This window comes from Streptomyces sp. PsTaAH-137, from assembly GCF_003259365.1.
Lineage (GTDB): Bacteria > Actinomycetota > Actinomycetes > Streptomycetales > Streptomycetaceae > Streptomyces.
Genome location: NZ_QLLY01000006.1, coordinates 116050 through 522746, shown reverse-complemented (window position 1 = coordinate 522746; position 406697 = coordinate 116050). Strand labels below are relative to the sequence as shown.

Genomic DNA, 406697 nt, shown 5'->3' with positions numbered 1-406697 from the left:
CGGCCGGTGGCCGCTTCCCGCGCCGTTCCCCGCGCCCCCAGGTCGTTCCCCGACCGCCGGCCGGTGGCCGCTTCCCGCGCCGTTCCCCGCGCCCCTGAGGCGGGCGCTTCGCGCCGCCTCCCCCTAAGGCTGCGGCTTCGCCGCGCCTCTTTGCGGGGCCGCCGCCCAAGGGTGCGTCTCTCTTGATGAGATGCCGCACGAAGTGCGCATCTCAGGGGCGCGGGGAACTGCGCGAGAAGCCCCACCCACCCGCAGACGAACAACAACCCAGGGGCGCGGGGAACTGCGCGACCAGCCCCCACCGGAGCCGCAGACGAAGGCTAGCCCCGCCTCACTTCAGCGCCCTCCCGAAGAACTCCCCCTTGGCAGCCGCCAGTTCGACCCGCGCCGCAGGCTCCCCCTCCCAGTCGAAGTGGCCGGCCTCCAGCACCAGCAACTCCCCGCCCCCACCCAGCGCGTTGAACACCGCGAACTGCCCCGGCGGCGGCACCGACGGGTCGAAGAGGGCGGCGGCGACCAGGGTCGGCTTCGTCAGGCGCGTCGCCGCCGTGGCCGCGTCGAAGTAGCCCAGCACATCGACGACTTCGGGGTGCAAGGAGTGGTGGCGCCGGACCGCGGCCCCGCTTCCCGCACAGTCCAGCGTCAGCCGCAGCGGATGATTGCCGAACGTCGGCACCGTCAGCTCACCGGCGGCGAACCGGTCGTCCCAGGGCAGGGCCAGCGCCCCGAGCCCCCCGCCGAAGCTCTCCCCGAGGTAGCCTAGGCCGTCGCCGGAAGCCACCGACTCCCCCAGTTCCGGGACCAGTTCGAGCAGCGCCGACGCCGCGCACCACAGATCGGCGACGCACTCCCCGATGACGTACGTCTCCCGCGAAGCGATCCCGTGCAGCACATGCTCGGCGGAGACCGACGGCACCCCGTCGACGAGCCCGCGCTCCACCATCCCCCGCACGCACGGCAGGATCGCCGCCGACCGGGGCAGCGGCAGCGGCACGTCGGGGCCCGCCGCGTCACGGCCGCCGTAGCCGTGCCCGATGACGAAGCCGTGCTCCGCGGGACCGTCCACGGGCAGCGCCAGCCAGCCGCCGAGCCGCACGTCCCCGACCGAGGTGTAGGTCACCTCGAAGATGCGGACGCCGTCGCGCTCCTCCACGAGCGGCCCGATCTCCGGCCTGGTCGGCACCGCCCGCGCGGCCTCGTACCGACCGCGCCAGAAGGCGTCGAAGTCGGCCGGGACACCGTCGGGCGCACCGACGCCGCGCAGGTCGGCGAGGGTGTAGCCGTATGTCGGGTCGAACGGGAAATCGTGCGAGAAGACTGTCATGGCCGCGACCTTAGGACAGAGATCACATCCGGTACAGGCCAATTCTTCCGAGGTGGTCCGTCTCAAAGTGGAATGTCTGTTTTACGCTCGCCCCATGCGGGCGGGCGCCCAGGTCACGCCCGGCCGCGCCCGGCGGTCCCACAGCTCTCCGTCCCGTTACGGGAGTGTGACCAAGACCCCTCTTGCCACATCGGAGGCGGCTGCCACAGAGTGATGTATGCGCTTACAGACAGCGCATACATTCCACGGTCCGCTCAAGGAGGAGCCGTCCATGAACCGCCGCGCAACCACCGCCGCGATCGCCGTCAGCCTGGCGTCCGCGCTGACCCTCACCGCCTGCGGCGGCTCCGGCGGCGACTCGGTCGCGGCCGACGCGAAGCAGACGCTCACCGTCTGGGCCATGGGCACCGAGGGTGAGAAGCTCGCCGACGTCGCCAAGGTCTACGAGAAGGCCAACCCGAACATCACGGTGAAGGTCACCCCGATCGGCTGGGACGTCGCCCACCAGAAGCTCGTCGCCGCCGCGGCCGCCAACAAGCTGCCCGACGTGATGCAGATGGGCGGCAGCTACATGACCGAGTTCGCGGACATGGGCGCCCTGGAGCCGGTCGACACCAAGACCTTCAAGGAGAAGGACTACTTCCCGGCGGGCTGGGAGCAGGGCGAGTACGACGGCAAGACCTACGGCGTGCCGTGGTACGTCGACACCCGCGTCCTCTACTACCGCACCGACCTCGCCAAGAAGGCGGGCATCGACAAGGCCCCGGCCACCATGGCGGAGCTGAAGACGGCCGCGGAGAAGTACCAGAAGGCCGGTTCGAAGTACGGCCTGTCGATCCAGCCCAACGGCCTGGACTCGGTGCAGAGCTTCTACCAGTTCCTGTACTCGGCCGGCGGCCAGATCGTCACCAAGGACGGCGAGACCGTCGCCAACAGCCCGGCGGCCGTCAAGGCCCTGGAGAACTACACCAGTTACTTCAAGAAGGGCCTCGCCGCGAAGTCGGTGCGCCCCGGCTACGACGTGACCAAGGACTTCAACACCGGCGCCGTCGCGATGTTCTTCGGCGGCCCCTGGCACATGGGCCTGCTCGACGACAACTACCCCGACCTCAAGGGCAAGTGGGCCATCGCCAACGTACCCACCGACAAGACCTCCGCCTCCATGGCGGGCGGCTCGGCCCTGACGATCTCCGCGGACAGCGAGCACAAGGCCGCCGCCAAGAAGCTCGTCCAGTACCTCACGGGCACCGAGGGCCAGGCCGACTGGTTCCAGCGCACCAAGGACCTCCCGGCCAACATGACGGCCTGGAAGTCCGGTGACCTGGCCACCGACCCGAAGATGAAGGTCTGGAAGAAGCAGATGGAGTCGGCGCAGGTCTCGCCGGCCCAGCCCAAGTGGTCCGAGATCACCTCGAAGATCGACACCGCGATCGAGGACGCCGCCCAGGGCAAGTCCTCCCCGAAGGCCGCGCTCGACAAGGCGCAGAGCGAGATCGAGGGCCTCGTCCAGAAGTAACCCGCCTCACGAAAGAAACCCCCACCCTCCGGCCGTCCAGGCACACACCGGAGGACGTCCGAAGGGCGGACCATGTCCACCACGACACCCACACCCGCGCGCTCCGGGGCCGACAAGGTCCCGGACGGCGGGTCCCCGCAGGACGCGGGGCGGCGCAGGAAGCGCTCGATGGGGAAGCAGAACCTGGCCGGCTGGCTGTTCTCCACCCCGTTCCTCGCGCTGTTCGGCGTCTTCATGCTCTTCCCGATCGTGGCGACGCTCGTGATGAGCTTCACCGACTTCGGGCAGCGCAACGTCCGCAAGCCGATGGACGCGAACTTCGTCGGCCTGGAGAACTACACCAAGCTCTTCAGCGACGACCAGTTCCTGCGCGCGATGTTCAACACCGCGTACTTCGTGGTCATCGGGGTGCCGCTGACCATCGGGCTCGGGCTGCTGATCGCGGTGCTGCTCAACAACGGGATCGACCGCGCCCGCACCTTCTTCCGGGTGGGCTTCTACGCGCCGGTCGTCACGACGATCGTCGCCGTGGCCATCGTGTGGCGGTTCGTGCTCGACCCCTCGGACGGACTGATCGCCGGGCTCGGTGACGAACTCGGCTTCACCGCACCGGACTTCCTCGGCTCGGAGACCTGGGCCATGCCGTCGCTGATCGTGATGGCGGTGTGGCGCAACCTCGGTACGGTCATGGTCCTCATGATCGCCGGACTCCAGGCCATCCCGGCCGAGGTCCGCGAGGCCGCCCGGCTCGACGGGGCGAGCGCCTGGCAGGAGCTGCGCCGGATCACGGTGCCGCTGCTGCGCCCGACGCTCCTGTACGCCACGGTCATCACGACGATCGGCTACCTCAACGTCTTCGAGGAGCCCTTCGTGATGACCCAGGGCGGTCCCTCCGACTCCACGCTGACCGTGTCGCTCGACATGTACTTCCAGGGCTTCCGGTTCTTCAACATGGGCTACGCGAGCGCCATGGCGTACGTCCTGTTCGTGGTGATCATGGGCATCACGGTGCTGCAGCTGCGACTGATGAAGGACAACACGAAATGAGCGCCGTCACCCCCGCCCGCCGGCCCGCCGGCCGAGGCCGCAAGCCGCTGCTCTACGTCGTCGCCTCGCTCGGTCTGCTGGTCATGGCCGCGCCCTTCCTGTGGATGGCGCTGAGCGCCTTCAAGACCAAGAAGGACCTGACCGCGAGCCCGCCGGTCTGGATCCCTTCCGAGTGGACGCTGAAGAACTTCACCGATCTGCTCGACCAGCTCGACATGCCGCGGTACTTCCTGAACTCGGTGATCGTCGCCGTGCTCGTGACCGTGTGCAACCTGCTGTTCTGCTCGATGCTCGGCTACGCGCTGGCCAAGCTGAACTTCAGCGGCCGCTCGAAGGTCTTCGGCGTCGTGCTCGCCGCCCTGATGGTCCCGGCGAACCTGATGGTCCTGCCGCTGTTCGTGCTGATCAACCAGCTGAACCTGCTGGACACCTACGCGGGCCTGGTGCTGCCCTTCGCGGCGGGCGCGTTCGGCGTCTTCCTGATGCGGCAGTTCATGCAGTCGATCCCGGACGAGCTGCTCGAAGCGGCCCGGATGGACGGCGCCGGCGAGTGGTACATCTTCTGGCGGATCGTCCTTCCGCTGGTCAAGCCCGCCCTCGCGACGCTGACGATCTTCACGTTCCTCGGGTCGTGGAACAACTTCATCTGGCCGCTGATCGCGACCAACGACCCCGACAAGTACACCCTCCCGGTGGCCCTCGCGACCTTCGCCAACGACCCGAACCGCACGGTCGGCGGCGGCAACGGAATGCTGATGGCGGGCTCGCTGCTCGTCGTGCTCCCCGTGCTTGTCGTCTTCGCGGTCCTGCAGCGCCACTTCACCCAGGGCATCGCCACCGCCGGCATGAAGTAGGCCGTATCCGGTCCGTCCCGGCCCCCCACACACGCACGTAGAAAGACAGGCATCATCACCATGACGCTCACCCCTGCCCCGACGCGCACGACGCCCTTCCCCGACGGCTTCCTGTGGGGCGCCTCGACCGCCGCCCATCAGATCGAGGGCAACAACGTCAACAGCGACTGGTGGCGCAAGGAGCACGACCCTGCGGCCGGGATCCAGGAGCCCAGCCTCGACGCCTGCGACAGCTACCACCGCTGGGAGCAGGACATGGACCTGCTCGCCGAACTCGGCTTCACCGACTACCGGTTCAGCGTCGAGTGGGCCCGCATCGAGCCCGTCCGCGGCTACTTCTCGCGCGCCGAGATAGCCCACTACCGCCGGATGGTGGACGGCGCGATCGCCCGCGGTCTGCGGCCCAACGTCACGCTGCACCACTTCACGATCCCGCAGTGGTTCGAGGACCTGGGCGGCTTCACCGCCGAGGGCGCCGTCGAGCTGTTCGCGCGGTACGTCGAGGAGTGCGCGCCGATCATCGCCGACGGCGTCGAGCACGTCTGCACCATCAACGAGCCGAACATGATCGCCGTGATGGCCGGTCTCGCCAAGCGCGGTGACCAGGGCTTCCCGCCCGCCGGGCTGCCGTTCCCCGACGAGGAGACGACGCACGCGGTCATCGCCGCGCACCACGCCGCCGTGAAGGCCGTGCGCTCGATCAAGCCGGAGATCAAGGTCGGCTGGACCATCGCCAACCAGGTCTACCAGGCCGAGCCGGGCGCCGAGGAGGTCACCGCCGCCTACCGCCACCCGCGCGAGGACATCTTCATCGAGGCCGCGCGCGGCGACGACTGGATCGGCGTGCAGTCCTACACCCGCACGAAGATCGGCACGGACGGCCCGATCCCGGCCCCGGCCGACGCCGAGCGCACGCTGACCTCGTGGGAGTACTACCCGGAGGCCGTCGGCCACGCGATCCGGCACACCGCCGGGCTGATCGGCCCGGACACCCCGATCGTCGTCACCGAGAACGGCATCGCCACCGGCGACGAGCAGCGCCGGATCGACTACTACGCGGGCGCGCTCGACGCGGTCGCGGCCTGCATGGAGGACGGCATCGACGTCCGCGGCTACCTCGCCTGGAGCGCGCTCGACAACTACGAGTGGGGCACCTACAAGGCGACGTTCGGCCTGATCGGCTGGGACGGCGAGACGTTCGCGCGCACGCCCAAGCCGGCCGCGCACTGGCTCGGCGGGCTCGGCCGCGAGCAGGCGCTGCCGCGTATCTGACCCCTCATGCCGGTGGGCGGCGGCTCGACCTCCACGTCGCCGCCGCCCACCCCTGATCCGCCGCGGGCGGCCCATCCCCCGGGCTCGCCCGCGGCTCACGGGACCGCGGACCCTGACCCCCGCCGTCCCGGTCCCGGGGCCCGCGACACCTGACCTCGCGGGTCCACCACGGGCGGGTCCGGCGCACACCTGATCAGCGCAGGACCCGCCCGCCCCGACAGCACGAGCACCACGAACTTCCCTTCCACAGCTGCCCGTTCGGACCTCCCGGGAGAAGGACCTTCATGGATCGCCGTACGTTCCTCATGGCCGCCGGTGCCGGTGGCGCCGCGCTCACGCTGGGCGCCGCCCCGGCCGCGAGCGCCTCCGCCGCCGTCGACCCGGCCCTGCTGCGCACCTGGTTCCGTGCCACGTACCGCTCGATCGAGGCGATGACGACCGGCCTCGGGCTCGCCGCCGACAAGATCGACGTCAGCGGCAGCGGCACGCCCGTGCCGTCCGTGCAGACCTCGCCGACCAACATCGGCTGCGGCCTGTGGGCGACGGCCGCCGCGGGCGGGCTCGGGGTGATCACCCGGGGCGAGATGGAGCGCAGGCTGACGCGGACGGTCGCGGCCGTGGAACGTCTTGAGCGGGCGCACGGGTTCTGGTTCAACTGGTACGACGCGCACGACGGCAGCGTCCTGACGACCTGGCCGGCGACCGGTGACACGGTCCGCCCGTTCCTGTCCTCGGTGGACAACGCCTGGCTGGTGACCGGGCTGCGGATCGCGGCCGACGCCGCCCCGGCGCTGCGCCCGCGCGTCGCGAAGCTGCTGGCCGGCGCCGACTGGTCGTACTACTACACGCCGTACGACCCGGCCGACCCGGTGGCGGGCCCCGGCCAGCTGCGCGGCGGCTTCTGGCCCGACAAGCCCGGCAAGGGCGAACCGACGGGCCACCACTACGGCGCCCTCAACACCGAGCCACGGATGGCCAGTTACCTCGGGATCGCCGACGGCAGCCTGCCCGCCGACCACTACTGGCACCTCTTCCGGACCCTGCTGCCGGGCAGCGGTCAGGAGCAGGAGCAGGAGGGTTCCTACGTCGCCATGGACGGCGTCCGCGTCTGGCAGGGCCATTACACCTACCGCGGCCGCGCCTTCGTGCCCACCTGGGGCGGTTCGATGTTCGAGGCGCTGATGGTGCCGCTGTTCGTGCCCGAGCCGGAGTGGTCGCCGGGTTCCTGGGGCGTCACGCACGCCCGCTATGTGCGCGGCCAGATCGAGCACGGCCTGGAGGAGGCGGGATACGGCTACTGGGGGTTCTCCCCGGCGAACATCCCCGAGGGCGGCTACCGCGAGTACGGCGTCGACGCGCTCGGCATGCAGGAGGACGGCTACCACTCGCTCGGCGTCGTCACCCCGCACGCCTCCTTCCTCGCACTGCCGTACGCCCGCCGGGAGGCGGTGGCGAACCTGAAGGCGCTGGCCGCGGACTTCGGCGCGTACGACGACAGGTACGGCTTCCGCGACTCGGTGGACGTCACGACCGGCCGGGTCAGCGACTTCGTGCTCGCGCTCGACCAGGGCATGATCGCCGCCGCGCTGGCCCAGCAGCTGCGGCCCGGGCTCCTGCAGCGGCCGTTCCGCACGGGCGGCTTCGCGGCGCGCGTGCGGCCACTGCTGGCCGAGGAGCGGTTCTCGGTCTGACGCTCCGGCCCCACAGACGGGTGCCGCGACCGTGAGGGTGCTGTGGGGGCGCCCCGGTCGCGGCACCTTCTTTACGGACATACGCTCCCAAACGTGACGCCCGCCGCTTCTGTGCGCCCGATAGCCGCGCGGACGGCCGCAGCCGTGCTGCTCACCCTGGCCTGGCTGCTGCTGCCCGCGTCCCCCGGCCACGCCGACGATCCGGTCACCCTGTCCCGCACCGGCCAGCTCACCGACAAGGTGAACGCCCTCGGCGACCGGAAGGACGCGGCCGCCGACGCGCTGGCCGACCTCGACGACGCGCGCGGCATCCAGCTCTTCGTCGTCTACGTACGCGGCTTCTCCGGCCGCTCGGCGCAGGACTGGGCCGATGCCACGGCCGACAAGAACGGGCTCGGCCTCAACGACGTCCTGCTCGCCGTCGCCACCCACGACCGGCAGTACGCGTTCTCCGTCGACCAGGACTCCCGGCTCACCGACGCCCAGATCCAGGACATCGCGCAGACCGCAGTGGAACCGGCGCTGCGCAAGAACGACTGGGCGGGCGCCGCCGTCGGCGCGGCGAACGGCATCGGCGCCGCCGTCGCGGGGCGGCCCGTGCCCACCCCGACCGTCACGCCCGGCAACCCCGACCCGGGCGCGGGCGACTCCGGCGGCAGCGGCGCGGGTGACCTGGTGCTGCCCGTGATCGCCGTCGGCGGCGCCGGTGCCGTGGCCGCGTTCGCCTACACCCGCCGCAAGCGGCGCGGGAGCACGGGCCGCCCGTCAGGCGGCGGCGCGCAGGGCTGGGGCAAGCCGCAGGAGACCCCGCTGCCCGAGCTGGACAAGAAGGCCAGGCTGCTGCTGGTCGAGACCGACGACGCGGTGCGCACCAGCACCGAGGAGCTGGGCTTCGCCACCGCGCAGTTCGGCGAGGACGCGGTGAAGGAGTTCCAGACGGCGCTGGCGGCCGCGCAGACCGAGCTGACGGCCGCGTTCAAGCTCCGCCAGCAGCTCGACGACGCCTTCCCCGAGGACGACGCGACGAAGCGGCGGATGCTGGAGGAGATCGTCAGCCGGTGCACCAGGGCAGGCGAAGGGCTCGACGCGCAGTCCGCCGACTTCGACCGGCTGCGCGCCCTGGAGCAGAACGCGCCCGAGGCGCTGGCCCACGCCGAGCGGGCCTTCCGCGAGCTGGCGGCGCGCACGACGGGTGCGCAGGAGACCATGACCGCGCTCGGCACCCGGTACGCGGCGTCCGCGCTCCAGAGCGTCGTGGGCCATGTCGAGCAGGCCAAGGACCGGCTCGTGTTCGCCACCACCCAGCTCAACCAGGCGCGCGGCAGTGTCGACGCGGGCGAGGCCGGCAAGGGCGCCGTCCATCTGCGGGCCGCCGAGGGCGCCGTCGACCAGGCCGCCACGTTCGTCACCGCGATCGACCGGCTCGCCGGTGAGCTGGCCGAGGCCGACGAGAAGCTGCCCGCCGCGCTCACCGAGTCCGACACCGACCTCGCGGACGCGCACGGCCTCCTGGAGGGCACCGGTCAGGACGTGTCCACCGCCGATCTGCGCGGCCGTATCGCGCGGGTCGAGTCCGTCGTGGGCCAGGTGCGCGCGGAGCTGGCGGCGGGCCCGTACGACCCGATCGACGCGCTGCGCCGGGTCGAGGAGGCGGACACAGTGCTGGACGAGGCGCTGGTGGCGGCGCGCGAGCGGGAGGCGGGCACCGCGCGCGCCCGCTCCCTGCTCGGCCAGGCCCTGCTCGCCGCGCGCAGCAGTACGGGCGCGGCCTCGGACTTCATCACCACGCACCGCGGCGCCGTCGGCAGCGAGGCCCGCACCCGGCTCGCGGAGGCCGAGCGGCGGCTCGCGAACGCGCAGGCCGGGCAGGAGAGCGACCCGGCCGCCGCGCTCGCCGAGGCGCAGCAGGCCGACGCGCTGGCCCGGCAGGCGCAGGCGCTCGCCGAGCGGGACGTGCGCGGGTACGGCAATCCGTACGGGGGCGGCGGCGGGCGCGGCGGCAGCGGCATGGGCGGCGCGGTGCTCGGCGGGATCATCCTCGGCGGACTGCTGAACGGCGGGCGCGGCAGGGGCGGCATGGGCGGCGGAGGCGGCGGGTTCGGCGGGGGCGGGTTCGGCGGCGGGGGCGGGCCCGGCAGCTTCGGCGGCGGGGGGACGCGCGGCCGCCGGGGCGGCGGCGGGCGCTTCTGACCCTCTTCACCCACCCACCTGTTCACCCCGTACGTGAGGACTTGACCATGACGAAGCAGACCATCCTCGGCCGGGTCGCGCAGCTCGCGAAGGCCAACATCAACGCGCTGCTCGACGGCGCGGAGGATCCGCAGAAGATGATCGACCAGCTGATCCGCGACTACACGAACAACATCGCGGAGGCCGAGGAGGCTGTGGCCACCACCATCGGCAATCTGCGGATGCTGGAGCAGGACCACAAGGAGGACGTGGACGCGGCCGCCGAGTGGGGCGGCAAGGCACTCGCGGCCAGCAAGAAGGCGGACGAGCTGCGGGCGGCCGGGACCGCGGCGGAGGCCGACCGGTTCGACAACCTCGCGAAGGTCGCCCTCGGCCGGCAGTTGCAGTCGGAGAAGGAGGCGAAGGACGCCGAGCCGACGATCGCCGCGCAGACCGAGGTGGTCGGCAAGCTCAAGTCCGGGCTCGACCAGATGAAGACGAAGCTGACGGAACTCCAGTCGAAGCGGGATCAGCTGGTGGCCCGCGCCAAGACGGCGCAGGCGCAGAACCAGATGCTGGACGCGGCGAAGAACATCGACGTCCTCGACCCCACCAGCGAGCTGGGCCGCTTCGAGGACAAGGTGCGGCGCGAGGAGGCGAAGGCGCTCGGCAAGCAGGAGCTGGCCGAGTCCTCCCTCGACGCGCAGTTCGAGCAGCTGGACTCGCTCGGCGACGCGGCCGAGATCGAGGCCAGGCTGGCCGCGCTGAAGAGCGGTTCCTGAGTTCTCCGGCCCTCAGAAGAGGCTGAGCAGGGCCTCCGTCGGGTCGACCATCCCCGCGTTGCCGTCCGGCAGCGGGAGTTCGAACCAGACGGTCTTGCCGCGCGGGGTGCGCCGCGAGCCCCAGGACGCGCTCAGCAGACCGACGAGCTGGAGTCCGCGGCCGCCCTCGTCGGTGTCCCGGGCGCGCCGCCTTCGCGGCTGCACGAGACCGGCGTCCCACACCTCGCACACCAGCGAGCGGTCGAGGAGCAGCCGGAGCCTGATCTCGCCCTCGCCGTACCGCAGGGCGTTGGTGACCAGCTCGCTGACCAGCAACTCCGTGGTGTCGACGAGGGGTTCCAGATCCCAGGCGAGCAGTTGGGTGCGCGTCAGCTCGCGGGCCCGGCCGACGGACTTGGGTTCGCGCGGCAGCGTCCAGTCGCCGACGTTCCCGGCCGGCAGGCCCTGGATGCGGGCCATCAGCAGGGCGATGTCGTCCTCGCCGTGGTGGGTGTCGAGGGTGTTGAGGACGTGGTCGCAGACGTCCTCCAGAGCCGGTGACGGGTCGTCGAGGGCGGCCCGGAACGCGGACAGGCCCTCGTCGAGCGGGTGGTCGCGCGATTCGACCAGGCCGTCCGTGTAGAGCGCGAGCAGGGAGCCCTCCGGGAGTTCGACCTCCACCTCCTCGAAGGGTTCACCGCCGACGCCGAGCGGCATGCCCGGCGGTACGTCGAGCATCAGCGCGCCCTCGCCGGGTTCGACCAGGACCGGCGGGAGGTGGCCCGCGTTGGCGAAGGTGCAGCGGCGGGTGACGGCGTCGTAGACCGCGTAGACACAGGTGGCGAGGTACACCTCGGAGAGGTCCTCGCCGCCCTGGTTCGCGGTGCGGGCGGCGCGGGTGGCCTGCTGGACGCCGCCGGGGGTGCCGAGACCGCGGGCGATCTCGTCGAGCGCGCTGAGCACCTCGGCCGGTTCGAGGTCGAGCAGGGCCAGGGTGCGTACGGCGGTACGCAGTTCACCCATGGCGACGGCGGCGCGCAGGCCGCGGCCCATCACGTCACCGACGACCAGCGCGGTGCGGTGGCCGGGGAGTTCGATGACGTCGAACCAGTCGCCGCCGACCTCGGTCGCCGCGTTGCCCGGCAGGTAGCGGCAGGCGATGTCGAGGCCGGACGCCTCGGGGTTGTCCGGCGGGAGCAGGGAGCGTTGCAGTATCAGCGCGCGCTCGTGCTCGCGGCGGTAGAGGCGGGCGTTGTCGATACAGACCGCGGCGCGGGCGGCCAGCTCCATGGCGAGGGCCCGGTCCCGCTCGTTGAACGGCTCGCTGCCCTTGGTGCGGGAGAACTGCACGAGGCCGACGACCGTGTCGTGCGCGACCATCGGCACGGCGAGCGTCGACTGCACGAGGCCGCCGGGCTGCGCGGGCAGGGTCTGCGGGCGGGCGGTGCGCAGGGCGTCCGCGCAGGCGGAGTTGAACGCGAAGCGGTGCACCGCGCCGACGCCGACCGGCTCCTCGCCGCCCAGGTCGAGGAAGGGCACGTCGGCCACGGCGCTCGCGGCGGCGACCCGGCGCAGCTCGGCGCTGCCGTCGGCGAGCCGGTGGTTGGCCAGCGCCGTCTCGTCGCCCGAGAGCAGGCCCTGGTACAGGTCGACGGAGGCCAGGTCGCAGAAGCCCGGCACGACCACGTCGAGGAGTTCGCGGGACGTCGTCTCCAGGTCGAGCGAGTTGCCGATGCGGGCGCCCGCCTCGTTCAGGAGGGCCAGATTGCGCCGGGCATGGGCGGCCTCGCGGGCGGCGGCGTGCCGCCGGGTGACATCGCTGGCGAGCCCGGCGATGCCGATGGGCCGGCCCGAACCGGTGTGGACGCGATAGAGGTTGATGGACCAGTGGCGGCGCTCGGACGAGTCCGGGGCGGGGCCGACGAGCTGCATGTCGGTGACGGCGTCGCCGGTCTCCAGGACCCGGCGCAGCGCGCCCTGCACCCGGTCGGCCTCGTGGCGCGGCAGGTAGTCGTGGACGGTGCGGCCGCGGTGGTCGTCGACGTGGCCGCCGAAGACCGAGGTGAACGTGCGGTTGGCCCGCTGGACCTTGAGGTCGGTGTCGAACAGCAGGAAGCCGAAGGGAGATTGACCGAAAATCGACTGCGACGCGGCGAGGTCCGTCTCGATGCTCCGCAGGGTCTGGACGTCGACGACGACGCAGACCGCGGCACGCTCACCGGACTCGGTGGTCGTCGGCATCACATAGACCTCGGCCGTACCGTACGGCTCCCCGGCATCACCCGGCCCTTCGCCGCGCGTCCGGAACGGTACGACGCCGGTCCACTCGCGTCCGTCCAGGATCTCGGCCATCTTGCGGCGGCCGCGGTCGCGCAGCTCGGGCGGGACGAACGCCTCGACGGGGTCCTTGCCCACGGCGTCCCCGGCCGTGATGCCGAAGATCTGCGCGGCCCGCAGACTCCACTGGTCGATCAGCCCGTCGGGGCCGATCGAGAACGAGGCGACCTTGATGTAGTCGTAGATCGACCCGGGCGGACTCGTCTGCCAGATGTCGGCGATCGGCCCGATCTCCGCTTGCGCCTGCTCCGGCGACGTCCGGCCCGCATCCGGCGTCGACGCCGCGTCCGGGGCGTTCTTGGACGCCCCGGCCTTCGCTGGTATCTCGCTCACGCGAACCGTCCCCTCCAGCTCACCGCGTCCGGCACCGGTCACCGGGGCGGCTGCCCGCAGTATCCAGCACTACGGAGCCGCACGACACGGTGTTCACGATCACACCACGGTCCCGACCCTTTTTGGCCCGTCGGGACCGACTGTTTCCGTACCCAGAGTGCAGGTGCGTCCACACACCGCGTTCTCCAGTCGAGTTCCACATTCCCGTCTCTTAACCAGGTGCGACCTACTTAACCGGGGCGGGTGCGGCCGGGCGGTCTCAGCCGGGCAGGGCCAGCTCGAACCACACGGTCTTGCCGCCGGTCGCCGCGCCGCCCGGCCGGGTGCCCCAGCGCCGGGAGGCCTCGGCCACCAGTTGCAGGCCGCGGCCGCCCTCGTCGTCGGGGGTGGCCGTACGGGCCCTGGGCGGGTCGGGCAGCGGGTCCGAGACCTCGACCAGCAGCGCCCCCGCCCTGCCCTCCGGGCGGACCAGGCGCACTCCGATCGGGCCCGACGCATGGCGCAGGGAGTTGGTGACCAGCTCGCTGACCAGCAGAATCGTGATGTCGCTCAGCTCGTCCAGGTCCCAGGCCGCCAGCTGTCCCCGGACCGCCGTGCGGGCCCTCCGTACGGCCATGGGGTCGGCGGGGAAGGCCCACTCGGCGACATCGCCCTGGGTGTGGAGCACACCGATCACTTCCCTGACCCGCGAGAGGTTCTGCCCGATTTCATAGGGTTAATCGGGATATACCCGTACGGGTGGGGTGTTATCGCGGAAGCCCTACCGGGCTGGTACGTACGGCGTACGACTCCGCCCCGGGCACACTGCCCCGCGCCCCTGGATCGTTCTTCGTCCGCGGGCCGGTGGCCGCTTCTCGCGCAGTTCCCCGCGCCCCTGGGTGGTCCCTCACGCGCGCCACCGTCGTGGCCGGTCGCGCAGTTCCCCGCGCCCCTGAGGCAGGCGCTGCGCGCCGCCTCCCCTGAGGCTGCGCTCCGCGCGCCTCCCGATGGGGCGACGGCGGTGCGCCTCTCTGATGAGATGGCGCACGAAGTGCGCATCTCAGGGGCGCGGGGAACTGCGCGACCAGCCACGACGAGAGGCGCGGGTCTAGGGCTCCGTCAGGGACTTCACCGCCGGGACGTCCTGGTCCAGCCAGTTCACGGACCAGATGTCGGACGGGGCCAGCCAGCGGAGGTCGTCGTGGTCCTGGAGGGGCTCGGGCGCCCCCGAGTCGAGAGCGCAGCGCCAGACACGGAGGACGTAACCGGGCTTCAGCGGCCATTCACCGGGAACCCTGGACACGGGCCGCGCCTCGACGCCCAGTTCCTCGCGGAGTTCACGGACGAGGGCACTCTCAGGAAGCTCCCCGGGCTCGACCTTCCCCCCGGGCAACTCCCACCGCCCGGCAAGCTCCGGAGGCGCACTGCGCCGCGCGGCGAGCACCCGGCCGTCGGTGTCGTACAGGGCGGCGGCGACCACCACGACGACCGGTTCGGTCTGATCAGTCATGCGGCGGAGCCTACGGCCCCGTCAGCGCACCGTGCCGTTCCGCACCGTGGTGGTGTTCTCCGCCAGGCGCTCGACCCAGTACAGCTGTTTGTGGCCGTGGGCATCGAGGCTGTCGGCGATGCGCTGGGCCTCCGCCCTGGTCGCGTAGCGGCCCACGCGATAGCGGTTGCCATTGTCGTCCTGGCGTATGACGAGCCACGGAAGTGTCGTCGTGCCGTCGTTCATCGTGCGCCGCCCCTCCCTGATCGGCCCGACCCCGGCTCGCATCGTGCTCCACCCCCCACGCGTCCTGAGGAAACCACAATCCGCATATGCCCGAGCCTACGCCTGACCTTCACAGAGCGGATACGTGTTGGCACAAAGAGATACGCAACAAGCCATCGCCGACAGGCGCCAAGGGGGCGCATTTGCATAAATGCGCCCCCTGAGTCCCACCCGTACCGTTCAGTCCCTGCGCACCGTGGGCATCGGCATCAGAACGGGCTCCCCCGTCGGCTTCTTCGTGCACACGTCACCGCACTCCGCGTCCAGCGAGCAGCACAGCGAGCAGATCGGCCCGGCCTGCACCGGGCAGTCGGCGATGTCGGGAAGTTCGTACGCCGTCTCGCAGACGCCACAGGTGTGGGTGGCGGTGAGGTCGGTGCCCTCGGCGAGGGTGACGTCCGGACCGTTCACCGGGTTCGGCCGGGCCAGGTAGTACTTGCCCTTCGTGGCCCAGGCGATCGTCGGGCACAGGATCAGCGCGAGGCCGGCGGCGATGAAGGTGGAGAAGGCCTCCGCGTACTCCCCGAAGAGCCCGAAGAACGCCAGGATCGAGACGACGGACGCGATCACCATCGAGCCGAATCCCGCCGGGTTCACCGCGTACAGATACGCCCGCTTGAACTCGATGTACTTGGGGCTCCAGCCCACCCGCTTGTTGATGACGAGGTCGGCGGCGACGGCCGCGATCCAGGCGATGCCCACGTTCGAGTAGAAGCCGAGCAGCTTGTTCAGCGCGGCGAACATGTTCATCTCCATCAGCGTCAGCGCGATGGCGAGGTTGAGGAAGATGTACCAGACGCGGCCGGGGTGCCGGTGGGTGACGCGGGAGAAGAAGTTCGACCAGGACAGGGAGCCGCTGTAGGCGTTGGTGACGTTGATCTTGATCTGGGAGACGATCACGAACAGCGCGGCGGCGGGCAGCGCGACCGAGCCGAGCCACGGCTTCAGCGCCTCGACCTGCGGGGCGATCGGTTCGAGCGCGTGGGTCTTGCCGACGGCTTCGAGGGCCACGAAGGCGAGCAGCGCGCCGCCGATCTGCTTCGCGGCGCCGATGATCACCCAGCCGGGGCCCGCGGCGAGCACGGCGAGGTTCCAGCGCCTGCGGTTCTGCTCGGTCTTGGCCGGCATGAAGCGCAGGTAGTCGGCCTGTTCGCCGATCTGGGCGATGAGGGAGAGCGCGACGCCCGTACCCAGGCCGAAGCCGAGCCAGGAGAAGCCGCTGCCCGCGCCCTCGGTGCCGCCGAAGTGGGTGAAGTCGCCGAACGAGCCCGGGGAGTGGAAGGCCAGGATCACGAACGGCAGCACCAGACCGATCAGCCAGACCGGCTGGGTCCAGGCCTGCACCTTGGCGAGCGCGCCCATCCCGCGGAACACGATCGGGATGACGATGAGCGTCGTCAGCAGATAGCCGACGGGCAGCGGAAGCCCGACCACCTCGTGCATGGCCTGCGCCATGATCGAGCCTTCGAGCGCGAAGAAGATGAAGGTGAACGAGGCGTAGATCAGGGACGTGAGCGTCGAGCCGAAGTAGCCGAACCCGGCACCGCGCGTGATCAGGTCCATGTCCAGGCCGTACTTGGCGCAGGCGCGGGCGATCGGGATGCCGGTCAGGAAGATGATCGTCGCCGCGCACAGGATCGAGGCGAAGCCGCTGGTGAACCCGTAGGTGAAGACGATGGACGCGCCGATCGCGAAGTCGGCGAGATAGGCGATGCCGCCGAGCGCGGTCGAGGCGACCATGGTCGGCGACCAGCGCCGGTAGGAGTGCGGGGCATAGCGCAGCGAGAAGTCCTCGCGGGATTCGTCGGCCGCCAGCTTGGCGTAACTGCGCTGGGGTGCCTGCCGGTTCGGCGGCTGGGGCGGTGCCGGTTCGGCGGTGGGCAGAGCGGTCTCGGTCATCGTCGGCTTCCCGTTCGTCCGTCAGTCAGCGGGGCCTGGCCGTAGCGGCTGGTAGCGGTATACCGGTACGGCGGGTACGCAGAAGGACGGTAGGAGCCGTGCATGACAAGTCTGGGCAGCGCCGGATTGCCTGCCGGTTACGGGAGTTGGGGCCCGGTTAACTCCGGATATCGCGAGCCGGACGAGGCGTCCGGCCAGCGGACGGCGGTGACGGGTGCGGGCGCGCCGGTGGGCGCGGGGTCATTTGACCGGCAGGTGGTAGGCGATCCGGTAGCGATCGGCGGGGACCACGATGTCGGCCGTCTCGACCGGCCGTCCCGAGGCGAAGAAGGTGCGGTGGATGACGATGACGACGTGGCCCGGCACGCCGCCGAGCGCGCTCAGCTCCTCGGCGAGGCCGGGGCGGGCGGCCACTTCTTCCGTCACGTTGTCCACGATCACGTCGATCGCCGCCATGCGCTCGACCACGCCGCAGCCGCCGAGCGGGCCCTCCTCGGGCAGCATCACCGGGGTGCGGCCGGTGACCGCCAGCGGCTCCCACGAGGTGGCGAGCATCATCGCCTCGCCCGCGTCCCGGTACACGTACGCCGTGCGCATCACCCGGTCGCCGGGGCGGATCGCGAGCCGCTCGGCGAGGGGGGCGTCCGCCTCGGTCTGCTCGCTGCGCGACTCCCACGTGCCGCGCGCCGAAGGGTCGGACTGCTCCTGGCGGAAGGGGGTGGAGCCGCCGCCCGTGCGGTATCCGGAGCGGGCGACGCGGCGCTGCACCGGCCGCTCGCGCACATAGGTGCCCGAACCCGAGCGGCCCTCGACCAGCCCCTCCGCCATCAGCACCTTGCGGGCTTCGAGCGCGACCGTGTCCGAAACCCCGTACTCCTCGCGGATCTTGGCCTGGGAAGGGAGGCGGGTGTGCGGCGGAAGCGAGCCGTTGACGATCTTCTCGCGGAGATCTCCCGCGACGCGCAGGTACGCCGGCTGCTCACCGAATGACACTGATTGTTCCCCTCGTTCCCCGCGGGTCCCCGGGCGGTCTCCCCCGACCGCCGACCGCGGAACCCCCATCACATTGATTGACAGACAGCGACAGCCTGGCAACCGTCGGTTGAGGCGTGCAAGCAAAGGCCAAGGAATCACTCGATGTGATGACTTACGGGCGCTCAGGGCTTTACGCAGGGACTTTCTCCAGGTAGTGAGCCATTCACACATCGGCGCCCGTGTCGGCCGTGCGTACGGTTCAGGACGCGCCGGGCTGCCTACGCTCTTCTCATGACCGCGCTGCCCGACTGTTACTGCCCGCTGGACGGCACCCGCGTCCCGTCCGGGTCCCTCACCTGGTGCTGCCCCAACTGCGGCGGACCACTCGACCTCGACCACGCACCGACGCCCGCCTCGCTCAAGTCCCTGACCGGCCGGGTCAACTCCCTGTGGCGCTACGCCGAGTGCCTGCCGCTGCCCACGCCGGACTGCACCCTCGGCGAGGGGCGCACACCGCTCGTGCCGCTCACCGACGGGGTCTCGGCGAAGCTGGACTTCCTGATGCCGACGCTGTCGTTCAAGGACCGCGGCGCCGTCATGCTGGCCGCGCTGGCCGCCCGGCTCGGGCCCGAGCGGGTGATCGCGGACAGCAGCGGCAACGCGGGGACGGCGATCGCCGCGTACTGCGCCCGCGCGCGGCTGCCCTGCACCGTCTACGTCCCCCGGGGCACGTCCCCGAAGAAGCTGGAGCAGATCGGGGCGCACGGGGCCCGGCTGCTCGTCGTCGAGGGCGACCGGGAGGCGACGGCGCGGGCGGCTCGGGCCGCCGCGGACGAGGACGGAGTCTTCTACGCCAGCCACGTGTACAACCCGTACTTCCTGCACGGCACGAAGACGTACGTCCACGAGCTGTGGGAGGACCTGGGCGGGCGGCTGCCCGAGGTGCTGGTCGTCCCGGTCGGCAACGGCACGCTGCTGCTCGGGGCCGCGCTCGCCGTCGCCGAGCTGCACACCGCCGGGCTCATCGACCGGCGGCCCGCGCTGCACGCGGTGCAGGCCGCCGCGGTGGCGCCGCTGGCGGAGGCGTGGCGGGCCGGGGCCGAGGACCTGGTCGGGACCACGCCCATGGCGGCCACCCTCGCCGAGGGCATCGCGATCACCCGGCCGCCGCGGGCCCGGCAGATTCTTCGTGCGGTACGGGAATCAGGGGGCGCCTTCCACACGGTGACGGAGGATCAGCTCCGGCACGCCCAGCTCGATCTGGCCTCGCGGGGCCTGTACGTCGAGTCGACCGGCGTGGCCTGCTGGGCCGCAACCCGCGACGACGGCCCCCTGGGCCCCACCCTCAACACCCGCACCGCAGTGATCCCCCTCTGCGGCGCGGGCCTGAAAACGGGCCTGGCCGGCTGACGGAGAGTCTCGGGGCGGGGCACGAGAAGCCCCGCCAAGGGCCCCGCAAGGGGCGCGGGGAACTGCGCGAGAAGCGGCCACCGCCCGCAGGTCGCGACGAGAGACCCGTGGGGCAGACGCGGATCTTTCAGGGGCGCGGGGAACCGCGCGACCGGCCACGACGCGCCCCGCACCCGAAACGCCACCCGAACCCACCCGGACCGCCTAAACCCCGGCGCGCATGACACACCCGGCACCAACCACCCCGCACGCTCGACCCGTGACCACCACCCCCCGAAGAGCCCTCACCGCCGCCCTCCCCCTCACCCTCGCCCTGACCACCGCCGCCTTCCTGCCGCCCCGCGCCCCGGAAACCCCCACCTGCGCCTCCCCCACCTGGACCCTGACCACCCGCACCGCCGACCCCGCCAACCCCTACTCGGCGTACACCGGAAACGGCTACCTCGGCGCCCGTGTCCCCTCCACCGGCACCGGCTACGCCCACGGCACCCCCGCCGAGAAGACCGGCTGGCCGCTCTACACCCCGCGCTACGACGGCGCCTTCGTCTCCGGCCTCTACGCGCGCGGCCCGAAGAACACCGCCCACCGCCAGGCCCTCGCCGCGCTCCCCAACTGGACCGCCCTGGAGGTGACCGCGCGCGGCGAGACGTACGGCCCGGACAGCCGCACCACGGGCTACCGGCAGCGCGTGGACCTGCGCTGCGGCACGGTCACCACCTCGCTCATCTGGGTCCACAAGGACGGCCGCCGCACCGACCTCTCCTACGAGGTGCTGGCCGACCGGGCCCGCGCCCATGTCGGCGCGGTCCGCCTCCGTGTCACCCCGCACTGGTCGGGCAGGATCACCGTGACCGACCGCATCGACGGCCGCGGCGCCCGCAGGCTGAAGGCGACCGGCACCGGCCCGGCGGGCAAGCGCACGGTCGCCGTCGGCTTCCGCGCCGACGGGACCGGGACGACCGGCACGGTGGCCTCGACCCTGCGCTCCCCCGGCCGCACCCACGAACCGCGCCGCTCGGACGGCCTGAGCGGCAGCACGTCGGCGGAGTTCGACGCCGCCTCGGGAACGCGCTACGACGTCGCCAAGTACGTCGGCGTGGACACCGCGCTGACCTCGCGCGCCCCGCACACCGGCGCGGTGCGCGCCTCCCAGCGTGCGGCGGCAGCGGGCTGGGAGGCGCTGAAGGACGAACACACCCGCGCCTGGCGGGCGTTGTGGTCGTCCGACATCGAGGTGAAGGGCGCCCCGGAGCTCCAGGCGCAGGTGCGCGCGGCCCAGTACGGCCTGCTCGCCTCCGTCCGCGCGGGCGCCCGCGACAGCATCCCGCCGGCCGGTCTGAGCAGCGACAACTACGCGGGCATGGTGTTCTGGGACGCCGAGACATGGATGTTCCCCTCGCTGCTCGCCACCCGCCCCGAGCTGGCCGAGCCGGTCCTCGCGTACCGCTACCGCACCCGTAGGGCGGCGGCCGACAACGCCCTGAAGACGTCGGTGAAGGGCCTCATGTACCCCTGGACGAGCGCGAGTTCGGGCGACCTCTGGAAGGAGTGCCAGAGCTGGTACCCGCCGCACTGCGTCACCCAGAACCACCTCCAGGGCGACATCGCGCTCGCCGCCTGGCAGTACTACCAGGCCACCGGCGACCGCGACTGGCTGCGCGAGCGAGGCTGGCCGCTGCTCAAGGGGCTGGCCCAGTACTGGAGTTCGCGGGTGACGCCGAACAAGGCGGACGGCTCGTACTCGATCAAGAACGTGGCGGGGCCCGACGAGTACAGCAACGGTGTCGACGACGGCGTCTACACCAACGCGGTCGCCGCGACCTCCCTGCGCGCCGCCGCCAAGGCCGCCCGGCTCGTCGGCGAGAGTCCCGGCGCCGACTGGACTCGGATCGCCGAGCGGCTGCGGATCCCGTACGACGCGCGCCGCAAGATCTTCCTCCAGTACGCCGGTTACGATCCCGCGCGCGCCGCCGACATCAAGCAGGCCGACGCCGTGCTGCTGCTGTATCCGCTGGACTGGCGGCCGATGCCGAAGGGCGCGGCGGCCGCGACGCTCGACCACTACGCGGCGCACACCGACCGGAGCGGTCCGGCGATGACCGACTCGGTGCACGCGGCGGCGGCTGCGGCGATCGGCGAGCCGGGCTGCTCGACGTACACGTTCCTGGAGCGGGCCTCGCGGCCGTTCTTCCGGGAGCCGTTCGGCACGTTCTCGGAGGCGCGCGGCGACAAGGCGGGCGGCGACGACGCGCTCGCCGGCGCGCCCGCGCAGGACTTCCTGACCGGCAAGGGCGGCTTCCTCCAGGTCTTCACGCACGGTCTGACCGGGCTGCGCCTGGAGGACGGCGCGGCCGTGCGGCTCGACCCGATGCTGCCGCCCCAGTTGGCGAAGGGCGTCACGGTCAGGGGCCTGCACTGGCGGGGCCGGACGTACGACATCGCGCTCGGCGCCCGCCGCACCACCGTGCGCCTCACGTCCGGCGCCCCCTTCGCCGTGGACACCCCGAACGGCCGCCGCACGGTGACGACGGACGGCCTCACCCTCCCCACCCGCCGCCCCGACCTCACCCCGACCACCGACCTGGCCCGCTGCCGCCCGGCACGGGCGACGTCCGAGGACCCGGGCCAGTACGCGGGCGCCGCCGTCGACGGCAACCCGTCGACGACCTGGCTCCCCACCCGCCCGGGCGCTTCCCTCACCGTCGACCTGGGCGGCCGGAAGACCCTCCGGCAGATCACCGTGACCCGTACGCGCGCGTACCGGGCGGAGGTGTCGGCGGACGGGCGGCGCTGGGTGCCGTTCGAGGCGGGCACGCGGGGACGGTTCGTACGGATCACGGAGACGGGCCGATCGCCGGTCGCGGTGGGCGAGTTGACCGTACGCTGAGCCCCCCCCCCGGCGCCGGGCAGGCGCTTCGGCGGGCCCCCGCCCACGGCTCCGGGCCTCAGCCCACGCCGGCCCCCACGGCTTCAACGGCCCGCTCCCGCTCAGCCCGCCGATCCCCCACCAGCACCTGCGCGACCACGGTCACCACCACATTGACCCCGAGCGCGATCAACCCCGTATCCACCGTGCCGACATCGACACCCCCGCCGAACGTCAGCCAGGTCAGCACCGCCACCCCGGCCACGATCCCGAGCAGCGCGGGCACCGCGCCCAGGCGGACCCGTTTCGCCAGGCCCATCACGATCGCCGGGGCGAGCTGGGTGAGGCCGCCGTAGGTGAGGAGGAGCATGTCGGCGAGGAGGCCGGGGCGGAGCAGGCCGAGTACGAGGGCCAGGGCCGCCGCGGCCACCACGCACACATGGTTCGTACGGAGTTGGGCGCGGGCGGTGCGGGCGGGGAACAGGTTGCGGGAGAGCAGGCTGGAGATGCCGACGACGATCGCGGCGGACGGCACCATCGCCGCCGAGGCCGCCGCGACCGCGACGAGCCCGACCAGCCAGCCCGGCAGGGTCTGCCCGGCGAGGGTGAGGGCGACGGAGTTGGGGGCCGCGTCCTTGGACAGCAGCAGGACGCCCGCGAAGCCGACGATCACCGGGATGCCGAGGGCGATCTGGTAGAGCGGCAGCCAGACGGCGTTGGAGCGCAGGGAGCGCCCGCTGCCCGCGGCGAGCACCGGCGGCCACAGGTGCGCCATGGTGCCGAGCCCGCCGCCGATCGAGGAGATGATGACGGCGGTCACGAAGAACGTGCTGTCGTAGCCCTCTTGATCGAGCGTCAGGAGCGAGGGGTGGGCGTCGCGGATCGTGGTGAAGGTGCCCGAGATGCCGCCGTGCACCGACACCGCGACCCCCACCACCAGCACCACGAGCCCGACGATCATCAGCGCGTCCTTGAGGTACGCGACGCGCGCGATGCCGCGGATGCCGGACCACAGGACGAAGCCGACGGTCAGGACCGTGGCGAGGACCATGCTCCAGTTGCCGCCCGTGCGGCTGCCGGTGGCGAGCTGCACGATCATGCCGAGGCCGGTGATCTGGAGTTGCAGGTACGGCAGCAGGAACACCGCGCCGACGACGGCGACGACCTTGCCGAGCAGCGGGCTGCGGTACCGGTCGACGAAGAAGTCCGCCTGGGTCAAGTAACCGCCGCGCAGACCGAGTTCACGCATGCGCGGGGCGGTGAAGTACTGGAGGACGAAGTTGATGGCGAGGTAGCACAGGGCGTACGACGCGGCGACACCGGCGCCGAACGCGAGGCCCGCGAGGCCCAGGAAGCTGAACGTCGTGAACGACTCACCGGCTTGCAGGAACCACGTGGTGAAGGTGGAGAAGCGGCGCTTGCCGACGGTCCACTCCCCCAGTTCCCTGCTGGGGGCGCGGCGTCCGCTGACGCCGACCAGCGCGATGACGACGATGCCGAGGACCGTGATGACCATGGTGGCGTTCATGCGCGTACGTCCTCCTTCGCGGTCTCTTCGTCGTCCGCGGCCGGGGCGAGCCGGTCGACGAGGGCGAGGGCCGCCGTCGTGCCTGCCGTCCAGATCAGGCACCAGCACAGGACGGACGGGATGCCGAGCCATAGGTGCGGTCCGTTGACGAACGGCAGGTACGGCGTACTGAGGAAGGCCAGGACGGGCACGGCGGCCCAGAGCGCGTGCGGTGATCTCATCGGGGCTCCAGCTGAGGGGAGTTGAGCACCTACGGGAGGGTGGGTGCGTGCCGTCCGTGTCCGGTGGCGGCCTCGTGGGCGGCGCCGACCTCCAGGACGAGGCGTTCGGCGCGCGGCGGGCCCACGATCTGCAGGCCCACGGGAAGCCCGGCCGGGGTGAACCCGGCGGGGACGGAGAGGGCGGGTGCGCCCAGGGCGGAGAGGAAGTACGCGGAGCGCATCCAGTCGAGATAGGTGTGCTGCGGCTGCCCGTCGATGACGCCGGGGTACTCCGACTCGACGGCGAACGGCGCGACTTGGCTGACCGGCGCGATCAGCACGTCGTACCGCTCGAAGAAGGCGACGGCGGCGAGATGGAGCCGGGTGAGTTCGCCGCGGGCCAGGGCGAGTTCGGCGCCGGTGAGCTTCAGGCCCTCCTCGATGTTCCACACGAGGCTGGGCTTGAGGGCGCCCGGGTGGGCGTCGAGGAGCGGGCCGAACGCCTGGTGGAAGGCGTGCGCGCGCAGCGTGCGGAAGGCGTGCTCGGCGGCGTCGAGGTCCGGGCAGTCCTCGACCACGCGGCAGCCCAGGTCCTCGAAGAGAGCGGCCTGCCGGTCGACGACGGCGCGCACCTCGGGGTCGACGGGGACGCGGCCGCCGAGATCGGGCGCGTACGCGACCCGCAGGCCCGTGAGGTCGCGGGTCAGGGAGGTGCGGTACGAGGCCGGGTCCGGGACCTCCAGGGAGAGCGGGCTGCGCGGGTCGGGCCCGGCCATGACCGAGAGCAGCAGCGCGGTGTCGGCGACGGTGCGGCCCATCGGCCCGGCGACGGCCAGGGTCTCCCAGACGTCGCCGGAGGGCAGGGCCGGTACCCGGCCGGGGGTGGGGCGCAGCCCGACGACGTTGCAGAAGGAGGCCGGGTTGCGCAGGGAGCCGCCCATGTCGCTGCCGTCGGCGATCGGGGTCAGCCGGGCGGCGAGCGCGGCCGCGGCGCCGCCGCTGCTGCCGCCGGCCGAGCGCGTGGTGTCGTACGGGTTGCGGGTCGCGCCGAAGACGGTGTTGAAGGTGTGCGAACCGGCCGCGAACTCGGGCACGTTGGTCTTGCCGATGCGGATGGCGCCGGCCGACTCGATGCGCTGGATGAGGAGTTCGTCCTCGTCGGGGACGTGGTCGGCGAAGAGGGGTGAGCCGTGCGTGGTGCGCATCCCGCGCGTGAGGTGGGTGTCCTTGAAGGCGATGGGCAGCCCGTGCAGCGGCCCCAACTCGGCTCCGGAGGCCGCCTGTTCGTCGGCCCACGCGGCGGCCCGTGTCGCGCCCTCGGGGTCGAGGGTGACGATGGCGTTGATCGCCGGGTTGGCGCGCTCGATCCGGTCGAGGTGGGCGGCGACGACCTCGCGCGCGGACAGCTCGCGGCGGCGGATCCGGGCGGCGAGGTCGACGGCGTCGAGAGCGCAGAGCGCGTCGGCTTCGGCGGGGCTCAGGGGCATGGCGGTCCTCGTGCGGGAGGCGACGGTGTGCGCCCCCACACTGCGGTCAACTGATTGTTTCAGTCAACAGTTCTGCACCTGTGAACTTTTCAGACGCCCAATTCACATAAGTGAAACTTATGGTCACCCACCGGCAACAGGGAAGAGCGAGACTCCACGAGCCGGCACCCCGCTGCGCTTCCATGCCTCCACCACCAGATGGGACTGCACGGCCTCGGCGCGCCGCACCCACGCCGACTCGGTGAGGAACGCGTGCAGGGCCTGCTTCGACGGCTGGGTCACGTCGACCAGGATCTGGTGCTCGCCCATCACCACGGCCGCGTACCGCACCAGCGGCGACTCGACGAGCAGCCGCCCCACCTCCTCGACCTCGTCGGGCCGGGTCCTGATCCACAGCAGCGCCTCGACCGGCAGGCCGAGCAGCGCGGGTTCCACGGCCGCCCGGATGCTGACGACGCCCTGCCGGGTCAGCGACTCCACGCGGCGCCGCGCCGTCGCCACCGACACCCCGGCCACGGCGGCGAGTTCGTCGTGCGTGCTGCGGCCGTCCTCGGCGAGCGCGCGCAGGATGGCGTGCTCGTCCGGCGCGAGCCCGTCCAGGACGGCCGGCACCCCGATGTCGTCCACCGGCCGCGCCGTCTCCCCGACGAGCGCGGCGGTCTCGTCGTCGCCGAGGATGCCCGGCGACCACTCGTGCACGGTGCGGAAGTAGCGCAGCACCGGGGAGACCTGCTGCGCAACGAGCCCCGGCAGCGCGGGCACCTCGTCCAGCGCAAGACGCGCCAACTCCCCCGGCTGGCACTGGAGTTCGGCCACGCAGTCGGCGGCGCCCGCGAGCACGTACGAGAAGATGGCGTCGTCCCTGCGGGCGGTGGCGACGGCGGTGTCGCGGACGGCGCCGGGCCGGCAGTTCATGCGCAGGATCACCGTCTCACCCCGCACCACGAGCCCGCGCACCGCCACGGCCCCGCTCTCCAGGAGCCGAAGACCGCGCCGGGCGACCTTCCGCTCGGGCTCCCCGAGCGCGGTGGCGATCCGCCGCCAGGAGGCACGGCCGTCGATCTGGAGGGCGGCGACGATCCGGCGGTCGAGGGCGTCCAGCGGGCCGGTCGGGGCGGTCGGGCCGACCGGGTTCGGTTCAGAGGTCACCGGACGACCCTAATCACCCCGGCCACACGGCCAGGGTCTGGTTGGCGCGATTCCAAGCCGGGGTCGGATGGCAGCGCTACGTGGTGAGCAGCGAAGAGCTCGATGTGCCGTCCCCCGCTTCCGGCATGACCGACGACGTGGTGCCGCTCGATGCCGACTCCGTCCAGCGGAGTGGGCGGGGTGCCGTGGCAGCCAATTCCATGGCGCACCGGGCGGACCGGCAGCCAGACTGCTCTGATGTGCGACCGCCACCCCTGCCCCTCCTGCGCGTACTCGACGCCGTGCCCGGCGCGTACGGGATCTGTCCCGTACGCCTCTGGGGGGACGACGGGATTCCGGGCCGGCGCGGGCCCGGGTCGGCCCTCGGCCCGCATCTGCCGGATCGATCGCGCCGACCTGCAACCGGAGAGGTGACCGATGCCGTCCCAGCGCCCCGAGGAGATCGGCCACGGCCACGTGGTCGAGAGATACGTGTCAAGGACTTACGGCGGCCTCCCGCGCTACCTCGTCCTGAACAGCAGCCGCTTTCTGAGCCCCCGGTGGCGGCACACCACGCGCTTCACCCGGCACCTGCTCGACGACGCCGCCACGATCACGGACGAAGAACTGAGAGCCCTCCTCGGCTACGAGTGGCGCTCACGTCTCACCGCCGCCTGGCTGATCGGCGTCGACCGGCGCGAACGGTTCCGGACGCGCATCGGCGACCTGCTCCTGGCCAGCGAGGTCTGCTACTCCGGAGGGGCCTACTGCTTCGCCCTGGCCCGCTTCGGCACCGTCGCGGACGCCGAGATCCTCACCGCCTACCTCGATCACTACTTGGCCCGCACCGACCTCTACTACGACCAGACCGCTGCCCTCGGGGCCCTGCTTCGCCTCGACGATCGCCTCGGCACCGCCCACGCCCGCCGCTTCACCCGGCCCGACGGCCTCTGGGACCAGTGGGTCGAAGGCGTGGGACGCCTCGGCCGGCCCAGCCCCACCCCCGCCGAGGCTCGCCGCTGGACGGACCTCCAGTGCGACTTCGCCGACGCCTGGACCCCGTCTTGACCGCCTGCTGCGACCACGCGGAGCTGCTGCCGACCTGACGCTGGCCTCGGCGCATGCACACCAAAGGTCCGCCCAACCCGCTCTGCCGCGGATCGGACGGACCTTCGCCGGATGCGTCAGACGTTGAAGCGGAACTCCACCACGTCCCCGTCCTGCATCACATAGTCCTTGCCCTCCATGCGCGCCTTGCCCGCCGAGCGGGCGTCGGCGACCGAGCCCGTTTCGACCAGGTCGTCGAAGGAGATGACCTCGGCCTTGATGAAGCCCTTCTGGAAGTCCGTGTGGATGACGCCGGCCGCCTCGGGGGCCGTGGCGCCCTTCTTGATCGTCCAGGCGCGGGATTCCTTGGGGCCGGCCGTCAGGTAGGTCTGGAGGCCGAGGGTGTCGAAGCCGACGCGGGCGAGGGTGGCGAGGCCGGGCTCCTCGGCGCCGACCGACTGGAGGAGTTCCATGGCGTCCTCCTCGTCGAGCTCGGCGAGGTCCTGCTCCAGCTTGGCGTTGAGGAAGATCGCCTCGGCCGGGGCCACCAGGGCGCGCTGCTCGGCCTTGAAGGTCTCGTCGGTCAGCTCGTCCTCGTCGACGTTGAAGACGTAGAGGAAGGGCTTGGTCGTGAGCAGGTGGAGGTCGTGGAGGAGCTCCTCCTTGCCGGAGCCCTGGACGATGCCCGCCGAGAAGAGGGTGTCGCCCTTCTCCAGGATCTCCTTGGCCTCCTCGACCGCCTTCACCTTCGGGACCACGTCCTTCTTGATGCGCGACTCCTTCTGGAGGCGCGGCAGGACCTTCTCGATGGTCTGGAGGTCGGCGAGGATCAGCTCGGTGTTGATCGTCTCGATGTCGTCCTTGGGCGAGACCTTGCCGTCGACGTGCACGACGTTCTCGTCCTTGAAGGCGCGGATGACCTGGCAGATCGCGTCGGACTCGCGGATGTTCGCCAGGAACTTGTTGCCCAGGCCCTCACCCTCGGAGGCGCCGCGCACGATGCCCGCGATGTCGACGAAGTCGACCGTGGCCGGGAGGACCTTCTGGGAGCTGAAGATCTCCGCCAGCTTCGTGAGGCGGGTGTCGGGGACGCCCACCACGCCGACGTTCGGCTCGATCGTGGCGAACGGGTAGTTGGCCGCGAGCACGTCGTTCTTGGTCAGGGCGTTGAACAGGGTCGACTTGCCGACATTGGGCAGACCGACGATTCCGATCGTGAGCGACACGTTGCGACTTCCCGTACAAGAGGTGGGTGGGGGCGGTCCACCAGTCTACGGCCCCGCCGCCCCCGGCCCGGCGACGCGTCGAACACCCGAACCAACAACGGTCAAGCTTGAACTAAGCGCGTGTCCCGCGGCGTATTGCGCCTATAAGCCCACCTATGTTGGGCCTGTGGAGCAACACAGGACGCGTCCCCCGCAATCCCGGCCCCGCCGCGGCCGGACCCCGCTGCCCCCGCAGGCGCAGGGCGAGCCCGGTGACGGGCGTGCCGTGGCGCCGTCCGCCGAGTCCGCCACCGTCTACCGCGCGGGCGGCGGCGAGGGCCGGCCGATGCCGCCGCTGGTGCGCGCGCTCCGTAGGTTCCCCGACCCGAGACTGACGGGCCTGGGCAGCGGGCTGTTCGCCGCCGCGTCGATGCTGGTGCTCGGGTTCCTCGACGGGCTGCTGTTCGGCGGCGCCGTGGCCGTGTACGGCGTGTTCTTCGTGCTGGTCAGCGGGCTCACCGCGGGCTGGGTGCGCAAGGCGGACCTGGTGACGGCGCCGGTCGCGGTGCCCATCGCGTTCGCCCTCGGCGCCTTCTTCGTCGGCGACGGCGGTGACGGGATCAGCGGGCACCTCGCGGGCCTGGTGACGACCCTGGCGACGAGCGCGGGCTGGCTGTACGGCGGCACCCTCGTCGCCGCTCTCGTCGCCGCCGTACGGAAGGTACGGCTGATGGCGCGGCGCAGGGCCGCGGCCGCCCAGCGCCCGGCCGGGCAGCAGGAGCAGGCCAGGCCCCAGAAGACGCCCAAGCCGCGGCGCGCCTAGGGCCGGTCCCGGGCTCAGGCTTCGCGCGCCGCCATCGCCGCTCCCACGATCCCCGCGTTGTTCTGCAGCTCCGCCGGGACGATCTCCGCCTTGATGCCCTTGATCAGCGGCAGGAACTTGTCGGCCTTGCGGCTGATGCCGCCGCCGATGATGAACAGCTCGGGCGAGAACAGCATCTCGACGTGCGCGAGGTACTTGGTGACGCGTCTGGACCAGTGCTCCCAGCTCAGATCCTCGTCCTCGCGGGCCTTGGTGGAGGCCCGCTTCTCGGCGTCGTGACCGTGCAGCTCCAGGTGACCCAGCTCGGTGTTGGGCACCAGGGTGCCGTCGGTGAAGAGGGCGCTGCCGATGCCCGTACCGAGGGTGAGCAGCAGGACCGTGCCCTTGCGGCCGCGGCCGGCGCCGAAGTGCATCTCGGCGACGCCGGCGGCGTCCGCGTCGTTCAGGATCGTGACGGGCACCCCGCCGAGCTTCTCGCTCAGCAGGGCCTGCGCGTCGACGTCGATCCAGCTCTTGTCCACGTTGGCCGCGGTCCGGATCGTCGAGCCGCCGGTGACGACGCCCGGGAAGGTGATGCCGACCCGGTCGCAGCCGCCCGCGAAGTTCTCCACGACCTGCTTGACCCCGTCGGCCACCGCGTCGGGGGTGGCCGGCTGCGGGGTCAGCACCTTGAACCGCTCCTCGGCGAGATCGCCGCGCTCCAGATCGACCGGAGCGCCCTTGATCCCTGATCCGCCGATGTCCACACCGAAGATCTCCATGCGCTCCACGTTACGACGGGAGACGCACGGTCACTTCCCGGAGGTGGAATCCGCGCGCTCCACGAGGGCGGCGGCCTCGGCGCGCAGGTCGCGGCGGAGCTCCTTGGGCAGCGAGAAGGTGATGGACTCCTCGGCCGCCTTCACGATCTCCACGTCGGCGAAGCCGCGCTGCGACAGGTACTCCAGGACCTGCTCAACGAGGACGTCCGGCACGGAGGCCCCGGAGGTGACGCCGACCGTGGTCACGCCGTCCAGCCAGGACTCGTCGATCTCGCTCGCGTAGTCCACGAGGTGCGCGTCCTTCGCGCCGGCCAGCTTGGCGACCTCGACGAGACGGACCGAGTTGGAGGAGTTGCGCGAGCCGACGACGATGACGAGGTCGGACTCGGCGCCCATCTGCTTCACGGCGAGCTGGCGGTTCTGCGTGGCGTAGCAGATGTCGTCGCTCGGCGGGGAGACGAGACCGGGGAACTTGGTCTTCAGGGCGTCGACGGTCTCCATCGTCTCGTCGACGGAGAGCGTGGTCTGGGAGAGCCAGACGACCTTCTCCGGGTCGCGGACCTCGACCTTGGCGACGTCCTCGGGGCCGTCGACCAGCGTGATGTGGTCCGGGGCCTCGCCAGAGGTGCCGATGACCTCCTCGTGGCCCTCGTGGCCGATCAGGAGGATGTCGAAGTCGTCGTTGGCGTAGCGGATCGCTTCCTTGTGGACCTTGGTGACGAGCGGGCAGGTGGCGTCGATCGTCGCCAGCCTGCCGCGCTCGGCCTCCGCGTGGACGGTCGGTGCGACACCGTGCGCCGAGAACATCACGATCGAGCCCTCGGGGACCTCCTCCGTCTGTTCGACGAAGATGGCGCCCTTCCGCTCCAGGGTCTGCACGACGTACTTGTTGTGCACGATCTCGTGGCGGACATAGATCGGGGCCCCGTACTGCTCCAGGGCTTTCTCGACGGCGATCACGGCACGGTCCACACCGGCGCAGTAGCCACGGGGAGCGGCGAGCAGGACACGGCGGGAGCCAGTCGTAGCAGTCATGTCCCCCATCGTAAGGCCGACCCCAGCAGGCCAAAGATCGCCCGGCTGGGGAGACTGGTGAAGCCCGGGAGCCTGCCCGATCAACGGAGGCACGATGTCCGTACCAGCCGCGTCCGAAGTCCCCGGGACCCCCGAGGTCCCGGACGGCAAACTTCGCCGGAACCTCGGCTTCCGGGATCTGGTGGTCTACGGGCTCCTGTTCATCGCCCCCATGGCGCCGGTCGGCGTCTTCGGCACCCTGGACGCGAAGTCGCACGGCGCGGTCGCGCTCGTCTACGTCGTCGCCACGATCGCCATGGCGTTCACCGCTTTCAGCTACGCCCAGATGGTGCGGGTCGCCCCGCGCGCGGGTTCCGTGTACGCCTACGCGCGCGTGGGGCTCGGAAAGGGGCCCGGGTTCATCGCGGGCTGGATGGCGATGCTCGACTATCTGCTGATCCCGGCGGTGGCGTACCTGTTCTCCGGGATCGCGATGAACTCGCTGGTGCCGGACGTGTCGCGGTGGGTGTGGACGGCGCTCGCCGTGGTGATCACGACGCTGCTCAACCTGTGGGGCGTACGGGCCGCGGCCCGGGTCGGCTTCGCGGTCCTGGCGCTGGAGATCGTGGTGCTGGTGATCTTCATCGTCTCGGCGATCGTGGTGCTGGCGACGGACGGGGCGCAGCGCGGCTGGCTGTCGCCGCTGACCGGGGACGGCACCCAGGGCGCGTTCGCGCTGTCGGCGGTGCTCGGCGCGGTGTCGGTGGCCGTCCTTTCGTACCTGGGCTTCGACGCCATCGCCACGTTCGCCGAGGAGGTCACCGGCGGTTCGGCGAAGGTCGCGCGGGCGGTGCTGTTCTGCCTGGTGCTCACCGGTGTGCTGTTCGTCGCGCAGACGTACCTGGCGGCGCTGCTTGAGCCGGTGTCGTCGGCGCAGATGGCGGCCGATCCGGCGAAGCAGGGCTCCGCGTTCTACGACACCGTGGACGCGTCGGTCGGCGGCTGGCTGCACGATCTGGTGGCGGTGAGCAAGGCGATCGGCGCGGCGTTCGCGGCGCTGGCCGGGCAGGCCGCGGCGGGCCGGCTGGTGTTCGCGATGGCCCGTGACCGGCGGCTGCCGAAGGTGCTGTCCCGGACGGACTCGGGCGTGCCGCGCGCCGCGCTGCTGGTGGCGGCGGTGATCACGCTGGTCGCGGCGGTGTGGGCGGCCCGCCGTGACGACGGTCTCGACCAGTTGACGTCGGTGGTCGACATCGGCGCGCTGACCGCGTTCACGCTGCTGCACGCCAGTGTCGTGGGCTGGTTCGTGGTGCGCCGGCAGGGCGGGCCGGTGAGCTGGTGGCGGCATCTGCTGGTGCCGGTGGTCGGTGCGGCGATCGCCGTCGCGGTGATCGTGGAGGCCTCGGGGACGGCGCAGGTGGTGGGTGCGATCTGGCTGGTGGTCGGGCTCGTGGTGCTGGTGGCGCAGCGCGGGCGGGCGGCGGATCCCGTGTAGCCGGGTGCCGCCCGCCCCGCTCGGGGTGCCCGGGTCAGCGGTGGCGGCCGTTCCTGCGCAGCCGTCCCAGGGCCAGGGCTCCGGCACCGGCGGCCACCAGGGCCACCGCGATGCCGCCGATGACGGCGGTGCCGCGGCGGTCGGACCCGGTGTGGGCGAGGGCGGGGCCGGTGGGCGAGGGCGTGGGGGTCGGGGTGGGCGTGCCGGGGGCCGTGGTGGGCGCCGTGGCGGTGGGCGTCGGGCTGCTCGGCGACGGGGAGGAGGTGGGCGTGGGCGTGGGCGTCGGGGTGCTCTCGGAGGGGGTGGGCGTGGGCGAGGGGCTGCCGGTCGGGGTAGGCGTGGGAGTCGGCGTCGGACTCGGGCTCGGCGTGGCCGTGCCGTTGTCCGGCGACGGCGTCACCGTCGGCGTCGGAGTAGGAGTCGGCGTCGGAGTAGGAGTCGGCGTCGGAGTCGGAGTCGGAGTCGGAGTCGGAGTGGGCGTAGGTGTCGGCGACGTCTCGTCGTCGCACCGCACGACCCCGTCGAACGGGTGGTAGTGCATCTCCCCCGCGTTGACCGCGTTCCCGCCGACCGCCGCCGTCGACCCCTGGACGAGCGACTTGACGATGACGTCACCCTCGATGTTCGAGGAGTCCAGGTCGATGAACTCGGCGCTCGGGGCGTAGACCGTGCCCTCGATCTCGTCGCCGTCGGGGTTGGTGATCCTGGTCGCGTCCGGGAAGTCCCACAGGATGTGGTTCTGGGAGTCGCCGACGCCCGCCATGGTCGGGGCGTGCCAGGTGTAGTCGCCGCCCTCGGCGGTGGTGTCCACGACGACGACCAGGGGCGCGGCGGCCGTCGGCTGATTGAGCAGGGTCAGCGTGGAGATGTTGTCGAGCATCGCGCCGGTGAGGTGCAGCACGTTGGTGCGGGTGGTGTCGAGGCGGAGCTTGATCTGGGAGTTCGCGGGCACCGTCGACTGGTCGGGGAGCGGGTCGCCGTTGCCGTCGAGCAGGGTGACGTTGTTGGCGCAGCTCGCCATCTCGGTCGCCCGTTCCCGGTACGTGGTGAACAGGCCGGGGAAGTCCATGAGGCCGGAGGCGCCGACCTTCGCGGCGGCCTCGCGGGTGCTGAGTTCGATGCGCGGGGTGGCGTCGTACGCGGCGCCCTGGGCGTCGACGTGGGTGTTGGCCGCGGCGCCGTTGCCGTCGGTGTCCAGGGCCTGCCCGCCGGTCATGTCGCCGATCTTGACGTAGCCGTTCTGGAGGACCTTGAGGACGCCGGACGGGTCGCTCTGGTCGTAGCGGACCCGGCCGCCGACGAGCAGCGCGGTGGGCTGCGTGTCGCCGGGGGCGACGAAGGACCCCGCGGTGTTCAGCGAGACGTTGTAGCCGGCGCCGAAGCGGAGGTCACCGCCGACGGCGACCGGGCCCTCCGACTCGGTGCTGCCGAGGTAGGCGTCGTCCTCGGTGACGACCCCGAAGCCGTTACTGCCCGCGACGGGGTTGCCGACCGAGACGGTGTCACGGGCCGGGGCGGCGGGCGCGGAGCTGACCGGTGAGGCGGCCACCAGAGCGCAGGCGCACACGGCGCCGGTCGCCGCCACGGCCACCGGGACAGCGGTCCTGATCAGGTTTGTCATACCGGCCGACGCTAGGGACGGCGGGCGGCGCCGTGCGGCAGGTCGCGCCGGGGCACGCTCAGGACAACCCGTGTGACCCACAGGCTGTCGGTGCAGGCGGCTACGCTCGCGGCATGGCTGTCAACACGTCCCCGGACACCCCGGTCCCCGTCGGTGAGGTGTCCCGGCTGATCGGCGGATGGATCGACCGGCTCGGTGCCGTGTGGGTCGAGGGGCAGATCACGCAGCTGTCCCGGCGGCCCGGCGCGGGGGTCGTGTTCCTGACGCTGCGCGATCCGTCGCACGACATCTCCGTCTCGGTCACCTGCTACCGACAGGTGTTCGACGCGGTGGCGGACGTGGTCCGCGAGGGGTCCCGGGTCGTCGTGCACGCGAAGCCGGAGTGGTACGCGCCGCGCGGCCAGCTCTCGCTGCGGGCCGCCGAGATCCGGCCCGTCGGCGTCGGTGAGCTGCTCGCGCGTCTGGAGATGCTGAAGAAGTCGCTGGCGGCCGAGGGGCTGTTCGCGGCCGACCGCAAGAAGCCGCTGCCGTTCCTGCCGCAGCTGATCGGCCTGGTCTGCGGGCGGGCGTCGGCGGCCGAGCGCGACGTCCTGGAGAACGCGCGGCACCGCTGGCCCGCCGTCCGCTTCGAGGTGCGCAATGTGCCGGTGCAGGGCGTGCACGCGGTGCCGCAGGTCGTCCAGGCGGTCAAGGAGCTGGACGCGCTGGACGAGGTCGACGTGATCGTCGTGGCGCGCGGCGGCGGCAGCGTGGAGGACCTGTTGCCGTTCTCGGACGAGCAGCTGGTGCGGACCGTGGCGTCGTGCCGGACGCCGGTCGTCTCCGCGATCGGGCACGAGCCGGACAACCCCCTGCTCGACTACGTCGCCGACCTGCGGGCCTCCACCCCGACCGACGCCGCCAAGAAGGTGGTGCCGGACGTCGGTGAGGAGTACGAGCGGGTGCGGTTCCTGCGGGACCGGGCCCGGCGCAGCGTGGAGGCGTTCCTCGACCGGGAGGAGCGGGGGCTCGCCGCGGCGCTGGCCCGGCCCTCGATAGAGGACCCGCACCGGATGGTCGACGACCGCGAGGCGCAGATCACGGCGCTGACCGAGCGCAGCCGCCGCACCCTCGGCCATCTCCTGGACCGCGCCGAGTCGGAGCTGACGCACACGCACGCGCGCGTGGTCGCCCTCTCCCCGGCCGCCACCCTCAAGCGGGGCTACGCGGTCCTTCAGAAGGCCGACGGCCACGTGGTGCGCGGCCCGGACGAGACGGCGGGCGGCGAGGAGCTGCGGGCCCGGGTCGCCGAGGGCGAGTTCACCGTACGAGTCACAGAAACCGAAGCGTGAGGACGGACAACAGCATGACCACGAAGGCGGCCGACGAGGCGCTCGGCTATGAGCAGGCCCGGGACGAACTGATCGATGTCGTACGGCGGTTGGAGGCCGGTGGCACGTCCCTGGAGGAGTCGCTCGCGCTGTGGGAGCGGGGCGAGGAGCTGGCGAAGGTGTGCCGGCGCTGGCTGGACGGGGCGCGGGCCCGGCTCGACGCGGCGCTGGCCGAGGAGGCCGACGGGGACGGGGCGGAGGGCGACCCGGAGGAGTGACCGCTGCGGCCTCGCGGGCCCTTGTGAAGAGGGTCACGAGGGTGTTTGTTGAAAGTTGAACCTCATCGGCGTAGGGTCGGGGACATCAGTTGATCCGTACGAGAAGGTTGATCAATGTCCCTCGTTCTTGACTCCGCCGCCCAGGACCTGCTCTTCCGCGAGGCCCGCACCGCGAACACCTTCACCGACGAGCCGGTGACCGACGAGCAGGTCCAGGCGATCTACGACCTGGTCAAGTACGGCCCGACCGCCTTCAACCAGTCGCCGCTGCGCATCACCCTGGTCCGCTCCCCCGAGGCCCGCGAGCGCCTCGTGAAGCACATGGCCGAGGGCAACCAGCCGAAGACCGCCTCGGCCCCGCTGGTCGCGATCCTCTCCGCGGACAACGAGTTCCACGAGGAGCTTCCGCAGCTGCTCCCGCACTTCCCGCAGGCCAAGGACGCGTTCTTCTCCGAGCGCCCGGTCCGCGAGCAGGCCGCGCTGGTCAACGCCACGCTGCAGGCCGGCTACTTCATCATGGGCGTGCGTGCCGCCGGTCTGGCCGCGGGCCCGATGACCGGCTTCGACTTCGCCGGCGTCCAGAAGGAGTTCCTGGACGACGACCACACCCCCCTGATGGTCATCAACATCGGCAAGCCCGGCGACAACGCCTGGTTCCCCCGTTCCCCGCGCCTCGAGCTCGACCAGGTCATCACCACGGTCTGAGCCCCCACGCACCCGAAAGGGCCCCGGCTTCCCCCAGAAGCCGGGGCCCTTTCGCATGATGAGATGCCGCACGAAGTGCGCGTCTCAGGGGCGCGAGGAACTGCGCGAGAAGCGGCCACCGGGCCGCACACGAACGACAACCCGGGTGCGGGCGACCGCGCGACACGTCACACCGACGTGTCGCGCTCCATCTTCAGCGCCTCGGCCATCTTCGTCAGGCCGTCGAAGCCCGCCGTGCCGGTCACCACCGTCGTGGCGTTCTTCTGCTTCAGGACCAGGGCGTCGTACTTCTCGCCCGTGTAGCGCTGCCACCGCGCGCCGTTGATGGTCTGCTCGTGGCGGGTCTCCTCGGCGCCCTGGCTCGCCTCGTCGATGAAACGGGTCGGCTTGTCGGTCGACTGCTCGACGGCGATGTACTGGCCGTCGGGGTCGAGGAAGCCGAGGTGCCAGGCCTCGTTGCCCTCGCCGTCGTAGCGCACGGACGTGGGCTTCCACGACTTCGCCAGGCCCTCGGGGGCGGCCACCGGATAGGAGGCCGCGCGGCGGGCCGAGAGCAGCTCCACCCGGTAGTCCACGCGCTTGACAGGCGTCTCCTTGGAATCGTCGTGCGGGACGAACACGTAGATCACGCCCGCCGCCACGACGCAGACACCCAGGGACAGCACCAGGCTGCCCACCGTCTTCTTGCCATTTCTTCCTGCCACCCGCCCATCGTCGCAGGTGGCCGAACGATCTCCGCCGGGAGGTCCCCGTTCGCGGCCCGGTATGCACACCGATGTGCATACCTGTCATGAACGTATCCGCTCATTCGTGGGGCGGTCTGCTCAGATTGTCGTACGAGCGATAGAGTCGGGGCACATCAACCCTCATCCGGCCGTCGTCGTATCCCGGCAGGAAACGCCGGAACAGAAAGGTGCGTCTCGATGACCGAGCATCAGCATCACCAGCTGCCGTCCGAACTCGAGGTTCCTTCCGAGGCCCCCGACCGCAACCTCGCCCTGGAACTGGTCCGCGTCACCGAGGCGGCCGCCATGGCCGCCGGCCGCTGGGTCGGGCGCGGCGACAAGAACGGGGCGGACGGCGCCGCCGTGCGCGCCATGCGGACCCTCGTCTCCACCGTGTCGATGAACGGTGTCGTCGTCATCGGCGAGGGCGAGAAGGACGAGGCCCCGATGCTGTTCAACGGGGAGCACGTCGGGGACGGGACCGGCGCCGAGGTCGACATCGCCGTCGACCCGATCGACGGCACGACGCTCTGCGCGAAGGGCATGCCGAACGCGATCGCGGTGCTGGCCGCCGCCGACCGCGGCACGATGTTCGACCCGTCCGCCGTCTTCTACATGGACAAGCTGGTCACCGGCCCGGAAGCCGCGGACTACGTGGACATCAACGCCCCGGTGTCGGTGAACATCCGCCGGGTCGCCAAGGCGAAGCGGCGCGCCCCCGAGGACGTCACCGTCGTCATCCTCGACCGGCCGCGCCACGAGGGCATGATCAAGGAGATCCGGGAGACCGGCGCCCGGATCAAGCTGATCTCGGACGGCGATGTCGCCGGTTCGATCCTCGCCGTGCGCGAGGGCACCGGCATCGACCTGATGCTCGGCATCGGCGGTACGCCGGAGGGCATCATCTCCGCCTGCGCCATGAAGTGCCTGGGCGGTGTGATCCAGGGCAAGCTGTGGCCCAAGGACGACGAGGAGCGGCAGCGGGCGCTCGACGCCGGGCACGACCTGGACCGGGTGCTGTCCACCGACGACCTGGTCTCCGGGGAGAACGTGTTCTTCGTGGCCACCGGCATCACGGACGGCGAGCTGCTGCGCGGGGTCCGGTACCAGTCCGAGGGGGCGACCACGTCGTCCCTCGTGATGCGGTCCAAGTCCGGGACCATCCGGCAGATCGACTCGGAGCACCGGCTGAGCAAGCTGCGCGCCTACTCCGCGATCGACTTCGACCGGGCCAAGTAGCGGGCCCGGATCTCGGCTGAGGGCGCCCCGTCGCACGGGGCGCCTTTTTGCGCCTCGGCGCTTGCTAGCCTGCCGCCGCCACCGGGCGCCCCGTGTTCTTGAGCTCCACGTCGCGGCGGCGCCTGCGGGCGAGGACGACGCGGCGTTCGGCCGCCGTCAGGCCGCCCCAGACCCCGTACGGCTCCGGCTGGAGCAGGGCGTGCTCGCGGCACTCGACCAGGACCGGGCAGCGGGCGCAGACCCGCTTGGCCGCCTCCTCGCGCGCGAGGCGCGCGGCGGTGGGCTCCTTGGATGGGGCGAAGAACAGTCCCGCCTCGTCGCGCCTGCACACGGCCTCCGTGTGCCACGGTGCGTCCTGATCGCGGTCCCGCACGGGCACCCGCTGCTGCGGAACGGCGGCTACCTGCGAGGACTGATGCGGCGGATGCAGCACGGTCTACTCCTGACGACGGCTTACGGCGGCTTTCGCGAGCTTCAGAGGCAACAGGGTCGATCGCTGAACGACCGGTAGACGATGCCCCAAGCTCTACCCGCTGTGTCGACGCCTATGCACTGAGTTCCGAAGCACGGAAGTTCCCGAGGGCGTACGGGAGTTCAGCCGCAGGCTTCCGGCGGGCTCAGCCGAAGTGCTTGCGCAGGTGCTTCTCGATCTTCGCGACGATCTTTCCGCGCTTGGGTCTCGCCTCGACGCTGCCGAGCACCGCGGCGCCGTCGACATAGACGACCGGGGCGTCCGGCTCCGGCGCGTCCAGCGCGTCCACGTCGAAGCTGCCGAGGATGCCGCCGCCGCTGCCGCGCAGCGAGATGTTCTCCGGGACGCGGATGTCGACGCTGCCGAAGACGGAGACCGCCTTGATGTAGACCTGCGGGTACTCGAAGATCGCCTCGCTGAGGTCGATCTCCACGCTGCCGAACACGGCGTACGCGTGCGTGCGCCGGCCCACGCGCCAGCGGCCCCTGCGGGTGGTGGAGCTGAACACCGCCACCAGGTTCTCCCCCGGCAGCGGCGGGATGGTGCCGGGCGCCGGCCGGTCCGGCGCCGCGGAGGCGACGGACGGTCCGCCCGCGTGCGCGCCGGGCAGATCCCTGACCAGCGGCTCCAGCTCACCGACCGTCTTGGCGCGGTACACCCCGTCGATCCGCTCGGCGTGCTCCTCCGCGTCGAGCCGGCCCTCCGCCAGCGCCTCGCGCAGGATGTCCGCGACGCGGTCGCGGTCCGCGTCGGACGCGCGCAGGTCGGTCGGCTCCGCCACGGGGGCGCTGGGCTCGGGGCTCTTTTGAAGGTCCACGACAGCAGCGTACCCAAACGCGATAGATCGCGACTAGGGTGCGCGGGCACCGAACCGGGACCGACTGAGCCTTACCTCACAGGCCCGGCCGCGCGAGCAGGTTCTAACCTGGTTGGCGCTGCCAACGGATGCCAGCTGCCACCGGTCGAAAGAGGAATGGGCGAGATGCCTGAGTTCGCGTACACCGATCTGCTCCCCCAGGGCGAGGACACCACCCCGTATCGCCTGGTGACCTCGGAGGGTGTCTCCACCGCCGAGGGGCCGGACGGCCGTACGTTCCTGAAGGTCGAGCCGGAGGCGCTGCGCAAGCTCGCCGAAGAGGCGATCCACGACATCCAGCACTACCTGCGCCCGGCCCACCTCGCGCAGCTGCGCCGCATCGTCGACGACCCCGAGGCGTCGAACAACGACAAGTTCGTGGCGCTCGACCTGCTGAAGAACGCGAACATCGCGGCGGCGGGCGTGCTCCCGATGTGCCAGGACACCGGCACCGCGATCGTCATGGGCAAGCGCGGGCAGAACGTGCTGACCGAGGGCGCGGACGAGAAGGCGCTCTCCAAGGGCATCTACGACGCCTACAAGAACCTGAACCTGCGCTACTCGCAGATGGCCCCGCTGAACATGTGGGACGAGAAGAACACCGGCTCGAACCTGCCCGCGCAGATCGAGCTGTACGCGACCGACGGCGGCGCCTACAAGTTCCTGTTCATGGCCAAGGGCGGCGGCTCGGCCAACAAGTCGTTCCTCTACCAGGAGACGAAGGCCGTCCTGAACGAGGCCTCCATGATGAAGTTCCTGGAGGAGAAGATCCGCTCGCTCGGCACGGCCGCGTGCCCGCCGTACCACCTCGCCATCGTCGTCGGCGGTACGAGCGCCGAGTACGCGCTGAAGACCGCCAAGTACGCCTCCGCGCACTACCTGGACAACGTGCCCTCCGAGGGCTCCGCGCTCGGCCACGGCTTCCGGGACAAGGAGCTGGAGGAGAAGGTCTTCGAGCTGACGCAGAAGATCGGCATCGGCGCGCAGTTCGGCGGCAAGTACTTCTGCCACGACGTGCGCGTGGTGCGCCTGCCGCGGCACGGCGCCTCCTGCCCGGTCGCCATCGCCGTCTCCTGCTCGGCCGACCGCCAGGCCGTCGCGAAGATCACCGCCGAGGGCGTCTTCCTGGAGCAGCTGGAGACCGACCCGGCGCGCTTCCTGCCCGAGACCACCGACGAGCACCTGGAAGAAGAGGGCGATGTCGTGAACATCGACCTCAACCAGCCGATGGACGCGATCCTCGCCGAGCTGACCAAGTACCCGGTCAAGACCCGGCTCTCCCTGACCGGCCCGCTCGTCGTCGCCCGTGACATCGCGCACGCCAAGATCAAGGAGCGGCTGGACGCGGGCGAGGAGATGCCCCAGTACCTGAAGGACCACCCGGTGTACTACGCGGGCCCCGCGAAGACGCCCGAGGGCTACGCGTCGGGCTCCTTCGGCCCGACCACGGCCGGCCGGATGGACTCCTACGTGGAGCAGTTCCAGGCCGCGGGCGGCTCCAAGGTGATGCTGGCCAAGGGCAACCGCTCCCAGCAGGTCACCGACGCGTGCGACGCGCACGGCGGCTTCTACCTCGGCTCGATCGGCGGCCCGGCCGCCCGTCTCGCCCAGGACTGCATCAAGAAGGTCGAGGTCGTCGAGTACGAGGAGCTCGGCATGGAGGCGGTCTGGAAGATCGAGGTCGAGGACTTCCCGGCGTTCGTCGTCGTCGACGACAAGGGCAACGACTTCTTCCAGAACCCGGCCCCCGAGCCGACCTTCACGACCATCCCGGTGCGCGGCCCCGGCCTGGCCTGACCGCACGCGCGCCTCACGCGCGTATCCGCCGGACGGGCCCGAGCCCCCTTCATCGGTCCGTCCGGCTCAGCGCCGGGAACACCGGCGCGGGTGCACGTGCTGTACCGGGTATGACCGACTACCGCATCGAGCACGATTCCATGGGCGAGGTCCGTGTCCCCGCCGCCGCCAAGTGGCGGGCCCAGACCCAGCGCGCCGTGGAGAACTTCCCCGTCTCCGGACAGCGCCTGGAGCGCGCCCACATCGAGGCCCTGGCCCGTATCAAGGGCGCGGCCGCGAAGGTCAACGCCGAGCTGGGGGTGCTCGACAAGGACATCGCCGGCGCCATCGCGGACGCGGCGGCCGAGGTCGCCGAGGGCCGCTGGGACGACGAGTTCCCGGTCGACGTCTTCCAGACCGGCTCCGGCACCTCGTCGAACATGAACACGAACGAGGTGCTGGCCACCCTGGCCACCGAGCGCCTGGGCCGTGACGTGCACCCGAACGACCACGTCAACGCCTCTCAGTCGTCGAACGACGTCTTCCCCTCCTCGATCCACATCGCCGCGACGGCCGCCGTCACGCACGACCTGATCCCGGCCCTGGAGCACCTCGCCGCGTCCCTGGAGCGCAAGGCGGAGGAGTTCGCCGACGTCGTGAAGTCGGGCCGTACGCACCTGATGGACGCGACGCCGGTGACGCTGGGCCAGGAGTTCGGCGGGTACGCGGCGCAGATCCGCTACGGCGTCGAGCGCCTCACCGCCTCGCTCCCCCGCCTCGCCGAACTGCCGTTGGGCGGCACGGCGGTCGGTACGGGGATCAACACGCCGCCCGGGTTCTCCCCGGCCGTGATCGCCGAGGTGGCCCGCGCCACCGGGCTTCCGCTGACCGAGGCCCGCGACCACTTCGAGGCGCAGGGCGCGCGCGACGGCATCGTGGAGACCAGTGGACAGCTGCGCACCATCGCGGTCGGCCTGACGAAGATCGCCAATGATCTGCGGTGGGCGGCGTCCGGTCCGCGCACGGGCCTCGCCGAGATCAACCTCCCCGACCTCCAGCCCGGTTCCTCGATCATGCCGGGCAAGGTGAATCCGGTCATTCCCGAGGCGACGCTGATGGTCGCCGCTCAGGTGATCGGCAACGACGCGACCGTGGCCACGGCGGGTGCGGCGGGCAATTTCGAGCTGAACGTGATGCTTCCGGTGATCGCCAAGAATGTCCTGGAATCGATCAGGCTGCTCGCCAACGTCTCGCGGCTCCTCGCCGACCGCACGGTCGACGGCATCACCGCCAACCGCGAGCGCGCCCGCGAGTACGCCGAGTCGTCCCCGTCGGTCGTGACCCCGCTGAACAAGTACATCGGCTACGAGGAGGCGGCCAAGGTCGCCAAGAAGTCCCTAGCGGAGCGGAGGACCATCCGCGAGGTCGTCCTGGAGGGCGGCTACGTCGAGCGCGGCGACCTGACGGAGGCCCAGTTGGACGAGGCGCTCGATGTCCTGCGGATGACCCGTCCGTAACGACTGATGGCCGGATGACGTAATCGTGACGCCGGTCGCTGCCGTCGTATGCCAGCGGCACCTAATATCTGTCCATGACAGACAACGACCGGACGGGCGAGGGGCGCTGGGCGCCCGGTGAGCGGATCCTGTGGCGTTATCGCGCCAATACGGGACACCCTGATTCCGGCCCGGTCCACATCTGCCGTCCGGTCACCGTCGTCCAGGACACCGACGAACTCCTCGCCGCCTGGATGGCCCCCGGCACCGAGTGCGTCCGGCCGGTGCTCGCGGACGGCACCCCGCTGCACCGCGAGCCGCTGGCGACGCGCTACACCAAGCCGCGCGTGGTGCGCCGCGACCGCTGGTTCGGCGCGGGCGTGCTGAAGCTGGCGCGCCCCGGCGAGCCGTGGTCGGTGTGGCTGTTCTGGGAGCAGGGCTGGCGCTTCCGCAACTGGTACGTGAACCTCGAACAGCCGCGGACCCGCTGGTCGGGCGGGGTCGACTCCGAGGACCACTTCCTCGACCTGTCGGTGTACGAGGACCGGAGCTGGCGCTGGCACGACGAGGACGAGTTCGCGCAGGCCCAGGCGGTCGGCCTGATGAGCGCGGAGCAGGCCCGGCGGGTGCGGGAGGCGGGCGCGCGGGCGGTCGAGGTGATCGAGGGCTGGGGCCATCCGTTCGCCGACGGCTGGGAGCGCTGGCGCCCCGATCCGGCGTGGCCGGTGCCGGAGCTGCCCGCCGACTGGGACCGTACGCCCGCGCATGTGTCCTCATGAGACCCTTGATGCGCCCCCGGGGAGGAAACGTAGGATCGTCCTCCGCAAGAGCGGACACCCTGCAGATGTGTGGAGTTCAGGCAGCAACTCTTCGCACGCGTAGTGGGTCTGACACGATGTCAACGAGGTCATCGAGGGGTGGCGGGACCGTGAGCGTGGGTGGACCGGACGGCGTGCACCGTCAACTCAGCCTGCCTCCACCCGAGATGGCCGACAGACACCTGCCCGCAGACGTCTCCGTACCGTGCGGCGCCGGGATTCCGTTCCCTGGGCACGCGTTCCGGGTATCGGCCTTTCTGCAGGCACCAGTGGCACGGCGCGCAGCCCCGGACGGACGGATTCGACACGCGTGACGGAGCACTCAGCCTCTTATCAAGGCTCCCACGAAGGCCGCCATCACGGCATGGCGGCCCGCCCCGCGGACCCTCGCGCGGCGCTGCGGCACACCCCGCAGTCCGCCGAGGGCTCCAGCGGGTTACCGGAACAGCCGCGCCGCTCCGCCACGCCCTCATCCACGGCGGACGCCTCCGACGCCGCGGGCGCCGAGCACTCGCAGCCGCGGACGCCGTCGCCCGAGCCGGTGCGCCCCGATCCGTCCGGTCCGCCGGACGGCGCCGAGCGGCGCTCCGGGCAGCCGCGTCCGACGGGCCAGCCGGTGGCGATGCGCCGGGACGGGGACCGGCTGCGGTTCGTGGGCGCCGCGACCCGGCGGATCGCGCGCGGTATCGACCTCGACGAGATCGTGATGGGCCTGTGCCGGGCCACGGTGCCGACGTTCTCCGACGCGATCCTGGTCTATCTCCGCGAGCCGCTGCCCGTCGGTGACGAGCGGCCGACGGGCCCGATGGTGCTCCGTCTGCGCCGCACCGACCGGATCCCCGACGCCGACGACGTCGACACCGAGAACGGCTCGATCCTGACCGTGCCGCTCGCGCCGCAGACGGAACTGGCAGCGGGCAGTTCCGAGTTGTGCGAGGTGCGGGTCGGCGGCGCGCTCGCCGAGGTGCTGCGCGGCGTGCGCCCGGTGTTCGCGAACACGACGGCCGCGCAGGCCGCGCTGCCCGAACTCCTGGGCGGCGAGCCGTCGCTGCCGACCGGGCAGCGGGTCATCCTGGCTCCGCTGCGCGGGCGCCGCAGGGTGATCGGGGCCGCGGTCTTCCTGCGCCGCCAGGACCGGATCGCCTTCGACCCCGACGACCTGCTGGTGGCCGGGCAGCTGGCGACGCACAGCGCGCTCGGCATCGACAAGGCGGTCCTGTACGGGCGCGAGGCGTACATCGCCGACGAGTTGCAGCGCACCATGCTCCCGGAGACCCTGCCGCGTCCGACGGGCGTCCGGCTGGCCTCGCGCTATCTGCCGGCGGCGGAGACGGCGCGGGTCGGCGGCGACTGGTACGACGCGATCCCGCTGCCGGGCAGCCGGGTCGCCCTGGTCGTCGGTGACGTCATGGGGCACTCGATGACGTCGGCGGCCATCATGGGCCAGCTGCGCACGACGGCGCAGACCCTCGCGGGGCTCGACCTGCCGCCGCAGGAGGTCCTGCACCATCTCGACGAGCAGGCGCAGCGGCTCGGCACCGACCGCATGGCGACCTGCATGTACGCGGTCTACGACCCGGTCTCGCACCGCATCACGATCGCCAACGCCGGGCATCCGCCGCCGGTCCTGCTGCACCTGGGCGGGCGCGCGGAGGTGCTGCGGGTGCCGCCGGGCGCCCCGATCGGCGTCGGCGGCGTCGACTTCGAGGCCGTGGAGCTGGACGCGCCCGCCGGGGCGACCCTGCTCCTCTACACGGACGGGCTCGTCGAGTCCCGGCTGCGTGACGTGTGGACGGGCATAGAGCAGCTGCGCGAACGGCTGGCGAACACGGCCCAGTTGACGGGCCCGGACCATCCGCCGCCCCTGGAGGCCCTCTGCGACGAGGTGCTGGACATGCTCGGCCCGGGCGACCGGGACGACGACATCGCGCTGCTCGCCGCCCGCTTCGACGGGATCGCGCCGAGCGATGTCGCGTACTGGTTCCTGGAACCGGAGGACGCCGCGCCCTCCCGGGCCCGGCGCCTCGCGCGCAGCGCGCTGGCCCGCTGGGGCCTGGAGGAGCTGACCGACTCCGTCGAGCTGCTGGTCAGCGAGGTCGTCACGAACGCGGTGCGGTACGCGTCCCGGCCGGTGACGCTGCGGCTGCTGCGCACCGACGTACTGCGCTGCGAAGTCGGCGACGACGTACCGCAGTTGCCCCGGCAGCGGCAGGCGCGCGCCACCGACGAGGGCGGCCGCGGCCTGTTCCTGGTGAACCGTCTCGCCAGACGCTGGGGCGCCACCCGGCTGTCCACCGGCAAGGTGGTCTGGTTCGAGCTGGCGCGGCCGGGCGGCGGCGCCTCGTAGGGCGCGCGAGGGCTGTGCAGGAACGCCGAAGGGGCGCCGGAGAACATCCGGCGCCCCTTCGGCGTACCGCCCTGGCTACTGCTCTTCTCTGCCGTTCACCGGGTTCTCCGGGATCTCGATCGTCGGGGAGTCCGACGGCGGCGGCTCCTCCGTCGTCGGCGTCTGGGTCGGCGTCTGGGTCGTCGGCTCCTGGCTCGGCGTCGTCGGCGTCTGGCTCGGCGCCTTCGTCGTCGGCGTCTGGCTCGGCGTCTGGCTCGGCGTGTCGCTCGGCGTGACCGGGGCGGACGTCGTGGGCTTGACGCCCGCGCCCATGTCCGTGTCCAGGCTGAACTTGCCGCTGGAGCCGGTCGCGTTGAAGGTGTACTGCGCCCAGATCTGGGCCGGGAACGCGCCACCGTTGACCCGGCCGCCGCCGGCCGCGCCGCTCAGCGAGACCTGACCGCCCTTGCCGACCGGTGTCTTCTTGTCGTCGCAGGACAGGGTGCGCTTCCCGGCGGCCTCACCGAACAGGCCGACGGAGGTCACGAGGTCCGGGGTGTAGCCGGTGAACCAGGCCGAGCGGTTGCAGTCCGACGTACCCGTCTTGCCCGCCACCTGCTGGCCGTCGCGCGCCGGGTTGTCGCGGACCGACGCCTTCGCCGTACCGTCGTCGACCACGCCGGTCAGCACCGAGGTGACCGAGTCGGCGACCCCGTGCTCCAGGACCTGGCTGCCGATGGCGTCCGGCAGCGATTCCTTCGAGCCCCCGTAGGACACCGACTTGAGGAGCTTCGGGGTGACCTTCTTGCCGTGGTTGTCGAGCGTCGCGTAGACCCCGGCCATCTCCAGCGGGCTCGCGCCCATGGTGCCGAGGGTCTGGGCGTAGTACGGCTTGAGGTCGTCGGAGTTCATGCCGAGCGCCTTGGCCGTCTCCATGACCTTGTCCATGCCGACGTCGGCGCCCATCTGGGCGAAGACGGAGTTGATGGACTTGTTCATGGCGGTCTGCACGGTGACCGGCCCGTAGTCCTGGTCGTCCTCGTTCGGCGGGGCGAAGCCGACCTTCGTGCCGCCTTCCTCCACCGGGCGCTTGCTCGTGCCGTCGTAGCTGGTGCTCGCCTTGATCTGCTGGCCGGACTCGTTCTCGGCGCCGTCGGCGAGGGCCGCCGCCAGGATGATCGGCTTGAACGTGGAGGCGGGCTGGTAGTCGGCGCGCGTGGCGTTGTTGGTGTAGTGCCCGGGGTAGCCCTCGCCGCCGTACATCGCGAGGACCTTGCCGGTCTTCGGGTCGACCGACACCGCTCCGGCCTGCACGTCCGCGTCGGTCTTGCTGTGCTTGGTGTCCAGCTTGTCGGTCAGCTGGTCCTTGACCGACTTCTCCAGCTGCTGCTGCTTCTTGCGGTCGATGTTGAGGGTGATCGTGTAGCCGCCGGCGTCGAACTTCTCCTTGGGGATGTCGAGGTCCTTGATGGCCTCGGCCTTCGCGGCCTCGTAGAGATAGCCCTCCTGGCCGGTGAGGCCGGAGGCGGCCTTCGGCTTGTGCGGCGTGGGGAAGGTGTAGTCCTTGCGCTTGCCCGCGTCGAGCCAGTGCATCTCGACCATGTTGTCGAGGACGTAGTTCCAGCGGGCCTTGACGAGCTTCTTGCCGGTGGGGGTGGCGCTCGAATAGTCGTACTGGCTGGGGGCCTGGAGCAGCGCGGCCAGGTACGCGCCCTGGTTCGGGCTCAGCTTCGAGGCGTCGATCCCGTAGTACGCCTGCGCGGCGGCCTGGATGCCCCAGGCGCCGCGGCCGTAGTAGCTGGTGTTGATGTACCCGGCGAGGATCTCTTCCTTGGAGTACTGCCGCTCCACCTTCAGCGAGATGACCAGTTCCTTCAGCTTGCGCGTGACGGTCTGGTCCTGCGTGAGGTAGTAGTTCTTCACGTACTGCTGGGTGATCGTCGAACCACCCTGCTTGCCCTTGCCGGACAGGGTGTTGAACAGACCGCGGGCGGTGCCCTTCAGGTCGACGCCCTTGTCGGTGTAGAACGACTTGTTCTCGGCGGCGACGAAGGAGCGCTGCACCTCGGGGGTGAGCTCCGACAGGTCGACGATCTCGCGGTTGACGTCGCCGGTGCGGGCCATGACGCTGCCGTCGCTGTACTTGAAGACGTTGCTCTGTAGCTTCGCCTGGTTGTTCCCGTCGGGGACGTCGATGATCATGTAGAGCACGACGAACGCGCCCATGCAGAGCAGCACGACGCCGAAGAAGGCGCCCAGGATCTTCTTCCAGGTGAACATCCTGCGTATGAACCCCCGGTCGTCCTTGCTCTTCCTACGGTCCGCGCGCCCGCCCTCGGCACGGTGTCCCGTCGCAGGGGCGGGCGCGGCACGGCGTGCGCCCCCGCGCTGCCGTGCCCGCCGCTCTTCCGCTCGGCCCATGACGTCTACCGCTCCGCATCTCGTCGTTCTCGGCGTGCTCCGGTGCGCGGATCATGCCGCACCGGCCTGTGAACCCGGCCCTTCCACCCCCAGCAGGCCTAATCAGTGCATGAAGCTAACACCGCGCCTACCGACCAAAACCGGACCGTCCGGGCTTTTCGGGACGTGACAATCAGCACGCGCCCCAAGAGATCCGACGAGCAACAGGTGCGTAAGGTTGCCGTTCGGGTTAAAGTGATATCACTTTGCTAGACAGGGTCCGCGTCACCTCCGGCGTGAACCAGCAGCTCAGCAAGGCTTCAGGGAAACGGGGACAGTCATGCCCGAGACGGACGCCACACCCGACGTGCCGCAGATGCCCAGGACCGGCGTGCGCGAATTCACGGCCACCAGCATCGGCGGCGGTCTCGCCCTGCTGCTCGGCCTCGTCGGACTCGTCGTCGGGGCGGGGCTCGTCGCCGTCGGCGCGGGGCTCGACTCGAACGGCGCCAAGGCCGTCCTGATCGCGGTGGGCATCGTGCTCGCGATCGCCGCCGTCTTCGCCATGTGCGGGCTGAACATGGTGGCGCCGGGCGAGGCCCGCGTCGTCCAGCTCTTCGGCCGCTACCGGGGCACGATCCGCACCGACGGCCTGCGCTGGGTGAACCCGCTCACCTCGCGCACCAAGATCTCGACGCGCGTACGCAACCACGAGACGGCCGTCCTCAAGGTCAACGACGCCTACGGCAACCCGATCGAGCTCGCCGCGGTCGTGGTGTGGAAGGTCGAGGACACCGCGCAGGCCACCTTCGAGGTCGACGACTTCCTGGAGTTCGTCTCCACGCAGACCGAGGCGGCGGTCCGGCACATCGCGATCGAGTACCCGTACGACGCCCATGACGAGGGCGGCCTGTCGCTGCGCGGGAACGCCGAGGAGATCACCGAGAAGCTGGCCGTCGAGCTGCACGCGCGCGTGGAGGCGGCCGGGGTCCAGATCATCGAGTCCCGGTTCACGCACCTCGCGTACGCGCCGGAGATCGCCTCGGCGATGCTCCAGCGTCAGCAGGCCGGCGCCGTGGTCGCCGCGCGGCGGCAGATCGTGGACGGCGCGGTCGGCATGGTCGAGGCCGCGCTCGCCCGGATCTCCGAGCAGGACATCGTCGAGCTGGACGAGGAGCGCAAGGCCGCCATGGTCTCGAACCTGCTCGTGGTGCTCTGCGGGGACCGTGCGGCGCAGCCCGTGCTGAACACCGGGACGCTCTACCAGTGACTCCCCGCCCGCGTAAGCAGGTGCTGCTGCGCCTCGATCCCGCCGTGTACGACGCGCTCGCGCGGTGGGCCGGCGATGAGCTCCGCTCGGCGAACGCGCAGATCGAGTTTCTGCTGCGACGCGCTCTGGCCGATTCGGGCCGGCTCCCTGGCGGGGCCGGCCCGATCCCCCGACGGGGGCGTCCGCCTTCGAACCCGGACGGCGACGGCGGCCCCGCGACCGGCGGCTGACTTTCGACCGACGGCCGGTGGGGGCTGGTCGCGCAGTTCCCCGCGCCCCTGAGTTGAGCGAGCGCAGCTCGCTTCAGGGGCGCGGGGAACTGCGCGAGAGGCGGCCACCGGGCCGCAGACGAATGAGCGGCTATACACCCCGGGTATACACACGGTGTACAGTCGTCGTCATGTCCATCGGTCACACCCTTCTCGGGCTCCTCGAAGCCGGCCCCCGGCACGGCTACGACCTCAAGCGCACCTTCGACTCGACGTTCGGCCACGACAAGCCGCTGCACTACGGGCAGGTCTACTCGACCATGTCCCGCCTCCTGAAGAACGGCCTCGTGGAGGTCGACGGGATAGAGGCCGGCGACGGCCCGGAGCGCAAGCGGTACGCGATCACCGACGCCGGCATCACCGACGTACGGCAGTGGCTGGCGACCCCGGAGAAGCCGGAACCGTACCTCCAGTCGACGCTCTACACGAAGGTCGTCCTGGCGCTGCTGACCGAGCGCGACGCGGCGACGATCCTCGACACCCAGCGCGCCGAGCACCTGCGCCTGATGCGCATCCTCACGGACCGCAAGCGCAAGGGCGACCTCGCCGACCAGCTGATCTGCGACCACGCCCTGTTCCACCTGGAAGCCGACCTGCGCTGGCTCGAACTGACCGCCGCGCGCCTCGACCGTCTCGCCGCGGAGGTCCGTCCCGCATGACCCCCACGCCCGCCGGTGCCCTGCTCACCGCCACCGATCTGCACAAGGCGTACGGCCCGACGCCCGCGCTCGACGGCGCCTCGTTCTCCGTCCACCCCGGCGAGGTCGTCGCCGTCATGGGCCCCTCCGGCTCCGGCAAGTCGACGCTGCTGCACTGTCTGGCCGGCATCGTCACCCCGGACTCCGGCTCCATCACCTACGACGGCCGCGAGCTGACCACGCTGTCCGACGCCGAGCGCAGCGCCCTGCGCCGCACCGACTTCGGCTTCGTCTTCCAGTTCGGGCAGTTGGTCCCGGAGCTGACCTGCGTGGAGAACGTCGCGCTGCCGCTGCGGCTGAACGGCACCAAGCGCAAGGAGGCCGAGCGGCAGGCGGCCTCCTGGCTGGCGCGGCTTGAGGTCGACGACCTCGCCGCCAAGCGCCCCGGTGAGATATCGGGCGGCCAGGGCCAGCGCGTCGCCGTGGCCCGCTCGCTGGTCACCAACCCGCGCCTGCTCTTCGCCGACGAGCCGACCGGCGCCCTGGACTCCCTCAACGGCGAGCGGGTCATGGAGCTGCTGACCGAGGCCGCGCGCGGCGCGAACGCCGCCGTCGTCCTGGTCACGCACGAGGCCCGGGTCGCCGCCTACTCCGACCGCGAGATCGTCGTACGGGACGGCAAGTCGCGGGACATGGAGTTCGCCCGATGAGCTTCGCCCGCGACCTCGCCCTCGGCATGCGGTTCGCCGTGTCCGGCGGCCGCGAGGGCTGGATCCGCACCCTGCTCACCGCCGTGGGCGTGGCCCTCGGCGTGGCCGTGCTGCTCGGCGCGGCCTCGGTGCCGACGTTCATGCACGAGCGCGACGAGCGCGGCGACGCCCGCCTGTTGGGCGTCGGCGTCGACCACGTCCTCAAGCCCGCCGACGACACGATGATCGTCGCCAGCGCCTCGTCCGACTTCCGCGACGAGTTCGTCAGCGGCTCGTTGCTGCGCCCCGAGGGCGCGCACCCGCCGGTGCCTCCGGGTGTCGACAAACTGCCGGGCCCCGGCGAGATGGTGGTCTCGCCTGCCCTGAGGAAGCTCCTCGACTCCCCCGAGGGCAAGCTCCTCAAGGAGCGCTACGCCTACCGGATCGTCGGCACCATCGGCGACGCGGGCCTGGACACCCCCTTCGAGCTGTACTTCTACGCGGGCAGCGACACACTCAAGTACGGGACGAGCACCGCCCGCATCGACCACTTCGGGATGAGCTACAAGCGGCCCGCCCTCGACCCGAGCCTCATCGTGCTCATCGTGCTGGCCTGCGTCGTGCTGCTGGTCCCGGTCGCCATCTTCATCGCGACGGCCGTCCGGTTCGGCGGCGAGCGGCGCGACCGGCGCCTGGCCGCGCTGCGGCTGGTCGGCGCGGACGCCCGCACGACCCGGCGCACGGCGGCGGGCGAGGCCCTGTTCGGCACGCTCCTCGGTCTCGTCGTCGGCGTCGTCCTCTTCCTTGCGGGGCGGCAGTTGCTCGGGGTGGTGGAGATCTGGCGGCTGTCGGGGTTCCCCTCCGACTTCTCGCCCGTACCGGCCCTCGCCGTCCTCGTCCTGGTGGCCGTGCCGGTCTCCGCGGTCGCGGTCACGGTGTTCGCGCTGCGCTCGGTGACGATCGAACCGCTCGGTGTCGTACGCGGCGGACGCACCCGCTCCCGCCGCCTGTGGTGGCGGCTCGTGGTGCCGGTGGTCGGTGCCGCGCTGCTGCTGACGACGGGTTCGGTGTCGAGCCTCGGCTCGTTCGGCGTCTTCCAGACCTCCGCCGGCATCGCGCTCACCCTGATCGGCCTGGTCCTCGTCCTGCCGTGGCTGGTGGAGGCGGTCGTGCACCGGCTGCGCGGCGGCCCGGTGCCGTGGCAACTGGCCGTGCGCAGGCTCCAGTTGCACAGCACCGGCGCGAGCCGCGCAGTCGCCGGGATCACCATCGCGGTGGCGGGCGGCATCGCCCTGCAGATGTATCTGGGCGGGATCGACGGGAACTTCAGCGAGTCCACGGGCCAGGACACGACGCGAGCCCAGATCGGGACCAACGCCGACGTCACCTCCGGCCGCACGGCCGAGCGCATCGTGCGGGAGCTGGAGACGACCAAGGGCGTGCGCAAGGTGATCGGCACCATCGACAGCTCGATGACCCCGGTCGGCTCGAAGCCGAGCCCCGACGTCGCCCAGCCCACCGTGCCGCTCACCGTCGGCTCCTGCGGCACCCTGCGCGAGCTGGCGAAGCTGCCCTCCTGCAAGGACGGCGACGTCTTCCGGGTCACCGGGTCCGACTTCAACGACGACGACGAGACGCTGACCAGGGACGGCAAGCCGGGCGCCCGGCTCGTCATCGACGACCTCGGTACGAAGGCCCACTGGACGGTGCCGAAGGACGCCCGCACGGTCCCGTCCCGGCGCGCCCCGAACGGCCGGCACCTCGGCGGCATCCTCGCCACCCCGTCCACCGTCGACGTGCGCGACCTGACCAACGGGATGGTGAGCACGCAGATCCAGCTCGACCCGGACGTGCCGGACGCCGCCGAGTACGTCCGCAACACCGCCTACCGGCTCGACCCGACGATGAACGTCTCCGCGTTCCGGTCGGTCGCGTTCAACGACGAGTACGAGGCGATCCGGCGCGGCCTGTTCTCCGCCGCCGCCCTGACGATGACGCTGATCGCGGCGTCGCTGCTGGTCTCGCAGATCGAGCAACTCCGCGACCGCAGGCGCCTGTTGTCGATCCTCGTCGCCTACGGCACCCGCCGCTCGACCCTGGCCTGGTCGGTCCTGTGGCAGACGGCGATCCCGGTCGCCCTCGGCATGGTGGTGGCCGTCGGCGGCGGCCTGGCCCTCGGCACCCTGATGCTCCGCATGGTCGGCGCCCCGGTGACGGACTGGCTGGCGTTCCTGCCGCTGGCGGGCGTGGGCCTGGCCGCGATCGCGGCGGTCACCCTGCTGAGCCTGCCGCCGCTGTACCGCCTGATGCGCCCGGAGGGCCTGCGCACGGAGTAGGGCCCCGAAAGGGGCGCGGGGAACTGCGCGACCGGCCACACTCGACCGGCACCCGGCGGACGCGCGGAACCTCAGTCCCCCAGGATCCGAACGGGCAGCCCCCGCAGGGCATCCCGCAGGGCCGACCCCAACTCCCGGTACTCGGCGGAGCGAGCCGCGCCCGCGCGCATGGCGAGAGCCACCCTGCGCGTGGGCGCCGGCTCGGCGAAGTACCCGGTCAGCAGCTGACTGCTCCGGCTCGTCTCGACGGCCACGGCGGTACGGGGAAGAAGCGTCACCCCGAGCCCGCCGGCGACGAGTTGGACCAGGGTGGCGAGCCCGGCGGCGGTCGTGGTGACGGGAGCGTCACCACGGCCCGCCTCCCGGCAGATGTCCAGCGCCTGATCGCGCAGGCAGTGCCCCTCGTCGAGCAGCAGCAGATTCAGTTCGCGCAGCGCCTCGCGCGGAATCCCCTCACGGCCGCCCAGCCAGTGGTCGAGCGGCGTGACGAGCACGAAGTCCTCGTCGAACAGCGGGAGTTCGGCGATTCCGGGCACGCCGAGCGGCACGGCGAGCAGCAGCAGGTCGAGCCGTCCGGCCCCGAGCCCCTCGACCAGCGACGAGGTCTGCTCCTCGTGCACCTGGAGGTCCAGCTCCGGGTACGTCTCGTGCACGAGCCGCAGCACGGTCGGCAGCAGGTACGGGGCCACGGTCGGGATCACCCCGAGCCGCAGCGCGCCCGTGAACGGCGCCCGGACCGACTCGGCCTCCTCCATCAGCGCCCCGACCTCGTCGAGCACGGCGCGCGCCCGCACCGCGATCCGTTCCCCGGCGGGCGAGAGCAGCACCTTTCTCGTCGTACGCTCGACAAGGGTCACCCCCAGCACCTCCTCCAGGGCCGACACGGCTCCCGACAGCGCGGGCTGGCTCATCCCGATCCCCGCTGCGGCGTCCCGGAAGTGCAGATGCTCCGCGACCGCCGCGAACGCCCGCATTTGCGCGAGGCTCGGCTGCCTGCGCCGCCCACCCGCGGGCTTCCCCTTGCTGACGGCCACTGATAGCCACCTCCGATCAACACGACCGAGTCTAGCTATTTCCGTAATCAATGCACTCTGTGCCACGATCGCTCACAGTCCAACCCACAGAAAAGTCCCTCAAAAAGGGACCTTTCTAGCTGCAAGGAGAGCGCGTGCTCACTGTCGGTGACAAGTTCCCCGAGTTCGACCTGACCGCCTGCGTCTCGCTGGAGAAAGGCCAGGAGTTCGAGCAGATCAACCACAAGACCTACGAGGGCAAGTGGAAGATCGTGTTCGCGTGGCCCAAGGACTTCACCTTCGTGTGCCCCACCGAGATCGCCGCCTTCGGCAAGCTGAACGACGAGTTCGCCGACCGTGACGCGCAGGTCCTCGGCTTCTCCGGCGACTCCGAGTTCGTGCACCACGCCTGGCGCAAGGACCACCCGGACCTGACGGACCTGCCCTTCCCGATGCTGGCCGACTCCAAGCACGAGCTCATGCGTGACCTCGGCATCGAGGGCGAGGACGGCTTCGCGCAGCGTGCCGTCTTCATCGTCGACCAGAACAACGAGATCCAGTTCACGATGGTGACCGCCGGCTCCGTCGGCCGTAACCCCAAGGAGGTCCTGCGGGTCCTCGACGCGCTCCAGACGGACGAGCTCTGCCCGTGCAACTGGAGCAAGGGCGACGAGACCCTGGACCCGGTCGCGCTGCTCTCGGGCGAGTGACGGAAGGGTAGGGGTACTGACATGGCTCTCGACGAACTGAAGTCCGCCATACCGGACTACGCGAAGGACCTGAAGCTCAACCTGGGCTCGGTCATCGGCAACTCGGACCTGCCGCAGCAGCAGCTGTGGGGCACGGTCCTGGCGACCGCCATCGCGTCCCGCTCGCCGCACGTGCTGCGCGAGCTGGCGCCGGAGGCCGAGGCGAATCTGTCGCCGGAGGCGTTCAAGGCCGCGAAGTCGGCTGCCGCCGTCATGTCGATGAACAACGTCTTCTACCGCACGCGTCACCTGCTCTCGGACGACGAGTACGGGACGATGCGCGCCGGTCTGCGGATGAACGTCATCGGCAACCCCGGGGTCGACAAGGTCGACTTCGAGCTGTGGTCGTTCGCGGTCTCCGCGATCAACGGCTGCGGGATGTGCCTCGACTCGCACGAGCAGGTGCTGCGCAAGGCCGGGGTCGACCGGGAGGTCGTGCAGGAGGCGTTCAAGATCGCTTCTGTGATTCAGGCGGTGGCGGTCACGCTCGACGCGGAAGCCATCCTGGCGTAAGCGGGTCCATGGGTCGGCCCCGGCACGTATCTGTGCCGGGGCCGACCTTTTGCGTCTCGTCGCCGCGTGCGCACCGGTGGCCGCTTCTCGCGCAGTTCCCCGCGCCCCTGAGGCAGGCGCTTCGCGCCGCCTCCCCTAGAGGCCGCGGGGGCGCCTCTCTTGATGAGATGGCGCACGAAGTGCGCATCTCAGGGGCGCGGGGAACTGCGCGGCCGGCCACCACGGTGGCGCGCTCGGAGGACTGCCCAGGGGCCGGGGCGGTGTGCTCAGTTGGTGGGGGTGTCCGATGGTGGGGAGACCGGGGCCACCGGGGTGGCTGTGGCGCCGTGGGGGGACGGGGAGTGGCGGAGGGAGGCTTCCTGGGACCAGCTGCGGAGATAGCCGACGACGGTGTTGGTGACGGCGACCAGCGGGACGGCCACCACGGCGCCCCCGATGCCGGACACCATGCTGCCGGTGGCGACGGCGAGCACGACGGCCAGCGGATGGACCCGGACGGCACGGCCGAGGATGAACGGCTGGAGGATGTGCCCCTCGATCTGCTGCACGGCGAGCACGACGACCAGCACCATCACGGCGGTGAACACGCCCTGCGTGACCAGCGCGACGACGACGGCGAGCGCACCGGAGACCACGGCGCCGACGAGCGGGATGAACGCGAACAGGAAGATGAAGACGGCGAGCGGCACCGCCATCGGAACCCCGAGGAAGAAGATGCCGAGGCCGATGAAGATGGCGTCGATGAGGGCGACTATGACGGTCCCGCGGACATACGCGGTGAGCGTGCGCCAGGCCCGCGGCCCCGCCCCCGCGATCCCCGGCCGGGCCTGCGCGGGAACGAGCTTGAGGGTCCACTCCCAGATGCGCTTGCCGTCGTAGAGCAGGAACAGCGTCGAGAACATCGCCAGGAGGATGCCGGTCATCGCCTCGACGATGACGGTGACGCCCTCCAGACCGGCGGTGGTGATCGCGTTCGTGTTCGCGCCGATCGCGTCGCGCAGTTGCTTGGCGATGTCGTTGATCTGGTCCTCGGTGACGTGGAAGGGGCTGTTGAGCAGCCACTTGCGCAACTCGTCGATGCCGTCCTGGACCTGATCGGAGAGCGTGTCGATGTTCTCCTGGACCTGCCAGACCACGAACCAGCCGACGAGCCCCATGATGACGAAGCCGAGGATCGCGGTGAGCGCCGTCGCGAGCCCGCGCGGCACCCCGTGCCGGCGCAGCCGGGCCACGGTCGGCTGGAGCAGCGCCGTGATGAGCAGCGCCGCGACGAACGCGAACACCACCAACTGCACGGAGCTGATGACCTTCATCAGGATCCAGACCGCGCCCGCGAGGACCAGCAGCCGCCACCCCGCCTCGGCGGCGACCCGCAGCCCCCAGGGCACGGCGGCCACGGGCTCGGGACGCGCCGTCACGGCGGGCGCGTACGCCGGCGGTGCGGGAACCTGGTCGCCCGACGTCCCGTCGACCTCCTCGGGAGGCGTGGGGCTGCGGCGCGGCGCCGGGTCGTCCCCGTCCCGCTCGGCCTCGGCCCTGCGCTCGTCCAGGCGCTCACCGACCTTGCTGATTCCGGCCCCTACCCGGCCGAGCCAGCCTGGAACTCGCGACATGATCCGTCCTCTGATTTCCCCCGCGGGGGTCCCCGTGGCAGCACCCCCAGTTCCCCCTGGGGCGCATTTCACACCGACCGTACATCCTGATACGGCCGGAGCCCCTCACCGTAAGGACGGTGAGGGGCTCCGGAAGGTTGAACGCGCACGCGATCGCGTTCTAGTACCAGCTGTTGGCCTGCCAGAAGGACCAGGCGTCACAGGGGCTGCCGTAACGGTCGTTCATGTAGTTCAGGCCCCACTTGATCTGCGTGGCCGGGTTGGTCTGCCAGTCGGCGCCCGCCGAGGAGTACTTGGAGGCGGGCAGTGCCTGGAAGAGACCGTAGGCGCCCGACGAGGCGTTGGTCGCGCGGTAGTTCCAGCTCGACTCGTGGTTCACGATGTTGCTGAAGCACTGGAACTGGCCGGACGGCACCATCTGACGCGCCATCGCCTGGATCTGTGCGACCGAGTACGAGGACTGCGTGCTGAAGCTGGAGGCGTCGCGGGTCTCGGAGCGGCTGGCGGCCTTCTTGGCCTCCTCGCGCTCCTTGGCCTCCTTCTCGGCCTTCTCCTTCGCGTCCTGCGCGGCCTGCTGCTTCGCGACGGCGTCGTCGGCGGCCTTCTTGCGGGCCGCCTCCTCCGCGGTCTTCTGCGCAGCGTTGTCCGCGGCGATGGCCTGCGTCTGAGCCTGCTGCTCGAGGGACGAGGTCTGAACCTGGGCCTGCTGGCCCGCGGGTATGTCGGCGAGGAGGGTCGCGTCGCTCGCCGTGGCCTCAGCCTCAGCAGGCTGAGCGGTGCTGCCCGAGGCAACACCCACGACGGCGCCGACAGTGGTGACCGCGGTGGCCGAAGCCACTGCGAATCCCCGGACCGAAATCCGGCTCACACGGTTTCCTTCCAGCATCGCCCGCTTGAGTGTGACCGTCGCGGACGCAATCGTGCCCCTGAACGCTGGCCTCCCAACTGCGGGGTCACGGGAGGCACGGGCCCGGTGGGCAACTCCTTTGCGGGGAGCGCCGCGTGGTGCGCGGGCGGCATACGACGGCCGTTATGGAGTTCAAGGTGCAGCTGGTACTGCGGTGGTTCTGTACCGCTGGGGGTACGCAAGTGTCGTATGCGGGGCCTGACAGGACCGTGACTCTGCCGTATTCGGACGCCGCAAGGCAATTCTGCGTTGCGTGGGAAAGCTCACACCCCGTTTGGCGCAGGGGAATTCAGGAAACGCCCGCGCACACAGACGCCGCCCGGCTAAGCTCTCTGGCTTCTCCGGGCGGCGCCTGCCGAGCACCCTTTCGGGTCCAACTGCTTTAAATCTGGACGTCCTCCAGCATTTCGGTCACCAGCGCCGCGATCTGCGACCGCTCCGAGCGCGTCAGCGTGACGTGGGCGAACAGCGGATGCCCCTTCAGCTTCTCGACGACGGCGACCACACCGTCGTACCGGCCGACCCTCAGGTTGTCGCGCTGGGCGACGTCGTGGGTGAGGACGACACGCGAGTTGGCCCCGATGCGGGAGAGCACCGTCAGCAGGACATTGCGCTCCAGGGACTGGGCCTCGTCCACGATCACGAACGCGTCGTGCAGCGAGCGGCCGCGGATGTGGGTGAGCGGAAGGACCTCCAGCATCCCGCGGGCCGTGATCTCCTCGATCACGTCCCGGCTCGTCACGGCCGAGAGGGTGTCGAAGACGGCCTGCGCCCACGGCCCCATCTTGTCGGCCTCGCTGCCGGGCAGATAGCCGAGTTCCTGGCCGCCGACCGCGTACAGCGGACGGAAGACCATCACCTTCTTGTGCTGGCGCCGCTCCAGGACGGCCTCCAGGCCCGCGCAGAGGGCGAGCGCCGACTTGCCGGTGCCGGCCCGGCCGCCCATGGAGACGATGCCGACGTCCGGGTCGAGGAGCAGATCGAGCGCGATCCGCTGCTCGGCGCTGCGCCCCTTGAGCCCGAAGGCCTCCCGGTCGCCGCGCACCACCCGGACGTTGCCCTCCGGCGTGACCCGGCCGAGGGCCTTGCCGCGCTCGGAGTGGATCGTCAGGCCCGTGTGCACGGGGAGGTCGGCGGCCTCGGGAACGTAGAGCGTCTCCTCCTCGAAGAGCAGGTCGACCTGCTCGCCGGAGAGGGTCAGTTCGGACATTCCGGTGAAACCGGAGTCGGTGATGGCGAGTTCGGCGCGGTACTCCTCGGCGAGGAGGCCGACCGACGACGCCTTGATCCGGAGCGGGAGATCCTTCGACACGACCGTGACGTCGAATCCCTCGGCCTGCAGATTGCGGGCCACTGCCAGGATCCGGGAATCGTTGTCACCCAGGCGGTAGCCCGCAGGGAGGACGGCGGGGTCGGAGTGGTTGAGCTCGACGCGCAGCGTGCCGCCCAGGTCTCCGGTGGGGATCGGGGCGTCCAGGCGTCCGTAGCGAACCCGGTAGTCGTCCAGCAGGCGCAGGGCCTGCCGGGCGAAGTAACCGAGCTCGGGATGGTGCCTCTTGGCCTCCAACTCCGTGACCACGACGATCGGCAGCACGACTTCGTGCTCGTCGAACCGGGTCATGGCATTGGGATCGGCCAGCAGGACGCTGGTGTCGAGAACATAAGTGCGCCGTTCGGCTTTACGCAGGCGCTTGTTGCTGGTCACCACGGAAGGACGTACCCCCTCGGATGAGGTCGGGGAGCGACGGAGGAGTTTCTGGGCCGGGGGTACCGGCGAAGGCTGCCGGTCGTCGGCCCCGCGCAGCGGGCCGAGAGCCGGCCCTCCAAGTCGTCATCCGCACGGGTTCGTGTGCGGTCGTCCTGGTGCAAAGGGCCTCCCGGGCGGGCGGCCCCGTGCCGCCCGCTGAGATGCGGTGTCCTTGGTGCGGACACCGACCTGGGAGGGTTATTCCCTCGAACACGCGCAGCCATGCCAGGGCATAGGGCGGCGCGTGCGTTAACTCCTGATGTCGTGCGTCCCCCGGGTGCGGTCCGGGTGCGGGCGGATCAGCCGCCGAAACGCCGGTGCCGGAGGGCGTAGTCGCGCATCGCGCGCAGGAAGTCGACCTTGCGGAAGGCAGGCCAGAAGACTTCACAGAAGTAGTACTCGGAGTGGGCCGTTTGCCAGAGCATGAAGCCCGACAGGCGCTGCTCGCCGCTGGTGCGGATGACGAGGTCCGGGTCGGGCTGGGCCTTGGTGTAGAGGTGCTCGCCGATCAGGTCGACGGAGACGGCGTCGGCCAGCTCCTCGATCGACTGCCCCTTCTCCCCGGCGTCCAGGACCATCGAGCGGACGGCGTCGGCGATCTCCTGGCGGCCGCCGTAGCCGATCGCCACGTTGACCAGTATTCCGTCGCGCTGGGCGGTGGCCTCCTCGGCCTCCTTGAGGATGCCCTGCATGCCCTCGGGGAGGATGTCGGGGGTGCCCACGTGGTGGACGCGCCAGCGGCCGTCGGCCGCGAGGGCGCGGACGGTGTCCTCGATGATGCCGAGCAGCGGGACCAGTTCCTCCGCGGGCCGGTCGAAGTTGTCCGTCGACAGCAGCCACAGGGTGACGACCTCGACGTCCGTCTCGCTGCACCAGCCGAGGAACTCCTCGATCTTGGCGGCGCCCGCCTGGTGCCCCTGGGCCGGGGTGGAGCCGGCGGCCTTCGCCCAGCGCCGGTTGCCGTCCATGATGACGCCGATGTGCTTGGGCACCTGGTCGTGGTCCAGGTGGCCTTCGACCCGGCGTGCGTACAGCCTGACCAGCAGGCCGCGCAGCCTGTCCCGCAGGTTCACGGTCTTTTGCCCCTCCGTGCAGACGACGGTCCCCGAAGGCGAAAGCCTACAGCCGCAAAACCGGGTGGGAGCTGTGGGGTGTCAGTGCACCGACAGCACCCTGACGTAGTTTCGTACCCATGAACGACACCTCTCCCTATGTGGCCTCGGCGGACCGCTACGACGCGATGGAGTACCGGCGCACCGGCCGCAGCGGCCTGAAGCTGCCCGCGATCTCGCTGGGTCTGTGGCACAACTTCGGGGACGACCGCACGCTCGGCTCCCAGCGCGCGATCCTGCGCCGCGCCTTCGACCTCGGCGTCACCCACTTCGACCTGGCGAACAACTACGGTCCCCCGCCCGGCTCGGCCGAGCTGAACTTCGGCAAGATCTTCGCGCAGGACTTCGCCCCGTACCGCGACGAGCTGGTCCTCTCCACGAAGGCCGGCTATCTGATGCACCCCGGCCCGTACGGCGAGTGGGGCAGCCGCAAGTACCTGATGTCGTCGCTCGACGCCTCGCTGAAGCGGATGGGCGTGGACTACGTCGACATCTTCTACTCGCACCGCTTCGACCCGAACACCCCGCTCGAGGAGACGATGGGCGCCCTCGCCTCGGCGGTGCAGCAGGGCAAGGCGCTGTACGTGGGCGTCTCGTCGTACACCAGCGAGCAGACGGCCGAGGCCGCGCGGATCCTCAAGGAGATGGGCGTCCCGGCCCTGATCCACCAGCCGTCCTACTCGATGATCAACCGCTGGACCGAGGACGACGCGCTGCTCGACACGCTGGAGACGGCGGGCATGGGCTGCATCTCCTTCGCGCCGCTCGCGCAGGGCCTGCTGACGGACAAGTACCTGAAGGGCATCCCGGAGGGCTCGCGCGCCACGCAGGGCAAGTCGCTCGACCCGAACCTGCTGAGCGAGGACGTGGTGCGCCGGCTGAACGGGCTGAACGACATCGCGCAGCGCCGCGGCCAGTCCCTGGCCCAGCTCGCGCTGAACTGGGTGCTGCGCGACGAGCGGATGACGTCGGCCCTGATCGGCGCCTCCAGCGTGCGGCAGCTGGAGAACAACGTGGCGGCGCTGGCCGCTCCGAAGCTGACGGACGGCGAACTGACCGAAATCGACTCGTTCGCGGTCTCCACGCCCGGTACGAACATCTGGGCCGGACGCAGCTGATCCGGTTCGCCCCCGGCGGGTCCCTGAGCGGGGCTTGACGTGTCCGTATGTGCGGACAAAAAACGGGCCGGTCCGTGGGGGGGAGACGGACCGGCCCGAGGGGGGGTTTCCACCATAACCCTTCGTAAGTGCGGATGCCTCCATCGGCGTGCCACAACTACTCTCCGCAATCGCCCGGCGACTGCTGGAGGTAGCTTTCCGGCCGCTGCACAGCGGGCCCACAGGCGTCTTTGACACCGTCTTCACAGGCGCTTCGCCGGAGGTTCGGGGTCCCTCTCCCGTGTCAGGCGCGAGGTTGACGCCGCCGGGGCGGGCCGCGAAGGGCGTCGCAGATATGGCGCATTCGGGTCGCGCGGCGACGGTGCCGGGCCCGGGAGGTGGCAAGCGGTACCGCGCAGCCCCCTCCACCGCGCGGTACCGCCGCGCAGCTTTGCTGGCGCGAATTGCCGTTGGTCTGAACTTACGTGAGGTTTACGTGAGGATCGAGTGCGTCTCGGTAACGATGCGGAATCGGTTGCTCCAGGCGCCCGGTTTGCACCCTTTGCTCAATGCGAGGAGCGCGCCTCGGGCTTGCGGGCCTCGATCAGGTGGCGGGAGCTGTGGGCCACGAACGGCCCTTCCTTCCCGATCCGCTCGTGCAGGGCGCGCAGTTGGGGCTCGTACGCCTCCGCGGTGAAGCCCGGGACCATCCAGACGACCTTGCGCAGGAAGTGGACGACCGCGCCGACGTCGTGGAACTCGATGCGCAGCCGCTCGGCGCGCAGGTCGACGATCTCCAGGCCCGCCGCCCGCGCCTGCCCGGCCTCCTTCTGCGGGTCGCGGCCCCGGCGCACCTCCTCCGGCTGCGGGCCGAGGAAGTACTCGACGACCTCGAACACGCTGCTGGGGCCGACGTGCTGGGCGAAGTAGGAGCCGCCGGGGCGCAGCACGCGGGCGATCTCGGGGAAGTCCGCCCGGACCGGATGGCGGGCGGTGACCAGGTCGAAGGTGGCGTCGGCGAAGGGCAGCGGGGCGTCGTCGGGGGACGCGACCACGACCACGCCGCGCGGGGCGAGCCGGCGGGAGGCCTTCGCCACGTTCGGCGGCCAGCCCTCGGTGGCGGCCGTCAGGCGCGGCAGGCTCGGGGCCAGGTCGAGCACCTCGCCGCCGCCGGTGTGCAGATCGAGCGCCGCGTCGACGCCGGCGAGCTTCTCCCCCATCAGCCGGGCATAGCCCCACGAGGGCCGCTCCTCGGTGGCGCGGCCCTCGAACCAGGAGAAGTCCCAGCCCTCGGTGGGCGCGGCGACCGCCTCGGCGACCAGGTCCTCGTAGGACCTGTCTGCCGTGTGCGCCGTGTGCTCCGCCTGTCCCGTGGTGCCGCCCGTGTCCCTGGTGTCCTCGCCGTTCATGACACCCATGGTCCCAGGGAAGACCGGAGCGCTCCTCCCCTTTTTCCACGCCCTTCCGTTGTCCGGGGGTCCTGCTACTTTCTGCCCACCGAACCGGGGAGGACCACCGATGACCAGCACGCCGACGACGCGGCACGTCCCGTACGAGGGCACGGAGAAGGAGAGCCTGCACGTGGCGCTCGACCGGCACCGGGACGGTGTCGTGTGGAAGCTCCAGGGGCTCGACGAGGCGCGGGCCCGGCGGCCGCTGACGCCGTCGGGGACGAACCTGCTGGGGCTCGTGAAGCATCTGGCGACGGTCGAGTACAGCTGGTTCTGCGACACGTTCGGCCGGGAGAGCGAGCCGCTGTGGTTCGACCCGTACCAGGGCGAGGACATCGTGGCCGCCGACGACGAGACCGTCGAGAGCCTCCTCGCCTTCTACGCGCGTGCGCGCACCGCCGCCGACCGGGCCATCGCCGGGACCGGCCTGGAGGAGACGGGCACGGCCTGGGACGGCAGAACGGTGTCGATGCGCTGGGTGCTGGTGCACATGCTGGAGGAGACGGCCCGGCACCTGGGCCACATGGACATCCTGCGGGAGTTGACGGACGGCGCGACGGGCTACCTGCCGCCGCTGCCCCGGTAGAGGTCCGAGGGCGGGGGGTGTCCTCAGGGATGTACGGGGGATGTCCACAGGGTCTTCTCAGGGGCTGGCCCTCTTTCCCGGCCCCCCGGGGGCGCACATACCCTTGACGCACCCCCGCCGCTTGACCACCTTGGCCCACGTCCCCCACATCGGGCCCGTCCGTCCCACTTCACCGCAGAGACGCGAGCACATGTACGTACGATCTGCACGTTCCGCCATAGCGAGCTGGCTGACCCGCCTCTACTTCTCCCGGCTGCGGAGAAAGGGGACGGGCCTGGATCTGTCGATCCTGTCGAAGCTGCCCGACGGTGCGCTGCTGCCGCTGCGCCGCGAGGGGGTCGACCCGGTCCCCGAGATCGGCGCGCTGCGCGACCGGGAGCCGGTCAGCAGGCTGCCGATCCCCGGCATGACGGTCTGGCTGGTGTCGGGCTACGAAGAGGCGAAGGAGGTCCTCGGCAACGCCAAGGCGTTCAGCAACGACTTCCGGCACCTGGTGGGCGTGGGCGGCGCCGGCGAGGACCAGAACCCGGGCGGGCTCGGCTTCTGCGACCCGCCGGACCACACCCGGCTGCGCCGGCTGCTGACACCCGAGTTCACGATGCGCCGGCTGTCGCGGCTGACGCCGCGCATCCACGCGATCGTCGAGGAGCAGCTGGCCCAGCTGGAGAAGGCGGTGCGCGAGTCGCCCGACGGCACGGCCGACCTCGTCGAGCACTTCGCGATGCCGGTGCCGGCGCTGGTGATCTGTGAACTCCTGGGCGTGCCCTATGAGGAGCGGGAGGCGTTCCAGCAGTTCTCCGTGGCGCGGTTCGACGTGCTGGGCGGCGCGGGCGCGTCGTTCGGGGCCGTGTCGCAGTCGCTCGACTACTTGCGCGGTGTCGTCGCCCAGCAGCGGCGCGATCCGGGCGAGGGCCTGCTCGGCATGCTGGTGCGCGAGCACGGCGACAACATCACCGACGAGGAGCTGACCGGCCTCGCGGACGGGGTGCTGACCGGTGGTCTGGAGACGACGGCGAGCATGCTCGCGCTCGGCACCATGATCATGCTCAGCGACCGGGAGCACTTCGCGGCGCTGCGCGACGCGGAGGACCCGGCGGCGGTCGCGGCGCCGTTCGTGGACGAGTTGCTGCGTCATCTGACGGTCGTGCAGACGGCCTTCCCGCGGTTCGCCCGCGAGGACGTCGAGATAGGCGGCCTACCGATATCCAGCGGCGACATCGTGATCGTGTCGCTCAGCGCGGCCGACCGGGACCCGCGGCTCGGCGCGGAGGGCGACGACATGGACGCCTTTCTCCCCTCGCGCCCGCCCACCGCGTCCCACCTGGCCTTCGGCTACGGCATCCACCGCTGCATCGGCGCCGAGCTGGGCAAGATGGAACTGCGCGCCGCCTTCCCCCAACTGGTCCGCCGCTTCCCCGAGTTGCAGCTCGCGGTGGCCCCCGGGGAACTGGAGTTCCGCAAGCTGTCGATCGTGTACGGGGTGGACTCGCTGCCGGTGCGGCTCTAGCGACTCCTGGGGCATCGGGGCATCCGGGGCGGCATAAGCTGCTGCTTCACGTGCAGGGGTCAACCATCTGTTGACCGGGGTGCAGGGGTGCAGGGGAAGGGGCCCGGGGAGCATGGAGCTCAGGGGGGACGCGGGGCAGGCCGGGGCGGGTTTCGGGCCGTTGCAGGCCGACGATCCCGTGGAGGTCGCGGGTTACCGGGTTGCGGCGCGGATCGGCGCGGGCGGCATGGGCCGGGTCTATCTGTCGCACACGCAGGGCGGCCGCCCGGTGGCGCTCAAGGTCGTCCGCTCCGAGCTGGCCGACGACCCGTCGTTCCGGCGGCGCTTCCGCCGGGAGATGGAGGCGGCGCGGCGGGTGCGGGGCGCGTACACGGCCGAGCTGATCGACGGGGACGCGGACGCCGATCCGCCGTGGCTCGCCACGCTGTACGTGCCCGGCCCCTCGCTGTCGGAGGCGGTCGCGCGGCGCGGGCCGCTGCCGGTGCCGGCGGTGCTGTGGCTGATGGCGGGCGTGGCCGAGGCGTTGCAGGCCATCCACGCGGCCGGGGTCGTGCACCGCGACCTGAAGCCCTCGAACGTCCTGCTCGCCGGTGACGGTCCGCGCGTCATCGACTTCGGCATCTCGCTGGCGTCGGGGCTGAGTTCGTACACGGCGACGAGCGGCGGCCTGGCCATCGGCACGCCCCAGTACATGGCGCCCGAACAGGCGTCCGGCACCGAGGTCACGGAGGCGACGGACGTCTTCGCGCTCGGTCAGACGGCGGCGTTCGCGGCGCTGGGCGCTCCGCTGTACGGCGACGGGCCCGGGGTCACCGTCCTGTACCGCATCGTCCACGAGCGGCCGGACCTGTCGCCGCTCCCCGAGGAGCTGCGGCCGCTGATGGCCCGCTGCCTCGCCGCCGATCCGGCCGACCGGGCCACTCCCGCCGAGATCGTGGAGTGGTGCCGGGAACGGCTCGGGGGTGCCGCGGGTGCGGGTGGGGCTTCTGCGGTGTGGCGGGAGGTGGTGGGGACGGAGGTTCCGGTGCCGGGGCCGGTTCCGGGCTCGGCTTCGGCTTCGGCTTCGGCTTCGGCGGACACGGCTCGTTTCACGGTGGCTTCGCCGCAGGCGCCCCTGAACCCGTGGGCTCCACCGACCGAGCCGAGCGGGCTTCCCGTACGAAGACGTGGTGTCCGGCTGGCTGTCGGCGCGGCCGTGACGGCTTCGGTGCTGGTGCTTTCGGTGCTGGCGTGGACGGTCGGCGACGCGGGCGGGCTGTTCGGCCGCGACAAGGGGAACGGTTCCGGGGTGTCCGCGGGCGCCTCGGCCGGGGCGTCCCCGTCCGTGTCGGCGTCCGCGTCGGGGGTGCAGGCGGATGCCGCCGACGACAGCTCCGGCGCCGATCCCGGCGCTGCTACGAGCCCGGCCGCGGAGCCGACGGTTCACGGGGAGTCGCAGATGTGGCTGGACGCGAAGAACTCGCTGAGCTTCGACGCCCCGTACCAGCGCAAGGACCGCAAGGGCGAGATCCGGTTCTCCTGCCGGCAGGCCGGCTGCGAACTGACCAGCGACACGGCCGTGTTCATGCAGATCTTCGGGACGCCGGACGCCGATCGCGACATGTGCGACCTCATGACCAAGACGAAGACCGGCAAGAAGAGCCACACGTGGCCACTGGCCGCCTCGGCGGCCGGCACCCAGTTCTGTGTCCGCAGCGGCGACGGGCGGCTCGCCTCCATGGTCATCGACGTGAAGTCGACCGCCATGCCCGACATCGCCTTCCTGTCCGTGGACATGGCCTACTGGAGCAAGGTCTAGGCCGGGTCGCGCGGGCTCAGCCGCTCTTCGGGAACGAGACCTCCACGCGGCGGTTCTTCTTGCGGCCTTCCTCGCTGCCGTTGTCCGCGATCGGGTAGTCCTCGCTGTAGCCCCGCACCTGGAAGGTGACGTCTCCGCCGGCCGCGCCGAGCGCTGCCGTCAGCTGGTCGTGGACGGCTTCCGCGCGCTTCTTGGAGAGCGTCAGGCCGTGCGCGTACGAGCCGAGGTTGTCGGTGAACCCGAACACCCGGACCGTGGAAGCCTTCTGGGACTTGATCTCGTCGGCGATCGCCTGGATGCGGGACTGCGCGTCGGGGTTGAGCTTGGCGCTGTCCTTCGGGAAGAGCACCTCGGCCTGGAGGGCGAACGTCACGGTCTCGTTGGTGTCGGAGCGGCGCTCGTCGCCGGAGAGGTCCTCGACGACCGACTTGATGTCCAGCACCTTGGCGGGCGCCAGCGTGGCGCCGTCGGCCAGTTTGAGGCCCGGGCTGTTGGCGTCGACGTCCGGGGGCGCCGAGGTGGTGGTGCTGCCGGGCGGGGCGGAGGGCTTGTCATCGGCGTGCGCCACCGCGGTGCCGGTGGCGAGCAGGAGGACCGTGAGCGTGGCGGCGGTCAGGTGATGGCGGGGCATGTCAATCGCCCTCGGTGATGTCGAGTTGGGCCGGGGGCATGGTGGGGATCTGGAGCTGGACGGAGGTGGTGCCCTCGGGGGGCGCGGGGAACTGGACGAACCAGTCGGAGGTCTTACCCGGGTCGATACCGCCCTGGAACTTGGTGCAGAGGCAGCGTCCTTGAGTGTCCCGGAGCACCAGGTACCTCTTCTTGCCCGCCTGGTCGACGATGCTGGCACCGGCCATGGAGGCAGCGTTTCCCTGCAACTCGCTCTCGTCGCTCTTCCACTCGGTGGCGAGCCAGATGCCAGACGTCCCGTTCGTCACCGAGCCGCTGACAGTGACGTAACCACCTTGGTCACGCTTGGCCGAGGTCACCGTGAGAGTGATGCCGTTGCTCTTCACCTCGGCCAGCGTCTGCTCGGCGTCCGCCGATGATGACGCCGTCGGCTTGTCTCCGGCGTCACTCTGTTTCGAGGAGGACTTCGGAGCGTCGTCGCCCTTGTCGTCACCGCCTCCGCAGCCTGTCGCGGAGAGGACAAGGCCCGTTGTGATCGCCACCGCGGCCAGTGCCCGGCGGGTCGTCGTAGTGCGCCGAAGGTTCATCGCTACGGCTTCCCTTTCTCGTCAGTCGGCCAAGTGGACGGAGAACAGAGCCGACGCGTCGGGCAGGTCCTCCAGGTGGAAATCTTCTGGGTCGATTTCAAATGGAGTCCCGTCACATTCGAGTTGGACGGCCTTCTTGAAATCCGCGTCCGCGGGGAACTCACAGCGTGGCTGGACCACCGCGGTGGCGTGGGCCGTGGCGTGCTTGCTCTCCGTACCGGGAATGACCGTGTCGCCCACCGTGTACCGGGTCCGTACCTCGACTCGGTAGCCAGGGAATCCGTTGACCTGCGTGGCGTCGGGGCCCGCGATCACGTCCGAGTCGTTGTCGGCGGCCAGCTGCGCCGCCGCTGCCTGGGCGTCCGTCCCGACGAGGTTCTGCCCATCGAGCCAGTCCAACCAGTCGCCGCCATCGTCGATGGCCTCTCCCAAGCCGACCATCAACTCGTCGCGCGAGGACTGTGCGGCTGCCAGCGCCGCGGCGTCCGCGGCTGATTGGGCACCGTTCCGTACTGAAGCGGCTTGCGCAAAGGCGAAGAAGGCGAGTGCGGCGAAGAGCAGTATCCCTGTGAGCCAGATATAGATCGGGAGTGTGGACCCCCGGTCACCGCTGAGACGAAGCGCCCTCAGCCGCCGCCGGTGACGCGGGCGACCGCGTTGCCGATCGCCTGAGAGATCTTGCCGTCGAGCCCGAGCGCATCGATGGCCAAGAAGATCCCCGCGATCAGAATCATCAGCCCCGCGTACTCCACGAACCCGGCACCGGAATCTCGCCGCGCCCCGCGAACCCGCTCCGACACCGAAATCGTCCACTTGACCCACACCCCGATGAGCCGATCCCTGGTCACGATCTCTCCTTCCCCGTGCGACGGCCACGCTCGCGCGCGTACCGTACGCAACGTACGCGACCAGCAACCGCTTGTACTCAGATTCGACAATTAACTGCTGTCGTTTGACCGTAAGTTCATGCGGGGATGTCCGTCGCATTCTCGCCCCCCTCCCCATCGCGTTCGCAACTGCCAACAATGGTCGGGAACACTGTAGCCAGTCAACGCCCCAATATTGAGCCGAAGTTGGAGCCAGAGCCCAGGAACATGCCCGTGCCGATAAGGATCATGGTGGCCGGGAGCATGAAGACCAGGGTGACCATCGTTGCCTTCGGGATTGTTTTCGCTGCGCGGCGGCGGGAGTTCTGGGCGTCGGTGCGGCGCATGTCCGTGGCCAGTTGGATGAGGGTGTCCGCGATGGGTGAGCCCAGTTCCTCGCCCTGCTGAAGGGCGGAGACGAACTGGGCGACCTGCTCGGACGAGTTGCGGCGACGGAGTTCGTCGAACGCCTGGCGGCGCGGGACGCCCATGTCCATCTGGCGCAACGTGATGCGGAGTTCGTCGGCCCACGGGCCCTCGTACTTCTCGGCGACCCGGTCCAGGGCCTGACGGAAGCCCAGGCCCGCCGAGACGACGACCGCGAGGACGTCGAGGAAGTCGGGGAGGGTGCGGTCGATGACGTCCTTGCGTTCGCGCACGGCCTGGAGGATCAGCGCGTCGGCGGCGAACGCGCCGAAGGCGAGCGTGAGTACGGCCAGGAGGGGCGAGCCGCTGGAGAGGAAGACCAGGGCCATGACGACGCCGAAGGCCCCGTACACCGCCCGTCGCGCCGCGTACCGGTCGATGGTCAGGCCGCCCGGGTTGCCCGCCATGTCGATGCGGCGGCGCTTGGCGTCGACGCGGCGGGGGCCCATTAGGCGCAGGATCAAGGGGGCGAAGCGCATGCCCAGGCGGTCGACCGCCGAGGACGGGGCCGAGACGCGGGTGGCGCCGACCTCCAGGGCGAGGGCCAGGTCGCTGGGGATCTTGGCGTCGGCCCGGTACATGCGGACGCCCAGGAAGACGCCGAGGACGGCCAGGCCCATGAGGAGGGCGAGGAGGAGGCCGAGGAGGGGGGTGGACATGGTGCCTCAGACCTCGATCTTTCCCAGGCGGCGGATGACGAAGAAGCCGATCGCGTAGAGGCCGAGGGAGACCAGGATCAGGGTCTGGCCGATCGGGGAGCCGGTCACCCGGGCCAGGGCGCCGTCGTTCGACGCGTTGATGAGGATCAGCGAGCCCAGGCCGAGGAGCGGGACCGTGAAGGCGGTGGCGTTGACCTCGGAGAGCATCGTGCGGATCTCGCGCCGGGTCTCCTTGCGGTCCTCCAGGGTCTGGGTGAGGTTGCGCAGGGAGGAGACGACCGTGCCGCCCGCCTTGTTCGCCAGGACCAGTGTGGTGACGAGGACGATGAGTTCGCGGGAGGGGAGGCGGGTCGCCAGTTCGTCCAGGGCGTCGTCGACCGAGTGGCCGAGTGACAATTGGTCGGCCACGCGCGAGAGTTCTTCGCCCGCGGGGGCTTCCAGCTCCTCCGCCGCCATCGCGAGTGAAGTGCGCAGGGCGAGGCCGGCGGCCGTCGCGTTGGCCAGGAGGCGGGCCACGTCCGGGAGTTGGTTGATGAACGCCTCGATGCGTTTCTGCCGCTGCCAGTTGAGGAAGATGACGGCGCCCCAGACGCCCACCGCGCCCGCGATCGGCCCGAAGAACGGGGCCAGGGCCGTCGCCGCGATCAGCCACAGGACGACGACGACCACGGCCACGTAGACGAAGAACTCGCCCGGGGTGACGTCCAGGCCCGTGGCGGAGAGGCGCAGGTGCAGCGCCTTGCCGAGGCGGGTGCGGCGCAGACGGTGGTCGACGGAGCGGAAGCGCCGGGTGCGGCCGCCCGCGCCGGAGCCGTAGCCGCCGGCCGGGTAGTCGTCGAGGCGGTCGACGAGCGCCTGGCGCTGGGCGCGTCCGGACGCGTAGACGTGGACGCCCGCGACGGCGACGACGCAGGCCAGGACCGTGGCGCCGAGGGCGATGAGCACCGGGTTCGTCATCCCGTGGCCTCCCTGGTGTTCAGTACGTCGACGGACTCGACCACCCCGAAGGCCGGTGGCACCGACTCCCCCGCCACGTACAGCCGGTCGGCGACGCGGCGGGGCAGCGGCAGATGCTCGTAGTAGCCGTGGACGCGGCGCGGGCCGGCCTCGCCGTAGGTGTGCGGCTGGGCGGCGAAGCGGGAGACCGTCGCGATCGTGAACTGTTCGCGGCCGTGGCTGACGAGGAGGGCGATCTCGGTGACCCGGCGGGAGCCGTCGGCGTGCCGGGTGAGCTGTACGAGGACGTCGACGGCCGAATTGATCTGGTCACGCAGGGCCTCGAACGGGACGTCGACCTCGGACATCGAACCGAGGGTCTGGAGGCGGGTGAGGGCGTCCTCGGCGGTGTTGGCGTGGACCGTCGCGAGGGAGCCGTCGTGGCCCGTGGACATGGCTTGAAGCATGTCCAGGGTCTCGCCGCCGCGGACCTCGCCGACGATGATGCGGTCGGGGCGCATGCGCAGGCTGTTGCGGACGAGGTCGCGGATGGTGACCTGGCCCTTGCCCTCGACGTTCGGCGGCCGTGATTCGAGGCGGATGACGTGGTCCTGCTGGAGCTGGAGCTCCGCCGAGTCCTCGATGGTGATGATGCGCTCGTGGGGCGGGATCAGCGCGGAGAGGGCGTTCAGGAGGGTCGTCTTGCCGGAGCCGGTGCCGCCGCTGACGATGATGTTGAAGCGGGCCCGGACGCAGGCCGCGAGCAGCATCAGCATGTGCTGGTCGAGGGAGCCGAGGTCCAGGAGTTCGTTGAGGCTGTACGCGCGCGGGAAGCGGCGGATGGTGAGGGTGGCGCCGGTCAGGGCGAGCGGCGGGATGATCACGTTGACGCGTTCGCCGGTGGGCAGGCGGGCGTCGACCATGGGGTTGGACTCGTCGACGCGGCGGTTCACGGTGGACACGATGCGTTCGATGGTCTGCATGAGTTGTTCGGGGGACGCGAAGCGGAGCGGGAGCTGTTCCACGCGGCCCGCTCGTTCCACGAAGATGGCGTCCGGGCCGTTCACCATGATCTCGGTGATGGAGGCGTCCGCGAGGAGCGGTTCGAGGATGCCGAGGCCGAGCGCTTCGTCGACGACCCGGCGGATCAGCTGGGTGCGTTCGGTGGAGGAGAGGACCGGGCCCTCGCGGCTGATGATGTGGCCCAGCACGCGTTCGAGGCGGGCCCGGCGGTCCACCGCGGCGAGGGTCGACATCTCGGCGAGGTCGATCTCTTCGAGGAGTTTGGCGCGGTAGACGGCGACGAGGCCGTCGTCGCGGGACGGTTCGCCTCCGGCGGGGTCGCGGGTGGCGACCACTCTGGAGCGCAGGCTCATGTCAGCTCCCCTGGTCGGTCTGGTCGCTGGGCATGGTCACGGTGCGGGTGATGTCCCATCCGTCGAAGAGGGGGATGATCGCCCGGACGTGGACGGTGACGGTGCAGGTGACCGTGGGGCCGCCTCCGCCGCAGCCACTCGGTCTGGGGTGCAGCCAGCCACTTGCCGACTCCGCGATGGCGGTCGCGCCGGTTCCCGGGTTCAGGGATTCGGCGCGGGCTCCGGCGCGGGCGGCGCTGCCCGCCTGGTTGGCGCCGTAGCCGACGAGGCCGAGCTGGATCGCGGCCATACCGATCACCAGGAGGAAGGGGAGGAAGCCGGCGAACTCCAGCATGGAGACGCCCCGGTCGTCCTTCAGGCGCGGGTGCGTCGTGGCTGGTCGCGCAGTTCCCCGCGCCCCTATGGGGCGCTTCACTGTCCCAGATCCTCTTCGGTCGCCGCCCCGGCCTCACCCGTGACGGACCACCCGGGGTTCACCCCGGGGAAGAACAGCGGGACGTCGACCTGCACTGTGGCCTTCATGACCGTGCCCTCGGGGGCGCAGCTGATGGTGGCGCCACTCCACGCCGACGGCAGGTTCTTACGGCCCGCCGTCTGGCAGGCGCCGCCGTAGTCGCCGGTGCCCGCCTGGGCCGAGGTCGCGGCCCGTGCCGCCTCGTCCGCCGCGTTCCCGGCCAGTGAGTACGTGTATCCGTACAGCACGCACTGCCAGAGCAGGCCCATGACGACGAGCACCAGCGGGAACATCGCGGCGAATTCGAGGGTGACGGCGCCTTTGTCGCCGCGGCGGCGGGTGCGGCGGCCGGCCGTGGCGTCGGGGGCCGGGGTGGCGACCAGGCCGAGTTCGCCGGCCAGCGTCCACATCGCCTGCTTCACCGAGGAACGGTTGTCGAGGTCCTGCATACGGCCCGCGTCGACGGCGGCCTGGAGCTCCCGGAAGGCGGCGGGGATCGTGGTGCGGGCCGTCCTGGTGCCGGTGACGCGCTCGACCAGGGTCGGCTGGATCTCGGCGGAGCGCGCGTACCGGTTGACGACCGTCAGGGTCTCCTCGGCCTTGCGGATCTGGAGCCGGTCCCAGAGGCGGATCATGCGCTTGGCGGCGCGGACGGCGACGACGTCCGGGGTGATCAGGAGGGCGGTCTGGTCGGCGAGTTCGATCGCGGCGGCGTTGGCGGCGCCCATCTGCGTACCGCAGTCGACGACCACGACCTCGTAACGGGCGCGCAGGGCGTGGACGACCTGGCGGGCCACGCGGTCGGTGATCTCCTCGCCGCGTTCGCCGTCGGCCGGGGCGAGGAGGAGGTCGATTCCGGTCTCGTGGGTGAAGACGGCGTCCTGGAGGACGCGCGGGGTGATGTCGGTGATGGCGGCCAGGTCGGCGACGGAGCGGCGGAACTGGACGTCGAGGTAGGAGGCGACGTCGCCGGACTGGAGGTCGAGGTCGAGCAGGGCGACCGAGCGGCCCGACGCGCTTGCGGCGAGCGCGAGTTGGACGGCGGTGAGGGTGGTGCCGACGCCGCCCTTCGCGCCGGTGACGGCGACGACGCGGCCGCCGCCGCCCGCGGGGACGAGTTCGTTGCCGGTGCTGCCCGCGAGGTGGCGGCGCATACCGGCGGACCAGGAGGCGGCGGCGTGCACGCGTTCGGCGAGGGCGTCGTAGCTGAGCGGGAAGGCGACGATGCCGCGGGCGCCGCTGTCCATGGCGGCCGTGAGCAGGGCCGGGCTGGTGTCGGCGGTGACGAGGACGACGCCGACCGCCGGGAAGCGCAGGACCAGGTCCCGGATGAGGTCCAGGGCGGGTACGGGGCCGATGCGTTCGTGTACGAGGACGACCTCGGGGAGTTCGTCCAGGGACTCGGCGGCGAGGCGGGCCAGGAGGTCGAGCAGCGCCGTGGAGTCGGGGACCGGCGGGGCCGGCTCCGTGTCGGGGAGCTGGGAGAGCAGGGTGATGAGCGCGCGGGCGCTGTCGGGATCGCCGACGGCGGGCAGAATACGAGTGGTCACCGGGCCTCCTCGGTGTACGGGTACCCCGGTCCGCGCTGCGCGCACCGCCCCACGAACACGCCCCCGGCACCCGCCGCCTCGCCCACCCGTGCCGCCCCAGGCGGCAGACTGCCCAAGGCGGCGCCAGGGACGCGGGGAACTGCGCGCATCACCATCACCCGACCCCCTACTTGTCCTCGTCCAGCGTGTACGTCCGGTCGCCCGGCGGGACCGCCCCGTCGCTGCCCGGTGCGACCAGTGCCAGCCTCACGTGGGTCGCGAACGACTCGGCGTACGCGACCCGTTGGGCATCGGCGGCGCCGAGCGCGAAGGTGATCGGTACCGCCTCGCCCTGCCGCCGTATCCCGTTGTTGTCGGAGGCGTTGGCGCCCTGCTGGTCGATCGGGGTGAGCTTGCCGACGTCCATGACCTCGGCGCTCTCCACGATGACCTTCGACTGGTCGCGCTGCTTGTCGTTGGCGGCCTTGAAGGTGGCGTAGATGTTCACCTTAGAACCGGGGTTGATCTTTCCGGCGACGCCCGTCTCGGCGTCGATCATGATGGCGATCTCCTGCTGCCCCGCCTTGAGCTGCGGCCGGGAGACGATCATGTCGGCCTGGAGCAGGGAGCCCTTCTTCAGCTGGGTGACGGCGATCTTGCCGCGGATGTCGCCGATCCGGGTGACGGCCGTGGACGACAGCCAGCGCTCGGGCATGTCGACCTCCTCGAACTGGTCCGCCGTCAGCTCCTTGTACGGGGCGATGTCCGTCTTCAGCCGGTACGCGGTCCGCTCCGGGCCCACCTTGGAGTTCACGTCCTTGATCACCGACAGCACACCGGCGAACGCGCCGAGGGCGCACAGGGCCGAGACGACCAGGAGTATGACGCCGCGGCGCTGACGTGAGTTCATGGACGGGACAACCTCGTGGGTAGACGACGGGACGGCTGGCGGGACGGGGTCAATGGGGGCCGCGCGGCAATGCGGCCCGTGCCGAGGCCGCCGCCGGCCGGAGCGCCGCCGTCTGCCGCCCGCCGCCCACCCGCTCGGGCGGCGCGCCGTCGGACAGCGGCGCCGCGCAGAACCCGCAGCGGTCACCGATGAGTTCGAGCCCGCACCAGCGGCAGTCCTCGCGCCGCACGGACGACACGAGCTGGTAGAGCACGGAGATGTCGGGGATGGCGGCGGCGAACTCCACGATCCGGCCGGGGCTGCCGGGCTTCCCGGTCGCCCACCAGCGCGCCGACTCGGCGGGCAGCCGCGCCTCGGTCACCCCGTGCACCCGCCAGGCCCGGGCGAGCTCGCCGGTGACCCAGTCGGCGGCGCTCTGCCCGGTGGCGTAGAAGAGGTGCGTGCCGAAGGAGGGCCCGCCCGGCGCCTCGCCGGCCGCCCCGGTGAGCCGGACCAGTTCGGGCTGGGGCGAGGCGACGACGGCGAACTGGGCGTTCGGTGACCAGGACTTGGCGTGCGCGCGCAGGGTGACGGGGACCCGGTCCAGCTTGGCGACGGAGCCGACGACGGCGCCCGCGTACACGTAGTGCGCGAGCAGGCGCGCGGCCGAGGCGAGCACACCGGGGCTGAAGTCGCAGATCGACAACTGGCGCAGTTGCAGAGCGAGTACGGCGAGCCCGAGCGGTGGCAGCTCGGGGCGCAGGATCGCGATCCGGTCGCTTTCGAGCACGGAACGGATCGCGTGCAGTCGGTGCAGGACCGTGTCCGGTGCCGACTGCGGGCAGAGCACGATCACATAGCCGTGCTGTTCGATCAGGGTGTGGACGTCGATGATCGCGCGGTCGAGCGGATACCGCTCCTGCGCCTCGCCCACGGGCAGCACCGAGGCCGTCGGAGTGTGCCGGTCCGGCGAGGTGAGCACGAGGTCGGGGTCGGTCACGGCTATGGCGGTCGGCACGCGCGCACCCCCGGTCGCTCTGCGCTGCTCCTCCTGACGGCGTTCTGCCTGAGCACCATATCCACGTGAGCGCTCCTGAACACCCAACTTCTCACTGTTCATGGCCGGATGGGCAGGAGTTGGCCCGGAACCATCACCTCCGCACTGTCGGAACCCTTGACAGGGGCATTGGTCTGGACCAGTTTGTATCTCCAGCAGCTGCTTCCCCAACTCCCCCACGGTTCGCCCCACTCGGAGGCAGAGAATGACGCACTCCCTTCGCCGGCACGGCCGACTCGGCACGTTCATCGGCGGATTCACGGCCGCGGCCCTCGCCGCGACCGGTCTGTTCATGGCCACGGCCGGCAGCGCGGACGCGGCCCCCACCGCGCAGAGCGCCGCGGCCGCCGTCCCCGCTCACGCGGTGACCGGCTACTGGCAGAACTTCGACAACGGCGCGGCGGTCCAGAAGCTCAGCGACGTGCCGTCCGACTACGACATCGTCGCGGTGGCCTTCGCGGACGCCACGACGACACCGGGCGCGGTCGACTTCACGCTCGACTCGGCGGGCCTGGGCGGCTACACCGAGGACGCGTTCAAGGCCGACATCAAGGCCAAGCAGGCGGCCGGGAAGTCGGTGGTCATCTCGGTCGGCGGCCAGAACGGCACCGTCTCGATCAACGACTCCGCCTCGGCCACGAACTTCGCCGACTCGCTCTACGCGCTCATGCAGGAGTACGGCTTCGACGGCGTCGACATCGACCTGGAGAACGGCCTCAACTCCACCTACATGTCACAGGCGCTGGAGTCGCTGGCGGCGAAGGCGGGCAGCGGATTCGTGCTGACGATGGCGCCGCAGACCATCGACATGCAGTCCACGGCCAACGAGTACTTCAAGACCGCGCTCGCCGTGAAGGACATCCTCACGGTGGTCAACATGCAGTACTACAACAGCGGTTCGATGCTCGGCTGCGACGGCAAGGTCTACAGCCAGGGGACGGTCGACTTCCTGACCGCGCTCGCCTGCATCCAGCTGGAGGGCGGTCTCGACCCGTCGCAGGTCGGCCTCGGTGTCCCGGCCTCGTCCAGCGCGGCGGGCAGCGGCTATGTCGCCCCGTCGGTCGTCAACGACGCGCTCGACTGCCTCGCCAAGGGCACCAACTGCGGCTCCTTCAAGCCGTCGAAGACGTACCCCGGCATCCGCGGCGCGATGACCTGGTCCACGAACTGGGACGCGACGGCCGGCAACGCCTGGTCCTCGGCCGTCGGCGCGCACGTGCACGGCCTGTAGTCCGGCCGGCCGACAAGAACGGGCAGCGCCGCCGCTCCCCCGGCGGCGCTGCCGGAACCTTCGCGGACCTCAGTCCTCGAAGTAGGCGTCCAGCGCCTTGTCGAGGCTCTCGGTCCACTCCTTGAGGCGGGACTTGTCGGGAGCCTCGACATCGTTCGGGTACCAGCGGCTGTTGGGCGTGTGGACCGTCACCGTGAGGCGCTTGCGCGAGGTGCCGTACTCGACCGCGCTGATCTCGTCCCAGGTGAAGTCGGCCTGCTGGTCGTCGAGGGTGTACCGGACGCCGGTCTCGTCGACGGTGATGGAGCCGCGACGGTCCTTGGCCTCCAGCGTGGCGCCGTCGACCTTCTCCGCCTTGGCGGGCTTGTCAGCCTTGTCGGCCTCGTCGGTCTTCGCGGGTTCCTCCGCGTCGGCGTCCTCGGCCGCTTCGGGTGCACTGTCCTCGGCGTCCTCCCGCTCGGGCGTCTCCTTCTCCAGGGACGGCGTGCTCACCTCCCCCGCGGGCTCGTCCGCTTCCGCCTCGGTGGCCTGGGCGTCCTCGACAACCGTCTCCTTCGCGGGAGACGTCAGACCGGGGACGGACGCCGGGTCGAAACCGGCGCCGGCGACGGGCGTGACCTTCTGACTGTCCATACGCTGCTCCACGCGCCGAAGTATGGCGGACGACTCTGTGTCCCGGGGCCCCCGGCCCCTTACGTCCTGGTCACGAACGGGCGGAACGGCGCCGCTCACTACGGTGAGCCATGGCGCCGTCCCTCCGCGTGACGAATGAGCCAGACGAAATGAGCTAGACGAACAGGCTGACCACGGCCGCCACCGCGAACCCGGCGACGGAGAGAACCGACTCCAGGACCGTCCAGGTGCGCAGCGTGTCCCGCTCGCTGATCCCGAAGTACTTGGAGACCATCCAGAAGCCGCCGTCGTTCACGTGCGAGGCGAAGATGGAGCCCGCCGAGATCGCCATGATGACCAGCGCGGTGAACGCCTGCGAGTAGTGACCCTCGGAGAGCAGCGGGGCGACGATGCCCGCGGTCGTGACGATCGCCACCGTGGCCGAGCCCTGGGCGACGCGCAGGACCAGCGAGATCAGGTAGGCGAGGACGATGACGGGCAGGCCCATGCCGTTGAACGTGTCGGCCAGCGCGTCCGCGATGCCGCTCGCCTTGAGGACGGCGCCGAAGACACCGCCCGCGCCGACCACCAGGAGGATGTTGCCGACCGGCTTCAGCGACGCCGTCGACACCGTCTCCAGGGACTTGCGGGACCAGCCGCGCCGGATGCCGAGCAGGTAGTAGGCCATCAGCAGGGCGATCGTCAGCGCGACGAAGGGGTGGCCGAAGAACTCGATGACCGAGCGGCCCGTGGACGGGTCGAAGGCGATCGAGGAGAACGTCGCGAGGAGGATCAGCACCAGCGGCGTACCGATGATGGTGAACACGGTGCCCAGCGGGACCGGCTTCTCGGTCGGGACGACGCCCGAGGCACGCTGCTCGGCCTCCAGGGCGGCCTTCGCCTCCTCGGCGGCCTCCACCATGTCCTGCGGTACGGGGACGAAGATCCGCTTGCCGATCCAGGCGGCCCAGCCCCAGGCGGCCAGCACGGCCGGGATGCCGCAGACGATGCCCATGAGGATGACCCAGCCGAGGTCGACCTTCAGCAGACCCGCGGCGGCGACCGGGCCCGGGTGCGGCGGCAGGAACGCGTGCGTCATCGACAGGCCCGCGAGCAGCGGCATGCAGTACAGGATGATCGACTTGCCGCCGCGCTTGGCGGCCGCGTAGACGATCGGCGCGAGGACGAAGATGCCGACGTCGAAGAAGACGGGGATGCCGAAGATGAGGCCGGTGAGGCCCATCGCGAGGGGGGCGCGCTTCTCGCCGAAGAGGTTCAGGAGGCGGGAGGCCAGGACCTCGGCCCCGCCGGAGACTTCCAGGACGGCGCCGAGCATGGTGCCCAGGCCGATGATGATCGCTACGTGTCCGAGGGTGCCGCCCATGCCGGACTCGATGGTGGAGACGGCGTCGGACTTCTGGACGGTGCCGAAGAGTTCGGTGACCGACAGGCCGGCGCCGAGGCCGACGGCTATGGAGACCGCGAGCAGGGCCACGAACGGCTGGATGCGGGCCTTGATGATCAGGAAGAGCAGCAGCACGATCCCGAGGAACGCGACGGTCAGCAGACCGGCCGTGCCGTCGATGATCGTGAGCAGGCCGCCGGTGTGGGGCGGTGCCTCGGTGGGGGCCGCGAGCGGGGCGGCGAGAGCGAACGGGGACATCGTTGACCTCGTAAGTGCATGAAGCTTTCAGGGCAGGGGGGATCGCGGCACGGCGCACCGCGCTGCGGGAGCGGGTGGGCCGTGCCGTGACGACGTACGGCTTGCGGGTGGTTCAGAACGCGCGGAACGGTCAGCCGAGGACGGCGAGCGCGTCGATCTCGATGAGCAGGCCCTTGGGCAGACCGACGTAGACGGTCGTGCGCGCGGCGGCGGGGGCCTTGAGGCCCTGCTCCTCGAAGTACTCGTTGTAGATCTTGTTCATCTCGGCGAAGTGGTCGACGTCCGTCAGGTAGACGCGCATCATCATGACGTCGTCCCAGGTGGCGCCGCCCTCTTCGAGGATCGCCTTGACGTTGGCGAAGGTCTGGAGGGTCTGCTCGCGCAGGGTCGGACCGGCCGGGGTGGGGGCCTGGCCCTCGACGGCCGGGAGGAAGCCGACCTGGCCCGCGACCTGAAGGAGGTTGCCCTTCTTGACGCCGTGCGAGAACTTCGCGGGCGGGGTGGTGTGGGTGGCAGGGGTGAGGGCGATCTTCTCGGTCATCGTGAACTGGCTTCCTTGCTTGGGGGGTTACCGGAGTAGTCCCGGCTGATGGCCTCCGCCGTGCGGCGCACGAGCGGGAGGAGGGTGAGGAGTTCCTCGGCGGTGACGACCACGTTCGGCGCGGAGACCGACATGGCGGCGACGACGCGGCCGTCGGCGCCGCGGATGGGCGCCCCGACGCAGTTGATGGACTCCTCGTGGCCACCCAGGTCGGTGGCCCAGCCCTGTTCGCGCACCTTCTCCAGCTCCCGCAGGAAAGCGGGGGCGTTGGGGGTCGAACGGGCCGTGTACATGGGGTAGTCGAGCTTCTCCGCGAGGGCGCGGCGCTCGGCCTCGGACCGGTCGGCGAGCAGCAGCTTCGCCACGGCCGCGACGGTGATGGCGACGGGCTTGCCGATGCGCGAGTACATGCGCACCGGGTAGCGGCTCTCGACCTTGTCGATGTAGAGGACCTCGTGCTCCTCGTACACGGCGAGGTGGACCGTGTGGCCGCACTTCTCGTTGAGCGCGGTGAGGTGGGGGTGGGCGATCTCGCGCACGTCGAGGTTCTCGACGGCCTCCTGGGCGAGGGCGAAGAGGCGGGCGCCGAGCCGGTAGCGCTGGTCGGACTGGCGGTGGACGAGCCCGTGCTCGTGCAGGGTGCGCAGCAGCCGCAGGGCCGTGGACTTGTGGACGCCGAGCCGGTCGGCGACCTGGCCCAGGTCGGCGGGGCCCTCGGCGAGCAGCGGCAGGATGCTGAGCGCGCGGTCGACGGTCTGGCTCATGGCGTACGTACCTCCTCGGCGGCCCCGCTGTCGGCTGCTTCGGTCGCTTCGGTCCAGCCGGGGCCGAGGTGCAGTGTCCCCCACGCGTCCGCTCCGAGGGCGACCAGCCGGTCGGCGTGGGCGCGGCTCGGGGGCGCGGCGAGGTCGCCGGGGACGGTGAGGGCGGCGGCGGCCCACAGGTGGCCGTGGCGCAGCCGGGCGGCGGTGGGCAGCCCGCGCAGGGTCGCGGAGAGGAACCCGGCGGCGAAGGCGTCACCGGCGCCCACGGCGGCGACGACGTCGACGCGCGGGGCGGGCTCGAAGTGGCGGCCGTCCTGATCGAAGGCGACGGCGCCCGCGGAGCCCTGCTTCACGACGAGGAGCGACGGCTCGGGCAGCGCGGCGCGGATCGCGTCGGGTCCGCCGGTGACGCCCCAGGCGTCCTCGGCCTCGTCCTCGCCGACGAAGACGAGGCCGGCGCGGCGGGCGAGGTCGAGCAGGACCCGCGCGTCGTCGGGGTCGCGCCACAGGCCGGGGCGGTGGTTGACGTCGAAGGAGACGGTGCCCGGGGTCGAGCCGTCGGTCAGGGCGTACAGCAGGCCGAGGCAGTCGGCGGAGAGCGCGGCGGTGATGCCGGACAGGTGCAGGACGCGGCCGGAGCGCAGCGCGTCGAGGTCCAGGGTGTCGACGGACATCGCGGAGGCGGCGGATCCGGCGCGGTAGTAGGCGACCTCGTGGGAGTCGCCGCCGCGGTCCCCGGCGGTGCGGAAGTAGATGCCGGTGGGGCGGGCGGGGTCGCGGCGCACGGCACCGACGTCGACGCCGTAGCCGCCGACGGCCTCGACCAGGTGGTCGCCGAAGCCGTCGGCGCCGACCCGGCTGACCCAGCGGGTGCGGTGTCCGCCGGCGGCCAGCACGCACGCCACGTTGGACTCGGCGCCGCCGATCCCGCGGTCGAAGGAGGGCACGTCGGCGAGGCGTCCCGGCACGGTGGGCCGGAACGTGACCATGGACTCGCCGAGCGCGACGACGTCCACCGGCGTGCCATTCATGGGGCGTCCTCCTCGCGGCGGGGTGGGCCGACGACTTCGTTGACCCGGCATCGGCTCGGATGTTAGACAGCAGTGAGCGACATACGCAATGACCGTTGCAAATAATGCAACAGTCCGCCTGGAGGAGGGCTCCATGACCGCCGACCGCTTGGACGCGCCGGACCCGCTGGACGCACTCGCCCAGGACCGGGTGGACTTCCGCTTCAAGGGCCTGCCGCCCGAGGCCGAGGGCGCCACGGTCGCCGAGCTCGCTGCCCGCCGCCTCAACCTCTTCACGGACGGCTTCACCACGCCGGTCCTCACGCTCTCCGCCGAGCGCCTGGAGCACAACCTCGCGCTGATGGAGACGTACGCCACGCGCCACGGCCTCACCTTCGCCCCGCACGGCAAGACGTCGATGGCGCCGCAGCTCTTCCGGCGGCAGATCGAGCACGGCGCGTGGGGCATCACCCTCGCCGTCCCCCACCAGGTACGCGTGGCACGGCGGTTCGGCATCGAGCGGATCTTCCTGGCGAACGAGCTGGTCGACGCGGCCGCGCTGCGCTGGCTGTCCGGCGAACTCGACGCCGACCCGTCCTTCCGGTTCGTCTGCTACGTGGATTCCGTACGCGGCGTGGAGCTGATGCAGGCCGCTCTGGCGGCGGCGGGCGCCACCCGGCCGGTCGACGTGGTCGTGGAGCTCGGCGCCGGGATCGGCGCGCGCACCGGGGCCCGCACGGAGGCCGAGTGCGCGGCGGTCGCCGACGCGGTGGCCGGCGCCGACCGGCTGCGGCTCGTGGGCGTCGCCGGGTACGAGGGCGAGGTGCCGGAGGCCGACGGCGACCGGGTCCGGGCCTGGCTGCGGCGGCTCGTGGCGCTCGCGGTGGACTTCGACAAGGCCGGGCGGTTCGCGGGCACCGACGAGATCGTGGTCAGCGCCGGTGGCTCCGCCTGGTTCGACGCCGTCGCGGACGTCTTCGCGGACATCCCCGAACTGTCCCTGCCCGTCCTGAAGCTGCTGCGCTCCGGCGCATACGTCTCGCACGACGACGGCCACTACCGCCACCTCACGCCGTTCAACCGGGTCCCCGAGGAGGGCGCGCTGCACCCGGCGTTCCGGCTGTGGGCGCAGGTCGTCTCGCGCCCCGCGCCGGACCAGGCCTTCATCAACGCCGGCAAGCGCGACGCCGCCCACGACCTCGACCTCCCCGAGGCCCAGGCCGTCCGCAGGGACACCGTCCGCGACGCGTCCGGGGTCACGGTGACGGGCCTGTCCGACCAGCACGGGTGGCTCCGCCTGGACCCGGACGCCGAGCTGGAGGTCGGCGACTGGCTCGGCATGGGCCTGTCGCACCCCTGCACGGCGTTCGACAAGTGGCAGCTGATCCCGGTGGTCGAGGCCGACGGCACGGTCGTGGACTACGTACGGACGTTCTTCTAGCAGCCGTCCGCGCCCCTGGACGAGCGGAGCTCGTTTCAGGGGCGCGGGGAACTGCGCGAGAAGCCCCACCGGCCCGCAGACGCCACCACTCCGACAACCCGGCAGACGAGAGGCTCCCCCAGTGGACCTGGTCATCAAGAACACCCGAGTGATCGACGGCACCGGCGGCGCCTCCTACCGCGCCGACGTGGCCATCGACGACGGCCGCATCGCGGAGATCCACCGCCCCGGCGACGGCCCCCGCCCCACGGCGACCCGAACCCTCGACGGCGAGGGCCTCGCCCTCAGCCCCGGCTTCATCGACATGCACGCCCACAGCGACCTCGCCCTGCTCCGCGACCCGGACCACAGCGCGAAGGCCGCCCAGGGCGTCACCCTCGAAGTCCTCGGCCAGGACGGCCTGTCCTACGCCCCGGTGGACAACCGCACCCTCGACCAGGTCCGCCGCACCATCACCGGCTGGAACGGCGGCGGCCCCGACGACACCTCCGTCGACTTCGACTGGCGCACCGTCGGCGAGTACCTGGACCGCCTCGACCGGGGCATCGCCGTGAACGCCGCCTACCTCATCCCCCAGGGCACGGTCCGGATGTACGCGGTCGGCTGGGACGACCGCGACGCGACCGACGCCGAGCTGGACCACATGAAGCGGCTCGTCGCCGAGGGCCTCGAACAGGGCGCCGTCGGCATGTCCTCGGGCCTCACCTACACGCCCGGCATGTACGCCAAGGACGCCGAACTCACCGAACTGTGCCGCACGGTGGCCGCGTACGACGGCTACTACTGCCCCCACCACCGCAGTTACGGGGCCGGCGCGCTCGACGCGTACCGCGAGATGGTCGAGCTGACGAACACCGCGGGCTGCGCCCTCCATCTCGCCCACGCCACCATGAACTTCGGCGTGAACAAGGGCAAGGGAGTCGATCTCCTCGCGCTCCTCGACGAGGCGATCGCGGGCGGCGCCGACATCAGCCTGGACACGTACCCGTACACGCCGGGCGCCACCACGCTCGTGGCGATGCTGCCGAGCTGGGCCAACGAGGGCGGCCCCGACGCCACCCTCGCCCGGCTCCGTGACGACGCGACCTGCGAGCGGATCCGCGAGCACGTCGAGGTGATCGGCTCCGACGGCTGCCACGGCGTGCCGATCGAGTGGGACCGCATCGAGATCTCGGGGACGACGAACCCCGCGCTGGCCTCGTACGTCGGCAAGACGGTCGCCGAGTCGGCCGCCGAGCACGCCGAGTCGCCCTGGACCACCGCGCGCCGCCTGCTGCTTGAGGACAGCCTGGGCTCGACGATCCTCCAGCACGTCGGGCACGAGGAGAACGTCCGCGCGATCATGCGGCATCCGGTGCACACCGGGGGCAGCGACGGCATCCTCCAGGGGACGAAGCCGCACCCGCGCGCGTACGGCACGTTTCCGCACTACCTCGGCCACTACGCGCGTGATCTGGGCGTGCTGTCCCTGGAGGAGACGGTCGCGCATCTGACGTCCCGGCCCGCGGCCCGCCTGCGGCTCCCCGACCGGGGCCTGATCCGTGAGGGCTACCGCGCCGATCTGGTCCTGTTCGACCCGGAGACGGTTGCGGCGGGCTCGACGTTCGCCGCGCCGCGCACCCTCCCGGTGGGCATCCCCCACGTCCTGATCGACGGCAAGCCGGTCATCGAAAACGGCACCCGCACCGACATCCTGGCCGGCCACTCGGTACGCCGCACCCCTGGGTCGTCATCCGTCTGACGGCCGGTGGGGGCTGGTCGCGCAGTTCCCCGCGCCCCTGAGATGCGCACTTCGTGCGCCATCTCATCAGAGAGGCGCGCCAGCACCGCCCCCTCAGGAGAGGCGCGCCACCGCCGCCTCCTGAGGAGAGGCGCGCCACCCCTGCCCCCACCGGGAGGCACACCACCGTGCCCCCCATCGAGAGGCGCGCGGAGCGCAGCCTCAGGGGAAGGCTGCGCGCAGCGCATGCCTTCAGGGGCGCGGGGAACGGCGCGAGAAGCGGCCACCGGGCCGCACCCGAACGACAACCAAGGGGCGCGGGGAACTGCGCGACCGGCCCCCACCGGAGGCGCACCCGGCGACGCCACCGTCACCGAACCCCGCTCGGCCGGAACTGCACACTGATCCGGGGCCCGGCCGCCCGGGTCGATTTCGGGATCGCGTGCTCCCAGGTCCGCTGGCAGGATCCCCCCATCACGATGAGATCCCCGTGCCCCAGTGCCCGGCGCACAGCCGAACCACCGCCCACAGGCCGCAGCACAAGATCCCGGGGCGCCCCCACGGACACGATGGCGACCATGGTGTCCTCACGGGCCCCGCGCCCGATCCGGTCCCCGTGCCAGGCGACACTGTCCCGCCCGTCACGGTAGAAGCAGAGCCCGGCGGTGGTGAACGGTTCGCCCAACTCCTCCGCGTAGTGCGCGGACAACGCGTCCCGGGCCGCACCGAGCACCGGATGCGGAAGCTCCCGCCCGGCGCCGTAGAACCTCAGCAGCCGCGGCACGTCGACCATCCGCTCGTACATCTGCCGCCGCTCGGCCTGCCAGGGCACATCCCGGGCCAGCCGCTCGTACAGCACGTCGGCACCGCGCAGCCAGCCGGGCAGGACGTCGATCCAGGCGCCGGCCCCGAGCACGGTCCGCCGCACCCCGGCGAGCGGGCCGAGCGCGATCTCCTCGGCCTGATCGAAGAGCGACCCCTGAAGCGCCTGACTCGCCTGACCCACCTGACTCATGACCCCACCGTAACGCGATATTCGAACATTCGCTCGAACGACAGGTGTTTCAGAGTACGAATCGTTCATGTTTTCCCGTAGCGCAAAACCCTTGCGCGCCCCCTTCGTACCTTTTCGCGCTGCTAATTTCACTACCCGTGATCAACACCGCCCCCTCCGTCACTCTCCGCGCAGGTATGCGAGGAGCGCCGGACACCCCGGCCGCACCGGCCCCCTGGCGCCCCGTCCTGCTGCGTCCCGTCAACCCCGCCGACCGGGCCCGCCTCGACTCCCTGCGCGCCTCCGGCGACATCCGCGAGACGCACGACCGCCTCGCGGACCAGCTCACCGAACTCGTGCGCTGCCTGCGTCCGGGCGAGGCCCCGGCCGGGCCCGCGCACGAGGCCGCCGTCGCCGAACTGCTCGACGGCGCCGACCCGCGCCGGTACGGCACCTGGGTCTGGTACCCGTGGTCGGGCCGCCTCGTCCGGGTGCTGCCCGAGCGGGAGTTCCGCCGGGTGCGCACGGACCGCAACCGGGACAAGATCACCAGCGCCCAGCAGGAGCACCTGCGGGGCCGCAGGATCGGGGTCGTCGGCCTCTCCGTGGGCAACAGCGCCGCGCTGACCTGTGCCATGGAGGGCGTAGGAGGATCGTTCCGGCTGGCCGACTTCGACGACATCGGCCTGAGCAACCTCAACCGGCTGCGGGCCGGCGTGCACGACCTCGGCCTCGCCAAGACCGTGCTGTGCGCCCGCCAGATGTACGAGACCGACCCCTATCTCCACATCGAGCTGTGGCCCGAGGGGCTGACCGAGGACAGCGTCGGGGCGTTCGTCGGCGCCGGTGAGCAGAGCCTCGACCTGGTCGTGGAGGAGTGCGACACCCCCTGGGTGAAGACGGCCGTGCGCGAGCACGCCCGGGCCCGTCGCGTCCCCGTCCTGATGGACGCCAACGACCGCGGGCTGCTCGACGTCGAACGCTTCGACCTGGAGCCGGACCGCCCGCTCTTCCACGGCCGCGGCGGCGGCCTGACGGCGGCCCAGGTGCGCGGCCTCGCCCCGGCCGACGCCCTCGCCCACCTCCTCGACGTCTGCGACGAGGAGAACCTGAGCCCCGCCATGACCGACGCCCTGCGCCGGATCGGCACCACCCTGTCCAGCTGGCCCCAGCTCGCCAGCGGGGTGGCGCTCGGCGGCGCCCTCGTCACCGACACCGCCCGCCGGATCCTGCTCGGCGAACCGGTCGCGTCGGGCCGCTACTACGTGGACCTGGAGCGGCTCGTCGGCCGCGCGACGGCGGGAGCCGCCGCGTGAACCAGCTGCCCGACCTCCACGGCCACCACCTCTGGCTGCGCGAACTGCGTCCCACCGACCACGCCCCGTTCGAACGGATCCACACCCACCGGGTGCTGACCCGGTATCTCGGCATCGACCGGATGGACGCCCGGCAGGCGCAGGACGCCTTCGTCCAGTGCCTGACGCAGCCGTTCTCGTACCCGCGCCGCAAGCACACGATGGCGGTGTGCGCCCCCGGGGACGACACGATGGTCGGGATGATGGGCCTGCTCGTCGAGGAGTACGGCCGCAACGCCATGCTGACCAGCCTGGTCCTGCTGCCCGGCGCCCCGATGCGCGGCCACGGCCACGAGGCGGGGCGGCTGCTCATGGCCCACGGCTTCGGCCGGCTCGGGCTGTACCGGATCTGGGCGGGCCACCGCGCCGACCACACCCGGATGCGGGACATCATGCTCGCGGCGGGCCTGCACCCCGAGGCCACCCTGCGCGGGCTGTTCCGCACCCAGGGCGCCTGGCACGACGTCACCACGTACGCGGCCCTGGCCCCGGAGTGGATCGAACAGGCGACCCCGGCCGAACGGGCCATCCTCGACGGGACGCCCGCCGAGGCCCCGGAGCACCCGCCAGTGGCCCATCTCACCCCCGCGCGCGACCAGCTCGTTCCAAGCTCCGCCGCACCCTCCACCCCGTAATCCGAAGACACCCGGCACCCCGTGCCACCGCATCCGCAGTGCCCCCGCCGCGTCCCGCCGCCTGTGGCGCAAACCGCGCGCGCCCGGGCGAAACACCGCCGTAAAGTCTGAGCATGCAGCTCATCCAGTCGACCAAGCTCGCCAACGTCTGCTACGAGATCCGGGGCCCGGTGCTCGAGGAGGCGATGCGGCTGGAAGCGGCGGGGCACCGGATCCTGAAACTGAACACGGGGAACCCGGCGGCGTTCGGCTTCGCGTGCCCGCCGGAGATCCTGGAGGACATGCTCCGCAACCTCGGTGACGCCCACGGCTACGGCGACGCCAAGGGCCTGCTCGCCGCCCGCCGCGCGGTGATGATGCACTACCAGACCCTCGGCGTGGAAACAGACGTCGAGCACGTCTTCATCGGCAACGGCGTCTCCGAGCTGATCGTGATGGCGATGCAGGCCCTCCTCGACGACGGCGACGAGGTCCTGGTCCCGGCCCCCGACTACCCGCTGTGGACGGCGGCCGTCTCGCTCTCCGGCGGTACGGCCGTCCACTACCGCTGCGACGAGCAGGCCGACTGGATGCCGGACCTCGCCGACATCGAGCGCAAGGTGACCGACCGCACCAAGGCGATCGTCATCATCAACCCGAACAACCCCACCGGCGCCGTGTACAGCGACGAGATGCTGCGCGGCCTCACCGACATCGCGCGCCGCCACAATCTGCTCGTCTGCTCCGACGAGATCTACGACAAGATCCTCTACGACGAGGTGACGCACACCCCGACGGCCGCCATCGCCCCGGACGTCATGACGCTCACCTTCAACGGCATGTCGAAGGCGTACCGCGTCGCCGGTTACCGCGTCGGCTGGATGGCCGTCTCCGGTCCGCGCGCGCACGCCGAGTCCTACATCGAGGGCCTGACGATCCTCGCGAACATGCGCCTGTGCGCGAACATGCCGGGCCAGCACGGGGTCGTCGCCGCGCTCACCGGCCGCCAGACGATCAGCGATCTGGTGCTGCCGGGCGGCCGGCTGAAGGAACAGCGGGACGTCGCCTACGACCTGCTGACCCAGATCCCGGGCGTGACGTGCGTGAAGCCCAAGGGCGCCCTGTACCTCTTCCCGCGCCTCGACCCGAAGGTCTTCAAGGTCAAGGACGACCGGCAGATGGTGCTCGATCTGCTGCGCGCCGAGAAGATCATGGTCGTCCACGGGACGGGCTTCAACTGGCCCGAGCCCGACCACTTCCGCGTCGTCACCCTGCCCTCGGTGCAGCAGCTGACGGAGGCCGTGACCCGGATCGGGACCTTCCTGGACGGCTACAGCCAGCCGTGACGCGCCGGAGGCGGTCTTCTTTGGACAAGTTCTAAATTAGACAGCTTCTAAGGTACGATGGAGACCAAGTCAGTCGCCCGTCGCTGCCCGGAGGTCGCCATGTACGAGCCGATCCGCACCAAGTCGGTCCACACGATGGCGGCCGGCCACGACTCCTTCCCGCACCGCTCCCGCGAGGAGGAGCTGGACATCCAGCTCGCCGGGCACCTGTCCGCGCTGCTCGCGGTCACCGACGAGCTGCGGCAGCTCTCGCCGGGCACGGAGCTGGACGAGGCCGCGGAGGCGCTGGCCGAGCAGGTGACCCGCCTGCGCGGCGGCCACCCGCCGGTCCGCTCCGCGGTGGCCGCCGCCATCCACGAGCCCCACCTCGCCGGTCTCCACCAGCGCGCGCACGCCCTCGCGGGCCGCGCCCTGGTCGTCGCCGCGTCCCGCGCGGACACCGCCGCCGCGATCCTGGCCGCACAGCGCATGGAGCACCACGCGGGCGCCGGACACCTGGTCTCCGCGTGACGCTTCGCGCGTGACGTACCTCCCGTTGCATACCGGGACCGCGCCGTAACCCTCCGTTCACCCGCCCCGCCGGGGAATGTTGGCCTCCGCGAGCAGGCTGCTCGGCGTGAGACGAATCGCGGGAATGATCCTCGCCGTCCTCCTCCTGGGAGGTGTCGCCGCCGCCGTGCTCGCCGGGCGGAGCGACAGCGCAGGGGACGACGACAAGAGCACGGCAACGAAGACCGTGCGCATGGTGATCGGCTCGGAGAAGGCCGACTTCTTCGCCGACAAGGACGTGGAGCGGGCGCTGGCCGCCAAGGGCTTCACCGTGCGGGCCGAGACCTCCGGGTCCTGGGCCATGGAGGGCCTGGACCTCAAGGGGTACGACCTCGCCTTCCCCTCCAGCCAGGCCCCGGCCGTCGAGCTGGCGAGCCGCCACAAGGTGCGCGGCGCGCTCCCGCGGCCCTTCTACTCGCCGCTGGTGGTGGTCGCCCACCGGGGCGCGGCCAAGGTGCTCGCGGACAACGGCCTCGCCACCCTGGACACCGCCCACCGGGGCACGCTGAAAATGAGCGCCTACCTGGACGCGGCCCGGCACGACCGCACCTGGCAGCAGCTCAAGGGCGCCGGGAAGTACGGGGAGTTGAGCGGCACGCTCTTCATCTCCTCCACCGACCCGGAGTCCTCCAACTCCGGCGCGCTCTACCTCGCCGCCACCTCGTACGTGGCCAACGGCGGCCGGGTCGTGTCCGACGAGGCGGGCCTGGACCGCACGGCGCCGCTGCTGAAGAAGCTGATCTCCGTGCAGGGCGCCCAGCAGTCGAGTTCGGACGCCGTGTTCCGGGACTTCGTCAGCGGCGCGGGCAATCCGCTCGTGCTCGTCTACGAGTCGCAGGTCGCGGCGCTGCTCGCGAACGGGCAGCAGCCGGACGACCTGGTGGTGCTCTACCCGGACACCACGGTCAACAGCGACCACACGGCCGTACCGCTCACCGAGAACGGCCGGGCCCTCGCCCAACTCCTCTCCACCGAACCGAAGTTGCGGGCGCTCGCCGTACGGCACGGGTTCCGGCCGCAGGGCACCGACACCGAGTTCGCCTCGGCGGACACCTATCTGAAGCAGCAGCTGACCGGCGTCCGGCAGGCGCCCGTGCCCACCTCGAAGGTGCTGCACGACATGGCCCGCCGGGCACGCGGCTGAACGGGGGGACACACATCATGGCCACGGAGAACACCTCGCAGGGCCCGGCGGAGAGCACCTTCACGCTCACCCCGCCGACACCCGTCACCGCCGTGCCCCGCGAGAGCGCGGGCGGCCTGGTGCCGGTGGAGGACAAGGTCCGGGCGGACATGACGGCGAAGGCGGCGGCGTACGTCGAGAACCTCGCCGCGCTGGACGCCCGCTCCCCCGAGTTCGCCGGCAAGGTCGGCGAGATCACCGGGCTCGGCGCGGGCGACATGCGGGCCGCCGCCGCCCAGTCGAACCGGATGCTGGAGCGCACCCTGCGCAGCCTCCCGGACAACGGCGGTGACGCCCAGTCGCACGTGGCGACCTCGCTCGTCGAGCTGCGCCGCGTCGTCGAGGACCTGGACCCGCGCGACCTGCCCGCGAGCAAGGGGCGCAGGTTCCTCTCGAAGCTGCCCGGCGGCAACCGGCTGCGCGACCACGTCGCCAAGTACGCCTCCGCGCAGGGCACGCTGAACAGGATCGTGGGCTCGCTGCGCGGCGGGCAGGACGAACTGCGCCGGGACAACGCGGCGTTGCAGACCGAGCGGGTCCGCCTGTGGGAGACCATGGGCAAGCTCCAGGAGTACGTGGTCCTGACCGACGCCCTGGACCAGGCCGTCGAGGGCCACATCGGCGCCGTCGCCGACGCGCAGGAGGCCGACGCGCTCCGCGCCGACGTCCTGTTCCCCGTACGGCAGAAGCACCAGGACCTGCTGACCCAGCTCGCGGTGTGCGCGCAGGGCTATCTGGCGATGGACGTCGTACGGCGCAACAACGACGAGCTGATCAAGGGCGTCGACCGGGCCGCCACCACCACGGTGTCGGCGCTGCGCATCTCCGTGATGCTGGCGTCCGCGCTCGACCACCAGAAGAAGGTCATCGAGCAGGTCAACGCCCTGCGCGGGACGACCGAGGACCTGATCCGCGGCAACGCCGAGATGCTCGCGACGCAGAGCGGCGAGATCCAGCGGATCGCGGCGGACCCGGCGGTCGGCGCGGAGACGCTGCGCTCGGCGTTCCAGCAGATCTACCGGACGCTGGACACCATCGACACGTACAAGGTGCAGGCGGCCGAGGCGATGGCGACGACCGTGGAGTCCCTGACCTCCGAACTCCAGCAGGCGGGCGCCTACTTGGAGCGCAGCCGGTCGCGCGGCGCGCTGGACGGAGGGCTCGCATGAGAAGAGTCCGCACCGTCACCGCCGTCGCCGTCGCCGTCGCGGCGCTCCTCACCGGCTGCACCCAGCAGAAGGAGAGCGCGACGCCCGACGACCGCCCCACCCCCGGCACCCTGCGCGTCCTCGCCTCCAGCGAGCTGTCCGACATGACCGGGGCCCTGAAGGCGGCCCGCGAGAAGACCGGGATCACCGTCCGGCCCACCTACATGGGCACCCTGGACGCCGTACGGCTGCTCGCCTCCGGGAAGGCCGACGGAAAGTACGACGCGGTGTGGCTGTCGTCCGACGACTACCTGCGCCTCGACCGGGAGGCGGCGAAGCGGATCGTCTCCGAGACGTCCGTCATGGCGAGCCCGGTCGCCCTCGGCGTCCGCCGGGAGGCGCTGGGACGGCTCGGCTGGAAGCCGTCCGACGTCACCTGGAAGCAGGTCGAACAGGCCGTCGCGGACGGCAGGCTGACGTACGGGATGACGGACCCGGCGCGCTCCAACTCCGGTTTCGCCACGCTGATCTCCGTCGCCTCCGCGCTCTCCGGCGCCCAGTCGGCGCTCACCGCGAAGGACGTGGACACGGCCCGGCCCCGGCTGAAGGAGTTCTTCAAGGGGCAGCAGCTGACCTCGGGCTCCTCCGGGTGGCTGGCGGCCGCGTACCGGCGTCGCGGCGACGTCGACGCGCTGCTCAACTACGAGTCGGTGCTCAGCGGCATCCCCGGCCTGACCGTGATCCGCCCCAAGGACGGCGTCGTCACCGCCGATTACCCGCTCTCCTCGCTCGCCGGGACCCCGGCGGCGACCCGCGAGGACGTGCGCCGGCTCGCCGAGACGCTGCGCACCCCGGCCCTCCAGCGGACGATCACCACGACGACGCACCGCCGCCCGGTCGTCGCCGGGGTGGCGCTCGCGCCGGGGCTCGACCCGGCCAGGCGCCGCGAACTGCCGTTCCCGGGCAGCCGCACCGTCGCCGACGGGCTGCTGTCCTCGTACGAGAACGATCTGCGCCGCCCCTCGCGGACGGTGTACGTCCTCGACACCTCGGGGTCGATGCAGGGCGGGCGGCTCGACGCGCTCAAAGCGGCGCTGCACGGGCTGACCGGGGACTTCCGGGAGCGCGAGGAGGTGACGCTGATGCCGTTCGGGTCGGGCGTGAAGTCGGTGCGCACCCATGTGGTCGACCCGGCGTCGCCGCGCACCGGACTCGACGCCATCGAGAAGGACACGGCCGGGCTCAGCGCGTCCGGCGAGACCGCCGTCTACACCTCGCTCGAAGCCGCGTACCGGCAGCTGGGCAAGGGCGACGGCGACACGTTCACGTCGATCGTGCTGATGACGGACGGCGAGAACACCACCGGCGCCAAGGCCGGGGACTTCGGCCGGTTCTACCGCTCGCTCGGGCAGGAGCAGCAGCACATCCCCGTCTTCCCGATCCTGTTCGGCGACGCCTCCCGCGGCGAACTGACGGACATCGCCGAGCTGACCGGCGGCCGGCTCTTCGACGCGGTGGGCGGCTCGCTGTCCGGCGCCCTGGAGGAGATCCGTGGCTACCAGTAGAGGCGTCCTGAGGTTCCTGGAGTCCCGGAAGAACCTCACCGGGAGCGCGTGCGGGATCGCCGGGCTCGCGCTGACCTTCGCCGGGGTCGCGGGCCCGTACTGGCCGGTGGTCGTGGCCGGTCTGTACGGCGCGGGCGCGCTGGTCGCCCCGCCGGAGCGGCCCGCGCCGCCCGGGTTCCCCGACCCGTCGGAGCAACTGGGCGAGGTGCGCGAGGACTTCGGGCGGCTGCGGGACTATCTCGCGGAGGTCGACGTGCCGCCGGTCGCCGCCGCCCGGCTCACCCAGCTCGACGAACTCCTCACCGCGCTGCTCGATCCGGGCTGGGCCGCCGAGCTGCTCGCGCAGGACCCGGAGGCGCTGCACGCGCTCGGTCGGGCGGTGCGGCAGGACGTGCCGGAGGCCGTGGACACGTACGCCCGTACCCGCTGGTGGACCCGGATCGCGCCGGGCCAGGAGCAGCCCGAGCGCCACCTGGAGCGTCAGCTCACCGTCGTGCACGACGAGCTGACCGGCATCGTGGGCACGCTGCGGGAGACGGAGGCGCGGCGCCAGGAGTCGCACACGCGGTACCTGGAGGAGCGCAACCCCTGACGGGCGCGGCGCGGCGGTGAACGGGCGAGGGCCCGCCGCCTCCCGCCGTCCCCAGGGGCTTGCGCGGGGACGGCACGGGGAGAGCGGCGGGCCCGTGATCCCGTACGCCGTTGTACGGGACCTCGCCGGTCATGCGGGCGGGACGGTCAGCCGAGGCGCTTCACCAGCGCGTGGTACTCGTCCCACAGCTCCTTCGGCGTGTGGGCGCCGAAGGTGTTGAGGTGCTCGGGGACCAGGGCGGCCTCCTCGCGCCAGACCTCCTTGTCGACGGAGAGCAGGAAGTCCAGGTCGGCCTCGGGCAGGTCGAGCCCGTCGGTGTCCAGGGAGCCCTTGGCCGGGAGGACGCCGATCGGCGTCTCGACGCCCTCGGCGCGGCCGTCGAGGCGGTCCACGATCCACTTCAGGACGCGGGAGTTCTCGCCGAAGCCGGGCCACACGAAGCGGCCGTTCGCGTCCTTGCGGAACCAGTTGACGTAGTAGATCTTCGGGAGCTTGGCCTGGTCCTTGTCGGCGCCGACCTTCACCCAGTGGGCCATGTAGTCGCCCATGTTGTAGCCGCAGAACGGCAGCATCGCGAACGGGTCGCGGCGCAGCTCGCCGACCTTGCCCTCGGCGGCCGCCGTCTTCTCGGAGGCCACGTTCGCACCGAGGAAGACGCCGTGGTTCCAGTCGAAGGACTCGGTGACCAGCGGCACGGCCGAGGCGCGACGGCCGCCGAACAGGATCGCCGAGATCGGCACGCCCTTCGGGTCCTCCCACTCCGGCGCGATGATCGGGCACTGCGCGGCGGGGGTGGTGAAGCGGGCGTTGGGGTGCGCGGCCGGGACGCCCGACTCGGGCGTCCAGGAGTTGCCCTTCCAGTCGGTGAGGTGCGCCGGGGTCTCCTCGGTCATCCCCTCCCACCACACGTCGTTGTCGTCGGTGAGGGCGACGTTCGTGAAGACGGAGTTGCCCCAGAGGGTCTTCATGGCGTTGGCGTTGGTGTGCTCGCCGGTGCCGGGCGCGACGCCGAAGAAACCGGCCTCGGGGTTGATCGCGTAGAGCCGGCCGTCCTCGCCGAACCGCATCCAGGCGATGTCGTCGCCGATCGTCTCGACGGTCCAGCCGGAGATCGTCGGCTCCAGCATCGCGAGGTTGGTCTTGCCGCACGCGGACGGGAAGGCCGCGGCGACGTACTTCGACTCCCCCTGCGGCGGGGTCAGCTTGAGGATGAGCATGTGCTCGGCGAGCCAGCCCTCGTCCCGCGCCATCACCGAGGCGATGCGCAGGGCGTAGCACTTCTTGCCCAGCAGGGCGTTGCCGCCGTAGCCGGAGCCGTAGGACCAGATCTCGCGGTCCTCGGGGAAGTGCGAGATGTACTTGGTGCTGTTGCACGGCCAGGCCACGTCGGCCTCGCCCTCGGCGAGCGGGGCGCCCAGCGTGTGGACGGCCTTGACGAAGAAGCCGTCCTCGCCGAGCTCGTCCAGAACGGGCTGCCCCATCCGGGTCATCGTGCGCATGGAGACGGCCACGTAGGCCGAATCGGTGATCTCGACACCGATGGCGGACAGCGGCGAGCCGAGCGGGCCCATGCAGAACGGGACGACGTACATCGTCCGGCCCTTCATCGAGCCGCGGAAGATCCCGCCGTTGCCCTCGTTGCCCCGGAAGATCTCCCGCATCTCGGCGGGGGCCTTCCAGTGGTTGGTGGGGCCGGCGTCCTCCTCCTTCGCGGAGCAGATGAACGTCCGGTCCTCGACCCGCGCGACATCGGTCGGGTCGGAGGCGGCGTAGTAGGAGTTCGGGCGCAGCGTCGGGTCCAGCTTCCTGAACGTCCCCTTGGCGACGAGTTCCTCCGCGAGCCGCTCGTACTCGGCCTCGGAGCCGTCGCACCAGACCACACGGTCCGGTTGCGTCAGTTCAGCGATCTCGTTGACCCACGAGATCAGTTCCTTGTGGTTGGTCGGGAGAGGGGCGGGGTCCTGGGAAACAGGGGCTGTGTCGGTCCGGGAGAGGGGAGCCGCGATGTCGCGCGCCACGATCGCTCCTAAAGAGGGTGTTGAGTTGGTTGCCCCGTGGGGGCTGCGACCCGGACGCTGCGCCTCCCGTCGCACTGTTTCCCAGTGGAGCGCTCATCCGGTGCCGACCGCACTCATTTGATCATCCGACCGTTTCGCCCATCTGTCCAGGGGGGCTCACAGGTGAGCGACGTGAGCATTGCCACTCGGACCGGAGGGCCTCCGGAGGCTTAACGATCGATGAATTCGGGTTCCCCCCAGCCCGGATACGGGGGCTGGCCCTATCTGTTACTTACGGTCGCGTAGGTACGATGCCGGGCATGAGCGTCGCCGCAGAGCAGCCCGGTCCCCCCGTCGGACTCACCGAATCGCCCGCCCTGAAGCCGAGACTCCGGGGCTGGCTGCACGCGGGCATGTTCCCTGCGGTCCTCATCTCCGGCCTCGTCCTGACCGCGCTGGCCGACTCCACCCGGGGCCGCGTGGCCTGCGGCATCTTCGCCCTGACGGCCTGTCTGCTGTTCGGAGTGAGCGCGCTCTACCACCGGGGCAACTGGAGCCCGCGGGCCGACGGTGTGCTGCGCCGCCTCGACCACGCCAACATCTTCCTGATCATCGCCGGCACGTACACGCCGCTGACGATGCTGCTGCTGCCGGGCACCAAGGGCGACGCCCTCATGTGGGGCATCTGGGCGGCGGCCGTCGCGGGCATCGCCTTCCGCGTCTTCTGGGTCGGCGCCCCGCGCTGGCTCTACACCCCCTGCTACATCGCGATGGGCTGGGCCGCCGTCTTCTTCCTGCCCGACTTCATGCGGACCGGCGGCATCGCGGTGCTCGTGCTGGTCGTCGTGGGCGGACTGCTCTACAGCGCGGGCGGGGTCATCTACGGCATCAAGCGCCCGAACCCGTCCCCGCGCTGGTTCGGCTTCCACGAGGTATTCCACTCCTTCACCCTCGCGGCGTTCGTCGTGCACTACGTCGGCATCTCCCTGGTGGCGTACCAGCACGGCTGACGCCCACCACCCAGCACTCCCGGCCGCGGCTTCCCAGCCGCGGCCCTTTTTTGTGCCCGGTTCCAGTATCCCAGGAGCCACTCCCCATTGACAGACACTACGAACTGACAGCTACTCTCAATTCATGGCTACTGTCACTGTTCCATCGGAGTCGCGCCTGGATCCCAGGCGCTGGTGGGCCCTCGGGGCCCTGGTCGCGAGCATGCTCGTCCTCGGATTCGACATGACGATCCTCAATGTGGCGCTGCCGACGATCTCGGCGGACCTCGGCGCCGGCACGGGCCAGCAGCAGTGGATGGCGGACGCGTACATCGTCGTGTTCGCCGCCCTGATGCTCCCGGCCGGACTGCTCGGCGACCGGTTCGGGCGGCGCCGGATGCTCATCGGCGGGCTCGGCGTCTTTCTCGCCGCCTCCGTCGTCGGCGCCCTCGCGCAGGACGTCACCTGGGTCATCGTGGCCCGCGCCCTGATGGGCGTCGGCGGGGCGTTCGTGATGCCGCTGGCGATGTCGGTGCTGCCCTCGCTCTTCCCGCGCGACGAGCAGACCAAGGCCATCGGCATGATCTCGGCGGCCTCCGCGCTCGGCATGCCGCTCGGCCCGATCGTCGGCGGCTGGCTGCTGAACCACTTCTGGTGGGGCTCGGTCTTCGTGCTGAACGTGCCGATGGTCGCCCTCGGCATCACCGCCTGCCTGTTCCTGCTCCCCGAGAGCCGCGACCCGGCCGCGCCGAAGGTCGACACCGTCTCCACCGTGCTCACCACGCTCGGCCTCGGCAGCCTGATCTACGCGATCATCGAGGGCCCGGGCCGCGGCTGGAGCGACGCCCTCGTCGTCGGCGGGTTCGCGGCGGCCGTCGTGCTGCTGACCGCGCTGGTGCTGCGCGAGCGGCGCGGCACCCGGCCGATGCTCGACCTCTCGCTCCTGGCCCACCGCGGCTTCCTCAGCAACACCCTGGCCGCCACGCTCGGCATGTTCGTCCTGTCCGGCGTGCTGTTCCTGCTGCCGCAGTACCTCCAGGCCGTCCTCGGCACCGACGCGCTCGGCACCGGGGTGCGGATCGTGCCGCTGATGGGCGGCATGCTGCTCGCGGCCCGGCTCGCGCAGCCGCTGGTCGTCCGGTTCGGGGCGCGGTCGGTGATCTGCGCGGCGCTCGCGGTGCTCGCCTTCGCCGCGTTCCTCGGCGCCCGCACCACCGTCGACTCGGGCTACGGGTTCACCGCTCTGTGGCTGTCGATCGCCGGGATCGGCGTCGCCTTCGCCATGATCCCGGCGATGGGCGGCGCGATGGCCGCGCTCGACAGGAACCAGGCCGGGCGCGGCACGGGCCTGCTGAGCACCGTGCGGCAGACCGGCAGCGCGCTCGGGGTGGCCCTGCTCGGCGCGCTCGTCGCCGGCGCCTACACGGACCGGCTCACCACCACGGGGCTGCCCGGCCAGGCCGCGGACCTCGCCCGCGACTCGGTGACCGGCGCCCATGTGGTGGCCGCCCGGCTCGGCGACCACGCGCTCGCCGCGTCGGCGAACTCCGCCTACGTCCACGGCATGGACCTCGCCCTGGTCGTCATCGGCATCGTGGCGCTGGCCGCGGCGCTGCTCTCGGCGGCCCTGATGCCCGGCCGCGTCCGTCCCGCCGACGCCACCTCACCCGGTACGGAGGTGGCCCCGGTCAGCGCCGATGCCTGACAATGAGCGCCATGGCCGCGTCAGCACAGACGTCCGCGGAGTCCGGGCCCAAGGTCGGGCTCCGCGAACGCAAGAAGATCAAGACCCGCACGGCGATCCGCGAGGCGACGTACCGCCTGATCGAGGAGCAGGGGTACGACGCGACGACGGTCGAGCAGATCGCCGAGGCCGCCGAGGTCTCGCCGTCCACCGTCTTCCGCTACTTCCCGACCAAGGAAGACATCGTCCTCACCGACGAGTTCGACCCGGTCCTGGAGCGGGAGCTGCGGGCCCGGCCCGCCGACGAGCCGATCATCGACTCCGTACGGCACGTCGTCGAGCACGCCCTTGAGCTGGCGTTCGCGAGCGAGCCCCCCGAGGTCGTCCGGCTGCGCACCCGCCTCCAGGTCGAGACGCCCGCGGTGCGCTCCCGGATGATGGAGTCGATGTCGGTGACCGGCCAACTGATGTGCCAGGTGATCGCCGACCGCACCGGCCGCGACGCCGACGGCCTGGAGGTCCGCGTCTACGCGATGGCCCTGGTCGGCGCCCTCATGCAGGCGACGATGTACTGGGCCGAGCACGACCACGAGGACGACCTGCGCGCCCTGGTGCTGCGCGCCCTGGACACCGTCCAGCAGGGGCTCTAGGCCGTACGGCTAGGCCCGCCCCAGGTCCGCGAAGCCCAGCGGCTTCAGGGAGACGAAGCTCCACGTCGAGCCCTTCTCCCCGGCCCCGACCTTGATGTCCTCGTTGCCGGACGCGGCCGAGGACCAGCGGACGCGCAGGGTGTGCGCGGTGTCGCAGCGGTTGCGGTAGTACACGGTCGTCGTCAGGGCGCCGCCGTCCTTCCAGGACCAGGAGAAGCAGCCGGTGACGCCCCGGTGGACCGTGTCGGAGGTGAGCGCGAGCGCCGGGGAGGCGCCGCCGAGAAGCGACGCGGCGGCGAGCGCGGCGGTCGCGAGAGAGCGGATCATGTCCTACGTATCTCAGCGACCGCCGTGCGGGAAACGGCCTGTGCACCGGTCCAGTGACACCCGGCGCCGCACCGGACGCGTCAGGTCGTCGCTTCGCCCACGATCTGTCCCAGCCGGTCGGGATCGGTCACGGGTGCGTCACACACGAAGTGCCGGCACACATAGGCGGTGTCCCGGTCCTCGATCCGCGGCCGGTCCGCGAGCAGCGGCAGCTCGTCGCTGCCCTCGGGTCCTGCCGCGACGACGGCGCCGGGGGCCGTGCCGGTGAGCGCGGTGTGGTGCAGCCGCCCGCCGACCTCCCCGACCACGGCGATCTCGCGGGGCCCGTCGAGCAGCGCCTCGGCGACCGCCAGACCGTTCCCGATGAAGCGCGGCACGCGCGGCCCGAGCGCCTTCACGACACCCAACGCCCGCTCGGCGGCGGTGCGGTGCGGCTCGGAGCCGGTCTGGGCGGCGTACGACAGCAGGGCGCCCGCGGCGGCGGTCCAGCCGGACGGGGCGGCGTTGTCGGTCGGGTCCTGCGGGCGGCGGATCAGCTGCTCGGCGTCGACGGCGGTGTCGTGGAGCGCCCCGCTCTCCGCGTCCACGAACCGGTCCAGTACGTGGTCGAGCAGGAACCCGGCGAACTCCAGCCAGACGCCCTCGCCCGTCACCGAGGCCAGCGCGAGGAAGCCCTCGGCGACATCGGCGTAGTCCTCCAGGACGCCCGCGTTCGCGCCGGCGCGGCCGTCCCTGCTGGTGCGGGAGAGGCGGGCCTGCGGGTCCATGTGCAGGCGCACCAGCAGATCGCCCGCGCACACGGCGGCGTCCACGAGGTCCTGCCGCCCGAAGTAGGCGCCGGTCTCGGCGAGCGCGGCGATCGCCAGACCGTTCCAGGCGGCGACGACCTTGTCGTCCCGGCCGGGCGCGGGCCGCTCCGCGCGGGCGGCGGTGAGCCGCTGCCGGATGTCCGCGACCTTCGCCGCGTCGAACACCTCGTCCGTCCGCGGGAGTTGGAGGACGGAGGCGCCCTCCTCGAAGGTGCCCTCCTCGGTGACCCCGAAGTACCGGGCGGCGAGCCGCCCGTCCTCCTCGCCCAGCACCTCGGTGAGCTGCGCCGGGGTCCACACGTAGTAGGCGCCCTCGACGTGCTTGCCGGTCGCCGGGTCCTCGCTGTCGGCGTCCAGCGCCGAGGCGAAACCGCCCTCGTTCGTGCGCAGTTCACGGACCATGAAGTCGGCGGTCTCCAGGGCGATCCGCCGGGCGGACTCCGAGCCGGTGGAGCGCCACAGGTGCGCGTACGCGCGGCACAGCAGCGCGTTGTCGTAGAGCATCTTCTCGAAGTGCGGGACGGTGAACTCGCGGTCCACGGAGTAGCGGGCGAAGCCGCCGCCGAGCTGGTCGTAGATCCCGCCGCGCGCCATCCGGTCGCAGGTGTCGACGGCCATCTGCAGCGCGCCCTCGGCGCCGGTCCGCGCGTGATGGCGCAGCAGGAACTCGATGACCATGGACGGCGGGAACTTGGGCGCGCCGCCGAACCCGCCGTACGTGGCGTCGTACTCGCGGACCAGGCCGAGCAGCGCCTGCCCCAGCTCCTCCGCGCCGGGCACCTCCGTGCCGCCGTACGTCATCTCCCGCCCCGCGAGATCGGCGCTGATCTTCCCGGCGACCTCGGTGACCTCCCCGCGCCGCTCGCTCCACGCGTCGCGCACCCCCTGGAGCACCTGCGTGAAGGAGGGCGACCCGTGCCGCGGCTCGGGCGGGAAGTACGTCCCGAAGTAGAACGGCTCGGCGTCCGGCGTCAGGAACACCGTCATGGGCCAGCCGCCGTGCCCGGTGGCGGCCTGCACGGCCTCCATGTAGACGGCGTCGACGTCGGGCCGCTCCTCGCGGTCGACCTTCACGGCGACGAAGTTCTCGTTGACGAGCGCGGCGGTGGCCTCGTCCTCGAAGGACTCGTGCGCCATGACGTGGCACCAGTGGCACGCCGAGTACCCGACCGACAGCAGCACGGGTACGTCACGCCGTCGCGCTTCCTCGAAAGCGCCCGGCTCCCAGGGCCACCAGTCGACCGGGTTGTCAGCGTGCTGAAGCAGATAGGGCGAGGTCACACCAGCCAGCCTGTTCATGCGGTCCAGCCTCTCACAGGGCCCGATTCCGGCCGGGAAGCTCGCGAGGGCGCCGCCCCGCCCGGCCGAATTCACCCCCGCGGGCGCGGCACCGCCCCGGCCTCTGATCGCCGGGCCCCTCGCGCCGACACCCCATACGCAGGACAATTGACGGGGAACTGTCGCGACCGGAGGGGGACCGAAGATGCGAGACAGCCATCGGGCGGAGGCCGAGCGGCTGTTGGCCCGCGCCGTGGAGGAGGAGGTACGGCGCTCGGGCGGGCGGACGGATGCCGGGGTACTGCTGTCCCGGGCCAGGGGCGCGCTGGACGCCATGGAGCAGACGGCGGCCGAGGAGTACGCCGCGTACACCCGGTCGCTGGACGAGGCGGCGGCCGGGCAGATGACGTTCGGGGAGCGGTTCGCCAAGCAGGGCGGGTCAACTCCTCTGCAAGTGGCCGGAGTCGGGGCCGTCACCGCGTGCCTGGCCGACCTGATCGTCGGCACGAGCACCGGGACGGCGCTGGGGGTGGGCGCCGCCGTGGCGGTGCTCGGGGCCGCCGCGACCGTCGTCAAGGTGACCGCGTCGCACGTGCCGGCGGCCAGCCGCAGCGCCGGCGCCCGGAACCAGCCGGGCGGGCCCGAGCAGTTGCGCCTTCAGTGGCTGACCGCGCTCGAAGTGCGGGGCATCCGGCCCTTCCTGGACCAGCAGCGGGTGCTCGCCGCGTCCACCGGGTCGGTCGGCACGAAGACGGTCGTGCCGGGCGGGCGCAGGCCCGACCGGAGCGCGGCCGCCCGTCGCCGCAGCGTGCTGGAGCAGTCGTTCGGCCAACTCCCGCAGCCGCAGGGCCCGTTCGCCGGGCGCCGGGCCGCGATGGCGCGGATCGCGCAGTGGGTGCACGCGGCGCGGGCCAGCACGGAGACCAAACCGACGGTGGTCGTGCTGCACGGCACGCCCGGCTCGGGCCGCACGACGCTGGCGGTGCGGGCCGCGCACGACCTGCGCGACCAGTTCCGGGGGGCCTGCGTCGTGGACTTGCGCGGCGACCGGGCGGACGGGCCCGCGCTGTCGACCCGGGACGCGCTGCTGCATCTGCTGAACCGTCTCGGCGCCCCGCGCGAGCAGTTGCTGTTCCGGGAGCGTTCCACGCCGGAGCAGCAGGTCAAGCGGCTGAGCGAGCTGTACCACCAGCATCTGACCGGGCTTCCGGTGACGATCGTGCTCGACGACGCGGCCGACGCGCGGCAGGTGCGCACCCTCGTCCCCGAGCGCTCCGACAGCCTGGTGATCGTCACCTGCCGGGAGCCGCTGGAGCTCGGCGACGACATGCCCGCCTGGGTGCACCAGCTGCCCGTGGAGGCGCTGGACGCGGCGGGCTCGGACGAGCTGCTGCGGGAGTCCGCGGAGGACACCGGCGGGCCGTACGACGCCGAGTCCGCCGACGCCGTACGGGAGTTGTGCGGCGGTCTGCCGCTGGCGCTGCGCATCGCGGGGTCCGCGATCGGGCCGCGTTCGACCCGTCAGCTCGCCGCCGACCTGAGCGCGTACGGCCCCGTCGACCCGGTCGAGCGCGTGCTGTGGCTGCGCTACACCGATCAGTCCGACGCGGCCCGGCGGCTGCTGCGGCGGCTCGCGCTCGCGGGCCGGGCCTCGCTGGGCGCGGCAGCGGCGGCGGCCCTGCTGGCCACGGACGACACGGAGGCGACCCGGCATCTGACCGCGCTGGCCCGCGCCGGTCTCGTCGACCACGTCCGCGGCAGCCGCTACCGGCTGCACGACCTGGTCCGCGCCTTCGCGCAGGCCCGCCTCGCCGACGAGGAGGAGCCGCAGGAGCGCACGGCCGCCCAGGAGCGGCTGATCAAGAACTATGCGGAGCTGGCCGACTCGGTGATCCGCCTGGTCGACGGCAACATGTCGACGCGGGCCGGCCAGATGGGCCCGCACGGCTTCACGTCGCTGGACGCCGCGCTGCGCTGGCTGGACGACGAGTCCAGCTTCATCACGGCGGCGCTGCGGCACGCGGAGGGCGTCAACCAGGACGCGGTGCTCGGCCTGCTCGGCGCGCTGTGCGACTACTGCCTGCTGCGCGGCGACCTCTACCGCCTGGGCGAGATCAGCGAGTTGACGCAGGCCATCGACCAGGGGCTGCTGGTGCGGTCGGTCCAGTGGCGCACCGGTATCGCGGCCCGTCATCTCGGTGAGCTCGACAAGGCGCGCACCACGCTGTCGTCGGTGGTCGACCTGTACCGCGAGGCGCACCACCGGGCGGGCGAGGCGCGCGCCCTGTGTTCGCTGGGCATCACCCTGCACCACCAGGGCCAGCTCACCGAGGCCGCCGAGCGGCTGCGCGAGGCCCTGGACATGCAGACGACGCCCGAGACGAAGGGCGACCGCGGCTGGACCCTGCACGCGCTCGCGGCCGTCGAGCGCGACCGCGCCCACGTCAGCGAGTCGCTGGCCCTGCTCACCGACGCCCTCGCCCTGCACCGGGAGAACGAGTCGCTGCACGGCGAGGCGTGGGCCCACTTCCAGCTCGGCCAGCTGTGTCTGCGGATGGGCGACGTGCCGCGCGCGGACGACGAGCTGCGCGCCGCGCTGGACCTGTACGGGCGCACCCGCGACGCCCGCGGCGAGGCCTGGGCCATGACCCAGCTGGCCCGCGCCCGGCTCGTCGAGGGCGACGCGTCGGTCGCGGTCGACGGGCTGCGCCAGGCGGCGTCCCGGCACCGGGACAACGAGGACGCGCGCGGTGAGGCCTGGACGTACTACTACCTGGGCCAGGCCCTGGAGGAGACCGGGAACCTCGACCAGGCGGTCCGCGAGCTGGAGCGCTCCCGCACGATGTTCTCCCGGATGCGGGACGTGTACGGGCTCGCGTGCGCCCGGCACCACTCGGCGCGGGTCACCCGCGACCAGCGGGCCGTGCAGACCGGCTCGCTGCGCAACTCCGGCTTCGCCCGCCAGCTCCTGGTGGACGCCCGCGCCGACTTCCAGCGGATCGGCGTGGCGCACGGCGAGGGATGGACGTGCCTGGAGCTGGCGGTCGTCGACGCGGGCAACGCGCGGCTCCAGCAGGCGATGACGCTGTGCGAGGAGGCGCAGGCGCTCTTCGCCTCGTACGGCGACCGGCGCGGCGAGGACTGGGCGGTCTTCCTGCGCTGCACCCTGCTGCCGTACGCCTCGCCGGGCGGTTCGGAGGTCGGCACGGCGGTCGCGCAGGAGGAGCTGGGCCGGCTCGGCCGGGCCACGCATCCCACGCGCGACGGGAAGCTGGACGACTACGTGGAGGCGTACCAGCTGCTGCTGGAGCGGGGCGTGGACCTGGACACGGGCTGGCAGGCGTGGCGGCTCGGCATGGTCCCGAACCGGCACGCCCGGGACACGATGGGCGTGGTCATGACGACTCCGCAGCCCTGACGCGCGTCCGGTACTGGAGGTGGAGCACCCGGTCCCCCTGGACGACCACGTGCGGGTCGTCCAGGAGCCGCTCCCCCGCGGCGGAGCCGAAGTAGCGCTTGCCCGCGCCGAGGACGACCGGGGCGACGTCCATGGCCACGACGTCGACGAGGCCGAGGGCGAAGGCCTGGCCGCCGATGTCGCCCGCGGTGATCGCGACGGACCGCTCGCCGGCCAGCTCCCGGGCCGTGGCGACGGCCTCGGGCACGTCGCGGACGAAGTGGTAGTGGGACGCCTCGGGGTGCCAGTCGGCGGGCCGGGGCCGGTGCGAGACCACGACGACGTGCTCACCGGCGGGCGGCTTCGCGTCCCAGCCGTTCGTCAGGTCGAAGAGGCGGCGGCCCATGACGGTCACGCCGAGGCTGTCCCACAGCGGGCGGGTGTAGCCGGCGGAGACCTCGGACACCCGGAACCCGGCGTCCTCGACGATCGGCACGTCCCCGTTGCCGTACCAGTCGAAGAGGCGGCCGACCTGGTCGTCGGCATCGGCGATGTAGCCGTCCACGGAGACGACCGCGTGCATCAGTACAAGGCTCATACCGGTACGACTCCCCGCGACCGCGGAACTCATCGCATGCCGACGACCCGCTTCACGGCCCTGCTCAGCGGGGTCGTGAAGGGGTCGCCGGCCGGTGCGTCAGGCGGAGGTGCGGCGGTCGTCCGCGGCCGCCGGGGCGGCCGGCTCGGACGTCTTCTCCTTGAAGTCGACCTTGCGCATGTGCTTGTTCATCGACTTCATCAGGCCCCACACGGCCAGGGCCATCACGGCGAAGACGATGAAGCCGAGCACGCCCGGGGTCACCTTGTCCTCGTCGACCTCGGTCGCGGCCAGAGGGACGAGATGGGTCAATGCCAGATTCGCAATCACATCAGGCATTCTCGCGCACGCCGGCGAAGAGGTCGTCCTCGGGGAGGGAGGTGTCGACGAGGGCCTTCGCGAGCTCGTACTCCTCGGTCGGCCAGACCTCCTTCTGGACGTCCATCGGGACGCGGAACCAGCCGCCGTCGGGGTCGATCTGCGTGGCGTGCGCGATCAGCGCCTTGTCGCGGATCTCATAGAAGTCGGCGCACGGCACGTGCGTGGTGAGGGTCCGCTCGACCCGCCCGAACTCGTCCCAGCGCTTCAGCCAGTCCTCGTACGGCGACTCCATGCCGCGTGCCAGGAGCGCGTCGTGCAGCGCCTGGGTGCGCGGGCGGTTGAAGCCCTGGTTGTAGTAGAGCTTCGACGGCTGGAAGACCGGGCCGAACTCCGCCTCCGGGTACGCGACCGGGTCGTTCGCCCCGTCGAAGGCCACCATCGTGATCTTGTGGGTCATGATGTGGTCGGGGTGCGGGTAGCCGCCGTTCTCGTCGTAGGTCGTGATGACCTGCGGCCGGAAGGCGCGGATCTGCCGGACCAGGCGGCCGGCCGCCGCGTCGACGTCCTCCAGCGCGAAGCAGCCCTCCGGCAGCGGCGGCAGCGGGTCACCCTCGGGCAGGCCCGAGTCGACGAAGCCGAGCCACTCCTGCTTGACGCCGAGGATCTCGCGGGCCTCGTCCATCTCCTTCTTGCGCACTTCGTGGATGTGCTCCTCGATGTACGTGTCCCCCTGGAGCTTGGGGTTGAGGATGGAGCCGCGCTCGCCGCCCGTGCACGTGACGACCAGCACGTCCACCCCCTCGGACACATACTTGGCCATGGTGGCCGCGCCCTTCGACGACTCGTCGTCGGGGTGGGCGTGAACGGCCATCAGTCGCAGCTGCTCAGTCAAGACAAGATCCTCGGTGAGATGGGGCGCCCTGGTGTGTTTCGGTGCAATGGGCGGCTTCTATAGTGACCGAACCGGGGGGCCGAAAATTCCGGCGTCCGCATCTTGACGGGCGAGGCGAGAGGAACTGGCTGATGAGCGCCGTGCAGCAGCACCTGCCCGAGGGCCGCTACAGCTCCCCTCGTGACTCCGACGCCCGCGCCGACCGCAAGCTGCGGGTGGCCGCGATCGTGCTGGGCACCCTGTTCGCCGCGATGATGGTCTGGTTCGGCTGGTACTACATCGCCGGCGGAGCCAAGTTCAGCGGTGAGGTCATCGCGTTCAAGACCTACGACGACAACGTCAAGGTCCATCTGGAGATCCGCAAGGACTCCGGCACCTCCGGCTACTGCACGATCCGCTCCCAGGACGCGGTCGGCTCCGAGGTGGGCCGCGCCGACTTCCGCTTCGACCAGAAGCAGGACCGGATCGACAAGGTCGTCACGCTCCGCACATCCGGGGGCAGGGGAACGACGGCCGAGCTGCTCGGCTGCCACGCCGATTGAGCCGAGTGATCGCGGCTGACCTGCGTTGACGTAAAACTGATGCCTTATGTCCTCCCCCTTTGGGCGGCGAATTGTTAGGCTCGTGGTTTCGCCCACCCGAGAGGGAACATCCTTCTGGGTAGGGCGATGCTTTGTATCCCAGTACCTACGAGGAGCGACCTGTGACCCAGACCAGCGAAGACGTCACCTGGCTGACGCAGGAGGCGCACACCAAGCTCAAGGACGAGCTGGCGTACCTGTCTGGTCCCGCGCGCGAGGAAGTCACGCAGAAGATCGCTGCGGCGCGCGAGGAAGGCGACCTGCGCGAGAACGGCGGGTATCACGCGGCGAAGGAGGAGCAGGGCAAGCAGGAGCTCCGCATCCGCCAGCTGACCCAGCTCCTTGAGAAGGCCAAGGTCGGTGAGGCCCCGGCCGCCTCCGGCGTCGTCGCGCCGGGCATGGTCGTCACCATCGCCTTCGACGGCGACGAGGACGACACCCTGGAGTTCCTGCTCGCCTCCCGCGAGTACGCGAGCTCCGACATCGAGACGTATTCGCCGCAGTCGCCGCTGGGCACGGGCGTGAACGGCAAGAAGGTCGGCGAGGACGCCGAGTACGAGCTGCCGAACGGCAAGCTGGCCTCGGTCAAGATCCTCAAGGCGGAGCCGTACAGCGGCTGACGCCTTCACTGTCGTACGAGTGGGCCCCCGGAGCGATCACGCTGCGGGGGCCTCTTCGCGTGCGGAGCAGGTCAGCCGGCCGCCTTGCGGTACTTGCGGACGGCGAGGGTGCGGAACACCAGGATGATCAGCACCGACCAGATCAGGGAGGCCCACACGGGGTGCTCCATGGGCCAGGCGCCGGTCACCGACTTCGGCACGCCGTCGATCGTGTTGCCGAACAGCTCGCGGGCCGCCGACACCGTGGCGCTGAACGGGTTCCACTCCGCGACGTACTGCAGGAACTTCGGCATGCCGTTGACCGGCACGAACGCGTTCGAGATGAAGGTCAGCGGGAAGAGCCAGATCAGACCGCCCGACGTGGCCGCCTCGGGGGTCCGCACGGACAGGCCGATCAGGGCGCCGATCCAGGTGAACGCGTACCCGAGCAGCAGGAGCAGGCCGAAGCCGGCGAGGACCTTGCCGATGTTCTCGTGGGTGCGCCAGCCGACGAGCAGGGCGACGGCGGCGAGCACGGCGAGCGTCACGGCCGTCTGCACGAGGTCGGCGAGGGTGCGCCCGGTGAGCACCGCGCCGCGCGCCATCGGCAGTGAGCGGAACCGGTCGATGAGGCCCTTGTGCATGTCGTCGGCGATGCCCGCGCCCGCACCGGCCGTGGCGAAGGTGACGGTCTGGGCGAAGATGCCCGCCATCAGGAATTCCTTGTAGGCGGCGGGGCTGGTGCCCGCGCCCGGGATGGAGATCGAGCCGCCGAAGACGTACGTGAACAGCACCACGAACATCACCGGCTGGATGATCCCGAAGAGGATCATCTCGGGGATCCGTGTCATCCGGATCAGATTGCGCTTGGCGACGACCAGGGAGTCCCGGACGGACTGGCCGATGCCGCCCGCCGCGCGCGGGGCGCGGACGCTTTCGGTGACGGCACTCATCAGCGGGTCTCCTGTTCGTCCTGCTCCGAGGCTTCCGCGAGGTGGCCGGTCAAGGAGATGAAGACGTCGTCGAGGGTGGGGCGGCGCAGGGCGATGTCGTCGATCTCGATGCCCTGGGCGTCCAGGTCGCGGATCACCTCGGCGAGCAGCTTGGCGCCGCCGGTGACGGGGACGGTGAGCTTGCGGGTGTGCTCGGCGACGGTGGTCTCGCCCTTGCCGAAGCCGGCCAGGATCTCCCGGGCGGCGCCGATGTGCTCGGGCTCGTGCACGACGACCTCGACGCGCTCGCCGCCGGTCTGCGCCTTGAGCTGGTCGGAGGTGCCGCGGGCGATGACGCGGCCGTGGTCGACGACGCAGATGTCGTGCGCGAGGTGGTCGGCCTCTTCGAGGTACTGGGTGGTGAGGAGCAGCGTGGTGCCGCCCGCGACCAGCTCCTGGATGACCTCCCACAGCTGCTGCCGGTTGACCGGGTCGAGGCCGGTGGTCGGCTCGTCCATGAACATCACCGGCGGGGAGACGACGAGCGCGGCCGCGAGGTCGAGGCGGCGGCGCATGCCGCCGGAGTACGTCTTGGAGGGGCGGTCGGCGGCGTCCGCGAGATTGAACCGCTCCAGCAGCTCGGCCGCGCGGGCCTTCGCCTCCTTGGCGCGCATCTGGTAGAGCTGGCCGACCATCTGGAGGTTCTCGCGGCCGGTCAGGTACTCGTCGACCGCGGCGAACTGGCCGGACAGGCCGATCGAGCGGCGGACCTCGTTCGGATTCTTGACGACGTCGATGCCCGCGACGACCGCCCGGCCGCTGTCCGGCGTCAGCAGCGTGGTCAGACAGCGCACGGCCGTCGTCTTACCTGCTCCGTTCGGCCCGAGGAGGCCGAGGACGGTGCCTTCCGGCACGTCCAGATCGACCCCGTCCAGAGCTCGGACGTCGCCGAAGGTCTTGACCAGACCTTCGGCGTAGATGGCGCCTTGCATGTGGTTCCCCCAAATGATCGGCACGCGTCCCATTTATGAAGAAATTGTAGATTTGCCGGGCAGCGCCTGCCTGGCGAAGCGTGACGCGGACCACACGCTAACGCGATGTATCGCGTATCGGCAACGGATTTACGCGGACTCCCCCAGAGCCCCGCCGAGGGACTGGGCGGTGACCGTGTAGCCCGCCTCGCGCAGCGCCTGTCCGACCGCCGCGCAGTGCGCGGGGCCCTTCATCTCGAGATGCAGCTCCACCTCGGCCTCCGTGAGTCCGAGCCGCGGATCGGTGCGCACATGGCCCACGTCGAGGACGTTAGCGTCCGCCACTGACAACACCCCCAGAAGCGTGGCGAGCGCGCCCGGACGGTCGGTCAGGCGCAGCCGCAGCGACAGGTAACGGCCCGCCGCCGCCATGCCGTGGGTGAGGACGCGCTGCATCAGCAGCGGGTCGACGTTGCCGCCGGACAACAGCGCGACGACCGGGCCCTCGAAACCGGCGGGGTCGGCGAGCAGCGCCGCGACCGGGCTCGCGCCGGCCGGTTCGACGACCATCTTGGCGCGTTCCAGGCAGAGCAGCAGGGCGCTGGAGAGCTGGTCCTCGGTCACCGTACGGACCTCGTCGACCAGGTCCGCGACCAGCCGGAACGGGATGTCGCCGGGGCGTCCCACCTTGATGCCGTCGGCCATCGTCGCCGGGGCGTCGATCGCCACCGGGCGCCCGGCCGCCAGCGAGGGCGGGTACGCGGCCGCGCCCGCCGCCTGCACGCCGATCACCCGCACGTCGGGGCGGACCGCCTTGACGGCGACCGCGAGGCCGGCCGCCAGGCCGCCGCCGCCGATCCCGACGACGATCGTGCGGACCTCCGGGCACTGCTCCAGGATCTCCAGGCCGAGCGTGCCCTGCCCGGCCACGATGTCCGGGTGGTCGAAGGGGTGGATGAAGACGGCGCCGGTCCGCTCGGCGTACTCCTGGGCGGCGGCCAGGGTCTCGTCGACCACCTGGCCGTACAGCCGGACCTCCGCGCCGTAGTCGCGGGTCGCGGCGACCTTGGGCAGGGGTGCGCCGACCGGCATGAACACCGTGGAGCGCACGCCGAGGAGCGAGGAGGCGAGGGCCACCCCCTGTGCGTGGTTGCCCGCGCTCGCCGCCACCACTCCGGCGGCCCGCTCCTCGGGCAGCAGCCCGGCGATGCGCACGTAGGCGCCGCGCAGTTTGAAGGAACCGGTCCGCTGGAGGTTCTCGCACTTCAGATGGACCGGAGATCCGAGCAGCTGGGAGAGGTGGTGACTGTGCGCCATCGTTGTCACCCGGGACACCCCGGAGAGCATCTTCTGCGCACCGCGTACGTCGTCCAGAGTGACCGCGGCCGGGAAAGGCAAGGAGTCAGACGCGCTGTAGCTCATGACGGAAGTCTCGCAGCTCACGCCGTGGGTCACCCGGGATGTTCAGCCTCCGAGACCGGATTGCGCACGGCCGGTACGGCCAGCGCTTTCGCCGCGTACTCTGTGGGCCAATCTCGTAATTGAGTGCAATCCACCACCCACGCATGAAGTGAGCCCCCGGCCATGCCCACACCACAGGAAACGATGGACATGTCGACCGCCGGCGACACCGGCCTCCTCGAAACGCTGCAGCACGAGGTGGCGGTCTTCGCCCGTCGCGCCGAACAGACCCGGCTCGGCGGGGTCGGGCAGGTGCGCAATTCCATGGACCGAGCCGCGTATCTGCTGCTCAACCGCCTCGACAAAGAAGGTCCGATGGGCGTCAAGGCGCTCGCGGCGAGCATGGGGATCGATTCCTCGACGGTGACCCGCCAGGTCGCCCCGCTCGTCGACACCGGTCTCGTGAAGCGCACGTCGCATCCCGAGGACGGCCGGGCCGTCGTGCTCCAGCTCTCCCCGCGCGGTCTCGCCCGCCTCGACGAAGTCCGTTCGTCGCGGCAGGAGTTGATGGCGCAGTTGACGCAGGACTGGGAGCCGCAGGAGCGCGAGCAGTTCTGCGCGCTCCTCACGCGCTTCAACACGGCCCTCTCGGCGCGCCAGTCGGGCCAGGCCGCTCCGTCCGCCGACTCCTGAGAGGCGGCGGCTCCCGGACATCCCCACTGCCGCGGTTCCCCGCCTCTTGACCGGGGGGCCGCGGCAGGCCTCATATGAAGAGTGCGCGATCGGCAGGCGTCCCGGGATGCCCGTCGGGCCCGTGAGTTCGAGGCGTTCGTCGCGGGCGCGGCCGGGCGGCTGCTCCATGCCGCGACGCTGCTGACCGCGGAGCCCGCCGACGACAATCCGCGCGCACGGAGACTTCTCACGCTTTCCCTCGCCCGGACGTATGCCTCCTGGGACCGTCTTCGGGGGGAGGATCCCTACGACTGCGCCCGCAAGGACCTGGCCGTCCGCTTCGCGCGCGGCACCTGGCTGCGCCGGCACCGGCACGGCCGGCCGGGCGGTGTCCTGGGGCAGCTGACGCCGCAGGAGCGGCTGGTTCTCGTACTCCGGCTGTTCGAGGGGGTCGGCGAGGAGCAGGTGGCGGCGCTGCTCGGGCTGCCCATGGAGCGGGTCCGTGCCGTGCAGGCGCGCGCGATGGGCCTGGTGCTGCATCCGCCGCGCGGCCCGGGGTCCGTACCGCCGCTGCCGAATACGGCCTCGACATGAGCCCGGAGGACCGGTCATGAGCCTGGAGGACCGCAGGTCGGCGACGGTGCGCGCGGTGCTCGACACCGCGCCGCCGCCGGTGGTCCCCGCCGAGCTGTGCGCGGAGGCGATGCGCAGGGGCGGGCGGGCACTGGGCCGGCGCCGGGTCGTCCGGCGGACGATGTGGTGCGTGCTGGTCGTGGCGGCGCTGGCGTTCGTCGTGTGGGCGAGCATGGCGCGGCCGTGGGTGGAGCCGCCGTCGGAGACGACTCCACCGCTGACGGGCTGGTGAGCCCGGCTGCCTCAGCCTTCCAGCGCCTGCTTCAGGTCGGCGAGGAGGTCGTCCACCGACTCGATGCCGACGGAGAGCCGGACCAGATCGGCCGGAACCTCCAGGGCCGAGCCCGCGACCGATGCGTGGGTCATCCGGCCCGGGTGCTCGATGAGCGACTCGACGCCGCCCAGCGACTCGCCGAGGGTGAAGAGCTTCGCGCGGTTGCAGACCTCGACGGCCGCCGCCTCGCCGCCCTCGACCTGGAACGACACCATGCCGCCGAACGCCTTCATCTGCTTCGCGGCGGTCTCGTGGCCCGGGTGCTCGGGCAGGCCCGGGTAGAGGACCTTGGTGACGCGGGGGTGGCGGCCGAGCATCTCGGCGACCCGGGTGGCGTTCTCGCTGTGCCGGTCCATGCGGACGGGGAGCGTCTTGATGCCGCGCAGCACCAGCCAGGAGTCGAAGGGCCCGGCGACCGCGCCCATCGCGTTCTGGTGGTAGGCCAGCTCCTCGCCCAGCGCCTCGTCGTTGACGATCAGGGCGCCGCCCACCACGTCCGAGTGGCCGCCCATGTACTTGGTCATGGAGTGCACGACGACGTCCGCGCCGAGCGCCAGCGGCTGCTGGAGGTAGGGGCTGGCGAAGGTGTTGTCGACGACGAGGCGGGCGCCCGCGTCCCGGGCGACCTGGGCGACGGCGGCGATGTCGGTGATGCCGAGCAGCGGGTTCGACGGGGTCTCGACCCAGATGGCCTTGGTCTTCGGGGTGAGCGCGGCCCGGACCGCCGCCGCGTCGCTGGTGTCGGCGACGGACCACTCGACGCCCCAGCGCGAGACGACCTTCGCGAACAGGCGGAACGTGCCGCCGTACGCGTCGTTCGGGATGACCACGTGGTCGCCCGGGCTGAGCAGCGTACGCAGCAGGCAGTCCTCGGCGGCCAGGCCCGACGCGAAGGCGAGGCCGCGGCGGCCGTCCTCCAGCGCGGCGAGGTTCTCCTCCAGCGCGGTACGGGTGGGGTTGGCGCTGCGGCTGTACTCGTAACCGCCGCGCAGACCGCCGACGCCGTCCTGCTTGTACGTGGAGACCTGGTAGATCGGGGGGACCACGGCGCCGGTGACGGGGTCGGCCGTGTTCCCGGCGTGGATGGCGGTGGTCTCGAAGCCTCGCCGGGCTTCGCTCTGGCTGTGCGTGTCGCTCATGAGCCCCGAGGGTAGTGGGCCGTGGAGCCGTCGCCGCCTCGGTTAGCTTTGAAGCATGGGAATTCTCTGGGGGCTGATGGCCGTGCTGATGATCGCCTGGGTGGTGATGCTGCGCAGGCGCGGCGGCATCCGTCAGGTGGCACCGGGGTCGCCGGACGCCGCCGATCCGGCGGACTACGGGTTCATGCGACAGGAGGACCTGGATGTCCGGCTGCCCGGCCCCGACCAGGATCTGCTCGACGTGATGGCCGTCGTCCAGCGCAATCAGGATTTCACGGCCGCTTCGCAATTGCTGGCCGGGACCGGCAAGGAGACCGAGACCCGGTGGGAGCGGGTGCAGGCGATCGCCGGGGCCGCCGCCATCGAGCTGGCGCAGACGCCGCGGCTCGGCGCCGGGTGGCTGCACGCCTGGCGCTCGCAGCAGCCCAAGGACGCGGGCGGGGCACAGGTGTTCGCCGAGTTCCTGGTGCAGCAGGCGTGGCGCGGGGGCGGCACCGAGGACGAGCAGCGGATCATCCTGGAGGAGGCGCGCGGCGCCCTTGAGCAGGCCGCGCTGCTGGCGCCGGGTGACCCGGTCCCGCACATCACGCATCTCGCGGTGGCCCGCGGGCTCGGCTACTCGCAGTCGGAGTTCGAGCAGGTCTGGCTGAAGATCCTGGACACCGCGCCCGGGCACATGGGCGCGCACCTGGCGGGGCTGCGCTACTGGTGCGAGAAGTGGCACGGCTCGCGCGAGCAGGCGTTCGCCTTCGCCGAGGCCGCCGCGGCGCGCGCCCCGCGCGGCTCGCTGCTGGCGGCGCTGCCGCTCTTCGCGCTGTACGAGCACATGCCCGATCTGAACCTGGTGCGCGGCTTCTACGAGAGCGAGGTCGTCTCCAAGGCCGTGCACGGCGCCCTGTTCGCGGTGCACGCGGCCCGTCCCGACGACCCGATGCTCGCCCACGTACGGCATCTCCTGGTGTTCTTCCTGGTGCGCGGCGAGCGCTGGTCGGAGGCGATGCAGCAGCTCGTGCGGGTGGACGGGCACGTGGGCGCCGTGCCGTGGACGGCGGAGGCCGATCCTGCGGCGTCGTACGCCGTGTACCGGGCGCTGGCCGTGGCCGGTTACGAGGCGAACGGGGGCAGTCCGGCGACCTTGTCGGCCTGACCCCGGAATCGCGGGCCGCGCCCCGCTTGTTGTCGGGGGTGACGTCGACCTCCGGGAGGCTGCACCCCATGACATTCTCCGGCCGGACCCCGGTCCTGCCCACCCCCGAGCAGGCCCTGCGCGGCCGCCCCGACCCCGGCTACTCCGTCCCGGACCGCCACACGGTCCTCGGCACCCCGCTGGTGGGCCCGTACCCCGAGGGCCTGGCCGTCGCCGACTTCGCGCTCGGCTGCTTCTGGGGCGCCGAGCGCGTCTTCTGGCGGGCACCGGGCGTGTGGACGACGCTCGTCGGCTACCAGGGCGGCCACACGGAGAACCCCGCCTACGAGGAGGTCTGCTCGGGCCTGACGGGCCACGCGGAGGCGGTCCGCGTCGTCCACGACCCGTCGGTGATCCCGTACGAGTCCCTGCTCAAGCTCTTCTGGGAGAACCACGACCCGACCCAGGGCTTCCGCCAGGGCAACGACGTGGGCACCCAGTACCGCTCCTCGGTCTACACCCACTCCCCCGAACAGGCCGCCACGGCGGAGGCCTCGCGTGCGGCGTACCAGCAGGTGCTGACCGGTTCGGGACACGGCACGATCACGACGGCGATCCTCCCGGCCGCCGACCGCCCCTTCTATCCGGCGGAGCCGGAGCACCAGCAGTACCTGGACAGGAATCCGGGCGGGTACTGCGGGATCGGGGGGACCGGGGTGTCGTGCCCGGTGGGGCACCGGTAGACAATCCGCGTGCGCAGGCCGATCGTCCTGCGGAACACTGCGCGCATGACCTCCGCAGCCTCTCTGACAGCACGGGAACGCGCCCTCGGCCATGTCGCGGGGCTGTCGTCCGGGTCCCCGGTCGACCCCGCGTCACGGGTGACTCTCAACTTCCATCCGGACCGGCTCCTGAACGGCACGCCGATCCTGGACGCCATGGTCCAGGACGGCGTCTACCGCTCGCAGTTCGTCACCGGGACCAGCAACGGTGGGCTGACCGCGCATCCGGGCGGCGACCGATGGCGCTGGGAGAGCCGGATCTTCGACGGTGCCTACGACGAGGCCCCGGCTCATGAGCGGCCCGTCTACGGCGCGTTGAACTTCCGCCGCAAGCCGGTCGGCGGGGCGCCACGGTTCGGCTCGGCCCATTTCCGGCTGGCCGCCGCCACGCTGGCGCGGACCACGTTCTGCTACCCGGACAGTTTCCTGGAGCCCTCTGATTTCGGTGTCGCGGCGCGGATGGGGCTCGTCGAGCTCGCCCTCGCCGATCGCCAGGACGACCTCGACGACTACATCGAGGCGCAGGTCCACGGCGAGGTCCGGCCGGACCGCCACATGGAGGCGCTGGTCCTGGATCCCTGCTACCGAGGCACCGATGTGGAGGCCGCGGCTCTGCGCCTGGGCTGTCCCGTGGAGTGGCACCCCGGTTTCCGGCTCACGGTCCAGGAACTGCGCCGGCACCCCGGCTACCGGGGTCAGGAGTACGTCGACCTGGGCGCGCGCATCGCCGTCGACGGCGTACTCGATCCCCGCATCGTCGGGGATGCCGCGCGCACCGGCCGTCATGACCCGCAGGCGGTCAAGAAGGTGTGGCACCTTCTGGCGCGTTTCGGGGCGCCCGGCCGTTAAGTCGTTGCAGCTGCTTGCCATTTCGGCTGCTCACTCGACGTCGATGCCGAAATCGCGCACGAGCTCTTCCAGGCCGCCCGTGTAGCCCTTGCCCCCGAGGACGAAATCCCAGTCTCCGTTGGGGCGGTGGCGGAACGAGCCGAGGACGAGGGCCGTCTCGCCCGACCGGCCGTCGGAGACTTCCAGCCGACCCAGTTCCGTGAGCGCGGGGTCCAGCAGTCGGATACCGGCGTTCGTGAACCCGGAGAGGTCCGCGTCGGGGTCGGCCTCCGGGTCGACGGCAGCCACCAGCACGAACCGGTTGGCGGCGGCGGGCAGTCCGTCGAAGGAGACGCAGATGGCGGCCTTGTCCGGTGCGGTGGCAGAAAGGGCGCGCACGGAACCGTCAGGAGTCTGCCGGTTGTTGAAGAACACGAAGTGGTCGTCGCTGAGCACCCGGTTGTCCCGGCAGACGAGGGCGCAGACATCGAGGCTGACGTCTCCAGTCCACGACATGCCCAGGACGTTGTAGTCGTCGGGAAGCCGGGGGTCCGGAATCGTCGCCGTGGGAGCCGCCGCGGCGGGCGAGGCGCTGTCGCCCAGGCGTCCACGGAGGCCGTGACGATGGAGCAGGTCGACGAGTTCCGCTCCCGAGATCAGTTCCAGCGGCTTACCGTTGGCGAACGTGTGCGAGCCCGGGCCGAACCTCGATGTCGTGACCAGCACACCTTTGTTGGCGCCGGCGTCCTGGACCGTGCCGTACAGGTCGCGGACCGCTGTCGGAGGCACAGTGTTGCGGTAGCGCTTCACCTGAACGACGATTCGGCCGCCCGTGATCGGTGCCGGATCAAGAGCGTCGACATCCACACCACCATCGTTGGAACGCTGGGTCGTGACTGCCTGCATCCCCATGGCGCGAAACAGCTCGGCGACCAGGTTCTCGAACGCGATCGGATCCATGGCGTACAGATCCGGGTCGTCGTCCGTTCCGTGGGTGACGATTCGCTGTCCGATGTCGTCCGGTACACGCCCCGGCCGCACCGACGCCAATTGGTCCGGACGGGTGGACAGTTGTCCGCGCAGCGCATCAGCCAGACAGCTACCAGGGTCCACCTGCTCGATGTGCAGCCCGCGGAAGGTCGCGCGCGGAGCCATCACGGTCGCGAGGTAGATGCGTCCCGGCCTGCCCGTCGCCGGATCGTGTCCGTCCACAAAACCGTTCAGTGTCACGGACTCGATCACGCCGGACTCGTCCGCAGCGAAGACGTCGTGCAGTACGAGCAGCATGCACTGCGCCAGGACTTCGCGGTACACCGAACGGCGCTGGCCGACCGGTCGCGGTGTCTCCTTGTCCTGGTCCGTGCTGGACAGATAGCGGACGGCCTTGGCCTCGGGGACGACGTCGTAGCCCGGGAGCTCCCAGTCCAGCACCAGTTGTCCGGCCGCTGGGTCAAAGGCGGCGACAACTTGGCGGGGAAATCCCTCCGGCCACGCGGTGGATGCGTAGAGCGCCGCCGAGAAGTATTCGACCACGCCATCAGGGTCGCGTCGGCGTACCCGCTCTGTCAGCTCGGCGATACCGGCGTTGTGCCGCCGGGTGTCGGCCAGTTGGTCGTCCGCCCACCGCTCGTACTCCCTCTGGTACTCGGCAAGTTGCTGGAGGCGTCGCGCCTCAGCGGCCTGTGCTGCGTGCCAGTCGCGTTCGAAGCGCGCCCTCGCCTCGACCTGGGCCTGGGCGCGGCGACTGGCTGTCCAGCCGCCCTGTGCCTGGTAATGGTCGCTGACCGGCATGGGCACCGGCTGCCCCAACTGCCCCGGCGCGAACGGTGCGACCCGCTCAGGCCGCATCAGCGACGACACGCTGAAGGCGGGCGTCCGGCACCCGGTGACGAGGAGGCTCTGGAGAGCGGCGATCTGCGCGTCCAGCTCCTCTGTACGGCGGGCCGCCTCGGCCTGCCGGTACTCGCGGTGGCTCTGGGCGGCTCGGCGCTGGTGGGCGCGGGCCTGCTGCTGTTCGAGCCGCTGCCGCCGGGCCTCGGTCTCCGCCTGACGCTGCTGCTGCCTCTGCATCTCGGCCCATACGCCGACTACGCCACCAGAACGACGACTCATGTTCCGCATGCCCTCCCCAAGGCGCTCCGGCTGTCCCCACAACCCGGTACACCAATCAACATTATCCGGAGGTGCAGGGCCGCCGGGGCGTTCAGAGCGAGTCGACGAACGCCCACACGGCTGTACCGGTGACGGTGACGATCGGGCCGCACGGGTAGCCCCCAGACGCCGGCAATGACTTGGTGGCATCCTGTACCTATTGGTATGTACAGTCATGGTGCGACCACTGGTGATCGCCTGCTCGAATACACAAGGGCCCTGCCTGGGAGGGTGATCTCGATGCCTCTGGTCCGTATCGATGTCCTGCGGATGGAGCCGTCTCGTCTCGACGCTGTCGGAGATGCCGTCCAACAGGCCCTCACCGAGTCCATGGGGTTCCCGCCCGAGGACCGGTTCCAGATCCTGACCAACCATGACGGCACGGCCGGAGCACTTCGGCACGGGACCTATCTCGACGTCCCTCGCGACGACGGCATCGTCTACATCGACATCACGATGCGGGGTGGCCGGACCGACGAGCAGAAGCGTCAGATGTACGCGCAGATCTGCCGGCGGCTCACCGAGCGGACTCAGGTCGCACCGCACAACGTCTTCATCGTGATCCATGAGAACCGCGAGGCCGACTGGTCTCTCGGCTACGGCCGGGCGCAGTACCTGCAGGGGTCCCAACAGTAGGGACGGATCTCGGTGATCCGCCCGCCCCTGACCGTGATCGCTTGCGCTGAGTTCACAGCGAGTCGACGAACGCCCGCCAGGCGTTGCCGGTGACGGTGACGACCGGGCCGCCCGGGTTCTTGCTGTCGCGGACCGGGACGACACCGGGGACTCCGTCGGCGACCTCGACGCAGTGACCGCCATCGCCGTTGCTGTAGCTGCTCTTACGCCACAGTCGGGGGTTCGAATCGTTCGGGGTGCTTGCCATTTCGGTAGTCCTCCGCCGCTGCTTCGATCAGCCTGATGGACGCCTCTGGAGCGAGAGCGGTGGCTCTGAGGCGGTCGTACGCCTTCGCATACTGCCGCACGAGAGCGGGGTCATCGATCAACTGCCCGCTGTACATGCTCTCCGTGTACATGAGCGGTGGTTCGTCAGGAAAGGTCAAGAACCTCGCCGTGCCCATCATGAAGGGGTGCGGCCCCGCATTCCGCAGAAGGATCTGCGGAATGAATCGGCGTTTACGGGCGAGCGCCGCCACGTGGGCAAGCTGTTCCGCCATCTCCCCCTGTGGGAGGACCGGTTCGTGAAGGATCGACTCGTGCAACACGGCCCAGGTCTCCGGGCCGTCCGACTCTTCGACGAGATCGGCGCGGCTGCGCCTGTCCGCGACCTTCGCCGCCAGCAGGTCGTCGGAGGTCGACGGGTGGGCGGCCAGTACCACTGCCCGGATGTACGGCTCCAGCTGGAGCGGGCCGGGGAGCAGGCACGGCCCCCATTCCTCGATCTCCATCGCACGCCGCTCCGAGGCGAGCACGTCCGCGAAGTACTCGGCGTGTGTACCCCTCCGCGCCCTGCGCACATCCTCACAGTTGCGCTCGAAGTAACCGTCCGTACCCAGCACTTGATCAGCATGCCGCGCCAGATCAAGCGGCATCCGGCGCTCCCCCCGCTCGATGTCGCTGAGGTACGTCTTGCCGTAGTAACTCCCCCGTACCAGGTCCTCCAGGGAGAGCCCCGCGGCCTCGCGCTTCCAGCGCAGCTCCTTGCCGTAGAAGGTCGGGACGCTCATGGAGCCGTCGATGTCCCTGCGTCGCGCCCTCGTTCACCGTCCGGGTGAGAGGCGTCCGCAGGCCGGTCTGCGGACACGGAATCCCTTTTACGGTACGTGGACCGACGTCAAGGTGTGAGTAGTTCGTCACACAGAGCACACGGCACCCGGCACAGAAAGGCGTCCGCCCATGACCGGCCCCCACCCGCCTCAGCCCACGAGGATCGACCTGCTGGCCACCCCGAAGGCCGTACCCGAGTTGCGGCACAAGCTGCGCGGCCACGGCTTCGAAGTGCAGCTCTGCGTCAGCGAGTTGGTGACGAACGTGATCGACCATCTCGGGGAGGGGACACCGGTGACCGTGCTCGTGCGGCAGGAGGGCGACGGCCGTACGCGGATCGAGGTCACCGACCCCGACCCGCGCGCACTGCCCGTGCTCCTGCACGCGGTGCCCGACGACGAGTCGGGGCGCGGGCTGGCGCTGGTCGGCGCGGTCGCGCTGCGATGGGGCGTACGGCAGGGGACGTACGACAAGACGGTGTGGTGCGAGGTCGCGGAGGACCACGGTCGGCCCGCACAGAAAACCGCTGGCCTCCCCACCCGCGCCGCCACATCCTGAATACCATGACAGCAGCACCACGCCATGAGATCCGCGCCGCGTACACGGAGTCGACGATCACCGTCTACCAGGCGTACGCGCCCGGGATCGGCCTTCCCGCAGCCCGCGACGGGCGCTTTCCCGCGCTGTGGAAGCGGGACCGGATGACGTGGATCAAGCCGTCGTTCCTGTGGATGATGTACCGCTGCGGCTGGGCGGAGAAGCCGGGGCAGGAGGTCGTGCTCGCCGTGGAGATCTCGCGGGAGGGGTTCGAGTGGGCGCTGCGGCACGCGTGCCTGTCGAGCTACACGCGCGAGGTGCACGACGATCAGGCTTCCTGGAAAAGGGAGTTGAAGCGGTCGCCTGCGCGGGTGCAGTGGGACCCCGAGCGGGATCTGTCGCTGCGGCCGCTGGCGCACCGGTCGTTGCAGCTCGGGCTGTCCGGTGCGGCCGTGCCGCTGTACGCGGACGAGTGGACGGTCGGCATCACGGACGTGACGGCGCTCGCGCGGGAGGTGCGGGCCGCCGTCGGTGACGGGGACGAGGAACGGGCCGCCCGGCTGCTTCCCGCCGAACGGCCTTATCCCGTGTCCGGGTTGGACCTCGGGCACCTTGTGCCCTGATCCCCTCCTCAGTCCGCCACGGCGGCGAACATGCCCGGCTCGTAGGAGCCGCCGGCGAGGTGCACGATCACGTTCATCCTGGTCGCCGCGTTGATCAGGGAGACCAGGCAGACCAGGGTGCCGACCTCGTCGTCGTCGTAGTGCTTGCGCACCGCGTCCCAGGTCTCGTCGGAGACGCCGTGGTCGCCGAGGAGGGTGCCCTCCTCGGCGAGGGCCAGCGCCGCGCGCTCGGCGTCGGTGAACACCGTGGTGTGGCGCCAGGCCGCGACGAGGTTGATGCGCACCGCGCTCTCGCCCGCGAGCGCGGCCTCCTTGGTGTGGGCGTCGACGCAGAAGCCGCAGCCGTTGAGCTGGCTGACCCGCAGCTGCACCAGTTCCCGCAGGGTCTTGGGGAGCGTGGAGCCCTCCAGGGCGAGCGAGACGTTGTAGAAACGCTTGGCGACCTTCGCCGCGGTCGGGCTGTCGAAGAGGTTGAAGCGCGCGTTCATGGTGGCCTCCTGTGGTGGCGGCCTCCGTGGCCGCCTTCGCACACAAGACCCCGGCCGCCCCGCCTCCCGTGACAGCTCCGCGCTGTGGCACATCACACCGGCCGGGGGTGTCACACGACGGCTTCCGCCGGTGTCCCCCGCAGCAGCGCCGCCGTGCGCCCCGCGTCGTACCCCGCCGGCACCCCGTCCAGGATGACCAGCTCGCCGGGGATGTGGTCCGCGCGCAGCGGCAGGATCTCCCGGTAGGCGTCGGAGCCGTACCAGGCGTGGGCGCGGTCCAGGTCCGGGAACTCGACGATGACCAGGTCGCCGAGGCGCTCCCCCTCCATCCACTCCCCCTGCTTGCCGTGCGACAGGAAGCGGCCGCCGTAGGGCTCGAAGGTCCCCTGGACGCGCTCGATGTACTCCAGGACGTCGGGGTGCGGCGGCTGGGTGGGGCGCAGTACGGCGATGGCGTAGGCGGTCATGAGCGAGCCCTCCTCGGGTCCGGCAGGTAGGGGGATCCTGCCGGGAGCCCGGGGAGGGCGTCGATTACCTCTCAGGTCATGAGAGGTGGTTCAGCACGGGCTCAGATGGTGGCCGTGTCGATCACGAAGCGGTAGCGCACGTCGGAGTTGATGACACGCTCGTACGCTTCGTTGACCTGGCTGGCCTCGATCAGCTCGATCTCGGCGCCGAGGTTGTGCTCGGCGCAGAAGTCGAGCATCTCCTGGGTCTCGGCGATGCCGCCGATCGCGGAGCCGGCGAGCACCTTGTTGCCGCCGATCAGCGAGAACAGGTTGAGCGAGATCGGCTCCTCGGGGGCGCCGACGTTCACCAGGGCGCCGTTCGTCTTCAGCAGGCTCAGGTAGGCGCCGAAGTTCAGCGGTGCGGACACCGTGGAGAGGATGACGTCGAAGGAACCGGCCAGGTCCTTGAAGGTCTGCTCGTCGCTGGTCGCGTAGTAGTGGTCGGCGCCCAGCTTCAGGCCGTCGTCCTTCTTGCGCAGCGACTGCGACAGGACGGTCACCTCGGCGCCCATGGCGTGCGCCAGCTTGACGGCCATGTGACCGAGGCCGCCCAGGCCGACCACGGCGACCTTGCGGCCCGGGCCCGCGCCCCAGCGCTTGAGCGGGGAGTACGTGGTGATGCCGGCGCAGAGCAGCGGCGCGGCCACGTCCAGCGACAGGCCGTCCGGGATGCGCAGGGTGTACGCCTCGTCGACGACGACCTTCTGCGAGTAGCCGCCGTAGGTGGGCTCCCCGTCGTGGCCGACGGCGTTGTACGTGCCGACGTTGCCCCGCAGGCAGTGCTGCTCGTTGCCGGCCAGGCAGTTCTCGCACTCGCGGCAGGAGTCGACCATGCAGCCGACGCCGACCCGGTCGCCGACCTTGAACTTGGTGACACCGGAACCCACGGCCTCGACGACACCGGCGATCTCGTGCCCGGGGACCATCGGGAAGATGGCCTCGCCCCAGCCCTCACGGGCCTGGTGGATGTCGGAGTGGCAGATTCCGGCGAACTTGATGTCGATCAGAACGTCGTGCTCGCGGACGTCACGGCGCTCGATGGTGGTGCGCTCCAGCGGGGCCTTGGAGCTGGGCGCGGCGTATGCGGCAACAGTGGTGGTCATGGATTCCAGCCTGCCCGAGCCGGACCCCTGCTGCGACATCCGCGCAGGTCACCCCTTTGCGTACGACCAGTGGTCCTACTACTGGCGGGGTCAGGCTCACTGTCGTACGACCGGGAATACTGGACAGCATGGACGACAACCCGACCCTGGACCGCCGCGCCGAGCTCAGCGAGTTCCTGCGCACCCGGCGGGCCCGGCTCAAGCCCGAGGACGTGGGGCTCCCGTCGGCCGGGCGGCACCGCCGGGTCCCGGGACTGCGCCGCGAGGAGCTGGCCCAGCTGGCCGGGGTCTCGGTCGCGTACTACACCCGCCTGGAGCAGGGCAACGGGCGCAATGTGTCGGCGGAGGTGCTCGACGCGATCGCGCGCGCCCTGCGGCTGAGCGACACCGAGCACGCCCATCTGGTCCATCTGGCGAAGCCGACGCAGACCCGGCGCAAGCAGCGGGCGCCCCGGCGGCAGCAGCAGGTGCGGCCGGCGCTGCGGCATCTGCTGGAGAACCTGGAGGGTGTGCCCGCGTACATCGGCGGGGCGCGCTCGGACATCCTGGCCTGGAACCGGATGGCGGCGGCCCTCTTCGGCGACTGGGGCGCGCTGGCGGCGGCCGAGCGGAACTGGGCGCGGCTGACGTTCCTCGACCCGGCCTCCCGCGAGCTGTTCCGCGACTGGGAGCAGAAGGCATCGGACATGGTCAGCTATCTGCGGCTCTACGCGGGACGCAACCCGGACGACCCGGAGCTGTCGGCGCTGGTGGGTGAACTCTCCGTCAAGAGCGAGGAGTTCAGGAAGCTGTGGGCCACGCACGACGTGAAGGAGAAGGGGCACGGGGTGAAGCGGATGCGGCATCCGCTGGTCGGTGAACTGACCTTGTCCTACGAGACGTTGCACCTGCCGGACGACGACGGGCAGTTCCTGTCCGTGTACCACGCGGAACCGGGGACGGCCTCGGCGGAGGCGCTGCGACTGCTGGCCAGCTGGGGTGCCGACGCCACGCAGGTGCCCCACTAGGGCCTGTCTCCCGCGGCTCCCGTCGTGGCCGTTCGCGCAGTTCCCCGCACCCCTGGAGGGGCGCGGGGAACGCTCGTCACATCACTTGCCGAGATACGCCTTGTAGATCGTGATCGTCGACGTGTTGCCCTTCTTGTCGGTGATCTTGGCGCGGAGCGTGATGCCCTTGCCCTTGGCCGGGTTCTTCACGCTGACCTTGCCGCTCTTGACGGTGACCTTCTTGAAGTTCTTGCCGTCGTCGTAACTGACGTAGACCGACAGCGACTTGAGCTTCGAGCCGGCCGCCGCACCGGTCACGGTGACCGGGACGGACTGGGTCTTGCCCGCCGTGGCGCGGCTGTCGGAGCCGACCGCGGGGGTGAAGCGGACGCCGGCCGCCGGGAGCGTGACGAAGTCGGCGGTCTTCTTCGAGCGGAACGTCCAGGTCGCGTCGACCCGGGTGGACACCGCCGACACCTTGGTGCTGCGCTTCACCGACGTGGTCAGCTTGTACGCGGCGTCGCCGGAGGGCACGGTGAACGGCTCGCCGTAGAGCGGGTCCTTGTTCGAGCCGATCTTGGTGCCGTTGCGGTACAGCGTCGTCGCCACCGAGGTGACGTCCGAGGAGCCCGCGTGCGTCTTGCCGTCGGCGAACAGCGGCACGTAGCCGGCGATGTCGTTGCCGTCGCGGAAGAGCCCGTAGTCACCGCCCACGCGCGGCGCGAAGACGGCCGTGTTGAACGTCTTCGCGTACTTGCTGCCCGCCTTGAAGGTCTGCGGGGTGCCCAGCGAGTACGAGGCGTCCGGGACCGGGTTGCCGTCGGCGTCCTTGCCCGCGAACTGCAGGAAGTCGTACGTCCACTGGACGCGCTCACCGGCCGACAGGTACAGGGTGCGGGTGCCCGGCAGCTTCTGCTCGACGGGGGCGCCGAAGACGAGGTCGTCGGCGAGCACGCCGACCGGCGTCAGCGCGCCGGTCTTCCCGGCCACCGACGAGCCCAGCGTGTTGGCCACCGTGGCGAGTTCGGACTTCTTGAAGTGCTTCGACTTGTCGCCGACGATGTGCTTGACCTTGGCCGCGGTCGCCACGTCGTACTCGGCGGAGCTTCCCTTGCGCCACTGGCCGAACCAGGTCTGCGACAGCCCGCTCGACACGTCCGGGCCGAGGCCCGCCATGCGGACGTCCGCGAACGAGCCGAGCTGCAGGACGAGACCGATCTCCGCCGGGTCATAGGCGTAGGCGATGCTCGCGCTGACCGGCTTCGCCGCCGTGTCCGGCACGGTGATGTCGGCCTTCTTGGTCTTACGGGCGTCCAGCGTCAGCGTGATGTTCTTGGTGACGGCCAGCTTGGGCTGGACGAACCAGTCGACGCCGCCCTTGAAGTCGACGACGTCCTTGGCGAGCCACGCGTCCAGGAGGTAGTCGCCCTTGGGCACGCGCAGCGTCACCGTGCCGGAGTCGCTGGGCTCCGCGGAGAAGACCTGGTCCTTGCCGAGCCCGGTGTAGCCGATCAGGTCGCTCAGGTACGTCGACAGCGGCTTGCCGTCGCGGCCGAGGTGCGTGAGCTTGACGTCGTACGACTCGATCTCGCGCTGCACCGCGGCGGCGGTGCGCACGGTCTGGCCGTCGCCGGTCGCCGTGATGTACGCCGAGTAGGCGCCGTCGGCGGTGCCGCCGAGGCGGGTGTCGGCGGTCACGTCGACGGAGGCGGTGCCGCCCGCGGGGACCGTCACCTTCGTCGAGCCGAGCGTGAAGAAGCCCGCCGGAGCCGGCTGCCCCTTCGGGCCCGTGCCCTGGACCGTCAGGTCGAGGGTGACGTCCTTCGTGCCGGTGTTGCGGTACGTGACCGGCTTGGTGGCGGGCTTGTCGTCGGTGTGCGGCCACTGCGCGACGCCGAACCCGACGGAGACCGACTCGGCGAACACGGTCTGCTCGATGGCCCTGTCGACCTGGATCCGCCCGCTGCCCTGCTGGAACGGGGTGAGCCCCGCGGTGCCCTTGGCCGAGCCGACCAGGGCGCCCTTGAGCTGCGTGTACGTCCAGTCCGGGTGCTGCTGCTTGAGGATCGCGGCGGCACCGGCGACATGCGGCGTCGCCATCGACGTACCCGAGATGGTCAGGTACCCGGCCGGCTTCTCGCCGACCTCCTGGGCGATGACGCTGCCCGGCGCGGCGGCCGCGGTGATGTCGACGCCCGGCGCGGTCACGTCCGGCTTGATGCCGGCGTCGCCGACGCGCGGCCCGGTGGAGGAGAAGTCGGCGAGCTTGTCCTTGTCGTCGACGGCGCCGACGGTCAGCGCGGCGTCGGCGCTGCCGGGCGAACCGATCGAGTTCGGGCCCTCGTTGCCCGCCGCGATGGCGAAGAGGATGCCCTTCTCCTGCGACAGCTTGTTGACCTCGGCCTCAAGGGGGTCGATCTCGGCGGTGTCGCCGCCGCCCAGGCTGAGGTTGACGATGTCGGCGCCCTGCGCGGCCGCCCACTCCATGCCCGCGAGGATGCCGGAGTCGTCGCCGAAGCCGTCGTTGTCGAGCACCTTGCCGTTGAGCAGCTTGGCACCAGGGGCGACGCCCTTGTACTTCCCGCCCGACTTCGCGCCCGTACCGGCCGCGATGGACGCGACATGGGTGCCGTGGCCGAAGTGGTCGGTGGCGTCCGGGGCGGCGGAGAAGTTCTTCGACTCGACGACCTGGCTCTTCAGGTCGGGGTGCGTGGCGTCGACGCCGGTGTCGAGCACGGCGATCTTGACGCCCTTGCCGTCGTATCCGGCGGCCCAGGCGGTGGGCGCGCCGATCTGCGGCACGGACTTGTCCAGGCTCGCCCGGCGGATGCCGTCGAGCCAGACGCGGCTCACGCCGGAGGCGGTGGACCCGTCCTGGTCGGTGACGGCGTCCCACAGCTTCACCGCGTCGGACTTCGGCGTGGTGACCGCGTCCGCGTTCAGCGCCTTGAGCGAGCGGCGCACGGTCGTGTCACCGGCGTCGCGCACCTCGGCCCGGGCACCGGCCGCCGCGCCCTTGTAGCCGACGATGACCTTGAGGCCGCTCTTCTGCGCCTTCTTGTACGAGGCCTTGGACAGCTCCGTGATGTCGAAGAGCCGCTGGTCGAGCTTTCCGGCGGCGATCAGGCGCTGCGCGTCGAGCGGCACCACGTAGGTGTGTCCCGCGACGGTGCGGGTCTGCACGGGTATGTGCGCGCGCCCCGCGGCCGGCTCCACCCCGGCCGGCCGGCCCTTGGCGTCCACCGCGACCCGGTCGCCGGTGATCAGCGTGATGTGCGTCTTGGGCTTGAACTGCTGCCCCGCGCCTGTGCGGTGCGCGGCGGCCGCGGGCGCGGAGTGCGCCGGCAGGGCGACGCCCGCGGTCACGGCGACGGCGGCGGCGCCCGCGACGAGCGCCGCCCGACGCGTCCGAGAATGTGGCTGTCTGTGCAACTTTCCCCCCTGGGAACGGTGTTCACCGCAGGGGGCCTGATGAGAAACCCCCCGGGCGTACAGATGGCTCAGGGGGTTCCCGGGTTGCACCGATCACCAGGTTTTCTTTACTTGGCCTTTTCGTTCTCGGTGATCTTGATCTGGCCCTTGCGGATCGTCGCGAGGCGCGGTGCCTTGCGGGCGATCGCCGAGTCGTGGGTGACCATGATGAAGGTGAGCCCGTGCTCCTTCCACTGGGTCTCCAGGACGTCCATGATCTCGTCGCGCATGGACTCGTCGAGGTTGCCGGTGGGCTCGTCCGCGAGGAGCACCTTGGGGTTCTTCACCAGTGCACGGGCGATGGCGACGCGCTGCTGCTGACCGCCGGACATCTCGGACGGCAGATGCGTCAGCCGCTCCCCCAGTCCTACGGACTTCAGCGCCTCGGCCGCCCGCTCGCGCCGCTCCGCCACCTTCAGGCCCAGCGGGACCAGCGCGGTCTCCACGTTCTCCTGCGCGGTGAGCGTCGGGATCAGGTTGAAGGACTGGAAGACGAACCCGATGGACTCGGCGCGGACCTTGGTGAGCCGGGCCTCGGGCAGCTTGGCCAGGTCGGTGCCGTCGAGTTCGACGCTGCCCGCGGTGGGCCGGTCGAGGCCACCCAGCATCTGGAGCAGCGTCGACTTGCCGCCGCCGGTCGGACCCTGGATGACGAGCCGGTCGCCGTCGCCAATGGTCAGGTCGATCCCGGCGAGCGCGTCGATGCGCTCCCTGCCGCGCTGGTACTGCTTGATGACGCCTCTGAGCTGATACATGGGGCAACTCCTGTGGTACGTAAGGAAGTCGGGTCGGCCGGTGGACTACTCGACGCGGCGCAGCGCGTCCGCCGGGCGAAGGCGCGAGGCCCGCCAGCCGCCGAACGCACCGGCGATCAGTCCGCCCGCGACGGCGAGGCCGACCGCGAGGGCGATGGTGGTGCCGGAGACCGGCGCGGTCAGCGCGATGTCGAGGGTCTTGCTCGCGGACTGCCGCATCCCGCCGGGGCCACCGCCGCCGGGACCGCCCATGCCGCCCCCGCCGCCGAAGCCGCCACCGCCGCCACCGGTCGAGCCGAGGGACGCGCTGAGGGTCGGGCTGATCGCGGTGACCACGTAGGCGCCGGCCAGGCCGACCGCGATGCCGAGGACGCCGCCGATGAGCCCGTTGACGACGGCCTCACCGATGACCTGGCGGGTGACCCTGCCGGACTTCCAGCCGAGCGCCTTGAGCGTGCCGAACTCCCGGACGCGGCGGGAGACCGCCGAGGAGGTGAGCAGGCCCGCGACGAGGAACGCGGCCACGAGCACCGCGATGGACAGCCACTTGCCGACGTTCGAGGCGAGCGAGGAGGCCGTGGAGAGCGAGCCGGAGACGGTCTTGGCGAGGTCGGCGGAGGTGGTGACCGTGGTGCCCGAGACGTTCTTGCTGATGGCCGACTTCACCGAGTCGATCTGCTGGGAGTCGGTCGCCTTGACGTAGACCGTCGTGACCTTGTTCTTCATGTCGGCGACGGTCTGCGCCTGCTTCAGCGGGATGTAGAGGTTGGCCGCCGAGTCGCCGCTGTCCGCGGTGGAGACGCCGATGACCTTGAACTTCGTACCGTGGATGGTGACGTTGTCGCCGACGGCGAGCTTCTTCTCCTTGGCGTACGAGGCGTCGGCCACGGCCACCTTGGCGTCGGTCTCGGACGTCTTGAAGGTCCGGCCCTTGCTGATCTTCGAGGTGGTCAGCGGGCCGAGGTTCTGCTTGGTGACGTCGGTGCCGTACACCGAGAAGGAGTTGACGTCGAAGTTGGCGCCGCCGCCCTCGACGCGGCCCTGCGGCTGGCCGTTGCCGCCACCGTTCTGGCCGCCGGGACCGCCCTGCCCCTGACCCTGCTGGCCCTGGCTCTGGTCCTGCTTGAACTGGCCGCGCGTGAACTGCCCGCTGACCTTCATGACCTGGAGGTTGAGGCCGCCCACGGTGTCGGCGACGCCCTTCTGCCCGGCGACCTTGGTGACCGTGGAGGAGGCGAGGGTCTGGAAGCCCTGGACCATGACGCGGTCGGTGGACTGCTCCTTGTCGGAGTCGCTGTCCTGGGCTCCGAACTTGAAGTTCGGCCGCCCGTTGTCCCCGGTCTGCGCCGCGGCCGCCTTGGTGACGGTCATGTCGGTGCCGAGCCCGTACAGGGACTGCAGGACCTTGTCCTGCGCCTTGTTCATGCCGGAGGACACCGAACTGACGACGATGACGAGCGCGATGCCGAGGGCGAGCCCTGAGGCGACGACCAGGGCCGCCTTTCTGCGGCGGCGCAACTCGCGCCTGAGGTAGGTGAAGAACATGTGGCAGCCTCGCCGGATGACGGCCCGCGGGATCGGGGGCGCTGACAGGAATCAGCGGAACCGTATTGAGCGGCTGTAAGGGTTCTGTGAGGCCCGGATGAGAACGGCATGAGACCCCGAATCAAGCGCCGGTGATCGAGCCCCTCCGGCGATTGAGGAGCGGGGTCCGGGGCAGAGCCCCGGGACCCGCGCCCAAGCTAGGCCGCGCGAACGTTCTCCGAGACGGAGATCCGCCCCTTGCGGATGGTCGCCAACCGAGGCGCGGCCTTCGCCAGCGTCGAGTCGTGGGTGACCATGATGAACGTCAGGTTGTGCTCGCGCCACAGCCCTTCGAGTACGTCCATGATCTCGTCGCGCATGGACTCGTCGAGGTTGCCGGTGGGCTCGTCCGCGAGGAGCACCTTGGGGTTCTTCACCAGCGCGCGGGCGATGGCCACACGCTGCTGCTGGCCACCGGACATCTCGGACGGCAGATGCGTCAGCCGCTCCCCCAGCCCTACGGACTTCAGCGCCTCGGCCGCCCGCTCGCGCCGCTCCGCCACCTTCAGCCCCAGCGGGACCAGCGCGGTCTCCACGTTCTCCTGCGCGGTGAGCGTCGGGATCAGGTTGAAGGACTGGAAGATGATGCCGATCTTCTCGCTGCGCACCTTGGTCAGCTTCGCCTCGGAGAGGGTCGCGAGGTCGGTGCCGTCGAGGTGGACGCTGCCCGCGGTGGGCCGGTCGAGGCCGCCCAGCATCTGGAGCAGCGTCGACTTGCCGCCGCCCGTCGGGCCCTGGATGACGAGCCGGCCGCCGTCCTCCACGGTCAGGTCGACACCGCGCAGGGCGTCGACGGTCTCTTTGCCGCGCTTGTACTGCTTGGTCACGCCGCGCAGTTCGTACATGGTGGAACTCCTGTCGGGGGAAAGGGCGGTGGGGCTACTCGACGCGGCGCAGCGCGTCCGCGGGGCGCAGCCGCGAGGCCCGCCAGCCGCCGTACGCGCCGGCGACCAGGCCGCCGCCGATCGCCAGGGCCGCGGCGAGCGCGATCGTGGAGAGGCTGACCGGCGCGGAGAGCGCGACGTCGATGGTGCCGGCCGCGGACGAGGCGCCGCCGGGGCCGCCGCCCATGCCACCGCCGCCACCGGGACCGCCCATGCCGCCTCCGCCGCCACCGCCGGTGGAGCCGAGGGACGCGGTCAGGGTCGGGCTGAAGGCCGTGACGGCGTACGCGGCGACGACGCCGAGCGCGATGCCGAGGACACCGCCGATGAGCCCGTTGACGATCGCCTCACCGGCGACCTGCCGGGTGACCCGGCCGGACTTCCAGCCGAGCGCCTTGAGCGTGCCGAACTCGCGGACGCGGCGGGAGACCGCGGACGAGGTGAGCAGCGCGGCGACGATGACGGCCGCGGCGAGCACCACGACGGACAGCCACTTGCCCACGCTGGAGGCGAGGTTGGAGGCGGTCGACAGCGAGCCGGAGACGGTGTCGGCGAGGTCGGACGAGGTGGTGACCGTGGTCCCCGAGATGTTCTTCTTGATCGTCGCCTTGACGGTGTCGATCTGCTTGGAGTCGGCGGCCTTCACGTAGATGGTGGAGACCTTGTTCTTGGCGTCGGCGAGCGTCTGCGCCTGCTTCAGCGGCAGGTAGACGTCGCCGGTCGAGTCGCTGCTGCTCGCCTGCGCGATGCCGATGACCTTGTACTTCACCTTGTTGATGGTGAGCGTGTCGCCGACGGCCTTGGAGTTCTCCTTGGCGTACGACTTCGACAGGACCGCCACCTTGGCGTTCGTCTCGGCCGACTTGAAGGTGCGCCCCTTGGTGATCTCCATCGTGGAGAGCGGGCCGAGGCCCTGGTGCGCGACGTCGATGCCGTACACGGAGTACGAGTTGACGTCGAAGTTGGCGCCGCCGCCCTGCACGCCGCCCTCGCCGCCGCCACCCTCACCGGAGGGACCGCCCTGGCCCTGCCCCTGGGACTGGCTCTGTGCCTGGCCCTGGGTGAACTGGCCGGAGACCTTCATGACGCTGAGGGTCAGGGCGCCGGTCGCGGCGGAGACGCCCTTCTGGTCCGCGACCTCGTCGACCAGCGACGACTTCAGTGTCTGACCACCCGACGTCATGACACGGTCGGTCGACTGCGTCTTGCTGGAGTCGTCGTCGCCGTTGGCGTCGAACTTGAAGTTGGGGCGGTCGCCGCTCTTGGGAGCGGATGCGGCCTTGGTCACCGTCATGTCGGTGCCGAGCCCGTAGAGCGATTCGAGGACCTTGCTCTGGGCCTGCTTCATCCCGGCCGAGACCGACGTGACCGTGATGACCAGCGCGATGCCGAGCGCGAGCCCGGAGGCGACGACGAGCGCCGCCTTCCGGCGCCGCCTCAATTCGCGCCTGAGGTAGGTGAGGAACATGGACCGGACAGTAAGGACGGCGCTTGGCAGTGAGCTGTGAGCAGCATGCGGTCTGCATGTGTGCCGGATAAAAACACGGTGAGACCTTGAACGCGCGGAACCCCGGTGCACGGGGTGCACCGGGGTTCCGCGAGAGAGATGGCGGGTCAGGCGGCGGAGCCGGCCTTCCAGTCCGCCCAGCTCAGGTTCCAGCCGTTGAGGCCGTTGTCCGGCTGGACCGTCTTGTCGCCGGTGTTCTTCACGATGACGACGTCGCCGACCATCGAGTTGTCGTAGAACCAGGCGCCCGGGGTGCTGGAGTCATTGGCGCCCTTGGCGTCGGAGAGGCCGACGCAGCCGTGGCTGGTGTTCACCGAGCCGAAGATGGACTTGGCGCCCCAGTAGTTGCCGTGGATGAAGGTGCCGGAGTTCGACAGGCGCATCGCGTGCGGCACGTCCTTGATGTCGTACTCGCCCTTGCCGTCGTCGTCCGTGAAGCCGACCGTCGCGCCGTTCATCCGGGTCTCCTTGAACTTCTCGGAGATCACCATCTGGCCCTCGTACGTCTTGTTCTCGGGCGAACCGGCGGAGATCGGGATGGTCTTGACGACCTTGCCGTCACGGGTGACGGTCATCTGCTTGGTCTTGGCGTCGACCGTGGAGACCTGGTTGCGCCCGACCTTGAAGGTGACCGTCTTCTGCTGCACGCCGGTCACGCCGCTCGCGCCCTCGACGCCGTCGAGGTCGAGCTTGAGGGTGACGGTGGAGCCGCCCTTCCAGTAGTCCTCGGGGCGGAAGTCCAGGCGGTTGGCGCTGAACCAGTGGCCGACGACCTCCTGGCCGCTGCTGGACGACACGGTGATGTGGGACTGCACGTCCGACTTGTTGGTGATCGCCTTGTCGAAGTTGATCGACACGGGCATGCCGACACCGACGGTGGAGCCGTCCTCCGGCGTGAAGTTGCCGATGAAGCTGTTGGCCGGGGAGACCGTCGTGAACTGCGAGTTCTCGTGCGCGGCGCGGCCGTCGGAGTCCTTCGCGACGGCGGCGATCTTGTACGAGGTGGCGCGCTCCAGCTGGTTCGTCGGCTTCCAGCTCTTCTTGTCCGCGGCTATCTGGCCCGCGACGGCGGTCCCGTCGGCCGTGGTCATCGTGACCTCGGTGAGCGTGCCCTTGCTCACGGTGACCTTGGCGGCGTTGTTGATGCTCGCGTTGTCGGAGCCGTCCTTGGGCGCGATCTTGATGTCGGCCTCGGAGGTCTTCTTCGCCGCGGCCTCGTCGGCCTGCTGCTGCGTCTTCTCACCGCTGCCCGACGCGGCACTGTCGCCGTCGCCACCGCTGCACGCAGAGAGCACCAGAACACCGCCGAGCAGGGCGGACGCGGCCATCAGACCCTTGCGCCGCTTACCGTCCGTCATCACACGCTTCTCCATCGTCGCCGATTTCCGGGATCACCCCGAAGGAACACAGGGGTTCCCCCTACCCATACATAACGCAATGACCGCTCCGGCCCGTTCCCGAGAAGCCCCGATGTGGGGGACACCACGTGAAAACTGGGGTGACCAGCGATGCACCCGTGGTAACAGCGGAACCCCGGGGCGGCTGTATCCGCCCCGGGGTTCCCCGTCGCACCAGCCGCTACACGTCGTTCTCGATGTCCTCCCCGTCATCATCCTCGTCGAGGTCCCAGTCCGGCGAATCGGGGTCGTAGTCGACCTGTTCGCTGGACCACGAGGCCTGGACGAGTTCGGCACCGGGCACGTCGGCGACCAGGTCGAACGGGTCCACCAGGTACGCGACGGCCTCCGCCTCGTCCTCCTGCACGGCGCTCTCCGCGTGCGCCCGCTCGCCCTCCGGCAGCTCCCCCTCGGCGGCGGACTCGGCGACGCGCTGGAGGGCGCCGCCGGTCAGTGCCTCCCCGTCGACGACCTCCAGGACCAATTCCACCTTCAGGCGAACAAAGCGTGACGTCTCATCAGTACTCATGACGCGGAGCGTACGGCCCGCGACCCGCGCGACTTTCACGTGACCCGCCCCTGTCACTAGGATCGGCCCACACGGCCAATTCGCCAGCGCCACAAGGGGGATCGCTTCCGTGTCCGTCGCACGTCGATCACTGCTCACCGCCACCGCCGCCGGAACGCTCCTCGGCGCCCTGTGGTTCGTCCCCAGCGCCACCGCGACCCCGGGGAACACGACCACCGCCGACCAGCAGCGCACCGCCGCCACGGTCGACACCCAGTCCGACCACCAACTCCGCCTGGCCGACACGGGAACGGTGGACACGACCCCGTACGTCGTCGGCGGCTCGGCCTTCCTGGGCCTGGGCGTGGCGTTCGTGGCGTACTCGGTCCGCAGGGAGCGCACGGTGGAGTAGGAGCGCCCCATAGATGGGGCGCCCCGTAAGGGGCGCGGGGCTGTGTCGATATGCGGCTCCGCCGCGTGAGCGCGACCAGCCGCAGCGCACCCGCGCCCGCAAACGGTCCGCACACGGCAGACGAGAAGGCGCGAACCCCCTAGGCCAGCGCCCCGGTCACCGCCTCGACAGCCTCGACGAGCGCCCCACTCCGCACGAACACATCAGCGGCGGCGAGATCGGGCGCCAGGAACCGGTCGGGCCCGGCCCCCTGAACCCCGGCCTCCCGAGCGGCAGCGATCACGGCCCGGGACGCGGGCGCGGCGACCAGTCCCTCCCGCAGCTCGACCCCCCGGGAGGCCGCGTACAGCTCGACGGCGACGATCCGCGCGAGATTGTCGACAGCCGTACGCAGCTTGCGCGCCGCCGACCACCCCATGGACACGTGGTCCTCCTGCATCGCGGAGGACGGGATCGAGTCGACCGACGCCGGCACGGCGAGCCGCTTCAGCTCGCTGACCAGCGCGGCCTGCGTGTACTGCGCGATCATGAGCCCCGAGTCGACCCCGGCGTCGTCCGCGAGGAACGGCGGAAGGCCGTGCGAGCGGTTCTTGTCGAGGAGCCGGTCGGTGCGCCGCTCGGCGATGGAGCCGAGGTCGGCGGCGGCGATGGCGAGGAAGTCGAGGACGTAGGCCACCGGCGCACCGTGGAAGTTGCCGTTGGACTCCACGCGCCCGTCGGGCAGCACCACGGGATTGTCGACGGCGGCGGCCAGCTCCCGCTCGGCGACGAGCCGCGCGTGCGCCATGGTGTCCCGCCCGGCCCCGGCGACCTGCGGAGCGCACCGCACGGAGTACGCGTCCTGCACGCGCGGCGCGTCGTCCTGGTGGTGCCCGGTGAGCTCCGAGCCCTTCAGCACGGCCAGCATGTTCGCGGCGGAGGCGGCCTGCCCCGGGTGCGGGCGGATGGCGTGCAGCTCGGGGGCGAGGACCTTGTCGGTGCCGAGCAGCGCTTCGAGCGACATCGCGGCGGTGACGTCGGCGGCCTTGTAGAGGTTGTCGAGGTCGTCGAGGGCCATGACGAGCATGCCGAGCATGCCGTCGGTGCCGTTCAGGAGGGCGAGCCCCTCCTTCTCGCGCAGCTCGACCGGCGCGATGCCGTGCGCGGCGAGCAGTTCACCGGCGGGCCGGACGACCCCGTCGGGGCCCTCGGCGTCCCCTTCGCCCATGAGCGTGAGCGCGCAGTGGCTGAGCGGGGCGAGGTCGCCGGAGCAGCCGAGCGAGCCGTACTCGTGGACGACCGGGGTGATGCCGGCGTTGAGCACGTCCGCCATCGTCTGCGCGACCTCGGGCCGTACGCCCGTGTGTCCGGAGCAGACGGTCTTCAGGCGCAGGAACATCAGCGCGCGCACCACTTCGCGCTCCACGCGCGGGCCCATGCCGGCGGCGTGCGAGCGCACGATGTTGCGCTGGAGCTGGGCGCGCAGCTCGGGGCTGATGTGCCGGGTGGCGAGGGCGCCGAACCCGGTGGAGACGCCGTAGACCGGCTCGGGCTTCGCGGCGAGCGCGTCGACGATCTCGCGGGCCGCGGTCAGCGCCGCGACGGCCTCGGCGGAGAGTTCGATCCGGGCGTCGCGGCGGGCGACGGCGACGACATCGGCGGCCGTGACCCCGGCCGTCCCCACCACCACAGTGTGCATATCCATATTCAGGAGCGTACGCAGTGAATCTCAGGATGTCACGACCGAGTTCCGGGAAAGACCCTTACTGGTCGAGACCCCGGATCCGGCGCCGCTCCCGCTCCCCGGTGACCGGCGGCGGGGCGTCGGCGAGCCGGACCACGGGATCGTCGAGGCCGCCGTCCCGCCCGGCGACCACCGGCCGCGCGGCGCGCAGCGCCTTGGCCTTGTACTGGGCGGCGTCCGCGAGCCGGAACAGCCGGCGCGCGCTTTTGACCTCCCCGATCGGGTCGCCGGTCGAGGCGATGCCGACCGCGACGCCCTCGCCGAGGTCCATCTCCGCCGCCCGCGAGCAGATCTCGTCGCCGACCCGCACCACGTCGTCGGCGGGCGGGCCGACGGCCAGCAGGCAGAACTCGTCGCCGCCGAGCCGGGCCACGAGCGCCCCGGGCAGCATCGCGCCGCACAGCGAGAGCACGGACCCGAACCGTTCGAGGAGCCGGTCGCCGATCGCGTGCCCGAGGGTGTCGTTGACCCGCTTGAGCCCGTTCAGGTCGCACACCACGAGGCTGACCACGGCGCCCTCGGCCCGGTGCCGCTCCACCGCCCGGTCGAGGCGTATGTCGACGGCCCGCCGGTTCGCGAGGCCGGTCAGCGCGTCCGTGAAGGCCAGCCGCCGGGCCTCCTCCAGGCGCTCGGTCTGCGCGAGCCCGGCGGCCACCACGGAGGCCAGTACGGTCGCGAGGTCGGCGTCCGCGGGGACGAACGCGGGGACGCCGCGGGGCCGCGCGACATACAGCTCGCCCCACGCCCGCCCGTGCAGCACGACCGGCGCGACGACACAGCTCCCGCGGCCCCGGCGGCGCAGCGCCGCCACCCGCTGATGGCAGTACCCGGCGTCCTCGACGGGCCCCGCGGCGGTCTCCACCCACGCGTCGGGCTCGCCGCCCCCGGCCCACCGCTCGTGCAGAAACTCGGTGATCTCCGGGAACTGGTGCACGGGATAGGTCTCGTCCTCCGGGAACTCCTCCTCGCCGGCCGTGCGCTCCCCGACATTGGCGAGGACCCGCAGCTGCCCGCGCTCGCGCTCCCAGACCGAAAGCGCGGCGAAGTTTCCCGACAGCGCATGACAGGCCCCGAGCGCGGCCGCCCGCCAGGACTCCCGCGGGGACTGCGCGGCCGCCATGCCCTGCGCGAGCATCACGACGGCCCGCAGCCGGACATCCTCTCCCATTAGTCCAGGTTAGGGACATTCCCGGCATTACGGTGAATTGTGTACACCCGATCAAGGGCTCCTGGGCGAGCGCAGCTCGCATCCAGGGGCGCGGGGAACTGCGCGAGAAGCGGCCACCGGCCCGCGGACGAAGGACCGCCCAGGGCTCAAACCCCGGGCCACCGAGGCGCCCGCTTCTCGTTGAACGCGGCGACCCCCTCGGCCCGGTCCCCCGAGAACGCCACGGACCGCCACGCCGCGTCCTCCACCTCAAGGCCGGCCCGCAGATCGAGCCCGTGCCCGAGCCGCAGCGCCCGCTTGGCGGCGCGCAGCCCGACGGGCGAGTTGGTGGCGATCCGGGCGGCCAGCGCGAGCGCTTCGGTACGGTCCTGCCCCGCGTCCACGAGCTGGTCGACGAGCCCCAGCTCCCGCGCCTCCGGCGCTTCGAGGCGCCGCGCGGTGAAGATCAGCTCGGCGGCGCGCGCGGCCCCGACCCGGCGCGGCAGCAACTGCGTACCGCCACCGCCGGGAATCACCCCGACCGACACCTCGGGCAGCCCGACCACGGCGCTCGCGTCGGCCACGATCAGGTCGCAGGCGAGCGCCAGCTCGAACCCGCCCCCGAGCGCGAAGCCGTGCACCGCGGCGATCGTCGGCATCGGCAGGTCCAGTACGCCCGTGTAGGCGGCCCGCGCGACCGGCCGCTGCCGGACCAGCTCGGCGTCCGAGAAGGAGTTGCGCTCCTTCAGGTCGGCGCCGACACAGAAGGCCCGCTCGCTGCTGGAGGTGACGACCACGACCCGTACGCCGCTGTCGGCACCCAGCGCCTCGCACGCGGCGCCGATGGACCGGGCCATGTCGCTGGACACGGCGTTCATGGCCTTGGGCCGGTCGAGCGTCAGCTCGGCGACGGTGCCGTCCTCGTGCCGTGTGACGCCGACGAACTCCCCGAACCGCTGGTCCTCACCCACGACTGCGCACCTCCACTGGCGGTTAACTGGCGTTAACCGGAGGGTGTCAGGTGCGGCGGGTCAGCGTCCAGGGCTCGACGACACCGAGACCACGTACGGGCCGCTGCCACATGGGCTGCAACGCGAACCGGTACGACGGCGGCTCCTCGCCGTGCTCCTCGGCCTTCTGCGCCTCGACGGCGGCCTCGGCCTCCGACGTCGGCGCGTCGCCGGTGCGGATCAGTTCCTCGGCGAAGGCGCCGTCGACGAGCACGTTGTCCCGGGGCGCTATCGAGGTCAGCCTGCTCGCGAGGTTCACGGTGGTGCCGAAGACATCGCCCATCCGGGTCGTCACGGTCCCGAACGCCATGCCGACGCGCAGCTCCGGCATGGTCTCGTCGTTGCTCATCGTCTCGATGAGCCGCAGCGCGATCTCGCCCGCGATCCCGGCGTCGTCGGCGGCGAACAGAACCTCGTCGCCGAGCGTCTTGATGAGCCGCCCGCCGTGCGCGGCGACCAGGTCGGCGGCCGTGGTCTCGAAGGCCTCGACCAGTTCGCCGAGCTCCTCCTCCTCCATCCGCCGGGTCAGCCGCGTGAACCCGACCAGGTCGGCGAAGCCGACGGCGAGCCGTCGGTCCACCATCTCCTCGTCGTCCCCGGCCTGGACGACCCGCCCGGTGGCCGCGGCCAGCTGCCGCCGCCACACGTAGACGAGGAACTCCTCCAGCTCGGGCAGGAGCAGCTCTATCAGCGGATACGTGACCTCGGTACGGGTCATTCCCGGCTCCGGCGGCTCGGTGAGCCCCTCCAGGAACGAGTCGATCTGCCACTCGGCGAGTCGCGCCGTGGTCTGCCCGGTGGACCGGGCCACCTGCACCGCCATGGCCTCACTGAGCAGCCCCGCCTCGACGAGACCGGCGAGGCGGCGCAGCGCCAGGACATCGGCCTCGGTCAGCGCCTTGGCCTGCCCGATGTCGGCGAAGCCCATGGCCCGCCAGAACCGGGAGGCCAGCTCCATGGAGACGCCCGCGCTGCGGGCCGCCTGGAACGGGGTGTAGCGGCGCTCCGCGCCGAGGATGAGCCCTTCGAGCCGCAGGGCGAGGGGATCCTGATCCTCGGTGTGCTCTTCGGCCTCTTCGGGGTCGCCTTGGCCACCCGTGCCGGAGCCCGAGTCGTCGACGCTCACGCCTGCTGCCCTTCCGATCTGCCGCGGTCAGGTATCGACCGGGCTCAACTGTACGGCAGCCCCTGTGCGCCAGGTCACTCCGCTCGCACCGGGTCCCTCCGTGTCCCCTCGTCTGCGGCCCGGTGGCCGCTTCTCGCGCAGTTCCCCGCGCCCCTGAGCGAGCTGCGCTCGCTCAGGGGCGCGGGGAACTGCGCGACCAGCCACGACGGTGGTGCGGGTCTAGGCAGGGCGGAGGTGGATGATGTCGCCGGCCGAGACCGGTTCGGGGGAGCCGTCGGGCGGGGTGATCACCAGGCGGCCGTCGGCGTCCACGGCGACGGCCTCCCCCACAAGATCCCGCCCCCCGGGCAACTGGGCCCGCACAGTGCGCCCCAGCGTCGCGCACCCCGCCGCATACGTCGCCTGCAACCCCGACACCCCGGGGTCCCCCTGCGCGGCGCACCACTCCAGATACCAGCGCTCGAACGACCGTAGAACGGCCCGCAGCAACGGCTCCCGGTCAAGAACCTTGGCCCCGGCCAGCGCCAGCGACCCGGCGGTGGGAACCGGCAGCTCGTCGGCGCGCAGCGACACGTTCAGCCCGATCCCGACGACGACCCCGTCCGCGCCGGCCCGCTCGGCGAGGATGCCGGCGGCCTTGCGCTCCTCGTCGCCGACGGTGAGCAACAGGTCGTTGGGCCACTTCAGCGCCGTGTCGACCCCGGCCGCCGAGGAGAGCCCCGTGGCGAGCGCGACCCCGGCGAGCAGCGGCAGCCACCCCCACCGCTCCACCGGCACCTCGTGCTCCCCGGGCTTGAGCAGCACCGAGAAGAACAGCCCGGAGCGCGGCGGAGCCGACCAGCGCCGGTCGAGCCGCCCGCGCGCGGCGCTCTGCTCCTCGGCGATCAGCACGGCCCCCTCGGCGAGGGCCCCGGAGGAGGCCCGGTCCACCAGGTCGGTGTTGGTGGAGCCGGTACGGGGCAGCACTTCGAGGGACGACCACAGCCCGTCCCCGCGCAGGAGGGAGCGGCGCAGCCCCGCCTGGCCCAGCGGTGGCCGGTCCAGGTCGGACCAGCGGTTGTTCCCGTGCACGTCTGAACCATCTCGCGGCGTCATGCAACCCAGCGTAGGTGTGGCAAACGCCGCACTGCCGAGCCGTATTCGCGCCACTACGCTACGAGTCAGTAGCCACCGCACCGTCCCCCACCCCACGAACTGACCAGGCAGGGAGCCGCATCCCGATGTCCGAGTTGGAAGAGAAGCCCGACATCCACACCACCGCAGGCAAGATCGAGGATCTGCGGCGCCGGATCGACGAGGCGACCCACGCGGGTTCGGCCCGCGCGGTCGAGAAGCAGCACGCCAAGGGCAAGCTGACGGCCCGTGAGCGGATCGACCTGCTGATGGACGAGGACTCGTTCGTGGAGCTGGACGAGTTCGCGCGGCACCGCTCGACCGATTTCGGCCTGGACGCCAACAAGCCGTACGGCGACGGCGTCGTCACCGGGTACGGGACCGTGGACGGCCGTCCCGTCGCCGTCTTCTCGCAGGACTTCACCGTCTTCGGCGGCGCGCTCGGCGAGGTCTTCGGCCAGAAGATCATGAAGGTGATGGACTTCGCGCTGAAGACCGGCTGCCCGGTCATCGGCATCAACGACTCAGGCGGCGCCCGCATCCAGGAGGGTGTGATGGCGCTGGGCATGTACGGCGAGATCTTCCGCCGCAACACCCACGCCTCGGGCGTCATCCCGCAGATCAGCCTGGTCGTCGGCCCGTGCGCGGGCGGGGCCGTCTACTCCCCCGCGATCACCGACTTCACGGTCATGGTCGACCAGACCAGCCACATGTTCATCACCGGGCCCGACGTCATCAAGACGGTCACCGGCGAGGACGTCGGCTTCGAGGAGCTGGGCGGCGCGCGGGCGCACAACTCGCGCTCCGGCGTCGCGCACCACATGGCGGGTGACGAGAAGGACGCCATCGAGTACGTGAAGTCGCTGCTGTCCTACCTGCCGTCGAACAACCTGAGCGAGCCGCCGGCCTTCCCCGAGGAGGCCGACCTGGCCGTCACGGACGAGGACCGCGAGCTGGACGTCATCGTCCCGGACAGCGCCAACCAGCCGTACGACATGCACACGGTGATCGAACACGTCCTGGACGACGCCGAGTTCTTCGAGACGCAGTCGCTGTTCGCGCCGAACATCCTGACCGGCTTCGGCCGGGTCGAGGGCCGACCGGTCGGCATCGTCGCCAACCAGCCGATGCAGTTCGCCGGCTGCCTCGACATCCACGCGAGCGAGAAGGCCGCGCGGTTCGTCCGCACGTGTGACGCCTTCAACGTGCCCGTGCTGACGTTCGTCGACGTCCCCGGCTTCCTGCCGGGCGTCGAGCAGGAGCACGAGGGCATCATCCGGCGCGGCGCCAAGCTGATCTACGCGTACGCCGAGGCGACCGTCCCGCTGATCACGATCATCACGCGCAAGGCGTTCGGCGGCGCGTACGACGTCATGGGCTCCAAGCACCTGGGCGCCGACCTGAACCTGGCCTGGCCCACCGCCCAGATCGCGGTCATGGGCGCGCAGGGCGCGGTCAACATCCTGCACCGCAAGACGATCGCGGCGGCCGAGGCGGCCGGGAACGTCGAGGAGACGCGGGCGCAGCTCATCCAGCAGTACGAGGACACGCTCCTCAACCCCTACACGGCGGCCGAGCGCGGCTACGTCGACGCGGTGATCCTGCCGTCGGACACCCGCGCCCACGTCGTGAAGGGGCTGCGTCAGCTGCGCACGAAGCGGGAGAGCCTGCCCCCGAAGAAGCACGGCAACATCCCCCTCTAGGAGCCCCGGTCATGATGATCAAGGTCGTACGAGGAAACCCGACCCCCGAGGAGCTGGCCGCCGCACTGGCGGTGGTCCAGGCCCGGGCCGCGGCGGCGCCCGAAGCCCCGGCGGCCGCGGCCGAGCGGGACGCGTGGGCCGACCCCTCCCGCATCGCCGGCCGCCGGCTGCCCGCCCCGGGCCCGGCGAGCTGGTCGCGTACCTACTGGCCCGCGTGAGCCGGCCGGAACAAAATAGTCCGCTCGCGCGGGGCGCCTGAGTACGCGTACTCAGGCGCCCCGCGCGAGCGCGTCGCAGTATCGGTGGCGTGCTGTGGTCGGATCCCGAGGACAAGCCTCCCGAGGAACTTCGCGCGACGCAGGGGATGCTGCGGCGGGCGAGCTTCGTGCTGGCACTCGCGATGGTGCTGATCATGTTTCTGCTCGGCGTGTTCTGAGCGGCGGGCGGTTCTATACGCTGGCTGCCATGACGCCGTCTCGCCGCCTGATCCTGGCCTCCCAGTCCCCCGCCCGCCTCGGTCTGCTGCGGCAGGCCGGTTTCGCGCCGGAGGTCATCGTCAGCGGCTTCGACGAGGACGCCGTGACGGCCCCGACCCCGGCGGAGCTCGCGCTCGCCCTCGCCGAGGCCAAGGCCTCCGTCGTGGCCGCCCGGCCCGAGGCCCGGGACGCGCTGGTCGTCGGCTGCGACTCCGTCCTCGATCTGGACGGCGAGCCGCTCGGCAAGCCCGCCGACGCCGAGGAGGCCACGGCCCGCTGGAAGGCGATGCGGGGCCGCGCTGGCACCCTCCAGACGGGCCACTGCGTCTACGACACCGCGACCGGCCGGTACGCCTCGGGCATCGGGTCCACCGTGGTCCGGTTCGGCGAGCCGACCGACGCCGAGATCGCCGCGTACGTGGCGACGGGCGAGCCCCTCCACGTGGCGGGCGCCTTCACCCTCGACGGGCGCTCGGCGCCCTTCATCGACGGCATCGACGGCGACCACGGCAACGTCATCGGGCTGTCGCTGCCGCTGCTGCGCCGCCTGCTGACGGAACTGGGCGTCAGCGTCACGGAGTTGTGGGCGCCGGAGGGCTAGCGGGCCCGGCCGGCGGCGCGGGCCGCGCGTCCTGCGTGGTCTTGTCCCGGCGGTCGTAGGCCACCAGCGTCAGCACGACGAGGCCGAGCACGACCATCATGGCGACGAACGCGAGCCAGCCCACCAGGCCGATCGCGAACGCACCGAGCAGCCCGTGCACCACGGCCACGCTGATCAGCAGGATCCGTCCGAAGCCGCCCGGCGCCCGGTCGGTGATCGCGGCGCGCAGCAGCACCACGGCGCACAGCAGCAGGTAGAGGCCGAAGACGCCGCCCGCGACCCAGGCGCCGACGGACATCGCACGCGGGTCGAGACCGGCCAGGGACATCTCCTGGTGGTCGACCACCAGGCCGAGGAACCAGTTCAGGAAGGCGATTCCGAGCGCCTCCGCGATGAGCACGATCGCGGCCACCCACGCCACCGGCCTGCGGGCCACCGGCCCCACCCACTTTCCCCTGAGCCATCGCCTGTTACTGCGAGTACGTCGAGACATCGCGAACGCTACTAACGGGTAAACCTCCCGACAAGGGTTCTGGCGAAGGCAAAGAATCGTTGGGCCATTCGTAGGGACTCCACAAAGAAAGCCGACCGGCCGCAGCGCGGTCTCACAGAGACCTAGACCACACAGCGGGGATAGGGTTCGACCGAGGGATCCCCTGCAGCCAGGCGCGACAAGGGATTTCCGGGACCGAGCAGCCCTCGAGTCACACTCCGTGTGGGCAAGCTCACCATTGGGGATGGGTCGTAAGCCCGTGTCGGCTGTCCCTAAACTCGGCTTGTTTCAAGGAGGGAGCCATCGTGCGCAAGGTGCTCATCGCCAACCGTGGCGAAATCGCTGTCCGCGTGGCCCGGGCGTGCCGGGACGCCGGGATCGCAAGCGTTGCCGTCTACGCCGATCCGGACCGGGACGCTCTGCACGTCCGCGCGGCCGACGAGGCCTTCGCGCTGGGTGGTGACACCCCGGCGACGAGCTATCTGGACATCGCCAAGGTGTTGCAGGCCGCCAAGGACTCCGGCGCGGACGCCATCCACCCGGGCTACGGATTCCTGTCGGAGAACGCGGAGTTCGCCCAGGCCGTGCTGGACGCGGAGCTGATCTGGATCGGTCCGCCGCCGCACGCCATCCGGGACCTCGGTGACAAGGTCGCCGCCCGGCACATCGCGCAGCGCGCCGGTGCCCCGCTGGTGGCGGGCACCCCGGACCCGGTCTCGGGCGCGGAGGAGGTCGTGGCCTTCGCCGAGGAGCACGGCCTGCCGATCGCGATCAAGGCCGCCTTCGGTGGCGGCGGCCGCGGCCTGAAGGTCGCCCGCACGCTCGAAGAGGTGCCGGAGCTGTACGACTCCGCGGTGCGCGAGGCCGTGGCCGCGTTCGGCCGCGGTGAGTGCTTCGTGGAGCGCTACCTGGACAAGCCCCGGCACGTGGAGACCCAGTGCCTGGCCGACTCCCACGGCAACGTGGTGGTCGTCTCGACCCGTGACTGCTCGCTCCAGCGCCGCCACCAGAAGCTGGTGGAGGAGGCCCCGGCGCCGTTCCTGTCGGACGCCCAGGTCGAGGAGCTGTACTCCGCGTCCAAGGCGATCCTGAAGGAGGCCGGCTACGTCGGCGCCGGCACGGTCGAGTTCCTGGTCGGCGCGGACGGCACGATCTCCTTCCTGGAGGTCAACACCCGCCTCCAGGTCGAGCACCCGGTCACCGAAGAGGTCGCCGGCATCGACCTGGTCCGCGAGATGTTCCGGATCGCCGACGGCGAGGAGCTCGGCTACGGCGACCCCGTGCTGCGCGGTCACTCTTTCGAGTTCCGGATCAACGGTGAGGACCCGGGCCGCAACTTCCTGCCCGCGCCCGGCACCGTCACCAGGTTCGAGGGCCCGGCAGGCCCCGGTGTCCGTCTGGACGCCGGTGTCGAGTCCGGCTCCGTGATCGGTCCGGCCTGGGACTCGCTGCTCGCGAAGCTGATCGTGACCGGCCGCACCCGCAAGGAGGCCCTGGAGCGGGCCTCCCGCGCGCTGGCCGAGTTCGAGGTCGAGGGCATGGCCACCGCCATCCCGTTCCACCGCAAGGTCGTCGTCGACCCGGCGTTCGCCCCCGAACTGACCGGCTCCGACGAGCCGTTCACCATCTTCACCCGGTGGATCGAGACCGAGTTCGTCAACGACATCCCGCCGTTCGCCGCGCCCGCGGCCGACGGTGAGGAGGACGAGGCCGGCCGCGAGACCGTCGTCGTCGAGGTCGGTGGCAAACGTCTCGAGGTGTCGCTGCCCGCCGGGATGGGCATGTCGCTGGCCCGCACCGGGCTCAACGCGGGCGCCAAGCCCAAGCGGCGCGCGGCCAAGAAGTCCGGCCCCGCCGCCTCCGGTGACACCCTCGCCTCCCCGATGCAGGGCACGATCGTGAAGATCGCCGTCGAGGAGGGCCAGGAGGTCAAGGAGGGCGACCTGATCGTCGTCCTGGAGGCCATGAAGATGGAGCAGCCGCTCAACGCGCACAAGTCCGGCACCATCAAGGGCCTGTCCGCCGAGGTCGGCGCCTCGCTCACCTCCGGTGCCGCCATCTGCGAGATCAAGGACTGACCGTCCGATCCGGTTGTACCGAGCGCCCGTTGGCCCCGCGAGGGGCCGGCGGGCGCTTCGCCGTCGTACCGGAACGATCAGGCATCCTTGAAGGCCCGCACCCTGGGAGAGCTCATGACGCCCGAGACCGCGCACGCCGGTGCCCGACCCATGCGGGCGGACGCGCGCCGCAACTACGAGCGGCTGCTCGTCGTCGCCCGTGCGGCGTTCGCCGAGCACGGGACGTCGGCGTCCCTGGAGGACGTGGCGCGCGGCGCCGGGGTCGGCATCGGCACCCTGTACCGGCACTTCCCCAACCGGTACGCGCTGTTGAGCGCCGTCTTCGAGGAGGCCGTGACCGAACTCCTCGACCGCTCCCGGGCGCTGCTCGACGCCCCGCAGCCGTGCTCCGCACTCGTGGCGTGGCTGCGGGACATCATCACCCACGCGAGCGAGTACCGCGGCCTGTCGGGCGCCCTCATGTCGGCGTCCCAGGACGCCAGTTCCGCTCTCGCCCGGTGCAGTGCGCCGATGCGCGAGGCGGGGCAGGCGCTCCTGACGCGGGCCCAGGAGTCGGGGGCTGTGCGCCGGGACGTCTCCATCTCGGATCTGCTGCAACTGACCAACGCGATCGCGCTGGCCGCTGAGGAGACCCCGTCCGACCCGGGCCTGGCTGATCGCCTGCTGACGTTGACGCTGCGGGGCATCACCCGGTCAAGCCCCTCCGGCGATTGACCACGGCTCGTCGCCGGGTGCGCGTCCGTCGTGGCTGAGCGCGCAGTTCCCCGCGCCCCCGGCGGCGATCACATCAGCCACATCAAGCCCCTCCGGCGATTGAGGAGCGGGGTCCGGGGCGGAGCCCCAGGCCCTAGCGGCGTCGTAGATCGGCCACCCTCGCCGAGCGCTCCGGGGCTGGTTCCATCGCGGCAGCGTTCCGCAATGGGTGTCCCCCGCCGGGGAGTTGGCCGCGGCGCTGGACCGGGAGCGGGACATCCCTGCGGGACTGCCGTGCCGGAGCGGAGTCACCGCCCCCGGCGGAGCCAGGCCCCGAGCCCGCGACGGCGATCTGCACACCCTGGTCGGCCAGCGCCTGCAACTCGGTGGCGGCGCGGTCGTCGTGGGCGGGCGGCTCGTCGGTGACGAGACGCGTGATCACATCCGTGGGCACCGTCTGGAACATGGTGTCCGTGCCGAGCTTCGAGTGATCGGCGAGGACCACCACCTCGGCGGCGGCCTGGACGAGCGCCCGGTCCACCGACGCCGACAGCATGTTGGACGTGGACAGACCGCGCTCGGCCGTCAGGCCGCTCCCGGACAGGAACGCCCGCGACACTCTCAGCCCCTGGAGGGACTGCTCGGCACCGCTGCCCACCAGGGCGTAGTTGGAACCCCGCAGCGTGCCACCGGTCATGACGACCTCGACCCGGTTGGCATGGGCCAACGCCTGGGCGACGAGGAGCGAGTTGGTGACGACGGTCAGGCCCGGCACACGCGCGAGCCGGCGGGCCAGCTCCTGCGTGGTCGTCCCCGCGCCCACCACGATGGCCTCGCCCTCTTCGACGAGACCCGCGGCGAGATCGGCGATGGCCGTTTTCTCTGCGGTCGCGAGATGTGACTTCTGCGGAAAACCGGACTCCCGCGTGAATCCGCCCGGCAATACCGCACCGCCGTGCCGGCGGTCGAGGAGTCCTTCTGCCTCCAGTGCGCGCACGTCCCGCCGCACGGTCACTTCGGAGGTCTGGACGACGCGGGCGAGTTCACGGAGCGATACAGCCCCGTTGGCTCGCACCATTTCGAGGATCAATTGACGACGTTCTGCAGCGAACACGAAACTGACAGTAACCCCAACGACCGTCTGGTTTCAGCAGTTTGCGCCGAATTACAGATTCTGTTCATGCCAGACCCCCGGAAGTGGTATACGCACGGCGGGGTGCCTACCCGCCGTGCCTATGCCTCCCGCATGGGCCGCGACTCAGTGTGACAACGGGCCGGTCAGCCCTCTTCGGCGAGCTTGCGCGTGTGCAGCTGCCGGGCGACCTCGGCGATCGATCCGGACAGCGAGGGGTACACCGTGAACGCGTTCGCGATCTGCTCGACCGTCAGATTGTTGTCGACCGCGATCGAGATGGGGTGGATCAGTTCCGAAGCGCGGGGAGCCACGACCACACCGCCGACCACGATGCCGGTGCCGGGGCGGCAGAAGATCTTGACGAAGCCGTCCCTAATGCCCTGCATCTTGGCGCGCGGGTTGCGCAGCAGCGGCAGCTTGACGACACGGGCGTCGAACTTCCCGCCGTCCACGTCCGCCTGGGAGACGCCCACCGTGGCGATCTCGGGGTCGGTGAAGACGTTCGACGAGACCGTCTTGAGGTTCAGCGGGGCCACCGCGTCGCCCAGGAAGTGGTACATCGCGATGCGCCCCTGCATCGCGGCCACGGACGCCAGCGCGAACACTCCGGTGACGTCTCCGGCCGCGTACACGCCAGGAGCGGTCGTGCGCGAGACCTTGTCGGTCCAGATGTGACCGGAGTCCTTCACCTTGACCCCGGCGCCCTCCAGGCCGAGCCCCTCGCTGTTGGGGATCGCGCCGACCGCCATCAGGCAGTGCGTGCCGGAGATGACCCGGCCGTCGGAGAGCGTGACCTCGACGCGGTCGCCGACGCGCTTGGCGGAGGCGGCGCGCGAGCGGGCCATGACGTTCATGCCACGGCGCCGGAAGACGTCCTCCAGGACGGCGGCGGCGTCCGGGTCCTCGCCCGGGAGCACCCGGTCGCGGGAGGAGACGAGGGTGACCTTGGAGCCGAGGGCCTGGTAGGCGCCGGCGAACTCGGCGCCCGTCACACCGGAACCGACCACGATGAGCTCCTCGGGGAGCTCATCGAGGTCGTAGACCTGCGTCCAGTTCAGGATCCGCTCGCCGTCGGGCTGGGCGTCCGGGACCTCGCGCGGGTGGCCGCCGGTCGCGAGCAGCACGGCGTCGGCCGTGAGGGTCTCCTCGGTGCCGTCGGCGGCGGTGACGATCACCTTGCGGGAGCCGTCGAGGTCCTGCTGGCCGTCGAGCCGGCCGCGGCCGCGCAGCACGCGCGCGCCCGCACGCGTGACGGACGCGGTGATGTCGTGGGACTGGGCGAGCGCGAGGCGCTTCACCCGGCGGTTGACCTTGCCGAGGTCGACGCCGACGACGCGGGCCGGGGAGTCCGGGTCCGGGGTGTCGTCCTCGACGATGATCCCCAACTCCTCGTACGAAGAGTCGAAGGTGGTCATCACCTCGGCCGTGGCGATCAGGGTCTTCGACGGCACGCAGTCGGTGAGCACCGACGCACCGCCCAGACCGTCGCAGTCGACGACGGTCACCTCCGCGCCGAGCTGGGCGGCCACCAGTGCCGCCTCGTATCCGCCAGGTCCGCCACCGATGATCACGATCCGAGTCACATGCCCCATTGTCCCGCACGCAACAATGGGGCGTCCTGTCGGGGTGCGTGCCGTGGATCCTGCCTGGTACGGACTTCACCCGGGGTCCCGGCCGTCCCTGTCGTACCCTCGGACCCATGTCGCTCTACGCCGCGTACGCCGGCAACCTCGACGCGCGGCTGATGAGCCGCCGCGCCCCGCACTCGCCGCTGCGTTCGACGGGCTGGCTCACCGGATGGCGGCTGACGTTCGGGGGCGAGCAGATGGGCTGGGAGGGCTCGCTGGCCACGATCGTGGAGGCGCCGCGCTCGCAGGTCTTCGTCGCGCTGTACGACATCGCTCCGATGGACGAGGACTCCATGGACCGCTGGGAGGGTGTCGGGCTCGACATCTACCGGCGGATGCGCGTACGGATCGACACCCTGGAGGGCGAGGAGCCCGCCTGGGTCTATGTACTGAACGGGTACGAAGGGGGCCTCCCCTCCGCCCGCTACCTCGGCGAGATCGCCGACGCCGCCGACTCGGCGGGCGCCCCCCACGACTACGTCATGGAACTCCGCAAGCGCCCGTGCTGATCACGTCCGGCCGCGCCCCCGTCGCGGCCGGTCGCGCAGTTCCCCGCGCCCCTGGGTTGCACGCCGACTGACGCCCGGTGGCCGCTTCTCGCGCAGTTCCCCGCGCCCCTGAGATGCGCACTTCGTGCGGCATCTCATCGACGGAGCCGCAGCCTCTGAAGGGGAGGCTGCGCGAAGCGCATGCCTCAGGGGCGCGGGGAACTGCGCGAGAAGCCCCACCGGGCCGCGGGCGAAGAACGGCCCGACCAGCCTCGACGGCGCCGGGGACGAATGATCCCGCACCCCAGCGGAGCGCTCTCGTCGGAAACGACAAGACAACGATCGCATTCCCGTGACCATCAGCATCTACGCGCGTAGGACATGACCGGCTACTCTCAAACGCGTGAACGCATCTGTTACTCCGGACCTCATCCAGGGCGACCCGTACGCCGCCGCCGACGCCGCCGCCGCGCGCCTGCGCGAGCTCACCGGTGCCGAGACCCACGACGTCGCCCTCGTGATGGGCTCCGGCTGGGCGCCCGCCGCCGAGGCGCTGGGCGCGCCGGACGCCGAGTTCCCCTTCACCGAGCTGCCCGGCTTCACCGGCGCGGCGGTGGCGGGCCACGGCGGCACGGTCCGCTCGTACCAGGTGGGCCAGAAGCGCGCCCTGGTCTTCCTGGGCCGCACCCACTACTACGAGGGCCGGGGCGTCGCCTCCGTCGCGCACGGCGTGCGCACGGCGGCCGCCGCGGGCTGCAAAACCATCGTGCTGACCAACGGCTGCGGCGGCCTGCGCGAGGGCATGCGTCCGGGCCAGCCGGTCCTCATCTCCGACCACATCAACCTGACGGCGACGTCGCCGATCGTCGGCGCCAACTTCGTCGACCTCACCGACCTGTACTCGCCGCGCCTGCGCCAGCTGTGCCAGGAGATCGACCCGTCGCTGGAGGAGGGCGTCTACGCCCAGTTCCCCGGCCCGCACTACGAGACCCCGGCCGAGGTCCGGATGGCCGGCATCCTCGGCGCCGACCTCGTCGGCATGTCCACCACCCTGGAGGCCATCGCGGCCCGGGAGGCGGGCGCGGAGGTGCTCGGCATCTCCCTGGTGACGAACCTGGCCGCGGGCCTGTCCGGCGAGCCGCTCAACCACGAGGAAGTGCTCCAGGCCGGCCGTGACTCCGCCGTCCGCATGGGCGAGCTGCTGACCCAGGTCCTCGCCAAGATCTGAGCCCGCCCCCACGTCCGTACGAACCAGTCGTCCGAAGGAAGTCACCGTGACCGTTGAAGGCAGCGCACTGCTCGACCGGGCGAAGGCCTGGCTCGCGGAGGACCCGGACCCCGAGACCCGCGACGAGCTCGCGGCGCTGATCGAGGCCGGGGACCTGACGGAGCTGGCCGACCGCTTCTCGGGCACGCTCCAGTTCGGCACCGCGGGCCTGCGGGGCGAGCTGGGCGCGGGGCCGATGCGGATGAACCGCGCGGTGGTCGTCCGCGCCGCCGCGGGCCTCGCCGCGTACCTGAAGGGCAAGGGACAGGGCGACGGCCTGGTCGTCATCGGCTACGACGCGCGCCACAAGTCGGCGGACTTCGCGCGCGACACGGCAGCCGTGATGGTGGGCGCCGGGCTGCGCGCCGCGGTGCTGCCCCGGCCGCTCCCCACGCCCGTACTGGCGTTCGCGATCCGGCACCTGGGCGCGGTGGCGGGCGTCGAGGTCACCGCCTCGCACAACCCGCCCCGGGACAACGGCTACAAGGTGTACCTCGGCGACGGCTCGCAGATCGTGCCGCCCGCCGACGCCGAGATCGCCGCCGAGATCGCCGCGGTGAAGTCCCTCGACGACGTGGCGCGGCCCGAGTCGGGCTGGGAGACCCTGGACGACAGCGTCCTGGACGCCTATCTGGCGCGCACGGACGCGGTCCTGGCGCCCGGTTCGCCGCGCACCGCCCGCGCCGTCTACACGGCGATGCACGGCGTCGGCAAGGACACCCTGCTGGCCGCGTTCGCCCGCGCCGGTTTCCCCGCGCCGGTGCTCGTGCCCGAGCAGGCCGAGCCGGACCCGGACTTCCCGACGGTGGCGTTCCCGAACCCGGAGGAGCCGGGCGCGATGGACCTGTCCTTCGCGACGGCCGGCTCGCTCGCCGAGGCGCCGGACCTGATCATCGCCAACGACCCGGACGCGGACCGCTGCGCCGTCGCCGTCCGCGACGGTGCCGCGTGGCGGATGCTGCGCGGCGACGAGGTCGGCGCGCTGCTCGCCGCCCACCTCGTGCGCCGGGGCGCCACCGGCGTCCTCGCCGAGTCCATCGTGTCGTCGTCGCTGCTGGGCCGGATCGCCGAGGCCGCGTCCCTGCCGTACGCGGAGACGCTGACCGGCTTCAAGTGGATCGCGCGCGTGGAGGGCCTGCGCTACGGCTACGAGGAGGCGCTCGGCTACTGCGTCGACCCCGAAGGCGTGCGCGACAAGGACGGCATCACGGCCGCGCTGCTCGTCACCGAGCTGGCCAGTGCGCTCAAGGAACAGGGCCGTACGCTGCTCGACGCGCTGGACGATCTGGCGCTCGCCCACGGGCTGCACGCCACCGACCAGCTGAGCGTGCGGGTCGAGGACCTGTCGCTCATCGCCGACGCCATGCGGCGCCTGCGCGAGACGCCTCCGGCGGTGCTGGCCGGGCTCGCGGTGACGTCGGCCGAGGACCTGTCCCAGGGGGCCGGTGGTCTTCCGCCGACCGACGGGCTGCGGTACGCGCTCGACGGCGCGCGGGTCATCGTGCGGCCGTCCGGCACGGAGCCGAAGCTGAAGTGCTACCTGGAGGTCGTGGTTCCGGTGGCGGACCGGGACTCCTTGGGTGCCGCCCGCACCAGGGCGGCCGGACTCCTGACGGAGATCAAGCGGGACCTTTCCCGCGCGGCGGGGATCTAGCGCAGGCCGCGGGGCTCCGCCCCGGACCCCGCTCCTCGATCGCCGGAGGGGCTTGATTGGGGCGCGCCGGTCCCTCGGACGGGTGGTTCCTGCCGGGGAGGCAGGCATGGGCAGGGGGCGACGGGAACGTTGCCCCCGGCCCATGTCCCCGTTCCCCAGGAGCCCCCTCCGTGCCGCCGAGCGCCGCCCCCGAGGCCCTTCTCCTCCCGCACGCCAGAAGGAGCCGCCCCGCCCCACCGGCGATCGTCCGCCTGCGCGCCCGCGCCGCCCGCTCGCTGCGCCGCGCGCTCCCCGCCCTGTCCGCGTTCGCGGCCGTACGTCTCTTCTCGCTGCTCGTCCTCGCGGTCTGGGCGCACAAGGAGGGCCACGGCGTCTGGCCGACGCTCGCCCGCGACTGGGACTCGAAGTGGTACCTGGGCATCGCCGACCACGGGTACGCCCACGCGCTCGGCACCGCGTACAACGCGAACAACCTGGCGTTCTTCCCGCTCTACCCGGGCCTGGTGAAGGCGCTCGCCGCGGTGACCCCGGGCTCGCGCGCCAGTGTCGGTCTCGTGCTGGCTGTGGCCTGCTCGTTCGTCGCCGCGTGGGGGATCTTCGCGGTCGGCGACCGGCTGTACGGCAGCCGGGTGGGGGTGACCCTGACCTTCCTGTGGGCGTGCCTGCCGGTCGGGCTCGTCCAGTGGATGGGGTACACCGAATCGCTGTTCACGGCGTGCGTCGCCTGGTCGCTGTACGCGGTGCTCACCGGCCGCTGGGTGTGGGCGGGCACGCTGTCCGCGCTGGCCGGGCTGACCCGGCCGACCGGCATCGCGATCGCCGCGGCGGTCTCCCTGTCGGCGCTGCTGACCCTGCGCCGCCATCGGTCGTGGCGGGTGCTGGCCGGTGGGCTGCTCGCGCCGCTGGGCTGGTGCGCGTACGTCGGCTGGGTGGGGCTGCGGCTCGGCCGCTGGGACGGTTACTTCGCCGTCCAGCGGTTGTGGCACAACCAGTTGGACGGCGGCGTGGAGACGCTGCGCCGGATGCGCGAGTACCTGGCGTACGACTCGACGCCCGAGCTGTTCCTGGTGCTGGTCTCGCTGACCCTGATCGCGGCGGCGGTGCTGTGGCTGCTGTCGCTCGCGGACCGTCAGCCGTTGCCGCTGCTGGTCTTCACCGGGGTGCTGCTGGTGATCGTGCTGGGCAGCGGCGGCGTCTACTTCCCCCGGGCCCGCTTCCTGCTGCCCGGCTTCCCGCTGCTGCTGCCGCTCGCGCTGGCGCTGGCCAGGACGACGTCGCGGCGGGTGCGGCTGCTGGGGGTGACGGGGGCCGTGCTCGGGGCCGCGTACTGCGGGGCGTACATGGCGCTGGTGTGGCCCAGCGCGCCGTGACTCAGCCGGTCGCGAGCAGGACGGCGAGGAGTACGGCGCCGATCGCGGCCGGGACGATGATCTCGTAGGCCCAGCGGACCGCCGGCTCGCCCTGCGCCGTGGGCTCCGCCGCGCGGGCCTCGCTCAGCTCGCGCAGCTCGTCCATCACCTGGTCGGTCGCGGCGCGGGTGGAACGGGTCTGGATGCTGCCCGTGCCGATCATCGAGCGCCGTCCCGGGTCGTCCGCGGCGGCGGCCCTCGCCAGGTTGCGCTGGGCCTTCTTGCGGCCGCGCAGGGAGACCGGGATCGACCACAGCTGGTACTTAATGCCGGACTGGTCGAAGACCTCGTTGGAGTACCCGGAGCGGAAGCCCGAGACGGCCGACCAGGGCAGGGTGATGGCCCGGAACGGGTTTCTGATCCGCAGCCGGTCCTCGCCCGCGAAGACCGCCGGGCGGAGGGTGAACGCGACGACGAGCGGGACCACGAGCAGCAGGCCCGCGAGGGCCACCCACGGGGTGCGGCCGGATCCGCCGATCACCGCGTCGATGCCGAGCCAGACGCCGAGCGCCAGCAGCAGGCAGCCGCCCGCGATGCCGGCGGGTGACCTGTATGCGCGGTCGTGGGTGGGCCCGGGTTCCTTCGTCATGGCGTCGATTGTGCCTGACGCAGGCCCGGCCAGTCCTTCGGGTGCGCCCCGGTGCGGGCCGGTCGCACAGTTCCCCGCGCCCCTGGGTAGTTCGTCGACTGACGGCCGGTGGCCGCTTCTCGCGCAGTTCCCCGCGCCCCTGGGCCGCACTTCGCCCGCGGGCCGGTGGCCGCTTCTCGCGCCGTTCCCCGCGCCCCTGGGTCGTTCATCGAGTGCGGGCCGGTGGCCGCTTCTCGCGCCGTTCCCCGCGCCCCTGGGTCGTTCATCGAGTGCGGGCCGGTGGCCGCTTCTCGCGCCGTTCCCCGCGCCCCTGGGTCGTTCATCGAGTGCGGGCCGGTGGCCGCTTCTCGCGCCGTTCCCCGCGCCCCTGAGGCAGGCGCTTCGCGCCGCCTCCCCTTCAGAGGCTGCGCCTCTGGTGATGAGATGGCGCACGCAGTGCGCATCTCAGGGGCGCGGGGAACTGCGCGACCAGCCACGACGGTGGCGCACCCGGGCGACAACCCATCGCGTCGTCGGGGAGCGACCCCTGTACAGCCGCTACGCGCGTAGATATGCTCCCCTCGTGACCATGTCCACTGCACCCGCATCAGCACCCGCCCAAGACCACGCCCTGGCCGACGCCACCGCCTCCGAGGCCACCCTGCGCCGCTTCCTCCAGGGGCTGCCCGGGGTCGACGCGGTGGGGCTCGAGGCGAGGGCCGCCGGGCTCGGCACCCGTTCCATCAAGACCACGGCGAAGGCGCACGCCATCGACCTGGCCATCTCGATGATCGACCTGACGACCCTGGAGGGCGCCGACACCCCGGGCAAGGTCCGGGCCCTCGGCGCGAAGGCCGTCAACCCCGACCCGACCGACCGCACGACCCCCCGCACGGCGGCGGTCTGCGTCTACCCGGACATGGTCGCCACGGCGAAGACCGCGGTGGCCGGCACCGAGGTGAAGGTGGCCTCGGTCGCCACCGCCTTCCCGGCCGGCCGCGCCGCCCTCGAAGTGAAGCTCGGGGACGTCCGGGAGGCCGTCGAGGCCGGGGCCGACGAGATCGACATGGTCATCGACCGCGGCGCCTTCCTCGCCGGGAAGTACCTGAAGGTCTACGAGGAGATCCGCGCCGTGAAGGAGGCCTCCGGCCCCGCCCGGCTGAAGGTCATCTTCGAGACCGGCGAGCTGTCGACGTACGACAACATCCGTCGCGCGAGCTGGATCGGCATGCTGGCCGGCGCGGACTTCATCAAGACCTCGACCGGCAAGGTGGGGGTCAACGCCACCCCGGCGAACACGCTGCTGATGCTGGAGGCGGTCCGCGACTTCCGCGCCGCGACCGGCATCCAGGTCGGCGTGAAGCCCGCCGGCGGCATCCGCACGTCGAAGGACGCCGTCAAGTTCCTCGTGATCGTCAACGAGACGGTGGGCGCGGACTGGCTCGACAACCACTGGTTCCGGTTCGGCGCCTCGTCCCTTCTCAACGACCTGCTGATGCAGCGTCAAAAGCTCACCACCGGGCGCTACTCCGGTCCCGACTACGTGACGGTGGACTGATCACCATGGCAAACCTGTTTGAGTACGCCCCGGCGCCCGAGTCGCGCTCGGTCGTCGACATCGCCCCGTCCTACGGGCTGTTCATCGACGGCGAGTTCACCGACGCCGCGGACGGCAAGGTCTTCAAGTCCGTCTCCCCGTCCACCGAGGAGGTGCTCTCCGAGGTCGCGCAGGCCGGTGAGGCCGACGTGGATCGGGCGGTGAAGGCGGCCCGCAAGGCGTTCGAGAAGTGGTCGGCGCTGCCCGGCGCCGAGCGCGGCAAGTACCTCTTCCGCATCGCCCGCATCATCCAGGAGCGCAGCCGTGAGCTGGCGGTCCTGGAAACGCTGGACAACGGCAAGCCCATCAAGGAGACGAGGGACGCCGACCTCCCCCTCGTAGCGGCGCACTTCTTCTACTACGCGGGCTGGGCCGACAAGCTCGACCACGCGGGCTTCGGCCCGGACCCGAAGGCGCTCGGCGTCGCGGGCCAGGTCATCCCGTGGAACTTCCCGCTGCTGATGCTGGCCTGGAAGATCGCCCCGGCGCTCGCCACGGGCAACACGGTGGTCCTCAAGCCCGCCGAGACGACCCCGCTCTCCGCGCTGTTCTTCGCGGACATCTGCCGCCAGGCGGGCCTGCCCAAGGGTGTCGTCAACATCCTTCCCGGGTACGGCGACGCGGGCGCGGCGCTGGTCGCGCACCCGGACGTGAACAAGGTGGCGTTCACCGGATCCACGGCCGTCGGCAAGGAGATCGCCCGCACCCTCGCGGGGACGGACAAGAAGCTGACGCTCGAACTCGGCGGCAAGGGCGCGAACATCGTCTTCGACGACGCCCCCCTCGACCAGGCGGTCGAGGGCATCGTCACCGGGATCTTCTTCAACCAGGGCCAGGTCTGCTGCGCGGGCTCGCGCCTCCTCGTCCAGGAGTCGATCCAGGACGAGCTGCTCGACAGCCTGAAGCGGCGCCTGACCACGCTGCGCCTCGGCGACCCGCTGGACAAGAACACCGACATCGGCGCGATCAACTCCGCGGAGCAGCTGGCCCGGATCACCGCGCTCACCGAGACGGGCGAGGCGGAGGGCGCCGAGCGCTGGTCGGCGCCGTGCGAACTGCCGTCGTCCGGCTACTGGTTCGCGCCGACGCTGTTCACGAACGTCACGCAGGCGCACACCATCGCCCGCGACGAGATCTTCGGCCCGGTCCTGTCGGTCCTCACCTTCCGTACGCCGGAGGAGGCCGTCGCCAAGGCGAACAACACGCAGTACGGGCTCTCGGCCGGTATCTGGACCGAGAAGGGCTCGCGCATCCTCGCGGTCGCGAACAAGCTCCGTGCGGGCGTCGTCTGGGCCAACACGTTCAACAAGTTCGACCCGACCTCGCCGTTCGGCGGCTACAAGGAGTCCGGCTTCGGCCGCGAGGGCGGCCGTCACGGCCTGGAGGCGTACCTCAGTGTCTGACCGTTTGAGTGTCCTCAAGACCTACAAGCTGTACGTGGGCGGGAAGTTCCCGCGTTCCGAGAGCGGCCGGGTATACGAAGTGCAGGACGGTAAGGGCAACTGGCTCGCGAACGCGCCGCTGTCGTCCCGCAAGGACGGCCGGGACGCGGTCGTCGCCGCGCGCAAGGCGTTCGGCGGCTGGTCGGGCGCGACCGCGTACAACCGCGGGCAGGTCCTCTACCGCGTCGCCGAGATGCTGGAGGGCCGCCGCGAGCAGTTCACGCGCGAGGTCGCCGAGGCCGAGGGGCTGTCCAAGTCGAAGGCGGCCGCGGTCGTCGACGCGGCGATCGACCGCTGGGTCTGGTACGCGGGCTGGACCGACAAGGTCGGCCAGGTCGTGGGCGGGGCGAACCCGGTCGCGGGCCCGTTCTTCAACCTCTCGACGCCCGAGCCGACCGGTGTCGTCACGGTCGTCGCGCCCCAGGAGTCGTCCTTCCTCGGCCTGGTCTCGGTGATCGCCCCGGTCGTCGCCACCGGCAACACGGTGGTCGTGATCGCGAGCGAGAAGTCCCCGCTGCCCGCCCTCTCCCTCGGCGAGGTGCTGGCCACCTCGGACGTGCCCGGCGGCGTCGTCAACATCCTGTCCGGCCGCGCGTCGGAGATCGCCCCGGCGCTCGCCGCCCACCAGGATGTCAACGGCATCGACCTGACCGGCGCGGACGCGGCTCTCGCCAAGGAGCTGGAGATCGCGGCGGCGGACAACCTGAAGCGCGTACGCCGTCCACAGCCTGTGGAGGACTTCACGGCCGACCCGGGCACGGGCCGCCTGACGACCTTCCTGGAGACGAAGACGGTCTGGCACCCGACGGGTTCGCTGGGCGCGTCCGGCTCCTCGTACTAGCCCCCCGCAGGGTCCGCGGCCCCGTCCCCTTCTCCGTCCGGGAGGGGGCGGGGCCGTCCTGGTCAGTTCGGCAGCAGGTGCGTCGCCGGACCCACCAGCGGCAGATCGTCCAGGGAACCGCCGCTGGTCAGCGGCGCGGTGACCGCCGCCGTGCTGAGCGGCGCGAAGTCGGCGAGCTGGGTGCCCACCGCGTTGTCCAGCGGGTCGACGCCGGTGTTGGCCAGCGGGTCCAGCTGGAGCGTCTTCAGCGTGCCGAGACCGGTCGCCGTCGAGCCGTGCAGGGCGCCCGTGGCGGCCTGGGTCGCGCTCGTGAGGTCGGAGCCGTCACCGGTCGGCACCGCGGCACCGGCGGCGCCACCGCCCGCGACGAGGGCCGCGCCTGCGGCACCCACGACGAGGCCGGCGTTCAGCAGCGAGCGACGGGTACGGGTGGAGGACGTGGACTGTGCGTGTCGGGCCATGGGATTGCGCCTGGACCTTTCGGAGTTCGGCATGCGGAACGGGTAACCGCGTAACCACGTAGCGTAGTTGACGTGGCGCCCGCCACAGGGACACGACGCGGGGTCGGCGGCCGGGCCCCGATGGCGCACACTGTTCTCTCGTGAGCACGCATCCTCCGATACCCACCCGGGTCGTCCTGCTGTCCGGCCCCTCCGGCTCCGGCAAGTCGTCGTTCGCGGCACGCTCGGGGCTTCCCGTGCTCTGCCTCGACGACTTCTACAAGGAGGCGGGCGATCCCACGTTGCCGCTGGTGCCGGGCACCTCGGACATCGACTGGGACTCCACCGACTCCTGGGACGCCGATGTGGCGGTCGCCGCGATCGTGTCGCTGTGCGAGAAGGGGCGTACCGGCGTGCCCGTGTACGACATCGCGACCAGCTCGCGCGTGGGTGAGACGGCGCTCGACATCGGGCGCACTCCCCTGTTCATCGCTGAGGGGATCTTCGCGGCCGACATCGTCGCGCGGTGCCGGGAGCTCGGGGTGCTGGCCGATGCGCTGTGCCTGCGCGGGCGCCCATCGACGACGTTCCGTCGCCGGTTGCTCCGTGACCTGCGCGAGGGGCGCAAGTCGGTTCCGTTCCTGCTGCGCCGCGGGTGGCGTCTGATGCGCGCCGAACGCGCCATCGTGGAGCGCCAGGTGGCGCTGGGCGCGCACGCCTGTGGCAAGGAGGCGGCCCTGGGTCGTCTGGCCGCCGCAGCGGCCGGCCGCTGCACCGTCCCCGGCTGACAACCGGCGACCACGCCTCGCGCAGTTCCCCGCGCCCCTGGGCAGTCCTTCGGGCGCGGCTCTCGTCGTGGCTGGTCGCGCAGTTCCCCGCGCCCCTGAAGGCATGCGCTGCGCGCAGCCTTCCCCTGAGCGAGCGCAGCTCGCTTCAGGGGCGCGGGGAACTGCGCGAGAAGCGGCCACCGGGCCGCACACGAACGACTACCCAGGGGCGCGGGGAACTGCGCGACCAGCCCCCACCGGAGGCGCACCCGACAACGCGCCTAAAAAAAGAGCGGGACCGGGAAGACCCCCCGGCCCTCCGGTCCCGCTGCCATCCCCGTAACGCCCCGCTCCCCCGAACAGGGCCCCCGTTGCCCCCCAGCCTCAGGCGACAAGCTCGCCGAAGGACTCTTCCTGGTCACGGCCGAAGCTGAGCACCTCGTCCTCACGAAGCCGCCGCAGCGACCGCCAGATGCTGGACTTCACCGTGCCGACGCTGATGTCGAGGATCTCCGCGATCTCGGGGTCCGTACGACCCTCGTAATAGCGGAGCACGAGCATCGTGCGCTGCAGTTCGGGAAGCCGGGCCAGCGCCTGCCAGAGCACCGCGCGCAGCTCGGTGCCGCGCATCGCGTCCGTGTCGCCGGCCGTCTCCGGCAGCTCCTCGGTCGGGTACTCGTTCAGCTTGCGGCGGCGCCACGCGCTGATGTGCAGGTTCGTCATGGTGCGGCGGAGGTACCCCCCGACCGCCGCCTTGTCACTGATCCTGTCCCAGGCCCGGTACGTCGAGAACAGAGCACTCTGGAGAAGGTCCTCGGCCTCGAACCGGTCACCGGTCAGGTGGTAGGCGGTTGCGTACAGGGAGGCGCGCCGCTCCTGGACGTAGGCCGTGAACTCGGCCTCCGACAGCGACGGACGACGCTGATCCCCCGATTCCTCCCTGTACGCGGCTCCCCCGTGGCCACCCCCGTGACCCCCGTCGGCCACCGCCTCGTACCCGTCGAGCACCGTCATGTACGACGTGTGCTGACGCCCGGTGCCGCGAGCGCACCCCCGCCCGCTCACGGCACCGGACTTCTCGTGTCGGTCGGCCCGGACCGTCACGTCGTGCAGGCGCGTGACAACTGCGCTCGAGCTGGTGCTGTGCAGCGTGTTCATCTCGCGCCCCCCGTCGTGGAGTCCGGTTCTTCCTGCGGTGTTTCGCTTGCTCATCGCGGTGGTTCCTTGCGATGTCCAAAAGCTTGCCCGGGTGACTTCATGACGGTGTCCGCCGACTGTCACAGACCTGTCACAGGGATTCCGGCTGTGCGGGTCGGGTGTGGGAGGGCTCCAGCGGTCGAACTAAGAGCCAGTCATGGGCCAGAATGGCGCTTGTGCCTTCCCTGTTGCTGATCGAGGACGACGACGCCATCCGTACGGCCCTGGAGCTTTCCCTTACCCGCCAGGGTCATCGGGTGGCCACCGCTGCCACCGGCGAGGACGGTCTGAAGCTGCTGCGCGAGCAGCGGCCGGATCTGATCGTGCTCGATGTGATGCTGCCGGGCATCGACGGATTCGAGGTGTGCCGTCGCATCCGGCGCACCGACCAGCTGCCGATCATCCTGCTCACCGCGCGCAGCGATGACATCGACGTGGTGGTGGGTCTGGAGTCCGGCGCGGACGACTACGTGGTGAAACCCGTGCAGGGCCGGGTCCTCGACGCCCGGATCCGCGCGGTGCTGCGCCGCGGCGAGCGCGAGGCCAATGACGCGGCGTCGTTCGGCTCGCTGGTCATCGACCGCTCCGCGATGACGGTCACCAAGAACGGCGAGGACCTGCAACTGACGCCCACCGAGCTGCGGTTGCTGCTGGAGCTGAGCCGGCGGCCCGGACAGGCGCTGTCCCGGCAGCAGTTGCTGCGTCTGGTGTGGGAGCACGACTATCTCGGTGACTCGCGGCTCGTCGACGCCTGTGTGCAGCGGCTGCGCGCCAAGGTGGAGGACGTGCCGTCCTCGCCGACCCTGATCCGGACGGTGCGCGGCGTGGGCTACCGGCTGGACTCGCCTCAGTGACCGAGCCGCACGACGAGAACGGGCACGGCCGGCTCCGTGCGTTCGCCGCGGCCAAGAAGGCGATACTCGCGGGGCTGCGCTTCACCAGTCTGCGGCTGCGGCTCGTGGTCGTGTTCGCCCTGGTGGCACTGACCGCCGCGGTCTCCGCGTCCGGTATCGCGTACTGGCTCAACCGCGAGGCCGTGCTCACCCGCACCCAGGACGCGGCGCTGAGCGACTTCCAGCAGGAGATGCAGAACCGGGCGGCCGTACTGCCCGAACATCCCACGCAGGGCGAGCTGCAGCACGCGGCGAATCTGATGGCCGACAGCAGCCAGCACTTCAGCGTGCTGCTCATCGGCACGGACGAGAACGGCCGTCAGGTGGTCGGCAACTCGGATCTCGACGCCTTCACGCTGGCCGACGTACCGGATTCCCTTCAGGACGCGGTGAACCGCAAGCAGGCCGTCACGTCCGGCAACAAGCACGCGTACCACCTGTACTGGCAGCGCACCACGCAGGACAGCGACCCGTTCCTGGTGGGCGGCGCGAAGGTGGCGGGCGGGCCGACCGGTTACATGCTGAAGTCGCTCGAACCCGAGGCGAAGGACCTCAGCTCGCTCGCCTGGTCGCTCGGGATCGCCACCGGGCTCGCGCTGATCGGCTCGGCGCTGCTCGCGCAGGCCGCGGCGACGACCGTGCTCAAGCCCGTGCACCGGCTGGGGATCGCGGCGCGCCGGCTCGGCGAGGGCAAGCTGGACACCCGGCTGCGGGTGTCCGGCACCGATGAACTGGCCGAGCTGTCACGGACGTTCAACAAGACGGCGGAGAACCTGGAGAAGCAGGTCGCCGACATGCGCGCCCGGGAGGAGTCCTCGCGCCGGTTCGTCGCCGACATGTCGCACGAGCTGCGGACCCCGCTGACCGCGATCACCGCGGTGACCGAGGTGCTGGAGGAGGAGCTGGACGCCGAGACGGGCTCGGTGGATCCCATGATCGAGCCCGCGGTGCGGCTCGTGGTGAGCGAGACCCGGCGCCTCGGCGATCTCGTGGAGAACCTGATGGAGGTCACCCGCTTCGACGCGGGCACCGCCCGGCTCGTCCTCGACGACGTCGACATCGCCGACCAGATCACCGCCTGCATCGACGCCCGCGCCTGGCTGGACGCCGTCGACCTCGACGCGGAGCGCGGCATCATGGCCCGCGTCGACCCGCGCCGCCTCGACGTGATCCTCGCCAACCTGATCGGCAACGCGCTCAAGCACGGCGGTTCGCCGGTACGGGTGTCGGTGCGCACGGAGGAGGCGCCGGAGAGCGGCGCGGGCGGCGATCTCGTGATCGACGTGATGGACCACGGGCCCGGCATCCCCGAGGACGTGCTGCCGCACGTCTTCGACCGGTTCTACAAGGCCAGCGCGTCGCGGCCGCGTTCGGAGGGCAGCGGTCTCGGGCTCTCCATCGCCCTGGAGAACGCGCACATCCACGGCGGGGAGATCACCGCCGCCAACTCGCCGGACGCGGGCGCGGTGTTCACGCTGCGGCTGCCGCGCGACACCCACGACGACATCGACGACGACATCGACGACGGCGCATCAGACGTACCCGACGGTCCCGAGAAGGCCGGGGGCTCCCAGGAAGGCGGTGCCGCCACGTGAGGCCGCGCACCAGGCTGTCGGTCCTGCTGGGGCTCTCGGCGTTGCTGCTCGCCGGGTGCGGGATCCGGCCGACCGAGGTCCCCACCGAGTTCGGCGCCGCGCCCACGCGCGTGGGCTGCGCCCTGTCGAGCACGAGCCTGACATCGACGGAGCCGCCCGCGGGCGGCCAGTTCGGGGTCCAGGTCTATCTCGTCTGCACGTCGCAGCTCGTCACGGTCGACCGTACGGTCACGCTGGAGCGCGGCCAGTCCTCCGAGCGCGCCGTGGTCGCCCAGCAGTTGCTGGGGCAGCTGGCGCGGCGGCCGTCGGCCGACGAGCGGCAGGCCGGGTTCTCCACGGACGTGGGCACGCGCCTCAAGGTCTCGGGCCCCGCGACCGGTGATCCGTCCGACGCGCTGCGGCTGAGCACGCCGCCGGACGATCTCTCCCCGTACGCCCTCGCCCAGATCGTCTGTACGTTCGCGAACAGCAAGATGACGACGGAGGACGGGGATCACGTGGTGCTCGGCGGGCCCGTGGACGATCCGCTGCGCGACTACGAGTGCACGGACGCCGTGAAGGCCCGCCCCGGCACCATCCCGGCCCCGGCCCGCACGGTCGGCTGACGCGCGCCACCATCGTGGCTGGTCGCGCAGTTCCCCGCGCCCCTGAAGGCCCACGTCTCGTCGCCATCCGCGGGCCGGTGGCCGCTTCTCGCGCAGTTCCCCGCGCCCCTGAAGGCATGCGCTGCGCGCAGCCTTCCCCTGGACGAGCGGAGCTCGTCTCAGGGGCGCGGGGAACTGCGCGACCAGCCACGACGAGAGCCGCGCGTGACGGACTGCCCAAGGCGCGAGAAGCCCCACCGGCCCGCACCCGAACACACCACGTGACCCACGTCATCGCCGCCCAGCCCAACCCACCCGGAACCGTTCGTCCCGCACTCGGCGTCTTGGGGAGCGTGCAGCGCCATCGCTCAGGCGGCCCCACGGCCGCCGTCCGCTTCCGTACGGCAGGCTTCGCTCTCCTCGCCGTGCATCTCTTCCTCGTCGCATGGATCACGCTGCGCCCTCTGGACGTGCCGTGGGTCAGCGCGGCGAACCTGCATCCGCTGGCCGGCATCCGGGCCGATCTGGCACTGGGCTGGCGCGAGGGCGCGCAGCGCATCGGCGAGGGTCTCGTCCTGCTCGCGCCGCTCGGCGTACTGCTGCCTCTCGCGGGCGGACGCCTGTACGTGTCGGTGTGGGGTTCGCTGGTGCGTACGGTCGCGGCGGGCGCGCTGATCTCGCTCGGCATCGAGCTGTTGCAGACCGGGGTGCCCGGCCAGGTCGTGGACATCGACTCGGTGCTGCTGAACAGCGTGGGCGTCGCCGTCGCCCATCTCGCCGTGGTGCCGACCGTCCGGGCCCGGATCCGCCACAGGTCCGAGGGGGCGCCCCTCCTTCTGGAGGAGCCGGCTCAGGGTCGGACCCCGACGATTACCAGGGTCGGTATCGCCCCGTGAGCTGACGTTATGACCGCTTCGTCACCGTAGTGTCGATGGCGTAAGCACAGCCGACGACGGTTCGCGAAGGAGCCCCTCATGACCGCCCTTGCCCGCCCCACCGACGGACGGATGATCGGCGGAGTGTGCGCAGCGCTGGCACGGCGCTTCGGCACCTCCGCGACCACGATGCGCGTGATCTTCCTGGTCTCGTGCCTGCTGCCCGGGCCGCAGTTCCTGCTCTACATCGCGCTGTGGATCCTGTTCCCCTCCGAGAACAAGGCCCGCCAGGCCTGGTGACCGTACTCAGGTGACCGTACGCACGCCACAGGGGCGCGCCCGCGAAGACCGCGGGTGCGCCCCTGAGCTGTGTGCGGGAGGGTCAGCCGCCCAGGCCCGGCAGGCCGCCGGCGAGGCCGCTGACCGGGAGGCCGCCGAGCAGACCCGCGACCGGGCCGGCACCGTCGAGGGGGAGGGCGGCCGGGGCGGCCTTCTCGATGGTGGGGGCGGCGGTGGCGATGGTGCCCAGGGCGTTGTGGCCGGCGGCCAGGGACTCGGGGGCGCCGGGGAGCGTCTTGGTGAGCGACTCAGTGGGGAGGTTCTGGGTCACGGAGTCGAGCGTCGCGGTGGCGTCGGGAACGCCCGGGGCGGCGTTCGCGGCACCCGCACCGGCGGCGGCGAAGGCGGCACCGAGAGCGGCGACACCGAGGGTCTTCACAGCAGACTGCTTCATGTGGAATGCGTCCTCGTGACATATGTCGTAGACGGGGCTTGAGCGGTCCACGACCGTAAACACGCCATCGACACGTCCGCAAACACCGGAAAGCGGCCGCGCGTCGGAATCCGCGGCCGCCTTCTGGGTGCTCGAAATTGCCTATTCGGCGACAGAACCGCTGGTCGAAGCGGTCTGGCGGAAGAGCCACTCGGACTTCAACTCGGCATATCCGGGCTTGATGACGTCATTGATCATCGCCAGTCGTTCGTCGAAAGGAATGAATGCTGACTTCATCGCATTGACGGAAAACCACTGCATGTCGTCGAGCGTGTAGCCGAAAGCGTCGATCAGGTGCTCGAACTCGCGGCTCATCGAGGTGCCGGACATCAGGCGGTTGTCCGTGTTCACCGTGGCCCTGAAGTGCAGCTTGCGCAGCAGGCCGATGGGGTGGCCCTCGTACGAAGCGGCCGCGCCCGTCTGGAGGTTGGACGTCGGGCACATCTCCAGGGGGATCCGCTTGTCGCGCACGTAGCTCGCGAGGCGGCCGAGCTGGACCGTGCCGTCGTCGGCGACCTTGATGTCGTCGATGATGCGCACGCCGTGGCCGAGGCGGTCGGCGCCGCACCACTGGAGCGCCTGCCAGATCGAGGGCAGCCCGAAGGCCTCACCGGCGTGGATCGTGAAGTGGTTGTTCTCGCGCTTGAGGTACTCGAACGCGTCGAGGTGGCGGGTGGGAGGGAAGCCGGCCTCGGCGCCCGCGATGTCGAAGCCGACGACGCCCAGGTCGCGGTAGCGGTTGGCGAGTTCGGCGATCTCCAGGGCGCGGGCCGCGTGCCGCATCGCGGTGAGCAGGGCGCCCACGCGGATGCGGTGGCCGTTCTCCTTCGCGCGGCGCTCGCCCTCGCGGAAGCCCTCGTTGACCGCCTCGACGACCTCTTCGAGGGTGAGGCCGCTCTCCAGGTGCTGCTCGGGCGCGTACCGGATCTCGGCGTAGACGACACCGTCCTCGGCGAGGTCCTCGGCGCACTCGGCGGCGACCCGGAACAGCGCCTCCTTGGTCTGCATGACGGCGCAGGTGTGGGCGAACGTCTCCAGGTACCGCTCCAGGGAGCCGGAGTCGGCCGCCTCGCGGAACCAGGTACCGAGCTTGTCGGGGTCGGTCTCCGGCAGGCTCTCGTACCCCTGCTCGCGCGCCAGGTCGACGACGGTGCCGGGGCGCAGGCCGCCGTCGAGGTGGTCGTGGAGAAGCACCTTGGGGGCGCGGCGGATCTGCTCCGCGGTGGGCACGTTCTGTGTCTGGCTCGTCATTTCCGCACTCTAACTCCTACGCGCGTAGATCGCGCCGGGTCGGGTCAAGTACGCGCCAGAAAGTGCGGAGAACGTGATCTGCCGATACGCAACAGTGACCCTGCGGACGGGTGGCGTACATCCATGCTTCTGACACTGTTCTGTCATGCAGGAGCGAGCGATGCCGGCCCGCGAGGCCAGGCTCGGCAAGGCGGTGGGGCCGGTGCCCGGGGCGGTCGGCGGCGTGGTGCTGCTGCTGCCGTCGGGCGAGGAGACGTCCACCCGCAGACCCTCGCCGTTCGCGGCGCCGCTGCTGCGGCCGCTGGCGCGCAGGCTCACGCGCGCGGGACGCGAACAGGGCCTGGTCACCCATGCCGTGCACTACCGGTACCGGGGGTGGAACGGGCCGCAGGCCGAGCTGGCCCGGGACGCCGAGTGGGCCGCCGACGAGGTCGTACGCCGCTACGGTGACGTGCCGATCTGTCTCGTGGGCCAGGACATGGGCGGGCGCGCGGCGCTGCACGCGGGCGGCCACGAGGCCGTCAACTCCGTGCTCGCACTCGCCCCTTGGCTGCCCGAGGACGATGTCGCGGCACCGCCCGAACCGGTGAAACAGCTCGCGGGCCGCAGCGTCCTGATCGTGCACGGCACGGACGACCGGCGCACCGACCCGGAGTTGTCGTTCCGGCTCGCCGGGCGGGCGAAGAAGGCCAACCGGGACGTGTGCCGCTTCGAGGTGCACTCGGACGGCCACACCATGTCCCAGCACCGCTCCGAAGTCTCCGCGCTGACCGTGGACTTCGCCCTCGGCACCCTTTTCGGCCGCCCGTTCTCCCGCCCGTTGCAGGACGCCCTCGCGGCGCCCCCGCCGATCGGGCTGCGGATGCCGCTGGCGGCGGGGTTCGGCCGGACGCTGGCCCCGTAGCTCACGTCCCGGCGGAGCCGGCCGGGGTCCCCGGCCCCTGCGACAGCAGCCGCCCCCGCCGTGACAGCAGGAACTCCTTGAACGCGGCCACCGGAGGGGTGTCCGGGTGGCCGTCCAGCCAGGCCACGCCGATCTCGCGGACCGCGCGGCCGCCGGTGACCGTCAGCTCGACCACGCCCGGCCGGGGCACGGTCGGCGGCGGCAGCAGCGCGACGCCGAGGCCCGCCGCGACCAGGCCGCGCAGCGTCTCGGCCTCCTCGCCCTCGAAGGCGACGCGGGGCTTGAAGCCCGCCTTCTTACAGAGGTCGTCGAAAATGCGGCGCAGCCCGTAGCCGGGTTCGAGGGTGACGAACGTTTCGTCGGCGCACTCGGCGAGCCGGATGCGCTTGCGGGCAGCGAGCCGGTGGTCCTCGGGGACGACGAGCCGGAGCCGCTGCTCGTCGAGGCGGCGGGCGACCAGGTCGGGGGCGTCGGGCAGCGGCGATGTCAGACACAGGTCCAGCTCCCCCGCGCGCAGCCGCTCCAGCATCGCCTCGCCGTAGTTCTGTACGAGGCTGAAGCGGATCCGGGGATGCTCCGCGCGGAAGGCGCTGATCAGGCCGGGCACCGTTTCGACGCCCATGGTGTGCAGGAAGCCGAAGGCGACCTTTCCGGAGGCCGGGTCAGCGTCGGCGCGGACGGACTCGGCGGCCTTCTCCACCTCGGCGAGGGCCCGCTCGACGGAGGTGAGGAACGTGCGGCCCGCGGGGGTCAGCGACACCGTGCGGCCGTGGCGGGCGAACAGGTCGACGCCCAGGTCCCGTTCGAGCCGCGCCATCGCGCGCGAGAGGGTCGACTGCGGCACCTGCGTCTCCTGCGCGGCGCGCGTGACGTGCTCGGTGCGGGCCACCGCGGCGAAGTAGGAGAGCCGTGGCGCCAGCAGGGTGACGATGTCTTCCGTGTCACTGACCATGGTCTCGCGCCGCGCTGACGTGTGCTCATGCTCCATGGGAACGATTATGGAGTGTCCATGCATTGGACGCATGAGTCGGACCGTCCTACGTTCGTGACATGTCTCCTGCCAGTAGCCGGGCGGCCGTCACCCACGCGGTCGCCGCCCATCCGTCCCCCAGCGACTCGCGCATGGCCCCGGGCGGGCCCGGCTACCGCCGGATGAGCTTCGCCCTCTTCCTCGCAGGCGTCGCCACCTTCGCGCTGCTGTACTCCACCCAGGCCCTGCTCCCCCTGGTCTCCGCCGACTACGGCGCGAGCGCGAGCGCGGCGAGCTGGACGGTGTCCGGGGCGACCTTCGCGCTCGCCGTGTGCGTACTGCCGCTGAGCGCGTTGTCGGAGCGGTTCGGGCGGCGCACGCTGATGACGGCGTCGCTGACGGTGGCGGTCGTGGTGGGACTCCTGGTGCCCTTCGCGCCCTCCCTCGACGTACTGGTCGCGCTGCGGGTGCTGCAAGGCGCGGCGCTCGCGGGCCTGCCGGCCTCGGCGATGGCGTACCTGGCGGAGGAGGTCCGGCCGAAGGCGCTGGTCACGGCGATCGGCCTGTTCGTGGCGGGCAACTCCATCGGCGGGATGAGCGGCCGCATCATCGGCGGCTGGCTCGCCGAGGCGTGGGGCTGGCGGGTGGCCGTGGGGACCATCGGCGTCATCGCGGTCGCGTGCGCCGTCGCGTTCCGCGCGCTGCTGCCGGCGCCGCGCCACTTCACGGCGGGCTCGCTGCACCCGCGCGCCCTCGCGCGCACGGTAGGCGGCCACCTCGCCAACCCGCTGCTGCGCCGCCTGTACGTGATCGGCGCGCTGTTCATGATGGTGTTCGGCGCGACCTACACGGTCATCGGCTACCGGCTCACCGAGGCGCCGTTCTCGCTCTCCCAGGGCCTCGTCGGCTCGATCTTCCTCGTGTACCTGGTGGGCACGGTCTCCTCGTCGACGGCCGGGAAGCTGGTCGGACGGCTCGGGCGGCGCGGCACGCTCTATCTGGCGGCGGGCACCACGGCGGCGGGCCTGGTCCTGGAACTGGTGCCGCACCTCCTCGTCATGCTGATCGGCCTGGTGCTGATCACGGCGGGCTTCTTCGCCGGGCACGCCACGGCCTCGTCCTCGGTGAGCCACACCGCGACGCACGGCCGGGCGCAGGCGTCCGCGCTCTACCAGTCCGCGTACTACATCGGATCGAGTGTCGGCTCGGCGGTGGGCGCCCTGGCGTTCCACGCGGCGGGCTGGGACGGCACGGTGGGGCTCGGCTTCGTCGCCGTGCTCGGTGTCGTCGCGCTGACGGTGTGGGGGACGTACGCGGCACGGACCCGGCAGCGGCACGCCGGGGTGCCGGTCTCCGCACACTGACCCACCCCTCTCGGCTTCTCTTCACGGCCTCCGGACCTGCGCTTTTCGCCGGTCCGGGGGCCGTTGTCAGTGGGCTGCGGTAGCTTGCGAAGTACTGGGGATGTGCTGACGATCACAGCCGCGATGGGGGCGTTGGACGATGAGTGACACCGCGACGAGGCCCGGCCTCGACGACCTGGAGAAATACCGGGTCGAGCTGACCGGGTACTGCTATCGGATGCTGGGGTCGGCGTTCGAGGCGGAGGACGCCGTGCAGGACACGATGGTCCGCGCCTGGCGCAGCTTCGCCACGTTCGAGGGCCGCTCCAGCCTGCGCTCCTGGCTCTACCGCATCGCGACGAACGTCTGCCTGGACTCGCTGAACGCGGGCAACAAGCGGGCCAGGCCGATGGACCTGACGGCGGCCGCCCCGCTCGCCCAGGCCGCCCTCACCCCCCGTCCGGACAATGTGTGGCTGGAGCCGATGCCCGACGCGCGAGTGCTGCCGACCGTCCACGACCCGGCGGAGGCAGCGGTCGCGCGGGAGTCGGTGCGGCTCGCGTTCGTCGCGGCCCTGCAGCAACTGCCGTCGAAGCAGCGGGCGGTGCTGATCCTGCGCGAGGTCCTGGCGTGGCGGGCGAGCGAGGTCGCCGAGCTGCTCGACACGACGGTGGCCTCGGTGAACAGCGCGCTCCAGCGGGCGCGGGCCACGCTCGCGGAGGCCCCTCCGGCGGACTCGGCGACGGCGAACCCGCTGGACGAGGAGCAGCAGAAGCTCCTGGAGCGCTATGTCTCGGCCTTCGAGGGCTACGACATGAAGGCGCTCACCGAGCTGCTGGCCGAGGACGCCGTCATGACGATGCCGCCGTTCGACCTGTGGCTGCGCGGCACGGACGACATCACGGGCTTCATGGTCACGCTGGGCCACGAGTGCGCGGGCTCCCGCCTGCTGCCGGTCTCGGCGAACGGGACACCGGCGTTCGCCCACTACAAGCCGGACCCGGACAGCGGCGGGTTCGTGCCCTGGGCCATCCAGGTCCTGGAGATCTCAGAGGGTCGGATCGCCGGTTTCCACTGCTTCCTGGACCTCTCCAAGCGGTGGTTCCCGCTCTTCGGGGTCCCCGAGCGGCTCGATGCCCAGGGCGTCCCCGAGGCCGGTCAGGCTTAGCAGCAGGGCGAGCCGGGGGGACGGATCGCGCAGTCTGATCCGTCCGCCGGCCCGCCGGGCGGCGAGCTGCATCCGGGCCAGCGCGTCGACGGTGGCGAGATCGGTCGCGGTGACGCCCGAGACGTCACAGACGATGTCCCCGCCGTCGCCCCGGCGGGCGGCGCGGACACGGTCGCACAGCTCGGGCACGTCGGCGGGGCGGATCGGCCCGGCGACGACCACGACGGAGGGAGCGGGGAAGGAAGGCACGCAAGACGAGACCCGCCGGGCGGCCGGAACTCATCGGTGGCGGTCCCGGGCTTCGGCGTGGGCTGGGTCACGTTGATGCTGATCAACGTTGACCTGCGGTTCTTCCGCGTCCGAGGGTGGAGTACGTGCAGGGGGTACTCAACGGATTCGCGGTCATCGCGCTCGTCATCGCGGTCGGTTACGTCATCGGGCGGCGCGGTTATCTGGGCGACGGCGGCCGGGAGGTGCTCACCCGGCTGGCCTTCCATGTGGCGACCCCGGCGCTGCTCTTCACGATGCTGGCCAAGGCCGATCTGTCGCTGATCCTGTCGCCGAGCCTGCTGGTGACGGCGCTGTCCACGGCGATCACCGCCGGGGTCTTCATCGCGGTGGGTGTCGTACGCGGCTGGGGCGTGGGCCGCACCGCGGTCGGGGCGCTCTGCTCCAGTTACGTGAACGCGGGGAATCTCGGCATCCCGATCGCCGTGTACGTCCTCGGTGACGCCTCGCTGGTGGCTCCGGTGCTGCTCTTCCAGCAGCTGTTCGTGACGCCGGTGGCGCTGACGGTCCTCGATCTGTCCGAGGCACGGTCGGGGGCCCGACTGTCGTGGGCGCAGCGGCTGTTGACGCCGTTCCGCAATCCCATCGCGATCGGCTCGCTGTCCGGGGTGCTGGTGTCGGCGACCGGCTGGACGGTTCCCTCGCCGGTCTTCGATCCGCTGGAACTGATCGGGAACATGTCGGTGCCCGCGATCCTGATCGCGTTCGGCATCTCGCTGTGCGGGAGTTCGTGGCCGGGCGGCCGGGGCGCGGACCGGGTGCCGGTGCTGCTGTCGACGGCGCTGAAGTCGGTGGGCCAGCCGGTGGCGGCCTGGGCGCTTGCGGCGTCGCTCTTCGGGCTGTACGGGGCGCGGCTGCTGGACGTGGTGGTGACGTCGGCGCTTCCGGCGGCGCAGAACCTGTTCACGTACGCGAGCCGGTACCGGGTGGGCGAGCGCCTGGCCCGGGAGTCGATCCTGCTGTCGACGATGGTGGCGGTGCCGGTTCTTGTGGTGGTTGCGGCGTTGTTGGGGTGACTCAGTCCCTGAGGGGCAGCACGCCGGTGTCGAGGGTGATGTCGAACGGCGCGGGCAGTCGCAGTCCTTCGCCGTACTCGACCGAGTCCAGCACCCGGTAGGTCCCGTTCGCGGGTTCGCCGTACAGGGTCGCGGTCGGCCGTCCGGACTGCCAGGGGTCCAGGAGCAGGTAGAGGGGCACGCCCGCCTTTGCGTATCCGTGCGCCTTCTTGATCCGGTCGTGGTTCGCGTTGCCCTGAGAGGTGATCTCGACGACGAGTTCGGCCTCCGCCGCCTGGACGCGACGGCCCTCGCGCAGAGCGGCCCTCGGGACGACGCAGAGGTCGGGGATGTAGAGGCCGGCGGCATCGGCGGCTACCAGGCCCAGAGTCTGGTAGATCCCGCAGCCCTCCGGCCGGGCGGGCCAGAGGATCTCGGTGACCAGCTCAGCTGCGTCGTTGTGCTCTTCGGAAGGCGGCGGTGCCAAGGTGACGATCCCCTCGATGATCTCCACCTTGCAGCCCTCGGGAGCGTCCGTCTCCTCCCAGAGGCGGACGGTCGCGTCCCAGTCCGAGCCGCGGGCGGGCCCGGGCTCGACGGCGAGTGCGCTCATGGCGGTGCTCCTATCGGTCGTCACCGATACCAGCATGCCGAACGGGACCGGGGATGGTCCACCGGTCCCGTTCACCCGAATGAGGAAACCCCAGGTCAGCCGATACGTTCCAGCACGATCGGCCCCGCCGAGAACACGGTGCCGGCCGGTGCGATGTCGTACCCGCCCTCCAGTGCTTCGAGCGCGTAGGCGAACCGCTCCGGGGTGTCGGTGTGCAGGGTCATCAGGACCTGGCCGGCGAAGACGGAGTCGCCGGGCTTGGCGTGGAGTTCGACGCCGGCGGCGGCCTGCACCGGGTCCTCCTTGCGGGCGCGGCCCGCGCCGAGGCGCCAGGCGGCGAGGCCCACCGAGAGGGCGTCGAGGCGGGTCAGGACGCCCGAGGAGGCGGCCGTGACGACGTGGGTCTCGCGGGCCGTGGGCAGCGCCGCGTCCGGGTCGCCGCCCTGCGCCGCGATCATGCGCCGCCAGGCGTCCATCGCCGAGCCGTCGGCGAGGGCCTTGGCCGGGTCGGCGTCCTTCAGGCCCGCCGCGTCGAGCATCTCGCGGGCCAGCGCGAGGGTCAGCTCGACGACGTCGGCGGGGCCGCCGCCCGCGAGCACCTCGACGGACTCGCGCACTTCGAGGGCGTTGCCCGCCGTCAGGCCGAGCGGGGTGTTCATGTCGGTGACGAGGGCGACGGTCGGCAGCCCGTGGTCGGTGCCCAATCCGACCATGGTGCGGGCCAGTTCACGGGCTTGGTCGAGCTCCCGCATGAACGCGCCGGTGCCGACCTTCACGTCCAGGACGAGCGAGCCGGTCCCCTCCGCGATCTTCTTCGACATGATCGACGAGGCGATGAGGGGTATGCAGTCCACGGTCGCGGTGACGTCGCGCAGCGCGTAGAGCTTCTTGTCGGCCGGGGCGAGGCCGCTGCCCGGCGCGCAGATGACCGCGCCGACGTCCTCCAGGGTGCGCATCATCTCGTCGTTGGTGATGTCCGCGCGCCAGCCGGGGATCGACTCCAGCTTGTCGAGGGTGCCGCCGGTGTGGCCGAGGCCGCGCCCCGAGAGCTGCGGCACGGCCGCCCCGCACGCGGCGACCAGCGGCGCGAGCGGCAGCGTGATCTTGTCGCCGACACCGCCCGTGGAGTGCTTGTCGGCGGCCGGGCGGGCCAGCACCGAGAAGTCCATCCGCTCGCCGGAGTCGATCATCGCGGCGGTCCACCGGGCGATCTCGGCGCGGTCCATGCCGTTCAGGAAGATCGCCATGGCGAGCGCCGACATCTGCTCGTCCGCGACCGCTCCGCGCGTGTACGCGTCGACCACCCAGTCGATCTGCTCGTCACTCAGCCGGCCCCGGTCCCGCTTCGTACGGATGACGGAGATGACGTCCATGGCACTTCCTTCCAGGGGCCGTTACAGGTGACGCGACTGACTCTACGCGCATAGATGCGGGGCGGGAAGACCCGCCGGGATCACCGGTTGCCCGTGAACACCAGGCTCACGTTGTGGCCGCCGAAACCGAAGGAGTTGGCGAGGGCCGCGTGCCAGCTTCCGGTGCGGTTCTCGCCGCGTACGACGTCGAGGTCGACCGCCGGGTCGAGGTCGTCCAGGTTGCGCACGGCCGGGGCGACGCCGTCCCGGAGGGTGAGCAGCGCCGACAGGGCGCCGAGCGCGCCCGAGGCGCCGAGCATGTGGCCGGTCATCGACTTGGTGGCGCTGACCGGGGCGTGGTCGCCGATCGCCTGCCGCACGGCCGCCGCCTCGGCGAGGTCGCCGGACGGGGTGGAGGTCGCGTGGGCGTGCACATGGCCGATGTCGCGCGGGCCCAATCCGGCGTCCCGCAGCGCGAGTTCGATGGCCGCGACCTGGCCCGCGGCGTCCGAGGCGGTGATGTGGTCCGCGCTGGAGCCGACCGCGGCGCCGGCCAGCGTGCCGAGGACGCGGGCGCCGCGGGCCCGGGCGAAGCCCGCCCGTTCCAGGACCAGGACGCAGCCCCCCTCGCCCATCACGAAGCCGCTGCGGGCGGTGTCGAAGGGACGGGAGACCGACTCGGGGTCGTCGGCCCGCGGCGACAGCGCCTTCATCTGCGCGAACGCGGCGAGCGTGAAGGGGTGCAGGCACGCCTCCACTCCCCCGGCGACGGCGACGTCCGCGCGGCCCGCCCGGATCAGGTCCAGGCCCAGCGCGAGGGCCTCGGCGCCCGAGGCGCAGGCGCTGACCGGGGTGCGGGCGCCGCCCTTGGCGCCGAGGTCCATGCTGACCCGGGCGGCCGGACCGTTGGGCATCAGCATCGGCACGGTGTGCGGGGAGAGCTTGCGGGCCCCGGACCGCTCGAAGACGTCGTCCTGCCCGAGGGTGGTGAGGACGCCGCCGGTGCCGGTGCCGATCACGACGGCGATCCGTACGGGGTCGGCCTCGGGCGCACCCGCGTCCCGCCACGCCTGCCGGGCGGCGACCAGCGCGATCTGCTCGACGCGGTCCAGCGTGCGCGCCTCGACCCGGGACAGCTCCTCCGTCGGCTCGTGGGCGAGCGGGGCGGCGACGTGCACCGGCAGCTCCTCGGCCCACTCCTGCGTCAGGGCGCGCACGCCGGACGTGCCCGCCAGCAGGGCCGCCCAGGTGGCCGCGGCGTCCCCGCCCACCGGGGTCGTCGCTCCGGCACCGGTCACCACTACCGCTTCGTTCTCGGGCATCTCGGCCTTCTCCCTTAGAGACAGTTCACAAGACGGATCGCGTTCTCATCCGAGACCATCACGGCAGACACCCTGCGCTGAAGCCCGGTAGGCGAGCGATTCGGCCCGCACACTTTGTGGGGTTACGACAACGGCCGCTCCTCCCGAAGGAGAAGCGGCCGCAAGCCGTGGTGAAGAAGGTCAGACGAGGTGCTCCGGGCCGAAGGCGTCGGGCAGCATCTCGCCCAGCGAGCGCACCCCGGCGGACGTCTCCAGCAGGAGCCGGTCGCCCCCGAACTCGTACAGCAGCTGGCGGCAGCGGCCGCACGGCATCAGGATCTCGCCCTTGCCGTCCACGCACGTGAAGTGGGTGAGGCGGCCGCCGCCCGTCGCGGCGAGCTGGGAGACCAGTCCGCACTCGGCGCACAGGCCGAGCCCGTACGACGCGTTCTCGACGTTGCAGCCGGTGACGGTGCGGCCGTCGTCGACGCGGGCCGCCGCGCCGACCGGGAAGCCCGAGTACGGGGCGTACGCGCGGGACATGGCCTCGCGGGCCGCCTGCCGCAGTGCTTCCCAGTCGACGTCCGGGGCGGAGGTCACGTGCCCTGGCCCTTCCGGTACGGCTGGCCGTCCGCCTTCGGCATGCGCAGGCGCTGCGCCGAGAAGGACAGGACGAGCAGCGTGACGATGTACGGAGTCGCCGTGACGAGCTGGGTCGGCACGTCGTCCGTGGTGGCGTACCAGGCTGCCGTACCGACGGCCACGACGGCGCAGACCGCGCCGGCGACGTACTTCTTCCGCACCAGCATCCACACCGCGCCGATCACCAGGAGCAGGGCGACGAGGAGCAGCAGCGCGTGCACGTTCTCCGTGCCGCCGCGCAGCTTGAGGCTGTCGGTGTAGCCGAACAGGCCCGCGCCGAGGGCGAGTCCGCCCGGCATCCAGTTGCCGAAGATCATCGCGGCGAGGCCGATGTAGCCCTTGCCGGCGGTCTGGCCCTCCAGGTAGAAGGGGTTGGCGACGATCGACAGGAACGCGCCGCCGAGACCGGCGAGCCCGCCGGAGATGATCACGGCGATGTACTTGTACTTGATGACGTTGACGCCGAGCGACTCGGCGGCGACCGGGTTCTCGCCGCAGGAGCGCAGGCGCAGCCCGAACGAGGTGCGCCACAGGATCCACCAGGTGGCCGGGATGAGCGCGACGGCCACGATCGTCAGCGGGGACAGGTCCGTGAAGAGACCGCCGAGCAGACCGGCGATGTCCGAGATCAGGAACCAGTGCTTCTCGTTCAGGGTCGTCAGCCAGTCGGACAGCCCCGGGACGGTGATCGTGCCGAGCGAGTCGACCGGCGGGGACTGCTTGGTGGTGCCGCCCTCGACGCCCTCGAACGTGAAGTTGGAGAGGTAGCGGGTGACGCCGAGCGCGAGGATGTTGATGGCCACACCGGAGACGATGTGGTTCACGTTGAAGGTGACCGTGACGACGGCGTGCAGCAGGCCGCCGATGGCGCCGCCGATGATGCCGGCGAGGACGCCGACCCACGGGCCCCACTGGTAACCGGCCCAGGCGCCGAACCAGGTGCCGAGGATGAGCATGCCTTCGAGGCCGATGTTGACCACGCCGGCGCGCTCGGCCCACAGGCCGCCGAGCCCGGCGAGGCCGATCGGCACGGCGAGCTGGAGGGCGGTCGCCATCTGGCTCACGTTCGTGATGCCGTCCGCGTCGGTGATCAGGCGGACCAGGGAGGTCAGCACCAGGACCGCGGCGATGACGATCATCGTGACGGGCAGGGACATTCTGCGGCGGCCGCCGGGTGCGGGCTGCGACGCGGGCTTCTTGTCGAGGACCGTAGCCGTGCTCATCGGGCAGCCACCTCCTTCTTGAGGTCGTTGGTGTCGGTGGGCCGCGCGAGCGCGGTGCCGAGTTCGATGCCGACCCGGCGCTGCTGGCGGCGCTGCCCCCAGACGCGTACGGACTCGTAGGAGACGACGACGGCGATCACGATGATGCCCTGCATGATCGTCGCGATCTCCTTGTCGTAGCCCTCGAAGTCGAGCTGCTGCGAGGCCTTGTCGAGCCAGGCGATCAGGAGGGACGCGAAGGCGATGCCGACCGGGCTGTTCCGGCCGAGGAGGGCGATCGTGATGCCGGTGAAGCCGATGGTGGTCGGGAAGGTGAGGCTGTAGGTGTGCGCCTCGCCGAGCAGCAGCGGCATGCCGGCCAGGCCCGCGAGGCCGCCGGAGACGAGCATCGCGGTCAGCACCATGCGCTTGGCGTCGACGCCGGAGGCGGCCGCGGCCGACTCGGAGGAGCCGGTGGCGCGCAGGTCGAAGCCGAAGCGGGTGCGGTTGAGGACGAACCAGTAGACGACGCCGAGCAGCGCGGCGATGACCACGAAGCCGTAGATCTCGCCGGAGGCGCCCATGTTGATGCCGGGGAACCAGCCGGACTCGTGCATCGTGCCGGTCGTCTTGTTGTTGCCGACCTGCACGCCGAAGATCTCGGGCAGGTAGAGGTAGCCGATCAGGCCGGACGCGATGGAGTTCAGCATGATCGTCGCGACGACCTCGCTGACCCCGCGCGTCACCTTCAGGATGCCCGCGATGCCGGCCCACATGGCGCCGGTGAGCATCGCGACGATGATCAGCATCGGCAGCTGGAGGGCGGCGGGCAGCGCCACCTTCGCGCCGACGATGGCGGCGACCATCGCGGCGAGCCGGTACTGGCCGTCGACGCCGATGTTGAAGAGGTTCATCCGGAAGCCGATGGCCACCGCGAGGGCGGCCAGGTAGTACATGGCCGCCTGGTTGATGATCAGGACCTGTACGTCGGAGTACGTGGCCTGGGTGAACATGATCGTGTAGGGCTGGAACGGGCTCTTGCCCGACAGCACCAGCACGATCGAGGTCAGGACGACCGACGTCACCAGGGCGATGACCGGACCGGCCGCCCCGAGGAGCAGCCGCTCCTTGTCGAACGTGTTCTTCATGGCCATCAGGACTCGTCCTCCGGCTGACGGGTCGCCGGAACGTCGGCGTCTTGTGGTGCGTGCTCTACGTGTTCCAGGTGGCCGGAGGCCGCGCCGGTCATCGCCGAGCCCAGCTCCTCCGGCGTGATCGTGGCCGGGTCGGCGTCGGCGACGAGCCGCCCGCGGTAGATCACGCGGAGGGTGTCGGAGAGGCCGATCAGCTCGTCGAGGTCGGCGGAGATCAGCAGCACCGCGAGTCCTTCGCGGCGGGCCTCGCGGATCTGGTCCCAGATCTGGGCCTGTGCGCCGACGTCCACACCCCGCGTGGGGTGCGCGGCGATGAGGAAGCGCGGGTTGTGGCTCATCTCGCGGCCGACGATCAGCTTCTGCTGGTTGCCGCCGGACAGGGAGGCGGCGGTGACGTCGATGCCGGGGGTGCGCACGTCGTACTCCTCGACGATGCGCCGGGTGTCGGCCTGCGCGGCCTTGATGTCGAGCAGGACGCCCTTGGCGTTGGGCTTCTCGGTGACGTGGCCGAGGATGCGGTTCTCCCACAGCGGGGACTCCAGGAGGAGCCCGTGGCGGTGGCGGTCCTCGGGGATGTACCCGACGCCCCGCTCGCGGCGCTTGCGGGTGGACCACGCGGTGATCTCGTCGGCCTCCAGCGCGATGGTGCCGGAGTCGGCGTGCTTGAGGCCGATGATCGCGTCGATCAGCTCGGTCTGGCCGTTGCCCTCGACGCCCGCGAGGCCCAGGACCTCACCGGCGTGGATGGTGAAGGAGATGTCGTCGAGCAGCGGACGGCCGCCCTCGGCGTCCAGCCGCAGGCCCTCGACGGTGAGCACCGGGCGGTCGGTGACCGTGGACTCGGAGGTCTCCGGAGTCGGCAGTTCGGAGCCGACCATCAGCTCGGCGAGCTGGCGCGGGGTGGTCTCGGCGGGGACGGCGGTGCCGACCGTGGTGCCGCGCCGGATGACGGTGATCTCGTCGGCGACGGAGAGGACTTCGCCGAGCTTGTGCGAGATGAAGATGACGGACAGGCCCTCGGCCTTGAGCTCGCGCAGGTTGTCGAAGAGCGCGTCGACCTCCTGCGGCACGAGCACCGCGGTCGGCTCGTCGAGGATCAGGGTGGTGGCGCCGCGGTAGAGGACCTTGAGGATCTCCACGCGCTGGCGGTCGGCGACGCCGAGGTCCTCGACGAGGACGTCCGGGCGTACGCCGAGGCCGTAGCGCTCGGATATCTCCAGGATCTTCCGTCGGGCCCTGGCGCCGATCCCGTACAGCTTCTCGCTGCCGAGCGCCACGTTCTCCAGGACCGTGAGGTTGTCGGCGAGCATGAAGTGCTGGTGGACCATGCCGATGCCGCGGGCGATGGCGTCGGCGGGCGAGGCGTACGAGACGGTCTCGCCGTCGATGGCGATGGTGCCCTCGTCCGGCTTCTGCATGCCGTAGAGGATCTTCATCAGCGTCGACTTGCCCGCACCGTTCTCCCCGACGAGGGCGTGGACGGTGCCCTTGTGGACGGTGAGGTGGATGTCGTGGTTGGCGACGACGCCGGGGAAGCGTTTGGTGATGCCGGTCAGTTCGACGGCCGGCGGGCTGCTGGACGCGTTGATGGCGCACACTCCTGTGGAATGGACAGGGGGCCGACGCCTATGACTACGCGCGTAGAGCCCCTACGGCACTGCGAGTTGGGCACAATCCGGACAAACGGGGTGAGGGAAGGCGTCGTACTCAGCCTCCCCGCACCCCGTTCCCAGAACGTGTCCCGCTGGTTACGGCTACTTGGTGTTGACCTTGATCTCGCCGCTGACGATCTTCTCCTGGGCAGTCTTCAGAGCCTTCTGGAGGTCCGCGTTCTTCGCGAACTCCGGGTTCGAGCCGGCCAGGGCGACCTCTCCGGACTTGAGGTCACCGGTGATGACACCGGTCTCGGGCTTGCCATCCTGGACCGACTTCGCCAGGTTGTACACGGCCTTGGCGACGTCCTTCGTCGCGGAGGTCAGGATGTACTTCTTGTACTTGGCGAGGGCTTCCTGCTTGTACTGGTCGGAGTCGACGCCGATCGCCCACACCTTGTTCTCAGCGGCGGCCTGGATGACGCCCTGACCGGACAGGCCGGCCGCGTGGTAGACCACGTCGGCGCCCTTGTCGATCTGGCCCTCGGCGGCCGTCTTGCCCTTGTCGGGGCTGGAGAAGCCACCCTCGGCCGCGGTCTCGGTCAGGAACTGCGAGACGACCTTGGCCTTCTTGTTGGTGTCCTTGACGCCCTGCTCGAAGCCGGCCTCGAACTTGTGGATGAGCGGCACGTCCACGCCGCCCACGAAGCCCACGACGTTCGACTTCGTCGCCTTGGCGGCGGTGACGCCGGCCAGGTACGAGGCCTCCTGCTCGCTGAAGACGAGGTCCGCGACGTTCTTCGACTGGACCGTCGAGTCGTCGACGATGCCGAAGGTGACGTTCGGGTACTTGGCCGCGGCTTCCTTGACGGCCGGCGCGTAGGCGTAGCCGATGCCGACGATGGGGTTGTAGCCCTGCTTGGCGAGAGCGACCAGGCGCGCGGTCTTGTCGGCGTCCGACTCGCCGTCGCTCGGCTCCACGTCGGTACCCTTGTAGCCGAAGGCCTTCTCGGACTGCTTCAGGCCCTCGTACGCGGCGTCGTTGAAGGACTGGTCACCCTTGCCGCCGACGTCGTAGGAGATGGCGAGACCCTTGGACTTGCCGCCGTCGCTCTGCTTCGAGGCGTCGGAGGACGTGCCGCCGCAGGCGGCGAGGGACGCGGCGAGGGCGACGGTCGCAGTGCCTGCGAGCGCTATTCGGGAAACCCGGCGCATGGGATGAGCTCCTTCGTACATGCACCGACGGCGTTCCGGACGGCGCTGCTTTCGCCGCAGATTAACGCGCGTAGACAGAACATAAAACCCCCTTCGCCCCACTGTTATCGGGCTGTACTGAAAGCCCTAAGTCGGGCGCGGTGAACGGTGCGTGACGGGTGCGTCCGCGACGCAGCAAAGCGGGGCGCGGACCGGTCGTGCCGGTCCGCGCCCCGCCCGTCGAGCGTGCGTGTCGCTTCGTCTCGCTCCGTCGTGCTCCGTGCTGCTCTGCCTGTCTCGCTCCGTCTTACTTCGTCGCGACGGTGATCTTGCCGTCGATGATGTCCTGCTTGGCCTTGGCGACCGCGTCCGCGAGGCCGGCGATGGACGTGAACTTGGGGTTGGTGTCCGTGATGCCGACGCCGCCCGCCTTCAGGTCGAACCGGGTCACGCCGGACAGCGGCTTGCCGTCCTTCACGGACTTGGCCAGCTTGTAGACCGCGCCGCCGACGTCCTTGGTGGCCGAGGTGAGGATGTAGTCCTTGTACTTGGCGAGGGCTTCCTGCTGGTACTGGTCGGAGTCCACGCCGATCGCCCACACCTTGTGCGCGGCGGCGGCCTGGATGACGCCCTGACCCGACAGGCCGGCCGCGTGGTAGACCACGTCGGCGCCCTTCTCGATCTGGCCCTCGGCGGCGGTCTTGCCCTTGTCGGGGCTGGAGAAGCCGCCCTCGGCCGCGGTCTCGGTCAGGTACTGCGGGATCACCTTGATCTTGCTGTTGGTGTCCTTGACGCCCTGCTCGAAGCCCGCGCCGAACTTGTGGATCAGCGGCACGTCCACACCGCCGACGAAGCCGACGGTGTTCGACTTGGTGGCCTTCGCGGCGGCGACGCCCGCCAGGTAGGAGGCCTGCTCCTCGCTGAAGACCAGGTCCGCGACGTTCTTCGCGGTGATCGTGGAGTCGTCGACGATGCCGAAGGAGGTCTTGGGGTACTTCGCGGCGGCGGCCTTCACGGCGGGCGCGTAGGCGAAGCCGACCCCGATGACCGGGTTGTAGCCCTGCTTGGCCATCGACTCCAGGCGGGCCGTCTTGTCGGCGTCGGACTCGCCGTCGCTCGGCTCCAGGTCCTTGCTCTTGTAGCCGAACTCGTCGGTGGCCTTCTTCATGCCCGCGTACGCGGCGTCGTTGAAGGACTGGTCACCGCGCCCGCCGACGTCGTAGGCGAGGCCGATGCCGAGGTTCTTGCTCTTCCCCTCGGAGGCGGCCTTGTCCCCGCTGGTGCCACCGCAGGCGGTGGCCGCGAGGGCGAGACCGGTGACGACCACGGCGGTCCGCGTGAGCCGGGACGTGACAGAACGACGCATGATGGGCTGCTCCTTCGTCAACACGCCGCGAAGGGCGTTGAGTTCGGCGGAGCGTAACGCGCGTAGAAGGGGGGCGGAAGCGGGTTGGGCACCGCCGTTACCGGATCGTGGCGGGGGTTGGTTACATCTGGGTGTCGTGGGGGGACGCCGGGTGCAAAGGGGGTCATTTCGCGGGGTGTTCGGGTGCCGGTCGAGTGCGGCTGGTCGCGCAGTTCCCCGCGCCCCTGAGATGCGCACTGCGTGCGCCATCTCATCGGGGGAGGCTGCGCGGAGCGCATGCCTCAGGGGCGCGGGAAACTGCGCGAGAAGCGGCCACCGGGCCGCGCACGAAAGACCACGCCGTGGCGCGGGTCAGGCGAGGTCGGCGTCCAAGAGGGCGGCGGCTGTGAAGAGTTCGACGCCCACCGTGATCGCGTACTCGTCGGCGTCGAAGTCGCCCTGGTGGAGGTCGCGGCTGACCCGGTCGCCCGGGGCCTTCACGCCGAGGCGGGCCATGGCGCCGGGAACGTGCTCCAGGTACCAGGAGAAGTCCTCCCCGCCCAGGCTCTGCGGAGTGTCCTCGACGGAGTCGGCACCGAGGCGGGCGGTCATCGCGTCGCGGAGAAGGTCGGTCACGGCCGGGTCGTTGACGACCGGAGGGACCCCGCGTACGTAGTTCACGACCGGCTTGGCCCGGTACAGGTCGGCGATCTCCTGGATGGCGGCGTGCACCAGATCGGGCGCCGCCCGCCACGCGTCCAGGTCCAGGCAGCGCACGGTGCCGGACAGCTCGGCGTGCTGCGGGATCACATTGCAGGCGTGCCCGGTCTCCAGGCGCCCCCAGGTGACGGAGAGCCCGGAGCGCGCGTCGACCCGGCGCCCGACCAGCGCGGGCACCTCGGTGGCGACCTTGGCGGCGGCGACGACGAGGTCGGTGGTCAGGTGCGGGCGCGCGGTGTGCCCGCCGGGCCCGTCGAGGGTGACCTCCAGGCGGTCGCACGCCGAGGTGATGGCCCCGGCCCGCAGCCCGATCCGTCCGGCGTCGACCTTCGGGTCGCAGTGCACCCCGACGATCTTCCGTACGCCGTCCAGGACTCCGCACTCGATCGCGTCGGGAGCGCCGCCGGGCAGCACCTCCTCGGCGGGCTGGAAGATCAGCCGCACCGGGTGCGGCAGCAGGCCCTGGCGGTGCAGGTCGGCGAGGACGAGTCCGGCGCCGAGCACGACGGTGGTGTGCACGTCGTGCCCGCAGGCGTGCGCGCGGTCGGGCACGGTGGACCGGTAGGCGCAGGTGACCTTGGTGTCCGGGATGGGCAGCGCGTCGATGTCGGCGCGCAGCGCGAACATCCCGCGCCCGCCGCGCCACTCGCCGTCCTCGGTGCCGATGTCGCAGATGAGCCCGGTCCCCATGCCGAGCACGCGGGGTACGAGCCCCGCCTGCTCCAGGCGGGCCTTGAGCGCGGCGGTGGTGCGGAACTCCTGATTGCCCAGCTCGGGGTGCATGTGCAAGTCGCGCCGGAAGGCGATGAGTTCGGCACGCAGGGCTTCGGGCAGCGTGCCGGGGAGCACGGCGCCCGGGGCGGGTTCCCCGGCGGCTTCACCCGGCTGGTCGGCCTCGGACTCTCGGGACTTCATCTGGTTCACCCTGTGAAGGGTAGGGCGACGCAGGGGCCAACTAACGGTCGATCAACAAAAGTTCAGCCAGATTGACGTAAGAAATCTGGCGGAGCTGCGCATGTCGATCGCACAGAGAGGGTATGCAGACTCTTTCGACCTGCGGTCCAGCCGGATTCGAGCGGTGTGCGACCGTCACTCCCCGGGAGTCGACTCACCGGCGCCTTGCGCACCCGGCTTCGTATGGAGGATCGCGCGGGCCTGCTCGGCGGCGCGGGCGGTGTTCTCGGAGACGAAGTCGAGGAAGCGGGCGATGTTCTCCAGGCGCACGCCGACCGGGGTGGCCGGGCCCAGCAGGCCCGATCCCTCGCGCGCGATGGCCACGATCCGGGCCGTGGCCTGGGCGCTGGCGACCATCGACTGGTACCAGATGTCGTCGTCGACGACATAGCGCTCGCGGCGGCGCTCGTCCCGCTCCCGGCGCACCATGCCGAGGCCCTCGATGAAGGCGATCGCCTTGGAGACGGAGGCCGGGCTGACCTGGAGCCGCTGGACGAGCTCGGCCGCGGTGAGGCTGCCCTCGTCGCTGAGGCAGATGCTGGACAGTACGCGGGCCATCATCTTGGGCATGCCCGAGGCCATCATGACGGTGGTGAACGTCTCCTCGAACTCGCGCACCGCCGCGTCGTCGCGCCCGTCGGCCCGCGCGGGCTGCTGGGCGCCCCGGGGCGCGGCCTGCTTGCGCCGGTGGGCGCGCTGCTCGGTGGCGCGGTGGGCGAGGTCGGCGCGGTACGAGGTCGGGCCGCCGTTGCGCATCACCTCGCGGGTGACGGTCGAGGTGGGGCGGTCCAGGCGCCGGGCGATCTCGGCGTAGGCGAGGCCGTCGGCCAGTCCCAGCGCGATCTGCTGCCGTTCCTGCTGGCTGAGCCTGCCTCCCGGCATCGCCGTCTCCTTCGTCCGTACTGGCCCCCGCTGCGTCCTGCCGTCGTGACTATAGCGTTCACTATCGATCTATTGCAACGGTCGGGAGTGGAGGCGTTGCGTTATCTGGGAATCAATTGCAACGAATTTGCCGCCTTGAACTGGACCAACTGAAATTATGCGCAACGTTGCTGTTGCCTAATCTATGAACGCAACGTAGCGTTTTCCTCATCAGAAACGATGAGCCAAGGAGCCAGTGATGCAGAAGTTCGCCACCCCCGCCACCATCTCCGCCGTCATCGACATCCCCGCGGGCCGCATCCAGTTCATCGCCGCCGACCGGGCGGACACGGTCGTCGAGGTGCGGCCGGCCGACGCCACGAAGAGCCGCGACGTGAAGGCGGCCGGGCAGGTCGAGGTCGGTTACGCCGACGGCCGGCTGCGGATCGCGGCGGCCGCCGCGAAGAAACAGCTCTTCGGTCCGTCCGGCGCCGTGGAGGTGACCGTGCAGCTGCCGGCCGGCTCGCATGTCGAGGCGACCGCGGCCGCCGCCGAGCTGCGGGGGGTCGGGCGGCTCGGTGACGTCACCTACGAGAGTGCGCAGGGGCCGGTCAAGCTGGACGAGGCCGCGCGTGTCCGCCTCAGCCTCAAGGGCGGCGACATCGTCGTCGGGCGGCTGACGGGGGATGCCGAGATCAGCACCATGAAGGGCGATCTGACCGTCTCCGAGGCGGGCGGCGGCACGGTGACGCTGCGCACCGAGTCCGGGGATGTGAGCGTCGGCGCCGCGCGCGGTGTCTCCGCGACGCTCGATGCCGGTACCTCTTACGGGCGGATCACCAACACGCTGCGGAACGCCGACGGGGGCGCTGCCGCTCTCACCATCCACGCCACCACGAGCTACGGCAACATCGCCGCGCGCAGCCTCTGACACCGGCCTCGTACCCGGCTGCGAGCCGGTGGCCGCTTCTCGCGCAGTTCCCCGCGCCCCTCAAACCAGTTCCTCAAGCGCGCCTCTCGTCGTGGCTGGTCGCGCAGTTCCCCGCGCCCCTGAAGGCTGCGCTTCGCGCGCCTTCCCCTGATGAGATGACGCACGAAGTGCGCGTCTCAGGGGCGCGGGGAACTGCGCGAGAAGCGGCCACCGGGGCGCGCTCGGAGAACGGCCCGGAAAGAACGGCGCCGCGTCATACGGTTCGGACGCCGCGGGCGGACCCCGCGATGCCGGCCAGGAAACCCTGGGCGTGCGCGGAGACGCCCTCCGTCAGCCAGGCCGGATCGATCTCGCAGACGGCGACCTTCACCCCCGTGCCCTCCAGCGCGATCGGCAGCGTGTGCACCACGGTCGACGGAAAGCTGAGGATCGTACGGCCGATGGGACCGCGGCGGGCGATGAGTTCGAGGGGGAGGTCCGGGCGGACGACCTCCAGGCCGGTCTCGGTGGCGAGCCGGTGAAGCTTGTCGGCGCTCTCGCGCCGGTGCGCGAAATAGCGGGTGGCGCCGTGCGCGGCGGCCAACTCGCTGACCGCGACGAGATAGCGGTCGAGGTCGACGACTCCCGTTTCCACCAGGGAGGTTCCGACCAGGTCTGCACCGCGTGTCAGCCGCGGCGGACCGAACCGGGAGCGGGTCCAGGCGTACGTGTTCTCGGTGACCGTCACTCCCTCCGGCACCCCCTCCACCGGCATGGAGGTGAACAGGGAGACGGAGCGGCGGCCACCGGCGCGCGGGGTGAGCCGTCTTCGGGCCGCCGAGGCGACGGGCCCGAAGACGAGGTCGCGGGGCCCGGGCCGGCCCCCGCGCCGGTGCCACCGCACGAGACGTTCGCCGCCCGCGAGCTGGGTGACGAACTCCATGGTGGCGGTGCCGTCGTCGACCACGACGAGGTCGCGGGCGCGGGTGATGGTCAGGAGGAGCTGTACGTAGCGGGAGAAGGGGTCGCCGAGCACGATCCGGTCCGCCGAGCGCAGCGGCCCGGCGAGGCCGCCGATGGTCTGGAAGGGAGCGGCGGCGCCGCCGCGCGCCTCCTCCCAGCGCACCGTGTGGCCTTCCTCGCGGGCGAGTTCGGCGACGCGGCGGAGCTGGCCGCGGGTCATGGGGTCGGTGGGCGAGAGCACGACGACGGTGGCGTGGCCACCATCGAGGTGGGCCCATTCGAGAACGTTGAGGAGCTGTACCGGGCTCTCGACGAAGCACAACGTACCGCTGGTGGACATGCGACCCCTCCCGAGGGACGCCCGGGCGGCCCGGCACGTCACCCGTGCCGGACCGCCCGTGACGTACTGGATCAGACGCCGACCGGCTCACCGGCGGCGACGGCGATCTCGGACTCGGCGACGACGCCCGCGACACGGCGGAGCTTCTTCATCGGGCCGAGCTCGGACTCGTAGACCTTCTTGACGCCGTCACCGAGGGAGGCCTCGATGGTGCGGATGTCGCGGACGAGGCGCGTCAGGCCCTGCGGCTCCACCGAGGCGGCCTGGTCGGAGCCCCACATGGCGCGGTCGAGGGTGATGTGGCGCTCGACGAAGGTGGCGCCGAGGGCGACGGCCGCGAGGGTCGTCTGGAGGCCGGTCTCGTGGCCCGAGTAGCCGATCGGGACGTTCGGGTACTCGGCCTGGAGGGTGTTGATGACGCGGAGGTTGAGCTCCTCGGCCACCGACGGGTACGTCGACGTGGCGTGGCACATCAGGATGTTGTCCGAGCCGAGGACCTCGACCGCGTGGCGGATCTGCTTCGGGGTGGACATGCCGGTGGAGAGGATGACCGTGCGGCCGGTGGCGCGCAGGGCGCGCAGCAGCTCGTCGTCGGTGAGCGACGCGGAGGCGACCTTGTGGGCCGGGACGTCGAACTTCTCCAGGAAGGCGACGGCCTCGGTGTCCCACGGGGAGGCGAACCAGTCGATGCCGCGCTTCTTGCAGTGCTCGTCGATCTGGCGGTACTCGTCCTCGCCGAACTCGACGCGGTGGCGGTAGTCGATGTAGGTCATGCGACCCCAGGGGGTGTCGCGCTCGATGTCCCACTGGTCGCGCGGGGTGCAGATCTCGGGGGTGCGCTTCTGGAACTTGACGGCGTCGCAGCCGGCCTCGGCGGCGACGTCGATCAGCTTGAACGCGTTCTCCAGGTCACCGTTGTGGTTGATGCCGATCTCGCCGGTGATGTAGACGGGCTGACCGGGGCCCGCGGTGCGCGAACCGAAGGTGCGGAGGCGAGAGTTCAGAGCAGACATGTGGGATGCGTTCCTTACTTGGTTTCGAGGGTGTCGAGAGAGGGGCCGAGGATCCAGCTGGCGATCTCTCGGATCGCGCCTTCGCCACCGGGGACGGTGGTGACCGCGCGTGCGGCGCCGCGTACGACGTCGTGGGCGCTCGCGACCGCCACGGGCCAGCCGACTGCGGCGAAGCACGGGAGGTCGTTCACGTCGTTGCCGACGTAGAGCACGCGCTCCGGCGCGATGCCCTGCTCCTCGCACCACTGCTTCAGTGCGAGGTCCTTGCGGTCGATGCCGTGCAGGACCGGGATCTTGAGCTTCCGGGCCCGGGCGGCGACGACCGGGTTCACCTCCGTGGACAGGATCAGCATCGTGAGGCCGCTCTTGCGGAGGGCCGCGATGCCGAGGCCGTCACCGCGGTGCACGGTGACGAACTCCCGTCCGTCGGAGTCGATCAGCACCTTGTCGTCGGTCTGGGTGCCGTCGAAGTCGAGGACGACCGCGTCGATGTCTTCCTTGGTGGGAAGCGAGCGCTGGTCGAAGAGGGGGGCCAGCGCGCGGGCGCGGGCCAGGTCGTGCGGGTCGTCGATCTCCAGGACGCGCGCGGGGTCGGTGCGCACCAGTTCCGTACGGCCGAAGAAGCGGTGCTCGTGGCGGCGGAAGCCGGTGGCCTCCATCGCGTACACGGCGCCGGTCTCCAGGAGGTCCTGGGGGCGGTCCTGGCGGCGCGGCCGGAAGGACTTGTCGTGGTTGACGCCGTAGCCGCCGCTGGTGGCGGGCGCCTCGGTGAGGAGGGTGCCGGAGCCGCCGACGGAGGCCGCCCGCTCCCCCGCGATGGCCTGCGCCTCGTCCGCGGCGTCGCGCCACACGAAGCCGTGGAAGGGGGCGACGGTCAGGGCGCTGTCGGCGCCGCCCTCGATGATTGCGGCGACCACTCCGTCGATGTCCTCGCGGACGATGAACGGGCTGGTGCACTGCACGAGCAGCACCACGTCCACGGCCGCGCCCTGGAGCGCCTCGTGGGCGTCCATGGCGTGCAGCACGGCCGCCTCGGAGGTGGCCTTGTCGCCGGCGATGGCGGTGGGCCGGGTGACGACCTCGGCGCCCGCCTCCCGGGCGGCGGCCGCGATGGCCGCGTCGTCGGTGGAGACCACGACGTCGGTGACGTGCCGGGTGGCGAGGCATTCGCGCACGGCGCGGGCCACCAGGGGCACGCCGCCGACCGGGGCGAGGTTCTTGGCCGGTACGCCCTTGGAGCCGCCGCGCGCCGGGATCACGGCGAGGACGCGGCGAACGGGGGCGGCCTGGACCGCTTCCGGGTCGGTCATGTGCGGTGCTCCTTCGGGGAGTTCAGGACGTTCGGGGAGTTCAGGGGTGCGGGGGGTCACAGCTCCCCCATCCGGCGGATGACGGGCGCCACGCGCTGCACGCCGTGCCGGTAGGCGCCGCGGGCGGCCCTGCGGACGATCTGGCGGACGGCGCCCGGGTCCTTGTCGCCCGCCGGTGCGCCGGGCAGCGGGCTGCCGTCGGGCGCGAGGTGGTGGCGGGCGAGGATGCGCGGCAGATAGCCGGGGGCCGTGGTGCGGGAGTAGTACGGCGCGAGGGCCTGCCGGTCGCGGCCGAGGAGGGCGGCGACCTTGGCGCGCGCCCCGTCGAAGGCCCGCTCGTAGCTGCCGTCGGCGGCGACGCCCTGCCGGGCGACCCAGGCGGGGTCGGGCTCGGGGCGCAGGCCCGCGTCGAGCTGGTCCCAGGAGACCAGGCAGCCGGAGCCGGTGAAGTGGTGGTTGCCCAGAGCCTCGCGGACCCCGAGGTCGGTGAGGAGTGCGGTGGGGATGCGCCGGTGCAGGGCTTCGAGGGCGGCGGTGGAGCTGACCGTGACGAGCAGGTCGGTGCGGTCGAGGACCTCGCCCATGTTCCCGTACACGAGACGGAAGTTGGCGGGCGTCTCGATGCGCTGCGCGAGCTTCTGGTAGGGGATCTCCTCGATGTGCGTGGTGTGTTCGCCGGGCTTGCTGCGCAGCTTGAGCAGGACCTCGCGGTCGGGGTGCTGCCGGGCGTGCCGCACCAGGCGTTCGAGGAGGTACATCCGGTCGGCCGGGGTGTCCGGCACGGACGGCTGCGCCGCGAAGACGACCGTGTACGGGTCGTGCTCGTCGGTGTAGGGGGCGCCGCCGAGGAACGGCAGCGCGCACTCGGTGACCGCGGAGGCGTCGGCGCCCACGCCCTCGTACACGGTGCGGAAACGCTCCGCGTCGTAGGCCGAGTTGGCGAGGACGACGTCCGCGCCGTGGCGCAGGAGCAGCCCGTCGGCCAGCTTCTCGTAGACGACTCCGACGTAGCCGGTGACGATCACCGGCCGGTCGGCGACCTCGCGCCAGAGGTGCCCGAGTCCGTGCAGTACGGCCTGGACGGCTCCGCCGACGAGGGCGAGGACGACCACGTCGTACTCCTGGTGCGCGCGCTCCATCTCGCGCAGGAACTCGACCGCGGTGACCTCGCTCATGCGGTCGGCGCGCACGCCGACCTCGCCGAGCTGGCGGGGGGTCGGGGTGGCGCGGCCCCGGAGCAGGTATCCGTCGAGCCGGGCGTCGTCGCCGAGCAGGCGGGCGGCGGTGAGAGAGCCCCACTTCCAGCGGGTGTCGGAGTCGGCGAGCACGGCGGCCCTGAGCTGTCCCCCGGGCGCCTTTTCGGTCGTCGTATTGCTTACTGGCACGTGGAAGAACGTAGAAAGGGATTCCGAGCCGCGGCCCAACCAGAACGCAACAAACGGTTAACAACAGATCGCCGAATGGCGAATCAGCCCGGGAATTCGGCTGCGGCGGCCGTGGTTCACCATTCCGACACATGTCGTTCATCGGACATCAAGCCGTCGTCCAATCCGCATGTCAGGCGGTCCCCTAGCGTCCGACGGGTGGTCAAGCTCTCCGTCATCGTGCCGTTCTACAACGTGCAGCAATACGCGCCCGACACCCTCCGCAGCCTTCGCACAAACACACGCGAGGATTTCGAATTCATTCTCGTCGACGACTGCTCCAAGGACGAGACCCCCGCGATACTCGCGCGCGCGGAACGCGAGCTGCCCGGGGCCGTCCTGGTCAGACACGAGAAGAACGGAGGTCTCGCGACGGCCCGCAACACGGGCCTGGACGCGGCGAGAGGCGAGTACCTGACGTTCCTCGACGGCGACGACTGGCTCGCCGAGGGGTATCTGGCGGAACTGGTCGGCTCCATCGAGGAGTTGGGCTGCGACTTCGTGCGCACCGACCATGTGCAGACCAAGGGCCGGGCCCGCTCGGTGTCCCGGGTGCCGGTGGGCGTGCGCAACGAAGTCCTGGTCCCGCGCGAGGCGATCCTGCCCGCCGACCGCACCACCTCGGTCGACTACGCGTACGCCTGGGCCGGTGTCTACCACCGGCGGCTGCTCGACCGCGGGCTGCTGCACTTCACCGACGGACTCCGCACCGCCGAGGACCGTCCGTGGATCTGGCGGCTGCACCGGGAGGCCGAGTCGTTCGCCGCCGTCAGCCTGCTCGGCGTCTTCTACCGGCGCGGGGTGACGACGTCCCTGACGCAGATCGGCGACGTGCGCCAGCTCGACTTCATCCGCGCCTTCGACGAGGTGCTCGCGGAGACGGCGGCGGACCGGGACGCGGACAAGCTGCTCCCGAAGGCCGTTCGCACGTACTGCGCGATCATCGCCCACCACCTGTCGGAGATCGAGAAGTTCGAGCCCGCGGTCGCCAAGCGGCTGCGCACGATGAGCGCGGCGGCGCTGGACCGGATGCCGCAGCCGCTGCTCGCCGACGTCCTCGACACCATGGACCTGGACCGGGCCGCGCGGCTGCGCAGGCTGCGGCGGCGGGTCACCTCAGCGAAGGCGGCCGCCTGATGCCCCGTACCACCCAGATCTTCTGCGCCTCCACGCTGTACGGCGCGGCCACCATCGCCGCGGCGATCGAGGCGGACCGCTTCCGCGAACCGGACCGCCGCATCCTGCTGGTGTTCAACAACGCGTCGGTACCCGAGACCTCGACGCCCGTGCACGAGATGCCCGGGTTCGGCGCGCTGCGCAAGCACTTCGACGAGGTGCTGCTCTTCAACGACGCGATCAGCCCGCTGCACCCGGCGTCCTGGAGTCCGCGCCAGGACGACATCCCGCTCCTGGAGCGGTACTTCAGGACGCTGTGGCGGCTGGACGACGACCGGCTCGAACTGGTCCTGGAGTCCCTCCAGGTCAATCCGGCGCTGGCGTTCGCCCAGATCTTCACGGGTGCGCCGATCCACGCGTACGCGGACGGGCTGATGAGCTACGGCCCCACCCGCAACAAGATCGACCCGCTGGTCGGGACGCGTGTACGCCGGCTGCTCCACCTGGATCTGGTGCCGGGGCTGAAGCCGGTGCTGCTCAGCGAGTTCGGCGTGGAGCCGGAGATCGTGCCCGCCGAGAACTTCCTGAAGGTGATGGGCTCCCTGACCGGCGCGAGCGGCGAGGTGCCCGCGGTGCCCGACGGGGCCGCGCTGCTGCTCGGCCAGTACCTGTCCGCGCTGGACATCCTCACGCCCGCCGAGGAGACCCAGCTCCATGTGCGGATGATGCGCGGGGCCGTCGCGCGCGGCCACCGTTCGCTCGTCTTCAAGCCGCACCCGATGGCCCCGGCCGACTACGAACTGGCCCTGGAGGCCGAGGCGGAGCGGCTCGGCGTCGACCTCACCGTGATCGACCAGCCGGTCCTCGCCGAGGTGCTGTTCGCGCGGGCGCGGCCCGCGCTGGTCGTCGGCTGCTTCTCCACGGCGCTGTTCACCGCGTCGGCGTTCTACGGGCTTCCGGTCGCCCGGATCGGGACCGGGACGCTGCTCGACCGGCTCGCGCCGTTCCAGAACAGCAACCGGGTGCCGGTCGTCCTCGCCGACGCGCTGCTGCCCGACCTGGAGGCGGAGACGCCGGCCGACCCGCTGCCGCCCAAGCAGCTCGAAGGTCTGGTGACCGCGGTGAGCTTCGCGATGCAGCCGCAGGTGCTGCCCGCGCTGCGGCCCGCGGCCGAGCGGTTCCTCTCCCAGCACTTCGACGGCCGTGTTCAGCGGTACTTCAAGAAGCGCCGGCTGACCGTGCTCGGGCTGCCCGGCGGCATCCCGCAGCGCCTGGCGTTCCTGCCGCGCAACTCCACGGCCCGCCGGGTGGCGCGGCGCGCACGGCGGACGTGGCGGTCGGTCAAGGGGTGACCCGGGGCCGGTCGCGCTGCGCGTCATCCGTCCCACCGTCGTGGTTGCTCGCGCAGTTCCCCGCGCCCCTGAGGCAGGCGCTTCGCGCCGCCTCATCCGATGAGATGGCGCACGAAGTGCGCATCTCAGGGGCGCGGGGAACTGCGCGAGAAGCGGCCACCGGGCCGCGGACGAACGAACCACCCAGGGGCGCGGGGAACCGCGCGGCGGGGAGAGTTCATCCGCCGTCCACCGGAAAGCCGCCCGGGGCGCCGTGCGGTGGGGCACATTCGGGCCTCCGGCCGCACGCGGCGCGGACCGGTCCTGTCCGGGAACGACTGGGAGCACACAAGAACGGTGAGCGCATGACGAACCCCCTGGCGGGACTCTTCAAGGCGCGGCAGCGGGACGCCGCCAGGTCCGCCCTGTACGCGGGCAGCGTCCACCGGTGCGGCGCCTATCTCGCGGAGCAGGGCGCCCCGGCCCCGCTGATCCCCCGGCAGACCCGGCTCACCCAGGCCATCGGCACCCTGACGGCCGCCGTGGACGGCCCCGCCGCCGACCCGTTCGACGCGCTGCTCGGCGTCGGGGAGCGGGCCCTGGAGACGGGCGGCGACGCCTCGGCGGAGCTGGCCCTGAGCGTCGCCGGGACCGCGACCCGGCTGCGGCAGCGCTCCCGGGCGGCCTGGCGGCTGCACGGCGCGGCCCTGGACGGGCTCGGCCGCGACGCCGAGGCGCTGGAGTCCTACGAGCGGTATCTCACCCTGGTCCCGGACGGCGAGGGCGCCCCGGGCACCGTCCGCCGGATCGACACCCTGCGCCAACGGCGGGCTGTCCTCGCCGAGTTGGCCGACCTCGTAGGCGACGAAACCGAGGAGACCGCGGCACTGCGGGCCGCCCTGAGCAGCCCCGCCGCAGCGCCCTCCGCACTCACCCCGCAGGTGGCCGACCTGGTCCGGCGGCGGACGGTCCGGGACGGCGCGGGCGATCCCGCGGTGCGCCGTCTCGCGGAGCTGTACGGCACCTACCGACGGCTGGTGGAGCGGGACGCCGTGCCCGACGCACTGCCCGACGCCGTGACGCCGGTCGGGGTGGCGGGCCTGCGCGCGCTGCTCGACGGCAAGAGCGTGGGCGTGGTCGCGAGCACCGACGCCGGGGCGGGCGCCGTGCTCGACGGCTACGACGTGGTGGTGCGCTGCGACGGGTTCCGCGGCGGCGCCCGTACCGATCTGCACGCCGTGACCCCGCGCGGCGCCACCCCCTGGGACGGCCCCCCGTGGACCGCGCCGACCGGCATCCGGCTGGTGTTCGACGAGGCGGCGCCGCGCTGGCGCCGGATCGTCCGGCAGCGGCTCGTGCCCGGCGCGCAGGAGCACATCGGCGACGTCTCGCTGCGCCGCCCGCTGACCGACCCCGCGCTGCTCGGCGAGCCGGCGTGGGGCGAGGAGGCGAGCACCGCCTTCACGGTGCTGCGCCTGCTGGACTTCCTGGACGTCACCCCCCGCCTCGACCTCATCGGTTTCCCGGCGTCCGGCGCGGGTGCGCTGCGCCCGGCGGAGGCCGCGTGGGTCGCGGACCACTCGACGCAACGAGACGACAGCACGATGAGGACCGCCCTGCGATGACGATTTCCCGCGCCGACGACCGCTCCGCCGTCACCGGCAAGCGGCGGATCGCGTTCGCCGTCCACACCGACGCCGACGCGCTGCCCGCCGTGGCCACGCTGCTGCGCAGCCTGGTGCTCAGCAATCCGGCCGTGTGCGAGGACGTGGTGGTCCTCCATCCCGGGCTCCCCGACGCCGAGTTCGACGGCCTGCGCCGACTGCACCCCCGGTTGATCACCCGCCGCGCCGGCTCGCGGGACGAGATGCTCCGGCTGCCGGACCACGACACCGTGATCGCGCTCGACCCGGCGATGGTCGTCCTCGGCGACCTCGGTGAACTGCTGCGGCTGCGGCGCGGGGTGGCCGCCGTGCCGCAGGTGTGGTGCGACGAGACGGGCGCGGAGCGGCGCTCGGTGCTGCCCGACGGGCTGAAGGTCGTACAGCGCGCGGACGCGGAGAAGGGCGACGCCGAGGTCGCCGTCGACGCGCGCTTCGACTTCCTCACGCGCCGCCTGCACGACGGGCTTCCGGTGCCGCCGCAGGTCGCGGTGCTGCACTTCAGCCACCCGTCGGACGCGCCCGGGTACGGCCCGGCCGCCGAGGCGCGGGCCCGTTTCGAGCTGGACGACGAGGAGTTCCGGGCCGCGTACCGCGCGCTGCCCGGCGGCAAGCACCCCGAGCTGGTCGCGCATCTCGCGCCGCCGCTCCTGGAGACCCGGCCCTCGCTCGATCTGGCCCGCACGGTCGCGGACGTGTACCGGCAGCAGGGCCGCTACGACGAGGCCGTCGCGGTGCTCGCCCCGGTGCTCGACGACCGGGCGGACGCGCCGCGCTGCCACGAGACGCTGGGCCTGTGCCTGATGGCGCTGTCCCGCTACGCCGAGGCGGAGACCCATCTGCTGCTGGCCGCCGCCTCCCCCGACACCGCGCCGCGTGCCTTCGCGCAGCTCGCCCGTCTCGCCTGGCTGTGCGGCCGGGAGGCGGACGCGCACGCCTACGCCCGGCAGGGCCTGACCGCCGACCCGACGGACGCGGGGTGCCACGCCTGGTACGTCCGTACGCGCGAGGAGCCCGGCGCGGCACCGGACCCGGCGCCCGCGTCCGAACAGCTCGCGCACGTCGCGCTGTTCGCGGAGGGCAACGAGAACGCGGGCGACAAGGTGCTGCCGGAGGCGGTCCGCCAGTGCTTCGGTACGGACACGGGTCCGCGCCGCTGGTACCAGCAGCACGCGCACCTGCTGGTGGACGAGGCGGCGCTGGAGCGGCTGAACGCACGGCGCGGTGTCGTCGTCGGAGGCGGCGGCCTCTTCCTGCCGGACACCTCGCCCAACAGCAACAGCCACTGGCAGTGGAACATGCCGGACGAGCTGCTCGGCCGGCTCACGGCGCCGCTCGCGGTGTTCGCGGTCGGCTACAACGTGTTCGACGGGCAGCAGTACCGCAGGACCCGGTTCGCCGAGAGCCTGCGGAAGCTCGTGGAGCGGTCGGCGTTCTTCGGGCTGCGCAACCACGGTTCGATCGACCGGGTGCGGGAGCTGCTCCCCGCCGGGCTGCGCGACCGGGTCCGCCACCAGCCGTGCCCGACCACGGTGGCCGATCTGCTCGTGCCGCCCGCCGAGCGGACCCCGCGCTCCGACACCGTCCTGGTCAACTGCGCGTACGACCGGGCGGGGCTGCGCTTCGGCCACGACTACGGGCACTTCCTCGCCGAAATGGCCTTCGCGCTGCGGCAGTTGGGCGAGCGGGCCGACGTGCGGTACGCGGCCCACATGCCGGCCGACGAGAAGTTCGTGCACGACCTGCGCCGCGAGCACGGCCTGAGCCTGCCCGTCGAGCGGCTCTACGCGCTGTCGAACGACGCGATCCGCGATCTGTACCGCGGGGTGCGCCTGGTGATCGGGATGCGCGGGCACGCGGGCATGATCCCGTTCGGCTGCGGCACCCCGATCCTCAGCCTCGTCTCCCATCCGAAGCTGGCGTACTTCCTGTCGGACATCGACCGCCCGGAGTGGGGTCTTTCGGTGCACGACCGGGATCTCGGGCCGCGGCTCGCCGAGCGGGCGGCGGCGCTCCTCGACGACCACGACGCCGCCGTGGCGGACGTGCGCGCCGCACAGGAGACCCTGTGGAAGACCACACAGGCGAACATCGCGGAACTGCGCGGGATCTTCGGGATTTCCGACAGTTCATCTGGCACGTAATCAGAGTTCACCCAACAGCGCTTCTCCAGTCACCGTTCACACCGGGAACATCCATAACCTGTGGCACAACCCGTTCCAGGCTCGAACATTTTTTTGGAGTGGCACGCGTGCCGATACTTTCCGTCATCGTCCCCATGCACAATGTGGGGGCCTTCGCCGAGAGCACCCTGCGAAGTCTCGTCGGCAACGTGCACCCCGACTTCGAGTTCCTGATCGTCGACGACTGCTCCACGGACGCCACCCCGCAGATCATCGACCGCTGGACGCGGAAGCTCCCCAACGCGCGGTTGCTGCGGCACGAGGAGAACCGGGGCATCGCGCAGGCCCGCAACACCGGTATCGACGCGGCGCACGGCGACTATCTGACGTTCCTCGACGGCGACGACTGGTACGCCCCCGGCTATCTGCCCGAACTCGTCGACCGAATACAGGCGTTGGGCTGCGACTTCGCCCGCACCGACCACGTCCAGGCCACCGGCCGGGACCGGGTCGTGCGCAGACCGCCGGCCGGCGCCCGCGACACGGTGTTCTCGACCCGGGACGGCATCGCGCCGGCCCACCGGGAGACGATGGTCGACTACCCCTTCGTCTGGGCCGGCATCTACAGCGGACATCTCTTCGCCGACGGCGGGATGCGCTTCGCGACCCAACTGCGCACCGCCGAGGACCGGTTGTGGATCTGGCGGCTGCACCTCACGGCGCGGACGTACGCGGCCGTGGGCCTGCACGGCATCTTCTACCGGCGGGGCGTGGCGACCTCCCTGACCCAGATCAAGGACGACCGCCAGCTGGACTTCATCCCGGCCTACGACCTCCTCCTGGAGGACGTGAAGAACGACCCGGAGGCCGACCGCTTCCTCCCCAAGGCCGTACGGACGTACTGCGCGATGATCGCCTTCCACCTGGCGAAGGCGGACGAGTACGACACCGCGGCGGCCCGGCGACTGCGCCGCGAGGCCCGCGCCGCCCTCCACCGGATGCCCGAGCAGGTGCTGGAGGAGACCCTCAGATCGATGGACAGCAAGCGGAGCCGCATCCTCAGCCGCCTGCGCGACGGCCGGAAGGCTGCCTGACCATGCAGAACCGCACGCACCGCACCACCCAGATCTTCCAGGTCTCGACGCTGTACGGCGCGGCCACACTGGCCGCCGCCCTCGACGCGGAACAGTTCGGCCCGCGCGAGGACACCCGGCGCATCCTGCTGGTCTCCCAGAACGCCACCGTGCCGGAGACCGCGCTGCGCCTCGACGAGATGCACGGCTACGAGCAGATCGTCCGCCGCTTCGACCACGTGGTCAGCTGGAACGAGGCGATCCGCCCGCACCACCCCAGCGTCTGGGGCCCGCGCGGCGACGACGCGACGCTGTGGCAGCGGGCCTTCCGGCTCGCCTGGGACATCGACCCGCGCGAGAAGGTCGAGCTCGCCGTCGAGTCGATCCAGGTCAACCCGGGACGCGCGCTCGCGGCGATCTTCTCGGAGAGCGCCGTGCACGTGTACGCGGACGGCCTGATGAGCTACGGCCCGACCCGCGAGCGGCTGCCGCTCTCCATCGGCTCGCGCATCCAGCGGCTGCTCCACCTCGACCTGGTGCCGGGGCTTCGCCCGCTGCTGCTCTCCGAGTTCGACGTGGAGCCGGAGATCGTGCCGGACGAGGCGTTCCGGGCGGTGCTCGACGAGATCGCCGGGGCGGCCGCCGACGACCCGCGCCTGACGCCCGTACGCGAACAGGCGCCCACCGCCGTGCTGTTGGGGCAGTACCTCGCGGCCATCAACATCCTGAGCGCGGCCGAGGAGGAGGACCTGCACGTGGCGATGCTCGCCGCCGCCGCGCGGGCCGGACACCGGTCGGTCGTCTTCAAGCCGCACCCGACCGCGCCGCCCAGCTACTCGGCGGCGCTGAGCAAGGCGGCCGCCGACGCGGGCGTCCGGCTCACCGTCCTCGACGCGCCGCTGCTGGCCGAGACGCTGTACGCGCACACCCGGCCCGAGCTGGTCGTCGGCTGCTTCTCCACGGCGATGGTGACCGCGTCGGCGTACTACGGCATCCCGGTCGGCCGGGTCGGCACGGCGCTGGTGATGGAGCGGCTGAAGCCCTACCAGAACAGCAACCGCGTCCCGCTGGCGATCATCGACCACGTGGTGCCGGACCTCGCGGCCGGTGCGGACGCGGCCCTCGTCGGCGAGGCCCCCGCGACACTGGCGCCGCTGGTGCGCACGATCGGCTTCTGCATGCAGCCCGGCCTCCAGGAGCAGTCGCGCGAGCACGCCGAGAGCTATCTGCGCGAGCACCTCGCCGCGCTGCCCGGCTTCTACTTCCCCGAGCCGCGTCTCGCCGAACTCGACCTGCCCGGCGCCGGACCGCAGGCCCGCGCGAAGCTCCGGGCGCGCAAGGCCCGGCGCGTGGTCGGCAGGACCGTCCGGCGCACCGCCCGGCGATGACCGCGCCGAGCGGCTCCGCCCCCGTCCCTCACCCTCCCGCCCCCGAAAGGCGCGCCGTGCAACCCGAGACGACCCTCAGCCCGCCCGAGTCCGCCCCGGACGCCTCGGCCGCCCCGGCGGTCGTGACGCTGCCGGCCCCGAAGCGCGAACACCGCTTCGACGTCGACCTGATGCGGCTGCTCTGCTCCGCGATCGTCATGCTGGGGCACGTCGGCTCCCAGTTCATCCGGTCCACCGGCAACGACCCGGCGAACGGCTCCGGTTCGTACTGGGCGGGGCATGTCGCCGAGGCGATCAACCCGTTCGCCGTCCCGATGTACTTCGCGATAGCCGGGTGGGCGGTGCTCGTGGGCGCGCCGCCGAAGGACAGCGCGCGCATGTGGAAGCGGCTCGTGCGCAACACGGTCCCGCTGTTCGCGTGGACCGCCGTGTACCTGCTGTGGGCGTGGCTGCGCGACCGCAACGAGCGGCCGATGACCGAGCTGGCGGTGGACTCCCTCGTCGGTTCCGTGGAGCCCGCGTACCACCTGTGGTTCATGTACACGTACATCCCGATCATCGTGCTCCTCGCGTTCGCCATGCTGATCAAGGCGGGCCAGCGCCCGTGGGGCCTGGGCGCCGTGCTGCTCGGGATCGCCGTCCTGCCCAGCGTCCTGGACACGATCACCCGGACCACCGGCCACGACATGCCCACCGTGGCCTGGGGGTTCAGCACCTACTCGCTGGTGTACGCGGTCGGCGGCGCGATGCTCTTCGCCGTCCCGGCCGGGGTCGTGCGCTGGCGCAAGGCGCTGATGGTGCTGCTGCCGATCGCGATGGCCGCGTGCCTCTGGTACAACACGCAGGTCCACTACGTGATCCCCAACGCGCACCTGTTCGTGGCCGTCAGCTTCATCTGCGTGCTGCTGCTGGTGAGCCGGGTCAACGTGCCGGAGAAGTGGCGGCCGTTGCTCCAGAAGCTGGCCGGTGCCGCGCTCGGCGCGTACATGGTGCACGTGCTGTTCGTCGAGGAGATCGTGCGGCCGCTGGTGTCGCCGGACTGGAGCGGTCCGGTGGCCGGGCTGATCCTGGTCGGCCTGCTCGCCACGGTCATGGCGCTGTCGTTCGCGACGAGCCTGCTGTGGGGCAAGCTGAATCTGCGCCGCTATCTCGGCTGACGGCGGGTGACCGGCGGATGACGTTCTCGCGAGCACTCGGCGAACCGGCCCCGCGACGCTCCAACTCCTGCTGTGCCGCTGCCTAGTGTGGGCTGTGACCCGCCGCCGCCCCCGCGGCACCACGACGCACAGCAGGGAGCAGTTCCCGTGACCGAGACGGTCGTCAGCACGCCGGACGCCCCGCCGGTTCCGCGCTCGGCTCCGTCCCCCTCGCGGGGCAGGGCCGGTGGTGGCGGCGAGGGCCGGCTGCGTGCCCTGGACGGGCTGCGGCTGGTCGCCGCGCTGATGGTCGCCGCCTATCACTACGGCGGCCGGGGCGGTGACGTCGCCAGCGCCTGGGGCACGTCACCGCGCGAGCAGTTCCCCACGCTGCACGGCCTGTTCGCGTACGGCTGCCTGGGCGTGCAGGTCTTCTTCGTCATCAGCGGGTTCGTCATCTGCCGCAGCGGCTGGGGCCGCCCGCTGCGCTCCTTCTTCGCGTCCCGCGCGGCCCGGCTCCTCCCCGCGTACTGGGTGGCGATCGTCCTGGTGACGGCCGTCTTCGCGCTGCCGATGGTGGCCTACGCGACGGTCTCGCCCAGCGACGCGCTGCTGAACCTCACCATGCTCCAGCAACCACTGGGCGCCGACCGGGTGCTCGGCGTGTGCTGGACGCTCTGGGCGGAGCTGCGCTTCTACGCCCTGTTCGCCCTGTGCGTGGTGCTGCCCGGCGCGACCCGGCAGCGCGTCGTGCTGTTCTGCGCGGTGTGGACGCTGGCGGCGGCGCTGGCCCAGGCGTCGGGCGAGCCGTTCCTCGGGGTGCTGCTGATGCCCGAGTACGCGCCGTTCTTCATCGGCGGCATCGGCCTCTATCTGGTCCACCGCGACCGGCGGGACGTCCTGGCCTGGGGCATCGTCGCCGTCGGCTGGGCGATCGGGCAGCACTACGCGGTGGCGGGCCTGTGGCACGCGCCGGATCCACACGCCTTCTCGCAGCGCTCCTCGCTCGGCATCGTCGCGGTGGTCACGCTGGGCTTCGCGGCGGTCGCGGCGATCGCCGTGGGCCGCACGGGCTGGGCGAACTGGCGCTGGCTCACCACGGCGGGCGCGCTGACGTACCCCTTCTACCTGGTCCACGAACATCTGGGCTGGGTGGTGATCGGCTTCCTGCACCGGCGCGCCGGACTGCCGTCGTCCGTCACGTTCGCGGGGACGGTCGCGTCGATGCTGGTCCTCGCGTGGCTGATCAACCGGTACGTGGAGCGGTGGGCGACGCCCCGGCTGCGCGGGGCGCTGACGGCCGTTCGGTGACCCGGGCGCCGCGTCAGCGCACCCCGTACCGCGCCTCGATCCCCGCGACGATCAGCCGCAGCCCTTCCTCGAACCGCTCGTCGTAGCCCGCGAACAGGCGCTCCCCCGCGGCCGCCGCGAGCGGATAGTCGGCGAGCAGCTCGGCCCGCTCCGCCACGTCCACGGGCCGTGGGGCGTCCGGGGCCTGCTGCTGCATGCCCTGCTCCTCGGTGACGAACCCGAGCGTGTACATGTACGTGGTGGAGCTGGCCCAGGCGGCCTGGTCGGCGGTGAACCCGGCCTCCGTGAGGAAGCGCAGGTTCGCCTCCATCTCGGGGCCGTGGTCGGTCCCGGTGAACCGTGAGCCGCTGAACACCTTGGCGCCGTCGCGGTAGCGCAGGAGCGTGGCGCGGAGCTGCCGGTTGCCGAGCATCAGCCACTCCTGCCAGGGGCCGTGGGGCCGGTGCGGCTCATAGCCGACGGTCGTGTGCGCCTCCTCGGCTCCGACCATGCGCCGGAACATCACGGTCGCCATCTCGTCGAGCAGCGCCTGCTTGTTCTTGAAGTGCCAGTACAGGGCGGGCGCCTGCACGTTCAGCTCCTTGGCGATGGCGCGGAGCGTCAGGCCCTCCAGACCTACGTCGTTCAGCAGGTCCAGCGCGGTGTCGGCGACCTGCGCCTTGTCGAGCCGGGGCTTCTTCGCATCTTTCGGGTTCTTCACGTCTTTCGGGTTCTTGTCGTCGGCCACGCTTGACAGTTTAACGCCGTTAAGGCGATGCTCGACACATCAAACTTAACGTCGTTAAGGAGCGAGGGTGATGGCGGTGGCGACGACGGACGTACTGGTGGTGGGCGCGGGTCCGACGGGCCTGGTGCTGGCGGCGGATCTGGCGCGGCGCGGGGTCGATGCCCTGCTGGTGGAGCGGGCGGCCGGGCTGTTCCCCGGGTCGCGCGGCAAGGGGCTCCAGCCGCGCACGCAGGAGGTGCTGTACGACCTGGGGGTGCTGGACGCGATCCGCGCGGCGGGCACGGAGTATCCGACGATGCGGATGTGGGAGGGCGCCGAGCCGGGCCAGGAGTGGGACATGATGGAGCGCTCCGAGCCGAGCGATCAGGTCCCGTTCCCCGACGGCTGGCTGATCCCGCAGGCCCGCACGCAGGAGGTGCTGCACGCACGGCTGCGGGAGCTGGGCGGAGAGGTCCGCTTCGGCGCGGGGCTGACGGGCCTGGCTCAGGACGCGAGCGGGGTGACGGCCGAGCTGGACGACGGCTCGACGGTCCGCGCGCGGTACGCGGTGGCGGCGGACGGCGGCCGCTCGACGGTCCGCGGGCTGCTCGGCATCGGCATGACCGGTGAGACGGTGGACGCGAAGCCGATGCTGGTCGCGGACGTGCGGGTGACGGACGACGCCCCGGTCCCGGACACGCACTGGCACGTGTGGCCCAAGGCCCCGGAGGGCACAGTGGCGTTCTGCCCGCTGCCGTCGCCGGACGGCGGCCGGGTCTTCCAGCTCGTCGCCCAGTACACGGACGAGTCGGCGCTCCCCGACACCTCACCGGCGGGCGTGGCCAAGCTCCTCGCGAGCCGTACGGTGCTCAGCGAGGAGCACGTCGCGGAGGTGCTCTGGGCCTCGGACTTCCGGGCGCGGGCGGCACTCGCGGACCGCTTCAGGTCCGGCCGGGTCTTCCTGGCGGGCGACGCGGCGCACATCCACTCCCCGGCGGGCGGCCAGGGGCTGAACACGAGCGTGCAGGACGCGTACAACCTGTCGTGGAAGCTGGCGGCCGTGCTCGCCGGGGCCCCCGAGTCACTCCTGGACACCTATGAGGAGGAGCGGATACCGGTCGCGGCGGACATCCTCGGCGTCAGCACCCGCATCCACCGGTCCGAGACCCCGGTCAGGCGCGGCGGCGAGCTGCGCCAACTGGGCATCGGCTACCGGGAGTCGGCGCTGACCGTGGAGACCCGCACGGAGCTGTCGGAGGACGCGCTGCGGGCGGGCGACCGGGCGCCGGACGGCCGGCCCGGCGGGATCCGCCTCTTCGACGCCTTCCGGGGACCGCACTGGACGCTGCTCGGAGTGGGGACGGCCGGGCTGCCGACGCTGGACGGCGAGTCGGTCCGCACCGTCTCCGTCCCCGCGTACGAGGCGTACGGCACCGGTGTCTTCCTGGTGCGTCCTGACGGCTATGTGGGGTGGGCCGGGGACGGCGCGGAGGGGGTGGCGGAGTATCTGGCGCGGGCCGGGGTCGTGGCCGGGAGGTGAGGTCAGTCGCCGTCACCGTCGAGGAGCACTTCGACGGGAAGCTCAAGGGCCACGCCGACGCTCTTGGGCACGGGAACCGTCTCACCTCGTTTGTAGACCGTGCGCTCGCCGTAGGACTCGCCCAGTGGCTCGCTGAACAGCACCACCTGGTCGTGCTTGCGATCGGCGACGACGTAGACCGGGATGCGTGCAGCGGCGTAGGACTCGACCTTCGTGATGAGGTCGTTCTCCCAGTTGGAGGAGGTTACTTCGAGCACGAGGCGGAAGACGTTCGCGGCGTAGTAGTTCTGCTTGACGTGAGCGTCCTTGTAATCGGTCTCGACGATCGCCCAGTCCGGCTCGGCACGGTCGTCCGGTCCGGTGCCGAGCCAGAGGCCGATGCCGGCCAACGCCTTGATCCCGGCGTCTCGCCCTCCGACCTGCCGGAAGAGGTATCCAAGCTCGTCCAGCGTCTCCTGGTGCGGCCCGTCCGGCGGCGGTGTCACGACGATGTTCCCCTTCAGGACCTCCACACGGTGCCTGGGCAGTGCCTGGGACAGACGGTCGACAGCTTCACCGATCGTCATCTCGTGCAGTACGGCAGCCACGGCATCCTCCTTCGGGAGTCACACTCCATGAGCGTAACCGGCGGCGCCGGAGATCCGCCTCGGATCACTCGATCGAGCCACGCTCACCGTGGGCTTACACGCTGGCCAGCGACAGCTTCACCGCGAAGCCGAGGAACAGCACCCCGGCGGCCGAGGTGGCCCCGGCGGACAGCCGCTTGCGGCGACGGAAGGCGGCGGCGAGCCGGGTGCCGCTGAAGATCAGGGCCGAGAGGTACAGCACGCTCGCGACCTGCGCGAAGGCGCCGAGGACGACGAAGGAGACGGCCGGATAGGCATAAGACGGGTCCACAAACTGGACAAAAAAGGCAATGAAAAACAGGATCGCCTTGGGGTTGAGGAGGCTGATCACGAAGGCACGGCGGAACGGACGCTCCTGGGCCTCCGCGGGCGTCTCCCCGGACACCTCGGCGGCGAGCCGCTCGCGGCGGGTGCGCCACATCGACAGGGCGGCCCGCAGCATGCCGATCGCGAGCCAGGTGAGATAGCCGGCGCCCGCGTACTTCACGATGCTGAAGATCACGTCGTTGGCCTGGAGCAGGGAGGCGACACCGGCGGCGGACAGGGTCATCAGCACGGTGTCGCCGCACCAGACTCCGGCGGCCGCCTTGTAGCCGGTGCGTATGCCGCGGCGGGCGGCGACGGAGAGCACGTACAGCGAGTTCGGCCCCGGGAGGAGGACGATGAGGACGAGGCCCGCGAGATAGGTCGGAAGATCGATGACACCCAGCATGCCCGGAGTGTCGCACATGGGTACGACACTCCGCGCCGGGGTTCCACATCACGGAGACGATCAAGGAACCGCAGGTCAGAACGTGTCGGAGGGGACGTACGTGCCCCACACCCCACGCAGCGCGTCGCAGACCTCGCCGACCGTGGCGCGGGCGCGCAGGGCGTCCTTCATCGGGTACAGGACATTGCTCGTCTCGTCGGCGGCGGCCTCCTTCAGGGCGGCCAGCGCGGTGTCCACAGCCTTCTGGTCCCGCTCGGCGCGCAGCCGCGCCAGGCGCTCGGCCTGCTGGGCCTCGATGGCGGGGTCGACGCGGAGCGGTTCGTAGGGCTCCTCCGCGTCGAGCTGGTAGCGGTTGACGCCGACCACGACGCGCTCGCCGGAGTCGGTCTCCTGGGCGATGCGGTAGGCGGAGCGTTCGATCTCGGACTTCTGGAAGCCCTGCTCGATCGCGTCGACCGCGCCGCCCATGTCCTCGACCCGCTCCATGAGGGCGAGGGCGGCGGCCTCCACGTCGTCGGTCATCCTCTCGACGACGTAGGACCCGGCGAAGGGGTCGACGGTGGCGGTGACGTCGGTCTCGTAGGCGAGGACCTGCTGGGTGCGCAGGGCGAGGCGGGCGGACTTGTCGGTCGGCAGGGCGATGGCCTCGTCGAAGGAGTTGGTGTGCAGCGACTGGGTGCCGCCGAGGACGGCGCCGAGGCCCTGGACGGCGACCCGGACGAGGTTCACCTCCGGCTGCTGGGCGGTCAGCTGCACCCCGGCCGTCTGGGTGTGGAAGCGGAGCATCAGCGACTTGGGGTTCTCGGCGCCGAACTCCTCCTTCATCACCCGGGCCCAGATGCGGCGCGCGGCGCGGAACTTGGCGACCTCTTCGAGGATCGTCGTGCGGGCCACGAAGAAAAAGGACAGGCGCGGGGCGAAGTCGTCGACGTCCATGCCGGCGGCGACGGCGGTGCGCACGTACTCGATGCCGTCGGCGAGGGTGAAGGCGATCTCCTGCGCGGGCGAGGCCCCCGCCTCGGCCATGTGGTAGCCGGAGATCGAGATGGTGTTCCACTTCGGGATCTCGGCCCGGCAGTACTTGAAGATGTCCGCGATCAGCCGGAGGGAGGGCTTGGGCGGGAAGATGTAGGTGCCGCGGGCGATGTACTCCTTGAGCACGTCGTTCTGGATGGTGCCGGTCAGGGCTCCGGCGGCCACTCCCTGCTCCTCGCCGACCAGTTGGTACATGAGCAGCAGCAGGGCGGCGGGGGCGTTGATCGTCATCGACGTGGACACCTTGTCCAGCGGGATGCCGTCGAGGAGCACCCGCATGTCGTCGACCGAGTCGATGGCGACGCCGACCTTGCCGACCTCGCCCGAGGCGATGGCCGCGTCGCTGTCGTGGCCCATCTGGGTGGGCAGGTCGAAGGCGACCGAGAGGCCCGTCGTGCCGTTGGCGATGAGCTGCTTGTAGCGGGCGTTGGACTCGGTGGCCGTGCCGAAGCCCGCGTACTGGCGCATCGTCCACGGGCGGCCGGTGTACATGGTCGGGTAGACGCCGCGGGTGAAGGGATAGCCGCCCGGTTCGCCGAGCTTCTGTTCCGGGTCCCAGCCGTCGAGATCCGACGGGCCGTAGACCGGCTCGATGGGCAGTCCGGACTCGGATGCGCGCGCCATGGTGGTGCCTCCAGCGGTTACTTACCAGTAGTCATCGACCCTCGGGACGGACTGTAGTGGCAGTTCGCAACGTTTCGGCGCCGGGAAGCATCAGTAGAGACACAAGGGAACGACGCGACTGACGGGGGACATCATGCGGACAGCTGTCATACGGAGCGCTCTCGCCGTCACCGGGGTGCTGGCCCTGGTCGGCGGCTGCAAGGCGGTGGCGGTCGAGGGCGGTTCGGCCGCGCCGTCGTCGGCGCCCCGGTCCGCGGCCCCGTCGGCGTCGAAGTCCACGGCTCCCCCGGCCTCGGCCTCGGGCGACGACGCCAAGCCGTCCGCCCCCGGCTCGGCGTCCTCTTCCGCCACCGCGCCTCCGGAGCCGGGCAAGGCGCTGTGGGCCGCCGGGGACAAGGGGCAGGAAGTGCGGGAGTTGCAGGCGCGGCTGCGGCAGGTGGCCTGGCTGTTCGACGGGCCGACGGGGACGTACGGACCCGCGACGGTCAAGGCGGTCGAGGGGTTCCAGGGCAAGCGCGGGCTGAAGCGCACCGGGACGACCGACACCGTGACCTGGCAGCGGCTGCTGAGGATGACCCACGAGCCGACCCGGGACGAGCTGTACGCGTCCGGCGGTCAGCCCGCGGCGAAGCCCGACCCGCGCTGCATGACGGGCCGGGTGCTGTGCATCAGCAAGACCAGCAGGACCCTGTCGTGGATGATCGACGGCAAGCGGCTGATGACGACGGACGTGCGGTTCGGGTCCCAGTACACGCCGACGCGCGAGGGCGTCTTCCACGTGGACTTCAAGTCCCGGGACCACGTCTCGACGATCTACCACACGCCCATGCCGTACGCGATGTTCTTCAGCGGCGGCCAGGCGGTGCACTACTCGTCGGACTTCGCGGCCCGCGGTTACGCCGGAGCCTCGCACGGCTGTGTGAACGTCAGGGACAAGGCGAAGATCGCGAGCCTGTTCGACCAGGTCCGAGCCGGCGACAAGGTCGTCGTCTACTGGTGACGGCGGGAGTTCGAGCGGCGTGGGTGGGACCGGGGGAACGTGTCCCACCCACGCCAGTGGCACTGAGCCGAAGGTACGGGGGGAACCCCGGCTCGTGCGCGGCCGATGACCAGTCGGCTCACTCAGTACTGCGTCACTGGCCCCGAAAACGTCACACCCGTTGCGTAGATTTTTCTACGAGAAGTTTTCGGGAGAGATGAGCGACCGCGTTTTCGCAGGTCAGCGCGTTTCGACGCCGTCTGAGGCGGACGGTGAGGGCGAGGCGGAGGGGAGCTGCGGCGCGGCGCTGTAGGACTGGCTCGCGCTCGGGCCCGTGCCGGGCTTGACGGTGTAGTAGCCGACCTTGTCGTCGCCGCGGCCGTGTCCGGTGCTGTCGGTGTGGATGCTGTTGTTGCCGAATCCGTAGCCGTCGCCGTCGCCGTAGCCGTTGCCGGACCCGTTGCCCTCGCTGTCGTCGTCGCCGTCCTGGACGCCGTTGTGCCCCTCGGACCCGGAGCCGTGGTCCTCGTCGTCACCGTCGCCGTGGTCGCCGCTGTCGCCGAGGACCCGGTCGCAGATTCTGGCGATGTCGGAGGGGCCCCGGCCGTACCCCTCCGCCGAGTCCCGCAGGCGCTGTCTCTCCTGGGAGGTCAGCCGCCCGGTGCGGTACTTGACGCAGCCCTGGGTGAGTTCGCGGCGCAGCGTCTCGGAGAGCGTGCCCTTGTCGGTCGGCCGGGGCACCGGGGCCTGCGAGGTGCCCGTGCTCTTCGGGGACGGTTCCGTGCGGTCCGGTGCGGTGGAGCCGCTGCCGGGGCGCACCGAGCCCTCGGGCGTCTCGGCGCCGCCGACGGTGGGGCTCGGGGATGCCGTGGAGAGCGGCTGCTCGGAGCCGGCGGCGGAGATCGAGGAGGCCGGCACCGGCTCGTTCCGGTCGCCGAACGGCGAGGGCAGCACCCCGGTCCCGGCGGCGACGGCGACTCCGCCGACCATGCACGCGGCGACGGCCGCGACGAGCCCGAAGCGCACCGGGCGGCCCCACAGCCTGGTCCCCGGCGGGGTGACGGCGGCGCCCGCGCGGTGCCGTCCGGAGCCGGCGACGGCCCCCACAGAGGTCACGGAGGTCACGGCCGCGTCCACCGCGGACTCGGCGCGGGCCTCGCGGAACGCCTTCAACGCGGCTTCCTCGCCCGGGAGTTCACCACCGGGGCGGGACGGGAGCGCGCTCAGCGCGTCCAGCGTCCCGGTCAGCCGGCCGGCCCGTCGCGCGTCGTGGTCGTCGACGGCCTCCAGCGGCTCCCCGCGCAGCACACGCTCCGCCGCGTCGCGGTCCAGCCACTTGTCGTGCTCGTCGGCCATCACATGTCCTTCTGCGTCCGCGTACGCGATTGCGTCACACCGGCGGACGTCACCGTGCGTGTTCCCGGTTTCCTCGGCTGCGGCAGCGCGACGAGGGCTCCGGGTTCTTTCGGGGTCTCCGGGGGGTCCGGAGCATCGGCGCCGAGGAGCTCCGCGAGCCGCTTCAGGCCGCGGTGGGCGGCGGTGCGGACGGCTCCGGGCCGCTTGCCGAGGGTCTGCGCGGCGCTCTTCGCGTCCAGGCCGACGACGACGCGCAGCACGACGGCCTCGGCCTGGTCCTGGGGCAGCTGGGCGATCAGCGCCAGGGCGTCGCCGGTGGCAAGGGACTCCATCGCCTCGTCGGCGGTGTCGGATGCTGCGGGTCTGCCGGTGAGCTCGGTCTCGTCACCGCCTATGGCGGGCCGGCGTCCCCGCATGCGTATGTGGTCCAGGGCGCGGTTGCGCGCGATCCGCGCGGCCCAGCCGCGGAACCGGTCGGCATCGCCCTCGAACCGCTCCAGGTCCCGGGCGATCTGCAGCCAGGACTCCGACGCGACGTCCTCGGCGTCGGGCTCGCCGACGAGCGTGCGTAGATATCCGAGCAGCCTCGGATGCACGGCGCGGTACACAGTCCGGAACGCGGCCTCGTCCCCGTCCTGTGCCGCAAGTACCGCGGCGGTCAGCTCCGCGTCGTCCCCCAGCACTCCCAGTCCCTGCCCACTTGGTCTCGTGCGCCCCCAGCGCGAATCAGAACGCTACGGCCTGAAACGCCGCCGCGTCCATGTTTGTACAACGGGCAACCAATGGCGCACACAGCGGGGTGTGACAGAAAACGCACCCTCGGCGCTGAAGGGAGTACGGGCCGCTCGCGACCCGTACCGCGCGGCGGCCGGGGTCTCTCCTGTGGGGGGTGGCGACCTCGGCCGTCCCGTACACAGGGCGGCTTCTCAGCCTGTTCTCGCCCGCTCCACAGCGCTCTGGGGCCGCCAGTCGTCACGGCGGCGGGGCGCCGCCGCGAGGGCACCCGCGTCCCGCGCGGCGCGGAACGCGGCCAGCGCAAGGCGCTCCCCGGCCGTTTCGGCCGGCTGCTGGGCCCGGACCGCGGCGGCCAGCGCGTCGCCCAGGGTCTGCGCGTGTTCGTCAGTCATCTCGACCCACTCAGCGTGCGGCGGACGGCATCCGTCACACCTCATCACCCTTTGTCCTTCGGTTCACCCGGTTCCCCCAGCTCATCCGGGCCGTCATGGGTGCCCTCGCGCGTTCCGCTTGTGGTCGAGAGCTGCCGGGCGAGCCGCTTCAGTCCGCGGTGCGCGGCCGTGCGCACGGCGCCGGGCCGTTTGCCGAGGACGCGGGCGGCGGCGGGCCCGTCGAGGCCGACGACGACCCGAAGGAGCACCGCCTCGGCCTGGTCCCGGGGCAGTTGGGCGATGAGGGCGAGGGCGCGTTCGGTGGAGAGGAGCTCGATGGCCTGCTCGGCGGTGTTGTGGGCGCCCGGCAGGTCGAGGACGTCCTGCTCGGTGCCGGACGGGCGGGGCCGCACCTTCTGCCGGCGCAGCAGGTCGAGGGCGCGGTACCGGGCGATGGTCGCGGTCCAGCCGCGGAACCCGGCGCCGTCGCCGCGGAACCGTCCGAGGTCCCGGGCTATCTCCAGCCAGGCCTCGGCGGCGACGTCCTCCGCCTCGTCGCCGACGAGCCCGCGCAGATAGCCGAGCAGTCCGGGCTGGACGAGCCGGTAGGCAGCGGCGAACGCGCTCTCGTCGCCCTCCTGGGCCCGCGCGACGGCGGCACCCAGCTCCTCGTCGTACTCACGCGTACCACGAGGCTCCCCTCCCTGCCCCAACCGCTTTCCTTCGTACGTCACTCAGGACAGCGGCGCCTCAGCCGTCCACGTTCCCCGAGTCGATCAGCGCCGCTTCGCACAGAAGTGTCACAGGGCGCATTCCGCGGTCCGGCCCGCCGTGCGGCCGGGCAGGGTCAGATAGAAGGTCCGCAGCGACTCCTCGGGGCCGACCTCGTAGCGGTTAACGACCTTGCCCAGCGGGTTCCACACCCGGCCGTCCGGCATCCGCACGCCCACGCGCTGCCCGAAGTAGGCGCGCTGGTGCGCGTCGAGGTCCACCCACACCGCACCGGCCCGCCGGACCAGCACCTCGCCCACGTACGCGCCGAGTGCGAACAGGACGGCGTCCGGGCGTTCGCGCTCCGGGGTTCCCTTGCGCAGTCCGTCGATGAGGAAGTCGACGACGCGCAGGCTGGCGACGGAGTGGTCCAGCGGCAGGCGTGACGAGGCGACGCGCGCGACGAACGCCGTGGCGTGCCGTCTCATGTCGGCGGCCGTCGGATTCTCGCCCTGTGGCATGGTGAGTCCCCCTCAGTTTCGCTCGGTAACTGCCCCAGCGAACAGCGTGACCCGGGCGTCACGGGTTTCTCACATGTCGCTTCTCACACCACAAGTTGCGCGGATTCGTACAACCTTTTGCGCCGTCAGGTCGTCCGGAGCCGCACGTCGACGGTGGCCCGCATCACCGTGCGGGCCGCGTTGCGCAGATCGTCCAGGAAGAGCGCGGCGAGCCGGGGCGTGAACCCGGTGCGGACGACCACCCGGAGCACCCAGGTGTCGGTCATCCCGGTCGGCAGCGGATAGGCCGGGACCTGCCAGCCGCGGGCCCGCATCGCCAGCGCGATCCCGCGCTCGTGCAGCCCGAGCGCGTGGGCGCGGTCGGTGAGGCGGAACGCGAAGGCGGGCAACTCGTCGCCGTCACTGAGGAGTTCGAAGAGGTCGAGGTCGGCGATACCGGCGGCGAGGCCGCGCGCGGTGCGCCGGGACTCCAGGTGCAGGCGGCGCAGCCCGGCGTGCCCGTAGCGGTGGAAGGTGTAGTACTGCGCGGCCACGTGGGAGGCGGGGCGGGTGAAGGTGAGCGAGAAGGTGTTCATCTCGCCGCCCAGGTAGTCGACGTGGTGCACGAGTTCGGCGGGCAGCGCGGCCGCGTCCCGCCACAGCGCCCAGCCGAGCCCGGGGAAGACCTGCCCGTACTTGTGCCCCGAGGTGTTGATGGAGGCGACGCGCGGGAGCTGGAAGTCCCAGAGCAGGTCGGGGTCGAGGAAGGGGGCGACCAGGGCGCCGGACGCGCCGTCGACGTGGACGGGGATGTCGTGCCCGGTGGCCGCCTCGATGCCGTCGAGCGCGAGGCACAGATCGGCGATCGGCTCGTACGACCCGTCGAAGGTGGAGCCGAGGATGCCGACCACGCCGATGGTGCGCTCGTCGCAGTACTCGCCGAGCATCTCCGGGGTGAGGTGCAGGCGGCCGGGCGCGAGCGGGACGAGCCGCGCCTCGACGTCGAAGTAGGAGCAGAACTTCTTCCAGCAGACCTGGACGTTGGCGCCCGCGACGATGTTGGGCCGCTCGGTGTCGCGCCCGGCGTCCCGGCGGCGCCGCTCCCAGCGCCGCTTGAGGGCGAGTCCGGCGAGCATGGCGGCCTCGCTGGACCCGGTGGTCGAGCAGCCGGTGGCGCGGGCCGGGTCGGGGGCGTGCCACAGGTCGGCGAGCATCCGGACGCAGCGCGCCTCCATGTCCGCGACCTGCGGGTACTCCTCGGTGTCGACGAGGTTCTTGTCGGCCGTCTCGGTCATCAGGAGGCGGGCCTCGTCCTCCATCCAGGTGGTGCCGAAGGTGGCGAGGTTCAGACGGCTGCGGCCGTCGAGGAGGAGTTCGTCGCGGATCGCGTCGTAGACGGCGCGGGGCTGGGACTCCTCACGGGGGAACAGGGTCTCGACGGGGGCGGTCTCGGGTGCGGGGAGCGGAGCGGGGACGGGCGCGGAGGTGTAGGACATGACCCGAACCTAGATCGCCGGATGCCCGCTTGACCTGCGTGAATTCACCCACGCGAGGGAGGGGAAACCGAGGCTGTACACATTCTTTGGCTGCCTGATTGGCGAGCTTTAACCCGGCTTGGGCATATGCCTACACCGCTCTTATGCCCGGTCCCGCCGAGTGACGTACGGCACATCCGCACAACGGGTGACGTTCCTCGGCGGTCTTTCGCTGAATAGGACAACTACCCGCGGGACGCGCGGGGCAGGTGTGAACTTCTTCGGTGAACTTCTTCAAGGGGTGGGGCAAGTGAGCCCGCGACATTCGCGCGGTAAGGCGCCGGACACACGCGCCGCGCACGCGTACAAGCCGCTGAGTCTCAGGGGCAGGGTCTGGATCACGGCCGGTGCGGTCGTGCTCGGCGGCGCCGGCGTGGTGACGTACGCGATGGCCGACCCGGGGACCACCGCCGACGGCGTGCCCGCGCACCGGGCCGCGGCCGTGCACACCGTGAGCATGCAGACGAAGGACGACCGCAAGGTCGTGCCGCAGAAGTCGACGCAGCTGTTCAGCGCGGTGACGGTGACCTGGAGCGACCCCGAGGACAAGCTCGACGGCGCGGCCCAGTTCCGCTCGCGCGACGCGGAGTCGGGCGACTGGAGCGCGTGGACGACGCTGCCGAAGGAGACCATCGACGCGGACGGCGCCGAGCGCGAGCGGGCCGCCCTGCGCGGCGGCACCGCGTCCGTGCCGACGAAGGCCGACGCGGACGGCGTCGAGGTGCGGGTGGTCGACGCCGACGGCGAGGCGTCCGGCCTGCCCTCCGGCATGAACGTCAAGCTGATCGACGCGGGCACCGGCTCCGCCAAGGGCACCGGCATCGAGCCGGCCGCGTACTCCGAGGAGACGACGCCCCCGGCCGTCGCCGAGTCCCCGGACCCCTCGGTCTCGACGGCTCCCGAGTCCTCCGCTCCGGAGAGCTCGGCCCCGGCCTCGGACGACCCGAAGGCCGCCACGACCTCCGCCGCGCCCACCACCTCCGCGCCGCAGACGCCGCCCGCGCCCCTCCCGTCGACGGTCGTCAAGCCGCACATCATCACGCAGAAGCAGTGGGGCGCCGGCACCAACTACGACGGCACGCCCACGTACGACACGGAGATCAAGGCCGCCGTCGTCCACCACACCGGCGTCGACTCCGACAACGCGGTGCCCTGCTCCCAGTCCGCCAAGCGGCTGCGCGAGATCCAGCAGGAGCACATCGCCAAGGGCTACTACGACATCGGCTACAACTTCGTCGTCGACCGCTGCGGCCAGATCTTCGAGGGCCGCAGCGGCGGCATGGACCTGCCGGTCCACGGCGCCCACGACTACGGCTTCAACACCGACACCGTCGGCATCTCCTACATCGGCAACTTCGAGACTGCGAAGCCCACCAAGGCCGCGCTCGACGCGATCTCCCGGGTCGTCGCCTGGAAGTTCGGCCAGTACGGCATCGTGCCGACCGACAAGGTGACCCTGACGTCCAACGGCGATCTCGGCACGGACGGCAACAAGGTCCCGCTGGGCCAGACCATCACGCTGCCCCGCGTCTTCGGCCACAAGGACACCAACTCGACGCTCTGCCCCGGCGCGAACCTGTACCCGAAGCTGAGCCGCATCGCCACGCAGGCGGCGGCCCCCGGCATCTCCCACGCGCTGCCCTCGCAGAACCTGACCGGCGACGCCACCACCGACCTCGTCGCGGGCGTCCCGAAGGGCGCGAGCGGCGGCCAGGTCGCCATCGTCCCGGGCGCCACCGCCGGCCCGACGACCACCGGCAAGCTGCTGATCTCGCAGTCCACCGGGGACATCCCGGGCGCGGGCGAGAGCGGCGACGAGTTCGGCGCGTCCACCGCGACCGGTGACGTCAACGGCGACGGCTACACCGACCTCGTCGTCGGCCAGCCCGGCGAGGACGACACCACGGGTCACAAGGACCGCGGCGCCTACACCATCGTGTACGGCCCCGGCTTCACCACCGGCACCGGCGTGAACCTCGACGCGAGCTACGACCTGTCGGGCGCCCGGTTCGGCTCGGCCGTCGCGGTCGGCGACTTCAACGCGGACGGCACGGCCGACGTCTTCGCCGCCTCCAGCGGCTTCGGCGGCACCTGGTCGGCCCGGTACGGCGACGGCTGGGACAGCGACTCCATGGTCACCACCTCCGAGGACAACCTGTCCTACCTGGACGCCACGTCCGGCGACTTCAACCGGGACGGCTACGCGGACGTCGCCCTCAACTACCGCGACGGCGCGAGCCTCGGCAAGGTCGTCTGGTACAAGGGCGGCGCAGGCGGTCTGCGCAAGGCCGCGACGCTCACGGTCAAGGGCGGCCGCTCCATAGCCTCCGGCGACCTCAACGGCGACGGCGTCGACGACATCGTCATCGGCCAGCCGTACACCTCCGAGTCGGCCGCGCACTCCGGCGGCCAGGTCACCGCGGTCTACGGCGCGGCGAGCACCGGCCTCGGCACGAAGGTCACGACGGTCCACCAGTCCACCAGCGGCGTCCCCGGCGCCTCCGAGTCCGGTGACGCCATGGGCGCCTCGGTCGCGGTCGGCGACTACAACGCCGACGGCTACGCGGACGTCCTCACCGGCGCCCCGAACGAGGACATCACCCGCAGCGGCAAGAACCAGTCCAACGCCGGTACGTCGCTGCTCCTGAAGGGCTCCTCGTCCGGCCTGACCGGCACGGGCGCGATCGCCGTCTCGCAGGACGAGCCCGGCGTCCCCGGCTCGACCGAGACGAACGACAACCTCGGCTCGGCGGCGGCGCTCGCCGACCTGTCCGGCTACGGCCGCGCCGACCTGGTGCTCGGCGTCGCGGGCGAGGACACGGGCAACGGCACGCTGCTCTACGTCCCGAGCAACAGCAGCGGCCTCGGCCTGTCGACCGCCAAGTACTACGGCGTGACGCAGATCGGCTCCCCGGCCGGCGCCCGCCTGGGCACCAACCTGGCGCCGTAACCGCACCGCACGAAGCGGCCCCCCTCTGCGCGGAATCTCCGCGGAGAGGGGGGCCGTTCCGTGCCCGCCCGATTTGCGCCCTTGCTTGCGCCGCGCGCGGCGCATGGGTTACTCACTACCTCCCACGGGCGCGGCCCCGGCCGTTGAGGGGGCGGCCGGGTCCGGGCCACGTGCCGCGGCGAAACGTCACATCGCGACGACGCCGAGCCGGTCGAGGAACCGAAAGAACAGCTCCTCCGCCGACGGCTCGGCCTGGGCCCGCAGCACATCGAGCAGCGGCCCGCGCTCGACGGTCCGCCCGCCCTCGCCGGCCCAGGCGACGGCACGCTCGGCGGCGTCGCCCGGCGGCAGGAAGTAGTCCTCCAGGGCGCGCTCGTCACCGCCGATGTACCGCGCCATCGCGGTCCGGCCCAGACAGGTCGTCCAGGCCCCGCCGCTCGGCGCGGCGGCCTCCACCACGGCGCACCGGCTGTCCATGACGTAGGCGAACAGCGCGGGCGCGCCCGTCTCGGCGGCGAGGGTGTTCATGCCGCCGGGATCCGGCGCCTGCTCCCCGTCGGCCCCGCCGCCCGGGCACTCCCACACCTGCCAGCCCCCGGCCCGCTCCTCCAGGAGCGTCAGCGCGTCGCGGACCCCGCCCAGCGCGTCCAGTTCCTTGAGCGGTCGTTCGCTTCTGGCCACCACGTAGTAGCCCCAGTAGCCCATGCCCGTGCCCCCGTCCCGGTGTTCATCGCGGCCCGGGCCGAATACACCACAGGCGTACGGGACTTCGCCACCGGAAACGCAAACTGGGACAGCCTGCCCCTCAGCCGTCGAGCCGGTCGGCCAACTCCTTGAACTGCGTCCAGGTCAGCTCGGGCCTGTCCGCGTCCCACAGCTTCTGCACCGTGGCCCGCAGCGGCATCCTGATGCCCCGCGCGACCTGCTCCTGCGTCTGCGACTGCGCGAGGTCGCACCAGACGGCGAAGGAGCCGCCGAGGATCTGGTCGTCGTACTTCTCGGGGACCGGGCGGGTGCCGCGCACCACCAGCGGGGTCCAGCTCTCGTAGATCCGCTCCCCCGTCGGATAGACGAAGGTGTTGGGCTGGCCGAGGACGTAGTAGAGGTACTCGTCGTTGTAGTTGGTCAGCTTCCGTCCGGCGCTCAGATAGGAGACGGGGTCGCGCGCCCCGATCTCCTTGCCCGTCCAGTACGCGACCTCCAGCTTCTTGTCCGCCTCGACGACCCCGCCGGTGAAGAACCCGTCGTTCCACGCCTTCAGGCGGCGGTCGAAGGGCTTCATGGTCGCGGCGCGGTCGTTCAGCCAGCCCTGGGCGAGGTCCTGGACGCGCGCGTTCGCCCCGTACTTCTGGCGTGCGGCGCGTGCCAGCTGCGGGAAGGACGCCTCCGGGTTCGTCCGCGTCAGCGCCTGGTACTCGTCGCCGCCCAGATGCCAGTAGGCGCCCTTGAACAGGCCCGCGTACTCCTTCAGGAGGTCGTCGACGATGTCGGCCGCGGCCGGCTCGGAGATGTCGATGGCGCCGCGCGTGGCCACCCCGCCCACGTCGCGCAGCTGGAGGTCGGGGTGGGCCTTGATGACGGCGCCCAGGTGCCCCGGCGAGTCGATCTCCGGCACGACGGTGACGTGCCGCTGCTCGGCGAGCGCCAGGATCTCCCGCACCTGCGCCTTGGTCAGGTGCTCGGAGGAGACGATCTCGGGGTGCGAGTCGGACTCGATGCTGAAGGACTGGTCGTCGGAGAAGTGCAGCCCGAGCTGGTTGAACTTCAGGTCGCCGAGCTCCCGGACCCGGTCCTTGATCCAGGCGGCCGAGAAGTGCTTGCGCGCCATGTCGAGGCTGAACCCGCGCTGCGGCTTGGCCGGCTCGTCCGCGACGACGCCCTCGGGCGCGGTGCCCCCGTCGTGCACCTCCTGCTTGAGGGTGCGCGTGCCGTAGAAGACGCCGGTGTCCCGCGGCGCGACGATCCGCACCGTGCCGTCCGCGACGGTCATCCGGTACGACTCCGCGCCCGCGCCGGACGCCCCGCCGAGGGCCAGCTCCACATCGCCCGGGCCCGCCTGCGCGTCCTCGCCCGCGTACGTCAGGTCCAGCTCGCCGGCGATCAGCCGCCCCTCGTCGGCCAGCGCGCCGTCGCGCACGACGACCCGCCCGCCGTCCGGCTTCCAGCCGGGCCCGTGCGCCGGAGTGAAGTCCCGCACCGCGGGGATCGTGCGCGGGGGCGTGGAGAGCGGATAGGACCGGCTGGGCGACGGGGACGACGGGGCCGCGGAGGACTCCCGCGCGGCCGTCCCGCCCGCGTCGTCCCCGTCCGGCCACAGCAGCACAGCCCCGACGACTCCGGCGGCCACCACCACGGCCGCCCCCACGAGGACCTTTCGCTCACTGCCCATACAACCCGGCTCCGATCTGCGCCCCGAAGGGGCGCGGGGAACTGCGCGACCGGCCGTTCTCGGCCCGCGGTCGCAGACTCATCGTGGGCGCCACGGCGCGCGGGCGCAGACCGACGGGGACCTCGCCCGTCCACTTCAAGCCATCAAACTCCCCGTCCGGGTGAAATTCGCGCATCCGTCGGACACTCGCAATCAAGCCTCGTTAGCGTTACGCCACAAACAAACTCCGCTTCATCGCACAACCCGATGAGGCGCCGCGCCGTCAGAATGACCGAAGCAGTCATCAGAATGGCCGGAGCACCCCGCACCGCCGATCCCAGCCGCCGGAGGCACCCGCTGTCCGCGCACCGCCCCCCTCTCGGCCCCGACCGCCTGCCCATACCGGCGCAGGTCACACCGCACGAGGGACTCACCAGGCTCAACGCGCTGCCGCGGCACGCCGCCGAACAGGCCCTGCACACCTGCTGCGCCAGCCGCGCCTGGGCGCAGCGGCTCGCCGCGCACCGCCCGTACCCGGACCTCGACGCGCTGCTCGCGGCGGCCGACGAGGCGTCGTACGACCTCAGGCCCGCCGACATCACCGAGGCGCTGGTCCGCGAGAGCCTGCCGCTGCCGCCGGTCGCCGCCGTCTACTCGGCCGCGCACACCGCGCTCGCCGCGGCGCACGCCGCCTACCAGGACCGCTTCGGGCACGCCTTCGTCGTCTGCCTGGACGACACGGCGCCCGACGAGGCCCTCGACCACCTGCTCAGCGCCCTGCGCGACCGCCTGGGCAACGACCGGGAGGAGGAGCGGGTGCTCGCCGCCGACGAGCTGCGGCGACTCGCCCGGGGGCGCATCGTCCGCCTGGTCCGGAACTTCCCGGATCTGCTGAGCGTCCAGGAGCGCCCGCATCCCGCGGCGGCCCCGGCGGCGGCGGACCGTACAGCTGAGCGGCAAAGCGTCGGCAATAGCCCGTACGTGCCTGTTTGATTGCCTGTTTGATCACACCGGAGGCCCCCGGGCGAGCGAGCCGACAACTCGTCGATACGATGACGAGCGGCCGGTGGACCGTACCCGGCCGGGCCCGACCGACACCGAAGCCGGCGCGGCCCTCAGTCCCCGCTCCCGGAGGGTTCTTCCGTGCCGGCTGGAACGCTGTACCGCGGCCGGGAAGGCATGTGGTCGTGGGTGGCTCATCGAGTCACCGGTGTCCTCATTTTCTTCTTCCTGTTCGTACACGTCCTGGACACCGCTCTCGTCCGCGTCTCCCCCGAGGCGTACGACGATGTTGTCTCCACCTACAAGACGCCGATCGTCGCGCTGCTGGAGTACGGCCTCGTCGCCGCCATCCTCTTCCACGCGCTCAACGGCCTGCGTGTCATCGCCGTCGACTTCTGGTCGAAGGGCCCGCGCTACCAGAAGCAGATGCTCTGGACCGTCGTGGGCATCTGGGTCGTCCTGATGGTCGGGGCCCTGTACCCCGTCCTCGGCCACGCCGTCCGTGAACTCTTCGGGAGCTGAGGCCAGACCATGTCTGCAAACAACTCAGTCGCTGACACCACCTCCGCCACCTCCGGCGTCGGCCCCGTCGAGGGCGTCTCGCTCTACGACGTCGACAACCCCGCGCCGTACATCGAGGCCCCGCGCAAGCGCACCTCGAAGACCCCGCGCTCCACGCGCGGCAACTTCGAGATGGCCGCCTGGCTGTTCATGCGCCTGTCGGGTGTCGTCCTGGTCGTCCTGGTCCTCGGCCACCTGCTGATCCAGCTCGTGCTCGACGGCGGCGTCTCCAAGATCGGCTTCGCCTTCGTGGCCGGCCGCTGGGCGTCCCCGTTCTGGCAGGGCTGGGACCTGCTGATGCTGTGGCTCGCGATGCTGCACGGCGCCAACGGCCTGCGTACCGTCATCAACGACTACGCCGAGCGCCCCAACGCCCGTATGTGGCTGAAGGGCCTGCTGTACGCCGCGACGGTCTTCACCGTCCTGCTGGGCACGCTGGTGATCTTCACCTTCGACCCCAACATCCGTTAAAGCCGAGGCGAGCGAAACCGTGAAGATTCACAAGTACGACACCGTCATCGTCGGCGCCGGCGGCGCGGGCATGCGCGCGGCCATCGAGTCGACGAAGCGCAGCCGCACCGCCGTGCTGACCAAGCTGTACCCCACCCGCTCCCACACGGGCGCCGCGCAGGGCGGCATGGCCGCCGCGCTGGCGAACGTGGAGGAGGACAACTGGGAGTGGCACACCTTCGACACGATCAAGGGCGGCGACTACCTGGTCGACCAGGACGCCGCCGAGATCCTGGCGAAGGAGGCCATCGACTCGGTCCTCGACCTGGAGAAGATGGGCCTGCCGTTCAACCGCACCCCGGACGGCACCATCGACCAGCGCCGCTTCGGCGGTCACTCCCGTAACCACGGCGAGGCGCCGGTCCGCCGGTCCTGCTACGCCGCGGACCGCACGGGCCACATGATCCTCCAGACGCTGTACCAGAACTGCGTGAAGGAGGGCGTGGAGTTCTTCAACGAGTTCTACGTCCTGGACCAGCTCCTCGTCGAGGAGGACGGCGTCAAGAAGTCCGCCGGTGTGGTCGCCTACGAGCTGGCCACCGGCGAGATCCACGTCTTCCAGGCGAAGTCGGTCATCTACGCCTCGGGCGGCACCGGCAAGTTCTTCAAGGTGACGTCGAACGCGCACACGCTGACCGGTGACGGCCAGGCCGCGTGCTACCGGCGCGGGCTGCCGCTGGAGGACATGGAGTTCTTCCAGTTCCACCCGACCGGCATCTGGCGCATGGGCATCCTTCTCACGGAAGGCGCCCGTGGTGAGGGCGGCATCCTCCGCAACAAGGACGGCGAGCGCTTCATGGAGAAGTACGCGCCGGTCATGAAGGACCTCGCGTCCCGTGACGTCGTCTCCCGCTCCATCTACACCGAGATCCGCGAGGGTCGCGGGTGTGGCCCCGAGGGCGACCACGTCTACCTGGACCTGACGCACCTCCCGCCGGAGCAGCTCGATGCCAAGCTGCCCGACATCACCGAGTTCGCGCGCACGTACCTCGGCATCGAGCCCTACACGGACCCGATCCCGATCCAGCCGACCGCGCACTACGCCATGGGCGGCATCCCGACGAACGTCGAGGGTGAGGTCCTCGCGGACAACACCACCGTCGTCCCCGGTCTGTACGCCGCCGGTGAGGTGGCCTGCGTGTCGGTGCACGGCGCCAACCGCCTCGGCACCAACTCGCTGCTCGACATCAACGTCTTCGGGCGTCGTGCGGGCATCGCGGCCGCCGAGTACTCCCACACGGCTCAGTTCGTCGAGCTGCCGGAGAACCCGGCGTCGCTGGTGGAGGCTCAGGTCGAGCGGCTGCGCGACTCCACGGGCACCGAGCGCGTCGCGGTCCTGCGCAACGAGCTGCAGGAGTGCATGGACGCCAACGTGATGGTGTTCCGCACCGAGCAGACGATCAAGACGGCCGTCGAGAAGATCGCCGAGCTGCGCGAGCGTTACCTGAACGTCTCGATCCAGGACAAGGGCCGGCGCTTCAACACCGACCTCCTGGAGGCCATCGAGCTGGGCAACCTGCTCGACCTGGCCGAGGTCATGGCGACCAGCGCGCTCGCCCGCAAGGAGTCCCGCGGCGGTCACTACCGCGAGGACTTCCCGAACCGCGACGACGTCAACTTCATGCGCCACACCATGGCGTACCGCGAGGTCGGCGACGACGGCACGGAGACGATCCGTCTCGACTACAAGCCGGTCGTCCAGACCCGCTACCAGCCGATGGAGCGTAAGTACTGATGGCTACTCCGACCATGGACAAGCTCGAGGCGCTCGAGGCGGACAACGGCTCGCACCTCATCACGGTCACCTTCCGGATCCGCCGGTTCAACCCGGAGGTCTCGGCCGAGTCGACCTGGGAAGATTTCCAGCTGGACATCGACCCCAAGGAGCGTGTCCTCGACGCCCTCCACAAGATCAAGTGGGACCTGGACGGGTCGCTGACCTTCCGCCGGTCCTGCGCGCACGGCATCTGCGGGTCCGACGCGATGCGCATCAACGGCAAGAACCGCCTTGCCTGCAAGACGCTCATCAAGGACATCAACCCCGAGAAGCCGATCACGGTCGAGGCCATCAAGGGCCTCACCGTGCTGAAGGACCTCGTGGTCGACATGGACCCGTTCTTCCAGGCGTACCGGGACGTCATGCCGTTCCTGGTCACCAAGGGGAACGAGCCGACGCGTGAGCGCCTTCAGTCCGCCGAGGACCGTGAGCGCTTCGACGACACCACCAAGTGCATCCTGTGCGCCGCGTGCACGTCGTCCTGCCCGGTGTTCTGGAACGACGGCCAGTACTTCGGTCCTGCCGCGATCGTGAACGCCCACCGCTTCATCTTCGACTCGCGTGACGAGGCCGGGGAGCAGCGCCTGGAGATCCTCAACGACCGTGACGGTGTGTGGCGTTGCCGCACCACCTTCAACTGCACGGACGCCTGCCCGCGTGGCATCGAGGTCACCAAGGCGATCCAGGAAGTGAAGCGCGCGCTGATCACGCGCCGCTACTGACCTTCCGGTCGTCGTGACGTGGCCGTGGGCCCCGCTCCCCCCGTGGGAGCGGGGCCCACGCCCGTTCAGGACCGCGTCAGCGGCGTATCTGGCTCAGGATCGTCGGGTCGGTGATCTTCGTGTCCTCGGCGAGCAGCAGCGCCTTGCTGAGGACGACGGCCAGCACCCGGTCGCCCTCGAAGGGCAGATAGCCGGTGTCGGCGCCCGCGCCGCCGGACTTCGGCACGATGCACAGGTACTGGTCGTTGGGCGTCATCAGGATGTTGCCCGAGCCCAGGTGGATCTTGTACGTGTGCAGCTCGCCCTTGACGTGCAGGAAGCGGCCTTCGAGGTGGCAGCGGTCGGCGATCGCGAGCCGCGGCACGAGGCGCTCCAGGAGGGCGCGGCGGGTCTCGGCGCTCTGGTTCAGCTCACCGAAGCCGTACGAGGTCCAGTACTCCCGGAAGCGGCCGCCGGGGCCGCCGTCCTGCCACGTCGGATCGTTGCCCACGCTGGCCACGCCCACGAACAGGTCGACGTCGCGCAGCACTTCGGAGAGGACCAGCTCCGGTATCGCGGTGAGCGGCAGCGGCTCGACCGGCTCCGCGCCGTCGCGCAGCCACATGCGGTATTCGCCGCCGCAGCAGTGCGCCGAGTTCTCCGGGGCGTCGATCGGGTAGAAGCGGACCTGGTCGGTGCGCAGCCGGAGATAGCTGCCCGACTCGGTGGTGTCGACGCCGTACTCCTGGCCCTCGCCCTCGATCCAGTACTCGGCGCGCAGCCCCCACTGCGGCAGCTCGCGGGTCGCGGGCGGCGCCTCGTCGTCCACGCACAGCCGCAGCTTGTTCCGCCAGCCGCGGACCGCGGCGAGGGAGTGGAACTGGTGCTGGCGGACGATGTGCGCCGCGAACCGGTTCGAGTACGTGCCCGTGGCGCGCTCGGCGTCGGTGAGCAGGTACACCTCGCGGTGGGCCTGCTTGAAGGGCTGGGTGACCTTGTGCCGCTCCAGCCAGTCCCGCCAGGCGACGACCTCGGCGGGGTCGCGGCCGACGGGGTGCCAGAGGGTGACCTCCGTACCGGTGGTGACGGGGTCGTCGGTGAGGGTGCGCAGCTCCCCGTCGGCGAAGCCGGCCGGAGTGCCGTCCACGGTCCACAGCAGTCGGCGGGCGAGGGCGCCGACCAGCGGGTGGTCGAGGTACCGCTCGCGCCAGGCGGCGTGGGACCAGACGCGGCGGGCGAGGAACTGCCGGTCCAGGCGCTCCACTTGGGCGCTGAGCATCTTGTCGATGTCCTTGACGGCCGCCTTGAGCTCCTTCAGCTCGTCGGCGTGGTCGCGGCGGACGGCGGCGGGGACGGACTTCACGCTCTTGCCGGTGGCGCTCACCCAGCCGAGGACGGCCTTGGTGCCGCGCACCTCCAGCCGGGCGGTGACATCGCCGAGTCGTGTCTCGCTGCGGCCGACCTCGGTGAGCCCGTAGGCCGGTACGGCCAGCTCCTCGATCTCCTCGCGGGTCAGGCCCATGGCGGTCGCGCGGGCGTCGAGGGCGGCCTCCAGGAGCTTGACGGTGGCCTTGTAGGTGAGACGGGTGGCCAGCCGGGCCAGCTCGGCGAGGGCGGGCTCGCTGTCGATCCTCGCCAGCGCGTTGACCCCCGCGTTCGCCACCTTCGGGTTGACCGGGCCGAGGCCCGGCACCTTCTTGAGCGCGGTCTCGACGAGCGCGCCGAGCGCGCGGGCGGTGTCCGGGTGGGCGGGCAGGAGGGCGAGGATCCAGGTGAGGCCGCGCAGCGCGTTGGCGTTGAACGGGTCCCAGGTCAGGTTCGTGTCCGGCCCGTACCGGTAGGCGTTGAGCTCGAAGGTGCGGGGGCGGCCGGCGAGCGGCAGCCAGTCGAGCACCGCCGTCCGCACGGCCTCGGCGCCGAGCGGCTCGACGAGGGCGAGCGCGGCCGCGTCCCACTTGGCGGTGGGCTTCGCCGAGGTCGCCGTCGCCGCGTGGGCGAGCAGCGCCTGCCAGGCGTCGTCGTCGGTGGCGTGGGCCAGGGCGCGCTCGGCCCACTGCTCCCCCACGCTCAGCACCGGGTCCGTCAGCTTCCTGGCCAAGGCGGTCGTCTCCCGGTCGCTGTAGGTCTCCAGGGCGCATCGGCGTACGTACGCCACCACGGGCGCGGACAGCGGGCGGCCGGCGGCGAGCTCGGCCCCGGCGACCGCCGCCACGCCGTTCCCGTACGACACCGGGGGCTCCAGGCCGAAGCGCTCCAGCTCGGCGGTCCGCTCGGCCGCGAGCGGGTCGCCGGGCAGGTCCGCGCCGACGGCGGTCAGCAGGCGCAGCACCTGCGGCCGGGCGTGCTCGTCGGCGCGGTGCTTCGGGTGCAGCCGGCGCAGTTCCTGTGCCGTGCGGGCCCGCAGGGCGGTGTCGAGCGACTCCACGAACGCGACGATCCGGTTCCACACGTCCGCGCTGTGCCCCTCTCTGGTCGTCGCCGCGTCCAGCGCTTCCCGCGCGAGCGCGGCGGCGTCCAGCGCGGCCGCGTGGTCCCGCACCCTCCCCAGCCGGATCTGCATCTTCACGCTCAGCCACCCACCAGCGCGACGAGCTTCAGGAACGTGACCTCGGCGCCGAGCCCCAGCTCGATCTCCTCGTCCGGGTCGGTGAACTGGCGGTCGCCGACCAGCACCAGGAAGCCGTTCCCCCCGAACGCCGTCAGGGCGCGGGCCGCCTGGGCCTCCGGGTCGATGCGGCGCGGGGTGCGCAGCGCGTACCCGTTCAGCACGCGCTCCGTGTGCTCCGGCTGGACCAGGCCCTGGAACACCTGGTCGGACCCGCGTGCGTTGAACTCCGACACCTCCTGGAAGACCCGCCGCCGGATCAGCTCCCGCACGGTGAGCCGCTCCTCGGCGATCTCCAGGCCGAAGGCCGTGTCCCTGTCCCCTGCTGTCGTCTCGTCGACGAACGTCACTCTCCCCATGACCAGGACCGTACGGGCCACCACTGACAATCGGCCCGCCCCCGCTGCACGTCTTTTGACCGACTCGACCGCTAATCTGACGGAATGTCACCTGACAATCGACTCGATGCCCTGGGCGTCCTCGGCTTCGACAACGCCCTGCTCCCCGTCGGCGACCTCGGCGAGGCCGTCGCCTTCTACGAGCGCGCCGGTTTCTCCGTGAAGGTGCGCTTCGACGAGGCGGGGATCGCCCTGCTCGGCGCCGGCAAGGAGACCCCGGGGCTGCTGCTGCGCGCCGAGGAGGAGTTCGGGCACCGCTCCCCCGCGTGGCCCGCGGCGCGGCTGTGGCTGGAGGTGCGCGACGCGCGGGCCGCGGGGAAGCAGTTGACCGCGGCCGGGATCGACCTCCTCGACCCGCCCTTCTCCACCTCCACCGGATACGTCGTCGAGTTCGCCGACCCGTGGGGCAACGTCATCGGCTTCACCGACTACCTCAAGCGCCCGGAACTGGCCCGCACTTGAGACCCGCGTCACGTCCGGCCCCGTAGGGCGACACTCGCTTGAACGTGTTCAAAAACAGGGCTACATTCATCCCTGTCAGCGTTTTTGAACGCGTTCAAGGAGGGTGGGGCATGGACCTCACAGTCGTCGCGTACGTCGTCTATCTCGTCGTCAGCATCGGACTGACCGTCTGGGTGGCACGCACCCTGAGCCGTAACGGCCGGATCTTTCTCTCCGACGTGCTGCACGGCGACGAGAAGCTGGCGGACGCCGTCAACCACCTTCTGGTGGTCGGCTTCTACCTGGTGAACCTCGGCTTCGTGGCCCTCTACCTGAGCGGCGACGAGAACATCACCACCACGCGCCAGGTCTTCGAGTCCCTGTCGACGAAGCTCGGCGTCGTCCTGCTCGTGCTCGGCGCGATGCACCTGGGGAACGTCTACGTCCTCAACAAGATCCGGCGCCGCGGGCTCATGGAGCGTGAGCAGCGGCCGCCGGTCCCGCCGCAGGGGTGGGCCGCTCCGGCGGCCGGGATGTGAGTGCGGTGGGAGTCACGGGGGAATCGGGGGAGACGGACCGGGACGCCCGGGGGGACGTCCCGGTCCGCCGGCTCACGGTGCTGTACGACGCCGAGTGCCGGCTCTGCACCTTCGTGCGGAACTGGCTGGTGAAACAGCGGCAGTTGGTGCCGCTCGATCTGGTCCCGGCCGGGCACGGGCGGGCCCGGCGGCTCTTCCCGGACCTGGATCACGCGGCGACGCTCGGCGAGATCACCGTGATCGCCGACGGCGGGCAGGTCTACCGGGGCCAGGCCGCCTGGGTCGTGTGCATGTGGGCGCTGCGCGAGTACCGGCCCACCGCGCACCGGATGGCGACGCCCACCGGGATGAAGGTCGCCAAGCAGATGGTGCTCAGGGCCGCCAGGTACCGGGAGGCCCAGTGGGGCGCGCAGGCCGGGGGCGGGGCCCACCGGCGTGCGGACGGCTGGCGGTACGACCCGGACGGCGGCTGGTTCCACGACGCCTACGGGTACGGGGAGCAGCGGGCCGCACCGGCCGCCGGGTGCGACAGCGGCTGCCGCACGGCCGATTAGGCTCAGCGGCGTGGCAGCAGAGAAGACCGTGAAGAGCGAGCAGACGCGGGCGCTGATCCTGGAGACCGCGATGCGGCTGTTCCGGGAGCGGGGCTACGACAAGACCACGATGCGGGCGATCGCCCAGGAGGCCGGGGTCTCGGTCGGCAACGCGTACTACTACTTCGCGGGCAAGGAACACCTCATCCAGGGGTTCTACGACCGGATCGCCGCCGAGCACCAGGCGGCGGTCCGGTCCGTGCTCGACACGGAGACCGATCTGGAGAAGCGGCTCGCGGGGGTGCTCGGCGTCTGGCTGGAGATCGCGGAGCCGTACCACGAGTTCGCGGCGCAGTTCTTCAAGAACGCGGCCGATCCGGAGTCGCCGCTCAGCCCGTTCTCGCCCGAGTCGGAGCACGCGCGGCAGGCGGCGATCTCCGTGCACCAGGAAGTGCTCGCCGGTTCCAGGGCGAAGGTGCCGGCCGAACTCCGCGAGATCCTGCCGGAGTTGATGTGGCTGTCGCAGATGGGCCTCGTGCTGTACTGGGTCTTCGACTCCTCCGAGGGCCGGGAGCGCAGCCGGCGCCTGGCCGGGCGGGGTGCGCGGCTGACGACGCGGGGGGTGGCGCTGGCCCGGTTCCGGGTGCTGCGGCCGCTCGTGCTGGAGGTGCACGAGCTGTTCACGGACTTCCTGCCGGGGATGACGCGGCCGAGGACGCCGGAGTACCCGTGATCCCCGTACATCCCGTAGACCGACCCCTCTTACCTTTACCTCAGCTTTGAGCTGTACCTTCGCGGGATGCCCGGCACAGCCTCGTCCCCGCAGCAACCGTCGTCCTCCCGGTTCAGCCGTCGCGCCGCGCTCGGCCTCGGCGCCGGGGCGGCCGCCGCGCTCGCCCTGCCCGCGCAGCGGGCGTCCGCCGCTCAGGTCGTGGGCGGTGCGCGGCTCGGCGCGTCCGGGGTGCAGGTGCGGCGCGGTGCCGGTGCGCCGAAGGTGCCCGGGCTCAAGGCCCGCGCGTGGCTCGTCGCCGACAACGACAGCGGTGAGGTGCTGGCCTCCTACAACGCGCACAAGGCGCTGGCCCCCGCCTCCACCCTGAAGATGCTCTTCGCCGACACCGTCCTGCCCAAGTTCCACAGCACCGACAAGCACAAGGTGACCGCCGCGGACCTGGCCGGAATCCCGTACGGGTCCAGCCTCGTCGGCATCCAGGCCGGGACCACGTACACCGTCCACCAGTTGTGGCAGGGCGTCTTCCTGCGCTCCGGGAACGACGCCGTGCACGTCCTCGCCCACATGAACGGCGGCGTCGACGAGACCGTCGCGCAGATGCAGGCCCGCGCCGCCGATCTCCAGGCCGGTGACACCCATGTCGTCAGCCCCGACGGGTTCGACCACAAGGGGCAGCTCTCCTCCGCGTACGACCTCACGCTCTTCGCTCGCGCGGGGCTGAAGAACGACGACTTCCGCGGGTACTGCTCCACGCGCGTCGCCGATTTCCCCGCGGGTGGCTCCAAGACGTTCCAGATCCAGAACACCGACCGGCTGCTGACCGGGCAGGGGGTGACCCCGTACCGGGGGCTGATCGGCGTCAAGAACGGCTACACCACCAACGCGGGGAACACCTTCACGGGTGCCGCCACCCGTGACGGGCGGACGCTGCTGGTGACCGTGATGCATCCCGGGGCCGGGGCCGAGGTGTACGAGGAGACGGCCGCGCTGCTCGACTGGGGGTTCTCGGCCTGGGCTCGGGTGAGTGCGGTCGGGGAGCTGGTCGTGCCGTTGAGCGAGCAGCCCAGGTCTTCGGCGTCGCCGGCTGCCGGGGCGCTGGCCTCCGGCGGTGGGTCCGGTTCCGCCGAGCATCGGGAGGAGTGGGCGCTCGGGGGGTCTGCCGCGGTGGCTGCACTGGCGGGCGGGAGTCTGCTGGCTCTGCGCCGCCGACGCCCTACCGGGCGCCGGCGCGCGTAGGGATCGGTTCCGCCCCATCACCGGGCACGCGCCGCGCCCCGGCCGGTCGCGCAGTTCCCCGCGCCCCTGGGTAGCACTTCGTCCGCGGCTCTCGTCGTGGCTGATCGCGCAGTTCCCCGCGCCCCTGAGTCGTTCGTCGTGCGCGCGCCGGTGGCCGCTTCCCGCGCAGTTCCCCGCGCCCCTGAGGCATGCGCTGCGCGCAGCCTCCCCTACAGAGGCTGCGGCTCCGCCGCGCCTCTGTCGATGAGATGCCGCACGAAGTGCGCATCTCAGGGGCGCGGGGAACTGCGCGACCAGCCACGACGGTGGCGCGCGTGACGAACAACCCAGGGGCGCGGGGAACTGCGCGAGCAGCCACGGCGGTGGCGCGCGTGAAGGACTGCCCAGGGGCGCGGGGAACTGCGCGAGCAGCCACGGCGGTGGCGCGCGTGGCGGGATGTCGGGGGTGGTCAGGAGCGGATCAGGGCCCAGGTTGTTCTGCCGTGGGGGCCCCGGTGCCAGACGCCCCAGGTCTCGGCCAGGGCGTCGAGCAGGCGAAGACCCCGGCCGATGCCGTCGTGGACCCCCGCGTCCGACACCTCGATGAAGCACGAGCCGTCCGCGAGCACCGTCACCGCGACCTCGAACTCACGCTCCCGCACAGGACCGTGCCGCACGGCGTTGGTCGCCAGCTCGGACACGAGCAGAACCGCGGTGTCCAGCGCTTCAGCCGGCGCTGTGTGCCCCCAGACCGCGAGATGATCGCGCACCCGCAACCGCGCGAGCCCCACCGAGGCCGGGTGCCGGGGCAGTCTGAACGCACTGCGCCGCAACACACGTAGCCACCTCCCCCTCGTCCGTCGCCGCAACCGCACAGCCGCGACACAAGATGCTGGGGCATGGACACGCTGAGTGCCAGTGCGGTCACCGACAGCGCGTCGGTATTCGGTCAGGCCTGACGGGACGCCAGCTCGACGACCGTGATGTCGGACGGCGCCCCCACCCGCACCGGCGGCCCCCAGGCCCCGGCGCCCCGGCTGACGTAGAGCTGCGTGTCGCCGTAGGTGTCCAGGCCCGCGAGGGTCGGATTGGCCGCGTCGGCGACGAAGTTGCCGGGCCAGAGCTGTCCGCCGTGGGTGTGGCCGGAGAGCTGGAGGTCGACGCCGTGCTTCACGGCCTCGTGGATCATCACGGGCTGGTGGGCGAGGAGCACGGCGGCGCGGGAGGTGTCGCGGTCGCCGAGCGCCTTGGCGTAGTCGGGGCCCTCGCCGTAGTTCTCGCCGCTGATGTCGTTGACGCCCGCGAGGTCGAAGGCGCCCATCTCCACCCGGGCGTTGGCCAGCGGCCGCATCCCGATCTCGCGGACGTGCGCCACCCACGGGTCGGCGCCGGAGAAGTACTCGTGGTTGCCGGTGACGAAGTACGTGCCGTGGCGGGAGCGGAGGCGGGCGAGCGGGGCCACGGCGGGCGCGAGGTCCTCGACGCTGCCGTCGACCAGGTCGCCGACGACCGCGATCAGATCGGGCTGGGTGCCGTTGACGATGTCGACGACCCGCTCGGCGAAGCCCCGGCCGAGCACCGGGCCGAGGTGCACGTCGCTGACCACGGCGATCCTGAACCCGTGGGCGGCGCGCGGCAGTTTGGCCAGCGGGACGGTCACCCGCTTCACCTTCGGCCCGCGCAGCACCCCGTACGCGCCGTTGCCGACGATCCCCGCGGCGGCCACTGCGGAGGCGGCGCCCACGGTCCGGGCGAGGACGAGCCGCCGGGTGGGAGCGGCGACGGGGGCAGGTTCGGACGCGGCCTCCGGTTCCGGCTCAGGCGCCTCGGGCGCGGGCTCGGAACCACCCGCGCGCCGGTCGAGCACCCGCCGCAGCAGTGGCCGTACCGCCTCCCCCACCAGCAGCGCGAGCAGCAGGTAGAGGGCGAACGCCATCCACAGGAATCCCGGCCAGGCGAGCGCCCGTTGCAGCGGGAACGGCGCTCCGGCCCGCTCGGCGGCCAGCGCCGCGAACATCAGGACCGGACCCGCCACGAACACGGCGGCGCCCAGGCGTCTGGGCCACCCCGGTCCGGCCGTCGAGGCCCGTACGAGGCGCCGGTACGCGTAGTAGTGCAGCCCGGCGAACGCCGCGAGCACGACGACGGCGACGAGGACGAGGACGACGACCATGCCCGGCCGCCGCTACGGAGTGCCGCGCAGGGCACGCACGCCACGGAACCCGATCACTCCGACCACCGTCCCCAAGACAAAGGAGACGATCGCGAGGGTCAGGTGCACCCAGAAGTACGCGGTCGGGTCCCCGGCGTCGTCGAAGGCGAGGCCGCTGCCGTCCTTCCACAGATTCTTGGCGAAAGTGATCCAGATGATCCATGACCACACCCCGAAGGCGAGCAGGAACCAGGAGACGGGGCGACTGAGCTTCATGCGTTCAGTATCGCCAGCGCGCGCCGCGCACCGCCGCCGGGGTGGGGCGGCGCGGACACAGGACACCTCGGCGGAGACTTACGGGCCAGGTACCTGTACGTTCTCGTCCGTGTCTGCCCATGAGTCGTACGTCACCTCGTACCTGAAGAAGTCCGCGCTCGTCCTCTCGGCCTGTGGCCTGACGCTGGCCGGGATCGCTCCCGCCGCGGCGGCCGCGGACAAGAAGGACGACAAGCCCCCGGCGTCCATGTCGGACGTCGGCGGTGCCCGTCTCGCCAAGGCGGGCACCCAGGTGGAGCTCGGCGCCGGCGCCCCGGTGCTGCCCAAGGACCTGACGGCGAAGTCGTGGATCGTCAGCGACGCCGAGTCCGGCGAGGTGCTGGCCTCGCACAACGCGCACTGGAAGCTGCCGCCCGCGAGCACCCTGAAGATGCTGTTCGCGGACACGGTCCTGCCCCGGTTCCCGAAGACGACGACGCACAAGGTCGTCCCCTCCGACCTGGCGGGCATGGGCGCGGGCTCCAGCCTCGTCGGCGTCAAGGAGGGCTTCACGTACACCGTCCACGATCTGTGGCTGGGCGTCTTCCTGAAGTCCGGCAACGACGCGGTGCACGTGCTGTCGGCCATGAACGGCGGCGTCCCGCAGACCGTGCAGGACATGCAGGCCAAGGCCGACGAGTTGCAGGCGCACGACACGCACGTGGTCAGCCCCGACGGCTACGACATGCCGGGCCAGACCTCGTCCGCGTACGACCTGACGCTGTTCGCCCGCTCCGGGCTGCACGACGAGGACTTCCGCGAGTACGCGGCGACGGCGCGGGCCAAGTTCCCCATGAAGCAGAAGAAGGGGAAGACGACCGAGCGCTTCGAGATCCAGAACACCAACCGGCTGCTCACCGGGGACTACGGCATCTCGCCGTACAAGGGCATCGCGGGCGTCAAGAACGGCAACACGACCAACGCGGGCGCGACCTTCACCGGTGTCGCCCAGCGCGGCGACAAGAAGCTGCTCGTCACCGTGATGAACCCCAGCTCCAGGGAGTCCTTCGCGGTCTACAAGGAGGCCGCGCGCCTGCTCGACTGGGGATTCGAGGCCGACGGCAAGGTCTCCCCGGTCGGCCATCTGGTGCTGGCGAAGACGGCCGCCGCGCCGTCGGGCTCGGCCGCGCCGAAGGGCGACGCGGGTCCCGCGAAGCCGAACGCGCACGCGGCGGTCACCTCGACGAGCGGTTCCAGCGGAGTCGGGATCGCGCTGGCGATCACGGGCGGGTCGCTGGTGGTGCTGGCCGCCGCGGTGTTCGTGGTGCGGAAGAAGTGGCCTGCTCAGAAGCGGAGCTGACGCCGGTCGCCGACCACGCGGCGCAGAACAGCAGCAGTTTCGCCGTGAAGTTGATCCACAGCAGCAGGGCGACCGGCGTGCCGAACGCGCCGTACATGCTCTTCGCGGCGACGCCCTTGATGTAGCCGCCGAGCAGCAGCTTCAGCAGTTCGAACCCGGCGGCGCCGATCAGCGCCGCGGTCACCAGATCGCGGCGCTCGGGCGCCACCCCGGGCAGCAGCGTCAGGACGTAGAGCAGCAGCAGGAAGTCGGCGAGCACGGCGATGGCGAACGCGGCGGCCTGGAGCAGGAAGCCGCCCCAGCCGTTCTTGTCGAGGCCGAGCCCGTCCGCGGTGGCGTCCACCGCGGTGGAGGCGACCGTGGACGCCACCATCGAGGCGAGCCCGGCGCCGCCGAGGCCGACCAGGATCCCGGCGTCCTTCAGCTTGCGCATGACCGGGTTCTCCTCGGGGTCGGGCAGCTCCCACACCGCGCGCAGGCACTCCCGCATCGAGCCGACCCAGCCGATACCGGTGAACAGCAGCAGCGCACCGGCGACGATCCCGACGGTGCCCGCGTTGTCGACCAGCGCCTGGATGTCCAGCTGGTCGGAGATGCCCGGCACCTGATCGCCGATCTTGTCCTGGAGTTCCTGCTGCTGCGCGGTGGACAGCGTGCCGGCGGCGATCGCCGCGGCCACGGTGAGCAGCGGGAACAGCGCGAGGAAACTGATGAACGTCATCGCCGCCGCGAGCCGCGACCAGTGCACCGCGTCGAGCCGCTCGTAGGCGCGCCAGGCGTGCGTCAGCATCAGCCTGCTCACCAGGGGCCCGATGACGGGGAGCTTCTTCAGCCAGTCCATGATCCAACCCTGCCCTGATCGGCCGATTCCACCGGTCCCGCGCGGTGGGCGTCCGCGCCGAAGACCAGAGTCCGAGTACCCCAGAAACGCAGGACCGTGGCCAGCGCCATGCCGATCCCGGCCCCGGATACGGTGTCCGCCCGCTGCGAGGTCAGCCCGAATCCGTAGTGCGACACGGCGAGGCACAGCAACTGCACCAGCGCGCCCGCCACGTTCACCGCGAAGAAGACCCCGTACTGCCGCAGCCGCGTGACCTGCGGCGCCGCGCCCCGGTAGGTGCCGAGGGCGTTGCCCGCGTACGCCACCGAGCAGCCCGCCACGAAGGAGAGCGCCTTGGCGGTCAGCGGGTCGAACCCGGCCGGGCCGCGCAGCCACACGAAGAGGCCGAGGTCGGCGGCGTACGCGCAGAGCCCGACCCCCGCGAAGGCGGCCAGCTCCGGTCCGAGCGCGCGCAGCCGGCTCACCAGTCGACGACCGCGAGCCCGTACATGGCGAGCCACACCAGGCCGATGACGGCGAGGGCCCGGTCGCGCAGCACGACGTCCTCCGGTTCGCCGGCCGTGCCCCGGTCGGCGAAGACGGCGTAGCGCAGCACGGCGAGGATGAACGCCACCATCGACAGCTGCCGCCAGGGCAGCAGGCTGGTGCGTGCGACGCCGCCCTCCTCCATCGCCCACAGGCAGTAGGCGAGCACGGCGACCCCGGCCGCGAGCTGCCAGACGAAGCGCAGGTAGCCGGTCGTGTACTGGTTCAGCAGGGCCCGCGTGGCGCCTTCCTTGCCCGCCATCTGCACGGCCTCGGAGTACCGCTTCGCGGAGACCATGAACAGCGCGCCGAAGCCGGTGGTGATCAGGAACCAGCGCGACAGCGGGATGCCGAGCGCGAGCCCGCCGATCATCGCCCGCATCAGGAACCCGGTGGTCACCACGGTCAGGTCGACGACGAGTACGTGCTTGAGGCTGACGCAGTAGGCGAGCTGCATGACGACGTACGCGGTGAGCAGCGCGGCGGTCAGCGGGTTGCACAGCGCCGCCGCGACGGTGGGCGCGAGGGCGGCGAGGACCGCGCCCGTGGCGTAGGCGACGGGTACGGGCACCTGGCCGGCGGCGACCGGGCGGTTCCGCTTGACCGGGTGGGCGCGGTCGGCCTCGGCGTCGCGCGCGTCGTTGATCAGGTACACCGCCGCCGAGGCGAGGGTGAACAGGCAGAAGACCAGAGCCACTTGAGTGAGCGCGTGCCGGGAGAAGAGTTCGCCCGCGGCGGCGGGGGCCGCGACGACGAGGACGTTCTTCACCCACTGCCGGGGCCGTGCGGTGCGCAGCAGCCCGGCGGGGAGTCCGAGCGGGGTGACCCGCTGCCGTACCTCGTGCGGCCGTTCCAGGACCGCCGCGCCCTTGGCGCCTTCCGTCATCGGGGCGCACCCCCGGCGGCCGCCCAGCGCGCCCCGAGCCGAGCGGTCAGCGCCCCGAGTGCCGCGCCCGCCGCCACGTCGGACGGGTAGTGCACGCCGACGACGAGCCGCGAGACGCACATGGCGGCGGCGATCGGCGGCGCGAGGTGCGCGCCGACGGGCCGCACCGCGCCGTAGGCGACCGCGGCGGCGGCCGCCGCGGTCGCGTGGGAGCTGGGGAAGGAGTGCCGGCCCGCCGTGCGCACGAGGGGTTCGATCCCGGCGCCCGCCTCGGGGCGCGGGCGGCGCACCACGCGCTTCACGCCCATGCTGGCCAGGTGCGCGCCCGCGGTCAGGGCCGTGGCGCGCAGCCAGCCCTGGCGGCGCTCCCGGTCGGCGGCGGCGCCCACGAGCCCGGCGGCGAGCCAGAGCGCTCCGTGCTCCCCGGCCCAGGACAGCGCTCGCGCGGCCGCCGCCACGCGCCGGTCCGAGCCGCAGTCGCGCAACGCTGACAGCAATCGGCGGTCGATGTCGTCCATGTGGCTCACTGTGGAGGCCGACCGTCCCGCAGCCCGCACCATTTCGGATGACACCCCCTCAATCACCCATTTCGGTGAGGGAATATGAGATTTGGGGCAAAGCGGCCTTCTCCGGACGATACGGTCGCCGTCATGGCTGCAGCCCCTTCACCCTCGGTCCCCACGAGCCCCGGCTACGACACCGTGCCGGTCACCGGCTGGGGCCGGACCGCCCCGACCTCCGCACATCTGGTGCGCCCCCGCAGCTACGAGGAGACGGTGGCCGCCGTCCGGGAGTGCGCCGTCAGCGGCAGGCGCGGCGGCATCGCCCGGGGGCTCGGCCGGGCCTACGGCGACGCGGCGCAGAACGCGGGCGGCGCCGTACTCGACATGACCGGCCTCGACCGCATCCACGCCATCGACGCCGCGGGCGGCACCGTCCTGTGCGACGCGGGCGTCTCGCTGCACCGGCTCATGGAGGTCCTGCTGCCGCTCGGCTGGTTCGTGCCGGTCACCCCCGGGACCCGGTATGTGACGGTCGGCGGCGCGATCGGCGCCGACATCCACGGCAAGAACCACCACGTCCACGGCTCCTTCTCCCGGCACGTCGAGGCCCTCGAACTGCTCACCGCCGACGGCGAGGTGCGGATGGTGGAGCGCGGCACCGAGCTGTTCGACGCCACCGCCGGCGGCATGGGCCTGACCGGGATCATCCTCACGGCGACCGTCCGGCTCCAGCGCGTCGAGACCTCGCTGATGACGGTCGACACCGAGCGCGCCACGGACCTCGACGACCTGATGGCCCGGCTGACCGCCACCGACCACCGCTACCGCTACTCCGTCGCCTGGATCGACCTGCTCGCGCGCGGCTCCGCCCTCGGCCGCGCCGTCCTCACCCGCGGCGACCACGCCCCGCTCGACGCGCTGCCCGCCCGCGCCCGCCGCGCCCCGCTGGACTTCCGCCCCGGACGGCTGCCCGCGCCGCCCGCCCTCGTCCCCGAGGGGCTGCTGGGCCGCACCTCGGTCGGCCTCTTCAACGAGCTCTGGTACCGCAAGGCGCCCCGGCTGCGCACCGGCGAACTCCAGAAGCTGGCCACCTTCTTCCACCCGCTCGACGGAGTGCCGCACTGGAACCGGGTCTACGGGCGCGGCGGGTTCGTGCAGTACCAGTTCGTCGTCGGGTACGGGAAGGAGGAGGCCCTGCGCCGGATCGTGCAGCGCATCTCCGCGCGCCGCTGCCCGTCCTTCCTCGCCGTCCTCAAGCGGTTCGGCGACGGCGACCCGGGCTGGCTGTCCTTCCCGATGCCGGGCTGGACCCTCGCCCTCGACATCCCCGCGAACCTGCCGGGCCTCGGCGCCTTCCTCGACGAGCTCGACGACGAGGTCGCCGCCGCCGACGGCCGCGTCTACCTCGCCAAGGACTCGCGGCTGCGGCCCGAACTCCTCGACGCCATGTACCCGCGCCTCGCCGACTTCCGTGCCCTGCGGGCCCGGCTCGATCCGGCCGGGGTGTTCCGCTCGGACCTGTCCCGCCGCCTCTCCCTCTGACCTGCACTGGAGTTCGTTTCTCATGAAGGACGCCTTCGGCCTCCCCCAGTCCCTGCTCGTCCTCGGCGGCACGTCCGAGATCGGGCTCGCCACGGCCCGCCGCCTGATCACCCGGCGCACCCGCACGGTGTGGCTGGCGGGGCGGCCGTCCCCGGCGCTCGACGAGGCCGCGGTCCGGCTCCGCGGGACCGGTGCCGATGTCCGCACCGTCGCCTTCGACGCGCTGGACTCCGAGTCGCACGAGGAGGTGCTCGGCAAGGTGTTCACCGAGGGCGACATCGACATGGTGCTGCTGGCCTTCGGGATCCTCGGTGACCAGGCCCGCGACGAGGGCGATCCGCTCGCCGCCGTGCGCGTCGCGCAGACCAACTACACCGGCGCCGTGTCGGCCGGGCTCGTGTGCGCGCGGGCGCTCCAGGCCCAGGGCCACGGCTCGATGGTGGTGCTCTCCTCGGTCGCCGGTGAGCGGGCGCGGCGCTCCAACTTCATCTACGGGTCGAGCAAGGCGGGGCTCGACGCGTTCGCGCAGGGGCTGGGTGATGCGCTGCACGGGACCGGGGTGCACGTCATGGTCGTGCGGCCCGGGTTCGTGCGCTCGAAGATGACGGCGGGGCTCGCCGAGGCGCCGCTCGCCACGACGCCGGACGCGGTGGCCTCCGCCATCGAGCTGGGCCTTCGTCGCCGCTCGGAAACGGTCTGGGTCCCGGGCGCCCTCCGCATGGTGATGGCGGGCCTCCGCCACGTCCCGCGTCCCTTGTTCCGCCGGTTGCCGGTGTAGCGCCATAGGGGCGGCCAGTACAGCGCCGTTCGCGGGTGCGCGCCCGGTGGGGTTTCTCGCGCAGTTCCCCGCGCCCCTGACGGGGCCCTTCGGCCCGCCGCCCGCCTTGGGCAATCTGCCGCCTGGGGCGGCAGGGTGGGCAAGGCGGCACCCCGGTGCGGGGTGAGCGCTCTAAGGGGCGGCCAGTACAGCGCCGTTCGCGGGTGCAGCCCCGGTGGGGCTTCTCGCGCAGTTCCCCGCGCCCCTATCGGGGCTGATCGCGCCCCGCGCCGGAGGCGCTGATGTGCACAGCCCCGCGCCCCTGTCGGGGCTGAAAGCAGCCCCGATGCCCCGTGCCCCCTAGCGGGGCGGGCGCTGGGCTGTGTTGGCGGCGCCCTGGCGTGGGGACTGCGGGGGCACCGTGGGGCCCGGGAAAGCGAAGTCGCGGAGGCGGCGCCAGATGGCGTCCGCTCCCTGTTCGTAGAGGGCGAACCCGGTGCACGGCCACGCGGCCTCGTAATCGGCCAGCTCGGCGAAGGCCCGGTCCATCGCCGCCTCGTCGATCCCGTGCGCGACGGTCACATGCGGGTGATACGGAAACTGCAGCTCACGAGCGACGGGCCCGGAGGCGTCCCGCACCTGCTTCTGGAGCCAGGTGCACGCCTCCGCCCCCTCCACGACCTGCACGAACACCACCGGCGACAGCGGCCGGAAGGTACCGGTGCCGGACAGCCGCATCGCGAACGGCCGCCCACTGGCGGCGACTTCGGCGAGATGCGCCTCGATCGCGGGCAGCTGCCCACCGTCCACCTCGGTCGGCGGAAGCAGGGTGATGTGCGTGGGGATACCGTGCGCCGCGGCGTCGCCGAAGCCCGCGCGCCGCTCCTGGAGCAGGCTGCCGTGAGGCTCCGGGACCGCGATCGAGACACCGATCGTTACGGTCCCCACGTCGTACTCCTGTCGTCGAGTGGCGGGCGGGCGGTGGTGAAACTGCTGCTGCGCGAGGCGTACGGGCTCAGTGCTTGGCGGGCAGGAAGCCGACCTTCTCGTACGCCTGGGCCAGGGTCTCGGCGGCGACGGCCCGCGCCTTCTCCGCACCCTTGGCCAGGATCGCGTCGAGGGTCTCCGGGTCGTCCAGATACTCCTGGGTGCGGGTCCGGAACGGAGTCACGAAATCGACCATGACCTCGGCCAGGTCCGTCTTGAGCGCACCGTACATCTTGCCCTCGTACTTCTGCTCCAGTTCCGGGATACCGGTTCCGGTGAGGGTGGAGTAGATGGTCAGCAGGTTGCTGACGCCGGGCTTCTTCTCGGCGTCGTAGCGGATGACGGTGTCGGTGTCGGTGACCGCGCTCTTGACCTTCTTGGCGGTGACCTTCGGCTCGTCGAGCAGGTTGATGAGGCCCTTCGGCGTCGACGCCGACTTGCTCATCTTGATCGCCGGGTCCTGGAGGTCGAAGATCTTCGCCGTCTCCTTGAGGATGTAGGGCTTCGGGATCGTGAACGTCTCGCCGAACCGCCCGTTGAACCGCTCCGCGAGGTCGCGGGTCAGCTCGATGTGCTGGCGCTGGTCCTCGCCGACCGGGACCTCGTTGGCCTGGTACAGGAGGATGTCCGCGACCTGGAGGATCGGGTACGTGAACAGGCCGACGCTCGCGCGGTCGGCGCCCTGCTTCGCGGACTTGTCCTTGAACTGCGTCATCCGGCTGGCCTCGCCGAAGCCGGTGAGGCAGTTCATGACCCAGGCGAGCTGGGCGTGCTCGGGGACGTGGCTCTGCACGAACAGCGTGCACCGGTCCGGGTCGAGCCCCGCGGCCAGCAGCTGCGCGGCGGCGAGCCGGGTGTTCTGGCGCAGCACCTCGGGGTCCTGCGGAATGGTGATCGCATGCAGGTCCACGACCATGTAGAAGGCGTCGTGGGACTCCTGGAGGGCGACCCACTGGCGGACCGCGCCGAGGTAGTTGCCGAGGTGGAACGAGCCGGCGGTGGGCTGGATTCCGGAAAGCACGCGAGGACGATCAGAGGCCATGCCCCCATTGTCTCAGGTGTCTCTCATGGAATGGGGGCAGGTGCACGACAGGTCTGTGCCACTACGGTGTTCCCGTGACCCGGATCACGCCGGGCGCTGCGTCGGGGGTGCGGAATGCGCGGGGTACGGACGGCCGGCTCGGCCGTGTCGGCGGCGGTGCTGCTGGTGCTGGTGACCGGCGGGTCCGCCCAGGCCAGACCGGTGGGTCCGGGCTCGGCGGACGTGCCCGACCTGGCCGTGGTGATCGCCCCGGGCGCCGAGGCGGGCCCCTCGGTGTCCCTGCACTACGAGGACCCGGACTTCGCCCGTCTCGAACGGCTGACCGCCGAGTTCGACGCGGTGACCGAGCCGGTGCCCAGCGAGTGGGACGACGGCGACTTCCCGCCCGTGGAGGCCACGATCGTGTGGGGGATGACCGGGGTGGGCGGCTGGCCGGAGACCCGGCGGGCGCCCGGCACCGACACGGCCATCGAACGCCAGGACCAGCTGGTCGTCGCCGCCGACGGCACCCCGTGGATCCGCACCGACCCCATGGTCGACGTGAACGACGACGACCTGCGCTGGCACCGCGTCTCCCCCGCACTCGTCACCGAACTGCGCCGCGCCGGGGTGTTCCCGCCGGAGCGCGCCGACGCGCACGGCGGCGTACCGCTGTGGGACCGGGTGCTGTGGGCGCTCGGCGGACTTCTCGTGGGGCTGGCCGCGGCGGCGTGGTGGTTCCGCGGGCGGCTGCCGCGGTTCCCGGGGCGGGTGCCCCGGGAACCGCGGCAGCAGCTCGTCGGCTGAAGCGGGGCTCGCCCCGGGCCACTCGGCCGAGGCCGCTCAGCCCAGGTCGATCTGCCCGTACAGCGGGAAGCCGGCCAGCAGGTCGGCGGCGCGCTGCGCGACCTCGTCGGCGGTCTTCTGCTCCAGGACGTGGCTCGCCTTGGAGGGGGCGCCGGACTTGGTGGTGCCGGGCTCGGCGGAGGTCAGGACCCGGTCGATGAGCGCGGCGATCTCGTCCATCTCGGCGGTGCCCAGGCCACGCGTGGTGAGCGCCGGGGTGCCGATGCGGATGCCGGAGGTGTACCAGGCGCCGTTCGGGTCGGCGGGGATGGCGTTGCGGTTGGTGACGACGCCCGAGTCGAGCAGCGCGGACTCGGCCTGGCGGCCCGTGAGGCCGTAGGAGGAGGCCACGTCGATCAGGTTGAGGTGGTTGTCGGTGCCGCCCGTGACGAGGGTGGCGCCGCGCCGGGTCAGCCCCTCCGCGAGCGCCTTCGCGTTGTCGACGATGCGCTGCGCGTAGTCCTGGAAGGCGGGCTGCCGCGCCTCGGCGAGGGCGACGGCCTTGGCGGCCATGACGTGCGGCAGCGGGCCGCCGAGCACCATCGGGCAGCCGCGGTCGACCTGGTCCTTGAGCGAGTCGTCGCACAGCACCATGCCGCCGCGCGGGCCGCGCAGCGACTTGTGGGTGGTGGTCGTCACGATCTGCGCGTGCGGGACCGGGTCGAAGTCGCCGGTGAGCACCTTGCCCGCGACGAGACCGGCGAAGTGCGCCATGTCGACCATGAGCGTCGCGCCGACCTCGTCGGCGATCTCGCGCATGATCCGGAAGTTCACCAGCCGCGGGTACGCGGAGTACCCGGCGACGAGGATCAGCGGCTTGAACTCCCGCGCCTGGGCGCGCAGCGCCTCGTAGTCGATGAGGCCGGTGGCGGGGTCGGTGCCGTACGAACGCTGGTCGAACATCTTTCCTGAGATGTTCGGGCGGAAGCCGTGGGTGAGGTGGCCGCCGGCGTCGAGGGACATGCCGAGCATCCGCTGGTTGCCGAAGGCCTGGCGCAGCTCGGCCCAGTCCGCGTCGCTGAGGTCGTTCATCTGCCGGACGCCGGTCTTCGCCAGGAACGGCACCTCGACGCGGTCGGCGAGGACGGCCCAGAACGCGACCAGGTTGGCGTCGATGCCGGAGTGCGGCTGGACGTAGGCGTGCCGGGCGCCGAACAGCTCGCGGGCGTGCTCGGCGGCGATCGACTCGACGGTGTCGACGTTGCGGCAGCCTGCGTAGAAGCGGCGGCCGACGGTGCCCTCGGCGTACTTGTCGCTGAACCAGTTGCCCATGGCCAGGAGCGTGGCCGGGGACGCGTAGTTCTCGGACGCGATCAGCTTGAGCATCTCGCGCTGGTCGGTGAGTTCCTGGCCGATGGCGTCGGCGATGCGCGGCTCGACGCTCCGTACGACGTCGAGAGCGGCGCGGTACGCGGTGGACTCGGGGGTGAGGTCGGGGTGGGTCATGGGGCTGCCTCCGGACACAATCGGTTCGCGGTCGGCCCAGGCGCACGGCACACAGTTCACGAGCCGCTCCCCGATGGTCGGTCCCATCCCAGCGCGCCAGTCACGGCTCCGTTCTCACATTACCGGGCGCGCCCCGGGCGAGGTTTCCGCGTCCGGCATGCGAGCCACGATAGGAACGGGCCACAAGCCCGTCCCGCACCGCTCGCCGAGTGCCGTACGAACGGAGATCCCGTGACTTCTGTGACTCCCGACCACGCCACGCAGGACTACATCGGCGCGTCCGACGCGCACAGCGCGCACAACTACCACCCGCTGCCGGTGGTCGTCGCCACGGGCGACGGCGCCTGGCTGACGGATGTCGAGGGGCGCCGCTATCTGGACATGCTCGCCGGCTACTCCGCGCTGAACTTCGGGCACGGCAACCGGCGGCTCGTCGACGCGGCCAAGGCCCAGCTGGAGCGCGTCACGCTGACCTCGCGCGCCTTCCACCACGACCGGTTCGCCGACTTCTGCACACAGCTCGCCGAGCTGTGCGGCAAGGACATGGTGCTGCCGATGAACACGGGCGCGGAGGCCGTCGAGACCGCCGTGAAGACCGCCCGCAAGTGGGGCTACCGGGTCAAGGGTGTGCCGGACGGGCGGGCCCGGATCGTGGTGGCGTCCGACAACTTCCACGGCCGTACGACGACGATCGTCAGCTTCTCCACGGACCCGGAGGCGCGCGCCGACTTCGGCCCGTACACGCCGGGCTTCGACATCGTCCCGTACGGGGATCTGGACGCGCTCCGGGCCGCGGTCACGGACGAGACGGTGGCCGTCCTCCTCGAACCCATCCAGGGCGAGGCGGGGGTCCTGGTGCCGCCCGCCGGCTATCTGCCGGGCGTACGGGAGCTGACGCGCGAGCGCGGGGTGCTGTTCATCGCGGACGAGATCCAGTCGGGGCTCGGCCGGACCGGCCGGACGTTCGCGTGCGAGCACGAGGGCGTGGTGCCGGACGTGTACGTGCTGGGCAAGGCGCTCGGCGGCGGGGTCGTGCCGGTGTCGGCGGTGGTCGCCGACCGGGACGTCCTCGGCGTGTTCCGGCCGGGCGAGCACGGGTCGACGTTCGGCGGGAATCCGCTCGCCTGCGCGGTGGGTCTCGAAGTGATCGCGATGCTGCGCGGCGGGGAGTTCCAGCGGCGGGCCACCGAGCTGGGCGAGCATCTGCACGCCGAGCTGGGCGTGCTGGCGGGGACGGGGAAGGTGACGGAGGTGCGGGGCCGCGGGCTCTGGGCGGGCGTCGACATCGATCCCGCGTACGGGACGGGCCGGGAGATCTCGGAGAAGCTGATGGCCCGGGGTGTCCTGGTGAAGGACACCCACGGGTCGACCATCCGGATCGCGCCGCCGCTGGTGATCGGCAAGGAGGATCTGGACTGGGGGCTCGATCAGCTGCGGGCGGTGCTGGGCGCGTAGTACCCCAGGGGGTCAGAGGATGACGTGCGGGAGGAAGCGGGCGTATCCGTCGGTGACGAGGTCCGCCGACTCCCGGATGCCGAGCCCGGCGGCCTCGCCGTCGACGACCCAGGCGCCGAGCACGGTGCGGTTGCCGTCGAAGTCGGGCAGGGGCGCCAACTCCTGGTAGCAGCAGGGCTCTTCGGGAATCTCGCCGGATGGAGACCCTGGGCCGTGGAGGGTGACGCCCTCGCCCTCGCGGCCCAGCAGCGGCTTGGCGACGTAGCCGGTGGTGGTGGCGAGGTCGCGCGGGCCGTCGACGTAGGCGGGCAGCAGGTTCGGGTGGTCCGGGTACAGCTCCCACAGGACGGCGAGCAGCGCCTTGTTGCTGAGCAGCATCTTCCAGGCGGGCTCGATCCACAGGGTGCTGCCGGTGCCGCCGCCGTTGTCGAGGGTGTCCAGGACGTGCTCGGCGAACGCGTCCGTGGTCAGCCACTCCCACGGGTACAGCTTGAAGCAGCTGCGGATGAAGCGGAGTTGGTTGTCGACGAAGCGCCCCGACAGGCTGTCCCAGCCGATCTCCTCCATCGAGATCCAGTCGGTGGCGAGGCCCGCCTGCTCCGCGGTCTCCTTCAGGTAGCCGACCGTCATCAGGTCCTCGCCGAGTTCGTCGGCGGCGGAGTGCGCGAAGTGCAGGGGGCTGCCGGGCGGCAGCAGGGCGGCCTGCTTCTTCCAGGCGTCGACGAGGCGTTCGTGGAGGGAGTTCCACTGGTCGGCGCCGGGGAAGCGCTCCTCCATCCAGAACCACTGGGGGCTCGCCGCCTCGACGAGGGAGGTGGGCGTGTCGGCGTTGTACTCCAGGAGCTTCGCCGGGCCCGTGCCGTCGTAGCGGAGGTCGAACCGCCCGTAGAGCGAGGGGAGTTCGGCCCGTCGGTGCCAGGACTCGGTCACGGCGGCGACGACGCGCGGGTCGGTGATGCCGAGATCGGCGAAGCGGTCCCGGTCGACGATGTGCCCGGCCGCGGCCAGGCACATGGCGTGCAGCTCCTCGACGACCTCCTCCAGCGCCTCGACCTCGGGCAGGGAGAACTCGTAGTAGGCGCTCTCGTCCCAGTACGGGCGCAGCGAGTCGTCCGGGTAGCGGGTCAGCGGGTAGATGAGCCCCTGCTCCTCCACGATCCCCTGCCAGCCGGGACGCGGGGTGATGGCGTGTCTGCGCATGTCCGGCTCAGCCGCCCGATCCGCCCTTGCCGCCGAATCCGCCGCGCGAGACCCCGGAGCCGCCTCCCGAACCCCCTGACGACTTGGTGAACGACCCGCTCTTGATCCGGCTGCCGCTCTTGGACCCGCCGTAGTACCAGCCGGTGTTGCCGGCCGACGACTTGGTGCTCTTGCAGTACTTGTCGTCGACGACCTTGTAGCCCTTCCCGGTGGTGTAGCTGTCGCGGTCGACGCAGCGCTTGTCCGGGTCGGAGTCGCAGGCGGTGAGAGCCGCGGCGAGCAGTCCCACGCCGCCGAGCACGACGGTGCCGGAGCGCAGGCGCCGCCGGGTGATGCTGTCTGCCATGTGTGTTCCCCCGTGTGTGGTGATGTCTCCGCGCCTACATTAGAGAGCGCCTGCAATGACCACGCACCCGCGTACCCCAAGATGCCCTGTGTGACTCTGGGAATGCTCTGCGCGCTGGCTTCGGCCGTCTGTTTCGGAACGGCCTCCGTGCTCCAGGCGATGGCCGCGCGGGCGGCTCCGCCGGGGACCGGTTCCGGGGTCGATCCGGCTTTGCTGGTACGGGCGTTGCGGCAGTGGCGCTATGTCGCGGGGCTCGGGCTCGACGGGGTCGGATTCGTCTTCCAGGTCGTGGCGCTGCGCAGCATCCCGATCTACGCGGTGGGGGCGGCGCTCGCCGCGAGCCTGGCCGTCACCGCGGTGGTCGCGGCGCGGCTGTTGCGGGTGCGGTTGAGCGGGGCCGAGTGGGGTGCCGTGGCCGCGGTGTGCGGCGGGCTCGCGATGCTGGCGCTGGCCTCCGGCGCGGAGGGGGCGCGGGCCGGGTCGGACGCGTTGCGGTGGGCGATGCTCGGGGTGGCCGTCGGGGTGCTCGGGGTGGGGGCCGTCGCGGGCCGGCTGCCCGGGCGCGGGCGGGCGCTCGCGCTGGGGCTGGGTTCGGGGTTCGGTTTCGGGGTGGTCGAGGTGAGCGTCCGCCTGATCGACGACGTGTCGCCCGGGGCGCTGCTGACGAACCCGGCGACGTTCGCACTGCTGGTCGGGGGTGGGGCGGCGTTCTTGTTGCTGACGTCGGCGTTGCAGCGGGGTTCCGTGACGGTGGCGACGGCCGGGATGGTCATCGGGGAGACGGTGGGTCCGGCGCTGGTGGGTGTGATCTGGCTCGGCGACCGCACGCGGGGTGGGCTCGGGTGGGTGGCGGTGGTCGGTTTCGGGGTGGCGGTGGCCGGGGCCCTCGCCTTGGCCCGCTTCGGCGAGACCCCACCACCACCGGACGCCACGCCGTAGCTCGGCCGGGTCTCCTTCCACGGTTCCCCGCGCCGTAGCTCGGGCCGGTCTCCGAGTGCGCCACCGTCGTGGCTGATCGCGCAGTTCCCCGCGCCCCTAGGCAGTCCCTCGTGCGCGCCACCATCGTGGCTGATCGCGCAGTTCCCCGCGCCCCTGGGTCGTTCTTCGTGCGCGGCTCTCGTCGTGGCTGGTCGCGCAGTTCCCCGCGCCCCTGAGATGCGCACTGCGTGCGTCATCTCATCAAGAGAGGCGCGGCGGAGCGCTGCCTCAGGGGAAGGCTGCGCGCAGCGCATGCCTTCAGGGGCGCGGGGAACTGCGCGAGAAGCGGCCACCGGGGCGCACACGACGAACTACCCAGGGGCGCGGGGAACTGCGCGAAATCAGCTCGGGCCCGCTACGGCAGCACCCTGCACAACGCGTCCAGCGCCCCCGCCCACCCATGATCCGGAGGCGTCCCGTACCCCACGACCAGGGCATCGAGCGGATCGGCGCCGGAGACATCGGCGTGCCGGTAGCTGGAGAGACCCACCACACCGAGCCCCTGCCAGGCGGCAGCCCGCACCACGGAGTCCTCGGTGCCGGGTGCCAGGGGAAGGACGGCGTGCAGCCCGGCGGCGATCCCGGTGACCCGGACCGAGGGCGCCCGTTCGGCGAGGGCGGCGACCAACTGGTCCCGCCGCCTCCGGTACCGCAGCCGCGCCCCGCGCAGATGACGGTCGTAGGCCCCGGAGTTCAGGAACTCGGTGAGCGTCAACTGATCCAGCACCCCGCACGACCAGTCGCTGACCCCCTTGACGGCGACGACCTCCTCGGTGAGCCCGGGCGGCAGCACCATCCACCCCAGCCGGAGCCCCGGCGCGAGCGACTTGCTGGTGGTGCCGAGATACACGACCCGGTGCGGGTCGAGCCCCTGGAGCGCGCCGACGGGCTGCCGGTCGTAACGGAACTCCCCGTCGTAGTCGTCCTCGATGACGAGCCCGCCGGTGCGCCGCGCCCAGTCGACGACGGCGGCCCGCCGGTCCGGATGCAGCGGATCACCCATCGGGAACTGGTGCGCGGGGGTGAGCAGCACGGCCCCGGCAGACCCCAGGTCATCGGCCCCGGTGCCGAGTTCGTCGAGCGGAAGCGGCCGCGTGCGCAGCCCGGCGCGGTCCAGGATCTGCCAGTGCGGAGGCAGCCCGTACGACTCGACGGCGATGTCACCGGCCCCCCGCCCGCGCAGCACGTCACCGAGCAGCATCAGCCCGTGCGCGAACCCGGAGCAGATCACGATGCGCTCGGGGTCGGCGTGCACCCCGCGGGCCCGGGCGAGATACCCGGCGAGCGCGGCCCGCAGTTCGGGCCGCCCGCGCGGGTCGCCGTAGCCGAGGGCCTCGTTCGGGGCGGTGGTCAGGGCGCGGCGGGCGGCCTTGAGCCAGGCGGCGCGGGGGAAGGAGGCGAGGTCGGGGCTGCCGGGCTGGAGATTGTGGACCAGCGGCCCGGTGGCCCGGCGGGCCGGGGTCGGGGCCGGGCGGGGCGCTTCGACGGGCCGCTCGGCGACCCGGGTGCCGGACCCCTGCCGCGCCGTGAGCCACCCCTCGGCGACGAGATCGGCGTAGGCGTCGGCGACGGTGTTGCGGGCGATGCCCAGGTCGGCGGCGAGGGTGCGCGAGGAGGGCAGCCGGGTCCCGGGGGCGAGGCGTCCGCCGCGTACGGCCTCGCGCAGCGCGTCGGTGAGCCCGCGCCGCAGCCCGTACGCGCCCGTGGGCTCGATGTGCAGATCGATGCCGAGCGCCTGCCCGGACGGCGAAGTGGCCCACTCGTTTGCCATGGAAATGGACCATACACGTGGGCTAATGCCTTCGTAGGCTCGCAGCATGACCACGAACACGAACAGCACGACTCCCGAGTACGTCCACGAGCACACCCCGCGCCTGGCCTGGGCCAAGCACGCCCCCGAGGTCTACAAGGCGATGATCCAGCTGGACACCGCCGCCCGTAAGGGACTGGACCCGGTGACGTTCGAGCTGGTGAAGATCCGCGCGTCGCAGCTCAACCACTGCGCGTTCTGCCTCGACATGCACACCAAGGACGCCTTGGCGGCGGGCGAGAGCGTCGAGCGGATCGTGCAGCTCGGCGCGTGGGAGGAGAGCCGGCACTTCTACACGGAGAAGGAGGTCGCGGCGCTGGCGCTGACGGAGGCGATCACGGTCCTGACGGACGGTTTCGTGCCGGACGACGTCTACGAGGAGGCGGCCCGCCTCTACGACGAGAAGGAGCTGGCGCAGCTCATCGCGGCGATCACGGCGATCAACGCCTGGAACCGCTTCGGCGTGACCACCCGCATGGTCGCCGGCCACTACAAGCCGCAGCCCGCCAAGTGAGCACTCGCACGCACCACTTGGAGCCGGACGTCCTCCGCGCCCTCCAGACCGCGGGCGCGGCGGCGAAGCGCGGCCTCGGCGATCCGGTCCTCGCCGAACTGGTGATGATCCGCGCCTCGCAGATCAACGCGTGCGCGTTCTGCCTGGACATGCACGTCGACGTGGCGGTGGAGAAGAACGGCGAGAGCGCGAAGCGCATCGCGCTCCTCAACGCCTGGCGCGAGGCCGGCGACCTGTACAGCGAGCGCGAACGGGCGGCGCTGGCGTTGACGGAGTCGATCACGCTCCTGACGGCCGCCTTCGTCCCGGACGACGTCTACGCAACGGCGGCCGAGCACTTCACCGAGCCCCAACTCGCCCACCTCATCGGGGTGATCACGGTCATCAACAGCTGGAACCGCCTGATGGTCGCCCGCCGCATCGAACCAGGAGGCCCAGGGTGGTGAACCCGGCCGCGACGTTCCGCGCCCTGCACCACGACCGCTCCCCCGGCGACCCGCTGGTCCTCCCCGGCCCGTGGGACGCGGCGAGCGCCCGCGCCTTCGAGGAGGCCGGTTTCCCGGCACTCGCGACCCCGAGCGCCGGGGTCGCGGCCTCGCTCGGCTACGAGGACGGCTCCACGCCCGCCGACGAGATGTTCGCGGCGGTGCACCGCATCGCGCGTTCGGTGTCGGTACCGGTCAGCGCGGACATCGAGGACGGCTACGGCCTTCCCCCGAAGGAACTGGTGGCCAGACTCCTGGACACAGGCGCGGTCGGCTGCAACCTGGAGGACTCGACCCGCGACGACGGCCTGAAATCACCTCGCGCACAAGCCGATTGGCTGGCGGAGTTCCGCGCGGCGGCCGGTTCCGCGATCTTCCTGAACGCCCGTATCGATACGTTCATCAGAGGCGCCGCCGACCCTGTGGCGGAGGCCATCGAGCGCGCCCGCCTCTACATCGCGGCGGGCGCCGACTGCGTCTACCCGATCGCCGCCCCACTGACGGCCCTGCCGCACCTGCGCGCGGCCATCGAGGGCCCGATCAACGCGGGCGCCCCGGCGGACGGCTCCGTACTGCGGGAGTGGGGCACGGCGGGGGCGACCCGGATCACGTTCGGTCCGGGGTTGCAGCGGCGGGCGGCGGAGGGGGTGCGGGGGATCGCGGAGGAACTGGCACGACCTGCGTGAACTGTTCTGCGTAGGGGTTGTTCCCCCCTTGCGCGTCACACCATGGAGAACATGGGCTCACGCCATTTCCCGTCGTCCAGCCCGGCCCGCCTGGCCAACTCTCGGCGCTCCGGCCCCAACTCCCGCCGCCGGGGCTCCAACTTGCCCCAGTCATCCGGCTTGATGAACAGCATGGCCTCGCCCGAAGGAGAGACGAGCACCCCTCCGTACGCGAGGTCACCGGCGACCCACCCACCTTCATCGAACCCTGCGCCGGTACCCGAAAGCTGGTTTCCTTCGTTGGCGGGCTGCCGGAGTTGGATCCGTACCTGGAACCCTTGCTTGAAGCATTCAAAGCGCGGCTTACGGGAATCGGTCCAGGGCAGGGGTAGTTGGCGTCCCTTACGGCGGACCCCGAGCCGAGGAGGCCGGCATTCAGCAGGACTGGCGCGACACACTCACACGCTGCGGGCTGCAGCTCATGGGGAGACCGCATGAATCCCAGAGTGTCACCACGGTCCGGGCGGCCGTCCTTGCCGTGAACGGAATCGACGTCACGCCGACCGCTGCCATCTCCGCCGCCTCGCCCCAGGCCGCCGATGAACTCGACGCCGCCTGGCATCGCCTCGCCCTACGGTGCTCCCTGTACTCCGCCGACGGCTCCTTCCTCGTCCTCCCGCCCGGTAGCGGAGGAAGCTCCATCGGCTGGATGGCGGTCAGGGATCCCATCGGGAGTGGGCTTCCGTCGCGGGTTTCCGCAGCGACCGATTCTCCCGAGCTTGTGGCTCTGTCAGTTGACGGGAAGCGACTCTGCGCTGTCACCGTGGAAGACAACGACTACTGGATAGTGATGCGCACCTTCGACTGAATGCCGGTCACCGCTTCCTCCGCCACGTGGCGACAGGGCGGAGATGTGTGCAGGTCTGGTCGTGGTCAGAACCCGAGCGCGAACTCGGCAAGCCTCTGGAAATCGTCCTCTGCCAGGCCGACTCGCGGGTTGACGTGGTGGAGGAGGCCGGGCCCTGGGTGGTGTGCGGCCACGTGTAGCTCGTCGAGGCTGCTCTGTTCGTCGTCCACCCAGGCGAAGGGGCGGCCGTCGGCGTAGTCGACGAGGGGGCCGGTTTTCCAGTGGACGCCGTCGGGGCGTTCTTGGAGCAGGGCTTCGCCGAAGTCGACGAAGGGGAGTTCGGGCAGGCCGAGTACCGGAGCGATCCAGCGATTGGCCTCGTTCATCCAGGTGGTGGCCCAGCACAGGTCGTAGTCGAGCCGGAGAAGAGCCGGCCCGTGTGTGGGGTTGAGCCAGACGCGCAGGGGCCGTCGTCGGAACGAGGGGGTCTCGTCGTCCTCCGCGGTATTTCGGGGAACACGGATTGTCGTGTAGCCGGCAGGGCGTCTTTGCGGCTTGGCCGCATAGGGGTTGAGCGGCCCGTCCACATCGAGGAACAGCAGCGGCCGGTTCACCATCTCCCCCTTGACCAGGACCGGTTGTGCTGTTGGAGCGTAGTTGTACGGCGCGTGCGGGGGACGCTCCGGGCGAGCGGAGTTCAGGTGGTCCTACGCCGTATGTGCAGATGCCCCTCGTGGGGAAAGGTCGGTGGCGCCGGAGGCAGGGTCGTGTCGAGGGTGTAGCCGCTCTTGTGCGCCACGCGGCACGACGCCGGGTTGTCCACCTGGTGCAGGAGTTCCAGGTGTTCAAGGGGTGTCTCGGAGTTGGCTCGCAGGGCGTCGAAGGCCCATCCGGTGAGGGCCTCCAGTGCGCGCGGCGCCACGCCTCGGCCGCGGGCGTGTGCCGCGGTCCAGTAGCCCACCTCGGCCGACGGTTTGCCGGGGGCCAGCTCTTTGAGGACTACGTGGCCCGCCAACTGGCCGTGAGGCGAACCGGGTTGCGCTTCAAGTACCGCGAACCCGAGCCGGTCCCCCGCTGCCCAGCCGCATTCCTGGCTTCGCACCCACCGCGTCGCATCCTCGTCGTTCTCCACAGCCGAGCTGGTCCAGCGGCGCAATACGGGATCACGGAACACTTCGATCAGGGCTGTGGTGTCCTCACCGCACCAGGGCCGAAGGACGAGGGTGGGGGCGGACGGTGTCGCGTCCACGTGCAGGATGACGATGTCGTTCACCTGCCGACTGTATGCGGTGGTGTTCCGCCCATCCTCACTGTTCAGGCCGGTCTGCCGGGCCAGTTCACCGATCGAGTAGAGCGCGTCGCCGTCCATGCCCCCACCTTGCCGTCTCCCCCTACGGGAGACTCAAGCCCACCGACCCGCGAATGGCGTGCGCACAGCAAATTCAGAAAATCTCCACCGGTCTTGTTTGCCTGGGCCGTGAGTGGCCACTCGGTTGGTGCGCGGGCTGAACGTCCGCCACTTTCAACACCGTTTCCCGCACGGAGGTTTGCTCATGACTGAGAACATCTGGAATTACTCGGCCACTTCGGGGTACACCACCGGCTCGGACCTCACCGGTTTCAAGGTCGAGGCCACCGACGGGCACATCGGCAAGGTCGACAAGCACTCCGCCGACGTGGACTCGCAGTACATCGTCGTCGACACCGGTGTCTGGATCTTCGGCAAGGAGGTCCTCCTGCCGGCGGGCACCATCGTCTCGGTCGACGCCGAGGCGAAGACGATCCAGGTCTCGCGCTCCAAGGACGAGATCAAGAGCGCGCCCGAGTTCGACAAGGAGAAGCACCTGGGCAACGCCGACTACCACCAGCAGATCGGCACCCACTACGGCTCCCACCGCACGCCCGGCACCCCCGGCACGCCCGGCCCCGGTCGTATCTGACCGAGACAGCGGCTCCGGTTCGATGTGCCATTCCATTTCACGGGATGCCATTGCCATTGCCATTGCCGGAGAATGCGAGCAAATCTAGGAGCTGGACGCTTTGTTCGTCGCCGAGAATATTCGTGACTGGCGCGACCAGGATGTCGTCGACGCAGAGGGTCACAAAATCGGCACCCTGGAGTCGGTATACGTCGACACATCCGACGACCGCCCCTCTTTCGCCGCCGTGACCATTGGTCTGCCGACGCGAAAGCGCATTACTTTCGTCCCCCTCGGCTCGGCAAAGGTGGCCCCCTCGTACGTCAAGGTGGCCTGGCCGAAGCAGAAGGTGAAGGACGCCCCGTCCATCGATACGGACGGCGAGCTCACCGCGGAAATGGAGCCCGAACTCTTCGGGTATTACGGGCTCCAGGGCGTTCCCGGTGGGCCCCGGCGGCTCGCCCGCCGCTGAGACCCGCCGCTGAGACCCGTCACCCAGACCCGCCGTCCAGGCGCTGACCATGCGCGTCTGGGCGGCGGAGCGAGAACTCCGATCGACCGCCGAGCGGAACAGTGTTTCTCTGAGAGGACTGACATGGCTGCAGACGAGAAGACCCAGGCGAAGACCGAGCAGGCCAAGGGCAAGGTCAAGGAGGCCGCTGGACGCGCGGTCGGCAATGAGCGGCTGACGGCCGAGGGCCGCGCCGACCAGGTGCAGGGTGACGCGCGCCAGGCCAAGGAGAAGGTCAAGGACGTCTTCAAGGACTGACGGCGGCACACCGCCGGCGGTCTGCCGACCGCAGCCGGAGGGGGACGACAACGATGACGATGTCGTCCCCCTCCTCGGTATTCGTGCCTCACCACGCCAGTGAACGGATCGGGATCGACCCGAGAGGGGAAACGCACATGGCAGGCCAGAAGAACACGAAGCCCAAGGCCGCGTCGGCCGCTGCGAAGGCGACGAAGAAGAGCAGGAGCGGATCGGCGAAGGCCGCGGCCGCCAGCGCCCTGTCGCAGACCTCCGGCAGCAAGACCTCCGGCGGCAAGAAGGCATCGGCCAAGACCGGGAAGAAGGCCGCCACCGGCGCGGGCAGCACCGTGGCCTCGCGCAGCGCGACGAAGACGGAGAAGAAGGCGGCCGCCAGCGCGCTGTCGCAGTCGCCGTCGAAGAAGCCGGGCAAGAAGACGCTGACCCAGGCCGCGAAGACGCTGAGCGACTCCAAGGCCAAGAAGTCCGACCGGTCGGCCGCCGCACGCACCCTCGCGCGCGCCGCCGCCGCGGAGCTCTAGCCCTCACGCAAGTCCCGTACGAGGCCGCGCCGTCAGGCGCGGCCTCGGCGTTTGCAACTACCCAGGAACGCTGCCGCCCGGCTCCAGAATGTGGTGCACATGTGGTGCGATGCTGATGACAACGTGGTTCACTCAAGGTCCGCACGGAGCCCATCGACAGGAGCGAGCACCATGGCGGCACCGCACCCCGAGCACCCGGCCAGCGAGCGTTTCTCGGTGACCCTGGCACCCCCGGCCGTCGTCGCGGTCAACGAACTGGCGGAGTCGGGGCGCGTCAGCAAGGCCGACGTCATCAACCGGGCGTTGCTGCTGCTCGGATTCGTCGAGCGTGAGCGGGCCAAGGGACACGAGCTGATGATCCGTAGCGCGGACGGCGAACTGGAGCGCATCCACATCCTGTGACGGGCCCGCCGCGCCCGCTCGGGCCCGTCAGAGGGTGTAGTTCTTGTGCGGGACGCCTCGTTCCCACACCGTTTCGAAGGCGCTCGCCGCGAGTTGGATGACCGTCGGTTCGGTGCGGATCTCCCACTTGGGCTCGCTCCAGTTCCCCTCGCCCGTGAAGTGGTTAAACAGCACCGCGGAACGGTCGAAGAGCCAGAAGTCGTTGCCCGGCAGGGCGATGTCCGAGGTCTGGCGCCGTGGGAGCCAGCGGACGTCCTCGCCGGTCCGGACGTTGACGAGGGTTCCGGCGTGCTCGTACTCGATGTACGGGGTGACGGGCTCGGAGACGATGCGGGCCCGGCGCATTCTGATGCCCCGGACGGCGGTGCGGTCGATCAGGTCCGCCCACGGCGCCCAGTACGCCGGGCGCGTGTCGTCCCCGAGTCCGTACACGTCACGCATCCCCAGATGGCAGGCTGAGTACCGGGCGGCGGCGAGCAGTTCCTCGAAGCCGGGCACGTCGCTCCGCCCGATGAACCCAGGTTCCATGCCTGGACCATCGCCCCGCGGACAAGGGCAGTACAAGGCTCCGTGGCGTTTGTGGCCGAAAAGCGCCGACATATACCCAATTGCGCCCACAGGGGTGATGGTGGTGGTGGTCAGGGGCGGCAGTCGGCGGAGGCCGCGAGTTCCAGTTCGAACCACACCACCTTGCCGACCCCCTCCTTCCTGGCCTCCGCGCCCCACTCCCCCGCCAGCATCTCCACCAGCGCCAGGCCCCGCCCCGACTCCTCGTCCGGAGACGCCGCGCGCGGGACCGGCAGTTCGGCGCTCGCGTCCGTCACCGCCACCCGGAGAACCGTTCCCGTCAGGGTCGCCCGCGCCCGGATCTCCCGGTCCGCCGGGGCCTTCGCGTGGCGGTACGCGTTCGTCATCAGTTCGCTGAGCAGCAGTTCCGCCGTGTCCGTGACGGCCGCCGGCAGGGCCCAGCGGACCGCCGTCTCGCGGAACAGCAGCCGCGCCCTCCCCACGCTCCGCGCCTGACGCGGCAGGCGCCACTCGATGTCCTGGGGTAGCCGCGTCGGCGGTGTCCTCTGCATACGTCCACCGTTCCGGCTCGCCGCGTACTCTCGGGAGTAACGACGCGTGTACTTCGGGTAGTTGTACCTGGCGTGGTCCCTGAGGAAAGTGGTGCGTGCGGATGTCGGCGACGGAGACGAATCTCGCGTGGCGTTACTGCGGCAGCCAGATCAAGCTCTGGCGCACCGAAGCCGGGGTCGACCGCGAGATACTGGCGAAAGAGGCCGGGTACGGCTGCGAGTACGTGAAGTCCATGGAGAACGGGCGCCGTAAGCCCACCCTCCGGCTCCTCCAGATCGCCGACCAGCTCTGCGGCGCGGGCGGGAAGATCGTCGCCGCGCAGGAGTACCTGAAGCCCGAGCCGCATCCGCAGCGGTCGCAGGAGTTCATGGCGCTGGAGAAGGACGCCATCGCCGTCAGTTCGTACGAGCCTCTGCTCATCCCGGGACTGCTCCAGGCGCCCGCGTACGCGAAGGCGCTCATCGGCGCCAGTTCGCCGCCGCTCGACGACGAGACCGTCGAGGAGCGCGTCGCCGGGCGGCTCAAGCGGCAGGAGGCGTTGGGGGCGCGTCCCGGCGTCCTGTTCAGCTTCGTCATGTTCGAGGCCGCGCTGCGGTCCGAGGTGGGCGGCCCGGACGTCATGGCGTCGCAGCTTCAACACCTGCTGGCGGTCGGCGAGTTGCGGAACGTGTTGATTCAGGTGTTGCCCTTCGGGCGGGCCTACGGGGTTGCGCTCAACGGCGCCATCGCCCTTCTGGAGACCGGTGACCACGAGCACTATGCGTACGTGGAGGGGCCGGAGACCAGCACCCTGTATGCCGACCCGGACAAGGTCAGTGCGCTCACCCGCACCCATGACATGATCCGCATGCACGCCCTCAGCCCCGAGGATTCGGCCGAGTTCATCAGAAAGGTGGCGCAGGAAACGTGAACGCCAGCCTGACGTGGTTCAAGTCCAGCTACAGCGACAGCCAGGGTGGCAACTGCCTCGAAGCCGCCGTACGCCCCGACCGCGTCCACATCCGCGACTCGAAGCTCGGCCCCCAAAGCCCCACCTTCAGTGCCGCCGCGCCCGCCTGGAACGCCTTCCTGGCCCACGCCCGCACCGCCTGAAATCCGCCTGAGCTTCGAGCCGCGACACCCGAGCGACGCTTGTGAGGAATGGGTGGCCGGGTCTCAACCCACCCTCCCTCCCTGCCCGTTGACCAGCCACGGTCACTTTCCGCGTTCGGCTTGCCACGCATGGTCGCCACCCTTTACGGTCGCGGCAACAAACAACCCCGGTCAGGTGCTACCAACACCTGCCGGGGTCTGACCGCAAGATCGAACCCTATGAAAGCGATCCCGTGGCTGTCGAAAACACTATCTCCGTGCTGCCCTCGCCCGCACACCCCCTGGCCAACCCCGGCTACGGAAAACGCGGCACCCCGGATCAAGGCCCCCTGCGCCGCGACTCCTTCGCGCACCTGCCCCTCCGGGCCCGTTACCTCGCCGGGTTCATCGACGCGCTCCCCGAGCAAGGCGCCATAGACGCCAAAACGCTCGCGAAGGCCCAGCCCCTCTACGGTCAGGCGGCCGTGCGCAGCGCGCTGAACGAGCTGTCCGCCGCCGGGCACCTGCGCCGCGTACGACGACTGTCCGAACCCGGCGCCGAGAACGGCACGACGCGCTGGGTGTTCCACACGTACTGGTCCCGGGTCGCACGGGATGACGAGTGGTGGGCCCGGTTCCTCGACGGTGACGTACCGGAGGCCGAAGCCGAAGAACCGCAGCCGCGGAAGCCCCGCTCCGACGCGTACCGCCGCCTGGCCCAACTCGGGCTGCGCGATCCCCGGTTGACCCTCTCGGCGGCCGACTGCGCCACGCTGGAGGCGGCAGCCGCCGAGTGGATCGCCCGCGAGCCCGACCCGCAGCTCTTCACCCAGGCCATGACCGGCGGCCTGCCCGCCACCGTTCACTCGCCCCGCGCCTTCCTCGCCGTCCGCCTCCGCGACAAGCTGCCGCCGCAACGGACCCGGGCCACCCGCGACACACCGCCGCCCGCACCCCGCACCCTCATGGAGTGCACGGACTGCGGGCGGCCGGGGAGGCCCGAGGCGCTGCCGGGCGGGCTGTGCCGGGGCTGCCGGGACCGAGGCTGAGGCGAAGACGCTACTTGCCCAGCCACGCCTTCCACGTGGACCGGTGACCGTCCACCCACTTCTTCGCCGCCGCCTCCGGCGTCAGCTTCTTGTCGGCGATCAGGAGGGAGACCTCGTTCTGGTCGTCCGTCGTCCAGCGGAACTTCTTCAGGAAGTCCGCCGCCTCGCCGCCCGACTCGGCGAAGTCCGCGTTGAGATACTTCTGGAGCGGGGTCGTCGGGTAGGCGCAGGTGATCTTCTTCGGGTCGGCGTCGCAGCCCTCCTTGTACGGGGGCAGCTTCACCTCCGTCATCGGGACCTGCTGGGACAGCCACTGCGGGGTGTACCAGTACGACAGGAACGGCTTCTTCTGCTTCGCGAACTGCTTCATCTGCGTGATCTGCGCGGCCTCGGAGCCGGAGAAGACGACCTGGTAGTCCAGCTTCAGGTTCTGGACGAGGGCCTTGTCGTTCGTGACGTACGAGGGTGAGCCGTCGAGGAGCTGGCCCTTGCCGCCGCTCTCGGCGGTCTTGAGCTGATCCGCGTACTTGTTCAGATTCTTCCAGCTCTTGATGTCCGGGTGCTGCTTCGCGAAGTACGTCGGGACGAACCAGCCGATGTGGCCGGTGACGCCGAGGCCGCCGCCGTTCACGATCGTCTTCTTGTCCTTGACGTAGCGGGCCTCCTGGTCGGGGTGGCCCCAGTCCTCCAGGATCGCGTCGACGCGGCCCTGGCTGAGGGCGTCCCAGGCCGGGACCTCGTCGACCTGGACGGTGTCGACGCGGTAGCCGAGTTCGTGTTCGAGGAGGTACTGGGCGACGGCCACGTTGGCCTGCGCGCCGACCCAGGACTGGACGGAGAGGGTGACCGTCTTGGCGCCCTTGGCGTTGGCGAACGGCGACGACTGCTTCGTCATGTCCGCCGCGCCGCAGCCGGTGACGGCGAGAAGGGCTCCGGACGCGGCGATCACGGCCGCGTAGCGATGAGTGCGCTTCAGCTTCATACTGCTCAGGCCCCCTTTCCTTCGTGCGTACGGCGGCCCGTCGGCTGCGTCACCCGGTCCAGCATCAGGCCGAGGCAGACGATCGCGGCACCCGCGACCAGGCCGGTCGCCAGGTCGCCCTGGGCGAGGCCGAACACGACGTCGTAGCCGAGCGCGCCACCGCCGACCAGGCCGCCGATGATGACGACGGCGAGGGTCAGGACGACACCCTGGTTCACGGCGAGGAGCAACGCGGGCCGGGCGAGCGGCAGTTGGACCTGGCGGAGCTGCTGGGCCGTGGTCGCGCCCATCGAGCGGGACGCCTCCAGCGCGGCCGGGTCGACCTGGCGCAGGCCCTGCGTGGTGATGCGGACGACGGCCGGAAGCGCGTAGACCACGGCCGCGGCGACCGCCGGGGCGCGGCCGACGCCGAAGAGGGCGACGACCGGGATCAGGTACACGAACTGCGGCATCGTCTGGAAGACGTCCAGGACCGGGCGGAGCAGGCGCTCGAAGCGGTTGCTGCGGGCCGCCGCGATGCCGGTCGCGAAGCCGAGGACGAGGGTCACCGCGACGGCGGCGAGGACCTGGGAGAGGGTGTCGAGGGACGCCTTCCACACGCCGAGGTAGCCGATCGCCGCCATGGCGAGGACGGCGGTCAGCGCGGTGCGCCAGGTGCCGATCAGCCAGGCCAGCGCGGCCACGATCAGGAGCACGGACCACCACGGAAGCCAGGTCAGGCCCGAGCGGACCGGGTCGAGGACCCAGGTGGTGAAGTGCGCGGCCCAGTCGGCGGTGCCGCCGACGTACGGGACGCCGGTGTAGAGGTGGTCGGTCATCCAGTCGACGGCGTCGTTGACGGTGGGTGCGATCTTGACGACCCAGGCGTCCGGCCAGTCGAGGCCGGCGACGAAACGGACCACGAGCGCGACGACGACCGTGCCGGCCGCGACGACGCCCCACTTCCAGCGGGCCGGCGCCTCGTGCGAGCCGAGCTTCTCGCCCGCCGCGCCGGTGACCCGGTCGAGGATGACGGCGAGCAGCACGATCGGGATGCCCGCGGCGAGCGCGGCGCCGACGTCGACCGAGGCGAGGGCCTGGTAGACGCGGTCACCGAGACCGGCGGCGCCGATGACGGAGGCGATGACGGCCATGGACAGCGCCATCATGATCGTCTGGTTGAGGCCGAGGAGGAGTTCCTTGCGGGCCAGCGGGAGGCGGGCCGACAGCAGGCGCTGGCGGGCGGTGGCGCCGAGCGAGGTGACGGCCTCCATGACGCCGCCGTCGGCGGAGCGTAGGCCGAGCGCGGTCAGGCGGGCCATGGGCGGCGCCGCGTAGACGACGGTGGCGAGGACCGCCGCCGGGACGCCCATGCCGAAGATCAGGACGACCGGCAGGAGGTACGCGTACGCGGGCAGCACCTGCATGGTGTCGAGGACCGGGCGCAGCATGCGGTACATGCGCTCGCTCAGGCCCGCGGCGAGGCCGAGCAGGGCGCCGAGGATCACCGAGGCGAGCACGGCGACGACCATCAGCGCGAGCGTCTGCATGGTCGGGATCCACATGCCGAGGGCGCCGCAGGCCAGGAAGGCGACGACGGCCGATGCCGCGAGGCGCCACCCGGCGACGCGCCAGGCGATCAGGCCCGCGGCGGTGGTGACGCCCGCCCAGCCGGCGGCGAGCAGCACCACGTACACGGCGCGGATGGCGACGATGAGCGCGTTGCTGATGTGGCCGAGGAAGTAGATGAACAGCGGGGAGCTGTCACGGTTGTCGATGATCCAGTCGCTGGCCCTGCCGAGCGGTTCGGAGATGTCGACGGTGAGGGCGTGCGGCCAGGCCGCGCCGGACCAGTGAGCGGTGGCGATCGGCACGAGCACCGCCGCGGCGACGGCGAGCAGCAGGAGCTTGCCGAGGGCGCGATGGCGCGGGGTGAGGTTCCTGAGGCCGCCCGTGCCGGTCTTCGACGGCGGGGCGGCGGTGACGGCGGCGGTCATCTATACCGCCTCCTCGCCCGTGACGGCAGCGGCCGGGGCGGCGGGGGCCGGGGCGCCGCCGACGGCCGCGATGAGCCGCTCGTGGTCGACGATGCCCAGGCAGCGGCCCTGGTCCATGACCCGTACCGCGAAACCGGTGCGCGCGACGGCCTCGATGGCCTCCGAGACCGTGGCGTCCGGCGCGATGGCGGCGCCGCGCCGGGCCTCGTCGTTGTCGGCCGGGCGCATGGCGCGGCGGACGGTCATGACCTGCTCGCGCGGGACGTCACGGACGAATTCCCGTACGTAGTCGTCGGCGGGCGCGCCCACGATCTCCTCGGGCGTGCCGAGCTGCACGATCCGGCCGTCGCGCATCAGGGCGATGCGGTCGCCCAGGCGCAGCGCCTCGGTCAGGTCGTGGGTGATGAAGACCATCGTGCGGCCCTCCTCGCGGTGCAGCCGCACGACCTCTTCCTGCATGTCGCGCCGGATCAGCGGGTCGAGCGCGCTGAACGGTTCGTCGAAGAGCAGGACCTCGGGGTCGACGGCCAACGCCCGTGCGAGGCCGACGCGTTGCTGCTGGCCGCCGGAGAGCTGGCCGGGGCGGCGGGACTCCAGGCCCTCCAGGCCGACCTTCGCGACGACCTCGGCGGCTCTGGCGCGGCGCTCGGCGCGGCCGACGCCCTGGATCTCCAGGCCGTACGCGACGTTGTCGAGGACGGTGCGGTGCGGCAGCAGGCCGAAGTGCTGGAAGACCATGGCGGCGCGGCGCCTGCGCAGGGCGCGCAGCCGGGACTTGTCCATGGCGAGGACGTCCTCGCCGTCGATGGCCAGCTCGCCCGAGGTCGGCTCGATGAGCCGGGTCAGGCAGCGGACGAGCGTGGACTTGCCGGAGCCGGACAGGCCCATGACGACGAAGACCTCGCCGCGCTCGACATCGAAGGAGACATCGCGGACGGCGGCCGTGCAGCCGGTACGGGCGCGCAGCTCGGCGGCGTCCAGGTCCGCCAACTCGGCTTGCTGCGGCACGCGTTCGGCCTTGGGGCCGAAGACCTTCCACAGGTTGCGGACGGAGAAGACGGTCTCGGTCCCCGTCTCCGTACGCGTCTCAGTAGCCGTACTCATCACGCATCACCACCCATCAGCTCGGCGCACTTCTCCCCGACCATGAGCACCCCGATCATCGGGTTCACCGCGGGCATCGTCGGGAAGACGGACGCGTCGGCGATACGGATGGACTGAAGCCCGCGGACCCTCAACTCGGGGTCGACCACGGCGAGTTCATCGTCAGCGGCCCCTATTCGGCAAGTACCCGCGGGGTGATAGACGGTGTGCGCGACCTTGCGGGCGTACTCGCTCAGCTCCTCGTCGCCCGTGACGTCGGGCCCCGGGCACACCTCGCGCTTGAGCCAGCCGGCGAGCGGCTGCGTCTTCGCGATCTCGCGGGCGATGCGGATGCCGTCGACGAGGGTCTGCCCGTCGTAGTCGTCCTCGTCGGTGAAGTACCGGAAGTCGAGGGCGGGCTTGACCTCGGGGTCCGCGCTGGTCAGGTACAGGCGGCCGCGGCTCTTCGGCTTCGGGATGTTCGGCGTCATGGAGACCCCGTGCTCGGGCTTCTCGTAGCCGAGCCGCTCGGGGTTGTCCGTGAACGGTATTTGGTAGAAGTGGAACATCAGGTCCGGCCCGGCCGCGTCCGGGTCGCGCTGGACGAACAGGCCCGCGTCGCTGTCCATGGCGCTGTTGTCGGGGATCGGCCCGTCGGTCTCCCAGACGATGACCGACTCGGGGTGGTCGAGCAGGTTCTCGCCGACGCCCGGCAGGTCGTGCAGGACGGGGATGCCGAGCTTCTCCAGGTCGGCCTTCGGGCCGATGCCGGAGTGCAGGAGCAGGCGGGGCGTGTCGACGGCCCCGGCGCAGACGACGACCTCGCGCCGCGCGGTGATCAGCTGCTCCTCGCCGTCCTTGGTGCGCACGTGCACGCCGCTGGCGCGCGTGCCGTCGACGAACTCCAGCTTGTGCGCCCACGTCTCCAGCAGGAGCGTCAGGTTGGGGCGGTCGCCCGCTTCCATGTGCGGGTGCAGGTACGCGACGGAGGCGGAGGACCGCTTGTTGTTCTCGGGGTGGTAGGCGAGGTCGAAGAAGCCGACGCCGTCCTTGAACGGGCCCTTGTTGAAGCCCTCGACGCGCGGCACTCCGGTCGCCGTCTGCGCGGCCTCGACGAAGTCGCGGGCGATGGCGTTCCGGTCCTGCTCGTCGACGGGGACGATGTTGTTGCGCAGCTTGCCGAAGTACGGGTCCATCGCCTGGTGGTCCCAGCCCTCGGCGCCGGCCGCGGCCCACTCGTCCCAGTCGCCGGGCAGCGGCTTGAACGAGATCAGCGTGTTGTGCGACGAGCAGCCGCCGAGCACCTTGGCGCGGCTGTGCAGGATGTGCGAGTTGCCGCGCGGCTGCTCGGTGGTGGTGTAGCCGTAGTCGAGGTCGCCGCCGAGGAGGCCGAGCCAGCGGCGCAGGGTCAGTACGTCGTCGCGGCCGATGTCGCTGGGGCCGCCCTCGATGACGGCGACGGTGACGTTCGGGTCCTGGGTGAGCCGGGAGGCGATCACCGACCCTGCGGTGCCGCCGCCGACGATGACGTAGTCGTACGTGTGCTGGGGCTGTTCGGGGTTTTCCGGCATGCGTCAACTCCGTTGGTTGGCAAGGTACTTCGCTTGATGGTGGGGGGTTCGGTCGGGGGGGGGCGGCTGCGGGCCGGTGGGGGCTGGTCGCGCAGTTCCCCGCGCCCCTGAGGCTGCGCTGACGCGCGCCTCTGTCGATGAGATGGCGCACGAAGTGCGCATCTCAGGGGCGCGGGGAACTGCGCGACCAGCCACGACGGTGGCGCGCCCGACCGGCAACCGAAAGAGATCAGCCCGCGAACCAGCGCACCGGCGCGGGCGCCAGGTTCTGGTAGACGTGCTTGGTCTCGCGGTATTCGGCGAGCCCGGCGGGGCCGAGCTCACGGCCGACGCCGCTCTTCCCGAAGCCGCCCCATTCGGCCTGCGGCAGGTAGGGGTGGAAGTCGTTGATCCAGACGGTCCCGTGCCGCAGCCGCCCGGCGACGCGCCGCGCGCGCCCGGCGTCGGCGGTCCACACGGCGCCCGCGAGCCCGTACTCGGTGTCGTTGGCGAGGGCGACGGCCTCGTCCTCGGTGCGGAACGTCTCGACGGTGAGGATCGGCCCGAAGGTCTCCTCGCGCACGACCCGCATCTCGCGGTGGCACTGGTCGAGGACGGTCGGCTCGTAGAAGTAGCCGGTGGCCGGGCGTACGTCGCTGGGCTCGGGGCGCTTGCCGCCGCACCGGGGCACGGCGCCCTCGGCGAGGGCGGAGGCCACGAAGGACTCGGTCTTGTCGCGCTGCTGCTCGCTGACGAGCGGCCCGCACTCGACGTCCTTCTCGGTGCCCCGGCCGAGCCGGATCTTCTCGGCGCGGCGGGCGAGTTCGGCGACGAAGCGCTCGCGCACCGACTCCTCGATGATGAGCCGGGAACCGGCGGAGCAGACCTGGCCGCTGTGGATGAACGCGGCGTTCAGCGCCTGGTCGACGGCGGTGTCGAAGCCGTCCTCGGTGTCGCAGGCGTCGGCGAAGACGACGTTGGGGTTCTTGCCGCCGAGTTCGAGGGCGACCTTCTTCACGGACGCGGCGGCGGCCTGCGCCACCTTCGTGCCGCTGACCAGGCCGCCGGTGAAGGAGACGAGGTCGACGTCGGGGTGGTCGGCGAGGCGTGCGCCGACCGAACTCCCCGGTCCCGTCACGAGGTTGGCGACTCCGGCCGGAAGTCCGGCCTCGACCAGCAGCTCGACGAGGACCACCGTGGTCAGCGGGGTGATCTCGCTCGGCTTGATGACGAAGGTGTTGCCCGCGGCGAGCGCCGGGGCGATCTTCCAGCTCGCCTGGAGGAGCGGGTAGTTCCAGGGCGTGATCATCGAGCAGACGCCGACGGGTTCGTGCACGACGACGCTGTGGATCTCGTCGGAGCCCGCGTCGACGACCCGTCCTGCGCCCTCTCCGACGACGAGGTCGGCGAAGTAGCGGAAGGCGTCGGCGACGCAGTCGACGTCGACGCGGCCCTCCTCGACGGTCTTCCCGGCGTCGCGGCTCTCCAGGAGGCCGATCTTCTCCCGGTCCCGTACGAGGAGGTCGGCGACCCGGCGCAGCAGCGCGGCGCGTTCGGCGACGGGCGTGTGCGGCCACGGGCCCTCGTCGAAGGCGAGCCGGGCAGCGGCGATCGCGGCGTCCGCGTCCTCGGCGCCGCCCTCGGCGATCACGGCGAACGGTGCGGCATCCGCCGGGTCGATGATCTCGCGGCTCGCCCCTGAGGCGGCACCGCGCCACTCTCCGCCGACATGGATGGTCTGTTGTGCTGACACGTCCTGCTTCGCCTTCCGTTCATGAGCTGCCCCCGTGCACCGCCGTGAACGGCCGGCCGGCTCGTTCAGGGGTGACGTCGATGGCCCCTGCCCGGGGGTGCGGAGAACATGCGTGAACGGTCGGCAGAAGTGCGCTGCATCACGCGCGGCGGGTGGCGTCCCAGCCGCGCTCCAGGATGTCGAAGGCGATGTCGACGCCCTCGGGGCTGTCGCCCACACGGATCGCCTGGAGCGCGAAGGCGGCCAGCGCCTCGCTCGCCGGATCGCCCTCGGGCGCGCCGGTGTCCTCGGCGATGGCGCGGGCCAGCGCGGTGCGGTGCCGCAGCCACATCCGCTCGGCGTACTCGCGCAGCGCCCGGGTGCCGTCGACCAGTTCGCGGAAGCGGGCCGCGTCGGCGTCGGACGGGTCCAACTCCTGGTAACGGTGCGCGAGTTCGCGCAGTGAGCCGAGGATCGTACGGCCTTCCGGGCGGTCCCGGACCGCCGCCACCAGGTCCTCCTCCTGGCCCTCGTCGAGGTCGAAGACCAGGGCTTCCTTGCCGGAGAAGTGCTTGAACAGGGTGGTCGTGGAGACGTCGGCGGCCTCGGCGATGTCGCGGATGCCGACGCCGTCGTACCCGTGCTCCAGGAAGAGCCGCAGCGCGGCGTCGGCGAGGGCCTGGCGGGTGGCGGCCTTCTTGCGTTCGCGACGGCCCAGGGGTTCGACGGTCATGATCACAGCCTACACCCCTTGGGTTGTCTTGTTCAAAAAGTTGATTCGTTGCACTTATTTAACGAGTGTGCTTTTCTCGATGGCATGCCTGATTCCGTCTCTGTGCGCTGGGCCATGCTCGGCGTGATGCTCGCGATGCTCCTGTCGATGCTGGACAACAACATCGTCGGTACCTCGATGCCGACGATCGTCCGGGACCTCGGCGGCGCCTCCCACCTGTCGTGGGTCGTCATCGCCTACACCCTGACCACCGCCGTCTCCACCCCGGTCTGGGGCAAGCTCGGCGACCTCTACAGCCGCAAGCGCGTCTTCCTGATCTCGATCGGCGTCTTCCTCGCCGGGTCCGTGCTGTCGGGCGCCGCCCGGAACATGGGGGAGCTGATCGGCTTCCGCGTGGTGCAGGGGCTCGGCGCCGGCGGGCTCGGCGGGCTCGCGTTCGCGCTCATCGGGTCCCTGGTGCCGCCCCGCGAGCGCGGGCGCTACCAGGGGATGACCGCCGCCGTCATGGCGCTGGGCACCATCGGCGGGCCGCTCGTCGGCGGCCTCGTCACCGGGCACCTCGGCTGGCGCTGGGCCTTCTACCTCAATCTGCCGCTGGGGCTCGTCGCCCTCGTCTGGTGCCTGCTGATGCTGCCCGCCGACCGCCCGGCCGACCGCGCCCGGGTCCGCATCGACTGGCCCGGCATCGCCCTGCTGACCCTGACCATCAGCTCCGTCGTGCTCGCCACCACCTGGGGCGGCGTGCAGTACGCGTGGGGGTCCTGGCAGGTCGTGGGGCTGCTCGTCGTCTCCGTGGTGGCCGGCGCCGCGTTCGTCCTCGTCCAGCGCCGGGTGCCCGAGCCGGTGCTTCCGCTACGGATTTTCGCGCACCGCAATTTCGGGCTGGCCTCGGTGATGATGTTCGCCCTGGGTGCCGTGATGTTCGGGGCCTCGCTGTATCTCCCGCTCTTCCAGCAGACCGTGCAGCACACGTCCGTGACCAGCTCGGGGCTGCTGCTGCTTCCGCTCATGGCGCCCGTGGTGGTCGTGTCCCAGATCGGCGGGCGGGTGATGTCCCGTACCGGGCGCTACAAGGTCTTCCCGGTGCTCGGCGGGGCTTTCCTGACCGTCGGCACCCTGCTGCTCTCCACCATGGACACGCACACCTCCCGCGCCGCCGCCTCCCTCTTCATGGTGCTCACCGGGGTCGGCATGGGGTTCTTCACGCAGATGGTGCTGACCATCGCGCAGAACAGCGTGGAGATGAAGGATCTGGGGGTCGCTTCTGCCAGCGGCAACCTGTTCCGCACCATCGGGGCCTCGGTGGGGCTGGCTGTGTTCGGCTCGCTGTTCAACAGTGCCGCCGGGCACGGCGGTTCGGCTGCTTCCGTCGTCTCGGCGACGCATCACATCTTCCTCGTCGCGGCGGGGGTCAGCGCGGTGGCCTTGCTGGCCGCCCTCTCCATCACCGAAACCCCCCTCCGATCCAAGCCCCGCACGCCCCAGGTTGGGGCTGCCCGCGCAGTTCCCCGCGCCCCTAGGTAGTCCGTCGGGTGCACCACCGTCGTGGCCGGTCGCGCAGTTCCCCGCGCCCCTAGGTAGACCGTCGAGTGCACCACCGTCGTGGCTGGTCGCGCAGTTCCCCGCGCCCCTGGGTAGTTCGTCGGGTGCGCCACCGTCGTGGCTGGTCGCGCAGTTCCCCGCGCCCCTGAGATGCGCACTTCGTGCGCCATCTCATCAAGAGAGGCGCGCGGAGCGCAGCCTCAGGGGAAGGCTGCGCGCAGCGCATGCCTTCAGGGGCGCGGGGAACTGCGCGAGAAGCGGCCACCGGGCCGCACACGAACGACAAGCCAGGGGCGCGGGGAACTGCGCATCCGGAAGGCCCCTTACGGGCCGGGGCTGAAGCGGGAGAGGGCTGTGGTGAGGCGGGTGCGTTGGGTGGGCCAGTCGGTGTCGGGGCCCGCTACAAGCACCGCGTACTGCGCCCCGTCCTGCGCGGTGAACGAGAAGTCGACGACCTTCCTCCGGGCATCCAGCTTCTTGCTGTCATACGCGTAGACCAACTCGGCGGCATCGTCGGTGACGGCGTCCGAGGCCCCCTCGGGAGCCGCCGTCTGCGCGAGGGACACCTCCTCGTACCCGGGGTTGGTCGACGACAGCGTCTCGGAGGCGGTGCGGAGCGAGGCGAGCGGCGTGGTGTCGGGTTCCTCGATGGTGAAGACCTGGATGAGGGAGGTCTCGTCGGCGGACGTGTAGAAGACGCCCTGCGCGCTCTCGGTGCGCTCCCAGCCCTCGGGCACCGCGAGCGTGAACCCGGCCGCGTCGGAGACCTCCCGGTAATCGGCGGGGAGTTCGCCGGTCGCCGACGGAGTGGCCGTCGGAGTCGGGGTCGGGGTCGGAGTGGGCTCGGCGCTCGGGGATGCGGAGGCGGCGGCCCGGGTCTGCTTCGGGTCCGGCCCGGCATCGTCCCCCCGGCCCACCAGAACCACCGTCGACGCGACGGCGGCCCCGAGCACGGCGGCGCCCACCATCACCAGGACGAAGCGCCGGTTGCGCCCGGCCGGCGGCGACGCGGCCGGCCCCGCGAGTTCCGGCTCGGGCCAGGACGTGGGCGGCGGCGCGAACTCCGGCCGTGGCGGAGGCGGTGACGACATCGTCGCAGGACCCGAACCCGCCTCCTCCCAGCGCTGGGTCTCCTCGTTCCAATGACGCCCGCTCATCTGAGGTTCCCCAGCATGGCGGCCACCGTGCCCGCCGAGGTGAACAGCGAGAGGACCGCCTGCGAATCGCCGAGCAGGGCGCGCAGCCGGTCGAGCCGGGTCGCGGGGGCGCTGCCCGTGCGGACGAGTTCGCCCTCCGTCTCGGCGAGTTCGGCATCAAGGGCGCGGAGCTGCCCGTCGTCGCGCAGCCGGGTCAGATCGGCGCGCAATTCCCGTACGGCTTCGAGGAGTTCGGCCATCGTCTCGTCGCGCTGCGGGGCGCCGTGCGTGTGGCTCTCCGCGTGGGCGTGGCTGCCGATGGCGAAGGTGCTGCCGTGGACGTCGCCGATGCTGACCGAGGGCTCGTCATTCGCTGTCATGATCGTCTGATCCCTTCTTGGCCGGGGCGTCCTCGGCCTTGCCCGACGTCGCGCTGGCGTGGCTGCCGACGGCGAAGGTGGAGTCCTCGACGCGGTCGATGTTCACGCCGCCGCTGCTGATGTTCACGATCTTCTGGACGAACTCGCCGGTCTGGTAACCGGATTCGGCGAGCGCCTGGCGCACCCCGCCCGCGATCCGGTCCTGGACGGACTTGAGATACCGCTCGACGTCCATCTGCTGGAACAGCGAGCCGGGCCCCTCCGAGCCCAGCTCGCGCACCGACAGCGCGGGGCCGTCCGGCAGCGCGCCGCTGTGCCCGCCGGTGAGCACCTGCCAGCCGTAGCCGATCCACCGGCCGACGGTGACGAGGGAGCGGGCGGGCGATCCCGGCACGCGCGTGATGCCCCAGACCGCCTTGCCGAACGGGTTGTTGTGGCGGAACTGGTGGGCGGTGCGGTCCGCGTCGCGGAACGGTTCGCGGATCGGGGCGAGGACGTGCGGCGCGATCTCCAGCATCAGCATCCGGCCCTGGGTGTGGACCCGGACGAAGACGCTGACGACCAGCTCCTCCTCCCAGCCGCCGACCCGGATCCGCAGGAAGTGCCTCCGCTTCTCGGCGCCCTCCTCGACGGACCGCTCCCGGTGCTCCTCGAACGCCTCCGGCCGGTAGGGGGCGTCCTCGCGCGCGGCGAGGCCCTCGACGGGCAGGAAGACGCACTCGTCGATCTCCAGCCAGCGCAGCCGGTCGCGCACGGTGGTGCTCGCGAACTCGGCGGGCAACCGCAGCTGTTCGAGCAGCGGCCGGATCTTCTCCAGGATGCCCCGGTTGTTGAGCGGCTGCTGCTTCTTCGTCCGGTCCGGGCGCAGCTCGACGGCGAGGGTCCAGGTGTCGACGGGTTCGCCGGCGCCGCAGAACGGGCGGACGGCGTGGTACATGATCAGCGGCGCGTGCTGCTCGGATCTGATCCGCCGCATGACCCGGGCGAAGCGGGCTCCCTGGGCGCTCTCCGCCGGGTCGGCGGAGGCGTTCGCGAAGCGGCCCTCGGACAGGTCGGTGCCGAGCACCCGCGCGAGCTGTTCCCGCTGGGCGACCGCGCACGCGGCGACCAGGGCGAACAGGAGCAGCGTGAGCCAGCCGTGCAGCGCGTCGCCGGAACCGGCGCTCTCGGGGACCAGCCAGCTCAGGGCGTCGGGCAGGCCGTCCCGCAGGCCCGAGCGGAGCCCGTAGGAGAAGCTCTCGTAGTCGTCGCCGTCGCCGGTGGCCATGGTCACGGTGGCGACCAGCAGGAGGGTCAGCAGGATCCGGCCCCACCAGCGCAGGTACCAGGCGGCCGCCCTGCGGTAGACCGGCGGCCGCTGCTCCGGGCCGCGCACCCAGACGCCGAGCGCGAGCAGCGCGGACGGCAGCAGGAACGCGAGGATCCAGTAGCCGGTCAGCGGCAGGCCCACCACCCACAGGCCGAGCACCGCCCCGGCCCACGCCACTTCGAGGCGCCGGGCGCGCAGCGCGTGCGCGAGGACCCGGGCGGCGTCGAAGCCGAGCGACGGGGCCGCGATGCGCTGCTCGTGCAGATGCAGCTGTTCGACGACCCGGTCCCGGTAGTCCTGGTCGAGATAGGTCCCGGCGCACAGCAGCCGGGTGGCCTCACTGGCGTACGGCGGCTTCGCCGACGGCAGGGGTCCCACCCCACCGTCGCCGGTGCCCGGTGATGCCGACTGCTGCGGTACATAGGCGGTACTCACGCCACTCCCCCGAATGTTTCCACGGATGCCGCTTGTTCGAACTGCCGTCACTGGTACGGAAGTTACGAAGGAAGCAGCATAGTCCCCCGAGGCGCGCGGAGCCCGCCCTTCGGGGGCGCGGGGAACTGCGCGACCAGCCACGACGGAAGCCGCACGCGCCCGCACAAACGCAAACCGCCCGCGGCGAGTCGCGAACGACCCGACCGCGGGCGGTCAGAGCGGGAAGATCCAGGAGACCTAGATGAGGCCGAGACCGCGCACGGCCTCGCGCTCCTCGGCCAGCTCCTTGACGGACGCGTCGATGCGCGTACGCGAGAACTCGTTGATCTCCAGGCCCTGGACGATCTCGTACTTGCCGTCCTTGGTGGTGACGGGGAAGGAGGAGATCAGGCCCTCCGGGACGCCGTAGGAGCCGTCCGACGGGATGCCCATGGAGGTCCAGTCGCCCTCGGCCGTGCCGTTGACCCAGGTGTACACGTGGTCGATGGCGGCGTTGGCGGCGGAGGCGGCCGAGGACGCGCCCCGGGCCTCGATGATCGCGGCACCGCGCTTGGCGACGGTCGGGATGAAGTCCTCGGCGAGCCACTTCTCGTCGTTGCCGATGGCCTCGATGGCCGGCTTGCCCGCGACGGACGCCTGGAAGATGTCCGGGTACTGGGTGGCCGAGTGGTTGCCCCAGATCGTCAGGCGCTGGATGTCGGCGACGGTGGAGCCGGTCTTCTTCGCGAGCTGGGTCAGCGCGCGGTTGTGGTCGAGGCGCGTCATGGCGGTGAAGCGCTCGGCCGGTACGTCCGGGGCCGCGGCCTGGGCGATGAGGGCGTTGGTGTTCGCCGGGTTGCCGACGACGAGGATCTTGACGTCGTCCGCGGCGTTGTCGTTGATGGCCTTGCCCTGGGGCTTGAAGATGCCGCCGTTGGCCTCCAGGAGGTCACCGCGCTCCATGCCCTTGGTGCGGGGACGGGCGCCGACGAGCAGGCCGACGTTGGTGCCGTCGAAGGCGACGTTCGGGTCGTCGGTGATGTCGATGCCCTGAAGGAGCGGGAACGCGCAGTCGTCGAGCTCCATCGCGGTGCCCTCGGCGGCCTTGAGCGCCGGGGTGATCTCCAGGAGGCGCAGCTTGACCGGCACGTCCGCGCCGAGCAGCTGGCCGGAGGCGATGCGGAAGAGCAGTGCGTAGCCGATCTGGCCGGCGGCGCCGGTGACGGTGACGTTCACGGGAGTGCGGGTCATGGCGTTCTCCGTATGACAGCGAGGCTTTTGATCGATCTCTTGATACCAAGAGATCCGCTCGTCAGGCTATCGCCTCTCGGCCGGACGCGACCCCCGGGTCCGTGTGGCTCACCCCACAGCCGGTCCGCCGACCGGAACACGGGGCGGCCGCCGCCCCGGGGGGAGAGGGGGCGGGCGGCCGCCAAGGGTGCCACCGTGTGGCCATCCCGTGGGGGTACTGACCGCCTTCCCCCGACGCGCTCCCCCATGCACACCTTTCCCGACCGCTTCCCGCCGCGCCCTGTCCGCTTCCGGCCCGCTTGCGGTCCGGGGGCCTGTCAGGGTTACGGAGTGCAGCCCTTCTGGCCCGCCGCGAGCGCACCGCAGGCCTTCGCCTCGGCGGCCGAGCCGACCGCGATCATCGGGGTGTAGGCGTCCGTGTCCGCGTCGCCGACCAGGCCCTTCTTCGACGTCTTGGCACCCACGGAGAGCGTCACGCTGTCGCCGGGCGCCGCGAACTGGATCCGCGCCCAGGCCGCCTTGCACGTCTTGCTGTAGCGGACCTCGACATTGGTGGTGCCGAGCGCGGTCTTCGTAGGACTGTCGGCCAGATCGCCGCCGCAGCCCATGGCCTCGGGGTCCTTGCCGGTGCAGCCGTCGCCCACGCACTGGACGCCCGCGGGCAGCTGGGGGGCGCTGGTGGTCGGCGACTTCGAGGGCCCCGCATCGGCGCCCTTGTCACCGCCGCCGCTGGTCATGACGTAGGCGATGAGGACGACGAGGGCCGCGCCGACGCCACCCGCGACGACCATGAACAGACGCCGTCTGCCGCCCTGCTTGCCCGAGTTCGACGGGTCCGGCGACACCACGGGCGGCGGGCCGAACTGGCCGGACCCCTCGGCGGCCTGGCCCCGGCCCTGCGGCGGCACACCCGACGAGGCCGGGGCCGCGACCGGCTCCGCCACCCCGGTGGACCGGGACGCCGTCACCTGGCCGTTCCTGCCCGAGCCGCCCGTCGACTGGGCGGCGGGCGATCCGAACTCTCCCAGCGCGGCGCGCGCCTGGGATATCCGTATCGCCTCCATGGTCATGTCGTGGCGCATCTCGGAACGGCTCCAGGCGCGCTCCGCGAGCTCCCACATCGTGGTCAGGTGGACGGGATTGGTGCCGGTGACCTCGGCGAGCGCGACGATCGCGCCCTTGGGCGCGAGCAGCCGTCCGTTCAGATACCGCTCCCACGAGGTCTTGCTGTACCCGGTGCGGTCCGCCAACGCGGCGATCCCGAGCCCGCTGCGGTCCACCAGCCGGCGCAACTGGCTGGCGAACTCCTTGACCTGCGGGTCGAGTTCGTCCGGTAGCGCCCTCCAACGAGGCATTGCCTTCCCCCTATTCCCCCCATTGCGTGCGTGCATGGCCCGCGCCGCGCCGCGCGTCGGCCCCCCACTGGCTACCCAATGGGATGTGAGTAGCCAGGATGTCAGTTCCCCGGACGGGGGCGCACGGAGGCGTTCGACACCATTCGACACCAGGGTGTGCCCCCTCGCACACCACCGGACCCGCGACGCCCGCACTTGTCCGGGAGGGCCCCGGAACGGCCAGAGTAGGCGCGTTGTCCGGTCGCGTACGACAGATCCCGGAAGTTAACCGGACATCCCCACACAAGGAGGGCGGGACTCCGCCACGGGAGTCCCGCCCGTCACCGCACGGTGAAGTGCAGGGTGTCCTGGAGGAAGGGGATCCGCAGCCAGGGATGGGGCTGCGCCATCATCGCGAGCAGCACGATGGCGAGGCCGAGCAGCCCGTACGTGACCATGTCCGTGAAGCGGGAGCGCACGGCGAGCATGCCGACACCGGGCAGCGCCCAGCGCAGCACGGCACCGCCGATGAGGGCCAGCCCCACCAGCATCGTGCCGACCCGGAACACGTCGAACGCGGTGAGCAGCAGGCCGAGTCCGGTCACCGCGAGGACGGAGATCAGCGGCCACTGGCGGGCGGGCGCCGGGGCGTCACCGGGAGCGGCGCGGCCGCCGCCCTCGGGGCGCGCGGTGTCGCGGGTCCACAGGGGGAACCGGCGCGTGCCGCGCTTCTTGCCGCCCTCCGGCTCGGCGGCCGTCTCGGTGGCCGTCTCGGTGGCGGTCTCGGTGGCGGTCTCCTCGGACGCCTTCCCCGAGCCGTTCACCGGCGTGCCCCCCGAGGCCTCAGCGGACACCGTCGGCGTTCCGTTCGGCGGCCTCCACCACGTTCACGAGGAGCTGGGCGCGGGTCATCGGACCGACACCGCCCGGGTTCGGGGAGATCCAGCCCGCGACCTCGGCGACACCGGGGTGGACATCGCCGACGATCTTGCCGCTCGCGTCGCGCGAGACACCGACGTCGAGCACGGCGGCGCCCGGCTTGACGTCCTCGGGGCGGATCAGGTGCGGGACACCCGCGGCGGCGACGATGATGTCGGCGCGGCGGAGGTGGGAGGCGAGGTCACGGGTGCCGGTGTGGCACTGGGTGACGGTCGCGTTCTCCGACTTGCGGGTGAGCAGCAGCGGCATCGGGCGGCCGATGGTGACACCGCGGCCGACGACCACGACCTCCGCGCCCTTGATCTCGACGCCGTGCCGGCGCAGCAGCGTGATGATGCCGAACGGGGTGCAGGGCAGCGGCGCCGGCTCGTTCAGCACCAGGCGCCCCAGGTTCATGGGGTGCAGGCCGTCGGCGTCCTTGTCGGGGTCCATCAGTTCGAGGATGCGGTTCTCGTCGATGCCCTTGGGGAGCGGCAGCTGGACGATGTAGCCGGTGCAGGCCGGGTCCTCGTTCAGCTCGCGGACGACGGCCTCGATCTCCTCCTGCGTGGCCGTGGCGGGCAGTTCACGCTGGATGGAGGCGATGCCGACCTGCGCACAGTCGCGGTGCTTGCCCGCGACGTACTTCTGGCTGCCGGGATCCTCCCCGACGAGGACGGTGCCGAGACCGGGTGTGACCCCCCTCTCCTTCAGGGCCGCCACGCGGACGGTCAGATCGGACTTGATCGCGGCTGCGGTGGCCTTGCCATCGAGAATCTGGGCGGTCATGCCGTGCATTCTTTCAGGGCGGGCCTGGATCACCCAAGTTGCACTTGCACAACAGCACCGGCCGCCCGCTGGACAACACGGTGGCCGGTTCACGACCATGATCTCTGCAGTGCCGCGGATCAGCGGCAAGGGGGACTGCCGCTCACGCGACCGCCACGGCGTGGTGATCCTCCGCAGGTCCGCGACGTTCCCGCTCACGTCCCCGGAGGATCCCGCCATGAGTTTCGGCGAACCCAACAACCCCTATGGCCAGCACCCCCCTCAGGGCGGCAACCCGTACGGCCAGCAGCCCCCGCAGGGCCAGCCCGGCTACGGCTACCCGCAGCAGGCGCCGCAGGGCGTCCCGCCGCAGGGCTACGGCTATCCGCAGCAGCCCGGCGCCTACCCCCAGCAGGGCGGGATGCCGCAGTACCCGCAGGGCGGCATGCAGCCCGGAATGCCGCCGGTCGCCGGCATGGGCCGCCGGTTCGGCGCCCGCCTGATCGACGGTGTCCTGTACTCGATCATCTACTTCGTGCTGATCGGCCCGATGTTCGTGGACAGCATCAAGTCCGCCTCGGACTGCGACCCGGCGTCGACCACGTACGACACCTGCGTCAACAACGCGAGCTCGGACATGATCGGCAAGATCCTCCCGATCGCGCTCGGCATGCTCGCCGTGACGCTGCTGTACGAGGTCCTGATGATCTCCTTCGTGGGCGCCACGCTCGGCAAGCTCGCCGTCGGCATCCGCGTGCTGCGCCTGGAGAACGGCCAGAAGCCCGGCCTCGGCAAGGGTCTGGTGCGCTGGGTCATCCCGTACGCCGGCTACCTCGCCTGCGGTATCGGCATGCTCCTGGTCTACCTGTCGCCGTTCTTCGACAACTCCGGCCGCCAGCAGGGCTGGCACGACAAGGCGGCGGGCACCATCGCCGTCAAGGTCAAGCCCTGACACACACACGACGAGGGCCCGCCGGTCGGTGACCGGCGGGCCCTCGTCGTACGGCACCGAGGCCCGCGGGGATCAGTGGAAGAAGTGCCGCGTCCCCGTGAAGTACATCGTCACGCCCGCCTTCTTGGCGGCCTCGACGACCTGCTCGTCACGGATCGAGCCGCCCGGCTGCACGATCGCCTTCACACCGGCGTCGATCAGGATCTGCGGCCCGTCCGGGAACGGGAAGAAGGCGTCCGACGCGGCGAACGAGCCGCGCGCCCGCTCCTCACCGGCCCGCTCGACGGCGAGCTTGCAGGAGTCGACGCGGTTGACCTGGCCCATGCCGACGCCGACCGAGGCGCCGTCCTTGGCGAGCAGGATGGCGTTGGACTTCACGGCCCGGCACGCCTTCCAGGCGAACGCCAGCTCGTCCAGCTCGCCCGCGGACAGCGCGTCGCCGGTGGCCAGAGTCCAGGACGCCGGGTTGTCGCCGTCGGCCTGGAGCCGGTCGGTGACCTGGAGCAGCGCGCCGCCGTCGATCTGCTTCGTCTCGACCTGCGCGGCCGGGCCGTTCGGGGCGCGCAGCACGCGGATGTTCTTCTTCTTGGTGAGGGCTTCGAGGGCGCCGTCCTCGTAGTCGGGCGCGACGATGACCTCGGTGAAGATGTCGGCGACCTGCTCCGCCATCTCCTTGGTGACCGGCCGGTTCACGGCGATGACGCCGCCGTACGCGGAGACCGGGTCACACGCGTGAGCCTTGCGGTGCGCCTCCGCGACGTTCGAGGCGACGGCGATGCCGCACGGGTTGGCGTGCTTGATGATCGCGACGCAGGGGTCCTCGTGGTCGTACGCGGCACGGCGTGCGGCGTCCGTGTCCGTGAAGTTGTTGTACGACATCTCCTTGCCGTGCAGCTGCTCCGCCTCGGCCAGGCCGCCCGTGCCGTCGACGTAGAGGGCCGCGCCCTGGTGCGGGTTCTCGCCGTAGCGCAGGACGTTCTTGCGCTCGTAGGTGGCACCGAGGAAGTCGGGGTGACCGCTGTCGTCGGCGGCCGCGTAGTCGGCGGCGAACCAGGAGGCCACGGCCACGTCGTACGCGGCGGTGTGCTGGAACGCCTCGGCGGCCAGGCGCTTGCGGGCGGTCAGGTCGAACCCGCCGTCCGCGACGGCCTTCAGCACGTCCCCGTACGCGGCCGGGTTCACGACGACCGCGACCGACGGGTGGTTCTTGGCGGCGGCGCGCACCATGGACGGGCCGCCGATGTCGATCTGCTCCACGCACTCGTCGGGCGTCGCGCCGGAGGCGACGGTCTCCTTGAACGGGTACAGGTTCACGATCACGAGGTCGAACGGCTTCACGCCGAGGTCGGCGAGCTGCTTCTGGTGGTCCTCCAGGCGCAGGTCGGCGAGGATGCCCGCGTGCACCTTGGGGTGCAGGGTCTTCACGCGCCCGTCCAGGCACTCCGGGAACCCGGTGAGCTCCTCGACCTTGGTGACCGGCACCCCGGCGGAGGCGATCCTCCCGGCGGTGGAGCCCGTCGACACGAGCTCGACGCCCGCCTCGTGGAGCCCGCGCGCCAGCTCCTCCAGACCGGTCTTGTCGTAGACGCTGACCAGCGCCCGGCGGATGGGCCGCTTGTTGCTCTCGGCGGTCACGGGATAACTACCTTTCGTCCCTCAATGCTGAAGCCGTTACGGGCCAGACGCCCCACGACATCGACGAGCAGCGTGCGCTCGACTTCCTTGATGCGCTCGTGCAGAGCGCCTTCGTCGTCCTCATCACGGATCCCGACCACGCCCTGAGCGATGATCGGCCCGGTGTCGACGCCGTCGTCGACGAAGTGGACGGTGCATCCGGTGACCTTGGCGCCGTACGCGAGTGCGTCGCGCACGCCGTGCGCACCGGGAAAACTGGGCAGCAGAGCCGGGTGCGTGTTCACGAACCGGCCGCCGAAGTGAGCGAGGAACTCCTTGCCCACGATCTTCATGAAGCCCGCGGAGACCACCAGGTCCGGCTCGTACGCGGCGGTCGCCTCGGCGAGCGCCCGGTCCCAGTCCTCGCGCGAGGCGTGGTCCTTGACCCGGCAGACGAAGGTGGGCAGCCCGGCTCGCTCGGCGCGCTCCAGACCCGCGATGTCCGCGCGGTCGGCCCCTACGGCGACGATCTCGGCGCCGTAGGCCGCCGTTCCCTGCTCCGCGATGGCATCGAGCAGGGCCTGCAGATTCGTACCTGATCCGGAGACCAGCACGACGAGGCGCTTGGCCTTGGCCACGGCGGGGCCCTTTCTGGAGAGCGTCTTGCGTGTTCTTGTCACGTGTCTTTGTACGGTCGTACGAAGGCTTCGACCTCCCCGATACGGGGAACCCTACGAAGCGGCCGACCGGCAGCAACGATACCGGCACGCCCGGCGGCCCCCACGGGACGGGGGCAGGAGCTACAGGTAGCGTCAGCGGCACGGAACGCTGAGCGGCCATGGGACGTTGACGTAAAGAACGAACCAAGCGATCGAGAACAGACCTGGCCATCGACCTAGGGGAAGACGCACACCTGATGCCGGACCGAAGCCTTCGCCACACGCTGCCCGCCGGCGCCGTCCTGCTGCGCGAAGGCCGACCCACGTCGCCCTCCAAGCCGTCCGAGCCGTCCGGGCCCTCAGGAGGCCCCTCCTCCGAGGAGTCCCCGTCGAAGGAGACGGCCGCGCCCAAGGCCGACAATCCGTTCGCCCCGCCGCCCGAGGACGCCCCCGACCGCCCGTGGCAGCCGCGCCGCCCGGAGGGCTCCGACGCCCCCGAGGGCGGCGGCGGTGGCCACTCGCCGTGGGGCAGCCAGTGGAGCGACCGCCAGCCCGGCCGCTCCCAGGGCGGCCGCTTCGGTGACCGTCCCCGTCCGGGAGGCGGCCAGGGCGGACCCGAGGGACAGGGGCCGGGCCCCGGCGGCGGAATGCGCTGGGACCCGACGGACCCGGCCCAGCGCCGCGCCCGCTATGCCCTGCTGTCCGGCATGTGGGGCTTCTTCTTCGCCCTGTTCAACTGGCCGTACGTGGCACTGCTGCTCGGCGCGCTCGCGCTGTACTGGGGCATCAGCTCGCTGCGGGCCAAGCCGCGCAACCCGGACCCGGACAAGCCCGCCCCGGCGGTCCCCGACAGCACCCGCCCGCAGACGACGGCCGCGGTCAGCGGTCTGGTCACCGGCGGGCTCGCGCTGGCGCTCGTGGCGTCCCTGTTCACGGTCCGGATGGTCTACAGCGACTTCTACGAGTGCCGCTCGGACGCGCTGACGAACCAGGCGCAGAAGTCCTGCGACGACATCCTGCCGAAGCAGCTCCGGCCGCTCCTCGGCTCGGACTAGGGCCTGTCCGGAGGGTCGGCCGGGGTCTCCGCGGTCGGCGCCGGGGCCGAGGCGTCCTTCAGGAAGGCCCAGCGCTCGCCCCGGGACGACTCGTCGAAGTAGTAGTCGAAGGGTTCGAACGGGTCGTCGGCAGCGGCATCGGGCGCCGGGGCCTGCGCCTGTGCCTGCTGCGCACCGACCGCCCGGGCCCGCGCCCGGTCCTCCGCGCGGCGGCGCCGCCGGTCCCGCAGGGCGCCCGACCAGGCCGAGACCCGGGGGCCGACCACCGCGTCCCGGCCCCGCCACCAGCGCACCGTCAGCGCCACGGGCAGCCCCACCGCGAGGACCCAGCCCGCGGCGGCCGCCCCGGTCAGCCAGCCCACGGGGCCGAACGCAGAGAGCGCCGCCACCCCGAGCGCCCCGCCGGACGCCACCGCCAGGCACGCCATCGCCGCCCCGCACAGCCCGGCGGCCACCGTCACCGCGTACGCGATCCGGCCGCGCGTCCACTCGGCCGCCTCACCGGCCCCGGTGACGAACCACGCCACGGTCGCCGCCGCCGTCACCGGCACCAGCGCGACCGCCCAGGTGAACGGCGTCCCGGGCCCGGACGGCACCGCCGCCAGCAGCGGGAAGGCCGGCAGCAGCGCGCTTCCGGAGCCGCCCAGCGGCCCCGCCGTCTGCCCGGCGCCGAGCACCACCCCCGGGCCCAGCGCGTACGCGGCGCCCCAGAGCACGGCGTTCGGCACGAGCGCGACGCAGAGCAGCAGCACGGCGAACCGCCCCGACCACGCCCCCGTCACCCGGACGAACGACTCCCGCACATCTCCCCCGTGCCACACGAGCCCCACGGCCATCACCAGCGCACCGCCCGCCACGAGCACCAGGAGCCCCGCGGCGGCCGCCCGCGCGGCGACCGGCAGCACCTCCGTCACGAAGACCCGGGGCAGCACGTCCGTGCAGCGCCGCAGCGCCCCGGGCAGCGGGCCGCGCGGACGCCCGTGCGCGGTCCACACCCCGGTCCCGGCCGCCACGGCCACGACCAGCGCCAGATGCGCCCCGCAGCTCACCCAGGAGGGCCGCATCTCGCCGCCCCCGGCGTAGGCGGCGGCAGCGGCTCCGACCAGCAGATAGCCGAGGACGACGCCGCCCCAGACACCGATTCCCTCGGCGCCCGCGGCGTTCTCGGCGTCCTCGGCCGCGTCCCGGGCGGCCCGGTGCACCAGCCACGCCGGGAGCGCGAGCAGCAGCAGCGGCGTGAGGCCCATCGGGGCGGGTGCCCCGGACAGCGTGTCCGTGCGGACGATCTCCGCTCCGTGCGCGATCAGCCAGAGCGCGGCGGCGGTGTGCAGGGCGGCGCCGGGTCCGCTGTCCGGGTACGGCGAGCTGATCCACAGCACCATCACCAGAACGGCGCACACCCCGAGCCCGAGCCCGGCCGCCACGGCCCCGCCGAGGGCCCCGGCGGCCGGGCCCGGCGCCCGTTCCCGCGCCCGGTTCAGGAGCAGGGGCAAGGACAGTCCACGGCCGGTCATCTGGGTCACCGGCCCATGCTCCCAACGACACGCGCTTTCACCGCGTAACAGGCGAACTGCGGATGTGTCGCTGAAGATACGTTTATGTACTTTTTCGCGCGAAAGGGTGTGTGGAGTTCCCCATGACGCAGAGCCCTGCGACACCACTGCCGACGCCCACCGAGCGCCGCAGGCTTCGTGTGGCGAGGTCGTTGACACAGACTCAGATCGCCGAGCGCGTCGGTGTGACCCGCGAGACCGTCCGTTCCTGGGAGACGGGCCGCACGGCCCCGAGAGGCCGCAAGCGGGAGGCGTACGCCCGGCTGCTCGCGGAACTGGGGCGGGCGGAGACCGGGGCAGCGGGCACCGACGCCCGTCCGGCGGCGAAAACACGTACGAAGGCTGACGCGCGGGCCGAGAAGTCCGCACCGGCCGCCCCGGTCGCCGTACGGGAAGCGCCCGCGGAACCGTCGGAGCCCGGTGACGGCCCGGACCGGCCGCGCAGCGCCACCGAGGCGTTCGACGCCCTCTACGCGCACAGCGCCCCGCACCTCGTACGCCAGACGTACCTGCTCACCGGGCGGCGCACGCTCGCCCGCGAGTCCGTCGAGCGGGCCTTCCAGCTGGCCTGGCAGCGCTGGCCGGAGGTGGCGGTCGACCCGGACCCGGTGAGCTGGGTGCGGGCCGCCGCGTACGAGTACGCGATGTCGCCGTGGCACCGGCTGCGCCCGGCGCACCGCCAGCCGGACGCGCCGCCCGCCGACGCGGACGACCGCAAGCTGATGGACGTACTCCAGAGCCTGCCGCCCGCCTACCGGCGCACGCTGCTGCTCTACGACGGTGTGGGCCTCGATCTGCCGGAGACCGCGGCCGAGACGGAGGCCAGCACCCCGGCCGCCGCCAACCGCATCCTGCACGCCCGCGAGGCCGTCGCCGAACAGCTGCCCGACCTCGCCGTGCCCGAGCAGTTGCACCGGCGGCTGACGGAGCTGGCGGGCGCGGAGAAGCTGGACGCGCCGGGGTCGACGCTGGTGCGGGGCGCGGGCGAGAAGCGGGTCCGCTTCTGGACCAGGACCGCGATCGCCGTCACCGCCCTGATCGTCGGCATGACGGTGCTGACGCTGCGGGTGGCGCCGACGCACTACGATCCGACGCCCGCGCCCGGGGCGCCCATCAGCGGGGTGCCGCCGCTGACCGGCCCCGGCCATCTCACCGAGCAGGACCTGGCGCTGCGCGAGGCGCTGAAGAAGCGGCTGAGCGGCGGTCCCGAGCGGCTGGCGCCGGTCGCCGAGTAGCGGCGGAACGCGAGGAGGGCCCGCACCGTGCCGGTGCGGGCCCTCTTCTGCGACGTACGGGAAACGCTTAGCTGAGCAGCTCGCGCGCCAGCTTGGCGGTCTCGGTCGGGGTCTTGCCGACCTTGACGCCGGCGGCCTCCAGGGCCTCCTTCTTCGCCTGGGCGGTGCCCGACGAACCGGAGACGATGGCGCCCGCGTGGCCCATGGTCTTGCCCTCGGGGGCGGTGAAGCCCGCGACGTAGCCGACGACCGGCTTGGTGACGTGCTTGGCGATGTAGTCCGCCGCACGCTCCTCGGCGTCGCCGCCGATCTCACCGATCATGACGATCAGGTCGGTGTCGGGGTCCGCCTCGAACGCCTCCAGGGCGTCGATGTGCGTGGTGCCGATGACCGGGTCGCCACCGATGCCGACGGCCGACGAGAAACCGATGTCACGGAGCTCGTACATCATCTGGTACGTCAGCGTGCCGGACTTCGAGACCAGGCCGATGCGGCCCGGCTTCGTGATGTCGCCCGGGATGATGCCGGCGTTCGACTGGCCCGGGGTGATGAGACCGGGGCAGTTCGGGCCGATGATGCGGGTCTTGTTGCCCTTCGACTGCGCGTACGCCCAGAAGGCGGCGGAGTCGTGGACGGCGATGCCCTCGGTGATGACGACGGCGAGGGGGATCTCGGCGTCGATCGCCTCGACCACGGCGGCCTTGGAGAAGGCCGGCGGGACGAAGAGGACGGACACGTTGGCGCCCGTCTTCTCCATCGCCTCGGCGACCGAGCCGAAGACCGGGACCTCGGTGCCGTCGAAGTCGACGGTCGTGCCGGCCTTGCGCGGGTTCACGCCGCCGACGATGTTGGTGCCGTCGGCCAGCATGAGCTTGGTGTGCTTCATGCCCGTGGCACCGGTCATGCCCTGGACGATGACCTTGGAGTCCTTGTTGAGGAAAATAGCCATGGCTGTTTAGTCCCTCGTCCCTTACTTCGCAGCCGCGAGCTCGGCGGCCTTGTCGGCCGCGCCGTCCATGGTGTCCACGCGCTGCACCAGCGGGTGGTTGGCGTCGGAGAGGATCTTGCGACCCAGCTCGGCGTTGTTGCCGTCGAGGCGGACGACGAGCGGCTTCTCGACCTTCTCGCCCTTCTCCTCCAGGAGGGCAAGCGCCTGGACGATGCCGTTGGCGACCTCGTCACAGGCGGTGATGCCGCCGAAGACGTTGACGAACACGGACTTGACGTCCGGGTCGCCGAGGATGATCTCCAGGCCGTTCGCCATGACGGCGGCGGAGGCGCCACCGCCGATGTCGAGGAAGTTGGCCGGCTTCACGCCGCCGTGGTTCTCACCGGCGTACGCGACGACGTCCAGGGTCGACATGACCAGACCGGCACCGTTGCCGATGATGCCGACCTCGCCGTCGAGCTTGACGTAGTTGAGGCCCTTGGCCTTGGCAGCAGCCTCGAGCGGGTTGGCTGCGTCCTTGTCCTCGAGCGCCTCGTGGTCGGCCTGACGGAAGTCGGCGTTCTCGTCGAGAGACACCTTTCCGTCGAGCGCCAGGATGCGGCCGTCCTTGGTCTTGACCAGCGGGTTCACCTCGACGAGGAGCGCGTCCTCGGCGACGAAGGTGTCCCACAGGGTGACCATGGCCTCGGCGACACCCTCGGCCACGTCGGCCGGGAACTTCGCCTGGGCCACGATCTCGCGGGCCTTGGCGATGTCCACGCCGTCCACGGCGTTGACCGGGACCTTCGCGAGGGCCTCGGGGGTCTTCTCCGCGACCTCCTCGATGTCCATGCCGCCCTGCACCGAGGCCATGGCCAGGAAGGTGCGGTTGGTGCGGTCGAGGAGGTACGAGACGTAGTACTCGGCCTCGATCTCGGGGGAGAGCTCGGCGATCATCACCTTGTGGACCGTGTGGCCCTTGATGTCCATACCGAGGATGTCCGTGGCGCGGGCGACGGCCTCGTCGGCGTCCGCCGCCAGCTTCACGCCGCCGGCCTTGCCGCGGCCGCCGACCTTCACCTGCGCCTTGACGACGGACTTGCCGCCCAGCCGCTCGGTCGCCTCGCGGGCTGCCTCAGGCGTGTCGATGACTTCACCGGCCAGCACCGGTACACCGTGCTTGGCGAAGAGGTCCCTCGCCTGGTACTCGAACAGGTCCACGCGCGTCCGTCCCTATCAGTGATTCGCGGTTTTGCGTTGCTGTCTGCGTGGGCGTGCCGCGATGGGCAACTGTGACTCCGCTGTCACTAGGGAGGCGTACACGGTGGCCGGTACGCGGCATGTCCGTCTCGCAGGTTATCGCCGCTCACCGATGCCTTCTAAATCGCAGATCACACCTGAGCGGTGATACCGGTCACAGAGCGGGCTGTTCGACCGGTCCCGGGGCGGCCGTCCGCAGCCTCACCGTGCGGGGGGTACACACGGTGAGGCCACCCGAAGGGCCCGGTGGTGCGCGGTGGGCCCGCGGCGGGCGTCCCGTCCCCACGGAACACCCGCCTTCACGCCTGTTGCGGATCCGGCCGGGCCGATGGCTTTCGGCCGTCCGGGTCCTGGTGTGGCGTCGGTCTCACGAGATCGTCGCGCGATCTCTCCGGATCTCCTGCCCGGAATTTCACGGAACCGCTCAGATGCCGGTGACGTAGCTCGGGGCGACGGAGCGGGCGACACCGTGCGCACCGGTGACCGCGTTGCCCGCGAGCGGCCGCGCGTCGGCGGCCACCGTGCCGGTGACGTCCTGCGCGAACGGGGCGACCTGCCCGGTGACCCCGGCGGCCAGCGGCGCGACGTCGTCCCCGACGACACCGTGCACGAAGGGCGTCACGTCGCCGGTGACACCGCGCGTCAGACCGTGCGCGCTGGTGGTGACGCCGCCGACGACGGGCTCCACGTGCTCGGCGACCGTCCGCACGAGCGGCTGCACGGCGCCGACCACGCCGCCCGCGAAGGGCCGCACGTCGTCCCCGACGACCGCCTGAGCGAAGGGGGTGACGTCACCGGCGACCCCATGGGCGAACGGCGCCACGTCGTCCCCGACGAGCGTGGTCGCGAACGGCGCCACGTCTCCCACCACCGCGTTGTCCGCGAGCACCGTCACATCGCCGACGGCCCGGCCCACGACGGGCAGCACGCCGTGGACGGCGGTGGCCGCGACGGGCGGCAGGACGGCCGCGGCGGTCTCGTCGACGACGGGGGACGCGACATCGAGGGCGTTCTCGGGGTGCTGCGCGTACACCTCGGCGAACTGCCCGGTGGCGGTCACCTGGTCGCGGAGCTGCTCGCCGGTCTGCTGCTGGAGCTCGGAGGCGAAGGCGGAGAGGGGGCCGAAGAGGTAGTCGACCTCGTCGGTGACCTGAGGGGCTGCCTCGGCGGGGTCCACGGCCTTCGCCTTCGCGGCCGTTGCCTTGGTGGCCGTTGCCTTGGCGGCGGTGTGGGTGGCGGTATGAGTGGCCGTGTGGGTGGCGGCATTCGTCGCGGTCGTGGTGGTCGCGGTCGGGGCGGCGGCCTCGGTGGCGGCCCTACTCGTCGACTGGGCAGTGGACTTGGCCGTGGACTTGGCCGTGGATTTGGCGTGCGTGACGGTGTCGTCGGCCTTCTGCGTGACGTGCGATGCCGTGTCCTGCACGTCGGCGACGGTGTCACCGGCCACGTCCGGCAACGAGATCGAGTGGGCGGGCAGTTCGTCGGCGCTGGCCACGGCGGAGCCGAGCGCCCAGGCGCCCGAGACGCCGGCGGCTATGACGATGGAGCGGCGGATGTTCTTGTTCATGCGTACGTGATTCCTTCGAATTCCGGTGGTTTCCGGGTGTCGGGCAGACCTGTTCCGCCCCCGCGCGGCAGGTCACGAGCGGGGAGAGGGCTGCCCTAGCCGGGGAATTGAGGAATCTCGCGAAGCCGGTCGAACACCGGCGAAGCATCACCGGACGCCGTGGCGCCGGGCGTCAGCAGAACGGGGAGGCGGCTGCCGAACGCCGCCGCGTGCAGATCACCGTGGCGCGTCGAACTGCCGTCCCCCAGGGACGTGTTCGCCACCGGCGCGTGGTCGGGTCCGGGCGGCACGGAGGGTGCGGCGGGCCGCGCCTCGGTGTGCCGCGCACCGGCTGCCGACCGCCCGGCACCCGTCGCGGAGCCGTCGCCGAACCGCGCCGTGTCCCATCCCGTGACGTCGGCGGACTGCCGCGTCTTCGCCGTCGGGTGCTGCGCCGCCTCGCGGTCGGCGGGGGCGGGTGTGGTCGTGGGCCGCGGAACGGTGTCGCCGGTGGAGGGGACCGGCGGTTCGGCCCCGGCGCCGGGCAGACCGGGCAGGCCGGGCACCTCCGGCAACGGCCTCGACACCGCACCGGCCAACTCCTCGACCGGCTCGGCCACATGACGCACCACGGTGCGGACCGTGCCGGTGAGGGGCGTGCGCGGTGTACGGGCGTCAGCGCGCTCGGCGACCGCGTCCACCGCCTCCCGAACGTGGTGCACCACGGCTCCGGTGTCCCGCCCGGCCTTCGTCACGGCTTTCTGCGCGGATTTCTGCGCGGACTTCCGTACGTGGTTCTCCACGGGCTTGCCTGCGGGCTTCTGCCCAGCCGCCGGCAGATGCGGCTCGACGGAGAGACCCGCGGCCGGAACGATGCCTGCCGACCCGTCGGACGCGTCGGACGCGTGGGCCCGGCCGCCGCACAGCAGGACGAGAACGAGCAACCCGCCGAACAGCAGCGCCAGTCGCAGCGCGCGCCGACCGCCCACCGCGTGCGCCAGGCGCACGGTGGGGGCGAGGGAAACGGCGGGAGAAGTCACGGTCCGCCGATCCTCGCACGGGACGCGGGAGGCTGCGCAAGCCCTGTGGGCACCCTTGCTACCGATGGGTACTCATATCCGGTTCGCCGCCGCTCCCCCGGTATCCGCCGTCGCGTCCGGTATCGGCAGGGGCCTCTTCTCGATGGCGGTGGCCATGATGTCGGGGAAGAGATCGGGGGTGCAGGCGAACGCCGGGGCGCCGAGGGCGGCGAGGGCCGCCGCGTGCTCCCGGTCGTAGGCGGGCGCGCCTTCGTCGGAGAGCGCGAGCAGCGTCACGAACTGGACGCCGGACGCCTTCATCGCCGCGACCCGCTTCAGCATCTCGTCGCGGATGCCGCCTTCGTAGAGGTCGGAGATGAGCACGACGACCGTCTCGGCGGGGCGGGTGATCTGCGACTGGCAGTACGCGAGGGCCCGGTTGATGTCCGTGCCGCCGCCGAGCTGGGTGCCGAACAGCACGTCGACCGGGTCGTCGAGCTGGTCGGTGAGGTCGACCACCGCCGTGTCGAAGACGACGAGCCGGGTCGAGATCGAGTGCATGGAGGCGAGTACGGCGCCGAACACCGAGGCGTAGACGACGGACGCCGCCATCGATCCCGACTGGTCGATGCAGAGGATGACGTCCTTCTTCACCGACTGCGCGGCCCTGCCGTAGCCGATGAGCCGCTCGGGCACGATCGTGCGGTACTCGGGCAGGTAGTGCTTGAGGTTGGCCGCGATGGTGCGGTTCCAGTCGATGTCGTGGTGGCGCGGCCGGCTGATGCGGGCGCTGCGGTCCAGGGCACCGGTGAGGGTGGCTCGGGTGCGGGTGGCGAGCTTCTTCTCCAGGTCGTCGACGACCTTGCGGACGACGGCCCGCGCCGTCTCCTTGGTGGTCTCCGGCATCGCCTTGTTCAGGGAGAGGAGCGTGCCGACGAGGTGCACGTCCGCGTCGACGGCCTCCAGCATCTCCGGTTCGAGGAGAAGCGCGGAGAGGCCAAGGCGGTCGATGGCGTCGCGCTGCATCACCTGGACCACGGAGGAGGGGAAGTAAGTGCGGATGTCTCCGAGCCAGCGAGCCACCGAGGGGGCCGAGGCGCCGAGCCCCGCGGTGCGGCTGCCGCCGGTGGGGCGGTCCTTTCCTTTCCCCGAGCCGTACAGCGCGGACAGGGCGCCGTCCATCGCGGCGTCCTTCCCTTCGAGCTGACATCCGGTGCCGTCGGCGCTGTCCCCACCGAGCACCAGCCGCCAACGCCGCAACCGCTCTTCCGTCATGTCCCCGCCTCCGCTTGCTCGTCGATACGCCATCTCACTTGCCGGGCCGTGCTCGTCTCGCGTGTGCACGCGGTGCCGGGTTGCTCGCGCAGTTCCCCGCGCCCCTGAAACGAGCTCCGCTCGTCCAGGGGAGGCTGCGCGCAGCGCATGCCTCAGGGGCGCGGGGAACTGCGCGAGAAGCCCCACCGGGCCGCAGACGGGGCGTCATCCGTCACCACCCCCGGCCCCGGCCCCGGCCCCGGCCCCGAGGAGCAGCCGGACCACGGGGAGCACGGCGTCGGCGCGGGGCTCGTCGAGGTCGGCGGCGAAGCCGAAGGGGAGGCCGCCCGCGGTGGACGCCGAACCTGAGACGCCCGGGCCGCGTCGGACCAGCTCGCCCAGAGAACGGCGCACTCCGGGCTCGTACGCCGAGAACGTGCGCCGCAGCAACGGCAGTACGTCGGTGAACGCGTCGCCCGACACCCCGGTGAGCCACCCGTCCACCAGCGCCAGCAACCGCTCGTCGTGGACGAGCAGCAGCCCACCCCCCGAACCGCCCCCGACGAACCCCTCGATCCAGGCGGCGGCCTCCCCGGGCGGCGTGCCCGGGGACAGCGCGAGGCTCATGAGGCGGGCGGTGTCGTCGTCGGTCAGCTCACCCTCGTCGAGCAGAATCCGCGCGCACCGCCCACGAATCACCCCGGCCACACTGTCCCGCCCGGCAAGGGTGCGCAGCACGGCCCGCCAACGGTCCCGCAGCCCGGCGTCCTCCAGCAGGGCGACGGCTCCGTGCACCCCGTCGACATGACCGCGCATGTCGACGGCGGCGTCGGCGTCGAGCCCCGCGCACGCCGGGGGCAGCCCGACGAAGACCCGCTCGGCGAGGCCGGCCGCGACCCCGGCGAGCGCGGCGGTGTCGGTGCCGCGCACGTCGCCGTAGCGCAGCGCGCGGACCAGGGCGGGCAGCGCCTGGGCGAGATGGCCGACGTCGGCGTCCAGCGCGGCCCGGTCGGCGAGCACCCGCATGACGGTGGGCAGCGCGTCCGCGAGACCGGCGAGCAGGCAGTGCTCGGCGAGCGCGGTGACGTCGGCGAGCGCGGACGCGCCGATGGCGTCGGACTCCACCTTGGCGGTGGCGGCGGCGAGCACGGTCGTGCCCCACACCCCGGCCTCGGCGACTCGCACCGACAGCTCCGGCTCCCAGCGCAGCCGCCAGCTCTCGCGGAAGGTGCCGGTGGAGCCGCGCGCGGACCGTGCCGGTTCGCCCCAGGCGATGCCGAGCAGCCGCAACCGGTGCAGCAGTCGGCTGCGCGCGGCGTCGGTGTCACCGCGCAGATCGAGGTCCAGCTCCTTCTCCAGCGCGGCCGGCTTCAGCCGCAGGGAGCGCTGCTGCTTGGCGAGGTCGCGCTGCAACGGCACCGCGGGCGCGCTCCGCGGCACCTCGCCCAGGTCGTCGCCGACCACCAGCCGGTCGTGGATCAGCGCCAGCGGAACGTCGGAGCCCTCGCAGAGCACGGCCCGCACGGCGTCGACGGTCTCGGTCAGTCCCGCCAGCGGTCTGCCGCGCATCACCGCGAGGGTCTCGGCGAGCCGGACGGCCTCGATGACATGGGCGGACGACACGATGCGGTCCTCGGCGCGGAGCAGCCCGGCGACCTTGGTCAGCCACCGCTCCACGGGCCGGTCGGGGGCGCTGAACAGATGCCCGTACCACCCCGGTGACTCGATCCCCGCGCCGTAGCCACTGGCGCGGGCGAGGCGGCGGTGGGTCCACGGCACCCAGGTCATGTCGACCTTCGCCTTCGGCAGCCCCTTGAGCAGCGCCCGGTCGGCGCCGACGGTCGTTTTCCGACGCAGCGCGGGAACGTGCCACGCCCCGCACACCACCGCGACCTCGTCCCCGGACCCGAACTCGCGCTGCGCGGCCCGTATCTGGAGCCTCATGTACGCCTCGCGCACCAGGTCGCGGCCGTGCCCGCCGTCGCCGTACGAATCCCGCAGCGCGCCCATCGCCTCGCCGAGCGCGGCGAACGCGTCCCCCTCGCGGTGCTCGACGACGTCCTCCCACCAGCGCTCCGCGTCGTCGTACCCGGCGGTCTCGGCGAGGACGCCCAAGGGGTCGATGCGGACGGGGTCCTCCTCCCGCGCCTCCTCGTCCGGCCCTTCCCCGCCCGGCGATTCGGCGTCGCGCAGCGCCAGGCTGTGCGCGGCCGGGAGGTCGATGAAGCGGACCTGCGCCTTGTGCTCCAGGGCCCAGCGGATCGCGACCCACTCGGGCGAGAACTCGGCGAACGGCCAGAACGCCGACTTCCCCGGCTCGTCCACGACATGGGCGAGGAGTGCGACCGGTGGCCGCATGTCGGGCTCGGCGGCGAGCGGCACCAGGCCGTCCGCCTCGGGCGGTCCCTCGATGAGGACGGCCGCCGGGCCCGTCTCGTCCAGCGCGCGCCGCACGGCGCGTGCCGAGCCCGGCCCGTGGTGGCGCACGCCGAGCAGCAGCGGGCCCGTCATGCGCTGACCTCGCGGCAGGCCCGGTAGAAGTCCTTCCACCCGTCCCGCTCGCGGACGACGGCCTCCAGGTACTCCTGCCAGACCACCCGGTCCGCGGCCGGGTCGCGGACCACGGCGCCGAGGATTCCCGCGGCGACGTCGGAGGGGCGCAGCACGCCGTCCCCGAAGTGGGCGGACAGGGCGAGTCCGCTGGTGACCACGGAGATCGCCTCCGCCGTGGACAGGGTGCCGCTCGGCGACTTGATCTTCGTACGGCCGTCGGAGGTCACGCCGTCGCGCAGCTCACGGAAGACGGTGACGACGCGGCGGATCTCGTCCATGCCGTCGGGCGCGGCGGGCAGTTCGAGGGCGCGGCCCACCTGCTCGACCCGGCGGGAGACGATGTCGACCTCCGCCTCGACGCTCGCGGGCAGCGGCAGCACCACCGTGTTGAACCGGCGGCGCAGCGCGCTCGACAGGTCATTGACGCCGCGGTCCCGGTCGTTGGCCGTCGCGATCAGGTTGAAGCCGCGGACGGCCTGCACCTCCTGGCCCAACTCCGGTATCGGCAGGGTCTTCTCGGACAGGATCGTGATCAGGGTGTCCTGCACGTCGGCGGGGATACGGGTCAGCTCCTCGACCCGCGCCGTCATCCCTTCCGACATCGCCCGCATGACCGGGCTGGGCACCAGGGCGTCCCGGCTCGGGCCGTGCGCCAGCAGCTGCGCGTAGTTCCACCCGTAGCGGATGGCCTCCTCCGGGGTGCCGGCCGTGCCCTGCACCAGCAGGGTCGAGTCGCCGCTCACGGCCGCGGCGAGATGCTCGGAGACCCAGGTCTTCGCGGTCCCCGGGACCCCGAGCAGCAGCAGTGCCCGGTCGGTCGCCAGGGTCGTCACGGCCACCTCGACGATGCGCCGCGGGCCCACGTACTTCGGTGAGATCACGGTGCCGTCCGGCAGCGTGCCGCCCAGCAGATAGGTGGCGACGGCCCACGGCGACATCCGCCAGCGGGCCGGCCGCGGCCGGTCGTCCTGCGCCGCCAGCGCGGCGAGCTCGTGCGCGAACGCATGCTCGGCGTGCGGCCGCAGCGCCTGGTCCCCGGTGTCGGACCCGGCCTGCTCCTCGACAGAAACGGTCATGGCTGTCCCCCTCCAACTCGCGTCCAGCGCGCGTCGCATCACTTCGAATCGCCCAGCTCGAACCAGCACGGCAGGACGGTTCGACCGCCTTCGCCGCGCGTTGGATTCCACGGTGCACCACGCCACTGACAATCGACCTCGCGCTCACGATCGATGCAGGTCAGAACGGTTTCCGGGGAGATTGTCAGTGGCGGGACCTACCGTCGGAGACATGACTCAGCAGGGGGTGCGCTGGACGGCGGACCAGGTGCTTGCACTGGCGCCTGACGCCGCGTCACGCAAAGCGGGAAGCAAGCTCGGGACGGCGGGACCCTGGTCGCAGACCGGGAGTTCGGACGAGGGGGCAGTGTGGGGACTGTGCAAGGGCAGCGGCAGCAAGCCGTACCAGACGATCGTCGACACCGGCGCGGACGGCGGCGGTAACGGCCCGGCGTACAAATGCAGTTGTCCGAGCCGGAAGTTCCCGTGCAAGCACGCGCTGGGACTGCTGCTGCTCTGGTCGGGCGGCGCCCAGCAGGTACCGGACGGGCAGGCGCCGCCGGAGTGGACGGAGCAGTGGCTCGCGGGGCGCAGACAGCGGGCGGCGGCGAAGCGGACCGCTCCGGACGGCGCCGCCGCGACCGCGCAGGCCGATCCGGAGGCGGCCCGGCGCAGGGCCGAGCGGCGCGCGCAGCGCATCACCGCGGGCGCCACCGAGCTGGAGCAGCGCCTGACCGACCTGCTGCGCGGCGGTCTGGCCCAGGCCGAGCGCGCGGGGTACGGGCTGTGGGAGGAGACGGCGGCCCGCATGGTCGACGCGCAGGCCCCCGGACTCGCCGCACGGGTGCGGGAGTTGGGGGCGATACCGGGGTCCGGTGCCGGGTGGCCGGTGCGGCTGCTGGAGGAGTGCGCGCTGCTCCATCTCCTCGATCAGGGCTGGCTGCACCGCGCCGAGCTGCCCGAAGAGCTGGCGGCCACGGTCCGCTCCCGGGTCGGCCTGCCGACCTCGGCCGAGCAGCCCGCGCAGCGGGACGACTGGCTGATCCTCGCCCAGTACGACGCGGCGGACGGGCACCTCACCACGCGCCGGATCTGGCTGTACGGCACGGCGACGCACCGCACCGCGCTGCTCCTCTCCTACGGCGCCGCGGGCCGCGCCCCGGCGCTGGCGCTGCCCGCCGGCCTGACCCTGGACGCCTCGGTCTCGGGACATCCCGGAGGAACGCTGCGGGCGGAGCTGGACGAGCAGTTCGGGACGGCTCAGCCGAAGGACGTCCGCCCGGCGGGAGTCGGGGTCGGCGCGGCGCTCGCGGCGTACGGCGAAGCCCTCACCGCCGACCCGTGGCTGGAGTCGTGGCCGGTGACGCTCGCGGACGTCATACCGGCCCGGGACCCGGACAGCGGGAGCTGGCAACTGGCCGACGCGGAAGGGAAGACGGCCCTGCCGTTGGTCCCGCAGGCGGCGGCGACCTCCGGGCTGTGGCGACTGGCCTCGGTGTCCGGCGGGGCGCCGGTGACGGTGTTCGGCGAGTGCGGGCACCGGGGGTTCCGCCCGCTGGCCACCTGGACCGGGGCCGCCGGTGAGGTCATATCGCTGTGCTGAGACGGGCGTTGCCACCGAATCGACTTCGACAGAACAGAAGGGATCCAGCATGACGCGGACCGCCACGACCACCGCGGACTCCTGGGACAGCCTCGTCACGACCGCCCTGCTCGGCACGGAGCGGCGCTCGGGCACCGGCCCGCGCGCACTGCTCGACGAGGCCGCCGCCCAGACCGTGCGGCGCCGCGCGGGCCTGCGTCCGGCACCGGCCGTGGCGCCGCCCGAGCCCGCCGGTGACGACCCGCGCCCGCCGCTGCCCGCGGCCGCGCGCCGACGCCTCGCGATGCTGCTCACCGACCGCCCCGGCACCGGCTCCACCCGCCGCGGCTCCACGCCCGACCTGCTCGAACTGCTCCCACAATGGCTGGCCACGGCCAACGAGCAGGGGTACGGACCACCGCCCGAGCTGCTGCCCGCGCTGCTCGACGCCGCTCGCGGCCGCACCGATCTGCGTCCCCAGGCGCTCGCCTTCGCCGGGCCGCGCGCGCTGTGGCTGGGCCGGCTCAACCCGGACTGGAAGTTCGCGCTGCGCGCCACTCCCGGGGCGAGCGCGGCGCTGCCCGACCCCGAGGACACCGAGCGGGTCCGGCTGCTCTGGGAGGAGGGGCTGTTCGCGGAGCGGGTGGCGCTGCTCTCCGCCGTCCGCGCGCACGACCCCGAAGCGGCCCGCACGCTCCTCGCGGGCACCTGGGGCACGGAGCGGGCCGAGGACCGGCTGATGTTCCTCGACTCCCTGCGCACCGGGCTCGGCGACGCGGACGAGCCGTTCCTGGAGGGGGCGCTCGGCGACCGCAGCAGGAACGTGCGGGCGACGGCGGCCGAGCTGCTGTCCGCACTGCCGGGTTCCGCGCTCGCCGGGCGCATGGCGGACCGGGCCCTGTCGTGCGTGGCGCTCGACCGGACGACGGCGACGATCACCATCGAGGCACCGCACGAGTGCGATGCGGCGATGGAGCGCGACGGGGTCGTCGCCAAGCCGCCGGCCGGCCGGGGTGAGCGGTCGTGGTGGCTGGGCCACCTGGTGGAGGCCGCACCGCTCGACCGGTGGCCGGGCCGGTTCGGCGGGCGCGGCCCGCAGGAGATCGTGGCGCTGCCGGTCGCCGACGACTGGCAGGGCGAGCTGCACGCCGCGTGGTGCCGGGCGGCGGTGCGGCAGCGGGACATCGGGTGGTCGCGGGCGCTGCTCGGGTCCGCCACGGCGGCCGGGGCCGCGGGGCCCGGCGCGGTGTCCCTCGCCGAGCGGGCGAAGCTGCTGACCGCGCTGCCGCGGGGGGAACGGGCCGAGTGGGTGGGCGGGTTCATCGCGGCGCACGGGCTTTCCGAGGCGTTCCAGCTGCTCGGGGTGTGTGCCACGCCGTGGGCCGTGCCGCTCGGGCAGGCCGTCGTCGACGCGCTGAACATCGCGCGCGACGCCGGGAGTTATCCGTGGAGCTTCAGCGGGGTGATGGGGCTTGCCGAGCGCTGCCTCGACCCCTCGGAGGTCGACCGTCTGGAGGCGCTGACCGCCGCCGTGGAGGAGCCGGAGGGGTCGGCGCCGGGGGCGGGGGGTTACTGGGCGGAGGCCTTCCAGCGCCTCGCCGGCACGTTGCGGCTGCGCCGGGCCATGCGGGACGAATTGGTGCCGGGTGCCTGACGGTTGGCCCGGGCCTTGAGGGTTCGTCGCCGGGCGCGGCCCGGTGGCCGCTTCTCGCGCAGTTCCCCGCGCCCCTGAGGCATGCGCTGCGCGCAGCCTCCCCGATGAGATGGCGCACGAAGTGCGCATCTCAGGGGCGCGGGGAACTGCGCGACCAGCCACGACGGTGGCGCACCCGGCGACGAACCCTCACCGCTCGCCCCCGGAGAGCTACGCCCCTGCGGGCTGGCGGACGTTGGTCCTGACCCAGTCGACGATGGAGGCCGTGGTCGCCCCGGGGGTGAAGATCTCCGCCACGCCCTTGTCCTTCAGCGGAGCGATGTCGGCCTCGGGGATGATGCCGCCGCCGAAGACCTTGATGTCGGCGGCGTCCCGCTCGGCCAGCAGCTCGATGACGCGGGCGAAGAGCGTGTTGTGCGCGCCGGAGAGGATGGAGAGACCGATCGCGTCGGCGTCCTCCTGGATGGCGGTGTCCACGATCTGCTCGGGCGTCTGGTGCAGCCCCGTGTAGATGACCTCCATACCGGCGTCGCGCAGGGCACGCGCGATCACCTTGGCCCCGCGATCGTGGCCGTCGAGCCCAGGCTTCGCGACGACCACGCGGATCGGACCGGCTGCCACACCCATCACTGCCTCCCTGAAGCGACTGCCCCCGGCTGTCCCGTCGTGGACAACCGAAGTGAACGAACGTTATCGACAGCATCCCGCAACCGCCCGTTTCACGGTGCGGAGCGAGGGGGAAATCACACGTGGGACACGTTCGCTGCGCGCCGCATCCCCGTTGGGTGGCACACCCGCCACATCCGGGACGGGCGCGAGGGGAGCCGCTACGAGATCGCCGCGCCACCGCGCCGTCAGCCGCACGGCACGGTGGCACGGTGCTCCCGTCGTCGTGCGGACCGACTCGCCCGGGCTGATGCGTCGGTACATCGGCCCCCGGCGCATCCGCCTGCTCGGCCGGCTCCTCAGGAGTGCTCACGGGGGACAGTTGGGCTCCCGTGCGCCGACGGGAGGTCGACCGATGAAGGTCACGAGGGCGCTGCCCTTTCGCCCGCACTGCCATCTGCTGCCCACGAGACTGGCCGGTCTCTCGATCGCGCTGCTGAAGGCGACCGCGCTGGAGCTGGCGATCCTGGCCGGGCATCTGCTCCTCTACCCCTCGGGCGTCCTCCCCGAACGACCAAGGCCACCGGCCCTCCCGCCCGTTCCGCCGCACGACACGGACCCGGCGCCGGAAAACCCCCTGGACACGACGGCAGCGGTGGAAGCGGCGACGACGGTCGCCGCGCCCCGCCTGCCGGCCCCGGCGAAGCCCCCGGTGCTGCTGCTGCACGGCTTCATCGACAACCGTTCCGTCTTCGTGCTGCTGCGCCGCGCGCTGGCCCAGCACGGCGGCCAGCCGGTCGAGTCGCTCAACTACTCGCCGCTGACCTGCGACATCCGCGCCGCGGCGACCCTGCTCGCCCGGCATGTGGCGCAGTTGCGCGAGCGCACCGGGCAGGAGCGCATCGACATCGTCGGGCACAGCCTGGGCGGCCTCATCGCGCGCTACTACGTACAGCGGCTGGGCGGCGACGCCCACGTCCGCACCCTCGTCACACTCGGCACCCCGCACGCGGGCACCCGGGTCGTGCCGCTCGCGGACGCGCATCCGATCGTGCGGCAGATGCGGCCCGGCTCGTCGGTGATCGAGGAGCTGAAGGAGCCGGCGCCCGGGTGCCGGACGCGTTTCGTGAGCTTCTGGAGCGACCTCGACCATCTGATGGTTCCGCTGGAGACGGCCTGCGTGGACCACCCCGACCTGCTCGTTCAGAACGTGCGGGTGACCGGCATCGGACATCTGGCGCTGCCGGTGCACCCGGCGGTCGCGGCCGGTGTCCGGCAGGTCCTCGACGCCGCGCCGACGACGGAAGGAGTGCGCGCCGCCGACTCGGTCGGCGGTCTGACGGTGGCCTGACACGGGCCTGAAGGCCGCCACACACGGCGCTGAGGTCGAACGTTTCTCGAACTCAGCGCCAAAGCTCTGCCCACAGTCCACCGAAAGACGGGCGATTGCCCGTTTCTGCGGGGCGGGAAACCTGCGGAAGATTGTCGAGCCCTCGTACTGCCGGGTACAGTCGCCGCACTGCTCTGGCAGCCCCTGTTGTCGAGGCGAAAGAGAAGTTGGTGAACGACCGTCATCCGTCGGGGACCGCGCACTACGCGGCACACGACGGTTACTCCACGACCAGCTTCGCCACCGATCCGCTCTTCGGTGACCTGCCGGGCGACACCCCGTACGACACGGGGTCCCACGACACCGGCCACTGGTACGCCGACCCCGGCCACCAGCAGCAGTACACCGCCCCGTACGCGTCCTCGTACGACACCGGCAGCTACGACACGACCGGCGCCTGGCCCACTCCCGGGTACGACGGGTACGGCGGCCACGAGCAGACCGGCACCATCCCGGCCCAGTCCGGCGCGGCGGGCCACCACACCGGACAGCACACCGGGCAGTGGGACACGACGACGTACGGCGGCACGCAGACTTTCGAGGCCCCGGCCTACGAGACGCAGACTTTCGCGGCCCAGAGCTTCGAGACGCAGACCTTCCAGGCGCCGGCCCACGACACGCAGACCTTCGAGTCGCCGGTCTTCGGGGCGACGGCCTACGACACGGGCGCGTACGACGCCACGCAGTGGAACTCCACGGGAACCCCCTCCCCCACGGACACCGGCCACCTGGACACCGGTCTCCTGGACACCGGCCATCTGGACGTCGTACACGAGCAGGCCCCCGAAGAGGACCCGCACGACAGCGTCGAGCCGGTCGCCGAGCACCCCGAACCGGTCGCCGAGGAGCGGGAGTTCACCCCGCGTGCCGCGGCCCGCGGCCGGTCCCGGCGCCGGACCCCCGCCAAGCGCTCCGCGCTGCTGACCGTCGCCGTGCCGTCGGTGTGCGTGGTCGGCATCGCCGGGATCGCGGCGGCCTCGGTCGGGGTCGGCGGAGGCGGCGACGACACGGAGACGCAGGCGATGACCGCGTCCGACGCGACCGCGGTGAAGCCGTCCGCGGCCAACAACAAGCTGGACACCCAGCTCGCCGATCTCTCCCAGGACGCCGGTGACTTCGCCGACCGGGCGAGCCGCACCCAGGAACGTATCGACCTGAAGGCCAAGCAGGAGGCCGACCGCAAGAAGGCCGCCGAGGAGGCCGCGCGCAAGGAGGCGGCGCGCCCCAAGTTCGTGATCCCGGTGAAGCAGCACGGGCTGAGCGCGTACTTCGGTCAGGCCGGGGTCAACTGGATGTCCTCGCACAGCGGCATCGACTTCCCCGTGAGCTACGGGACCCCGGTGATGGCCGCGACGGACGGCACCGTGCGGACGCAGTGGAACAGCGCGTACGGGAACATGGCGATAGTGACCGCCAAGGACGGCACGGAGACCTGGTACTGCCATCTCTCCGCGCACACCGTGATGAGCGGCCCGGTCAAGGCCGGTGACGTCATCGCGCGGTCGGGCAACTCGGGGAACTCGACCGGACCGCACCTGCACTTCGAGGTACGGCCCGGCGGCGGCTCGGCCATCGACCCGCTGCCGTGGCTGCGCAGCCACGGCCTGGATCCCACCTAGAGCCTGTCTCCCGGATCGCTACAGCTTCTCGACCGGCGCGTACCGCAGCAGCAGCCGCTTCGGCTTCGGGTCGCCGAAGTCGATCGTCGCCTCCGCGTTCGACCCCGAGCCGTTCACCCCGACCACCGTGCCCAGGCCGAACTGGTCGTGCGTGACACGGTCGCCGACGGCCAGGGACACCACCGGCTTCTCGGTCGCCCGGCGCGTGGCGAAGGCCGGGGTCGACGAGCGCGAGCGCGACGAGGACAGCGAGGCCGCGATGCCGCCGCCCATGCTCTTCGTCGAGGCCGCCGGGGTCGAGGGCCCCGTGCGCTTCCAGTCCAGATGCGCGGCCGGGATCTCCTCCAGGAACCGCGACGGCGGGTTGTACGAGGGCTGGCCCCAGGCGCTGCGCATGGTGGACCGGGTCAGGTACAGCCGCTCCCGCGCACGCGTGATGCCGACGTAGGCGAGCCGGCGCTCCTCCTCCAGCTCCTTGGTCTGGCCGAGCGAGCGCATGTGCGGGAAGACGCCGTCCTCCAGGCCCGTCAGGAAGACCACCGGGAATTCCAGGCCCTTGGCGGTGTGCAGGGTCATCAGGGTGATGACGCCGCTGCCGTCCTCGTCCTCGTCGGGGATCTGGTCGGAGTCCGCGACGAGGGCGACGCGCTCCAGGAAGTCGGAGAGCGTGCCGCCGGAGACCGGGGCCTCCGCGCCGTCCTCCTGCGTGCTCTCACCCTCCGAAGCCGCCTGCGCCTGGTCCTGCTCGAACTCCAGCGCCACGGCCGCGAGTTCCTGAAGGTTCTCGATGCGGGTCTCGTCCTGCGGGTCGGTGGAGGCCTGGAGCTCGGCGAGGTAGCCGGTGCGCTCCAGGACCGCTTCCAGGACCGTCGCCGGGCCCGCGCCGGACTCGACGATCGTGCGCAGGTCCTCCATGAGCGTGTTGAACCGCTTCACCGCGTTCGTCGACCGGGCCGCCATGCCGTACGCCTCGTCGACGCGGCGCAGGGCCTGCGGGAACGAGATCTTCTCGCGCTGCGACAGGGCGTCGATCATCGCCTCGGCGCGGTCGCCGATGCCGCGCTTCGGCACGTTCAGAATCCGGCGGAGCGGGACGGAGTCCTCCGGGTTGGAGAGCACCCGCAGATAGGCCAGGACGTCCCTGACCTCCTTGCGCTCGTAGAAGCGGACGCCGCCGACGACCTTGTACGGCAGGCCGACGCGGATGAAGACCTCTTCGAAGACACGGGACTGCGCGTTCGTCCGGTAGAAGACCGCGACGTCGCCGGCCTGGGCGTCGCCCGCGTCCGTGAGGCGGTCGATCTCGTCGGCGATGAACTGGGCCTCGTCGTGCTCGGTGTCCGCGACGTAGCCGGTGATCTGGGCGCCCGCCCCCGCGTTCGTCCACAGGTTCTTGGGGCGACGCGACTCGTTGCGCTCGATGACCGCGTTGGCCGCCGAGAGGATCGTCTGCGTGGAGCGGTAGTTCTGCTCCAGCATGATCGTCGTCGCGTTCGGATAGTCCTCCTCGAAGTCGAGGATGTTGCGGATCGTGGCGCCGCGGAAGGCGTAGATCGACTGGTCGGCGTCACCGACCACGCACAGCTCGGCCGGGTCGGCGCCCTCGCCGTCCGCCGGGCCCACCAGCTCCTTGACCAGCGCGTACTGCGCGTGGTTGGTGTCCTGGTACTCGTCGACCATGACGTGGCGGAAGCGGCGGTGGTAGTGGTCCGCGACGTCCGGGAACGCGCGCAGCAGATTGACCGTCGTCATGATCAGGTCGTCGAAGTCCAGCGCGTTCGCCTCGCGGAGGCGGGACTGGTACATCGCGTAGGCCTGGGCGAGGGTCTTCTCGAAGCCGTCGGCGGCCTGGGCGGCGAAGTCCTCCTCGTCGATCAGCTCGTTCTTCAGGTTGCTGATCTTCGCGCTGAAGGACTTCGGGGGGAACTTCTTCGGGTCCAGGTCCAGGTCCCGGCAGACCAGGGCCATGAGGCGCTTGCTGTCGGCGGCGTCGTAGATCGAGAAGGAGGACGTGAAGCCCAGCTTCTTGCTCTCGCGGCGCAGGATGCGCACGCAGGCGCTGTGGAAGGTCGACACCCACATCGCGTTCGCCCGCGGGCCCACCAGGGCCTCGACGCGCTCCTTCATCTCGCCCGCGGCCTTGTTCGTGAACGTGATCGCGAGGATCTGGCCCGGGTGGGCGCCGCGCTCGGCGAGCAGGTACGCGATGCGGTGCGTCAGGACGCGGGTCTTGCCGGATCCGGCGCCCGCGACGATGAGCAGGGGCGAGCCGCCGTGGACGACGGCCGCGCGCTGATTCTCGTTCAACCCCTCCAGGAGGGATTCCGGGTCGACCGCCGGCCGCGGGGCGCCGTCCCGGTAGTACGCGTCCCTGGCCGGGGGCACGTCGAACTTCCCGCCGAACAGATCGTCCGGAATCGGCTCCGGCGCGCCGTGGTCCGCGGGGTCCTCGGGCGGCGGCGGGGGCTGCTCCGCGCCGCTCTGGAGGCTGGCCAGGAAACTGTCGTCAAAGAGGCTGCTCATCGCCGTACGAGTCTAGGCCGCCCCACTGACACACCGCCGCCGCCTTTGCGATACCGGGCTTCCACCGCCCTGCGGGGACCGGGCGCGGCGCGCTCCCCGCGACGCGGACCATGACGCAGATCACTCGGTCGCGCCCGTGCCGTCACATCGGTACACAGCCGGATAAAAGGATCAAGAAAAGGGTCCCCGGCGGCCCTCCGGTCCCTCGTCCGCACCAAGGTCACGAAAATGTATCGGGCATATCGCACATCAACCTTCACAGCAGCAACACGAGTTGGCTACGGTGCTGCGCGGGCAGTCCGTCCCCCCGCCCGCGGTCGTCGCGGCGAGCGGGCAGCCCCCGCCGAGTTCCGTACGCCGTGAGGCAGGGAACCGGGGACCCACCGACCTTGGGGTGAATCGGCTCGACGGCCCGGCAGCACGGGGCGTGGACCGTAGGGCAACCTTCCGTAGGCCCGAACCCGACAGCTAACCCGGTAGGCGGATGACGGAAGGAGTCGCCAGTCTTGGCGTCGCACCGCAAGCCGCGCAACCGCTCCCGACTCGCCGGCGGTCTTCGCACGACCCCCGCGATCGGCATCACGACCGCCGCCCTGACCTCTGTCGCCCTGCTCTCGCAGACCGCGCAGGCCGCCCCCGCGCAGCCGGACCGGCCGAGCCTGGAAGAGGTCCAGAAGAAGGTCGACACCCTGTACCGCCAGGCCGAGGTCGCCACACAGAAGTACAACGCGGCCAAGGAGCAGACCGCCGGCAAGAAGCGGCAGGTCGACCGGCTCCTCGACGACATCGCGCAGCGCACCGAGAAGATGAACAAGGCCCGCCAGGAGCTGGGCCGGTTCGCCGCCGAGCAGTACCGCTCGGGCGGGATGAGCAACACCGCGACGATGTTCCTCGCCGACAACCCCGAGGACTACTTCGCGCAGGACCAGCTGCTCAGCCGGATGACGAACGAGCAGAAGAAGGCCGTCGACGACTTCCAGGACGAGCAGCGCAGGACCGCGAAGAAGCGCACCGAGGCCCAGGAGAACCTGCGCCAGCTCGCCGGCTCCCAGGACGACCTGCAGAGCTCCAAGCAGGACGTGCAGACGAAGCTGGCGGACGCGCGCCGGCTGCTGTCGAAGCTGACCGCCGAGGAGAAGGCGCGGCTCGCGCGGATCGCGAAGGCCAAGGAGGAGGAGGCCCGCAAGAAGGCCGCCGAGCTGGCGCAGAAGCAGAAGGAGGCGGAGGAGGCCAAGCGCAAGGAGGCCGCGGAGAAGGCGGCCCAGGAGGACGCTGCGGGCTCCGGCTCGACCGGCACCGGGTCAGGCTCCTCGGGTTCGACCGGCTCCTCGTCCGGCTACGCCGCCAAGGCCGCCCAGGCGCTCGCCTTCGCCAAGGCCCAGGAGGGCAAGCCGTACGTGTGGGGTGCCACCGGCCCCGACTCCTACGACTGCTCGGGCCTGACCCAGGCCGCGTGGAAGGCCGCCGGCATCACGCTGCCGCGCACCACCTGGGACCAGGTGGAGGTCGGGACGACGGTCTCGCTCTCCGACATCCAACCCGGTGACCTGGTCTTCTTCTACGACGACATCAGCCACGTCGGCCTCTACCTCGGCGACGGGATGATGATCCACGCCCCGAAGCCGGGCGCGTACGTGCGCGAGGAGTCGATCTACTACGACGGGACCTCGTCGATCCACAGCGTGGTGCGCCCCGCCTGACTCCCCGGACCCGAGGGACCGAAGGCGTCAGGTCCAGAGGACCGCGATGAAGATGTTCGCGACGGTGAGCGCGCCGACCGTCGCGAACAGGCCCTTCTCGGCCTTCTCCTCGTCGCGCTTCACGTAGACGATGCCGAGGATCACGATCAGGATCGCGAGCTTCACGCCGATCTTGATGTTGTTGACGGTGTTGTCGTCGGCCTGATTGAGGCCGACCAGGGCGACACCGGTCACCAGCATGGTCAGGGCGCCGTGCAGCATCGCCTTGTTGAAGCGGGCGGTGCCCTTGCCCATCGCCGACATCTGCGTGAGGAAGCCGCCGAGCAGCGAGGCGATGCCGATGATGTGCAGGCCGACGAAGAGATGGATGAGTACGTCCATGGTTGCGGAGCCTAACGGGACGGATGGGACGCCCCGTCACCGATCCCCCGTGAGCACTCGCGGTCACCGGACTGTCACCCTCTGACGTGATCAACAACAAAGGGAGCAGTTCCGAACAATCCATCACCAACCCGTTACGCCGAGGTTTAGCGTCCATGCCCAGGTGACCGGCTCCCCACCGCCGCCCGGACCAGGGGCGGCAGTCGGACACCACCGCCGAGGAGAGTCCGGCGGCGGCCCGTTCCCCCTGTGCGGGCCGTCGCCGGGCGTATGACGACGGCGGGCGTACGACCCGGAAGGACGTGGCGCTTCGTGCCGGCGCATCGCAAGCCCAGGCAGCGCTCGCTCAGCGGCCAGACGGCCCGCACCGCGGCCACCCTCGCCCTCGCCTCCGCGGCGAGCGCCACCGCCTTCGACGGCGGCACGGCGCACGCGGAGCCCGAGCTCAGCCCCGCTCAGGTCAGGGCGAAGGTCGACCAGCTCTACCAGGAGGCGGAGGTCGCCACCGACAAGTACAACGGCGCGCGGGAGGACGCCGACCGGGCCCGCAAGAAGGTCAGGTCGCTCCAGGACGAGGCGGCCCGGCGCGAGGACGCCCTCAACTCCGAGCGGCAGCGCCTCGGCTCGACGGCGGCCGCCCAGTACCGCACCGGCGGCATCGACCCGTCCCTGCAACTGCTGCTCTCCTCCTCCCCCGGCCGCTATCTCGACGAGGCGTCCCTCGCCGACCGGGTCGGCACCCGGCAGGCGGCCACGATCACGCGGGTGCGCGCCCAGTTGCGCGACGTGGAGCAGTTGCGCAGCCGGGCCGACAGCCAGGTCTCCGAACTGCGCACCAAGCAGCAGGAGTTGGCCCGGCAGAAGAAGACCGTCACGCACAAGCTGGGTGAGGCCCGCGGCCTCCTGGACCGGCTCTCCCCGGCCGAGCGCGCCGCCGCCACCCAGGACACCGGGTCCGGCACCGGGTCCGACAACGGGTCCGGCACCGGCCGCGCCTCACGGTCCGACGCCCCCGGCCGGACGGACCCGGCCGTCGCCGACGCGCCCAACTCCCGTACGGCGGCGGCCATCGCGTACGCGCGGCAGGCCCTCGGCAGCCCCTACGTCTGGGGCGCGACCGGTCCGAACGCCTTCGACTGCTCCGGCCTGACGCAGGCCGCGTACCGCGCGGCGGGCGTCTCCATCCCGCGGACCACCTACGCGCAGATCAACGCGGGGCAGCGCGTGTCGCGGTCCCAGTTGCAGCCGGGCGACCTCGTCTTCTTCTACTCGGGCATCAGCCATGTCGGCCTCTACATCGGCAACGGCGAGATGATCCACGCCCCGAACCCGAGCGCCCCGGTGCGGATCGCGCCGATCGACCAGATGCCCTTCGCGGGAGCCGCCCGGGTGGCGTGAGGCCGGTCCCGGCTCAGTCGGCGGGCTTCTCCCACACGGACACGTGCGTGCGGCTCTCGCTCGTGAACGGCTCCCGGGCCCATCCCTCCCAGCGCTCGCGCAGCCGCAGCCCGGCGATCCGCGCCATGAGGTCGAGCTCGGACGGCCATACGTATCGGAAGGGGATGGACCAGAACGTGCCCTCACCGGTCCCGGGGTCCACGCTGAAGTAGTTCGAGCTCATGGCCTGGGTCGCCGTGTCGTACCGGTCGAACGCCCACCGGGTGTCGCCGACCTGGAACGGCACGGCCTCCTGCCCGTACGGCAGCAGCCGCAGCTCCGGCACCCCCACCTCGACGACGAAGGTGCCGCCGGGAGCGAGATGGGCGGCGGCGTTGACGAAGCAGTCGACCTGGGCGTCCTGGCTGGTCAGATTGCCGATGGTGTTGAAGACGAGGTAGGCGAGCGAGAAGCCGCCCGCCCCGTCGGCCCGCGCCGTCGCGAAGTCCCCGATCGTCACGGGGATCCGCTCGCCGCCCGGCTTGGCGCGCAGGCGGTCGACCATGGCCCGCGACAGATCGATGCCGTGGACCGCGACCCCGCGCGCGGCGAGCGGCAGGGCCACGCGCCCGGTGCCGATGCCGAACTCCACCGCGGGCCCCTCGCCCGCGAGTCCGGCCAGCAGGCCGACCGTGGGACCGAGCGCTTCGGGAGTGAACATGGAGGCGGAGGAACGGTCGTAGTCCGCCGCGATGGATTCCGGGAAGTAGCCGTCGTCGTCTCCAGTGACCATCCGAGGACCGTAGGGGCGGCGGGCGGCCGGGCGCATCCGGTTTTCCGGGGCCCCACGGTCCTCGGGACGGTGTGCGCTAAGGAATCGGCACGGAGAGGCCGTTGTCCCCGCTCAGGTTCGCGCCGAACCAGGCCTTCGCCGACGGGGCCCCGATGTCCGTCGGGTTGACCGCCACCGCGTTGGCGGCCGTCAACCCGGCGGTGGCGCCGCGCAGTTGCCACACCGCGCCGGCGTTGACGACGCTGCCCAGGTCCTCGCCGGGCGCGCCCGCGACCAGGTCCGCCTTGCCGTCGCCCGTCACGTCGAGCAGCCGCACCGCGCCGCCGAACGCGTCACCGGCCTCCGCGACGCCCGGCACCCCGGCCGTGTCCTGGTGGAACGCCTGCGCCTTGGTGCCGGTCAGTCCGCCGCTGCCGCCCTTGAGCAGCACCACGGCACCGGCCAGCTTCTTGGTGCCGATCGCCTCGCCGGGGACGCCGACGGCCAGGTCGGCGTAGCCGTCGCCGTTCACGTCGGCCGCGTTCAGGCGCGAGCCGAACTGGTCGCCCTTCTCGCTCGCCCCGGGCACGCCCGACGTGCTCTGCGTGATCGTCGTCGTACGGGTCCTGCTGGGGCCGGTCGCCGAGCCGTAGAAGATCTTGACGGTGCCGGGGTCGGTCTCCGTGCCCTCGGTGAGCTCGCCCGGCCAGACGCGAGTGGCGAGGTCGGCCTTGCCGTCCTTGTCGAAGTCGCCGACCGCGGCGGCGGCCGCGGAGGGCAGGGCCGTGTAGGTGGCCGACAGGCCGTTCTTGGTGCCGAGCCAGAGCTTGCCGCCCTCGGCGTGGTTCTCGTAGACGTAGAAGGTCGCGAGGTCGTCGATGCCGTCGCCGTTGAAGTCGCCCGACGCGGTCGTGTCGATGAAGTTGTCGGTGCTGTAGACCTTCACCTGCTGCTCGCGCGCGGGGGCGCCGTCACGGCCGATGGGGCCGTAGAGGACGGCGTGGTAGTCGTAGTCGTCGCCGTGGTCCATGAACAGGTCGGTGTGGCCGTCACCGTCGAAGTCGCCGGCCGTCAGGTCCTCGCCGACCGAGGTGTTCGCGGGCGCGGCGATCCGGGCGGCGTCCGCACCGGTCATACCGCCCTTGCGGCCCCACAGGACGGTCACCGCGCCGTTGGTGCCGGCGGTCGCGTCGTACTCGCCGGAGACCGCGGCCAGGTCGGTCAGGCCGTCGCCGTCCAGGTCGCGGGAGACCATCGCGTAGCCGAACCTGTGGTCGTCACCGGAGGCCCCGGGCACCCCCGCGGTGTCCTGGCTGATGACCGTGGTCCGCGCCTTGTCGATGCCGTGCGCCGAGCCGTAGCTCACCGTGATGTACCCGGCCCAGGTGTGGCCGCCGACCTTCCCCTGCGGGGCGGCGACGGCGACGTCCTGGTAGCCGTCCCCGTCGAAGTCCTCGCGCACGGTGGTGGCGAGGGTCTGCGCGGAGGCGGTCCCGGCGAAGAGCGGAACGCCGAGCGAGCCGATCATCGCGGCGGCGACGGCGGTCGACAGGACGGGTCTGCGGATGGACACGGTGCCTCCTGGACGTGAAGGTGGGTCGTCTGCGAGACGCGTATGAACGGCGGATGGTTGTGCGGCGACGGCCGCGTGAACCCGATCGGCCGCCCTTCGTCACCGCTCCACGACTCCCCTGTCAGAAGAAGATCTCCGCCCTCGCCCTCGTCATCGCCGCCGCCGGCCTCTCGCTGACCGCCTGCGGCGGGACGGACGGCGCGCACGCCGCGTCGGCGCGGAGCACGTCCGCCGCGGCGACCACCACGTCGGCTCCGGCAAGTAGGCGCCACCAGACGCCCGTACGTCAGTCCTTGCGGCCCTGCACCGCGACCGTGACCCCGAGTCCGACCATCGCGAGCCCGCCGATCCCGCCGACCGCGGCGAGCCGGCGCGGTGAACGGGCGAACCAGTCGCGGGCCGTGGCCGCCACCAGACCCCAGATGCTGTCGGACGTCACCGCGATGATGTTGAAGACCAGACCGAGCAGCAGCATCTGGAGCGCGGTGTGGCCCGCCTCGCGGTCCACGAACTGGGGCAGGACCGCCGCGAAGAAGACGATCGTCTTGGGGTTCGCGACGCCGACCGCGAACCCCTCCCAGAAGGTGCGCGAGCTCTTCGCGGGCTGCCCGTCAGCCGCGGCGAACACCGTCTGGAGCGACCGGCGTTGGCGGATCGCCTGCACTCCCAGGTAGACCAGGTAGGCGGCGCCCGCCAGCTTCAGCACGGTGAAGACGGCGATCGAGCGTTCCACGACCGCGCCGACGCCCAGGGCGACGGCGGCGACGAGGACGTACGACCCGGCCGTGTTCCCGGCGACCGTGGTCAGCGCGGCGCGGCGGCCCTGGGAGAGGGCCCGGCCGACGACGAACAGGACGCTCGGGCCGGGGATGACGATGAGGAGGAGGGACATCGCGGCGAACGCGAGGAGCCGGTCGGTGGACATCATGCAGCCATAAGGGCACAGAGGCGCGCGCTCCGTCCAGCGAGTAAGGAGAGCGGGCCGGCGCTCAGACCAGGCGCCGCGCCGTCGCCCAGCGGGTCAGCTCGTGCCGGTTGGAGAGCTGGAGCTTGCGCAGCACCGCGGAGACGTGCGACTCGACCGTCTTCACCGAGATGAACAGCTGCTTGGCGATCTCCTTGTACGCGTACCCGCGGGCGATCAGGCGCAGCACCTCGCGCTCGCGCTGGGTGAGGCGGTCCAGGTCCTCGTCGACCGGCGGCGCGTCCGTGGAGGCGAAGGCGTCGAGCACGAAACCGGCGAGCCGCGGCGAGAACACCGCGTCGCCGTCCTGGACGCGGAAGATGGAATCCACCAGGTCGGTGCCGGTGATGGTCTTGGTGACGTAACCGCGGGCGCCGCCGCGGATCACGCCGATCACGTCCTCCGCCGCGTCCGACACGGACAGGGCGAGGAAGCGCACCGGGTTCTCGGCGTCGGCCATCAACTGGGCGCTGCGGCGCAGCACTTCGACACCGCCGCCGCCCGGGAGGTGCACGTCGAGGAGGACGACCTCGGGCCGGGTCGCCGTGATGACGGTGACCGCCTGGTCGACGTCGGCCGCCTCGCCGACGACCTCGACGCCCGTCGTCTCGGTGCGGCCGATCTCGGCCTGGACGCCCGTACGGAACATCCTGTGGTCGTCGACCAGGACCACCCGCACGTGCCGTCCGGGGCCCTGCTCCGCCGCTGCGTCGGTCATGACGTCCTCTCCGCCCTCTTCATGGTCAGTTCGACCTCCGTGCCGCCGTCGGGCACCGCCCGCAGACGGGCCGTGCCGCCGTTGCGTTCCATCCGGCCGATGATCGATTCTCTTACGCCCATGCGGTCGGCGGGCACCGCGTCCATGTCGAAGCCCGGTCCACGGTCGCGTACGGACACGAACACCTCGACCCCCTCGGACGTCGTCTCGATCTCCGCGTAGACCTGCACCGCGCCGCCCTCGCCACCGTACTTGGCGGCGTTCACCATCGCCTCCCTCGCGGCCTGCATCTGTGCCGTGAGGGCCTCGTCGAGCGGGCAGTCGCCGACGACCACGACCTCCAGAGGGACGCCGTGCTTGTCCTCGACCTCCGCCGCGCCCCGCTTCACGGCCTCCGCGACCGTCTCGGGCTCCTGCGGGTTCTCGGCGGCGGCCGGCTTGTAGAGCCAGGCCCGCAGGTCGCGCTCCTGGGCGCGGGCGAGGCGGCGCACCTCGCCCGCATCGTCCGCGTTGCGCTGGATCAGGGTCAGGGTGTGCAGCACCGAGTCGTGGACGTGGGCGGCGACCTCGGCCCGCTCCTGCGCCCGGATGCGCATCAGGCGCTCCTCGGAGAGGTCCTGCGTCATGCGGATCAGATAGGGGCCCGCGAGCAGCGCGATGCCGACCAGGACGGCGAGCGCCGCCTGGAGGATCGAGCCGAGGTGCTCGGTGGAGCCCTGGGTGACGAAGATGCCGGTCACGCCCGCGCCGACCAGGAGGACCCCGGCAGCGGCACGCAGCAGGTTCAGGGTGCGCCGGCGGCGGCCGACCTCGGCCCAGCGGGCCCGGCGCGCGTTGTCCGCCTGGCGCCAGACCAGGGCGACGCCCGCGCCGACCAGCACGGTGGGGACGAGGTAGGCCTTGGTGTTGCCGGACAGGTGCACGTTCTGCACGAAGATCATCGCGACGATGACCATCAGGACGAGCGCGAGGATCTGCCCCTTGTCGGGGCGGCGCGCCACCAGCCTGCGGCGGCCGTCGGCGGAGATCTCCGTGGTGAGGACCGACGAGGTCAGGGGCCGGTCGGCGCCGACACCGCCGACGCCCAGCGGGACGAAGAACCAGAACGCCGCGTACAGCAGGGCGCCCAGCCCGTCGGCCATGAACAGGCCGACGAAGACCAGCCGCACCCAGACGACGGGCAGGCCGAGATGCCCGGCCAGGCCCCGCGCGACTCCGCCCAGCCAGCGTCCGTCGCTGCTTCGGTAGAGCTTGCGCGGCGGCCGCGGGTCTTCCACGAGAGGGGCGGTCGCTGCTTCCGGCATGGCACCGATCGTCACACGGCGGGGCGGGGCGGGGCATCAGGGTCGGGCCCGGATACGTCCCTGATCTTCCCGCCGGCCGCGGCGGGTGCCTCAGGGACGATCTCAGGGTCCGGCCAGGGTTGTCCCGACTCCCGCCGGCGGCCCCGGCCCGCCACCATGGACGTATGACGCACGAGGATGCCCCGGCCGCCGCCGCTGCCCCGGGTTCGGAGCCGGAGCCCGCTCCGCTGCGCCGGTTCCGCCGGGACCGGCGCCACAAGACGCTGGGCGGGGTGTGCGCGGGGCTCGGCCGGCACTGCGACATGGACCCGGTGATCTTCCGGATCGGCCTGGCCGTGCTCGCCGTGACCGGCGGGGTCGGCCTGATCTTCTACGGCTTCGCGTGGCTGTTCGTGGCCTACGACGACGAGGACGAGAACGAGTTCAGGAAGCTGCTCACCGGCCGGGTCGACGGTCCTGGCCTCGCCGCGATCGTCACGGCGCTGGTCGGCTGCGGTGTCTTCCTCTCCATGCTGAACAACGGCGGGGCGCTGTCCTTCGCCGCCGTCCTCGCCCTGCTCCTGGCCGGTTCCGGGTACTGGTCGCAGCGGCGCACCACCACCGCCGAGGCCGATCCGGTCGCGGCCCAGGCCGTCGCCGACGCGCCGCCCGAGGCGCAGGCGCCGCCGGTGGCCGGGGCGCCGTCGTGGTGGCGCGACCCGATCGTCAAGGACGGTACGCACGTCGGGGGCACCGGGTACTTCTGGGGGCCGCCGGACCTGGCGCGGGCCGCCTCCGGGGCATCTTCCGGGAGCGGTGCCGGCGGGTGGGGGCGGCCCGTGGCACCCAAGCGGCCGCCCGGGCCGCGCGGGATCGGGGCGCTCACGTTCCTCGGCGCGGTCGTCGCCGGGCTCGTCGGGGCCGGGGTCACCTGGGAGGACCGTTCGCTCGGCCACAGCCTCCAGACCGGGCTCGCCTGCGCGCTGGCCGTGTTCGGGCTCGGCATCGCGGTCAGCGCCTTCCGCGGGCGCACCGGCGTCGGCTCGATCGTGCTCGCCGTCATCACGGCCGGGCTGCTCACGGCGTCCGCCGCGCTGCCCTCCAACATCAGTACGCGGTGGATGCACCGGGACTGGGTACCGGCGAGCGCCTCCGACGTCTCCGCCAAGTACGAGCTGGGGTCCGGGGTCGGCACGCTCGACCTCACCGAGGTGCGGCCCGGTGCGGGGAAGAAGGTGTCCGTGCATGTCGAGGTGGGGGCCGGGCAGGCGCGGGTGATCGTGCCCGCGGGTGCCACGGTGGAACTGCATGCCGAGGTGGGGGTCGGGGACGTGCAGTTGCCCGGGGACGCCTCGAAGGACGTGGATGTACAGCCGGGCGTGGATCAGCGCGCGACGCTCGCCCCTCCGGCCGGCACCAAGGCCTCCGGCACGGTCGAGCTGCATGTCGAGGTCGGGGTCGGACAGGTGGAGGTTTCCCGTGCGTCGTGAATTCGGGCCGGGGCGGTTGCTGGCCGGGGTCGTGCTGATGGTGACCGCCGTGGTGTATTTCGGGGATGCCGGCGGAGCGTGGTCCACTCCGTGGTTCGTGGCGATTCCGTTGGTGCTCGGGGGCCTCTGCCTGGCCGGCGCCGTGGGCACCGTCACCCATTCCGTCCGGCGCCGCCGCGCCCAGAACTCGGCCCGCCCATAGCCCGGGCGCGCCTCTCGTCGTGGCTGGTCGCGCAGTTCCCCGCGCCCCTAGGTCGTTCTCCGTCCGCGCGCCGGTGGGGCTTCTCGCGCAGTTCCCCGCGCCCCTAGGTCGCACTCCGTCCACGCGCCGGTGGGGCTTCTCGCGCAGTTCCCCGCGCCCCTAGGTCGTTCGTCGTGCGCGCGCCGGTGGGGCTTCTCGCGCAGTTCCCCGCGCCCCTGAGGCAGGCGCTTCGCGCCGCCTCCCCTGAGGCTGCGCTTCGCGCGCCTCCCGATGGGGGCGCGGTGGTGTGCCTCCCGATGGGGGGCGCGGTGGTGTGCCTCCCGGTGGGGGCAGGGGTGGCGCGCCTCTCCTGATGGGGCGGCGGTGGTGCGCCTCTCTGATGAGATGGCGCACGAAGTGCGCATCTCAGGGGCGCGGGGAACTGCGCGAGAAGCGGCCACCGGGCCGCACTCGAACGACAACCCAGGGGCGCGGGGAACTGCGCGACCAGCCACGACGAGAGGCGCGCGTGACGGACTGGTTTTAGGGGCGCGGGGAACTGCGCGAGAAGCGGTCGCCGGGCCGCGCTCGAGCGACAACCGGCCCTAGTTACAAGCCCCGGCGTCGGCCCCGCCACCACGCGTCCAGCGACCACACCGCCGCCCCGGCCAGGATCAGCGGCAGCCACGCCATCAGGTAAGCCAGGTCGTTGCCGAGGTAGTACGGCTCCGTCTGCCAGCTCACCGTCAGCCACAGGCTCAGCGAGATCAGCGCCCCGCCGACCGCCGCGATCCGGGCCAGCAGCCCCAGCAACGTACCGATCCCGACCGCCAGCTCGCCGAAGGCAATCGCGTAGCCGAACCCCGAAGGAGACTTCAGCGCCAGATCGACGAGCGCCGGAATCGCGGAACCGTCCCGGACCCCGCGCATCTGCTCCCCGATGGACCCGGCCCCGGACGCCTTGAAGAACGCGCTGTCGCTGAGCTTGTCGTACGCCGCGTAGATGAACGTGATGCCGAGGAAGAGACGGAGCGGCACCAGCGCGTACCGCTGCGCGGTCGCACGCCAGTCCCCACGCCCCCTGTCGACATATCCGGTGTACGCGTCGGTCCGCATGCCGTGAGCCATCGCCGCTCCGCCGCCTCTCGCGCCCTGGGCGCTCCACACGCCTTTACCCGACCATACGTACGAAAGGCGGCTACGGCTCAGTACTGATCGGTACGGGCCCAGTACGGCTCAATCCGTGACGTCGATCGTGCAGCGATTGGTCTCGACGCCCGTGGCCGTGATGACCTGGACCTCCACCCTGCCCGGCTCGACGTCCACCGGAACCGGCACGGTGAGCAGCGCGTCCGCCGGGTTGGTGAACCCGCCCGCGACCGGCACCAGCGGCACGTGCACATGGACAGGACCGATGCGCACCGCCACCCGCGCCAGCTGATCGGCGCCGCCCGCGCCCGGCGGGACGAACCCGGCGCCGCGGATCTCGATGTCGTCGCCGGTCCGGATGGGCGCGTCGAGGTCACCGGCCTCGCGGGCCCGCACCACGGAGAGGATGACCGGACGGCCGCCCTCGGCGTACTTTCCGGCCAGATACGTCGCCGCCGAGACGACGACGAGGACGGCGAGCCCCCACGGCAGGTCAGGAAGCTGGTCGGGGCGGCGGGCGAGCCGCGCCCCGGCCCAGATCACGGCGGCGGCGCACACGGCCACGTACTGCGTGTCGGTGAAGCTGCCGCGCCCCGAGTCGTCGGTGAGCAGGTCGGCGGCGCGCGGCCGGGCGGCCCGCACCTTCTGCAGGCGCTGCCCGGCGACCCGCAGCCCGACGACCCGCCGCACCAGCACCGCGACCGCGCAGACCACGGCGAGCACCGTCAACAGGCCCGCTCCGGCGGCGAGTTCGAGGCCGTCGATGAGCGCGTCGCGGTGCGCGGGACCGGAGGCGGCGGCGAGTTCACCGGCGAGGACGAGGACCGCGTACACCGAGAGCAGCACCACGGCACCGGCCACGGCCCGCGAGGACGACAGCCGGTTGTCCTCGCCGATCAGCGGCGCGAGCACCCCGCCGCGCGCCCGGTGCCAGTACGCGGCGCCGGTCAGCAGCGCCCCCACCAGCACGGCGGCGACGAGCCCGGCGGTGCGCGCGGCCGTCCAGCCCGCGCCGAGCGCCGTGAGCAGCTGTACCAGGAGGAGCAGCCCGGCCGCGCCCCAGACGACGTACAGGGTGCGCGGCCACAGTCCGGCCAGCCAGGCCGCGCCCTCCTCCCGGCTCCGGTCGGCCACGGCCTGCGCGGACTGGGTGAGTTCGTCGGAGATCCACTGCCGGGAAGCCCCGGCCGAGTGGGCGACGGCGGGCGGCAGTCCGGTGCCGGCCGCGAGTTCGTCCCGCTTGGCCAGGAACGCGGCGACCGCCCTGCGGTGCCCCTGGCGTGCGCCGTGCGGACAGTCGCCGCAACGGCAGCCGCCCCCGTGCGAGTCCTGCCCCTGCCGCGCTTCCTGCACCGCCACCGTTGTTCCCCCAGTCAACTTCCTTGTGATGAGAGGGAATTGTGCCGTACTGGGCGTGCGCTCCGGCGCGCAGGTCCACCCCTGGAGACTGAACGGCTTTCGCCCGCATTGACCGAAGTGTTGACGACACTGCGAGAATTTCCGTATGGCCGAGATCATCCAGCGTGACGGAACCTGGGCCTTCGACGGCAACCTGGTCCGCATCACCCCAGGTCTGCACCGCAGTGTGGCGCTGCTGCGGCAGACGTACGGCGAGATCGACGTGCCGCTGACGGCCGTCGCGGGGGTCTCCTACGAGCCGGAGCGCCGCCGGGGCCGGCTCCGCCTCACCCTGCGGGAGGCCGCCGATCCGCTCCTCCAGGCCACCGGTGGCCGGCTCCCGGACACCGCGGACCCCTACCGCCTCGCGGTCGACTCCGACCGGTCGGGGGTCGCCGAGTATCTCGCCGAGGAGATACGGCAGGCACTGCTGCTCGAACAACTCCCGGACGGGCCCGCCGAGTCATACCTCGTGCCGGGTCCCGCCGTCCCCGTCTCGGTGCGCTCCAGCGACGGCATGGTCTCCTTCGACGGCAGCCGGGTCCGCATCGACTGGAGCGACACCTCGGACCGGGTGAAGCGGGCGACGGGCCCGCGCATCATCGCCCTCGGCGACCTGGACGGGGTCGACTGGCTGCCCAACTCCGGTTACGAGGACGGGTTCCTGCGCTTCGTCACCAAGAGCCCCACGGACCACATCGCCCCGCACGTGAAGCTCCCGCCGGAGAAGGACCCGTACGCCCTTGATCTTTGGGGCAATGCCCGCAAGGACCTCCTGACGGCGCTCGTCGCGGCGGCGGTCACGGCCCGCCTCCCGCACCCGTCGGCGCCCCGCGGCTCCCTGCCGGGGGTACCGGGTCCGGCCCGCGCCGACCACGACGTCCTGCTCCGCCGTCTACGGGAACTGGGCGATCTGCACCGCCAGGGCGTCTTGACGGAGGACGAATTCACCGTGACGAAGCAGGTCGTGCTCAGAGACTTCCGCTGAGTCCCTACGCGCGCCACCGTCGTGGCTGGTCGCGCAGTTCCCCGCGCCCCTGAAACGAGCTCCGCTCGTCCAGGGGAGGCTGCGCGAAGCGCATGCCTCAGAGGCGCGGGGAACTGCGCGACCAGCCCCCACGCACCCGCACACGACCGGCTACCCCAAGAGTTCCGGCTCGCTGCGGGTGATGTCGTGCCACAGGCTCTGATAGTTGATCCAGGCGACAAGGTCACCGCCCGTCCGGTCCCGGGTCTCCACGGCCTGGCGGCGATCGATGAGCACGGGCCGTCCGGCGGCCCGCGCGGCGAGCTGCACCTCACTGCACCGTTCCAGCGCGATGAACCACCAGGCGGCCGCGTCCACCGAGTCCCCGACGGTCAGCAGCCCGTGATTGCGCAGCACCAGCGCCTTGTAGCTGCCGAGCGCGACAGCGATCCGCTTGCCCTCCCCGGCGTCGACGGACACCCCGGTGTACTCGTCGAGCAGCGCGTGATCCTCGTAGAAGGCGCACGCCTCCTGCGTGATCGGCTCGATCAGCTCGCCGAGCGCGGACAGCGCCCGCCCGTACGTGGAGTGGCAGTGCGCGACGGCGACCAGCTCGGGCCGCGCCCGGTGCACCTCGGCGTGCACGGTGAAGGCCGCCTGGTTGACGTGGTGGCGGCCCTCCACGACCTGCCCCTCGCCGTTGGCCAGGACGAGGTCGCCGACGGTGACGTGCCGCAGCGGCACCCCGAACGGATTGACCCAGTAGCAGTCGTCGAACTCCGGGTCGCGGGCGGTGATGTGCCCCGAGACCCCGTCCTCGTAACCGAGCCGCCCGAAGATCCGCAGCGCGCCCGCGAGCCGCTCCTTGCGGTGCCGCCGCTCGTCGGCGGCGCTGGTGTGCACCGGCGGCATGGCGAAGTGCAGCTGGTCCGTCGGTATCGGGGCGGGGGCGGGCACGGGTCCGGAGTTCTGCGTCGACATGCAGCGGAAGGTACCTCCGTGACCTCGAAGGGAACAGGGCCGGGCTGTGAAGAGAATGCGGCGGGTCGTCCCGGATGGGCGACAGAGGATGTCGGGTATACCGGGCAGACTCGGCGCATGACGTCGAACTGGGCAGCTTTCTCGACCGCGGAACCCGACCTCGCCAAGACCGTGGAGGACCGCTTCGGCGCCTTCACCCACCATGTCCTCGCCACCCTGCGCAAGGACGGCTCACCGCGCACCTCGGGCCTCGAAGTCCGTTTCCTGGACGGCGAGTTGTGGCTCGGCATGATGCCGGGGTCGCTCAAGGCGCTGGACCTGCTGCGCGATCCGCGGTGCGCGGTGCAGGCGAACCCGGGTGAGGGCACGACCATGGGCGGTGGCGACGTACGGGTCTCGGGGCGCGCGCTGCTCGTCGAGGACGAGGCGACGATCTCCCGGTACACCGGTCAGGTGGCGGTCCCCGACCCGTCGTCGTTCCATCTGTTCCGCGTCGAGGTGACCGAGGTGACCCGGACGTATGTGCAGGACGACACGTATCTGGTGGTGGAGGTGTGGACGCCGGACGGCGGGGTGCGGACCATGAAGCGCACCTGAGACCCGGACACGCGAAAGTGCCGCCCGCCCGGGGAAACCCGGAGGCGGACGGCACTCTCACACAGCCGTGGGGACTACTCCCACTCGATGGTGCCCGGGGGCTTCGACGTCACGTCGAGCACGACGCGGTTGACGTCCGCGACCTCGTTCGTGATGCGGGTCGAGATCTTCGCGAGCGTCTCGTACGGCATCCGCGTCCAGTCCGCCGTCATGGCGTCCTCGGACGAGACCGGGCGCAGCACGACCGGGTGGCCGTAGGTGCGGCCGTCGCCCTGGACGCCGACCGAACGGACGTCCGCGAGCAGGACGACCGGGCACTGCCAGATCTCGCGGTCGAGGCCGGCCGCGGTCAGCTCCTCGCGGGCGATGGCGTCGGCCTCGCGCAGGAGGTCGAGCCGGTCCTTGGTGACCTCGCCGATGATCCGGATGCCGAGACCCGGGCCCGGGAACGGCTGGCGCTGGACGATCTCGTCCGGCAGGCCCAGCTCGGCGCCGACCGCGCGGACCTCGTCCTTGAACAGCTGGCGCAGCGGCTCGACGAGCTCGAACTCGATGTCGTCGGGCAGACCGCCGACGTTGTGGTGCGACTTGATGTTCGCCGTGCCGGTGCCGCCGCCGGACTCGACGACGTCCGGGTAGAGGGTGCCCTGCACGAGGAAGGCGACCTCGGGGCCGTCCTCCTGGAGGATCTCCAGCTGGGCTTGCTCGAAGACGCGGATGAACTCGCGGCCGATGATCTTCCGCTTGGTCTCGGGGTCGCTCACCCCGGCCAGCGCGTTGAGGAAGCGCTCGCTGGCGTCGACGACCTTCAGGTTCGCGCCCGTGGCCGCGACGAAGTCCTTCTCGACCTGCTCGGTCTCGCCCTTGCGCATCAGGCCGTGGTCGACGTAGACGCAGGTCAGCTGGGAGCCGATGGCCTTCTGGACCAGGGCCGCGGCGACCGCGGAGTCGACGCCGCCGGACAGACCGCAGATGGCGCGCTTGTCGCCGACCTGGGCACGGATGGCCTCGACCTGCTCGTCGATGACGTTGCCGGTCGTCCAAGTGGGCTTGATGCCCGCGCCCCGGTAGAGGAAGTGCTCCAGGACCTGCTGGCCGTGCGTGGAGTGCATGACCTCGGGGTGGTACTGGACCCCGTACAGCTTCTTCTCGTCGTTCTCGAAGGCGGCGACCGGTACGACGTCCGTGGACGCGGTGACGGTGAAGCCCTCGGGGGCGGCGGAGCAGGCGTCGCCGTGCGACATCCACACGGGCTGCTCGGCCGGGGTGCCCTCGAAGAGCGTCGAGTCGCCCTTGGAGACGGTGAGCGGGGTGCGGCCGTACTCACGGGCGCCGTTGTCGTCGACGGTGCCGCCGAGGGCCGTCGCCATCAGCTGGAAGCCGTAGCACATGCCGAAGACGGGGACGCCCGCCTCGAAGAGCGCGCGGTCCAGGCTCGGGGCGCCCTCCGCGTAGACCGACGAGGGGCCGCCGGAGAGGATGATCGCCGCCGGGTTCTTGGCGAGCATCTCCTCGACCGGCATGGTCGAGGGAACGATCTCGCTGAAGACCCGGGCCTCACGGACGCGGCGGGCGATGAGCTGGGCGTACTGCGCGCCGAAGTCGACGACCAGGACGGTGTCGGGGGCGGCGGCAGCGGTGGTCGCTGATGACACGGGTTGCCTTCCGGCGGCTTTACGGGGGTCGGTGCCTGCGATTCTACCGGTTCGGCGGCGCCGGCCCTCAGGCCACGGGGCTCCGCCCCGGACCCCGCTCCTCAATCGCCGGAGGGCTATACTCCCCGTCATGTTCAAGCTCACGACGACCTTCGTCTTTACCTATGGCAGCCGGCCCGCCGGTCGCCATGGTCGTGCCGCTTGAACCACTGACAAGCGACTTCCCAGGCGCCCCGGGCCGACAAGGCCCGGGGCGCCTGGCGTTTGCGGGGACTGTCGGCCGGGGGACATCACTGACCTCACCGAGACTGGAGCCCCGCCCATGACCGCCACCCACGAGACCACCACCGAGATCATCTCCGGCGCCCGCGAGCGCATCGACGCGCTGGACGACCGGATCATCGGGCTCGTCCAGGAACGGATGGCCGTCTCCGCCGTCGTCCAGGAGGCCCGGATCACCTCGGGCGGGCGGCGGGTCAATCTCTCCCGCGAGATGGAGATCCTCGGCCGCTACCGGGAGGCGCTGGGCCGGCCCGGCACCGCGCTCGCCATGACCCTGCTGGAGCTGAGTCGCGGCAAGATCTGAGACCCGTATCCCAGTTCGGTTCCGCACTCACCCGTACGGCGCGTGACCCGAAGCACACGGGCTTCGTTGGTCCCGATGTCCGTGCCAGCCAGGGGCGGGCCGTTCAAAACCACGCGTGGCTCCGCTGGAGCGATGAGACGTCACGGCCACGCCGTACGTCGTGGGACCTCGCTTCAGTGATTGTGACCGGACGGCAGGGGACAGCAGCCCGGTCACCCAAGAGAACGGCCGGTCCCGGGGACGCCCGGGGCCGGTCGGCCTCCCTTCCCACTCCCCCTACAGACCTCAAGCCCGAGCACGACGCGCAGGACCTCCCCACCCCGCACGTCACGTCCCCTGCCCGGCCCGCACCACCCTGAGATCCACCCCAGACCCGCGGCGCACCCCCCCGGCGCCGCTCCCTCGGCACCGGCGCTGCCCTGACGTCGGAGCCGACAGTGCGGGGCCCCGCAGACCTTTCCTGCGGGGCCCCGCGCTCTCAGTTCCTCCCGGTCACCGCTCCAGCTTCGCGACCTGCGCCTCGATCATGTCCTCGGGCACCTTGGCCTGCTTCGCGCTCAGCAGGTTCGCCCCGTAGAAGACCGCCAGCGTCGAACCGCTGCGCACGACGGTGTACGTCGCCGGGATCTCGTCGCCCTCGATCTTCGCGGTCATCGAGTACGCGACCGCCTCGTCGCCGACGGCCGGAGCGTCGAGGGGCGCGACCTTCGTGTACTGGTAGTCGGTGTGCTCGAACGACGCGCACTTCTCGCTCTGCGTCCGCAGGTCCGCGACGACCTTCTTGGCGTCGGCCTCCGGCTGCGCGAGCAGCCCGACCCGGATCAACGTGGCGTCGGTCGCCTTCAGGTTCGACAGCGACCGGGAGACGCGGGCCTTGGCGTCCGGCTCGGTGCCGAGCAGCATCATGTCGGCGATCGCCTGGCAGGAGGCGGGCTTCGCGGGCACGCTCACATCCGGGATCTCGGCGTCGGGCGTCTTCCCGACCCGGTAGCCCTTGACGTCCCCCTTGGCGAGGACGGCCCGTGTCAGCTCCGCCTCGGTCAGCGCCTTCAGTCCGGCCGTCTCCGCCTTCGACGCCGCGGCCGCCGGCTTGCCGCCGTCACCCTTCGCGTCGTCGCCCCCACCCGAACCGCACGCCGCCGTGGTGGCGAGAGCCGCCACCGCACACACACCGGCCAGCATCCGTCCCAGCTCTGACTTCACGTTCTTTCCCCACCTCAAGCGTTCCTGGGTGCGGGCTCACAGCACCCGCACCGAGCCGCAATCAAAGCCCCCCACCTGCGATATTTGCCAGCCCTTTAGCCCCCCTTTGAGTAACGATCAGACATCTCCGAAAAGGTTGTACGGCGCAGACATGACAATCCCGTGATGCGCCTCTCATAAAGATTCTGTGAAGTTCGGGACAACCATTCACAGGGATCGCCGGTCACACATGCCGAACCCACGGCCATACCCATCGAGGTCCCCATGAAGCTACGCCGCGCACTGGTGACGGCGGCCGCGACGGCCGCCATCGCGCCGATCGCCCTCCTTTCCGCCCCGGGCGCCTTCGCGGACGGGGTCCCCGGCACCACCACCGAGACCACCGCCACGACACCGGACCCGTCGGCCACCGAGTCGGCGTCCGCCGAGGAGACGCCCCCGTCGGACGCCGGGACCACCCCGGCCGCCGAGGAGACGACGCCCACCGCCGACGACCGCACCCCGGCCCAGATCGCGCCCGCGAAGACGCCGCGCAGCACACCGCCGGAGACGACCGACCCGGTCGACGAGTGCACCGAGTTCGAGGACGACCCCGGCACCCTCGCCGAGCTGCGCGGCCTGCCCTCGAAGATCGTGGCGGGCTCCGGCTGGCACGACTTCACCTACCGGGTCTCGAACTACACCGGCAAGGCCTTCGTGTCCTGGTCCGCCGACCTGATCGCCTTCTCGTACGCGTACGACGGCGAGGACGCCACCGAGACGACCCGGTACCTGCACGTCCAGTGGTTCGACGGCAGCGCCTGGCACAAGGCCGACTCCGGCCTCGGCAGCACGCACGAGTCGTTCGGCAACGGCGGTCCGCTCGCCCCGGGCGCGCACGCCGACGTCAAGCTGCGCATCGCGGTCGACGCGAAGGCACCGGCCGGGCTCGGCGCCTCGTTCGCCTTCGCCACCAGCGTCGACGCCGACGGCGTCTGCTCGGACAGCGTGCCCGAGGACCAGGAGTACAACTTCGAGATCCTGCCCGCGACGGCCCAGCCCGGCAAGGTCCCGCCGGCCACGGCACAGCCGAAGCCCAGGCCGAGCAACACCCCGGCCCCGCAGTCCAGCAGCACCCCGCTGGCCGGCTCGCTCGCCTCCACCGGCTCCAGCTCGATGCTGCCGACCGTGGGCATCGTCGGCGGCGTCGCCGTCCTGGCCGGCGCCGGTGTCGTCTACGCCGTGCGCCGCCGCAAGGTCAGCGACGACGCCTAGGCGCTACGGCTGCTTCGGCGGCACCGCCGGTATCCCCAGGAACGGCAGCTTCAGCGCGCCGAACGCGTCCGCCGGGACCGCCGGGCTCTTCGGCTCGACGGCGGACAGCCGGACGTACGCCGCGCCGGACTCCGGGCGCCGGTCCTCCTCGCCCTTGTTGGGCCAGTACGACATCGCGCGCTCGGCCTGCGCCGTGATCGTCAGCGACGGGTTCACGCCCAGGTTCGCGGAGACCGCGGCGCCGTCCACCACCGAGATGCCGGGGTGGCCGTAGACCCGGTGGTACGGGTCGATCACCCCGGTCTCGGCGCTGTCGCCGATGGGGCAGCCGCCGAGGAAGTGGGCGGTCAGCGGGGTGCCCATCAGCTCGCCGACGTTCGACCCGGCGAAGCCGTTGATCTCCGCGGCGATCGCGGCCGCGCCCTCCGAAGCCGCCCTGATCTGCGCGGGGTTGGGGGCGCCGTGCCCCTGCCGCGCGGTGAGCAGGCCCTTGCCGACGCCGTCCGGCTTCAGGTACGTCGTCAGCGAGTTGTCCAGCGACTGCATGACGAGCCCGATGATGGTCTTCTCCGACCAGCGGCGGTTGGAGAGCGAGCGGGCCAGTAGGGTCGGATGCTTGACCACGTTCGCCAGCCAGCCCGCGACCCTGGACGAGCCCTCAGCGTACGGGACCTGGAGGATCGACATGCCGCCCATCGCGTTCGAGCCCTTGCCGTAGCGGACCGGCTCGATGTGCGTGTTCGCGTCCGGGTGGATCGAGGACGTGATGGCGACGCCGCGGGTGAAGTCCACCCGGCCCCCGCCGTGCCTGCTGCGGTAGCGGCGGTCGGTGGTCTGCGCGCCGACCAGCGCCTCCGAGTTGGTACGGGTCAGCTCGCCCAACCGCTTGGACAGGTACGGGAGATGGCCACTGGCCTTCATCCGGTGCAGCAGGGTCTGGGTGCCGTACGTGCCGGCCGCGACGACGACCTTGCGGGCCGTGAAGACCCGCCCCTCCGCCTTCTTCTTGTCGTCGGTGGGGAGGGTCGCGACGGCGTAGCCGCCCTGCGAGTCGTCGGTCACCGACATGACCGTCGTCATCGGGTGGACCACCGCGCCCGCCTTCTCGGCGAGGTACAGATAGTTCTCGTTCAGGGTGTTCTTCGCGCCGTGGCGGCAGCCCGTCATGCACTCGCCGCACTCGGTGCACGCCTTGCGGGCCGGGCCCGCGCCGCCGAAGTACGGGTCCGCGACCTGGCGTCCCGGCTCGGCCTTCGCGCTCCCGTCGGCGTCGTCGCCGTCGCCGAAGAACACGCCGACCGGCGCCATGTGGAAGGTGTCGCCGATGCCCATCGACTGCGCCGCCGCCTTCAGGTGCACGTCGGCCGGGGTCATCGTCGGGTTGAGCCGGACGCCGAGCATGCGCTGCGCCTGCTCGTAGTACGGCTTCAGCTCCTCCTCCCAGTCGGTGATGTCCTTCCACTGGGGGTCCTCGAAGAACGGCTTCGGGGGGACGTAGAGGGTGTTGGCGTAGTTCAGGGAGCCGCCGCCGACACCCGCGCCCGCCAGCACCATGACGTTGCCGAGCAGGTGGATGCGCTGGATGCCGTACATACCGAGCCTGGGCGCCCAGAGGTAGTTCTTGATGTCCCAGGAGTTCTTGGGCAGGGTGCCGGGGGTGAACCGGCGTCCCGCTTCGAGCACTCCGACCCGGTAGCCCTTCTCGGTCAGCCGCAGGGCCGACACCGAGCCACCGAAACCGGAGCCGATGACCACCACGTCGTAGTCGTAGGCGTCCTCAGTCACGTACACGTTCTCCTTCGAACGACACGGGTCTACTTGAGGCGGAACTTCTTCATCAGGCCGAGGCTGCGGGTCATGAACGCCGCGTACTTCTCGTCGCTCATCCCGAACGACGGCGCCATCGGCATCACGCGCTGGTGGGCGACGGTCTGCGCCTCGGTGTACTTGAGGATGCCCTCGGAGCCGTGCCGGCGGCCGAGGCCGGAGTCCTTCATGCCGCCCATGGGCGACTGCACGGAGCCGTAGGCGGGCGCGTAGCCCTCGTTGATGTTGACCGTGCCGGTGCGCAGCCGGGCCGCGACCTCGTGGCCGCGCTTCGCGTCCTTCGTCCACACCGAGGAGTTCAGGCCGTACGCGGTCGCGTTGGCCTGCGCGATGACCTCGTCCTCGTCGCTGAACCGGTAGATGGAGACGACCGGGCCGAAGGTCTCCTCGCCGCAGACCGCCATCGGCGCCTCGACGCCGTCGAGGATGGTCGGCTCGAAGAAGTACGGGCCGATGTCCGGGCGCGCGACCCCGCCCGCGACGACGGTGGCGCCCTTGGCGACGGCCTCCTCGACGTGCCGGGTCACGGTCTCCAGCTGGCGCTCGCCGACGAGCGAGCCCATGTCGGCGCCGTAGGCGAGGGACGTGCCGAGCCGCATCGCCTTGGTGCGGGCTGCGAAGCGGGAGACGAACGCGTCGGCGACCGACTCGTGGACGTACAACCGCTCGATGGAGATGCACAGTTGGCCCGCGGAGGAGAAGCAGGCGCGCACCGCTCCGGCCGCCGCCTTCTCCACGTCGGCGTCCTTGAGGACCAGCATGGCGTTCTTGCCGCCGAGTTCGAGGGAGACGCCGACGAGCCGGGCGGCGGCGCCCTGCGCGACCTCGCGGCCGGTGCGGGTGGAGCCGGTGAACGAGACGTAGTCGGCGTGGCGGACCAGCTCGGGGCCGACGACCGGGCCCTCGCCGAGGACGACCTGGAAGACCTCGGCGGGCAGCCCCGCCTCGATGAGCAGGTCGCGGGCCCACAGCGCGGTCAGGCAGGTCTCCGTGTCGGGCTTCATCACGACCGCGTTGCCCGCGACGAAGGCCGGGAGCGCGTCGCCGACCGACAGCTCCAGCGGGTAGTTCCAGGGGGCGATCTGGCCGACGACACCGCGCGGCTGGCGCAGCTCGGTCACCTTGGTGAGCGTCGGCACGGCGCCGGTGTGGCCCTTCGGCTTCAGGTAGGCCGGGGCCTTGCGGCCGTAGTGCCGGGCGGCCACCACGACGGCCTGCACCTCTTCGTGCGCGTGCAGCCGGGCCTTGCCGGTCTCCAGCTGGATCAGGTCGAGCACCTCGGCCTGGCGGGCGAGGACCAGGTCGTGGAAGCGCAGCAGGACGGCGGCCCGGCGGCGCACCGGGGTCTTCGCCCAGACGGCCTGGGCCGCACGGGCCCGCTCGAAGGCCGTCGCCACGTCCTCGGGCGTCGACTCGGGCAGGTCGGCGAGCTTCTCCCCGGTGAACGGCGTGTGGTTCGCCGTGCGGCCCGAGCCGGCCACGTCACGGGTGAGCTGGGCGATCAGCTCGGGTGTGACCACGTCGGTGACCGTGCGCGCGCCCTCGGGTGCGGCGGCGATCGGGTTCGTCCCGGTCGTCCCGGTCGTCTCGGTCTGCTCTGTGGTGGCCTGCGACTCCGTCATGAAGGGGAGCGTAAGCCTCGGCGCACGCTTTGGGTACCCGTCGGTAATCGCCCTTCACCGCGTCCACACACCGCGCCAGCGATCACTGGCAGCAAAGCCGCTGATCAGGGCCTTTGCGGGTACCGGTGATCACCTCTCAACTCTTTTCCAGCTGAAGCCCCGCGCACGCCTTCGCGTAGACGTCGGTGCCCTGCTTCTCGGCCGCCCCGCCGTCCTCGGGCATGCTCACCCCGAAGTCGTAGCGGCCCTGGTCGCCGACCACGTACAGCCGCTTCTCCCGCATGACGGCGTCGTCGTTCGCGTTCCGGTACGTGATGTCGAGCTCGGCGGCGTCCATGCCGTGGAAGGTGGTCCGGGTGACCTTCTTGGTGATGTCGGTGGCGCCGCCCGCCGCGTAGGCGTCGCCCGCGCCGGTCGCCCAGGCGAAGGCCGTGGAGGTGCCCGTCGTCCAGCGCTTCAGGCTCAGCGTCACGTCGCTCTTGGGGTCGGTGTAGCGGACTCCGTCGTCGGAGGGGTCGTGGTAGACGTCGGTGAGCTTGTCCGGTACGGGGATCAGCGCGTGGACGCCGGGCTCCTCGCGCGTCGTCCAGCCCTTCTCGGCGCTCGCGGACGGAGAGGCCGACGGCCGGTCGGATGTCTTCTTGCCGGACGGCTCGACGGGCGGCGCCGCGGACCCCTCGCTGTACTCGGCACCGGCACCGCCGTCCCCGGAGCCCGCACCCAGCGAGGTGCCGAGCCAGACCCCGCCGCCGACCAGCAGCGCACCGGCCAGCGCGGCCGCCAGCAGGGCGGGAGTGCGGCGGGACTTGACGGGGGCGGCGCTGCGGGTGGCTTCGGTCCCGGGCTCGGCCGCGAGCCCGGGGTCGGGTTCGGGCCGCGGTGCGACCGGCTCGGACTCGGGCCCGGCCGGTTCCACGGCCCGGGGCGCGGGTGCCGCTCCCGGGTCGAGGGCCGCCGTCAGCTCCTCGGCCACCTCGGCCGCGTCCGGGCGCATCGCCGGGTCCCTGACGATGAGCCGGGCGATCAACGGGCCGAGCGCACCGGCCCGTTCGGGCGCGGGCGGGTCGAAGGAGAGGATCGCGGCGAGCGTCGACTCCAGCGTCGTCCGGCGGAACGGGGACCAGCCCTCCACGGCCGCGTACAGCAGCACGCCCAGCGACCACAGGTCGCTCGCCGGTCCGGCGCCGTCGCCCGACATGCGCTCCGGCGCGATGGACTCCAGCGAGCCGACGAACTCGCCGCTGACCGTCAGCGACTCCTCGCCCTGGATGTGGGCGATGCCGAAATCGGTGAGGACGACCCGGCCGTGCGGGCCGAGCAGCACGTTCGCCGGTTTCACGTCGCGGTGCAGGATGCCCTTGGCGTGCGCGGCGCGCAGCGCGCCCAGCACCGCGAGCCCGATCCGGGCCGCCTCGGGCGGGGCGAGCGGGCCCCGCGCGAGCAGTTCGTGCAGCGACTCGCCGCGCACCAGCTCCATGACGATCCACGGCAGGTCGTCCTCGACGACGACGTCGTGCACGGTGACCGCCGACGGATGGTCGACGCCCGCCGCGGCCCGCGCCTCGCGCCGGAGGCGGGCGTAGGCGCGCTGCTGGGCCTCGCCGTGCGGGTCGCCGGGCAGCCGCGGCTGCTTCACGGCGACGTCGCGGCCGACGAGTTCGTCGACCGCGCGCCACACGGTGCCCATGCCTCCGGCGCCGATCCGCTCGGCGAGCCGGTAGCGGCCGCCGATCAGCCGGCCCTGGTCCTGCTGTCCCCCGGTTGCGTCCACGTCAGGAGTTCTCGATCTCCAGGTTGGCGACGGCGGCGTCGGCCACCGCGCGGCCGCGGTCGGCGAAGTCGCCCTCGTGCGGGTAGCCGATCATCAGCTCGTACATGTCGTTCTTGACCTTCACGTAGAGGATCCGGACCTCGCGCTTGAGCGAGCCGCTGCTCTCCGCGGTCCGGTACGAGACGGTGTTCGTGCCCGCCGTGTCGTCGCCATGGAACGAGGTCTCCTTGGGATCGCCCTTGGGCGCCGGGTCCGAGGCCATGCCGAGGTTCGAGTCGCCGGACGACTCGAAGTCCTTGTTGTCGGCGAAGGCCTGGGAGACGCCGTCCTTGGCGATCCGGCCAAGGGTGTCGTCCGCCTTGCGCAGCACGGAGAGCCGGACGAACACCGCGCCGCTCGCGTCGGTGTACCGCACCCAGTGCTCGTCCTCGGCGGCGTCCGCGTCGGGCTCGGACTCCGTGTATCCGGCGGGCGCGGCGACCGTCGCGTTCAGCTCCGGGACGTCGTGCTGCTTCCAGCCGTCCGGCAGCGGCCCCGCGAAGGGCTTGGCGAGGACCAGGTACGCCACGGCGGCCAGGACGACGGCCCCCGCCGCGATCCCGGTCAGCGCCTTGCGGCCGAGCCGGATGCCGCTTCCCTGCGCCGGGCCGATCCGCACGACCTGGGTGGGCGGCGCGGGCGCCACGGCGCGCTCCAGGAGGGCGCGGACCTGCGCGGCGTTCGGACGGTGGGCCGGGTCCTTCTGGAGCAGTCCGTTGATGGCGTCGGCGAGCGGACCCCGCGCCGTGGCGGGCGCGGCCGGCGTCGCGTTCAGCACCGACTGGAGGGTGGCCGGGGTGTTGCTGCGGCGGAACGGCGAGACGCCCTCGGTGGCCGCGTACAGCACGACACCCAGCGACCACAGGTCGGAGGCGGGCCCGGGGCGCTGGCCCAACACCCGCTCCGGGGCGATGAATTCGGGCGAGCCGACGAAGCCGCCGGTGTCGGTCAGATTGGTCTCGCCCTCGATCTGGGCGATGCCGAAGTCGGTGAGGATCACCCGGTCGTGGCGGCCGAGCATGACGTTGTCCGGCTTGACGTCACGGTGCAGGATCCCGGCGGCGTGGGCCGCCTCCAGGGCGCCGAGCACCTCCAGGCCGATCCGCGCGGCCTCCCGCACGCCGAGCGTGCCCTCCTTCAGCGCCTCGCCGAGGGAGCGGCCCTGCACGAACTCCATGACGATCCACGGCTGTCCGTCCTCGACGGCGACATCGTGGACGTTCACCACGGCCGGGTGGTCGAGCCGGGCCGCGGCGCGCGCCTCCCGGCGCATCCGCTCGAAGGCGTTGGACCGCTCGCGCTCGGGCAGCTGGTCGGGCAGCCGGGGCTCCTTGACGGCGACCTCCCGGTCCACCGTCTCGTCCTTGGCCCGCCACACCGTGCCCATGCCGCCGTTGCCCAGCTTGCTCAGCAGCCGGTAGCGCCCGGCGACGACCCGGCCCGCGCCCGGGTCCGGCTGCTGCGGCGGTACCGCCTGGGTGGGCCGCTCGGCGGGGGCCGGGGCGGGCTGCGCGTACGGGTTGTCCGGGTGCGGGACGTGCGACGGCTGCGGCCGTGGTGGCTGAAGCCCGAAACTGGTGGGCTCGCCCGGCCCGTAGGGTGCTCCCCCGTTGTCACTCATGGCCCTATCCCTACAGTGCGGGCGCCCCGGTATCCACCGGGGTCACGGAGTTGTGACCGCGCTGATGCGCACCCACGCCACGGGTCAGTCCCGGGCGGCCGGTACGAACGTGTCGACGGCCGCGTCGAAGTGGGCGCGCCCCTGACCGGCCTCGCCGGCCGGGGACGACACCCACACGTCGTACATCCGGCCGCCCTGCTCCCAGCACAGGTCGACGGTGTGCCGCGCGCCCTCGCCCGCGCTGAACCCGTCCCAGGTGAACTCCCACAGTGCGGCCGCACGTCCGTCGTGGGTGGTGTCGGTGACCTTCCCGGCCCGGTACCCCGGGTTGTTCCTCGGCCCGTCGGCGGCCGACCGCCGCTGCGCGGTGCCCGGCCCGCCGCTCTCGGTGTCCGCCACCTTGACGCCGATCCGGAAGGACCGGTCCGGCGACATGTAGAAGATCCGCGGGCCGTCGGTCTCCCGCCTGAAGCCCTCCGGCACGGCGAGCCGGAACCCGCCGGGGTCGTGGGCGATGCGGTATCCGTCGGGGGCGGAGGCGCGCGGTGTCGTGGTGCGGGTCTCCCGGCGGGTGACGGTGACGGTCGGCGTGGGCGAGACCGACGCCGACGACCGCCCGGGCGCCGAACTCGTGGTGACCGGTGGCTCGTTGTCGCCGGTGCCCTGCCGGGAGAGGAGCACGGCGGCCGCGATCGCGGCTCCCGCGACGGCCGCCGCGAGCGCCGCCGCCACGAGGAGCACCCGGGTCGAGGGGACGCGCCGCGCGCCCGCCGGGGGCCCCTCCCGCCGGGTCGGGGTGTACAGGGCGCGGGCGTCGTCCGCCGCGTAGGGCACGGCGGGCTGCGGGGTGGCCCCGGTGGCGACGTACGCGCGCAGCAGCCGCTCGGCCTCGTCGAGTCCCAGGCGCCGGTCCGGTGCGCGCTGGAGCAGTCCCTGGATCACCGGGAGCAGCGGTTCGGCCTCGGCGGGCGGGCGGATCTCCTCGTACACGACCGCGTGCAGGACACCGCCCAGCGAGTCGCGGCGGAACGGTGATTCGCCGGTCAGCGCGGCGACGAGGAGCACGCCGAGCGACCACAGGTCGGCGCCCGCCCCGGCCCGCTCCCCCGCCATCCGCTCGGGCGCGGTGTACTCGGGCGAGCCGACGAAGCCGCCGGTCTCGGTGAGCGTGGACGCCCCTTCGACCTGCGCGATCCCGAAATCGGTGAGCACGACGCGGCCGGCGCCCGTCTCCAGGAGCACGTTCGCGGGCTTGAGGTCGCGGTGCAGGACCCCGGCGGTGTGCGCGGCCCGCAGCGCGCCGAGGAGCGCGAGCCCGATCCGGGCGGCCTCGGTGGTGTCCACCGGGCCCTCCCGGCCGAGACGGTCGGCGAGCGAGCCACCGCTCACCAACTCCATGACGATGTACGGGTGTTCGTCGTGCAGGACGACGTCGTGGACCACGATGATGTTCGGGTGCCGCAGCTGGGCGACGGCCCGCGCCTCGCGCAGCATCCGCTCCCGCTGCCGGCGCGCGTCGTCCTCCGAGAGGCTCTCGCCGAGACCGAGTTCGAGATCGAGTTCCTTGACCGCGACCTGCCGCCCGAGCAGCGTGTCGGTGGCCCGCCAGACGACGCCCATACCGCCGCGGCCGATCCTGGCCTCCAACCGGTAACGCCCGCCGATCACACGGGCGTTGTCCCCCTCGGTCCCCATACGCCCCATCATGCCGCACGGGTGTCCGTATTGAGGGGGACGTTCCGGTCAGGGCACCGGCCCTGCTACTCGGCGGGCAGCCAGCCCTTGCGGATGTTCTCGAACTGCTGGCGGGCGCTCGGCCACGCGCCCGCGGGGGCGGACAGATAGAGGGCGTACTCGGTGCCGTCGTGCGCCACGTACGTCTCCTCGATGGCCCGGCGCGGCCCGGGCCCCGAGTCCTTGGAGCCGCCGGTCCAGGTGAAGTCCCAGAGCGAACCCTTCTGGTCCCGGAAGGTGTTGGCCTCCAGCGACACCCGGCTGTAGTCGGGCAGCGACTTCTGAAGGGTCTTCTCCAGGTCCAGCTGGTGCTGGTACGAGTCCGGCCAGTCGGAGGACCTGTCGATGCCGATGCGGACGAAGCGCTGTCCGTCGCCGGGGCCGTAGTCGATCTGGGTCTCCGTGCTGGAGTCCAGGCGGTGCCAGCCGGGCGGCACGGTCAGCGTGAATCCCGCGGGGTCGCGCACCTGCTCCCAGTCCGCCGGGATGCCTGCGGTGCCGGGCTTCGCCGAGGCCGATCCCGAGGGCGTCGGGCTCTGCGGCGCGGTGCTGCCGGTGCCGCCGGTGCCGCCGCCGCTGGTGTCCTGCCGGGCCGACGAGTCGGAGTCGCGGTGGTCCAGGTAGGAGAGCGCGCCGAACGCGCCGCCGCCCCCGACGAGCAGCGCCGCGACCACACCCGCGACCCACATCGGCCAGCGCCGCTGCCGGGTCCCGGCGGGCGTGGCCGTGGTGGTGTGCTGGAGGGGCGGCTGCGGTGCGGGGGTGTGCCGGTCCGGCGCGTGCGTCACCGCGGTGGGCGCCGACGCCGGATGCACCTGCGTCGGCACGTACGCCTGCGCCCCGCCGCTGCGGCGGCCCTCGGCGACCTCGGCGAGCATCACCTCGGCCTCGTCGGCGGCGGGCCGCGCCGACGGCTCCTTGCGCAGCAGCGCCGCGATGACGGGACCCAGCTCCCCCGCGTGCTCGGGGATCTCGGGCTCCTCCTCGACCACGGCCTGCATGGTGCTGATCGGCGAGGTGCGGCGGAACGGGGAGCGTCCCTCGACGGCCGTGTACAGCGTGGCGCCCAGCGCCCACAGGTCGGAGGCGGGGCCGGGCTCGGAGCCGCTGACCCGCTCCGGCGCCAGATAGTCCACGGAGCCGACGATCTCGCCGGTGCGGGTGATGGTCGAGTCGCCCTCGACCTGCGCGATGCCGAAGTCGGTGAGCTTGACGCTGCCGTCGCGCGCGAGCAGCACATTGCCGGGCTTCACATCGCGGTGCAGCACCCCGGCCCGGTGCGCGGCGCGCAGCGCTCGCAGCGTCCACAGGCCGATCCTGGCCGCCTCCGCCGGGACGATCCGTCCGTGCTCCTTGACGGCGTCGGCGAGCGAGGGGCCCTCGACCAGCTCCATGACGATCCACGGCCGGTCGTCGTGCTCCAGGACGTCGTGGACGGTCACGACGGCCGGGTGGTTGATGCGTGCGGCGGCCCGCGCCTCCGTCTGCGTACGGGCGAGGAGCGGGGCCCGGTCGGCCTCGGAGACCCACTGAGCAGCCGTCAGTTCCTTCACGGCGACCGAGCGGTGGAGAACCTCGTCGTGCGCCCGCCAGACACGGCCCATGCCGCCGCGGCCTATCGATTCTCCGAGCCGGTAGCGGCCCGCGAGGAGCTGGCCCTGCATCTGATTCACGTTCCCCCGCAAAGGTCTTGACAGAGCCCACCCTAGGGAGCGGGCGCCACTCAAGGAACAGGCGGGGGCCCATGGAAACAGCACTGTGACGCGCGTCGCGTTCACTTTCCCGTCGCCCGGAGGTACCTGCGGGATACCCGCGGGGGGTGCTGCGGAGGCGCCGCGGAGGTGCTCAACCTCCGTACTGGTACGTGGAAGACGCCTGGTCGAAGAGGCGCGACACCTCGTCGCGCTCCGCCTCGGGACCGCGTACCTGCACGACGTGGTACTTGCCGCCGACGACCATGGCGAGATTGCGCACGAACACCTGCTTGCCGTCGCCGCCCTGCCAGGTGAACTGCCCCTCGGCCATCGTCCGTCCGCCCACGTCGATGGTCTTCATCCCGCTGGACGTGGCCCAGGTCGAGTCGCGGAACGGCTGGAGCTCGCGCTCGTCCTCCCGCTGGTACTTCATCGGGTCGCGGCCGTACGTGGCCGTGGAGTCGCGTCCGGGGACGACGAGCAGCTCGAAGTCGCCCTGGGAGTAGACGACCTGCCCCCGCCCGTTCTTCCCCTCCCGCTGCCAGCCCTTGGCGACGGCGACCTCGAAGCCCTCGGGGTCCTTGCGCAGGGTGAACCCGGCGGCGACGTCGGACTGCGGCTGGGTGGAGGACGGCTTGGAACTGCTCTTCCCCTTGGGCGACTTCGAAGGGGCGGGCGCCGACGGCTCCTGACTCCTGGGCGTCTGCCGGGGCGCGCCGCCCACCGAGTTGGCGTTCTCCCGGGTGCCGTCCTGGCCGCCGGACCCGGACTTCGGCATGAACACCATGGCGTACGCCACCGCGCCGACGAGTCCGAGCAGGACCAGGGTGACCAGCAGCTTCCCGAGCGACCTGGGCCGGCGGGGCTGCCGCGCCGAGGACTCCCGCGCGGGCGGCCTGGGCGCCGCGGGCATCCGGGGCTCGCGGGGGGCCCTGGGCGCCTTGGGCGCCTTGGCCGGTTTGGGCGCCCGGGGCGGCTCGGCCGCACGGACGGGCTGGGGCATCCGCTCGTCGCGGCCGCGCTTGTGCCGGCCCGCTCCCCGCCCCGCGCGCCGCCTGCGCACCAGCTCGCCCCTGCGGCGCTTGATCGGCAGCCGGGTCGCGTCGTAGGCCGGCGCGGGCACGACATGCTGCCCGGCGTCGGGCTCGGGCGCGGAGCGCACCAGCGAGCGCAGCCAGCCGCCCAGTTCCTCGAAGTCGAGACGCTCGGTGGGGTCCTGGCGCAGCAGCGACTCCACGACGGGCCGCAGCGGCCCGCACTCCTCGGCGAACGCGGGCGGCTCGGCGCACACCATCTGCACCAGCTCGGGCGTGGACTCCTCCGGGTAGGGGGCGTGTCCCTGCACGGCGCGGAAGAGCAGCGCCCCGAGGGCCCACAGATCGGTCGCGGGCCCGACGGGTGCGGCGAGCTGCCAGCTCTCCTGCACGGGATAGGCCTGCTCGGGCGCCCAGCGCTCGGTGACGGGCCCGACCACGGTCATCCGGACCTGCCGGGCGCGCTCGGCGTCCAGCGTGGTGAGCGCCGCCCTGCCGGGAGCGGGGGCGGGGGCGGGCGGGTCCTCCGGCGGCGCGGTGTCGCTCTCGGCGCCGGGTATCAGCTCGTTCCACCGCGTGGGCTGCACGGCCGGGGCGGGCTCGGGCGGCTCCTCGGCCGCGGGCCGCCGGGTGGCGCCGTGCCAGGAGTCCCGTACGCCGTAGGGGTCGTCGAGCTGTCCCGCGGGCGTCTCGGCGGGCTGTCCGGTGAGCTGTCCCGCGGCGGCCCGGGCACCGGCCCGGTAGGCGGCGATCGCCCCGGCGCGGGCGGCCCGGAAGTCCCCGGACTCGATCGCGGGGGCGGGGGCGGGGGCGGGCGGCTTGGACAGGACCGGCGGCCCGGGCTTCGGCGCGGGTTCGGGCTCCGGCTCGGGCTCGGGCTCGGGGGCGGGGCGCGGGTCGTATCCGCACAGGGCCTCCTCGGCGGCACCGGCCGCGAGCCCGGTGAGGACCACCCGTCCGTCGTCGCAGACGAGCACGGTCCGCGCCGTGATGTTCCGGTGCACCCAGCCGTGCGCGTGCAGCGCCCGCAAGGCGGTCAGGACGTCGGCGGCGATCTCGGCGGCGCGGTAGGGGCTCAGCGGCCCCCGGTCGAGCAGCGCGGCGAGCGGCCGGGCCGCCACCACCTCGCTCACGACCCACAGCGACCCGCCCTCGGCGAACACGTCGAAGACCTGGTCGAGCCGGGGGTGGTCGGGTATCTGGGCCGCGGCCTGCGCGGCCTCTATGGCGCGGGAGACGGACGGCTCGGCCGACTGGCGGACCGGCGGCGCCCCGGGCCTGAACCCTTCCGGCAGCCCGTCCGCGTCGAGCACCTCGGCCTCGACGACCTCGGGCAACGGCACCTGCCGGACCAGGACTTCCTGCCCGCTGTAGGTGTCGAAGGCACGGGACGCCCAGGACCGTGTGGTGTCGTAGGCGTCGTAGCCGTCGGCGGCCGGCAGCGGCAGGCGGTACCGGTCGGCGAGCACCCGTCCCGCGTACTCGTCCACGACGCCTCCCGCGCTCCGCCCGGTCAAATCCGTTCGCTTTGCGACCCGTTACCCGTACTGATGCGTCCGCATACGGCTGCGTACGGTTCGCAAGCACTCACGATACGTGCCGAACGGCATCGAGGGAGAAGGTTCAGGACTTGCGGGGGCCCCAGTGCGGCAGGGGGCCCGGACTCAGGACTTAGGGGTGAAGCTCTGGGTAAAGGTCTTCCAGGTGGACTTGCGGAGCGCGCCGTCCCAGTCGCCGTCCTTCGCGGTGTACATCAGCCCGTACCCCAGCGAGCCGTTCACCACGAATCCGCGGTCCACGGACCGGTACTTGGTGCCTCCGTCGGTGTAGGTGAACTCCCAGTCGGCCGTGTTCCAGCCCCGGTAGTCCACCCCGGCTATGCGTATGCGGTGGTAGTTCGAGCGCTGCATGTAGCGCTCCTGGTTCTTCCAGTCGGCCACCGGGTCGGACTTCGGCGTGGTGGTCCAGCCGACCAGCAGCTTCTGCCCCTCGGGGCCGGTGAAGCGGGCACCCGCGGCGCTGGTGGAGACGTACTTCCAGCCCTTGGGCAGACCTATTTTGAAGCCCTGGCTGTGCTTGTACGTGGTCTCGGCTGCCGAACCGGAGCCCTTGCCGGAGGAGTCGTCGCTCGGCGAGGCCGACGCGCTCGCGCTCCGCGACGCGGACGAACTCGGGTCGCCGCCGGCGCCCTTGCCCTCGTCGCTCTTGCCGTCGTCCTTGCCGCTCTTGTCGCCCTTGTCGTCACCCTTGGCGTCGTCGTCGCCCGCGGTGGCTCCGGCGGAGGGCGCGGTCCTGTCGCCGCCCGCCTTGCCGCCCTGGTCGTCGCCGCCGCTCAGCGCGAAGGCGAGGACGGTGCCGACCACGACGAGCGCGGCCACGACCGCGGCGATCACCAGCGTGCGGCGCGGCACGACGTCCGTGATCGCGGCCTTCTTCGCCGGGGCGCCCGGCGCCGGGCTCGCGGAACGCTCCGCGACGGCCGTGGCGGCGGCCTTGCGCACCGAGGTGAGCGCGCCGCGCAGCCGCTCGGCGGCCTCCCCGCTCTTGGCGGCGACCCCGGCGGCGGCCGAACCGGCCTTCTCCGAACGCCTCTTGTACTCCGGCGGCAGCGGCGGCAGCGGTACGACCTTGGTCGCCTCGACCGGCTCGGGCTCGGGGGCGGCCTTCGGCTCCGGCGCGTGGATGACGTCGTTGAGCAGCGCCCGCGCGCCCGCGTCGTCGAGCCGCTGCGCGGGGTCCTTCGCGAGGAGTCCGTAAATCACCGGTGCCAGCGGTCCCGCGTTGGTCGGCGGGTCGACCGGCTCGGTCATCACGGCGGTCAGCGTCGCGATCGCCGAGCCCTTGTCGTACGGGGGCACGCCCTCGACGGCCGCGTACAGCAGACCGCCCAGGGACCACATGTCGGCGGCGGGCCCCGGCTTGTGGCCGCGGGCGCGCTCCGGAGAGATGTACGAGGGAGCGCCGACGAGCATGCCGGTGGACGTGATCGACGGGTCGCCCTCCACCTGCGCGATGCCGAAGTCGGTGAGGACGACGCGGCCGTCCTCGGCGATCAGCACGTTCGAGGGCTTCACGTCGCGGTGCAGGATGCCCTCGCGGTGGGCGGAGCGCAGGACGTCGAGAATGGCGAGGCCGACCTCGGCCGCGCGCCTCGGTTCGAGCAGACCGTCCTCGCGGACGGCCTCGGCGAGGGACTTGCCCTCGACCAGCTCCATCACGATCCAGGGCCGGTCGTCCTCGTCGACGACGTCGAAGACCGTCACCGCGCCGTTGTTGCGGATGCGGGCGATCGCCTTCGCCTCACGCAGCGTCCGCGTGACGAGGCGGCGCTTCTCCTCCTCGTCGATGCTCGTCGGGAAGCGCAGCTCCTTGACCGCGACCGTGCGCCCCAGCGTCTCGTCCTTGGCGCGCCACACCGTGCCCATGCCGCCGCGGCCGAGCACATCGCCCAGGCGGTAGCGCCCGGCGAGCAGTCGGCCCTCCGCGCCCCGCGACGCCTCGGCGCCCGCTGAGGACTCGGCACCGGTCCCGGCCCCGTCCGACACGGAAGAGTCCTGACGAGTGCTCTTGTCCTGACGGGTTTCGCCCGCCCGCTCCGCGTCCGACATGCGTCCCCTCTGCAACCCGCCCTGACAGAACCTTCATTGTCCCTCACACCAGGACCACTTGACGCCCAGGGTCACCCCTGGGACCACGCGCCCGGAACCGTCCCATTCGTGGGACGGCGGGACCGGACGGACCGTCACGCGCGCACTCCGGACACACCTGGCCATACCCGTGGCCACGCCCTCATTGCGCCGGATTCCGACCGGCTCACCGCCGTTCACCGCCCCGCCGCAGGTCACACTCTTCCCTCGCAGGTCAGCATGGGCAAGGCCCCGGGCGTGCTCAACACGGCATCCACCCAGGGCCGTTACGCCAGGACTCCCGGCTACGACAGCGGCACGATGTCCGGCGCCCCGAGCCGGGCCGCGTCGGCGGTGAGGTCGTCGGGCTGCAACTGCGACTCCCGCTCGGCCTGCACCCGCTTCTCGTAGTGCTCGACCTCCCGCTCCACCTGGCTCTTGTCCCAGCCGAGCACCGGCGCCATCAACTCGGCGGCCTCCCGCGCGGAACGGGTCCCCCGGTCGAAGGTCTCGATGGAGATCCGGGTCCGCCGGGTCAGCACGTCGTCGAGGTGCCGGGCGCCCTCGTGCGAGGCGGCGTAGACGACCTCGGCGCGCAGATAGTCGTCGGCCCCGCCCAGCGGCGCGCCGAGCCCGGGGTCCTTCGCGATCAGGTCGAGCACCTCCTCGGCCAGCGACCCGTACCGGTTGAGCAGGTGCTCGACGCGCACCACGTGCAGGCCGGTCCGCGCGGCGATCCGCGCCCGCGCGTTCCACAGCGCCCGGTACCCCTCGGCCCCGATCAGCGGTACGTCCTCGGTGACGCACTCGGCGACCCGCTGGTCGAGCGCGTGCACGGCCTCGTCGACCGCGTCCTTCGCCATGACCCGGTACGTCGTGTACTTGCCGCCCGCGACGACGACGAGCCCCGGCACCGGGTGCGCGACGGTGTGCTCGCGGGACAGCTTGCTGGTGGCGTCGGACTCCCCGGCCAGCAGCGGCCGCAGCCCGGCGTACACGCCCTGCACGTCGTCGCGCGTGAGCGGCACGCCGAGCACGGAGTTCACATGCTCCAGGAGGTAGTCGATGTCGGCGCTGGAGGCCGCCGGGTGGGCCTTGTCCAGGTCCCAGTCGGTGTCCGTGGTGCCCACGATCCAGTGCCGGCCCCAGGGGATGACGAACAGCACGCTCTTCTCGGTGCGCAGGATCAGCCCGGTCGTCGAGTTGATCCGGTCCTTCGGCACGACGAGGTGGATGCCCTTCGACGCCCGTACGTGGAACTGCCCACGCTCCCCGACCAGAGCCTGGGTGTCGTCGGTCCACACGCCCGTCGCGTTAACGACCTGGCGGGCGCGGATCTCGTACTCGCCGCCGCCCTCCACGTCCTCCACGCGCGCGCCGACGACCCGCTCGCCCTCGCGCAGGAACCCGATGACCCGCGCCCGGTTCGCGACCTGGGCGCCGTACATGGCGGCGGTGCGCACCAGCGTGGCGACGTAGCGGGCGTCGTCCATCTGCGCGTCGTAGTACTGGAGCGCCCCGGTCAGGGCGTCCTTCTTCAGGGCCGGTGCCACCCGCAGCGCGTGCTTGCGGGTCAGATGGCGGTGCATGGGCAGCCCGCGCCCGTGCCCGCGCGCCATGGACATCGCGTCGTACAGGGCGACGCCCGACCCGGCGTACAGCCGCTCCCAGCCCTTGTGCTGGAGCGGATACAGGAACGGCACCGGCTTCACGAGATGCGGCGCGAGCCGCTCCAGGAGCAGCCCGCGCTCCTTCAGTGCCTCGCGTACGAGCGCGAAGTCCAGCATCTCCAGATACCTGAGCCCGCCGTGGATCAGCTTGCTGGACCGGCTCGACGTGCCGGACGCCCAGTCCCTGGCCTCGACGAGCCCGGTGGACAGACCGCGGGTCACGGCGTCGAGCGCGGTGCCCGCGCCGACCACCCCCGCGCCCACCACCAGGATGTCCAGCTCCCGCTCGGCCATCGCCGCCAGAGCCTCCGCGCGCTGCTCGGGTCCCAGTGTCGCTGCCTTCACTGCTGCCTCCCGCTGTCGTCGGCGCCGGCCTCACCGGCAGGTGCTGCGTGGTCCCGGGAGTTTCGGGCCTGCTCCCGATTCTGACCCTCCTGCCCGATTCCGGCCACCAGCAGACATCCGCCTGTGGACAACCTTCGGCGCGATCGGCGACATGCCCGAAAGTCATTACTTAGCAATGAGACATATCGGTCATATTTACTCCTAGTCTGACTGTGCGCTCGCCCGTTCTGTCCACAGGGCTTGCGACCACGTCCCGCTCCGGCTAACGCCGGTCCGCCTCCCGGGAAGGACGGCCACCGCCATGCCCGCTGACCTCGCCGTCGTCGGCCTCGGCCACCTCGGCCTGCCGCTCGCCCAGGCCGCCGTCGCCGCCAGGATCGCGACCGTCGGCCACGACCCCGCCCGCGCCCGCGACCTGGCCGCCGGCCGGCTCCCCTGCGACGGCGACGCCGCGGCCCTGACCGCCGCCGACGTCCGCCGGATGCTCGCCGCGGGCTTCCGCCCCACCGCGAACCCCGCCGAACTGGCCCGCGTCCGCACCGCGGTGATCTGCGCCCCGACCCCGCCCGGCGCGGACGGCAGCCCGTCCCTCACCCCGGTGATCGAGGCGACCCGCACCCTGGCCACCCATCTGCGCCCGCACACCACGGTGATCGTCGAGTCGCCGGTACCGCCCGGCACCACGGAGACGGCCCTGCTGCCGCTGCTCGAAGAGGGCTCCGGGCTGCGCGCGGGCCGCGACTTCCACCTGGCCCACGCCCCGGGCCGGATCGACGCGGGCCTGCGCGCCCGCCCCTACTCCGCCACCCCCAAGGTCATCGGCGGGCACACCCCGGCCTGCACGGAGTCGGCGGCCACCTTCTACAGCCGCCTCACCGACAAGGTGGTCCGCGCGCGCGGACTGCGCGAGGCGGAGACGGTCCACCTCCTGGAGACCAACTACCGGCACGTCAACATCGCCCTGGTCAACGAGATGGCGGTGCTCTGCCACGACCTGGGCGTCGACCTCTGGGACGTCATCCGCTGCGCGGAGACCAAGCCCTTCGGCTTCCAGGCCTTCCGCCCCGGCCCCGGCGTCGGCGGCCACGCGCTCGCCCAGGACCTGACCTCGCCCCACCTGCCCACCCGCCCGCTGCGCCTGGTCGAACTGGCCCGCCAGGTCAACCACCACATGCCGAGTTACGTGGTCCAGCGCGCCGCCACCCTCCTCAACGAGCACGGCAAGTCGGCCCGCGGCGCCCGCGTCCTCCTCCTCGGCGTCACCTACAAGCCCGACCTCGCCGACCAGCAGGGCACCCCCGCCGAGGAGATCGCGACCCGCCTGATGCAGCTCGGCGCCGCCGTCAGCTACCACGACCCCTACGTTCCGTCCTGGAACGTCCTGGAACGCCCGGTCCCGCGCGCGGACTCCCTCTACGAGGCCGCGGCCGACGCCGACCTGACGATCCTGCTCCAGCACCACCGCACGTACGACCTCCAGGGCCTCGCGGTGAAGGCCCAGCTGCTCCTGGACACCAGAGGCGCGACCCCGGCAGGGGCGGCACACCGCCTCTGACTGCTACTCTGCGGCCTCTCTGGGCACATTCGTGCCCACGTTCACACTTCGGGGGGACCGCATGACCCAGCCGCCACAGCCACCTCAGCCCCAGCCTCAGGACGGCAACCCTTACGCGCAGGAGCAGCCCGCCGCGGGCCAGCCCCCGCAGCCCGGGTACGGCTACCCGCAGCAGCAGCCGCAGCCCGGCCAGGCTCCGCAGCAGTACGCGCCGTTCCCGCAGCAGCAGGCGGGCCCGGGCGGCTTCGCCCCGGCACCGCAGGCCCCGGCCGGCGGCGGGAACCCGGCCCTCGGCATCGTCGCCGGCGTGGTCGTCGCCCTGATCCTGGCCTGGGCCTACGGCGCCATCATGAAGGCCACCGATCACGAGATCGGCTACGCGGCCATCGGCGTCGGCTTCGTCGTCGGCCTCGTCGTCGGCAAGGTCGGCGGACGCAACCCGGTGCTGCCCGTCCTCGCCGCGGTGGTCTCGGTCGCCGCCGTGTACCTGGGCCAGATAACCGGCGTCGCGATGTACCTCGGCGACATGGCGAACATTTCCTTCTTCACGGCGCTCACCGACCACTTCGGTGACATCAACAGCGCGTGGAAGGAAGCCGCGGACTTCAAGGAGTACCTCTTCATGGCCATCGGCGCCTTCGCGGCGTTCGGCTCCGCCAAGAAGGCCGCGCTCTAGGCGACACCGCCACAGCGAAAAGGGCCGGGCCCCGCCGTTCTCGGCGGGGCCCGGCCCTTTGTCCTGCTACGACACGGCGTCAGCGGCGGTGCTGCGAGTCCGCGACCGTGACCTCGACCCGCTGGAACTCCTTGAGCTCGCTGTAGCCCGTGGTCGCCATGGCCCGCTTCAGCGCGCCGAAGAAGTTCATCGACCCGTCCGGGATGTGCGAGGGGCCGGTGAGGATCTCCTCCGTGGTGCCGACCGTGCCCAGGTCGACCTTCTTGCCGCGCGGCACGTCCTCGTGGACGGCCTCCATGCCCCAGTGGTGACCGCGGCCGGGCGCGTCCGTGGCGCGGGCCAGCGGCGACCCCATCATCACGGAGTCGGCACCGCAGGCGATCGCCTTGGGCAGGTCGCCCGACCAGCCCACGCCACCGTCGGCGATGACGTGGACGTAGCGGCCGCCGGACTCGTCCATGTAGTCGCGGCGGGCGGCCGCGACATCGGCGACGGCGGTCGCCATCGGCACCTGGATGCCCAGCACATTGCGCGTGGTGTGGGCGGCGCCGCCACCGAAGCCGACCAGCACACCGGCGGCGCCGGTCCGCATGAGGTGCAGCGCGGCGGTGTACGTGGCACAGCCGCCGACGATCACCGGGACGTCCAGCTCGTAGATGAACTGCTTCAGGTTCAGCGGCTCGGCGGCGCCGGAGACGTGCTCGGCGGAGACGGTCGTACCGCGGATCACGAAGATGTCCACGCCCGCGTCGACCACGGCCTTGGAGAACTCGGCGGTGCGCTGCGGGGAGAGCGCGGCGGCGGTGACGACCCCGGAGTCGCGCACCTCCTTGATGCGCTGCTTGATCAGGTCGGCCTGGATCGGCGCCGAGTAGATCTCCTGGAGGCGGGCCGTGGCGGCCTCCGGCTGCAGCTCGGCGATCTCGTCGAGCAGCGGCTGCGGGTCCTCGTACCGGGTCCACAGACCCTCGAGGTTGAGCACGCCGAGCCCGCCGAGCTCACCGATGCGGATCGCGGTCGCGGGCGAGACGACGGAGTCCATGGGCGCTGCCAGGAACGGCAGCTCGAAGCGGTAGGCGTCGATCTGCCAGGCGATCGAGACCTCCTTCGGGTCGCGAGTACGCCGGCTCGGTACGACGGCGATGTCGTCGAACGCGTACGCACGGCGGCCGCGCTTGCCGCGCCCGATCTCGATCTCAGTCACTGTGGGAGGCGCCTTTCCATCTGGGTCCCTCTGGGGCCTGCCCGTCCAGTATCCCTGACGCATACGGAAGGGGCGGCCCCGGTGATCCCGGAACCGCCCCCACCGCTACGACCTGCGACTACTTACGGCTGTAGTTCGGCGCCTCGACCGTCATCTGGATGTCGTGCGGGTGGCTCTCCTTGAGACCCGCGGACGTGATGCGGACGAAGCGGCCCTTGGACTCCATCTCGTCGATGGTGGCGGCGCCGACATAGCCCATGGTCTGGCGCAGACCGCCGACGAGCTGGTGCAGCACGTTGGCCAGGGGGCCGCGGTAGGGCACCTGGCCCTCGATGCCCTCGGGCACGAGCTTGTCGTCGGAGGCCACCTCGGCCTGGAAGTAGCGGTCCTTGGAGTAGGACCGGCCCTGGCCTCGCGACTGCATGGCGCCCAGCGAGCCCATGCCGCGGTACGACTTGAACTGCTTGCCGTTGATGAACATCAGCTCACCCGGCGACTCCTCGCAGCCCGCGAGCAGCGAGCCGAGCATCACGGTGTCGGCACCGGCGGCCAGCGCCTTGCCGATGTCGCCGGAGTACTGGAGGCCACCGTCGCCGATGACCGGGACGCCGGCCGCGCGGGCCGCGACCGCGGCCTCGTAGATCGCGGTGACCTGCGGGACGCCGATGCCGGCGACGACGCGGGTGGTGCAGATGGAGCCCGGGCCGACACCGACCTTGACGCCGTCGACACCGGCGTCGATGAGCGCCTGGGCGCCGTCACGCGTCGCCACGTTGCCACCGATCACGTCCACGTTCACCGCGGACTTGATCTTCGACATCCAGCTCAGCGCGTTGCTGTTGTGACCGTGCGAGGTGTCGACGATCAGGAAGTCGGCACCGGCGGCGGCCAGCGCCTGCGCCCGCTCCAGCGCCTCGGGGCTCGCGCCCACGGCGGCGCCGACGAGCAGCCGGCCCTCGGCGTCCTTCGCGGCGTTCGGGTACTGCTCGGCCTTCTTGAAGTCCTTGACGGTGATGAGGCCCTTGAGCACACCGGCGTCGTCGACCAGCGGCAGCTTCTCGATCTTGTGGCGGCGCAGCAGCTCCATGGCGTCGACGCCGGAGATGCCGACCTTGCCGGTGACCAGCGGCATCGGCGTCATGACCTCGCGGACCTGACGGCTGCGGTCGTTCTCGAACGCCATGTCGCGGTTGGTGACGATGCCGAGCAGCTTGCCCGCCGCGTCGGTCACCGGGACACCGGAGATGCGGAACTTGGCGCACAGCGCGTCGGCCTCGGCCAGCGTCGCGTCGGGGTGCACGGTGATCGGGTCGGTGACCATGCCGGACTCGGAGCGCTTCACGAGGTCGACCTGGTTGACCTGGTCCTCGACCGACAGGTTGCGGTGCAGCACGCCGACGCCGCCCTGGCGGGCCATGGCGATGGCCATACGGGCCTCGGTGACCTTGTCCATCGCCGCGGAGAGCAGCGGGATGTTCACCCGGACGTTGCGAGAGATGCGGGACGAGGTGTCGACCGCGTTCGGGAGGACCTCCGACGCGCCGGGCAGCAGCAGCACGTCGTCGTAGGTGAGCCCGAGAGTCGCGAATTTACCGGGCACGCCGTCGACGTTCGCAGTCATGACACCTTCTCCAAATGGCCTTGATCGGTGCGGGTGTCCATGCTAACGGCCTACGGCCGTGTCTCATTCCACGAGCAAGATCATCGGCCTTCTTTGTACGTTCCCACGTACGCGGCCGGGGTCTGTGCTACTGCTCGGCGAGCGCCCGCAGGCGGCTCAGCGCCCGGTGCTGGGCCACGCGCACGGCCCCGGGTGACATGCCCAACATCTGCCCGGTCTCCTCGGCGGTGAGGCCGACGGCGATGCGCAGGAGCAGCAGCTCCCGCTGGTTCTCCGGGAGGTTCGCGAGGAGTTTCTTGGCCCATTCGGCGTCGCTGCTGAGCAGCGCGCGCTCCTCCGGGCCGAGGGAGTCGTCGGGCCGCTCCGGCATCTCGTCGGACGGCACGGCCGTCGAGCCGGGCCCGCGCATCGCGGCGCGCTGCAGGTCGGCGACCTTGTGGGCGGCGATGGCGAAGACGAAGGCCTCGAAGGGCCGGCCGGTGTCCTTGTAGCGCGGCAGCGCGAGCAGGACGGCGACGCAGACTTCCTGGGCGAGGTCCTCGACGAAGTGCCGGGCGTCGCCCGGGAGCCGGGACAGCCGGGTCCGGCAGTACCGGATGGCGAGGGGGTGGACGTGCGCGAGAAGATCGTGCGTCGCCTGCGCGTCACCGTCGACCGCCCGGCCGACGAGCGTACCGATGGCCCCTTGCTGGGCCGCTCCCTCGTCGTCGCGCATCGACCTATGGTGCCCTGCCGCGGTGCGGTCCGCGGCATCGCGTCCCTGGTTGTGCACCGAAGCGTTATCGACAGCGTGGTCGACAGCGTGATGGACCGATGCGCCCGAGGCGCCCGAAGCGTTCGGGGCAGGTGCGCCGGAACTCATCTCCTGCGCCCTCCCCTCTCGCTGACCCTGCTCGCCCGATTCGTCGTCCCCGCGGAACTCCACACCATCAAGGATGCGGCATCGCGCGCGAAACGCGGAGCGAAGTCCCCCACCGCGCCCCGTCAGGGGCGCGGGGTCGCGTCCATCAGCGGCTCCGCCGCGGAGCCCGACCAGCCACGACGAGGCCACGGCCGGCCGACGACATCGCGTGGCACAACGGAGCCCGCGTGCGGCGCTCCGAGCGGAGCGTCACCGCACGAGGCCCCAACGGAACCCGAGCGCCACCGCGTGCGCCCGGTCGGACGCGCCGAGCTTCTTGAACAGCCGTCGCGCGTGCGTCTTCACGGTGTCCTCGGAGAGGAAGAGCTCGCGCCCGATCTCCGCGTTGGACCGGCCGTGACTCATGCCCTCCAGCACCTGGATCTCGCGCGCGGTGAGGGTGGGCGCGGCGCCCATCTCGGCCGAGCGCAGTCTGCGCGGGGCGAGCCGCCAGGTCGGGTCGGCGAGGGCCTGCGTCACCGTGGCGCGCAGCTCGGCGCGCGAGGCGTCCTTGTGCAGGTACCCGCGGGCACCGGCGGCGACCGCGAGCGCGACACCGTCCAGGTCCTCGGCCACGGTGAGCATGATGATGCGCGCACCGGGATCGGCCGAAAGCAGCCGCCGCACCGTCTCGACGCCGCCGAGACCCGGCATGCGTACGTCCATCAGAATCAGGTCCGAGCGGTCGGCGCCCCAGCGGCGGAGGACTTCCTCGCCGTTGGCCGCGGTCGTCACGCGCTCGACGCCGGGCACGGTCGCGACCGCGCGGCGGAGCGCCTCTCGGGCAAGCGGGGAGTCGTCGCAGACGAGGACGGATGTCATGACCGTCCTCCGCAGCTGATGCGCGTCACCTTGAGCCTCCAGGCTTTGTACGAATCGTCACCTGTGCGGTCGACACTCGGCAAGCCATTCGGACAGATGCCCGAGAGCTTGTTCCTTCAACCGCCTCAGCACTCTCAACGATGGTCACTCGAAAGAGTTACGGGTCAGACGGCCTGGTTCGGCACTCTACGTGAGGGGCCGGACACAACGGGAGCAGCGCGGCGGACCCTCAAGGTTTCACCACAACCTATGCCCCATTTAGCGGCATTTCTTCCCTTTTGCTGGTGTCTGTAGCTAGATTCGCAATGAGTCATATTTTCATCTCCTTAGACAGTAGATGTACGGTCATGGGCACCGTTCCGCGTCACACCGGCTACAACGGCAACAAGGGGACACACCAATGGCAGATTTCTCCCGCCTTCCCGGACCGAACGCAGATCTGTGGGACTGGCAGCTGCTCGCGGCCTGCCGCGGGGTCGACAGCTCGCTCTTCTTCCACCCCGAGGGGGAGCGCGGCGCGGCCCGCAGCGCCCGAGAGACCTCGGCCAAGGAGGTCTGCATGCGGTGCCCGGTACGCGCGGAGTGCGCTGCTCACGCACTACAGGTGCGCGAGCCGTACGGCGTGTGGGGCGGCCTCACCGAGGACGAGCGCGAGGAGCTGATGGGACGGGCCCGCAACCGGCTCGTCACCGCGTCGTCGACGGGCGGCGCGCACTCCACGGCCGCCGCCTCATCGAACTGACGGCATCGAAGACACCCTGAAGGAACGTTTCTCCAATCGTGGGCGCACCCGGTGCGCCCACGGGCGTTTCAGCGCGCGGCGGCCTTGTCGGCGGCCCGCGCCAGATGGTCGAGGGTCGCGGCGACGGCCGGTACCTGGGCCAGATCGGGCAGGGTGAGCGCGACGATCTCGCGCTGCACGGCCGGCTCGACCGTCACTGTGCGTGCACCCTTGGGCCGAACGGATTCGATGGCCAGTTCGGGCAGGACGGCGACACCGAGCCCGGCGCCGACGAGTCCGATCACCGCCGGGTAGTCGTCCGTCGCGAAGTCGATGCGGGGGGCGAACCCGGCGCCGCGGCACACCTCCACCAGCTGGCGGCGGCAGCGCGGACAGCCCGCGATCCACGGCTCGTCCGCGAACGCGTCGATGGTGACCTCACCGGCGGAGGCCAGCGCGTGCCCCTCGGGGACCAGGCCCACCAGACGGTCGGCGAGCAGCGGGCGCACGACGAGGTCGTCCCAGTCCTCCGCCGCCTGGGCGCCCTCGTACCGGAAGGCGAGCGCGACGTCGCAGTCGCCCTCGCGCAGCATCTCCACCGAGCGCGGCGGCTCGGCCTCGACCAGGGAGACCCGGGTGCCGGGGTGCTCGGCGCGCAGCGCGGCGAGCGCCGTCGGGACCAGCGTCGAGCTGCCGCTGGGGAACGACACCAGGCGGACCCGCCCGGCGCGCAGCCCGGCGATCGCGGCGACCTCCTCCTCCGCGGCGGTGAGCCCGGCGAGGATGCCCGCCGCGTGCCGCACCAGTGCCTCGCCCGCCTGGGTCAGCCGCATCTCGCGGCCGGTGCGGATCAGCAGCGGGGTGCCCGTGGAGGTCTCCAGGGCCTTCATCTGCTGGCTGACCGCGGGCTGGGTGCAGCCGAGCTCGCGCGCGGCCGCCGAGAAGGAGCCGGTGGCGGCGACGGCGCGCAGGACACGGAGGTGGCGGGCTTCGATCACCCCTCAAGCATAAGCCCGGCTTGGGGATTACCGCGAATAATGCGTGGCGGCTTTGGTGCGGGGTCCCGTAGCGTGGCCGGTATGAAGCTTCTGTCGCTCAATCTCGGGCACCGCAAGGCCGTGGAGTACACCGATCAGGCCGAGGGCGTGACCGGCATCGACAAGCGGCCGGTCGAGGGGCCCGTGCGGGTGGCCGCGCCGGGACCGAAGGGCACCGGCGGCAGCGGCCTCGCCGGGGACGCGGTGTGCGACAAGCGGCACCACGGCGGCGACGACCAGGCCGTGTACGCGTACGCGCGCGAGGACCTGGACGCCTGGGAGCGCACCCTGGGCCGGCCGCTCCCCAGCGGCGCCTTCGGGGAGAACCTGACGACCGAGGGTCTCGACGTCTCGGGCGCGCGGATCGGCGAGCGCTGGCGGATCGGTTCCGACGTGGTGCTGGAGGTGTCGTCCAGCCGGATCCCGTGCCGGACGTTCCAGGGGCACCTCGGCGAGAAGGGCTGGGTCAAGCGGTTCACGCAGGAGGGGGCCGCGGGCGCGTATCTGCGGGTCATCGAGCCGGGCGAGATCCGCGCCGGGGACCCGATCGAGGTCGTGCACCGTCCCGATCACGACGTGACGGTCCAGCTCGCGTTCCGCGCGGTGACCACGGAGCGGTCGCTGCTGCCGAGCATGCTCGCGGCCGGCGAGGCGCTGCATCCGGAGGAGCTGCGGGCGGCGCGGGAGTACGTGGCGAAGTACGGCTCCTGACCCGGACGGTGATCACCGGCACCCCCGGGCCGTCACTAACCTGGGGCCATGACTACGGCACTGATCACCGGATCCACCGCGGGCATCGGCGCCGCGTTCGCCCGGCGCCTGGCCTCCGACGGCCACAACCTGGTCCTCGTCGCGCGTGACACCGAGCGCCTCCAGGACCAGGCGACGGAGCTGCACGACCGGCACGGCATCGAGGCCGAGGTGCTCACCGCCGACCTCGCCACGGAGGAGGGCATCGCGGCGGTCGAGGAGCGGCTGAGCGACCGCAAGGCCGCGGTCGACCTGCTCGTGAACAACGCCGGGTTCGGCAACAAGGGCCGCTACCTCGACGTCTCCATGGCCGACGAGCTGACCATGCTCAAGGTGCACTGCGAGGCGGTGCTGCGGCTGACCTCGGCGGCGGCCTCGGCGATGCGGGAGCGGGGGCGCGGCGGGGTGGTCAACGTGGCGTCGGTCGCCGCGTTCGTGCCGCGTGGCACGTACGGGGCGTCCAAGGCGTGGGTCGTGCAGTTCACGCAGGGCGCCGCTAAGGATCTGGCGGGGTCCGGGGTGCGGCTGATGGCTCTGTGCCCCGGTTTCGTCCGTACGGAGTTCCATCAGCGGGCCGGCATGGGCACCGACAACATCCCGAACTGGATGTGGCTCGACGCCGACAAGCTGGTCTCGGCGGCCCTGACCGACCTCTCCCGCGGCAAGTCCCTGTCGATCCCGGATCCGCGCTACAAGGCGCTGATGGGCGTGGTGAAGGTGACCCCGCGCGGGCTTCTCGGCGGGGTGACGTCGCGGACGGGCCGCAAGTACGGCCCGCAGTAACCGGTCCGTCGCCCGGCTGACGGCCGGTGGGGGCTGGTCGCGCAGTTCCCCGCGCCCCTGGACGAGCGGAGCTCGTTTCAGGGGCGCGGGGAACTGCGCGACCAGCCACGACGCACCCGGCACCCGCCACCCGCCACCCGCCACCCGCCACCGCAGCGAAGAGGCCCGTCTCCCCGCGACGGGGAGACGGGCCTCAACCAGCGCTCGGGTCAGTGCGAGTGACCGTGGCCGTGGCCGTGACCGGCGTCGGCCTCTTCCTCGGCCGGCTTCTCGACGACGAGGGTCTCGGTCGTCAGGAGCAGCGAGGCGATGGAGGCGGCGTTCTCCAGGGCGGAGCGCGTCACCTTGACCGGGTCGATGACGCCGACCTTGACCAGGTCACCGTACTCACCGGTGGCGGCGTTGTAGCCCTGGCCCTTCTCCATCTCCTTGACCTTGGAGACGATGACGTAGCCCTCCTGGCCGGCGTTCTCACCGATCCAGCGGAGCGGCTCGACGACGGCGTTGCGGACGACGGAGACGCCGGTGGCCTCGTCGCCCTCCTTGCCGAGGGAGCCCTCCAGGACCTTGGAGGCGTGCACCAGAGCGGAGCCACCACCGGAGACGATGCCCTCCTCGACCGCGGCGCGGGTCGCGGAGATGGCGTCCTCCAGACGGTGCTTCTTCTCCTTGAGCTCGACCTCGGTCGCGGCACCGACCTTGATCACGCAGACGCCGCCGGCGAGCTTCGCGAGGCGCTCCTGGAGCTTCTCGCGGTCCCAGTCGGAGTCCGTGTTCTCGATCTCGGCCTTGATCTGGTTGACGCGGCCCTCGACGTCGGCCTTGTTGCCGCCACCGTCGACGACCGTGGTGTCGTCCTTGGTGATGGTGACGCGGCGCGCGGTGCCGAGCACGTCCAGACCGGCCTGGTCCAGCTTGAGGCCGACCTCTTCGGCGATGACGGTGGCACCGGTGAGGGTGGCCATGTCCTGGAGCATCGCCTTGCGGCGGTCGCCGAAGCCCGGGGCCTTGACCGCGACGGCGTTGAACGTGCCGCGGATCTTGTTCACGACCAGGGTCGACAGGGCCTCGCCCTCGACGTCCTCGGCGATGATCAGCAGCGGCTTGGAGCCGCCGGCCTGGATGACCTTCTCCAGGAGCGGGAGCAGGTCCTGGATGGACCCGATCTTGCCCTGGTGGATCAGGATGTACGGGTCGTCGAGGACGGCCTCCATACGCTCCTGGTCGGTGACGAAGTACGGGGACAGGTAGCCCTTGTCGAAGGCCATGCCCTCGGTGAAGTCGAGCTCCAGGCCGAAGGTGTTGGACTCCTCGACGGTGATGACACCGTCCTTGCCGACCTTGTCCATCGCCTCGGCGATGAGCTCGCCGACCTGGGTGTCCTGGGCGGACAGACCGGCGACGGCCGCGATGTCGGACTTCTCGTCGATCGGGCGCGCCGTGGCGAGCAGGTCCTCGGAGACGGCCTTGACGGCGGCGTCGATGCCCTTCTTCAGGGCGGCCGGGGAGGCACCGGCGGCGACGTTGCGCAGACCCTCGCGGACCAGGGCCTGGGCGAGCACGGTGGCGGTGGTGGTGCCGTCACCCGCGATGTCGTTGGTCTTGGTCGCCACCTCCTTCACCAGCTGGGCGCCGAGGTTCTCGTACGGGTCGTCGACCTCGACCTCACGGGCGATGGTCACACCGTCGTTGGTGATGGTGGGGGCGCCGAACTTCTTGTCGATGACGACGTTGCGGCCGCGGGGGCCGATCGTCACCTTCACCGTGTCGGCCAGCTTGTTGACGCCGCGCTCAAGGGCGCGACGGGCGTCCTCGTCGAACTTCAGGATCTTCGCCATGGGAGCGTTTCAGCCCTCTCGGAAAACTAGGGTGAAGCATGGTGTGAAAACGAACCGCGCCCCCGACCCCGGCTGATGTACATCGCGGGTGCCAGGGGCGCAGATCGAAAGCAAAGCAATGTCGCTTCGGTGAAGCGGCTAATCCGTCAGCGGATTACTTCTCGACGATCGCGAGCACGTCGCGGGCCGAGAGGACGAGGTACTCGTCGCCGTTGTACTTCACCTCGGTGCCGCCGTACTTGCTGTACAGCACGACGTCGCCGACCTTGACGTCGAGCGGCAGGCGCTCGCCGTTCTCGAAACGGCCCGGACCGACGGCGAGGACGGCGCCCTCCTGGGGCTTCTCCTTCGCGGTGTCCGGGATGACCAGGCCAGAGGCGGTGGTCTGCTCGGCGTCGAGCGGCTGGACCACAATGCGGTCCTCGAGCGGCTTGATGGCAACCTTGGAGCTGGTGGTCGTCACGATCCGACCTCCCCCTTCGGAGATCTCACGGGGTTAACTGTCTGAGGTGGCGACCAGGTGGATCCGTCGTCGCGGGTGCCGGACCTGCCCGTCGCTATTGGCACTCTCCTACGGGGAGTGCCAGAGCCGAGACTATGACCGCGATTAGCACTCGGTCAAGCGGACTGCTAATCGAGCTGTCCGCGCGGCGCCGATCCCGCCCCGGTCCCGCCCCCGATCCCGGCCCGCCCGACGGCTTCCGACCGGCCACGGATCGGTCTCGGTCGGGGAACGTACGGGTGGAGCCCACGGTTCCGTACGAGAGTCCTGGCATGACCGGTCACCACCGCACCCCGACGTCACCGGCGGGTGATGCCGCGCTCGGCGTGAACGCGGCCTTCCGGCCCCGGGCCGCCCACCTCTCGCCCACGGGGTCCGTCCTGCGCGGCGGGGTGTGACATGGAACGGCCGGACGAGGACTGGTTCGCGGGCGGGTGCCTGGTGGCGCTCGTCGTGCTCCTGGAGATCGCCTACACGGCGCTCGTGGTGTTCAGCCTGGCGCTGCGGGGCCTCGGCGGTACGGACCCGGAAGCGGCGCGGCCGGACTGGACCGAGGTGTGGCTCTGGGGCGGCGGCGCGGCGGCGGGCCTGTTCTTCGGGGCCATGTTCCTGTGGCTGCGGCGGCCCTGGTCCGCTTCCGTGCAGCTGTTCGGGGCGCTGTGGGCGGCGACCCTGGCGGCCGCCGCTTGGCAGCGGGTTCCGACGTAGGGGCGGGGTCAGACGTAGTCCTCCAGGCGGGCCACCGTGAATCCCTGCTCCTGGACCCGCCGCAGCATCCGCGAGGTCATCTCCGTCAGGGTCGTGCCCTTCAGGTCGGCCGGGCCGCGGAAGTGGGCCAGGATGATGTCGCCGGGGCGCAGCCGGTCCCCGTCGGCGTAGCGGAGGTCGTTGATCTGCATCGAGGCGCGCCACAGGACGATCGCGTCGATGCCGCAGTCGGCGGCCGCGCGCAGGGTGTCGGCGTCGTAGTCGCCGTAGGGCGGGCGGAACAGCCGGGGGGCCGCGCCGAAGCGGGACTTGAGCCGGGTCTGCTGGCCGCAGATCTCGGCGTGCTGGTCGACGTAGCCCCGGCCGGGCAGGAACGGGTGGGTCAGCGAGTGGTTCTCCACCTGGGCGCCGAGCCGCCTCAGTTGCCCGAAGTGGTCGTAGCCCGTCGCCGCGGCCGAGTCGGCGAGGAACATCGAGATCGGCAGCCGCAGTTCGCGGACCATGTCGACGAACCGGGGGTCGCGCTCGGCGCCGTCGTCGAAGGTCAGGAAGACCACCTTGTCGCGGGTGGGCACGTGGTCGATGACCGGCGGCACCGCGCCCGGGGCGCGGGCCGCGAGCGCCCGGCTGGGCTTCGGTGCCGGGGCCAGTGGGGCGGCGAGGCCCCAGCGGCGGTGGGCGTCCGGCGCGGGCGCGCCGGCCGCCGGGGGCGGATCGGATCTGCGGACCTTCTGCGCCGCCTTGCGGCCCATCCGCTCGATCGGGTCGACGGACTGCGCGCACCCGGTGAGCAGCGCGGCGGCCAGGGCGCAGACGATCGCCGCCCGCGCCCCGGGCCGCCGGACACGGCTCCCCGCCCCATGGGTCGTCACAGGTAGTCCTCCAGGCGTGCCACCGCGTACCCCTTGGCGGTGACGTACTTCATGAACGTACGGATCATGTCGGGCATCGTGCCCTTCCAGTCCTCGCGACCGCGGAAATGCGTGAGGATGATGTCGCCCGGATGGATGTCGCGGTCCCACTCGCGATAGTCCATTCGGTCCACGAAGACCTCGGCGTTCCAGATGGGCGCGTACTTGACCCCGCAGGACTTGGCGGCCTTCAAGGTGGCCTGGTTGTAATTGCCGTAGGGCGGGCGGAAGAGGGTCGGGCGCTTGCCGTAGTGCTTCTCGATGACGTCCTGCATGCCGCAGATCTCGCGCCTCTGTCCCGCGTAGGACAGGCCCGGCAGGTAGGGGTGGGTGAGGGTGTGGTTGTTCAGGCCCACCCCGGCCTTCTGCATCGTCGTGAAGTAGCCGTAGTCCTCCTTGGCGAGGTAGTCGCTGAGGAAGGCGGTGTACGGGATCTTCAGGTCGCTCATCATCTTCACGAACGCCGGGTCCTTCTCGGCGCCGTCGTCGATCGTGAGGAAGACGATCTTCTGCTTGGTGGGGATGGTCGTGAAGACCGGGGGCAGCCCCAGTTCCTTCTGGTCGTCGACCTCGAAGCCCTTGCGCGGCTCGATGTGCGGCTTGTGCGCGGGCGGGGCCGGCGCGGTCAGCGGCGGCTTGGCCAGACCCCAGTGCTTGGCCGCCGTGACGACGCGGGCGCGTTCGGCCTTGAGGCGGGTGGCGTACGAGTCGAGGGCCTGGGCCGGCGGGGCCTTCAGGGGCTGCTGGCCGGGGGCCGGGCGCACGGTCGTGCTGTCGCCGCCCGCGGCGCAGCCGGAGGCGAGGGCGCAGGCCGCGAGGACGGCGACCGAGAGCCGTCGCGCCGTCCGCCTTCTGCCGCTTTTTTCGTTTTGTCGTACTAGTTGCATGGCGCCGGATCTTTGCAGCTCAACGCCCTGATCAGGGGCCGACACCACCGCCGTGCACGGGATCGTCCACCGACTGGCGGACAATGGGCCGGGTGAACGACCCCGCCTCCTTCGCCGCCCTGCTCACCGACGAGGGCCGCGCGCTGCTCGACGCCCTGCGCGACCACGACCCGGCCCAGGAGCTCGCGCTCGCCACCCGGCTGCGCCGCGAGCACCCGGCCGGCCTCGTCTCGGCCGCGCTCGCCCAGGCCCGGCTGCGGCAGCGGGCGGCGGCGAAATTCGGGGCGAGCGACGCGGCCCGGATGTACTTCACGGCGAACGGCGTCGAGCAGGCGACCCGGACGAGCGTCGCCACGTACCGCGCGGAGAGCTTCAAGGAGCTGGGCGTACGGTCCGTCGCCGATCTGTGCTGCGGCATCGGCGGCGACGCGATCGCGCTGGCCCGCGCCGGGATCTCCGTCCTCGCCGTCGACCGTGACCCGCTGACCTGCGCCGTCGCCCGGGCCAACGCCGAGGCGCTGGGGCTCGGCGAGCTGATCGAGGTGCGGGAGGCGGACGTCACGGAGGTCGACACGGCCCCCTACGACGCCGTGTTCGTGGACCCCGCGCGCCGGGGCGGCCGCGGCCGCATCTTCGACCCCGAGGCCTACTCCCCGCCTCTGTCCTGGGCCGTCGCCGCCGCCCTGAAGGCGCCCCGCGCGGCGCTGAAGATCGCGCCCGGCATCCCGCACGAGGCGATCCCGGACGCGGCCGACGCCGAGTGGATCTCGGACGGGGGTGACGTGAAGGAGGCCGTGCTGTGGTTCGGGACCGAGCCCGGACGGATGCGGGCCACCCTGCTGCCCGGCCCGCGCGCACTGACCGGCCGCGGCCTGCCCGACCCCGAAGTGCGCCCGGTGGGACGGTACTTGTACGAGCCCGACGGCGCCGTCATCCGGGCGCACCTGGTCGCCGAGGTGGCCGAGCAGGTCGGCGGCGGCCTGCTCGACGAGACCATCGCGTACGTCACGGCGGACGAAGCACGGCCGACGCCGTACGCGGCCACGTACGAGATCACCGACCAACTCCCCTTCAACGTGAAGAAGTTGAAGGCGCTGCTGCGCGAGCGCGGGGTCGGCGTCCTCACGGTGAAGAAGCGCGGGTCGGCCGTCGAGCCGGAGGAACTGCGCCGCAAGGTCATGCCGAAGCCCTACGGGAAGGCCTCGGCGACGGTGTTCCTGACGCGGGTGGCGGGGGCGCCGACCATGCTGGTGGGGGCGCCGGCCCCCACTCCCGTACCCCGCTAACGCAGCGACTCCCAGAGGTCCTTGGCCTCCGGCTCGTCCGCCACCACCCGGTTGTGGTCGGACGGGGCCTGCACCACGGGCATCATCACCGTCTTCACGGAGTCGGCGGACAGGTCCTGGAGGCTGCGGGCCAGGCCCGTCAGCCTGCTCAGCGAGTCGAGGCCGGTGTCCGTGGTGAGGGCGCCCGTGGCGGCGTCCGCGACCTGGTAGAGGCGGGCCGGGCTGGTGAGCAGGCCGGAGGCCGACACTCCGTCCGCCAGCGCCTTCACCAGCTGCTGCTGGAGTTTGATGCGGCCCAGGTCGCTGCCGTCGCCGACGCCGTGCCGGGTCCGGGCGAAGGCGAGGGCGGTCCTGCCGTCGAGATGGTGCGGGCCCGCCTTCAGATGGAGCTGGCTGAGGTCGTCGTCGATGTCCTCGTCGGTGGTGATGTCGACACCGCCGAGCGCGTCGACGAGCTTCGCGAAGCCCGCGAAGTCGACCTCCAGATAGTGGTCCATGCGCACCCCGGTCATGGTCTCGACGGTCTTCACCGCGCAGACCGGGCCGCCCAGCGAGTAGGCACTGTTGAACATGACGTTGTACGCGACCGCGGTCGTCCCGCCGGACTCCGTCGGGCACGAGGGGCGCTCGACGAGGGTGTCGCGCGGGATGCTGACGACGGTCGCCTCGGACCGGTCGGCGTTCAGGTGCAGCACCATCGCGGTGTCGGACCGCGCACCGCCGCTGTCACCGCCGCCGAGCTTCTTGTTCTCCTTGCCGGAGCGCGAGTCGGAGCCGAGGACGAGGATGTTCAGGACGCCCTTCTCGACCGGCTCCTGCGACGCGGAGGCCGACGGCGAGGGCGAGGGGCTCGCCTCGTCGGCACGGGCCGGGCGGTTGTCGCCGAGGGCGCTGTCGATGTCGACGCTGCGGATGTTGTGGTCCAGGTGCCAGTACACCCAGCCGGCGCCCCCGCCGCCGAGCACGAGGGCGCAGCCGAGCACGACACCGGCGGCCTTCACCGCACGCCCACGGAACCGTTTCTTCTCAGTCACTCAGGGAACGTAAGTCCGAATTATTACAACGGTAAACCTCTCGCCCCGACTCTTCGGAAAATCTCAGAAAAACTCGGATACACACCACCGCGAAACAGCCCTTTTCGGGCCACCGGCGGAGTGGGCTCAGGCGGTCTCGAACCGCCAGCGGTGCACCGCCCGCGTCACCAGATCGCCGTCCGGCTCGGGCAGTTCGGGAAGGTCGGCGTCGTACGCGGCGTCCCACCAGGTGATGACGAGGACCCGGTCCTGGGGCGCGCGCAGCGTCTCGCGGCGCAGCGGTTCGCGCTCCGTCGGCAGGGGCTGCGCCTTGGCCCAGGCGAGCAGATCGTCACCGCGTCCGGCGACCGCCCGGGCCTCCCACATCAGGGCGACGCTCACGAGTAGAGGTTCTCCTTGCTGACCTCGTGGACATGGTCGTGGTCGTGCTCATGGCTGTGGCCGGGTACGTGCGTCTCGGTCACCGGCAGCGAGGAGTCCGCCGACAGGTCCCACGAGGAGGCCGACCGGTTCCGCGCCACCATCTCGGCGCCCAGCGCGGCGACCATCGCGCCGTTGTCCGTGCACAGCTTGGGGCGCGGCACCCGCAGCCGGATCCCGGCCCGCTCGCAGCGCTCCTGGGCCAGCGCCCGCAGCCGCGAGTTGGCCGCGACACCGCCGCCGATCATGAGGTGGTCGACGCCCTCGTCCTTGCAGGCGCGGACGGCCTTGCGGGTCAGCACGTCGACGACGGCCTCCTGGAAGGACGCCGACACATCGCGCACCGGCACGTCCTCACCGGCGGCCCGCCTGGCCTCGATCCAGCGGGCCACGGAGGTCTTGAGGCCGGAGAAGGAGAAGTCGTACGCGGGATCGCGCGGGCCGGTCAGACCGCGCGGGAAGGCGATGGCGTTCGGGTCGCCCTCCTTGGCGTAGCGGTCGATGACCGGGCCGCCGGGGAAGCCGAGGTTGAGCACGCGCGCGATCTTGTCGAACGCCTCCCCCGCCGCGTCGTCGATGGTCGCGCCGAGCGGCCGGACGTCGGAGGTGATGTCGGTGGACAGCAGCAGCGAGGAGTGCCCGCCGGAGACGAGCAGCGCCATCGTCGGCTCGGGCAGCTTGCCGTGCTCCAGCTGGTCGACGCAGATGTGCGAGGCGAGGTGGTTGACGCCGTAGAGCGGCTTGCCGAGCGCGTACGCGTACGCCTTCGCGGCCGAGACACCGACGAGGAGCGCGCCCGCGAGGCCGGGCCCGGCCGTGACGGAGATGCCGTCGAGGTCCTTCGCCGTGACGCCCGCGTCCTTCAGGGCGCGCTGGATCGTCGGGACCATCGCCTCCAGGTGCGCGCGGGAGGCGACCTCGGGGACGACGCCGCCGAAGCGCGCGTGTTCGTCGACGCTGGAGGCGACGGCGTCGGCGAGCAGGGTGGTGCCGCGGACGATGCCGACGCCGGTCTCGTCGCAGGAGGTCTCGATGCCGAGGACGAGCGGTTCGTCAGCCATGGTTCTTCTCTTCGGTCGCTTTTTCAGTGGTGAGGCGCATCACGAGGGCGTCCACGTTGCCCGGCTGGTAGTAGCCGCGGCGGAAGCCGATCGGCTCGAAGCCGAAACGCTCGTAGAGCTTCTGCGCCCTGGTGTTGTCGACGCGCACCTCGAGCATCACCTCGGCGACCTCGAAGGCGGTGGCGTGCCGCAGCAGCTCCGTGAGCAGCCGGGCGCCGAGCCCGGTGCCCCACTGGTCGCGGGCGACGGCGATGGTCTGGACGTCGGCCAGGTCCCCGGACGCGGCGACCCCGCCGTAGCCGAGCAGCCGGTCATCGTCGTACGCGACGACGTACCGCCGCGTCGACCCGACCCCGCGCGCGTGCGCCAGCTCGGACCAGAACATGCCGCGCGACCAGGCGTCGTCCGGGAAGAGGTCCTTCTCCAGGGCGAGTACGGGATCGATGTCCCACCAGCGCATCTCGCGGATGCCGTCGGAGGTCACTGGGGAGTGACCACCTTGTAGTTCTTGGGGACCTGCGCGTCGGGCCTGCGCAGGTACAGCGGCCGGGGTTCGAGCAGCTCCTCGCCCGCGGCCAGCTTCTCGGCGGCCAGCGCGGCCAGCGCGGCGGCGCTGACGTGCTCGGGGCCGCGCGCGTCCGGGAAGGCCTCGGGGTAGAGCAGCGCGCCGGCGCCGACGACGGGCAGGCCCGCGACCTGCTCGGCGATGTCGGCGGGCCGGTCGACGGCGGCCTCGGTGACGCGGGTGCGCGGGTCGTCGTAGCGCGCCCAGTACACCTCCTTGCGCCGGGCGTCGGTGGCGACCACGAACGGGCCTTCCACCTGGGCCTCGTACGCGAGCCCGTCCAGCGTGCACAGGCCGTGCACGGGCACGTCGAGCGCGAGCCCGAACGTGTCGGCGGTCATCAGGCCGACCCGCAGTCCGGTGTACGGGCCCGGGCCGACGCCCACGACGATCCCGGTGACGGCGTCGAGCTTCAGCCCGGCCTCCTGGAGCACCCGGTCGACGGCGGGCAGCAGCAGCTCCCCGTGTCTGCGGGCGTCCACCTGGCTCGACTCCGCGACGACGGAGGAGCCGTCGTGCAGGGCGACGGTGACGGCGGGGGTGGCGGTATCCACAGCGAGCAACAGCACGCGAACAGCCTACGACCACACAAGAGCGGACACGTCCGGACCGCCGACAACCAGGGGAGCGCCCGGTCCCGGCTGCTACCGTCACCCGGAGAAGTCGAACACCGAGAGGCAGGCACCTGGTGGCACGGAGCAGCACCGGATTCGTGACCGCGCTGACCGCGGGCGCGCTCGCCGTGGTCGGCTTCCTCGCCTACCAGGCATCGGCCAGCGCACCGGCCGACCTCGGCACGTCGAAGCCCTCCGCGTCCTCCTCCACCTCGTCCTCGGCGTCCCCGAAGAAGAAGGCGGACCCGAAGGCGCTGCCCGCGCAGTCCGGCAAGGGCGAGCGGGTGGTCTACGCGCTGGAGGCGGACCGCGTCTGGCTGGTCGGCGGCAACGGCAAGGTGCAGCGCACGTACGAGGTGACGCCCGGCACGGTCGACCCGGCGCCCGGCAAGTACACGGTGAACTCGCGCTCGGGGGCGATCCCGGGCACCGACGGGACGCCGGTCGAGCACGTGGTGCGGTTCGCCAGTGCCAACGGCGTGGTGGTCGGGTTCAGCGCCGCGGTCGACGGCTCCACGCCCGAGCCCGACCCGACGAAGCAGACCGGCGGCATCCGCGAGTCGCGGGCCGACGGCAACGCGATGTGGGAGTTCGCCACCTTCGGCCGCGTCGTCGTCGTGGTCCCCTAGGGCCTAGCTCCGACGGGTTTTCTCAGCGGTGGCCGGCGCCGCGCCCGCCTGGGCGGGCGGCGTCGACACCAGGCGTGCCGCCGCGCACGAGGCCAGCAGCTCCGCCATCGACACCCCGCGCGCCACGTCCCGCCCCGCGCGCGGCAGCAGCGGTGCCACGCGGGTCTCCGCCTCACGTTCCGATGCCGACATGGACGCCTCCCGGGGCCGCCTGAGCAATCGTGGTTAGGTAGACCTAACCAAGACCGGCTTCCATGTGAACACGCCGAAGGGGCGTCGCGCAACATGTTGCCGACGCCCTGTCGGGATGTACGGGGAAGGGCGAGGTCAGCCCGCCAGCGACGCCAGGTCCGCCTCGGTCCAGCGCGCCCCGATGCCGTGCAGCGTCACCACGCGCACGGTGTCGTCGGTGGAGTCGGTGTCGCCGGTGGTCCGGTCGATGAGCACGTGCAGCCGGTCGTCGGAGAGCTCCTCGACCTTGCCGTCGCCCCACTCCACGACGACCACGGAGTCCGGGAGCGAGACGTCGAGGTCCAGGTCCTCCATCTCGTCGAGCCCGCCGCCGAGCCGGTAGGCGTCGACGTGCACCAGCGCCGGGCCCGTGCCGAGCGGCGGGTGCACGCGGGCGATCACGAACGTCGGCGAGGTCACCGCACCGCGCACGTCCAGGCCCGCGCCGAGGCCGCGGGTCAGGGTCGTCTTGCCGGCGCCCAGCTCACCGGTGAGCATCACGAGGTCGCCGGGGCGCAGCCGTTTCGCCAGGGCGAGGCCCAGCTCCCCCATCGCGTCCGGGGAGGTGACGGTGACCCTGACGGTAGAAACGGGCGTGCCGGGCGCGGCGGGGGTCTCGGGGGTGGCGGGTTCAGCCGCCGGGTCGTGCGGTGCTGCCGGTGTCTCCATAAATCCCCACGGTAGCGGCTGCCGGTACCGCTCCCGTACGGGCCAGCAGATCGGCGAGACGGTCGGTCACGACCTCCGGGTGCTCCAGCATCACCAGGTGCCCGGCGTCCGGCACGAGCACGAACTCGGCGTCGGGCAGCAGCTCCGCGATCGCCTCGCTGTGCCCGCTCGGCGTCACCAGGTCCTGCTCCCCCGCGAGGACGAGGACGGGCACCTGGGCGAAGCGGCTCAGCGCGGCCGTCTTGTCGTGCTCCTGGAACGCCGGATAGAACTCGGCGACCACGTCGATCGGGGTGCTCTCGATCATCCGCTCGGCGAACCGGGCGATCGCCGGGTCGACGTCCCGGGTCGCGAACGAGTACCGCTTGATGATCCCGGCGAACAGGTCGGCCGTCGCCCTGCGGCCCCGCTCGACCAGCTCCGCGCGCTGTCCGAGGGCCTTGAGGACGCCGGGCAGGACCCGCCGCACCGCGTTCACCCCGGCGACCGGGAGCCCGTAGTTCACCTCGCCGAGCCGGCCCGAGGACGTGCCCACGAGCGCGGCGCCCACGACCCGGTCGCGGACCAGGTCCGGGTACTCGTCGGCGAACGCCATCACGGTCATGCCGCCCATGGAGTGGCCGACGAGGACGAGCGGGCCCTCGGGCGCCGCCGCGTCGATGACGGCCTTCAGATCGCCGCCGAGGGTGTCGATGGAGACCGGGCTGCCGCTCTCCGTCTGCTCGACCCCGCGCCCGGACCGGCCGTGGCTGCGCTGGTCCCAGTACACGCACTGCACGACACCGCGCAGGGCCGCGCGCTGGAAGTGCCAGGAGTCCTGGTTCAGGCAGTAGCCGTGGCTGAAGACGACGGTGACGGGGGCGGGCGCCTTGCGGCCGAACAGCCGCCGTCTGCGGGTGCCGGTGGCGTCCGCGTCCTCCGTCTCCACCTCGTCGACCTCGTAGTACAGCTCGGTGCCGTCGGACGCGTACGCCTTCCCGGGCAGGCCGCGCAGCGATCCGTAGGGCCCGGACGCGTCCAGGGCGAGCCGGGCCTTCCTGCGCATCCCGCGGCCCACGGTGAGCCGCTCCACGGCGACCCCGGCGGCGGCGCCCGCGGCGATCACCCCCACCGCGGCGCCCGCGAGGCCGGCCCGCCGCCAGGTCCCCGAGGCCGCGGCCGCCGCCTCGGTGACGGCCGCCGTGGCCTGTGCGCTGGTCTCGCTCACGTGCCGCTCCCTCGCTGTGCGCGCCGGTGCTCCGCTGTGCTGTGCTTCCCGGTGGTCCCGGGGTTCCCGGTCGGTCCGTGCTTCACACGGCGCGGGTCCGGTCGGCCCGCTCCGCGTCCGGCGTCCCGGCCGCTTCTCCGACGTAGACGCGCGGGACGCGCGAACCGATGCGGGTGACGATCTCGTACGCGATGGTGCCCGATGCCGCCGCCCAGTCCTCGGCGGTCGGCTCCCCGGCGTCGCCGGGGCCGAACAGCACCGCCTCGTCGCCCGCGGCCGGCTCGTCCCCGCCGAGGTCGACGACGAACTGGTCCATCGCGACCCGGCCCGCGACCGTGCGCCGCTTGCCGCCGATCAGGACGGGCCCGGTGCCGGAGGCGTGCCGCGGAATCCCGTCCGCGTACCCCAGCGGGACCAGGCCGAGGGTCGTGGGGCCGGGCGTGACGTAGTGATGCCCGTAGCTGACACCGAGGCCGCCCGGCGCGTGCTTCACGAGCGCGAGGGACGCCTTCAGGGTCATCACCGGGCGGAGGCCGAAGTCCTCCGGGGTGCCGAGCTCGGGGCTGGGCGAGATGCCGTACATGGCGATGCCGGGGCGGACCAGGTCGAAGTGGGTCTCGGGGAGGGTGAGCGTGCCCGGCGAGTTGGCGATGTGCCGCACCTCGGGGGTGACGCCCGCGTCCTCCGCGTACCCGACCATCTCGCGGAACTCGGCCAACTGCGCGGCGATGGAGGGGTGTCCGGGCTCGTCGGCGCAGGCGAAGTGCGACCAGAGGCCGGTGACGGTGACCAGGCCCGCGGCCTGCGCGGCGAGCGCCTCGCGCACCAGCTCGGGCCAGTCCGCGCGCAGGCAGCCGCCCCGCCCGAGCCCGGTGTCGGCCTTGAGCTGGACGCGCGCGGTGCGGCCCAGCTCCCGCGCGGCGGCGGTCACTTCGCGCAGCGCCCACAGGCCGCCCACGGACATGTCGAGGTCCGCCTCGATGCCCGCGCGCCAGGGCCCGCCGGGCACCCACAGCCAGCACATGATCCGGCCCCGGACGCCGGCCGCGCGCAGTGAGAGGGCCTCTTCCGGGGTGGCGGTGCCGATCCACTCGGCGCCCGCCTCCTTCGCGGCGCGGGCCACCGGGAGCATCCCGTGCCCGTACGCGTCGGCCTTCACGACGGCCATGAACGCGGCCCCCGGCGCGTGCGCGCGCAGGGACCGCACATTGGCCTTGAGCGCGGCCAGGTCGATCTCGGCACGGGCGCGAAGCGGGGCAGTCACGTTCTCGTTCATGGTGGGCCCAGTGTCTCAGAGGGGTGCGACAACTCCCCGGAGAGCCGGGCATCGGGTCAGGTGCCGGGCTTGCGGCCCCATACGTAGACCCGGTCGCCGCCCTTGAGGACGCCCCACAACCGCTTGGCGTCGGACAGCCGCAGATTGACGCACCCGCGCGAGCCGGGCGGGCTGTAGACATTGCCGTAGATGCCGTGGAACGCCTGGCCGCCGCTGAAGAACTGGCTGTACGGCATGGGGCTGTTGTACAGCGACGACCAGTGGTTCTTGTGCCGCCAGTAGACCTTGTGCCAGCCGGTGCGGGTGCGGTTCCCGGCCCGTCCGCTGCGGATCGGCACCGGACCGTAGACGATCTTCTTGCCCTTGCTGACCCACATCAGCTGGCGCGGCAGGTCGACGCAGGCGAGCCGGTACGCGCGCGTGGGGCACTTCTTCGCCGCGTTGGGGTTCTTGCGGGCGCTGATGGCACGCATCCGGCCCCAGGTGACGGGTCCGGCGAAGCCCGCGTTCGGGCGGATGCCCTGGCGGGTCTGGAAGGCGCGGATGGCCCGGCAGTCGGCGGGCGACTGCTTCCCGTCGGCCTTGCGCTTCAGCCAGCGTTCGACCTGGCGCTGGTAGGGGCCGGTCTTCTTGGTGCAGGCGGCCGCCGCGAGCGGTCCGGGCGCACCGCCGGAGCCCGCCGGGGACAGCGCGTCGCCGGGCGGTACGTACTCGATGAGCGCGTCGGCGCCCGGCGGCGCGAGCGGCGGCTCCATCGCGTCCTCCTCCGCGCTGGGCGTGTAGACGTGCGGGGGCAGCGACTGGTCGGGGGTGTCCTGGGGCCAGGTGCGGTGCGGGGCTTGCCTGACGCCGGGCACGAGTCCGGCCTCGGGGACCGCTTCGGGGGCCGGAGCGGGCGCCGTGGACGCGGACGGCACCGGCGGTCCGGGGTCCGCGAGGGCCTGGCCCGCGGCAGGGCCACGGCGAGGGCGAGCAGCGCGGCGAGTCCGCCGCGCACGGGGGTGCTGGTCATGGGCATGAGGGGAACCCGGCGCCGCACCGGTTCCCGGTCAGCCGCGCGGCACGGAACCCGAAAAGCGGTTGATCGGCCTACGCGTTCCTACGTACCGTAAGCAAAAACCTAGGGGCCATAGTTTTTGACGAAGGGGTCGTAGGAAGATGATGGCCAGAGCGGGCCTGACCAGCGAGCGGGTGGTGGCCGCGGCCGCCGATCTCGCCGACACGGTCGGCTTCGAGAACATCACCATCGCGGCGCTCGCCCGCGGCTTCGGCGTGAAGGACGCGAGCCTGTACGCGCACGTCCGCAGCCTCTCCGACCTGAGCGAGCGGGTCGCGGTCCTCTCGGGCCTCGACCTCGCGGACCGGATCTCGGACGCCCTGGCGGGCCGCGCCGGGCGCGACGCGCTGCTCGCCTTCGCGCACGCCTACCGCGCCTTCGCCCGGGAGCACCCCGGCCGGTACGCGGCGACGCAAGCGGAGCTCGGGCCGACGGCGCTCGACGACCACCCGGGCCTGCGCCGCAATCTCACCGGCCCCTACGCCCTGCTCCAGGGCTACGGCCTGACGGAACCGGCCCTGACCGACGCGGTGCGCCTGCTGCGCAGCACGTTCCACGGCTTCGTCGCCCTGGAGCTGGCGGGCGGCTTCCGGCACAACCGCGATGTGGAGCGGTCCTGGTCCGCCGCCCTGGAGGCGCTGCACGTGGCGCTCTCCAACTGGCCCGAGGGAGAGAGCAGTTGATCAGGCAGAGCACCCTGCGCGTCCCGGGCGCGACGCTCCATCACGAGCTGCGCGGCGCCGGTCCCGTCCTGCTCCTGCTGCCCGGCGCGGGCGGGGACGCGGCGGTCCTCGACCCGGTGGCCGACACGCTGGCCGACACCTTCACGGTCCTCACCCACGACCCGCGCGGCTACTCGCGCAGCGCCCTGGACGGCCCGCACACCGAGCAGCGGGTCGAGGTCCACGCCGACGACGCGCGCCGCCTCCTGGACGCCGTGTCACCCGGCGAACCGGCGTACGTGGCCGGGGCGTCGAGCGGCGCGATCGTCGCCCTCGGCCTGCTCGCCCGCCACCCCGGCCGGGTCCGCCGGGCGGTCGCTCACGAGCCGCCGTCGTGGTCGGTGCTCCCCGACGCGGCCGAGCAGCTGGCGTTCTTCGACGAGGTGCACGAGCTGTTCACGCGGGAGGGCCAGGAGGCGGCGGGCGAGCGGTTCCTGCGCGGCATCGGCGGCGCGATGGGAGCGGCCACGTGGATGCGGGGTCCCGAACTGCCGCCCCGCACACGGGAGATGCTGCTCCGCCTCGCGGTGAACGCGCCGCTGGCCGTGGAGCACGAGTACCGCAGCTTCGCCGCGTACGTCCCCGATCTCGACGCCCTCGCGACGGTGCGGGACCGGCTGACACTCGCGTACGGCGAAGAGACCCGCCCGCATCTCCCCCACCGCCCCGCGGCCCTGATGGCCGCCCGTCTGGGCCTGGCCCCGGCCGTGTTCCCGGGCGCGCACAATGGCTGGTCCACCCACCCTGCCGAGACGGCGGACCTGCTGCGCACCCGCCTCCTGGGGGACACTCGGTGACATGCGCACTGCCTATGACGTGGAAACGGTCCGGTCCGCCGAACGCGCACTGATGGCGCGCCTGCCGGACGGTGCCCTGATGCAGCGCGCCGCCGCGGGCCTGGCCGTGGCCTGCGCGGACCTGCTCGGCAAGGTGTACGGCTCCCGGGTGGCCCTGCTGGTCGGCTCCGGCGACAACGGCGGCGACGCGCTGTACGCGGGCGCCCGCCTCGCCCGCCGCGGCGCGGGTGTCACCGCGCTGCTGCTCTCCCCGGACCGGGCGCACGCGGGCGGCCTCGCGGCCCTGCGGGCGGCGGGCGGCACGGTGGCGGACGCCGAATCGGACACGGCCGAGGAGACGGTGTCCCGGGCGGACCTGGTCCTGGACGGCATCGTCGGCATCGGCGGCCGGGGCGGGCTGCGGCCCCGCGCCGCCCGGCTCGCGGAGGCCGCGCGCGGGCTCGTGGTGGCCGTGGACCTGCCGAGCGGCGTGGACGCGGACACCGGCGAGGTGCACGGCGACGCGGTCCGGGCGACGGCGACCGTCACCTTCGGCGCGTACAAGCCGGGGCTGCTGGTCGATCCGGCGCGCGAGTACGCGGGCGTGCTGCGTCTGGTCGACATCGGCCTGGAACCGCCGTACGAGCAGGCCGCGGTGGAGGCGCTGCACCACGCGGACGTGGCGGCGCTGCTGCCCGAGCCGACCGGCGAGAGCGACAAGTACCGGCGCGGAGTGGTCGGCGTCGTCGCCGGTTCCGAGCGCTATCCGGGCGCGGCGGTGCTCGCGGTGGCGGGGGCGCTGCACGGCGGCGCGGGCGCGGTGCGGTACGTGGGGCCGGCAGCGGACGCGGTTCTCGCCCGGTTCCCCGAGACGCTGGTGTCGGCGGGGCCGCCCGCCAAGGCGGGGCGCGTCCAGTCGTGGGTGATCGGCCCCGGCCTGGGCGACGACGCCTCCGGGCTCCTCGACGTCCTGACCTCCGACGTGCCGGTCCTGATCGACGCGGACGGACTGCGGCTCGCGGACGTGAACGCCGTCCGCTCCCGCACGGCGCCCACCGTGCTCACCCCGCACGCCGGGGAGGCGGCGGCCCTGCTGGGCGTGGCCCGCGACGAGGTGGAGGGCCAACGTCTGACGTCGGTACGGTCCCTGGCGTCCCGCTACGCGGCGACGGTCCTCCTGAAAGGCTCGACCACCCTGATCGCGCCCCCGGACTCCTCGCTCCCGACGCGCGTGAACCCGACGGGCACCCCCTGGCTCGCCACGGCGGGCAGCGGCGACGTCCTCTCGGGCCTGACCGGCTCCCTCCTGGCCGCGGGCCTCCACCCCCTGGACGCCGCCTCGGCAGCCGCCTACCTCCACGGCCTCTCGGCCCGCTTCGCCTCGAACGGCGCGCCGGTCTCCGCCCAGGACGTGGCGGCTGCGGTCCCCTCGGCCTGGCGGGACGTCCGGGGCGCCTAGGTCTCGTCTTCGTCCGCGGCCCCGGTGGGGGCTGAGCGCGCAGTTCCCCGCGCCCCTGAGGCATGCGCTGCGCGCAGCCTCCCCTTGATGAGATGCCGCACGAAGTGCGCATCTCAGGGGCGCGGGGAACTGCGCGAGAAGCGGCCACCGGCCCGCAGCCGGCGACGAAACGCATGCCTTGAGGGGCGCGGGGAACTGCGCGACCAGCCACGACGCAGCGGCACCCGGCACCATCACCCCTCCGCCACCACCACCGCCGAAGCAACCCCGGCATCATGGCTGAGCGAGACATGGAACGACCGCACACCCAGCTCGGCGGCGCGCGCAGCCACCGTGCCGGTCACCCTCAGCCGAGGCTGCCCGCTCTCCTCGACGTACACCTCGGCATCCCCCCACCGCAGCCCCTCCGGCGCCCCCAACGCCTTAGCGGCAGCCTCCTTGGCGGCGAACCGGGCAGCCAGCGAAGCGACCCCGCGCCGCTCCCCGCTGGGCAGCACCAGCTCCCCGTCCGTGAACAGCCGCGCGGCCATCCCGGGCGTACGCTCCATCGCGGCCCCGAACCGCTCGATCTCGGCCACGTCGATCCCGACCCCGATGATGCTCATGCCGAGCACCCTATGGTCGCGCCGTCATTCCACGGTCACCGACTTCGCGAGGTTCCGCGGCTGATCCACCTCGTTCCCGCGCGCCGTCGCCAGCTCGCACGCGAACACCTGCAACGGCACCGTGGCCACCAGCGGCTGGAGCAGCGTCGGCGTGACCGGTACCCGGACCAGGTGATCGGCGTAGGGGACCACGGCCTCGTCGCCCTCCTCCGCGATGACGATGGTCCGCGCCCCGCGCGCCCGGATCTCCTGGATGTTGGAGACGATCTTGTCGTGGAGAACGGAACGCCCTCGCGGCGACGGCACCACGACCACCACGGGCACCCCGTCCTCGATGAGCGCGATCGGCCCGTGCTTCAGCTCCCCGGCCGCGAACCCCTCGGCGTGCATGTACGCCAGCTCCTTGAGCTTCAGCGCGCCCTCCAGGGCCACGGGGTACCCGACGTGCCGCCCGAGGAAGAGCACGGTGTCCTGGCCGGCCAGCGAGCGGGCCAGTTCGCGCACCGGCTCCATCGTCTCCAGGACCCGCTCGACCTCCTCGCCGATCCGCCCCAGCTCCCGTACGACGGCGGCGATCTCGTCGCCCCACTTGGTGCCCCGCACCTGGCCCAGGTACAGCGCGACGAGATAGCAGGCGACCAGTTGCGTCAGGAACGCCTTCGTCGAGGCGACGGCGACCTCGGGACCCGCGTGCGTGTACAGCACCGCGTCGGACTCGCGCGGGATCGTCGAACCGTTGGTGTTGCAGATCGCGAGGACCGTCGCGCCCTGCTCGCGCGCGTGCCGCAGCGCCATCAGCGTGTCCATGGTCTCGCCGGACTGCGAGATCGCGATGACCAGCGACCGCGCGTCGAGGATCGGGTCCCGGTAGCGGAACTCGCTCGCCAGCTCGACCTCGCACGGGATGCGGGTCCAGTGCTCGATGGCGTACTTGGCGATCAGCCCGGCGTGGAACGCGGTCCCGCACGCCACGATGACGACCTTGTCGACCATCCGCAGCACCTGCGCCGGGATGCGCAGCTCGTCCAGCGTGAGCTGCCCCTCGGCGCCGATCCGGCCGAGCAGCGTGTCGGCGACGGCCTTCGGCTGCTCGGCGATCTCCTTGAGCATGAAGTAGTCGTAGCCGCCCTTCTCGGCGGCGGAGGCGTCCCAGTCGATGTGGTAGCTGCGCACGTCGGCGGGGCGCCCGTCGAAGTCGGTCACGACGACCGCGTCCGGCCGCAGCTCGACGACCTGGTCCTGGCCCAGCTCGATCGCCGAGCGGGTGTGCGCGATGAACGCCGCCACGTCCGACGCCAGGAACGCCTCGCCCTCCCCGACACCCACCACCAGCGGCGAGTTCCGGCGCGCCCCCACCACCACGTCCGGCGCGTCCGCGTGCACCGCGACCAGCGTGAACGCGCCCTCCAGACGGCGGCAGACCCGGCGCATCGCCTCCGCCAGGTCCCCCGTGAACTCCTCCGCCAGCAGGTGCGCGACCACCTCGGTGTCCGTCTCGGAGGCCAGCGTGTGCCCGCGCGCGGACAGCTCGTCGCGCAGGTCGGCGAAGTTCTCGATGATCCCGTTGTGGACGACGGCGACCTTGGACGCGTTGTCGAGATGCGGGTGCGCGTTGGCGTCCGTGGGGCCGCCGTGGGTGGCCCAGCGGGTGTGCCCGATGCCCGTGGACCCGGCCGGCAGCGGCCGGTCGACCAGGGCCTTCTCCAGGTTGGCCAGCTTGCCGGCCTTCTTCACGGCGGCGAGCGAACCGTCGGCGAGGACCGCGATCCCCGCGGAGTCGTACCCCCGGTACTCAAGGCGCTTGAGCCCGGCCAGCACCACGTCATGAGCCGACTGTGAACCTACGTATCCCACGATTCCGCACATACTGCGCAGGGTAGGCCCGTGTCCGCCCCGATCAGTGCCCCCACGCGATCCGGTCCCGCGCGTCCTGCACCATGTGCAGGTACTCGGCCTCCTCGCAGCGCGGCTTGCTGCCCATCTCGTACAGGTCGAGGCAGTCGTCGAGGTCCTCGCCTATGTCCTCGTCGGGCAGCTCGTCCGCCAGCTCACTGCGGACCCGCCCGGCCCACTCGTCCTCGCCCCGACCCGCTCCCACCCACGTACGGACGAACGCCGGCACCCGGAGTACGGACATCACGTCTCACCTCCCGCCCGACGGGACCGGCTCTGTCCCGCAAGGTCCTCTGAACGTAGGCGCCGTCCCCACCTCAGGTCCACAGGTGTGCACGACCTGTGACGGCGGGAAGATGAAGGGCCACCCGGCGTGACGCACCCCACCCCCACGTCGCGCCACACAGCCGTAACAATGGACTGTGATCTCTCCGGTCTCCGAAAACCTGCGGAGCGCCCACCGGCACAGGCCGGAGGCGACTCCCTACGTCGACCTCACCCGCGGCGAGTGGAGCGCGCTGCGCGACAAGACTCCGCTGCCCCTCACCGCCGAGGAGCTGGAGCGGCTGCGCGGCCTCGGCGACGTCATCGACCTCGACGAGGTACGGGACATCTACCTGCCGCTCTCCCGCCTGCTGAACCTCTACGTCGGCGCCACCGACGGACTGCGCAGCGCGCTCAACACCTTCCTCGGCGACGCCGGCAAGAAGGGCTCCCAGTCCGGCACGCCCTTCGTCATAGGGGTCGCGGGTTCGGTGGCGGTCGGCAAGTCGACCGTCGCCCGCCTCCTCCAGGCACTGCTGTCCCGCTGGCCCGAGCACCCGCGCGTCGAGCGCGTCACCACCGACGGCTTCCTGCTGCCCACGAAGGAGCTGGAGGCCCGCGGCCTGATGTCGCGCAAGGGCTTCCCCGAGTCGTACGACCGGCGGGCCCTGACCCGGTTCGTCGCCGACATCAAGGCGGGCAAGGACGAGGTGACGGCGCCCGTCTACTCCCACCTGATCTACGACATCGTGCCGGACGAGCGGCTCGTCGTGCGCCGCCCGGACATCCTCATCGTCGAGGGCATCAACGTCCTCCAGCCCGCCCTGCCCGGCAAGGACGGCCGCACCCGGGTCGGCCTCGCCGACTTCTTCGACTTCAGTGTGTACGTGGACGCGCGCGAGGAGGACATCCAGCGCTGGTACCTCAACCGCTTCAAGAAGCTGCGCGCGACGGCGTTCCAGAACCCGTCCTCGTACTTCCAGAAGTACACGCAGGTCTCGGAGGAGGAGGCGCTCGACTACGCGCGCTCCACCTGGCGCACCGTCAACCGGGTCAACCTGCTGGAGAACGTGGCGCCCACGCGCGGCCGCGCGAGCCTCGTCATCACCAAGGGCCCCGACCACAAGGTGCAGCGGCTGCGCCTGCGCAAACTGTAGTCACCGGGCCGGCCGGGGCTGTTAGAAAGGCGTCATGCTGCATCTGCGCCTGATCACCCCGGCCGGCACCACGGACGACGTGGTGCGCCTGATCGAGAAGACGGTCGGCACCACGCACCTCGCGGTGCTGCCGGGCGCGGCCCGCAACCCGGCGGGCGACGTCGTGATGTGCGATGTCGCCCGCGAGGCCGGCGACGAACTCATCGACCGGCTCAAGGATTTGGGAATCGACGAGTCCGGGGCCATCACCGTCGAGAACATCGACCTCTCCCTCTCGAAACACGCCGACCAGGCGGAGGAGGACGCACCGGGCGAGGGCGCGGACGCCGTCATCTGGGAGCAGCTCGTCGACGCGACGCACGAGGAGTCCACGCTCTCCGTGACGTATCTGGCCTTCATGGTGATCGCCACCATGATCGCGGCCTGCGGCGTGGTGCTCGACAACGCGATTCTGATCGTCGGGGCGATGGCGGTCGGCCCGGACTTCGGCCCGGTCGCGGGCGTGTGCACGTCCCTGGTGCGGCGGGCTCCGCGACTCGCACTGCGCTCGGTGGTCGCGCTGCTCGTCGGATTCGCGGTGTCGATGCTGGTGACGGTGGGCTTCAGCTACTTCATGGACGCGGTGCACCTGTTCAGCGACGCCGGCCTGAAGGGCGACAACCGGCCGAACACCAGCTTCATCTACAACCCCGACTGGTTCTCGTTCGTGGTGGCGGTCCTCGCCGGTATCGCCGGAACCCTCTCCCTCACCTCGGCGAAGTCGGGCGCCCTGGTCGGCGTCGCCATCTCGGTGACGACGGTCCCGGCGGCGGCGAACGCGGCGGTGGCCTTCAGCTACAGCGAGTACAAGCAGGCGTGGGGATCGACGGAACAGCTCCTCCTGAACCTGCTGGGCATCGTCCTCGCGGGCACGCTGACGCTCGTCATCCAGAAGATTCTCTGGCGGAGGGCAAGGAGAAGCGCCCCGTAAGGGGCGCGGGGAACTGCGCGACCAGCCACAACGAAAGCGGCACCCGGCACCGCACAGTCCCCCGCAGCCGCCGAACCGCTACCCCAGCGCCGACTTCACCACATCGGCCAGCCGCCCGGCGACAGCGCGGGCCTGCTCGATATCGGCGGCCTCCACCATCACCCGCACCAGCGGCTCGGTCCCGGAAGACCGGAGCAGCACCCGCCCGGTGGCCCCGAGTTCCCCCTCGGCGTCCGCCACGGCGGCGGCGATCTCCGGCGCCGAGCCGACCCGCGACTTGTCCACGTCGGGCACGTTGATGAGCACCTGCGGCAGCCGCTCCATGACGGACGCGAGCTCCTGGAGCGAGCGCCCGGTCTCCGCGACCCGCGCGGCGAGCAGCAGCCCGGTGAGCGTGCCGTCACCGGTGGTCGCGTGGTCCAGGACGATCACGTGCCCGGACTGCTCACCGCCCAGCGCGTACCCGTGCTCCTTCATGTTCTCCAGGACGTACCGGTCGCCGACCGCGGTCTGGACGAGCGTGATGCCCGCGCGCTCCATGGCGAGCTTCAGCCCGAGGTTCGACATGACGGTGGCGACAACGGTGTCGTGGCGCAGGGCGCCGCGCTCCTTCATGGCCAGCGACAGCACGGCGATGATCTGGTCGCCGTCGACCTCGGAACCGGTGTGGTCCACGGCGAGGCAGCGGTCGGCGTCCCCGTCGTGCGCGATGCCGAAGTCGGCGCCCTGCTCGACGACGGCGGCCTTCAGCAGGTCCAGGTGGGTCGAGCCGCACCCGTCGTTGATGTTGAGCCCGTCGGGGTCGGCGCCGATGGTGACGATCTCGGCCCCGGCGCGGGTGAACGCCTCGGGCGAGACCCGGGAGGCCGCGCCGTGCGCCTCGTCGAGGACGATCTTCAGCCCTTCGAGCCGGTTCGGCAGCACGCCGACCAGGTGCGCGATGTACTGGTCGAGCCCCTCGTCGTACGACTTCACGCGGCCGACGCCGGCGCCGGTCGGACGGTCCCACGGGGCGCCGGTGCGGTGCTCCTGGTAGATCGTCTCGATGCGGTCCTCCAGGGCGTCGTCCAGCTTGTGGCCGCCGCGCGCGAGGAACTTGATGCCGTTGTCCGGCATGGCGTTGTGGCTCGCGGAGAGCATCACGCCGAGGTCGGCGCCGAGCGCGCCGGTGAGGTACGCCACCGCCGGGGTCGGCAGCACGCCGACGCGCAGCACGTCGACACCCGCGCTCGCCAGGCCCGCGACGACCGCGGCCTCCAGGAACTCGCCCGAGGCGCGCGGATCACGGCCGACGACCGCGACGGGCCGATGCCCCTCGAACGAACCGGCCTCACCGAGTACGTGCGCCGCGGCGACCGACAGACCGAGCGCCATCTCGGCGGTCAGGTCGGCGTTGGCCACGCCGCGCACACCGTCCGTGCCGAAGAGTCGTCCCACTTGGTGTCCTCCGAACTGAAAACAAGTCGACCATAAAGCCGAACGCCCCGGCAGCACGCGAAGTGCCGCCGGGGCGAACGGGAAAAACAAGCAGGCAGCGAGCTTTAGCGCTTGCTGTACTGCGGGGCCTTGCGGGCCTTCTTGAGACCGGCCTTCTTGCGCTCGACCGCACGGTCGTCACGCTTGAGGTAACCGGCCTTCTTGAGCGCCGGGCGGTTGTTGTCCACGTCCGCCTCGTTCAGCGCGCGGGCCACGCCGAGGCGCAGGGCACCGGCCTGACCGGAGACGCCGCCACCCGAGATGCGGGCGATGACGTCGTAGCGGCCGTCGAGCTCGAGCACCTTGAAGGGCTCGTTGACTTCCTGCTGGTGGACCTTGTTCGGGAAGTAGTCCTCGAGCGTGCGCCCGTTGACCTTCCACTTGCCCGTGCCCGGCACGATGCGGACGCGCGCGATGGCGTTCTTGCGACGGCCCAGGCCGGCGGCCGGCTGCGGGTCGCCGAAGCGCGCGGGGTTGGACTCCGAGGTGTACTCGCCCTCGACAGGCGCGTCCGACTCGGTGGTGTAGCTCTCGACGTCGACGATCTCTTCGACCGGCGTCTCGGCGGTGGTCTCGGCCACGATGCTCCTCAGATTCTTTTCTGTCTTTGGGGGTGTGGCCGGAACTACTGCGCGACCTGGGTGATCTCGAACGGCACCGGCTGCTGGGCAGCGTGCGGGTGCTGGTCGCCCGAGTAGACCTTCAGCTTGGAGAGCATCTGACGGCCCAGGGTGTTCTTGGGGATCATGCCCTTGATGGCCTTCTCGACGGCCTTCTCGGGGTTCTTCGCCAGCAGCTCGTCGTAACGGACGGAGCGCAGACCACCCGGGAAGCCGGAGTGGCGGTACGCCAGCTTCTGGGTCTTCTTGTTGCCGGACAGGTGAACCTTGTCGGCGTTGATGATGATGACGAAGTCGCCCATGTCCATGTGCGGGGCATAGGTCGGCTTGTGCTTGCCACGGAGGAGGTTCGCGGCAGTGGTGGCCAGACGGCCCAGGACGATGTCCTGCGCGTCGATGACGTGCCACTGGCGAGTCACATCGCCGGGCTTAGGGCTGTACGTACGCACTTAGCAGCCTTCTTCTTCAGTGGATGGGTGCTGAAAATGGCATCACTGAAGCGATCGTGCAGCTGGGGACGACAGTGCCGGGTTCAGCGCCCGTATGCCGCCCACTGGTAACTGCTCCAGGGAACCCGTGTAAGGGCGTCTCACATGAGAATGAGCGAGCCAATACACATAACGTCTAGCGAGACTACCCGTGGGCCCCCGCGCGGGTCAAAACGCGCTCGGACTCCCGGCACTCATGCGCCACGTTTAAGATGCGCCCCATGAGTTTCGGGCAGGGGGGACCCCCATGGGGGGCCAATGACAACGGGAACGCTCCGGACTGGGCCGCGCTCGCCGAGGCCTCGGAGGCACGCGCCCGCAAGCGACGGTGGCTGCTGATCGGCGGCGCCGTGGTCGCCACGCTCGCCGTGGGATCGGCGGTGGCCTGGGGAATCGTCTCCGCGAACAGGAGCAGCGACGCCGGCAACAAGCCGGCCGACCAGCTGCCGAGCACCGCGGACATCCCGAGCGAGGAGAAGACCTCGGAGCCGTCCTTCGAGCCGACGTCCGCGCCGCCGCCGCTGGACCCCAACGACTTCATCGACAGCGCGGCCAAGGACACGGCACCGCTCAGCGCGGACACGATGTTCCCGGGCAAGACGCTCACGTTCGGTGGCCACACGTACACGAAGGGCGCCACGAGCCGCACCGCCGACTGCACCGCCGCGGTGCAGAAGGGCCTGGCCGGCGTCCTGAAGAAGAACGGCTGCACCCAGGTCATCCGCGCGACCTACTACAAGAGCGGGTCGGCGGTCACCATCGGCGTCGCCGTCTTCGACAGCAAGAAGCAGGCCACGAGCGCCAAGGAGCAGTACGACTTCGACGGCGGCGTCCTGTCGCTGCCGGGCTCCGGCGTCCCCACGTTCTGCCGTACGACGGTGTGCCGCCAGACCGCGAACTCGGTGGGCCGGTACGCGTACTTCACCAACGGCGGCCGCACCAACGGCACGGACGCCACCAAGAAGGACAGCGTCCTGTTCGCGCTCGGCGACGACCTTCAGGAGTACACGTTCCAGAAGATCAAGCAGCGCGGCGAGGTCCAGGCCTCGGAGGCCGCGCAGCGCTGAGGCGCCCGGGGCTCAGCCCCGGGTCCTCACCCAGATCCGGTAGCGGCCGGTGCCGGCGGAGTTGCGGAACGGCAGCTCGGCGAGGAGCCGGTAGTGGGCGTTGCCCTGGATCGCGGCCGCGACGATGTCGTCGACCCGGGGATTGGTGAGCCCGTCGAGGACGATCAGGTCGAACGCCCCGTCGCGGACCGCCGAGCGGTAGGCGTCGTCCCCGGCGTGGTACCCGCCCTTCCCGTCCTTGTACTCCATCCCGAAGACGCTCTGCCACTGCCGGTGGCTGGTTTTCGCCCGCAGATAGTAGGCGGGCACCTCGGGCGTCGAGCTCAGATAGCGCCCGTGGGAGTCCACCCGCGCGGAGATCGTCCGGATCATCCGCGCGGAGTCGGGCCACAGGCCGAACCGCAGGTCCGCCTGCTGGATGCCCAGACAGAGCGTGACCGTCCACAGCATGATGCCGAGCTGCGGATGGCGGAAGTGCGCGCCGATCAGCCGGGTCACGCCGACGCCCGCCATCGGCGCCGCGAAGAACAGCCCGAAGCCGATGTGCTTGAACAGCGAGACCACCGTGGCCAGATGGATCTGGTAGGCGGGAGCGAGCAGCGCGGTGCCGCACAGCAGCAGCCCGAGCAGCAGCCGCCGGACACGGCCCGGGTTGCCGAGTCTGCGGGCGAGCGGCGACTCGTTCAGCCGGCTGCGCCACACGTACGAGATCGCGCCGCCGACCGCCGTGAGGAACATCAGGCCGCCCCACTTCGCGGACTGTTCCAGCAGGTAGGGGCCGCTGTCGGCACCGTGCACCCGGTCGGTGGTGGTCTGCCGCACGCCCGCGAGGAGATCGGTGGCGTGCGCGCCCCACGCGAGCAGCGCGCCGACGCCAACCGCCAGCAGCAGCACGCGCAGGATCGCGGACCGGGCGCCGCGCCGCGGCCACGCCGTGAGCAGCGCGAGCCCGAGGATCGTCGGCAGGTACAGGGCGGACGCGTACTTCACGCCGACGGCGAGCACGGCGACGGGCACGGCGAGCAGACCCGCGACGGCGGGCAGCCGGTCGGTGCGCACCACGATCCAGGTGGCCACCGCGAGCAGGAACAGCGCCATCGCGTCGTACGTGGCGAAGTGCCCCATGACGATCGTCGACTGCGTGACGGCGAACATCCCGGCCGCGGCGAGCGCCGCCCGCTCGCTGAAGAGGCGCCGGGTGATCGTGTACAGCAGACCGGTGGTGGCCAGCATGAGGACGAGGCCCAGGGCACGCGCGCCGGACAGCCCGAACCGGCCGTCGACCAGGGCCACGAGCACCGGGTACAGCTGCGGGGAGCCCGAGAAGTAGGCCGCGTAGTCCTTCGGCAGCGGAGTGCCGTGGAGCAGCTGCGCGAGCTCGGCGTGCCCGGCGGTCAGATACAGCGCCTCGTCCTGGAACGCGGTGTTGGACAGCCGCAGGGACAGGACCGCCTGGATGGCCAGGATGCAGAACAGCACGCCCCTGCTGACCCAGGAGCGGCGGCGGCTGGCCGCCATGTCCCAGCCGGCCTCGGGCGTCTCGGGTATCTCGTAGCCCGGCGTCCCGGGCTCGGCCTGCCCGGTGGGCTGGACGGGCACGTGCGGCGTCACGGTCCGCAGCGCGAACGTCTCGTCGTCGGGCCTGGAGCCGCTTCTGGAGCCGTGCAGGGCGCTCATCGCGGGTCCCGGACGTCGAAGCCGAAGCGGTCGTCCGCGGCGAGCTTCCTGAACTGCTCCAGCCCCGCCGGGGTCGCCTCCAGGCGCCAGTCAGCGCGCTTCTTGAAGTTGAACCAGACGAACCCGACGATGTCGTCGTCGCCCTCGACGCCCGCGAACAGGTGGCGCACGTCCGCGCTGCGCCGCTGCCCGGGGTCCGCGGCCGTCTCCAGGAGCAGCACCGGCTTCCCGGTGAAGGCCCGTACCTCCGTGAGCGTCCGGCCGAAGACGGCGTCGAACGAGGTCGCCCGGGGCCCCGAGAAGTACCCGACCAGGCCCACCCAGTCCACGTACCGGTCCCCCGGGTAGTAGGGCTTCAGCCGCACGTCGGGCATCGGGTCGACGACGTTCGGCGACCAGGCCCAGATCACGTTCGAGGCCCCCGCCTCGGCGAACGTGTCGTGGATGTGCCGCCAGGCCGCGACGTACTGCCGCGGGGTGGCGTGCCGGGTGCCCCACTTCTCCCAGGGGCCGTTCATCTCATCGGCGAAGTCGATGACCACGGGCAGATTCAGCTTCTTCACCGCGGCCGCGTACGACATCAGATACCTGTCCCCCTTGCCCGCGGCGATATCGGCGAGCGTGATGTCGAACGGCTCCCAGGACATCAGCGTCAGCGCGCCCCCGTCCCAGGCCCTGCGCACCCCGGCGGCGTCGAAGCCGTCGCCCCAGGCCGCGTAGTACTCGACGAGGTTGGGCCGCTTGCCCGTCAGCCGCGCGTACGCCTCGACGGGCCTCATCGAGTTCGGGGCACCGTCGACGGCCGCACCGAAGTACTTCTTGGCGGGCTTGAGGAGCGGGGTCACGTCGTAGGGCGCCGGGGCCCCGTCCGAGGCCTGTGCCGACCGGCTGGGATCCCCGTGCGGCCCCTGGGCGCCCGGCCCGGTCCCGGAGCCGCCGCCCTGGGAGCAGCCGCCGAGGGCGAGGACGGCGGCCAGGACCAGGCCCGCGCCGCGCAGGGCCTTGCCGGTCGTACGCGTCGGTGTCACGTGGCTCTCTCCGCTCTGGGCTGCACGAGGACCCGGCCCACGACGAGTGCGTAGAAGAGGCCGGAGGACAGGATCAGGGCGAAGTCCGGGGGGTTCATGGTGAGCATCCGCCAGACCGCGGCGCCCACCCACAGCACCGCGGTCCCGCCGCTCCACGCCCACATGCCGATCCAGAACCTGCGGGTCTTGTCCTTCTTCGCGCCGGACGAGCCGGTGGGCCGCCAGCCCACGCGGTTGCGGCGCAGGATGTCCCAGATGGCGAAGACGTGCGCCCAGCCGTACATCAGGCGGGCGGCCCAGGCCTCCAGGCGGTACGGCGTCCGGTGCCACATCGGGAAGACGATCGTGGTGTAGACGATGCTGGGCAGCACCAGGACCAGGTTCTCGGCGAGCAGCTTGCCCGGCAGCGCGAGCAGCAGCACCAGCGGAACGACGGGGGCGGCGAAGGTGAACAGCGCCGTGTGGATGTAGTAGAGGAACCCGGACAGGTAACAGAGCCGGCTCGACAGCTTGATCTCCCGCTGCCAGAACTTGGCGCTGCCGAGCAGGCTCATGGAGCCCGAGCACCACCGGTACTGCTGGTTGAAGAAGGCCCCCACGCTGTCCGGGCACACCCCCGTGGACAGGGCGACCGGCACGTACCGCAGATCCCAGCCGAGGCCGCGCAGATCGAATCCGGTGTGCACGTCCTCGGAGTGCTCGATGAGGGTGCTGCCGCCGTTGGCCTCCAGCGCGGTCCGCCGGTACACGGCACAACTGCCCACGCAGATCGCGCCGTCGCTGCCCTGCCGGGACACCTGCACGGAGCGGTAGAACAGCTCCTGCACGGCACCGGCGCCGCGTTCGATCCAGTTCTGCGAGTCGAGCACCCGGAAGTACTGCGGCGACTGCACGATGCCGACGCCGTCGTCGCGCTCCAGATAGGGCAGCAGTTCGTCGAGGAGATCGGCGCGCGGGGTGAAGTCGGCGTCCAGGATCAGGATGTACGTACTGTCGGAGCGGCCGAACCCGAAGTGCAGATTGCCGGCCTTCTTGAACCATCCCCGGTTCTCCCGGGTGCCGTACCGGAAGCCGAAGTCCCGTGCCATGGCGGCCAGTTCGGGGTCGGCTCCGTCGTCGAGGACGAACGGCAGGCACACCCCCGGATAGCGGTCGGCCATCGTCCGCACGTGCCGCCAGGTGTTGTGCAGCACCGCGATCGGCTCCCCGCACACCGGCAGGAAGACATCGACGGACGGATAGCTCTCGGGCCGCCAGTTCCGCACCAGGCGGCGGTGGCGCCTGAGGTCGAAGTCCCGGCTGAAGCCGTTCACCCGCAGCGACACCAGGTAGTAGCCGACGCTGAACAGCAGCAGCGGCGCGTACACCCACAACAGCGGTGCGGCGAGCGCGAGTTGGAACTGACTGACCACCAGACAGCCGAAGCTGACGAGCGAGCCGAGCGTCAGGATCCACAGCCGCCGACGGGAGTAGGAGTACTTCTCCCGGTCCGACGGCGGCAGCGGCAGCAACCCGAACTGCTCGGCCTCATGCCGAGGTGCGGCGCGGCGCCCCCTGGGCCGCACCGAGGTGAATGAAGCCATCGACGGAAACCCCCCAGGTCCCGCACAACCGCATTGTCACCCGACCACCCCATTCGTTTCCCCGTGGCCGGATCGCGGAAGCATATCCAAGTTGCCTGGGATGTACACGAGTTACTTCAGCAACAGCCCGCCCCCGGCAGGGTCCGCTTGTTGCGCGCCTCGCGATTGCGGGCGGCAAGCAGCTCGTCGGCCGGGTAGCCGACCTCCTCCAGCGTGAGCCCGTGCGGCCGCACGACGTGCACGGCAGAGTCCCGCACCCCGGCGGCGAGCACCTTGCCGGGCCACTCCGCCGTCCGGTGTCCGTCGCCGACGAAGAGCAGCGCGCCGATCAGCGAGCGCACCATGTTGTGACAGAAGGCGTCGGCCCGCACGGTCGCCGTGATGACCCCGTCCTCCCCCCGCACGAGGCTCAGCTCCTGCAAGGTCCGGATGGTGGTGGCGCCCTCACGCCGCTTGCAGTACGCGGCGAAGTCGTGCTCGCCGAGCAGGTCCCGCGCGGCGGCGTTCATCGCGTCGACGTCCAGCGGCCAGTCGTGCCACAGCACGTGCCCGCGCAGCAGCGGGTCGACGCCGCCCGGGTGGTCGGTGACCCGGTACGCGTACCGCCGCCACACCGCGGAGAACCGCGCGTTGAACCCGCTCGGCGCGGCCGCCACGGACCACACCCGTACGTCCTTCGGCAGCCGCCCGGCGAGCCGCTTCAGCAGCTTCTCCTGATGCTCGGCCCACACGTCCTCCGGCAGATCGACGTGCGCCACCTGCCCGCGCGCGTGCACCCCGGCATCGGTGCGCCCGGCCACGGTCAGCTCGTACGTCCGCTCCGACCGGGTCACGGTCCGCAGCGCGCTCTCGATCTCCCCTTGCACGGTCCGCCGCCCGCCGGCCTGCTTGGCCCACCCGGAGAAGTCGCTGCCGTCGTAACTCAGATCGAGCCGTACGCGCACGAACCCGTCCGCTGCTTCATCACTCACTACAACAATCCCTCGCTAGAGACAGGAAAAGCGGGCCCGCCCCGGAGGGCGGACCCGCTCAACACGTGAGGCGCGGGGCCTCAGGCGTCCTTGGACTCCTCAGCGGCGGCCTCGTCGGCCGGCTTGGCGTCCTCGACGACCTCGGCCGGAGCCTCGGTCTTCGGCTCGGCGTCCTTGGCGGCACGCTTGGTGGCGGCCTCGGCCTCACCGGTGGCCTGCTGCGCGACCGTCAGGGCCTCGACCAGCTCGATGACAGCCATGGGCGCGTTGTCGCCACGGCGGTTACCGATCTTGGTGATACGGGTGTAGCCACCCGGACGGTTCTCGTAGCGCGGGGCGATCTCGGTGAAGAGCGTGTGGACGACGCTCTTGTCCGTGATGACCGTGAGCACCTGACGGCGGTTGTGAAGGTCGCCCTTCTTCGCCTTGGTGACCAGACGCTCCGCGTACGGACGCAGACGACGGGCCTTGGCCTCGGTCGTCGTGATCTTGCCGTGCTCGAAGAGCGACTTCGCGAGGTTCGCGAGAAGCAGCTTCTCGTGCGCAGCGCTGCCGCCCAGACGGGCACCCTTGGCGGGCTTCGGCATGGTGTTTCTCCTTGGTGTCTGCCCCGGCCGTATCAGGTACCGAGGTCAGTGTCCGAGCGGGCAGGTTTGCCCGTCGGAGACCCCGCGCCCCGTAAGGGGCGCGGGGAACTGCGCGACCAGCCGGAGCCGGTCGGCAGCCGAAATCAAACAGCCGGTCCCGAGCTCTTAGTACTGCTCGGTCTCGACGAACCCGGCGTCGGCGTCGTCGTCGGCACCGAAGGCATCGGCGGCGGCGGTCGGGTCGAACCCGGGAGGCGAGTCCTTGAGCGCAAGGCCCATGCCGGCGAGCTTGGCCTTGACCTCGTCGATCGACTTCGCACCGAAGTTGCGGATGTCGAGCAGGTCGGCCTCGGAGCGGGCGACGAGCTCACCCACGGAGTGGATGCCCTCGCGCTTGAGGCAGTTGTACGACCGAACGGTGAGCTCCAGCTCCTCGATCGGCAGCGCCAGATCGGCGGCCAGGGCGGCGTCCGTCGGGGACGGACCCATGTCGATGCCCTCGGCGTCGATGTTCAGCTCGCGGGCGAGACCGAACAGCTCGACGAGGGTCTTACCGGCCGACGCCATGGCGTCACGGGGACGCATGGCCTGCTTCGTCTCGACGTCGACGATCAGCTTGTCGAAGTCGGTCCGCTGCTCGACGCGCGTGGCCTCGACCTTGTACGTGACCTTGAGAACCGGCGAGTAGATCGAGTCGACCGGGATGCGCCCGATCTCCTGACCGACCTGCTTGTTCTGCACGGCGGAGACGTAGCCGCGACCGCGCTCGACGGTCAGCTCCATCTCCAGCTTGCCCTTGCCGTTGAGCGTGGCGAGGACGAGGTCGGGGTTGTGCACCTCGACACCGGCCGGGGGCGCGATGTCGGCGGCGGTGACCAGACCCGGGCCCTGCTTGCGCAGGTACATCACGACCGGCTCGTCGTGCTCCGAGGAGACGACCAGCTGCTTGATGTTGAGGATCAGGTCGGTGACGTCCTCCTTGACGCCCGGCACGGTGGTGAACTCGTGCAGGACACCGTCGATGCGGATGCTGGTGACAGCAGCGCCGGGGATCGACGAGAGGAGGGTGCGGCGGAGGGAGTTGCCGAGGGTGTAGCCGAAGCCCGGCTCCAGCGGCTCGATCACGAACCGGGAGCGGAACTCGTCGACGACCTCTTCGGTCAGCGAGGGACGCTGAGCAATCAGCATGTTGCGATCCTTCAGTCAGGGGCACCCACTATTTGATGCCCTGAGGTAGTACAAGGGTACGGGCGGCACGACCCGAAGGAGCCGTACCGCCCGAAAACCTCAGACCAAGCAGTGCTGCGTCAGGTCAGACGCGGCGACGCTTGGGCGGACGGCAGCCGTTGTGCGGGGTGGGCGTGACGTCCTGGATGGAGCCGACCTCAAGACCGGTCGCCTGAAGCGAACGGATGGCGGTCTCGCGACCCGAACCCGGGCCCTTGACGAACACGTCGACCTTGCGCATGCCGTGCTCCTGCGCGCGACGCGCGGCCGACTCGGCGGCCATCTGCGCGGCGAACGGGGTCGACTTGCGCGAACCCTTGAAGCCCACGTGGCCGGCGGAGGCCCACGAGATCACGTTGCCGGTCGGGTCCGTGATGGACACGATCGTGTTGTTGAACGTGCTCTTGATGTGCGCGTGGCCGTGAGCGACGTTCTTCTTTTCCTTGCGGCGCACCTTCTTGGCAGCGCCCTGACGTCCCTTGGGGGGCATGTCGTTCTCCTACGGGAGGTGGTCGGTCCTACAGCGAAGACCGCTGAAAAGCGTCCGCTGAGGACTACTTCTTGCCCGGCTTCTTCTTGCCGGCGATGGCGCGACGCGGGCCCTTGCGGGTACGAGCGTTCGTGCTGGTGCGCTGGCCGCGGACCGGCAGACCACGACGGTGGCGCAGACCCTGGTAGCAGCCGATCTCGACCTTGCGGCGGATGTCGGCCTGGATCTCGCGACGGAGGTCACCCTCGGTCTGGAAGTTCTGGTCCACGTACTCGCGGATCTTGACGAGGTCTTCCTCGCTCAGGTCGCGAACACGGATGTTGCGGTCGATACCGACCGTGTCCAGCGTCAGCTGGGCGCGCGTACGCCCGATGCCGAACACGTAGGTGAGGGCGACCTCGATGCGCTTGTCGCGCGGGAGGTCAACGCCTTCAACGCGTGCCATTCATGGCTCCTGTTGATATTCGGAGGTCTGCAGCAGAACCGGTCCCAGGCGCCGTATGAGGTACTACCTGGGTCCTCAGCCTCCGACTGAGGGTGTCGCCACGGTGGAGTGATCCACCGCCGGCGGGCTCTGCATATGTACTCAATGTGTTGCGTGCGTCGCGCGAATCTCTGCGAACGAACTGCAGTAAGTCGTGCGTCAGCCCTGGCGCTGCTTGTGGCGCGGGTTGTCGCAGATCACCATGACCCGGCCGTGACGGCGGATCACCCTGCACTTGTCGCAGATCTTCTTGACGCTCGGCTTGACCTTCATGGGTGAGGTTCTCCGGGTCAGTTGCCGGCGGCCCGCAGGAAGCGGGACTCGGGCAAGATCTACTTGTACCGGTAGACGATCCGGCCACGCGTCAGGTCGTACGGAGACAGCTCCACCACGACCCGGTCGTCAGGGAGGATACGGATGTAGTGCATGCGCATCTTGCCGCTGATGTGTGCCAGGACCTGGTGGCCGTTCTGGAGCTCGACCTTGAACATGGCGTTCGGAAGAGACTCGACGACAGTGCCCTCGATCTCGATGGCACCTTGCTTCTTGGCCACGCTTCGCCCTTCGAATCGACTACCTTGATCGACTCCCGCTTCGCATGCAGACATGCCAATACACGAGAGCCGACGCGTCAGTCTACGTCAGTACCCCCGGAAAGACGAATCCCGGGATTCTCCCCTACCAGAGAGATCACTAAGCCCGCCACTCGGACCCGATTCCCGGCTCACCCCAACGGATCAGGCGCAGCCGTGATCCCCGCCTCCGCCAGGACGCCCCGCTCGCGGGATCGGCGGCCGGGGCGCCTCACAAGCTTCGCGCGGCTGCGCCGGCCTCCGACCGGCGACCGGGCCCGCCCCGGGATCACCCCAGCGGGTCAGGCGCAGCCGTGATCCCCATCTCCGCCAGCTTCGCCTTGCCGCCATCCGGAGCCGTCAGGACCAGCGGCCCCTCCTCCGTCACCGCCACCGAGTGCTCCCAATGCGAGGACCAGGTGCCGTCCGTGGAGACGACCGTCCAGTCGTCCTCCAGGACCGCGGTGCGCGGGGTGCCCAGGGCGACCATGGGCTCGATGGCGAGGCAGAAGCCGGGGACCAGCTTCGGGCCCTTGCCGCGGCGGCGCTCGACGTAGTTCAGGAGGTGCGGGTCCATGTGCATCTCGGTGCCGATGCCGTGGCCGCCGTAGTCCTCGACGATCCCGTACTTGCCGCCGCCGGGCTTGGGCTGGCGGCGGATGTACGTCTCGATGGCCCGGGAGATGTCCACCAGGCGGTTACCGGCCTTCATGGCCGCGATGCCCGCCCACATCGACTCCTCGGTCACCCGGGACAGCTCGATCAGCTCCGGAGCGTGACCGGAGCCGACGAACGCGGTGTACGCGGCGTCGCCGTGCCAGCCGTCCACGATCGCGCCGCAGTCGATGGAGATGATGTCGCCGTCCTCCAGGACGACCTTCTCGCTCGGGATGCCGTGGACCACGACCTCGTTCTTCGAGGTGCAGATCGTCGCGGGGAAGCCGCCGTAGCCCAGGAAGTTCGACTTCGCGCCGTGCTCGTCCAGCACCTTGCGCGCCACCTCGTCCAGGTCCCGGGTGGTGGCGCCGGGCACGGCCGCCTCCCGGGTCGCGGCGTGGATCGCCGCGACGACAAGCCCCGCCTCCCGCATCTTGCGAATCTGGTCGGGGGTCTTGATCTGAACCATGGGGGCCTGCGCTCTCCGTCATCCGGTACGTGGTGTACGTACACCAACACTAAGGCCGCGGCCCCCCGGACGGGGAACCGCGGCCTCAGCCACGTACAGACATGCGAGGGACTAGCGTCCCAGGGCCTCCATGGCCCGCGCCGTGACCTCCTCGACCTTGCCGAGGGCGGAGATCGTCACGACGAGCCCCTGCTCCCGGTAGTAGTCGATGATCGGCTCGGTCTGCGTGTGGTAGACCTCGAGCCGCTTGCGGACGGTCTCTTCCTTGTCGTCGTCGCGCTGGTACAGCTCGCCGCCGCAGACGTCACAGACGCCCTCGGCCTCGGGCTGCTTGTACACGACGTGGAAGACGTGCGCAGAGTCGTTGCGGCAGATGCGGCGGCCGGCGATGCGCTTGACCACCTCGTCCTCGGGGACCTCCAGGTCCAGGACCGCGTCCAGCTTCACGTCGTCGGCCTTGAGGGCGACGTCGAGCGCCTCGGCCTGCGAGACGTTGCGAGGGAAGCCGTCGAGCAGGAAGCCGTTCACGGCGTCCGGCTGCTCCATGCGGTCCTTGGCCATCCCGATGGTGACCTCGTCCGGTACCAGCTGGCCCGCGTCCATGTAGGACTTCGCCTGCTTGCCGAGATCCGTGCCCTTGCTGATGTTGGCACGGAAGAGGTCGCCCGTGGAGATGTGCGGGATCGACAGGTTCTGGGCGAGAAACGCGGCCTGCGTTCCCTTGCCAGCACCGGGCGGCCCGACGAGGACGATTCGCATCAGCGGAGGAACCCTTCGTAATTGCGCTGCTGGAGCTGGCTCTCGATCTGCTTCACCGTCTCAAGACCGACACCCACGATGATCAGGATGCTGGTGCCGCCGAAGGGGAAGTTCTGGCTTGCCCCGAAACCAACCAACGCCATCGTCGGTACGAGAGCGATCAGACCCAAGTACAGCGAACCCGGCCAGGTGATCCGGTTGAGCACGTAGGAGAGGTACTCAGCGGTCGGTCGGCCAGCCCGGATGCCCGGGATGAAGCCACCATACTTCTTCATGTTGTCCGCGACTTCCTCGGGGTTGAACGAGATCGCCACGTAGAAGAACGCGAAGAAAACGATCAGGAGGAAGTACGTGACGATGTAAATCGGGTGATTTCCCTTGGTCAGGTGGTCGTCGATCCACAGCTTCCACCCCGAGTTGCCACCGGCGAACTGGGCGACGAGGGCCGGAATATAGAGGAGCGACGAGGCGAAGATGACAGGGATCACACCCGCCTGGTTCACCTTGAGCGGGATGTACGTAGACGTACCGCCGTAGGACCGGCGGCCGATCATGCGCTTCGCGTACTGGACCGGGATACGGCGCTGGGCCTGCTCGACGAAGACCACCAGGCCGACCATGACCAGGCCGACGAGGATGACGGTGCCGAACTCGATCCAGCCGTCGGCCAGCGAGCCCTGCTGCTTGATGGCCCACAGCGAGGCCGGGAAGCTGGCGGCGATCGAGATGAACATCAGGATCGACATGCCGTTGCCGATGCCGCGGTCGGTGATCAGCTCACCGAGCCACATCATCACGCAGGTACCGGCGGTCATGACGATGACCATCGTGACCGTGATGAAGATCGACTGGTCCGGGACGATCTGGCTCGCGACGGAGCAGCCCTGGAAGAGCGCGCCGGTCCGGGCGGTGGCCACCAGGCCGGTGCCCTGAAGGATGGCGAGCGCCACGGTCAGGTAGCGCGTGTACTGCGTGATCTTCGCGGTACCGGCCTGACCCTCCTTCTTGAGGGCCTCCAGGCGCGGGATCACCACGGTGAGCAGCTGAAGGATGATGCTCGCGGTGATGTACGGCATGATGCCGAGCGCGAAGACCGTGATCTGGAGCAGCGCGCCACCACTGAACATGTTGACCAGGCCGAACAGGCCGGTCGTGGAGCTGGACTGATCCATGCACGTCTGGACGTTCGAGTAATCGACCCCGGGGATCGGGATATGCGCGCCGAGCCGGTAGATCACGATGATGCCCAACGTGAAGAGCAGCTTCTTGCGCAGGTCGGGCGTCTTGAACGCCCGGGCGAACGCGGTGAGCACGGTGCCTCCTGCGACCCCCGCGCGCGTGCGTCAGAGGTGACGGTCTTGAGGATTCGACGAATACGTAACGGTCAAGGTCCGTGATTGGTGCCGGGGGCACACAGATCCCAGAAATTAACAGCGGAGGCCACCTTACCGGCGTACATGCCCCCCTAGGAACGACCAACCGGGGATACCCCTTTTGTGGGGTATCCCCGGTAGGGATCGCTCACGTCATCGAGACGTCCGATGGACTCAGACGAGCTCGGTGACCGTACCGCCGGCGGCGGTGATCTTCTCCTTGGCGGAGCCGGAGACGGCGTCCACCGTCACCTGCAGCGCCACGGTGATCTCGCCCTGGCCGAGGACCTTGACGAGGCTGTTCTTGCGGACAGCACCCTTCTCCACCAGACCCTCGACGGTGACTTCGCCACCCTCGGGGTACAGCGAGGCGAGCTTGTCCAGGTTCACGACCTGGAACTCGACCTTGAAGGGGTTCTTGAAGCCCTTCAGCTTCGGGAGACGCATGTGGAGGGGCATCTGGCCACCCTCGAAGCGCTCCGGAACCTGGTAACGGGCCTTCGTGCCCTTGGTACCACGACCGGCCGTCTTACCCTTCGACGCCTCACCGCGACCGACACGGGTCTTCGCGGTCTTGGCACCGGGGGCCGGACGGAGGTTGTGGATCTTCAGCGGGTTGTTCTCCGCCATGATCAGACCTCCTCAACCGTCACGAGGTGGCGGACGGTGTGCACCATGCCGCGGAACTCGGGGCGGTCCTCCTTGACGACCTGCGTGTTGATGCCCTTGAGACCAAGGGAACGCAGGGTGTCACGGTGGTTCTGCTTGCTGCCGATGTACGACTTCACCTGCGTGATCTTGAGCTGCGCCATTACGCACCAGCCCCGGCACGCGCACGGAGCAGAGCCGCGGGGGCGACGTCCTCGAGGGGCAGACCACGGCGGGCCGCGATCTCCTCGGGGCGCTGCAGACCACGGAGGGCCTCCACGGTCGCGTGCACGATGTTGATCGCGTTGTCGGAGCCGAGCGACTTCGACAGGATGTCGTGAACGCCGGCGCACTCGAGCACGGCGCGCACCGGACCACCGGCGATAACACCGGTACCCGGGGACGCGGGCTTGAGCAGCACGACGCCGGCAGCCTTCTCACCCTGGATCGGGTGCGGGATGGTGCCCTGGATACGGGGGACCTTGAAGAAGTGCTTCTTGGCCTCCTCAACACCCTTGGCGATGGCGGCCGGCACCTCCTTGGCCTTGCCGTAACCGACACCCACGGTGCCGTCACCGTCGCCCACTACGACGAGCGCAGTGAAGCTGAAGCGACGACCACCCTTCACAACCTTGGCGACGCGGTTGATCGCGACAACGCGCTCAACGTACGCGGTCTTCTCGGCGGCAGCAGCGCCACCGTCGCGACCCTTCCGGTCCCGCCGCTCGCCGCCACCGGCACCGCCACCGCGGCGCTGGGGTCCAGCCATTGGAATTACCTCTCTCTGTTTCCGCTAGCTACGGAACCGGATCAGAACTTCAGTCCGGCTTCGCGGGCGGCGTCCGCCAGGGCGGCGATGCGCCCGGCGTACTGGTTACCACCACGGTCGAACACGACAGCCTCGACACCGGCGGCCTTGGCACGCTCGGCGACCAGGGCGCCGACCGACTTGGCCTGGGCGGACTTGTCGCCCTCGCCACCGCGGATCGAGGTGTCCAGGGTCGACGCCGACGCGAGGGTGTGCCCCTTAACGTCGTCGATGACCTGGGCCACGATGTTGCGGTTCGAGCGCGTCACGACCAGGCGCGGACGCTCGGCCGTACCCGAGATGTGCTTACGGATACGGATGTGGCGGCGCTTGATAGCCGCACGCTTGTAAGCGTCGCCCTTAGCGATCTTCTGACCGTATGCCATGGCTTACTTACCCGCCTTTCCGACCTTGCGGCGGATGACTTCGCCTTCGTACTTGACGCCCTTGGCCTTGTACGGGTCGGGCTTGCGCAGCTTGCGGATGTTGGCCGCAACCTCGCCGACCTTCTGCTTGTCGATGCCCTCGACCGAGAACTTGGTCGGCGACTCGACCTTGAACGAGATGCCCTCGGGCGCCTCGACCGTGATCGAGTGGCTGTAGCCGAGCGAGAACTCCAGGTTGGAGCCCTTCGCCAGGACGCGGTAACCGACACCGCTGATCTCGAGCTTCTTCACGTAACCCGTGGTCACGCCGGTGATCATGTTCGCCACCAGCGTGCGGGACAGGCCGTGCAGGGCCTTGTTCTGACGCTCGTCGTTGGGGCGGGTGACGTTCAGGACGCCGTCCTCGCCCTTGGCGATCTCGATCGGCGCCACGACGGTGTGGTTCAGGGTGCCCTTGGCGCCCTTGACCGTGACCGTCTGGCCGTCGATGGTGACGTCCACGCCGGCGGGAACCGTGATGGGGAGCTTGCCAATACGCGACATAGCTGTTTCCTCCTGTTCCCTTCCGCTACCAGACGTAGGCGAGGACTTCCCCACCCACGCCCTTCTTGCCTGCCTGCTGGCCGGTCAGGAGACCGTGCGACGTGGAGATGATCGCCACGCCCAGGCCACCGAGGACCTTCGGCAGGTTGGTGGACTTCGCGTAAACGCGCAGACCCGGCTTGGAGATGCGCTTGATGCCGGCGATCGAACGCTCACGGTTCGGGCCGAACTTCAGCTCGAGGACGAGGTTCTTGCCGACCTCGGCGTCCTCGACCTTCCAGCCGGTGATGAAACCCTCCTGCTGGAGGATCTCGGCGATGTGCGACTTGATCTTGCTGTGCGGCATAGCCACGGTGTCGTGGTACGCCGAGTTCGCGTTCCGCAGACGCGTAAGCATGTCTGCGATCGGATCAGTCATGGTCATGAATTGGCCTTCGGCCTCTCTCGCCGGGGTTTCCTGTATGCGCCATCCCTCTCCCCACACAGGGGCGGGACGGGTGCGGCGCGGGGACCTACGGCGTAGTAAGTCGGTCAGGGCGGCAGAAGCGCCCAACCCTCCTAGCCTAAGCCATGAGAGCGGGGGCCACTGCCGACCCTTTACTTACCGAGAGATCCAGGCAGTCCCTAAAAGTGGGGACTACCAGGAGCTCTTGGTCACGCCCGGCAGCTCGCCACGGTGAGCCATCTCACGAAGGCAGACGCGGCACAGGCCGAACTTGCGGTACACGGAGTGCGGGCGGCCACAACGCTGGCAGCGGGTGTAGCCACGCACACCGAACTTGGGCTTACGAGCAGCCTTGGCAATCAGAGCCTTCTTCGCCATCTCGCTTACGCCTCCTTGAACGGGAAGCCGAGGTGACGAAGGAGCGCACGGCCCTCAGCGTCGTTGGTCGCCGTGGTGACCACGGTGATGTCCATACCCCGGACGCGGTCGATCTTGTCCTGGTCGATCTCGTGGAACATGACCTGCTCGGTGAGACCGAAGGTGTAGTTGCCACGGCCGTCGAACTGCTTGGGGGACAGACCACGGAAGTCGCGGATGCGCGGAAGCGCGAGCGACAGGGTGCGGTCCAGGAACTCCCACATGCGGTCGCCACGAAGCGTGACGTGGGCACCGATCGGCTGGCCCTCACGCAGCTTGAACTGCGCGATGGACTTGCGGGCCTTGGTGATGGCCGGCTTCTGACCCGTGATGGTGGTCAGGTCGCGGACAGCACCGTCCATGAGCTTCGAGTCACGCGCAGCGTCACCGACACCCATGTTGACCACGATCTTGACCAGGCCGGGGATCTGCATGACGTTCTCGTACGAGAACTCGTCCTGCAGCTTGCCCTTGATCTCGTCGCGGTACTTCTGCTTCAGACGCGGGGAAGTGGTGGTCGTCATCAGATGTCCTCACCCGTCCGCTTGGCAACGCGGATCTTGTTGCCTTCGTCGTCGAAGCGGTAACCGACGCGCGTCACGACCTTGTTGCCGTCCTTCTCCACGACCAGCTGGACGTTGGAGACGTGGACGGGGGCCTCGGTGGTGACGATGCCGCCGGCCTGCGAGCCGGAGGCGGTGGGGCCGGCCTTGGTGTGCTTCTTGACCCGGTTGACACCCTCGACCAGGACGCGCTCGTCGCGCGGGTAAGCGGCAATGACCTTGCCCTGCTTGCCCTTGTCCTTACCGGTGATGACCTGGACCAGGTCGCCCTTCTTGATCTTCATGCTTACAGCACCTCCGGCGCGAGCGAGATGATCTTCATGAACTTCTTCTCGCGCAGCTCACGGCCCACCGGGCCGAAGATACGGGTGCCGCGAGGGTCGCCGTCGTTCTTCAGAATGACGGCGGCGTTCTCGTCGAAGCGGATGTACGAGCCGTCCGGACGGCGGCGCTCCTTGACGGTGCGAACGATGACCGCCTTGACGACGTCACCCTTCTTCACGTTGCCACCGGGGATCGCGTCCTTGACGGTGGCGACGATGACGTCACCGATGCCCGCGTAGCGGCGACCCGAGCCACCGAGAACACGGATGGTGAGGATTTCCTTCGCACCCGTGTTGTCGGCGACGCGAAGTCGCGACTCCTGCTGGATCACGTCTATCTCCTGTTTGTCTGCCGGTTCCCCCGGGGCAGTCCAGCGAACTGCACCGCCCCGGGAGCCTGGCGGAACGAACTCTGAGGGGGATCCCCGTCAGAGAGTCTTGCGAATTACTTGGCCTTCTCGAGGATCTCGACGACGCGCCAGCGCTTCGTCGCCGACAGCGGCCGGGTCTCCATGAGGAGGACGCGGTCGCCGACGCCGGCGGCGTTCTGCTCGTCGTGCGCCTTGAGCTTGTTCGTACGGCGGATGACCTTGCCGTACAGCGCGTGCTTGACGCGGTCCTCGACAGCGACGACGACGGTCTTGTCCATCTTGTCGCTGACGACAAGACCCTCACGGGTCTTGCGGAAGCCGCGGGCGGCAGTCTCTTCAGTCACAGTCTTCTCGCTCATCAGGCGCTCTCCACCGTCTCGATGCCCAGCTCGCGCTCACGCATGAGGGTGTAGATCCGCGCGATGTCCTTGCGGACGGCCTTGAGCCGGCCGTGGTTCTCGAGCTGACCGGTCGCCGCCTGGAAGCGGAGGTTGAACAGCTCTTCCTTGGCCTCGCGGAGCTTCGCGAGAAGCTCCTCGTTGCCCAGCTCGCGCAGCTCGGACGCCTTGGTCCCGGCCGACATCACGCCTCACCTGCTTCGCGCTTAACGATCTTGCACTTCATCGGCAGCTTGTGGGCCGCACGAGTCAGGGCTTCACGCGCGATCTTCTCGTTGGGGTACGACAGCTCGAACATCACGCGTCCGGGCTTGACGTTGGCGATCCACCACTCCGGCGAACCCTTACCGGAACCCATGCGGGTCTCGGCAGGCTTCTTGGTGAGGGGACGGTCCGGGTAGATGTTGATCCAGACCTTGCCGCCACGCTTGATGTGACGCGTCATGGCGATACGAGCGGCCTCGATCTGACGGTTCGTCACGTACGCCGGGGTGAGGGCCTGAATGCCGTACTCACCGAACGCAACCTGCGTGCCACCCTTGGACATACCGCTGCGCTTCGGGTGGTGCTGCTTGCGGTGCTTGACCCTACGGGGGATCAGCATTTCGGTCAGGCCTCCGTTCCGGTGCTCTCAGCCGGAGCGGCAGCGGCGGGCGCGTCGGCCTTGGGGGCCTCGGCGGCCGGAGCCGTCTGCTGCTGCGGCTTGCGACCGCGACCGCCACGCTCGCCACCGCGGCCACCACGGCCGGCCGGGCGGTCGTTGCCACCACGGGCCGGGCGGTTGCCGGCGCGGGCAGCGGCGTTCTCGGCGCGAACCTCGGCGATGTTCTTGACGTCGCCCTTGTAGATCCAGACCTTCACGCCGATGCGGCCGAAGGTCGTCTTGGCCTCGAAGAAGCCGTAGTCCACGTTGGCGCGGAGCGTGTGCAGGGGCACACGGCCCTCGCGGTAGAACTCCGAACGGGACATCTCGGCACCGCCGAGACGACCGCCACACTGGATCTTGATGCCCTTGGCGCCCGCCTTCATCGCCGACTGCATGCTCTTACGCATGGCGCGACGGAAGGAGACGCGGGAGGACAGCTGCTCCGCGACGGCCTGGGCCACGAGCTGAGCATCGGTCTCGGGGTTCTTGACCTCGAGGATGTTCAGCTGGACCTGCTTGCCCGTGAGCTTCTCGAGGTCACCGCGGATGCGGTCGGCCTCGGCGCCACGACGGCCGATGACGATGCCGGGACGAGCGGTGTGGATGTCCACACGCACGCGGTCACGGGTGCGCTCGATCTCAACCTTCGAGATACCGGCGCGCTCCATGCCGGACGTCATCATCCGACGGATGGCGACGTCTTCCTTGACGTAGTCCTTGTACAGCTTGTCGGCGTACCAACGCGACTTGAAGTCGGTCGTGACACCGAGCCGGAACCCGTGCGGGTTTACCTTCTGGCCCATTACCGGGTTCCTTCCTTGCTGCTGACGACCACGGTGATGTGGGAGGTCCGCTTGCGGATCCGGTAGGCACGGCCCTGGGCACGCGGACGGAACCGCTTCAGGGTCGGGCCCTCATCGACGAACGCCTCGCTGATGAACAGCGACGAAGCGTCCGGGTGGTCGTAGTTGTGCGCGGCGTTGGCAATGGCGCTGTCCAGCACCTTGCCGACCGGCACGCTCGCGGCCTGCGGGGCGAAACGCAGGACCGCCTGAGCCTCCGTGGCATCCATGCCACGGATGAGGTCCACCACGCGGCGGGCCTTCATGGGCGTGACGCGGATGTACCGCGCCTGGGCCCTGGCTTCCATGGTTGTCCCTTCGGTGTTAGTCATAGTCGATTCCACCCCGCGTTAGCGGCGCTTCGACTTCCGGTCGTCCTTGACGTGCCCCCGGAAGGTGCGCGTCGGCGAGAACTCGCCGAGCTTGTGGCCGACCATCGACTCGGTGACGAACACCGGGATGTGGGTCTTGCCGTTGTGCACCGCGATCGTGTGGCCCAGCATGCTGGGGATGATCATCGAGCGACGGGACCAGGTCTTGATGACGTTCTTGGTACCGGCTTCGTTCTGTACGTCCACCTTCTTTACGAGGTGGCCGTCGACGAAGGGTCCCTTCTTGAGACTGCGCGGCATCTAAACCCGCTCCTAGCGCTTCTTGTTCGACTTGCGGCGGCGGACGATGTACTTGTTGCTCGCCTTGTTGCGATCACGAGTACGACCCTCCTTCTTGCCCCACGGCGAGACCGGGTGACGACCACCGGAGGTCTTGCCTTCACCACCACCGTGCGGGTGGTCAACCGGGTTCATGACGACACCACGCACGGTCGGGCGGACGCCCTTCCAGCGCATGCGGCCGGCCTTGCCCCAGTTGATGTTGCTCTGCTCGGCGTTGCCGACCTCGCCGACGGTGGCGCGGCAGCGCACGTCGACCAGGCGGATCTCACCGGACGGCATACGGAGGTGCGCCATGGCGCCCTCCTTGGCCAGCAGCTGCACGGAGGCACCCGCGGAGCGGGCGAACTTGGCGCCACCACCGGGACGGAGCTCGATCGCGTGGATCGTGGTACCGACCGGGATGTTGCGGAGCGCCAGGTTGTTACCGGGCTTGATGTCGGCCGCCGGGCCGTTCTCCACCACGGCACCCTGCGCGAGACCGCGCGGGGCCAGGATGTAGCGCTTCTCGCCGTCCGCGTAGTGCAGGAGGGCGATGCGGGCGGTGCGGTTGGGGTCGTACTCGATGTGAGCGACCTTGGCCGGCACGCCGTCCTTGTCGTGACGACGGAAGTCGATCACGCGGTAGGCGCGCTTGTGTCCGCCACCCTGGTGGCGAACGGTCACGCGACCGGAGTTGTTACGACCGCCCTTGCTGTGCAGGGGGCGGACCAGCGACTTCTCCGGCGTGGACCGCGTGACCTCGACGAAGTCGGCGACGGAGGAGCCACGGCGGCCCGGCGTCGTCGGCTTGTACTTGCGGATTCCCATTTCTCAGTCCTCGTCCGATATTCGGACCGGGCGCTCCGTTAGGAGGCCTGGCCGAAGATGTCGATACGGTCGCCCTCAGCAAGGGTCACGATCGCGCGCTTGGTGTCGGCACGCTTGCCGAACCCGGTGCGCGTGCGCTTGCGCTTGCCCTGACGGTTGATCGTGTTGACGCCGGTGACCTTGACCGAGAAGACCGCCTCGACGGCCTGCTTGATCTGGGTCTTGTTGGCGCCGGGGGCCACGATGAACGTGTACTTGCCCTCGTCGAGAAGCGCGTACGACTTCTCGGAGACGACCGGCTTGACGAGAACGTCGCGCGGGTCCGAGAAGGACTTGCTCAGCGGCGTGGGCTCGACAGCGATCTTGCCCTCGGTGGCGATGCGCTTCGCCTTGGCGACGCGCGCGGCCTTGGCGGCCTTGGCGGCCTTCGAGGCGATGCTCGGGTGACGCGTAGCCATCAGGCCTCGCTCCCTTCGGTGTCAGCGGCCTTGGGGCCAGACACGAAGGACTCGAAAGCGGCCTGGGTGAAGACCACGTCGTCCGAGACGAGAACGTCGTACGTGTTCAGCTGGCCCGGCTCCAGGATGTGGACCTGGGGCAGGTTGCGGGCGGAGAGCCACGCGGCCTCGTCGGCGCGGTCGACGACCAGGAGCAGGTTCTTGCGCTCCGAGATCTTGCCGAACAGCGTCTTGGCGGCCTTCGTGGAGACCTCGCCCTCGACCACGCCGGAGACGACGTGGATGCGAGCGTTGCGGGCCCGGTCGGTGAGGGCGTGACGCAGCGCGGCAGCCTTCATCTTCTTCGGGGTCCGCTGCGAGTAGTCACGCGGCACGGGACCGTGCACGACGCCACCACCGGCGAACTGCGGCGCGCGGGTCGAGCCCTGACGGGCGCGGCCGGTGCCCTTCTGGCGGTAAGGCTTCTTGCCACCACCACGGACTTCGCCACGGGTCTTGGTCTTGTGCGTGCCCTGGCGGGCAGCGGCCAGCTGCGCGACTACGACCTGGTGAAGCAGCGGAACGCTGATCTTCTCGACGGCGAAGATCTCCGCGGGGAGCTCGACCGTCCCGGTCTTGTCGCCTGCCGGCGAAAGGATGTCAACAGTGCTCATCGGTTACCTCAGGCCCCCTTGGCCGCGGTGCGGACCAGGACGAGGCCGCCGTTCGGACCGGGAACCGCGCCCTTGATGAGCAGCAGACCCTTCTCCGCGTCAACGGCGTGGACGGTCAGGTTCTGGGTGGTGACCCGCTCGTTGCCCATACGGCCCGCCATGCGGAGGCCCTTGAACACACGGCCGGGGGTGGCGCAGCCACCGATCGAGCCCGGCTTGCGGTGCACGCGGTGGGCACCGTGCGATGCCTTGCCACCGGCGAAGTTGTGACGCTTCATGACACCGGCGAAGCCCTTGCCCTTGCTCTTGCCGGTCACGTCCACCTTGATGCCGGACTCGAAGGTCTCAGCGGTGATCTCCTGGCCGAGGGTGTACTCGGAAGCGTCCGAGGTACGGATCTCGACGAGGTGACGACGGGGGGTGACGTCGGCCTTGGCGAAGTGGCCCTTGAGGGGCTTGTTCACCTTGCGCGGGTCGATCTCGCCGAACGCGATCTGGACGGACTCGTAGCCGTCGACATCGTTCGTGCGGACCTGGGTCACGACGTTGGGGCCGGCCTTGACGACGGTGACCGGAACAACACGGTTGTTCTCGTCCCACACCTGCGTCATGCCGAGCTTCTCGCCCAGGATGCCCTTGATCTGCTTAGCCATTATCGATCACCGGCCCTTAGAGCTTGATCTCGATGTCGACACCGGCCGGGAGGTCGAGTCGCATCAGAGAGTCAACGGTCTTGGGGGTGGGGTCGAGAATGTCGATCAGGCGCTTGTGCGTGCGCATCTCGAAGTGCTCGCGCGAGTCCTTGTACTTGTGCGGCGACTTGATGACGCAGTACACGTTCTTCTCGGTAGGCAGCGGCACCGGGCCCGCGACCGACGCACCAGTGCGGGTCACCGTCTCGACGATCTTCTTCGCCGAGGAGTCGATGACCTCGTGGTCGTAGGCCTTGAGCCGGATGCGGATCTTCTGTCCCGCCATGGCTACTTAGTAGTCCTGTCTCTCGAACGCTCTGGCTCCTGGGGGCCCTGTTTCACACTTCCTCCGACCCACGCGGTCGGGCGTGTCGCGGTCTTGCTGACAGAAATATCCGTATGGATTTCCCTGCTACAGGAACCGCGGCCCGAGGCCGCAAGGCTGGGGGAAGAAACCCACCAGGTGCCTGGTTGGAGTTCCGCGCTGAGCTTCCCGAAAGATTCCCGTACGTCCGCCCCAGTGCTGCCGCAAGCGACAGATAGGGCGACGAGTACTGTGGGACTCGCTTCCGGTCCTCCCGACGGGAGGCGCACAGCATCGGCACTCAACCGAGCAACCCCGCTAGTCTGCCATACGGGGCATGTCCGGGGCCAATCGGGCCGTAGAGACTACCCCGAGAGTGACGAAGGTCAAACCCGCGGCGACGGCTCCCGCGCGCAGGGCCGCTATCTACCCGCGTGCGCCAGGTACAGCGTGCGCAGCGTCTCGGTCAGCGCCGCGGCCGACTGCTCGTCCAGCGGCGCCAGATAGGCCCGCTCCGCCTCGATCCGCGCCCGGTCCGCGTCACGCTGGCAGGCGACGCCCGCGGGCGTGAGCGCCACGACGTTGCGCCGGCGGTCCACCGCGCTGCGGCGGCGCTCCACCAGCCCCTTGCCCTCCAGGGCGTCGATGAGCGCGACCATCGTCGTGCGGTCCACCCCGACCAGCTGGGCCAGTTCGTGCTGCGAGCGCTCCTCGCCGTCCGCCGCGATGACCGACAGCACGCCCACCTCGCGCGGATTCACGCCGTACGGCTCCAGCGCCTCGGCGAGCATCCCGGACAATTGGTGAAAAGCGTGCTTGACGAGGTACCCGAGGCGGTGCGTGAGGGGCGCCGCGAAAAAGGGATCGTCCGTCATGCCGCATAGCGTATCCTGATTCTGATAGTCAGCGATACTGATGATCAGGCTCTGTGCAGAGCCCCGGCCGCCGCGCCCCTTCTTCGCGCGGCGCGCGCCCACCTCCTTCACGCGACCCACAGGAAGCGACACCTCGCCCATGAGCGACTCCATATCCGTCGGCGCCAACCGGACGGCGCCGGCCTCCCCCGCCGCACCGGCGGCCGATGCGCCCGACCCCCGCCGCTGGTGGGGCCTGGTCGTCATCGCCCTGGCCCAGCTGATGGTGGTCCTCGACGCGACCATCGTGAACATCGCGCTGCCGTCCGCCCAGACGGCCCTCGGCATGTCCGACGGCAACCGCCAGTGGGTCATCACGGCCTACACCCTGGCGTTCGGCGGCCTGCTGCTGCTCGGCGGCCGGGTCGCCGACCTCGTCGGCCGCAAGCGCACCTTCATCATCGGCCTGATCGGCTTCGCGCTCGCCTCCGCGATCGGCGGCGCCGCGCAGAGCCCCGGCATGCTGTTCGGCGCGCGTGCCCTCCAGGGCGTCTTCGGCGCGATCCTCGCCCCGTCGGCGCTGTCGCTGATGACCACGACGTTCACCGACCCGCGCGAGCGCGGCAAGGCGTTCGGCATCTACGGCGCGCTCGCGGGCGCGGGCGGCGCCGTCGGCCTGCTGCTCGGCGGCATCCTCACCTCGTACCTGAACTGGCGCTGGTGCCTGTACGTCAACATCCCGATCGCGATCGTCGCCGTCATCGGCGCCGTGATGCTGCTCCACGACCGCGCGGGCCACAAGGACATCAAGCTCGACGTGCCCGGCGTGATCCTGGGCTGCGGCGGCCTCGTCGCGATCGTCTACGGCTTCTCGGAGGCCGAGCCGCGCGGCTGGGGCGACTCGATGGTCGTCTCGCTGCTGATCGGCGGCGCGGTGCTGCTCGTGGCGTTCGTCCTCTGGCAGAGCCGCGCCAAGTCGCCGCTGCTGCCCCTGCGCATCCTGAAGGACCGCAACCGGGCCGGCTGCTTCCTGACCATGGGCCTGGCCACGATCGGCATGTTCGGTCTGTTCCTGTTCATGACCTACTACCTTCAGGGCATCCTCGGCTACTCGCCGGTCCGCACCGGTCTGGCCTTCCTGCCGATGTCGGTCGCGATCATCATCGGCTCGACGCAGATCTCGGCCCGCCTGCTGCCGAAGGTCCCCGCCCGCGCCCTGATGGTCCCGGGCATGGTGCTGGCCGCCGGCGGCCTGCTGATCCTCACCCAGCTCGGCGTCGACTCCTCGTACGCCACCCACGTCCTGCCCGCCGAGCTGATCCTCGGCCTCGGCATGGGCCTCACCTTCATGCCGGTCTTCTCCACGGCGACGAGCGGCATCCGCCCGCAGGACGCCGGTGTCACCTCCGCGATGGTCAACACCTCGCAGCAGGTGGGCGGTTCGCTGGGCACGGCCCTGCTGAACACCATCGCGACCTCGGCCACGGGCTCGTACATCGCGACCCACATGACCGACCCGTCGAAGAAGGACCAGGTCGTCGCCGCGGGCATCGTCCACGGCTACACCCACGCGATCTGGTACGCGGTGGGCGCCATGCTCCTCGCGGGCATCTGCGCGGCCGTCCTGGTCGACGCCAAGCCCCAGGCGGCCCGGCACTGACGACCTGCCGGATCTCCTGACGGTGCCCCCGTCCTCGTACGCCGAGGACGGGGGCACCGTCCGTTCTCGCGCCCCCGTGAGGGTGAACGGAACATGTACGCGCATGGAACCCGCGCACCCCGGCGACCCTCTCTCCAGGTGAACCACCGGAACACCTGAACAGAGGCGAGCGCACCACCGACCGCTGCCTCGACAGCGGACGGAGCACGCCCTCATGCGGAATCGACCTGCGATACCGAGGCCCGAAAAACCCCTTGAGAGAAGTTTGTCCCGGCGGTCCGTCGTCCTCGGCGGTGGCGCCGCTCTCGCCACCGCCGGCGGACTCACCGCCTGTGCGCGCGACGTCTCCGCTCCCCCGCCGCACCTCACCGCCCCCTCCCCCGCCTCCGGCCTGCCCGCGGCCCAGGCCGAGCGCGCCCTTCTCCTCCAGGTCCTGGCCCACCCCGACGACGACCTGTACTTCATGAACCCGGACGCCCAGCACGCCTTCGGCACCGGTACGCCGCTGGTCTGCGTGTACGTCACCGCGGGCGAGGCCGACGGACGCAACAAGACGCCCGACGACCGGCAGCCCGCCCCGAACAAGGCCGCCTACTCCGCCGCCCGCCACCAGGGCCTGCGCCAGTCCTACGCGACCCAGCTCGGGCTGCCCGTCTTCACCCGCTGGGACGTGACCGCCCTGCGCCTGCGCAGCGGCGTCCAGGTGGAGGTCAACTCCCTCGAACACCGGGGCCGCCGCGTCGAGTTGGTCCATCTCGACCTCGCGATGCACACCCCGGCGGGCCACATGGGCGTCCCCGCGCTGTGGCGCGAGCCGGGACTCCTGCTGCACACGCTCGTCCCGGACGGCTCCCCGCTGCGCACCGTCCAGACGTACGACCACGCCACGCTGACCGGCGTCCTCGTAGAGCTCTTCGAGCGCTACCGGCCCACCCTGGTGCACACCCTCGACCCGGATCCGGACCTCCAGGCGAGCGACCGGGCCACCCAGATCCGCGACAGCGAACAGCCCGGCTACTCCGACCACGCCGACCACACCGCCGTCGCCTGCTTCGCCTGGGCCGCGCTGATCCGCTGGACGCAGGGCGCGACGTCCGGGCCGCCGGCCGTCGCCGTCACCGCCTTCCGCGGCTACTACAACCACCACTGGCCCAAGAACCTCCCGCCGCAGGTGCTCGCCCCGAAGGCCGCCCATCTCGTCCCCTACGGCGCGGGCCCCGACTGGAGCTGCGGCAACCCGTCGGGCTGCGGCGACTACAACGTGGGCGGCGACCGCCCGCTGACCAACCGCAAGGGCTGGGTCCGCGCCACCCACCACCGCTATCCCGGGCCGCGCCTCACCCTCTTCCCGAAGAGCGACGGGACCCTCACCGCGTACGGCGTGCTGGGGCTGCGGGCGGTGCGGTACGAGGAGCGGGCCGACGGGGAGTTCGGCGGCCCCGTCGATCTCGGCGGCGGCCCGCTCGCCCCGGTCCTCGGCGGCGCCGCCCTGCCCGGCGGCCGCCATCTGGTCCTCGGGCTGCGGTTCGCGGCGATCGGCGGCCGGGGCGCGACGGACGCCCGCGAGATCGTGGCCCTGGAACAGCGCGGGCCCGGCCGGTACGGCTCCTGGACGAGCCTCGGCAACCCCGAGGGCGCCGACGCCGACCGCGGCCGCCGCATCGGCGTCCCGGTGGCGGTCACCGCGCCCGACGGCCGCGTCCATCTCTTCGTCCGCAATGCCGCGCAGGGCGTGAGCACCCGCGTACGGGACACGAACGGCAGCTGGTCGCCGTGGCGGGACCTCGGCGGCGGCCAGGTCCAGGACGGCCTCACCGCGGTCGTCGGCGCCGACCGGCAGGTGCACGTGTACGCCCCGGGCCGCGACACGGTCCATCACTGGACGCCGGACGGTCCCGCCCCGCTCGCGGGCCTGCCCGTCCCCGCCGACCCGATCGCCGCGGCGAACGGCCGCCTCTACTACCGGCCGCCCGCCTCTCCCCGCCTGCTGAGCCCGAACGGCCCGGCCGTGGACTTCCCCGGGTACGGCCCGGTGTCGGCCGCGGGCGACCACCTGCTCGGGCTCGGCACCGACGGCCGCGTGCAGCTCCTGGAGAACGGCCGCGTCATCCGCCCGGCCACCGACCCCGTCACCCTGGACGGACCCTCCCTGGTGGTCGACCGGCACGGCCCGACGGCCGTGGGCCTCTCCCCCGACGCCCGCCCGTGGCTGTGGCGGCCGACGCAGGCGAGGGCCTGAGTTCCGGCCCCTCTCGCCGGGCAGCACGGAGCGTCACTCATTGAGCCCGGTGTGTCCCCTTTCGTGACAAGCGTGGACGCACAGGCTGGGTGACATGAACCAGGACCTCCTCGCCCCACCGCACCGTCCGGCCCTGCACTTCGGCGTCCAGCTGCCTCCCACCCCGCGGGGAGCCCGCCTCGCCCGTCTCCTCGGCACGGAACAACTGCGCACCTGGGACCTGGCGCCTGCGACGGTCGAGCGCGGGGCCCAGGTCCTCGCGGAACTCGCCATCGACGCGATCGGCCACGCCGGCCTCCCGGGCCGCGACTTCCGCGTGGACCTGCACCTCGACGCGGGAACCCTGCGCATCGGGGTCGCCTGCCCCGGCCTCCGCCCGCCGACCGTGCCCCGGCCCGCCCCGCCCGGGGCCGGGGCGGGCCGGGGCCCGCTCCTCGTCACGGCGTTCGCCGACCGCTGGGGAGTCGCCGAGGGCCAGGGCCCGCGCAGGACGGTCTGGGCGGAACTGGATCTGCCCGCACGCACGCCCTGACCGAGGCCGCGGCATGCAAAAGGGCCCGTACGACCGAAGTCGTACGGGCCCTTTCAGAGCTCGCTGGAGCTACCGGGCATCAAGCCCAACAGGTAAGCAGTGCTTACTTGTTGATCTTGGTGACCTGGCCGGCGCCGACGGTCCGGCCACCCTCACGGATGGCGAACTTGAGGCCCTCCTCCATGGCGACGGGCTGGATGAGCTCCACCTTCATCTCGGTGTTGTCACCCGGCATGACCATCTCGGTGCCCTCGGGGAGGGTCACGACGCCGGTCACGTCCGTCGTACGGAAGTAGAACTGCGGGCGGTAGTTGTTGAAGAACGGGGTGTGACGGCCACCCTCGTCCTTCGACAGGATGTACGCCTGCGCCTCGAACTCGGTGTGCGGGGTAACCGAACCCGGCTTGATGATGACCTGGCCGCGCTCGACGTCCTCGCGCTTGATGCCACGGAGGAGCAGACCGACGTTCTCACCGGCCTGGCCCTCGTCGAGCAGCTTGCGGAACATCTCGATGCCGGTGACCGTGGTGGTGGTCTTCTCGGTCTTGATGCCGATGATGTCGACGGTCTCGTTGACCTTCAGGACACCACGCTCGATACGGCCGGTGACGACCGTACCGCGACCGGTGATCGTGAAGACGTCCTCGATCGGCATGAGGAACGGCTTGTCGACGTCGCGCTCCGGCTCCGGAATCGACTCGTCGACGGCCTTCATGAGCTCCAGGACCGAGTTGCCCCACTCCTTGTCGCCCTCGAGCGCCTTCAGAGCGGAGACCTTGACGACCGGAACGTCGTCGCCCGGGAACTCGTACTCGGAGAGGAGCTCACGAACCTCGAGCTCGACGAGCTCCAGGATCTCCTCGTCGTCCACCATGTCGGCCTTGTTCAGGGCGACAACGATGTACGGAACGCCGACCTGGCGGGCCAGGAGCACGTGCTCCTTGGTCTGCGGCATCGGGCCGTCGGTGGCGGCGACCACGAGGATGGCGCC

The 406697-nt window shown here is 71.3% G+C and carries 389 protein-coding genes, 1 pseudogene and 2 riboswitches (1 of these 392 running past the window's edge); of the genes and pseudogenes, 156 read left to right on the top strand and 234 right to left on the bottom strand.

The genetic code is table 11. The annotated features are described in order from the left end of the window. Positions 1–331: 331 nt before the first annotated feature. Positions 332–1324: an acetylxylan esterase gene (locus K377_RS16930; RefSeq protein WP_111664159.1), complete on the bottom strand. Its 993-nt coding sequence runs from the start codon at positions 1322–1324 to the stop codon at positions 332–334. A gap of 271 nt (positions 1325–1595) precedes the next feature. On the opposite strand from K377_RS16930, the gene K377_RS16925 reads away from it, so the two are divergent. The 7 genes from K377_RS16925 (at position 1596) to K377_RS16895 (ending at position 10655) form a co-directional block, all read left to right on the top strand. Next, entirely contained in the window at positions 1596–2840 is a 1245-nt protein-coding gene (locus tag K377_RS16925) for a sugar ABC transporter substrate-binding protein (protein WP_111664158.1), read from the top strand. Positions 2841–2912: 72 nt separating this feature from the next. Then, a complete protein-coding gene (locus tag K377_RS16920) occupies positions 2913–3887 on the top strand; it encodes a carbohydrate ABC transporter permease (protein ID WP_111664157.1) in 975 nt (324 codons plus the stop codon). After that, positions 3884–4741, top strand: a complete 858-nt coding sequence (locus K377_RS16915; RefSeq protein WP_111664156.1) for a carbohydrate ABC transporter permease — start codon at positions 3884–3886, stop codon at positions 4739–4741. Before K377_RS16920 ends, K377_RS16915 begins: the two co-directional genes overlap by 4 nt. Before the next feature lie 60 nt (positions 4742–4801). Next, positions 4802–6013 (top strand): glycoside hydrolase family 1 protein, encoded by a 1212-nt coding sequence (locus tag K377_RS16910; protein ID WP_111664155.1) that lies wholly within the window; start codon positions 4802–4804, stop codon positions 6011–6013. Between the two features lie 284 nt (positions 6014–6297). Beyond that, positions 6298–7704, top strand: a complete 1407-nt coding sequence (locus K377_RS16905; RefSeq protein ID WP_111664154.1) for a glucoamylase family protein — start codon at positions 6298–6300, stop codon at positions 7702–7704. A gap of 93 nt (positions 7705–7797) precedes the next feature. Further along, positions 7798–9894 carry a TPM domain-containing protein gene (locus K377_RS16900; RefSeq protein ID WP_258395057.1) on the top strand — a complete coding sequence of 699 codons (2097 nt, stop codon included), beginning with the start codon at positions 7798–7800 and terminating at the stop codon, positions 9892–9894. Between the two features lie 47 nt (positions 9895–9941). Next, positions 9942–10655, top strand: coding sequence for a PspA/IM30 family protein (locus K377_RS16895; RefSeq protein WP_111664152.1), 714 nt, complete (start codon positions 9942–9944; stop codon positions 10653–10655). 12 nt (positions 10656–10667) lie between these two features. Here K377_RS16895 and K377_RS16890 read toward each other — a convergent pair whose 3' ends face one another. The 6 genes from K377_RS16890 to K377_RS16865 all read right to left on the bottom strand — a co-directional run bounded on the left by K377_RS16890 (position 10668) and on the right by K377_RS16865 (position 17949). Continuing rightward, a complete protein-coding gene (locus K377_RS16890; protein WP_343238087.1) occupies positions 10668–13304 on the bottom strand; it encodes a SpoIIE family protein phosphatase in 2637 nt (878 codons plus the stop codon). Positions 13305–13563: 259 nt separating this feature from the next. Continuing rightward, a complete protein-coding gene (locus K377_RS16885; protein ID WP_111664150.1) occupies positions 13564–13980 on the bottom strand; it encodes an ATP-binding protein in 417 nt (138 codons plus the stop codon). Between the two features lie 411 nt (positions 13981–14391). Beyond that, positions 14392–14793, bottom strand: coding sequence for a (deoxy)nucleoside triphosphate pyrophosphohydrolase (locus K377_RS16880; protein ID WP_111664149.1), 402 nt, complete (start codon positions 14791–14793; stop codon positions 14392–14394). A gap of 21 nt (positions 14794–14814) precedes the next feature. Next, on the bottom strand, positions 14815–15018 hold the full coding sequence (locus K377_RS16875) for an SPOR domain-containing protein (protein WP_111664148.1): 204 nt from the start codon (positions 15016–15018) through the stop codon (positions 14815–14817). 219 nt (positions 15019–15237) lie between these two features. Further along, complete coding sequence (locus K377_RS16870) at positions 15238–16956, bottom strand: cytosine permease (RefSeq protein ID WP_111664147.1); 1719 nt, start codon at positions 16954–16956, stop codon at positions 15238–15240. A gap of 240 nt (positions 16957–17196) precedes the next feature. Continuing rightward, positions 17197–17949 carry a GntR family transcriptional regulator gene (locus tag K377_RS16865; RefSeq protein WP_111664146.1) on the bottom strand — a complete coding sequence of 251 codons (753 nt, stop codon included), beginning with the start codon at positions 17947–17949 and terminating at the stop codon, positions 17197–17199. Positions 17950–18222: 273 nt separating this feature from the next. On the opposite strand from K377_RS16865, the gene K377_RS16860 reads away from it, so the two are divergent. Together K377_RS16860 and K377_RS16855 are read left to right on the top strand one after the other, a co-directional pair. Next, on the top strand, positions 18223–19341 hold the full coding sequence (locus K377_RS16860; RefSeq protein WP_111664145.1) for a pyridoxal-phosphate dependent enzyme: 1119 nt from the start codon (positions 18223–18225) through the stop codon (positions 19339–19341). A gap of 220 nt (positions 19342–19561) precedes the next feature. Continuing rightward, complete coding sequence (locus tag K377_RS16855) at positions 19562–22228, top strand: discoidin domain-containing protein (RefSeq protein WP_111664144.1); 2667 nt, start codon at positions 19562–19564, stop codon at positions 22226–22228. A 58-nt stretch (positions 22229–22286) separates the two neighbouring features. Here K377_RS16855 and K377_RS16850 read toward each other — a convergent pair whose 3' ends face one another. The 4 genes from K377_RS16850 to K377_RS16835 all read right to left on the bottom strand — a co-directional run bounded on the left by K377_RS16850 (position 22287) and on the right by K377_RS16835 (position 26571). Next, complete coding sequence (locus tag K377_RS16850) at positions 22287–23735, bottom strand: sodium:solute symporter (protein ID WP_111664143.1); 1449 nt, start codon at positions 23733–23735, stop codon at positions 22287–22289. After that, positions 23732–23956, bottom strand: coding sequence for a hypothetical protein (locus K377_RS16845; RefSeq protein WP_111664142.1), 225 nt, complete (start codon positions 23954–23956; stop codon positions 23732–23734). The genes K377_RS16850 and K377_RS16845 overlap by 4 nt, the downstream gene beginning before the upstream one ends. A gap of 29 nt (positions 23957–23985) precedes the next feature. Then, a complete protein-coding gene (locus K377_RS16840) occupies positions 23986–25422 on the bottom strand; it encodes an amidase (RefSeq protein WP_111664141.1) in 1437 nt (478 codons plus the stop codon). A 123-nt stretch (positions 25423–25545) separates the two neighbouring features. Next, positions 25546–26571 (bottom strand): Lrp/AsnC family transcriptional regulator, encoded by a 1026-nt coding sequence (locus K377_RS16835; protein ID WP_111664140.1) that lies wholly within the window; start codon positions 26569–26571, stop codon positions 25546–25548. A 417-nt stretch (positions 26572–26988) separates the two neighbouring features. Between K377_RS16835 and K377_RS16830 the strand changes: the two genes are divergently transcribed. Next, the gene (locus K377_RS16830) at positions 26989–27618 is read left to right on the top strand and encodes a DUF6000 family protein (protein WP_181512584.1); all 630 of its coding nucleotides are present in this window, start codon (positions 26989–26991) and stop codon (positions 27616–27618) included. Between the two features lie 116 nt (positions 27619–27734). Here K377_RS16830 and ychF read toward each other — a convergent pair whose 3' ends face one another. Further along, positions 27735–28823 (bottom strand): redox-regulated ATPase YchF, encoded by a 1089-nt coding sequence (gene ychF, locus K377_RS16825; RefSeq protein WP_111664139.1) that lies wholly within the window; start codon positions 28821–28823, stop codon positions 27735–27737. A 166-nt stretch (positions 28824–28989) separates the two neighbouring features. Here ychF and K377_RS16820 point away from each other — a divergent pair, with 166 nt between their 5' ends. Then, positions 28990–29625, top strand: coding sequence for a DUF6542 domain-containing protein (locus K377_RS16820; RefSeq protein WP_111664138.1), 636 nt, complete (start codon positions 28990–28992; stop codon positions 29623–29625). A 14-nt stretch (positions 29626–29639) separates the two neighbouring features. Here the strand turns inward: K377_RS16820 and ppgK are convergent, their stop codons facing one another. Further along, positions 29640–30386 carry a polyphosphate--glucose phosphotransferase gene (ppgK, locus tag K377_RS16815; protein ID WP_111664137.1) on the bottom strand — a complete coding sequence of 249 codons (747 nt, stop codon included), beginning with the start codon at positions 30384–30386 and terminating at the stop codon, positions 29640–29642. A gap of 30 nt (positions 30387–30416) precedes the next feature. After that, a complete protein-coding gene (locus K377_RS16810) occupies positions 30417–31430 on the bottom strand; it encodes a 4-hydroxy-3-methylbut-2-enyl diphosphate reductase (RefSeq protein WP_111664136.1) in 1014 nt (337 codons plus the stop codon). An 85-nt stretch (positions 31431–31515) separates the two neighbouring features. Here K377_RS16810 and K377_RS16805 point away from each other — a divergent pair, with 85 nt between their 5' ends. Beyond that, complete coding sequence (locus K377_RS16805; RefSeq protein WP_111664135.1) at positions 31516–32895, top strand: APC family permease; 1380 nt, start codon at positions 31516–31518, stop codon at positions 32893–32895. Between the two features lie 34 nt (positions 32896–32929). Here the strand turns inward: K377_RS16805 and K377_RS16800 are convergent, their stop codons facing one another. After that, the gene (locus tag K377_RS16800) at positions 32930–34516 is read right to left on the bottom strand and encodes a choice-of-anchor A family protein (protein WP_111664134.1); all 1587 of its coding nucleotides are present in this window, start codon (positions 34514–34516) and stop codon (positions 32930–32932) included. Between the two features lie 113 nt (positions 34517–34629). Here K377_RS16800 and xseA point away from each other — a divergent pair, with 113 nt between their 5' ends. The 3 genes from xseA to K377_RS16785 all read left to right on the top strand — a co-directional run bounded on the left by xseA (position 34630) and on the right by K377_RS16785 (position 36809). Continuing rightward, a complete protein-coding gene (gene xseA, locus K377_RS16795; protein ID WP_111664133.1) occupies positions 34630–35847 on the top strand; it encodes an exodeoxyribonuclease VII large subunit in 1218 nt (405 codons plus the stop codon). Between the two features lie 14 nt (positions 35848–35861). Beyond that, positions 35862–36104: an exodeoxyribonuclease VII small subunit gene (locus K377_RS16790; protein WP_111664132.1), complete on the top strand. Its 243-nt coding sequence runs from the start codon at positions 35862–35864 to the stop codon at positions 36102–36104. Between the two features lie 114 nt (positions 36105–36218). Then, a complete protein-coding gene (locus tag K377_RS16785) occupies positions 36219–36809 on the top strand; it encodes a malonic semialdehyde reductase (protein WP_111664131.1) in 591 nt (196 codons plus the stop codon). A gap of 167 nt (positions 36810–36976) precedes the next feature. Here the strand turns inward: K377_RS16785 and K377_RS16780 are convergent, their stop codons facing one another. After that, positions 36977–37513 (bottom strand): DUF4245 domain-containing protein, encoded by a 537-nt coding sequence (locus tag K377_RS16780; protein WP_111664130.1) that lies wholly within the window; start codon positions 37511–37513, stop codon positions 36977–36979. Between the two features lie 219 nt (positions 37514–37732). On the opposite strand from K377_RS16780, the gene glpX reads away from it, so the two are divergent. Beyond that, positions 37733–38773 (top strand): class II fructose-bisphosphatase, encoded by a 1041-nt coding sequence (glpX, locus tag K377_RS16775; RefSeq protein WP_111664129.1) that lies wholly within the window; start codon positions 37733–37735, stop codon positions 38771–38773. Positions 38774–38837: 64 nt separating this feature from the next. Here glpX and K377_RS16770 read toward each other — a convergent pair whose 3' ends face one another. Then, on the bottom strand, positions 38838–39206 hold the full coding sequence (locus K377_RS16770; RefSeq protein WP_111664128.1) for a WhiB family transcriptional regulator: 369 nt from the start codon (positions 39204–39206) through the stop codon (positions 38838–38840). Positions 39207–39390: 184 nt separating this feature from the next. Then, positions 39391–40062 (bottom strand): DUF1707 domain-containing protein, encoded by a 672-nt coding sequence (locus K377_RS16765; RefSeq protein WP_111664127.1) that lies wholly within the window; start codon positions 40060–40062, stop codon positions 39391–39393. 165 nt (positions 40063–40227) lie between these two features. Between K377_RS16765 and K377_RS16760 the strand changes: the two genes are divergently transcribed. The 4 genes from K377_RS16760 (at position 40228) to K377_RS16745 (ending at position 46538) form a co-directional block, all read left to right on the top strand. Further along, positions 40228–41898 carry a fumarate hydratase gene (locus K377_RS16760; RefSeq protein ID WP_161194987.1) on the top strand — a complete coding sequence of 557 codons (1671 nt, stop codon included), beginning with the start codon at positions 40228–40230 and terminating at the stop codon, positions 41896–41898. 110 nt (positions 41899–42008) lie between these two features. After that, positions 42009–43394: an aspartate ammonia-lyase gene (locus tag K377_RS16755; protein ID WP_111664125.1), complete on the top strand. Its 1386-nt coding sequence runs from the start codon at positions 42009–42011 to the stop codon at positions 43392–43394. A gap of 74 nt (positions 43395–43468) precedes the next feature. Beyond that, positions 43469–44152 (top strand): DUF402 domain-containing protein, encoded by a 684-nt coding sequence (locus K377_RS16750; protein ID WP_111664124.1) that lies wholly within the window; start codon positions 43469–43471, stop codon positions 44150–44152. Positions 44153–44501: 349 nt separating this feature from the next. Continuing rightward, complete coding sequence (locus tag K377_RS16745; RefSeq protein WP_375605924.1) at positions 44502–46538, top strand: SpoIIE family protein phosphatase; 2037 nt, start codon at positions 44502–44504, stop codon at positions 46536–46538. Positions 46539–46613: 75 nt separating this feature from the next. Here the strand turns inward: K377_RS16745 and K377_RS16740 are convergent, their stop codons facing one another. After that, the gene (locus K377_RS16740; protein ID WP_111664122.1) at positions 46614–48938 is read right to left on the bottom strand and encodes a transglycosylase domain-containing protein; all 2325 of its coding nucleotides are present in this window, start codon (positions 48936–48938) and stop codon (positions 46614–46616) included. A 319-nt stretch (positions 48939–49257) separates the two neighbouring features. On the opposite strand from K377_RS16740, the gene K377_RS16735 reads away from it, so the two are divergent. From K377_RS16735 to K377_RS16715, 5 genes are all read left to right on the top strand, one after another. Continuing rightward, positions 49258–50187, top strand: a complete 930-nt coding sequence (locus tag K377_RS16735; RefSeq protein WP_111664121.1) for an SPFH domain-containing protein — start codon at positions 49258–49260, stop codon at positions 50185–50187. Next, entirely contained in the window at positions 50133–50417 is a 285-nt protein-coding gene (locus tag K377_RS42285; protein ID WP_237551357.1) for a hypothetical protein, read from the top strand. The genes K377_RS16735 and K377_RS42285 overlap by 55 nt, the downstream gene beginning before the upstream one ends. A gap of 170 nt (positions 50418–50587) precedes the next feature. Beyond that, positions 50588–51115 carry a PadR family transcriptional regulator gene (locus tag K377_RS16725; protein WP_111664119.1) on the top strand — a complete coding sequence of 176 codons (528 nt, stop codon included), beginning with the start codon at positions 50588–50590 and terminating at the stop codon, positions 51113–51115. Then, positions 51112–51804, top strand: a complete 693-nt coding sequence (locus K377_RS16720) for an ABC transporter ATP-binding protein (protein WP_111664118.1) — start codon at positions 51112–51114, stop codon at positions 51802–51804. Before K377_RS16725 ends, K377_RS16720 begins: the two co-directional genes overlap by 4 nt. Beyond that, positions 51801–54119: an ABC transporter permease gene (locus K377_RS16715; protein WP_111664117.1), complete on the top strand. Its 2319-nt coding sequence runs from the start codon at positions 51801–51803 to the stop codon at positions 54117–54119. Before K377_RS16720 ends, K377_RS16715 begins: the two co-directional genes overlap by 4 nt. A 71-nt stretch (positions 54120–54190) precedes the next feature. Here K377_RS16715 and K377_RS16710 read toward each other — a convergent pair whose 3' ends face one another. After that, positions 54191–55093, bottom strand: coding sequence for a LysR substrate-binding domain-containing protein (locus K377_RS16710; protein ID WP_111664116.1), 903 nt, complete (start codon positions 55091–55093; stop codon positions 54191–54193). Positions 55094–55287: 194 nt separating this feature from the next. On the opposite strand from K377_RS16710, the gene K377_RS16705 reads away from it, so the two are divergent. Together K377_RS16705 and K377_RS16700 are read left to right on the top strand one after the other, a co-directional pair. Continuing rightward, the gene (locus K377_RS16705) at positions 55288–55842 is read left to right on the top strand and encodes a peroxiredoxin (protein ID WP_018089323.1); all 555 of its coding nucleotides are present in this window, start codon (positions 55288–55290) and stop codon (positions 55840–55842) included. Positions 55843–55863: 21 nt separating this feature from the next. Then, positions 55864–56394, top strand: a complete 531-nt coding sequence (locus tag K377_RS16700) for an alkyl hydroperoxide reductase (RefSeq protein ID WP_111664115.1) — start codon at positions 55864–55866, stop codon at positions 56392–56394. Between the two features lie 266 nt (positions 56395–56660). Here K377_RS16700 and K377_RS16695 read toward each other — a convergent pair whose 3' ends face one another. The 4 genes from K377_RS16695 to K377_RS16680 form a co-directional block, all read right to left on the bottom strand. Then, positions 56661–58007: an AI-2E family transporter gene (locus tag K377_RS16695; protein ID WP_111664114.1), complete on the bottom strand. Its 1347-nt coding sequence runs from the start codon at positions 58005–58007 to the stop codon at positions 56661–56663. A 160-nt stretch (positions 58008–58167) separates the two neighbouring features. After that, positions 58168–58875, bottom strand: coding sequence for a lytic transglycosylase domain-containing protein (locus K377_RS16690; RefSeq protein ID WP_111664113.1), 708 nt, complete (start codon positions 58873–58875; stop codon positions 58168–58170). A gap of 421 nt (positions 58876–59296) precedes the next feature. Continuing rightward, positions 59297–60622: a PhoH family protein gene (locus K377_RS16685; RefSeq protein WP_111664112.1), complete on the bottom strand. Its 1326-nt coding sequence runs from the start codon at positions 60620–60622 to the stop codon at positions 59297–59299. A gap of 338 nt (positions 60623–60960) precedes the next feature. Next, positions 60961–61734 carry an isoprenyl transferase gene (locus K377_RS16680; protein ID WP_111664111.1) on the bottom strand — a complete coding sequence of 258 codons (774 nt, stop codon included), beginning with the start codon at positions 61732–61734 and terminating at the stop codon, positions 60961–60963. Between the two features lie 119 nt (positions 61735–61853). Between K377_RS16680 and mgrA the strand changes: the two genes are divergently transcribed. Further along, positions 61854–62891: an L-glyceraldehyde 3-phosphate reductase gene (gene mgrA / locus K377_RS16675; protein WP_111664110.1), complete on the top strand. Its 1038-nt coding sequence runs from the start codon at positions 61854–61856 to the stop codon at positions 62889–62891. A 545-nt stretch (positions 62892–63436) separates the two neighbouring features. Here the strand turns inward: mgrA and K377_RS16670 are convergent. Next, positions 63437–64279 (bottom strand): class I SAM-dependent methyltransferase, encoded by an 843-nt coding sequence (locus K377_RS16670; RefSeq protein WP_111664215.1) that lies wholly within the window; start codon positions 64277–64279, stop codon positions 63437–63439. Positions 64280–64388: 109 nt separating this feature from the next. Here K377_RS16670 and K377_RS16665 point away from each other — a divergent pair, with 109 nt between their 5' ends. The 3 genes from K377_RS16665 to K377_RS16655 all read left to right on the top strand — a co-directional run bounded on the left by K377_RS16665 (position 64389) and on the right by K377_RS16655 (position 68212). Further along, entirely contained in the window at positions 64389–64907 is a 519-nt protein-coding gene (locus tag K377_RS16665; RefSeq protein WP_111664109.1) for a DinB family protein, read from the top strand. A 190-nt stretch (positions 64908–65097) separates the two neighbouring features. After that, positions 65098–66414, top strand: a complete 1317-nt coding sequence (locus K377_RS16660; RefSeq protein ID WP_111664108.1) for a cytochrome P450 — start codon at positions 65098–65100, stop codon at positions 66412–66414. A gap of 112 nt (positions 66415–66526) precedes the next feature. Further along, positions 66527–68212 carry a serine/threonine-protein kinase gene (locus tag K377_RS16655; RefSeq protein ID WP_111664107.1) on the top strand — a complete coding sequence of 562 codons (1686 nt, stop codon included), beginning with the start codon at positions 66527–66529 and terminating at the stop codon, positions 68210–68212. Positions 68213–68228: 16 nt separating this feature from the next. Here the strand turns inward: K377_RS16655 and K377_RS16650 are convergent, their stop codons facing one another. The 11 genes from K377_RS16650 to K377_RS16605 form a co-directional block, all read right to left on the bottom strand. After that, the gene (locus K377_RS16650; RefSeq protein WP_111664106.1) at positions 68229–68843 is read right to left on the bottom strand and encodes an OmpA family protein; all 615 of its coding nucleotides are present in this window, start codon (positions 68841–68843) and stop codon (positions 68229–68231) included. 1 nt (position 68844) lies between these two features. Beyond that, positions 68845–69429, bottom strand: coding sequence for a hypothetical protein (locus K377_RS16645; RefSeq protein WP_111664105.1), 585 nt, complete (start codon positions 69427–69429; stop codon positions 68845–68847). A gap of 21 nt (positions 69430–69450) precedes the next feature. Then, positions 69451–70014 carry a pilus assembly protein TadG-related protein gene (locus tag K377_RS42280; RefSeq protein ID WP_375605926.1) on the bottom strand — a complete coding sequence of 188 codons (564 nt, stop codon included), beginning with the start codon at positions 70012–70014 and terminating at the stop codon, positions 69451–69453. A 41-nt stretch (positions 70015–70055) separates the two neighbouring features. Next, entirely contained in the window at positions 70056–70259 is a 204-nt protein-coding gene (locus K377_RS42275; protein ID WP_258395060.1) for a hypothetical protein, read from the bottom strand. A 218-nt stretch (positions 70260–70477) separates the two neighbouring features. Further along, positions 70478–71380 carry a DUF5936 domain-containing protein gene (locus tag K377_RS16635; protein WP_111664103.1) on the bottom strand — a complete coding sequence of 301 codons (903 nt, stop codon included), beginning with the start codon at positions 71378–71380 and terminating at the stop codon, positions 70478–70480. Between the two features lie 6 nt (positions 71381–71386). Then, positions 71387–72337, bottom strand: a complete 951-nt coding sequence (locus K377_RS16630; RefSeq protein ID WP_111664102.1) for a type II secretion system F family protein — start codon at positions 72335–72337, stop codon at positions 71387–71389. Then, the gene (locus K377_RS16625) at positions 72334–73692 is read right to left on the bottom strand and encodes a CpaF family protein (protein ID WP_111664101.1); all 1359 of its coding nucleotides are present in this window, start codon (positions 73690–73692) and stop codon (positions 72334–72336) included. The genes K377_RS16630 and K377_RS16625 overlap by 4 nt, the downstream gene beginning before the upstream one ends. Before the next feature lies 1 nt (position 73693). Continuing rightward, positions 73694–74026: a TadE/TadG family type IV pilus assembly protein gene (locus tag K377_RS16620; RefSeq protein WP_111664100.1), complete on the bottom strand. Its 333-nt coding sequence runs from the start codon at positions 74024–74026 to the stop codon at positions 73694–73696. Positions 74027–74103: 77 nt separating this feature from the next. Further along, positions 74104–75696 carry an AAA family ATPase gene (locus tag K377_RS16615; protein WP_111664099.1) on the bottom strand — a complete coding sequence of 531 codons (1593 nt, stop codon included), beginning with the start codon at positions 75694–75696 and terminating at the stop codon, positions 74104–74106. A gap of 166 nt (positions 75697–75862) precedes the next feature. Continuing rightward, positions 75863–76585 carry a Flp pilus assembly protein CpaB gene (gene cpaB / locus K377_RS16610; protein WP_111664098.1) on the bottom strand — a complete coding sequence of 241 codons (723 nt, stop codon included), beginning with the start codon at positions 76583–76585 and terminating at the stop codon, positions 75863–75865. Between the two features lie 49 nt (positions 76586–76634). Next, a complete protein-coding gene (locus K377_RS16605; protein ID WP_258395055.1) occupies positions 76635–77582 on the bottom strand; it encodes a hypothetical protein in 948 nt (315 codons plus the stop codon). Between the two features lie 244 nt (positions 77583–77826). Between K377_RS16605 and K377_RS16600 the strand changes: the two genes are divergently transcribed. After that, positions 77827–78852: a chitinase gene (locus tag K377_RS16600; protein ID WP_111664097.1), complete on the top strand. Its 1026-nt coding sequence runs from the start codon at positions 77827–77829 to the stop codon at positions 78850–78852. A gap of 69 nt (positions 78853–78921) precedes the next feature. Here the strand turns inward: K377_RS16600 and K377_RS16595 are convergent, their stop codons facing one another. The 5 genes from K377_RS16595 to K377_RS16575 form a co-directional block, all read right to left on the bottom strand. Next, a complete protein-coding gene (locus K377_RS16595; protein ID WP_258395054.1) occupies positions 78922–79497 on the bottom strand; it encodes a hypothetical protein in 576 nt (191 codons plus the stop codon). Between the two features lie 142 nt (positions 79498–79639). Continuing rightward, positions 79640–81127 carry a GntP family permease gene (locus K377_RS16590; RefSeq protein ID WP_111664095.1) on the bottom strand — a complete coding sequence of 496 codons (1488 nt, stop codon included), beginning with the start codon at positions 81125–81127 and terminating at the stop codon, positions 79640–79642. A 130-nt stretch (positions 81128–81257) separates the two neighbouring features. Continuing rightward, positions 81258–81668, bottom strand: a complete 411-nt coding sequence (locus tag K377_RS16585) for a RidA family protein (protein ID WP_111664094.1) — start codon at positions 81666–81668, stop codon at positions 81258–81260. Further along, on the bottom strand, positions 81665–82432 hold the full coding sequence (locus tag K377_RS16580; protein WP_111664093.1) for an IclR family transcriptional regulator: 768 nt from the start codon (positions 82430–82432) through the stop codon (positions 81665–81667). Before K377_RS16580 ends, K377_RS16585 begins: the two co-directional genes overlap by 4 nt. Next, entirely contained in the window at positions 82429–83463 is a 1035-nt protein-coding gene (locus tag K377_RS16575; RefSeq protein WP_111664092.1) for a sugar kinase, read from the bottom strand. Before K377_RS16575 ends, K377_RS16580 begins: the two co-directional genes overlap by 4 nt. 133 nt (positions 83464–83596) lie before the next feature. Between K377_RS16575 and K377_RS16570 the strand changes: the two genes are divergently transcribed. Together K377_RS16570 and K377_RS16565 are read left to right on the top strand one after the other, a co-directional pair. Continuing rightward, positions 83597–84883: an amino acid deaminase gene (locus K377_RS16570; RefSeq protein WP_111664091.1), complete on the top strand. Its 1287-nt coding sequence runs from the start codon at positions 83597–83599 to the stop codon at positions 84881–84883. Between the two features lie 121 nt (positions 84884–85004). Next, positions 85005–86624: an amidohydrolase family protein gene (locus K377_RS16565; RefSeq protein ID WP_111664090.1), complete on the top strand. Its 1620-nt coding sequence runs from the start codon at positions 85005–85007 to the stop codon at positions 86622–86624. Positions 86625–86973: 349 nt separating this feature from the next. Here the strand turns inward: K377_RS16565 and K377_RS16560 are convergent, their stop codons facing one another. Then, entirely contained in the window at positions 86974–87618 is a 645-nt protein-coding gene (locus K377_RS16560) for an alpha-ketoglutarate-dependent dioxygenase AlkB (RefSeq protein ID WP_111664089.1), read from the bottom strand. A gap of 176 nt (positions 87619–87794) precedes the next feature. Between K377_RS16560 and K377_RS16555 the strand changes: the two genes are divergently transcribed. From K377_RS16555 to K377_RS16520, 8 genes are all read left to right on the top strand, one after another. Beyond that, a complete protein-coding gene (locus K377_RS16555) occupies positions 87795–88913 on the top strand; it encodes a ThiF family adenylyltransferase (RefSeq protein ID WP_111664088.1) in 1119 nt (372 codons plus the stop codon). Next, entirely contained in the window at positions 88910–89587 is a 678-nt protein-coding gene (locus K377_RS16550; RefSeq protein ID WP_111664087.1) for a GNAT family N-acetyltransferase, read from the top strand. Before K377_RS16555 ends, K377_RS16550 begins: the two co-directional genes overlap by 4 nt. Before the next feature lie 113 nt (positions 89588–89700). Continuing rightward, positions 89701–90912 carry a pyridoxal phosphate-dependent aminotransferase gene (locus K377_RS16545; RefSeq protein ID WP_111664086.1) on the top strand — a complete coding sequence of 404 codons (1212 nt, stop codon included), beginning with the start codon at positions 89701–89703 and terminating at the stop codon, positions 90910–90912. Positions 90913–91011: 99 nt separating this feature from the next. Continuing rightward, the gene (locus K377_RS16540) at positions 91012–91422 is read left to right on the top strand and encodes a hypothetical protein (RefSeq protein ID WP_111664085.1); all 411 of its coding nucleotides are present in this window, start codon (positions 91012–91014) and stop codon (positions 91420–91422) included. 106 nt (positions 91423–91528) lie between these two features. Further along, complete coding sequence (locus K377_RS16535; RefSeq protein WP_111664213.1) at positions 91529–92605, top strand: substrate-binding domain-containing protein; 1077 nt, start codon at positions 91529–91531, stop codon at positions 92603–92605. A gap of 17 nt (positions 92606–92622) precedes the next feature. Then, positions 92623–93813 carry a toxic anion resistance protein gene (locus K377_RS16530; protein ID WP_111664084.1) on the top strand — a complete coding sequence of 397 codons (1191 nt, stop codon included), beginning with the start codon at positions 92623–92625 and terminating at the stop codon, positions 93811–93813. After that, positions 93810–95357 (top strand): VWA domain-containing protein, encoded by a 1548-nt coding sequence (locus K377_RS16525; protein ID WP_111664083.1) that lies wholly within the window; start codon positions 93810–93812, stop codon positions 95355–95357. The genes K377_RS16530 and K377_RS16525 overlap by 4 nt, the downstream gene beginning before the upstream one ends. Then, positions 95344–95949 carry a hypothetical protein gene (locus tag K377_RS16520; protein ID WP_181512582.1) on the top strand — a complete coding sequence of 202 codons (606 nt, stop codon included), beginning with the start codon at positions 95344–95346 and terminating at the stop codon, positions 95947–95949. The genes K377_RS16525 and K377_RS16520 overlap by 14 nt, the downstream gene beginning before the upstream one ends. A 146-nt stretch (positions 95950–96095) precedes the next feature. Here K377_RS16520 and K377_RS16515 read toward each other — a convergent pair whose 3' ends face one another. Continuing rightward, positions 96096–97967: a phosphoenolpyruvate carboxykinase (GTP) gene (locus tag K377_RS16515; RefSeq protein ID WP_375605923.1), complete on the bottom strand. Its 1872-nt coding sequence runs from the start codon at positions 97965–97967 to the stop codon at positions 96096–96098. Positions 97968–98266: 299 nt separating this feature from the next. Here K377_RS16515 and K377_RS16510 point away from each other — a divergent pair, with 299 nt between their 5' ends. The 3 genes from K377_RS16510 (at position 98267) to K377_RS16500 (ending at position 101269) form a co-directional block, all read left to right on the top strand. Beyond that, positions 98267–98956: a hemolysin III family protein gene (locus K377_RS16510; protein WP_111664082.1), complete on the top strand. Its 690-nt coding sequence runs from the start codon at positions 98267–98269 to the stop codon at positions 98954–98956. A 124-nt stretch (positions 98957–99080) separates the two neighbouring features. After that, positions 99081–100640: an MFS transporter gene (locus K377_RS16505; RefSeq protein ID WP_111664081.1), complete on the top strand. Its 1560-nt coding sequence runs from the start codon at positions 99081–99083 to the stop codon at positions 100638–100640. Positions 100641–100651: 11 nt separating this feature from the next. After that, positions 100652–101269 (top strand): TetR/AcrR family transcriptional regulator, encoded by a 618-nt coding sequence (locus tag K377_RS16500; RefSeq protein WP_111664210.1) that lies wholly within the window; start codon positions 100652–100654, stop codon positions 101267–101269. Between the two features lie 9 nt (positions 101270–101278). Here the strand turns inward: K377_RS16500 and K377_RS16495 are convergent, their stop codons facing one another. Both K377_RS16495 and K377_RS16490 read right to left on the bottom strand, forming a co-directional pair. Further along, a complete protein-coding gene (locus K377_RS16495; RefSeq protein ID WP_111664080.1) occupies positions 101279–101596 on the bottom strand; it encodes a hypothetical protein in 318 nt (105 codons plus the stop codon). An 80-nt stretch (positions 101597–101676) separates the two neighbouring features. Then, entirely contained in the window at positions 101677–103704 is a 2028-nt protein-coding gene (locus K377_RS16490; protein ID WP_111664079.1) for a thioredoxin domain-containing protein, read from the bottom strand. A gap of 184 nt (positions 103705–103888) precedes the next feature. Here K377_RS16490 and K377_RS16485 point away from each other — a divergent pair, with 184 nt between their 5' ends. Beyond that, on the top strand, positions 103889–107101 hold the full coding sequence (locus K377_RS16485; RefSeq protein WP_111664078.1) for a tetratricopeptide repeat protein: 3213 nt from the start codon (positions 103889–103891) through the stop codon (positions 107099–107101). Here the strand turns inward: K377_RS16485 and K377_RS16480 are convergent. The 3 genes from K377_RS16480 to mca form a co-directional block, all read right to left on the bottom strand. After that, complete coding sequence (locus K377_RS16480; RefSeq protein ID WP_111664077.1) at positions 107079–107678, bottom strand: dihydrofolate reductase family protein; 600 nt, start codon at positions 107676–107678, stop codon at positions 107079–107081. The genes K377_RS16485 and K377_RS16480 overlap by 23 nt on opposite strands. A 99-nt stretch (positions 107679–107777) precedes the next feature. Then, positions 107778–108017 (bottom strand): hypothetical protein, encoded by a 240-nt coding sequence (locus K377_RS16475; protein ID WP_111664076.1) that lies wholly within the window; start codon positions 108015–108017, stop codon positions 107778–107780. Then, complete coding sequence (gene mca / locus K377_RS16470) at positions 108010–108891, bottom strand: mycothiol conjugate amidase Mca (RefSeq protein ID WP_111664075.1); 882 nt, start codon at positions 108889–108891, stop codon at positions 108010–108012. Before mca ends, K377_RS16475 begins: the two co-directional genes overlap by 8 nt. 131 nt (positions 108892–109022) lie before the next feature. On the opposite strand from mca, the gene K377_RS16465 reads away from it, so the two are divergent. Both K377_RS16465 and greA read left to right on the top strand, forming a co-directional pair. Beyond that, on the top strand, positions 109023–109433 hold the full coding sequence (locus tag K377_RS16465) for a DUF4307 domain-containing protein (RefSeq protein WP_111664074.1): 411 nt from the start codon (positions 109023–109025) through the stop codon (positions 109431–109433). A gap of 161 nt (positions 109434–109594) precedes the next feature. Further along, a complete protein-coding gene (gene greA, locus K377_RS16460) occupies positions 109595–110092 on the top strand; it encodes a transcription elongation factor GreA (RefSeq protein ID WP_111664073.1) in 498 nt (165 codons plus the stop codon). A gap of 71 nt (positions 110093–110163) precedes the next feature. Here greA and K377_RS16455 read toward each other — a convergent pair whose 3' ends face one another. From K377_RS16455 to ilvA, 3 genes are all read right to left on the bottom strand, one after another. After that, complete coding sequence (locus tag K377_RS16455; RefSeq protein ID WP_111664072.1) at positions 110164–111024, bottom strand: ABC transporter permease; 861 nt, start codon at positions 111022–111024, stop codon at positions 110164–110166. Next, positions 111024–111995: an ATP-binding cassette domain-containing protein gene (locus tag K377_RS16450; RefSeq protein ID WP_111664071.1), complete on the bottom strand. Its 972-nt coding sequence runs from the start codon at positions 111993–111995 to the stop codon at positions 111024–111026. Before K377_RS16450 ends, K377_RS16455 begins: the two co-directional genes overlap by 1 nt. Before the next feature lie 129 nt (positions 111996–112124). Then, positions 112125–113396: a threonine ammonia-lyase gene (ilvA, locus tag K377_RS16445; RefSeq protein WP_111664209.1), complete on the bottom strand. Its 1272-nt coding sequence runs from the start codon at positions 113394–113396 to the stop codon at positions 112125–112127. A gap of 183 nt (positions 113397–113579) precedes the next feature. Between ilvA and K377_RS16440 the strand changes: the two genes are divergently transcribed. From K377_RS16440 to K377_RS16430, 3 genes are all read left to right on the top strand, one after another. Continuing rightward, the gene (locus K377_RS16440; protein ID WP_111664070.1) at positions 113580–114068 is read left to right on the top strand and encodes a MarR family winged helix-turn-helix transcriptional regulator; all 489 of its coding nucleotides are present in this window, start codon (positions 113580–113582) and stop codon (positions 114066–114068) included. A gap of 81 nt (positions 114069–114149) precedes the next feature. Then, a complete protein-coding gene (locus tag K377_RS16435; protein WP_111664069.1) occupies positions 114150–114641 on the top strand; it encodes a sigma factor-like helix-turn-helix DNA-binding protein in 492 nt (163 codons plus the stop codon). Positions 114642–114657: 16 nt separating this feature from the next. After that, the gene (locus K377_RS16430) at positions 114658–114912 is read left to right on the top strand and encodes a hypothetical protein (RefSeq protein WP_111664068.1); all 255 of its coding nucleotides are present in this window, start codon (positions 114658–114660) and stop codon (positions 114910–114912) included. Positions 114913–114923: 11 nt separating this feature from the next. Here K377_RS16430 and K377_RS16425 read toward each other — a convergent pair whose 3' ends face one another. Then, on the bottom strand, positions 114924–116093 hold the full coding sequence (locus tag K377_RS16425) for a cystathionine gamma-synthase (protein ID WP_111664067.1): 1170 nt from the start codon (positions 116091–116093) through the stop codon (positions 114924–114926). Positions 116094–116148: 55 nt separating this feature from the next. On the opposite strand from K377_RS16425, the gene K377_RS16420 reads away from it, so the two are divergent. The 3 genes from K377_RS16420 to K377_RS16410 all read left to right on the top strand — a co-directional run bounded on the left by K377_RS16420 (position 116149) and on the right by K377_RS16410 (position 118850). Beyond that, the gene (locus K377_RS16420; protein WP_111664066.1) at positions 116149–117240 is read left to right on the top strand and encodes a hypothetical protein; all 1092 of its coding nucleotides are present in this window, start codon (positions 116149–116151) and stop codon (positions 117238–117240) included. A gap of 68 nt (positions 117241–117308) precedes the next feature. Next, positions 117309–117962, top strand: a complete 654-nt coding sequence (gene msrA, locus K377_RS16415; protein ID WP_111664065.1) for a peptide-methionine (S)-S-oxide reductase MsrA — start codon at positions 117309–117311, stop codon at positions 117960–117962. A gap of 45 nt (positions 117963–118007) precedes the next feature. Next, on the top strand, positions 118008–118850 hold the full coding sequence (locus K377_RS16410; RefSeq protein WP_111664064.1) for a DUF3626 domain-containing protein: 843 nt from the start codon (positions 118008–118010) through the stop codon (positions 118848–118850). Between the two features lie 30 nt (positions 118851–118880). Here the strand turns inward: K377_RS16410 and K377_RS16405 are convergent, their stop codons facing one another. Beyond that, positions 118881–120941 carry a restriction endonuclease gene (locus tag K377_RS16405; RefSeq protein WP_181512581.1) on the bottom strand — a complete coding sequence of 687 codons (2061 nt, stop codon included), beginning with the start codon at positions 120939–120941 and terminating at the stop codon, positions 118881–118883. A gap of 279 nt (positions 120942–121220) precedes the next feature. Here K377_RS16405 and K377_RS16400 point away from each other — a divergent pair, with 279 nt between their 5' ends. Then, complete coding sequence (locus K377_RS16400) at positions 121221–121616, top strand: tautomerase family protein (protein WP_111664208.1); 396 nt, start codon at positions 121221–121223, stop codon at positions 121614–121616. A 52-nt stretch (positions 121617–121668) separates the two neighbouring features. Here the strand turns inward: K377_RS16400 and K377_RS16395 are convergent, their stop codons facing one another. Beyond that, the gene (locus K377_RS16395; protein ID WP_111664062.1) at positions 121669–121863 is read right to left on the bottom strand and encodes a DUF397 domain-containing protein; all 195 of its coding nucleotides are present in this window, start codon (positions 121861–121863) and stop codon (positions 121669–121671) included. After that, entirely contained in the window at positions 121820–122665 is an 846-nt protein-coding gene (locus K377_RS16390) for a helix-turn-helix transcriptional regulator (protein WP_111664061.1), read from the bottom strand. The genes K377_RS16395 and K377_RS16390 overlap by 44 nt, the downstream gene beginning before the upstream one ends. Before the next feature lie 169 nt (positions 122666–122834). Here K377_RS16390 and K377_RS16385 point away from each other — a divergent pair, with 169 nt between their 5' ends. Next, the gene (locus K377_RS16385) at positions 122835–123263 is read left to right on the top strand and encodes an ATP-binding protein (RefSeq protein WP_111664060.1); all 429 of its coding nucleotides are present in this window, start codon (positions 122835–122837) and stop codon (positions 123261–123263) included. A gap of 5 nt (positions 123264–123268) precedes the next feature. Then, positions 123269–123865 carry a DUF4291 domain-containing protein gene (locus K377_RS16380; protein WP_111664059.1) on the top strand — a complete coding sequence of 199 codons (597 nt, stop codon included), beginning with the start codon at positions 123269–123271 and terminating at the stop codon, positions 123863–123865. Between the two features lie 8 nt (positions 123866–123873). On the opposite strand, the gene K377_RS16375 is transcribed toward K377_RS16380, so the two are convergent. The 3 genes from K377_RS16375 to K377_RS16365 all read right to left on the bottom strand — a co-directional run bounded on the left by K377_RS16375 (position 123874) and on the right by K377_RS16365 (position 125965). After that, positions 123874–124353: a carboxymuconolactone decarboxylase family protein gene (locus tag K377_RS16375; protein WP_111664058.1), complete on the bottom strand. Its 480-nt coding sequence runs from the start codon at positions 124351–124353 to the stop codon at positions 123874–123876. Between the two features lie 110 nt (positions 124354–124463). Further along, positions 124464–124820 carry a DUF1330 domain-containing protein gene (locus K377_RS16370; RefSeq protein WP_111664057.1) on the bottom strand — a complete coding sequence of 119 codons (357 nt, stop codon included), beginning with the start codon at positions 124818–124820 and terminating at the stop codon, positions 124464–124466. A 101-nt stretch (positions 124821–124921) separates the two neighbouring features. Then, entirely contained in the window at positions 124922–125965 is a 1044-nt protein-coding gene (locus K377_RS16365; protein ID WP_111664207.1) for an NAD(P)-dependent alcohol dehydrogenase, read from the bottom strand. Positions 125966–126084: 119 nt separating this feature from the next. Here K377_RS16365 and K377_RS16360 point away from each other — a divergent pair, with 119 nt between their 5' ends. Beyond that, positions 126085–126972 carry a helix-turn-helix transcriptional regulator gene (locus K377_RS16360; RefSeq protein WP_111664206.1) on the top strand — a complete coding sequence of 296 codons (888 nt, stop codon included), beginning with the start codon at positions 126085–126087 and terminating at the stop codon, positions 126970–126972. Between the two features lie 81 nt (positions 126973–127053). Here K377_RS16360 and K377_RS16355 read toward each other — a convergent pair whose 3' ends face one another. From K377_RS16355 to K377_RS16325, 7 genes are all read right to left on the bottom strand, one after another. Beyond that, the gene (locus K377_RS16355; RefSeq protein WP_111664056.1) at positions 127054–130383 is read right to left on the bottom strand and encodes a S8 family peptidase; all 3330 of its coding nucleotides are present in this window, start codon (positions 130381–130383) and stop codon (positions 127054–127056) included. Between the two features lie 107 nt (positions 130384–130490). After that, positions 130491–131177 (bottom strand): ABC transporter ATP-binding protein, encoded by a 687-nt coding sequence (locus tag K377_RS16350; RefSeq protein WP_111664055.1) that lies wholly within the window; start codon positions 131175–131177, stop codon positions 130491–130493. 45 nt (positions 131178–131222) lie between these two features. After that, positions 131223–132722, bottom strand: coding sequence for an ABC transporter permease (locus tag K377_RS16345; RefSeq protein WP_111664054.1), 1500 nt, complete (start codon positions 132720–132722; stop codon positions 131223–131225). Positions 132723–132919: 197 nt separating this feature from the next. Continuing rightward, positions 132920–133606: an ABC transporter ATP-binding protein gene (locus K377_RS16340; protein WP_111664053.1), complete on the bottom strand. Its 687-nt coding sequence runs from the start codon at positions 133604–133606 to the stop codon at positions 132920–132922. A gap of 34 nt (positions 133607–133640) precedes the next feature. Then, positions 133641–135113 carry an ABC transporter permease gene (locus tag K377_RS16335; RefSeq protein ID WP_111664052.1) on the bottom strand — a complete coding sequence of 491 codons (1473 nt, stop codon included), beginning with the start codon at positions 135111–135113 and terminating at the stop codon, positions 133641–133643. A gap of 146 nt (positions 135114–135259) precedes the next feature. Next, the gene (locus K377_RS16330; protein WP_111664051.1) at positions 135260–136525 is read right to left on the bottom strand and encodes an Ig-like domain-containing protein; all 1266 of its coding nucleotides are present in this window, start codon (positions 136523–136525) and stop codon (positions 135260–135262) included. 205 nt (positions 136526–136730) lie between these two features. Next, positions 136731–137078, bottom strand: a complete 348-nt coding sequence (locus K377_RS16325; RefSeq protein WP_111664205.1) for a hypothetical protein — start codon at positions 137076–137078, stop codon at positions 136731–136733. 109 nt (positions 137079–137187) lie between these two features. On the opposite strand from K377_RS16325, the gene K377_RS16320 reads away from it, so the two are divergent. Continuing rightward, positions 137188–137469: a hypothetical protein gene (locus tag K377_RS16320; protein ID WP_258395053.1), complete on the top strand. Its 282-nt coding sequence runs from the start codon at positions 137188–137190 to the stop codon at positions 137467–137469. A gap of 139 nt (positions 137470–137608) precedes the next feature. On the opposite strand, the gene hutH is transcribed toward K377_RS16320, so the two are convergent. The 5 genes from hutH to K377_RS16295 form a co-directional block, all read right to left on the bottom strand. Then, positions 137609–139147, bottom strand: coding sequence for a histidine ammonia-lyase (gene hutH / locus K377_RS16315; RefSeq protein ID WP_111664050.1), 1539 nt, complete (start codon positions 139145–139147; stop codon positions 137609–137611). A gap of 64 nt (positions 139148–139211) precedes the next feature. Further along, positions 139212–140360, bottom strand: a complete 1149-nt coding sequence (locus K377_RS16310) for a sensor domain-containing diguanylate cyclase (RefSeq protein ID WP_111664049.1) — start codon at positions 140358–140360, stop codon at positions 139212–139214. Between the two features lie 146 nt (positions 140361–140506). Beyond that, complete coding sequence (locus tag K377_RS16305; RefSeq protein WP_111664048.1) at positions 140507–141310, bottom strand: enoyl-CoA hydratase/isomerase family protein; 804 nt, start codon at positions 141308–141310, stop codon at positions 140507–140509. A 46-nt stretch (positions 141311–141356) separates the two neighbouring features. Beyond that, positions 141357–142475 (bottom strand): adenylate/guanylate cyclase domain-containing protein, encoded by a 1119-nt coding sequence (locus tag K377_RS16300; protein WP_111664047.1) that lies wholly within the window; start codon positions 142473–142475, stop codon positions 141357–141359. A 219-nt stretch (positions 142476–142694) separates the two neighbouring features. Continuing rightward, entirely contained in the window at positions 142695–143570 is an 876-nt protein-coding gene (locus K377_RS16295) for a biotin--[acetyl-CoA-carboxylase] ligase (protein ID WP_111664046.1), read from the bottom strand. Between the two features lie 125 nt (positions 143571–143695). Here K377_RS16295 and K377_RS16290 point away from each other — a divergent pair, with 125 nt between their 5' ends. The 4 genes from K377_RS16290 (at position 143696) to K377_RS16280 (ending at position 146368) form a co-directional block, all read left to right on the top strand. Further along, complete coding sequence (locus tag K377_RS16290) at positions 143696–145291, top strand: acyl-CoA carboxylase subunit beta (protein ID WP_111664045.1); 1596 nt, start codon at positions 143696–143698, stop codon at positions 145289–145291. Positions 145292–145302: 11 nt separating this feature from the next. Beyond that, the gene (locus tag K377_RS16285) at positions 145303–145509 is read left to right on the top strand and encodes an acyl-CoA carboxylase epsilon subunit (protein WP_111664044.1); all 207 of its coding nucleotides are present in this window, start codon (positions 145303–145305) and stop codon (positions 145507–145509) included. 89 nt (positions 145510–145598) lie between these two features. Beyond that, on the top strand, positions 145599–145727 hold the full coding sequence (gene mmpB, locus K377_RS42270) for a morphogenic membrane protein MmpB (protein ID WP_258395052.1): 129 nt from the start codon (positions 145599–145601) through the stop codon (positions 145725–145727). A gap of 29 nt (positions 145728–145756) precedes the next feature. Beyond that, positions 145757–146368: a nucleoside triphosphate pyrophosphatase gene (locus tag K377_RS16280; protein WP_111664043.1), complete on the top strand. Its 612-nt coding sequence runs from the start codon at positions 145757–145759 to the stop codon at positions 146366–146368. Here the strand turns inward: K377_RS16280 and K377_RS16275 are convergent. Beyond that, a complete protein-coding gene (locus K377_RS16275) occupies positions 146340–146813 on the bottom strand; it encodes a hypothetical protein (protein WP_111664042.1) in 474 nt (157 codons plus the stop codon). The genes K377_RS16280 and K377_RS16275 overlap by 29 nt on opposite strands. Positions 146814–147166: 353 nt before the next feature. Between K377_RS16275 and K377_RS16270 the strand changes: the two genes are divergently transcribed. Further along, positions 147167–148939: a biotin carboxylase N-terminal domain-containing protein gene (locus tag K377_RS16270; protein ID WP_111664041.1), complete on the top strand. Its 1773-nt coding sequence runs from the start codon at positions 147167–147169 to the stop codon at positions 148937–148939. Between the two features lie 114 nt (positions 148940–149053). Continuing rightward, entirely contained in the window at positions 149054–149653 is a 600-nt protein-coding gene (locus K377_RS16265) for a TetR/AcrR family transcriptional regulator (RefSeq protein WP_111664203.1), read from the top strand. A 133-nt stretch (positions 149654–149786) separates the two neighbouring features. Here K377_RS16265 and K377_RS16260 read toward each other — a convergent pair whose 3' ends face one another. Both K377_RS16260 and K377_RS16255 read right to left on the bottom strand, forming a co-directional pair. Continuing rightward, positions 149787–150710, bottom strand: a complete 924-nt coding sequence (locus tag K377_RS16260) for a DeoR/GlpR family DNA-binding transcription regulator (RefSeq protein WP_237551352.1) — start codon at positions 150708–150710, stop codon at positions 149787–149789. 200 nt (positions 150711–150910) lie between these two features. Further along, positions 150911–152392 (bottom strand): annotated as a pseudogene (locus K377_RS16255) (NAD(P)H-quinone dehydrogenase); the annotation flags it as partial. A 74-nt stretch (positions 152393–152466) separates the two neighbouring features. Here K377_RS16255 and K377_RS16250 point away from each other — a divergent pair. From K377_RS16250 to K377_RS16230, 4 genes are all read left to right on the top strand, one after another. Beyond that, a complete protein-coding gene (locus K377_RS16250) occupies positions 152467–152904 on the top strand; it encodes a gamma-glutamylcyclotransferase (protein WP_111664038.1) in 438 nt (145 codons plus the stop codon). A 382-nt stretch (positions 152905–153286) separates the two neighbouring features. Further along, a complete protein-coding gene (locus tag K377_RS16240; RefSeq protein WP_111664036.1) occupies positions 153287–154111 on the top strand; it encodes a purine-nucleoside phosphorylase in 825 nt (274 codons plus the stop codon). Positions 154112–154157: 46 nt separating this feature from the next. Then, positions 154158–155804, top strand: coding sequence for a phospho-sugar mutase (locus K377_RS16235; protein ID WP_181512579.1), 1647 nt, complete (start codon positions 154158–154160; stop codon positions 155802–155804). Positions 155805–155974: 170 nt separating this feature from the next. Further along, entirely contained in the window at positions 155975–157174 is a 1200-nt protein-coding gene (locus tag K377_RS16230) for a glycosyltransferase family 39 protein (RefSeq protein ID WP_111664035.1), read from the top strand. Between the two features lies 1 nt (position 157175). Here the strand turns inward: K377_RS16230 and K377_RS16225 are convergent, their stop codons facing one another. Further along, complete coding sequence (locus K377_RS16225; protein WP_111664034.1) at positions 157176–157802, bottom strand: PH domain-containing protein; 627 nt, start codon at positions 157800–157802, stop codon at positions 157176–157178. Between the two features lie 568 nt (positions 157803–158370). On the opposite strand from K377_RS16225, the gene deoC reads away from it, so the two are divergent. Genes deoC through K377_RS16210 form a run of 3 tightly spaced genes read left to right on the top strand, consistent with a single transcriptional unit; the run spans position 158371 to position 161661 of the window. Continuing rightward, positions 158371–159339 carry a deoxyribose-phosphate aldolase gene (gene deoC, locus K377_RS16220; protein WP_111664033.1) on the top strand — a complete coding sequence of 323 codons (969 nt, stop codon included), beginning with the start codon at positions 158371–158373 and terminating at the stop codon, positions 159337–159339. A gap of 5 nt (positions 159340–159344) precedes the next feature. Then, positions 159345–160781: an aldehyde dehydrogenase family protein gene (locus tag K377_RS16215; protein WP_111664032.1), complete on the top strand. Its 1437-nt coding sequence runs from the start codon at positions 159345–159347 to the stop codon at positions 160779–160781. Then, on the top strand, positions 160774–161661 hold the full coding sequence (locus K377_RS16210) for an aldehyde dehydrogenase family protein (protein WP_111664031.1): 888 nt from the start codon (positions 160774–160776) through the stop codon (positions 161659–161661). The genes K377_RS16215 and K377_RS16210 overlap by 8 nt, the downstream gene beginning before the upstream one ends. A gap of 62 nt (positions 161662–161723) precedes the next feature. Here the strand turns inward: K377_RS16210 and K377_RS16205 are convergent, their stop codons facing one another. Further along, positions 161724–162122 (bottom strand): hypothetical protein, encoded by a 399-nt coding sequence (locus tag K377_RS16205; RefSeq protein WP_111664030.1) that lies wholly within the window; start codon positions 162120–162122, stop codon positions 161724–161726. A gap of 140 nt (positions 162123–162262) precedes the next feature. Between K377_RS16205 and K377_RS16200 the strand changes: the two genes are divergently transcribed. Further along, entirely contained in the window at positions 162263–162889 is a 627-nt protein-coding gene (locus K377_RS16200; protein ID WP_111664029.1) for an ATP-binding protein, read from the top strand. 363 nt (positions 162890–163252) lie between these two features. Here the strand turns inward: K377_RS16200 and K377_RS16195 are convergent, their stop codons facing one another. Then, a complete protein-coding gene (locus K377_RS16195; RefSeq protein ID WP_111664028.1) occupies positions 163253–164026 on the bottom strand; it encodes a SigE family RNA polymerase sigma factor in 774 nt (257 codons plus the stop codon). A 215-nt stretch (positions 164027–164241) separates the two neighbouring features. Here K377_RS16195 and afsQ1 point away from each other — a divergent pair, with 215 nt between their 5' ends. The 5 genes from afsQ1 to K377_RS16170 all read left to right on the top strand — a co-directional run bounded on the left by afsQ1 (position 164242) and on the right by K377_RS16170 (position 168312). Continuing rightward, entirely contained in the window at positions 164242–164919 is a 678-nt protein-coding gene (gene afsQ1, locus K377_RS16190) for a two-component system response regulator AfsQ1 (RefSeq protein WP_111664201.1), read from the top strand. Continuing rightward, a complete protein-coding gene (locus K377_RS16185; RefSeq protein WP_111664027.1) occupies positions 164916–166553 on the top strand; it encodes a HAMP domain-containing sensor histidine kinase in 1638 nt (545 codons plus the stop codon). The genes afsQ1 and K377_RS16185 overlap by 4 nt, the downstream gene beginning before the upstream one ends. After that, positions 166550–167158 carry a hypothetical protein gene (locus K377_RS16180; RefSeq protein ID WP_258395051.1) on the top strand — a complete coding sequence of 203 codons (609 nt, stop codon included), beginning with the start codon at positions 166550–166552 and terminating at the stop codon, positions 167156–167158. The genes K377_RS16185 and K377_RS16180 overlap by 4 nt, the downstream gene beginning before the upstream one ends. Positions 167159–167490: 332 nt before the next feature. Then, positions 167491–168033 carry a VanZ family protein gene (locus tag K377_RS16175; RefSeq protein WP_111664026.1) on the top strand — a complete coding sequence of 181 codons (543 nt, stop codon included), beginning with the start codon at positions 167491–167493 and terminating at the stop codon, positions 168031–168033. Between the two features lie 78 nt (positions 168034–168111). Next, positions 168112–168312 carry a PspC domain-containing protein gene (locus tag K377_RS16170; RefSeq protein ID WP_111664025.1) on the top strand — a complete coding sequence of 67 codons (201 nt, stop codon included), beginning with the start codon at positions 168112–168114 and terminating at the stop codon, positions 168310–168312. Between the two features lie 82 nt (positions 168313–168394). Here K377_RS16170 and K377_RS16165 read toward each other — a convergent pair whose 3' ends face one another. Both K377_RS16165 and K377_RS16160 read right to left on the bottom strand, forming a co-directional pair. Then, positions 168395–168745 (bottom strand): ATP-binding protein, encoded by a 351-nt coding sequence (locus K377_RS16165; protein WP_111664024.1) that lies wholly within the window; start codon positions 168743–168745, stop codon positions 168395–168397. Positions 168746–168886: 141 nt separating this feature from the next. After that, positions 168887–170035 carry an adenosine deaminase gene (locus tag K377_RS16160; protein ID WP_111664023.1) on the bottom strand — a complete coding sequence of 383 codons (1149 nt, stop codon included), beginning with the start codon at positions 170033–170035 and terminating at the stop codon, positions 168887–168889. A 145-nt stretch (positions 170036–170180) separates the two neighbouring features. On the opposite strand from K377_RS16160, the gene K377_RS16155 reads away from it, so the two are divergent. After that, positions 170181–170939, top strand: a complete 759-nt coding sequence (locus tag K377_RS16155; RefSeq protein ID WP_111664022.1) for an alpha/beta hydrolase — start codon at positions 170181–170183, stop codon at positions 170937–170939. Between the two features lies 1 nt (position 170940). Here K377_RS16155 and K377_RS16150 read toward each other — a convergent pair whose 3' ends face one another. Beyond that, a complete protein-coding gene (locus tag K377_RS16150; RefSeq protein ID WP_111664021.1) occupies positions 170941–171927 on the bottom strand; it encodes a LysR family transcriptional regulator in 987 nt (328 codons plus the stop codon). Positions 171928–171989: 62 nt separating this feature from the next. Here K377_RS16150 and K377_RS16145 point away from each other — a divergent pair, with 62 nt between their 5' ends. Both K377_RS16145 and K377_RS16140 read left to right on the top strand, forming a co-directional pair. Further along, positions 171990–173273 carry an MFS transporter gene (locus K377_RS16145; RefSeq protein ID WP_111664020.1) on the top strand — a complete coding sequence of 428 codons (1284 nt, stop codon included), beginning with the start codon at positions 171990–171992 and terminating at the stop codon, positions 173271–173273. 139 nt (positions 173274–173412) lie between these two features. Continuing rightward, positions 173413–174420, top strand: a complete 1008-nt coding sequence (locus K377_RS16140) for a sigma-70 family RNA polymerase sigma factor (protein WP_111664019.1) — start codon at positions 173413–173415, stop codon at positions 174418–174420. Here the strand turns inward: K377_RS16140 and K377_RS16135 are convergent. Then, entirely contained in the window at positions 174301–174669 is a 369-nt protein-coding gene (locus tag K377_RS16135; protein ID WP_111664018.1) for an STAS domain-containing protein, read from the bottom strand. The two genes, K377_RS16140 and K377_RS16135, sit on opposite strands and share 120 nt — an antisense overlap. 125 nt (positions 174670–174794) lie before the next feature. Between K377_RS16135 and K377_RS16130 the strand changes: the two genes are divergently transcribed. Then, on the top strand, positions 174795–175724 hold the full coding sequence (locus K377_RS16130) for an AEC family transporter (protein WP_111664199.1): 930 nt from the start codon (positions 174795–174797) through the stop codon (positions 175722–175724). A 1-nt stretch (position 175725) separates the two neighbouring features. Here K377_RS16130 and K377_RS16125 read toward each other — a convergent pair whose 3' ends face one another. From K377_RS16125 to K377_RS16075, 11 genes are all read right to left on the bottom strand, one after another. After that, on the bottom strand, positions 175726–176316 hold the full coding sequence (locus tag K377_RS16125; protein WP_111664017.1) for a Uma2 family endonuclease: 591 nt from the start codon (positions 176314–176316) through the stop codon (positions 175726–175728). A 95-nt stretch (positions 176317–176411) separates the two neighbouring features. Beyond that, complete coding sequence (locus tag K377_RS16120) at positions 176412–177689, bottom strand: thymidine phosphorylase (protein ID WP_111664016.1); 1278 nt, start codon at positions 177687–177689, stop codon at positions 176412–176414. 80 nt (positions 177690–177769) lie between these two features. Continuing rightward, on the bottom strand, positions 177770–178990 hold the full coding sequence (locus K377_RS16115) for a beta-ketoacyl synthase (RefSeq protein WP_111664015.1): 1221 nt from the start codon (positions 178988–178990) through the stop codon (positions 177770–177772). Between the two features lie 180 nt (positions 178991–179170). Then, positions 179171–179569: a cytidine deaminase gene (locus K377_RS16110; protein ID WP_111664014.1), complete on the bottom strand. Its 399-nt coding sequence runs from the start codon at positions 179567–179569 to the stop codon at positions 179171–179173. After that, positions 179566–180834 carry an ABC transporter permease gene (locus K377_RS16105; RefSeq protein WP_111664013.1) on the bottom strand — a complete coding sequence of 423 codons (1269 nt, stop codon included), beginning with the start codon at positions 180832–180834 and terminating at the stop codon, positions 179566–179568. The genes K377_RS16110 and K377_RS16105 overlap by 4 nt, the downstream gene beginning before the upstream one ends. Further along, positions 180831–181961: an ABC transporter permease gene (locus K377_RS16100; protein WP_111664198.1), complete on the bottom strand. Its 1131-nt coding sequence runs from the start codon at positions 181959–181961 to the stop codon at positions 180831–180833. Before K377_RS16100 ends, K377_RS16105 begins: the two co-directional genes overlap by 4 nt. 5 nt (positions 181962–181966) lie before the next feature. Continuing rightward, a complete protein-coding gene (locus K377_RS16095; protein ID WP_258395050.1) occupies positions 181967–183565 on the bottom strand; it encodes an ABC transporter ATP-binding protein in 1599 nt (532 codons plus the stop codon). A gap of 156 nt (positions 183566–183721) precedes the next feature. Continuing rightward, the gene (locus tag K377_RS16090; RefSeq protein WP_111664012.1) at positions 183722–184774 is read right to left on the bottom strand and encodes a BMP family protein; all 1053 of its coding nucleotides are present in this window, start codon (positions 184772–184774) and stop codon (positions 183722–183724) included. A gap of 286 nt (positions 184775–185060) precedes the next feature. Beyond that, complete coding sequence (locus K377_RS16085; protein WP_111664011.1) at positions 185061–186119, bottom strand: BMP family protein; 1059 nt, start codon at positions 186117–186119, stop codon at positions 185061–185063. Between the two features lie 351 nt (positions 186120–186470). Further along, positions 186471–187733 carry an amidohydrolase gene (locus K377_RS16080; protein WP_111664010.1) on the bottom strand — a complete coding sequence of 421 codons (1263 nt, stop codon included), beginning with the start codon at positions 187731–187733 and terminating at the stop codon, positions 186471–186473. A gap of 174 nt (positions 187734–187907) precedes the next feature. Beyond that, the gene (locus K377_RS16075; RefSeq protein WP_111664009.1) at positions 187908–188654 is read right to left on the bottom strand and encodes a helix-turn-helix domain-containing protein; all 747 of its coding nucleotides are present in this window, start codon (positions 188652–188654) and stop codon (positions 187908–187910) included. 238 nt (positions 188655–188892) lie between these two features. Between K377_RS16075 and K377_RS16070 the strand changes: the two genes are divergently transcribed. Continuing rightward, positions 188893–189564, top strand: a complete 672-nt coding sequence (locus K377_RS16070) for a DUF4097 family beta strand repeat-containing protein (RefSeq protein ID WP_111664008.1) — start codon at positions 188893–188895, stop codon at positions 189562–189564. A gap of 253 nt (positions 189565–189817) precedes the next feature. Here K377_RS16070 and K377_RS16065 read toward each other — a convergent pair whose 3' ends face one another. The 4 genes from K377_RS16065 to K377_RS16050 form a co-directional block, all read right to left on the bottom strand. Beyond that, positions 189818–190846 carry a hypothetical protein gene (locus tag K377_RS16065; protein ID WP_111664007.1) on the bottom strand — a complete coding sequence of 343 codons (1029 nt, stop codon included), beginning with the start codon at positions 190844–190846 and terminating at the stop codon, positions 189818–189820. A 71-nt stretch (positions 190847–190917) separates the two neighbouring features. Further along, the gene (locus K377_RS16060; RefSeq protein ID WP_111664006.1) at positions 190918–191859 is read right to left on the bottom strand and encodes an N-acetylneuraminate synthase family protein; all 942 of its coding nucleotides are present in this window, start codon (positions 191857–191859) and stop codon (positions 190918–190920) included. Positions 191860–191873: 14 nt separating this feature from the next. After that, entirely contained in the window at positions 191874–193169 is a 1296-nt protein-coding gene (locus tag K377_RS16055) for an N-acylneuraminate cytidylyltransferase (RefSeq protein ID WP_111664005.1), read from the bottom strand. A gap of 56 nt (positions 193170–193225) precedes the next feature. Next, entirely contained in the window at positions 193226–194554 is a 1329-nt protein-coding gene (locus K377_RS16050; RefSeq protein ID WP_111664004.1) for a DUF6716 putative glycosyltransferase, read from the bottom strand. Between the two features lie 198 nt (positions 194555–194752). On the opposite strand from K377_RS16050, the gene K377_RS16045 reads away from it, so the two are divergent. From K377_RS16045 to K377_RS16010, 8 genes are all read left to right on the top strand, one after another. Then, positions 194753–195730, top strand: coding sequence for a glycosyltransferase family 2 protein (locus tag K377_RS16045; RefSeq protein ID WP_111664003.1), 978 nt, complete (start codon positions 194753–194755; stop codon positions 195728–195730). Continuing rightward, positions 195730–197061, top strand: coding sequence for an alpha-2,8-polysialyltransferase family protein (locus K377_RS16040; RefSeq protein WP_111664002.1), 1332 nt, complete (start codon positions 195730–195732; stop codon positions 197059–197061). The genes K377_RS16045 and K377_RS16040 overlap by 1 nt, the downstream gene beginning before the upstream one ends. Positions 197062–197405: 344 nt before the next feature. Continuing rightward, positions 197406–198665, top strand: a complete 1260-nt coding sequence (locus tag K377_RS16035; RefSeq protein ID WP_111664001.1) for a hypothetical protein — start codon at positions 197406–197408, stop codon at positions 198663–198665. Further along, positions 198662–200845, top strand: coding sequence for a polysaccharide pyruvyl transferase family protein (locus tag K377_RS16030; RefSeq protein WP_111664000.1), 2184 nt, complete (start codon positions 198662–198664; stop codon positions 200843–200845). The genes K377_RS16035 and K377_RS16030 overlap by 4 nt, the downstream gene beginning before the upstream one ends. 107 nt (positions 200846–200952) lie before the next feature. Next, positions 200953–201918: a glycosyltransferase family 2 protein gene (locus K377_RS16025; RefSeq protein ID WP_111663999.1), complete on the top strand. Its 966-nt coding sequence runs from the start codon at positions 200953–200955 to the stop codon at positions 201916–201918. Between the two features lie 2 nt (positions 201919–201920). Next, positions 201921–203285, top strand: coding sequence for a polysialyltransferase family glycosyltransferase (locus K377_RS16020; RefSeq protein ID WP_111663998.1), 1365 nt, complete (start codon positions 201921–201923; stop codon positions 203283–203285). A 56-nt stretch (positions 203286–203341) separates the two neighbouring features. Then, positions 203342–204442: an acyltransferase gene (locus K377_RS16015; RefSeq protein ID WP_258395049.1), complete on the top strand. Its 1101-nt coding sequence runs from the start codon at positions 203342–203344 to the stop codon at positions 204440–204442. Positions 204443–204589: 147 nt separating this feature from the next. After that, positions 204590–205732, top strand: a complete 1143-nt coding sequence (locus K377_RS16010; protein WP_258395048.1) for an acyltransferase — start codon at positions 204590–204592, stop codon at positions 205730–205732. A gap of 13 nt (positions 205733–205745) precedes the next feature. Here K377_RS16010 and K377_RS16005 read toward each other — a convergent pair whose 3' ends face one another. Further along, positions 205746–206459 carry a TetR/AcrR family transcriptional regulator C-terminal domain-containing protein gene (locus tag K377_RS16005; protein ID WP_111663995.1) on the bottom strand — a complete coding sequence of 238 codons (714 nt, stop codon included), beginning with the start codon at positions 206457–206459 and terminating at the stop codon, positions 205746–205748. A gap of 70 nt (positions 206460–206529) precedes the next feature. Here K377_RS16005 and K377_RS16000 point away from each other — a divergent pair, with 70 nt between their 5' ends. Beyond that, the gene (locus tag K377_RS16000; RefSeq protein ID WP_111663994.1) at positions 206530–207978 is read left to right on the top strand and encodes an FAD-dependent monooxygenase; all 1449 of its coding nucleotides are present in this window, start codon (positions 206530–206532) and stop codon (positions 207976–207978) included. A 2-nt stretch (positions 207979–207980) separates the two neighbouring features. Here the strand turns inward: K377_RS16000 and K377_RS15995 are convergent, their stop codons facing one another. The 3 genes from K377_RS15995 to K377_RS15985 form a co-directional block, all read right to left on the bottom strand. Beyond that, positions 207981–208565, bottom strand: coding sequence for a Uma2 family endonuclease (locus tag K377_RS15995; RefSeq protein WP_181512578.1), 585 nt, complete (start codon positions 208563–208565; stop codon positions 207981–207983). Positions 208566–208659: 94 nt separating this feature from the next. Next, positions 208660–209316 (bottom strand): leucine efflux protein LeuE, encoded by a 657-nt coding sequence (gene leuE / locus K377_RS15990; RefSeq protein ID WP_111664195.1) that lies wholly within the window; start codon positions 209314–209316, stop codon positions 208660–208662. Positions 209317–209391: 75 nt separating this feature from the next. Next, positions 209392–210975, bottom strand: coding sequence for a methylmalonyl-CoA mutase (locus tag K377_RS15985; RefSeq protein WP_111663993.1), 1584 nt, complete (start codon positions 210973–210975; stop codon positions 209392–209394). A gap of 133 nt (positions 210976–211108) precedes the next feature. Between K377_RS15985 and K377_RS15980 the strand changes: the two genes are divergently transcribed. After that, positions 211109–211975 (top strand): L,D-transpeptidase family protein, encoded by an 867-nt coding sequence (locus tag K377_RS15980; RefSeq protein WP_111663992.1) that lies wholly within the window; start codon positions 211109–211111, stop codon positions 211973–211975. Positions 211976–212194: 219 nt separating this feature from the next. On the opposite strand, the gene K377_RS15975 is transcribed toward K377_RS15980, so the two are convergent. The 6 genes from K377_RS15975 to K377_RS15950 form a co-directional block, all read right to left on the bottom strand. Continuing rightward, complete coding sequence (locus K377_RS15975) at positions 212195–213310, bottom strand: hypothetical protein (RefSeq protein ID WP_111663991.1); 1116 nt, start codon at positions 213308–213310, stop codon at positions 212195–212197. After that, positions 213310–213993 carry an RNA polymerase sigma factor gene (locus K377_RS15970; protein WP_111663990.1) on the bottom strand — a complete coding sequence of 228 codons (684 nt, stop codon included), beginning with the start codon at positions 213991–213993 and terminating at the stop codon, positions 213310–213312. The genes K377_RS15975 and K377_RS15970 overlap by 1 nt, the downstream gene beginning before the upstream one ends. Positions 213994–214236: 243 nt before the next feature. Beyond that, positions 214237–214437 carry a hypothetical protein gene (locus K377_RS15965; protein WP_146614728.1) on the bottom strand — a complete coding sequence of 67 codons (201 nt, stop codon included), beginning with the start codon at positions 214435–214437 and terminating at the stop codon, positions 214237–214239. 44 nt (positions 214438–214481) lie between these two features. After that, positions 214482–215129 carry an RNA polymerase sigma factor gene (locus tag K377_RS15960; RefSeq protein ID WP_111663988.1) on the bottom strand — a complete coding sequence of 216 codons (648 nt, stop codon included), beginning with the start codon at positions 215127–215129 and terminating at the stop codon, positions 214482–214484. An 87-nt stretch (positions 215130–215216) separates the two neighbouring features. Continuing rightward, positions 215217–215648, bottom strand: a complete 432-nt coding sequence (locus tag K377_RS15955) for a hypothetical protein (RefSeq protein WP_237551338.1) — start codon at positions 215646–215648, stop codon at positions 215217–215219. Between the two features lie 125 nt (positions 215649–215773). Then, the gene (locus tag K377_RS15950) at positions 215774–217123 is read right to left on the bottom strand and encodes a glutamate decarboxylase (RefSeq protein WP_111663987.1); all 1350 of its coding nucleotides are present in this window, start codon (positions 217121–217123) and stop codon (positions 215774–215776) included. Positions 217124–217412: 289 nt separating this feature from the next. On the opposite strand from K377_RS15950, the gene K377_RS15945 reads away from it, so the two are divergent. Then, positions 217413–220112 (top strand): N-acetylmuramoyl-L-alanine amidase, encoded by a 2700-nt coding sequence (locus K377_RS15945; protein ID WP_258395047.1) that lies wholly within the window; start codon positions 217413–217415, stop codon positions 220110–220112. A gap of 186 nt (positions 220113–220298) precedes the next feature. On the opposite strand, the gene K377_RS15940 is transcribed toward K377_RS15945, so the two are convergent. Both K377_RS15940 and K377_RS15935 read right to left on the bottom strand, forming a co-directional pair. Then, on the bottom strand, positions 220299–220817 hold the full coding sequence (locus K377_RS15940) for a hypothetical protein (protein WP_111663986.1): 519 nt from the start codon (positions 220815–220817) through the stop codon (positions 220299–220301). Positions 220818–220917: 100 nt separating this feature from the next. Continuing rightward, complete coding sequence (locus K377_RS15935; protein ID WP_111663985.1) at positions 220918–222501, bottom strand: glycoside hydrolase family 20 protein; 1584 nt, start codon at positions 222499–222501, stop codon at positions 220918–220920. 288 nt (positions 222502–222789) lie between these two features. Here K377_RS15935 and K377_RS15925 point away from each other — a divergent pair, with 288 nt between their 5' ends. From K377_RS15925 to K377_RS15905, 5 genes are all read left to right on the top strand, one after another. Continuing rightward, a complete protein-coding gene (locus K377_RS15925) occupies positions 222790–223473 on the top strand; it encodes a 2-oxo-4-hydroxy-4-carboxy-5-ureidoimidazoline decarboxylase (RefSeq protein WP_111663983.1) in 684 nt (227 codons plus the stop codon). A gap of 150 nt (positions 223474–223623) precedes the next feature. Further along, positions 223624–224004, top strand: coding sequence for a succinate dehydrogenase, cytochrome b556 subunit (gene sdhC / locus K377_RS15920; RefSeq protein ID WP_111663982.1), 381 nt, complete (start codon positions 223624–223626; stop codon positions 224002–224004). Positions 224005–224013: 9 nt separating this feature from the next. Beyond that, positions 224014–224514, top strand: coding sequence for a succinate dehydrogenase hydrophobic membrane anchor subunit (locus K377_RS15915; protein ID WP_111663981.1), 501 nt, complete (start codon positions 224014–224016; stop codon positions 224512–224514). Positions 224515–224533: 19 nt separating this feature from the next. Beyond that, a complete protein-coding gene (gene sdhA / locus K377_RS15910; RefSeq protein ID WP_111663980.1) occupies positions 224534–226288 on the top strand; it encodes a succinate dehydrogenase flavoprotein subunit in 1755 nt (584 codons plus the stop codon). After that, positions 226288–227052, top strand: coding sequence for a succinate dehydrogenase iron-sulfur subunit (locus K377_RS15905; protein ID WP_111663979.1), 765 nt, complete (start codon positions 226288–226290; stop codon positions 227050–227052). The genes sdhA and K377_RS15905 overlap by 1 nt, the downstream gene beginning before the upstream one ends. A 76-nt stretch (positions 227053–227128) precedes the next feature. Here the strand turns inward: K377_RS15905 and K377_RS15900 are convergent, their stop codons facing one another. Together K377_RS15900 and K377_RS15895 are read right to left on the bottom strand one after the other, a co-directional pair. Next, the gene (locus tag K377_RS15900) at positions 227129–229591 is read right to left on the bottom strand and encodes a DUF4132 domain-containing protein (RefSeq protein WP_111664192.1); all 2463 of its coding nucleotides are present in this window, start codon (positions 229589–229591) and stop codon (positions 227129–227131) included. A gap of 8 nt (positions 229592–229599) precedes the next feature. Next, on the bottom strand, positions 229600–229995 hold the full coding sequence (locus tag K377_RS15895) for a hypothetical protein (RefSeq protein WP_111664191.1): 396 nt from the start codon (positions 229993–229995) through the stop codon (positions 229600–229602). A gap of 84 nt (positions 229996–230079) precedes the next feature. Here K377_RS15895 and K377_RS15890 point away from each other — a divergent pair, with 84 nt between their 5' ends. The 5 genes from K377_RS15890 (at position 230080) to K377_RS15870 (ending at position 233516) form a co-directional block, all read left to right on the top strand. Continuing rightward, positions 230080–230496, top strand: a complete 417-nt coding sequence (locus tag K377_RS15890) for a VOC family protein (protein ID WP_111663978.1) — start codon at positions 230080–230082, stop codon at positions 230494–230496. A gap of 110 nt (positions 230497–230606) precedes the next feature. Then, the gene (locus K377_RS15885) at positions 230607–231014 is read left to right on the top strand and encodes a hypothetical protein (RefSeq protein WP_111663977.1); all 408 of its coding nucleotides are present in this window, start codon (positions 230607–230609) and stop codon (positions 231012–231014) included. Between the two features lie 5 nt (positions 231015–231019). Continuing rightward, positions 231020–231568 carry a thiol-disulfide oxidoreductase DCC family protein gene (locus K377_RS15880; RefSeq protein ID WP_111664190.1) on the top strand — a complete coding sequence of 183 codons (549 nt, stop codon included), beginning with the start codon at positions 231020–231022 and terminating at the stop codon, positions 231566–231568. Continuing rightward, on the top strand, positions 231564–232280 hold the full coding sequence (locus K377_RS15875; RefSeq protein WP_111664189.1) for a TetR family transcriptional regulator: 717 nt from the start codon (positions 231564–231566) through the stop codon (positions 232278–232280). Before K377_RS15880 ends, K377_RS15875 begins: the two co-directional genes overlap by 5 nt. 66 nt (positions 232281–232346) lie before the next feature. Further along, positions 232347–233516, top strand: a complete 1170-nt coding sequence (locus K377_RS15870) for a D-alanyl-D-alanine carboxypeptidase family protein (protein WP_111663976.1) — start codon at positions 232347–232349, stop codon at positions 233514–233516. Between the two features lie 449 nt (positions 233517–233965). Here the strand turns inward: K377_RS15870 and K377_RS15865 are convergent, their stop codons facing one another. The 3 genes from K377_RS15865 to K377_RS42265 all read right to left on the bottom strand — a co-directional run bounded on the left by K377_RS15865 (position 233966) and on the right by K377_RS42265 (position 235923). After that, positions 233966–234331 carry an ATP-binding protein gene (locus tag K377_RS15865; RefSeq protein ID WP_111663975.1) on the bottom strand — a complete coding sequence of 122 codons (366 nt, stop codon included), beginning with the start codon at positions 234329–234331 and terminating at the stop codon, positions 233966–233968. A 113-nt stretch (positions 234332–234444) separates the two neighbouring features. Beyond that, entirely contained in the window at positions 234445–235668 is a 1224-nt protein-coding gene (locus tag K377_RS15860; protein ID WP_111663974.1) for a metallophosphoesterase, read from the bottom strand. Between the two features lie 12 nt (positions 235669–235680). Continuing rightward, the gene (locus tag K377_RS42265) at positions 235681–235923 is read right to left on the bottom strand and encodes an SCO4848 family membrane protein (protein ID WP_237551337.1); all 243 of its coding nucleotides are present in this window, start codon (positions 235921–235923) and stop codon (positions 235681–235683) included. A 109-nt stretch (positions 235924–236032) separates the two neighbouring features. On the opposite strand from K377_RS42265, the gene K377_RS15855 reads away from it, so the two are divergent. Beyond that, complete coding sequence (locus K377_RS15855; protein WP_343238086.1) at positions 236033–237262, top strand: D-alanyl-D-alanine carboxypeptidase family protein; 1230 nt, start codon at positions 236033–236035, stop codon at positions 237260–237262. Here the strand turns inward: K377_RS15855 and K377_RS15850 are convergent. From K377_RS15850 to K377_RS15835, 4 genes are read right to left on the bottom strand one after another with little or no spacing between them, the layout of a single operon-like run. Further along, positions 237183–238103 (bottom strand): YihY/virulence factor BrkB family protein, encoded by a 921-nt coding sequence (locus K377_RS15850; protein ID WP_111663972.1) that lies wholly within the window; start codon positions 238101–238103, stop codon positions 237183–237185. The genes K377_RS15855 and K377_RS15850 overlap by 80 nt on opposite strands. Beyond that, positions 238091–238567 carry a GtrA family protein gene (locus K377_RS15845; RefSeq protein ID WP_111663971.1) on the bottom strand — a complete coding sequence of 159 codons (477 nt, stop codon included), beginning with the start codon at positions 238565–238567 and terminating at the stop codon, positions 238091–238093. The genes K377_RS15850 and K377_RS15845 overlap by 13 nt, the downstream gene beginning before the upstream one ends. Continuing rightward, complete coding sequence (locus K377_RS15840; RefSeq protein ID WP_111663970.1) at positions 238564–239514, bottom strand: decaprenyl-phosphate phosphoribosyltransferase; 951 nt, start codon at positions 239512–239514, stop codon at positions 238564–238566. The genes K377_RS15845 and K377_RS15840 overlap by 4 nt, the downstream gene beginning before the upstream one ends. Next, the gene (locus K377_RS15835) at positions 239511–240032 is read right to left on the bottom strand and encodes a phosphatase PAP2 family protein (RefSeq protein WP_161194985.1); all 522 of its coding nucleotides are present in this window, start codon (positions 240030–240032) and stop codon (positions 239511–239513) included. Before K377_RS15835 ends, K377_RS15840 begins: the two co-directional genes overlap by 4 nt. Before the next feature lie 132 nt (positions 240033–240164). Between K377_RS15835 and K377_RS15830 the strand changes: the two genes are divergently transcribed. Continuing rightward, the gene (locus K377_RS15830; protein ID WP_111663968.1) at positions 240165–241559 is read left to right on the top strand and encodes an FAD-binding oxidoreductase; all 1395 of its coding nucleotides are present in this window, start codon (positions 240165–240167) and stop codon (positions 241557–241559) included. A 22-nt stretch (positions 241560–241581) separates the two neighbouring features. Continuing rightward, positions 241582–242337, top strand: a complete 756-nt coding sequence (locus tag K377_RS15825) for a decaprenylphospho-beta-D-erythro-pentofuranosid-2-ulose 2-reductase (protein WP_111663967.1) — start codon at positions 241582–241584, stop codon at positions 242335–242337. 339 nt (positions 242338–242676) lie between these two features. Here K377_RS15825 and K377_RS15820 read toward each other — a convergent pair whose 3' ends face one another. Both K377_RS15820 and trpS read right to left on the bottom strand, forming a co-directional pair. After that, positions 242677–243264, bottom strand: a complete 588-nt coding sequence (locus tag K377_RS15820; protein ID WP_111663966.1) for a 2'-5' RNA ligase family protein — start codon at positions 243262–243264, stop codon at positions 242677–242679. A gap of 67 nt (positions 243265–243331) precedes the next feature. Further along, a complete protein-coding gene (gene trpS, locus K377_RS15815; protein WP_111663965.1) occupies positions 243332–244345 on the bottom strand; it encodes a tryptophan--tRNA ligase in 1014 nt (337 codons plus the stop codon). 114 nt (positions 244346–244459) lie between these two features. On the opposite strand from trpS, the gene K377_RS15810 reads away from it, so the two are divergent. Next, on the top strand, positions 244460–245131 hold the full coding sequence (locus K377_RS15810; RefSeq protein ID WP_111663964.1) for a hypothetical protein: 672 nt from the start codon (positions 244460–244462) through the stop codon (positions 245129–245131). A 36-nt stretch (positions 245132–245167) separates the two neighbouring features. Here K377_RS15810 and K377_RS15805 read toward each other — a convergent pair whose 3' ends face one another. Next, positions 245168–246616: a glycine hydroxymethyltransferase gene (locus K377_RS15805; RefSeq protein ID WP_111664188.1), complete on the bottom strand. Its 1449-nt coding sequence runs from the start codon at positions 246614–246616 to the stop codon at positions 245168–245170. A 27-nt stretch (positions 246617–246643) separates the two neighbouring features. Next, positions 246644–246730, bottom strand: a riboswitch (ZMP/ZTP riboswitch). Between the two features lie 126 nt (positions 246731–246856). Here K377_RS15805 and rocD point away from each other — a divergent pair. After that, positions 246857–248071: an ornithine--oxo-acid transaminase gene (gene rocD, locus K377_RS15800; RefSeq protein WP_111663963.1), complete on the top strand. Its 1215-nt coding sequence runs from the start codon at positions 246857–246859 to the stop codon at positions 248069–248071. Between the two features lie 12 nt (positions 248072–248083). On the opposite strand, the gene K377_RS15795 is transcribed toward rocD, so the two are convergent. Both K377_RS15795 and K377_RS15790 read right to left on the bottom strand, forming a co-directional pair. Next, positions 248084–249271, bottom strand: coding sequence for a glutathionylspermidine synthase family protein (locus K377_RS15795; RefSeq protein WP_111663962.1), 1188 nt, complete (start codon positions 249269–249271; stop codon positions 248084–248086). Positions 249272–249278: 7 nt separating this feature from the next. After that, complete coding sequence (locus tag K377_RS15790) at positions 249279–249617, bottom strand: hypothetical protein (protein ID WP_111663961.1); 339 nt, start codon at positions 249615–249617, stop codon at positions 249279–249281. 102 nt (positions 249618–249719) lie between these two features. Here K377_RS15790 and K377_RS15785 point away from each other — a divergent pair, with 102 nt between their 5' ends. Beyond that, complete coding sequence (locus K377_RS15785) at positions 249720–250556, top strand: hypothetical protein (protein WP_111664187.1); 837 nt, start codon at positions 249720–249722, stop codon at positions 250554–250556. A gap of 394 nt (positions 250557–250950) precedes the next feature. Here K377_RS15785 and K377_RS15780 read toward each other — a convergent pair whose 3' ends face one another. Then, positions 250951–252366 carry a PLP-dependent aminotransferase family protein gene (locus tag K377_RS15780; protein ID WP_111663960.1) on the bottom strand — a complete coding sequence of 472 codons (1416 nt, stop codon included), beginning with the start codon at positions 252364–252366 and terminating at the stop codon, positions 250951–250953. Between the two features lie 46 nt (positions 252367–252412). Here K377_RS15780 and K377_RS15775 point away from each other — a divergent pair, with 46 nt between their 5' ends. The 3 genes from K377_RS15775 to K377_RS15765 are packed head-to-tail and all read left to right on the top strand — an operon-like array spanning position 252413 to position 254090. Then, entirely contained in the window at positions 252413–252919 is a 507-nt protein-coding gene (locus K377_RS15775; protein WP_111663959.1) for a carboxymuconolactone decarboxylase family protein, read from the top strand. Then, a complete protein-coding gene (locus K377_RS15770; protein WP_111663958.1) occupies positions 252916–253365 on the top strand; it encodes a carboxymuconolactone decarboxylase family protein in 450 nt (149 codons plus the stop codon). Before K377_RS15775 ends, K377_RS15770 begins: the two co-directional genes overlap by 4 nt. Then, positions 253362–254090, top strand: a complete 729-nt coding sequence (locus tag K377_RS15765; RefSeq protein ID WP_111664186.1) for an isocitrate lyase/phosphoenolpyruvate mutase family protein — start codon at positions 253362–253364, stop codon at positions 254088–254090. The genes K377_RS15770 and K377_RS15765 overlap by 4 nt, the downstream gene beginning before the upstream one ends. Before the next feature lie 35 nt (positions 254091–254125). Here the strand turns inward: K377_RS15765 and K377_RS41670 are convergent, their stop codons facing one another. Next, on the bottom strand, positions 254126–254290 hold the full coding sequence (locus tag K377_RS41670; RefSeq protein ID WP_161194984.1) for a hypothetical protein: 165 nt from the start codon (positions 254288–254290) through the stop codon (positions 254126–254128). A 317-nt stretch (positions 254291–254607) separates the two neighbouring features. Between K377_RS41670 and K377_RS15760 the strand changes: the two genes are divergently transcribed. Then, positions 254608–254937, top strand: a complete 330-nt coding sequence (locus K377_RS15760; protein ID WP_237551335.1) for a hypothetical protein — start codon at positions 254608–254610, stop codon at positions 254935–254937. A gap of 65 nt (positions 254938–255002) precedes the next feature. Here the strand turns inward: K377_RS15760 and K377_RS15755 are convergent, their stop codons facing one another. Next, complete coding sequence (locus K377_RS15755; protein WP_161194991.1) at positions 255003–255530, bottom strand: hypothetical protein; 528 nt, start codon at positions 255528–255530, stop codon at positions 255003–255005. 83 nt (positions 255531–255613) lie between these two features. Next, positions 255614–256285 carry a GNAT family N-acetyltransferase gene (locus tag K377_RS15750; RefSeq protein ID WP_111663955.1) on the bottom strand — a complete coding sequence of 224 codons (672 nt, stop codon included), beginning with the start codon at positions 256283–256285 and terminating at the stop codon, positions 255614–255616. A 184-nt stretch (positions 256286–256469) separates the two neighbouring features. Between K377_RS15750 and K377_RS15745 the strand changes: the two genes are divergently transcribed. The 5 genes from K377_RS15745 (at position 256470) to K377_RS15725 (ending at position 258527) form a co-directional block, all read left to right on the top strand. After that, positions 256470–256856 (top strand): PRC-barrel domain-containing protein, encoded by a 387-nt coding sequence (locus K377_RS15745; RefSeq protein ID WP_111663954.1) that lies wholly within the window; start codon positions 256470–256472, stop codon positions 256854–256856. 100 nt (positions 256857–256956) lie between these two features. Beyond that, positions 256957–257307: a PRC-barrel domain-containing protein gene (locus tag K377_RS15740; RefSeq protein ID WP_111663953.1), complete on the top strand. Its 351-nt coding sequence runs from the start codon at positions 256957–256959 to the stop codon at positions 257305–257307. A gap of 123 nt (positions 257308–257430) precedes the next feature. Continuing rightward, entirely contained in the window at positions 257431–257604 is a 174-nt protein-coding gene (locus K377_RS15735) for a CsbD family protein (protein ID WP_111663952.1), read from the top strand. A gap of 137 nt (positions 257605–257741) precedes the next feature. Continuing rightward, entirely contained in the window at positions 257742–258125 is a 384-nt protein-coding gene (locus K377_RS15730) for a hypothetical protein (RefSeq protein ID WP_111663951.1), read from the top strand. 171 nt (positions 258126–258296) lie between these two features. Further along, on the top strand, positions 258297–258527 hold the full coding sequence (locus K377_RS15725; protein ID WP_111663950.1) for a hypothetical protein: 231 nt from the start codon (positions 258297–258299) through the stop codon (positions 258525–258527). Between the two features lie 27 nt (positions 258528–258554). Here K377_RS15725 and K377_RS15720 read toward each other — a convergent pair whose 3' ends face one another. Together K377_RS15720 and K377_RS15715 are read right to left on the bottom strand one after the other, a co-directional pair. Further along, a complete protein-coding gene (locus K377_RS15720; RefSeq protein ID WP_181512577.1) occupies positions 258555–259055 on the bottom strand; it encodes a DUF6879 family protein in 501 nt (166 codons plus the stop codon). Between the two features lie 110 nt (positions 259056–259165). Beyond that, positions 259166–259606: an ATP-binding protein gene (locus tag K377_RS15715; protein ID WP_111663949.1), complete on the bottom strand. Its 441-nt coding sequence runs from the start codon at positions 259604–259606 to the stop codon at positions 259166–259168. A 101-nt stretch (positions 259607–259707) separates the two neighbouring features. On the opposite strand from K377_RS15715, the gene K377_RS15710 reads away from it, so the two are divergent. The 3 genes from K377_RS15710 to K377_RS15700 all read left to right on the top strand — a co-directional run bounded on the left by K377_RS15710 (position 259708) and on the right by K377_RS15700 (position 261727). After that, positions 259708–260517, top strand: a complete 810-nt coding sequence (locus K377_RS15710) for a helix-turn-helix transcriptional regulator (RefSeq protein ID WP_111663948.1) — start codon at positions 259708–259710, stop codon at positions 260515–260517. Beyond that, positions 260514–260699 (top strand): DUF397 domain-containing protein, encoded by a 186-nt coding sequence (locus K377_RS15705; protein WP_111663947.1) that lies wholly within the window; start codon positions 260514–260516, stop codon positions 260697–260699. Before K377_RS15710 ends, K377_RS15705 begins: the two co-directional genes overlap by 4 nt. Before the next feature lie 257 nt (positions 260700–260956). After that, on the top strand, positions 260957–261727 hold the full coding sequence (locus tag K377_RS15700) for a hypothetical protein (RefSeq protein WP_111663946.1): 771 nt from the start codon (positions 260957–260959) through the stop codon (positions 261725–261727). Positions 261728–261737: 10 nt separating this feature from the next. On the opposite strand, the gene K377_RS15695 is transcribed toward K377_RS15700, so the two are convergent. The 6 genes from K377_RS15695 to K377_RS15670 all read right to left on the bottom strand — a co-directional run bounded on the left by K377_RS15695 (position 261738) and on the right by K377_RS15670 (position 269783). Further along, a complete protein-coding gene (locus tag K377_RS15695; protein WP_111663945.1) occupies positions 261738–262709 on the bottom strand; it encodes an ABC transporter substrate-binding protein in 972 nt (323 codons plus the stop codon). Between the two features lie 5 nt (positions 262710–262714). Beyond that, the gene (locus tag K377_RS15690; protein ID WP_111663944.1) at positions 262715–264685 is read right to left on the bottom strand and encodes a proline/glycine betaine ABC transporter permease; all 1971 of its coding nucleotides are present in this window, start codon (positions 264683–264685) and stop codon (positions 262715–262717) included. Further along, entirely contained in the window at positions 264686–265789 is a 1104-nt protein-coding gene (locus tag K377_RS15685; protein ID WP_111663943.1) for a glycine betaine/L-proline ABC transporter ATP-binding protein, read from the bottom strand. After that, positions 265789–267339: a GMC family oxidoreductase gene (locus K377_RS15680; protein WP_111663942.1), complete on the bottom strand. Its 1551-nt coding sequence runs from the start codon at positions 267337–267339 to the stop codon at positions 265789–265791. Before K377_RS15680 ends, K377_RS15685 begins: the two co-directional genes overlap by 1 nt. 229 nt (positions 267340–267568) lie before the next feature. After that, positions 267569–269071, bottom strand: coding sequence for an aldehyde dehydrogenase family protein (locus tag K377_RS15675; protein ID WP_111663941.1), 1503 nt, complete (start codon positions 269069–269071; stop codon positions 267569–267571). A 139-nt stretch (positions 269072–269210) separates the two neighbouring features. Beyond that, a complete protein-coding gene (locus K377_RS15670) occupies positions 269211–269783 on the bottom strand; it encodes a TetR/AcrR family transcriptional regulator (RefSeq protein WP_111664184.1) in 573 nt (190 codons plus the stop codon). A gap of 84 nt (positions 269784–269867) precedes the next feature. Here K377_RS15670 and K377_RS15665 point away from each other — a divergent pair, with 84 nt between their 5' ends. Next, positions 269868–271307 (top strand): MDR family MFS transporter, encoded by a 1440-nt coding sequence (locus K377_RS15665; RefSeq protein WP_111663940.1) that lies wholly within the window; start codon positions 269868–269870, stop codon positions 271305–271307. A gap of 341 nt (positions 271308–271648) precedes the next feature. On the opposite strand, the gene K377_RS15660 is transcribed toward K377_RS15665, so the two are convergent. The 7 genes from K377_RS15660 to K377_RS15630 form a co-directional block, all read right to left on the bottom strand. Further along, the gene (locus K377_RS15660) at positions 271649–272482 is read right to left on the bottom strand and encodes a hypothetical protein (protein ID WP_237551334.1); all 834 of its coding nucleotides are present in this window, start codon (positions 272480–272482) and stop codon (positions 271649–271651) included. Next, a complete protein-coding gene (locus tag K377_RS15655; protein ID WP_111663939.1) occupies positions 272479–272841 on the bottom strand; it encodes a hypothetical protein in 363 nt (120 codons plus the stop codon). Before K377_RS15655 ends, K377_RS15660 begins: the two co-directional genes overlap by 4 nt. Continuing rightward, complete coding sequence (locus tag K377_RS15650; RefSeq protein ID WP_111663938.1) at positions 272828–274585, bottom strand: hypothetical protein; 1758 nt, start codon at positions 274583–274585, stop codon at positions 272828–272830. Before K377_RS15650 ends, K377_RS15655 begins: the two co-directional genes overlap by 14 nt. Before the next feature lie 237 nt (positions 274586–274822). After that, the gene (locus K377_RS15645; RefSeq protein WP_111663937.1) at positions 274823–275815 is read right to left on the bottom strand and encodes a malate dehydrogenase; all 993 of its coding nucleotides are present in this window, start codon (positions 275813–275815) and stop codon (positions 274823–274825) included. A gap of 323 nt (positions 275816–276138) precedes the next feature. Beyond that, positions 276139–277170, bottom strand: a complete 1032-nt coding sequence (locus K377_RS15640; protein WP_111663936.1) for an XRE family transcriptional regulator — start codon at positions 277168–277170, stop codon at positions 276139–276141. A 320-nt stretch (positions 277171–277490) separates the two neighbouring features. After that, complete coding sequence (locus K377_RS15635; protein WP_111663935.1) at positions 277491–278003, bottom strand: DUF3017 domain-containing protein; 513 nt, start codon at positions 278001–278003, stop codon at positions 277491–277493. Next, positions 277993–278856, bottom strand: a complete 864-nt coding sequence (locus K377_RS15630; protein ID WP_111663934.1) for a bifunctional methylenetetrahydrofolate dehydrogenase/methenyltetrahydrofolate cyclohydrolase — start codon at positions 278854–278856, stop codon at positions 277993–277995. Before K377_RS15630 ends, K377_RS15635 begins: the two co-directional genes overlap by 11 nt. A 217-nt stretch (positions 278857–279073) precedes the next feature. On the opposite strand from K377_RS15630, the gene K377_RS15625 reads away from it, so the two are divergent. Further along, positions 279074–279787 carry an RDD family protein gene (locus K377_RS15625; protein WP_111664182.1) on the top strand — a complete coding sequence of 238 codons (714 nt, stop codon included), beginning with the start codon at positions 279074–279076 and terminating at the stop codon, positions 279785–279787. Positions 279788–279859: 72 nt separating this feature from the next. Here the strand turns inward: K377_RS15625 and purH are convergent, their stop codons facing one another. Next, a complete protein-coding gene (purH, locus tag K377_RS15620; RefSeq protein ID WP_111663933.1) occupies positions 279860–281422 on the bottom strand; it encodes a bifunctional phosphoribosylaminoimidazolecarboxamide formyltransferase/IMP cyclohydrolase in 1563 nt (520 codons plus the stop codon). Then, positions 281419–282039, bottom strand: a complete 621-nt coding sequence (gene purN / locus K377_RS15615; RefSeq protein ID WP_111663932.1) for a phosphoribosylglycinamide formyltransferase — start codon at positions 282037–282039, stop codon at positions 281419–281421. The genes purH and purN overlap by 4 nt, the downstream gene beginning before the upstream one ends. A gap of 278 nt (positions 282040–282317) precedes the next feature. On the opposite strand from purN, the gene K377_RS15610 reads away from it, so the two are divergent. Then, entirely contained in the window at positions 282318–283115 is a 798-nt protein-coding gene (locus K377_RS15610; protein ID WP_111663931.1) for a hypothetical protein, read from the top strand. Here the strand turns inward: K377_RS15610 and K377_RS15605 are convergent. After that, the gene (locus K377_RS15605) at positions 283112–284629 is read right to left on the bottom strand and encodes a DUF6350 family protein (protein ID WP_111664181.1); all 1518 of its coding nucleotides are present in this window, start codon (positions 284627–284629) and stop codon (positions 283112–283114) included. The two genes, K377_RS15610 and K377_RS15605, sit on opposite strands and share 4 nt — an antisense overlap. Before the next feature lie 122 nt (positions 284630–284751). Here K377_RS15605 and K377_RS15600 point away from each other — a divergent pair, with 122 nt between their 5' ends. After that, complete coding sequence (locus K377_RS15600; protein ID WP_111663930.1) at positions 284752–285903, top strand: helix-turn-helix domain-containing protein; 1152 nt, start codon at positions 284752–284754, stop codon at positions 285901–285903. Positions 285904–285970: 67 nt separating this feature from the next. Here the strand turns inward: K377_RS15600 and sucD are convergent, their stop codons facing one another. The 7 genes from sucD to K377_RS15565 form a co-directional block, all read right to left on the bottom strand. Further along, entirely contained in the window at positions 285971–286852 is an 882-nt protein-coding gene (gene sucD, locus K377_RS15595) for a succinate--CoA ligase subunit alpha (RefSeq protein ID WP_111663929.1), read from the bottom strand. A gap of 21 nt (positions 286853–286873) precedes the next feature. Continuing rightward, positions 286874–288052 carry an ADP-forming succinate--CoA ligase subunit beta gene (sucC, locus tag K377_RS15590; RefSeq protein ID WP_111663928.1) on the bottom strand — a complete coding sequence of 393 codons (1179 nt, stop codon included), beginning with the start codon at positions 288050–288052 and terminating at the stop codon, positions 286874–286876. A 463-nt stretch (positions 288053–288515) separates the two neighbouring features. Then, positions 288516–289658, bottom strand: coding sequence for a hypothetical protein (locus tag K377_RS15585; protein WP_111663927.1), 1143 nt, complete (start codon positions 289656–289658; stop codon positions 288516–288518). A 95-nt stretch (positions 289659–289753) separates the two neighbouring features. Further along, positions 289754–290677, bottom strand: coding sequence for a hypothetical protein (locus tag K377_RS15580; protein ID WP_146614727.1), 924 nt, complete (start codon positions 290675–290677; stop codon positions 289754–289756). A 72-nt stretch (positions 290678–290749) separates the two neighbouring features. Continuing rightward, positions 290750–291964 carry a VWA domain-containing protein gene (locus tag K377_RS15575; RefSeq protein ID WP_111663925.1) on the bottom strand — a complete coding sequence of 405 codons (1215 nt, stop codon included), beginning with the start codon at positions 291962–291964 and terminating at the stop codon, positions 290750–290752. A gap of 171 nt (positions 291965–292135) precedes the next feature. Further along, entirely contained in the window at positions 292136–294421 is a 2286-nt protein-coding gene (locus K377_RS15570; protein ID WP_111663924.1) for a DUF5682 family protein, read from the bottom strand. After that, positions 294418–295539, bottom strand: a complete 1122-nt coding sequence (locus K377_RS15565; protein WP_111663923.1) for an AAA family ATPase — start codon at positions 295537–295539, stop codon at positions 294418–294420. Before K377_RS15565 ends, K377_RS15570 begins: the two co-directional genes overlap by 4 nt. A gap of 211 nt (positions 295540–295750) precedes the next feature. Between K377_RS15565 and K377_RS15560 the strand changes: the two genes are divergently transcribed. Then, positions 295751–297121, top strand: a complete 1371-nt coding sequence (locus tag K377_RS15560) for an SWIM zinc finger family protein (protein WP_111663922.1) — start codon at positions 295751–295753, stop codon at positions 297119–297121. A 49-nt stretch (positions 297122–297170) separates the two neighbouring features. Then, positions 297171–298754, top strand: coding sequence for a DUF5691 domain-containing protein (locus K377_RS15555; protein WP_111663921.1), 1584 nt, complete (start codon positions 297171–297173; stop codon positions 298752–298754). 210 nt (positions 298755–298964) lie between these two features. Here K377_RS15555 and K377_RS15550 read toward each other — a convergent pair whose 3' ends face one another. Next, on the bottom strand, positions 298965–299381 hold the full coding sequence (locus tag K377_RS15550) for a cobalamin B12-binding domain-containing protein (protein ID WP_111663920.1): 417 nt from the start codon (positions 299379–299381) through the stop codon (positions 298965–298967). Positions 299382–299775: 394 nt separating this feature from the next. Here K377_RS15550 and K377_RS15545 point away from each other — a divergent pair, with 394 nt between their 5' ends. Then, positions 299776–300711: a triacylglycerol lipase gene (locus tag K377_RS15545; RefSeq protein ID WP_111663919.1), complete on the top strand. Its 936-nt coding sequence runs from the start codon at positions 299776–299778 to the stop codon at positions 300709–300711. Positions 300712–300920: 209 nt separating this feature from the next. Beyond that, on the top strand, positions 300921–302369 hold the full coding sequence (locus K377_RS15540; protein WP_111663918.1) for a M23 family metallopeptidase: 1449 nt from the start codon (positions 300921–300923) through the stop codon (positions 302367–302369). 18 nt (positions 302370–302387) lie between these two features. Here K377_RS15540 and pcrA read toward each other — a convergent pair whose 3' ends face one another. Beyond that, the gene (pcrA, locus tag K377_RS15535; RefSeq protein ID WP_111663917.1) at positions 302388–304892 is read right to left on the bottom strand and encodes a DNA helicase PcrA; all 2505 of its coding nucleotides are present in this window, start codon (positions 304890–304892) and stop codon (positions 302388–302390) included. 331 nt (positions 304893–305223) lie between these two features. Beyond that, positions 305224–305391: riboswitch (cyclic di-AMP (ydaO/yuaA leader) on the top strand. Positions 305392–305398: 7 nt separating this feature from the next. Between pcrA and K377_RS15530 the strand changes: the two genes are divergently transcribed. Then, on the top strand, positions 305399–306592 hold the full coding sequence (locus K377_RS15530; RefSeq protein ID WP_111663916.1) for an NlpC/P60 family protein: 1194 nt from the start codon (positions 305399–305401) through the stop codon (positions 306590–306592). A 27-nt stretch (positions 306593–306619) separates the two neighbouring features. Here the strand turns inward: K377_RS15530 and K377_RS15525 are convergent, their stop codons facing one another. Further along, positions 306620–306973 (bottom strand): hypothetical protein, encoded by a 354-nt coding sequence (locus K377_RS15525; protein ID WP_111663915.1) that lies wholly within the window; start codon positions 306971–306973, stop codon positions 306620–306622. A gap of 312 nt (positions 306974–307285) precedes the next feature. On the opposite strand from K377_RS15525, the gene K377_RS15520 reads away from it, so the two are divergent. Beyond that, positions 307286–308371, top strand: coding sequence for a C40 family peptidase (locus K377_RS15520; protein WP_181512575.1), 1086 nt, complete (start codon positions 307286–307288; stop codon positions 308369–308371). Between the two features lie 13 nt (positions 308372–308384). On the opposite strand, the gene K377_RS15515 is transcribed toward K377_RS15520, so the two are convergent. The 6 genes from K377_RS15515 to K377_RS15495 form a co-directional block, all read right to left on the bottom strand. Then, entirely contained in the window at positions 308385–309143 is a 759-nt protein-coding gene (locus tag K377_RS15515; protein ID WP_111663914.1) for a class I SAM-dependent methyltransferase, read from the bottom strand. Between the two features lie 76 nt (positions 309144–309219). Next, entirely contained in the window at positions 309220–310695 is a 1476-nt protein-coding gene (locus K377_RS15510) for an FG-GAP and VCBS repeat-containing protein (RefSeq protein WP_258395046.1), read from the bottom strand. Between the two features lie 121 nt (positions 310696–310816). Then, the gene (locus K377_RS42260) at positions 310817–310942 is read right to left on the bottom strand and encodes a hypothetical protein (protein WP_258395045.1); all 126 of its coding nucleotides are present in this window, start codon (positions 310940–310942) and stop codon (positions 310817–310819) included. 39 nt (positions 310943–310981) lie between these two features. Continuing rightward, positions 310982–311623 (bottom strand): LysE family translocator, encoded by a 642-nt coding sequence (locus K377_RS15505; RefSeq protein ID WP_111663913.1) that lies wholly within the window; start codon positions 311621–311623, stop codon positions 310982–310984. Positions 311624–311684: 61 nt separating this feature from the next. Beyond that, positions 311685–312377, bottom strand: a complete 693-nt coding sequence (locus K377_RS15500) for a response regulator transcription factor (protein ID WP_111663912.1) — start codon at positions 312375–312377, stop codon at positions 311685–311687. After that, positions 312374–313681 (bottom strand): ATP-binding protein, encoded by a 1308-nt coding sequence (locus tag K377_RS15495; protein ID WP_111663911.1) that lies wholly within the window; start codon positions 313679–313681, stop codon positions 312374–312376. The genes K377_RS15500 and K377_RS15495 overlap by 4 nt, the downstream gene beginning before the upstream one ends. 164 nt (positions 313682–313845) lie before the next feature. On the opposite strand from K377_RS15495, the gene K377_RS15490 reads away from it, so the two are divergent. Together K377_RS15490 and K377_RS15485 are read left to right on the top strand one after the other, a co-directional pair. Next, positions 313846–315150, top strand: coding sequence for a PspC domain-containing protein (locus tag K377_RS15490; protein WP_111663910.1), 1305 nt, complete (start codon positions 313846–313848; stop codon positions 315148–315150). Beyond that, a complete protein-coding gene (locus tag K377_RS15485; protein ID WP_111663909.1) occupies positions 315104–315352 on the top strand; it encodes a hypothetical protein in 249 nt (82 codons plus the stop codon). Before K377_RS15490 ends, K377_RS15485 begins: the two co-directional genes overlap by 47 nt. A 588-nt stretch (positions 315353–315940) precedes the next feature. Here K377_RS15485 and K377_RS15480 read toward each other — a convergent pair. Together K377_RS15480 and K377_RS15475 are read right to left on the bottom strand one after the other, a co-directional pair. Beyond that, complete coding sequence (locus tag K377_RS15480) at positions 315941–316459, bottom strand: DoxX family protein (RefSeq protein ID WP_111663908.1); 519 nt, start codon at positions 316457–316459, stop codon at positions 315941–315943. A gap of 108 nt (positions 316460–316567) precedes the next feature. Continuing rightward, complete coding sequence (locus K377_RS15475; RefSeq protein WP_111663907.1) at positions 316568–317839, bottom strand: hypothetical protein; 1272 nt, start codon at positions 317837–317839, stop codon at positions 316568–316570. Between the two features lie 145 nt (positions 317840–317984). Between K377_RS15475 and K377_RS15470 the strand changes: the two genes are divergently transcribed. Continuing rightward, positions 317985–318866 (top strand): DUF4429 domain-containing protein, encoded by an 882-nt coding sequence (locus K377_RS15470; RefSeq protein ID WP_111663906.1) that lies wholly within the window; start codon positions 317985–317987, stop codon positions 318864–318866. 150 nt (positions 318867–319016) lie between these two features. Here K377_RS15470 and K377_RS15465 read toward each other — a convergent pair whose 3' ends face one another. Further along, positions 319017–319826 (bottom strand): class II aldolase/adducin family protein, encoded by an 810-nt coding sequence (locus K377_RS15465; RefSeq protein WP_111663905.1) that lies wholly within the window; start codon positions 319824–319826, stop codon positions 319017–319019. Positions 319827–319943: 117 nt separating this feature from the next. On the opposite strand from K377_RS15465, the gene K377_RS15460 reads away from it, so the two are divergent. Then, a complete protein-coding gene (locus K377_RS15460) occupies positions 319944–320423 on the top strand; it encodes a pyridoxamine 5'-phosphate oxidase family protein (RefSeq protein WP_111663904.1) in 480 nt (159 codons plus the stop codon). 74 nt (positions 320424–320497) lie between these two features. Here the strand turns inward: K377_RS15460 and guaA are convergent, their stop codons facing one another. Then, entirely contained in the window at positions 320498–322078 is a 1581-nt protein-coding gene (gene guaA / locus K377_RS15455) for a glutamine-hydrolyzing GMP synthase (protein ID WP_111663903.1), read from the bottom strand. A 322-nt stretch (positions 322079–322400) separates the two neighbouring features. Between guaA and K377_RS15450 the strand changes: the two genes are divergently transcribed. Then, positions 322401–322664: a chorismate mutase gene (locus tag K377_RS15450; RefSeq protein WP_111663902.1), complete on the top strand. Its 264-nt coding sequence runs from the start codon at positions 322401–322403 to the stop codon at positions 322662–322664. A gap of 492 nt (positions 322665–323156) precedes the next feature. On the opposite strand, the gene K377_RS15445 is transcribed toward K377_RS15450, so the two are convergent. Further along, complete coding sequence (locus K377_RS15445; protein ID WP_146614726.1) at positions 323157–323867, bottom strand: hypothetical protein; 711 nt, start codon at positions 323865–323867, stop codon at positions 323157–323159. Positions 323868–324131: 264 nt separating this feature from the next. On the opposite strand from K377_RS15445, the gene K377_RS15440 reads away from it, so the two are divergent. Beyond that, positions 324132–325121 carry an LPXTG cell wall anchor domain-containing protein gene (locus tag K377_RS15440; RefSeq protein ID WP_111663900.1) on the top strand — a complete coding sequence of 330 codons (990 nt, stop codon included), beginning with the start codon at positions 324132–324134 and terminating at the stop codon, positions 325119–325121. A gap of 3 nt (positions 325122–325124) precedes the next feature. Here K377_RS15440 and K377_RS15435 read toward each other — a convergent pair whose 3' ends face one another. From K377_RS15435 to K377_RS15395, 9 genes are all read right to left on the bottom strand, one after another. After that, positions 325125–326906: a GMC family oxidoreductase N-terminal domain-containing protein gene (locus tag K377_RS15435; protein WP_111664178.1), complete on the bottom strand. Its 1782-nt coding sequence runs from the start codon at positions 326904–326906 to the stop codon at positions 325125–325127. A 29-nt stretch (positions 326907–326935) separates the two neighbouring features. Further along, a complete protein-coding gene (locus tag K377_RS15430) occupies positions 326936–328570 on the bottom strand; it encodes a succinic semialdehyde dehydrogenase (RefSeq protein WP_111663899.1) in 1635 nt (544 codons plus the stop codon). A gap of 136 nt (positions 328571–328706) precedes the next feature. Beyond that, complete coding sequence (locus K377_RS15425; protein WP_111663898.1) at positions 328707–330341, bottom strand: serine/threonine-protein kinase; 1635 nt, start codon at positions 330339–330341, stop codon at positions 328707–328709. Between the two features lies 1 nt (position 330342). After that, a complete protein-coding gene (locus K377_RS15420; protein WP_111663897.1) occupies positions 330343–332001 on the bottom strand; it encodes a serine/threonine-protein kinase in 1659 nt (552 codons plus the stop codon). Positions 332002–332085: 84 nt separating this feature from the next. Beyond that, positions 332086–333696, bottom strand: a complete 1611-nt coding sequence (locus tag K377_RS15415) for a serine/threonine-protein kinase (protein ID WP_111663896.1) — start codon at positions 333694–333696, stop codon at positions 332086–332088. 65 nt (positions 333697–333761) lie between these two features. After that, positions 333762–335399: a serine/threonine-protein kinase gene (locus K377_RS15410; RefSeq protein ID WP_111663895.1), complete on the bottom strand. Its 1638-nt coding sequence runs from the start codon at positions 335397–335399 to the stop codon at positions 333762–333764. Positions 335400–335580: 181 nt separating this feature from the next. Then, positions 335581–337953 (bottom strand): protein kinase, encoded by a 2373-nt coding sequence (locus K377_RS15405; RefSeq protein ID WP_111663894.1) that lies wholly within the window; start codon positions 337951–337953, stop codon positions 335581–335583. 174 nt (positions 337954–338127) lie between these two features. Further along, positions 338128–340071: a serine/threonine-protein kinase gene (locus K377_RS15400; RefSeq protein ID WP_111663893.1), complete on the bottom strand. Its 1944-nt coding sequence runs from the start codon at positions 340069–340071 to the stop codon at positions 338128–338130. Positions 340072–340394: 323 nt separating this feature from the next. After that, entirely contained in the window at positions 340395–342104 is a 1710-nt protein-coding gene (locus K377_RS15395) for a glycerol-3-phosphate dehydrogenase/oxidase (protein WP_111663892.1), read from the bottom strand. Between the two features lie 301 nt (positions 342105–342405). Between K377_RS15395 and K377_RS15390 the strand changes: the two genes are divergently transcribed. Together K377_RS15390 and K377_RS15385 are read left to right on the top strand one after the other, a co-directional pair. Continuing rightward, positions 342406–343659: a nucleotide sugar dehydrogenase gene (locus tag K377_RS15390; RefSeq protein ID WP_111663891.1), complete on the top strand. Its 1254-nt coding sequence runs from the start codon at positions 342406–342408 to the stop codon at positions 343657–343659. A 61-nt stretch (positions 343660–343720) separates the two neighbouring features. Beyond that, positions 343721–344335 (top strand): hypothetical protein, encoded by a 615-nt coding sequence (locus tag K377_RS15385; protein WP_111663890.1) that lies wholly within the window; start codon positions 343721–343723, stop codon positions 344333–344335. Positions 344336–344414: 79 nt separating this feature from the next. Here K377_RS15385 and K377_RS15380 read toward each other — a convergent pair whose 3' ends face one another. The 4 genes from K377_RS15380 to K377_RS15365 all read right to left on the bottom strand — a co-directional run bounded on the left by K377_RS15380 (position 344415) and on the right by K377_RS15365 (position 348883). Further along, positions 344415–345539 carry a GuaB3 family IMP dehydrogenase-related protein gene (locus K377_RS15380; protein ID WP_111663889.1) on the bottom strand — a complete coding sequence of 375 codons (1125 nt, stop codon included), beginning with the start codon at positions 345537–345539 and terminating at the stop codon, positions 344415–344417. A 118-nt stretch (positions 345540–345657) separates the two neighbouring features. Next, on the bottom strand, positions 345658–347160 hold the full coding sequence (guaB, locus tag K377_RS15375; protein ID WP_111663888.1) for an IMP dehydrogenase: 1503 nt from the start codon (positions 347158–347160) through the stop codon (positions 345658–345660). A 127-nt stretch (positions 347161–347287) separates the two neighbouring features. Beyond that, positions 347288–347875 (bottom strand): sigma-70 family RNA polymerase sigma factor, encoded by a 588-nt coding sequence (locus K377_RS15370; protein WP_111663887.1) that lies wholly within the window; start codon positions 347873–347875, stop codon positions 347288–347290. A gap of 396 nt (positions 347876–348271) precedes the next feature. Further along, on the bottom strand, positions 348272–348883 hold the full coding sequence (locus tag K377_RS15365; protein WP_003948568.1) for a response regulator transcription factor: 612 nt from the start codon (positions 348881–348883) through the stop codon (positions 348272–348274). A 400-nt stretch (positions 348884–349283) separates the two neighbouring features. Here K377_RS15365 and K377_RS15360 point away from each other — a divergent pair, with 400 nt between their 5' ends. Beyond that, complete coding sequence (locus K377_RS15360; RefSeq protein ID WP_111663886.1) at positions 349284–349625, top strand: WhiB family transcriptional regulator; 342 nt, start codon at positions 349284–349286, stop codon at positions 349623–349625. A gap of 68 nt (positions 349626–349693) precedes the next feature. Here the strand turns inward: K377_RS15360 and K377_RS15355 are convergent, their stop codons facing one another. Then, positions 349694–350602: a LysR family transcriptional regulator gene (locus K377_RS15355; RefSeq protein WP_111663885.1), complete on the bottom strand. Its 909-nt coding sequence runs from the start codon at positions 350600–350602 to the stop codon at positions 349694–349696. A gap of 81 nt (positions 350603–350683) precedes the next feature. Here K377_RS15355 and K377_RS15350 point away from each other — a divergent pair, with 81 nt between their 5' ends. Together K377_RS15350 and K377_RS15345 are read left to right on the top strand one after the other, a co-directional pair. Beyond that, the gene (locus tag K377_RS15350) at positions 350684–351352 is read left to right on the top strand and encodes an MOSC domain-containing protein (RefSeq protein ID WP_111663884.1); all 669 of its coding nucleotides are present in this window, start codon (positions 350684–350686) and stop codon (positions 351350–351352) included. A 48-nt stretch (positions 351353–351400) separates the two neighbouring features. Then, positions 351401–352174: an SDR family oxidoreductase gene (locus K377_RS15345; RefSeq protein WP_111663883.1), complete on the top strand. Its 774-nt coding sequence runs from the start codon at positions 351401–351403 to the stop codon at positions 352172–352174. A gap of 209 nt (positions 352175–352383) precedes the next feature. Here the strand turns inward: K377_RS15345 and groL are convergent, their stop codons facing one another. Together groL and groES are read right to left on the bottom strand one after the other, a co-directional pair. Continuing rightward, positions 352384–354012 carry a chaperonin GroEL gene (gene groL / locus K377_RS15340; RefSeq protein WP_111663882.1) on the bottom strand — a complete coding sequence of 543 codons (1629 nt, stop codon included), beginning with the start codon at positions 354010–354012 and terminating at the stop codon, positions 352384–352386. Between the two features lie 154 nt (positions 354013–354166). Then, positions 354167–354475, bottom strand: coding sequence for a co-chaperone GroES (gene groES / locus K377_RS15335; protein WP_018528412.1), 309 nt, complete (start codon positions 354473–354475; stop codon positions 354167–354169). 311 nt (positions 354476–354786) lie between these two features. On the opposite strand from groES, the gene K377_RS42255 reads away from it, so the two are divergent. Beyond that, positions 354787–354912 carry a hypothetical protein gene (locus tag K377_RS42255; protein ID WP_258395044.1) on the top strand — a complete coding sequence of 42 codons (126 nt, stop codon included), beginning with the start codon at positions 354787–354789 and terminating at the stop codon, positions 354910–354912. Position 354913: 1 nt separating this feature from the next. Continuing rightward, positions 354914–355222 (top strand): hypothetical protein, encoded by a 309-nt coding sequence (locus K377_RS15330; protein WP_111663881.1) that lies wholly within the window; start codon positions 354914–354916, stop codon positions 355220–355222. An 8-nt stretch (positions 355223–355230) separates the two neighbouring features. Here the strand turns inward: K377_RS15330 and K377_RS15325 are convergent, their stop codons facing one another. Both K377_RS15325 and K377_RS15320 read right to left on the bottom strand, forming a co-directional pair. Further along, positions 355231–356094: a polysaccharide deacetylase family protein gene (locus tag K377_RS15325; RefSeq protein WP_181512574.1), complete on the bottom strand. Its 864-nt coding sequence runs from the start codon at positions 356092–356094 to the stop codon at positions 355231–355233. Next, positions 356091–357020 carry a polysaccharide deacetylase family protein gene (locus K377_RS15320; RefSeq protein ID WP_111663880.1) on the bottom strand — a complete coding sequence of 310 codons (930 nt, stop codon included), beginning with the start codon at positions 357018–357020 and terminating at the stop codon, positions 356091–356093. Before K377_RS15320 ends, K377_RS15325 begins: the two co-directional genes overlap by 4 nt. Before the next feature lie 83 nt (positions 357021–357103). Between K377_RS15320 and K377_RS15315 the strand changes: the two genes are divergently transcribed. Then, entirely contained in the window at positions 357104–358306 is a 1203-nt protein-coding gene (locus K377_RS15315) for a methyltransferase domain-containing protein (protein ID WP_111663879.1), read from the top strand. Here the strand turns inward: K377_RS15315 and K377_RS15310 are convergent. From K377_RS15310 to tsaB, 5 genes are all read right to left on the bottom strand, one after another. Then, positions 358303–359340 (bottom strand): LCP family protein, encoded by a 1038-nt coding sequence (locus K377_RS15310; RefSeq protein ID WP_258395043.1) that lies wholly within the window; start codon positions 359338–359340, stop codon positions 358303–358305. The genes K377_RS15315 and K377_RS15310 overlap by 4 nt on opposite strands. Positions 359341–359466: 126 nt before the next feature. Next, on the bottom strand, positions 359467–359721 hold the full coding sequence (locus K377_RS15305; RefSeq protein ID WP_111663877.1) for a hypothetical protein: 255 nt from the start codon (positions 359719–359721) through the stop codon (positions 359467–359469). After that, positions 359718–360821, bottom strand: coding sequence for a tRNA (adenosine(37)-N6)-threonylcarbamoyltransferase complex transferase subunit TsaD (gene tsaD, locus K377_RS15300; protein ID WP_111663876.1), 1104 nt, complete (start codon positions 360819–360821; stop codon positions 359718–359720). The genes K377_RS15305 and tsaD overlap by 4 nt, the downstream gene beginning before the upstream one ends. Next, a complete protein-coding gene (gene rimI / locus K377_RS15295; protein ID WP_111664176.1) occupies positions 360814–361281 on the bottom strand; it encodes a ribosomal protein S18-alanine N-acetyltransferase in 468 nt (155 codons plus the stop codon). The genes tsaD and rimI overlap by 8 nt, the downstream gene beginning before the upstream one ends. Before the next feature lie 20 nt (positions 361282–361301). Then, positions 361302–361955 (bottom strand): tRNA (adenosine(37)-N6)-threonylcarbamoyltransferase complex dimerization subunit type 1 TsaB, encoded by a 654-nt coding sequence (tsaB, locus tag K377_RS15290; protein ID WP_111663875.1) that lies wholly within the window; start codon positions 361953–361955, stop codon positions 361302–361304. 119 nt (positions 361956–362074) lie between these two features. Here tsaB and K377_RS15285 point away from each other — a divergent pair, with 119 nt between their 5' ends. Next, positions 362075–362629, top strand: coding sequence for a hypothetical protein (locus K377_RS15285; RefSeq protein ID WP_111663874.1), 555 nt, complete (start codon positions 362075–362077; stop codon positions 362627–362629). 3 nt (positions 362630–362632) lie between these two features. Here the strand turns inward: K377_RS15285 and K377_RS15280 are convergent, their stop codons facing one another. The 5 genes from K377_RS15280 to K377_RS15260 all read right to left on the bottom strand — a co-directional run bounded on the left by K377_RS15280 (position 362633) and on the right by K377_RS15260 (position 366929). Further along, complete coding sequence (locus tag K377_RS15280) at positions 362633–362821, bottom strand: hypothetical protein (protein WP_111664175.1); 189 nt, start codon at positions 362819–362821, stop codon at positions 362633–362635. Positions 362822–362956: 135 nt separating this feature from the next. Beyond that, positions 362957–363529, bottom strand: a complete 573-nt coding sequence (tsaE, locus tag K377_RS15275; protein WP_111663873.1) for a tRNA (adenosine(37)-N6)-threonylcarbamoyltransferase complex ATPase subunit type 1 TsaE — start codon at positions 363527–363529, stop codon at positions 362957–362959. Beyond that, a complete protein-coding gene (locus tag K377_RS15270) occupies positions 363492–364736 on the bottom strand; it encodes an alpha/beta fold hydrolase (protein WP_111663872.1) in 1245 nt (414 codons plus the stop codon). The genes tsaE and K377_RS15270 overlap by 38 nt, the downstream gene beginning before the upstream one ends. An 82-nt stretch (positions 364737–364818) precedes the next feature. Then, the gene (gene alr / locus K377_RS15265) at positions 364819–366012 is read right to left on the bottom strand and encodes an alanine racemase (protein WP_111663871.1); all 1194 of its coding nucleotides are present in this window, start codon (positions 366010–366012) and stop codon (positions 364819–364821) included. 56 nt (positions 366013–366068) lie between these two features. Continuing rightward, positions 366069–366929 carry a L,D-transpeptidase family protein gene (locus K377_RS15260; RefSeq protein ID WP_111663870.1) on the bottom strand — a complete coding sequence of 287 codons (861 nt, stop codon included), beginning with the start codon at positions 366927–366929 and terminating at the stop codon, positions 366069–366071. 244 nt (positions 366930–367173) lie between these two features. Between K377_RS15260 and K377_RS15255 the strand changes: the two genes are divergently transcribed. The 3 genes from K377_RS15255 to K377_RS15245 are packed head-to-tail and all read left to right on the top strand — an operon-like array spanning position 367174 to position 370026. Then, entirely contained in the window at positions 367174–367752 is a 579-nt protein-coding gene (locus tag K377_RS15255) for a TetR/AcrR family transcriptional regulator (protein ID WP_111663869.1), read from the top strand. After that, the gene (locus tag K377_RS15250; protein WP_111663868.1) at positions 367749–368588 is read left to right on the top strand and encodes an alpha/beta hydrolase; all 840 of its coding nucleotides are present in this window, start codon (positions 367749–367751) and stop codon (positions 368586–368588) included. Before K377_RS15255 ends, K377_RS15250 begins: the two co-directional genes overlap by 4 nt. A 1-nt stretch (position 368589) precedes the next feature. Then, the gene (locus K377_RS15245; RefSeq protein ID WP_111663867.1) at positions 368590–370026 is read left to right on the top strand and encodes an NAD(P)H-hydrate dehydratase; all 1437 of its coding nucleotides are present in this window, start codon (positions 368590–368592) and stop codon (positions 370024–370026) included. A 233-nt stretch (positions 370027–370259) separates the two neighbouring features. Here K377_RS15245 and K377_RS15240 read toward each other — a convergent pair whose 3' ends face one another. Genes K377_RS15240 through K377_RS15230 form a run of 3 tightly spaced genes read right to left on the bottom strand, consistent with a single transcriptional unit; the run spans position 370260 to position 372768 of the window. Then, entirely contained in the window at positions 370260–370631 is a 372-nt protein-coding gene (locus K377_RS15240) for a holo-ACP synthase (protein ID WP_111664174.1), read from the bottom strand. A gap of 24 nt (positions 370632–370655) precedes the next feature. Then, entirely contained in the window at positions 370656–372497 is a 1842-nt protein-coding gene (gene glmS / locus K377_RS15235; protein WP_111663866.1) for a glutamine--fructose-6-phosphate transaminase (isomerizing), read from the bottom strand. Between the two features lie 31 nt (positions 372498–372528). Next, positions 372529–372768: a hypothetical protein gene (locus K377_RS15230; RefSeq protein WP_111664173.1), complete on the bottom strand. Its 240-nt coding sequence runs from the start codon at positions 372766–372768 to the stop codon at positions 372529–372531. Positions 372769–372946: 178 nt separating this feature from the next. On the opposite strand from K377_RS15230, the gene coaA reads away from it, so the two are divergent. Next, positions 372947–373945 carry a type I pantothenate kinase gene (gene coaA, locus K377_RS15225; RefSeq protein WP_111663865.1) on the top strand — a complete coding sequence of 333 codons (999 nt, stop codon included), beginning with the start codon at positions 372947–372949 and terminating at the stop codon, positions 373943–373945. A 34-nt stretch (positions 373946–373979) separates the two neighbouring features. After that, entirely contained in the window at positions 373980–374915 is a 936-nt protein-coding gene (locus K377_RS15220) for a TIGR00341 family protein (RefSeq protein WP_111663864.1), read from the top strand. A gap of 78 nt (positions 374916–374993) precedes the next feature. Here K377_RS15220 and glmM read toward each other — a convergent pair whose 3' ends face one another. The 3 genes from glmM to rplM form a co-directional block, all read right to left on the bottom strand. Further along, positions 374994–376352 carry a phosphoglucosamine mutase gene (gene glmM, locus K377_RS15215; RefSeq protein WP_111663863.1) on the bottom strand — a complete coding sequence of 453 codons (1359 nt, stop codon included), beginning with the start codon at positions 376350–376352 and terminating at the stop codon, positions 374994–374996. Between the two features lie 104 nt (positions 376353–376456). Further along, positions 376457–376972 (bottom strand): 30S ribosomal protein S9, encoded by a 516-nt coding sequence (rpsI, locus tag K377_RS15210; protein ID WP_111663862.1) that lies wholly within the window; start codon positions 376970–376972, stop codon positions 376457–376459. A 44-nt stretch (positions 376973–377016) separates the two neighbouring features. Further along, positions 377017–377460 (bottom strand): 50S ribosomal protein L13, encoded by a 444-nt coding sequence (gene rplM, locus K377_RS15205; protein ID WP_111663861.1) that lies wholly within the window; start codon positions 377458–377460, stop codon positions 377017–377019. A gap of 260 nt (positions 377461–377720) precedes the next feature. On the opposite strand from rplM, the gene K377_RS15195 reads away from it, so the two are divergent. Beyond that, positions 377721–378566: a hypothetical protein gene (locus K377_RS15195; RefSeq protein WP_237551331.1), complete on the top strand. Its 846-nt coding sequence runs from the start codon at positions 377721–377723 to the stop codon at positions 378564–378566. A gap of 12 nt (positions 378567–378578) precedes the next feature. Here the strand turns inward: K377_RS15195 and K377_RS15190 are convergent, their stop codons facing one another. The 35 genes from K377_RS15190 to K377_RS15015 form a co-directional block, all read right to left on the bottom strand. Then, the gene (locus tag K377_RS15190; protein WP_181512573.1) at positions 378579–380243 is read right to left on the bottom strand and encodes a glycosyltransferase family 39 protein; all 1665 of its coding nucleotides are present in this window, start codon (positions 380241–380243) and stop codon (positions 378579–378581) included. Continuing rightward, complete coding sequence (locus K377_RS15185; protein WP_258395042.1) at positions 380240–381271, bottom strand: glycoside hydrolase family 26 protein; 1032 nt, start codon at positions 381269–381271, stop codon at positions 380240–380242. The genes K377_RS15190 and K377_RS15185 overlap by 4 nt, the downstream gene beginning before the upstream one ends. Next, complete coding sequence (locus K377_RS15180) at positions 381268–382854, bottom strand: glycosyltransferase family 2 protein (protein WP_181512572.1); 1587 nt, start codon at positions 382852–382854, stop codon at positions 381268–381270. The genes K377_RS15185 and K377_RS15180 overlap by 4 nt, the downstream gene beginning before the upstream one ends. Before the next feature lie 116 nt (positions 382855–382970). Next, complete coding sequence (gene truA, locus K377_RS15175; RefSeq protein ID WP_111663860.1) at positions 382971–383825, bottom strand: tRNA pseudouridine(38-40) synthase TruA; 855 nt, start codon at positions 383823–383825, stop codon at positions 382971–382973. Positions 383826–383905: 80 nt separating this feature from the next. Continuing rightward, positions 383906–384412: a 50S ribosomal protein L17 gene (gene rplQ / locus K377_RS15170; RefSeq protein WP_111663859.1), complete on the bottom strand. Its 507-nt coding sequence runs from the start codon at positions 384410–384412 to the stop codon at positions 383906–383908. Between the two features lie 165 nt (positions 384413–384577). After that, on the bottom strand, positions 384578–385600 hold the full coding sequence (locus tag K377_RS15165; protein ID WP_003966937.1) for a DNA-directed RNA polymerase subunit alpha: 1023 nt from the start codon (positions 385598–385600) through the stop codon (positions 384578–384580). Between the two features lie 124 nt (positions 385601–385724). Beyond that, a complete protein-coding gene (gene rpsK / locus K377_RS15160) occupies positions 385725–386129 on the bottom strand; it encodes a 30S ribosomal protein S11 (protein WP_003948617.1) in 405 nt (134 codons plus the stop codon). Positions 386130–386193: 64 nt separating this feature from the next. After that, positions 386194–386574, bottom strand: a complete 381-nt coding sequence (gene rpsM / locus K377_RS15155) for a 30S ribosomal protein S13 (protein WP_111663858.1) — start codon at positions 386572–386574, stop codon at positions 386194–386196. Between the two features lie 198 nt (positions 386575–386772). Next, a complete protein-coding gene (rpmJ, locus tag K377_RS15150; RefSeq protein WP_003974245.1) occupies positions 386773–386886 on the bottom strand; it encodes a 50S ribosomal protein L36 in 114 nt (37 codons plus the stop codon). Positions 386887–386945: 59 nt separating this feature from the next. Then, positions 386946–387167, bottom strand: a complete 222-nt coding sequence (gene infA / locus K377_RS15145; protein WP_003948620.1) for a translation initiation factor IF-1 — start codon at positions 387165–387167, stop codon at positions 386946–386948. A gap of 307 nt (positions 387168–387474) precedes the next feature. After that, on the bottom strand, positions 387475–388311 hold the full coding sequence (gene map, locus K377_RS15140) for a type I methionyl aminopeptidase (RefSeq protein WP_111663857.1): 837 nt from the start codon (positions 388309–388311) through the stop codon (positions 387475–387477). Between the two features lie 111 nt (positions 388312–388422). Beyond that, complete coding sequence (locus K377_RS15135) at positions 388423–389070, bottom strand: adenylate kinase (protein ID WP_111663856.1); 648 nt, start codon at positions 389068–389070, stop codon at positions 388423–388425. Continuing rightward, a complete protein-coding gene (gene secY / locus K377_RS15130) occupies positions 389070–390383 on the bottom strand; it encodes a preprotein translocase subunit SecY (RefSeq protein WP_111663855.1) in 1314 nt (437 codons plus the stop codon). Before secY ends, K377_RS15135 begins: the two co-directional genes overlap by 1 nt. Positions 390384–390617: 234 nt before the next feature. Continuing rightward, positions 390618–391073: a 50S ribosomal protein L15 gene (rplO, locus tag K377_RS15125; protein WP_111663854.1), complete on the bottom strand. Its 456-nt coding sequence runs from the start codon at positions 391071–391073 to the stop codon at positions 390618–390620. Between the two features lie 2 nt (positions 391074–391075). Further along, on the bottom strand, positions 391076–391255 hold the full coding sequence (rpmD, locus tag K377_RS15120) for a 50S ribosomal protein L30 (protein WP_052580766.1): 180 nt from the start codon (positions 391253–391255) through the stop codon (positions 391076–391078). Beyond that, positions 391255–391860 carry a 30S ribosomal protein S5 gene (gene rpsE, locus K377_RS15115; protein WP_111663853.1) on the bottom strand — a complete coding sequence of 202 codons (606 nt, stop codon included), beginning with the start codon at positions 391858–391860 and terminating at the stop codon, positions 391255–391257. Before rpsE ends, rpmD begins: the two co-directional genes overlap by 1 nt. Positions 391861–391901: 41 nt before the next feature. Further along, the gene (gene rplR / locus K377_RS15110) at positions 391902–392285 is read right to left on the bottom strand and encodes a 50S ribosomal protein L18 (protein WP_018528362.1); all 384 of its coding nucleotides are present in this window, start codon (positions 392283–392285) and stop codon (positions 391902–391904) included. A 3-nt stretch (positions 392286–392288) separates the two neighbouring features. Then, on the bottom strand, positions 392289–392828 hold the full coding sequence (gene rplF, locus K377_RS15105; protein ID WP_111663852.1) for a 50S ribosomal protein L6: 540 nt from the start codon (positions 392826–392828) through the stop codon (positions 392289–392291). Positions 392829–392853: 25 nt separating this feature from the next. Next, on the bottom strand, positions 392854–393252 hold the full coding sequence (rpsH, locus tag K377_RS15100) for a 30S ribosomal protein S8 (RefSeq protein ID WP_018528360.1): 399 nt from the start codon (positions 393250–393252) through the stop codon (positions 392854–392856). Between the two features lie 213 nt (positions 393253–393465). Then, complete coding sequence (locus K377_RS15090; RefSeq protein WP_003948630.1) at positions 393466–393651, bottom strand: type Z 30S ribosomal protein S14; 186 nt, start codon at positions 393649–393651, stop codon at positions 393466–393468. 5 nt (positions 393652–393656) lie between these two features. Next, complete coding sequence (rplE, locus tag K377_RS15085) at positions 393657–394214, bottom strand: 50S ribosomal protein L5 (RefSeq protein ID WP_018528359.1); 558 nt, start codon at positions 394212–394214, stop codon at positions 393657–393659. Then, positions 394214–394537, bottom strand: coding sequence for a 50S ribosomal protein L24 (rplX, locus tag K377_RS15080; RefSeq protein ID WP_016645174.1), 324 nt, complete (start codon positions 394535–394537; stop codon positions 394214–394216). The genes rplE and rplX overlap by 1 nt, the downstream gene beginning before the upstream one ends. A gap of 2 nt (positions 394538–394539) precedes the next feature. Continuing rightward, on the bottom strand, positions 394540–394908 hold the full coding sequence (gene rplN / locus K377_RS15075; RefSeq protein ID WP_003974257.1) for a 50S ribosomal protein L14: 369 nt from the start codon (positions 394906–394908) through the stop codon (positions 394540–394542). Between the two features lie 113 nt (positions 394909–395021). Beyond that, complete coding sequence (gene rpsQ / locus K377_RS15070; protein WP_111663851.1) at positions 395022–395306, bottom strand: 30S ribosomal protein S17; 285 nt, start codon at positions 395304–395306, stop codon at positions 395022–395024. Then, entirely contained in the window at positions 395306–395530 is a 225-nt protein-coding gene (rpmC, locus tag K377_RS15065) for a 50S ribosomal protein L29 (protein ID WP_003974259.1), read from the bottom strand. Before rpmC ends, rpsQ begins: the two co-directional genes overlap by 1 nt. Further along, positions 395530–395949 carry a 50S ribosomal protein L16 gene (rplP, locus tag K377_RS15060; protein ID WP_055553500.1) on the bottom strand — a complete coding sequence of 140 codons (420 nt, stop codon included), beginning with the start codon at positions 395947–395949 and terminating at the stop codon, positions 395530–395532. The genes rpmC and rplP overlap by 1 nt, the downstream gene beginning before the upstream one ends. A gap of 5 nt (positions 395950–395954) precedes the next feature. Beyond that, on the bottom strand, positions 395955–396794 hold the full coding sequence (gene rpsC / locus K377_RS15055) for a 30S ribosomal protein S3 (RefSeq protein WP_111663850.1): 840 nt from the start codon (positions 396792–396794) through the stop codon (positions 395955–395957). After that, the gene (gene rplV, locus K377_RS15050) at positions 396794–397141 is read right to left on the bottom strand and encodes a 50S ribosomal protein L22 (RefSeq protein WP_111663849.1); all 348 of its coding nucleotides are present in this window, start codon (positions 397139–397141) and stop codon (positions 396794–396796) included. Before rplV ends, rpsC begins: the two co-directional genes overlap by 1 nt. A 42-nt stretch (positions 397142–397183) precedes the next feature. Beyond that, on the bottom strand, positions 397184–397465 hold the full coding sequence (gene rpsS / locus K377_RS15045; protein WP_111663848.1) for a 30S ribosomal protein S19: 282 nt from the start codon (positions 397463–397465) through the stop codon (positions 397184–397186). 12 nt (positions 397466–397477) lie between these two features. After that, positions 397478–398314, bottom strand: coding sequence for a 50S ribosomal protein L2 (gene rplB, locus K377_RS15040; protein ID WP_111663847.1), 837 nt, complete (start codon positions 398312–398314; stop codon positions 397478–397480). Positions 398315–398352: 38 nt separating this feature from the next. Then, positions 398353–398772: a 50S ribosomal protein L23 gene (gene rplW / locus K377_RS15035; RefSeq protein WP_111663846.1), complete on the bottom strand. Its 420-nt coding sequence runs from the start codon at positions 398770–398772 to the stop codon at positions 398353–398355. Then, complete coding sequence (gene rplD, locus K377_RS15030; RefSeq protein ID WP_111663845.1) at positions 398772–399425, bottom strand: 50S ribosomal protein L4; 654 nt, start codon at positions 399423–399425, stop codon at positions 398772–398774. Before rplD ends, rplW begins: the two co-directional genes overlap by 1 nt. A gap of 8 nt (positions 399426–399433) precedes the next feature. Further along, the gene (gene rplC / locus K377_RS15025) at positions 399434–400078 is read right to left on the bottom strand and encodes a 50S ribosomal protein L3 (RefSeq protein ID WP_111663844.1); all 645 of its coding nucleotides are present in this window, start codon (positions 400076–400078) and stop codon (positions 399434–399436) included. Positions 400079–400094: 16 nt separating this feature from the next. Beyond that, positions 400095–400403, bottom strand: coding sequence for a 30S ribosomal protein S10 (gene rpsJ / locus K377_RS15020; protein ID WP_003948644.1), 309 nt, complete (start codon positions 400401–400403; stop codon positions 400095–400097). A 440-nt stretch (positions 400404–400843) separates the two neighbouring features. After that, the gene (locus K377_RS15015; protein ID WP_237551330.1) at positions 400844–401437 is read right to left on the bottom strand and encodes a MarR family winged helix-turn-helix transcriptional regulator; all 594 of its coding nucleotides are present in this window, start codon (positions 401435–401437) and stop codon (positions 400844–400846) included. On the opposite strand from K377_RS15015, the gene K377_RS15010 reads away from it, so the two are divergent. The 3 genes from K377_RS15010 to K377_RS15000 all read left to right on the top strand — a co-directional run bounded on the left by K377_RS15010 (position 401436) and on the right by K377_RS15000 (position 405706). Then, positions 401436–402935, top strand: a complete 1500-nt coding sequence (locus K377_RS15010; protein WP_111663843.1) for an MFS transporter — start codon at positions 401436–401438, stop codon at positions 402933–402935. The genes K377_RS15015 and K377_RS15010 overlap by 2 nt on opposite strands. A gap of 214 nt (positions 402936–403149) precedes the next feature. Next, positions 403150–405174 (top strand): PIG-L family deacetylase, encoded by a 2025-nt coding sequence (locus K377_RS15005; RefSeq protein WP_111663842.1) that lies wholly within the window; start codon positions 403150–403152, stop codon positions 405172–405174. A 94-nt stretch (positions 405175–405268) separates the two neighbouring features. Then, positions 405269–405706, top strand: a complete 438-nt coding sequence (locus K377_RS15000; protein WP_111663841.1) for an ATP-binding protein — start codon at positions 405269–405271, stop codon at positions 405704–405706. A gap of 103 nt (positions 405707–405809) precedes the next feature. Here K377_RS15000 and tuf read toward each other — a convergent pair whose 3' ends face one another. Then, positions 405810–406697 carry the 3' portion of an elongation factor Tu gene (tuf, locus tag K377_RS14995; RefSeq protein ID WP_111663840.1) on the bottom strand. Its footprint extends 306 nt past the window's final position, so 888 of the gene's 1194 nt are visible here — the last part of the coding sequence; its start codon lies off the right edge, out of view — the gene reads right to left on this strand; its stop codon occupies positions 405810–405812.

What these genes read in the sequence shown, in the direction of transcription:
- K377_RS16930 (WP_111664159.1), bottom strand. Translation starts at nt 1,324, where the DNA reads ATGACAGTCTTCTCGCACGATTTCCCGTTCGACCCGACATACGGCTAC.
- K377_RS16925 (WP_111664158.1), top strand. Translation starts at nt 1,596, where the DNA reads ATGAACCGCCGCGCAACCACCGCCGCGATCGCCGTCAGCCTGGCGTCC.
- K377_RS16920 (WP_111664157.1), top strand. Translation starts at nt 2,913, where the DNA reads ATGTCCACCACGACACCCACACCCGCGCGCTCCGGGGCCGACAAGGTC.
- K377_RS16915 (WP_111664156.1), top strand. Translation starts at nt 3,884, where the DNA reads ATGAGCGCCGTCACCCCCGCCCGCCGGCCCGCCGGCCGAGGCCGCAAG.
- K377_RS16910 (WP_111664155.1), top strand. Translation starts at nt 4,802, where the DNA reads ATGACGCTCACCCCTGCCCCGACGCGCACGACGCCCTTCCCCGACGGC.
- K377_RS16905 (WP_111664154.1), top strand. Translation starts at nt 6,298, where the DNA reads ATGGATCGCCGTACGTTCCTCATGGCCGCCGGTGCCGGTGGCGCCGCG.
- K377_RS16895 (WP_111664152.1), top strand. Translation starts at nt 9,942, where the DNA reads ATGACGAAGCAGACCATCCTCGGCCGGGTCGCGCAGCTCGCGAAGGCC.
- K377_RS16880 (WP_111664149.1), bottom strand. Translation starts at nt 14,793, where the DNA reads ATGACTGATCAGACCGAACCGGTCGTCGTGGTGGTCGCCGCCGCCCTG.
- K377_RS16875 (WP_111664148.1), bottom strand. Translation starts at nt 15,018, where the DNA reads ATGAACGACGGCACGACGACACTTCCGTGGCTCGTCATACGCCAGGAC.
- K377_RS16870 (WP_111664147.1), bottom strand. Translation starts at nt 16,956, where the DNA reads ATGACCGAGACCGCTCTGCCCACCGCCGAACCGGCACCGCCCCAGCCG.
- K377_RS16860 (WP_111664145.1), top strand. Translation starts at nt 18,223, where the DNA reads ATGACCGCGCTGCCCGACTGTTACTGCCCGCTGGACGGCACCCGCGTC.
- K377_RS16855 (WP_111664144.1), top strand. Translation starts at nt 19,562, where the DNA reads ATGACACACCCGGCACCAACCACCCCGCACGCTCGACCCGTGACCACC.
- K377_RS16850 (WP_111664143.1), bottom strand. Translation starts at nt 23,735, where the DNA reads ATGAACGCCACCATGGTCATCACGGTCCTCGGCATCGTCGTCATCGCG.
- K377_RS16845 (WP_111664142.1), bottom strand. Translation starts at nt 23,956, where the DNA reads ATGAGATCACCGCACGCGCTCTGGGCCGCCGTGCCCGTCCTGGCCTTC.
- K377_RS16840 (WP_111664141.1), bottom strand. Translation starts at nt 25,422, where the DNA reads ATGCCCCTGAGCCCCGCCGAAGCCGACGCGCTCTGCGCTCTCGACGCC.
- K377_RS16830 (WP_181512584.1), top strand. Translation starts at nt 26,989, where the DNA reads ATGCCGTCCCAGCGCCCCGAGGAGATCGGCCACGGCCACGTGGTCGAG.
- ppgK (WP_111664137.1), bottom strand. Translation starts at nt 30,386, where the DNA reads ATGGAGATCTTCGGTGTGGACATCGGCGGATCAGGGATCAAGGGCGCT.
- K377_RS16810 (WP_111664136.1), bottom strand. Translation starts at nt 31,430, where the DNA reads ATGGGGGACATGACTGCTACGACTGGCTCCCGCCGTGTCCTGCTCGCC.
- K377_RS16805 (WP_111664135.1), top strand. Translation starts at nt 31,516, where the DNA reads ATGTCCGTACCAGCCGCGTCCGAAGTCCCCGGGACCCCCGAGGTCCCG.
- K377_RS16800 (WP_111664134.1), bottom strand. Translation starts at nt 34,516, where the DNA reads ATGACAAACCTGATCAGGACCGCTGTCCCGGTGGCCGTGGCGGCGACC.
- xseA (WP_111664133.1), top strand. Translation starts at nt 34,630, where the DNA reads ATGGCTGTCAACACGTCCCCGGACACCCCGGTCCCCGTCGGTGAGGTG.
- K377_RS16790 (WP_111664132.1), top strand. Translation starts at nt 35,862, where the DNA reads ATGACCACGAAGGCGGCCGACGAGGCGCTCGGCTATGAGCAGGCCCGG.
- K377_RS16785 (WP_111664131.1), top strand. Translation starts at nt 36,219, where the DNA reads ATGTCCCTCGTTCTTGACTCCGCCGCCCAGGACCTGCTCTTCCGCGAG.
- glpX (WP_111664129.1), top strand. Translation starts at nt 37,733, where the DNA reads ATGACCGAGCATCAGCATCACCAGCTGCCGTCCGAACTCGAGGTTCCT.
- K377_RS16760 (WP_161194987.1), top strand. Translation starts at nt 40,228, where the DNA reads ATGCCTGAGTTCGCGTACACCGATCTGCTCCCCCAGGGCGAGGACACC.
- K377_RS16755 (WP_111664125.1), top strand. Translation starts at nt 42,009, where the DNA reads ATGACCGACTACCGCATCGAGCACGATTCCATGGGCGAGGTCCGTGTC.
- K377_RS16750 (WP_111664124.1), top strand. Translation starts at nt 43,469, where the DNA reads ATGACAGACAACGACCGGACGGGCGAGGGGCGCTGGGCGCCCGGTGAG.
- K377_RS16740 (WP_111664122.1), bottom strand. Translation starts at nt 48,938, where the DNA reads ATGGGCCGAGCGGAAGAGCGGCGGGCACGGCAGCGCGGGGGCGCACGC.
- K377_RS16735 (WP_111664121.1), top strand. Translation starts at nt 49,258, where the DNA reads ATGCCCGAGACGGACGCCACACCCGACGTGCCGCAGATGCCCAGGACC.
- K377_RS16725 (WP_111664119.1), top strand. Translation starts at nt 50,588, where the DNA reads ATGTCCATCGGTCACACCCTTCTCGGGCTCCTCGAAGCCGGCCCCCGG.
- K377_RS16720 (WP_111664118.1), top strand. Translation starts at nt 51,112, where the DNA reads ATGACCCCCACGCCCGCCGGTGCCCTGCTCACCGCCACCGATCTGCAC.
- K377_RS16715 (WP_111664117.1), top strand. Translation starts at nt 51,801, where the DNA reads ATGAGCTTCGCCCGCGACCTCGCCCTCGGCATGCGGTTCGCCGTGTCC.
- K377_RS16710 (WP_111664116.1), bottom strand. Translation starts at nt 55,093, where the DNA reads ATGCGGGCGTTCGCGGCGGTCGCGGAGCATCTGCACTTCCGGGACGCC.
- K377_RS16700 (WP_111664115.1), top strand. Translation starts at nt 55,864, where the DNA reads ATGGCTCTCGACGAACTGAAGTCCGCCATACCGGACTACGCGAAGGAC.
- K377_RS16695 (WP_111664114.1), bottom strand. Translation starts at nt 58,007, where the DNA reads ATGTCGCGAGTTCCAGGCTGGCTCGGCCGGGTAGGGGCCGGAATCAGC.
- mgrA (WP_111664110.1), top strand. Translation starts at nt 61,854, where the DNA reads ATGAACGACACCTCTCCCTATGTGGCCTCGGCGGACCGCTACGACGCG.
- K377_RS16670 (WP_111664215.1), bottom strand. Translation starts at nt 64,279, where the DNA reads ATGAACGGCGAGGACACCAGGGACACGGGCGGCACCACGGGACAGGCG.
- K377_RS16665 (WP_111664109.1), top strand. Translation starts at nt 64,389, where the DNA reads ATGACCAGCACGCCGACGACGCGGCACGTCCCGTACGAGGGCACGGAG.
- K377_RS16660 (WP_111664108.1), top strand. Translation starts at nt 65,098, where the DNA reads ATGTACGTACGATCTGCACGTTCCGCCATAGCGAGCTGGCTGACCCGC.
- K377_RS16655 (WP_111664107.1), top strand. Translation starts at nt 66,527, where the DNA reads ATGGAGCTCAGGGGGGACGCGGGGCAGGCCGGGGCGGGTTTCGGGCCG.
- K377_RS16650 (WP_111664106.1), bottom strand. Translation starts at nt 68,843, where the DNA reads ATGCCCCGCCATCACCTGACCGCCGCCACGCTCACGGTCCTCCTGCTC.
- K377_RS16645 (WP_111664105.1), bottom strand. Translation starts at nt 69,429, where the DNA reads ATGAACCTTCGGCGCACTACGACGACCCGCCGGGCACTGGCCGCGGTG.
- K377_RS16635 (WP_111664103.1), bottom strand. Translation starts at nt 71,380, where the DNA reads ATGTCCACCCCCCTCCTCGGCCTCCTCCTCGCCCTCCTCATGGGCCTG.
- K377_RS16630 (WP_111664102.1), bottom strand. Translation starts at nt 72,337, where the DNA reads ATGACGAACCCGGTGCTCATCGCCCTCGGCGCCACGGTCCTGGCCTGC.
- K377_RS16625 (WP_111664101.1), bottom strand. Translation starts at nt 73,692, where the DNA reads ATGAGCCTGCGCTCCAGAGTGGTCGCCACCCGCGACCCCGCCGGAGGC.
- K377_RS16620 (WP_111664100.1), bottom strand. Translation starts at nt 74,026, where the DNA reads ATGCTGGAGTTCGCCGGCTTCCTCCCCTTCCTCCTGGTGATCGGTATG.
- cpaB (WP_111664098.1), bottom strand. Translation starts at nt 76,585, where the DNA reads ATGAACTCACGTCAGCGCCGCGGCGTCATACTCCTGGTCGTCTCGGCC.
- K377_RS16600 (WP_111664097.1), top strand. Translation starts at nt 77,827, where the DNA reads ATGACGCACTCCCTTCGCCGGCACGGCCGACTCGGCACGTTCATCGGC.
- K377_RS16590 (WP_111664095.1), bottom strand. Translation starts at nt 81,127, where the DNA reads ATGTCCCCGTTCGCTCTCGCCGCCCCGCTCGCGGCCCCCACCGAGGCA.
- K377_RS16585 (WP_111664094.1), bottom strand. Translation starts at nt 81,668, where the DNA reads ATGACCGAGAAGATCGCCCTCACCCCTGCCACCCACACCACCCCGCCC.
- K377_RS16580 (WP_111664093.1), bottom strand. Translation starts at nt 82,432, where the DNA reads ATGAGCCAGACCGTCGACCGCGCGCTCAGCATCCTGCCGCTGCTCGCC.
- K377_RS16575 (WP_111664092.1), bottom strand. Translation starts at nt 83,463, where the DNA reads ATGAATGGCACGCCGGTGGACGTCGTCGCGCTCGGCGAGTCCATGGTC.
- K377_RS16570 (WP_111664091.1), top strand. Translation starts at nt 83,597, where the DNA reads ATGACCGCCGACCGCTTGGACGCGCCGGACCCGCTGGACGCACTCGCC.
- K377_RS16560 (WP_111664089.1), bottom strand. Translation starts at nt 87,618, where the DNA reads ATGAGTCAGGTGGGTCAGGCGAGTCAGGCGCTTCAGGGGTCGCTCTTC.
- K377_RS16555 (WP_111664088.1), top strand. Translation starts at nt 87,795, where the DNA reads ATGCGAGGAGCGCCGGACACCCCGGCCGCACCGGCCCCCTGGCGCCCC.
- K377_RS16545 (WP_111664086.1), top strand. Translation starts at nt 89,701, where the DNA reads ATGCAGCTCATCCAGTCGACCAAGCTCGCCAACGTCTGCTACGAGATC.
- K377_RS16540 (WP_111664085.1), top strand. Translation starts at nt 91,012, where the DNA reads ATGTACGAGCCGATCCGCACCAAGTCGGTCCACACGATGGCGGCCGGC.
- K377_RS16530 (WP_111664084.1), top strand. Translation starts at nt 92,623, where the DNA reads ATGGCCACGGAGAACACCTCGCAGGGCCCGGCGGAGAGCACCTTCACG.
- K377_RS16525 (WP_111664083.1), top strand. Translation starts at nt 93,810, where the DNA reads ATGAGAAGAGTCCGCACCGTCACCGCCGTCGCCGTCGCCGTCGCGGCG.
- K377_RS16510 (WP_111664082.1), top strand. Translation starts at nt 98,267, where the DNA reads ATGAGCGTCGCCGCAGAGCAGCCCGGTCCCCCCGTCGGACTCACCGAA.
- K377_RS16505 (WP_111664081.1), top strand. Translation starts at nt 99,081, where the DNA reads ATGGCTACTGTCACTGTTCCATCGGAGTCGCGCCTGGATCCCAGGCGC.
- K377_RS16500 (WP_111664210.1), top strand. Translation starts at nt 100,652, where the DNA reads ATGGCCGCGTCAGCACAGACGTCCGCGGAGTCCGGGCCCAAGGTCGGG.
- K377_RS16495 (WP_111664080.1), bottom strand. Translation starts at nt 101,596, where the DNA reads ATGATCCGCTCTCTCGCGACCGCCGCGCTCGCCGCCGCGTCGCTTCTC.
- K377_RS16490 (WP_111664079.1), bottom strand. Translation starts at nt 103,704, where the DNA reads ATGAACAGGCTGGCTGGTGTGACCTCGCCCTATCTGCTTCAGCACGCT.
- K377_RS16485 (WP_111664078.1), top strand. Translation starts at nt 103,889, where the DNA reads ATGCGAGACAGCCATCGGGCGGAGGCCGAGCGGCTGTTGGCCCGCGCC.
- K377_RS16480 (WP_111664077.1), bottom strand. Translation starts at nt 107,678, where the DNA reads ATGAGCCTTGTACTGATGCACGCGGTCGTCTCCGTGGACGGCTACATC.
- K377_RS16475 (WP_111664076.1), bottom strand. Translation starts at nt 108,017, where the DNA reads ATGCCTGATGTGATTGCGAATCTGGCATTGACCCATCTCGTCCCTCTG.
- K377_RS16465 (WP_111664074.1), top strand. Translation starts at nt 109,023, where the DNA reads ATGAGCGCCGTGCAGCAGCACCTGCCCGAGGGCCGCTACAGCTCCCCT.
- K377_RS16455 (WP_111664072.1), bottom strand. Translation starts at nt 111,024, where the DNA reads ATGAGTGCCGTCACCGAAAGCGTCCGCGCCCCGCGCGCGGCGGGCGGC.
- K377_RS16450 (WP_111664071.1), bottom strand. Translation starts at nt 111,995, where the DNA reads ATGCAAGGCGCCATCTACGCCGAAGGTCTGGTCAAGACCTTCGGCGAC.
- ilvA (WP_111664209.1), bottom strand. Translation starts at nt 113,396, where the DNA reads ATGAGCTACAGCGCGTCTGACTCCTTGCCTTTCCCGGCCGCGGTCACT.
- K377_RS16440 (WP_111664070.1), top strand. Translation starts at nt 113,580, where the DNA reads ATGGACATGTCGACCGCCGGCGACACCGGCCTCCTCGAAACGCTGCAG.
- K377_RS16430 (WP_111664068.1), top strand. Translation starts at nt 114,658, where the DNA reads ATGAGCCTGGAGGACCGCAGGTCGGCGACGGTGCGCGCGGTGCTCGAC.
- K377_RS16425 (WP_111664067.1), bottom strand. Translation starts at nt 116,093, where the DNA reads ATGAGCGACACGCACAGCCAGAGCGAAGCCCGGCGAGGCTTCGAGACC.
- K377_RS16420 (WP_111664066.1), top strand. Translation starts at nt 116,149, where the DNA reads ATGGGAATTCTCTGGGGGCTGATGGCCGTGCTGATGATCGCCTGGGTG.
- msrA (WP_111664065.1), top strand. Translation starts at nt 117,309, where the DNA reads ATGACATTCTCCGGCCGGACCCCGGTCCTGCCCACCCCCGAGCAGGCC.
- K377_RS16410 (WP_111664064.1), top strand. Translation starts at nt 118,008, where the DNA reads ATGACCTCCGCAGCCTCTCTGACAGCACGGGAACGCGCCCTCGGCCAT.
- K377_RS16405 (WP_181512581.1), bottom strand. Translation starts at nt 120,941, where the DNA reads ATGAGTCGTCGTTCTGGTGGCGTAGTCGGCGTATGGGCCGAGATGCAG.
- K377_RS16400 (WP_111664208.1), top strand. Translation starts at nt 121,221, where the DNA reads ATGCCTCTGGTCCGTATCGATGTCCTGCGGATGGAGCCGTCTCGTCTC.
- K377_RS16395 (WP_111664062.1), bottom strand. Translation starts at nt 121,863, where the DNA reads ATGGCAAGCACCCCGAACGATTCGAACCCCCGACTGTGGCGTAAGAGC.
- K377_RS16390 (WP_111664061.1), bottom strand. Translation starts at nt 122,665, where the DNA reads ATGAGCGTCCCGACCTTCTACGGCAAGGAGCTGCGCTGGAAGCGCGAG.
- K377_RS16385 (WP_111664060.1), top strand. Translation starts at nt 122,835, where the DNA reads ATGACCGGCCCCCACCCGCCTCAGCCCACGAGGATCGACCTGCTGGCC.
- K377_RS16380 (WP_111664059.1), top strand. Translation starts at nt 123,269, where the DNA reads ATGACAGCAGCACCACGCCATGAGATCCGCGCCGCGTACACGGAGTCG.
- K377_RS16375 (WP_111664058.1), bottom strand. Translation starts at nt 124,353, where the DNA reads ATGAACGCGCGCTTCAACCTCTTCGACAGCCCGACCGCGGCGAAGGTC.
- K377_RS16370 (WP_111664057.1), bottom strand. Translation starts at nt 124,820, where the DNA reads ATGACCGCCTACGCCATCGCCGTACTGCGCCCCACCCAGCCGCCGCAC.
- K377_RS16365 (WP_111664207.1), bottom strand. Translation starts at nt 125,965, where the DNA reads ATGACCACCACTGTTGCCGCATACGCCGCGCCCAGCTCCAAGGCCCCG.
- K377_RS16350 (WP_111664055.1), bottom strand. Translation starts at nt 131,177, where the DNA reads ATGTATCAGCTCAGAGGCGTCATCAAGCAGTACCAGCGCGGCAGGGAG.
- K377_RS16345 (WP_111664054.1), bottom strand. Translation starts at nt 132,722, where the DNA reads ATGTTCTTCACCTACCTCAGGCGCGAGTTGCGCCGCCGCAGAAAGGCG.
- K377_RS16340 (WP_111664053.1), bottom strand. Translation starts at nt 133,606, where the DNA reads ATGTACGAACTGCGCGGCGTGACCAAGCAGTACAAGCGCGGCAAAGAG.
- K377_RS16335 (WP_111664052.1), bottom strand. Translation starts at nt 135,113, where the DNA reads ATGTTCCTCACCTACCTCAGGCGCGAATTGAGGCGGCGCCGGAAGGCG.
- K377_RS16330 (WP_111664051.1), bottom strand. Translation starts at nt 136,525, where the DNA reads ATGGAGAAGCGTGTGATGACGGACGGTAAGCGGCGCAAGGGTCTGATG.
- K377_RS16325 (WP_111664205.1), bottom strand. Translation starts at nt 137,078, where the DNA reads ATGAGTACTGATGAGACGTCACGCTTTGTTCGCCTGAAGGTGGAATTG.
- hutH (WP_111664050.1), bottom strand. Translation starts at nt 139,147, where the DNA reads ATGCACACTGTGGTGGTGGGGACGGCCGGGGTCACGGCCGCCGATGTC.
- K377_RS16310 (WP_111664049.1), bottom strand. Translation starts at nt 140,360, where the DNA reads ATGGGAGAGGATGTCCGGCTGCGGGCCGTCGTGATGCTCGCGCAGGGC.
- K377_RS16295 (WP_111664046.1), bottom strand. Translation starts at nt 143,570, where the DNA reads ATGACGCCGCGAGATGGTTCAGACGTGCACGGGAACAACCGCTGGTCC.
- K377_RS16290 (WP_111664045.1), top strand. Translation starts at nt 143,696, where the DNA reads ATGTCCGAGTTGGAAGAGAAGCCCGACATCCACACCACCGCAGGCAAG.
- K377_RS16285 (WP_111664044.1), top strand. Translation starts at nt 145,303, where the DNA reads ATGATGATCAAGGTCGTACGAGGAAACCCGACCCCCGAGGAGCTGGCC.
- K377_RS16280 (WP_111664043.1), top strand. Translation starts at nt 145,757, where the DNA reads ATGACGCCGTCTCGCCGCCTGATCCTGGCCTCCCAGTCCCCCGCCCGC.
- K377_RS16265 (WP_111664203.1), top strand. Translation starts at nt 149,054, where the DNA reads ATGACGCCCGAGACCGCGCACGCCGGTGCCCGACCCATGCGGGCGGAC.
- K377_RS16260 (WP_237551352.1), bottom strand. Translation starts at nt 150,710, where the DNA reads ATGGTGCGAGCCAACGGGGCTGTATCGCTCCGTGAACTCGCCCGCGTC.
- K377_RS16250 (WP_111664038.1), top strand. Translation starts at nt 152,467, where the DNA reads ATGTCGCTCTACGCCGCGTACGCCGGCAACCTCGACGCGCGGCTGATG.
- K377_RS16225 (WP_111664034.1), bottom strand. Translation starts at nt 157,802, where the DNA reads ATGACGAAGGAACCCGGGCCCACCCACGACCGCGCATACAGGTCACCC.
- deoC (WP_111664033.1), top strand. Translation starts at nt 158,371, where the DNA reads ATGTCCACTGCACCCGCATCAGCACCCGCCCAAGACCACGCCCTGGCC.
- K377_RS16215 (WP_111664032.1), top strand. Translation starts at nt 159,345, where the DNA reads ATGGCAAACCTGTTTGAGTACGCCCCGGCGCCCGAGTCGCGCTCGGTC.
- K377_RS16205 (WP_111664030.1), bottom strand. Translation starts at nt 162,122, where the DNA reads ATGGCCCGACACGCACAGTCCACGTCCTCCACCCGTACCCGTCGCTCG.
- K377_RS16195 (WP_111664028.1), bottom strand. Translation starts at nt 164,026, where the DNA reads ATGAACACGCTGCACAGCACCAGCTCGAGCGCAGTTGTCACGCGCCTG.
- K377_RS16170 (WP_111664025.1), top strand. Translation starts at nt 168,112, where the DNA reads ATGACCGCCCTTGCCCGCCCCACCGACGGACGGATGATCGGCGGAGTG.
- K377_RS16165 (WP_111664024.1), bottom strand. Translation starts at nt 168,745, where the DNA reads ATGAAGCAGTCTGCTGTGAAGACCCTCGGTGTCGCCGCTCTCGGTGCC.
- K377_RS16160 (WP_111664023.1), bottom strand. Translation starts at nt 170,035, where the DNA reads ATGACGAGCCAGACACAGAACGTGCCCACCGCGGAGCAGATCCGCCGC.
- K377_RS16155 (WP_111664022.1), top strand. Translation starts at nt 170,181, where the DNA reads ATGCAGGAGCGAGCGATGCCGGCCCGCGAGGCCAGGCTCGGCAAGGCG.
- K377_RS16150 (WP_111664021.1), bottom strand. Translation starts at nt 171,927, where the DNA reads ATGGAGCATGAGCACACGTCAGCGCGGCGCGAGACCATGGTCAGTGAC.
- K377_RS16145 (WP_111664020.1), top strand. Translation starts at nt 171,990, where the DNA reads ATGTCTCCTGCCAGTAGCCGGGCGGCCGTCACCCACGCGGTCGCCGCC.
- K377_RS16140 (WP_111664019.1), top strand. Translation starts at nt 173,413, where the DNA reads ATGAGTGACACCGCGACGAGGCCCGGCCTCGACGACCTGGAGAAATAC.
- K377_RS16125 (WP_111664017.1), bottom strand. Translation starts at nt 176,316, where the DNA reads ATGAGCGCACTCGCCGTCGAGCCCGGGCCCGCCCGCGGCTCGGACTGG.
- K377_RS16120 (WP_111664016.1), bottom strand. Translation starts at nt 177,689, where the DNA reads ATGGACGTCATCTCCGTCATCCGTACGAAGCGGGACCGGGGCCGGCTG.
- K377_RS16115 (WP_111664015.1), bottom strand. Translation starts at nt 178,990, where the DNA reads ATGCCCGAGAACGAAGCGGTAGTGGTGACCGGTGCCGGAGCGACGACC.
- K377_RS16105 (WP_111664013.1), bottom strand. Translation starts at nt 180,834, where the DNA reads ATGAGCACGGCTACGGTCCTCGACAAGAAGCCCGCGTCGCAGCCCGCA.
- K377_RS16100 (WP_111664198.1), bottom strand. Translation starts at nt 181,961, where the DNA reads ATGAAGAACACGTTCGACAAGGAGCGGCTGCTCCTCGGGGCGGCCGGT.
- K377_RS16090 (WP_111664012.1), bottom strand. Translation starts at nt 184,774, where the DNA reads ATGCGCCGGGTTTCCCGAATAGCGCTCGCAGGCACTGCGACCGTCGCC.
- K377_RS16085 (WP_111664011.1), bottom strand. Translation starts at nt 186,119, where the DNA reads ATGCGTCGTTCTGTCACGTCCCGGCTCACGCGGACCGCCGTGGTCGTC.
- K377_RS16080 (WP_111664010.1), bottom strand. Translation starts at nt 187,733, where the DNA reads ATGAAGTCCCGAGAGTCCGAGGCCGACCAGCCGGGTGAAGCCGCCGGG.
- K377_RS16075 (WP_111664009.1), bottom strand. Translation starts at nt 188,654, where the DNA reads ATGCCGGGAGGCAGGCTCAGCCAGCAGGAACGGCAGCAGATCGCGCTG.
- K377_RS16070 (WP_111664008.1), top strand. Translation starts at nt 188,893, where the DNA reads ATGCAGAAGTTCGCCACCCCCGCCACCATCTCCGCCGTCATCGACATC.
- K377_RS16065 (WP_111664007.1), bottom strand. Translation starts at nt 190,846, where the DNA reads ATGTCCACCAGCGGTACGTTGTGCTTCGTCGAGAGCCCGGTACAGCTC.
- K377_RS16060 (WP_111664006.1), bottom strand. Translation starts at nt 191,859, where the DNA reads ATGTCTGCTCTGAACTCTCGCCTCCGCACCTTCGGTTCGCGCACCGCG.
- K377_RS16055 (WP_111664005.1), bottom strand. Translation starts at nt 193,169, where the DNA reads ATGACCGACCCGGAAGCGGTCCAGGCCGCCCCCGTTCGCCGCGTCCTC.
- K377_RS16040 (WP_111664002.1), top strand. Translation starts at nt 195,730, where the DNA reads ATGCCCCGTACCACCCAGATCTTCTGCGCCTCCACGCTGTACGGCGCG.
- K377_RS16035 (WP_111664001.1), top strand. Translation starts at nt 197,406, where the DNA reads ATGACGAACCCCCTGGCGGGACTCTTCAAGGCGCGGCAGCGGGACGCC.
- K377_RS16030 (WP_111664000.1), top strand. Translation starts at nt 198,662, where the DNA reads ATGACGATTTCCCGCGCCGACGACCGCTCCGCCGTCACCGGCAAGCGG.
- K377_RS16020 (WP_111663998.1), top strand. Translation starts at nt 201,921, where the DNA reads ATGCAGAACCGCACGCACCGCACCACCCAGATCTTCCAGGTCTCGACG.
- K377_RS16000 (WP_111663994.1), top strand. Translation starts at nt 206,530, where the DNA reads ATGGCGGTGGCGACGACGGACGTACTGGTGGTGGGCGCGGGTCCGACG.
- leuE (WP_111664195.1), bottom strand. Translation starts at nt 209,316, where the DNA reads ATGCTGGGTGTCATCGATCTTCCGACCTATCTCGCGGGCCTCGTCCTC.
- K377_RS15985 (WP_111663993.1), bottom strand. Translation starts at nt 210,975, where the DNA reads ATGGCGCGCGCATCCGAGTCCGGACTGCCCATCGAGCCGGTCTACGGC.
- K377_RS15980 (WP_111663992.1), top strand. Translation starts at nt 211,109, where the DNA reads ATGCGGACAGCTGTCATACGGAGCGCTCTCGCCGTCACCGGGGTGCTG.
- K377_RS15975 (WP_111663991.1), bottom strand. Translation starts at nt 213,310, where the DNA reads ATGGCCGACGAGCACGACAAGTGGCTGGACCGCGACGCGGCGGAGCGT.
- K377_RS15965 (WP_146614728.1), bottom strand. Translation starts at nt 214,437, where the DNA reads ATGACTGACGAACACGCGCAGACCCTGGGCGACGCGCTGGCCGCCGCG.
- K377_RS15955 (WP_237551338.1), bottom strand. Translation starts at nt 215,648, where the DNA reads ATGCCACAGGGCGAGAATCCGACGGCCGCCGACATGAGACGGCACGCC.
- K377_RS15950 (WP_111663987.1), bottom strand. Translation starts at nt 217,123, where the DNA reads ATGTCCTACACCTCCGCGCCCGTCCCCGCTCCGCTCCCCGCACCCGAG.
- K377_RS15940 (WP_111663986.1), bottom strand. Translation starts at nt 220,817, where the DNA reads ATGGGCTACTGGGGCTACTACGTGGTGGCCAGAAGCGAACGACCGCTC.
- K377_RS15935 (WP_111663985.1), bottom strand. Translation starts at nt 222,501, where the DNA reads ATGGGCAGTGAGCGAAAGGTCCTCGTGGGGGCGGCCGTGGTGGTGGCC.
- K377_RS15925 (WP_111663983.1), top strand. Translation starts at nt 222,790, where the DNA reads ATGGCCGGAGCACCCCGCACCGCCGATCCCAGCCGCCGGAGGCACCCG.
- K377_RS15915 (WP_111663981.1), top strand. Translation starts at nt 224,014, where the DNA reads ATGTCTGCAAACAACTCAGTCGCTGACACCACCTCCGCCACCTCCGGC.
- K377_RS15905 (WP_111663979.1), top strand. Translation starts at nt 226,288, where the DNA reads ATGGCTACTCCGACCATGGACAAGCTCGAGGCGCTCGAGGCGGACAAC.
- K377_RS15900 (WP_111664192.1), bottom strand. Translation starts at nt 229,591, where the DNA reads ATGCAGATCCGGCTGGGGAGGGTGCGGGACCACGCGGCCGCGCTGGAC.
- K377_RS15895 (WP_111664191.1), bottom strand. Translation starts at nt 229,995, where the DNA reads ATGGGGAGAGTGACGTTCGTCGACGAGACGACAGCAGGGGACAGGGAC.
- K377_RS15890 (WP_111663978.1), top strand. Translation starts at nt 230,080, where the DNA reads ATGTCACCTGACAATCGACTCGATGCCCTGGGCGTCCTCGGCTTCGAC.
- K377_RS15885 (WP_111663977.1), top strand. Translation starts at nt 230,607, where the DNA reads ATGGACCTCACAGTCGTCGCGTACGTCGTCTATCTCGTCGTCAGCATC.
- K377_RS15870 (WP_111663976.1), top strand. Translation starts at nt 232,347, where the DNA reads ATGCCCGGCACAGCCTCGTCCCCGCAGCAACCGTCGTCCTCCCGGTTC.
- K377_RS15860 (WP_111663974.1), bottom strand. Translation starts at nt 235,668, where the DNA reads ATGGTCGTCGTCCTCGTCCTCGTCGCCGTCGTCGTGCTCGCGGCGTTC.
- K377_RS42265 (WP_237551337.1), bottom strand. Translation starts at nt 235,923, where the DNA reads ATGAAGCTCAGTCGCCCCGTCTCCTGGTTCCTGCTCGCCTTCGGGGTG.
- K377_RS15850 (WP_111663972.1), bottom strand. Translation starts at nt 238,103, where the DNA reads ATGGACTGGCTGAAGAAGCTCCCCGTCATCGGGCCCCTGGTGAGCAGG.
- K377_RS15840 (WP_111663970.1), bottom strand. Translation starts at nt 239,514, where the DNA reads ATGACGGAAGGCGCCAAGGGCGCGGCGGTCCTGGAACGGCCGCACGAG.
- K377_RS15835 (WP_161194985.1), bottom strand. Translation starts at nt 240,032, where the DNA reads ATGGACGACATCGACCGCCGATTGCTGTCAGCGTTGCGCGACTGCGGC.
- K377_RS15830 (WP_111663968.1), top strand. Translation starts at nt 240,165, where the DNA reads ATGGCTGCAGCCCCTTCACCCTCGGTCCCCACGAGCCCCGGCTACGAC.
- K377_RS15825 (WP_111663967.1), top strand. Translation starts at nt 241,582, where the DNA reads ATGAAGGACGCCTTCGGCCTCCCCCAGTCCCTGCTCGTCCTCGGCGGC.
- trpS (WP_111663965.1), bottom strand. Translation starts at nt 244,345, where the DNA reads ATGGCCTCTGATCGTCCTCGCGTGCTTTCCGGAATCCAGCCCACCGCC.
- K377_RS15810 (WP_111663964.1), top strand. Translation starts at nt 244,460, where the DNA reads ATGCGCGGGGTACGGACGGCCGGCTCGGCCGTGTCGGCGGCGGTGCTG.
- K377_RS15805 (WP_111664188.1), bottom strand. Translation starts at nt 246,616, where the DNA reads ATGACCCACCCCGACCTCACCCCCGAGTCCACCGCGTACCGCGCCGCT.
- K377_RS15795 (WP_111663962.1), bottom strand. Translation starts at nt 249,271, where the DNA reads ATGCGCAGACACGCCATCACCCCGCGTCCCGGCTGGCAGGGGATCGTG.
- K377_RS15790 (WP_111663961.1), bottom strand. Translation starts at nt 249,617, where the DNA reads ATGGCAGACAGCATCACCCGGCGGCGCCTGCGCTCCGGCACCGTCGTG.
- K377_RS15785 (WP_111664187.1), top strand. Translation starts at nt 249,720, where the DNA reads ATGCTCTGCGCGCTGGCTTCGGCCGTCTGTTTCGGAACGGCCTCCGTG.
- K377_RS15780 (WP_111663960.1), bottom strand. Translation starts at nt 252,366, where the DNA reads ATGGCAAACGAGTGGGCCACTTCGCCGTCCGGGCAGGCGCTCGGCATC.
- K377_RS15775 (WP_111663959.1), top strand. Translation starts at nt 252,413, where the DNA reads ATGACCACGAACACGAACAGCACGACTCCCGAGTACGTCCACGAGCAC.
- K377_RS15750 (WP_111663955.1), bottom strand. Translation starts at nt 256,285, where the DNA reads ATGGACGGCGACGCGCTCTACTCGATCGGTGAACTGGCCCGGCAGACC.
- K377_RS15745 (WP_111663954.1), top strand. Translation starts at nt 256,470, where the DNA reads ATGACTGAGAACATCTGGAATTACTCGGCCACTTCGGGGTACACCACC.
- K377_RS15735 (WP_111663952.1), top strand. Translation starts at nt 257,431, where the DNA reads ATGGCTGCAGACGAGAAGACCCAGGCGAAGACCGAGCAGGCCAAGGGC.
- K377_RS15730 (WP_111663951.1), top strand. Translation starts at nt 257,742, where the DNA reads ATGGCAGGCCAGAAGAACACGAAGCCCAAGGCCGCGTCGGCCGCTGCG.
- K377_RS15725 (WP_111663950.1), top strand. Translation starts at nt 258,297, where the DNA reads ATGGCGGCACCGCACCCCGAGCACCCGGCCAGCGAGCGTTTCTCGGTG.
- K377_RS15720 (WP_181512577.1), bottom strand. Translation starts at nt 259,055, where the DNA reads ATGGAACCTGGGTTCATCGGGCGGAGCGACGTGCCCGGCTTCGAGGAA.
- K377_RS15715 (WP_111663949.1), bottom strand. Translation starts at nt 259,606, where the DNA reads ATGCAGAGGACACCGCCGACGCGGCTACCCCAGGACATCGAGTGGCGC.
- K377_RS15710 (WP_111663948.1), top strand. Translation starts at nt 259,708, where the DNA reads ATGTCGGCGACGGAGACGAATCTCGCGTGGCGTTACTGCGGCAGCCAG.
- K377_RS15695 (WP_111663945.1), bottom strand. Translation starts at nt 262,709, where the DNA reads ATGAAGCTGAAGCGCACTCATCGCTACGCGGCCGTGATCGCCGCGTCC.
- K377_RS15690 (WP_111663944.1), bottom strand. Translation starts at nt 264,685, where the DNA reads ATGACCGCCGCCGTCACCGCCGCCCCGCCGTCGAAGACCGGCACGGGC.
- K377_RS15685 (WP_111663943.1), bottom strand. Translation starts at nt 265,789, where the DNA reads ATGAGTACGGCTACTGAGACGCGTACGGAGACGGGGACCGAGACCGTC.
- K377_RS15680 (WP_111663942.1), bottom strand. Translation starts at nt 267,339, where the DNA reads ATGCCGGAAAACCCCGAACAGCCCCAGCACACGTACGACTACGTCATC.
- K377_RS15670 (WP_111664184.1), bottom strand. Translation starts at nt 269,783, where the DNA reads ATGACCGTCGAACCCCTGGGCCGTCGCGAACGCAAGAAGGCCGCCACC.
- K377_RS15665 (WP_111663940.1), top strand. Translation starts at nt 269,868, where the DNA reads ATGCCTGATTCCGTCTCTGTGCGCTGGGCCATGCTCGGCGTGATGCTC.
- K377_RS15660 (WP_237551334.1), bottom strand. Translation starts at nt 272,482, where the DNA reads ATGAGCGGGCGTCATTGGAACGAGGAGACCCAGCGCTGGGAGGAGGCG.
- K377_RS15655 (WP_111663939.1), bottom strand. Translation starts at nt 272,841, where the DNA reads ATGACAGCGAATGACGAGCCCTCGGTCAGCATCGGCGACGTCCACGGC.
- K377_RS15645 (WP_111663937.1), bottom strand. Translation starts at nt 275,815, where the DNA reads ATGACCCGCACTCCCGTGAACGTCACCGTCACCGGCGCCGCCGGCCAG.
- K377_RS15640 (WP_111663936.1), bottom strand. Translation starts at nt 277,170, where the DNA reads ATGCCTCGTTGGAGGGCGCTACCGGACGAACTCGACCCGCAGGTCAAG.
- K377_RS15630 (WP_111663934.1), bottom strand. Translation starts at nt 278,856, where the DNA reads ATGACCGCCCAGATTCTCGATGGCAAGGCCACCGCAGCCGCGATCAAG.
- K377_RS15625 (WP_111664182.1), top strand. Translation starts at nt 279,074, where the DNA reads ATGAGTTTCGGCGAACCCAACAACCCCTATGGCCAGCACCCCCCTCAG.
- K377_RS15610 (WP_111663931.1), top strand. Translation starts at nt 282,318, where the DNA reads ATGCCGGACCGAAGCCTTCGCCACACGCTGCCCGCCGGCGCCGTCCTG.
- K377_RS15605 (WP_111664181.1), bottom strand. Translation starts at nt 284,629, where the DNA reads ATGACCGGCCGTGGACTGTCCTTGCCCCTGCTCCTGAACCGGGCGCGG.
- K377_RS15600 (WP_111663930.1), top strand. Translation starts at nt 284,752, where the DNA reads ATGACGCAGAGCCCTGCGACACCACTGCCGACGCCCACCGAGCGCCGC.
- sucD (WP_111663929.1), bottom strand. Translation starts at nt 286,852, where the DNA reads ATGGCTATTTTCCTCAACAAGGACTCCAAGGTCATCGTCCAGGGCATG.
- K377_RS15585 (WP_111663927.1), bottom strand. Translation starts at nt 289,658, where the DNA reads ATGAACAAGAACATCCGCCGCTCCATCGTCATAGCCGCCGGCGTCTCG.
- K377_RS15575 (WP_111663925.1), bottom strand. Translation starts at nt 291,964, where the DNA reads ATGGCGTATCGACGAGCAAGCGGAGGCGGGGACATGACGGAAGAGCGG.
- K377_RS15570 (WP_111663924.1), bottom strand. Translation starts at nt 294,421, where the DNA reads ATGACGGGCCCGCTGCTGCTCGGCGTGCGCCACCACGGGCCGGGCTCG.
- K377_RS15565 (WP_111663923.1), bottom strand. Translation starts at nt 295,539, where the DNA reads ATGACCGTTTCTGTCGAGGAGCAGGCCGGGTCCGACACCGGGGACCAG.
- K377_RS15560 (WP_111663922.1), top strand. Translation starts at nt 295,751, where the DNA reads ATGACTCAGCAGGGGGTGCGCTGGACGGCGGACCAGGTGCTTGCACTG.
- K377_RS15555 (WP_111663921.1), top strand. Translation starts at nt 297,171, where the DNA reads ATGACGCGGACCGCCACGACCACCGCGGACTCCTGGGACAGCCTCGTC.
- K377_RS15550 (WP_111663920.1), bottom strand. Translation starts at nt 299,381, where the DNA reads ATGGGTGTGGCAGCCGGTCCGATCCGCGTGGTCGTCGCGAAGCCTGGG.
- K377_RS15545 (WP_111663919.1), top strand. Translation starts at nt 299,776, where the DNA reads ATGAAGGTCACGAGGGCGCTGCCCTTTCGCCCGCACTGCCATCTGCTG.
- pcrA (WP_111663917.1), bottom strand. Translation starts at nt 304,892, where the DNA reads ATGAGCAGCCTCTTTGACGACAGTTTCCTGGCCAGCCTCCAGAGCGGC.
- K377_RS15525 (WP_111663915.1), bottom strand. Translation starts at nt 306,973, where the DNA reads ATGGACGTACTCATCCATCTCTTCGTCGGCCTGCACATCATCGGCATC.
- K377_RS15515 (WP_111663914.1), bottom strand. Translation starts at nt 309,143, where the DNA reads ATGGTCACTGGAGACGACGACGGCTACTTCCCGGAATCCATCGCGGCG.
- K377_RS15505 (WP_111663913.1), bottom strand. Translation starts at nt 311,623, where the DNA reads ATGATGTCCACCGACCGGCTCCTCGCGTTCGCCGCGATGTCCCTCCTC.
- K377_RS15500 (WP_111663912.1), bottom strand. Translation starts at nt 312,377, where the DNA reads ATGACCGACGCAGCGGCGGAGCAGGGCCCCGGACGGCACGTGCGGGTG.
- K377_RS15495 (WP_111663911.1), bottom strand. Translation starts at nt 313,681, where the DNA reads ATGCCGGAAGCAGCGACCGCCCCTCTCGTGGAAGACCCGCGGCCGCCG.
- K377_RS15490 (WP_111663910.1), top strand. Translation starts at nt 313,846, where the DNA reads ATGACGCACGAGGATGCCCCGGCCGCCGCCGCTGCCCCGGGTTCGGAG.
- K377_RS15485 (WP_111663909.1), top strand. Translation starts at nt 315,104, where the DNA reads ATGTCGAGGTCGGGGTCGGACAGGTGGAGGTTTCCCGTGCGTCGTGAA.
- K377_RS15480 (WP_111663908.1), bottom strand. Translation starts at nt 316,459, where the DNA reads ATGGCTCACGGCATGCGGACCGACGCGTACACCGGATATGTCGACAGG.
- K377_RS15470 (WP_111663906.1), top strand. Translation starts at nt 317,985, where the DNA reads ATGGCCGAGATCATCCAGCGTGACGGAACCTGGGCCTTCGACGGCAAC.
- K377_RS15465 (WP_111663905.1), bottom strand. Translation starts at nt 319,826, where the DNA reads ATGTCGACGCAGAACTCCGGACCCGTGCCCGCCCCCGCCCCGATACCG.
- K377_RS15460 (WP_111663904.1), top strand. Translation starts at nt 319,944, where the DNA reads ATGACGTCGAACTGGGCAGCTTTCTCGACCGCGGAACCCGACCTCGCC.
- K377_RS15450 (WP_111663902.1), top strand. Translation starts at nt 322,401, where the DNA reads ATGACCGCCACCCACGAGACCACCACCGAGATCATCTCCGGCGCCCGC.
- K377_RS15440 (WP_111663900.1), top strand. Translation starts at nt 324,132, where the DNA reads ATGAAGCTACGCCGCGCACTGGTGACGGCGGCCGCGACGGCCGCCATC.
- K377_RS15430 (WP_111663899.1), bottom strand. Translation starts at nt 328,570, where the DNA reads ATGACGGAGTCGCAGGCCACCACAGAGCAGACCGAGACGACCGGGACG.
- K377_RS15420 (WP_111663897.1), bottom strand. Translation starts at nt 332,001, where the DNA reads ATGAGTGACAACGGGGGAGCACCCTACGGGCCGGGCGAGCCCACCAGT.
- K377_RS15415 (WP_111663896.1), bottom strand. Translation starts at nt 333,696, where the DNA reads ATGGGGACCGAGGGGGACAACGCCCGTGTGATCGGCGGGCGTTACCGG.
- K377_RS15410 (WP_111663895.1), bottom strand. Translation starts at nt 335,399, where the DNA reads ATGCAGGGCCAGCTCCTCGCGGGCCGCTACCGGCTCGGAGAATCGATA.
- K377_RS15400 (WP_111663893.1), bottom strand. Translation starts at nt 340,071, where the DNA reads ATGTCGGACGCGGAGCGGGCGGGCGAAACCCGTCAGGACAAGAGCACT.
- K377_RS15390 (WP_111663891.1), top strand. Translation starts at nt 342,406, where the DNA reads ATGCCCGCTGACCTCGCCGTCGTCGGCCTCGGCCACCTCGGCCTGCCG.
- K377_RS15385 (WP_111663890.1), top strand. Translation starts at nt 343,721, where the DNA reads ATGACCCAGCCGCCACAGCCACCTCAGCCCCAGCCTCAGGACGGCAAC.
- guaB (WP_111663888.1), bottom strand. Translation starts at nt 347,160, where the DNA reads ATGACTGCGAACGTCGACGGCGTGCCCGGTAAATTCGCGACTCTCGGG.
- K377_RS15370 (WP_111663887.1), bottom strand. Translation starts at nt 347,875, where the DNA reads ATGCGCGACGACGAGGGAGCGGCCCAGCAAGGGGCCATCGGTACGCTC.
- K377_RS15365 (WP_003948568.1), bottom strand. Translation starts at nt 348,883, where the DNA reads ATGACATCCGTCCTCGTCTGCGACGACTCCCCGCTTGCCCGAGAGGCG.
- K377_RS15360 (WP_111663886.1), top strand. Translation starts at nt 349,284, where the DNA reads ATGGCAGATTTCTCCCGCCTTCCCGGACCGAACGCAGATCTGTGGGAC.
- K377_RS15350 (WP_111663884.1), top strand. Translation starts at nt 350,684, where the DNA reads ATGAAGCTTCTGTCGCTCAATCTCGGGCACCGCAAGGCCGTGGAGTAC.
- K377_RS15345 (WP_111663883.1), top strand. Translation starts at nt 351,401, where the DNA reads ATGACTACGGCACTGATCACCGGATCCACCGCGGGCATCGGCGCCGCG.
- groL (WP_111663882.1), bottom strand. Translation starts at nt 354,012, where the DNA reads ATGGCGAAGATCCTGAAGTTCGACGAGGACGCCCGTCGCGCCCTTGAG.
- K377_RS42255 (WP_258395044.1), top strand. Translation starts at nt 354,787, where the DNA reads ATGACCGGTCACCACCGCACCCCGACGTCACCGGCGGGTGATGCCGCG.
- K377_RS15330 (WP_111663881.1), top strand. Translation starts at nt 354,914, where the DNA reads ATGGAACGGCCGGACGAGGACTGGTTCGCGGGCGGGTGCCTGGTGGCG.
- K377_RS15320 (WP_111663880.1), bottom strand. Translation starts at nt 357,020, where the DNA reads ATGCAACTAGTACGACAAAACGAAAAAAGCGGCAGAAGGCGGACGGCG.
- K377_RS15315 (WP_111663879.1), top strand. Translation starts at nt 357,104, where the DNA reads ATGGGCCGGGTGAACGACCCCGCCTCCTTCGCCGCCCTGCTCACCGAC.
- tsaD (WP_111663876.1), bottom strand. Translation starts at nt 360,821, where the DNA reads ATGGCTGACGAACCGCTCGTCCTCGGCATCGAGACCTCCTGCGACGAG.
- rimI (WP_111664176.1), bottom strand. Translation starts at nt 361,281, where the DNA reads ATGCGCTGGTGGGACATCGATCCCGTACTCGCCCTGGAGAAGGACCTC.
- K377_RS15280 (WP_111664175.1), bottom strand. Translation starts at nt 362,821, where the DNA reads ATGTCGGCATCGGAACGTGAGGCGGAGACCCGCGTGGCACCGCTGCTG.
- tsaE (WP_111663873.1), bottom strand. Translation starts at nt 363,529, where the DNA reads ATGGAGACACCGGCAGCACCGCACGACCCGGCGGCTGAACCCGCCACC.
- alr (WP_111663871.1), bottom strand. Translation starts at nt 366,012, where the DNA reads ATGAACGAGAACGTGACTGCCCCGCTTCGCGCCCGTGCCGAGATCGAC.
- K377_RS15255 (WP_111663869.1), top strand. Translation starts at nt 367,174, where the DNA reads ATGGCCAGAGCGGGCCTGACCAGCGAGCGGGTGGTGGCCGCGGCCGCC.
- K377_RS15245 (WP_111663867.1), top strand. Translation starts at nt 368,590, where the DNA reads ATGCGCACTGCCTATGACGTGGAAACGGTCCGGTCCGCCGAACGCGCA.
- K377_RS15240 (WP_111664174.1), bottom strand. Translation starts at nt 370,631, where the DNA reads ATGAGCATCATCGGGGTCGGGATCGACGTGGCCGAGATCGAGCGGTTC.
- glmS (WP_111663866.1), bottom strand. Translation starts at nt 372,497, where the DNA reads ATGTGCGGAATCGTGGGATACGTAGGTTCACAGTCGGCTCATGACGTG.
- K377_RS15230 (WP_111664173.1), bottom strand. Translation starts at nt 372,768, where the DNA reads ATGTCCGTACTCCGGGTGCCGGCGTTCGTCCGTACGTGGGTGGGAGCG.
- K377_RS15220 (WP_111663864.1), top strand. Translation starts at nt 373,980, where the DNA reads ATGCTGCATCTGCGCCTGATCACCCCGGCCGGCACCACGGACGACGTG.
- K377_RS15195 (WP_237551331.1), top strand. Translation starts at nt 377,721, where the DNA reads ATGAGTTTCGGGCAGGGGGGACCCCCATGGGGGGCCAATGACAACGGG.
- K377_RS15190 (WP_181512573.1), bottom strand. Translation starts at nt 380,243, where the DNA reads ATGAGCGCCCTGCACGGCTCCAGAAGCGGCTCCAGGCCCGACGACGAG.
- K377_RS15180 (WP_181512572.1), bottom strand. Translation starts at nt 382,854, where the DNA reads ATGGCTTCATTCACCTCGGTGCGGCCCAGGGGGCGCCGCGCCGCACCT.
- rplQ (WP_111663859.1), bottom strand. Translation starts at nt 384,412, where the DNA reads ATGCCGAAGCCCGCCAAGGGTGCCCGTCTGGGCGGCAGCGCTGCGCAC.
- K377_RS15165 (WP_003966937.1), bottom strand. Translation starts at nt 385,600, where the DNA reads ATGCTGATTGCTCAGCGTCCCTCGCTGACCGAAGAGGTCGTCGACGAG.
- rpsK (WP_003948617.1), bottom strand. Translation starts at nt 386,129, where the DNA reads ATGCCCCCCAAGGGACGTCAGGGCGCTGCCAAGAAGGTGCGCCGCAAG.
- rpsM (WP_111663858.1), bottom strand. Translation starts at nt 386,574, where the DNA reads ATGGCACGCGTTGAAGGCGTTGACCTCCCGCGCGACAAGCGCATCGAG.
- rpmJ (WP_003974245.1), bottom strand. Translation starts at nt 386,886, where the DNA reads ATGAAGGTCAAGCCGAGCGTCAAGAAGATCTGCGACAAGTGCAGGGTG.
- map (WP_111663857.1), bottom strand. Translation starts at nt 388,311, where the DNA reads ATGGTTCAGATCAAGACCCCCGACCAGATTCGCAAGATGCGGGAGGCG.
- K377_RS15135 (WP_111663856.1), bottom strand. Translation starts at nt 389,070, where the DNA reads ATGCGAATCGTCCTCGTCGGGCCGCCCGGTGCTGGCAAGGGAACGCAG.
- rplO (WP_111663854.1), bottom strand. Translation starts at nt 391,073, where the DNA reads ATGGCGGAGAACAACCCGCTGAAGATCCACAACCTCCGTCCGGCCCCC.
- rpmD (WP_052580766.1), bottom strand. Translation starts at nt 391,255, where the DNA reads ATGGCGCAGCTCAAGATCACGCAGGTGAAGTCGTACATCGGCAGCAAG.
- rpsE (WP_111663853.1), bottom strand. Translation starts at nt 391,860, where the DNA reads ATGGCTGGACCCCAGCGCCGCGGTGGCGGTGCCGGTGGCGGCGAGCGG.
- rplR (WP_018528362.1), bottom strand. Translation starts at nt 392,285, where the DNA reads ATGGCATACGGTCAGAAGATCGCTAAGGGCGACGCTTACAAGCGTGCG.
- rplF (WP_111663852.1), bottom strand. Translation starts at nt 392,828, where the DNA reads ATGTCGCGTATTGGCAAGCTCCCCATCACGGTTCCCGCCGGCGTGGAC.
- rpsH (WP_018528360.1), bottom strand. Translation starts at nt 393,252, where the DNA reads ATGACCATGACTGATCCGATCGCAGACATGCTTACGCGTCTGCGGAAC.
- K377_RS15090 (WP_003948630.1), bottom strand. Translation starts at nt 393,651, where the DNA reads ATGGCGAAGAAGGCTCTGATTGCCAAGGCTGCTCGTAAGCCCAAGTTC.
- rplE (WP_018528359.1), bottom strand. Translation starts at nt 394,214, where the DNA reads ATGACGACCACCACTTCCCCGCGTCTGAAGCAGAAGTACCGCGACGAG.
- rplX (WP_016645174.1), bottom strand. Translation starts at nt 394,537, where the DNA reads ATGAAGATCAAGAAGGGCGACCTGGTCCAGGTCATCACCGGTAAGGAC.
- rpsQ (WP_111663851.1), bottom strand. Translation starts at nt 395,306, where the DNA reads ATGAGCGAGAAGACTGTGACTGAAGAGACTGCCGCCCGCGGCTTCCGC.
- rpmC (WP_003974259.1), bottom strand. Translation starts at nt 395,530, where the DNA reads ATGTCGGCCGGGACCAAGGCGTCCGAGCTGCGCGAGCTGGGCAACGAG.
- rplP (WP_055553500.1), bottom strand. Translation starts at nt 395,949, where the DNA reads ATGCTGATCCCCCGTAGGGTCAAGCACCGCAAGCAGCACCACCCGAAG.
- rpsC (WP_111663850.1), bottom strand. Translation starts at nt 396,794, where the DNA reads ATGGGCCAGAAGGTAAACCCGCACGGGTTCCGGCTCGGTGTCACGACC.
- rplV (WP_111663849.1), bottom strand. Translation starts at nt 397,141, where the DNA reads ATGGAAGCCAGGGCCCAGGCGCGGTACATCCGCGTCACGCCCATGAAG.
- rpsS (WP_111663848.1), bottom strand. Translation starts at nt 397,465, where the DNA reads ATGCCGCGCAGTCTCAAGAAGGGACCCTTCGTCGACGGCCACCTCGTA.
- rplB (WP_111663847.1), bottom strand. Translation starts at nt 398,314, where the DNA reads ATGGGAATCCGCAAGTACAAGCCGACGACGCCGGGCCGCCGTGGCTCC.
- rplW (WP_111663846.1), bottom strand. Translation starts at nt 398,772, where the DNA reads ATGGCTACGCGTCACCCGAGCATCGCCTCGAAGGCCGCCAAGGCCGCC.
- rplD (WP_111663845.1), bottom strand. Translation starts at nt 399,425, where the DNA reads ATGAGCACTGTTGACATCCTTTCGCCGGCAGGCGACAAGACCGGGACG.
- rplC (WP_111663844.1), bottom strand. Translation starts at nt 400,078, where the DNA reads ATGGCTAAGCAGATCAAGGGCATCCTGGGCGAGAAGCTCGGCATGACG.
- rpsJ (WP_003948644.1), bottom strand. Translation starts at nt 400,403, where the DNA reads ATGGCGGGACAGAAGATCCGCATCCGGCTCAAGGCCTACGACCACGAG.
- K377_RS15010 (WP_111663843.1), top strand. Translation starts at nt 401,436, where the DNA reads ATGAGCGACTCCATATCCGTCGGCGCCAACCGGACGGCGCCGGCCTCC.
- K377_RS15015 (WP_237551330.1), bottom strand. Translation starts at nt 401,437, where the DNA reads ATGGGCGAGGTGTCGCTTCCTGTGGGTCGCGTGAAGGAGGTGGGCGCG.
- K377_RS15005 (WP_111663842.1), top strand. Translation starts at nt 403,150, where the DNA reads ATGCGGAATCGACCTGCGATACCGAGGCCCGAAAAACCCCTTGAGAGA.
- K377_RS15000 (WP_111663841.1), top strand. Translation starts at nt 405,269, where the DNA reads ATGAACCAGGACCTCCTCGCCCCACCGCACCGTCCGGCCCTGCACTTC.